Genomic DNA, 461,373 nt, shown 5'->3' with positions numbered 1-461,373 from the left:
CTACAAACGTTCTACTTTGATGCGTCGAACACAGGTACGAATGCAGCAAATTGGGTCGGGGAACTATCAGGGCTATTTTGATTATTTGCAGCAGCAACCGGATGAGATCGAATGCCTCCTAGAAACGATTTATATTAACTACACTTATTTCTTTCGCGACCCTTTACTGTGGGACTACCTCGCAGATCAGATTATTTTACAGATGCTCGCCAGTAAAGCACCTAATGCTCCAATTCGGGTCTGGAGTGCAGGATGCGCGTCAGGAGAAGAAACCTATTCGTTGGCAATGCTTTTCATTGAGGCTTTGGGCGTAGAAGCGTTTCAACAGCGGGTGCAGATTTATGGAACGGATGTTGATCCCGATGCAATTCTGCAAGCTCGTCAAGGTCATTATGCCGCTCATAAAATTGAACTCGTTCCGCCTACCCTACAAGAACAGTATTTTGAGCGCAGAAACGATGGTTACTGCTGGCGAAAGGATTTGTTCCCTTCGATCGACTTTCACGTTCATAATCTGATTCAAGATCCGCCTTTACCTCACATCGATCTGCTAGTTTGTCGCAATCTGTTCATCTATTTCACAGAAGTAGCTCAACTTCAAGCATTGGTCAGCTTTTATCTGAGTTTGGAGGAAAATGGATTGCTGCTGCTCGGCTCTGTAGAGAACTTGGTCACTGCTGCTGAACGATCGCTGTTCACGCCGATGAATCGGCAATGCAAAATATTTACAAAAGTGCCAGGTGCGAATCAAAGTAGCCCTTTACTCTCGCGCTTTTTGCCATAGTCCGTATCGCTGATTTCATCGATCGAAAGCTGATGAGCAAGGTAGCTTTATTGACGAATACTTGTGGCTTAATGCGATGGTTTCACTCTGTAGAGTGGGCTTAGGATCGATGCGAATCTACTACAATAACAGTCACGGTTGCAGTAATTTTGCCGTTGTTAACGGACAAAAATAGAAGACGTTTTCTGTGCTTGGAACCTCTTCAACAAATACGACCCGTCATTTGCCTACAGACAAGCACGATTACCGAGTATCGATTATGAGCGATGAGCAAATCAGGCGGCATTTTCAAGTCATTCGACAGCAAATTGCAGCACGGCTAGGGGAAGATGCAGCAAGATGGGGGGAAGTTGACGCAGCGCTTGAGGATCTACAGGTGATCTATGAGCAGATGCAGACGAGTTTGGAGACAATCGAGGAAGTTGAAGCCGAACTATTTCAGCGGCAGCAGTACTATCAAGATCTATTTCAGTTTTTCCCGATCGCTTCATTGATCACAGATGCTAACGGCTTGATGCTGGACGCAAATCAAGCGATCACTCAACTCCTGAATGTGCCCCATAGCTACCTGATTAACAAACCACTCGCGGTGTTTGTGGCAGAGAAAGATCGCCCCTCCTTTCGGACTCATCTCAATCGCCTGTCTCAAAGCGAGGGCATCCAGACTTGGCACACGCGCTTGTGTCCTCGGGATAGCGAACCCATTTTGACGGAGTTTCAGGTGGCAATCGCTCGGGATATCGAGGGGCGGATTGAACGGTTGAGAATTGGTGTGTACAACTTGAGCCAATCTCAGGCAGCGCTTGCCTCGTTGGTTGCGAGAACATCGGTTGCTTCGCAGCTCCCTCAACCACTCGACGGCTTACAGGTGCTAGTCGTCGATGATGATATGGATGTCCGGGAATTTGTGACGATGGTGCTGGAGACACACGGCATCGGAGTCAGGACAGTCGCAAGTGCAGCAGCAGCTTTAGAAGAATTAGAACGATTTCGTCCAGATGTGTTGATCAGTGATCTTCGGATGCCGGGTGAGGATGGTTATAGCTTAATTCGGCGAATTCGCGAACGAGAAGCCGAGCAAGGGGGACATCTTCCTGCGGCTGCCATTACAGCTTATTTAGATGAGGATAAAGCAAAAGCGATCGCGGCTGGATTTGAAGCCCATTTACACAAATTGGTTCAACCGAGCGAGTGGGTGAGAATGGTGGCTCAACTTGCAAGACAAGCATCCAGCCCAGAATAAGATTTGTATGACTTTGATATTCGCCTGCATTTTGCTGAGCGATCAATCTTGGAAGAAATCCAAAGCAGTCTGCTTTGAACTCACTTTGAAATTGCATCCCGATCGAGGCAACCCCAGTATGACGATCGCCCCTCAATCGTTTCGATATTCAGTGCGGCTCAAATTTAAGTCAAATCCTCAAGTGCAGGAGTAACCAGCACCATGCAACGCCCCAAGTCCGAAACTGCTCTGCCAAATCCTGTTTTGACGACCGAAGCGCTATCGCGGGCTTTGATCGCAAATCTTCCGGGAGGGGCGGCGTTTGTAGTCGATCGCGACTTGCGTTATTTGCTGGCAGAAGGAGAAGCGCTGGCATCTGCCGGATTCAAACCCGAAGATTTGGTTGGGTACACAATTTTTGAGGCACTGCCACCCGATCTCGCTACAAGTTACGAGCCGATGTACCGTCAAGCTCTAGCAGGTGAGCCATTTGAGCATGAACACAACGCCCACGATCGCACTTACATCTCGCGGGGAACACCGCTTCGGGATGAAAATGACGAAATCTATGCGGTGCTGGTGGTTTCTTATGATATCAGCGATCGCAAGTGTATAGAAGACGATCGCCAACGCTCTGAGGCAGCCCTGCGGGAATCGGAAGCAAAATATCGATCGCTATTCACATCAATTGACGAAGGCTTTAACCTGCTGGAAATGATTCCTGATGAGTCAGGTCATGCCGCCGACTTTCGGATTGTGGAAACGAATCCAGCCTGGGAGCAACAAACCGGCTTAACCGATGCAATCGGCAAGACGCTGTTGGAAATCTCCCCCAATTTTGAACAGCAGTGGCTTGACTTCTATAGTGATGTCGTGTTGTCTGGCAGAGGGAGGCGTATCGAATACTACACAGCATCCGTTGACCGTTGGTATACCGTCTATGCTTCACGGATTGGCGGTGAAGGGAGCCGCCAACTTGCCGTGGTGTTTAACGATATCACCGAACTCAAACGCGCAGAAGAACAATTGCGTAGCGCTGCCGAGATGGATGGGTTTCGGGTGAAATTGTCGGATGCGTTGCGATCGCTGGCAGACCCCATTGAAATTCAACGTGTAGCGATGCGCGTTCTCGGTGAACATTTGCAGGTTGACCGCGTGATGTATGCCGAAATTGACGACGATGGGGAGACGTATAGTATCCCAGCCAACTACGTACACGGGGAGTATCCGGCACTCGTCGGGCGTTTTCCGACAAGCGATTTCGGCACGGTGAGCGAGCAGCTGCGCGCGGGCGAGACGTTCGTCGTCGAGAATATGGCTGCGGACGAGCGGTTGAGCGAAGCGGCACGGGCAGCGTTCATCGCGTTCGATGTGTACGCAAGCGTCGGTGTTCCGCTCATCAAAGCGGGTCGCTGGGTCGCCAACTTAGGGATTCAGCACGGGCAAGCGCGCCAGTGGACCGAGAAAGACATCGATCTGGTGCAGGAAACGGCAGAGCGCACGTGGGCAGCGGTGGAGCGTGCCTACGCCGAGGCAGCCCTACGTGAATCGGAACTTCAGCGCGTGCGAGAACAATCTGCCCGTGAACAAGAAAGCCAACGAGCCGAATCTCTGGCAGAACTCGATCGCGCTAAAACCCTTTTCTTTAGCAACATCAGCCACGAATTTCGCACCCCACTGACGCTGTTGCTGAATCCGTTGCAGGATGTATTGAGCGATCGTGAGCTTTCACCGCTTCACCGAGAACGACTAGAACTCTCTCAGCGCAATAGTCTTCGTCTCTTGAAACTGGTGAATACCTTGCTCGATTTCTCTCGCATCGAAGCGGGTCGAATGGAAGCGAGTTATGAGCCAACTGATCTGTCTCAGTTTACGGCAGATCTTGCGAGTGTGTTCCGATCCGCGATCGAGCAAGCCGGACTCCGATTGACGATCGATTGTCTACCGTTACCCGAAGCGGTCTATGTCGATCGCGAAATGTGGGAAAAAATCGTACTCAATCTGATCTCGAATGCGTTCAAATTCACCCTAGCAGGCGAAATCATCGTCAGACTGCATCCGATTAATCATCACGTCATTCTGGAGATTGAAGATACGGGAAGTGGCATTGCACCGGAAGAACTGCCGCATGTGTTTGAGCGATTTCATCAAGTCCGAGGGGTCCAGGCGCGATCGCAAGAAGGCTCTGGAATCGGTCTAGCCCTGGTGCATGAACTCGTCCAACTCCAAGGCGGAACGATTCACGTCAGCAGTACGCTCGGACAAGGCAGTTGTTTTACGATTTCTCTTCCGTTTGGTTCCGAGCATTTGCCGCCCGATCGCATCAAAGCCTCGCAATTTCTCCCCTCGATCACAATCGGGGCAACGCCTTATGTGCAAGAAGCTGAACTTTGGCGACCCTTGCGGTATCTGCGGAGCAGCGCGCATCCTCAACCGCTTCCAGATTCCTCGAATGCACGGGTTCTTTTAGTCGATGACAACGCAGACATGAGGGATTACCTGACGCGCATTTTGAGCGAATCGGTTCAAGTAGAAGCAGTTGCTGACGGCGTTTCTGCTCTGGCAGCGATTCAAAGGCAACTGCCTGATCTGGTCCTAACGGATGTAATGATGCCTGGATTGGATGGCTTTGGGTTGCTGCAAACGTTACGCGCAAATCCCCAAACTAGAGAAATTCCGATCCTTCTGCTCTCGGCGCGTGCAGGTGAAGAAGCGATCGTAGAAGGACTCGAAGCCGGAGCCGACGACTATCTGATCAAACCCTTCTCAGCACAAGAACTTATCTCTCGTGTCAATGCTCATCTGCAAATCGCCCAACTCCGCACTACAGCGCTGCGTGAGGCAAGAAGCACAATCCAAAGTCGGGATGAACTGCTCTCGACCGTTTCCCACGAACTCAACACGCCACTAGTCTCGATTCTAGGCTGGACGCGGCTCTTACGATCGACTCCACCCAGTCCAGCGATTTTGACCAAGGCCTTAGATACGATTGAGCGCAATGCGACTGTACAAGCTGCTTTAGTACAAGACTTGCTCGATATTTCCCGGATTACGGTTGGCAAACTGCGCCTCAATCCTCAGCCTGTCGAACTGACATCGATCTTAGAAACTGTGATTGCTACCGTTGTTCAAACGGCTGAAGCTAAAACCATCGATTTAGTTTGGCAATCTCAACCCGATTACGATGTGCAAGTGATGGGCGATCTTGATCGTCTCCAGCAAGTTTTCTGTAATCTGCTGACAAATGCGATTAAATTTACCCCCGAGGGTGGCAGCGTGACCGTCGAACTATCAACCCTGCTTGACCAAGCTGAAATTCGAGTCAGGGATACTGGGATTGGAATTGCGGCTGACTTTCTGCCCCATGTCTTCGATCGCTTTCGTCAAGCAAGACCTTCCGATGCAACAAAAGGCTTAGGGGTCGGGTTAGCGATCGCGCATCACATCGTTAACCTGCACGGGGGAACGATCCAGGCAGAAAGCGCTGGAGAGGAACAGGGAGCAACCTTTATCATTCACTTGCCCCTTCTCGTGTCAATGACTGATGAGCAATTTACCCAATCCGAGGTGTAGCCCCTCACCACACACAGCACCTATTCATTGCCACGCAATTCCGTATTGCCTAGGTCAATGACCCAAAGCTGCTAACTGTGCCCGTGCCTTCTGCAACGACTCAAACCATTCTTTCTCCGGATCACTATCGGCAACAATTCCCGCCCCAACTTGTCCCCAAACTGTTGCGACCTCTCCCGATTTTGCATACAACAACGTGCGAATCAAAATATTCAAATCCAAATTTCCACGTCGATCGAGAAACCCACAAGATCCATAAAACAAACTACGCCGCACAGGTTCTAATGCTTCTACGATCTCCATACAGCGCACTTTCGGGCATCCCGTAATCGTTCCACCTGGAAACAAAGCGCGGATCACATCAATCGGTGTAAACTGCGATCGCACTGTGCCCACGACATTACTAACTAAGTGCATCACATGGCTGTATCGCTCAATCACAAGTAGCTCATCTACCTCTACCGTACCCCACTCACACACGCGACCTAAATCATTACGCTCCAGGTCAACGAGCATAATATGTTCGGCACGTTCTTTCGTGTTGTCTAACAGGTCTTGCTCAAATTGATGATCTTGTTCAATGCTCAGCCCTCTTGGACGAGTTCCAGCGATCGGGCGAGTTTCTGCAATGCGATCGCTCAACTTTACTAATCGCTCCGGAGAACAACTAATCACATCCCCCCAAGGAGTTTTCCAATAGCTTGAGAACGGCGAGGGATTAATCGATTGCAGCGCGCGATAAATGCTCCAACTCTCTGCTGTTGTTTTTGCCTCAAATCGCAAAGACAAATTTGCCTGAAAGATATCGCCTGCTTGAATGTGCTGTTTTGCTTTGAGGACGATCGCTTCGTACTCCGTCTGACTCATGCAAAACTCAGTCTGAAATGCAGTCCCCGTTTGTGCCATCTCACCCTGATTGGATGAATTAGATTGTTGCGTAGATTGTTCAAGCTGATCTAACTGAGCTTCACTCCGTGCTGCAAGCCAAAGGGTTTGTTGCTCATGATCTAGCACAGCAAAGCAGTCTGGCTCGTACCAAAACGCGACTGGAAACGGCAATTTGTCATCTTTTAAATGCGGTAGCTTTTCAATTTCCCAAGCTAAGTCGTACCCAAGCCAGCCGAGCCAACCCCCAGTAAACGGCAAATGCTCAGGTTCGGCTGAATTGGATTGTTGTTGAATCAGATCGCTGAGAAACGGCAGAATTTCACCAATGCTCGGAGTCCAAACTTGGCGAGGCGCACCTGCACAAATCGAAAATCGTCCTAGCTGCGGATAATCCGAGGAGGCAGGATAAGGACTTTCGAGCAGTGTCGCAATTTCGTGATTCAGAAAACCAGCGGCAAAGACTTCTGAGCCTGTGCGTTCGTTCAGGGGCAGCGATCGCCAAATCCAAGGAGCCAAAAAAGTCATAGGGCACAAATTAAACCAATCTGAGGATTTTAAGGCTTTATTCGGCTCGAATGGGTAAGCTCAAGGTCAAAGTTGTACTTCCGGATTGCTGGTCTAACTCGATTTTGGCATTTAGCTCGATCGCGAATCTTCTCAGCAACGCCAACCGCAAACTCGAAACATTCTGCTGGCGTTGAGAGACACCCTCCTCGGCTTGGCAGCTTGCCGACAGATGCAGTGCGGTTTCAGTTGCGGAAGTCTGCAGTTGGATCACTAATGCAGGATTGGCATGATGTAAGTGCGCCAACATCTGCGACAAGATTTTCTCCAACGTCGGTAAGTGAACCCAAATATTCGGAAGCATTTCTGAAGCGGGAACAAGCTGCACGGCAATTCCCGTTTGGCTGGCAAACCGATCGAGCACGATCGCGAGCCAATTTTGCAAATGAATCTCACTCATCGGCAGAGTATTGTTCGTAGCAGATGCAGTTTGAAACACCAGCAAATCGGTCACGAGATTATAACTTTCATGCCATTCTTGCTGGAGAATTTTCAAGTATTGTTCGAGTCGCTGATGCTGAGGATTGGGATTTTCTAGATTTTGCCCTTGTTCGACCATGCGCTGCATCAACTCGATCGCCATCCGCATATTCGTCAAAGGAGTGCGCAACTCGTGAGAAAGCGCCTCGATAAAGTCATCTTGCAGCGTTTTTAAATGCTCTAATTCCCGCACTTTTGCTTGGGCGGTTCGAGTTTGCTGTTCGGTTTGATACGCTTGGACAACTTGAGTAACAATCTCTCCGATCAAATCAGCTTTGTAATCTGTCCACAAAGTTCCTTCGGGTAAAACGAGTCCAATCTCGCCGATCGCAGTTGGCTTACCTTGAATCGGGCAGACGATCAAAGGATTCGCAGTGGCATAAACTGGAGGAATCACTTCAGGCGGTGGGCAAACCCAGCACTGCTGTCTGAACAGTTGCAAGTAAAACGCAGGAAATTCTGCAATCTCGATCGTCTCTTGCAGCCGTGAGCGCACATCGGTCTCTTGCAGATTAAATTCGCCAATGATCGTTGCCACAGTTGCGGCAGAATCGTAGAACGCGATCCAACCTCGCTCGGCTTTGAGAATGGTAACCACTTCTTGCAGCATCCATTGCAGAAAATCGCTGCGCTCTGTGTGGCACTGCTCCAGAAGATGCCGTCGCAATCGATCTGCCGCGATCGAGAAATGCAGTTGCTCCGTGCGAGATTTTAACTGCTGTGTCAGCAAACTCTGGGTTGCTTCTAAAATCTGCCGCTGGGCATCAAGTTTCGATTCGCGTTGGCGACGATCGCTCATATCTTGAAACACCATAACGCCACCGATAATCGCTCCATCTCGATCCCGAATCGGGGAGGCACTATCGCCAACGGGTCGTTCCGTTCCATCTCGCGATCGTAAAGCAGCACGACTCGGTAAGGTGATCGTATCACCCCGACACAGCGCTGCCAAAATCGGATTGTCGATCGCTTCACCTGTCTCTTCATGCACTAAGTTTAAAACACGACCTGCAAATTCCCCCAGGGCTTGTTCTTGTGTCCATCCTGTAAAAAATTCCGCCGCAGGATTCATAAAGGTAATAAATCCATCGACATCGGTCGCAATCGTTGCATCTCCGATACTGACTAAAGTTGTAGCATACCAGCGCTGAGTTGCTTTGATTGCCGCTTCCAAGCGATACCGCTGTAAAGCAACCTGAATCGCTAAATGTAGATCTGCGTCTTTGAAGGGCTTGACGAGATATCCAAAAGGAGAAGTCTTCATCGCATATCCGAGCGTCTGTTCATCAGAATGTGCAGTCAGAAAGACAACAGGAACATTCAGTTTCAGATAGAGTTCTTCGGCAGCGTATACCCCATCATTTTTTCCTTGTAAACAGATGTCCATTAACACCAGATCTGGGTGATGGGATCTGGCAATATCGATCGCTTGGCGAGCAGTTGTAGCGATCGCAATGACTTCATGACCCAAGCTCTGCAACGCTTCTTGCACATGCCAAGCCACTACGCTTTCATCTTCCACAACGAGAATTCTTGCTGCTTTCAATGTTCCACTCGCTCACTAAATTCCCATCATTGTAGGCTGTGGCGCATTTATTTCAGCAAATATTTAAGCCGCATTAAATTCTACTTTAAATCGGGTTTTCTGAGCATTTTCAACGCTAAGTTGTCCATCAATTTGATTGACAAGAGCATTCACAAGTCGCAGACCCATTGAACGAATTTTTTGCAATTGGAAACTTTCAGGTAGATTATTTCCGCTGTTTTCTACCATTAGAAAAACTTGAGAAGAATGGGTTTCGAGTTTGACCGCCACCTCTCCGGTTTCCTCACCATTAAACCCATGCTTTAAGGCATTCGTCATCAGTTCATTCAGAATTAAACCGCAAGGAATCGCTTTTTCTAAGCTGACAATCACATCAGGATCGACTTGAACGATGAGATGAATTTCTTCAGGTTGCGTCCGGTAAGCATTAAATAGGCTCGATGTCAGGGTTTGCACATATTCAGAAAGATTAACTCGCGCAAAGTCTTGAGACCGATACAAACTATCATGCACTAACGCCATTGAGCTAATTCGACTTTGGCTATCTTCAAAGATTTGTCGTACTTCTGGATCTTCGATGCGCTGTGCCTGCAAGTAAATCAAGCTGGAGATAATTTGAAGATTATTTTTGACCCGATGATGAATTTCTTTGAGTAGCGCTTCTTTCTCTCGTAGAGAGAGTTTGATTTGTTCTTCTGCTAATTTTTGTGCAGTAATATCTTCGATCGTTCCAAGATGTCCCTGTACGGTTCCGGCGTCTGAAAAAGTGGGGGTGGTGCGAACCGAGAGCCAACACGTCTCTTTTTGTGGCGTGATCACTCTAAACTGATTTGTGTAGGGAATGCCTTTGGAAATTGCCTCTGTCCAAGCCAAGAGAACGCGATCGCAATCTTCAGGATGCAGAAAATCGCACCAGCCTTCTCCTAGCTTTTCTTCTAGCATGTAGCCGATCATTTCTTGGCAACGGGGATTGATGTAGGTACATCGTCCTTGCGCATCCGTGCTAAAGATGCCAAAAGGCAGACAAGTACTCAGGGTTGACCATTGTTCTTCAATGGTTCGCGAGATGTCTAGCGCGACAGGATTCGGCTCAACCAATGTATCCAACTGCGTCAAAATCTTGGTCAGCGATCGCTCAATCAACGGCTGATTTGCGTTAGAAACTGTATCTAAATAGTGCTGAAATTCTTGAATCTGTTGCTTGAAAGCTTGCACACGAGCTTCCAATTCAAGACCATGAGCCGCCATCTCGTCTAGTCCTACGTGAAGTCCAAAGTCTACAGCAAACTTTATCAATAATTTATTGCGTTTTCTGAAAAAGTTTTCGACTTTGGAATTCACTCAGGTTATACATGCATCGAGTTCGGAAGAATACGGCTCAGAATCACATAAAGAATTGCTGCTGAAATCACACCATTGATCGGTGCAACGCCTACTCCGGCTAAGCCTGAGAAGTACGCGATCGCAGATGCAACGATGTAAGCAATGATGCCTGCCCAGTTAAAAGCTGGCAGTTGAGTATCGAGCGATGGAAATCTGCTGCCTCGACACAACCAGTAGTCTGCCATGATAATGCCGCCCACTGGAGGAATGACGGTTCCCAGAAAGAGCAGAAATGGAATTATTTTTCCATAGATGCCCCCTAATGCTAGGGCTAAAGCAAGAGTTGAGCCACCGAGAACAAACGCCGTGCGCTTTGAGGTGCGAAAAAAGTTACTTCCAGCAATCGAGAAGGCATAAATCGTGTTGTCTTGCGTTGTCCAAACATTCAGAATCAGCAAGACTAAGCCCCCAAGCAGTAGCCCTTGTTTTGCCATCGCTTCAATTAAGTCGTTTGTGCCATAGACTAAGGTGCAGAATGCGCCTGTAAAGATGAGGAGTCCATTGATAAAGAAAAATGCAGCCCATGTACTCCAAACTGCATTCTTCGTTGAATCTGCGAATCGGCTCCAGTTCGTTGCTTGGGTTCCACCTGAAATAAACGTGGCGATCACAATTGCGATCGCTTCATTCATCCCAAGCGACTTTGTGGGAGCTAGCGCAAATAAATCACCTGCATCCCGGAATCCCAGGGTCAAACTGAGCGCAATCAGCATCAACATCGCTGGCACTGCTAAGCGGCTCAGCCAATCCATTGCCGTATAGCCCATATACGCTGTGATACAGAAGGCATAGGTAAAAAAGATAATCCCTAGCCATTCCCAAGTCGGAGGTAAGTTCAGGAGTTTGAGTAATGCCTGTGCAATAAAGGCATTCGTCACTGCATACCAACCAATTTGAGTAAAGCCGAGGATGAAATCGACCCACCGTGACCCAATTGCTCCAAAGCTAAATCTCGCCATTAAGACGGTACTCAGACCACTTTTTGATGCAATATATGCCAATGCAGCACAATATGCACCCAGTACTGCATTCCCAATCAGCATGACCCAGATCATGTCTGCAAAGCGCAGAGAAGATCCTAATGTTCCTCCCGCCAGCAAAGTCGTTGAAGTGAGGGCGAATCCCATTAACAAGGGTGCTAGCGACCAGATAGGCTTACGATCGCTCAGGGGAACAGCAGCAAGCGGATAGTCCTGGCTTGCCTGAGTGCGATCGGCAACCTGTGATTCACCAAGAAGACTCATAGGAAAATTGCCTAGTAATTGATGCTGCTATTGTTCAATTGTTTTATGTTTTGGATAGTATTCTGGACTACGCTTAGCAAATTGGGGAGTGGAGGATTGGAACAGTAAGCTGTAGGATGCCATTGATCTCAAGTCTGGTTCTGCTGATTCCCATGACCTCAATGGAATGAACTAGAGGATGCTAGAACCTAGATTTGTTCGGCTCGATCGTCCAACACAGCGATCGATCACTTTCCGAAAGTGCAGAGTTCGTTGCCAAATACTCTTGTACCCAGCGACAAGCCGCAATCTCAGGATCAGTCTGTAACACTTGATTGAGATTCCACAAAATCACCGTATTATCGTTACTTGCAGACGCTAACAAGCCACCATCCGGATGAAACGCAACACTCCGAACTCCCTCCGTATGAGCGCTTAATGTTGCAATTAGAGCACCCTCTACCTTCCAAAGCCGCACGGTTTTATCCAGACTGGCAGAAGCAATAATCTTGCCATCGGGATTGAAAGCAAGACCGAGCACATTATCCTGATGCCCTTCTAAAGTCCGAATCAACGTTCCATCAAATCGCCACAGCTTAATGGTGCGATCGCTACTTCCTGTCGCAATCAGCGAATCCGAAAACGCGATCGCGCTAATATCTCCCTCATGCCCGACTAAGGTCGATCGCAATCTTCCACTCTTGACTTGCCACAACTTGACCGTTCCCTCAGCACCCGCTGTGGCAACCATCTGCTGATCGCGACTAAATGCCACCTTTTGAATCGGAGCTTCGTGAGCCTTCAGCGATCGCACCAACTTGCCATTCTTCTGCCAAATTCGCAGGTGCTTATCCTGTCCCCCTGCCGCGATCAAATCCCCTTTTGGACTATAAGCAATACTCTGAATCCCCTCTGCCGACGGTGTTAAAAGCGGCGCGCTCACTGTGCGAGCCAAGCGCCAACGCTGCAAGGAGCCGCTTAAACCAGCCGATAGCACCTCTTCTCCATTCGGACTAAATTTCGCATCATATTTCCAGGCAAAATTCCGCACCAACTCCCGGATCAAACTGCCCCCCGGTGACCAAAGTTTAATCGATCGATCCTTACTCGCCGTCACAAGTTGCTGCCCATCGGGGCTAAATTCAACTTGATTCACATCGCTGGTATGCCCCTCTAACCGAGTCAGCAATCCATTGGCAATTCGCCAAAGCCGAGCCGTTTTATCGGCACTCCCTGTCAGGATCGAATCTCCATTCGGGCGGAATGCCACACTCCAAATCGTCTGCTCATGTCCCCGTAATGTTCTGAGCAAAATGCCATCGCGCCGCCACAATTTCAGAGCTTTATCAAATCCGACCGTCGCGATCGTTTGCCCATCTGGACTCCAAGCCAAACTCGTCAACCCATCACTCTGCGTCTGAATGGTGCGAATCAATTTTCCGTCTCGAGTCCAGATTCGCATCGTATCGTCGAGGCTAACAGAGGCGAATTCTTCACCCTCTGGACTAAACGCAATGCTCAGCACTGGATCGCGATGTCCAGTCAGAGTTTTCAGTAATACCCCGTCTCTTGTCCAAAGTTTAATCGTTTGGTCATTACTCGCCGTGACAAGCCTTTCTCCATCTTGGCTGAACGCAACCGCATTCACGCCACTCTGATGCCCCATCAGCGTGCGAATCAAGGCTCCAGATCGTGTCCAGAGTTTAACCGTATGATCGGCACTTGCTGTCGCTAACACTGAACTATCTGGACTAAAAGCGACGCTTTGCACACTGCCATGATGCCCGAGCAATCGATCGACTTGCCACCCATCATGGCTCCATAATCGCACGGCATTGTCTGCGCTTCCCGTTGCAATCAGCTTGCCATCAGGGCTAAACGTCGCCGCTATAATGCCGCCTCTATGTCCTTTTAAGGTTGCCACTGGCGCACCATCGGTATGCCAAAGTCGGATCGTTTGATCCTCAGAACAGGTCGCAAAAAAATCTCCATCGGGACTAAAAGCGACACAGCGAACGCTGCCCGTATGCGCAGAAAATCGGTTCGACTCTGCGGCTGTATAAACGGCTTGTCGCAACACGCGATCGACTTCTCTGAGGGTAGTTTGATCCTGTAAGTTCAGAGCGTTGACTTTCTCACGCGCCCGCAATGCGACGACCATTGCATCTAACCCTTTGCCCATCATATAGAGCAGTTCGGCGTTACTGGTCAGGGTATTCACTTCGTTGCGCGAGGCTCTGCGATATTGCAAAAAAGCAACCGTTCCGAGCATCACTGAAGTCAAAAGTCCAGCGCTCAGGAGTGCGAGCAGTCGTCGCTGGAGTCGTGTGTTACGGTGTTCGAGCTGTAGACGGGCAGCGATCTCTTGAGCGCGATCGACTTCGAGACTGCGCCGCAACCGTTCTTCCTGAAAGGCTTGGCTCGCGGTCAGAAAACGATAATCTTCATCACTTAAACGCTTTCCGGTTGACCATTCTTTGGCATCAATCAAGGCTTGTCCATGCAACAACCGCGATGTATCCAGATACATGGATTGCTTCCACTGATTCAAAGCTTCTGAATAAGGACGCAGTTTGGCGAACTGACGGTCGATCCAGTTTGAATTAAAGACTGCCTCGTAAATTGGATTTTTGATGCGTAAATATCCATCTACTTTTTCTACTAATCCAGACAGCGTGAGGGCAATTTGCTCAGAACGATGATCGATCGCAATGCCTTGATGCCGCTGCTGAAACAGGGGATAGTCTTCCGTGTGGGGGATTTTTGGAGACTGTAAGATTTGCTGATATAGCTCAAGCAATCGCCCGGTTTGATCTTCGTTGCTCAAGAGGCGATCGCGAATCGTTCTTAAATGCTCAGGGCGATCCTGCGCTTCCCAATTCTCGATCACGCGCAGATGAAACAAATGCTCTAACGTGAGTTCTGAAATGTGGATCGGCTGAGCCACTTCGATCGCAAATGGATCATGGTCTGTGACCTCTCGGACGACTAAATCGCACAGCTTTTGAGTCAGAAAAGGCTGTCCCCCCGTCCAGTTCAGAATATGTCGCAACACGGATTCTGGATTTTTTGCAACCCGGCTCAGTCCATCCAGCAATGGCGTTGCTTCTGCAAATTGAAACCCACTTAACTCGATCGCGCGCCCAATATTAAACGGTGTACGTTGTTTATTACTGATCAAATCTGCGGGGGTCGTCACTCCTAAGAGCGCAAAACTTAAGCGATTAAAAGCGGGCTTTTCCGATCGCTGGTCATAGCACGCCCGAATCAAGGCAAAAAAATCATCTGCCGGAAACTTCAGTGCCAGCACACTGTCGATCTCATCAATAAAAATCACAATGTTCTGCTGTACTTGCTTCAGTAACACCTCTTCAAACAAGAGTTCCAGCCGATTGACAAATGTGAGATGTGCTCGATCGCGCCACCACTGACCAAACTGAATCTGCAAATTAAAACTGCTGACAATCGAAGCCGCGATCGAGGCGTACCACTGTTCAGCACTCACCTGCTGCACTCCGATTCCGGTCATATCAACTGTACAGCACGCGATCCCTGCTTCTCGTAGTCGCTGCATCGATCGCACCCGCAGACTCGATTTGCCCATCTGTCGAGAATTGAACACATAGCAGAACTCTCCTGCTAAGAGCGCTTCATATAAGTCTTGGTCGGCTTGCCGTTGCACATAACAGGCTGAATCTGGAGGCAAACTGCCCCCGACTTGATAGCGCAAATTGAGAAGTTGAAGAGTCACGTTGTCGTGAGTGCTTGCTGAAAGTACGTCCGATACAGTTGGCAACTGGGCTGAATCATCGGGTCTTTGATCTTGACCAATCCCTTACTCTGCAATTTAAATGCCAGAATCGGCTCCAATTCAACCGCACTATCTGCCAAAACGATGCGCTTAAAGGCTGACATTAACTCTGGATACTTTTGTAAATCCCACAGTAAATTGCGCAGATGATTGGCATAAACGCCATCGCTCGTCGCAGCAGATTCGAGCAGTTCGTTAAGGCTGACAACCTGAGTACTGAGATGATGCAGTCCGACTTGTACCAGATAAGGATTGCCCCCAGTCAGGTTTAAGAGCGCTGCGGCGGTTTCTTCTGCCTGCTCGATTCCGTAGCGTTGAGCTAAATCAATCACATTTTCAAGCGTTAAGGTTGGAAGTTCGATCGCTAAACCGGCATTGAATGGAGATTGATTCAAGTTGAGCGGCACATAAACTTCGGTCGAATGCACCAGTACTAATCGCAGTTTCTGCCAAAGCTCGCTTTTCGCATCGCCGTAGCGCGATTTTTCATACCAAGCCCGTAACATCCCAAAGAAGTCGGTGGCAATTTCTGGATGGTCAAACACCGCATCTACTTCATCGAGAGCCAGCACGATCGGGGCATTAATTTCTGCTAGCACGTAACTTTCAAAATAGTTCGTGCAGTTGTAGCTGTTCCCAAACAGATCATCCCAGTAGCGATCGAGCTGATTCGGCAGTCCCAAATTCTGCGTAACGATCGCACAAAACCACTGCAAAAACCGCTTCAAGTCCTGGAAAACCGACGCATCTGCCAACTGTAAACTCGTAATCGTGGTGAGAAACTGCTGTTGCTCTCTCAATTGAGTCAGTGTTCTTGCCGTTAGAGAAGTCTTCCCCATCTGCCGCGGGGCGCGAATCCGAACCAGTGCTCCAGGTTTGAGCAAAGACTCGTAGCAAATATTCTCGATCGGCGGACGATAGACGTAAAATGGCGAATCGACGGGAAGCTGTCCACTCAGTAGAATATGCTGGCGGTTACTGAGCGTTGCAGTTTCCGAATCCGTGTAGTCATCCGGCGTGAGCAACAAGTCAAACGCCCGAAAATAGTTTTCTAAAGTCTGTTGATCGACTGCCACTTTGCGGCTGCGAACCCGTGCTAGCGTATTCGGACTCAGCGCAGTGCGTTCGCTCAGGTCTTGCAGGGTATAAGACTTGCCAAAATTATCTTGAGTGACGGATCTCTGCTCAGCAGCTTGAAGGCGCTGCCAGCCTCGGGTGCTAAGGATAATTCCGCGCTTTCGCTTCACGGGAGGTCGAGGGGGCTGAGAGTGTGACATGGAGAACAACTGTGACATAGATACAGAAACCATCAAGTGAGCACCATTAGCGTAACTGTTGAGTCAACTTGACGCTTTGAGATCAATTTGCGATTGATTAAACTCAGCATTATACGCTAACTGATTTTAATTGCAGCATTTTATCCGTAAGACTTCGGAGGAGTTGATGGCTTAAACTCGCAGCTAATTTGTGAAACTGATGCGACTTTTGTCTCGAGAGTGAGAGATTGCAACATATTACAGCGTGATTCTACGGTAAATCCGGTCTCAGTTGAAATTCGTAACGAATCCGTAGAATTTCGCATTTAAATCTCTAGACTTCAAGATATTCTCGCAATCAATCGCTGCCTCAGAAAAAATCACAAATTGTGTGTTTCAAAAGGGATTAAAGGCTCGATTGGCAATTTCTGAGGACTTGGCTGAGTTCTATGACCATACAGGATCATCTGAAGATTAAATTGGTTGCTTAAGTTGTGATCTTTAGTAGTCAATTCTGGCTTTCGGGGGCAAACTAATCCAGTAGTGTCTAGTGAACTCTACTTCAGCGGTTTCATCAGCAACCCAGCGATGAACTAGAGGTGCAGAATCAGAAATATTTCTGAGCAAAAGTCAAATTTACGCTTTAATTCTGCTAGAGCAAGACACAAAAGAGTTACAACTTTCCTGAATTTTGGTGTAAATGAGTTCTATGTTATGGGGTGCAAAAAGCGTGAGTACAGTATCAAACAGGACTGCCGTGTATCGGGTGGAGCAATGGTATCAATTCCACTCTCTTGATTCAGATTACAAGATAGATTAGATTCAGGGCTTTAGGCTCAGTAGGTATTGCACTTCATTCAGTTCTTGCGGAGCAGTTGAGTAACTACCTAATTGTATGATTGCCTACTTAATCTCTTTTAATTCCTTTTTAAGAAAGTTGCCGCGATGGACTTTCCTTCCCATTGATGATTCGCCAGGCTGCTCTGACCCATGAAGACCATTCTGATAATTGAAGATGATGAGTTGATTCGGAACAATCTGTTAGAGATTTTAGAGTTTGAAGGATTTCGAGCGATCGAAGCGGAAAACGGTCGAATCGGGGTACAAAAAGCTCGTGCTTACCATCCCGATTTAGTGCTTTGTGATGTCTGTATGCCGGAGTTAGATGGCTACGGCGTGCTTGAAGAGCTTCGCTCAAATGTCCAAACTGCGACGATGCCCGTGATTTTTCTCACCGCCAAGAGTGATAAAAGTGATGTGCGGCAAGGTATGAATTCAGGCGCAGATGATTATCTCATCAAGCCTTGCTCGGTCAGTGAATTGCTGGGAGCAATTTCGTCCCGATTAAAGAAACAGGCTGTTCTCATCGAACGCTACACAGAGCAGCAACAGCAGGCGACAGCGGCAATTCGGCGGGGAGCGATGTTAGATCCACTGACGCATCTACCGACCCGTGGATTGTTATATCAGCACTTGCATCATTTAATGGCTTCATTTGCGCAGTTTCCGTCTTCACGGGGAATTGCAATTTTTTGCTTAAATTTGCAGCGATTTCACTTGATTAATTCGGGGTTCGGGCATATTGCAGGCGATATTGTGTTGCAGATGGTCGCAAATCGGCTGAGTAAAGTCGTACAGGCGAATGGATTTTTAGCTCGACTGAATGGAGACCAGTTTGGGATTGTCCTGAAAGATGTGGCACAAGAGGAGCTAGGTGAGTTTGCTCAACTGTTGCTCGATCGCGTGACGCTGCCCTGCATGATTGATGGACATGAGATTCGATTTCACGCCAATGTCGGCATGACTTGGACGGATCAGCCGCAGGGGACACCGCAAGATTTACTGACGCAGGCTGAAACCGCGCAGCATTGGTGTCAGCAGCCTGGGCTGAATCGCTATCGCCTCTATGATACCGAGTTGGATGCGTTAGAGGTCGAGCGGCGCTTAATCGAGATGGATTTGACCAAAGCGATCGAACGGGCGGAGTTCCAGGTTCATTATCAGCCGCAAGTCGATCTGCAAACGGGGCGAGTTGTCGGCATGGAATCACTAGTGCGGTGGCACCATCCGGTGCGAGGGGTTGTCTCTCCCGCCAAATTTATTCCGATCGCGGAAGAGTTGGGGTTAATTGTGCCGTTGGGCGAGTGGATTTTGACAACAGCATGTCAGCATGCGAAACGTTGGCAAATTCTGTGTATGCAGCCGTTGCGTGTCTCTGTGAATCTGTCGATGCGGCAGTTTCAGCAGCCGAATTTACCGCAGAGAGTTGAAGCAATTTTGGCAGAGACGGGACTTGATCCGAAGCTATTAACGTTGGAGTTGACCGAGAGCTGCGTGATGCACGATGTCGAAGCAACAATCTTGACGTTAAAAGCGTTGAAAAAGCTCGGAATTGAGATTTCGATCGATGATTTTGGTACAGGATATTCGTCGTTGAATCATCTGTATCAACTGCCGATCGATGCTTTAAAGATCGATCGCAGTTTCGTCAAACAGATTCGCGTCAGCGCAGGTGCGATCGCAATTTCCGATGCCATTATCAGCATGGCAAAAGGCTTAAAGCTGCATATCGTCGCTGAAGGCATTGAAGACAAGGAACAGCTCGCATTTTTCCGTAAACGGGGTTGTGATGCGATTCAAGGCTTTCTGTACAGCCCACCCATTTCAGCGATTGAAATGGAGGCGTTGCTCCTGTCCGATCGCCGTCTTCATTTTGCGAGCGCTTGAGGCACAAATCCTCGATCTGTGCCTTTGTTCTGACCTCAAGTCGGTTCGACTTCAAGGCTCAGAGGTCTGACCTGCAGGAATTTCTGCGAGTTGGATATCACTCGACATAATAATTGCCGAATGCGGCGATCGCAAAGAGACCAAAATGCTTTTAATCACGACTGCAATGGGGACAGCGACAACCACTCCTAGCAGTCCTCCGACGCGTGCGCCCATCAGGATCGAAATAAACACCCAGACTGGATTTAAGCCTGTAAAGCTACCCAAAATTCTTGGCATAATCAGATTTTCAATAATCTGCTGCACAATTAAAGATGCAATCAACACTTCAACGCCTAAGCCAATATCGCGCAGCGCGACTAGGAGTGACACGATCGCAATTCCCACCGATCCACCAAATGGAATCAGTGCCATTGTTCCAATGGACAATCCAAACAGCAATCCGAATGGAACGCGCAACGTCAGAAAGATGACTGTCAACACAAAGCCCATCGACGTCGAAGAAATCAACTGGCTAAAAAAGAAATTCTGAAAACTCAGCCGTAAGGTATCGCTAAACGGATCGCGAATCTGATGCGGCAGCCATTCCACCAAACTTTGCCAAAGTCGATCGCTGTGTTGAAGTAAATAAAACGTCAGCACCAACGTCAGCAGTAAATCTAGAAGGCTCGTCACCGTAATCACTGCCAGTCCTAAAATGTCACCCGCCAATCGTTGGAGTTGATTTTTTAGGGGTGCAGTAATTTGATCGGCTAAAACGTCCAAGCTAATTGGAAATCCAGCTTTTTCGATCTGATCGTTGAGCAGAATCAATTGTCGCTGACCGGAGTCGATCCAGTCAGGCAACCGGGTCACTAACTGTTGCGCTTGTTGTAGGGCGAGCGGAACGAGCGTGACGCCGATCGCGAGTAAGACCGAAATTGTAAACAGAAAGACGATAATTGCCGCTCGTCCTCGTGTGGTTCCATGCTGCTGCATATAACTGACGGGATAGTTCAGTAAAAACGTCAGCAAAGACGCACCCACAATGATCGCTAACAGCGAATGGAAATATCCAAAAATCGAGGAAATTGCCCAGGCATTGAGAACGAGTAAGGGAGCAAACGACGCGAATGCGATCGCTTTTGACACGGGGGACAACGCATCCCACCAAATCCACAGCTTATTGCGATGAAGCATGATGCATCAATGAACAACAGTTAAATCACGAGACGATTTTGGGCAGTCTCTAGTTATTATTATCGCGTTTTGATTCGTGGTACATCTTCCTTCCCTGTGATTTAACCGATGAAAGAATTTGATGATCTCCAACTTGACGAGATTGAACCGGATGCAATTCGGCACGTGCGGCTATTTTTCTACCTTGTTCCGATTTTTGGATTTTTTCCAGCAGTTTGGACGCTTTATCGTCACGCCGGAAGTCGGCAAGAACGCGCCTTGAGTCGATTTGTGATCAAAATGGCGATGGGCTGGCTGCTGCTCTATGGTTTGCTCGGAGCCAGTGCCATCAATGCAGACTCGATTCCCCTACCGTTGCTGCTGACTGCTAGTTTTATGACTTCAGGCTATTTCGGCTTGAATATGTTGCTCATGGTACGGCTATGGCAGCGTAAGGTGATTGCTCTACCTCTGCTTGGAAAGGTTGGTCGCTTACTGTGACATTCCCAACCCTTTCCATTCTCGCGGGAAGAATCACCTAAGCCTGCGTCAAAATTTCGTAGCCTGTGCTAGTAACGGCGATCGTATGTTCACATTGCGCTGACAGTTTGCGATCCTTCGTCAAAGCTGTCCACTTGTCGGACATCACCTCAACTTCCCAAGTGCCCTCATTGATCATCGGCTCGATCGTAAACACCATTCCCGGTCTTAACTTTTTCCCAGTTCCCCGCTTCCCATAGTGAGGAATCTGCGGTGCGGTATGGAAAATATGGCTAATACCGTGCCCGACAAAATCTTGCACAACTGAGAATCCTTGCGATTCTGCATACTCTTGAATCGCCGCTCCAATGTCGCCAATTCTTGCCCCAGGTTTCACTTCATCCATGCCTAACTGGCGGCACTTGTCGGTGACTTCAACCAACCGACGCGCCAAAGGAGAAGGTTCACCCACGAAATACATTTTCGACGTGTCTCCGTGATACCCATCCACAATCAGCGTGACATCGATATTAATAATGTCGCCATCCTTCAGAATCTGCTTGGCATTGGGAATCCCATGACAAACGACTTCGTTCACACTCGTACAAATCGATTTTGGAAACCCGTTATATCCCAGAGGCGCACTTTTTGCGCCATGTGCCTGTGTCCATCGTTCTGCCTCGTCATTGAGTTCGAGGGTACTCACCCCAGGCTTAACAAACGGCTCTAAATGGTGTAATAACTGCGCTGCAAGCTTCCCAGCCCGACGCATTTTCTCAATTTCGCGACTCGAAAGGAGGGTAATAACTTCTTGTTCCATGTCTGTGAAGAGTGTGGCTAAGCGTTTCCGATTGTAGACGTTTTTCGGAGGCTCTTACCGAAAGCGATCGACCCAACACTGCAATTGTTCCGAAAGTTCGATTCGGGTTCTCGTCTTGGTCGCAATACAAACGTGCCGCGTCAAAGCCTTCCCAAGCGACTTTGAATCGTGCGTTAACTGATATCGGATCTCAAATTCACTCGGTTTTAGCAGGTGAGGAGTTAATTCGATCGTAATGAGATCCCCACAAAACATCGGACTAAAAAAATCGACTTCAGCATGAACAATCGGCACGGCAATGTCTTGCCCAGAAAAGAACGATCGCACTGAAATCCCGCTGGCAGCTAATGATGCCTCGTAAGCCTCATGGCAAAGCGTCAACACATTGGCAAAGTAGACGACTCCGGCTGCATCAGTTTCGGAGAAGTGAATGGTTCGATCGTAAGTAAATCCCATAAAGGCTGCATTGTAAAAGAGAAAATCAACTCAGACGGGAATTTCTATACGGTCTGAATTCCATCCAAAATCAAACGGTAGTCTGTTTTGCTCGCCTAGAAGACCCTTGAGCGTCTGTAATGAACGTTGGGAATGGGTATGAACTGCTAGGGAAATAAGAACCACAATTATGTCCCTTGTTTTTCCTAATCTCCCCACTCCCTACTCCCCACTCTCCTACCGCACATACCAGTAATAGGTCGCCATCGGAATAATCGTTGCTGCAATCAACAATCCAATCACCCAGGGAACCGCATTACTTTGCGCTGTTTCTTCGCGCGATGCAAACGTGCCTTCTGTCTTCACGTTATCTACGATTTCTGGAGGACCTGGATCAGGCTCACCAGATAACACTGCCACTAAACGATCGCTCACATCCAAAAATGCCTGATTATAGCGATCGCCCTTTTGCAGAGGAGCCTGCATTGTTTCCTGAGCCACGCTTTTCGCAACTTCATCCGACATCAAGGCTTTTACCTCTTCGCCGGTTGCGATCGCAGAATTATTCGTCAAACTGTCTAAAACCACGATTGTCTGAGTTGCACCCGCTTCAGGCGTAGGAAACCACTGCTGGAACAGCTTGGTCGTAAAACTCTCGATCGTCTCGTCATAATCGAGGCGGCGAATCGTCACGAAATGCACTTCTTGACCTGTTTTATCTGCCAGATCATTCAGGGTATCCGTCAGCTTGCCTTCATTAAAACGGCTAATAATGTCCCCTAAATCGACCACTCGTGTCTCCTCAGAGACTGGCGGCACTTCATACAAACTGGTAGCGTAGGCAGGAGCCGCAGATAGCGAGGTGAATAAAACCATTGCTAGCAGCAACCCTCTCAAAAAAGAATGGAGGAGCTTTTTCATAATTGCGATTTTTTGGTTTTCTCTCAAAATACACTGCCTCTGAGAGCGATCTTCAATTCAAATTAAATCGCAGAACTAAAGAGATTACAATTTGTAAAGCAAATTAATTTTGTTCAGGAGTCAGACTCATGCCGTTAAATGTAGGCGATACCGCCCCCGATTTCACTGTCAAAGATACGAACGGCAATACCGTGAAACTCTCAGAGTATGCGGGTCAAACGGTTGTGATGTATTTCTATCCGAAAGACGATACCCCAGGCTGCACCAAAGAAGCGTGCAGTTTCCGCGACAATTACGCACAGTACACCAGCAAGGGAATTCCCGTGTTTGGAGTGAGCATGGACGATGAAGTCTCTCACCAGCGCTTTACAGAGAAATTCAGCTTGCCGTTCCCTTTATTGGCAGATACCGATGGGGCAATTACCAAGGCGTATGATGTCGATGGCGGCGGCTACTCGAAGCGCGTGACTTACGTGATTGGGTCAGATGGCAAGATTGCTCAGGTGTTTACGACGATTCAGACGGATACGCATGCGACGGATATTTTGCAGGCGATAGGGGCTTAGGGAGAGTGGGGAGTGAAGTGCTTGCTCCCCATGCTCCTATTCCCTCATTCCACCAATTTTAAGAAGAATCTGACGATCGAAAGATTTATCGATGGTCAGATTTTTTTCGCTTTCAAAAAGCATGAGTATATTAAGAGGCGAACTGGTCGGAACTAATTCAGGGATATCCACATGACTGACAGCACGATCGCGACAGAATCGCTTACATCCGGGGGCGGCAGTGCACCTCCAACTTATGCCGGACCACAAGAAGTTTTAGTGAATAAACCTGTTGTGCTTAAAGGCAGTTATGATGCCCGGCGCATCCGGCGTATCACCGTCATGGCAGAGGATAAATTCAATTTAGGCGTGACGCTGAATAATGGAACTTGGCAAGTTTCGATGCCGAGGGGATTTTCAACACCAGGCGCACGCTGGTTGAGGCTAAAAGGTTTCGATGGTAGTAATAAACTGGTTGAAAATCGAGTGTTTTACATTACCGTTAGTCGCGATCCGCTGACGGTTGGACAAGCTTTGACTGTGAAAGTGCTTCGAGATACGTTTTTCAAAGTCTCGACCGATGATTCGTCTCGGTTGAACAATCAGCAGAAAATTTTAGTCAAAGCGGGACAGACTTACACGGTCAATCGCTATGGATTTATTGATGGACATTTGAAGTTAGATCTAGCCAGTGCGATCGCACCGATCGGCAATTTCGGTTATTTCTATGAAGACCATGTCCAACTGAGCAAGGGATCGCAGATTTTCAGATTTTCGCTCGATGATGTCCCAGATATTCCCCTGGCTGCGCAGCTTTTAATTCGTCAAACAACCTTCTTAAAAACTTCTGCGGCTGATTCGTCGGCATTAGCTGCGAATCAGAGAACCCAGGTGCTAGAAGGTCAAGTGTTCCAAATCATAGGCTATGCGTTTACGCAGGGACATTTCAGAGTGACGTTGAAAGATCCGATTCCAGGGTTTGGCAATCGAGGGTTTATCTTCTGGCAATATGCTCAGATCAAACGCAACGGAAAGGAAATTCCTTATGATTCGAGTTCTCTGACGGTGACAGCCTTGCGCGATACCATCATCAAGAAACGTCCTGTCGAGTCGTCACAACTTCAACCCGATGAGAGAGCGACCTTCAATGCGAATCAGTTCTACAGTGTCTCGAGCTACATGATCGAGGGTGGGCACATTAAAGTTTCGCTGAATGAGGAGCTTCCAGGATTTGGCAACACAGGCTATCTGTTTCCAGACTTTGTGCGAATGAGTCGAGGCAATCGATCGTTTAACCCGATCCCTGGATCAGTAGAGTTAAATGTGCCGTACTTTTCACAGCGAGACAATCCGCGTTTCTACTGGTCTACTTGTAATGTCACCTCGATCGCGATGTGCATGTACTATCTGGGAACTCGTGCGCGCTGGGGGAGCCAGCTAGAAGATGAGCTTTTGCAATGGTGCTTTAACAAAGACGGACAAGGGTCGCAGATCAATCACAATACGCTGACGAATTTGATTAATGCCTATGGATATGACGGGATCTTTAGTACGAGATGGACATTCCGAGACATTAGGGAAGAATTGATCAATGGTCGCCCCGTTGTCTTATGTGGAATGTTCACGTCCTACGGTCATATTGTGACTGTCATTGGGTACACACCCGATGGATTCATTGTGAATGATCCTTGGGGTGATGCTTTGACAGGTTACTCGAATACTGAGGGGCGTAAGTTACTTTATCCCTATGGCTACACGAATCGAGTGTGTGGTCCTGATGGAGAAGTTTGGGCGCATTTTATTCGACGGAGATAGGAGAAAACTCAGGGTCATGAGTTCAACTTGCCCGACAATTTCCGGTTGATTAGCAAAATCTAGATGAATTGAATTCTTGATCCTAAGCTTCAATCTCTGAGAGTTCCATCCAGCGAATCGTTGCTGTTTCAATCTGCTCGTCGAGTTCAGCGAGTCGCTCAGAAAGTTTCTGAACTTCACTGAATCCGGCGGGTGGATTGTGATAGAGCTTTTGCTCGATCGTGGATTTTTCCTCTTCCATCTGCGGAATTTGCATCTCTAAAGCTTCTAGTTCGCGCTTCTCTTTGAAAGAGAGCTTGCGAGGCTTGTTTGAAGCGGGCTTTGGCTCGGATTTCTTCTCGACTTGTGGTTTCTCAACTGCAACTTCTTCGTCTTTTTTGAAATCCAAGTAGACCGAATAATTGCCGGGATATTCTCGAACGGTTCCACCGGATTCGAGCGCAAAAATCTTATCTACAGTGCGATCGAGAAAATAGCGATCGTGCGAAACCACAATCACACAGCCGTTGAAATCTTCTAAGTATTCTTCTAAAACGCCTAACGTCTGCACATCTAAATCATTCGTCGGCTCGTCCAGAATCAAAACATTCGGCGCACTCATTAAAACGCGCAGTAAGAATAAACGCCGTCTTTCTCCACCGGAGAGCTTATTAATCGGCGCATACTGTTGATTCGGTGAGAAAAGAAACCGCTCCAACATTTGAGACGCAGTAATCACTTCACCGTCTGCCGTTTTGACTAACTCGGCTACGTCTTTGAGATATTCGATCACGCGCTGATTTTCATTGATGAGCAGATCATCCGAATGTTGATCGAAGTAGCCGAAATGAATCGTGCTGCCCGTCTCGATCGTACCTGAATCGGGTTCGAGTCTGCCTGTAATCAAATTCAGTAAAGTCGATTTCCCCGCGCCATTTCCGCCAATAATGCCAACGCGATCTTCTGGGTTGAAATTGTAGGTGAACTCTTTGATCAAAGTGCGATCGCCGAATCCCTTGGTCACTTTTTCGAGTTCAACAACTTTTTTGCCGATTCGTCGCCCTGCGGTTGAAATCTGCACCTTAGTTTGAGCTTGCTTAAACTCAGTTTCTTGCATCTCATGAACGCGATCGATTCGAGCTTTCTGCTTGGTACTGCGCGCTTTTGCTCCCCGTTTGAGCCATTCTAATTCTCGGCGCAATACCCCTTGGTGCTTGCGTTGCGAACTCGCTTCAGAAGCTTCTTGGGCTGCTTTTTTCTCTAAATAGTATGAGTAATTGCCGCTGTAGCTGAACAGATCGCCGCGATCGAGTTCGATGATTCGATTCGTCACTTGATCGAGAAAATAGCGATCGTGAGTCACAAGCAACAATGCACCACGATAGCGACTGAGATAGCTTTGTAACCACTCGATCGACAATGCATCTAAATGGTTCGTTGGCTCGTCCATGAGTAACACATCAGGTTCTGCGAGCAATGCAGTTGCTAAGGCGACTCGCTTACGGTATCCACCTGAGAGCTTTTCAATCTTGGCTTCTAAATCTTGAATGCCTAGCTTAGACAGAACGATCTTTGCTTTTGTCTCGAGTTCCCAAGCATTGATAGCATCCATTTTTTGCGTGACCTGAGACAATCGCGCCATCACTGCATCTTGATTGCCATGCGCTAATTGTTCAGAGAGATGCTCATATTCTTTCACCAATGCCATCTGCTCGCCGCTGTCGGCAAACACTTGTTCTAAAACGGTGCGTTCTGGATCGAGGTCGGGTTGCTGCGGTAAATAAATCATCCGACTGCCAGAACTGGTGGTCAGTTGACCACTATCGATCGATTCCATTCCAGCGACCATCTTCAGCAAAGTCGATTTGCCTGATCCATTGGTTCCGATCAAACCGACCTTTTCACCAGCTTCTAGGGTGAAATTCGCATCTCGAACAATTTCTTTGATGCCGAAGTCTTTTTTAACGGATCTGAGCGCGAGTACGGGCATAGGGGGTTTGATCTAGGACTGAAGTTTGATTCTAACCTCCGGAAGCCAAAAACTCTGCTGCGCTCAGCATGAATTCTGCAAAGGCGACGGGGTGAGCATCTTTCGCTTAGCGGTTGAAACAGCAGCTACACAGACAAAACCCGCCTCCGCAAGTTCAAGAGATTTTGAGTGCTCTTAGTCTGCAACGACGGGCTTTGTTTACATTGCCGCGAATTCCATTCGCAAGGCGCAGAAACGTATCTGGATTTAATTCATGGCTCGAACAGCGGCTCTTTCATCTTTGAGCAAAACTTCTCGAATCAATCGAGCTGCCATGCGCTGCGCGAAATCTCCAACAATTTGCTGTCCCATTTTCTGAGTCTCGGGTTTTGTTAACAAGCGCGGAATCAATGCCAGCATCTTGGTTTGATCAAAACCACGGCTCTGTCTCAAAATTTCCCAGACTTTTTTGAGGTGGTCTAAAGTCGCTTGATTCTCAGGCGCTAAAGCAGGACGTTCTACGGCTAAGCCAACTCGCTCCCGGAAACCATACGTCAAATTCTGCCAAGCCGCTTGAGACAGCGAATCTAAACTCTTGACGATTTCATTGACTAAATTGACGCGGATAAATTCACCACGATCGCTAAACAAAAATTCCGTCGCTTGATCCAATGCCTGATCCAAGTTGTAATCAGAATTATCTTTGGCATTTCTCAGCAAATTCTCTAAGCGATTCCAGCGGAAGCTGCCATCTTTGAACAGCAAGTCGCGCAAAGATGCCCGCAATTCTGGAGCTGGATCGGTGAGTAATCGCTTAGAAACATAAGGATAAGCCTTACTCAGCACCTTGAAGTCGGGATCAACGTTGATGGCAATCCCTTCTAGAGTGACCAGCGATCGAATAATCAAGGCAAAGAAGGCAGGCACTTGAAACGGATATTCGTACATCAATGCCGATAATTTATCCGTAATACTCTTGATATTAATTTCAGCAACGGAAGCGCCTAATGCTTCGTTAAACACTTCTGCAAATGCTGGAATGATTGGAGTGAGATCCATCGTGGGCGATAGAAATCCCAGATTGACGTAATCGTTGGCTAACCCTTCAAAATCGCGATTGACTAAATGCACGATCGCTTCAATTAATCCATATCGCTGATAGGGTTCTACCTGGCTCATCATGCCGAAATCCAGATAAGCTAAGCGTCCATCCGGCATCGCTAGCAAATTCCCTGGATGAGGATCAGCGTGAAAGAATCCGTGCTCTAGAAGCTGTCTGAGTGAACATTGAACCCCAACATCGATGAGGTGCGTTGCATCGATTCCTTGTTCACGAATCGCTTCTAGCTGAGTCAATTTTGTCCCTGTGATCCACTCCATCGTGAGTACGCGCCGCCCGGTGTACTCCCAATAGATCTTAGGCACATAGATTTCAGGCAGATGTCCGTAAAGTTCTTCAAACCGTTCAGCATTGTGACCTTCTTGGGTGTAGTCCATCTCCTCGAAGATGCGGGTCGCTAGCTCATCAGCGATCGCGACTAAATTACTCCGTATGCGCTTAATATTCTTCATCGCCCATGCTGACAAGCGGCGCAAGATAAACATATCCAAGGCAATACTTTGCGCCAACCCGGGACGCTGAACCTTGACTGCAACCGTTTCTCCCGTTTTCAGCTTGCCTTTGTAAACCTGACCCAAAGACGCAGCCGCGATCGGCATCGGGCTAAGTTCTGCATAAATCTGATCAGGAGTTTTGCCTAATTCTTCTTGAATAAATTGAAAGGCGACTTCATTCGGAAATGGTGGCAACTGATCCTGAAGCTTTGTTAATTCTTCTAAATAAATCGGGGGCACCAGATCGGGTCGTGTCGAAAGCGCTTGACCGATTTTGATAAAGGCAGGACCCAGTTTGGTCAACATCTCTCGCAGATGTACTGCCTGCTGTTCCTGATGTGCCACACTTTGGCCCGTGACGCGATCCCACCATAACCGAGTCGCAAAAAATAAAAATGGCAAGAAAATTCCAGCCGTCCGTTGCCAAACCTTGAGTGTGCGAGTTCGGTAATAGGCTGCGATTAAATCTGGGTCATATCGCAAAGTTGTCATATCCGCCTGATTTGGGATCAGCGCGAGTTCTGACGTAATCATGCCGTTCTCTGTCCGAATAAACGGCAGAGCATCCGGGATCTGAGCTTCAGTAGAGATTGCGGGGCGTGTGGGAGTTCCATTCATCGATCGGCACCGGATACGGCAATGTAAACTATTGTAACAAGAAGCTTTGCGAGAGTTAATATTCTCAGTAAATCATCTTGTTCCAAGGATTGGGAGAAGTTTGATCGCCAGATTACCGTATCAAAACAGCAGAGAAATCCCGAAAAAGGGCGAGACCTTGAATTTTCTGCCTCATTCTCTTGACGCTTCATCAGAACGGATTTACTATTATCGAGATCAAATCTCTCTTGTACTCCTAGCCGTCCCCGCTAACATTAAAGGGTGTGGATCATCTTTTGTGAGCCTTCATGCTATTGTCTCTGCGGATCGAAAACTTTGCACTGATTGACCATCTTGACCTTACCTTTGGGTCAGGACTGCACGTTTTGACTGGCGAAACGGGCGCAGGGAAATCGATTATTTTAGACGCGATCGATGCCGCACTAGGTGGCAAGGTCACAGGTCGGGCTGTCCGAACGGGAGAGGAAAGAGCCTCGATCGAGGCAACGTTCCGCGTCAATGATCTCCTCAAGTCCTGGTTTGAGCAGGAACAGATTGATTTACTCGATGAGGATATTGCAGTCTGTAGTCGCGAGATTGTGGCTCTGGGCAGTAGTCAGCGGAATCGATCGAGAATTAACGGGGTATTGGTCAACAAGCAACAAATGGAGGGATTGCGCGATCGCTTAGTCGAAATTACCGCGCAAGGGCAAACCGTGCAATTAGGTCAGCCTAGCCTTCAGCGAGATTGGCTCGATAGTTATGGGGGCGTTGCTCTGCTCAAGGCGCGTGAAGTTGTCAGTCAGGCATTTACAACCTATCAGCAAGCGGCTCAAGCGTTAGAGAAACGTCGCCATTCAGAACAGCAGCGTCTCCAACAGCTTGATCTGTTTGAGTATCAGTTGCGGGAGTTGAATGCAGCGAATCTAATTGATCCTGATGAATTGGATCAATTAGAGCAAGAACGGAAGCGTTTGAGCCATAGTGTCGAATTGCAGCAGCAAAGCTATCAGGTTTATCAAGCGCTTTATCAGAATGAAAATGGCGAAGATGCTTGTGCAGATTTGCTCGGAAAAGCAGAAAACTTGCTGACAGATATGGCTCGATATGACGAGCAAATTCAGCCGATTTTAGAGATTGTCACTTCGGCGCTTGCTCTCGTTGAAGAAGCGGGACAGCAAATGAATGCTTACGGTGATGATCTCGAAACCGATCCACAACGGCTGCAAGAAGTAGAAGATCGCGTCCTCGAACTCAAGCAAATTTGTCGTAAATATGGACCAACTTTAACCGACGCGATCGCACTACAGCAATCCCTCCAATCCGAGCTGGAAGAACTAACTGGGGCAGGGCAATCGATCGAAGAACTCGCTGAACTCACTGAAACTCGTAAAGCTGCATTGATTGAAGCATCTGAGCATCTGACTCAATTGCGCAAATCGACCGCACAAGGATTAGAAGCGCGATTAGTTGCCGAATTGAAGCCGTTAGCGATGGAAAAGGTGCAGTTTCAAGTTGGAATTACGCCTATTGCTCCGACTTCTGCCGGAAGCGATCGTATTACTTATCTCTTCAGTCCGAATCCTGGCGAACCGTTGCAGCCTCTAACAGAAATTGCTTCCGGTGGAGAAATGAGCCGCTTTTTACTAGCGCTTCAAGCCTGTTTCTCTCAAGTCGATTCTGCGGAAACGTTAGTCTTTGACGAGATTGATGTGGGTGTATCGGGACGGGTGGCGCAAGCGATCGCTGAAAAGCTCTATCATCTTGGTCGCCATCACCAAGTTCTCTGTGTGACGCACCAGCCGATTGTGGCGGCAATGGCTGACCAGCATTTCAATGTTGCGAAGCAAGTGGTTGAACTGCACAAGTCACAGAATGGTAAGGGCGCAGATTTGCGAACGATCGTAAAAGTAACTCCCCTTGATCGAGAACAACGCCGTCAGGAACTAGCTCAGCTTGCCAGTGGTCAGGTGGGTTCGACTGAGAATGCAACAACCGAAGCAGCCGCGATCGCGTTTGCAGATTCGTTACTAGAGCAAGCTGCAAGTTTGCAAGCAGGTCAAGCTGGTTTGCCCCCAGCAGAGCAACCGAAGGCGAAGGCAAAACGGGCAAAATCGGCACGTCGATCGTAGATTGATATTGTTTCAGATCGATCATGGCGAGACTGGCTTCTATTTGGTCAATCTTAGACAGAAGCGCGATTACTACTGTGGCAAGACTGGCGCGATTGTGTCGAGATATAACCATCGGAGGTCGTAATGAGTGAGGAGAAGCCCAAGCGCGGCAGACCGCGTGTGCATGAAAATCGACAGCAGGAATGGAAAAAACGCACCAATTTCGAGCAGTCTGAAAAACGCCGCAAATACAAAGCGGAATGGGCAAAGCGTAAACGACAGGAAAAGAAGCAAGCCGAATCTGAGTAGGTACAAAAAAGCGATCGAGAAAACCTCGATCGCGCTCACTCAATCTGAATTACTTCTACTGAATCGCGTGGACATAGTTATGATTTGGGGCACAAGTGAAACTGTGCGGAAACCATTCCGAGGTGCGCGGAGACCCGTAACCTCTACCCGTGTCGTCCCTGTACTCGATCGCAGTGGAGGTGACGACAACGCCAGTCGCTGCATTGTTGAGTGTTTGGCTTGACCAAGTCTCAGTTTCGTTCGGTGTCAGGACTTTGTTAAGCAGTCCTTCCGTGTAGACTGTGTTGCCACCGACTTTGTACAGCAATCGAAGCACTTTGATTGAGGCTCCCTTCTTATTTGTTACTTTCACAGTGGCTTGGCATTTGACCCCGGCTGCGGTAGCTGGCGACGTAGCGCCGAACGGCACGGTAGCACCGAACGAGACAGCTAGTGCCATAGTAAGCGCGGCTAGTACACGGCGATGAGTAGCGTTGTGCAGCGGATCAACTCTGAATTGCGTGTTGCAGATAGCCATGAATATTTCTCCTTTTGGAACTAGATATTGTTGATAACTGGATAGTGACCTAGGACGAGAAAGCCTACCTAAAAAAGGTTTCAGCTAACAAAGGATTGAGCCTTGAATAGATCCTGTCTCGTCTGATGTTGCTACCCAACAACCTACACGGTGGACTTCTGACTTTTATGCAGTGCAGTCAGTTGCGATATCCGAAATCTTTTTAAGCAGCGATCAGGGAGATCGATATCTTGCAGCCGTTTCCTTCTTATTTCCAACCGAATCCTGAAAGTTACGGCACTGAATTGAGCACAACGCCGTCAGGAGCTAGAACAGCGTGCAAGTCGTCAGATGGGTTCGCTGAGAATGCGACAACCGAGACAGCTACGATCGCGTTTGCGAATTCGTCGTGAGAGCAAGTTGCAAGTTTGCAAACAGGTTAAGCCGTTCCGTCTTCAATAGAGCAACAGAAGAAGACAAAACGGACAAAATCAGCACGTCGATCGTAGGGCAGCACTTAAACTTCAACAGAAATGCTGATCGATTATCAAGGTCTAAAACTCAAAATCCCCCAAAATTGGGGGACTTAGGAAGCGAATCACCTGCACACAAGGTAGGACGCGCTAAAACTGAATCGTTTCCGTCTCGGCATTTGCTGCTTCTAACCATTCCTGCATTGCTGGAAGTGCCAAAATCGCATCTGCATAAGCCTGACAAACCGCATCAAGCTTCACATCATACGTCCGAAATCTCAACACAACAGGCGCATAAACCGCATCCGCGATCGTAAACCTGCCAAACAAAAATGCTCCTCCCGCTCCATACGTTTCCCGGCAATACTGCCAAATGGTTGTAATACGATCGATATCTTTCTGAACTTCCGCCTGAATCTCATAGTTCGGAAAATGCTCTCGGCAATTCATCGACATTTGAGTTCGGAGCGGCAGAAATCCAGCATGCATCTCTGCACAAATCGATCGCGCCATTGCACGAGCAGAGCGATCGCCTGCCCACCACGATCGCTCAGGAAACATCTCGCTCAGATACTCGAAAATCGCCATTGAATCCCAAACCGTTCGAGATTCGTGAATCAAAATGGGAACTTTTCCATTTCCATTTGGGCAGTACTGGCGAATTTGCTCAGAAGCTTCCGGTGTATAAAGTGGAATCCGAACTTCATCAAAGGAAAAGCCAAACTGTTTCAAAGCAAGCCACGGACGCAATGACCAAGATGAATAGTTTTTATTGCCAATGATTAAAGTAAGAAAAGCCATAACTTTAGACAACTGGGGCGTTGACGGATTCGATCGAGGATTCTAATCTTTGTCGAGCTAGATAGTCAGCAAGCTGAGCTTCGATTTTAGTTCTGACCTCTTGCCGATACTCATAGAAATGCTCATTCAAAGCACAAACTGCTAGGTAATGTTCGACTACTTTGGGATTGTTTCTCAAAATGCTAAACAGATGATGCCAGAATATCCAGCGGGTTTCTCGAACGACCCCTTGTCGCCAGCAAATCGTAAGAAAAGCTTGAACTACTTTCCAGGTTACTTTTCTCAGCTTCGATCGATGTCTCGGCGCGCCTAATTTCATGAAATGCCGATACGCTCGATCGAGATAGTTCACCGGATCGTACAATCGCCAAAATCCATCAATGTATTCGCGCGTGACTTCTTCGAGCGGACGAGTCGGAACAAAGTTCATCAGTGTTGTCTGATTAATGTTCGCGACATCTTCAACCAAGCGCCCTTCCTTCTTCAAACGATGCCACAAAGCCGTATCAGGTAAAGCTTGCAACATTGAGAAAATTGCGATCGGAATTGTGGTTTGTTCTACAAATCGCACAATGCGATCTCCCGCACCCGATGTTTCACCATCAAAACCAATAATGAAACCTGCCATCACCCGCAATCCTTTCCGAGCGATCGCATCGACTGCATCAGACAGAGAATCGCGTGTATTTTGATGCTTATTCGTTAATGTTAAGCTAGACTCATCCGGGGTTTCAATCCCCAAAAACACACTGTTAAAGTTACACTCGACCATCATCTCCATCAGTTCTGGATCTTGTGCTAAATCAACAGAAGCTTCAGTACTCAAACTAAAAGGATGTTCATGCTCGATCATCCATTCTTTCAATGCTTTTAGAAGCAATTTAACATTGCGCTTGTTGCCAATGAAATTATCATCGACCATAAAAATCGATCGTCGCCAGCCCAATTCGTATAAGCGATCGAGTTCTGCTAGCAGTTGTTCAGGACTTTTGGTTCGAGGTTTGCGCCCATAAAGCACAATGATGTCACAGAATTCACACTGGAACGGACAGCCTCGTGAGAACTGCACCGACATATTATCGTAAGCATCAAAATCTAGTAGATCAAATCTGGGAATCGGTGTCGTGCTAACATCGGGTCGATCTCCACCTGCACGATAAATCCCATGCGTTTCGCCTTTCTGCACAGCTTCGATAAACATCGGCAAGGTGATCTCACCCTCATCCAAAATTAAGTAATCTGCCTCGGCGACTTCATTCGGTAACGCCGTTGCATAAGGGCCGCCGACAGCGACCTTCTTCCCGCGACGTTTTGCTTCTCGGATTTGATCTAAAAGATCGCCTTTCTGAACAATCATGGCAGACATGATCACGAGATCTGCCCAATCCCATTCCGCTTCCGTTGCTTCGCGGAGATTGCGATCGACTAATTTAAACTCCCATTCTTGCGGTAAAATTGCAGCCACCGTAATCAATCCAAGCGGCGGTAACATTGCTTTGCGTCCGACAAGCTGTAACGCTTTTTCAAACGACCAAAAACTTTGTGGAAAGACTGGATAGAGCAACAAAACACGCATAGTTAATCCCGATAAACCTATACTATGAACTCAACGGCAAGCTTTCGCAAGCTTAACGTGATCTTCTAGCTGGCTTTCGAGACTTCGTATTTCGTAATTAAGATCCCGTAATTCGGTTAAGTTTTCTGACAAAAATTAATTTCGATTGCTGATGACCTGATTTTCAGATTGAGAATTGGTCGTAAATAACCACTCTTGTGCATCGTTCATCAGCGCATCTTCTGCAGCGCGAGGCAATTGTACATCAACGCCATTGGTGACTGCACCGAGTAGTCGCAGATTTGCATTTTCGGTGAGTTGATCGATCGCTTCTTCTAGCAAGCTCTGCTGAGTGACCCCCGGACGAGTCACTAAAATCATGCCGTCTGTATAAGGCTCCAAAATAAATGCATCGTTACACTTACTCAGACAAGGAGAATCCAGAACGACAAGATCAAAGCGCGCTCTCGCATCTTCGAGTAAGCGGCGGAGTTCGCTCGATTCAAGCAAGGAAGCCGCAGACGCTTGTGGGCCTGGACTTGCGACAATATAAAGGTTTTCGACATCAGGAGCAAGCCGAATACAGTCGCTAATTTGCCCAAAATATCGCAAGGGTTCGATCTGACTATCTGGATCAGCCGTGAGATTCACCCCCTGAGCCGATGAGGGAGAACGCAGATCAGTTTCAATTAATAAGGTGCGTTTTCCAGCACGAGCCGATGCGATCGCCAAATTGTAAGCGGTCACAGTCTTACCTTCGCCGTCCACAATACTAATCATCATCAGCACTCGCAAGTTCTTCGTCTCGGTCAAGCGAAGATTACTCCGGAATCGCTCATAATATTCCGCATAAGGTGAATCGGGCTTGATCAAGATTGGCGAAGCATTTGGAATAAAAGACTTCACCTGTGGCAAAACTCCAAGAATTGCGACATCTCGCTGACGAATTGCTTCTCGTAAATCTTCTGCCGTGTAAATTGTGCCTTCGAGAGTATCGAGTAAGAAGATCAGTCCTGCTCCTGCGACTAAGCCCACGATTGCCCCGACTGCTAGCGTCATGGGAATACTTTTTGGAGCTTTGACCCCGGTTGGAGCGACACTGGGCGGCTTACTCATGCCTAAACTACTAACAATTTCGACTTCAGCCGCTTTCGCATCAACCAGCTTTTGCTGCATTTGATCGTGGAGATTCTTTCTCAGTTTGACTTGATCTTCAAGCCGAGTTCGCGCCAGTTGCTTATTGGGAATGCTCGAAAACTGTTGTCGAAGTTCTTGCTCCGATCGCACACTAGAAACAATCTGCTGCTGAATGGATTCTTGCTGCGTTTTCAGATTCACCAAGGTGTTTGCGAGCTGCTGCCGTGCCGGATCGAGGCTGCTATCTTGCCGCACATTGGCGATAAAGGGAGCAGCATTTCCGTTGCCCCCGATAACTTCAACCGCTCGTTTCCGAATCTCTTCCTCATACGCTTGCTGTTGTTTCCTCAATGTTTCGACCTGCGGATGTTCAGGACGGAGATCTTTAAGTAAGACCGCCATTTGTGATTCGATTTGTTGAAGTTGTGCTCGGAGACTTGCAATGATTGGATCAGCACTCAAAGCGGAAGACACATAGGCTTGATCGGCACTGAGTCCTAGCTTTTGCTCAAGACTGGCAATTTGAGCATTAATCCCTTCTAGTTGTAATCGAAGCTGCTGTTGCTGCTGTTGGCTACCACTGATTGATTTCACAATATTGCCATCCTGCGCCGCAAAAAGCTGCGGACCTTCGATGCGATCGTATTGTTCTAAGGTTCGTTCAGCTTGGAAAAGTTCCTGCTTTACTTTAGGTAGGCGTTGTTCAATCTCAGCAATAATCGCTCGCAATCTCGCTGAATTATTCAATCGACTTTGTTCAATCAATTTTCGAGACAATAAGCTCAGAATGTCTCCAGCGCGTTGTGGATTGCTATCTGCAAAAGTTAGATTGACTTCCGCTTTTGCCGCAGCTGCATCTTTGGGATCACCTCCCCCTGTGATTTTGATGGTTAACCCTTTGACAAGGCTTTTTGGCTCAATCCCAATTTCTTTCGCGACTGCTTCTAGAACTGCATCTGTGAGTAAAGATTCTTTTGTAAAACTTTCGACCGGTTGGCGAACCTGTGCGCCGATCGTGGAAAACGTAATCGGAGGTGCATTGCCGACGAGTTGCGCTTCTCCTAGATAGCCAATGGGCGGTTCAGGCTGAACTGCAACCACTCCACTGGCTCCTAAACCCACGACACACCCTGCCGGAATCACCCATTTGTAGCGATTAACCGCGAGTAGATAACGTTTCACGATCGGTGGAACCATAAGAAGCCTTCACTAGAAAATAGGGGTAGATGATTTACTCTCGTCCAGTTGGACCAAACAAGTTCTCCGCTCCGTTTTGCAGTTCTCTGAAGAACAATAAGAAGCCCAAAACATCTCGGAATGGCTGTGTAAAGGTGTTGAGTGCGTAGGTGATTCTGCCAATCAGATTCCGTCCTACCACAATGACGTCATTGTCTTCGAGCGCAATGTTTTCTCCCATGTTGCCCTGCAAAATGCTCCGTGCATCGATGTTGCGAGTGACGGCTTTCTTCTGAATCGGGTCAAATCGAATCAAAGCAACCCGGCGCAGATTTGCATTATCAGGACCGGGTCTGACTGAAGTGAGCGCATCGAGAAATGTACTACCATTGGGTAACGTCAGTGTTCCTAGCCCATTGCTGGCATAGCTGAGAAAGCGCACGGTAATTTGAGGTTTGACTAACGTTGATCGACCCATTAAGAGTCGATCGTAATTTTGATCTTGCTCAGAAAGCTTCGGAATTACCATGACATCCCCATCTTGCAATTTCAGATCGGGCAATGGCGTTCCATCTTGTAGCGGTGTGACTAAATCTAGTTTTTCTTCTAAGACTGATCCATCTGCTAAAACTCGTTTGACTTGTACCGCTCTGAGATCCGCTCGTCCCGTTGCACCTCCGGCAAGCAGAAGCGCGGCTGAAGTTCTAGGGAGTTGCAACGTGTAGAGTCCGGGTTTAGCAATTTCGCCTGTCACGGTGACGAGAACGGGGCGCTGTCCGATTAGGGAGACGAATACAACTGGATCGATGACGATTCGATTCACAGCTTGGCGAATTTTTTCTTGCGCTTCGGAGATCGTTAAACCTTGCAGCGAGATTTTACCGAGGAGTGGAGCCGTAATATTGCCTTCTTGGTCGATCGCAGCTTGAAAATTCAAATCGGCAAATCGTTGCACTTGCACTGCGATCGTATCTCCTGCTCCTAAGCGATAGAGATTGAAGGATTTGATCGGTGGAACAGTGGGTGCGGTTGATGTAGCAGGCGCGGTCGGTGTTGCAGGAGTGTCGCGCAATTTCTGACGCGCTTGTTCGATCAGTTCTAGAGGAGTGGGGCGAGCTTGTGCGGTCGGTAAAGGTGCAGAAGCTTGAGCCGATGCCCGTTGGGTGTTGAGCCAGATTGAGAGTGTTGGCGTGAGCGTGTACACTCCTGCCATGAGAAGAGACGTAATCCATCCACGCGGAGCGGACTTAAAGAAATGGAGTTCAACTAAACGCATGGGGCAAGCTATCCAGTCAGAGCGGGGAATTTGGCTCACTACGATCGCTACATTGTATTGAGCTAACCTCAGATGGCATCCGAGATTTCCGCGCTTAGTATGCCCAGATTGGCTAATTTGAACGCAGAACTTGATTCGTCAAGGTGGATTGTACGGTTTGCACCAGGGGTTCGAGTCTGCTGCGATGCGGTTCGATGTCTTCTAAGGGTTCAATTGGTAAAATCACGCTCACGGCTACCCAAGCGGCTCGCTGATTTTGCCATTGAGCCAGTCGATCGCTGATAAACCACTGCATCGGTGCAGGATGTCCGCCGTTCGCCCAGGCATACCACCGCATCACGGCATAAGTTTGATTTTGCGTCCAGGCGCGATGAAATTCGACTGTGATGGAATCGATCTGAATCTGACGATAGGAATCAGTTTTCCACCCTTGAGAGCCTTCTAGGTCTGTCCATTCAACTTGGGGCTGGTCAATCGATCGAGCTTGCGGATAAAACAGAACCGAGGCTTTCGTTTGTGATGCGTCTTGGAGTTCTTGGTACATCCATTTGTGATCACCGATTTGGACGTTTTTTTTCTCGATCGTTTGCCAGCCTGAAATGTTCAGTCCCTCTTTTTTGAGCGATCGCAATTCCGATAAGACTTTTACCTCGGGTGGAGCTGTCCAACGCCATTTGCCGCCCGAGAGATATCCGGGGAGTGCGCCTAAAAGCACTAATCCACTCACAATCAGCAAGAGCACGACTTTCGATAAATTGACTCGTAGCGATTTAGAGAGTGAGGTGAGCATTTTAGGATTCAGGGCGATTGAACAGGTTTTCGAGCGGACTAATAAGCAGTACTAGTAAGCCCAACATTGCAGCTGAGTAGACATCTCCACCCCAACCGTCATGTAGCCATTTGAAAGCGGCATCTTGTCCGGTTCCGTGGAAAAAGGTGAGGATAGTATTGCGGATAATGTTTGCAATGACGCTGGTCAGCAGCGCGAGGCTGATGAAGGTGATGCAGAAATTGCGCGATCGTAAATTGTTTGTCCAGTACAACAGCATCAAGCTGACATAAAAACTGGTGAATAACATTTTGAGTCCAGCGCAATAGGGTGCGACTTCAACTAAGCGCTGATTGACGAAGATGTAAATGTTTTGAACCGTCACATCCATTCCCAACTGATTCAGGATAAAACCTGCAGTTCCAGCAATGAAACTTTGCAGCGGTAGGGTATACGGGGCAAGTAAGTAAGGAATCTCGTTTGGCGTTGCGAGAAAAACGAGCAGTAGGGCAAACGATTGCAGTTTCAGACCTGGAAGACCTTTGAGCCACAAGCAAATTCCGGTCAGTAAAATCGGAAATGAAAGATTGACCGGATCAGGCAATCCTGAAAGATAAAGTACGCCTGCCAACATCATGAAGCCGAGACTGACAAAGCGAGCTGACCCGACTTCATCGGAGAGCCGTACCCAGCGTTTGCGGTTATACCAAGCAATGTAGGCAGCAAATGGGAGTCCGATTAAGCCGTGGCTGAAGTATTCGTGTTCGATGCTGATCGATTTCTTAATCCAGCCGTTGTACCAATGGATCAGAAGCGGGACATATAAAACGGCGAGAAGTCCGAGGAGAACGAATTCGCTCCAGTATCGATCGAGGAAAGATGAACGCCGGATTTGCATGATTTTGAGCAGCTAATAGAGCAGGATCGGGGTGTCAATATCAGGTTCAAGCTGACATTTTTACAGCAGCAGGAGTAGCGAGACTTTCTTCGATCGCACCGACAACTTGAATTACCTGAGCTTCACTCATACCTGGGTACATCGGGAGTGAAAGAATTTCTTTGCATAGATTTTCGGCAACTGGAAACGCTCCTTCTCGATAGCCCAGATGCTTGAATGCAGGCTGCAAATGGCAAGGGAGAGGATAGTGAATTCCAGTCTGAATTCCTTGTGCTTCGAGGCGATTTTGCAGGGTTTCTCGATCGATCGATTCTGCTTGGTCTTGCATGACTCGCATCACGTATAAATGATAGACATGCCCTTTCCCACTCAGGTTAGAAACTGGCATCAAACCGCGTGAAAGTAAGGGTTTCAACAGCGCATTATATTGTTCTGCGATTTGAGCGCGATCACGGTTCCAGCTTTTTAGGTGAGGAAGTTTTACATTCAAAATTGCTGCTTGAATTGAGTCGAGGCGGCTATTCGTGCCAAATTCGGTGTGAAAGTATTTGCGCGGCGCGCCATAGTTTCTTAAAGTGCGGACTTTGTGCGCGATCGCTTCATCTTTGGTCACGACCATGCCGCCATCACCCAATGCGCCTAAATTCTTGCTCGGATAGAAGCTAAAAGCTGCTGCTAACCCAATCGCTCCGGCTCGCACGCCTTCGCGTTCTGCCAAATGAGCTTGGGCTGCGTCCTCAAAAATAATCAGTTCATAAGTATGTGCTAAATCTCGCAAAAGGCTAGGCGAAACCATTTGTCCATAGAGATGCACAGGCACAATTGCTCTCGTTCGAGGCGTAATCGCTCGTTCTGCAGCAGCGAGATCGATCAGCGCCGTTTTCGGATCGCAATCGACTAAAACGGGGGTTGCTCCGCAACGCAATACCCCAATGAGTGTGGCAACGAAAGTATTGGCAGGCAAAAGCACTTCATCGCCTTGAGCAATTCCACAGGCTTGCAGACCGAGCGCGATCGCATCTGTGCCACAAGCGACACCGACACCATGACTCACGCTACAGGCTTTAGAAAATGCTTGCTCGAATTCCAGGACAGACTGTCCCATGACATAATCGCCACGTTGAAGTACGCCCTGAATTGCCTGTTCAATCTGGGATTGAATCGGTTGATGGAGAGGTGCGAGATCGACAAAAGGAATGGAAGGAGAGACGCTCTGCATACTTGAAGCCGCCACGAAAGATGAGCAAGCCGAGTGGAAACTCAGGGAAGTTGGAGAATGGTTTGTGATGGAGTAGGGGGTGGGGAGTGGGGGAGTAACGTTTTCGATCTCCCCACTCCCTACTCCCCACTTTGAAGCTCTTAGGCTTCAAACCGGACGGTCACAAACGTCAACTGGCTCAGAGTACCCAATTTTAAAAATGGCGGTTTCAGTAAGTTCGCTAACACCAGCCTTCTTGATGGGCTTGGCGTTTGGATTGGATATTACCTAAATGTTTTTTCACAGTATCGATCGTAATAAAGAGACGTGATGCGATTTCTTTGCGCGAAAGATTACAGCGTTTTAGAAACCAGACTTCGGCTTCGCGCGGTGTTAAACCGAATTTCTTTGCCTCAGTGACAGCCAGACTTTGCAGCGATCGCTGTTGGTCTTCGAGCCGCACGAGGAGACAGGCTTGCTCAAGTTCGAGCCATTGAACCTGGATACGGTAGGTGTGATTGTCCTCGGTTTTGAGTTCGGACTCGATGACTAAAGGGCGATCGCCATACCACTGGCGGCTATCGATCAACGCTTCGCAGGAACGCCAGACCTCAGTGGGATACTGCTCAGTCGGATTGAGCTGATAACATAGCTCCGTTGCAGGTGTATTTGCGAATATGACTTCACCTTGCGGATTCAGAATTAAAATGCCATCAACTAAGCCTTCAAGCACAGACAATAAGAAATCATTGGGGGTAGTGTTAGCCATAATGTTCATCATCTTCAGGGGCAAATGAACTGTTGATAAGGCTGAATACGGTTGATGTTTTGGTTTTATGCACCCGACTCACCCTTGCCTAATCTGAAGGTACGCAATTTAAACGCGTTTGACTGTGAGAAAAAGTTAGGAGTTTAGGGTTATAAAACGTTATTTCGTGACACGGCAACTTAGCGGAAAATTAAGGTGTCCGTAATTTCCCTGACTTCGCTTGAAGCTGTCAATATCGCTCATAGCGAGAATAATCAGAAAGGGTGAACTACCGTGATTACGATCGAGAATGCACTCAGCGTGTTGGATCAGGTGTTCGAGCAGGATCGCTTGACGCATTTACAAGAGATAGTGTTTCGATCTGCCTGGGAAGGGCTGACCTATGAACAGATTGCAACCACTGAAGATTATGATCCGGATTATGTGAAGCTAGTCGGCTCACAATTGTGGCAAATTTTGTCCGATCGCTTAGGACAACGTGTCACGAAAAGTAATTTTCGGGTCGTGCTCCGGCAATGGGTAGAGGCAAAAATTCCAGCGATCCCAACCGTGATCGAATCATCGCTCGTCGATTGGGGTGAGGCAGTGGATGTGTCTAGCTTTTGTGGGCGGACACAAGAACTTAGCGCACTCGATCACATGTTGACAGCAGAGCAATGTCGATTTGTGACGATTCTCGGCATGGGCGGAATCGGCAAAACGGCTCTCTCGGTCAAGTTAGCCCAGCAGGTACAAGGGAAGTTTGAGGCGGTAATTTGGCGATCGCTGCAAGATGCGCCCCCTTTAGATGTCATCTTGTCAGACTGGATTCCATTTCTATCACGCCAACAGGAAACTGAGATCCCCGATACCGTCGATGGGAAATTAGGACGGCTGATGTACTATTTGCGATCGTCGCGCTGTCTGTTGATCCTCGATAATGTTGAATCTATTTTAGAGGGAGGAGATCGAACTGGACATTACCCGAGCGGGTATGAATCTTACGGAGAGTTATTTCGCCGGATTGGGGAAACGGTACACCAAAGCTGTCTCGTTTTGACGAGTCGCGAAAAGCCGAAAGAAGTCGCAGCACTAGAAGGTCAGTTTGTGCGATCGATTCGCCTAGACGGATTGGATACGTCAGAAGCAGAAGAACTGCTGAAACCGAAACAGTTGAGAGTCGATTTTGCAATTTTTGCGCGATTGAACAATCTCTATGGTGGTAATCCACTCGCGCTAAAAATCGCGGCATCGACCATTCAAGACCTTTTTGATGGCAGTGTGGCGGAATTTCTGACCGAAGGAACGTCTGTATTTGGTGGAATTTCAGATTTGCTAGATGAACAGTTCGATCGCTTATCGCAGCTTGAGCAGCACATTATGTATTGGATTGCGATCAATCGCGATGGAACTGCTTTATCTGAGCTAGCAGAGGATATTGTTCCAGCGATTCCGAAGCGTTACTTAATTGAGGCTTTAGCTTCTTTAGCGCGTCGCCCGATCGTCGAAAAGCAAGGCTCGAAATTTACCTTGCAGCCTGTGGTGATGGAATATGTGATTGAGCGATTGAGCGATCGCATTTTTCAAGAGCTTTGTACCGAGAATGTTCAACTGTTGATGTCTCATGCGTTGATGAAGGCGAATGTGGAAGATCATATTCGCGATCGTCAAATTCGCATGATCCTACAGCCGTTACTCGATCGATTATTGGCTCCATTTCACTGTCAAACGGATGTCGAAGCAAAGCTCAAACGAATGCTCGGTAAGCTCCGAGAGCAAGTAGGCTGCGCGCCGGGATATGCAGCCGGAAATATTCTCAATATGCTGTGCTGTTTGAAAACGGATCTAACAGGCTACGACTTTTCAGAGCTAGCAGTTTGGCAAGCCTATTTGCAAGGTGTAGATTTACATCGCGTCAATTTTACTCAAGCTGATTTGAGAAAGTCTGTGTTCTCAGAAGTGTTGGGGAATGTTTGGTCGGTTGCTTTTAGTCCAGATGGCGAGATTTTGGCAGCGAGTGATACGGCTGGAGCCATTCATCTCTGGCGGGTTTCAGATTGGCAGAAATTACTCACGTGTGAAGGACACCAGCATTGGGTGTGTGAAGTTGCTTTCACGTCAGATAGTCAATGGCTCGTTTCAGCAAGTGGCGACAATACGGTGAAAGTTTGGCATGCAAAAACAGGCGAATGTTTGCGGACGTTCAGCGATCATCAAGACTGGGCAATTTCGATCGCGATTTCTCCTGACGATCGCATTCTTGCGAGTAGTAGTGCCGACCGCACGATTCGCCTTTGGGATTTGCACACGGGTCAGCCGATCCGAACACTCGAAGGTCACCAGCACTGGATTTGCAAAGTTACTTTTAGCCCGGATGGAAAATTCCTAGCCAGCGCTAGTGACGATCGCACCATGAAGCTTTGGGATGTGGAAACTGGAACCTGTTTGAAAACGTTTGAAGGACATACGAACACCGTCCGAAGTGTTGCGTTTAGTCCTGATGGCTTGATGCTTGTTACTGGGAGTGAAGATGCCACAATCAAGCTTTGGGATATTGAAACCACTCACTGTATAAAGACGCTTTCAGGGCATTTAGAACAAGTGAGATGCGTCACTTTTAGCCCAGATGGTCAGGCAATTCTCAGCAGTAGCTTTGATGAAACGATCAAGCTCTGGGATGCGACAACTGGCAAGTGCCTCAAAACATTACAACAGCATCGAGGAGTCGTACGCTCTGCAACATTTAGCCCTTGTGGCAACATGATTGCGAGTGGGAGCGCAGATCAGTCTGTTCGACTTTGGCATACGCAAACTGGAGAATGTTGCAAGACGCTGCAAGGCTATACGAACTTCGTTTTATCCGTTGCATTTAGCTTTGATGATTCTCTACTGGCGAGTACTAGCACTGATCACACGGTTAATCTTTGGGATAGTTCGACGGGAGTTTGTCTCAATAGTTTTTACGGACATGAGAATTGGGTCTGGACAGTTGCTTTTAGTCCTGACGATCGACTACTTGCGAGCGGCAGTTTTGATCACACGGTTCGGGTGTGGAATCGATCGACGAATCAATGTCTAAAAGTTTTACGCGGGCACACGAACTGGGTTTGGTCAGTTGCCTTTAGCCCGGATGGAGAAACGGTTGCGAGTGGCAGCTTTGATCAAACCATTCGAGTATGGAATCCTAGAACAGGTGAGTGTTTACAGATTCTTGCGGCTCAGAGTCGAATTTGGGCGATCGATTACAGTTCAGATGGACAGTTCCTTGCCAGCGGAGAAGAAAATCACAATATTCATCTCTGGAATCCTCAGACTGGGCAATGCATCAAAACCTTGCAAGGACATACGAATCGAGTAATGTCGATCGCGTTTCGAGCCGACGGCAAACAGTTAGTCAGTGGCAGTGAAGATGGAACTGTGAGAATTTGGGACATCAAATCTGGAGAATGTGTGATGGTCTTATCAGCCGATGAGCGGATTGCTTCAGTGGCATTTTCTCCAAACGGCGATCGGGTTGCGAGTGGTGGAATTGATCAGCTTGTGAAAGTTTGGCATCTCAAAACGGGCGAATGTCGAATTTTGAGAGGACATCGCGATCGCATTTGGTCAGTTAAATTCAATAATAACGGTTCGATTCTTGCCAGTGGCAGCGAAGATCAAACGGTGCGTTTGTGGAATGTAGAATCGGGAGACTGTATGAAAGTCCTGCAAAAACCACAACCTTATGATGGAATGAAGATTACTCAGGTGAGCGGGGTAACGAATGCACAAAAGACAACGTTGAAAGCTTTGGGTGCAGTTGAGTAGCGATCGTATGCTCAGAACTCTAAAATACTAAAGAGTTTGGAGTGCTGAGCATACAACATTATTCTGGATTCACGATCGAACCCATGAACAAAATTTCACCCGTTTGATTGTCTCGAATCGCGCAGAAGAATGGTCGATCGACAATCATTTTGAACGGCTCTTCTTGAATTTGAGCCGAAGTCGCAACAACTCCTACTGAGGTGACTGCCGCCGCTTCCGTTCCTTCTTCATTCACCTCAACGAACGTCTTATGTTTAACCTCATCGATTTTCGTTGTGGCTTTACTTAAATTCGAGAAATCTGCGGCATCTTGAAACGCAACGCCCATTCCTAAAGCGGACAACGCCGTTTTTAGATCCACCTCATAATCCATCTTGAATCGAGGCAGTTGAATCTGACCTTCACGGCTGGAAAATTGCTTCATCCAGGTTTGCCAATTCTCAGCCGTCAAACTCTTTTGAAATGCAGTCAGATTTGACTTTGGCAAAAACACATACATGCTCATTCGCCCATTGCCATACGGCAAACTAATCGCTTGAAATTGGTCGGTTTCTGAGTAGCGATATTCTCCTTGCCGCTTCATCAGCGGAACTTGTTTCTTCGTGCCATTTGTTAGGGAAAATGGACGATTTTCTGTATTTTTCTGATCAAATTCATTCGACCATGCTCCTTTGAAATAAATGGCATTGATCAAAAACATCACATGCTCAGGAGTAATGCGATCGACAATTTTCTCAATTTTTTCATTCGTATTTTCTTTGACCCAACCGTTAATTTCATCAGATGCAGTGGGTCGTTTAAAATCTAAAGTTTTGACTTTAGCGTCATAGAATTTCTCATTTTGCTGTAAGAAGTTGAGATTAAATGCAATGCCTTCTTTTGCCCAGAGCGAATTTGCGATCGACAATTTCACTTTCGGATCAACTTGGGTCAAATTTGCCATCAAATTCCGCTGCGAATTATTGAGTTCTTCCAGCGTCATTCCCTGGAATTGCAGCGCATTTGCCATCGCTTGCTTCGTGTTGCCGTTTGCGCCGTTGTAGGTCATCGAAAGCGCGATCGCAACGCTAGAAGGTGAGACAAAGACATTCTTTTGACTGTCTTTTTTAAGAATTTCAGAAAATAACTTAAATCCAAACTTCGTATTCGCTGCAACTAATTTTGGATTCACAGAAGGGGCTTCAAGCGACGGTGGAACTTGCTGTTTCGGTAGGGCTTGCTTTGGATTCTGCGAATTTGCTGATGTCGAACAAGATAGCGCAGTCATTGCAAGAATTACAGCGCATGAATAGCCAATCCATTGAGATATTCTCATAGTTAATCACTCCACGAAAATTCGGAACTCAAGCGACTGAATCCCGAATAGTTTGACCTCAATCGTGTACAAATCGCCACGTTATTAATTGATACATTAGCTGCTCAATGAATTGCGTAGAGGTACCGTTACTATTTTTGCGACGGAACAGTCCACCATGCCAACGCATAAGATTGAATAGGTTCATTGGCTTTTTGACGGAAAACAACGCGAATCTTGTACCGCCCATTACTCGGAACGGGGAAAAAAATGTGCTCGACACTATCAATGCTGCTGACTGATGACCAGATACTTTTCTGAATATCGTTGTCTTCTGCGCGCATTAAGTAGATGTCTAAGTTATTCAATCCTCGATCGCGAAACGTTTCCCCTAAGTCATAAACTTTGTTGCGGTTCTTATCGTTCAATTCCACTAATCGATCCCAAGCGAGCGTTGCTGCAACATAGCTGCCTTGAAGTAACGGTCGATCGATCATGTAATCTTGTGCAGCTTTTCCGGCTTCAATCTTGCCGTAATTCCAGCCAATCGCAGGTACAGGCTTATTCGGTGTCCATTGCCCTGCACTAAACTGCTGATAGGCACGAAACGCATTCAGTTGTCCTGCACCCATCTGGATATTCAGAGGAATTTTCGGATTTTTATACGCATCAGAATCAATCCAAGTTTGATTATTTTTTTCAACGATCGTCCGCGTCATTCCTAAAGCGCGACCGTCCCCTTTGTCTTTAATTTTGTCTGCCGAATTCATCAACACCGCTTTCATGACTTCGTGTCGTCGGGCATCTAATGTCCAAGGCAATTTACACCCGCCTTTACAACTTTGTCGGAGTTGTCGATCGCTAAATTCCTGCAACAATGCCACCGTTCCCGTCACATGAGGAGCCGCAAAACTTGACCCGATTGCGCTCGTCTGTTCACCTTTGAGATTTGCGACATTGATTTTACTACCGGGAGCCGTGAGAGACAGCGATCGCCGACCTCCCAAACTCGTTTCAATTCCATCATTGCGCTTCAAGAGTCGAGGATGCGTATCGCCAATATTGGAAAAATCGATCTTGGTATATTCTTCTCCGACTCGCCGGGTGAATGAAACAGTCATGCCATTAAAGTTATCCGTCGGAATCGGAATTCCCCCTTTGCCCTGATTTCCTGCCACAATAAACAGCGAATTATGGGTCTGTGAGAGCCAATCAATACATTGAGTTAAGAGCGCATTGCCGTCTAATCGCGCATTCGGGCGTGGGTCTTGCTGGAGTGCTTCTCCAAAACTGAAATTAACGGCACGGACATCCCCCCCATTCTGTAAAGCAATATGTTGAGCAGACAGACATTCCTCTGATTGTCCGCTGCGCTGTGGAGTGGCGGCAGCAGAAGAAAAGAGTCGCGCATTGGGAGCTACTCCTAAAACAGCCTTGCTATTTCCAACCATGACACTCGCAACTTGGGCAGCATGTGTATCTAAATTGGTGTTCGTCTTCGCGGGTTGATTGCGGAAAAAAGTGCGAGATAAATCAATCACTTGGTTATTCGCCCCTGCTTTATCGATGCCGAATTGCGGCGGACGACCGATTTCGACTTGTCCGATCGCGATTTTCTTTCCCGTCAAGCCATAAGGAGCTTGCTGCAATCGGAGTGCGTCAATTCCTTCTTTCCCGATCGAGCTTTCTGAAACAGGGGTTGCCTGTGCCGCGATCGCGATCAAAACTCCGCCGAATCCAACCATCCACTTCATCTTTCAACCCTAATAAGTATTTATTCCTAAAAATTTGTGCAAACCCTGACCAAATTCTGAGAGAAAACCTTCACAATTTGTTAAACTGATCACACATTCTCAAGCTTTTCAAGGGGAACCAACCGTCATGTCCAATAAACCGATCGTAGTTGCACCATCGATTCTCTCTGCTGATTTTAGTCGGTTGGGCGATGAGATTCGCGCCGTTGACGCAGCCGGAGCCGATTGGATTCACGTTGATGTCATGGACGGACGTTTTGTCCCGAACATCACGATCGGTCCCTTGATCGTGGAAGCAATTCGCCCCGTGACTCAAAAGCCACTCGATGTTCACTTGATGATTGTAGAGCCTGAAAAGTACGTCGGCGATTTTGCAAAAGCAGGTGCGGATCACATTTATGTTCACGCTGAGCACAACGCTTCGCCTCACTTGCACCGCACGCTCGGACAGATCAAGGAATATGGCAAAAAAGCGGGTGTTGTTCTGAACCCGGGTAGCCCCTTGGAGCTAATTGACTATGTGTTGGAACTGTGTGATCTCGTGTTGATCATGAGTGTCAACCCAGGATTTGGCGGTCAGAGCTTTATTCCTGGCGTATTGCCGAAAATTCGCAAATTGCGTCAGATGTGTGATGAGCGCGGACTCGATCCCTGGATCGAAGTCGATGGCGGTCTGAAAGGCAACAACACCTGGCAAGTGATCGAAGCAGGCGCAAATGCGATCGTTGCTGGTTCAGCCGTATTTAACGCCCCCGATTATGCAGCCGCGATCGAAGGCATCCGCAACAGCAAGCGCCCCTCGCCTGAACTTGCAAAAGTCTAGGTGTCTGAAGAGATCAGAAAAAGCCGATCGCGCATTACGCGATCGGCTTTTTTTTAGGACTGATAGGAAGATAGGGAGCAATTGCTGTCTGGGTTCTCCCCACTCCCCACAACAAATTCGCTCAACGACTAGGCAGCCTCAACCAAACTAGCCAAATTACAACACCGCAACAACTCCGCGCTTTCCGGTATCAAATAGTCCTGCAACTTATAAACCTCTTGCAGCACTGCCAACTCCCGCGCGTATTCTCGTTGAACCGTTGCGATCGTCGATTCGTAGCCAATCCGTTCCGTTCTCAACAAATGCAGCGCCATGTTGATATTCGAGAGTGGATTCCGAAGTTCTTGGTAGAAATGATTGAGCAATCCGTCACGCGCCCCTGTGTCACTCGCCGAATCAGGAACTGCCTGATCCACAGGTTCTAAAGTCGCGTCAGCCTTCTGAGGTTGCGAGACTTCAGAGACCTGACGATATCGTTCTGCCAAAGCCGCATACTTCGCCAAGCGCCCCGTCACAGCACCAAGCAAATCTGTTGCTGTACAAGGCTTTGTCAAATAATCATCCGCGCCTAGCTCCATCCCTTGACGCTGATCGGCTTTTGTTCCGCGAGCGGTCAGAAAAATGAACGGAATCCCTGCCGTATTCGGTGACTTGCGGAGTTGTGAGAGAACTGAGAAACCATCGAGATCGGGCATCGTCACATCACACAAAATCAAATCTGGATGATGTTCTTGAGCCAGTTGCACCCCGACGTTACCGTTTTCTCCCCCAATCCCATGAAATCCTTCGGCTTCCAGCAAATCTAAAATCGATTCCCGAACCGTCTGTTCGTCTTCAATAACGAGGATTGTTTTCATGCTTGGACTGTCTGTTTAACGGTAGCGTGACTGTAAACAGAGTTCCCTGATTCTCTTCGCTTTCTACAGTAATCGTTCCACCGTGTAGATCGACGCACTGTTTGACGATCGACAATCCTAAGCCCGTTCCTGGAATCGATCGCGCATTGCTCGCCCGATAAAATGACTGAAACAAGTCAGCTTGATCCCCACTGGGAATGCCAATTCCATAATCCTGAACCCAGAAAATTGCCGTTTGATGGTTCAAGCTCAGTTTAAATTCAACAATTTCTCCTTTTGGAGAATATTTCACCGCGTTCGAGAGCAAATTGGTCAAAATGTGGCGCAGTAAGCGATCGTCTACACAAAATAACGAATCGCTCGGCTCAGAGGAGCGGTGTGAGAACTGAATCGATCGCTTTTCCTCGATATGAAACTCGTCTACTAATTCCTGGCAAAACTGAACTAAATTGATCGGTTGCGGAGAGAATTGCAGCTTGCCAGATTCGGTTTCGCCGACAGTCAGCACATTCGATAAAAGCTGATTCATGCGTTTGACCGACCCTTGAATGCGTTCGAGGTAAGTCTCTTTCTTTTGATCGCTGAGTTGAGTTCCGTAGCGTTGAAGTAACTCGGTTGAAAACAAAATCGTATTTAACGGATTGCGAAATTCATGGGAAACCACTGAAACAAATCGAGACTTGAGTTCGCTCATTTCTCGCTCTTTTTCCAGGGCGGCTCGAACCGCTGTTTCAGCTTTATGTCGCGAGAGCGCAATCTCGATCGTGGTGACTAACTCTCGATCTTCAAAGGGCTTCAAGATATAACCAAAGGGTTGAGACTGTTTCGCGCGAGATAGCGTATTTTCGTCTGCATGAGCGGTTAAAAACACGACAGGGAGCCGCCACTTTTGGCGAATTTGTTCAGCCGTTTCAACCCCATCCATTTCGCCATGTAAGCGAATATCCATCAGCACAAGATCGGGTTGAAAATTTGCCGTATCATCTAGAGCCTCTTCTGAAGTCGCCGCGATCGACACCACTTGATACCCTGCTGATTGCAAACTCGTTTGAATATCCAGCGCAATAATACTCTCATCTTCTACAATTAACACCCTAGCAGTAGACATATCTAAACCCTGATCTTCTGTTCCATAAAGCACATCGTATACTGAACGCCCGAATTGCTTGTGAGGTCTATCTCCCCTCGAAGCTGTCGAATGAGAGAGCAGACAAGCTGCAGACCGAGCGATTTTGTATTGCGGAAATCGAGGTCTGAAGGAAATCCTCGACCATTGTCACCGACGATAAGTTGATATCGGAGTGATTCGTGGGCATCAACTTCTTGCGCCTGAAGTTTGATATAGATCTCGCCAGGCTCACCAACTGGGAATGCATATTTCAGAGCATTGGAAACCAGCTCATTGATAATCAGACCGCAAGGAATCGCGGTATCGATACTTAGCCTGACATCCTGGACATCTAACCGGAGTTGAATGGCACGCGAATGTGCGGAATAAGACCGAAATAGAGCCGTCACCAGACTTTGAATATACTCTGAAAAATTAGTTTTCGCTAGATCTTCAGATTGATAAAGTTTTTCGTGAATTAGTGCCATTGCGCTCACACGATTTTGGCTCTCCTTAAAGACTTCGACAATGCGTTTATCGTCAATGTAGCCTGCTTGTAACTTGAGTAAACTTGACACAACTTGCAGGTTATTTTTGACTCGATGATGAATTTCTTTCAGCATCACTTCTTTTTCTTGCAGCGATGCCCGAATTTGTTCTTCTGCCCGTTTGCGATCGCTAATATCCACGACCGACCCAATCACTTCGACCGATTGATCACTGAGTAATTTCATATCGTCTCGGAGCCAGCGATAAGACCCATCTTGATGCAAGAAACGATACTCGCACGTGGCTCCACCCGTTTCTGTGAGTCGATCGAGATGTTCTAAAACGTTAGGCAAGTCTTCAGGATGAATATGATCAATCCAAAAATGCGGATCTTTGAGATATTGCCAGATCTCATACCCCAATTGCCGCGTGATATTCTCACTTACGAAGGTACAAGCTCGATTCCGTTTCGGCTGGCAGGTATAGATCACAGAAGGACTTGAAGACAGTAGATACTTTAATCTTGCTTGAGTCGCGAGTAATGCTCTTTCTGACCATTTGCGATCGGTAATATCTCGCTGTAGCGCGACAAAGTGAGTCAAAGTCCCACGCGCATCTGAAATCGGCACAATGTTTAAATCTGCCCAGTATTCTGAACCATCTTTGCGATAGTTCATGATCTCGACTTGAATTGCTCTACCTTCGTGCATTGCTTCGCGAATTCGTGCCAATTGCGCCCGATCTGTTCGCTCTCCTTGCAGAATATGTGGCGTTTTTCCAATCACTTCTTCGGGGGTGTAGCCGGTTGATTCGATAAACGCTTCGTTGACATAGCTAATCTTGGGTTCATCAACGTCGGCATTTGTAATAATGACGGCATCATTGCCATTGATCACAACCGACTTAAATAACTTCAAGCGCTCTTCAGCTTTTTGGCGTTCTTCCTGGGCGCGGATTTTTTGCAGCACGATCGACAAATAATTCGATACTTCTGTCAGCGTCTGTGCTTCACAGAAAGACCATTGTTTTGGATAGGCAGCATTGAGTGACAAAATGGCAATCTGATCGGCGGTATGCTGCACTGCAATCATAGCGATCGCGCGTGTTCTGCGCTTGAGCATCTCAGTGGACATAGATGCAAGGGCAGGCTCTTGCAGTACATCTTCGATCAGCACCGGATTCCGTTCGGCAACCAGTGCTAAGTATTGAGGTGTGAGATAAAGTCCTTCTAAGATTCCAGTTAGAGCGGGCATCTCATCGCGCTGTGCAGAATGAAGCACCTTGATCTGCCGCGATTCGATCACGCCATAGAGCACGCGCACCTCTGGAAAGAGTTGTGCGGTTTCGTCGATCGCTAACTTGATCAATGCTTCTACCGACAATCCAGCGGTCGTTCCTTGTGAGAGGCGATTCAACAATTCCAGACAATTTTGCTTCTCGAGCAGGCTTTGCTCGATGCGTCTTCGCTGATTAATTTCACTTTGCAAATTGATATTGGAGGCTTGAAGTTCGGCGGTACGGGCTGCCACGCGCACTTCTAAATCTTGTTTGGCTCGATACAAGGCTCGTTCAGCTTGGCGCTGAGCCGTGACATCTGTTGCCACTCCGATCATGCCGACGACCTGGTGTTGGGCATTGTAGAGGGGAGTCGCGCGGTTATCAAACGTTACGCCTCCGAAGTCTAAGACAGAACGGTGTTCTTCGCCGCTCAATACGCGATCGATATCCTGAACAATGTTGGGAAACTCTCGATAGAACTCGTAAATCGATTTGCCAACGAGATCGCTAGATTTTAGATTGATCGCGTCTAACCCTTTGCCTTCAGCCAATGTGTAAACGCCGTGTTGATCGATCGCATAGAGAATCGTTGGCGTATTGGTGACAACGGTACGTAATAACCGTTCACTTTCAGTGAGCGCGAGTTGAGCGCAGTATTGTTCTGTAATGTCCCGCGTACTAATGACTCGTCCAATCGTGATTTGATTCAGGCGTAACGGCTTCGAGAATCGCTCCAAAAATCGCCCATCCTTGAACTGGATTACCGCACGATTTTCGATTTCAAAATCTGCGTACTCAGCCTCAATTTGCTGATCTAACGCCTCTGGATTGACCAGCAGTTCACAGGATGCTTTGACAGAATCCCTATCGTTCTGCATGGGATGGTCTAAAAGCCCCCATTGTTGGCGAAATTTTTGATTGAGGCTGAGGATTTTACCGTCACAGTCGATCGCTAAAAGTCCATCGGTAATCGATTCAAGGACTGCTTGCGTCAATTCTAGAGAGTGCTTTAACCCAGTAGAGTCATTACGTTGGGTTGCATTTTGGAGGGCTGCTTCAGCTTGCTGCCGAGAGGCTCTCTCTTGGCGGAGTTCTTGCTGAAGGGCAACTATGGTCGATTCGAGTTGGGTAAAAGTCGAGTGGAGAAGCTCGATCGTAGAGGGTTCCGCGAGATTAGTATCTGAGCGGTTCAAAAGGTCGCGAAGTTGAGTCAGGGTTGGCGGCGCATCAATCTGGTGCATCGATCGTTCCAAAGAATAAAAAAAGGCAAACCAAGAATTTCAGAATTCACATGAAATTCAGACGAGTTTTCTCATGTTTGCCTTTTGCCTTGAACATAAGCGCATTATTCCCTAGATAATGGGATCTGAACCGAATTTTTCTCATAAAGCTCTCACTATTTTCCCGTACGGGCACTTACGTAAATTATCGGATGCAAGCAGTTCTTCAAACACTCGGCGCTATTTCAGAAATTCGGTCTTGGCAAGATTTGACCGAATGTCAGCAGACACAACTCTCGCGATCGCTGGTTCATCCAGATCGGATTTATTGGGTTTCTCCCGCGACGATCGAGGAATTGGGCGCGATTGTCGCCTGTGCCTATCAACATCAATGGCGAATTTTACCCTGTGGTCATGCGACCAAGTTGCATTGGGGAGGCGTGATCGATGAAGTGACCCTGGTTGTAAGTACCGAAAAGCTCGATCGCTTAGTCGAACATGCAGAAGGCGACCTAACGGTGACGACTGAAGTCGGGATTTCGTTTGCGCAATTGCAAGCGATCGTGGGAAAAGTCGGTCAATTTTGTGCGATCGATCCGCAATTTCGCGATCGGGCAACGCTCGGCGGAATTATTGCAACCGCAGATACTGGATCGCTCAGACATCGCTACAACAGCGTGCGCGACATGCTACTGGGCATTACATTTGTTCGCTACGATGGTGAAATTGTCAAAGCAGGCGGACGAGTCGTGAAAAATGTGGCAGGGTACGATCTGATGAAGCTCCTCACCGGGTCGTATGGCACGCTCGGAATTCTGGCGCAGGCGACGTTGCGAGTTTATCCCATCCCAGCAAATACCCGGTCAATTCTGGTTTATGGCGATTCAGATTCACTGGCACAAGCGGCTCAAACGCTGTTAAGTTCAGCGTTGACTCCGACCAGTGTTGATCTGCTCTCAAACTCGCTCACGGAGAAATCTACGGTGGGCTTACTCGTTCGGTTTCAGAGCATTCCTGAAAGCGTGAATTTACAGATTCAGCGGCTCACAGAAGTCGCAACTGCCCTAGGCTTATCCGTTTCAGATGCAGATCTATGGCAGACATTTCATGATCGTATGGATGTCTCTGACCAAAGGAACACAATTGTTTGCAAAATAGGAGTTAGACCGTCGAGCGCAGTGACGGTTTTGGATCAACTCGCATCCATTTTGCCTGCTGCGAAAGTGGTGATTCATGCCGCTTCCGGCATCGGGCAGTTGAGCGTCCCCGATGCGCGCTCCACGCAAATTCTCGAAGCCCGATCGATTTGTGCCGCGAGTGGAGGATATCTATCTGTGTTGCAAGGCTCGATCGCGTTTAAGCAACAGCTTGATGTTTGGGGTTATTCTGGCAATGCTCTGAACGTGATGCAGCGCGTCAAAGCTCAATTTGATCCGCAAACCCTGTTTAGTCCTCATCGTTTTGTCGGCGGAATTTAAGAATGCAAACTTCTAATCCAGCTAAAAATTCTGGCGGCTTCGATGCCCAAAATCCTCCTGATCCGAAGCTGATCGATTCTTGTGTGCATTGTGGCTTTTGTCTATCAACCTGCCCCAGTTACCGGGTCATCGGTAAAGAAATGGATTCGCCCAGAGGACGAATTTATTTGATGGATGGAATCAACGAAGGTGAGATTCCACTGAACCCCGCAACGATTCAGCATTTTGATTCTTGTTTGGGCTGTTTGGCTTGCGTCACGACTTGTCCGTCGGGGGTGCAATATGACCAGCTCATTGCCGCGACTCGTCCGCAGGTGGAGCGACAAGATGCGCGATCGCTGCCGCAAAAGCTGTTACGCCAATTTATTTTCTCGGTCTTTCCTTATCCGAATCGGATGCGGGCGTTGTTGCGACCGTTGGGCATTTATCAGAAGTCGGGATTACAAAAAATCGTCAGATCGATGGGATTTTTGAGCGCGATCGCGCCTCAACTGTCTGCGATGGAAGCAATTCTGCCAGATATTCCAGCGAAAGCGTTTACCGATACCATTCCGGCTCTCATTCCTGCCCAAGGCGAAAAACGCTATCGAGTCGGAATGCTGCTCGGCTGTGTGCAGAGATTATTTAATCCAGAGGTCAACGATGCGACTGTGCGGGTTTTAACCGCAAACGGCTGTGAAGTCCTTGTGCCCCAAACTCAAGGCTGTTGTGGCGCGCTGTCTCATCACCAAGGGCAAGAAGAACAGGCGAAACACTTTGCCCGCCAGATGATTGATACCTTTGCCAATACTGAGGTTGATGCCGTTTTGGTCAATGCCTCCGGGTGCGGTCATACGCTGAAAGAATATGGTCACATTCTGCAAGACGATCCGAATTATGCAGAGCCAGCAAAGGCCTTTGTTAAAAAGGTGAAAGATGTGCAAGAATTTCTTGCCGAAGTCGGCTTAACGGCAAAGCTTTCTCCCCTACAAGAACAGCCGCTAACTCTGGTTTACCAGGATGCTTGCCATATGCTGCACGGTCAAAAGATCAGCGTTCAACCTCGACAACTGCTCAGAAAGATTCCGGGCGTACAATTGCGTGAACCCATCGATGCTGCACTCTGCTGTGGAAGTGCTGGCATCTACAATATTCTTCAGCCAGAAGTGGCGAATGAGTTAGGGCAGCAAAAGGTTGAGAATTTAACGAATACAGGTGCGAGTGTCATCGCATCGGCAAATATTGGCTGTTATGTGCAAATTTCTCGACATTTGAAACTGCAGGGCAAAGCAGTTCCGGTGCTGCATCCGATGCAATTGTTAGATTATTCAATTCGCGGCATTCAGCTATAAAAAAGGCTCCAAGATTTCTCAAATCTTGGAGCCTTAAAATCTTGACGCATGATGCTAAATCATGAGCCGTTCTAGAGCATGAGCATCGGGAATGCACAGCACATCTCGATCTCGCACGATCAGTCCTTTTTTCTCTAACTTGCTCAACACTCGCGTTACTGTCTCGCGTGCTAATCCACTCAAACTACTGAGTTCTCGATGCGGTAAGTTTGGAATCTCTGTTCCAGATGGACTGCGCTTCCCTTGACCATCCGCTAAGAACAACAAAATGTCCGCGACCCGCGATGTACTATCCGACTCGCGCAATCTCAAGCGTCGATTCACTTGGCGCAACCGTCGCGCCATTAATTGCGCCAACCGAATTCCGGCTTCTGGCTCAGACCCTAACAATTGCACAAAATCTTGAGCGGGCATATTGCCAATCACGGTGGGAGCCAGCGTAATCACATCGGTCGATCGCGGAACTTCATCGAGCGGAGCCATTTCGCCAAATAGCTCACCTTTGCCCAAAATATTCAGGGTGACTTCTTTGCCATCTAGGTTATAGGTGCGAATCTTCACCCAACCGCTGAGAATGAAGTAGACCGAGCTACCCCAATCATTCTCGAGCAGGATCACTTGATTCGCAGGATGGTTTCGCATGACGACATGGGCGATCGCTTTTTCGATCGCACTTTCAGGCAACCCCTCAAAGAACGGGGCTGAGCGGATCGAAGCGTTAATCGTCGTGTCGCGGAGAGTTGTGAATCGGTCTTCCATTGAGGGTATAACCAGAGTGCGGCATGAAAATGAGCGCGAGATGACCCAAATGACATAATGAGGGACGAGGCTAGAATGCCCATTCACCTCAACGATTGCACAGCCGCGCTCCTCAGCAATTTAGACATATTTTAGATGGTTTGTAGAATTTGGCATGAATTTAGCCAAATTCGTCACCCGCCAAACCGCAAAATCTAAAATTCAACCTGAAAATTCTCCTGATTTTGGCGTAAAGCTTTGTTTCGTGAAATAGAACGATCGTGTAATTCCCTGTAACACTGGCAACAGATGACGCAGTTCGGGCAACCTTAAAGATAAGTTGAGAGTCAAGCCAAGTCCGGTCTTGCCGAATTTTTACTCAAGGGTTTTTTGTTGTGACTGCTAATCAAGATCAAATTCAGCGTTTGCTGACGGAAGTGCAAGATGTTCTCGCTCAGCGGAGTCCTCGATTGCCTTGGGGATCTGCGGCACAAATTGCCCGGCAGCGCCAAGTTCTCAAACAAGTTCGAGCTTATTTAGAAGCCGTATTATCGCACCTCAATCAAGCCGATCAGACGACGAAAACTGAGGCTCAAGCTCAGGATGTCATGCAATCTGTGATCCAAGAAATGAATGCTTTGCGATCGACCCTGCTACATCCACTGCACGCTGAAGTTGCAACCTTAATGCAGCAGCGAAACGCGCTCACCAAAGAAATTCGTCAACTCGAAGCACATCGCCAAATGCTAGAGCAACCCGCGCCGACTGAAGCAGTTTCGCAACCTGGTCTACCTGATGTGAATCAAGCTGATCAAGCGCTGACGACTTTAGATACAACTCTGCATGTCGTCTTTGAATCTCTGCAAAAAGACATTCAGGCGTATCAGGATTCTCTGTCCCAAGGTATCGATAAACTGCATAGTCTGGGACAGCAGAGTGAAGCGATGTTTTCTGGAATTGTCGGGCGATTGGCAGCCCAAATGGGGCGAGATGCCTCGACCTTTCTACAAGCTTCTGACCCCTCCATTTCACCAGAGGCTTTCAGGATGCCTTATGCCGGGACTGAATTCGTCCCGAATCAGATCAAGTCGGAACGATCGTCCTCGCTTGAAACCATTACTGTATTGACTCAACTCATCGATCAATTAGAAGTGGAAGTCGATGAATTTCCACTGTCGATTCCAGCGGCCCCGCCTCAAAACGGGATCAGCAGTGGTCGGGACATCCCATCTGACCTCAAAAGTCTGTTTCAGGCGGGTTCACCCAAGGTTGAACCGACGATCGATGCAATGGCTTATTCCGAGTTGAGCCAAGAAACCACGTTAGAACAGTTAAATCCGTCTGTCCCTCACTCGTCTCAGAGCACTCCGAGTGCTGAGGAACCCATTATTTTCACCTTGGAGGGCATCGAAAATTTATTTCTTGAGGAATCGAAAAATCCGCCTAATGGCTGAGTTGGAAGCGTTTCATCACTGAAAAGGCGGATTTTCCCTTATCAACATTCAAACTTCATACAATTGAGCAGCAGTTCAAAGTTTAGACAAACCCTTACGGGATGTCAGGTTCGGGATCAGTAGGCATGAATATAGTGACAGATGAGTTCTCCGAATCCTACTACCTGGCTATCTCCGTGATGACGTTTACTGAACTTCCTCCCTCCCACTTTCCTGCTTCTCGTCTCAATTCTCAAGAAGGTGCCTCAGCGCGCCATGCCCTCCGCCTAAGTCCTGAAGTCCGTCTACCTCATGCTTCAGTGCAGAGTAAACTCAAGCGTACGATCGACATCTTAGGCGCTGCGGTTGGCTTATTGATCACAGGCTTGATTTTGATTCCGATTGCGATCGCGATTCAAATTGATAATCCGGGCAAAGTCTTCTACAGCCAAATTCGTTGCGGTGTAAATGGTCGTCCGTTCCGTATCTGGAAATTTCGCTCGATGGTGACGAATGCCGAGAATTTGAAGCATCTGGTTCAGAATGAGGCGAAGGGCAATATCTTCAAGAGCAAAGACGATCCGAGAATTACTCGGGTAGGTAAGTTTTTACGTCGCACTAGCTTAGATGAGTTTCCGCAATTCTGGAATGTGTTGCGAGGTGAAATGAGTCTGGTTGGAACCCGTCCGCCGACCGTTGACGAAGTGAAAGCCTATGAAGCACATCACTGGAAACGCTTGAGAGTGAAACCCGGCATTACGGGAGAATGGCAGGCAAACGGGCGCTCTAATGTCAGCGATTTTGAAAGCATCGTCGAAATGGATTTGGAATATCAGCGCAAATGGTCAGTACTCTACGATTTGCAATTAATTTTCAAGACGGTTGCAGTTGTCCTCAAGAAGGATGGTGCTTGTTAAGGCTTGCCAGCGTTCGGTAACTCCTTTAGCTTGATAATTGGGAGAGTCCTGTTTGGATTCTTCCAATTTTTTTATGTCAATCGTTTTATGAATCTGCCAACTTGGATTACAGTGTCGCGCCTGCTCGGTGTGCCGATTTTGCTCTATGGCTTGCAGTCTCCGACGATCGAGACTCGCTGGATAATGGTCGGGGTTTTTCTCATTGCTGCTGGAACCGATTGGGTCGATGGCTATCTGGCGCGAAAGCTCAATCAAGTGACGGATTTAGGTAAATTTCTTGATCCCTTGGTGGATAAACTCTTGGTGCTGGCTCCTTTACTCTCGTTGGTAGAATTGCAGCAGATTCCGGCTTGGGGAGTGTTTATGATTTTGGCGCGGGAATTGACGATCGCAGGATGGCGCGTTGATCCGAATCTGCAAAAATCGGTGCAAGGAGCAAATTTCTGGGGCAAGCTCAAAACGGTGAGTCAGATTGCTGCGATCGCACTGCTCATCGCACCCCTTTCTAAAGAATGGCAGAGTCTAGCGGTCAGCCTTTTCTGGGTTTCGGTTGCTTTAACCTGGATTTCAGGAGCAATTTACCTCCTTCCCGAAAAAGCTAAAGAGTAGATCAATTCGGCAGGGCAGACTAAGAGTCTATGGGTAACTTACAGGGTAATCGCATGGTGAATTCAACCCCTTGATCTGGATTGGGCGTACAGACAAGACTGCCCCTATGTTTTTCAACCACAATTTGTCGAGAGATGGCTAAGCCTAACCCTGTTCCTTTGCTAACGGGTTTCGTCGTGAAGAAGTGATCAAAAATCTTAGTTGCGGTATCGGGTGCTAGCCCAATTCCATTATCCCGAATCCGGATTTCAACTTGATCGGAGTCATAGGGTTGAGTCGTGATCCAAAGCGTCGGTGAAGGTTGATCCGAATTGCCAAGTTTTCCACAGGAGATCGCTTCTTCGATCGCATCGAGAGAATTCGCGACAAGGTTCATAAACACTTGATTGAGTTGCGCTGGATAGCTTTCGATTTGAGGAAGTTCGCCATAGTTTTTGATCACTTCAATTGTGATATCGCTACAAGTTTTGAGGCGATGTCCCAAAATCAGCAACGTGCTATCGATGCCTTCATGAAGATCCACAACTTTAACTAAGGCTTCATCTAACCGTGAAAAATTACGCAGCGATAGAACAATTTGTTTGATCCGATCGGTTCCAACTTCCATCGAAGCAATGGTCTTGGGAAAATCTTCCAGAATAAAGTCGATGTCTAATGCTTCAATGTGCTGACGTAACGCTTTGAGATCCGTTTCAGAAGTCGGATCCAGTTGTTGATATAACCGAACGAGAGTCAGGAGATCTTGAGCGTATCCCTTGACATGCCCGATATTGCCGTGAATGAAGTTGACTGGATTGTTGATTTCATGGGCAACTCCAGCGACCAATTGTCCCAGACTTGCCATTTTTTCATTTTGGATGAGTTGTATCTGCGACTGTTGTAGTTCTTCTAGGGTCTCTTTAAGTTCGGTTGCCTGAGCTTGAATTTGGCGTACAAAATCGGCTTGTTGTAGCGCAATACCAAGTTGTTCGCCAATCTGGGCAAGCAGTTCAATTTCATCCGCTTGCCACTGTCGAGGTGCAGCATTTTGAAATGTTGTTAGAAGCCCCCAGAGACGTTCGCCATCAAAAATGGGCGCGATCGCGTACGCTCTGGCTTGAAATTCTTCGAGGAGTGCAATATGGCAGTCTGAATGTCCCGCTTCATAAATATCGGGCACAGCGAAGGTTTCGTTCTTTGCGTAACGTCCGCCCTGTGTTTCCATTAAGTGCGTATCTTCAATGGTTGGGGACACACCAACAAGCGGCTTCCAGTCTTCTGCAACTGACTCAAATAAGAAGTTGCCGCTCCAATCCGAGTTAAAGCGATAGATACTGACTCGATCTGCTGTGAGCAATTGCCGCACTTCATCACAAGCGATTTGACAAATCGCCGCAAAATCGAAAGATTGTCGAATGCGATTGGTAATTTTGACTAAAGTTTTTTGGTAGAGCAGTGCTTTGGTTTGAGCTTTGGTTTCGGCGAGTAAAGCGGTTTGATTGGTGATTTGTTCGAGTTGTTCTGCCTGTTGTAAGGCGATCGCAAAGTGATTGGCAATTTTACGAACAAATTCGATTTCTGAAAGTTGCCAACGACGAGGGCCACTGCATTGATGAACACAGAGAAATCCCCAGAGTTCCATCCCTTTGAGCACAGGGACGATGAGTTTGGCACGCACTTGAAATTGCTCAAGAAGCTTAATATGACAATCACTAAATTCAGCCGTGTAAATATCGGCAACTGCTTGCACTGTGCTCTGAGTATGGTGAGCAGCAAATTGGGAGATGAAACAGGAATCATAGGCTTGAGCAGCAAGGGCTGAGGGAAATCCTGCCGCGACATCTTCTGCCACAAACTTGCTTTTGTTTACCTCATTGTCTGCGAAGAACCGTAACACACCAACCCGATCGACATTAAGTAACTGTCGAATCTCTATCGCCGTAGTGTTGAAAATCTCTTCTAAATCAAGCGAGGAACGGATTCGATCAATAATGCCGTTTAATACTTCCGCTTGTTCAATCTGCTGAAAGATTTGATCTGTACAGGTGGAGAGTTGATAAGCGGCTTGTTTGAGAGCGCTAAAGTGTTGATCGGGCACAGGTAAATTCTGCATTCAGCGGGTTTTGGTAATAACTTGCACTTTTACAAGCTTTCCCCAAGGAGAAATCGTTCTTACAAGAGCGCGCAATTGGAATTCTCAGCGTTCAGCTTTATATATTCATTTAGTTTTTCCAGAAATAGTCTGCGATCGCACTTTCTTGCAAAAGCTCTTCTGAAGGATTCAAGAGAACGATCGATTGCTTGATATTCGGCAGACGGCGTGCGACGCGGTTAGGAATTCCATCTCCATAAACGACATGACCTTGACCTGCGAGGACGACCATTTGTCGATCGGGATTTTTTCTCAAAAATTGCGCGATCGCGTCTGCCATCGTTTCGTCCCATAAAACTTGAGCTTCAAAAAATCGTTCAAATCCGCGATTGTTGCCTTTTCGGCTGTGAAAGCTATCGAATATTGTGCGGAGGCGATCGCGATATCGAGTTGGCTCAAGGCGAATTTCAGCAATGGGGGCAATGTAGCGCTGATCTTCAGGTGTCAGACTGTTCAGCCCTTGACGCGAAACTTTGCGAGTCACTTCAGTCGGCGCATTCAAAGCCACGATCGGGAGCTGGTTTTCTTTGGCGAAGGCAACGATCGGCGCATAAAACTCCCAGGGGAACCCCCATCGCTGATCGTATTCGGTGGATTCTCGCAGCGCTTCCTCGGTTATCGCTCCTGCAAGATAGCGATCTAACCCCGATTGAAATGGGCGTTGAAACATTTCGAGACCGATCGCTAACTTGGGATTCTGCTGATGTAAAGCTTTCAGCAATTCTATTTGAGCTTGGTGATCTTCCTTGCTGTCATGAGTTTCGCCTAGATATATCACTCTCGACTTGGCGAGTTGCTGGATCACGGTTTGAGGATCAAGCTGTGATTGAGTTGGGGTACTAACGGAAACCTCAGCAGAAATAGTTTGAGCACAAGCAGGTGCAATCCAGAGAACTAGCAAACTTAGGGATAAAGCACAACCGGTTGTGAAAAATTTTCTTGCCATGAGCGATCGTAGACAAACTGCTCTCATCATGCCGTAGATTGCTCGTGCTTTTCTACCTTAAGGTACCGTCGGGCTACCTCGATCGAGGGAATTTTGCCAACCTTGATCGAGCTACTGTCAGAAACAGATAACATTTTTGGGGCGAATCGATATGGCAACCGATCCAAAAGCAGCAGAACCAGGAAAAGGGGCAGCAGGAAACGACCATTGGGCAGTTCAGACTGCACAGCCGACCGATGTCAATCCACCCGATGAGCGGATTCCGTCTGGAGTAGATGTAGAGCGGAATGTGCATGATCTTGAGGCAGCAGTCGAAGCTGAGGCGGAGACTGATTTGAAAACGACAGACGGCTATGTGATTACTGAATCGGGTCAAATCAACAATTTCGCAGTTGAGCCACCGATCTATTACGAAGATAACAGCGGCAATCGAGTAGACTTACCTGATTAATTCGTTTTTAGCCCAGTTGATGAAAATAGCGCGATCGCCTAAAGCGCGATCGCGGTTTCTTCAGGGTCTTCCCTTCCCATAAAATGGAAGATCTGTTGTAGTGGGAAAAAAGCTGTGGCGTTTAAAGTCGGTTTATTAGGATTGGGAACAGTCGGACTTGGAACAGTCGAAATTCTGAGCGATCCGGCTCAGCGTCACCCTTTAGTACAAGAATTAGTCATTCATAAAGTGGGTGTGCGATCGCTCGATAAGCCTCGTGATCCTCGGATTCCTAAAGAAATTCTCACAACGGATTTAGAGTCGATCGTGACCGATCCAGACATTGATATTGTGATCGAAGTGATGGGTGGGTTAGAGCCTGCTCGATCGTTAATGCTGAAAGCGATTCAGCATAAAAAGCATGTTGTGACGGCAAACAAAGCCGCGATCGCAAAATTCGGCGATGAGATTTTTACAGCAGCGACCGAAGCGGGAGTGCATGTCTTACTAGAAGCCGCAGTGGGGGGCGGAATTCCTGTGATTGCTCCGATTAAACAGTCGCTTTGCTCGAATCGGATTCGCACGGTCACAGGTATCATCAATGGAACCACGAACTATATTTTGACGCGGATGCAGCTTGAGGGCGGCGATTTTGCTGAAATTCTCGCGGATGCCCAAAAGCTTGGATATGCTGAGGCTGATCCGACTGCCGATGTCGATGGATTAGATGCGGCGGATAAGATTGCGATCTTGGCATCTTTGGCGTTTGGCGGACGGATCAAATTGCCAGAGGTCTATTGTGAAGGGATTCGCCATGTGAGCGCGATCGAGATTGGGTATGCCGAGAAGTTAGGGTTTGTGATTAAACTGTTGGCGATCGCGAAACGGAAAGCGAGTGAAGAGGAGCTTGAGGTAAGAGTTCATCCAACGTTAGTTCCAAAAGCTCACCCCTTGGCAAGTGTAAATGATGTATATAACGCAATCTTGATCGAAGGCGATCCGGTTGGACAGGTGATGTTTTTCGGGCGGGGTGCGGGCGCAGGACCGACAGCAAGTGCTGTAGTTGCAGATGTCTTGAACATTGCTGCCTTGTTGAAGACCGATCTATCAGAGCTAGCAGGTCAGCCTCCAATTCTTGATCCTTTAATCGCTTGTGCGCATCAGCATTACTGTGCGATCGCGCCGATGTCAGATCTCTATACGCGCTTTTATGCTCGTTTTCTGACTCGGGATTATCCAGGAGTGATTGGAAAGATTGGAACTTGCTTTGGCGATCACGAAGTCAGCTTGGAATCTGTGGTGCAAGCAGGCTTCCGAGATGGAGCCGCAGAAATTGTGGTTGTAACGCATGAAGTTCAAGAAGGAAATTTCCGCAATGCGCTGAAAGAAATTGAGGAGATGAAGGAGATCGAAAAAGTCGCTAGTGTTCTACGTGTTCTTTAGACAGCGTAATCAAACTGCCCAGGATGTTGCTCAAAATCTTTTATCTTTTGAGAAAGCTAGAGGAGTGCGATCGCGCTAAGAATCAAGCGGACTTCGCACCCCTTTTCCACCCCGATTCAGAACATGAGTGTAAATCATCGTTGTCTTCACATCTTTGTGCCCTAGTAATTCTTGCACCGTGCGGATATCGTATCCTGCTTCCAGTAAATGCGTTGCAAAACTATGGCGAAAGGTATGACAGCCGACTCGTTTCTGAATTCTTGCAGCAAACACTGCTTGCTTGAGGGCTTTTTGCACTCCGCTTTCATGCAGATGGTAGCGATTGATTTGCGAGGTTCGAGGATCACGACAGCGACGATCTGACGGAAAAACAAACTGCCACACCCACGATCGTTCCGCATTGGGATACTTCCGGGCTAACGCATAGGGTAAATGTACAGCCCCATAACCTTGTGCTATGTCTTGCTGGTGCAATCGACGTACCCGTTGTAGATGCTCTCTCAGGGGTTCATTCAAGCTAGCGGGCAACATCGTGACTCGGCTCTCAACACCTTTTGGAGTGCGAACGATAATTTGCTGTTGAGCGAAGTCGAGATCTTTGATCCGGATGTTTAACCCTTCATTTAACCGCACCCCACTGCCATAGAGAACCTGCACCACAAGCTGATACACGCCAGACAAATTGCTAATCACAGCCCTGACTTCCTCCTTGGTCAGCACGGTCGGCAAGTAACGCGGTTGCTTAGCTCGAACGGCATCAATGGAAGCATCTAATTCTTGGCGTAACACCTCGCGGTAGAGAAACAAAATGGCGCTGAGAGCTTGATTTTGAGTAGAAGCTGCCACCTGTTCCTGTACTGCAAGATGCGTTAAAAATGCTTCAATTTCTGGACTTCCCATGTCTTTGGGATGGGTCTTGTTATGAAATAGGATGTAGCGCCGAATCCATTGAATATAAGTTTGTTCAGTGCGATAGGAATAATGCTTCACCCGCAACAGGTCAGAGACTTGTTCGAGAAGTTTTCTAGGGCGTGGCTCCATCTGGGCAAATCCTAACTCCATAATTCTGTTATTCAGGATCTTAGGCAGACAGGAACAAGTTCTCTTTTGGAAGAAATACGGAAAGTTTCCGCCTAAGATCCCTGTCGAGGGGTATTATGCGGAAATCGTGTCGGGCTAAGTAGCTCAATCCGGACTTAGGCAGAAGAATTCAGGCTAAGTGCCTCAAATTGGGATCTTAGGCGGAAACTTTCAGTCCAAATAATAGTTAGCCAGCTCTCGCAGATTATGGTGAGAGGCTATCATACTTTCATTAGCATCACTAGTGAGTGTGCGATTGCCTTATAGAGTCCTGACTTGCCAGTTTTTAGTCCGCTTTTGATTGTTCGATCAGTAATGCGAGAGAAGAATTAATTGGTGTTGCTAAATATCGGTATGATTTTGCAAAAAATTGAATAAAGTTCTAATACCTGCAACGATCTGTTCATACTTAGGATCAGCAACGCTATAAATTAAATGTCAAACTCAGACTGGAGAAGACAACTAAAATATAGTAGATGGGTTTGTGATTTATGGAGTTTTACCAATGGATCCAACATTAATTTATCCCGCCAGTATTTTAATGGGTGCCGTACTCAACTCTGCTACTCGATCTTTCGAGTTATGGAAAGCTCCAGACAGAAGCAAGACCAACCAAAATATTGCGTATGAGCTGCGATTAAAGGAATTTGAAACTACTCATCGTCAACGTCTGTTAGAGATGGAGCAATCTTCTGGACAACGCCGAGAAGAAATAGCGTTTGCTGAAATGCTTCGATCAACTCATGCAATTCATGCTTCCACAGCCATTCGAAGAAGTGCTAAGAGTGATGAGAATGATCCGTTCTTGGATGGAGCAGATTCTACTTACGAGAAGCTAAGGGAAATTTATTGTCAGACTGGCAAGCCAATAGTGCTCATAGCCCCATTTTGGGACACTGTACGGACTAAAAAGGCTAACGATGAGGGGGGGTTTGTTGATTTTCGGACTGCTTTAAATTTCAGATATGGAAAAGCTTCTTGGAATGATTCAGCATTAAAGCATGATGGATATTTTAAGCGTCCTTTGTATAATACGGATCGAGACATTAACTATATTTTAGACTCGTTGCCAGACCTGCCAATCATTTTAGTACATGGAACAATTCAGGGAGTTCATGGCCCCGCACAACATGTCCAAAGAATTCATCCCACAATCACTTTTTGGAATTTACTGCCAGATAAGCAAGAAAATTATTTGAATCTTCAGCTTGAATTTTTTACTTTCGACCCTCCATTAGAAAATACGAAAGAATTTGCAAAATATAGTCATCAATTGCAAGATCTTGTTGGTGACTATATCTCTAAATTAATTGGCATTTCAAGCACAGCTTATTATCTGTATCGTGATGGTACTTGTCCAGATCTAACGAAGTTTGAAGGGAAAGGCTCTCTAGAATTAGAGATTTTGACCTATCAAATGAGTTCCTTGTATGACCTTCTCTGTGAAAGAGAGCCAGATAAATCTAATCACTATCAGATGGAAAGAAAAATTATGTTAGAACGGCATGGAATCTCAGAACAAGCTATAGATGAGGAAGTCATTAAGAATATGGAATATGAGAACAGTCACTCCTCGCCAGCCGAAATAAGATGTTGGTTCGCACAACAGCTTAAAGAAATGTCTAAAACACTTGACAAGGCTAAGAGTACAGTTTCATCCGGTAGTTTAGATTTGACTGATGTCCTTAACAGTCTTGAAGACAAGAGTAGTAAGTTAGAAGAGGGCACATTTAAATTTCTAATAGTTGGAGATTTTAATCGAGGGAAAAGTACTATTCTGAATGTATTCCTTGGCAAGGAAAACTTATTACCTGTTGGGCCGACAGCTACTACAGCATTTCCAATATATGTCAAGTTTGGCCAAGCAGAAAGAGTTGTAGTTCACTACAAGAATAAGTCAGCCGAAGAGATCACCTTAAAAGACTTTAAAGAAAAATTTGCTCGCAACTCAAATCTAGTTAAAAAACAAATTCAAAAACTTAATAATAGTGTGGGTGAATGGTTAAAACCTTTCGATCGTGCTGAAATATATCTTCCACTCAAGCTGCTGGAGCAAGGAATTGAATTCATTGATACAGCAGGATTAAATCACAATATAGATGAAGATAACAGTACGCTTGAACGTATTGGCGACTGTCATGCAATATTTTTTGTTCTCAGTGCTGACGATCAACTGACGGCTAGCGAAGAAGTATATTTGAAGAATCATGTCAAAGGTAAAGTTAATTCTGTATTTTTCTTGATCAACAAATGGGAAAATCTTATCGATGAAGGAGATTCTATGGTTTCTCAAGACAAATATGAGGAAGTACGAGAAGAATTTGTTGATCGTTTGTCTGCATGTTTAGACGTAGAAGGTGAAGAAATAAGAAATTGGTGGGGGCGAAAAATCTTCGATATATATGCCAAGAAAGCTTCACAGAAGTTAAGCTCTGAAAAATCGCTGGAGGGTACTGGATTTCCTGATTTTTTGGAAGTAGTCAATAAGTTTCTGTCCGAAGGCAGATTAATGGCTGAGCTATTTCCTGCTTATGCCTCAGTAGAAGCGGCTTATCAGACAGTATCAACTGTGTTGAAGAGCCTAATTGCAACAGTTGGTGATAAGCCTGAAGAACTTCGCCTAAAAATCGAGGCATCAAATCCCCACTTTGAATACATGAGAGACACATGCACTTCTCTTAAAAAGTCTATTGATCTGCAAAAAAAATACACTGTTTCTGAAGTTTCTGAATCTTATAGGCAATTCTGTCAGGAATTTATTCATGATTTTGATTCAAAATTTAATTTGCCTGATCCGGAAAGTTTGGGAGCCGAAAAGCGTAATGAGTATGCAGAGAAAATTGCAGAAAGTTTCAGAAAGTTTCAACAAGACAGTCTTGATAATTGGAATGCGAAAACCAAAGCAAGTATTCTTATAAAATTCAATGAATTAAACGAAGAAATTCTCACATCACTTGACCGATACAATGCAAGGCAAAAGACCATTAACGATATTTTGTCTCAAGAATTAGATGCTGTTGGTAGAGTGCAACAGATGAAGGTATATCAAGGTCAATCTGCTGCAGAATCTGAACTGACAGCATCCAATGCTAATCCAGTTGCTAAAATGCTAGTGGGTGCTACTGCTGGGTTAGCAGTAGTAGGATTTGGTGGAGTTGGTGTTGCAGGTCTTACACATGCATTTTTATGGCTTGCAAATCCTGTCACGGGAGCTTTTATTGCACTTACACCTCTAGGCTGGGGATTAGCAGCTGGGACAGCAGTCTCTACTGTTGCTGCTGCTTTTTGGGGTAGGCAATCGGAAGTTAAGAAATTTCGAGAGGCGATGAAGCAGAAGTTGAAAGATCTACTGCCAGAGATGACCAGCGATAAACATATGTCAGTAATTAAAGATAACATTGCAAGCTTATTCGATAACTTTATAGAAATTCCTCAACAGATGGAACGGGATGTCAATTCATTAGAGCAATCATTAAAAACTTTACTTGATTCCAAGGAAAAAGCTGAAACAGATAGTAAAACAGAGAAAGAAGCCCTAGAGAGGTTGGGGGCTAAGTTTTCAACTCAGTGGCAGAACATAAACGAAAGATATCAGAAACTCAAAAAGAATTCAGAAGCTTCAATTTGAGCTTTATGAAAGAGGAACTTGCTTTAAGACTTCTAAATATACTAGAAGTTGACTCTAATCTTCTGTCCATTCAGACAGATAGACAGCTAATAAAAGATGCTAAACTAGCTACCCAGCGGCTCAGTGATTCTGCTTTTAGAATAGCTGTCTTTGCACCGTTTAATTTTGGAAAATCTACGCTACTCAATGCATTGCTAGGCAGTGAGATATTGCCAACCAAAGTAACTCGATCTACAGGAACTGCGATCACAATCAAATATGGAAAAGAAATAAATATAGTTGTTGTGCTCACTTCAGGTGAGCAAATTAGTAGTAGAAATCCAGAAATACTCAGAGAATTTGCTACTCTCGATAGAAAAGGTTATCAACGAAGTGATGTTGTGTCAGTGGAGGTATTAATTCCTCACCCATTGCTCAAGAAAGGAGTAGAGATTCTAGATTTACCTGGAACGAATGATAAAACTGAACAGGATAGTTTGGTTCGCGATCAACTATTAAAAGTGGATTTAGTCGTTCAAGTCCTAAATGCAAAGCAACCTTTTACATTGCAAGAACAAGAGAACTTGCATCAGTGGTTAGCTGATCGAGGGATGCAAACCGTTGTTTTCGTAGTGAATTGGCTAAATCAACTTGAGTCTGATAGCGATCGCCGTGAAGTACTCGACGAAATAAACTCAATCACAAAAGATTTCAAGTCTGATTTACCTATTGGAATAACTAATTTATATCGTGTTGATGCCCTACCCGCTTTTAAAGCACGACAACGGAGAGATATCGTAAACATATATCAAAGTGGGTTGGCTAATTTTGAAGCTTCTCTTTATACAATAATACAATTTCAAAAACAAGACACTTATAGAACAAGGCTCTCTTGTATCACTGCTGTAGTTACTAAAATCAGACAAGAGCTAGAGGCGCAAAAGGTATCCTTGTTAGCGGAAATTAAAATTGCGGACGACCAGCGAAATACAGAAATTAATAGAGGAAAGCAACGAGAGAATTTCTTCAAAGATGGCTTCATCAACAGTATTCTTTCTTGTCGAACGTGGCTTTCTCTCAAAACGTTACTAATACTCTATCAAGATGATGCGGCTCTTGCACTTCGCCAATCTAATTTTAAAGCCTGGGAAAACGATAAGCTGAAAGCGGATATTTATAAATATGTAAGCTCGATTAATAGTTGGGTTGAGCAAGCTTGTAAGGAATTCAACGAGGCTCAACCAGCGATCTTATCAATTCCGCTTCCAAATTACCCATCGCCATCTCTGCCGACTCTTAAAGAGCGAGGATTTGGTCAGAAATTCAGTGACTTTTTTACAGGGGGAAACCACAAGGCAAGATTGCAATCTCAATATAATTCTGAGGTAAGGCAAGCCTATAATGATGCTATTCGTGCCTATCTGTCTGAATTTAGTAAACAATCTTCTTACTTGCTTACTAGCTATCAACGACAAATAGAGCCATTGATCAATTTTCCGATTCCCTCAGAATCGCCTAAGACACTAAGAAACCGAAACCACTTGAAATCACTAATGAATTCCATCGAAAAATTAGAGCTGATGTCAGTTTATCCACAACAGATGATTAAAGCGAATAGGAGTAAGTTGCGTGAATTAATAGTCAGGATGAATCTTGCTAGGCATTGGTTATTTGGATTCTTAAATAATCCTTTTCGTAAAAATTGATACAAATTTTACACCCTCCCCCAATACATTATTCATCAGCTACACTATACGTATTGACTGTAGATTATGTAAGGAAAAGTGAACTATCATGGATGACATGAACCCTGCTTATGACTGCAATGAAGCCACATTGAATGGAGCTGAGATTGGAGGAGTCTTAGGTGAAATTGCTGGCGGCGTGGCTGCTATCTATTCGGGGGCAGCAGGAACCTCGTTCGCAACTACCGTACCTGAAGTAATTCAAGCTGTTGGTGCTGTTGGCACAGGAGCAGCCATAGGTGAATATCTCGGAGAAGGAGCAGGGGCCGTAGCTGGATACGCAGGATGTGAAGTAGGAAATAGTGTTTATGATGCGTATCAGGGTATTAGCGACTACATCAATGGATCTGACGGTAATGGCGAGCCTGATATGAGCTTCCCGGCTAATGATGGGTATTTGGTATAGTAACGTCGGCGCTATTGCTTGTGTAAAGCAGCTTTCGGCTTAGGTAGATCTTAGGGGACTGGTTTCGTGCAGCGACATGCCAGATCCTTTTATAGCAACGACTCTAGAATTTCGTTGTAATTGAGGTCTAAGAAGACTTGAACCAGTGTTGCCTCCCGTGATAGGTAGTAATGGTTTTACGCTGTTTGACCTCAGTGATTATCATTGCAAAATGTTGCTGTCATTGGCTTTGACGGATATAGTATGACGCGGATCTATGGTTTTTAGGGTAGACTGCCGTGGGATTTGATCGCGACAAACGGATATAGTCCTTGTGGACATTGCGGTAGTACTGATGCTGCGTGGGTTTGAGAATCTAAATAGAAGTAGAAAGTTCCACAGTATTTGACCGCACTGATTTTATAGTTTGCGAAGGTCAAGGGCTGAAAGTTGCGCGTCTTGATGTCGTCTTTCGGTATATTCGAGAAGCGCCTTATTTCGAGCACTGAGCATACAAACACAGCGATAAAAGCCACGCACATCAACGTTAATTGTGGGACAACACTAGGCTAACAAACCGCTTGAACCCGACCGCCAAAAGGTTATCTGCTGAATGTTCGAGGTTATCTGCGGCGGGTGAAGCGGGTCGTTATGCGGCTTGGACTTGTTGTACTAGGGTGAGGTAGGCTCAGATGAATGACGGAATCAAGTGGGCTACGCTTCTGATGTTGGGTGTGGGTTTAGCAATTATTCGGTCAGCCCCAGATTCTTGGTTCTACTTTGGCTTTAGCATTTGTGCTGTTGCTGTACTTTCATATCTTGAAGCAAGCTTCAAGATATGAAAGTACACATCAATTGCAGAGATTCGCAAGACACAGCCCAAGGATTGAACCAGAAGAAAGCTTACCACTTCTAATTGGCATAATCGCTTACAATGGGCAATTCTGAGACAGATGCGATCGCCTAACTCATGAGCGGAATTGACCGAGATATTACCCCTGACCCCCGACCAAGCCTGATCGATCGCCATTTACCAAATACTCCTCAAGTCCAGCGGCTGCTCCGCAGAGAAGGTAGAGCGCATGTATTCAACGACCTCGAAACCCTAAAACAAGTCACTCAGGCTATCATCTCAGGTGGAGAGCGAACTGGAGTAGAGGATGAAGACGATGATTATGAACGGTATGGACTCTACTTTTCCGAGCCAATCGGCTACATAATTAGAGTAGATGGAAGCCAAACTCCGCTTTACTACGGCGAGATCAAAATTGTGAAAACAACAGGTGAGTATCATGCAATCCCACGCACCAGTCCTCGCAGAACAAGCTAAAACCTGGAAATTTCTGGAACTCTGGGTTGATCCAGTTCTTTTTCCACCTAAAATTCTCATGCTAGTGGGTGATCAAGATGGCACTTGTCGTATTTTTAATCCTACATCTGACTATAAACTTGTAGTCACTCACTCCAGTTATCAAGCAGCCCAAGAGTGGCTTCTTGAGGATGAATATGAACGAGTCAAAGGGCAACTTTTGGCTGAAGAAGTTCTTTAATCAAGAGATTAAACTCTTGCCAAAACGCTGTATGGCAAGTCGTTGGAGCGGCGGATGAAGATTTGCTACTTCGTTTAAGTGTTGTCTAGCGCCGCTCAACTTGGTCGTTACGTAGAAGCAAAATGGCTCTGCATCGATTGCTCAACCGCTTCACACAGCACACCCGTCTGTGACAAATCGAATTCATACCATTGGTCTTGCCAACAGAGGCGGAACTTCAATCTTGTCCAATGAGCAGGCAAACTCGGACAAGCGACAGGACCTAAGTCTGTTAAGCGAATTCCTGCAAATCCAAACACGATCGATTGCCAAAGCCCACCTGCTGAAGCCGCATGAATTCCTTCAGAAGCATTGCCTCGCACATCTTCGAGATCCACTAATGCTGCTCGCATAAAATGCTGATACGCTTCATCCACGTAAGACAAACCACACGCTAAAATCGCATGGACGGCTGGTCCCAGAGATGAACCATAGGTATGGTCAGTACGCGGCACATAGTAATTCCAGTTTGCCTGCAACGTCTCATGATCAAACTGCTGCCGCAAGAGATACAACATCATCAACACATCAGGCTGCTTGAGAATCTGACGCTGATTGGTCGGTTCAATGCCTAATAATGCTTGCATCGATTGCGATCGCGGTTCGTAATCTTGAAGATTCACATCGATCAAATCGAAGAACCCGTCAAACTGCTCGATCAGCTTGGTTTCAGGGTCAGGATAAATTGTTAGAGATTGCGCGATCGTACCCCAAGTTTTAAGCTCCTCTAGAGTCAAATTTAACTTCTGACGCAATCGCAATGCTGTTTCCGGATACGATTTCGCGAGCCAATCCCACACCATTCGCGCAGAGCGTAAATTAAATTGCGCCATTGCATTCGTAAACGCATTATTGTTGCAATGCTCATGATTTTCATCAGGACCAATCACATCTAAAAGCTCATAGCGTCTCCCCGTCCATTTGACAGCACTTGCCCAGAACTTTGCCGTTTCAATGAGAATTTCTGCTCCACAGTTCCTCATCCAATCGTGATCGCCTGTGATTTGCCAGTATTGCCAAACCGCATAAGCAACATCCGCAGTAATGTGATGTTCAATGTCACCACACCAAATCCGAATCAATTCTCCTTTCGCACCCGGAACCCATCGCGGCGTCACTTCATCGCCTGTTGCTGCGCTCTCCCAGGCATACATTGCACCTTGATAGCCAGCTTCTCTCGCTTTCCGGCGTGCCCCTGCTAACGTATTGTAGCGATAGGTCAGAAGGTTTTCTGCGATCGCGGGCTGCGTCAAGGCAAAAAACGGCACGATAAAAATCTCTGTGTCCCAAAAAACGTGCCCTCGGTATGCAAAGCCCGACAGCGTTTTTGCAGGAATGCTCACACGATTATCGTGACGCGGAGCTGCAATCATGAGTTGAAAAAGATTGTAGCGAATACTAATCTGCGCTGTTAAATCGCCTTCAATGACCACATCACTGTTCTGCCAAGTGATTCCCCAAGCCAGCAGATGTGCTGCAAAGAGCGTTTGATAACTGGGCGACTTTGCTAGTCGTCGAAGTGCTACCGTCAGCGGAAATTCTATATCACGCGAGGTATAGATCGAAACGATTTTCTCAGCAATCACAGTTTGATTCGGTGCGATCGTCGTTGCAGCCATTAATGTGTTCGCGCAATCACGAACTGGAATCGTTTCATCAGCTTTCGTGACGGTTAGTTTTGCGGCTAGTCCTAATTGCAGCCCAGTATGCAACGTCTGGGTCGATAACCACATTAAATTGTTCAGACTGCCCGTTTTCAGGGTCATCCAATGCGGAATGGTCACCGTCGTCGGATGCGCTTCAAATCCAGCCTCGATTTCTACTGAACCGGAAAAATCGATCGAGGTAACATGTACCCGCATTGCCATGACATGTCGATCAGACAAACTACAAAACCGCTCAAATCGAAATGCAAAGTGATGACCGCTTGGACTACGCCATTGCACCGTACGCGTCAGCAAGCCTGCTTTCAAATTCAAGCGTCGCTCGTAGTTGAGAATTGCTCCATGATCAAGTTGAAACTTTTCACCGTCTAACTTGATGACCAAAGGCAACCAATTTGGACAGTTGACTAATTCCGTTTGCACGATCGGAGCATTATCAAACATCCCATGAATTAAAGTTGCGGACTGATCGCCAGGAAATCCTTCTTCAAAGCTCCCCCGTGTTCCTAAATATCCATTCCCGATCGTAAAGACAGTTTCCTGAGCATGAAGTTTTTCAGGATTGAGCGCTGTTTCGAGAATGTTCCAACTCTCTGTATCTGAAGTGACGTGATCAAACTGAGCTGTATTCAATTGCGACATTGAAACCGTAGGCATAACCGAAGACCTTTGAACTTGCAGGACAATAAATCGCACGCTTGGGGTAGATGGAGCGATCGAACAGATCACGAGTCGGTTATGCGGCTATCGATTCTAGGAGTGATTAACTCGCAAAATGTCTACCTTCATCTCTCCATTGATAGAGTTACGCAATGAATCTAAAAAATACGGACAAAGGTGTTATTCGATATAAAGCGAAATATTTTTAAATTTTGTGAACAAAACTAAATCAATGCAAAAAGCCCTCACCTGTTTGCACAAGCGAAGGCTTCGGATTCAGTTGAGCTTAATTACAGGACTTCAGCAATTTCACTATTTGGGCTGAATGCTTGGCTTCTAATCGCGCTCCAAGCAATTTGATGAGCTTTAGACTCTTCTCCATACCATTGAAGTGCAGAGTTAAATGCTACTCGATAAAAGTGTTGAGCCGGTTCAGAAAGGCGATCGCGAACACTATCCGGTAGTTCACGATTACTTTGGTACGACATTCAAGCCGCCTCCAGGAGATTGGATATCTTCGAGTATCCCCGCAATCTGGCAGTAAATCGCCTGCCCTGCGGAATATCTTTAGATTTTGGGTCAATTAGCACGCTTGCCGGGATCACTCGCTAGCTGCGGGTTCTTCTTGTTCTGCAACCGCTTTTAACTTGCTATGAAACTCAGTGCCCACCGCCGTTGGCATAAATTGATGGATGGGAGGATGCACTTCTTCTGGAAGTTCTAAAACAGATTCGGGTGCAGCTTGCCCATTTTCAATCGATTGTTCAGTTGGCTGTGTGTCATCCTGCCATTTGATTCTCATCGCTTCATGGGATGCATTCAGGCTGGAGGTCGCTTGTTCGATTAAAGCATCTACACCTGCTTGCAGACGAGCCACTCGATTCAGCAGCATTTCAGGAGGAGCTAAGTGATCGAGTTCTAAGGGTGGAATCCCAGGCTCAGCGACTTCGGGTTCTTTTTGAATCTGCTCAGCAAGTTCTGCCCAAGCGGGAGGATCTTCGCTAACGGGGACGGGCGATCGACTGGGGGCTGGCAAAGCTGGAAGCGCGGCAACATCCACAGGCTCTTGAGGTCGGTTCGGTTGGGACAGATCGCGAGGGAATTTATTGCAGACTAGGCGTTCAAATTCGTAGTTGAAGTGATAGCAAGGTTGCTGCCGACGCTGCCAGAGTTGCAAAATCTGCTCGACGGAGACCACTTTGTAGCGTCCCTGGTAAAGGGCTTCGATCACCGCCCAACGCACCCAACTGACAGAATAGGTAGTTTGCCAACGATCGACGAGTTGCCGCACCCGTTCTTCGCCCAAATCAAAACCGTAGTGAATTAATAAATCCACTACATGGGCTGCAGCTTCATGCCAGACGGAGCTGCCTTTATCCGAAGAATTCCTCGCTGGATCTGTTGACATAATCCGCTATTTTAGGGCAAAACCGGATTTAATTTCCTCTACTCGAACCATTCTTCTTTGCATTGTCGGAAGATTGAACAGATTGAACAGACTGTCTGCATGAATATCCTGGCGAATCGAATTCGGAAATATTCAGGCTTTGAGGCGGACTTTTAGAAGTCAGCGTCTTCGTTGAGCGTCAACGCGCCTTACCCAAATATCGCTCCAAATAAGGCGAAAATACCTCATAAATCAGCGTAAACGGTTTGCCATGATGCCAGAACAAATAATGCCGTCCCCACAGTGGAGCAGAAACCCCAAATGCTGCCTCTAATGCCGCTGACCGTCCGTAATGCAATCCTTTAATCTCGCGGTATAGCTCCATGCGCGATCGCGATAAATTCGACCAGATGGGCTGCGATCGATTCTGCAAATACTCATCGATATGGCTCGACTCCCACCACGAAGCCGCATAGCCTAACCGCTGACCTGAAGCTGTTCTTAACCAAATCTGTCGCCGCAACCGACTACCTGGAATTTGCTCGATCGCGCTCGGTGCATGATCTAACGAAAACCCGATCGACGACATATCGATGACATCTACCTCAGTCGGCTCGCCCGTTAAAAGCTGTAAATGCCGCGTCGGAGACCCATCTCCTAGTAACATCATTTGCCAAGCTGGAGAAAGCTGGCTGTGCGGTAGTCCTTGCTGAATCTCAAGTTCGCTTGCCTCCCAGATGGGGTCAAGACAGTGCCAGGTCGTTGGCAACGTTGCGCTATCGGAGGATCGAAAGGTCGCAGTCACGCTCGTTTACATAAGTTAACTTTCCTACATCATAACACCGCGCGAAGAATGAGGGGCAGAGCGAAAAATCGAGGATTTTGTATAAAAAATATGTATAATTTGTGGAAATGATAGTATAGATTTAGAAGCTACTCTGAGAGTTGTAGATTTCAACATCGGCACTCTCAAAGCATCGGAGTTGTAATTCAGGAGATTTTTATATGTTTAGGTCAGAACAAAGTAATGAAGCCGATGACGAGATAGACAGTCGTTATCGAAAACAGTTGAACTTGGATTTGAGCCAGGAGGCTTATGCCCTCTTGCAAACCTTATCAGCAGAATCAGGGAAGAACATGGCTGAGGTGCTGCAGATGGGATTAGCACTGTACAGCGTTGCACAAGAAGCGAATAAAACAGGCTTGACGCTTGGAATTGTCCATCAAGAAAAAGTGATTCAAGAGATTACAACATCCTAATTTTTGACGATTGCAGGAGGGGCAACAATGGGTCAACAGCAGGGCTTGAACAATGAAGATGACAAAACGCCCCTCTCTCTCGATCGCTGGTTAGAACGTGAACATAACATTGGCAAAGGTAGCCTGAAAATTCAAGACATTGACGAGATCGTCGAACCGCCTCCACGCCGCAGAATCTCTACCTCTAAAAGATTTGCGCTCCCTAAAAGATTTGTGCTGCTCTATATCTGTGCCATGGTGCTCATGTTCTGGCTTGGCTATGCAACGGCTCGGATTCAGAGCACTTCGTGTCCTCCTCAGGCATCATCATCCAACGTAAACCAAATTCTATGAATCAACTTTGCATGTTTGAGAAGGTTTAGAATTTGTTCTTGGATATGGTCTAGAACAGCGTGAAATTCTTCTTGAATCCAGAGATCCCGCTGTTGTGCCGTCATATTTTCCAAAGACTGAAACATGTCTTCACGATAGGCTTGAATGTTTTTAGTAAACTGTTCTGCTTTGTGCTCAAGGACTAGATGCAGTTGATAAAAATTAGGCGAGCCAGAGGTGCGACCGATTTCTTGCTGCTCATCTAAGCCATCTTTGAAAATGTCGATCGCTTCTTGAAACAATCGCAGAGTTTCTTCCAAATCGGAAAATCGAAATTCTAAGTCTCCTCGAATTTCCTCCATGCGTTGCTGCCCATCTGCAAGTCCGTCCCGTTCTCCTCCAGCTTGACGCAGCACGATCGCAAGCTTTTCTTGTAATTCAGGAATCTGATCCGCGCTCAATCCCAAGTTGTGCTCAAATCTTGCATGGTCTACGATCGCACTGCTCAAATTAACACTCGATAAATCTGCACCTGCTAGCTCAGCCCTCGTCAAATCCGTTTCAGTCAGAATGGCATTACTCATGTAAGCTCGCCGCAGTAAAGCAGTATGGAGATTAGTTTGCTGTAAGCAAGCTCGCAGCAGATTCACACCGCTCATTTCAGCAAATGATACCTGCGCTGCTGTCAGATCGACTGCACAGCAGTAAGCTCGATTGAGCGTTGCGCCTGTGAGCGTACAATGTCGCAAGTCGGAATCTCGAAATGAGGCACGAGTTAAAGTTGCTCCAGTTAAATTAGCATCCGTTAAAGTTGCCATCATGACTCGCGCACTGCTGAGCCTAGCTCGAATTAAAGTTGCCTGCGTCAGATTTGCGCCGTTTAATTCAGCATTTCTAAGATTGGCATCGGTCAGTATAGCGCGGGACAGATTGGCAAAGGAGAAGTTCGATCGACTCAGAGAAGCCTGCTCTAGATTAGCATTGCTCAGATCCGAGCCACGTAAACTTGCACCATCGAGCCTCGCTTTGTAGAGATTAGCAGAGACGAGCTTAGCACGACGAATCACAGCAGAATTGAGTTGAACTTGTTCTAGATTTGCATAACTGAGATCAGCTTGGCTTAACTGCGATCGCCGTAAAATTGCTTTTTTCAAAAATGCATGTTGCAAATTCGCCCCGGTTAAATCTGCTCCAAATAGCGAAGCATTCTTAAACTCTGCACCTTGCATCTGTGCATATTTGAGCGAAGCGCCATTGAGGACGGTGCGATTTAACTTTGCCTGATGAAGAATCGCATCGGTGAGATCGCTGCCACTGAGATCGGCTTCCGTCAGATTAGCGTGACTCAGATCTGCCTTCCTTAACACTGCATTTTTCAGATCGGCTTTGAATAGCTCGATCGTATGTTGCATCTGAGCATTGCAGAGATCAACCCGTTCTAAGATGGCATGGCTCAGATCTGTGTTTTCAAAATGAGCTTCAGAGAGCTTCGAGCCTGTTAAGTCTGCTTCGGATAAACAGGCATGGCTTAAATTTGCTTTACTTAGGTTGGTTCTTCGCAGACAGGTACCTTTAAGGATTGCCCCACACAAAATGCCTTCTACTAGCCTTGCTCCTCCTAGATCAGCTTCCTCTAAGTCTGCATCGCTCAGATCGGCTCTGACGAGATCGGTACGTGGGAGATTCGCTCGACGTAAAATCGCTTTCTGAAGGTTAGCACTGCGCATCACTGCACCTCGCAAGTTTGCCTCAGCGAGATTCGCTCCTGCTAGATTCGCCCCAACCAAATTGGCTCCTGCTAGATTCACCCCAGCCAGATTCGCTCCTGCTAGATTTGCATAAGCAAGATCAAACGTATTACAGCCACTCGCAATCAATGGGAAATCTCTTCTCTCCTCTGTTGGATATTGCAGATCACGTTCAGGGAACGTCGGTTGTCGAGGGTAATCACAGTAAAACTGAGGTGCAAAACAACTTTGATCAGAATCGCTTGCTAAATATTTCTTACTCGGCATCTCTCAGAAGCATGATTTAAAAGGACTAAATTGTGTGATTGTTAAAAAAAGATTCAATTCCAATTGTTAAAGTGCAAAAAAATATGTCTCCTCTGTATTTTCTAGGGATTTGAGTAAAACCATAACACCCTATTTTGGTTTACTGTAGGGAAATCCTAGATTAGATGAACGAAATTGATCGTTGCGCTTACGCAGGTGCTAGACCTCATCTTCTTCTCACCCCCTAGCTTTCGCTTGTTTATTTTTATGACTAAATCTAAGTTGAGTTAACTTATGCAGCATCGTTTATCTCAATCTCTTCGTCGATCGGAATTGATAGTCGGTGTGTTGATGGGTGCAGCAATTGTTCTAGGGACTGGGTTTTACTGGCAACACCAACGGGCAAATCTGCATCAACTTCAAGACCAAATCAACGGATTGAGAAAGACGACACAAGCGAATCCAACCCTTCAGAAAGACTTACTAGCACTCGAGAAAGATCGCATTGTTTTAGAAAATGCGATTCATAGTAGCATCGTTCAGACTGGCGGTGGTTTTTTACTATTTTTAACTGCATTCATTTCTTGGAAGAATCTCAAAGCGACTCAAAAGAATGTTGCGATCGCGGCTGAAAAGCAAGTCGCAGAACGCTATAGCCAAGCGATTAATCACCTCGGTAGTTCAAGCTTAGAGACTCGATTTGGTGGCATCCATGTGCTCGAAAGAATCGCTCAAGAATCGCTGCAAGAACATTGGACAATCATGCAAGTGCTAACGTCTTATATTCAAGCGCGATCGCCCATAAATTCAGCTTCCTCGAAAATTGCAAGAGACATTCAAGCTTGCCTATCAGTCATCGCCCGTCGTCGCATCGAGTTCGATCCGCCTTACAATCCTTCTAGCTCTGCAACTCGCTTGAATTTAATTGAAGCGCACTTGTGCAAGGCTGAATTAAGTGGGGCAAATCTGAGCAGAGCTTTACTGTTAAACTCCAATCTCAGCGGAGCCTATTTAACCCAAGTTGATTTTAGGGGTGCAAATCTGAGCTATGCAGTTCTAGTCGAAGCTTCTCTATATCAGGCGAACCTACAGCAGACCAGACTGATTGGGGCGGATTTAGAGAATGCTGACTTTCGAGGTGCGATCGGGCTAACTGTCGATCAAATCAAAGAAGCAAGAAATTGGCAGAGCGCAGAGTTTGATCCGGAATTTCAAGCCCAACTCTCAAAATAAAATCAGCCGAACAACTTCCTGAGCGAAATTTAAAACCGCAGCTATACTCATTTTCAGTTTGTAACGATCGTGTAGAAATTGCTTTACATGCGATCGCGGTGTGTCTTGAGACGGTGAATTCATGCTTCTAACCCAGACTCTTTCGGATCAGTATGTGCAGGTTGGTTCCGTTAAAACTCGATTTTGGCAGGCGGGAGAGGGAAAACAAACAATTCTGCTGTTACATGGGGCAGGAGGATCTGCGGAGTTCTGGTATTACAATCTTCCGGGTTTAGCTCGACAGCATCGTGTGATCGCGATCGATATGGTCGGATCAGGACGCTCTGATAAACCCTCCGCTTCGTATTCGCTGTCTTACCAGGCAGAATTTATTTTGGGTTTCATGGATGCAATGTCGATTTCATCGGCAGTTTTAGTGGGACATTCGATGTCCGGTGGAGCGGCTTTACAGCTTGCATTCATGGCTCCTAAGCGGGTTGAGAAATTAGTGCTCGTTGGCAGTTTTGGATTAGGGCGAGAAGTGACATTTTCAGCCCGGTTAGCAACGTTACCGTTTGCTGTGCGATCGCTACAGCCAAGCCCAAACGTCATGCGTCCGATGTTGAAGCAGAATGTCTTTGATGTCGATACAATTCCGCAAGAGTGGATTGATTTGCGTTATCCAATTTTCGCGCTTCCAGGACGCAAGGAACCCTTGATCCAAATGGCGCGAACCAATTTATGTTTGCGAGGGGTTAGAGAAACTGTCTATCAACCGATCGTTGAAAATCTGAAAAACATCATTGCGCCTGCACTAATTATTTGGGGGAAACAGGATCGCATTCTTCCGGTCGCTCATGCCCATGTTGCTGCGAAGCGACTGCCGAATGCAGAACAACCGTTATTGCTCGATCGGTGTGGACACTATCCGCATTTGGAGCATCCAGCCCGGTTCAATCAAGCTGTACTCAATTTTCTGACTGGAACAAGTGGCAATCACTGAAGTCATAGAACCAAGGTCTTTTAATCCGTTTTCCTATCGTGTTCAGACGACGATGTATTCTAGCAAAGGCTGGATTATCGATCGAGTAAAAGATTGGCAAGATATTCCAGCACCTAGCGCATTGCTAGGTGTAAATCGTGCTGTCCGATCAAGTCAGGGTGTATTTGTTAACGCGGTTTCGTTTGATATGATGACTTGCGTATCTACCGAGGTGAAAAAATTATGCCTGCATCATAAAAGTTAGACCATGATCTTCGCATCGAATTGCTGCCCGGATTGCGGGGGTGTAGAAATCAAACCCTGCAAAAAATTGCTTGCTCAATCTAAAACTCAACTCAACGATCGTCGTAGTATCGCGCCAGAACGCCTGACCACTGTTTTATCTGATCGCTTAGAAACGATTCGACAAGACACGCAACAAGTCAAGCAAGTTTTTCTGGTCGCAAATCCAATTCAATTTGCCAATCAACCGATCTCAGCGGCATTGGTTAAGATTCGCAATCAAGCAGCCACAGAGCTAAAAACGCAAGGCTTTCCGGTTGTAATTGTGCCAGCCAATTTAGAACCCGCTGAAGCGATCGCTTGGATCAATCGCCGCGCCAAACCGGGAGACATCGCGTTATCGATCCGAACTGATGCTTTCTTGAACCCGAATACGAGAGGCGTGACTGCTTTTTATCGTGCAGGAGATGAGAACCGCCGACAGAAAGCACAACAACTGCTGGATCAAATTCTAGTGAATGTTCCCGCTTGGATGAATCGGGGCACAAAGCCGGATACTGAAACAGCATTGGGGAGCCTTGATTTTATTCGCCAAATGAAGATTCCTGCGATCGTATTAACGGTCGGGTTTACTTCTAGCCCAGAAGATCGAGCCATTATTCTGAATCGCTCTCAAGCGATCGCACAAGGCATTGCCCAAGGGTTAGCACTCTGGAATCAAACGATCGTCCCGATGAGTATCAATTTGAATGGGCAAGCTTCTGATCAGCAAGGTGTGATTGTGGAAGGAAACTCATACATTCCTATTGATCTATTAGATCAGCTTGCCATTCGAGTCAAACGTCCTCAAAATGCTCGATTGATTATTTACAACAATCAAACCTACATTAGAGCGATCGATCTCCGAAAAGTCGGCGTTTTTGTCGGCTGGAATTCCAGCGATCGAGGAGTGATTTTGCGAAACATGCTGCCTTTGAATCCGAATAAAATCAGCAGCATTATGGGACAGGGTTATCTTTCAAAAAATACGTTAGAAGCCTTTTTACAGCAGCACAATCCTCAAGCTCTCCAAACCTTCCCTAACATTGCCGAATTGTATTTAGAAGAAGCTGCGATCGAGGATGTCAACTCTGATATTGCGTTTACACAAGCCCTCATCGAAACCGATTTTTTTCGTTTTGGGAAAACCCTTCAGCCGACTCAAAATAACTTTGCCACTTTGCGAGAAGTTGGCAGTCCTTGGGAAAGTGCAGCCTTTCCGAATGCTCGCACCGGAGTACGTGCTCATATTCAATTGTTGAAAGCTTATGCCAGTTTAGAGCCATTCAGCCAAGACGTTGTGACTCCCCGATTCCGCTTTATCATCCGTGGCAGTGCCCCGCGAATTCAGCAGTTGAGCTTTTACTACTCTTCTGATCCTTCCTATGCAGAAGAAGTATTAGCAACACTGCAACAGCTTTATCAATATCAATTTGCGCGATCGCTCAGTCAGCAAAGAGGATGATTCAGATCAGAATGATCTTTCGGCTGATATGATGGCTCACATCTTACCTTCAACTCTTGGCGGCTGTCATGCGATCGCTTTATTTTCTCCTTCCTGGAACCGGAAAACGTTTTGCCTGCGGGGGTCTGTGGGCGGAGTTAAAGGCGTTTGAGCTTGCCAAGCAGATTTGCCCGGCTGAAATCGTCACATACCGCCAGCGTGAGCAAAATACACGTTTTTTAGATGATGTCCTTCAAGAAGATCTCAAGGATGTCATCTTTGTCATGAGTTGGGGATTCGATGTTGCGAAACTCGCAAAACGCTTGAAAAAGCACAACGCTATCTATCACGCACATAGTGCAGGATATGGTTTTACAGTTCCATCCAATGTCCCGATCGTAACTGTCAGCCGCAATACGCTAGGCTACTGGGGACAACATGCACCGCATTCACTAATTTACTATTTACCAAATCAGATCTCTGATGAGTTTAGCAATCAGAACTTGAATCGAGATATTGATGTTCTAATTCATACTCGAAAATCATCAGAGTATCTCTTAAATCAGTTGATTCCTGCGCTTCAGAAACGCTGCAAAGTAGAAATCATTAATACTCACGTTGATAGTCTTGCAGCCGTTTTCAATCGAACGAAAGTTTACTTATATGATTCTGCGGAGTATTGGGCACAGCAGAAAGTCAGCGAAGGATTTGGACTCCAACCGATGGAGGCGATCGCGTGTGGTTGCCAAGTGTTTTCCAGCGTCAACGGTGGTTTATCAGACTATCTCGATCCAGGATTTAACTGCTATAAGATCGCGGCTTATTCGACTGAGTTTGATGTGCAGCGAATTTTAAGCGCGATCGAGCGACCTGCGCCTGTGATTCCTGAAAGCTTTTTGGCAGAATATCGCGGTCAAAATATTCTCGATCGCTTAGCAGTCATTTTGCGCGAAGTGAACGAGTTTTTTGATCACAAACAGACGCATCCCGCTACGATCGAACCATTAACGCGATCGCGCTTAGCGAAACTCGCTCTTCAGCGAATCATCGCTAAAATTCAGAAAAAGCTTCAGTAAAATCATGCCTCCAAAATTGCTCATTCAACTGGTTCGTTTTGGCTGGACAACTCTATGGCGAATCATGATGTCCAAGCTTGCGCCAAGAGACACATCAGGCGCTTACATTCGTCCTGAGAGCGAATTTCGGAGTCAAAGTGTGAGCGCTGCGCCAGGACGCTATCGACTATTCGTAGGTCTGGGTTGTCCTTGGGCACATCGAACGTTAGTGACTCGCGCATTGAAAGGGCTAGAAGACATTATTTCAGTCTCGATCGTGATTCCTTCTCCAGAAAATGGAGGCTGGATTTTAGAAAAGCCTGAGCTAGGCTGTACTACGTTGGCAGACCTCTATCGACGCGCAAAACCAGGCTATCAAGGTCGATCGACAGTTCCGGTCTTATGGGACTGTGAAACCAATACGATCGTTAATAACGAAAGTTCTGAAATTATCATCATCCTCAACTCAGCCTTTAACGAATTTGCAAAGCATCCAGAACTTGATCTATATCCAGAAGCCTTACAGCCAGAAATCGATAGCTGGAATGAGAAAATCTATCACGCAGTCAACAATGGCGTGTATCGTTGCGGATTTGCTCAAACTCAAGCAGCTTATGAAACTGCGTGTCGAGAGTTATTTACAATGTTAGATACGATCGATGAAACGCTTTCTACTCGTCGATATCTCTGCGGCGATACTTTAACCCTTGCCGATGTTCGCCTATTCACGACTCTGTTTCGTTTCGATGTCGTTTACTATAGCTTGTTCAAATGTAGTATTCGCCGCATTCAAGATTATGATCACTTAAGTGTTTATCTCAATGATTTCTATCAGCTTCCAGGCGTAGCAGAAACCTGTGACTTAGAATCTGTCAAACGAGACTATTACGGCAACTTATTCCCACTCAATCCTGGTGGAATTATCCCTTTAAGTGCTCAAAATCTTTAGCACTACAGATTGTCAAAAGACTTTCAGGACTTCAACTCTCTCGTGAGGAAGACGGTGTGCGATCGCAGATTTTCTAGGCTTGAAATCGTCGATCGCACCCAACGACCTATGCGAATTCATCATCTTAACTGTGGCTGTATGTGTCCTATCGGTGGAGTGTTGTTTGATGGCTTCAGTCGGGGTTTAACGTCACATCTTGTCTGTCACTGTTTGTTGATCGAAACGAACCAGGGGCTTGTTTTGGTGGATACTGGCTTCGGACTGCGCGATATTCAAGCGCCTCGCAGTCGGCTCAGCCCATTTTTTATCGCGTTCAATAACATTCAATTCGATCGTCAATACAGCGCGATCGACCAAATCGAACGTCTAGGATTTTCGCCCGAAGAGGTTCGTCACATTATTCTGACGCATCTCGATTTTGATCATGCAGGCGGCTTAGAAGATTTTCCCAATGCAACAGTGCATGTGATGCAGACTGAGATCGATGCAACTCGCGATCGCCAAGGTTTTATTGCTCATCGTCGCTATCGCCCCGGTCAATGGGATGAAGTAAAATCCTGGAAATTCTATGCGGCGAACGGCGAGTCTTGGTTTGGATTTGAAGCAGTCAGAGACTTAGAAGGATTGCCACCAGAAATTCTATTCATCCCCTTAACAGGACATACGCGAGGTCATGCTGGAGTCGCGATCGAGACTTCTGAAGGGTGGCTATTACATGCAGGCGATGCTTACTTTTATCGCGATGAAATGAAGCCAGAGTATCACTGCACGCCTGGTTTGAAAGCTTATCAATGGATGATGGAAGTCGATCGAAAAGCGAGATTGCTCAATCAAGATCGCCTGCGTCAGCTCGCTCTGAGTAACGATGCCAAACTCTTTTGCAGCCATGATGCGATCGAGTTCAAAGCTTATGCCGAGCAATCTGCGAATGAGAATCGAAGTAGCTTATCTGGGCGATCGTGAGCCTTTCGTGTCTTAGAGAATGTTTGAAAAGATATCGTTCATTGCACTCACCCACCCCCGGACTGGAAGTCGGGGCTAGTTGAACGAAGTCCACTAAAGGGACTAAAAGCCCATCAAAATCAGGTCTTCAGTCCTTTGAAAAGGACTGCGCACCGTTAGCCCCGGACTTCCAGTCCGGGGCGAGATAGAACGGAGCGAGGAAACGATTGATACTTCTCAAACATACTCTTAGCAAATCAATAAAAAAGCGATCGCTCCACAAATGAAGCGATCGCTAACCTTTACTCAATCCAACCTAACTACACCGAAGCTTGCTGGCGCTGATACAACGACCAATACAAACCTTTCTTGCGCAGTAATTCTTCGTGCGTGCCTTTCTCAGCAATTACGCCCTTCTCCATCACCAGAATTAAATCTGCTTTCTTCAAAGGCGCAAATCGGTGAGCAATTAAGAAGACCGTTCGATTGTCCGAAATCGACTGCAAACTCTGTAAAACCTGTTGCTCGGTTTCACTATCTAAAGCACTGGTCGCTTCATCGAGTACCAAGATCGGGCTATTCGATAAGAACAATCGCGCCAAAGCAATCCGCTGCCGTTGTCCCCCCGACAGTGCAGTTCCCCGCTCTCCTACATTCGTCTCATAGCCCTGCGGCAACTCACTCACAAAATCATGCGCCGCTGCCATTCGTGCCGCAGCTACAACCTGTTCAGCCGTAATATCAGGACGACCCAAACTAATATTGTCGATAATGTTGCCATTGAAAAGAAAATCTTCCTGCAACACAACTCCCATCTGACTCCGCAGCGAGTGCAGATCGGCACTCTTGATATCAAAGCCATCGACGAGAATCCGTCCTGACTCCGGTAAATACAACCGCTGCAAAAGCTTTGACAGCGTACTCTTACCAGAACCACTTCGTCCTACAACGCCAACCAGCATTCCCGGCTGGACATCAAAGGAAATTCCTTTCAGCACAGGCTCTTGATTTGGGTTATAGCGGAAAAAGACTTGATCAAATGAAACTTGCCCTTGCAACGTCGGTAACACCAATCCCGAACCCGGTTCTGCCTCTGGAGCAACATTAAGAATGTCGCCAATTCGATCGACTGATAACAACACCTGCTGCAAATTCTGCCAAAGCTGAACTAATCGCAACAATGGACCTGTCACCCGTCCAGACAGCATCTGAAACGCCACCAACTGACCGACCGTGAGTTCTTGCTTAATAACTAAATGCGCCCCCACCCAGAGAATGAGTAAATACGAGAAATTGGTGAGAAAATCTCCCAAATTATTACTAATGTTCGAGGTCGTAGACGCTTTGAAACTCGTGCGAATGTAGCGGGCAAATAACCCCTCCCAGCGATCGCGCGAAGGCTTCTCGGCACTATGCGCTTTCACCGAGTGAATCCCCGTCACCGTCTCAACCAGAAACGACTGACTATCCGCATTGCGGTTAAACGTCTCATTCAACCAATTCCGCAAGATTGGAGTCGTCGTTAACGTCAATGCTGCATACAACGGCAACACCGCTAAAGCCACCCCAGTTAACGGAATGCTGTAGAAGAACATTAAAGCTAAATACACCACAGCAAAAATCGAATCAAGCACAACCGTTAAAGCTGTCCCCGTCAAAAATTGCCGAATGTTCTCAAGTTCCTGAACCCGCGCAACCGTATCCCCCACCCGTCGCGATTCAAAGTAGGCCAAAGGCAACCGCATCAAGTGACGGAACAACTGAGCCGATAGACTCAAATCTAACCGTCGCGCCGTATGCGTAAAAATAAACAATCGCAGAATGCCGAGAATTGCCTCAAACAACGCCACCGCCAGCAGCGCCATCGCCATTACATCAAGGGTAGGAATGCTGCCCTGCACCATCACCTTATCGATGACAACCTGCGTGATTAATGGAGTCGCCAAGCCCAATAGCTGCAACGTAAACGAAGCAAACAACACCTCGCCAAGCAGCACCTTATACTTCCAAACCGCAGGCAAAAACCAGGCGAGATTAAAGCGCTCTTGCTTCTGAACCGTCTCGACCTGCCAGAGTTGACCATCCCAGAACTGCTCCACGGTCGATCGATGAATCGCTTGCGGTGACATGATCGGATCATGCGGATCAGAGATCACAAAGCGATCGCCCCGCACGCCATACACCACAACCCAATGCGGCTCCTCAGTATCCCCCCACAACATCAGTGCCGGAAAATCCAACAAGCGCGCATCTTGCCAACTCGACTGAATCCGGCGCAATTGCAACCCGAGCTTCTCCGCCGCATCGACGACATTTGTCGGACGCTGCCCCCGCAACTGTCGCTGCACCCACTCCATCTGAACTGGATTCTGCAAATGGTTTGCCACCATCGTCAGACAAGCCGCCGCACTATTCATCCCAGGCACAAACGGGAAACCCGTTATCGTCTGCGGAGAAAGATCCGTTTGGGGCACGTAGCGCGCCCGTTGAATTGCCCAAAAGCGATCGATATCAGGAGTTTGTAACCCCTCCCACATCTGAGCGCTCCACAACACCGCCTGCACCTCACTGCTAGCAGCACGAGCTTTCCAGCCTGACAAATCCAACAAATCCCCAATCCATTCACCCGGATTTAAGACTCGTGAACTGTTGTCTTCTCCAACTAGGCGCACTTTTCCAGCCAGGATTAGCAATTGAATGCCCGCATCCTCACTCGACCAAAGCACGTCTCCTAACTTGTAGTGACGGACTTCGGCTCTTGATTTAAATTGCACCTGTTGTTCAGGATTGAGAAAACATAAGGGTGGAGATTCCCAGGGCAGATTGGCAGCAATATCGTTCGTCAGCATGAGCGCAAATGAATTTTAGGGGCTGAAACCGTCGGCAAGGCACTCTAATCTATCCGAAAAGAGCCGTTTATTTATTCAAGTCAGTCTAGTCGCTAACCTGAAGTTTCACCGTCATTTTTTGAATTTTTTCTGCAATCCAACGATCGAATAATTCCGTCGTCAGCATTTGCTTGAGTTGAGGATTGTCGAGCGTTGCCGGGAGAATATCTTCAACCCGAAACAAAGCCCAGCGTCCCTCTAATTCAATCGGGCCGACTAAATCACCTTTTTCAGATGAATCGATCACAGCCCTGACTGTATCCGGCATTGTCCCACGACTGACCGGACCCATCATGCCATTTGCAATACGATCATCGGCAATTGAATGCTCGCGCGCTAACGCTTCAAAGTTTTCTCCCTCGCTAATTTGCAGCTTTAACTCTTCTGCAATTTCTTTGCTTTCGACAATAATCCGAGACAGCACGACGCGATCGAGAAACACTTTGCGCTCAATAAAATACTCTTGCAGTCTGGGCTCGGTTGCCACGATCTTCAGCTTTTCATTCTTGAAATTGGTCGCAATTTGCTGATGGAACGTGGTGTAATCCAACCCGTTGCGACTGAGCCATTCTTGAAAAACGTTCGGATCGGTCAGTTTCTGTTGGAGGCGAAAATCGACCACAGCTTGCTCGATCACGGCTGGATTGATCTCCAGATCATCTCGATTTTTTACCTCGGTTTCCAAGACATATTGCCGGAGGATATCACCAATAAAGCCTTGCAGCTTACCGGAGGTTTGTAAATAGCGAAGGCACTCTCGGAGGCTGAGAGACTGCTCATCGATCGTCAGAAATGCGTTATTTTCCATAAGGTAATCCGTGCTGATGCAATATCCAAATCGATGGTAACGTGCCTAAATCTACTGAAATTTTGCCGCAAGTCCGTAAAATCTCAGCGATTTACCGCAAACCATTGCGATTAAACTAAAACTTTGTTCATCTAGAGTCCGCAATTTCAACTAATTCCCTGCCCCAATCCATGAAACTTTAAAAAAATACGCAGAGTAGGGAACCCTACATCGGCAAAATTTCACGTGTCCATTCTTCATCACAATCACGATCGCGGTAAAATCATAAAAAGATCTAAAGTCCGACCGGAAAACCGGGTTTTGTGGCATGATCAATCAGTACCTATCTGCGATCGACAGGAAATATAAAAGATTATGGCTCTCCGTTTAGGCGACACAGTTCCCAACTTTACCCAAGACTCGTCTGAGGGAACGATCAATTTTTACGACTGGGCAGGGGATAGCTGGGTTGTCCTCTTCTCGCACCCCGCTGATTACACCCCGGTTTGCACCACCGAACTCGGTCAAGTTGCAAAAATCAAGCCTGAGTTTGACAAGCGCAACGTCAAAGTGATTGCCCTCAGCGTCGATGATGCAGAATCCCACAAAGGCTGGATTAGTGACATCAATGAAACGCAAGCCTGCAGCGTCAACTATCCCATTTTGGCAGATGGCGACAAGAAAGTTTCCGAACTGTACGACATGATTCACCCGAACTCCAGCACGGGTTCGACGCTGACGGTTCGCTCTGTTTTCATCATCGACAACAACAAGAAGTTGCGTCTGACCTTCACCTATCCGGCAAGCACCGGACGGAACTTTGACGAATTGCTGCGGGTGATTGATTCGCTGCAATTGACTGATAACTACAGTGTAGCTACGCCTGCAAACTGGGTAGATGGCAATGACTGTGTGGTTGTGCCTTCGATCCCAACCGATCAGGCTCGTGAGAAATTCCCGAAAGGTGTCACTGAAGTGAAGCCTTATCTGAGAATGACTCCACAACCGAACAAATAAGCTTTGATCGCTGTGATTTTCAAGCTGGGTAAGACATTACCCAGTTTTTTTACGCCTCTTTCTTACACCTCAGCCAGGTTTGCGATCAAACGATCCACGCATTTTGACAACAACGTTTGCTCGTCTTCTGAGATACCCTGCATCATCATCTGTAATAATTCCAAGGCAGCCATCGGCAAAGTTTGTCTGAGTTCTAGCCCAGCATCAGTGAGCCAAATGCGCCAAATGCGCCGATCCTGAGCGTCACGCTCACGCCGGATTAGCCCCCGCTCGCTCATGCGATCGAGTACCCCGGTGAGTGTGCCACCGACTTGTTGCAAATTCTCGCCAATGCTGGAGGTCGCTTGTCCATCCTCTTGCCACAGACAGCACAGCACGACCCAATGAAATGGAGTCAGACCAAAGGGTTCAAGAAGATCTTGAAACCGACGAGTGCCCAATTGAGCAATGAGCTTCATCCGATATCCCAAATTATTCGGCGCAAAAATCGCTTCCCACCCTTCAGCCGGATGGATGATCGGTGACTCTCCGAGATTTGCAATCATGCGATCGACAATCGTTGACAACTGTTCGCGATTTGGTATCGAAATCCCTTGCAGCGCCGCATCGCGAAGCTCAGTTGCAAGAGGCGGCAGAATTTCTTCAAATTTTCGTCCAGCATCGGTGAGCCAAATGCGCCAAATGCGCCGATCCTGAGCATCACGCTCTCGCCGAATTAGCCCTCGCTCACTCATGCGATCCAGAACTCCGGTCAGTGTGCCGCCAACTTGCTGTAAGCGATCGCCAATACTCGAAGTCGCTTGCCCGTCTTCTTGCCAGAGGCAGCACAGAACAATCCAATGAAACGGCGTCAGCTTATAGGGGTCAAGACGCTCCTGAAACTTGCGATTTGCGAGTTGCGATAGTAGTTTGATACGATAGCCAATTCCGTGCGGGGCAAGCAGGCATTTGAGATGCATTGGGATCGGTTCAACCTGGGAAGAAATCATTGATATTAACTAAACTAAAAAGCGCTGGATTAAGGGATGGACTTGGGGTGCAAAAATCGGAGCGTCAGACATCAAGGGCAGACCGTAGCCGTTAAACAGCTAACCGCTGAGTAGAGAAATTTTAACGCCATAGGGGTCTGTATGCACAAAAGCGTTGCATAACGTTGACAGACTGTCGTATCCAAAACGGATATTGTAATTATCACTAGAAATGATTGATTCAGTCAGGTCTGCAACGCTTTATTACACGAAGTGCGTTGTAGACAAGGTTCAGAAATTCTCGCTTCGCTTTAATTAAGCTCAGTTTGTACATCTTGCCCTTGCAGAGGTTTGAGCGCGATCGTCGGCGGCTCAGTTGGAGGCAAAGACTGCGATCGTAGAACAATAGCCCCAATGATTAGCGTCAAAATGGGTATGCCGATCGACACCACACTCTTCAAGCTACTATTCATCCCCAGTAAATATTGAGCGCTACTTGCCAACCCAAACGCCAGAGTTGTTAGTCCAAACAGTCGCGCTTTCGGGATCAAGGCAGCAAATGTAATCAAAATCGAACAATACCAAGGCATTAACCACGAGGTCGCAAGAAGCATGAGGACTAAAGTTGTCCAGCCCATATCTTCTAACAACATCTGTGGCGTATTGTTCCAGCGTTTGTCGCTGCGATGGAGCTGCCAACCATAAAAGCCAAAAAATCCCGCCAGCGTCAGATTGGACAACAGGGCGAGAATCACGCGCTGCTGAGTAAGATCTAAGCGATCTGGATGAAAAATGCGAACGAGATCGAGGAAAAATTTCGCGATCGCCATCAGCGAAGACTGATACTGCCCCGACACACCCGGATTGAGGATACTTTGCCAAGCCGCTAGATTCGGCATGACCGTGAACACCAGCCCCGTGACAATTGCACCAGATGCCACAATCATGCCGAGCAGCCACCGCCAATGTCCTTGACGCAGTAAGGTTACAGCCACCCAGGGAGTCCAAATTATTGGTAGTGTTTTACTTAAAAAGCCACCCCAAAGGGCGACAAACGCCATCCAGTATTGCTGTCTTGCATAGGAAACCGCAAACAGCACGATGCTCGTCGAGACAAAAATATCAACATGCGCCGAACTCACCTGTTCCATTAACAGCAAGGGGTGGAGTAAATAGGCGATCGTAATCCTGCCACGCTCCGGAATCGGCAACCAACGCCAAATTAAATAGCCATTCAAGAGATGCAGCAGTAAGCAAATTAGCTTAAAAATATAAAGTGCCACGATCGGACTCATCGTGACAAAGACAGCTGAGAAAGTGAAAACAGCTTGAGAAATCAGTCCATACGTCGAAGTTTGTGCCCAATCGACATAAGGCGACAGTTCGGTAACGTATGCCCCGGCTCGGATCAAATAGGGATTGGCTCCATTGAGATTCATCAATCCCGAATGCAAATAGAGATAAGTATCATTGCCGAGCGGATAGGCAATGAAGGCAAGCATCCAGAAGGCAGAAGTCCGAATTAAGATTTGGCGAAAGCTCCAAGTGGAATGTATCCACGAGGTACTGAGAAGATTTGCCAGCCAGATCAGATAAATAATCGAAAGTGCCAGATAACTACCGCCGATCGCGAGTTGCGTTTTGAGGTCTGGAAACGTTGCGAATTTTCGCCCACCCGCCAGAACGTAATAGAATTTATCAATTCCTAGGTGTAAAAGAACAACACTTAAAAAGGTTGTAAGGATTAACGCGATCGCCGTTAGTATTCTAGTTTTATTCACGGAATTTTAAGATCGAGTAAATTCTCCTTAATATACTACTTCACGAATTTGGTGGCATCGCGTTTTAGAATTGTGAGCTTAGGAGTCAGACAAACGTGACACAAAATCGCTGGGTACAGAAGTTGAGCATTGCTGGCGTTGCATTGATTGCGTTTCTAGCTGCAATGTTTTTGCTACTATGGCAGGCGACGAGTTCTCGTGGAGTCGCCAAGGTCTGCATGCCAATCTATGCGGCAGATGTGATGTGTTACGGACAGCGACAATTGATGACTTCACATAAGCCGACGACGATCACCGTCAGTCCTTTGGGTGGAATTTTAGCAGCAGGTTATGAAAGAGAGATCGAGCTATGGGATCTCAAGACTGGCAAAGCCCTACCCAGGTTACAGGATCACACGGATTTAGTCAGCGCGATCGCGATTAGCCCAGATGAGAAAATTTTGGCAAGCAGTAGTTTAGATGGAACGATCAAGCTCTGGGATTTACCCCATCATCGTTTAGTTTCGACCCTGAATGCGGGACGGGCTTCTAATTTAGCGTTTAGCCCGGATGGGCGCATGTTAGCGAGTTCGAGTGGAGTGCATCGTTGGGCAGATGGGGTATTTAGTCCACTGGGGGTGCAGATGTGGGACATTGCGTCGCGGCAACGGGTGTATGGTTTGGGGACTCAGCCAGTGCGCGCGATCGCGTTTAGTCCAGATGGGCATCTGTTAGCGGCAGGAGATCGGATGAAAACAGAACTCTGGCAGGTTCGAGATGGCGAACGACTGCAAACTCTGAATTCAGGCGAGGTGACAGGGCTAGTCTTCTGCCAAGATGGACAAACATTGATTACAGGAAGTAGTAAGCTCAAACTCTGGGATTTGCGGAATGGCAACCTGCTGCATGAGTTTGATGCGGGAGCTTCGGATATGGTACTCAGCCCGGATGGACAGACTTTAGCAACCTCATCGGGGGGATCGGTGCATCTGTGGCATCTATTTACAGAACAATCGTTGGGATCGTTGTATGCAACGTCCTTTAGTAGTTTGTTTGTGGAGTTTGCCTTAAAGGGACAAGCGATCGTGGCAGCGGGAACGGATGGAATTTGGCTTTGGCGAGATTTGCATTCTGAGACGGCAACTCCCTAAGTTTCATGAAGGGACTTGAGCCAGAGATTAGAGTTTGAATTAGCTCAGATAAAAATGGCTTGAACGAGTCTAATCACTCGCTCAAGCCGCAGATTTGAAACATTCGAGAAATAACCGGACGTTTACTGACAATTCAGAAGATTGCTACCAGGAACATTCACAAAGCCGTTAGAAACCCAACCTGAAACGGGTTTTGCAATCTGCACCCATACCCGTCCACTTGCATCAGTCTTAGATGTCGTTGGTGTGGTTGAAACATTGACTTGAGAATTGAACGCAACACTCCCTACAACCGCAGTTGACACATCGGGTCCTTGACGCACGATTAAACCTTGCGTTTGAGTGACACGGCGGCAGGTCGATGGGGAAGGATTCGGATTTGGATTCGGGTTCGGATTTGGATTACCACCAGGGCAGAGTCTCAGCGTTACCGTTTGCACAAAGCCTTTAGAGGGAGCGCTCACAGCCAGAAAACCATTTTCAGCTGTATTTTCCGCGATCGTCATTCTTTGGTTTTCAGGGACAGCGCGAACAACAGGACTAGCAGCAGAACGCTCTGCGAAAATAGCAGTAGACTGCTTTGCACACCGAACTTGACCGACGAGTTGTGCTTGAGCAGCAGGCATGATGAAAGGGGCTGTCAGTCCAGCAATTGTTAGGGCGGAAACCGAATGCTGCCAAAGATTTAATTTCATCGTATTAAACTCCTCACCTAGGGTAGAACCCTTTACCAGTGGACTATTTCGGGAATTATCCCACGGATAGCTCGAATTCTTGGCTTTTTCATAATGCTTTTAAACATTTCACAGAGATACCTCTCTTAAAGCGTAGTCATAATGAATTCAACTTGGTTATGATAGGGAGGTTATTCAAGGAATTTCATCTGATGGTCAAAGTTGTTGGCATTGCTGGAAGTTTAAGACCGGGTTCTTACAGTCAACTCGCTCTGAAAGTTGCGATTCAACGGGTTGCCGCTTTGGGAGCAGAGGTAGAAATTTTGGATTTACGATCGCTGAATTTACCGTTCTGTGATGGTGGGAAGGACTATTCGGACTATCCTGATGTGGCAAAAATGAAGCAGGTCGTCAGCGAAGCGGATGCGATTATTTTAGCGACCCCTGAATACCACGGCAGTATTAGTGGCGTGCTCAAGAATGCGCTGGATCTGATGGGGTTTGTCGAGTTTACGGGCAAGGTAACGGGTGCGATTAGTGTCTTGGGCGGGCAGTCGAATAGTAATTCGCTCAATGATTTGCGAGTGATTTTGCGGGCAATTCATGCCTGGACAATTCCCGAGCAGATTGCAATTGGGCAAGCTTGGCAGGCATTTGGGGAAGATGGCAAGTTACTCGATGAAGACCTTTCTCAGCGGTTTGATGCATTTGCTCAGAGTTTAGTAGAGAACACTCGCAAACTCAGAGGTTAATCGCGATCGGGTTTGAGTGGTGAATGTTCAAAAGAGTGGGGGGTAGGGAGTAGGGAGCTAATTAGGAAACAATTCCCCACTCCCCACTCCCCACTCCCCACTGCTGCGACACAGATTTCATGGATTGATTCGTCGAGCGATCGCTAACGGTAAAATTAAGACTGTTCATAAACTTAGTTTTTGATATGACCGTAACCAGTGAACCCAAGCTCAGACTCGCTTCTCGGCTTGTGAATGGAATTTTATCGATCAAACCTGTGTTTGATTTGGCGAGATATCGTGCTCGAACGATGATGATCAAACGGGCAGAATCGATCGGGGTTCCCTGGACGAAGATTGTGGCTGATCTGCAAGCTCGCGATTGGTCAACGGAATTTAATCAAGTCAATAATCCTGATTTGAAATATCCAGAGTATTATGTGCGTTCTTTTCACGCCTACGAAGAAGGGAATTTAGGGTGGGAGCCTGCTACTGAAGTAGAAGTGGCTGCCTATGCGGTTCATGCAAGGATTTGGAGTGATTCGGGAAAAGATGGCGATCCCCGGTTGCGTCAGAGCTATCACAACGTTTTGCAAGCTGAAATTTCTGAATCTCCGACAGCGATCGTGGATCTCGGATGCAGCGTGGGAATGAGCACCGTTGCGCTACAAGACGCTTTCCCAGGTGCAACGCTCACCGGAGTTGATCTTTCCCCTTACTTCTTAGCCGTTGCGAAGCATCGAGTCGGAGAACGGGAAAACATTAACTGGGTACATGCCGATGCCGCAGCAACAGGTTTACCCTCTGGCTCGTATGACTTAGTTTCGGCTTGCTTGTTGTTTCATGAGTTGCCGAAAAGTGCAGCGATCGACATTTTCAAAGAAGCCAGAAGATTACTTCGTCCAGGTGGACATCTTGCCATCATGGATATGAATCCCAACTCTGAAATTTATGCCAAAATGCCGCCTTACATTTTGACATTACTCAAGAGTACAGAACCTTATTTGGATCAGTATTTTGGGTTGGATTTGGAGAAAGAAATCGTTGAAGCAGGTTTCTCTAAACCGACTTTGACCTGCAACACTCCGCGCCATCGGACTTTGGTTGCCCAAGCTTGCTAAAGGCGCTAGTTTTCCTCTCAAGCCGCAGGAGTCGCGATCAGGGATGAGACGGCTTTGACCAATACATCCGGTTCCGTTGGCTTTGAGAGGTGCATTTGAAAACCTGCGGCTAAGGCTTGCTGCTGATTGACCTCGCCAGCGTAAGCCGTTAGCGCGATCGCTTTAATCGTCCCTCCTTGCTCTGGTGACTGCTTTCTAATTTGCTGAATCAGAGAATAGCCATTCATTTCTGGCATCCCAATATCGCATAACAAGAGATCGGGAATCGATTGGCTCATGAGACACAGTGCCTCTGCTGCTGAAGCTGCGACTGTCACTTTTGCGCCTGCTTGGATCAAGACAAATGATGCCAACTCTCGCATGTCTGCATCATCATCCACCACCAAGACGCAAATCCCGGTTAAATCTGCCGCAGCTTCTACATTCTCGATCTCAGAAGGGGTGTGCTCGATGTGGTTGAGCGGCAGACGAACAACGAAAGTCGCGCCTAGATTAGATCCGGGACTCTCTACCCAAACGCTTCCACCATGCAATTCAACGAGCTGACGCACGATCGCCAGCCCCAACCCCAATCCCCCAAATTTTCGAGTCGTGCTGCCATCTTCTTGGCGGAAGTAATCAAATACATAAGGGAGAAACTCTGGATGAATGCCTCTGCCCGTATCTTGAACTTGAATGTGCACATGAGCGCCAACCTGCTCTAAGCGCACCTCGACTTGCCCGCCTGATGGCGTGAACTTCACAGCATTCGACAAGAGATTCCAAACGATCTGTTGGAGACGGTTTGTGTCGCCTAAAACGGCTCCTGAAATCGGATTGATCAGGGTTTGAATGTGAATCTGTTTCGCTTCAGCCGCTAGGTGGACGGTTTCTAAAGCCGCCTCAATCGTCGTCGCCAGATTGACAGGCGCAATGTTTAACGTCATTTTTCCCTGCAAAATGCGGGAGACATCGAGCAAGTCTTCGATTAATTGCGCTTGCAGTTTCGCATTGCGTTCGATCGTTTCCAAAGCTTGGTTCGTTTTCGTGGCATCTAACCGTTTGCACCGCAGCATTTTTGTCCAACCGAGAATGGGATTGAGGGGCGATCGCAATTCATGCGACAACACCGCAAGGAATTCATCCTTGATCCGGTTTGCCGATTCTGCTTTGGTGCGATCGCGTTGGGCGGCTTGATAGAGTTGGGCATTGTCGATCGCGAGCGAGGCACGACGCGCCAATTCCTCAGCTAATTGCAAATCTGTCATCGTGTAGCGTCGTCCAGACTCAGCCGAGATAAAAGAGATGACCCCAATAATTCTCGCTTGAGTTCGGAGCGGCACAGCCATCACAGAACTAAACCCGACCTGCCGTAGAATCTCTAAATGCTCTGGATTACGAGCAGCCTGAACGAGCATTTCATCTAGGATCTCTGGCACAAAATCAGGCTCTCCAGTTCGCAGGGTTAAGGCTGCACCACGAGCCGCATTCGGGTCGAGTGGATACTTTTCTTGCAGCTGATGTGCCCATTCCAGTTTGGTAGGATTGATGTGAGCAACGGCAATCTGGTCAATGGTGCCATCCTCCTCAACGATGTGAACCGTACACCAGTCGGCTAATTCCGGGACGGTTAGCTGTGCGACTCGCTCCAACGTCGTTTGATAATCTAGGGAAGACGCTAGCACTGCACTAGTTTCGGAGAGAAACTGTTGGGCACGTTCTAACCTAACGCGTTCCGTGACATCGACCACATAGATCAAGACGCTTTCCACCTGGTGACTCGCGTTGACAGTCGGTAGATAGTAAACGTTGTAGTAACCGGGACGACGATCGTTGCGCCCCGGAGGATTTACGGCAAAGTTGGGTGAAATGAAGGGATCTCCCGTCGTGTAAATTCGCTCAAAGATTTCCACTAATCTGGGGTCGGTTTGACCAAACAGCGTCGAAATTGAATTGCCTAAATGTTGCTCACGGGTTAATCCGTTAATTTCAGCTAAGGATTCATTGATGGCAACATATCGTTGCTCGGCATCCAGTAAAGCTAAGCCAATCGGAGAGGTTTCAAAGATAGTCGCCAATTGCTGCTGTGCCGCTTCGGATTGGGCGCGAGCAAGGCGTTCGCGCTCTAACAGTTGTTCCCGTTCCTGCTCGGCTTGCTTGCGCTGCGTGACATCCAACACCAGCGACAATACCGACAGCATCCGTCCCGATTTATCTCTGAGGCTGGAGTTATACCACTCGCAATGCACGATGTTGCGATCTTTCGTGTAATTGCGGTTGTACGAGAGAATATGCGGTTCCTCACCATAAACTAATCGCTGACAGACATCAGCAACCGATTCCAGGTCTTCTTCAAAGACAAACGGAATCTCCATTAAATGTTTACCCAGTATTTCTTCAGCTTTCCAGCCCAAAATGCGTTCTGCACCAGCAGACCACCGAAGGACTCGAAAGTTATCGTCCCATTCCACAACTGCCATCGGCGTATTTTCGACGTGGAAATTGAGCTTTTGTAGCGTTTGATGCAAGATCTCTTCCGCTTGCTTGCGCTCTGTAATGTCAATCACAACGCCAATCGAGTGCTTCGGTTGTCCTTGCGCATCATAGGAGAACTGTCCTCTCACATCGACCCAGTGAATCAAGCCGTCTGGCAAGCGCAGGCGATATTCGTGATGGTACTCTGTTCGTTCCGCGATCGCTTGCTGCCACTTTGTCTCTGTTTCTCCCAAGTCATCCGGATGCACGCGACTTGCCCAAAGTGCGTAGCTAGGCTTATCCTCATCAGGCTGTAGCCCCAGAATCGTGAAATGTCCTGATGACCAGAGGAGCGTATCTGCTTGCAAATCCCAATGCCAAGTGCCCATCCGTCCCACTTTCAGCGCAAGTTGTAGGTGAGCTTCACGCTCTCGCAATTCTGCTTCTGCTCGCGATCGCTCTACAGCTAGCCAGGTTTTTTCAGCGATACGTTCCAGTAATTTCCCGTCTTCTGATGTCCACTGCCGAGGAGTAGCATGGTGCAACATCAACAATGCAAGGAACCGTCCTGCCTTCACGAAGGGGACGCACAGCAACGATTTGGTTTGTATTTCAGCAAAAGCAGCGGCTCTTGCTCCAGCAGTTCGAGAATCGCGATCGACATCATCAATCACAATCGTTTTGCCTTGCTGCAATTCAGCAATAATCTCAGACCCAAACAAACTCATCGGCAGTCTACCAACGACGCTCCTGACCTCATTGCAGTAGTCGCGATCGACAAGAACATATTCCTGGGTTGGATCAATTTCACCATAAGTACAGCGAGTGACATTGAAATGATGCCCGGTGGAGCTAACCACCTGCCACATAATTTCTTCAGAGTCTTGCAGGGCACGAATTGCATCATTCAATTCGATCAAGAACTGCTGTTGTCTTTCTTTGCGCTGAAGTTCTACCAGTAAGGCTTCTGCCTGCTGACGGGCTTGTACTTGAGCCGTAACTTCGATTCCATGAATCAAGATACTATCGATACAACCATCAATGTCTCTTAGCGGCAGAAACACGAAATTGAAAAATCCTTCGACGACATTGCCGTCCCCATTCGGCTCCCAGCGGGACAGAGACTCATCTCCTTGAATAATTTCCCCAGTCTGATAGACCCGATCGTAAATCTCAGAATATCCCTGAGCTGCCATTTCAGGAAATACTTCGTGTGCTCTCTTCCCCAAAATGTCTTCGGAACGTCCGGAGACAGCCAGAAACTTAGAGTTTGCCAGTTCAAAGACGTGATCAGAACCCGACAACACGGCAAACATAGCAGGCACTTGCATCAGAATGTCTCGCAGTCGCTGACGTTCATTTTCAGCTAATCGACGGCTAGCCTGCTCTTGTTTGAGAAGTCGATCGCGTTCAGCTTCGATTTGCTTGCGTTCGGTAATGTTGAGCGAGACCCCTAGCATCCGAATCGCATGTCCCGCATCATTGAGATAGACGCGCCCCTGACTTTTGAGCCAGCGAATTGCACCATCGGGACTGATCACTCGGTATTCCTGAGAAAAGGAGTGGTCACTCGCGATCGCCTGTTCCATCGTTTGCCTGACAAGTTGTCGATCGTCGGGATGAATTACCGCACGAAATGCTTCTGCGGTGCCCACATGCATCCCAAAAATCTCCAGCGCATTTGGAGAACACACCACTTGATTGGTCTCCAAATCGATATCCCAAGCAATCATTGCGGCGGATACGAGGGCAAGCTGTAAGCGTTCTTCTGTCTGCCGCAGGTTTTCTTCAACCTGTTTGAGGTGAGTGACATCTTGAAAGACCGCAACGGCTGCCAGGATTCGTTGCTGCTTATCTAAGATTGGACTGGAACTGACTGAAATAATGCTATAGCTACCATCTTCCTGGCGTAGCTCCATTTTCTCTTGCGTAATGACTTCCCCGGTTTTGAGCGATCGCACCAATGGATACTCATCTGGTGCATAAATTTGTCCATTCGGGCGAAATGCTGCAAATGGAGTCACGGGAACATAGTCCTCTAGCTCATGGGACTGTTCAAAGTCATATTTGACAATTTGTTTGGCTTGTTCGTTTGCAAGCACCAACTTACCAGTAGTAGCATCCGCGATGAAAACTCCCGCAGGCATCTGGTGCAGAACTGCTTCAAATTGCGCCCTTTCCGTTTCCAACGCTTGGAGTAATCGTTCCCGTTCTGCCTCTGCTTGCTTGCGTTCTGTCACATCCCGAAAATAAACGGCGAGTCCTTCTTGCGAGGGATAAGCATTGACTTCTAGCCAGGATTGAACGGGTTCGCCAAACTCTTCCCAGGTCAGTGCGACTTGTTCTGCTACGGCTTGATGCATTGCTCGATAGGCGATTCCGCCAATGAGTTCAGGAAAAACTTCATTCCAAACATGTTTACCCAGCAATTCTTCGGGTAATCGGTGCAGAATTCGAGCCGCTGCCCGATTGACATAGGTGTAGCGCCAGTCTCGATCGAAGGCAACGAAAGCATCGGCAATACTTTCTAGAATGGTTTCTACCTTGCGTTCATTGGTTTGGGCACTTGTATTGAGCAAGCCTTCTAAGCGTGCCTCTAACTCCTGCTTCTGACATTTCAGAGCAGCAATTTCCTGCTGTTGCTCAAAAATTTGAGCTGGAAGCAACGCCGTTGGAGCGTTTGCATAGGTAGATTCGTTAGAATGCTCTGCTTCTAGACTGCGAGCAAAGTGTTCAATGACTTCAGAGCGAGACATTCCCCGTTTTTGTGCTTCTTTATCGAGCGATCGCCAAGCTGTACGGGTAAGAGAAATGCTAATGCGTTGTTTGGTTTCTGCATCCCAATTTTGAACAAACTTACCGGTAGCATCGCGCTTCATAAAGAGTCATCCGTAGGCGTAAACGGCGTACTTTATTAAATCCGAGGTGCGCTTCCTTACAAATCTCCCCTTAGAGTGAGCCTTTCCGTTTCAAACAAAGATTGTAGATAGTTGCGCCAAATCGAGCTAATGGCGTGAAGAAAGACAATCATTCACATCAAAAATCAAACCTCTTGTGCGACTTCATCCCACAACGATGTGGTCTGTCTCAAACTCAGATGATTGCCATTTCCGAGAATGAGATGATCGAGCAATGGAATTCCCAAAAATCGAGCACCTTCGAGCAACTGGCGCGTCAAATTGATATCTTCTGCACTCGGTTCCGTATTACCCGACGGATGATTGTGCGCCACGATTAACCGTGTTCCCCCTTGCCGAATTACTTCTCGAAAAATCTCACGCGGATGTGCTAACGTCTCGGTTGCAGTCCCGATCGTAATCACTTGAGTTGCAATTAAGCGATGCTTCACATCGAGAATCAGCACGGCAAATCGCTCTTGAGACTGCCACATCAATTCATGACTCAAAGCAGCAGCAGCTACATTCGGATCATCAATGACTGTTTTTTCGGGAGGTCGAGATTGATAGACTCGTTTGCCAAGTTCGATCGCAGCTAAAATCGTTGTCGCTTTCGCAGTTCCAACGCCGGGAACTTTCGTCAGTTCTGAAATTGTCACTTCTCGCAATGCACTCAACGGATCGCGCTGATGCTGGCTCAGGGTTTGCAAAATATATTGCCCTAGCCCCACAGCGGACAGTTTCCCTGACCCTGTACTCAGCAAAATTGCTAGAAGTTCAGCCGTTGCAAGTGTTTTTGCACCTTGAGCGATCAGGCGTTCGCGAGGGCGTTCACTCTCTGGTAGGTCAGCAATCCGAATTGAATACGTCATGAACCGCGAAATATCACAATTTCTTCATTAATCCCTGACGGTAAATACAATGAGACACTAGCAGAACAAGCGATAATTTCTTCAGATAAAACGTAAGGGAATGTAAAACGTGAGACGGATTTCTGGATGGGTGATGGGGAGCTTGGTGTCAGGAATGATTCTATGTCCAGCGGTTAATGCAGCGCGATCGCAAGACTACACCGTGGCACAATTTCTCTCAGTTCTCAATGGATTAGGGTATGCGGTTCCACTGAATGCGCCAATCGACGATCCGAGAGTTCGGCAAGGCATTCGTGAGTTTCAGTTTCAGTTTCAACTCCCAGTTGATGAAACGTTGAACATTCCCACTCAAGACAAAGCAGCAGATATTGTGCGCACGCTACAACTTGGCTTAAATCGGACAGTTCGTCCTAGTCCCGAGCTTCCGGGGAGCCAGTTTTACGGTAAGCAAACCGAAGAAGCGGTGAAAAAGTTTCAGCAGCAAAATCGCTTACCTGCGACTGGAATTGCCAATCTTGAAACTCGACGGCGATTGAATGACCTGCTCAATGATGCAGTTCCAAGAACAGAATCCCAAAACTCGCCACCTTCTCAACCTGCACTCCAATCTCCAGCGCTGAGCATTTATACTGATGCACAAATTAAAGCCATCCTGGCGGGGTTTGGCTATGACATCAATCAGAAAGCTCCGTTAACTGATGCCCCAACTCGGCGAGCTATTCGAGAGCTTCAGCAAATTTATGGGCTTTCTGAAACGGGATTGGTCAATCGTGCCACTGAAGAAAAGCTTTCGAGCGTGATGCGAAATCTGCGGAATAATTTGAAAGCGATTCTGCGCAGTGATTTTGCGATCGCACAATATTACGATCCAGCGACTCAAGCCGCGATCCGACAATTCCAAGCCCGTTACGGATTGCGAGTTACAGGGTTGGCAAATTTAGAAACTCGCAGTCGGCTCGACGATGAAGCGCGCAGATTGAGACGAAACTAATCTGCACCTCTGAGTTGATCGAGTTTTGCTCGCACTGCCTGAATATCTTGCCACATCAGCCATTTCGGTTGACCTTTCTCACGAGATTGGTTTCTGAGCAGATAAGCCGGGTGGAAGATTGGCATGTAAAAGCGATCGTCTTTTTCGATCCACTGTCCCCGAACTTTAGTGATTCCCTGTTTGATTCCGACTAGGGCTTTCATCGCTGTTGCCCCAGTTAAGAGAATAATTTTCGGATCGACCATGCGAATTTGTTCGGCCAAGTAGCCACTGCAAGCCGCTGCCTCATCCGTCGTTGGCGTGCGATTTTCAGGGGGACGACATTTGACGACGTTACAGATAAAGACATCTTCTTCGGTCGTGAGATTCACTGAAGCCAGAATGCGATCGAGCAACTGCCCCGATTTTCCGACAAAGGGCATTCCCGTCTCATCCTCAGTCTGTCCAGGCCCTTCCCCGACAATCATGATCGGCGCTTTCAAATTGCCGCGTCCAATCACTGCATGAGTTCGAGACGCACCCAAGTCGCAGCGATGACAGCGATTACAATGTGCGCCCATCGCTTCCATCGTTTGATACGTCCCCGTTGGAATCGGAATCTTGGCACTCGTCGGAATCAACTCCGGGTCAAAACTGGGTGGAGCAGAGGGTTCAGCAGCAGGGATATCAAACAGGCTAATTTGTTCGTCGTTCGCCATGAATCGGATCGCGCAGAAATTTATTAACCCATAAATTCTAAAGGGAATTGCGATCGGATTGCGGCAATCGAAAGAAAGAAGACAGAGTTGAAATTCTGGATCTATGCTGAAGATATCCTTCAGGCAGGAGGAACCGATGTTTTCTTCTCAATTGTCTTCGGATACCGTTTTATTTGACGATCGCAAAGATGCGGGGGAACGGCTGGCGCATTTGGTGTTGGAACAAGCGCAGTCGGTCGATGGATCATTTATCGTTTATGCGTTGCCCCGAGGCGGGGTGGAAATTGGTGCGGCGATCGCGCAGGTTTTACATTGTCCACTGGATATTTTGGTGGCGAAGAAGATTACGCGACCTGAAAATCCAGAATTAGCGATCGGGGCAGTGACCGCAGATGGACAAGTCTTAAGGTCGGTTCATTCGAGAATTCCAGGGTGGGAGGATGCGCTAAATCGCGCTTTGGCGAAAGCAAAAGGTCAGTTTGAGCAATTTCGCGATCGTCCGAATGTCACGGCAACGGGAAAAATTGCGCTGCTCGTCGATGACGGGATTGCGACAGGAATGACGATTTCAGTCGCAGCGAAATCGCTACGAAAACAAGAGCCAAAAGAGATTTGGATCTGTGCGCCAGTTGCGCCGCAAGTGATGATCCGCCAACTTGAAGGGATTTGCGATCGCGTTTTAGTACTGGCAACCCCGGAACCGTTTTTAAGTGTGAGTCGATTTTATCGATCGTTTCCGCAGGTGGAGATGGAAAGTGCGATCGCGGACTTGAAAAGAACTTTGCAAAGCTGATAAAAGTTAGTGATGACTAACTCTTTGACGCGAGGGAGACAGATGCGGCAGTGGCGCAGTTTTTGGCACACGATCGAGTTTATGAGTCAGGATAATCCGCCTCAATTAGTTGAAACGTTGATGTTGGCGTTATCGATGCTGCTGTTTAGTGTCTGGATTTTTAATTCAGAATTGGCGTATTTGTTGTTGGGATTAGTGTTTACGGTGGGAGCTTGTGCGTCGATTTTGGTGCGCGAGGCGTTGATTCCAGCAGTACGTCCGCGTCCAACGCAGGTAATGGCGACTTTGCTGTTAGGAGTGAGCTTGTACGGGTTTGCGGATTTGCTGTTTGCAAGATAATTCGCGCCTTTGACCGCGCGAATTCATATCAAGTCTTGGTAGGTTTTGATCACTTGTTGGGCGATCGCGTCCCAACTGTAGTTTTCTAGTGCAAAAGTCTGAGCGTTTTTACCGCGTTGGAGTTGTTCTGTGGGGTTTGCTAGTGCTTCTTTTAGAGCTTGCGTCAGGCTGGCAATGTTGCATTGAGTGATCCAACCGGATTGCGATCGCTCAATGTCTTGCCAGATATGAACCTGATCTGAAATCACGACAGGCGTTCCAACACTCATCGCTTCTGCGACTGCAATGCCGAAATTTTCGTAGTAAGACGGTAAGACAAACAAATCTGCTGCTTCGAGCAGAGCAGTTTTTTCGCTTCCGGTGACGAAGCCGACGATCGAGGTTTTGTCTTTGAGTTGAGAGTATTGAATGCGATCGCGAATCGTTGCTTCGTAGCTTGGATCTTGAGGGTTGCCGCCAGCTAGGACAAAGTGAAAGTCTGAGTCGAGATTTTCCAGCACAGGGAGTAAGAGATCTAATCCTTTTTTGGGATCGATTCGAGACATGAAAAGCAGAATTGGCTTGTTCGTGGGAATGCCATATTTCTCATGAATTGAATTCGATGCAGAAAGCGGCAAGCTGACTCCTAATGGCAACACGACATCGCGAGTCACTGTATTGAATCGCTCTGAAGTTTTCGCTTCTTGCTCGCTGGTGAAATGAATTGCTGCGGCTCCAGCTAAGTTGGGACGTTCTAGCACTGCTGCATAAAGACGCTTGATCTGGCGTTTTTTCTGTAAGTCAGCCGGATCGAGGGTTCCGAGAGGTCGAAGAATATAAGGTAAGTGCTGCGATCGCGCAATCGCTGCTGAGCACGAACTCACAGGAGAGAAGAGTGCATGAATGTGTGCAAGATCGTAATCTTTGGCGTGTTTGTGAAGCCATTGGAGAAGCTCGATCGAGAATTTATACCGTCGAAATGGGGAGCATCGAAAGTAGTAAATTTCATAGCCGTTTTGAGCAACGGGAACACCTAAAGGGACATCCAGTGGAGCTTGTCCGACATCGCCGTTAGAGTTGGTTGTCGCGATTGTAATCTCGACACCAGCTTTTGCCAATGCGCTTGAAAGCCCCAGCACCATTTGACTAGGCCCGCCATAAACTAAAGAGATTGATGGAACGATTTGTAAGATTTTCATGTGATTTTTAACCCCGCAGGAGTTGGTCATATTCCGCATGGGTTCCAATCCAAAACCATGCAATGTCGTCACCTTCTTCAAGTGCTAGTGCGCGATAGTGTAGCCCGATTCTGACTGACCAGAATTGCCCGACTTTTTTGAAGTGCAATGATGGATAGCGAGAATCCTGCTTGAGTAATTCGTAACAGCGATCGGCAAGTTCCTGAATTTCTTCGGGCAATTGTCGATAGCAGTACCAGAAATCAGGAGTCGCGCGATATCTCACAGGTCAGTACAGTCCCCTTCTCGTAAATGTTGTCGCGCCCGTTCAGCTAAGTGATTGAGCTTCCCGACTGCTACATCTTCTTCAAATTGCCGATCCCACAGTTCTGCATCAAATTCAGCAAACCAGATCCGAAAAGCAGCGAGTTCTTCGGCAGACAATTGACGCACAGCCAGTTCGATTTCTTCTAAGTTCTTCATATGCTCAAACTTGGTCATCTATGGGATTCATTCTACCGATCCTATTTTTCAAAGCGATCGATAAAACTCCAACAACTCCTTCGCTAACGCCCGATTCGTATATTTCGCCATTGCTCTTTGATACCCTCGCTGTCCCAAGTCCATAGCAAACTCACGATTGTCGATTAATCGTGCTAGTCGATCGCTCAATTCCTCGACATTTCCCTCTGGAAACACCAAGCCTGAATCTGCAATGACATTCGGAATCTCGCCTGAATCCGAGCCAATCACTGGAACCTGACAAGCCATGGCTTCGATCAAAACATGCCCGAATTGTTCCTTCCAGCCAACTGAAGTTAATGTTTTAAACTGATACGTTGTTTCAGAAGGTAAAACCAAGGTATTCATCAAATTGATATAGCGATAAACCTCGGCATGAGGAACACTTTCGATCCAAATCAAGCGGTTGCTAAATCCGAATTTTTCAGCTTGTTGTTGAATTTCTGCTTTGAGTTCACCTCGTCCGAGTAGAAGAAGTTTCCAATTGCGATCGCGCAATTTCTCTAATGCGTTTACTAACGTCAAGATTCCTTTCTCAGGCACAAATCGCCCGACAAATCCCACCACAAAATCATCCGGCTGAATCCCAAATTTTGCAACAAGTTCCGGCTGAGGCTGAGGACAGAAGAGAGATTCATCAACACCAAGCTGCGGCATGATGCTCATTTTTTTTGTGTAACCGCGATCGCGTAAAATCTTAGCTCCGTCCTGATTTCCAACCACGATTCCGTCTGTATTTTTGAGATTGTATGTCTCAAGTAATGACACCGGAAACTGCAACGTATAAGGCAAATTCCACCAGGTAAAAAAGAGATTCTTGGCTTTCAAATTTAAGAGTCGATTCGCAGTAATAAACTGTGCATATGCAAAAGACTTAGACCCTTGCTCAACTTGAATAATATCGGGTCGAAACGATTTCAGTAGCGAAATTAAATCGGCTCCAAATGTAAGTAAGCCCTGATTATTTTGACTGAAATTAGAAATAGGAACAACTCGAAACGATCCTTCTTCGCGATAGCGAGTTTCGATTGTATCTTTCATCACGCCACCCGGTTTCCAACGTTTGGGAACGACGATCGTGACTTCGATACCCGGTTCTAAATTCGCTAAAACTCGGAGCTTTTCACAATTGAGATCGACGATATAAGAATGACTCGCAACTAGAATTTTCATCGTTTCACCTCATCTCGTCGGCTATAAATTTGTCCGTCATCCCAGAGCGATCGAATGAGTGTCACGATCGCGCTAAGAAATCCCAATGAATAAAAGCAAAATCTCGTGATGATTTTGAGCGGTGAACCACTTTTGTGACAAGGCGGACGACCCAACACATGACAGTCAAACAATCGGAAAAAGAAACGCGCAGCTTGCGAGACTGTGAGATTGTTCAATCCCATCAAAAAATGATTGTGATAGAAGGTCATCTGATATTTCAGCGACTTCGTACTGATATCGTGACAGCCGCCCGTTTCCTCACCCAAATGGACTAATGAAGCTTCTGGGTCATACCAAATCATCAAGCCCGTCTTCCGCAATTTCAAACAGAAGTCAGACTCTTCCCGAACGGCACTTCCCCGAAACCGCTCATCAAACCAAATATTATGTTTCTCAAATACTTCGCGGCGATAAGACATATTGCACCCACGCGCGCTCAAAACCTGCTGCGGTTTTACCGTATGGACTAGATTTAAGTGATACCAAGCGATTCCAGGATCGTGTGCTTCGGGTGGTAAGTCTTGAATCTCTAGCCCTGGTGCAAAATCAGCGAGCTTCATGCGATCAAAGACTCTGCCCGCAACTGCACCAATCTCTGCTCTCTGATAGTTCTTAGCATGTGCGGCTAGATATCCCGGTTCTAACTGCACGTCGTCATCAATGAAGAGAAGGATCTCACCTTGCGATCGCCGCACCGCATAGTTTCTCGCCCCTGGTAAACTTGCCCAATCGAGCTTAAACCATTGGATTTTTCCTACTTCTGCTAGGTCTTCGAGGAACTTTTGTACATCCGGCTCATGCACAGGAGTTTGATCGACGACTAGCACTTCGTAGTGAGGATAATCTTGTTTTAGAACATCAATGATTGTGTCGCGCAGAGGTTCTTCACGCCCATACGTGGGAATGACGACCGAGATAAAGGGCTGAGTCATAACGGGGCTAGCAAACAACGCCGTTAGTGTTCCCAGAGATGCAGACTCTAAACCCTAGACGAAAGGGGAATTCAAGACAATAACTTTGGATCGTCTTTCGGTGGATGCCATCCAACTTCTACCCAAGATTGTCGAGAATTTTGAATAAAGCCCTGATTGTGGTCATCATCATTCAGATCAAGTCTTTTACAGGTTGCTCGACCTATCGGAGTGACTCCTAAGATTCTCAAGCCATCGGCAGTCCAAATAAAATGCTTCTCCCAATCCTGAGTTCTGGGATTAAACAGAGGAACTTCTTGATTGGTTTCTGGATCAATACCCGTGATGAAGTTGTAGCGATAGAAGTTACAGCGTTGACAGGCATAGGCGAGGTTATTGATCTCATCAGAACCGCCTAAAGATTGAGGAATTAAATGATCGATCGTGAATGGGTCGCGCTGGTGCGTTCTAGGGAGTGGCAATATTCGCAGAGGAATTTGGCTCGTCGCCGGACAGATTGTCGAGTGAAGTCGTTGATTGCCACAATTCGGAAGCCAGTTTGGTATTCACAAAGCTAAAAATGCGATTGAGTTCTAATAATCCCATCATTTCGGCTTCTTCTTCTTCTGAAAGCGTTCGCTGTTTCCGTCCTTCAAGCAAAAACTCTAACCGTGCCTGAAGTTCATCAGTGAAATAGAAAGGACGGAAGCGATCGCTCGGATTCAATTTAATTCCATCGAATAGCCAGGACGAGGGCTGCTTCATAACCTGATTCATGATGATCTCCTGCGAAAGCAGACATACCATTTTTGGTAATTTTCTATAGCTATTTTAGTATTTTCTTTGTCGGCAGCTTCGGAGAGAATGCCTGAGCGTACGTTTGCCAGAATACTAATTTTAGTATTGATAACGATGAGTGCAATTTGACACGATCGCTAAATTTCTCGTGGATAATAAGCAGGTGGATTCCACTCGACGTTTGCCCCAGACGATGAACTGCCCCGATGACTTCACCCCTTTCATTGTTTTATTCCTATTCTCACAAGGATGAGGATTTGCGCGATCGACTTGAGGCGCATCTTGCAACGCTGAAGCGGCAAAATTTGATTCAGCAGTGGCACGATCGTAAGATTTTGCCGGGTGAGAAATGGGCGGGAAAGATTGATGAGAATTTGGAGGCAGCAGAAATTATTCTGTTGCTGATTAGCTCTGACTTTATTGCGTCGGACTATTGTTTTGAGTTGGAAATGAAGCGGGCGATCGAGCGGCATAAGGCAAAGGAAGCGATCGTGATTCCGATCTCGCTTCGTCCAGCCGATTGTACGAGGCTACCGTTTGCTGAGATTCAAGGATTGCCGAAGAATTTTAAGCCTGTAACGACTTGGGACAATCAGGATGAGGCGTTTTTGAATGTCGTGACTGGAATTCGGGCAGTTGTTCAGCGAATTCAGGAACGCAAAGCGGTGCGATCGCTGAAAAATCCGTTTGAGCCGTTGAGTGGCAGGGTCGATGATCCGATGCAGTTTTTTGGACGCGATCGGGAATTGCAGCGAATTTTTGAATTGCTGGAAAGTCGCAATAGTGTGGCGGTGATTGGCGATCGAGAAATTGGTAAATCGTCTTTGCTGCGGGCGGTTTATCGCGATTGTCAAGCACGGTTGGGGCGAGTGCCGATTTATCTAGATTTGAATTCGATCGAGAGTGATGAGGATTTTTATGAGGAGTTGTGTCATCAAGCAGGGGTGGCGACTTGTCAGGGGGCGCGGTTGAAGCGATCGCTCTCGGCTAAACGGTTGGTCTTGCTGCTGGATGAGGTGGAGAAGATGACGTGGCAGGGGTTTACGCATGGACTGCGATCGCAGTTGCGGGGATTAGCGGAGGGAGCGGATGCGCCGTTGCGGTTGGTGTTGGCGGCGGGGAGTTCGCTGGATCGGTTGTTTCGAGATGGGCAGGATGGGATGACTTCGCCGTTGGCGGGGATTTGTTTGGAGGAGAGAGTGGGGAGATGGGGAGATAGGGAGATGGGGGAATTTGTGGCGAGAAAGTTGCGGGGATTGCCGATTCAGTTTACGTCGGAGGAGATTGAACGATTGATTGAGGAGAGTGGGGGGTATCCGAAACGGTTGATGCGGGGAGGGTACGAGTTATTTCGGCAGTATCAATACAGGTAGGGGGGTGTTTTTGCTGAGAAGAGGACGAGATTTGTAGTGAATGTCTTGGCGTTCGTCAGTAAGGTTGGAAGGTTCGTGACGAATTGCGCGATCGTCGTTGAGAAGATTGCGGGGTTCACGGAGAATCTTGCGATCGTGGTCACGAAGAGGAGAACGTTTTCGGTAACGATTGGGCAGTTTGGAGAGAATGATCGAGGTTTCGCTAGAAAGTGGGATCTAGGCAAAACTGAAGGAGATAGATTGATGCAGACACTTGCAGAATCCATTAGAAAACATCTCAGCCATGATGCTGCATTGATGTTGCTTGCTGTGTTGCCAGACCCTATTCGGGAGGCTTATGTAAATTATGCTCAGCAGATTGGGGATAGCATTGAACTCGTTCTGGAAATGGCTTTGGCAGATTTTCTAGATCCTGACTCGCTGACCTTTGCAGATTGTAAGCCTTGAATTGGATTGCCTCTGGAGTCAGGATAGGATGGGGTGAGACTTGCGATCGTTGTTCGAGTTCCTTTATGCAGAGCTACTGTGTACACACCCGTTGATTTATCTGTTACTGCTGAGAGCTTTTGCACCCTAAATCCCCCATTCTGGGGGACTTTGAAAAGCATGGAATGTCTTGACTGGATTGGCTTTCTTTGGGAGGTTCTTTCTTCGAGGGTGTTCTGGAAGCGATCGATACGTTCTACTAGTCATCATCCTAACCATCTCCCTACGAATCTCACGCTATGAGCCAGCCCGTTCCTAAGCTTGATCTCGCCCCAAAGCTGCGTCGTCCGCTCTCGCTGTGGAACCCGTTGGATTATGTGCGTTTGCTGTATTGGGTGTTCTACTTTCCGCAGGCAATCCGGTGGTATGTGAATGTGTTCGCTCGTTGTGAAGCGGACTTTAGGCAAGCTGAGACTTGGCGCGAAAAACTACGATGGTTTTTTGAAAATCCAGTTCAAGCAAAATTGTGGCTACAAGGGTTTATCTCACAGTCAACGACCCCTTTCTTAATCTGTTCCCTGCTAGAAATAGCAAAACTACCAGTTAGCTGGATTAGTGTAACGCTCGGCGTAGCTTTCAGCGCAGTTTTTTCTTTTTTTCTTAGTGTGCAAAGAACAAGCACAATAATAGCTCGAAACACAGCTTTTAGTGTGGTTGGTGGTGTGGTTGGTGGTGTGGTTGGTGGTGTGGTTGGTGGGGCAAATAACAATGTCGCTTTAGCTTTTGTTGCAGCTATAAGTACGGGAGCTAGTATTGCTCTTAGTACTGCTATTAGTACACTTGGAGGTGTAACTACCGCTATAGCTATCAATGCTGCTGGTAGTGCAATTCTTAGCTTACTGGCCAGTGCCATTTTCAGCACAAGTTTTAGTACTATTTATGGCATTGCTTTAGTTGTGTGCATTGGCATGGCAGTCATACGCCTTGAATGCTGGTTATGGGGGTTGCTTCTTGCCATGCAAATTTCTAAACAAGGACATTTGCCCGTTCCACATGCCACTCCTTTACCACTTCCCCGAGTGACAGAGAGGTTATCTACCTGGCTACAGCAAGATTGGAAACTTGGATTAAATATCGCAAATGAACTTCTAAGATACACACAGCAATTCATCTCTGTTATTCAAGCAGTCAATTTCGTACTTTCCAGAACAGACTCAAAAATTCTTGTACCTCGTATTGCCTATCTTTCCGACTCGATTTGGGATCAGCAAGTTATCAGATACGCCTCAGCTTCACTTAGTGCATCTTCTAAAGCAAAATTTATTGACAGCCTCTTTATCCTGCCAAAATTCATCAGACGTAGGATGCAACCTAACACCAACGTTAATTTACGCCTTGACTCTCCTGCTCGTGCCACCGCAGCAGGCTTCTGGTGGTTATATAGAGATATTCCGATCGCCGCAATAGCTGCCTTCTCAGTCGTCGAATCCCTTCCCCACGGTGCAGAAATGCTACTCCTTGCGACAATCCTTGATCGCGCTCAAGTTTCCAATCTCCCCGAAATTGCTGCTCTCAATCTCCCCACGCCTCAAGCTCCACTCCTCCGCACCGAAAGCTGGAAGGCGATCGATCACCTCCGTCGCGCCTCTGAAGATATTCGCGTTATCTGCAACGTCGTTGTCTCCCGTACCGCCCGCGCCTTTGCTTCTAACCGGGCACTTGGTGATCTCAATGCAGTTCTTGATTCTGCTGAATCGCTACCTATAGCCGAACGAAACCTCATTTTATCGATCGCCCTAACCTGGCGCGATTCTCTTCTCAAGTCCGTCAGCGAAATCGGCAGAATCGAAATCCTCAAACCCGTCCAAAACCCCTACGTCACAGGCGATCCCGTAGAAGGCAGTCTCTTCGTTGGACGCAATGACATCCTCAAACAACTCGAAGAACTCTGGTTCATGAGCGATCGACTCCAATCCGTCGTCCTCTACGGTCATCGCCGCATGGGCAAAACCTCCCTGCTTCGCAACGTCAACGATCGCCTCGGCTCCAACACCCAACTCATTTACGTCAATCTCCTCAGCCTCGGCGAAGTCACCCAAGGCGCAGGCGATGTTCTCCGCTCTATCTGTGATGAAATCGCTGAAGTAACCCAACACCCTGCCCCACCCGATCAAGACTTAGACGATCGCCCCTATCCCACTTTCCGCCGTTACCTTCAATCTCTGATTCGACGACCCGAAGCTGCAGGGCTCATCATTGCCCTCGACGAATTTGAAAAACTTGAAGACTCAATTCGAGACGGCAAACTCGGCAGCGACTTCCTCAGCTACCTACGTGGACTGGTTCAAATGAGTCCCAAAATCGCCTTCGCCTTCGCCGGACTCCACACCCTCGAAGAAATGACCGCAGACTACTTCCACCCCTTCTTTGCCAGCATCATCCCCATCCGCCTCAGCTTCCTCGATCGAGCTTCCACCCGCCAACTCCTCGCCACTCCCTCCGACGACTTCTCCCTCGACTACGCCCCCGACCTCTACGACGAAATCTTCGACCTCACCGCCGGACAGCCCTACCTCGTCCAACTCCTCGGATTCCAACTCGTCCGCCGCTACAACGCCCAAGTCTTCGAGCAAGGACGCGACAGATCTCACCAATTCTCGATCGACGACCTCACCGCCATCACCGAAAGCTCCGACCTCTACGACAACGGACGCTACTACTTCACCGGAGTCTGGCAACAAGCCGCCCAATCTCCCCCCGGACAGCAAGACATCCTCAAAGCGATCGCTCACCAAGGTCTATCCCGCGATGTTCTCTTACAACACTTCGACCCCGCGCAATTTGATACCGCGATCGAAGCCCTTCGCCGTCACGATGTCGTTCACGAAGTCAATCAAACTTGGTGCATCAAAGTCGAACTCTTTCGGCGTTGGGTCGTGAAATATGCGCTTACTTAAAGATCAAATCGAGTCGTTGTTGTGAGGATTTGAGAGCAGCTTCGGGAGTCGCACGATCGAGTAATGTCGCTTCGATCGCGCGTCCCAAATTGTCAGAAATCCGATTATATCCGGGGAAAATCGGACGCGATTTACCAAATTTTGCTTGATTTAGGAAGACATCAACCGCCGGCTGCTTCGAGCGAAACTCCTTGTAAGCTTGGCTTTCACGAGATTTTAAATTAGTTGGAAGATAGCCAGTCCCGATCGCCCATTCGGTCTGAAACGCTTCGCTCATGACAAATTCGGCAAATTTTAATGCGGCTTGTTCTCGTTCTGGCTTGGATTTGAAGAGGAATAAATTCTCGCCTCCAATAACGGTTGCAGGTTGCTTTCCAGACGGAATCGGTAACACTCCGAAATCAACTTTTGTAGCTTGCAGTTGCCCAAGTGTCCAAGGCCCTGAAAGCTGCATTGCGACTTTGCCAGCAAGGAAGCTGTCTAGTTCATAGCCGCGTTCGGGTTGAGAGAGAATTGCGGAGCCATCTTGCATTAGGTCGCGCCAGAAGTTGAGAGCAGTGATCGCTCCCGAATTTACAATATTTAACTGCCTTAAATGAACTGAACTCACATCTGCTCGTCCATCCATCACCATCTGTTGACCGATATTTGATGAAGAGTTTGAGGATTGCTGCTTTGTTGTTTCATTTAATTTTTTCAAAACGACTTCAGCAATTTGAGGAGTTGCCAGTTCCCCACCGCCGCTAAACATAAAGGGAAGCCAAGTAAAAACTGTCCATTCACCTTTGCCTAGCGGTAAAAGCATTCCGAATCGATCTGCTTTTCCATCTCCGTTTGTATCGCGGGTCAGTTGTTTAGCGACGGTGCGAAATTCTGACCAAGTTTTCGGCAAGGCTTTCACCCCTGCGGCTTTGAACAGACTAGGACGATAGTAAATCCCGACATTGTTTGTACTAAAAGGAACTGACCAAGTTTTACCGTCAAACTTGGTTGTATCAGATAGGGCTGGATCAAGTTCAGCTTGGACAGGCGGATGAAAATCGTCGAGCGATCGTAGTGCATTGAGTTCGACCAATTGCCCAGTAATCATCGGCGCAAACCACAACATATCAGGAGCCGCATTCCCCACGACTGCCGCCAGAATTTTGGGCATTTGTTGGTCGCCTTGTCCGACGTAGAGCGATTCGACTTGGATCTTGGGATTTTGCTGATTAAAGCGATCGACGAGTTTTTGCAGCACATCCCGATTCGGGGGCGGATTCACCCCTTGCCACAAAGTCAGGTGAATCACGCCCGATGCCTGAGTCGATTGGCAACTGCTGAGGCACAGACTGAGACAGACCATTCCCATGAAGAAGATTGATTTCAGCAGGCTTGCAAACCGAGACGGCATGATTAGGATGAAAGAATGACTTCAGATTACAAGTGTATGAGGAAATTGCTTTCTTGTTCGATCGCGATCAGTTTAGTTTTCTTCACGTTAGGCTGTCGATCGCAGTCGGATCGCAAAATTGAAATTACATTAAGCGGATGGCAAAGTAATCCGAATGAAGGGAAATTACTCGACAAAGTTATTCGAGAATTTGAGGCGAAGAATCCAACGATTCGAGTCAAACGAGAAGTGATTAATAGCCAATATATGGATGTAATCCGAACTCGTTTAATTGGTGAAGTTGCGCCAGATGTCTTTTATCTCGAAGCATTTGAAGCACCGACATTAATTAAATATGGCGTATTAGAACCGCTCAATTCATATATCAAACCAGATTTTAAATTGGACGATTTTGAACCCAATCTATTAAACGCATTTAAGCAAGGTAATACCGTTTACGGAATCCCAAAAGACTTTTCAACACTCGCTCTTTTTTATAATTCAACTGAGCTAAAAAATGCTGGATTCTCGAAACCTCCAAAAACTTGGAGCGAGTTGACAGATTATGCGAAGAAATTAACGATCGATAAAAACAAAGATGGCAAAATCGATCAGTACGGAATCGGAATCGCTCCAGAATTGCCGCGTCAAGCTTTTATGATCAAAGCCTTTGGCGGCAGTCTCGTTGATCAGAATAACAACGCTGCATTTGCAAGTTCAAATGGCATTCAAGGCTTGCAGCTTGTAATCGATCAGTATCGCCTCGATCGCTCTGCTGCTCAACCCTCCGATGTCGGCGCAAACTCAAACAGCGAAGCCTTTGGGCAAGGTCGAGTCGCAATGGCGATCGAGGGAGCTTGGGCAGTCCCTTACTTAAAAGAAACATTTCCAAACTTAAAATTTCAAACCGCAGAAATTCCCACAATTAATAACCGTAATGGAACAATGATTTTCACAGTCGGATATGTGATGAATCGCCAATCCAAGCATAAAGATGCAGCTTGGAAGCTGATTCGATACTTAACAAATGAATCAGGAATGAAAAACTGGGCAAATCAAGGCGTTGCATTGCCTTCTCGCCGCTCAGTTTTAGCAGAATTAAAATACGATCGTAATCCAATCTATGCGCCGCTTGTCGCAGGTGCAAAATATGGAACAATCTGGCAAGCAGGCGAAACTCTGCCAACGATTATGACCCATTTTGATAATCAGTTTGTTAGTGCTCTCTTAGGACAACAAACTTTACCCAATGCAATGAAGCGCGCTCAGGAAACTGCCAACCGTGAAATCTATTTATCAAACTAAGAAGCTTAGAGAAGCGATATCAGGTTATACATTTATGACCCCAACGATTATTATCTTGGGTGTCTTTTTGATGCTGCCTGTCATTTACGCGATCGTTCTTGCTTTCTACAAAGTTCAATTGCTCGGCGAAGTCAATTACAACTTTACAGGATTGAAGAATTTCATCCGAATTCAAGATGATGAAAGAGTTCGGATTGCTTTACTCAATACGATTCAATACGTCTCGATCGTTGTACCGATCCAAACAATTCTCGCACTCGTTTTAGCACTGTTATTGAATGCAAAGATCCGAGGTAAAAGCTGGTTTCGAGTTGCTTTTTTTCTGCCCACCGTCACATCATCAGCCGTTCTCACACTGATTTTCATGTGGATTTACAACTCGAACGGATTACTAAATGGATTTCTAAGCGCGATCGGGCTGCCGACTTACAACTGGTTAGGCGATCCACAAGTTGCACTCAAAGGCATCATGTTGATGAATATTTGGGCAACTGCTCCGCTATTTATGGTGATTTATTTAGCCGCACTTCAAGACATCCCGGAGAGCTTATATGAAGCCGCTTCAATTGATGGAGCAACAGCTTGGGAGAAGTTTTGGTGTATCACATTGCCCTTTCTAAAACCTGTCACATTCTTTGTGATCACGATGGGAATTATTGGGACATTTCAACTATTTGATCAGTCTTATATTTTCTCAAACGGATCGGGTGGCCCTGACAATGCAACTTTAACCATTGTTCTTTTGATTTATCAGTACGCCTTCAAAAGTTTAGACATGGGATATGCGCTGGCATTAACTCTAATTCTTGCTTTGGTGATCATGACTGCAACTTTGATTCAGCGCGCTTTATTCAAAGAAGAGAGATTAGATTCATGAAAACAAAATGGCTAATTTGGGTAATGTATGCGGGACTCATTCTTTATGCGATCGTCACTTTTATTCCCTTTCTCTGGGCACTTTCCGCTTCATTCAAACCCCTCGCTGAAATTTCCGGGAGCGGCTCAAACTTTATCCCAAAGAATTTCACATTCGAGAATTATCAGCAGATTTTTTCGCGCGAACCTTTGTTCGGGAGATGGCTATTAAATAGCGCGATCGTGGCTGTGATCGTGACTGCTTTCAATCTTTTATTCAACTCAATGGCAGGCTATTCACTTGCTCGAATTCGATTTCCTGGCAACCGCTTATTTTTCTTTTTAATTCTGGCCGTATTAGTTGTCCCAGCTCAAATTACACTCTTACCCAAATTTCTCATTCTCAAATCGTTAGGCTGGCTGAATTCCTATCAGGGTTTAATCATTCCAACCGCCGTTAATGCCACATTCATTTTCATGATGCGACAGTTTTTTATTAACTTTCCAAAAGAGCTGGAAGAAGCGGCTGAACTGGATGGACTGAATCGATTTGAGACATTCTTTCAAATTGTTTTACCACTGGCAAAACCTGCACTCGCTGCCCAAACAATATTTATTTTCATGGGGTCGTGGAATGAATTTCTGCTTCCACTGGTCGTCATGTCTAACCCCGAAATGTTTACTTTACCAATCGGTCTAAATGCCTTCAAAGGTCAATACATTACCTACTGGAATTACATCATGGCAGCCTCAATGGTATTCACTCTACCTGCTCTCGCAATCTATGCCTTTTTCAATCGCTATTTCATTCAAGGTGTCACCTTCACAGGCGGCAAATCCTAGCCGAAATTTCTGCTCATCCGATATCCTAAGAATCGCACCGTTTCGATTTTCAGGTTATGGCAGGACATAGTAAGTGGGCAAATATTAAGCGGCAAAAAGCGAGAGTAGATGCGAAAAGAGCCAATGTCTTTACCAAGGTTTCGCGCGAAATTATTGTAGCGGCTCGAAATGGTGTACCTGACCCCGCAGGCAATTTTCAGTTGAGAACCGCGATCGAGAAAGCCAAAGCCGCCGGAATCCCAAACGACAATATCGAAAGAGCGATCGCTAAAGGTGCTGGCAAACTCGGGACAGATGCGCCACTCGAAGCAATTCAGTATGAAGGTTACGGGGCAGGCGGAGTTGCTGTCTTAATCGAAGCGCTAACCGATAACCGCAATCGAACTGCGGCTGATTTGAGAGAGGCATTTAGCAAAAACGGTGGAAACTTAGGTGAAACTGGCTGCGTAAACTGGATGTTTGAGCAAAAGGGAATTGTCGAACTGTCCTTTGCTCCTCAGAAACGAGGTCGTAAGCTCGAAGCAGTAGAAATTGACGAAGATGCGCTCCTCGAAGCCTGTCTTGAAGGCGGTGCAGATGCCTATGAATTGATTGAAACCGAAGACGGTCAAGCCGCAGAAGTGTTTACCGAAGTCGGAAATTTAGAAGCGCTCAGCCAAGCTTTGAAAGAACAAGGGTACACCGTAGCGCAGGTTGAACTGCGTTGGATTCCTCAGAATACGATCGAAGTTACCGACCCCGATCATGCGCGATCGCTCCTCAAACTCATGGACGCACTCGATAGCTTAGATGACGTTCAGAACGCCACCGCCAACTTCGACATTGCTGAAGACCTGATGTTGGCAGCCCTGTGAACTCTCAACTTCTAAAAAAAAGCCCCGATGGAGATTTGGATGCCCCCATCCATCGCCCTTCGGGGTATCTGTGCTCTATTCGATGAATAGAATAAAGTTTTACCCTCTCCTGCACTTCGCCCACAACGTTCGCCTGACTGGGTGATTCTCAAAATTACTCAAATCGTATCTCAGCGCAATTACGGAATTTTCCCTAAAATGTGAGGCGGAAGAAATTGCCGATCGCACTTGCTCGTCTTGGAACTCTACGCGACAATAGGATGTAAAGTTTCGTATCGTGCGCTCAGATATGCAATTGCCTGAATTTGATATTGCGATCGTCGGAGGCGGAGTTGTCGGGACAACCTTCGCTTGTGCCTTGAAAGATTCCGGATTCCGAATTGCACTGATCGAAGCCGAACTCACATCGCAAGCTGTATCCCGCGCTCAAGCCTACTCAATTTCGCTCCTCTCCAGTCGAATTTTTGAAGGTATGGGCATTTGGCAAGAAATTCGCTCTCAGGTCGAAACCTACAAGCGGGTTCAGTTAACCGATGCAAATTCTCCCAATGCTGTGAAGTTTGCACCCAATGACATTGGGACAGAAACGCTCGGCTATGTCGCTGAGCATCGCGTATTAATTTCCGCACTGCATCAATTGCTCAAATCTTGCTCGAATGTCGAGTTGCTTTGCCCTGCTAAAGTCGTGAAAACTGAATTCCAAGCGAACGGAGCAACCCTTGATGTGATGCTAAATGGAGAGATCCAGCAGATCCGATCGCATTTAGTTATTGCAGCGGATGGATCACGATCGCCCCTCCGTCAACAAGCCGGAATCAAAACATTTGGCTGGCAGTACGGGCAAGCTTGCGTTGTTGCCACGCTCAAACTCGAATCACCTCACGACAACACAGCCTATGAATGGTTTTGGAGTACAGGCCCTTCTGGAATTTTGCCTCTGACCGATGATCGCTATCGAATTGTTTGGACAACCAACAGAGCCGAAGCTGAGAAATTAGTGGCATTAGACGATCGTCAATTTATCGAAACGTTCCAACAACGCTACGGCTCAAAATTTGGCACACCCCAAATCGAAGGAAACCGTTATCTATTCCCGATTCAACTCATGCACAGTCGGCGCTATGTCCTGCCGCAACTCGCATTAATTGGCGATGCAGCCCATAGTTGTCATCCCTTAGGAGGGCAAGGCATCAACATGGGAATTCGAGACGCGGCAGCGCTGGCTCAAGTTCTACAAACCGCACAAAAACGCGGTGAAGACATTGCCAGTTTGAAAGTGTTGCGGCGATATGAGCGCTGGCGACAGTGGGAAAATCTCATCATCTTGAGCATTACCGACATCCTCAATCGGACATTCTCGAATCAGATTTTTCCGATTGTTCAACTCCGTCGGTTTAGCTTATGGTTTTTGCAGAATATCCCGCCGATACGATCGCTGGTCTTTCGCATTATGTCCGGCTTAACAGGACGTGCTCCCCAACTTGCCCAACGATAACCATAGCTTTGAAAAATTAGATTTGAGAGTGAATCCGCTGGTGAATTGGAACTCGGATCAAAAACTCAGCACCTTCTCCTTCACGGGAGAAATACTCTAGCTTCCCGTGATGTTTTTCTACAATCAATTGATAGCTAATTGACAGTCCCATGCCTGTCCCTTTGCCAATCGGTTTGGTTGTGAAAAACGGATTGAAGATTTTTGCTCGAACTGTTTCAGAGATGCCAGAACCATTATCTGCGATCGTAATTTCCACTGAATCTCCGATCACGCAGGTTTGAATTGTAATTTGAGGTTGGCTGACTTCTTCTAAAGCATCGATCGCATTACTGAGAAGATTCATAAAGACTTGATTGAGTTGCCCTGCCAAACATTCAACCTGAGGGAGTTGCCCGTAGTGGCGCACGATTTGAATTTCTGGACGGTTGGGCTGTTGTTTCAAGCGATGCTGCAAAATTAAGAGCGTACTTTCAATTCCCTCATGCAGATCGACTCTTTTGAACTCAGCTTCATCAAGTCGAGAAAAATTACGGAGCGACAAAACGATTTCTTGAATCCGATCTGTTCCAATCTGCATCGAGTCTAGAATCTTCAGCAAATCTATTTGAATAAAGTCAAGGTCTGCGTCATCTGAAGCCTCCTGAATTTCTATGACAGGATTTGGATAATGCTGTTGATAGAGATGCAAGATGTGGAGAATATCAGCGATGTATCCTTGTAAGTGCGAGAGATTGCCATAGATAAAAGAAACCGGGTTGTTAATTTCATGAGCAACGCCTGCTACGAGCTGCCCTAAAGAAGACATTTTTTCAGCTTGAATCAGTTGAGCCTGCGTGTCCTGTAATTCTCTCAGCAATCGTTGTAATTGTTCTGACTCTCTTTGCAGACGAGTATTGGTTTCACGTAATTCTTGAGTTCGCTGAGCGACCTGTTCTTCTAAGTGTTTTTTGCTGCCTTGGAGTTGACGCTCTGCTAGATATTGCTGAGTTACATCTCGCAAAACTAATACTGACCCCTCTTCATGCTCCAAGATACCCTGCTGATCGATTTCAACAAATGCCCAGGAAATCTCTAGAATATGCGTTTGCTCAGACGCTTGAAATTCATAACACTGTGTTCCACTTTGATGAGTTTCTAAAGCGATCGTGACAGGATGCTGGCTCATTTCCACGGCTTCGCCTTCTAGCCAGAGTGGAAGCTTATGCGCAAGTGAAGCACTCAGCAGCATCAACCTCGGTTGACCCAAAAGCACCTCTAATGCTTCATTGCACCACTTAATTCGCCCCTTACCATCTGTCCAGACAATGCACTCCTTAACAGCACTAAGAGCGATTTCCATCTTACTGAGGGTAGAACGAAGGTGTCTCAACTGATAATCTTCGTTAGCCATCTACTTTAATTCCGTGTTAAGGATGCTTAAGTGCATTGCAGCAAGGATTTTCTCCCCCAACATCTACTTCTACACTCAGGCTCGATGATCGTTATAGTGGACGCAAAGTTGCTGCAAATAACCATTGTTCGCCCTGCTTTTCTGCAACGATAAAATGCTCAGACTCAATTTCTTGATTGTCTTTCGTGACAGCCTTTAGGTTTAAGGGGTGATTCAGGACTTTTGAGTGTCCCGTTGCTGAAAAGCGTGCAAATCCTAAGTTGTGAGCATCTTGAAAAAATGGCGGGAGAATTACGGTGAGCGGTTGTCCAATAATTTCTGTTGATGTCCACCCAAAAATGCGTTCAAAGTGTGAATTGACATCAACCACATTTCCTTGCTGATCGGCAACAACCACCGCTAAGTCACCTTGCTTTAGTTCTGCAATGGTAGGGGGAGTTTGAAGCATTTGAATATACCAAATGAGTACTGAATTCAACGAATTATACTCTGGGTTCCAGAATTGTAATCACCATAATTTATCAGGCAAATCTTCTACTTAACCATCATACGGACACCTTGTATTAGAAGTACTTCTTTATACTAAATACATAGATCGCCTGGTTAAAGCATCCCTGGCGTGGGCATTATTGAGTTCGAGCTAAAGATGAGAGCAGTTCCCGATTGAGCCATAGGATGTCTAACAACCGTAAGACGATCGAATGAAGATAAACTCACTGAATCAGGCAGATACCACGGGAGATCTGATTGCGATTATTGGTGCAGGCGCTAGAGGCTTAAGTGTTTTAGAACGAATTGTTGCATTCGCCAGAGCCGATCAGTTTTTAGCTCCGATTGTTGTTAAGGTTTTCGATCGTGATCCCTTTGGTTCGGGCTGCCACTCAGTCCATCAGCCCGAACATTTGTTGGTGAATACAATTGCCAGTCAAATCACTGTCTTTTCTGATCCAACTGTTCAAGGCTCAGGATTTCAGCTTGCAGGTCCTTCCTTCTATGAATGGCTTTGCGATCTCGATCGCTCTAGTTCTCCCTCTGATCCAAATGCCTACTATCCAAGAAAGCGACTGGGAGAGTATTTAGCCTGGAGCTTTGACTACTTGTGCAGCCTAGCACCCACCACCGTTAAGATTGTCACAGTTTCAAAGTATGTCGTCGCAGCATCGCCGATCGCAGCTTCAGAAGGGACAATCTGGAAATTAAAAGATGAGTCGGGTGACACTCATTTTGTTCGATACACTTTTCTCACCACAGGTCATGAGCAGGAGCCATTAACTCCAGAGCAATCCGAACAGCGATTGTTTCCGGTCTATCCTCTAGATCCAGCGGTTCAAGGAATTCAGCCTGATGAAACGGTCGCGATCGAAGGTCTAGGACTCTCAGCGTGTGATGTGATCTCGATGCTGACGATCGGACGAGGCGGTAAATTTAATCGCGAGCAAAATGGTCAAGTCTGCTATCAAGCTTCGGGTCAGGAACCAAAAATGATTGGCTTTGCCAGATCCGGGCTGCCGATTACGGCGCGCGCCCGGAATGAGAAAGAATTGCGTGAGCAGTATCAAGCTCGCTTTCTCACCCGATCAGCGATCGCTCAACTCAGAGCAAAACATGGACAACTCGATTTTCAAACGCAAGTTCTCCCATTGCTCTTAGCAGATATGGAATTCGTATACAGCAGAACTTATGTGCAAAAACACAAAGGTTTTACTGCTGCTCATCAGTTCTCGAATTCCTATCTTGCTGCCACACAGAGACAACGGCGATCGCTGATCGCTGCTGAGATTCCATTGCATCAGCACTTTGACTGGCAGCGCTTAGTCAATCCAATTCCCTCTCAAAGCTTATCGACATATGAGCACTACAAAACCTGGTTAGACAGCTACTTGCACGAGGATTTAAGTTCCGCGAACGAAGGCAATCTCTCGAACCCGTTTAAAGCAGCTTGCGATGTGCTGCGAGATCTGCGAGATAATTTGCGCTACGTCGTTGATTTTGGGGGACTGACTGAAGACAGTCACCGTTGGTTTGTCCAGACCTTTCTTCCTGTTATGAATCGCCTAGCAGTTGGTCCACCCAAAGCAAGACTTGAAGAAATGCTTGCCCTGCAATCCGCCGGAATTCTCAAACTTGATTTAGGACCTCATCCACGCTGTCAGTTTGATCAAACTCGGCGGCGATTCGTGATTCAAGGCATGTTTGAGCAGGTTGAAGCCCACGCGTTAATTCGTTCTCGAATTGCGATGCCTCCTCCTCAAGCCAGTGCGAACCCCCTGCTTCGCCAGTTGATTGCAGATGAAATCTCTCGACCTTTTATGAATGGGCAGTTTCATCCGGGTGGCTTAGATGTCTCCAGCGATCTGAATCTGATTAGTCCAGCGAATGTTGTATATCCGAACTTTTGGGTTTTAGGCACGCCGATCGAAGGACCTAAATTTTACACGTTCATCTTGCCGCGTCCGTTTGTCAATTCGACAGCGCTCTTAGATGCCGATCGCGTTGTCCAAGCACTGCGTGATCAACTCACAATCACCAAGTCAGGTTCAGTCGCTGTATCAGCGTTAATTTGATTGCACTCTATACCTCCAGTCATCAAGTGAAGAGTTTTTATCGATCGGATTTCTGGTTTGCTGGATTAGCTGCAACCTTTACAGGTAATGGCATTGGGCGATTTGCATACATCACACTGATGCCTGTGCTGATCCAGGCCCATTGGTTTTCTCAAGAAGAAGCAGCCCAATTGGGAGTAGCAGCATTGTTGGGCTATCTCTTGGGTCCTTTCCTAATTCAACGCTTTGGCTCACTTGTGAGGCGTGCAACGTTGATGCGGATAGCGATGCTTTTGTGTGCGAGCAGTTACTTCGCCTGCGCTTTTCCGCAAATGGGATTTGGATGGTTTTATACTTGGCGATTTCTCTCAGGAGTGGGTGGGGCAGTCTTGATGATCTTGGCTGCTCCGATGGTTCTTCCCCACATTCGCCAAGACAGGCGGAGTCGTGTGGCTGGAGTTATTTTTTCGGGGATTGGGTTAGGTGCTGCATTGTCTGGACTGTTGATTCCCGTGCTGGTACAGATTCATGTCAAGGTTGCTTGGGTCGCGATGGGATTAGCTTGCGCTGGGCTAACACTGATGACTTGGAAAACCTGGGCTGAACTGGATAGTTCTCCAAATTCCTCTGCGGCTACTCCGCCCGTTGTGAAATCGCACTTGATGAATTGGGGAATCGGGTATCTCTTGATTGCCTATGCGCTCAATGCAGTCGGTTTTTTGCCTCATACCTTGTTCTGGGTTGATTTTTTAGTTCGGGATTTAGGTTTCTCACTGGCATCAGGAGGACTGTCCTGGGCACTGTTCGGCATTGGTGCGGCTGTAGGTCCGCTCTTGACCGGAGTGATGGGCGATCGTTTGGGAGTGCGGCGGTGTTTGGTGCTAGGGTTTGGGCTAAAAGCGCTGGGGGTTATGATCCCTTTGGTGACGCAAAAGCTTTGGATGTTGCATTGTTCAGCGTTTTTAGTTGGTATGTTTACACCAGGAATTGTGACTCTGGTTTCGACATATTGTTTGCAGTTAGTAGGCACGCAGGAACACCATCGAGCTTGGGGAGCGATGACGTTTTCGTTTGCCTTGACGCAGGCGATCGCGGGTATGGGGATGGCAATTCTACTGCGTCAAGTGAGTTCTTATCTTCCTCTCTATGCGATCAGTGCGATCGCGCTGGTCATCTCGACGGTTTGTATCCTGTGTATTCCTCAACCCGCTTCGATTCGCGCTCCAGAGTCCATTTAAGCGATGAAACTTTATCTGAATACGACTTCTCCCTTTGCCCGATGGGTATTAGTTTGCGCTCTAGAATATGCAGTTCCCGATTTGGAATTAATCTGGGTCAACCCGTGGGATACTCCCGAAACGCTAACTAGAGTGAATCCATTCTCTACGGTTCCAGTGTTGCAGATGAATCAAACTGAAGCTTTATATGAAAGTAGTATTATTGTTCGCTATCTGATTCCAGCCTCGATCGCGCAATCACCCTCTCTACAAGCATTGCAGCGATTAGCCCTGGGTAAAATGCTGCTGGAAACTGCTTTTCGTCATACCAGTCTAAAACGCTATGCTCCAGCGGATCTGCCTCCCCATCCTTTGATTGAACAGACGGAACGAGGACTGACGCGAGTCTTACAAACTTTATCGGTTCAAGATTTACCGAGCTTTTCAGCCCAACAGCGACCAGATTTAGCAAGTTTACAGATCGCGATCGCGTTAGATTACATTTCCTTTCGCTGTCCAGACTTATTTGTCTCTTCCGTCGCTCAATCGCTACAGGAGCAACTTCATGCCTATCAGTTGCGTCCTAGTTTTGAGTTCACGACTCCTTCCGCACTGGCAGCTCAATCCGCATCTATCCCGCTCGATGAATCGAGCTGTTCATAAAAACGGTGAGCAAGATTAAGCAAACATGTGAGCAGGCAGGCAACAGAGAGACGGAATGGTAAAAAGGACGTAAGTCGTTGTTCAATCAGTCGCGATGCCGAAAGCCGTTGTTTTATTGTCCGGTGGTCTAGATTCAGCAACCGTCGCTGCCCAAGCGATCGCAGATGGATATGATGTGATCGCGCTTTCATTTCGCTATGGTCAGCGCCACGATCGCGAACTCCAATCTGCTCAGGACATTGCTCAACATTTGCACCTCCTGCAGCACTTCATTGTGGATGTTAACCTTGCTCAGTGGGGAGGATCAGCCTTAACAGATTCAGCCATTGAAGTTCCGATCGCAGGTGTTCAGCCCGATGAGATTCCGATTACTTATGTCCCCGGACGAAACACGGTGTTTATTGCGATCGCGCTGTCTTTGGCAGAAGCTCAAAACGCAGAGGCAATCTATTTAGGCATTAATGCTGTCGATTATTCAGGTTATCCAGATTGCCGCCCTGAATATCTTGCCGCGTTTCAGACGCTTGCTCAACTCTCGTCTAAAGCAGGATTAGAAGGGAATGCGCCGAAATTAATTGCACCCTTGATTACCGATTCCAAGACCGACATTGTGAAACGGGCGGTGAAATTAGGCGTGCCGATCGAGAAAACTTGGTCATGCTATCAAGGCGAGACCGAACCTTGTGGAATCTGTGACTCTTGCCGAATTCGCGATCGCGCCTTGATCGAAGCAGGCTATCCAAAATTCGCAACAGCATCAGGAAGAGAATTCTATCAAAACTATTAAGAAAACAATTCAAAATAAGTGCTTGAAATCATGAATAAAAGCTTAAATCTAAATGAAAGTAATCTTCCATTCATTGATGAATAAAGTTGTGATGAAATCTAAAAAAATGGATCGTCGATCGCATCTAAGATCGACTAGATTTTTGCTCAACGATTCTTGAAAGTATTGGTGTAAGCCATTTGTAGCGCAGGTAACCTTCAGAATTCATCTTTTTTAGTGAATCACCAGTCTGAGTGTTTCTAAGGAAATTGAAGATTCGTTCTATAAAGTTTACAGGAAAGATTTCTAAAAGCTTAAAAGCTAAGAAAAACCGAAGCATAAAAAACAATAAATGAGGATTCAAACCCAATCCTTGAAAGATTTTCAGCGAATTTCATCTAAAAAGAACCCAATTCGGCAGCCGCTATATTAAAACTCTAGCTTTGTAACTCTGTCATGGTTTTTCCGTCCACTTATATCCTACTGTTAGCTCCTCAACTTGAAGAATTAGACGGATTGGAATCGTTACTTCAACAAGTAGTACTCGACGTTGAAATTGTAGAGAACGCCGATCAAGCGCTTGCGAAGGTTACTCAGAATCCCCCTTGCTTGATCATTTTGCAAGAGCATCTCCGCTCCGAAACCGTCATTCATCAACTCAGACTGCTCTCTAATGCCGATCGCACAACCCTTGTCATCGTCACCGAAACCGATTCTCCAAGCTGGCTCCATCAAGAACAACGACCAGACGTAGATGGGTTCTTGGTCAAACCCCTCAGTACTGAGGTTCTGTTCTCCTTAATTCACTCCGCCTCTGCCCGACACTACTGTCATCCTGTTTGAGATCTGCCCATTGACAGATTTCTCTAATTTATCTTTAGAAAGGTATAAAAATATCTGATTCTCTGTCCCTGTTCATCAGAGAAAGCTGACGAACAATAAATCCTCGTTATCTATAATTAAGTGGCATCAGATCTCGGTAATTTCACGCTTTTCGTCGAATTCAATCCCCAATTCTAGTGAGTACCCTGATTAATTAAGCTAATCTTTGGTATGTTTCAGTCTTCAAAAGATCGGCTACCGTTATCAACAGAGATAGATAGATTTACATCTTTTGGAGGACGCATCAAGAAATTAAGCGGAGATTACATCAAGATTTTGCGCTAGATTTAAATTAGGTTCGATGCCCCCTGCAAGAGACCCCAATCTTCTGCAATCCGGAGAATGCCTGTGCAAACCCAACAAAAGAGCCGCTACATCAACGGTAATGCGCTCTATCGAAATGGCAACGTGAACGCCAAGCACAGCACATTTAACCAAAATTGCAAATAAAGAAATCAGAAAGAGGGTGCAACTTTTGTGAGAAAGGCTACAATCGGGGAGACATTCCAAACATTTAGAAATAATGATCTCAAAAAATCGCGAGATGCCAACCGTATTTCCTCGGAAAATAAAAGTGGCAAGAGATTTTGAATGATCATTGACGCGATCGCTCTACTGCATACCAGCCAGATTGAATCGTGAGAGGTTTCTCGCGAAAGTCGTCGCCTCTGGTCAGTTAGACTGCATCGACCAGATCAGCCTCTGGAATTTCAGTGCTGGGACATTTTACTTCATTACTTAAGGAGCATGAGGAACGCGGCATGACCCAAGCCAAAGACTTACTTGTTGAAGAAGCATTCGACCCTTCAGAAGTGCTAGACGTAGACGTAGATCTAGACGACCTTGAGGATCTCGACGATTCCGATCAAGCGGATGACGATGAAGAGGGGAAACCCGGTAAGGGACGTGCCACTCGTCGCCGGACTCAAGCTAAGAAAAAGCATTACACCGAAGATTCGATCCGGTTGTATTTGCAAGAAATCGGTCGGATTCGCCTGTTGCGCGCCGACGAAGAGATCGAATTGGCACGGAAGATTGCTGATTTGCTCGAACTCGAGCGGATTCGGTTCCGACTTGCAGATAAGTTAGATCGCGAACCAACCGACGCAGATTGGGCACAAGAAGTCAAAATGCCGCTGCAACAGTTCCGACATCGCCTGCATTTAGGTCGTCGCGCCAAAGATAAGATGGTGCAGTCGAACCTGCGACTGGTTGTATCGATCGCGAAGAAGTATATGAATCGCGGCCTGTCGTTCCAAGATTTGATTCAAGAAGGCAGCTTGGGTCTGATTCGGGCGGCTGAGAAGTTTGACCACGAAAAAGGGTACAAATTCTCGACGTATGCGACCTGGTGGATTCGTCAGGCGATTACGCGAGCGATCGCGGATCAGTCGAGAACGATTCGCCTTCCGGTTCACTTGTACGAAACCATTTCTAGAATTAAGAAGACAACGAAATTGTTGTCTCAAGAAATGGGACGCAAGCCGACTGAAGAAGAAATCGCAACTCGGATGGAAATGACCATTGAGAAGCTGCGTTTCATTGCTAAGTCTGCTCAGTTGCCGATTTCGTTGGAAACGCCGATCGGGAAAGAAGAAGATTCTCGCTTGGGTGACTTTATCGAATCGGATGGCGAAACTCCGGAAGATCAAGTTTCTAAGAATTTGCTCCGTGAAGATCTCGAAGGCGTTTTGGCAACACTCAGCCCCCGTGAGAAAGACGTGTTGCGCCTGCGTTACGGTTTAGACGACGGTCGGATGAAGACCCTCGAAGAGATCGGGCAAATCTTCAATGTGACTCGCGAACGGATTCGTCAAATCGAGGCGAAGGCGTTGAGAAAACTACGTCACCCGAATCGGAATAGCGTTCTGAAGGAATACATTCGATAAGGTTTAAAGTTCTTTGGTTGCAAGCCCGATGGCATTGGTCATTGGGCTTTTTTATTGGGGATTTAGGAGGCAAAGGATCTGTCGCGCTAATAAATTGATTCGGTATTACACAAATATTTTCAAGTGGGTACGAGGCGCTGATAGGTTTCAAAGCGATATCCATCTTGCTGATCGAGGTTCAGCAATTCAAAATCTGAAAGACGATCGCGCCATTCGCAGAAGAACACATCACCAGAATAATTGCCTTCGACGATCGTTAACTCCATACGATCGACCACAGCTAAAGCCTGTCGATAAATCGATGCACCACCGATGATAAATCGTTTCGCATCTGTACATTCCAAGGCTTGCGACAGCGATCGCACAAATTCCACTCCATCTGCCTGTAAACTCTGCGAAGAGATGATAATATTTCGACGGTCAGGGAGGGGACGTTTTCGGAGATCAAATTCCCAAGTTTTTCGACCCATAATAACGGTATGATGCAGCGTGAGTTGTCGGAACCGTTTGAGATCTTCAGGAATTGACCACGGGAGTTGACCACGATCGCCAATGACCCCATTGGTTTGCGCGATCGCGGCAATCAAGATAATTTCAGACATCTAACAGATTTGGGTCTATTCACTACGACGCTTTTCCACCTGGTTTTGCGGTCGATAATTTACTCAATTCATCACAAACGAGATAAATTGTTGCAATTGATGATTACAATCTGTGAATCCTATAGCAAATTATCCACTTGTTTCTTATGGACTGTAAATGGATACAGAGAATTATCTAAATCACCCAACATTTGGGTTGCTCTTCCGGGTGTGTTTGGTGGAAGAGAATCGAGAATTATTCAGTACGCTTTACGCGCAAAGATTATTCTTCTTGGTGTTTAACAGTTCTGACGGATTGGAATTTGAGCCGATCGGACGCACCGATGCGAAGATGCTCGTTGAAGCTCGCATGAGAATCTTACGACGAACCGGGATGAACAAGGAGTACGATCAACTTCAGATAATCCATAAACGCACCTTCCAATGACCGATTTGATCGATCGTATTGCCCAATTTCGCGCCTCAATTCCACCCCAGGTTCGAGTCATTGCCGTGACGAAAACGGTTTCGATTGAGGCAATGCGAGCAGCCTATGCTGCCGGAATTCGAGATTTTGGCGAGAATCGCGTGCAGGAAGCGGAAGTAAAACGCGCAGCGCTGGCTGATCTCACCGATGTGACTTGGCATTTGATTGGGCACTTACAGAGTAATAAAGCGAAAAGCGCGATCGAGTTGTTTGACTGGATTCAATCAGTGGATAGCTTGAAATTGGCACAAAGGCTCGATCGTTTGGCGCAAGAACAAAATCGTCATCCGCAGATTTGTTTGCAAGTGAAGCTGTTAAGCGATCCCAATAAAGCAGGATTCTCTGTGGAGGAACTTTGGCAAGCGTTGCCCCAGCTTGCTGCTTTACCGAATTTGCAGATTCGGGGCTTAATGGTTATTCCGCCCCTTGATCTAGAGCCATCTGAAACGTTGAAAGTCTTTCAGCAGGCAAAAGAGTTAGCAGAAAAGATTCAGATTCAGAGCCATCTTCAACTGGATCAGCTTTCAATGGGCATGTCAGATGACTATGGTTTAGCCCTACAAGCAGGTGCAACAATGATTCGCCCAGGACGGATCTTATTCGGGGCAAGACGCTAAGATATTGTGCCAATTTTCAATATCTATGAGAGCGTATATAGTCCGCGAGCAGTGAAATCATGCCTAACGAATTGAAACTGCAAATATATGATTCCGGCTAGTAACAAATACTACTAAGCCTTCTGGTGAATTCTCGCAAAGTAGAGCGATAAATTTGGCTTGTATTTTAATTGGCTAGGTTACATCAGACTGGATATATACGCCGGAATTCTAATGAAAAGCGATCGCTTTTTCGATCAGGAAAATTCTTGGTGCTAGGCGATCAATGCGGAAATCTCAACAGTTTGGAGTGGCTGGAAGGGTTTACGGCTCCGAATTGCAACAAAATTCAAAGAAAATTTCGGAAAATTGATCCAACTTTCAAAAGTATCGATACAATTGCACCCGGAGGGCAAAAAACTCCAAGGAAAGTATGCAACTCTGATGGCTGGATGTATACTAATTCATCAATCTCGTTATTTGTGCAGCAGTATAAGAACTTATCTAAGCTGTCAAACAACAAAATTGAATTTGCTTTCCGGCAAAGCAGCTTGGAAATGACAATCCAGTAATCAAATTGAATTCAGTGGTGACTCTGCTACTCTCAATGATTTGACCGTAACTTTTCAGAAAACTCGAACTTATTCGGATGGAGCGTGAACAGTGAGTATTTTCAGCAAATTACGTGATTTTGTCGGACTCAACGAACCGGTTGAGTACGAATACGAATATGACGAGATGGACGGGCAAGAGTATCAGTCTCTCTATCAAGAAGAGGCGGCTCCCGCGCCTGCTCCTACAGCAGCAGCTGAAGAACCCCAATCGCGACGGGATCGTTTTCGCAGTCGAGCTGTGGGAATTGGTAATGAAACAACTGGTGTAGGAACTGCTATGAACAATGTGATTGGAATGCCCGGTGCTGCAAATGGAATTTCGGAAGTTGTGGTGGTTGAACCCCGCACGTTTGAAGAAATGCCGCAAGTGATTCAGGCTTTGCGTGAGCGCAAGTCTGTGGTGCTGAATTTGACCATTATGGATCCGGATCAAGCTCAACGCGCAGTTGACTTCGTGGCAGGTGGAACTTACGCGATCGACGGTCATCAAGAGCGCATTGGCGAAAGCATCTTCTTGTTTACGCCAAGCTGTGTGCAAGTCAGTACGCAAGCAGGTGTCTTGAATGAAGTGCCTCAGCCTGCTCCGGCTCGCCCGCGTACCTCGACTCCGACTCCGGCTTGGGGGGCTGAACCAAGAGCTGTTCAAGGTTAATTGCAGCACTGGATCAAGGGCGAAAGATATGGTAGATCTGTAGCCCTCTTATCCATTTCGTGCGAGGGCAGTAGATTGGTTAGAAAATTTGGCATGATTGGCGGCGGGATGATGGGCGAAGCGCTCTTGTCCCGCCTTGTTGCTCAGAAGGTGTTTGAGGCAGACGCGATCGTTGTGAGTGAGCCTTCTCAAGCGAGACAGGAACTTTTAGCGCAACAGTACAACGTTCACGTCACGAATGAGAATCGGCAAGCGGCAGAGTCGGAGATCGTACTGCTGGCAGTTAAGCCTCAGATTTTTCCCAAAGTTGCTCAGGAGTTAGCAGGACAAACGCGATCGGCGTTAGTGATTTCGATTTTGGCAGGCACAACCTTAAAGCAGTTAGAGAAAGCGTTTCCAGGGCAGCCTGTGATTCGAGCGATGCCGAATACGCCAGCCGCAGTTGGAGCGGGCATGACTGCGATCGCGGGCGGTCAACATGCTGAGAAACATCATCTGGAGCAAGCCACTCAGATTTTAGGCACCGTTGGCAAAGTCGTAGAAGTGCCAGAGTCGATGCTGGATGCAGTCACGGGATTGTCGGGATCGGGGCCGGGATATATTGCGATCGTGATTGAAGCGTTAGCAGATGGCGGTGTGGCAGCAGGATTGCCAAGAGCGATCGCGATGGAATTGGCAATTCAAACGGTCAAAGGAACGGCGCAGCTTTTGGACGAAGAGGGAATTCATCCGGGAGTCTTGAAAGATCGAGTGACCAGTCCAGGTGGGACAACGATCGCGGGAATTGGAGAGTTAGAGAGAAATGGGGTGCGATCGGCGTTTATTCAGGCAGTGAAGGCGGCGACGGCACGATCGAGAGAGTTGGGGCAATAAGTTGGGCAATTAGGGAGATGGGGAGATGAATTTTGGAAGTTCTATCTTTCTCTCTATCTTCCTGACCTTCATTTTCCCTTAACGTTCGCGACAGCACTCGTCAGAATTTGTTATCCTCAAGGGCAATTGCCGACATAGGCGCTTCCTCAATCCTCAAGATGAAAGGAGAACTGTTATGGCGACCTTGGATGAGATTAGAGCCGCGATTGATAGCTACCCTCCTGTTCTCACTTCTGGCGCATTGATGCGGATTGCAGAAAAAGAAGGATGGCGGGAAGATCGCAGTGAGGGTGGTCATCGGGTTTTTATCTATCCAGATGAGCCAAGCTATGGGCACATCACTTTTAAGTGCCATCAAGAAGGAGCGGATTGTAATCGAATTGTGACGCGGCGAAGATTGACTGAAATCTATCAACCCGCATTAGATCGCGCTGCAGAAGATGCGGAACGACAAGAAAGATTGAGACAGACGATTAATCAGCTAGAAAGTGTGCTCGCTCAGTGTGAAGCGGATTTTTCGTTGAAAGCTCACCGAAAGTTGGAAGAACTGCAAAAAAGAATCGATCAATACGAAAGTGATTGTCTAGACGAGTGCGAACAGACCATGCAGCGGTTTGTCGATGATTGTCAGCAGGGAGCCTTGGCTGAGAAAGAACAAGAAGTACAACAACTGAGTCAAGATCTCGTTCTTGCTCGCCAGCAAGTCGAACAATTACAAGCTGAACAACGATCGCTGAATCAATCTCTCTCAGTTGCAGAGCAAAAAGGTGATGAGTTGCGTCAATCCTTGGCGATCGCTCATCGCACTGTAGAAACAAAAGAACGGGATTTAGCGATCGCTCAGTCTCAGATCGCCGCACTCAAGCAAGCTTTGCAGGAGAAAGAGGCACAAATTGAACTAACTAAGAATCAAGCTCATAGCCGTTTTGTTCGGCTGAAGCGAAGCATGATGTTGATCTGCTTTGTTTTGATGGGATTAGTCGGGGCACTAATGTTCCGAGCCTGGTTCTCGGCTGTCCCAATTCAGCGATAAAACAAAACCCCGCTTTCCAGAAGGACGCAACGGGGCAAAAGACGCAGTTAGGAGGTATCTATATAGCCTTCACCTTAACCAAAGAAATTCCGAAATCCCGTTCTCTTAAGGTGTTCTTAACGTCTCGGAATAAATTTGGTAGGGAGAAGGGAAGCGGTTGACTAGTAAAAGCTAAATCATTTGAGCTTGCCGCATACGGCTGAGAAAAGTATGTAGTCGATCGCTGTTTGGATTTGTCAAAACTTCCCGTGCTAGTCCTTCTTCAACAACTCGACCTTGATCAAGGAACATTACTCGATTCGCGACATCTCGCGCAAACTGGATTTCATGAGTCACAACCACCATTGTCATGCCTTCTTCAGCTAATCGACGCATCACTGCTAGGACTTCACCGACTAGCTCAGGATCAAGGGCGCTCGTTGGCTCATCAAAGAGCATAATTTGAGGCTCCATACAGAGACTTCTGGCGATCGCAACTCGCTGCCGTTGTCCGCCTGAAAGCTGCTCTGGATACATCTCTGCTTTGTCTGCTAAGCCAACTTCTTGAAGATAGTACTTTGCCCGCTCTTTGCTCTCGCTTCGAGAAATCTTGAGAACTTGTTGAGGAGCTAAGGTGAGATTCTCTAGCACACTCAAATGTGGAAAGAGATTGAACTGCTGGAAGACCATCCCGATTCGCGATCGCACCTCTTTCAACTCCCGTGATGAAAGCTGTGGCTTAGAAATTTCTAAATCACTGATCACAATCTTTCCGCGATCGACCGTTTCCAATCGATTCAAACATCGCAGCAGAGTACTTTTACCGCATCCCGACGAACCAATAATCGATAGAACTTCACCCGCATCCACATAGCCACTGATACCTTGCAGTACAGGCAGCGATCCGAAACTCTTCTCTAGGTTGTCAAACTGAATTGCGTGCTTCATGGGAGTAAAATAAAACGCGATCGAGAAGGCTGACATGTCCCTCCAGACAGAATTATCGCGATTGAGAATCATTCATTAATATATAGGAAAAAACTAAACGTACTTCCTATGAAATGGCGTGCAATTGCTTTAGCTCTGATTTGTACATTGTTCGTTGTCTTGAATCCGCTGCGATCGCTCAGTCAGCCCGTCCTCAATATTGCGGTCGAGCCTGTGTATGCCCCATTTGAGTTTCGTAACGAAGCGGGAGAGCTTCAAGGATTTGATATTGATTTGATTCGAGAGATTGGTAAGGTCGCCGGGTTTGGGGTGCGATTTCAGAACATTTCTTTTGATGGAATTATTCCATCCTTACAGGCGGGAACAGTTGATGCAGCCGTTGGGGCAATGACGATTACACCTGCAAGGTCAGAGGTCGTTTCATTCTCGCGCCCTTACTTTAAGGCAGGACTCGCGATCGCGTCTCCAAAAAGTCAGCCCATTAGTTCGCTAGAAGAACTGAACGGCAAAGCGATCGCAGTGCAAATCGGAACGACAGGAGCGCAAACTGCACAGAAGATTCCGAATGCTCAGATTCGGACGTTTGATGCCTCCGTGATAGCTCTGCAAGAACTGAAAAATGGCAATGTTGCGGCTGTGGTTCATGATGCGCCGATTCTGCAATACGCGCTCAAAACGGGGAACTTGCAAAATATTCAGGTCAGTGGTCAGCTTTTGACAGAGGAGTACTTGGGCATTCCAACTCCGAAAAACTCCCCGAACTTAGAGCGAATCAATCAAGGGTTAGGCACGATTCTCAGCAATGGAACGTACCGAACGATTTATCGCAAATGGTTTAATACAGAGCCACCCGCTTTACCCGAAGCAGTTCCAAATGCGACGAATCAGACCCAGTCGAACTGGTTTACAACCATTACGAGCGCACTTCCGCTTCTTTTAGCAGGAACGTTGATTACGCTGCAACTGGCTGTGATTTCGATTGCCATTGGTTTAGTTGCTGGTTCATTGATTGGGATTGCTCGTCTTTCAAAAACAAAGCCAGTTCGGTGGTTAGCCAGAGCTTATGTTGATTTCTTTCGAGGTACACCGTTGCTGGTTCAGATTTTTATGATCTATTTCGGCATTCCGGCTTTGATTCAAGAACTGGGGATAGAGTTTAGCTTCGATCGCTTTATTGCTGCTGTCGTTGCCTTGAGTTTGAATAGTGCCGCTTACATTGCTGAAATTGTACGCGCTGGAATTGTCTCGATCGAGGTAGGACAAACCGAAGCAGCAGCGTCTTTAGGGCTGGATACTACTCAAACTCTACGGTATGTGATCTTTCCGCAAGCCTTGCGTCGGATGTTACCGCCCTTGGGAAATACGTTTATCTCGTTGCTCAAGGACACAACTTTGGTCGCGATTATTGGATTTGAGGAGCTTTTTCGCCAAGGACAGTTGATTGTTGCTGAGAACTATCGACCCTTTGAGCTTTATGCGATCGTGTCTTTGATCTATCTTGCCTTGACCTTACTGTCATCTCAACTCTTTAGCTATCTGGAGCGACGTATGAATCCAGTACATCACGTTCAGAAACGCGATCGAGCCGTTGTACCCCAATAAAATCTGAGAAGACGATCTGCTACTAGTTCATCCCCCACTCCCCATCTCCCTACTCCCCAAACTGAATGCGCTTACCCCCGCCCCCTTCAAAACCCAGAACAAAGCCCCTATTGCCGATCAAGCCTGAGTTTGTCAAATTGCAAATCAGTTCCGGGCAATCTATAAAGAGTAAATTCCCTGGGATCTGTTATGACAGTTCGTAGACGGTTTATTCTTCAGACTGGAACCAGTTTTCTCATGACCACAGGCGTGCAGGGCTGTCTTCAGACTTCTCAAAACCCGCTACAAGGTCAGCCCACGCTCAAAATTAGTCAAGCGCTCACCCATCAGATCCAGCGTCGAGGCTATCTCCAAGTTGCGACTGAGGACAATTATGCTCCTTTCGAGTTTTTACTCAACGGTAAACCAGCGGGCTTTAACCACGCACTGTTTGCACGGCTTCAGCAACTTGTGCCTTTTAAAATTCAACAAAGTATTGTGCCCTGGCAGGGTATTCTGCCTGGTGTGAATTATGGCAAATACGATGTCGCACTCACCGCCGTTGGGATCACTGACGAACGCGCCAGATTTCTCGACTTTACAATCCCGATCGCAGAATCCACGATCGCCTATATCAAACGTAAAGGAGACTCCTCGATTCAAAGTCTTCGCTCCCTTTCTGGGAAAACCCTGGGAGTACAACAAGGAGGAATCTCGGCGGCGGCTGTACCCGACTTATCAGCCGAGTTAGAAAAACAAGGCGGCAAGATCGGACAAGTTAAAGAGTATCGAGGATTTACAGAAGCATATCAGGATTTGGTTAATCAAAAATTAGATGCAGTGCTGCACAATATTGTGTCGTTGTCTCTACTCGTCGATGAAAAACCTGCCATTTTTGAGATGGGAGAGCGAGTTGGGCGCAAATCATATGCAGCTTGGGCAGTGAAGAAAGGCGATCGAGAATTACTAGATTTTTTGAACCAATTTTTACAACAGCAACAGCAGCAGGGAGAACTGAAAAAGCTCCAGCAAGACTGGTTCAAAATGACATTTGAAAACCTTCCCACTGTTCCTTTGTTACCTGGCGATCGCCCCATCTCATAAAATCTCTTCCTGTCTGAATTCGCACTCTTCCTTGTCTTATTCCTCATGCGTTTTAATCCCACAAATCTAGCTGCTCATCAACGCAATTTACTGGTTCGCTTATTGATTGCTAGCGTGATACTCCTTGTGAGTAGTGGAGCGTACTACAGCTATCAATTAGTGCGCAATTCGATGCTCGAAAGTTTGAAGAAAAATGTTTTTCTCGAACTATCGCAGGGGCGAGATAGCCTCGATCACTGGCTCTCCAATCAGAAAATTCACATTGAAACTCTGGCAAATACGGAGCAAGTGAAATCGATGAATTGGGAAACGACTGAACCTTACTTAAAGGCGGAAACATTACGATTAAGTGATGTCTACGCGATCGCCGTGGGTAAACCGGACGGATGGCGCAATGTTGTGGGAGGTAAGCCTGCTAATGTATCCGATCGCGCATATTTTCAGAAAGTGATGCAAGGGATTACAAATGTCAGTGATCCGATTATCAGCCGAGCAAACAATACCCCTACCTTGGCGATTGCCGCTCCCATTCGCCAGGGATTTGATACGAATAGTACGCCGATCGGAGAGATTCACACTCTAGTCCGCTTAGATCGCGTTAATCGAGTGGTAAGCAGCGTGAAATATGGCAATCACAGCTATGCTTTTGCGATCGACTCTCAAGGGCAGATTGTTACGCATACGAGCCATACTGATAATCACGCTCATGTGCACTTTCATGAGAGTGAGTTGTTGAAAGCGCTCCCTCAGATGAGCAAAAGCAAGGAGAGCGTTGAGTTGGTAAAGGTCGCCAATCAGATGTACTATCTGGCTTATCTCCCCCTTCAGGAGGTAGAGTGGGCATTGGCATTGGTCATTCCCAAAGAGGATATCGAGTCGCAGGTGCAATTTCTCGACATGATTGCTCTAATTGTGGCGGGAATGGCAGTGGCTCTGTTAGCCATTCTGGTGCAGGTGCAGGCGATGGAGCAAAGACATCTTAAGAAATCCAATGAACTTCTCGAAAAGCGAGTAGAAGCACGTACCAAAGAGTTGTCGGATGCAATGACAAAGCTTCAGCAGTCGCAACTGCGGATGATTCAGAGCGAGAAGATGTCTGCACTGGGTAATTTAGTCGCAGGGGTGGCGCATGAGATTAATAACCCTGTCAATTTTATTCACGGCAATATTACTTATGTGGATGAGTATACTCAAGCTCTCTTGCACTTGATTCAGCTTTATCAAGAGCAGTTTCCCGATGGGTCTAAGTCGATTCAAGAGTATTTAGCAGAAATTGATTTTGAGTTTCTCGCGCAGGATTTAGAGAAGACCCTAGCTTCTATGCGGATCGGAACTGATCGCATTAAAGAAATTGTGCTTTCTCTGCGTAATTTCTCACGGTTAGATGAAGCAGAAGTCAAACCCGTGAATCTGCATGACGGAATTGATAGTACTTTACTGATTTTGCAACATCGCTTAAAAGCAACACCGGATCAAGCTGCTGTAGAAGTGGTGAAAGACTATGGAGATTTGCCATTCGTTGATTGCTATGCGAGCCAACTGAATCAGGTTTTTATGAACATTTTGGCAAATGCACTAGATGCGATGGAAGACCAGCGCGGTCTGTCTCACTCTCAGCCTTGTACGATTCGGATTAAGACGAAAAAGCTGGAGCACGGGAGAGTTCAGATCGCGATCGCAGACAATGGCCCCGGAATTCCTCCAGAAGTTCAGCCCCGTATCTTTGATCCGTTTTTTACGACAAAATCGATCGGTAAAGGAACGGGAATGGGGATGTCGATTAGCTATCAGATTGTGACTGAACGACATCAAGGCAAATTGTACTGTGTGTCTGAAGTGGGCAAAGGAACAGAGTTTTTCCTTGAGATTCCGATTCGTCAGGGGGCGGTGCTCGCTGCTACAGTTTCTTGAGCATTGTGCAGTTGTCGATAGGAATTGATAGGCTTGCAATGAAATCGAATCTTTGAGTTTATCGATCAGCAAACTTGAACTTCCTGATCTCAAAGCAGAAATCTCAATCGTACAAATGAAGTAAATTTTGCAATGGTTGCCACGACTTGTAGGATCTCTGTTGAACTATCGATCTGCTGCTTCAATTGCTGCATCTGTTCCACGTCCGCATCTGTACAAATTATCCCCTCTTTCAAGATTGCTAATCTAGCTTTAGAAAACAGAGCCATTGCGCGATCGCGTTCCTTCTTTAACTGCACCTGCTCATCAAAATCTGCTTGTCGATAACGAATCTCGATTTTACTCAACAGCTCAGATGCTTGCTGAAAGAAAAGCTCATTTTTCTCGGACATCTCTATTTCTCCAAATTCCGAATCCCAACTTCTGCACCGCGATCGGGAATTCGACTTCCAGCGGCGGCATTGGCTCGATCGAGTAATTTCTGCGCTACTCCACGCCACAACGGGTCAGTTTGAATTTCCGAGACAATTCGCGTTGCTTTCGTTCTGAGGGTTGTATAGTCTCGTCCTGTAAAGGTAGATGCAGTCGTCAAAATTCTGGGAATCAAAGCATTCATCTGATTGAGATCCAAATCGTCATAGTGATTTGCAGCTTCAATCACTTCTTTGCCCATTGCTGCTGCTCGCATACATTGAGCCACGGTGAGTTCTAGAATTTGCTGTTCTTCTTGTTTAATCTGTTGCCACTCGCCTAGAACCTCGCCTGCTTGATTTTCTAGCTCGGCTTTTCGTGCAATTAAGGCTGTTTCGCCTGCTTTAATTCTGGCTTGAATCGATTGATACTCTTTTTTGATCGCTTGTAGTTTGACGATCGCGGTGGTTCGATGCTGTACTAGCACAGGTGGATTGTCACTAATTGCTTTTGCTAATACTGCCATCTGTACGGTTAAAGTCTTTGCATACTCTGCTGATTTTTTCACTTCATCTCGGCTCACTGTACTTCTACTATCGAGTTTGTTGAAAATCTCTGAAAAGCCTTCATACTGGTTTCGCAAGTCTGCAATGAATGTATCCCATTCTGCAACTTTCGGCGGTTGGAATGGGTCGATCGCTAAATCAATAATCTCCCCACTCACTTCAACCTTAGAGTTCAAAATTCGATTTACAAAAGCCTGACGGATTTCAGCACTCGATCGAGTCGGCGCTTCCAATTCTCGTTTTCGCATGGTGTCAATGGCTTCGATCGCGCTCAAGGACTCATTGCGAAACTGAAGTGCTGCTCCCTGAAGTGCCCGTGCTTTCTCGACACTACAGCCTCCTAGCGCCAGACTTCCCATGATCAAAACTGAAACCGCCCATCGCCTCATGGTTTGTTCTCCACTATTCACCCATCACATGCACAACTAGCTCTCTAGTGTGCCGATGCTGCCGATGCTCCCATAGATAAATTCCTTGCCAAGTTCCGAGCACGAGCCGACCCTGAGAAATTGGAATCTGTTCTGAAGAATGGGTTAAGACTGTCCGAATATGAGCGGGCATATCGTCTGGGCCTTCTGTACTATGAATATAGTTTTCCCACTCCGGAACAAGCTTGGCAAAGAAATTCTCTAGATCTTGCAACACATCTGGATCAGCGTTTTCCTGAATGATCAAACTTGCAGAAGTATGTCGTAAAAACAAGGTGCACAATCCAGTTTTAATTCCAGAGTCAGCCACGATCGCATTCACCTGCGAAGTAATTTTTAGCAAAGACTTCCCCTGCGTTGCGATTCTTAAAATTTTCTGATGCTGCATGTCAATCCTTGTAACACTGAATACCATTATTCAAGCGAATTCGATCGCGCTTTCAGCTTAAGAAATGATTAACTGTGTGCAAGCATGAGTCACAATTAAATTGCAGGAATTAAAATCAAACGCATGTTAAAGATCAACATTGCTGAAGAGAAAGTGGCTGCATATGAACGGGTGTTTCGGCGATCGCCTCAGTTGACAAGTTTGCAGGCGGGATGGCAAGGGATTTACTTTGCATACGATTTCATGCCTCCTGGAGAAACGCCTGAAGTCATTTCTACGCAAAATGGGATTGCGATTTTTACGAATACAGGTAAATCTCAAGTTGCAGAGCGATCGCTGAATGGTCAATTCCGATGCGAACAAGTAGCAGACGGCAATATGGTAATTGTTCCAGCTCATACGAGTTGCCAAAGTCGCTGGTTTGATTATGGTGGTGTGATCTTTTTTAGCGTTGAGTCTTCAGTGATTGCTCATGCTGTGCATGAAGTAGGAAATTCTGATCGGATTGAGCTACTTCCCCAATTTGCTACGGCTGATCCGTTCGTTTATCAAGCGGCTGTTGCTTTGAAATCTGTACTAGAGCAGGAAGGAAGTGCAAGTCGGCTCTATGGTGAAGCGATCTCAAATGCTTTGATTGTGCATACGATCCAGCATTATTCAAATCGTCGCCCTTTACTGCAAACCTACGAAAACGGGCTTTCTCACTATCGATTGCGGCATGTGATTGAGTATATTCAGGCTCATTTAGAGCAGGATCTGAGCTTAAATGAACTTGCTGCGATCGCTCAAATGAGTCCGCATTACTTTTCTCAATTGTTCAAACAATCGACTGGCGTGACTCCGCATCAGTTTGTAATTCGAGCAAGGGTTGAGCGTGCGAGAGAATTGTTGATGACTCGAAAATGGTCGATCGCTGAAGTTGCCAAAATGGTTGGATTCGTGGATCAGAGCCATTTACATCGTCACTGTAAGCGCTTGCTCGGTGTGACCCCAAGAATGATCCAAAACCAGGCGTAACAATCTACAAAAAACGGAAGAATCTACAAGATCTGTGCGAATGAGTTGTGGATAGTGGAGGCAAGCGCACTTCAGGAATTCAACTCATGGGATGGATTGAAACGAAAACAGAGCCGATGGTGATCAATATGGGTCCTCACCATCCAGCGATGCATGGCTGCTTCCGAATTATTGTCACATTGGATGGCGAAGATGTTCTAGACTGTGAACCTGTGATTGGCTATCTGCATCGTGGCATGGAAAAGATTGCAGAAAACCGCACGAATACAATGTTCATTCCCTATACGAGTCGCTGGGACTACTATGGTGGAATGTTCAATGAAGCAGTGACCGTGAATGCAGTTGAGAAATTAGCTCAAATCGAAGTTCCGAGACGAGCGAGCTATATTCGGATGATCATGCTCGAACTGACGCGAATTGTGAATCATTTGCTATGGCTTGGCCCGTTTGTGGGAGATGTGGGAACGCAGGCTTTATTCTTTCCAACGATGCGCGATCGCGAAATGATTCTTGATTTATTTGAAGCGGTTTCAGGCTATCGCATGGTGAATCACAATTACTTTCGAGTGGGTGGAGTGGCTGCTGATCTGCCGTATGGTTGGGTCGATAAATGTGCTGATTTCTGCACTTACATGTTGCCGACCTTAGATGAGTATGAGCGACTGATGAGTGATAATCCTATCTTTCGACGACGGTTAGAAGGGATCGGAGTCCTCACGAGTGAAGATGCCATCAATTGGGGTGTGACAGGACCCATGCTACGGGCATCTGGCGTGAAATGGGATTTGCGAAAGGTGGATCATTATGAGTGCTATGACGAGCTAGATTGGGAGATTCAGTGGGATACGGCGGGCGATTGCTATGCTCGATATGCGGTACGGATACGGGAAATGCGAGAATCGATCAAGATAATTCAGCAGGCATTAAAAGCTTTGCCAGGTGGAGCTTATGAGAATTTAGAAGCTCAGCGAATTCAGGCAGGCCCGAAATCTGAATGGAATGGGTTTGACTATCAGTTTATTGCGAGAAAAATTGCTCCAACTTTCAAGATTCCGAAGGGTGAGCATTATGTTCGGGTTGAGTCAGGTCGAGGAGAGCTAGGAATTTTTATCATTGGCGATGACAATGTGTTTCCGTGGCGTTGGAAGATCCGCCCTGGAGATTTCAACAATCTGCAAGTGCTGCCGAAATTGATTCAAGGGCGGAAGGTGGCGGACATTTTTGTGATTTTAGCGAGTATTGATTTGGTGATGGGATCAGTCGATCGATAAGTTTCCTGATGCAATCGATCGATCCTGGGGACTCTTTTTGACACTTAGCTTATACTAGCAGTCCAATGTGTTGTCCAGTTCCCAAGGCGTAATGGCAGCATTTGCTTGTTGCCATTCTTGATATTTAAGTTTGAGATATGCAGAAGTAAAAGACTTACCCAAAGATTTACCAATTACCTCACTCTTCTCCAAACACCGCAACGCATCTAACAAGTTTGCAGGTAGAGTCTTAGCCTCGCCAGCAGGTAGCGGATCAGTATAGCTATTGTTATCGCGTCGAATGCCTGGGTCAAGCTTGTGAACAATTCCATCCAGTCCTGCTGCAATTAAGGCAGCAGGCAGTAAATAAGGATTTGCAGCCCCATCTGGCAAGCGACATTCAAACCGTCCTGCATCGGGAATCCGAATCGTATGAGTTCGATTGTTGCCGCTATAACTTACAGTATTGGGCGACCAGGTTGCGCCGGATAGCGTTGCAGGGGCATTGATTCGCTTGTAAGAATTCACAGTCGGATTCGTAATCGCACACAGCGCTTCTGCTGAATTCAATACTCCTGCAATGAATTGATATCCCAGTGATGAAAGTCCTAGCTCTCCTTGTGGGTCATAGAAGAGATTCTCTTTGTCGCTACTATCCCAAACTGAAAGATGAGTATGGCACCCATTTCCTGTTAAATGAGCAAAGGGTTTTGGCATGAAGGTTGCGCGGAGTCCGTGTTTTTCAGCGATCGCTTTCACCATGTACTTAAAGAAAGCATGTCGATCGGCTGTGACGAGAGCATCCGCATACTTCCAATTCATCTCGAACTGACCGTTGCCATCTTCGTGATCATTCTGGTAAGCTCCCCAACCAAGTGATAGCATCACGTCACAAATTTCGCGAATCACCTCATATCGGCGCATCAAAGCTTGTTGATCATAGCAAGGCTTACTTTGTCGATCGAGCTTATCGGAAATGTCTTCTCCATCTGCACTCAGCAAAAAATACTCACATTCCACCCCGGTTTTAACTCGATAGCCCAGATCCTCAGCTTGTTTCAGAACTCGTTTCAAAACGACTCGTGGAGCTTGTTCTAAAGGCTCTCCAGTAATCGTATGCAAATCTGCAGGCATCCAAGCAACATCAGGTTGCCAGGGAAGCTGAATCAATTGCTCTGGGTCAGGAATTGCCAAGATATCAGGATCAGCCGGAGTCATGTCTAACCAAGCCGCAAACCCTGCAAATCCTGCGCCATCGGATGCCATTTGATCGATACTTTCAGCCGGAACCAACTTCGATCGCTGAACGCCAAAGAGATCAGTAAATGAAATCAGAAAGTAGCGAATTCCTTGATCACGAGCGATTTGAGAAAGCATAGGTCAGTGGCTTAATAGAGTGGAAATGTGCGATCGAATAAAGGCTTCGTCGTCTGGACTTTGATAAGGATTGCCTGCGCGATGCCCCCAGATTGATCGAATCGGATGATACTCTGCATTGGGGAGCAATTCTGCTTCTGCTGCACAATCTTCTGGCGTGAAATACAAATCTGTAGTTGCAGGCATGACCAGTGTTTTCGCCTGAATCGCGCCAAGCGCCTTTTGATAATCTCCTTGATAGATCGGATTGTCACTTACATCGCAGTCTAACCAAGTCTGAATCATAGCTAAAAGGTTATGCGGATCACGCTTGCGATAGCTCGCTTCCCAAAATCGTACAAGATAGTCGTCAAGCGACGTATAGCCTAGTGGATAGTAGAGTTTTTCTCGGTAAAAGGCTTGAGAAGCTGCCCAACTTGCATAGATCCGAGCAAAGGCTTGAAATCCTCGATCGGGAACGGCTTCAAATCTCGTTCCATTCCAAGCCGGATCAGCCGTTAATGCACTCCGCAAACTTTGCAGAAAGATGCGATTGTGATCGGTGGTTCGAGCCGTTCCACATAATGCAGCAATGCGTAGCACCTTCTCAGGATACAGCGCGCCCCAGTGATAAGCTTGCTGTGCGCCCATTGACCAACCGTAAATTAAAGCTAGTTGATCGATTTGAAATACTTCTTCTAGAAGTTGCTTCTGGGCACGAACATTATCGAAATGGCTAAAAATCCCCCAATCGCTGTTACTTGGCGAAGTTGAAAGACCATTGCCAAACATATTGGGAATGATCACAAAGTACTTTGTCGGATCTAAGATGCCATCTGGACGAATCAACCAGTCAATGTCTGAATGCTGCGCGCCGTAAGAGGTTGGATAGAGAATTGCATTTGAGCGATCGTCATTTAACGTTCCATAAGTTTGATAGACGATCTGAGCTTCACTGAGCGTTTTCCCACAGTAAAGCTCAAAATTTTTCAGCGTAAAACACTCACTCATACAAGCTTTGTTGCAATATCGAGGTTAACTTTGATATAGCCTGAATCAACGTGAGCAAGATGCTGCTTAATTTGCTCGTGTGCTGCTGGCAGTTGGTGGAATGGGATTGAGGGATACATGTGATGTTCCGCATGAAACGGCATATTCCACATGATGAATTGCATCGGGAATAAGGTCATGACCGATCGAGTATTCGTCAATGGATTATCATCATGGCTGCATCCGGTATGTTCTGCGAAGAGATAGCCTCTCAGAATCGGCTGCGCGACAAAGAGCGGGAAAAGCCAATACATCACAAACCAGGGTTTCTGAACTGCGATCGACACTAAAATCGCCACACCATAAACCGCAAGCTGAAGCCGAGTCGAGCGAATGACATCTGCCCGCGCTTCTTCTGAAATATAGGGATAGTCTTCAACTTGTCCTAAAGCGACTCGAATATGCGTGGTGACTTTGCTCCACCACCAAGGCAATCCACTAATCGTCCACAGATACTCTCCTAAGTTCTTGGGCATTGGATCGCTGAGTTCTGGATCTTTTTCGAGATTTTGCACATAGCGATGATGCCATTTGTGATAGCGCCGATAGAATGCGCCGTTATAAAACGACAGCACTCCAGCAAACCAGCACACGAAATCGTTCAATGTATTGTTTTCAAAAGCAGTTCGATGTGAACATTCATGCAACGGAGCAAACATTGCAGCCAAGCTATAACCATAGATCACCAAAGCGGGTACAGCAATTGCCCAATTGTGACCAAAGTTAGTTCCCCATAGGTATCCGCTCACTCCCAGAATTAGCAGATGAGCAGTAAAACGGATTAATCCTTTCAAGGTCGATCGAGTATTCAATTCTTTCAGAGCGGCAGTTGTGAGAACTGTTCTGTCTCCTAACAGGTTAGACTCAGAAATAGTCGGGTTCATAGCTCATCTTTCAACTTGTTATAACAAGCCTAATTTTAGAGCAATTGTGGATCTGTACTTGAGGCTACCAAACTAAAAAATGACCTTCCCTCTACATTTAGCTATTTCTGAGAAGTTGCGCGATCGTATTCGAGCAGGTATCTACCGACCTGGCGATCAACTTCCGAGTGAACATCAATTGATGGCTGAGTTTGAGGTGAGCCGAATTACGGCTCGACGTGCGATCGCGAATCTCACACAACAAGGATTAGTCAATGTACAACGGGGAAAAGGTGCATTCGTTTCCATTCAACAGAAAGTCGTGTATTCGCTGTCTAGTCCGCTGTTACTCGAAGCGGATCTAGCACGACAGGATATTGAAATTACTGTGCAGACTTTGAGCTTTGAGCGAGTGACTGCACCTGTTCATGTTCAGAAAATCTTGAATTGCGCGATCGCTTATCTGCAAAAGAAAGTCCTTTTATTTAATAATGTTCCGAGCTGTGTTGATATTACTTATATTGTGCCAGAGCTAGCAAAAGCTTATGGAAAAGAATTACGTCAAAAATTAACTTTTACAACTTTAGAACAGTACGGCATCTGCATTAAAAAAATTGATGCCGTGATTGAATGTACGCAAGCGGATTATGAAACGGGTGAGCAATTAGAAGTCTCGTTGGGACATCCTTTGATTGTCTATCGACATACGGCTTTTACCGAAGTAGGTGCGATCGTGCATGGAGAGTCGATTTCACGAGGGGATCGCTTCTGCTATTCGATTCAAATCGATCGAATGATTGACCCTAATCATTGATTCAAAAGACTACTTTCCACATTTTTGATGAAAATAACTAAGTGAGTTTACAATCGAACTTCTAAATTTTTCGACGCTAAAAGATTTAGAAAACAGGTTGCGCGCTCGCATCTTAAAACTGTGCCGACTGATAGAAATGCGAGTAACTTGGTAATACTCTGGTTGTCTCAATTCCCTAAGTTGATCCCGGCTAAGTAATATCAATGAAAATTCTTCTTACAACTGCTCTAACTAGCGCTTTTCTCTTACTTGGTACTGCAAAAGCTCATGCTTTAGTCCTTTATAATGGCTCTTTAGGAACATCACCCAACAGCCAAGGATGGACTCGGAATTTTTTGACTGGTCCGACTGTCACAGTGAATTCATCAGGAACCACCTTAAATACGACTTCAAACGACAGTCTTGTAGCTGGTTATGGTCGCACTGTAACAATGGATCGGAACACGGGCTATAACTTGATGTTTCGTATTCAATTGAACAGTGAAAATCATGATAATCCCAACGCTCAGAACAACACAGGCACAGACACGATTGCAGATCGTGCAGGTTTAAGTGTTGCTGTCTTGAGTTCGACTGATGCTCGGGGTATTGAACTTGGTTTTTGGACAAATCGAATTTGGGCACAAGAAGATGGTGCTGTGAAAGCTGATCCGGTGAATGCTCCAACAGGCACTCGATTCACTCAAGCTGAAGGAGTTTCCTTTAATACACAGGCAGCAGCAGTTCAGTACGATTTATCCGTTTTAGGCAATACTTATTACCTCTATGCTGGAGGGAGCTATGCTGCTCCGATTCTGACAGGTCGATTGCGAGACTATACTTTAGAAGGGTTCCCCTATACTTCAGCGGGTTCTATTGGCATTGGCGACAACACATCTTCTGCAAGAGGAAGCTTTCGACTTGAGCAGGTGGAACTCACAAATTCTGCGATCGTACCTGTTCCCTTCGCATTCAATCCCTTATTTGGCTTCGGTTTGTTCGGAATTTCCAGAATTCGTAAAGCAATCAAAGCTCGCCAATCAGCGAACTAGCACTTTCAGGTCTTCGATGAAACTTGTAAAAAACTGAGTTGCATTGACTTGAGTTGCAATCCAAGCATTGGCAGATGGCTTTGTTGTGAGTCGATCGTCGATCAAAGTCTGTCCGCGTGTCCATCTGCCTTGCGTTTCGATTTGAATGCGCGATCGCTGCCACAGCATCGTTTCTGGATAGAACAAATACCCTAAAGTTGCCGCATCGTGAACTAAGAAGCCTGGGATGCCTTGAGTCTCTCGATACTGTAAAGCTGTTCCAATCATAAACTCACAGAGTTTCATCAGGAACTGAGCAAGCTGGCTTTCTGGATTGGTCTGATAGATCTGGAGAGCCATTTCTTTTGTAAAAATCAAATGGCGTGTGATGTCGAGCGATGTAATGACGACATTATTCCGACTGTTGAGAACTGTCTCAACTGCTTCAGGGTTAAACCAGAAATTAAATTCTGCATGTGAAGTAATGTTGCCAGGGCAACGGAACGCACCGCCCATGACAATGATTTCTTTTGCTTTCTGCAAAATTCCAGGCTGTTTGATTTCGGCGGCAGCGAGATTAGTGAGTGGTGCGATCGCAATGATTGTAATTTCTCCAGGCATGGCGTTTAAGCGATCAATCAAAATCTCGTCCGAATATTTCGCTGTCTCATACGAATGGATTGGACTGGGTAAGAGGGTCGATAAATTTCCCATGCCATCATTGCCATGAATGTGCGCTGCATCTTCGGATGCGTCTGAAGTTTCAACTCCGCGTCCCACTTCAACATCCGGCAATCCGCCTAGGCTTAAAATTTGGCTGGCACTCGAAAATGTTTGGCGAGAGCTTACATTTCCTGCGGCAGTCGTCACTGCGATCAGTTCAGCAAACCCCCGTTTCACCAGACTCTGTAGCCAAAATAGAGCAAAGATATCATCGCCGCCTGGATCAGTATCGAGAATGATTTTCTGGGTAGACATGATGTGAGAGTGTGACAATCGCTCTTAATTCTTCCACGATTTTTAGCAAATTCGTTCCAGTTGCGATTACACTCAATAGTACAAGTGCGATTGTACTTTCGTGCATCAGTACTGTCCCGTCCGCTCGTTTCGCTATGATTCCGCAACGCCTGACTCTTCGGAATTTTCTGAGCTACCAGGAAGCCACGCTTGACTTCCGGGGGCTTCATACTGCGTGCGTTTGTGGGGCAAATGGGGCAGGAAAATCTTCGCTACTAGAAGCAATTTCCTGGGTGATTTGGGGTGAAAGCCGAGCAGCTTCAGAAGATGATGTGATTCATATGGGCGCAAAAGAAGCGCAAGTTGAATTTATCTTCGGAATGCATCAGCAGATCTACCGTGTGCTCAGAACTCGCCAACGTGGGCAAGGCATCTCGCTGGAATTTCAAATTATGCAGGACGGTGGGTTTCGATCGCTGACCGCCAAAGGTATTCGATCGACACAGCAATTGATCCTGAGCCATCTCAAAATTGATTACGATACGTTTGTAAATTCGGCTTACCTGCGCCAAGGTCGAGCCGATGAATTTATGCTGAAACGTCCTGCGGAACGTAAGCAAATTCTTGCCGATCTTTTGAAACTTCACCAATACGACACGCTTGCAGAACAGGCAAAAGATAAATCGCGTCAGTTTAAAGGACAAGTTGATCTACTAGAGCGAAATTTAGAAGCAATTCGAGAACAGCTTCAGCAACGAGACGCGATCGAGCAAGAACGTGCCGAACTTGAAGCACTTCTCACCCAAATGCAAGCCCAACAAGCTGCCAGTAATGAACAACTTCAACAACTGCAAGCCGTTCAGCATCAGCGACAAACTTGGCAGCAGCAATTAAGCTGGCAGCAACAACAGCAGCGCAATTTGAATCAAGACTGTCAGCGATTGCAGAAAGAGCGATCGCAAACCGATCAGCAGCGTCAAACCTTAGAAAAATTACTGCAACAAGAAGCGACGATCATTGCCGGATATCGCCATTGGCAAGCATTGCAAGCTCAAGAGGAAGCATTCTCAGCAAAATTCCAGGCGCATCAGGTCGCACAGTCCCAACGCCAACAGCACGAACAACAACAATCTGAAAAGATTCAACAGCTTCAGAATCAACTGCAAAAAGTTCAAGCTCAGGAAATTACTTTACAAGAACAGCTTCAAGAAGTTGAAAAAGCTCTCACGAAAGAAGCTGACGTTGAAGCAGCAGTTCAAAATCTGATTGCCGCACGTCAAGAACTTCAGCAACTCGATCAGCTTCAGTTGCAGGCTTCTCCGCTTCTGCAACGGCGACAACAATTGCAAAACGAACTCGATCGTGCTTCGACTCGTCTTTCTGCTCGTCTAGAAGAACTCCGCACCTCTGCTCGACAACTTCAAACTCAACAGCAACGACAACCGAGCTTAAAAAAAGCAGCCGTCGAGGTTGCGGTCAAAATTGAAGAACTCGAAAAACTCCGCGCCTACCAAGACCAAGTACTTGAAAAAGGCTTAGAGCGACGTGGTTTCGTTGATCAACTGCAAGCTCATCAACGAAACTATGAAGCACAGTTGGCAGAGATTGACCAGAAGATTCGGATGCTGGAACAAGAAAAAGCAACTGCGATCGCATCTGAAACAGAGCACTCTGAAGGCAATACACTTGTTCAACTCAAACAACAATCCTTTCCGCCTTGCCCTTTATGTGATCGACCTTTAGATGAACATCATTGGCATCTCGTTCTCGAAAAGCAACAACAACAGCGTGAAGAAATTCTCTCGGAAATTTGGGTGATCCGTGAACAGTTGACGACTTCTGAGCGTGAAATTCAAGTCTTGCGCCAAGAGTACACCGACATTGAAAAGAAATTAGCGCAATATGGCGGAACGTTAGAGCGACGAGGACAGTTACAAGAACAATTACAAAATACTGCTGCCGTTCAAGAAAAACTGGCTCAAATTACGGCTGAATCTGCCAAGTTAGAAGAACAACTCAAGACCGGACAATTTGAGTTGCCGCTTCATGAGGAATTGCAACTGCTCGATCGACATTTGCAACAGATCGATTATGACGATCGCAATCATGCGCTAGCGCGTGGAAGTGTCGATCGCTGGCGTTGGGCAGAAATCCGTCAAGCAGAAATCAAACAAGCGAAACGCCGACAATCGACTTTATTGAAGCGACAACCTGAACTCAAAGCGCAACTTGAGCAGATCGAGCAGCAACTCGAACAATTGAGTCAGGAACTCGATCGCGGATTGAAGTACTACGATCGACAAATTGCAGAAATTGGGTACAACCTGGAACAGCACAATGCAATTCGGGCTGCGATTCGTCAAGCTCAACCGTGGCAACTCCGCTATCAAGAGCTTCAACAAGCCAAGCAAACCTATCCCCATATTCAGCAGCGTTTACAAGAACTTGCAGACACAATGCAAGCACGATTCACCGATTTGCAAACGATCACATATCACTGTCAAGAGTTGATCCAAGCCTTAGAGCGCACGCCTGATCTCGCACCGCATATTCAAGCCTTAGAGCAGCAAATCCAACATCATCGAACTCAGCTTGATGAGCATTTATCGAAGTTGGGCAGACTTCAGCAGCAGCAGAAACAGCAAGAAGCACTCAGCCAGCAATTTCAACAGATCAATGCTCAGCTTAAAACAGCTCGTCAGCAGACTCGAATCTATCAAGAACTGACCCAAGCTTTCGGCAAGAATGGAATTCAAGCCTTGATGATTGAGAACATCTTGCCGCAACTCGAAGCGACGACGAATCAAATTCTGTCCCGTCTCAGCGCGAATCAATTACACGTCCAATTCGTCACCCAACGCAATCGCAAATCTAAATCCACGTCTGCGAAAGCGATGGAAACTTTGGATATTTTGATTGCGGATGCCTATGGAACGCGACCGTATGAGACATATTCGGGAGGAGAAGCGTTTCGGGTCAATTTTGCGATTCGGCTCGCTTTGGCGCGATTGCTTGCTCAACGATCGGGAACAGCCTTGCAAATGCTGATTGTCGATGAAGGCTTTGGAACTCAGGATCAAGAAGGATGCGATCGCTTAATTGCTGCGATTAATGCGATCGCGCCTGAGTTTGCCTGCATTTTGACCATTACACATATGCCTCACTTCCGCGAAGCTTTCCAAGCTCGCATTGAAGTTACGAAGACTCAAACTGGATCGGAATTAATGCTCTGTTTGTAGGTATAAATTCGAGGCTTAAGGTGAGGAGCGGGGAGCTGTTCTCTTAGTCTTTCTACTCTCTACTCCCCACCCTTATTGGCATTCACAGCTCAACCCGAATCGCCATAGTCCTACTTCAGCACTTCGTCTAATAAATCTCTCGCTGCCTGTGCTTTCGCCAATGCTGCTTGATGATCGCTATGAGCACGGACTAATCTCAACAGTCCTGCTACACCTGTTTTCAGCTGCTCAAGCTCTTCTCCAGCCATCAATTCACCATCGAGCATTCTGACCAGGAGCGATTTAATATCACCAACATCTTGCCGAACTTTTTGCAACTTCTCGACTGTGCTCAGCAAAGTCTTCAACGAGTTCAAAATCTCGTCGATGTCCTGAACTGCTTCGACCTCTTGAGTCTCTTCGACCTCTTGAGCCTCTGCATCCTCTTCAGGTGGCTCAGAGTCTGCTTCAGTCTCTTCGATCTCTTCTAAACCTAGCTCTTTTAGCAATTCTGGGTCGGTTGCTTCAGTTTTTCGAGCATTCGTGCGTGGCATTCGTGTCGCCTCAATGATTGTAATTCAGTCGAAACTAATATGTTATACACTAACCGCGATCGATTGCGTCCCGCCTTAAGTGAGAATTGCTCCACCCATCAGCCTTTGATAGCGATATTCTAATTCTGCTTTCATCGCATTCCATTTCTCGATCGTGGGATCTTTCTCGATCGTTCGCTCTGCTGCCTCTCTTGCTAGCACAAGGACTTCTTGATCCTCGACCAAGCTTGCCAGGGCAAAGTCTGGTAGTCCCGATTGCCGTGTCCCTAACACTGCTCCTGGCCCTCTAAATCGCATATCCATCTCAGAAATAAAGAAACCATCCTGAGATTGTTCGAGCACTTTCAAGCGCTGAACTGAGGTTTCACTCTTAGAATTGCTCATCAATAGACAGAACGACTGCGATCCGCCCCGTCCGACTCGACCTCGAAGCTGGTGCAATTGTGATAATCCAAATCGTTCCGCATGTTCAATCATCATCACAGTCGCATTCGGGACATCGACACCGACTTCTACAACGGTTGTAGAGACGAGAATCTGGGTTTTGTTATCTCGAAACTGAGTAATCGCATCGTCTTTCTCAGCAGAAGTCATGCGACCATGCAGTAACCCTACTTTGAAATCTGGAAAAACATTCTCACTCAGATGTTGATGTTCGTCGATCGCGGATTTGAGATCCAATTTTTCTGACTCTTCGACCAAAGGTAAGACAATGTAAACCTGCCGTCCTTGGGCGATTTCGCGCTTCATTAGATCATAGGCTTGTTGGCGATCGCGACCGGTCAATGCAGTTGTTTGAATCGCTTTTCGTCCAGGCGGCAATTCATCAATTTGACTCACATCTAAGTCTCCATGCAACGTTAAAGCAAGGGTTCGCGGAATGGGCGTTGCAGTCATGGTTAAAACGTGAGGATGTTCGCCTTTCTGCTGAAGTCGGGCGCGTTGTTCAACGCCAAAGCGATGTTGTTCATCAATGACGACTAAGCCTAAGCGATCGAAGCTAACCGTATCTTGAATCAAAGCATGAGTTCCAACCAGCAAAGGCAGTTCCCCGGTTTGCAATCCACTATGAATCTCTCGCCGCTTGGCTGCTTTGGTCGAACCTGTGAGCAGTTCCACTGGCAAATGCAGTTGATTAAACCAGCTCACTAACTTTCGATAGTGCTGCTCTGCTAGAACTTCAGTAGGAGCCATAAACGCTGCCTGATAGCCCGATTGAATGGCTGCTAGGATCGAAATAACAGCAACAACAGTTTTTCCTGAGCCGACATCGCCTTGCACGAGTCGATTCATCGGAGTCTGTTTCTGAAGATCATTGAGAATGTCATTGACAACGCGGCTTTGAGCATTCGTTAAGCTAAAAGGAAGTAACTGATGGAAGCGATCGATTAATTCCCCGGTCGGTGCAAGTACTGCACTGGCTTGAGTTTGCTGCTGTTCTCTGCGCCGTTTGAGTAAGCCAAGCTGTAAGTAAAAGAACTCATCAAATACTAAGCGTCGTCGAGCCGATTCTAGTGTCTCTGAATCAGTCGGGAAGTGAATATTCGCGATCGCGTCTTGAATTCCAATTAATCCATATTCTGCAAGTAACCCTTTCGGCATCGGTTCATGCAAATTCTTAATTGCAGGTAACGCTGCCGTCACCGCCCGACGGATTAACTCTGCCCCAACCCCTTCCGTTAAGGGATAAACCGGAACAATCCGACCAATGTTGGAAGAATCAAGGGTTTCGCCTTCTTGATCCAACACTTCAATCTCTGGATCTTCAAGTGAAATGCCATATTTGGTCTGTTTGACTAAACCAGAAGCCGCGATCGAGGCTCCTTTCGGGTACAGTCTTTTCTGTTGTTCTTGCCAGCCTCGACTCGCAAAACGGCTCCCCATATAGAAACGGCTGATTTTCATCGAACCGCTGGAGTCTTGAATGCTTAAGTCTAAAATCGTCAGCTTACTATTTCGCGGACTGGTGAAACAATTGCAGCTTTTAATCATGGCGACGATTGTGACCGTTTCGCCGACTTTGAGTTCGCGAATTTTCGCTTGCCGAGCATAGTCAATATAATCACGCGGATAGTAATAAAGCAGATCGCGCACAAAGTAAAGCCCAAGTTTGGCAAGCTTTTCGGCACTTTTTGGGCCAATTCCTGGGAGATAAGTAATAGCTTGTGTCAGTGGAATATCTTGTGCAGGAACCTCGATCGGTTTCGGAGTCACTTTCGGCGTGACTTTTGCAGTAGGTTTAGTCGGGGCTTTTTCCGCAGGTTTTTCTTCAGATTTTTTGACTTGATAGAGAAAGCGTCGAGTTTCAGCAACTAAATGCTGGCGTTGTGAAAATTCTAAATCGGAATATTTCGCGAATTGGTTCGCGATCGTCTGACAGCGTGCTTGCTCAGATGCCGGGAGTGCGGGAGTTCCTTCGGTCAATGTGAGATGCAAAAATTCGCTGAAGCGGAACTGATTGCCCTCCAGATCATTAAATCCGCGATCAGCTTCGACCGAAAGCGCCTTTTGTAACCGCACCAAATCCATGATGTGAAATCAGCTCACCCTTTTTGCATTGATGAAGTCTAGCAAAATTCGCTGATGAATTGCGCCCAACGGTCGAATTTGATTGGCTCGATCGCTGAACCGCTCTCCTTGCTGAATCTCTGCGATTGTGAATACTCCTAAATCCCAACCTTCCATCAGCTTGAGTTCAGAAACATCCACAGTTAGCGGAGCCGCAAAGACGTGGCGAGTCGCTCGATCGTCTTCGTAAATCCCGAATTTCACCAGATCCGGCGCAACATAGCAAATTTCTTCTTGCAATTCTCGAACGACTGCCACTTCAGGCGTTTCGCCTGGGTCTAAATGTCCCCCAAACAGTCCCCAATGTCCTGGATAAGCAATATTTGGAATGTTATCTCGGAGTTGAAGTAGGAAGGTCTGATGCTGATAGAGAATTGCGATCGCGACTTCCGGCTTCATAGTGAAATTTCTCTCCGAAACTCGTTTCTAAAATATGGGCGATACTGGATTTGAACCAGTGACCTCTCCCGTGTGAAGGGAATGCGCTACCCCTGTGCCAATCGCCCGAGGAGTTCTTATTCTACATTAGGCGATCGCTCAAATCAAGCTTTCCAAGACTTGAACGATTCACTCAGAGAAAGAGGTCAGGAGAGACTTTAAAGCGTGCCGCTAGTGCTTTGGCTTGAGCCTTACTAATTGCCCGCTTGCCATTGACCACTTCGCTGACGACACCACTAGAACCCAGCACCCCAACCAGGTCGGCTTGACGAGTTCCACTCGCTTCCATAATGTGTAACAGAACTTCGCGAGGTGTGGCATCTGGAATCGGAAAATGTTCAGTTTCGTAAAGCTCAACAAGCGCGACGAGGAGCTTGTACAACTTACGCTCCTCAGCGGACTTATCTTTCTTGAAATGCAGATTCTCTACGATCGCGATGATGCGATCGTACTCCTCAGAACTTTCGATGACTTGAGGAGTCGATTCGGTGAGAAGCTGATTGTATTTTTCTATATTAAAAGTAAGGGTCATTCTTCCACTTGTTCTTGTCGTATTCGGAGTGTGTAAGGAAGTACTTATAGAAGATAGTGCCGTCTTCATAGTCGATAGAAACGATAAGACGATAAGCATTCCCTTTGATATTAAAGACCGTGAAGTTTCCGACGGATTCAGCATCCCGGTAGATCAAGCGAACCTCTTCCAAATTTCGCCAGTTTGCTTTCTTGACCGTGGTGTACCAACTTTCTATCTGGGAAGTGACATCTGAATAACGTTCCGTATCAGCGCGTAAATTGCGAATATGGATTAAATGCATTCCAGTAATAGAAGGTTTTCATAACAATGAAGTGCAATTAAATAGGAATTCTTCAATCAATACTCTCACTTTGAGAGGAGCCTGTCAATGAGTAAAGCCTGAAACTTGCTTAAAGCGATCGCTCAAATCAAGCCACAAAAAAGGAGCCAAATTTGGCTCCCGCAAATTTATGCAAATTGAACAAGATTACTGGCTTTGAGAAGAGTCGTCTGACACCGTTGGCAGTGCATTGGCTTCTAGCGTTTCAGACACCAACTGTTTCGATTTCCGCGATTCCAACCAAAACGGAACCACGAGCCAAGCCGCTACGAGCAAAAGTGCCACTACCCCAAACTGTGAAGCCAGTGTAAACAGTTTCTCTAGAGGGACAACCTGACCCGCAAAATACGACAACGACACCATGACCGTTGCCCAAGTGAACGCTCCAGCAGTGTTGTACAGCGTAAATTTCCAATAGGGCATCTCTGCGATCCCGGCGAGCGGACTGGCAAAAATCCGCAACAGTGCCACAAAGCGACCCAAGAAAACTGCCTTGCCAGCATTCTCCCCAAACTGGCGCTTTAGTTCTTCGATTTGAGTCTCTTGAATGCGGAACACCTTGCCCAAGTTGACCAGCAGTGCCCAGCCGCCGTAGCGCCCAATCCAGTAGCCAATATTGCCGCCGATCGTTGCGCCGAGCGCTGCATCACCAATCACCCAGAAATAATTCAGCTGATCGCTTCCTGCCAAAAAACCACCCGCAAGCGTCACCGTTTCACCGGGAATGGGCAGCCCTAAATTCTCTAACAAAATTCCGAAAAAAATCGCCCAATAACCATACTGCTGAGCAATCTGCTCGATCGCTTCCGGCGAAATGAAGTCAAGTGACATTGCAATAACCTTTACAAACCTTCATCTTCTTTCGATCTTGACGTGGTTTCGCCTCAAGTGTCAATCAATCGATCGACAGTTTCTTCAAGTTCGCGATTTAGGACAGATTCATTAGCATCTCTTCACAACTGTCATCCGTATTTTTCTGTAACGATCAGGAAAACTTTATTAAAATTGCGCTGAGATACGGAGAAAAATAAAGATTCGATAAAACTACGATAGTTGTTTAGTGCATCCGGAAACAGACTCCTTATAGTTGAAGCACTAAATAATGCGTACAACTACTTAGCAAAGGAACGATCCTTGCTCTAGTCAAGTCTTCCGGATGAAGCATGGATGTGAGAGTGAACGAAAGTATGTGGAGATATGGAAATGGCGTTAATTGAGCGGCACGAAGAGGTTGTATTACAGCCCCAGGGTCGATTAGATGCAGTGGGTGGTGCAGCATTACACCAACAGTGGGCAACCCTTGCACCTCGGCAATATAAAGCCTGGATTATTGATCTGTCGCGTGTTGAATTTATTGATAGTTCGGGGCTAGTTTCATTAGTCTCAGGATTAAAAGTTGCGACCCATACTGGTACTCAGCTTGTTTTATGTGGATTGCGTCCCTCGACTCGGTTGGTCTTTGAGATTACGCAACTGGATCAGGCGTTTTCGATTTTCGAGAATTATGAAGCGATCGAGGATGCTTTTGGTCGAGTTCAAGAAGTGCTGCAAATCGCTTAATTTATCAGAATTGCTTTATTCATCGCGTTTTGACCTCGTTCAGCGCTCTTAGTCGCTCTAGATCTCATCTCTTCGCGAGTTGATCGAAGTCGAAACCTAACTCCAGTAAACCACTGTCAGCAAAAAGCCCTCGCAAGATTTAGCTTGTGGGGGCTTTGTCGTTCAATTTATGCGTTAGAAATTCTTGATTTAAGCATTCCCAAAGGTGGGCAGTGAAATTTCACCCTCACCTCGTGGAAAACTCGGCAAATCAAGATGCCCGTTTCTGCGATTTTGCACGGCTAAGCGATAATTGACGCTTTGGAGTTCCGCGTGAAGTTGACGATTTTCGCGCTGAATCATTGCCACCTTTTCTCGCACAGGCTGCATCCGCTCGGCAAACTTCTGCCGATACACTTTAGGCAATTCTTGCACGACTTGTTCGAGCATCTTCGATCGCTCAGTTAATTCCTGAGCCGTTTGCCGTAACTGGCGCATTTCTTCATCGCGTTGCGTAATTTGCTCTTGGTAGAACGTGACTTGTTCCTCTACGGTCTGAAGCTGTTCGCGTAGCGCCCGGACTTCAGCGACTTGTCGATCGGACGGCTCATCTGAAGCGGGGATGGGCGCACTCGCATTGCCTTTAACCAGGCGGAATAATTCCTGTGAGAGCTGCTGCACGAGCTGATCGCGCATTTGCAGTTCTTCTTGGAGACGGGCATTTTCAGCAAAGATTTGCTGAGCTTGAGAAGCGTCAAGTTGCATCACGAGATAGGTACTCCCTCTTGGGTTATGACGTTAAGGTTTTCCTCCCATAATCGCGGAGGAGACGATCGACGAATGTCTCGCCAAATTGCAGTTGCCGCCAATGTACCATCTGCAACCGCAATTGATACCTGATTTAATCCCTCTTTTAAATCTCCCAGTGCAAAAATTCTCGGATGCGATGTCCTACACATGTCGTCAGTTAGGAGGTTTCCGCCTTTCCAGTCGAGTTCAATCCCTTTTAAGTAGGCATTGTAATAATGCGAACCCATTGCCACTAAGCCCGTCTGTAATTCGATCGTCCGTCCGTCCGCGAGTTCTACGCCTGTCATCTCATGATCATGTCCAACGAATCGCTTTAACGGCGTTTCGATGAGTGGATATCCGTGAGATTTTAATTTTTCTCGCATCTCGTCGCTGACTTCAAATAAGCCCTGGGTAAAAACGGTGATGTAAGGCGTAAACCAATTCAACACAAATGCGGTGTTAATCGCGCCTTCGCTGCCGACAAACAAGCCACATTTTTTGTCCGCCATTTCCCAACCGTCGCAGATCATGCAGACATGCAGATTATGTCCAGCGTAGTCGAATACGTTCTGCATATCGTCGAGCTTGGGCAAGTGGTCGATGATCCCACTCGCAGCAATCACATATTTAGAGCGAAAAACTGGGTGAATGCTATCTTGTTTGCCGACTTTGACTTTGACTGCGAAGGTTTCTCCTTCATCTTGCACCTCTTCGACAAAGCCCATGAGATAATCGCCATTTAGCGAGAGAAAATGATTTTGCCCCTGCTGGAGCATGGTGCGACCAGGAGTGCCAGGGGGCAGACCGAGATAATTTTGCAGTTCTTGCATCCAGAACGATCGACCGCGACCTTTTTCGATCACCAGACACGACAGCCGATAGCGTTGTAAATAAATTGCAGCAGAGAGTCCACCCGCTCCGCCGCCTACAATAATTACATCGTAAACATGGTCAAGTCGCTGTTCGAGTGTCTTTTTAGAAAGCTTCATGGCGATTTCCGCAGTAATCGTTGCATCGTGAATCTACGATTTTAATTGCAATCACAGATTTCTCCAATGTAGCAATTCTGCAAGTTCTAAAGTGCGATCGAGCTTTCTGAACTGCCGACGGATTTGACCCATTCTTTGCCATTTTCCAGGAAGACGATCGAGGGAGTTCCTGCCGGATTGAGGTTGATTCGTTTTACCGTCACTTCTCCACCTGCGAGGCGTTCTCCAACTTGCACATAGCGCGAGGTGCCGTCGGTATCTTGAACGATCGCGCTTATGTTTGAGCCAGTTTGAATCACGCCGCTTAAGACGATCGCGTCTGCCAAATTTGGGCGAGAGATAGGAGGGGGTGGGATCACAGGCAGAGCAGGTTGGACGGTCGGCAGTGTGCCGACTGAGAGCGGAGGCATCGGGGTAGAAGTGAGCCGAATGGGTTGAGGCTGAGGTAAAGCAACGGCAGGTGAAGTGCTGATGGTTGAGGATTTTGCTGCGATCGTTTTTGTGGGGGCTGGTTTGATCGTGGCTCTCAGTTCAGTTGGCATTTGAGGCGCTGCGAAGGGATCGCGATTGCTTCCGACAGCAACGGGCATTAATGGGAGTTTGCTATTGGTCGTTGGAATCATGCCTGCGATTTTGACCGGAGGCAGGGTGAGCGATTTGGCGGGTACGACAGGTTGCGGGAAGGCTTGGGGGGTGGGCGGTGTAGATTGAGTATTGGTACGGTTGGTCGCGCAACTTGTGAGTAAGAGTGCTGTTCCGGTTGCAGCGCTCATCATCCAGTGTCGTTTGCTCATACGGATACCCCAGTCGTTTACATTTATACAGAATAGCCATGAGTTTACGGAGCGCACGGTTTTATCTGCCGTTTGAGCTATCGGTTTTAACGGATTTTTCGTAAAAATTAGTAGTTATACGTGGGCGTTCTCGCGGTTGTCGATCGCTAACCTGAAGAAATTACCGGAATGCAAAAATTGGTTTTGGTGGGAGGAGGACATAGTCACGCGATCGCACTTCGACAATTCGGATTGCATCCGCTGTCTAATGTCGAAATTACGTTGATTAGTGAGGCGGAAGTTACGCCTTATTCAGGACTGTTACCGGGACATGTAGCGGGTTTCTACTCGTATGAGGAATGTCATATCGATTTGCGCTCGCTGTGTGAATTCGCTAAGGCTGAATTGAGAATCGATCGCGCCATTGGGTTGGATTTGGCTCGGCATCGAGTCTTATGTGAGGCAGGGGAGGTTGAGTTTGATCTCGTGTCGCTCGATATTGGCAGTACGCCGATGATGCCAGCAGGAGCGGCGGGAATTGGGGCAAAGCCGATTGCTCAGTTTCTCAAATGGTGGAATCAGTTTGACGGTAAGAGTGTGGCGATCGTAGGCGGTGGAACAGGCGGGGTCGAGTTGGCGTTAAATATGCAGGCGAAGATGCCTGAGTTAGAGATTCATTTGTTTCAACGCGATCGCGAGTTGTTGCCAAGTCATAACGCTTGGGTGCGGCAGCAATTTCAAAAGATTTTGACGCAAAGAGGGATTCAACTGCACGTTGGGCAAGCTGTGGAACGTGCGACGGATTGTGATGCAACGGTTTGGGTGACTCATGCCTCGGCTGCGCCTTGGGTCAAGCAGTCTGGGCTGGCAGTAGACGCGCAAGGATTCGTTTTAGTGAATGAGTTTTTACAGTCGGTGTCTCATCCTGAGGTGTTTGCAGCGGGTGATATTGCCACAATGATGCACTACGATCGACCGAAGGCAGGGGTATTTGCAGTGAGGCAGGGCAAGCCTTTGTTTCACAATCTCCGGGCTAAGTTGGAAAATCGGGTGTTGAAGCCTTATCGTCCTCAGAAACGCTATCTGAGTTTGATTGGAACGGGGGATAAGGTTGCAGTGGCATCCTATGGGGGATTCGGTTGGCGCGCTCCGTGGGTGTGGTGGATGAAGGACTTTATCGATCGGTCTTTTATGAACCAGTTTAAGAGGATGATTTAGCAAGTCGTCGTTGAGACGCATTCACCCGCCCCGGAAACGGAATTCCGGGGCTAACGGTGCGAAGTCCTTAAAAGGACTGGGTCGCTCAAGCTTTTGGTTAGTCCCGTTTAGGAGACTTCGTTTTACTAGCTGCGAAATTCCGTTCCGGGGTGGGATGGCAATGTGAGCGAAAAGTCTTTTGATATCTTTAGAACATCCTCGCAGTAAAAGCTATGCAATTATCTATTTCAGATGATCAGTTCAAAATCGATCTTGATGGTTGGGAACGTATTTGGGCGTTTTACTTTAATGCGGATTTGTACATTCCGTTGAGTCATATTACTCAGGTATCAACTGAGGAGCCTCGACATAGCTGGACGGATGTTAGGATGCCAGGGACGTTTTTGCCAGGGGTGATTAAGGCGGGAACTTACTATACCGATCGAGGTAAAGAGTTTTGGTATGTGACACGGTTGGGGCGATATTTGACTTTGGAACTTGAGAACGAGTTTTATCGGCGAATTGTGCTTAGTGTGGAGCAGAATCAACTTTGGGCAGAACGAATCAATGAGCAAAGAACGGTTTAAATATTCTGGTAGTCCACTACGTGAATCGTGAGGAGTGGGGAGTGGGGAGAACTCAAACTCAAATTGCTCCCTATCTCCCCATCAGATTGTGGTGAACTACTAGCGGAGGTTACTTTAACCAGGACAGCGATCGCAAAATTTCTGCTGCCTCATTTGGAGTAATCGTATTTCGGCATTGATTTGTTTTGCCACCATAGTAGGTTCGACGAACAAAATCAGCACCAAGAATTCGATAAAACGGAGAAGTCGAACCTGGTGCAGTCGCCCAATCATTGAGTAAATTGGGCTGAGGTGTAGAAAGCTGCTGAGCGGATGGGGTTTTAAAGTCTCCAGTTTGCTCACCAAACAGCAGAGAGACTCGCCCGAAAAGCTTCGTTTCTACTGGAAATTCATACCCTCCAGGTACACCACCCACTCCGCCACCCGTTGCCTCGATCGCAAAACATTTATCCTGCTGTGCATGGCGGTAAACGATGCCATAGTCTGGCCCAAATCGGCATCTACCTTCACAAGGTTTCACATCCACTTTGCTCACCGTATAGCCAGCAGGAACAGAGCTTGGAACTGCGATCGCAATTTTCAAAGACTTCAGCGAAGCTTGCTGCTGAGGTGTCAGTTGAGGTGTTCCTGTCTGAGCCGTGAGCGGAATGCCAACGCCTGGGCGAATCTGATTCGAGATGAGAGCAGTTCCCGTTACGATCGTGCTAGAAGCTAATTTTGGAGCGCTTGAAGGATTGCTCGGATAAGTAGAACCGTTAAATTTTAAGCTGCGATAGCTCGGTTGTATACCTCCACCTGCAACGAACAGAATAATATCGCGCCAGCCTTTTGTGCGGGTGTTGCTTACAACGATCGGAGAATTGACGATCGTATGTCGCGAAAGCAAACTGTAACCGTTTCCTGCTGGTTTGAGAATCAGCATTGTACAGCCGCCTGTGCCACAGGTCGATTGAGAAACTAAATATACAATTTTCTCATCGCGACCATCGCCATCTAAATCGATCGAGTTATAAAGATAGCGAACGTTAGCTACATCTCCAGAAAGCTCTCGGCGAATCGCTGCTTCTATTGCTGAATTACTTTGAGTTTGCGATCGCTGATAAGTTAGCGCGCGAAAGCGAATGTTATCGACGTTTGGGAGTGTTTCTAAGGGGGACTCTGAATTTTGTGCAACTTTAGAAGATTGTGCTGCTGTGGGAGCTTGAAACCAGGAATTGAGGCTGAACCCAATTCCAAGAGCAGCCGTTAAAGATAACAATACGCGTTGCATTTGCATAACGATGAATGAAGTAGAAGGAAACTCAGAAATCGAAGTTTAGATTCAATTTACTGCGATCGTATTCCAGAACTGCATCAATGTTGATTCGCAAAATTGCCTATTTACGATCGCACGCTGAATTTTATTCTCTAAACCACCTGATAGAAGAAGCGAAACGTTGCCCATGCATTGACATTCAGAGCGAAGAGTTCAGGAGGCGTAATTGCAGGGATTGTACTACTCGCTTGATGCACATCTTGTAGCACTGCTTGGGCAACATCAAGGAAATTGGGAAGAGAGCGAATAAACTTTTCTCGAGTTCCTACTAAAGCTTCAGTTTGCTGAAATGGAGTACGGCTACAAATCACATAAGCTTCAGATAGACCTGCGGGCAAACGTACAATCCAATCGGATTGCGCTTGAGGCAGGGTGAAGGTTTCGCCGGGAGCGATCGTGGATTTTACTTGCTCATTTTCTCTTGGGCTGAGTACTACACCCGTTCCATTATTGTCTAATCCTAGAACGAGAAAGTGAATCAATTCAGCATCATGATTCTCAAGCCGGATCTGAATCGAAGTTCCAATCGGAAGCGAAAGTACTTTTCCATTAGAAGGTACAACATCGCTTGGAGACTCGGCAACCCGGCTCGTCTGCTGGACGGCAATCTTTGCGTCAGCATTGACGAGAGCCGCGCGCACGGAGATCTGAGATGAATCTGAATTCGCTGTCAAGCTGAGTAACTTTGCACCTAAGCGCGTTTGCAACTGTGGCGTAAGCCTTTTGACTGCTAACTTTACGGCTTCTCCAGACTCGCCTGCTGTACTTGGAATCGCTTCTCGCCCTTGTGAAAATAATCCATATCCAGCGGGTGAAATCGTTCCTTTCATCGCTTCTGTTGTCAGTGAAGCAACTTGTGTCGGTTCTTCAACTTTGCTAAATAAATAGTCGGCTGCTTGTTCGCCTGCGATCGCTGCTGCAACTCTTGGCAGTCCCGAAAAAGCACTCACGGCATCGACTCGCTCGACTCGATTTAAGGTCGCATCGATCGCGATCGCTAAGCTCAGATCTTTCGGCAAAGTTCGGATCGCTTCTCGAATCGGTTGACCGACTTGCACAGGCAATTCGATCGCTTTCGCTTTCGCTACTAATCCACTGCGTTCATATACTTGAAGCACTGAGTGATCTGTCCTGAATAATCCGCCCAGACTGTAAGCTTCTAGAACCTGGGGAGGTAAACCTCCGAGCCATAAGTATGCGATTTTGCCATTGTCTTCGATCGCGGTAATAACTCCATCAGCGGACGGTTGAGTTATGGGCACTTGGTAAGGTTTGAGCGGTCGCTCGCGGCTTTTCTGCCCGATTAAAATGGGTTGTTGCTTGGCATCAGACTGCCTTGCAATCAGTTCGGAGGCTCCTCTGAGATCGACTCTCAGCGTGGTTTCGGGCATTGATCGCCAGAGTTGCTGCGTCAGTGCGTAAGTAAACAGTCCTGCACTAAATCCATTCCAAGGGGATTCTGTCGCAAATTGTTGAGCATCGGCAGCAGATAGAACCACTCCTGGCATCTGTCCTGATCGCCATTGCACTTTTGTTCGAGTGCGATCGAGTTTCGTATTTGTAAGTAACCGTTCTTGAAACTCGATTTCTTCGTCAATCAATTGAGTCGCTGGATCGCTGGATCGCGATCGCAGTTTCAAATTTCCCCGCAAAGCATAGCCCGGATAGAGATAACCCGCATCAATGATCGTGGTGACTTGCTGAGTCGGCAGCGATCGCAAAAGCAGCAGCAGAGTATCTTGAGAAATTCCGTTCGCGATTACGTTATCTTGGGGTTCATCGGCTGTGATCAAAATTGGCTGAATGTCATCTGCCGTTGTGCCGAGTTTTTGTAAACTTCCGAAGCCGCTAAAGTGAAAAACAATCACATCATTCGGTTGGGCTTGTCGAATGAGGTGTTCTATAAAAGCCGTTTCAATGCGCGATCGCGTTGCTTGCTGATCCGTTAAAGTCAGAATGTCATTGGGCTGAAATCCGAAGCGATGAATCAGCAATTCTTTTTGTAATTCAATATCGGTCAAACAGCCATTCAGTGCCGCATTGCGATATTGATTAATTCCCACTAAAAGCGCGAGTTTTCGAGCAGTCGGCGCAGCGAGAACTTGTGCTGTCCGAGTGCATGAACTGGCTCCCCAGACTCCGAGAAAAATACCTGCTTGTAGTAGCGATCGACGTTTCATGTCCCGATCCTGCGCCTTCTCCCTTAAGCGTATCAGGTCAAGATTCAGAAATCGTAACCAATTCGCAATACCAGAGTTATGTTTTTCTTAATTTTTACGAGATAAAAGGAAGAAATCGCTACACTTTCACTGCTCTGTGTATGATGTTAGGCGCTTCACTCAGCGTCAGGGAGAACTGGATCGATGAATTTACCTTTTGTTTTAGATGTTGCTATTGGACTAATCTTTACTTACTTAATTCTGAGTCTGCTAGCTTCAGAACTACAAGAATTACTGGCAACAGTGCTGCAATGGCGGGCAAAACATTTGAAAGATTCGATCGAAGTACTCTTAGGAGGTGGAATTAATACGCCCGAAGAACAGCGAGTCAAGGATTTGGTCGGACGGCTCTATGATGATCCCTTGCTCAAAAACGTCAATCAAGCAGCGAAAGGAGCGGTGCCTCAAGCATTTCGGAAACTTACCAGAATCCTGTTTCCGGGCAATCGACCTGGCGCGTTTGGTCATAATCAATCTTCGGGACCGTCTTACATTGCACCAGAGACATTTGCGACTTCGCTGATTGAGCAGTTGGGCATTACTTCTATGGTGGATAAACTGTCCGAGGTGCGGTTTGAGAAATTCGTTCACCGGATTGTAGGACATTATTGGGTCAATGAATTCGGCGAGGTGGGATTGCCGGATGATGATCAATTCCAAGATGGGTGGGAGCGGGGAGCCATTCGTACGATCGCGGAAAAATCAGAGCGCTCAAGTCTCAGTGCCGATCAAAATTTTCGGGTGCTTGTCGAAGAGTACGATCAAATTCTCAATGCGTATCGGGTGCGTACAGCGACCTTAGAAACGAGTGTCGAGCGCTTAGGAGAAAGCTTAGATGCGTATATTGCAGCCTGTGCAAACTTCGATCAATCCTCTCCAGAAACGGCGCTGTTTGTCCGGCGATTGCAGTCGTACAAGGCGAGTGTGTTTGGTCAGAATTATGAGCGAGCATTCAGTTCTGGTGGGTTGAAACCGAGCATTGCAGAAGTTGCAGACTTGGTGCATCAAGGCAGTAGTACCCATCAAGAAGTGGCGAGAGCGTACGATCGGATTGCGAATCAAGCTCGTCCGATTGATGCTCAAGTCAATTCAACGATTCAGACGCAAATCAACGACTATCGATTGGGACTGGATGCGAATGCTCTGGATCACCCGACAAAATTCGAGGATCTAGACTATGATTTGCAGCAAATTTTCCTAGCGAATGCACTCGCCAATCTCACGCCCGAAGAACGGCAACTGTATGAGGACTATCAAACCTATAAAACGATTCGCAATGGGTTGAGCCGTCTGCCGGATTCTGTAAAAGAGAGCATTGCGATTTTGGCAAAACGATCGCAGGCTCGCGTGGATCAAGCGGAAAATCAGGTCAATCAGTTTCGCGATGAGATTTCAGTCTGGTTCGATCGCTCGATGTCGCGGGCTTCAGGCGTGTATAAACGCAATGCAAAAGGGGTGGCGATTCTCATTGGCTTAACGTTAGCGGCGGCGACGAACTCGGATACGTTTCATATTTTCAATCGGTTGTCGAGTGATGATAGTTTGCGTCGATTAGTCACTGAGCGAGCTTCGCAGTTGAATTTGGATGCTCAGCGATCGCCGAGGTTTTCGGCTCAGCTTGAGGAGTTGAAGAATGAGACGGATGCAGTGTTACGAGAGATTTCGTTTCCGATTAGCTGGAATTCGAGTAATCTCGGGCGACAGTTGGGCTGTCCATCCAGTGCAATCTCGTCTGCACCCCCTCAAGATGTCGCAAATACTGAAGCGAATCAGCTCAAGGCGCAATGGGACAATTTGTATAAGGGCTGTTTGAATACGGATCAATCATCGAATGCGCCAGTTCCGTTGCAGGTCGCGCAGATTATGGTCAATCGCCCGCTCGGGGTTTTACGGATGTTGTCGGGCTGGATTGTGAGCGGAATTGCGATCGCGATGGGTGCGCCGTTTTGGTTTGATTTATTAGGGAAGGTTGTGAATGTGCGAAATTCAGGCGGAAAGCCGAAGCAACCCGCAGGAGAAGTGCAAAGGACGAATGAGTAAGCATTTGAGTGAGCTTTGATCGGTGACGAGTGCGATCGCACCTGCAATCAGTTGGATAAACCGCGATCGCAATCTCCTTGGAAATGGGTCATTCCCTGAAAAAGAGATAAAATGGGCGACTGACGATTCAACCTATAAATTCGTTATTCGTAAAGCTGATGGGACGTATCTTTATTTCCGCAGGGCATGGCAATCGCATCAATGGAGTCACAGATCCGGGTGCAGTCGTTGCCGGGACAACCGAAGCCAGAGAAATGATTCTGACGCGCGATTTGATCGTCACAGAATTGCGATCGCGCGGAGTCGAAGTTTTATCTGTCCCGGATGCGCTGAGTGCTGCACAAGCGATTGACTGGATTAATGCGCGCGCCCGGAGAGATGATGTTGCCCTAGAAATTCGAGCCGATGCCTTCAGTAATCCCAGTGTGCGCGGCTCGACGGTCTACTTCATTGCGAATAATGATCAGCGACGACGCAATGCCGAATTGCTTTTACAAGCTTTAATTCGTCGTGTGCCGCAACTTCCTAGTCGAGGCGCACGACCCGACACCGATACGGGATTAGGGAGTCTGCCCTTTTGTCGTCAAATCAATTGTGGATCGTTGCTAATGACGATCGGGTTTCTGACGAATCCAGACGATCGCTTTATTATTCAAAATCAGCGGCGAGATGTGTCGCTGGGCATTTCGGATGGATTAGTGGCTTGGGTGCGAGGAACTGCTTTACCGCCTGATCCGAATCAGTATCCAGAAATTGCGATTAATCTGAATGGTCAGACTTATGGTGAGAAAGGAATTTTGGTAAATGGAAATTCTTTTGTGCCACTGGATCTCATCGATCGCTTAGGGCTTGATTTGTCCAAAGAACCGGGGATTTCTCGGATTAACTATCGTCAAGTCGTCTTTATTCGAGCGACGGATTTGGCAAAGTTTAATGTTGTGATCGGGTGGGATGCGAAGACAAGAACGGTGACGTTGCGATCGATTTTGCGGGTCTGTGCGGGATCGCTCGATCGCATTATGGGCAATGGCAATACTTTGAGTTCGCAACTCATCACGTTCCTGAGAAGAAATAATGAAGCTGCGGTCGCACAGTTTCCAACGATCGCGGATTTGTATCGTCAAGAAGGCGCGATCGAAGGGGTGAACTATGATATTGCCTTTAGTCAGATGTTACTAGAGACCAATTATTTACGATTTGGCGGGGATGTGAAGCCATCTCAGAATAATTTCGCTGGATTAGGTGATGTGGGTGGAGGACCTGAAGGAGCAAGTTTCCCAAATGCTCAAATTGGGGTAAGAGCGCATATTCAGCTATTGAAAGCGTATGCGAGTACAGAACCTTTGGTGCAGGATGTAGTCACTCCGCGATTTCGGTTTGTGACGCGCGGAATTGCGCCCTTGATTGAACAATTGACCGGGAGATGGTCGGCTGATCCGCAGTATGGGCAGAAGATTAGTACGATTTTGCGTCAGTTGTATGATTCGGCGCAGATTTTGTAAGAGGTAGGGAGTGGGGAGCTAGCAAGGCAACAAGCATCCTACTCCTTACCAATTTAAGCAGATAGGCGCAAGATAGTCGCTGCGTTTGCGTCTCGCCCTGAACTGGAAGTTCGGGCTAGCTGTGCGAAGTAGGTTGAAACCCACTGAAGAAGACGTTGCGATTGGCTGTTAGTCCAGTTCAGTGGACTTCGCAGTGTTAGCCCCGAATTCATTCCGGGGCGGGTGAGCAACGAAGTGAGAGGACTCGCTGGACTGATACTTAATCACGTCCATCTACTTAGGACTGCTCTATCAATTACACAGCTTCGCTAAATCAGAGTGCGATCGCGCAAAAAACTGCACGCGATCGCAACTCTGCTTCATCAAGCGCTCTAAATCGAAATCCCAAGTCGTCAATCCGGCTCGATCGCTTGTGCTCAGCAGAGTATTGCCCTGAAATGCCACGCTCGCAACCCTATCCTGAGTGCCATTTAAGGTCTTGATCAATTCCCCAGTTTCCGCATTCCAGAGCTTAATTGTGCTATCACTACTGCCTGATGCGAGTACTGAATTGTGAAAGCTTAAAGAGGTCACTCCGTTGTTGTGTCCAATCAACGTATGCTTTGAGCGGGCTTCTTGGATTGACCAAAGCTGAATCGTATTATCCCAACTGGCTGAAGCTAGAGTATCGCCATTTACAGCGAGATCAGAAATGGCTAATCGATGTTCTCCAAGCACCGTTGAGGTTTTTTGATCCACATTCCACAATCGAATGCTTTTATCGATACTGCCAGAAGCTAAGCGTCCATCTGCAAGAAAACTGAGGGCGGTTACTTCATCGGTGTGACCTTGCAACGTTGCGATCGCATTGCCATCTATTGACCAAATCTTGATAGTTTTATCGGCACTGCCTGAAGCAAAGGTCTTACGAGTGTGATCAACGCTCAAGGCAGTGACGCGATCGCCATGTGCGGCAATCGTTTTGATCGGTTCGCCTGTTTTGGCATTCCAAATCCGAATGGTTTTATCTGCACTCGCTGAGATTAAGGTATCGCCGCTGAACCGAAGTTGAGTAATGGGAGCCGTATGGCCTTTGAGAATGCGAAGATTGCCGTCTTGTTGGACTTGGATCGTTTGATCTGGAGTCGCGATCGCAATCATCGATCCATTCACTGCTAAGGCAGAAAATCCAGTATTCAATTTTGCGAGCGTACTGACTTGCCAAACTCGCGCAGTTTTGTCTGCACTGGCACTTAAAAGCTGAGTTCCAGCCGGACTAAAACTGAGATTCATTACGGCTGCACCGTGCCCTTGAATGGTTGCGAGCAGTGCGCCTTCTAAATTCCAGAGTCGAATGGTCTGATCGATGGAGCCAGTCGCGATCGTCCGCCCGTCAGGACTGTAAATGGCTGTATTCACCTGATCGCGATGTCCCTCAAAAGTAGCAATCTCTTTGCCGCTCAATGTCCAAAGCTTTGCTAGATTGTCGCCACTGCTGAGAATCGATTGCCGATTTGGAGCGATGCTCACGCTCGTCACTCGCTCTCGATGAGCATTAAAACTCCTAATCGCTCCAGATTTTCCAACTTCCCAAATCTTGATCGTTCCGTCCTCACCGCCGGAGAGAATTTGGCGATCGCTTTGTCCAAAGGTAATCTGATTCACCCATCCTCGATGCCCTCTAAAGGTCTGAACTTCTTTCTTTTGATCCAATTGCCAAAGCTTAATGGTTCCATCTCGGCTACTAGAAATCAGCGATCGACCATTCTCGCTAAATTGCACATCAGTCACCCAGTCTCGATGTCCATTCAAGGTGTGGATTAATTTTCCATCCCGATTCCAAATTTTGATGGTTTTATCTGCACTTGCCGTTGCAATCTGTTGATTGTCAGCACTGAATGTCACAGCTAAAACACGATCGCGATGATCCGTTAACGTTTGAATCGCTGCCCCTTCCCGTGACCAAAGTTTTACTAAATTATCATTGCTCACGGTTGCGATCAGTTGTCCATCTGCACTCATCTGCACATCATTGACTTGTTGAGCATGACCTTCGAGACGATTGGATTCTTGAGTTTGAGAAATCGCTTGTTGCAGCGTTGCGATCGCAGTCGTTTTCACATCGAAAGGTAGAAAATTCCAAGGTCGATCGAGTCGTTGTAATTGGTGTCCTGCTTTGATTCCATCTGCTAGTGATTCGAGCTGCTGATTTGAGTTTAACAATGCTTCTGAAGAGGCTGAGAGTGCCTGAATTTCACGAATTTGAGCATTCCGCTGATTCCAAGCAGCGAGGCTTCCGAAACCGATTGCTGCAATGGCTAGAGATGCGATCGCTAAAATTGCCTGCTGAGCGCGACGCAAACGGCGCTTGAGTGCAAGCTGTTCGCCTTGCCGTGCGTCAAGACTGGCGGCAATAAACTCCTGGGTTTCTCGCGTCAGTTCATCGGTGTATTTCACATAGAGTTCTTCTGCTTCTGCTAAGCGCATACCTCGCAGCAGGAGATCAGACGGGCGATTGTTTTTATGCCAATCGATCGCGGATTGCTCGATCGGGCGTTGGACTTGCAGCCGTTTGCGGTTCTCAGTCAGCCACCAGCGCAACGTAGACCAATGACGAATCAGAATTTCATGAGCCACCTCGATCGTCACTACAGGTGGAATTTCAGTTGTCGTTAACTCTCCTCGACTTGTCGGCAGCTCTTCGGTGTTAATGACAATCAACTTGGCATCACTGAGTGCGTGCAATGTGCGATCGATGAGATTCGGCGGATATTTGGCAACGTCGAGATCCGCTTTCAAAACTCGACGGCGCGTATCTTCTGTCCCTTCGCCTAACTGAGTTAACGATAGAAAAATCCAGCGCGCACAGTCTTGTTCATCGGGACGCAACTGATCATAAGTTGCTTGTGCTTTGTTTTCTAATGCGCCTTGCAAGCCCCCAATCTCAGACTGATAAGTTTTGAGGGTTAATTCCCCTGTTTTGCGCTTCTGCCACAGTTGTTCTAAAACGAATTCTAACAGCGGCAAATCTCCGGGGGTACGATCTAGCTCTTGTAGCAAGACTTCGACTAAACTTGCTTCGACTTTTAATCCAACTTGTTCAGCCGGACGCACAATCACTTGCCGATAGTCTTCATCACTCAAACAAGGCGGAACCAGAATGCTCGATCGCTGTAAAATCCCTGCGAGCTGAGGAATTTCCAATGCGGCTGCGACAAAATCGGCTCTGAGCGTGAGCACCAGTTTAAAGCGATCGGAAGTATAGTCCAGTGCTTCTAAAATGATGTTGAGAAAATCTCGGCGATCGTAGTCTGAAGCCAGCGTAAATATCTCCTCAAACTGATCGATCACCAGTAACACCATCGGCTCAGTGCGAGTTCGCAACCATTGCACAAAGCCTTCTGTCCCCTGATACATCAAGCCTTCAATCTGGTCTTGTTCTCCGGGTTGTGCCAAACATTTCACCAATGACTCAAACGGTTGATCGCCCGGACGCATCCGCCCAATCCACCATTGTTCGCTTCCCGGAATTCGCTTTCCTTGTCGCAACTGTGCAATTAATCCGGCTTGCACAACCGAAGATTTTCCACTGCCCGAAGCCCCGACGACTGCGAGGCAAGCATCCTGCTGAACGGCTTGTAAAAGCTGCTGAGTCAGAGCTTCCCGACCATAGAAGAACTCTGCATCGTCTTCGCTAAACGCTTGCAGCCCTCGATACGGACACACTCCAATCTCTGAAGGTTTGACCGTCTGCTGTTCTGGAAAGATATCAATTACGCCCTGAGTGCCCGATAACCAGACATGCAGCGACATCTTGCCTGCAAGCGCTAATTGAAGCTGAGTAATCCAAGCTGCAACAGGAAAGCCGCTCTGATTTTCGGCGCGATTTAACGTCTCAATCAGCGATCGCGTAAATAGTTCCGGTTCATTCCGAGGCGCTGCTGCTGCGATCAAACATTGCCCTTGCTCTCGTCGTAATTCTTCAACCCACTCTGGTAAAGTATCTGCCCCAGGACAATCGAGGATCACAATCTGCTGAGCAATTTCACTCTGACGTAAAGCCGTTCGCAACCACGATCGCGTAATCCGCTCTCCTTCTCCCAAAATCACACAAGGCTCATCTTGCACGATGGCAATTCTGCCACGGATGTAGACTAAAACGCTTGTTGCTTCGGGGGTTTCGAGCTTGAATTGAATTTGCGATCGCACCGTTTCCCAATCGCTCGATTGATACACCAGTTCAAACCCACCCACACTACTGAGCAACTTACTAAATTGCAAAGTCAGGCGATGATCGCGCAACACATCAATGATGATGGCTTGTCGAGAAGGCAAAAGCGCGATCGAGGTCGATTTCACGCCTAACGTAAACTGCCCAAACCCCTCAACGATTCGCTTCGGAGTTTGCAAGGGATATTCAGGCTGTAAGTGCGTTTCACCGCGTCCTCGCTTCTGCTGATTGATCAATCGCAGTTGTTGATTGCTTTTATCGATGTACTGAAGCGTCTGATGATAAACATATTTATACAATCCATCTGCATCGATCGCGCCACTGGCATCTGCTGCCGCGCCTCGTAATCCTTGCATCAGAAAGTAAGTAAATACGCCATGCCCCAACTCTGGAAACTCCCAAGACTGCTGAGACTGATCACAAGAGAGCAACGCATAAAATCCCTGACTTTGCACCGCGCGCTGTCCGAGCAATCCCATCATCTGAGCCGTTGGATTAGGAAGTGTTGCGCCTCTGAGCGTCATGCCTCCACTGTGACACGCATCTAACCAGACAATCTGCTGCTGAGCTTGACACTGACCTAGCTGTTCTAAAAGCTCAGCAATACTCAATCCTGTATTGAGCAAGTCATCTTTCTGAGTATCAGCTAAGCATAGGACAGGCTGTTCGTCCTCTAAAATCCCATGCCCAGAAAAGTAAATCAGCACCGTATCCCGGCTTTGAGCAGATTCCACGATCGCCGCTAAACTGTCTCGAACTTGCTGGAGCGTCGCTGGTACTCCAAAGTCGTGCCGGATCTGCATCGATCGCTGAGGAAATGCCTGCGTAGCATCAATTAAGGCTTCGGCGAGACCCTGACAGTCGATCGCGGAATATTGTAAAGAGGGCAGTCTTGAATCTCGATATCGATTGATCCCAATCAGCAAGATCCAAAGTTTAGCTTGTCCAGTTTCTAAAACCGTTGAACGATTAACAGCGCGAGGCATAGGATAAGTATTTCAAAGAGTAGATCGCGACACAGCACCTGATCATTTTTGATCAATTGCGTAAGTATAATCGAACAGTTGCCCGACTTGGCGACGTAAGCCTGCAAGTGGATAAAGTTTTGGGGTTAATTGATGGGTTGCATAGTGATCGGCTGCCGCAATAACGCGACGCGCTTCTGCCTGAGACAGCTTTCCTTGCTTGAATCCAGCGATCACACTCTCAATTCCTTGATGATATTCTGAACTATTACGAAAGTTAAATTCTGGCTGTTCTGCTTGAGGGGCAGGTTGTGGAGCGATCGCGATCATTGGTAATGAAATCGGTGCTTGCAGTGATAAAACATACACGCTATCTGCGGGCAATTGCACGACTCGAATGTTCTTTGGAGAACTCATCCCACTGAGAATGCCGATCGCACCACCAATCATGCCTCCTTGATCAAACATTTCTGCTTTGCGGCTGCTGCGAGCGGTCGCACCCAAAACTGAGCCAAATAAATTGCCCATCATGCCGCTATTTTCGCGTGCCCGTTCTGCGCCGCTGACTTGTTCGATCGTGGTTCCTGGAATGATCGCAGTTGTCGCTTGAATCGGAACAATCTGACCCCGTACAACAATCGACTCTGCGACAATTCGCGCTCCACCATTTTCGGGCTTCAGCTTCACCGAAACGGGCGTATTGGCTGGCACGACTTCATTCCCTTGCAAATCCATCAACGGCTGCGCGAGCGGAACGGTAAGCGGAAAGTCCTGCTTTTGTCCAACATCCACATTGACTGCTCCTGGCAGCTTAATAATTACCCCGGCAGTTTGAGGAATCAATGCGCCTTGTTGGGATCTCGTGACTGAAGTTGTGCTAGAGAGAACGACTTCAGCCGATGCAGGCAGTGCGATTGGAGTGGCGATCGCGATAGACAAAGCCAAGTTCAAAAGGGTACGAGCGTTCATGGAAATCTTCCTGTCTGGACTACACTGTACTGTTAGGGAAGACGATCGAGCGTTATGCAGCACGACTCCACCGCTCGATTTTGGATGACTTGCCTGGATTACCAAGAATCTTGCAGCGACAAATTCATGACCTCCTGTACGACTTTGAGAAATTGACGTAAAACAATCGATGAATCCTCTTGTCGCCACACGATCGCGATCTGTCGGTTCAGCGTTGCATTCTGGATCGCTCGATATACGACACCTTCTCGCTGGAGCGTTTGTACATGATTGGGCAGGATAGACACGCCAACCCCTGATGCGATGAGGCTGAGCAGAGTGACGACACCTGTTACACTTACGGTCGGATTAATTTTCGGTTCAAATCCTGCCTCGCGGCAAAGCGTGATGATTTTTTCATAAAAAGGCAGCACATCCAGGGAAGGTAAGAGGATCGATTCATTTGCGATCGCCGTCAATGGAACGGTCGGCTGATTTGCCAGCACATGATGAATGGGTAGCGCCACGACAAAATATTCCTCCAGAATCGGCTGAACGCTCAATGCGGGATCGGTCTCTTCAAAACTCGAAAAACGCTGAAAGATGACATCCAATTGATGCTGCTTCAGCATCTGAACTTCTTGCTGGATCGTGATCTCATGCAGTTCTAGTTCTACATTGGGAAACCGTTGGGTGAAGGCTTGCACAATTTCAGGCAAAGTTGTATTAGCAATGGCATTATTCATTCCAATGCTTAATCGTCCAATCTTTCCTTGGCTCGCTTGTCGGGCAGTAGACATTGCTTGCTCTAGATGCCTCAATGCTTGCTGCACTTCAGAACGAAAGACTTGACCTGCTTCGGTTAACTCGATGGGACGCTTGCTGCGATCGAATAACTTCACTGGATTCGGTTGATTGCGGCTGAGAAATGCTTCTAGCGCCTGAATCCGCTTGCTCAGTGGTGGTTGCTTAATGCCGATGCGCTTTGCCGCTTCGGTGAAGTTGTTGTGGTTCTGCACAACTTCCATGAAGTAGCAAATCTGTCGAAGCTCAATCTCGCTGAGTTCTTGAAACTGCATTGTCAACTATATCCTAAAAGATATTTTGTCATTCAATTTTCATCCTGTAGGATATGGCAATCCTAAAATACAAGCAACACCTAAACTCAATGGGTTAGTCGAGGCAATTATGCTAAAAGTATTTGCAGACCGAGGGGGGACGTTTACCGATTTAGTTGCAGTGACCGATGATCAAGGAATCGTCGATCGCCTCTCAATGATTGCGGGTCGCTTCCAGGTCACTCCCCTTGCCGATCGCTCCTGGATCATTATTTATAAGCTACTTTCAGAGCAGCCCGAACAGTATCAAGATGCCGTGATTCAAGGCATTCGAGACATCCTGGGACTATCGAGCGATCGCGCGATTCCGCCGGGAACAGTTGAAGTCGTAAAAATGGGCACGACAGTTGCGACGAACGCCCTACTAGAGCGCAAAGGAGAGCGAACTTTACTGCTGACGACTCAAGGCTTTCGGGATGCGCTCGCGATCGGCTATCAAAATCGACCGAATATTTTTGCGCGTCAGATCGTTTTACCTGAGCGAGTCTATGAACGAGTGATTGAGGTTCAAGAACGCTACACGGCACAAGGAGAAGAACTGGTCTCCATCACCTCTGAGGAAGAACTGCGATTGACCACTCTTCTTCAACAGGCTTACCAAGATGGAATTCGGGCAGTTGCGATCGCACTACTGCATAGTTACCGCTACCCAAAACACGAACAACAGATTGCAGGTCTCGCCCGTAAAGTAGGCTTCCAGCAGGTTTCTATTTCTCATGAAGTCAGTCCATTGATGAAGCTGATTCGTCGAGGCGATACAACTGTCGTCGATGCCTACCTTTCTCCGATTCTACGGCGCTATGTCGAGCAAGTGGGCACGGCATTGCCTCGCTCGACAACCAAGCTAGAGTTTATGAAATCAGATGGTGGACTGACTGAAGCAGCGCGATTTCAAGGGAAAGATAGTATTCTCTCAGGCCCTGCGGGGGGCATTGTCGGGGCTGTGAAAACCAGTACCACAGCAGGGTTTGACAAAATTATTGGTTTTGATATGGGCGGCACTTCCACCGATGTGTCTCACTACAATGGCGAGTACGAGCGAACCTTAGAAACTGAAGTCGCAGGAGTTAGACTGTGTGCGCCGATGATGTCGATTCACACGGTCGCAGCCGGAGGGGGATCAATCCTGCGGTTTGATGGGTCGCGCTATCGAGTTGGACCTGAATCGGCGGGTGCTAATCCGGGTCCTGCGTGCTATCGCAAGGGTGGACCGCTAACCGTGACCGATTGCAATGTTCGTCTAGGAAAAGTTCAGCCTGAGTTCTTTCCGCAGGTGTTTGGAGTGGAAGGAAATCTGCCGCTCGATCGCACGATCGTTGAACAAAAATTTGCAGCGCTCAGTGCAGAAATTCGGACGGCTACCGGGGACCATCGCACCGATGAACAGGTCGCGGCTGGCTTTCTGGCAATTGCGATCGACAAAATGGCAAATGCGATTAAAAAAATCTCCGTTCAACGCGGCTATGACGTGACCCAGTACACGCTCTGTTGCTTTGGGGGAGCAGGTGGACAACATGCCTGCTTGATTGCAGAAGCATTGGGCATGACCAAGATTTTTATTCATCCGTTTGCAGGCGTTTTATCCGCTTACGGGATTGGATTAGCTGATGTGCGAACGTTGAAAGATCGAGCGATCGAAGCGAATCTGGACGAAACGAAGATGCCTGAACTAGAACAAGCTTTAGCCGCACTCGACTTAGATAGTCGAGCAGAAATTATTGCTCAGGGCGTGAGTGCCGATCAAATTCAAACGGTCTTCAAAGCAAGGCTGCGCTATCAAGGGACGGATTCTGCATTGAGCGTTGATTTCGATCAAGTCGAAGCAATGCGATCGCAATTTGAGGCAATTTACGAGCAGCGCTATGGCTTTTCAATGCCCGAAAAAAGCTTGATTGTAGAGGCAGTTTCTGTCGAAGCTATCGCCCACGCAAACCCAATCGCAGAACCGTTGCTCTCCGATCAGAGAATCACGCCACTCATCGCAATTGCAACCGTTCCGATCTACACCAAAGAGGCTCGGCATCAAGCTCCGGTCTATCGTCGTCAAGATCTCAGACCGGGCGATCGCATTACAGGAGCCGCCCTGATTCTCGAACCCACGGGAACAAACGTCGTTGAACCCGGATGGTGTGCGGAACTGACGCAGCAGAACTATCTGATTTTGAGCAAGGTAGAAGAGACTCAAGGTGCTGCTCTCTCATTGCCTGCTGCGATGCCTGATCCCGTGATGCTGGAGATTTTTAACAATCTGGTTCGTGCGATCGCAGAAGAAATGGGCATCACCCTGCAAAATACAAGCTATTCCGTCAACATCAAAGAGCGGCTCGACTTCTCTTGTGCCATCTTTGATCACTCTGGGCAACTGGTCGCCAATGCACCGCATATTCCCGTGCATTTAGGATCGATGAGTGAAAGTGTGAGTAGTTTAATTCAGGCAAGAGGCACAACTCTAAAGCCTGGAGATGCTTATGCTTCCAATAATCCCTACAATGGCGGGACTCATTTACCTGATATCACAGTCATCACTCCGGTATTTGTAGCAGATTGCTCTACGCCAATGTTTTATGTCGCTTCACGCGGACATCATGCGGATATTGGCGGTATCACACCCGGTTCGATGCCCCCGCATAGTCAATCGATCGACCAAGAAGGCATCCTCCTCGATAATCTACAAATCGTAGATCAGGGACGCTTTCTAGAAGCAGAACTACTAGAAGTGTTCACGAATCATCCCTATCCGGTTCGTAATTCGGTTCAGAACTTAGCCGATCTACAAGCTCAAATTGCAGCGAATGAGCGAGGAGTACAAGAACTTCGTCGCATTGTTCACGCCTATGGGCTTGAAACTGTACAGAACTATATGCAGTACATTCAAGACAATGCAGAAGAATCGGTTCGGCGAGTGATTAAGGGTCTCAAGCCAGGTCGCTTTGAGTATCGAATGGATGATGACAGTCGGATTTGTGTTGATTTAACGATCAATTCTGCGACCCGCTCTGCTCGGATTGATTTCACCGGGACATCTCCACAGCGATCGAGCAATCTGAATGCTCCATTGGCGATTTGCAAGGCGGTGGTTCTCTATGTCTTCCGTAGCTTAGTCGAGGATGATATCCCGCTGAATGCAGGCTGCCTCAAGCCACTCGAAATGATTGTTCCTGAAGGGTGTTTCCTCAACCCACGTCCGCCTGCTGCTGTGGTTGCTGGCAATGTCGAGACCTCACAAGCGATCGCGAATGCTCTCTATGGTGCGTTGGGTATTCTGGCGGCTTCTCAAGGCACGATGAACAACTTCACCTTTGGCAATCAACAGCATCAGTACTATGAAACCATCTGTGGCGGTTCTGGCGCGGGGGCAACGTTCGATGGCACTGATGCGGTACAAACCCACATGACCAACTCTCGCCTGACTGATCCAGAAGTTCTAGAGTGGCGATTTCCTGTACTGGTTGAGGAATTTTCGATTCGATCGAACAGTGGCGGCAGGGGGCAACATCACGGTGGCAATGGGGTGGTTCGGCGCATTCAGTTTCGGGAACCCATGACGGCGGCAATTCTATCCGGGCATCGAATTGTTCCCCCGTTTGGACTGATGGGGGGGCAACCTGGCAAGACGGGATGCAATTCAGTGGTACGACAAGACGGCACGATCGAACCACTCTCTAGCAAAGCAGAAGTTTTAGTCAAGCCGGGTGATGTATTTGTGATTGAAACACCAGGTGGCGGTGGATTTGGAGATCCAGAACGGTGCTCACTTTGACATTTGCTCACCTCCGATCTGAGACAGCGCATCAGTTCTCTGTGCTGCGAAAGATAAGGTTATCACTGCTAAGAAGTTAGGAGTGATGTATGAGGAAAACGATAGTTCATTACCCACTCAGATACCATGATCATCTTCGCTATCATTGGTCGCCTCGTAATGTTTTGTATGTTTGGGAGTGCTGGTATTCTCTTCATCTGGTGCTCGTTGCAGATGCTCTGGCGGGGCGTTCGAAGCAAAAAATGGCCTGAAATTCAGGCAGAAGCAACAGATTTTCTTGTGCGCTCTCTTAGCGACGGGACTTGGGACTATTATTGCTACACTATTTTCTACGGATATACTGTTGGTGGTGATATATATCTAGCTAGAGGCGATGACTCTTGTCACTTTAGCAGCTATGCCGATGCTGAAGCAGCAGCGATGAAGGAGTCTTCGCTCAGAAAGTCTCTCACAGTATTCTATTATCCAAAGAAGCCAAAGATCTATGTCCTGCAACGCGGGATAGATACATCTGTGTTTTGCTCCAGTGTGTACGGTGTGCTCTGCTTAGTGCTTGCTTCATCTGTGTTGCCATGGTTAATCGGGTTATTTGTGATTGGAATGCCACCAGCGATAAGTTGCCCGACACCAGATTTCTCAGAGCGTCGATGGATTCCCAGTGAATGTCCGAATATTTAGCGCTTTTGAATGGTCTCGCCCCTAAGTATCTAGCTAAGGAGTTTTTTGATGCTCAATCCTACGATTCCAACTGAATTTCGCCACCTTTGCCGGGTGGGTCAACTGGATCGCCCGACACCTGGACTTGCGCCTGGTTATGTACAAGCGAATCTAGTCGTATTGCCTTACGATTTGGCGTTTGAATTTCTTCTATTTTGCTTGAGAAATCCCAAACCTTGTCCGATTCTAGATGTGACTGACGTGGGTGATCCAGAGCCGAAACTGATTGCGCTTGGTGCAGATATTAGAACTGATTTACCGCGTTATTGCATCTTTCGCCACGGTCAGTTAATTGAGGAAACCACAGACATTTGCGAGTTTTGGAGAGATGACCTGGTTGCGTTTTTGATTGGGTGTTCCTTCTCATTCGAGACTGCAATGCTGAATGCAGGACTATCCGTTCGGCACATTGAGGAAAGTAAGAATGTGCCGATGTACAAAACCTCGATCGATTGTTTAGCAAATCGTACGTTCTCCAGTCCTCTCGTTGTGTCCATGCGTCCGCTCACTCCACAGGATGCGATTCGAGCAGTAGAAGTCACGAGTCGCTTTGCCAAGGCTCATGGCTCACCGATTCACATTGGCAATCCAGAGCAACTTGGAATCACCGATTTATCTTGTCCTGACTATGGAGATGCAGTGACCATCCGAGAGGGTGAAGTTCCGGTATTTTGGGCTTGTGGAGTTACGACTCAGACTGCCATTGCAAGAGCTAAACCTGAATTTGCCATCACTCACGCACCGGGGCATATGTTTATCAGCGATTGGAGAGATGAAATGCTGGCAAGTTAGGCGATCGTACAGGACTGCGCTTCAACTAGATCTCGCACAATATTTTGTCATTCATTTCTCGTCCTGTAGAGTATGAGCGGTTCTCAAAACAAAGGCATAAGCTCTCTAGCTTCAGAACGATAGTTTTTTGTTCAATCTTGTAAAGACGAGAGGTTCAATCATGAAATTTGGAATCAAGGCTGCTTTAGCTCCGTTTGCGCTGCTTACATTAGCACTATTGACTTGTTTGCCTGTAATGAGTGCAGAATCAACTCAAACACCAACCTCAGAGCAGTTCACGACTCAAGTGAATGAACTCAAGTCTAGACGGAAGCGTCCTCTGAGAAAGCGCCGAGTTAGAAAGCAGCAGGTTCCAGCGAGGCAAGCTGATCGGTATGATACTGCTGCGATCGCTGGATCAGGTGCGGTTCATGGCTGCGGTTACTTCAACGACCCGACAGAGTGCGCCAAGCTGGAACAAAGTCGCTCGATTCTCTGGAGTGGATGCCAACAGGGTAATAAGAATGCCTGCTCCTACCTTGTGAAGCTTCAGGAGCTTGAAAACGCCGCGAGACTGACGCGTCAGATTAGATCCTTCTAAGTTCCCAAAGCTTTGCCCAGAGCTATGTTAGTGAAACCGCTCAAGAAATCTTTAGATAGGGTTGCAGATAATGAGACAACTGAATCAGAACCTTCGATCGCATCTCAGCGGTCAAGTTTTAGGCAGCATGAGTTTAGCGATCGCGATCAGTTTGGGTGCGTGTACTCAGGGGCAAACCCAAACATCGAATTCACCGACAATATCGCCTACTCCTCTGTCTCCCCCTACAGTGCAAGCACAGGTATCAAAGCCTTCAACGACGACAGATTCATCTTTTTCAGCAATGAGCGCCCAGGAGCTTTTTGATAGGGGACAGGAAAAAGCTAGGAGGCGAGATTATCAAGGCGCGATCGAGGATTGGACGGAAGCAATTAAGCTCAAGCCGGATTTCCCCCAAGCTTACTACAATCGAGGACTTGCCCGCTCTATGGTAAGGGATAAACAGGGCGAAATCCAAGACTATGACCAAGCGATTAAACTCAAGCCAGATTATGCCAAGGCTTACTACAATCGAGGACTTGCCCGCTACGAATCGGGAGACAAACAGAGTGCTATCCAGGACTATAGTCAAGCGATTCGCGTCAAGCCAGATTATGCCCTTGCCTACAACAATCGAGGATTTGTTCGCTCTGAGTTAGGAGATAAACAAGGCGCAATCCAAGACTATGACCAAGCAATTAGACTTCAGCCGAATTTTGCAAATCCCTACAACAATCGAGGCTTTATCCGCTATGAGTTAGGGGATAAACAAGGCGCAATCCAGGACTATGACCAAGCCTCTAAGATCTTGCTCGATGATGCTGGTATGTACCTCGATCGAGGCAGTACACGCGCTAGATTGGGCGACAAACAAGGCGCGATCGCAGATCTGCAAAAAGCCGCAGATTTATTTCAAAGGCAAGGGAATACGGGAGATTACCAAAAAGTAATCAAATTACTTGAGAAACTGAAGTGATCAACGAGACGATATTGATGAAAACTCCTTATCAGACAGTTTGGACTCCGCCAGCACAGATGAGGGATCATAACGGCGTGCTGCTCCATCCTGATACGTTTTTCTTTGCATCGCCACCTCCAGAGATTGGAGCAGTGATTAGCGCATCAGGGGTAGGCATTACAGAGGAACTCAATCGATCGAGGAGAACGCCAATTTTGCAAACTTTACTGGAGTTTGTACTGACTATGTTCTCTTCTTGGATATTATTGCTGAGCAGTATTTTCTATCTCTTCCTCTTTGCTATCCTCAGCCTAGTTGTTATCGCGTTTGGATTCTTAGTTGGGATACTACTCAACTCTTTTGGTATAGGGTCAATCTGGGCTTGGCTCGGAGGAGGGTTGGCAACAGTACTGTTTGCGTGGATGTATATCACCATGTTTCGCCCTCCTAGATCTGAATGCTCTTTTGTCGGTGCACTAGGAATTGCTCATTACTGGCAAACTCGTAAAGGGATCAAGGGCGAGGTTTTGCGCTTTTCAGAAACAACGGGACTGCGTAAGCGTATGACGCGCATCTATAGAAATGGACTCTATCACAGGACTTCATTTGAATATTCCTGGAACAATCAACCCTTCTTGTCGGATCAGACCACAATGAAACAGCGTTTCTCTATTAGCGGAGCGGCTCCAGATCTATTAGTCAATGATGCCTACCTTTTTGCTCAAGCTGCGGAACGAGTGTGGACAGCAATTCGGCTACAACGGGCACAAAGTGAGTTTGCTCAGGTGGGTGTTGCTCGGTTTTCAACTGTGAAGGACATTGATTTAGAAGTGGGTTCGGGATTTATCAATGTTGTTTTTCGGAATCGGGAGCCAGGACGGATTGAAGCACAGGAGCTTGAATTAACAACTGGAAACGGGGATCTTGCAATTCGGCGCAAGACATATGGACAGTCGTCTGGACGATTTAACCCGCTTGCTTTTGTGAACGTTGTTTTTCGAGCAGATGAAATCGAGGATTTGGACGTATTTCTTCGGTTAGTCAATACGATCGTTCTCCAAAAATCTTAATTACGGGGGATTGAATGGCACGAGGCATCGTTCAAGAAGGACTCACAATCCAGAGTCAAATTTTAGGCAAACCGATTCACTATACGATCTATCTTCCTAACGACTACGAAACTTCCGTTCGGTCTTATCCAGTCGTTTACTTACTGCACGGTAGTCGATCTGATGATACGTCTTGGATTAGCTATGGGGAAACCCATTTAACCGCAGATGAACTGATTGCCAATAGAACCATTCCTCCAATGATTCTAGTGATGCCCGACGGAGGAAACAGCCGTTACATCAATAACTACGATCGCTCTTTGTGCTATGAAGATTTTTTCTTTCAAGAGTTTATGCCTGCGATCGAATCGAAATACCGGATCAAGTCTGAGAAATGGTTCCGAGGCATTCTAGGACTGTCGATGGGCGGATACGGTGCGCTCGTCTATGCGTTGAAATATCCAGAGATATTTTCAACCTGCGTTTCATTCAGCCCCTCGATTTACACGGATGAAATGATCGTCAGTATGACTGATGTAGAGTGGGCATCGAATCGAGCTTCAGCGCATGGACAGGGATTAACGGGTATCGATCGCTTGACGGATCACTACAGATCCTACGATCCGTTCCGGATTGCCGAAGCCGCTGACCCTGAGCGCTTTAAAGTGCTTAAGCTCTATTTAGACTGTGGGGATCAAGATTTTCGCAATCAAGGGGTTGCCCTGTTCCACATTCGGTTGCGACAATTAAACATTGCCCATCAATATCGCGTGCGATCGGGCAGCCATACCTGGTCATACTGGCGTGCTGGATTCGCGCCTGCATTACAATTCATCGCGATTACGTTTCGGCGATCGTGAATGGAATTTCAATTTATGCCTTTTCTCCCTCGTCTTCAGCATCAGGTTTGGTTACTTGCCTTTGGTCGCTTACTCTCTCAAGTTGGAACTGGATTCACCCTCTTCTACGCTCCGATTTTCTTTGTCAATCAGGTGGGACTCTCTGCTACAGCCGTTGGAGTCGGAATCGGCAGCGCCTCTATCTCAGGCGTTGTTGGACGGGTATTGGGGGGCACGTTTGCAGATTCTAAGTTTTGGGGACGCAGACGGACGTTGTTGATGTCGGCGATGATTTCAGCGATCGCGTCTTTCACCTTTGCGACAGCGTATGATTTTCCAGTCTTTGTGCTTGGCAATCTGTTGATGGGGTTGGGAACTGGACTTTACTGGCCTGCGACAGAAGCGACGGTTGCAGACCTGACCACACCCGAACAACGCAATGAAGCCTATTCGATTACTCGGCTCGCCGATACGTTAGGACTGGGAATTGGAGTAGTGTTAGGCGGATTGTTAATCAGTACGACAGGAGCCTATCGGGCACTATTTGTAGTAGATGGAATTTCGTTTCTCATTTTCTTAATTGTGATTTATTTCATGATTCAAGAAACGCAGCGATTGATTTATTCTCATTCTCAATGGAGCGGGTGGAAAGTTGCCTTGAGCGATCGCCGATTATTGACTTTCGCGATCGTCAATACGATGTTTACAACTTACATCGTGCAAATTGATAGTACGTTGCCGTTGTATCTCACGAATTTCGTCAAAATCAATGGTGATAGAGGATTTGAACCCTCCACGATTAGCATTTTGTACACTGCATATCTCGCGTTATCAGTGCTGATTCAGTTGCCGATGACTCGATTTTTGAATTCGTTCCGGCGTACCAGAGTGCTGATAATGTCTGCGGGATGTTGGGCGATCGCATTTACTCTCGTGTGGGTCACAGGCGCTTTCCATTTTGCGTGGGCAGTTGCCGTATTTGGCGTATTGGCGGTTGCGTTGGTCACGTATTTGCCGTCAGCGTCAGCGTTTGTTGTGGATTTAGCACCCGAATCGTTGCGTGGGGTTTATTTAGGCATTAATTCGCAGTGCTGGGCATTGGGATACTTTATTGGACCGCCCTTAGGCGGTTGGGCATTGGATCAATCTAGAGCGATCGCGTCTGGATATTGGCTGTTTTTAGTTGCAACCGTTGCGATCGCGGTTCTGATTTTACGAGTCTTGGATAAAATGGTCAGTCAGACCCCTTCTCATCGCCTGTAATGTTCAAAAGCCGCTTGTTACTCAGTTTTGTTGCGCTCAGTGTGAGTTTCTGTCTTAGTTTATTGATCACGCGAGACTTTTCAAGATCCTTGATCACTGGGGCACTCACCCTGTTTGCTAGCTTAGTGGGTGCAGCCGTGGCAGAAGGACAACATCGGCAGGCGCTCAACCAGCGATCGCAAGAATTAACTGGGCACATTCGGGCACTACAACGCAAACGCTCTGAAGCTTACGAAGCGTTGGTGATGATGACCCAAGAGCGCGATCAGATTTCTAACAGTCTGAATGCGCTGCAAACTCAACTCCGTAATCTACAGATTCAAAGCTCGAATCTCTGGCAGCAGAAAGAAGAATTAAGCTGGAATATTACTTCTCCCCAAGCTTCTCCTGCGAATCAAATCTATGTGCTGCAAACGAAACTGCAAGAATTAGAGCAAAAAGAAGCCGAATTAAATAAATCATTGTCCGCAACGTTATCCGCAAAACAACGGGCTGAATTGGGATTGAAAACAACGCAAGCTCAAGTCAATCAATTCCAAGCTCAACTCGCTGAACAACAGAGCCAAAAAGCGGAATTAACCAAAGAAGTCAATGCTTTATTTGCACAACGACAACAGTTAGAGATACAACTGGCAACGCTCCAGCCCAAAGTTAAAGAACTGGAAAAATATCGTTCAGACCTCACTCAATTTCTCGAATCGGCTGAACCCAAGCGCCAGCAAGTTGAGGGCAGTTCTAAGTCTCTACAAGGTGCGATCGAGAATCTTCAATCCCAAATCTCATCACTGCAATCCGAACTCGGTCAGCTTGAGCATCAAATCCTCGATCGTCGTCAGCAGAAAGAACTGCTCGATCTCGAACTTTCGACCATGCGGCGCGAACTCGAACCGGATGCTGATTCTCAACCGACTTCTGAATGGGTCGATTTCATTAATCAGCTACCCCAATCTGAGTTGGAGGCTTTAAGCGCGATCGTCACTCAACCCAATCCCAACGCAATCTTGAAGCAAATTGCCGAAATGAATTTAACCATGCCAGAATTGCTGATTGATTCTCTAAATGAACGTGCGATCGAAACTGTTGGCGATCTGATTATCGAAACAACTGCGAATGCTCCAACCGTTGCCCCTGAATACTTAGACATCATCAAGAATTTACTTCAACAGGTTTAGGATGCAACACTGACGATCGCGCTAATCCGGTTCAAAGATTGACTTCAGATCCCGATAACCACTAATGACCCGCAAAATCTCAATGCCGTCGCCGAAACGAACATAAAACACAATGTAGTTGTCCACGACAAATCCCTTTAAACCAGGAATTAGGTCGTCATAAGATCTGCCTGATTCTGGAAAACGTGCGGTTAACTTTGCTCGTTGGCGAATTCGATCAAACAACTTCGCAGCAGCTTCAACGCTATAGTTTCCTAGATACTCGAAGATCTCTTCTAGATCAGCGATCGCATCTTCAGAAAATCGATAACTCATTCCTGCGACTCGCTCATCTGACGAAGCCTTGCCTGGAATCGTTCAAACACGACTTCTCCGTCTACAACTCGTCCCTGTTGTACTTGTTCCAATCCAGACAAGAGTTTCTGACGCAAAGCTTCACGCTTACTCTCTGCGTCAAATGTATCAAAACTTGGATCAGCTCCTAATGAGACTTCCAAAGGTTGATCCATCTCACGATCGCACAATGCTCGAATCAATTCTTGCTGCTCTGCGTGAGACAGTGCCTCGATCGACTTCAAAATTTCTATTACTGCTGAAGTCATATCTCACCCCACAGTTCTTCTCTGCCCAGTTTATCACGTGCATTTCAAGACGCAACTTCAACAGCCTTGAGCATTGCTACCATTTCTGCTCGTGATGAAACTTCTAACTTGCGAAACATTCGCTTAAGTGCTTGCTTTACTGAATTTTCAGTAATCCAAAGCTTTGCGCCAATCTCTGCATTGGTCAATCCTTGAGCGACGAGTGTTGCAATTTCGAGTTCTCGATCGGTTAAGCGATCGCTCTGTAAGCTCGTCGATCGCACCGTGGCAACCCAAGTCGAAAGATGCAAACAAATCGCACTCAAATCAATCAAATTCTGTGTATCAAAAGCTTCCATGTCTTGCGTGCGCGTAAATCCCACCCCTCCAATTAGCTTGCCTCGATTCACAAGCGGGCCTGCTAAGACATGCCAATGATCCGGGCGCGGGCAAATTAATTTCCAAGTTTTTGGTGAAATTGCCTCATCATGTACCGGAGAATGTCGATCGACTAAATACCGCACAACCGGATTGTAATCAGCCGAAAGCGCCGTTTCAAACACCTTTTGTAGCTTGGGATCAACCATCGGCAACTGATCAAAGAAAAAGAGACCCGATCGAGTTGCAGTGAAATATTTCCCTAAATCTGGAATCACCTGCGATCGCAGTTCTCGCTCGTTTTTAGCAGTGGAAATCGCTTCAAATAAAGGTTGCAAATTTGCCATAAGAGTACTCGATCGAGGTCTAGGCGTGAATGAGTTCTCCGTTTAATTTAGCAATAACACTGCTGAGCAACACTGAAATGATGACTCACATTCACGCCGAAACATCCAGTAATCGGCTCCAGATCGGATTTTATGCGCTTTCGATTCTCTTTAATCTCTGTCTGATTGCCCAAGTTCTCACAGTTGGTCTTGCCTACTTCTACAAAACCGACTGGTGGAACATTCACGTTTTACTAGTTCGAGGATACAGTGCTCTTTCTCTGATCCTCTTGGGCTATGTGTTTCTCTGCGCCTTTCCTCAACGAGTCCGAATTCTGACGATTAGCTTGCCGATCTTGCTCGGACTGCAATTTCTCACCATTCATCTCAAAACATCTTTGCCGATCGCAGTGTTTCATCCTTTAATCGGCTTCTCGCTGCTTTCTGTGTCTTCAACGCTTGTCCATCGGGTCGGGCGCGTTCTTTTCCCAAATCTTGATCAGGAGTCATAACAATGTACGCTCATCCTGAAGTTCTCGTCGATACGCAATGGCTTCAAGACCATTTAACTGAGCCAAATCTCCGAATTTTAGAAGTTGATATGAGTCCTGATCTCTACAAAGATGCTCATCTTCCGGGTGCAGTGTTTTGGAGTATTTTCGATGATTTACTGCTGCCGAATCTGGGACAAAATTTAGATGTGATCGCGTTCCAATCTCTCCTCTCTCGCTCTGGTATTACTCCAGAAACAATGGTTGTTGCTTATGGGAGCTATCCCGGCACTGGAGCCTGGATCTTCTGGCTTTTCAAACTCTTCGGACATGACAATATCCGCGTTCTCAATGGGGGATATCAAACATGGAAAGCAGAAAATCGCCCGCTTGCCGCAGAACTCTCGACCGTTTCTCCAGTTCCAGAAAAAGCAGTTGCACTGAATCCCGATTTGAGAGTCTTAAAAGAAGAAGTTCAAACTGCGATCGACCATCCCAATACAGCTTTATTGGATGTTCGGACGCTCGAAGAATTCCAAGGCAAAATCTTTCTGAATCGACCGCCAACTGGGAACGAACGAGGTGGACATATTCCCGGTGCAATTCACATTGAACACCTTGCAGCGTTGAATCCAGATGGTACATTCAAATCGTTTGAGGAACTTCAGAAGCTCTATGGTGAAAAGGGCATTATTCGCGATCGAGAAATCTTCCCTTACTGTGCGATCGGTGGTCGTTCTGCCTTCGTCTGGTTCGTCTTAAAGTACCTTCTCGGCTATCCCAAAGTCCGAAACTACGATGGCTCCTGGAACGAGTGGAGTCGAATTCCAAGTCTTCCTATTGAGTCATAATGATTCAACGAAGAATCTCTGTTATGGTTCTTCGTTAAATCATTATGACCAACAAAGCGTTCTGGAACTTTAGACATTCAACTCTCCTAAAGTATTCGTAATACTTGTGGCTTCAAACCATTCATACTGCCTTTCAAAATGGAAACGTCATGATCTGATTAGTCCATTCTTCAGCTGTAGATGCTTCCCAAATTAAGATAATGGCATCGATCGCTTCACCAATTGGAAGATTCTGAGAAAGAATCAAAACCCTGGAGCTTGTCTGCACTGTAATAAATTGACCAAATTCAATTGGTATTGTCTTACGATCGTGCGTTACTAACACTCTGTTATCTCTTGCTGCAAGTGCCAGAACTTCTGGGTCTTTTATTCCTTCTAACCCTGCGTCATTAGCTGAACGAAAATCCAGTCTTGGCTCTCTGCGAATTGTTCCAGTTACAATGGCTTGTCTCAAATCAGCATCAGCCTGAAATCGAATTTCTGTCATACTGCATTGTGCTTCTGAGCTTGAGCCGCTTTCAATTTCTCATACAGTAACGGATTCTTCTCTTTACAATCCTGTTGTAATTGCTGAAACTCTGCTTCACCTACTTCCAGATAAGCATCAATTAACTTTCGGTTGGCGAGATAGAATGCGATCGCACCATAGACCTGTTCCAACGAAAGCAACGGAAAATTCTGAGCAATACTTTCAGGTGACTCTCCATCTAAAAATGCATAAACAATCGAATCGAGAGAAATACGAGTGCCTACGACCCAATACCCTGTCTCTCGCTGTTCAATATAGGACTTTGCCAAAATAGGAGCCAATGCCATAAGAGAACCTATCCTTTTGTTGCCTAAATTTTAGACGCAATGCTTTACTTCATCCTAGAAAATTGCCGCATCTTCCAACCAAAAAAAGGGGGCATCAAACTGATGTCCCCTCTGTGAGTTATAAAACCCTAAACTTAGCTAGCAATGTACTCGCGCACATTCGCCTTGCGACGACGTAAATGATCCAAAGCTTGCCGCTCTAGCTGACGAACCCGTTCCCGGCTCAAGTTTAAGCGATCGCCGACTTTTGCCAGCGATAACTCGTGCCCATCTTGCAACCCATAGCGCAAGTTCAGCACTTCTTTCTGCTGCGGAGTCAAATCCGTCATCAACGTTTCAAGATCCTGACGGAGCAAGTCTTGAGTCAAATAAGCATCCGGTGAAGGACCATTATCCTCAAGTAGCTCTTGCAATTCAGTATCTTGATTATCTCCAACTCGTAAGTCTAGCGAGACAGGCTGACGAGACATCAATAAGAACTCCCGAATCTGTTCCGGCTCAAGCTCTAATTCCGCCGCGATCTCAGCCGCCGTGGCACTGCGCCCTAATTTCTGAGCTAGCTCGCGCTGAACTCGCTTAATCTTATTCAGCTTCTCCGTAATGTGAATCGGTAATCGAATCGTCCGGGCTTGCTGAGCGATCGCTCTTGTAATCGCCTGACGAATCCACCAGTACGCATACGTCGAGAACTTGTACCCACGAGTCGGATCAAACTTCTCTACGCCACGCTCTAAGCCAAGTGAGCCTTCTTGAATCAAATCCAAGAACTCTAAATTACGCTTCTGATACTTCTTCGCGATCGACACAACCAGGCGAAGATTCGCTTCGATCATCTTCTGCTTAGCGCGACGACCCCGTTGAAAAATACCATTCAACTCAGAATCACTGAGATGAACATGCTCAGAAAACTCCTGCTGCGTCGGCGCGTGACCCAGCTTCTTCTCAAGCTTTTCTTTCTTCTCTTGCAAGGTCATCATCTGCTGAACCTGCTTCCCGTAGAGAATCTCTTGCTCGTGTGTCAACATCGGCACACGACCAATCTCATGCAGATACGTCCGCACCATATCAGCCGTATAGGTGGGGCTAGGAGTGGATTTAGATTTGGTATTGGCAGTAGCCATGTGCAGTCAACTCCGTGAAATGAAAACTTTAGACAACAAACTCGAATCGATTCCAAGCCGATACAGGAATGAAATGCTGTTTAACTCCACCCTGGGAAGGGGGATAAATCTTTAGCACGCTTACAAAATAAGGGGTACAAGCACGAACAGCCGAAAGTGTAGCGGTGAGGTTCAGGACTCTAAATCGAAGTCGTTTCGACTTTACTTAATGATAAGACGAATTCTAAATAAAGTAAAGAGCCTTACAGGGAAATTACTCAGGAATTTCAGCAAATATTTAGCTTTCCAAAGTAAATTGCAAGACATGGGCATTACCCTAAAACTTCATTTAAAACTTGGTGAATTGATTCTTCTATAATGACGGTTTGATTTACAGTTGGATAGAGTCTCTAGAGAGGGATAACCGTACTTTTTTAAGTGCTGCTGTTATGATTTCTGACTTGCGCATTTAGAGAATGTTCCAGTGAGCCAAACCCCGTATCCATCAACTGGTCTATGGATTTCATTCTGACAGTTCAATCCACAATTTATTGTGAAAAAATGGGGACATTTTAGGCTACTTTTCAGATATGAAATTGAAGTGTCATTAAGGTGACGATTTCATTAAAAACTGGATCAAGGCTGCAACATTGGTCAGCTTAAAACGAAGAGCAATTATACTTATCGAGAACCGTCATCAGTTTTGCGACGCGGGTCGGTATCCCGATGAGGTTCGGAGCTTTTCGTTGTGGTTTCCTGGCTATTCCTTCAGGTAGGGTATTGCTGCTGCGACTGACCAATTGGGTGCATCGAGTCGATTGACTGGGCTTGCGATTTTAGGCTCGATCGCTGCTCATTCTGCCTAAACTTAATCGCTGTTTTAGCGTGCTAATCTACGATCGCATTCAACAACACTTCTGCCAAACTCATATCTGCCATATCATCCATCGTCACCGTGTCGCAGATATCAAACTTTGCTCCTACACTTTGAAGCTGATCGTCGAGAACCTTCAAGAATTTTGTCGCACTGGCGTCTGAGCCAACTTGAATAAAAGAAATGGCTAATTCTTCATCGCGTTCCATTTTCTGTGTCGCTTGCACGATCGCTTCAATCACAGCTCGACGATCGTCCGGCTCACCATCGGTAATGACTAAAATGGTTTCTCCAGTTTTGCTCTGTCCTGTGGCTTTGCGGCGAAAATAATCTTCGGTGGCATCCCGCAACACTGCTGCCAGATTGGTCGAGCCAACCGGATCGTTTTCCATAAAAATCTGTGCGACTTTGCTCGTCGTCACATTCTCGTACCGTCTGAATCGGCTAGAAAACGTATAAACCGTAATACCATCGGGATCAAACTGCTCGCATTTGCGCGCCAGTGCCAGCGTTGATTCTTGGGCTGCTTCCCAACGACTGCCGCCCCCAATTTGATCATTGGTAGACATACTGCCACTTTTATCCAAAATCAAGGTGTAGTCTCGATTTTGCAAAGTTTCAAAATTGGGCACGGCACATCTCCTATCGTCTAATTGCTATCCAGCAGTGGGCTTCGATCCCGTCATCCCCATAATTTCGTAGCCTGCATCGACGTAGATCACCTGACCCGTGATCCCGCTTGATAGATCACTACAGAGAAATGCTGCGGTATTCCCGACTTCGATCTGCGTCACCGTTCGACGTAACGGCGCAACTTCTTCAACGTGGTGAATCATATCGAGAATGCCACCGACTGCCGAGGAAGCCAATGTCCGAATCGGACCTGCTGAAATCGCATTGACTCGAATATTGTTCTGCCCTAACTCATTTGCGAGGTAGCGCACGTTCATTTCCAATGCTGCCTTGGCAATTCCCATGACGTTATAGTTCGGGATGACTTTCACACCACCGAGGTAAGTCAGCGTCACGATACTACCGCCTTCGCTCATTAGAGGTTTTGCGGCTCCAGCTAGTTGCACCAGCGAGTAAGAACTGATATCCAACGCCAGCGAATAACCCGCGCGCGACGTTTTGGAGAAATCGCCGGATAAATCATCTTTGCTAGCAAATGCGAGACAGTGGATCAGAATATCCAACTTGCCCCATTTGTCTTTCACGGTATTGAATGCGCTCTCAATCTGTGCGTCATCTTGCACGTTCAACGGCAAGAACAAACTGGGATTGAGCGGCTCGGTCAAGTCGGCAACTTTCTTTTCCGCTTTGCCGGTTGCATCCGGTAGATAGGTGATGCCAATATTTGCGCCTGCTTTGTGTAGCTGCTGAGCGATGCCCCATGCGATCGAGCGGTTGTTCGCGATTCCCGTTACAAGTGCGTTCTTTCCAGTCAGGTCTAGCATGGTCTTCTACCGTGTAAAGCATTTATGAGGATAGCAGAAAGGGATCCCTCTCGAACTGCTCCTCGCTGACGCGATCGTCCCAAGCTTGGCGAATCGAGGATCGAATTGCGTCATTTCTCAGTTCGGTTTTTCTGCCAGCGAATCCTCTCTGATTCTGGTTCGGAATCCTTCATGATTCCTTAATGCCTCGTCCTAGAATATTCGTGCTTTCACGGTATGATCTGTGGAAATTATTGGGTCTGCCCAGAAGATTCCAGTAGATCGACTCGAAATTGCGCCTTCTTCTTAGAGAATTTACTGAGTTTTCTGAAGATCAAAGCGAAATTGTAGTTTACGACACTAAAACAGATCATAGACTCAGTTTTAGTGGTCTAAAGTCATCGATTGCTTACATAGACTGTTAGACTTCCCAGCTTCACTCGATACGACAAGGAAAGAAATGGTAGTGACCAAGGATAAACCGCTTGCAGCGATGTTTCGTCAGATTGGAGGGGGAGCATATCCTCCTGTTGTAGAGACGTTTGAACGCGGTAAGACCATCTTCTTTCCGGGCGATCCGGCGGAGCGGGTCTACTTTCTCGTCAAGGGTGCGGTTAAACTCTCACGGGTGTACGAGGCAGGAGAAGAAATTACCGTCGCGCTGCTGCGAGAAAACAGCGTGTTCGGGGTGCTTTCTCTGATCACAGGACAACGTGCCGATCGCTTTTATCACGCAGTTGCCTTCACCCCTGTCGAATTGCTGTCTGTTCCGATCGAACAAGTTGAAAAAGCGCTCAAAGACAATCCCGAACTCTCAATGCTGATGCTGAAAGGCTTGTCGTCGAGAATTTTACAAACTGAAATGATGATCGAAACGCTGGCGCACCGAGATATGGGATCGCGTCTTGTTAGTTTCCTCCTGATTCTGTGTCGTGACTTTGGTGTGCCCTCACAAGAGGGGATCATGATTGATCTCAAACTGTCTCACCAAGCGATCGCTGAAGCAATCGGCTCGACTCGCGTCACAGTCACCCGCTTACTGGGCGATTTGCGTCAGGACAAAATGATCTCAATTCACAAGAAAAAAATAACCGTTCATAATCCGGTAACGCTTAGTCAACAATTTACCTAATTCGATTAGAATTCAGTCCTGAGTGACTCACGCGAATCATAGAGCGAGCAGTCATAATGAAAGGCAAAGTCTGAAAGTGCCCTTAGAGTGCAGTATGTCTAGGGGTTTGTGGGAGCGTCATGTCCGATGTCGGGCTAATTCTAATTTTGGTGGTGTTGGTGTTAGGAGGGGTGATCGCGACAGTCGGCGATCGCTTAGGAACGCGCGTGGGAAAAGCCCGCCTCAGCTTGTTCAATCTCCGTCCCAAACAAACAGCAGTTGTCGTGACGATTTTGACGGGCACGCTGATTTCTGCCTCTACGTTAGGCGTTTTACTGCTTGCCAGTCGCACCTTTCGAGAGATGGTGTTGAACTTCGGGCGAATTCAAGCCGACTTGCGGGCGACAAATCGCGACCTCGATAAAGTCACGGCTGATCTCAAAACCACAGATCAGCGAAAAGCTGAGGTTGAGAAAGATCTAGAGCAAGCGCGATCGGAACGTGCCCAAATTGAGGAATATCTCAAGCGCCTCAATGCCAATCTTCAAGTTTCAGTCGCTCGACAACGAGAAACCGATGCCCAACTTCGCAGGACAGAAGCGCAGCGAGATCTCACCCGCAATCAGCTAGAAACAGTTTCTCAGCAAGCACTCTCGCTCCGCAACGAAATCAATCAACTGGAATCTGAGCAGCAGGCGTTAATTGAACAACGGGATCAGGTGAAAGCCCAAATTGCGGAACGAGATGCGCAAATTGCGGAACGAACTGCCCTGATTGAAAAGCGCGATCGCGAAATTAATGAGCGCGATCAAGTCATTGCTCAACGCGAAGCAGAATTGAAAACCCTGGAACAGCAGAGAGCTTTTCTCGTGGCAGCCGTTCAGCAAATTCAGCAAGATGTGGAACAGATTCGCCGAGGTGATCTGGCAATTTTTCGGACACAAGTGCTGTCTTCAGGTGTTGTGCGCGTCGTCGAACAAGGTGGAGCCAAAGCAGCGGTCGATCAATTACTGCAATTGGCAAATCAAACCGCGATCGAGTCGCTTCGCCTGGGGCAGAACAATCAGCAAATTGTGCAAATCCCGATTGCGGAAGTGCAAAACCTCATTCAGCAAATTCAAGATGGTAAAGATTATCTGGTGCGGGTGCAAGCCGGGGCAAATTATGTTCTCGGTGACGACCGAGGCGTTGTCGTGAATATGAGTGCGGTGCCGAATCAGGTTGTCTTTTTAGCAGGAGATACGATCGCGACTCAAACGCTGGAACCGTCTAAACTGTCCCCCCAGGATTTTCAGAAAACCTTACAAGATTTGATTGCGGCTTCTAATGCCCGTGCCCGTGTCGCAGGGGTGATGAATGACAGACTAGAGGTTGAGAAACTGTTGAGTCTGGGATCTTTTATCGATCAGCTTCGCCGCTATCCGAATTCGATTGAATTGCGGGCAGTTGCATCGGATGTGACTTACACAGCGGGACCGCTCAAAATAGAATTAGTAGCGGTGCAGGATGGGCAGGTTGTGCTGCGGGCATCGAATTAGCAATCTGTAGACAGAACAACGGCAAGAGGTGAGTATGGCGGAACAGCCCGTTATTCTGGGATTTGATCCAGGGCGACAAAAATGCGGAGTCGCAGTGATGGGAGTCGATCGCCGAATTTATTATCATCAAGTGATCTCGTCTGAAGAGACGATTTCGACGATCTCATCTCTGAGGAGTCAGTTTCCGATTTCGCTGTTGGTCATGGGTGATCAGACTTCTTCTAAAACCTGGCGGCAGAAGTTAGAGACTGATCTCAGTGAGCCGATGCGAATTATCACCGTCGATGAGCGCAATAGTTCGCTAGAGGCGCGAGATCGCTATTGGCAAATGTATCCACCGAAAGGGCTAGCGCGGCTGATTCCTGAAGGGATGAGAACGCCGCCGCGACCGATTGATGACATTGTGGCAATTCTGTTGATTGAGCGGTATTTAGGGCGGTTGGTGAGTGGAGGAGTAGGGGAGTAGGGAGTGGGGGAGTTCACAACTCCGCCCGAATCGTAAACGAATAATCCCCACCCGGTTCAAGCTGATAATCTTTCGCTTCCAAAAATCTCCCTAGCGGTTCCTTAATCAAGGCTCGTCCGAGCGAAGGCTGAATGTTCAGCAATCCGCGTCGAAAATGCCAGTGAAACTGCCACTCATATTCGTTTGCTCTGACCTCGCCTTCGATACTGCCCTGTTGCCAGGACTGGCGCAAAATGCGGACATGGGCAGTGGTTTCAGGGAGACGTTTGCTCATGATGCAGACTTCGACTCTACAGATTGATTGTTGTAAAGGCTCATGGCTTTTTCAACCCCTTGCTTGAGACTGAGTTCGACGGCGCTGACTGTGAGGTTTAAAACCTCATCGATCGCACCTTTCTCATTCGGGGCAAAGGTTCCTAAGACATGAGATACCGCATCTTTCTCGTTCGATTTGGCGCTACCGATACCAATTCTTAGGCGAGGAAATTTCTGAGTTCCCAGATGAGCGATCGCGGATTTCATTCCATTTTGCCCACCGGCTGACCCGGATAACCGCAATCGTAATCTTCCGACTGGCAAATCCATGTCATCGTAAATGACCATCACCGCTTCGGGTGGAATTTTGTACCAATCGACGACCGCTCGAATCGCTTGACCGGAATTATTCATATAAGTCGTCGGTTTCAGCAAGCGAATCTTGCCGACCGGACTCATTCCTTCTCCAAACCAGCCTTGGAATTTTTTATGTTCGGACAGTCCAATCTGCCAGAGTTTTGCTAAGCGATCGATCGCCAGGAACCCGACATTATGACGAGTATTTTCGTATTTGCTGCCAGGGTTTCCTAGCCCAACGATCAATTGCGGGGACGTTGCTTCGGAGGACATTAGGACTCTTTCTCGATCGGGGTGACAGCGACAGTCTCCTCAACCGTTTGAGGGTCTTCTGCCGGGGCGATTTTTGGTTTTTCTTCTAAAGTTGCTTCCATGGTCTGTGGAGCCGAGGCAGTCAGATTTTCTGCTTCGCGTTTGAATTCATTCTCAAATTCTTTAGAAGCGTCCTGGAAACTCCGGATCGCTTTACCCATACTGCGTCCAATTTCTGGCAGTTTTTTGGGACCAAAGACTAAGAGTGCCACGACGAGGATCAGTACCATTTCGGGTAAGCCGATGCCGAAGAAGTTCATATCGATCTCCTGATGTCAGTCAAGTAAAGGTGGAGTAGGGAGTGGGGATTCGATCTATTGTAGGGGTTCCCCTCAATCCCGCTCCTAAAAAAAAACCCGGAAAACTCCGGGAATGATTTTGCTAATTGCGTTTTTGGGTTTAGTTGCCCCAATCAACGTTAAAGCCATCGAGAAGCAATTCTTGGTTATAGATTTGCAGAATGATCAGCAGAAATACCAAGAAGAGTGCCATAAAGACTCCCATCAAAGGGGTGGTTCCCCATCCAGGTACAACTTTACCGTATTCAGAATTTAAAGGTTTTAGAATGTCTCCCAACCGAGTCCGCTGTGCCATGGCTCACCTTTATCGCTAAGTCTTGGAAAATGTTTAAACTCAATATATCAGCTTTGGGCGACGGCTTTCACAAGGGCTTCAAACAGAAGAATTGCAACTTTGCGTCGGGTGTAGGCGCGAGCCAATTTAATCTTGATGCCGCGCGGTCGTTCGTCGCTGCTGAGACTATAGCGATCGAGTGCGGTCTGATAGAGCTGGCGAATTTCGAGAATTCGGGGGTTTTGAGTTTTGCGGCGAACTTCGATTTGAGTAAACATCCACTGCCACAAGGCTTTACGGCAGAGCGATGAGCCGCCCGTGCGACGTTTTTTCAAGCTTGTGCCCGACTCTTCTCGCACTGGGGCAAACCGATCGCTTTTTGAAATCGCCTCAACGATAAATGTCGCGTGGTCGATTTGTCTGAATTTCTACCCTTACGAACCCGAACTTCAGGCTTGCTGAAATTTAGACTCAATCGTGCAAAATTTGGGCTGCTACTGTCTGAAATCGTCTAGAGAGCCAGAAAACGGCAAATCATTGCCGCACTTCTTTCGTGACCGTTCCCTTCGGTATCAAACCGATCATAAGGATGGACTACGATCGTTTTGCCATCCTTCAGCGCGATCGCAATCCGTCCCATCGGACCAAATTTTCCACCCCGTTTTTTCTGCACCGTCACCTCTGCAATTTGGTCTAGCGGATACTCAGTCGTCCGGGTTCTAATCCAATTCCGTCGTTTCAACGTTAATCGCTGAGTGTATCGGCTGATTTCCAGCGTCACTCGTTCTGCCCAAATCCCAAAGACTGCTGCCCCTGCCAAACAAAGCGTGAAACAAAAAAACGCGTACGATCGCAGATCTCTTTGGAATTTTATGCGCGATCGCTGAGCCTTCAGAAACTGCTGGATCTCCTCTTGCTGTGAGCGTTTGGGATAAACTTCTGCCTGTTCAATGATTCCCGTTGTCGTGACCAGTTGAATCTGATAACGCAGTGAACCCCTTCTTTCAGAACCGACCGTTTTTAGAGTCACATCTTTGATCTCTTCCAGTTGCCAACTCCGTTGACGTTTACTAATCCAATTGTGCTGAGTGATCGTACAGTGTCCCTGAGTCGGAAGTGCTAGGTTGCGATTGCACTCAAACGTTTCCCAGGTTAATGCGAGAAGTGCAAACAGAACCACGATCGCACAGATGTTAAACACACTCACAAATGTCCACTTAAACCAGGGACAGAATTGCAGCGCTAGTTTATTTTCGCTTTTATAAATGACTTTCATGGGGGCAATGAAAAGCTTGCACAAGAGAAATCGCAAAGCTTCAAAGCTTAAAGTACCCAGGATTGCCTTTTCGGTGAAATGCCTAAATCTCACGGGATACTCGCAACTGTCGCTTAATCCCCAAGCTGCGATCGTAGCGCTTGGATTGACGCTCACCCGCGAGCCATCCTCAGAATAAGGGCGAAGCATCACAGTTGATATTCATCTTTTCCGGGAACGCCTGCGCTATTGAGCAGCAGTCCAATGTAGAGCGTTTTAGGATGAAACCAACGCAGTGTTAGCTGGATCGGGCGGAACACAGACATTTGCTGCCTTAGAAGCATAAAATAGTAGGAGTAGCAGGAAGGAGTATAGCCATGAGCATTATTATCCCTGACGAAATTTTAGCCGCAACTCGCATGACTGAGACTGAAATGCGTCAGGAAATCGCTATTATGCTCTTTCAGCGGGAAAAGCTTACTCTTGCTCAAGCCAGTCGTTTTGCGGGAATGCACCGTGTAGCCTTTCAACACCTACTCGCTAGCCGTCATATCCCAGTACATTACGGAGTAGAAGATTTTGAGCAGGATATTCAGAACCTGCGGGAGATGGGCAGATTGTGATTATCGTCAGTGACACATCACCCATCAACAATCTTGCTGCCATCAATCACCTTCATCTTCATTAATCAACTGTATGGAACGGTTTTTATTCCCGAAGCCGTTTATCGAGAATTAACTGACCCCAATTTTCCTGTTGCAGGTGCGACTGAAGTACAAACCTTTGACTGGATCCAAACTCGTGCTGTTAGCGATCGCATCCTTGTCGAAGCACTGAGCAACGAACTTGATATTGGAGAAGCCGAGGCGATCGCTCTAGCAGTTGAGATTCAAGCCGATCAAGTTTTAATTGATGAACGCCGAGGTCGGTTAGTTGCAAACAGGCTGAATCTTCGCTATACAGGCATCTTGGGAATCTTAGTCGAAGCGAAAAGTAAAGGCTTGATCACTGAAGTGAGACCGCTATTGGATGCGTTGATGAATGAAGCTGGATTTTGGGTTGCAGAACCTTTGTATAACAGCGTTTTACGACTTGTTAACGAGATTGATTTAGCTTGAGCTTTCGAAGAACAGGAAAGTTTTGTGCATGTCCCACAGACGGGATAGAGCTAGCTAACGTTCGCAATCACCGGACTTCAAAAACCTTTGCTACCGACCGATGTATTTCAAAGTTCCGGTGCATTGCGGTTGTTAGGCGCGATCATAAGAGCATCACAGTTTGTCAATCCCATTTGACTTCACATGCGAGATAGTCACTGAGAAGAATTCGGACGAAATCGCCATCAGCCTGACTCACTAGATACTGATACCTCCCTGGTTGAATAACTTGCCAATTATCTGAGCGAGGCCAAGTCATCTTTTTGACCTCTTTAATGTAGGCTCGACTTCCAATCTCAGGCCAGAACGGAGTATCCACAGGACTGAGGAAATCAGCAACCACTTCCTCATCCAACGAAACTAGCGGAGCAAAACTGATGCTCAAGGGTTCATCAGTTCTTGGCAAACTAAGTTCGTAGGCGATATGACCGCGTGCCAACTTAAGTATCACTGTCCTCACTCGATCAATCTCAGGACTCCACAGTTTCTCATCTTTATTTGATGCTATTTCCGAGTCAGCTATTCTCTTTGCTAGTCCAGCATTCTCGTTAAGAATACGTGAAATTTTTTGTCGTTTGAGATTACTGGGAATCGTTGATCCAGCGAGGACACATTCAATAAAACAGGCGAGGTATGCCTCATCCATTGAAAAGCTGGCATTGCAGGCAGCGCAGCATCCCACGACTGGCAGATTAGAGGGAAATGGATCATCTAACAACACACGAGATGGAACATGATCACGTGTTTGAGGTATGCCACCACAATAAACGCAAAATCCTGTAAGACGTTCATCGCTGAATAACTGTCGTGGATCCATTAAAACTGAAAGAATTTGAGCTTTCCAACTTAAAGGGTAACGCGCCTAACAATTGTTTAGACTGACTCTTTCCACCTAATCATCCAGATTCGGACGTTAGACCGAATCTGGTCGGCAGAACCTCCCGCCAGGACGAGTTAGGCTGATGAAAGTCGGCATAACATCCCAAATTAGAGGATTAGACCGGCTTTTTCTGCCTAATACCGGGATTTGGAATGTTAGATCGACTATGTTCCGCATATTACCTATCGACAGGGGAATTAGATCGAAAACTTCCGTATTTCTTCCCAAAGAAAGCTTGTACTATTCTGCCTAAGATCCTGTTCAATCACATTCACCCGATGACTGTTGAACGAGATGACATAAAGATAAAGAAATGTAATCAATCATCTTGCTTATTTGTTGATTGACAGAAAAATGGCGACTCACACTATCATTTTCTTATAACGCTGTTAATCGATCGATTCAAGAATCCTAATTTCTCTTGCGAATCCCGCGACGATCGCAATCTTGTAACCAGAGTTGGATTGCTTTCCCGATCGAGCTTTCTCGACTCTCGCGGGGCGGAGTGATCGGCTGTCCTGGTGTCGTCGTGCCAATGCGGGTAAACATGAGCGGAAGTTGCCATCCTCGCTGGCTGCGAGTGAGAAAGAGCCAGTGAAATTCTTGCAGTTCGACTGGCTTGCTCCCCACATATTCTCGTCCTAACGTCGTGATAAAGACTTGTTTGAGAGTCGGATCGGGGGGGCGATCGGAATTGAGCGGCAGCGGTTCAAATTCGGGTCGTCCTGCTAGGATGACGGAGCTTTTCTGACTTCGAGTTAAGCGTTCTCGCACTGTAATGCGATTGGCATATCCTGGCAATTCAGGCAGCATTGCCCTGACGAGCGGTTCGATCTCAGTGGGGCAAGCGACACGAGTTGCAGCTTGGACAGGAAATTGAGAAACCGCGATCGCCCAAACACTCATGAGCGCCCAATAAGGTAAAGATTTCATCTTGAGACATCCAAGTGAATCAAACGATTAAGAGACAGAAGCCGCTTCGATCTCCTCACAAATTCGCTCAAACGCTGCCCCCGGATCATCTGCTGCCGTAATCGGTCTACCAATGACTAAATATGTCGCTCCTGCCTTCATTGCCTGCCCCGGAGTCATGACCCGTTGCTGATCGCCAACAGCCGCCCATGCAGGACGCACCCCCGGACAAACCAAGACAAAATCCTTGCCACACACCTCGCGCAACTGTGTCACCTCATGAGGTGAACACACTGCTCCCCCTAATCCGCTCTCTTTTGCCAACATTGCCATTTCCAGCGCATACTCTGGCAATTCCAGCGGAATTTTTAACTCAAATGCCAGCGATCGCGCTGATAGACTCGTCAAAACGGTGATCGCAATCAACTTCGGATCTGACCCCGGCGCTTTATTTGCCTCGATCGCACTTTGTGCGGCTTGCAAGGCTGCCTTTCCTGCTGTCGCGTGAACCGTAATCAAATCCACGCCATACCGAGCCGCCGCCGCGCAAGCTCCTGCTACCGTATTGGGAATATCGTGAAACTTCAGGTCGAGAAAAATCCGCTTCTCCCGCTCTTGCAAGACTTTGAGAATGTTGGAACCCGAACTGACGAACAATTCTAGCCCCACTTTCCAAAACGTAACTTGAGGAAGGCGATCGACGAGCGCGATCGCTTGTTCCTCAGACGGGACATCTAACGGCACGATAATTCGATCGTTCATGGTACAAACCGCACAAATTTATTCTTTCCAAGCTGAAGCACTTTTCCGGTCAAAGTGTCTGGCGTTTCAAACAGCAGATCCGGACTGCTCATTTTCTCGCCGTCTAACTTGACGGCTCCGCCTTGAATTTGTCTCCGCGCTTCGGAACTGCTCTTACACAGTCCGGCGGCACTCACGAGATAAAACAATTTCGATGGAAATTGCAGCCCAGACAGCGAGAACTCTGGGACAGCATCGCTTTGGCTTCCACCACCTTGAATCAAACTTAAAGCAGCAGTTTGAGCTTCTAAAGCCTTGTCTTTCCCGTGATACTGGGTAACGATATCGAGGGCAAGAAGTTTTTGACGCTCTCTTGGATTCTCAGGCAGTTGGTCGAGGGGTAAGTCAGTCAAAAGCTCGAAATATTGAGCGATCGCCGAATCCGGCACTTTTTCCAATTTCGAGTACATGCTGAGCGGATCTTCTGACAGTCCCACATAATTGCCCAACGATTTCGACATCTTCTGAACGCCGTCTAATCCTGGCAAAATCGGCATTAATAATCCAAATTGCGGAGTCTGTCCAAAATGCCGCTGTAAATCACGTCCAACCGCCAAATTAAACTTCTGATCGGTTCCTCCTAATTCGACATCGGCTTCTAATGCAACCGAATCGTAGCCTTGCATCAACGGGTACAAAAATTCATGCAAATAAATCGCGGTTCCTTGCTTATACCGCTCGGCAAAGCCTTCTTTTGCCAGCATTTGCCCGACCGTCATCGTCGCTAACAGTTCTAGAATCTTAGCCAAATCCAACTTAGACAGCCATTCAGAGTTATAACGAATCTCTAAACGTCCCGGCGTATCAAAATCCAGAATCGGGCGCAACTGCTGCAAATACGTCTTTGCATTCGCGGCGACATCTTCTTCGGTCAACTGCTTCCGCACCTCGGATTTCCCTGTCGGATCGCCAATTCTTGCCGTAAAGTCCCCGATTAACAACACCGCAGTATGTCCGGCATCCTGAAACTGACGCAACTTGCGGTAGATAGTACTATGCCCCAAATGGATATCCGTTCCAGTGGGGTCAATTCCGAACTTAATCCGCAACGGACGCTCACTTTTCTCCAAGCGAACCCGTAAATTTTCAGTCGGAAGATGAGAATCCGGCTGGTCTGGGAAAATCTCTGTCGTTCCCCGAAACAGCCAGTCAAGCGAGTTAGACATACTTTATACTTTTGAGAAAATCAACGACTGCATCTGTTCCGTAATCTACAATACTGACTCTGTGCCATTTTCAATCACTTGTTCGACCAATTACTATAGTTTTCATTTGGCTGAGCTTTCTTGAAACTTTGATCCATTTCAGCAAGTCTCAATTATCCTACTAGAGTTACGGAATCCTTACCCGGAAACGCTTGACTCATCCAAGCATCGAACCCCACTTTTACGAAAGAGAGTTTGCCGTGTCGTCTAACACCTTAAGACAAAAGCAGCGCCAACCTGAAACCACCCGAGAATTTGTTCAATCTATCGGCAAAGTGACAGGAGGAACGCTACTTGCGATTACGATGCTGTCAAGTTCGGTGATTGCAGGTGGACTGGTCGGACTTGCGATCAGTTTTCGCAACTTGCCTGACGTGCGATCGCTGCGAGGCTACAAACCAAGCGAAACCACTCATATTTACGATATCAAGGGCAAAATGCTTGCCAGTATTCACGGTGAGGCAAATCGAGAAGTGGTTCCCCTCAATGGAATTTCTCCTCATCTCAAACGGGCTGTGATTGCCATTGAAGATAGTTATTTCTATTCACACCGTGGGGTGAATGGCGGCGCGATCGCCCGAGCCACGATGGCGAATTTCACGACAGGACGCACGGTTGAAGGCGGCTCGACGCTGACCATGCAGCTTGTGAAAAACCTATTTCTGTCCCCGAAACGTGCGATTAGCCGCAAAGTGGCAGAAGCCGTTCTATCTTTGCGAGTTGAGCAGATTTTCAAGAAAGACCAAATCTTGGAAATGTATCTGAACCAGATTTATTGGGGACATAACAACTACGGCGCTCAAACGGCTGCAAGAAGTTATTTCGGCAAAGATGTATCGAAGCTGAATCTGGCTGAATCTGCGATGATGGCAGGCTTGATTCAATCGCCGGAAGATCTCAGCCCCTTTGTCGATCTGAAAGCGGCAAAAGCCCGTCAAGGCGATGTGCTCAATCGGATGCGAGAACTGGGCTGGATTACGGCTGAAGAGGAAACTGCCGCTCGCAAACAGCCGATTAAACTTGGCAAGATCACCTCGTTCCAGACCAGTCAGATGCCCTATGTTACGAATGAGGTCACGAAAGAACTCACACGTAGATTCGGGCGCGATGCAGTGCTCAAAGGTGGGATGCGCATTCAAACCACGATCGACTCTAAGATGCAGCGGGCTGCTGAAGATACTGCCCGTCGATGGATTAGTACCTTGAATAACCAAGGGGTGTATGCCGACCAGATGGCGATCGTTTCAGTCGATCCCCGGACGCAGTTTATCAAAGCGATGGTGGGTGGAGTCGATGCGAAGAAGAGCGAATATAACCGTGCAACTCAAGCCCTTCGCCAACCTGGATCAGCCTTTAAACCGTTTGTGTACTACGCGGCTTTTGCCTCCGGCAGATATTCTCCCGATGCAACGATCCTAGATGCGCCAGTAGGATATCCAGATGGATATGAAATGTATTATCCGCAAAACTACGATCGTAGTTTTGGTGGAGCGATGACGCTACGCCGCGCGCTAGAGCAGTCGCGAAATGTCCCTGCGGTCAAGCTGGGTCAAGAAATCGGCTTAAATAAAGTCGTTGAAATCTGCCGAAGTATTGGTATCAAAAGCCCCATTGATCCTGTGATCTCTTTGCCATTAGGAGCCGTTGACCTGACGCCGCTAGAAATGGCGAGTGCGTATGCAACCTTCGCAAACAATGGCTGGTATTCAGATACGACCTTGATCGCCCAAGTTGCAGATAGCAGTGGCAATGTGATTTTAGACAACACGCCGAAACCAAGACTAGTGCTTGATTCCTGGGCATCTGCTGCTCTGAATGACACTCTACAAGGTGTAATCACGCGCGGAACGGCAACGGCAGCTCAAATTGGTCGTCCTGCTGCCGGAAAGACGGGAACAACTTCTTCAGAGCGCGATATTTGGTTTGTGGGATATGTGCCTCAGCTTGCAACAGCAGTTTGGGTCGGAAACGATAACTACTCGCAGCTAGGACAGGGTGCAACGGGAGGAACGTTTGTCGCTCCAATTTGGCGAGATTTTATGTCTCAAGCGTTGCAGGATGTGCCTGTTGAGAAGTTCCGCCCCATGTCGGACTTTGAAAAACCGTAACAAATTCTTGGGGTTGGGCAGTTTGCCCGACCCGCTTTATTTGTCAATTTGGGATTTCATCCGATTCAAGGTTTGCTGCATTTGATCGAACATTTGCTGTGGAGTCATGCCAAACTGACCCAACTGAGTTTTCAATTGCTCAACTGTCATCTGAGCAGAGAAATCTTCGGATAGCTCAAAGCGTTTCATAAATACTTTGTAGCGATCCATAATGGCTTCCATCTGTTCGATGTACATGATTTTGCCTTCACGATCGAACTTGCCATAGCTGCTGCCTAGTTGGATTAGAGATTGATAATCCTGAAAAAGATTCTTAGCTTCTTCTTGAACGATCTCGGAATCAAAAAATGACATTGTCTTAAAATCACGAGAATACTTGAGTTCATTTTATTCACAAGGGCTGACACTCGTTAAGTAGTGGAAACACTACTTGGAACATTCATATGCACGATACAGAGATTGTTGTAATCGGGAGTGGAATTGGTGGACTGGTCGCAGGGGCATTATTGGCTCGATATGGAAAGTCGGTGGTGGTCTGTGAAAGCCATACTATTCCAGGCGGCGCAATTCACAGCTTTTCGCGGCAAGGATTTCATTTTGATTCTGGGGCATCGTTTTACTGCGGGTTGAGCGATGCCCATTCAGTCAATCCGCTGCGCCAAGTTTTAGCGGTGTTAGAAGAACCCGTCGCAGCGATTCCTTATGATCCGTTTGGTCATTATCATTTTCCAGACGCGACTCTTCCGGTGTATGGAAATTTAGAAAAATATCGATCGGCGATCGCGAACATTTCTCCTCAAGGTGCGATCGAGCTTGTCGAACTTGAAGAACGGTTTCTCAAACTCTACGAAGGCTTACGCGGAATTCCGACGCTCGCTCTACGCAGCGATTGGAAATTAGCCCCGCTTTTGTTGAGTCGTTATCTTCCTTCGTTGCTGAAATTGCTCCCGAATTTGGGGATGATTCAAGCTTCTGTTGGCGATTTGATGGATCAAACGGTTCGTGATCCTTGGGTGCGAAGACTCATCGATTTGGAATGTTTCCTATTGTCTGGATTAAAGGCTCACGGCACGATCGCGCCTGAAGTTGCCTTTATGTTTGGAGAGCGGACAAATTCTGTGATTGATTATCCGATCGGGGGAAGTGGCGCGATCGTCGATGCGCTGGTGCGAGGGCTGAAAAAATGGGGCGGATCGCTGCGATTGGGTACGCATGTCGAGAAAATTCTCGTTGAATCCGGCAAAGTTCGAGGCGTGCGGCTGCGAAATGGCGAAGAATTAAAATCAGCGATCGTCATCTCTAACGCCACAATTTGGGATACCTATTCGCAACTTTTAGATCCCCTGCCGAATACTCAAGACGCACTCAAAACGCCAGCGATCGAGAGTTTTATGCACTTGCATCTTGGCATTCGCGCAGAGGGTTTAGAAGGTTTAACAGGTCATCATGTGGTCGTGCATGACGATCGAGACATCACTACCCCTGGAAATACCTGCATGATTTCGATTCCCTCGGTTTGGGATGCGACGCTTGCTCCAGATGGGCATCACGTTGTTCATGCTTACACGTTAGAACCTTTTGAAGGTTGGGCGCGAAATGCCGAGTATGAGCAGAAAAAACATCAGCGATCGCAGTCGCTATTTCGTGCCGTTGAGAAAGTCATTCCAGATTTGAAATCCCGCATCGTCTTGGAACTGATTGGAACTCCGCTGACTCATGCGCGATATTTGCGACGATATCAAGGCACATACGGAGCCGGAATTCCTGCTGGACAAGGATTATTTCCGAGTTGTTATACGCCAATTGAGAATCTCTACCGAGTTGGAGATAGCACCATGCCCGGAATTGGTGTGCCTGCTGTTGCGGCTTCGGGAATTCTCTGCGCGAATACACTCGTCGATCCGGCTCAAACACTTGAATTGGTTGATTTACTTTGACTTTCTTTCTTCAATTTCGAGGTGAAATCGCTGCGCTAATGGCTGCCCTGATCTGGGCAACTGCCTCGATCGTCTATACGGGCGTTGGACGGCAAATCAAGCCGCTGGCTTTGAATTTCACCAAGGGCTGGATTGCGATCGTTTTGCTCGTCCTGACCTTACTCCTCACTCAGTGGAATATTCCCTCGATCGATCCGGCTCATTTTCTCCTGCTCTTTCTCAGCGGCACGATCGGCATTGGCTTCGGTGATACTGCTTATTTCAACGCGCTCAATTGCATCGGCGCAAGAAGAACCCTTTTATTTGAAACTCTTGCGCCTCCTATGTCTGCTGTGTTTGCCTTGCTCTTTCTCAAAGAGCAGATTTCAACCACGGCTTGGCTTGGGATTGGGTTGACGATTGTCGGAGTCGTTTGGGTGATCTTAGAACGCGCTTCTGATGTTCACGAAAATTTCCGTCCGCTTCGGGGCAGTTTATTCGGACTGCTCGCCGCTCTTGGGCAAGCAACAGGTGCCGTTATGTCAAGAGCCGCACTGGTCAGTTCTGAAATTGACTCACTCTGGAGTACATTAATTCGGCTTTTAGGCGGTACGATCGCACTGCTCATCTGGATCTTGCTGCAACGCCAATCGGTTGAACTGGTTAAACCCGTACAAAATCGTCGATTGTTTGTCGTGATTGCAACAACGGGATTCGTGAGTACTTATTTAGGAATTTTACTTCAGCAAACGTCTCTGAAATTCGCTGCAACCGGAATCGCACAAGCCTTGAGTAGTACCAGTCCCTTATTTGTCATACCCTTAACTCGGATTTTGGGCGATCGCGTTAGCATACGATCTGTCATGGGTGTCCTGATTGCGCTGTTGGGAGTGGGTTTATTGTTTCAGCGTCAATGATTTTAATCACTGGTAGGTAACAGGTGATGCTGGGTAACATTTACAACGTGATACGATGCCGTGTAACAATGTCTTTCATAAATCTATAGAACAACATTCAGTGATTTTGCTAACGCAGATATTCAGAACTGCATAGTATCTCTAGAGGAGGAAAGCTACGGGACTAACACGGGGTCGCTACGATTTCAATTCCTAGCAACGTCAATGTTTGAGGAAAGAGTTGTTTATGCAAGTTTTGTTAGTGGTTTCGGGATTATTTTACGTAGCCGTGATGCCAGTTCTCTTCATTAGCTGGCTCGAATTTTTCCGTCATGATCAAGATGATTTAACCAAGAAAGAGCAACGGATATCAGGCTTAGTGATTGCGATCGCGTGTCTATTTTGGGTCATCGTTCTCCCCTTCGCTTACTTAGAACTTCTGGATAAATTTAAGCGTTCTAGCCGTGCCGCAAGACTCTATCAAAAAATGTTAACGGCTCCGAAAATCCAATCCTTAACGCCACCCGAAGATTTTCCCTGTTCTAATTTCTCGAACAACTGAGTGACATTTGCAACCAATCTGTATCTCGTGAGAGAAGACAAAGCGGCTGCATTTAGAAAATACTAAAGGTGGAAATGGAAGAAATTTGCTGTCAAGAACAATACAATATGTGAGGAAAATGGTACGCTCCAGTACCAGTTGTTATAATGGCAATGATTCTGCTACCGAGGCTGACTCGCTTACGTCCCTCGTTTTGTCTTATAAGTAGCAGTTCTTTCTCGCATGTCCGTATTAAATTAGCCAACAGCAAGATCAAACCAGAGTACCTGGTTTTTTGTTGTGGGTGCTTTTGTCAACACTTTAGGGAAGTCAATCTGTGGGTCGCTTAATTTGAATCTAAGCCCTTTTTAGGGTGCTTGAATTCAAAACGGAGGAACCAATTTTTGGGGCGAATCTCAAACACCCGTTTGAGAAAGACACCTTCCAGTCTTAGCCCGTCAGCTAACTCCGTCAGCATTGGGAGGATTCTCCAGAACGCAGTTCTCTGCGATTATGGTGTCCTGAATTTCGATCGTCTATCTGCGATCGTCAAAAATCCCTCACCCACCTCTCAGCCCTGTGTAGTTAGGAGAGGTTTCAAACTCGTGAATATTCATTCGATGCTCGTACGGCTCCAAGGCACGCTTGGACGGACTGATTTGGTTCAGAAAATGCTGCTGATGGCAGGTACAAGCCATGCCGAGGAGCCAGAAATCAATCTGGTCGTTGGTTATTCTCATTCGCCGAGTAGTCAGACGGCGCTGGATCTGACATTATGGATTGCTCACCAAACACGCTTGGCAACGGGTAAACAGGTGACGGTTCAAGTCGTGTATGTGATTGATGATGGCGTGATGAACCGGATTCCGGTTTTTAATAGCACCTCGAAACGCTCGAAAAAAGAAGCGGGAAATGAGTGGCAGACCAGCCGAACTGCGATCGCGGAATTAGAAACGATGGCAAGTCCGCAGTTTGGGATGGCGGAACTGTTTGAGCAAGCCGATCGCATCTTATGGAATGCGCGCTGTATGGCGGAAGAATGGCGCGGTTCCCTGAAGACGCATTTGCGGTTTGGGCGCGTTGCAAAAGAGTTGAAGGAAGTTGTCGAGGCTGAGAAGGCTTCGCTGTTGATTTTGGGATGTGATACAGGCGACCATCCGCTGGTGAGGCAATTGGGGGTGCAGTTCCCCTGTCCAGTGTTGGGAATTCCGTCTGTGTTGGAAGATTAGGGTGAACCATCGGCGATCGCGGAGATTTAGCCGATCGCCTGGTTCAAAAAGTAAGCTTAGTTCCCCAACGAAAGGTATGGTTTTTAGTGGCGTTGGGGTAGAAGCTCAGAACTTATGACAGGAAAAATATTAGCGATCGCGGTGGGTGATCAGGGTCAGTTCGCGCAGTTAGTGACGGTACTGATTATTTTGCTGTTGGTGGCGACGATTGTGGCATTGCTGTCGCGACGGTTAAGAGTGCCTTATGTGACGGGATTGGTGCTGGCAGGAGTCGCGATCGCGGAATTTCTGCCTCGAAAAGTTGGATTAGATTCAGCGCTGATTATTAATTTGTTTCTGCCCATTTTGCTGTTTGAGGCAGCGATTAATACTGATATTAGTCGGTTAAGAAGTACGCTGAAGCCGATTTTGCTGCTCGCAGGTCCAGGCGTGTTGATCGCGGTTGGAATTACGGCGATCGGACTAAAATTTGGCTTGGCATTGGAGTGGATTCCAGCGCTGTTGGTTGGAGTGATTTTGGCGATTACGGACACAGTGTCGGTGATTGCCGTGTTTAAAGAGGTGGAAGTTCCCTCCAAACTGATCACGATCGTCGAAGGAGAAAGCCTATTTAACGACGGCATTGCGCTGGTGCTGTTCAGTTTGGTTTTGAAATTTAATTCGACTGGTAGCATTGCGCTGACTGATGGGATTCGCGAGTTGGTGGTCGTGATTGTTGGCGGACTCGCGGTTGGCTTGGTTCTGGGGTATTTGGGAGTGGAATTGTATTTGCAATCCGAAGATGATCCACTCAGTAGTATTTTATTGACTGTGGCGATCGCTCTGAGTGCATTTCAATTAGGTCAATTTCTGCATGTTTCGGGTGTGGTAGCAGTCGTGATTGCGGGTTTGATGTTGGGAAACTTGGAGCGATCGCGCAAGGTTTCGGCATCGAGTCGGATCACGGTACTGAGCTTTTGGGAGTATGCGGGATTCGGAGTCAATACGTTTATTTTCCTGCTGATTGGGTTAGAACTGCGATTAGATACGTTGGGGCGAATTTTGCCTGCGGTCTTGCTGGCTGTGTTGGCATATCAGATTGGGCGGATGTTGGCAGTGTATCCCCTACTCGCATTGGTAGGAGTGTTTGATCGACCCATTCCGCTCAAGTGGCAACACGTGCTGTTTTTGGGCAATATTAAAGGCTCGTTGTCGATGGCTTTGGTGTTAAGTTTGCCATCGAGTATTCCGGGGCGAGAATCGCTGATTGCGATCGTGTTTGGGTCGGTGTTGTTATCGCTGGTTGTGCAAGGGGTGGGATTGCCGTTTATTGTTCAACGATTGAAGTTGGCTCATCGTTCCGAGGTGCAAGAGTGGGTCGAAGGATTGCAATCGCAGTTAATGACGGCAAAAGCAGCGCAGGATGAACTCGACACCTTGCTCAAAAGTGGGGTTTTGCCGAAGTCAGTATATGAGGAATTGCGATCGAGCTATCAAATTAAAGTGGCAGCAGCAGAGCGATCGCTGCGAGATTTTTACAATCGTCGCTCGGAGAAATCTACTGTCCTTACCTTTCAGGCATCTCGGTTTGATGCAGTGAAGCGACGGTTGTTATTAGCGGAAAAAAATGCCTTGAATGATGCGTTGCGTAAGCGAATTTTGTCTGAGGAAGTTGTGAAAGGCAGATTGAAAGCGATCGATGAGCAGTTGTTAAAGGTTGAGGATGATTGACGCTAAAGCTGCATTAACGGATGATAGCGAATGCTGTCTGTAATTTTATTGTGTTATGACTTCTGCGAACCCGTACAGTGAAGCGATCGCGCTTCATGTCACCGATGCTCACCACGATCTTGTGATTCAGCGCCCGAGTGCGGGACTGGCTTTGCAAGGTCGAATTCGGGTTCCAGGAGATAAATCGATTTCGCATCGGGCGTTAATGTTGGGCGCTTTGGCTCAAGGCGAAACCGTTATTCACGGATTGCTTTTAGGAGAAGATCCGAGAAGTACAGCCAGTTGTTTTCGGGCGATGGGAGCCGAAATCTCGGAGTTGAACACGGAAGAGGTGCGAGTCAAGGGAATTGGACTGGGCAATTTAGTCGAGCCTGTGGATGTTTTAGATGCGGGAAATTCTGGCACAACCTTACGATTAATGCTCGGAATTTTGGCATCGCATCCGGATCGATTTTTTACCGTAACCGGAGATGGATCATTGCGATCGCGCCCGATGTCTCGTGTCGTGAAACCCCTTCAGCAGATGGGCGCACAGATTTGGGGACGCAAGCAAAATTCGCTCGCGCCTTTAGCCATTCAGGGGCAGGTTTTGAAACCGATTCATTACCATTCGCCGATCGCGTCTGCTCAAGTGAAATCCTGTGTTTTACTTGCTGGATTAATGACGCAAGGAAAAACAACCGTCACCGAGCCAGCCTTGTCGCGCGATCATAGTGAACGGATGCTGCGGGCGTTTGGAGCAGATTTAACCGTTGACCCTGAAACCAATAGTGTGACCGTAACCGGACAGTCTCAATTGACCGGGCAGACGGTTGTTGTGCCGGGAGATATTAGCTCAGCCGCATTTTGGCTCGTTGCAGGGGCGATCGTACCTGGGTCAGATTTGACGATCGAGAATGTTGGGGTGAATCCAACCCGAACGGGTGTCTTAGAAATTCTCGAACGTATGGGAGCCGATATTACCTTGGAAAATCAGCGAGAAGTTGCAGGTGAACCTGTAGCAGATTTGCGGGTGCGTCACAGTGCATTGAAAGCGTGTGAAATCTCAGGCGATGTGATTCCAAGATTAATTGATGAGATTCCAATTCTGGCAGTGGCAGCGGCATTTGCAGAAGGAACCACGATCGTCAAAGATGCGGAAGAGTTGCGTGTGAAAGAGAGCGATCGCATTACTGTGATGGCGACGCAGCTAAATCAGATGGGAGCTTCGGTTCGAGAACTCCCGGATGGAATGGAAATTACAGGTGGAACGCCTCTGAAAGGGGCTGAAGTGGATAGCTATACGGATCATCGGATTGCGATGAGTTTAGCGATCGCGGCGTTGAATGCTGCGGGCACAACGACAATTCATCGGGCAGAGGCGGCAGCGATTTCGTATCCAGATTTCACGCCGACATTGCAGCGGGTTACGGGGTTAGGTTGATAAATTTTCGGAGAATCTCGGAAATTGCTTCCACCTGTAAATTTCGGGTTGATTTGTCGATCTCACTCTCCCGCACAGGGTTTTAAACCCCGTGCTAACTGTGCAAAGTCCCTGAACGGACTGAATCGCTATATTCTGGTAGTCTCTTTAGAGACTTCGCACGGTTAGACCGTGATTTTCAATCACGGGCGGGAAAGCGCAATCAATGATCAACCCAAAATTTACAGGTGGAATTGCTTTACGCAGCGGTGAGTGCTGCGATCGCTTCAACCTCGATTTTCAACCCTGGCACAAAAAGGCTCTCGACTTGTACAAGGGAACTTGCAGGCAAGTGCTGTTCAAAGTAGCGAAATAAAACAGTTCTAAGCTGACTCAGTTGTCCTAGCTCGGTAACGAATATCGTGACTTTGAGTAATCCTTGAAAGCTCGTCTTTTCTGCTTCGAGAATGCCTTGCATCTGTTCGAGAATCACTTCAGCCTGAGCGATTAGATCTTCGTCTTGTGCAGGTGTATTGAACGCGGTTAAGCCCGAAATAAACAGTAAGTCACCGTGGCGTACGGTATGAACATACGCACCTAGGGGTCTGTCAAGATGAGGATAATTTTTGCGTTCAATCTGCATTGGTTTGGAAGGGCATCTCCTTGTTCAACTGTTGAATCGCTTCATCCATTTGACGTTTACGATCGCATTCTTGCGCGATCGCTCTCAAAACTCGTTCTGTAATTTGATCAGGCGTTTCATCGGGCTGGATCAAGATATGAATGTCGGCTTGAGCATAGCGCGATCGACGTTCAGATAAAAGCTGGTTTAAACGTGCTCCTAAGTCTTGCTGCTGAAGTAAAGGGCGAGTCGTGTCATCACTCAGACGCTTTTGGATCTGCTCAACGGGTAAATCTAACCAAACAATTACGCCATGCTTTAAATAGCTCCAATTATCTGGAGCCACAACAATTCCGCCTCCGGTTGCAACAACCTTTCTCAACCGTGAAGAAACTTGAGATAACGTCGCCGTTTCGAGTTGCCGAAAAATGCTTTCTCCAGATTCAGCAAAAATGGTCGAAACACTTTGCCCAGTCGCTTGCTCGATAAACATATCCGTATCGAGAAATTCGTAGTTCAAGCGCTGTGCTAATAATTGCCCGATCGTCGTTTTTCCCACCCCCATCATGCCAATGAGAAAAACACTCACCCCGTTTAACATTTAGAACTCTTCCTCATCCAAATTTCGAGTCGGTGGTTTGATCACCTTATAGTCTGCATCCACAACGTCCGGCGGTGTAGTAGGTTCGCGATAGGTGTAGGAGTACGACGACCCAGATCGTGTTTCTGTAGTCGGTTCTTGACGCTTCTCGAACTCTTGCCGAGGACGATTGCGCGGTGTCTCTCCCCAATCATCACTCCCATCACTAAACCAATCGTCCGCATCCTCGCTTTTCGAGGGAGGGGATTGTTGACCGTAGGTGTAAACGCCTGCGGGTTTTGTCGATTGCCGAACCGTTTTACGTTCTGATCGACGCGCTGCAAATCGTGTTAATCCAAACAGGAAGTTGATGATGATTGTCGTTGCAATCCCAAGCGCGATCGCACCTAAAATCCACAACGACAGTGGCATCGTGGGAGATCGCACTCCTAGAAATACGATCGACATCGGCACTGTTGAATTTGACAGCGTGAAGATAACCAGAATGCCTGCTACCGCAAGGATAAAGACAAAGCGTAAAAGAGCCATGAGCAAAACCCACGATCTACGCTATCAGCTTAGCGTATTGAGCTTATGTCCAGTACAGAATTTTCCCATGTGGAAATCGCCGTGCTAATTCTCGCTCAAAGAACTGTCGCAATTCGCGCATCGTCTTCGCATCGTATACATATTTCATGCCGCCGAATTTATTCCGCTTCACAACTCGCGCAGACTCATCGAGATCTAACTTCGTATTCGGATACCAACTCAGGAGGACTTGCTTCGAGCCAGGTGTAAAGCGATGAGAAATCAGTTCAAAGGTCAGATCACAATCGAAGTCAATCAGCTCAGACATGCGATCGAGCAACTGTGTGTAATGCGCTTGCCAATCATCGATCGGCATAATCGGTGCGATCACAATGCCTAAAGGATAACCGCCTTCTAAACCTAATCGTCTCAGGGCTTGCAAGCGCTCCTCGACAGAAGCTGTGCCGCCTTCTAAGCGCTGACTCACGGGTGCAGCATTCACGCTGACTCGACAGCGCGTATGTCCATTGTGAGGCAGATCTAATAAGCCTTCCACATGACTGAACTTAGAAACCCATCTCAGATAGCCATCTTGGCGTGTACCGAAGTAACGAATACACTCGGCTAAGCTGCCCGTGAGATGCTCAATCCCCAGCGGATCAGTGTAGCAACTCACTTCATAGCTCGTCTCACGATTAGGATGCTCGTATCGAGCTAAGTTATCCAAAATCTGAGGGAGATTTGCATACACTCGAATCACAGGTGGCCCTGATAAACTGCCAGCGAGATAACAATACTGGCAATGCGCAGGGCAGCCTTCTGCAAGATGAAACTGCCAATCGGCAGAAGGTGGGATCGGACTGAGCTTGAGTTGACTTTGAGGAGCGGTGACGATCGCTAACGTTCGTTTCGCAATGCTGTAAGTCTCACGATCATCTTCTCCACGCAAGCCAGTCAAACGGTTTTTGGGAAGTTCTTCAATCGGTAAATCTAAGCTTTGAACTCGCTCTAAAATCTGTTGTCCCCACGGTTCATCTAATGCAGCGGGTGTAAAGAGAACTCGATCAGGCATCCAAAGCTTCGATTCGCGGGCTAAAACGGGACTCGCTACCATGCTGATTCATGCTTGCTACTTCTCTATTATGGCAAGGCTAAATTCAGCGAGGGTGGCGGGTTTTACGCCAGTTTGATCAGGTGGTTCCACACTTGTTTGAGGGCGCAATTGACGGCAATTTTTTCAGCGATCGAACAATCTGCTTTTTCAAACAAAGGTGCAAGCTGTTTGGCTTCGGTCAAACTAAAGCCATAGCTGCTTAGTTGCTGAGTATAAATTTGCTCACACACCGGATTGCGTCCTTGAGTCAGTAACTCTAAGTACTCTGTGTCTGACATTTCTAAATCGACAACGATTGACATTTCCTTCTCCGTGAATCGCTGCATATAGCATATCAGGGATCGCTTCATCTCTCTAAAGACTGAAGAAAGGGTTCGATGATCAAGATAATTTCTCGGGTTGTTCTTCTCTTAACGGCGATAGCTGCGTGACAGGTCAAAACTTACGGTTGCACAATTTCCGAGTCCGCCTCATGAATCCTGTATTAAATCGATGAGAATGATTAGGCTGATTGCAAAAATATTCTGCTAAAATCTAAACGCTCTCACCCGATTGGGGGATTGATAACAACCTTTTAGTAGAAATGTTAAAGCTGATGCTTCATGGAAATTGTTCTAAGAAATGTCTGGGTTGAGTAAAAGATCATTCTGATCATTGAGCAGGGGAATACTCCCGTTCGTCTGCTAGGATAAGTGCAGCTATTTTGTATCACATACTACAAAATTAGAGACGCTTTCCAGAGCGTTTTTGATCATCTGACCAACCTTACTGCACTTAATATTCTTCTAGCCGGAAAAAAGTCTGAGGCTGTAGGTTCGATTGCAGTCAGCGATCGAGATGTGTCAGGAATGAGGATGAGATCACAATCTATCTGCTTTGACCATCGATCAGATTGGCAATTGAACTCCAAACTCCAAGGCTATCACTCAGACAAATTGGGATTGTCTTGCTTTCTCCGAAATTTTCCGCAATTGGCAATGATAATGCCTAGCCCAGTGTAACTCTATTCGACGGTAGCTCTCCAAATCATGGACATTCAAACGATGGATGCTCAACGCCCCTTCACCCTGCAAGACATTTACCGATTCTTCCAAACGCCGCAGGTGATTTTCCTCAATCAGCAATTGACGGTTTGTTACCTGTTGTCGATCTTGGTTGAAAGCGACTCTTATGGGACTGAGTTTGTTCAGTCTTTAAAACAGAACTATCCGGGCTATCGACTCTCTGACACAATTTTGCAAAGTTCGCTGCGGTTTCTAGAGAAAGAAGGACTCGTCAGTAGTTATTGGAAAAAGCCAGAAAAGCGAGGTCGTCCACGCCGAATGTATCAGCTTTCCTCCTCAGCTCGACCCCAAGCCGAGGAACTTTCTACACTGTGGCGGGAGTACGTGCTAAACCATCCGATCGAGCCAGGAGATTCTTAGGGAGAAGGAGTCGGAGTTGGGTATGCGATGGGTTTAGGCGCTGCCAAAATTTGAGCGATGTCAGCCTGCTGTTGCAATTGCTGCGTTGAAGAAACTAGACCACTTAAACCATTGATCAGGCGCTTCAGATTGTCTCTTAACTGCGGATCACCGGTCAGTTCATCTAAGTCAGAGGTGATTTTCTGAGTGTTTTCAAAGGTTGCCCGTGCTGAATCTAATGTTTGTTGAAGCATTGTGATATTTGCGGGGTTGTTTAAGGTCACGGAGATATCCCGCAAGTTTGCAGAGGTTTGCACGGCATTCGCAGACAGGGTTTCTAAGTTGTTGATGAGCTGACTGCTTTCAACTCGGTTCAAAATCGGGCTGAGCCGAACGACGCTCGTGCGAAGCTCACTACTCGTTGCACTGAGATTGTCTAAGGTAGAAACGAGGGTCGATCGATTCGCGGCAATCAGATCATTAATTTGAGTAATGGTTAAAGTTGCTCGATCGGCTGTATTACTAATGGATCTGGCAGTTGCTGAAAATGTGCCAACTTCTTGACGTGCAGACTTAACTAAGCCCGTCACTTCGCGGCTCAGTTGAGCAATTTCCGCTGCTGCAACACTACTATTTTTGGTCAGAGCATTGATGTTGCCTGTAAATTGCGGATTGCTATACACATCTGCAAATTTGATCGTCGCTCGAATGAGTTCGTCAGTGCTAATTCCCATCACTCCTTGAATGCGAGAGTTTTCACACAGAATTAAATCTCGATTGCAATCTCGATCCAAGGGTTTACCTGGTTCAGCAGTCGCTACGAGATCTTTGAGGGGCGAAATGTCTAAAACAGTCTCCCCGAGTAGCCCGGTTTGATTCACACTCAACGTTGAGTCTCTGGGAATCACTAAATCCGCTGGTGCAATTTCTAGCTTCACTTCGACCCCATTTGCGCCAGCTGCAATGTTAGAGATTCTCCCGACATTGACTCCTCGGTAACGGACTGGACTCCCGACCTGAACACCGTTGATTGTCTCGAATTCTGCTACTACGGTAAAACTTCGATTAGCAGGATTCAGTCCCTTCAGCCAGAGCACTAGACCGCCAAACAGTCCCACGCCTGCCAAAATCATTAAGCCTACTGATCCTTCTCGAACCGTTCGCGATCGCATAACCCCTCTACCCTAATACCTGAATTGGTCCTTCTACACTGCCACTAAAGAACTGGCGAATCAATGGCTCATCGGTTGTGTCGATTTCATGGACTTTGCCTTCCCATTGCACCTGCCCGCGATGGAGAAATAAAACTCGATCGGCGGTGCGCCGAATTGTACTCTCTTGGTGCGTCACCATCACATAACTTTGACATCCCCGCTTCGGACATTGTAGCGATCGTACTAAATCTTCAATCACTGTTGATGCGATCGGATCGAGTCCAGCGGTCGGCTCATCATACAGCAGTACGTCTGGTGTATCGCTAGGATTATCAGGATTTGCCATGATTGCCCGCGCAAAACTGACTCGTTTTCTCATCCCACCCGAAAGCTCAGCGGGAAATCGTTGACTGATGCCGGATAATCCAACCATTTCTAGGCGTTCTTCAACGAGTTGGCGAATTCTTTGGCGAGGCAGCCGGGAATGTTGATATAGCAAAAATCCAACATTTTCCTCAACATTCAGCGAGTCAAATAGCGCTGCTTGTTGAAACACCATACTGATGTGTAGTGGATCAGCCGCATCTTCGATCAGTCCTTTCCGCCGTTTACCGCCGATATAGACCTCTCCCGAATCAGGGGCAAGCAGTCCTGCCATAATTCGTAGAACTGTAGATTTTCCAGTGCCGGAGGGTCCGATGATTGCAAGGGCTTCTCCACGATAAACGGTTAAATCGACCTGATCGAGAACGGCATTGTCCCCGAATCGTTTGCTGACACCTTTTAATTCAATCAATGGATCAGCCATGCCTGTCCTAAAGTGCGATCGATTATCGCCATTGTGCAATACCAATACCAAAATAGCGATTCTTGTGTCCGATCCGTTAGGACAGATGCAGAAATTGGCTTAACAAGATTTGAACATTAGTTTCCAGGCGATTTTTTCGACGATCGTGTTCACGCCTTCGTGATGCAGTTCGATCGGTTGCTTTTTCAAGCGTCGCAGTTCGGTCATGGCTTTGCGGGTGACCGCATGGCTGGTGTCATCGGTGAGTAAGAGCACTGCATCGGCGGTTTGAATCTGCTGCACGGCTTGATCGACAATCAGTAAGCCATCCTCAACCGTTGACCAGACAAAATAAACTTTCGGTAACTTTTCTTTTACATAAGTGCGTGTTGTCGTGTGTCCCCCAAAGACAACGACTTTGCCGCGTAAGTGCGTATAAGATTCTTTTTGTTCTTTTTCTTCGATGTCCGTTTCAGGTTTCGGCTTTTTTTCGAGGATTGCTTTGGGTTCGGATTGCGCTTGTGCCCAGAGTTTGCGGGCATGTGCATCCATGATTTTTAGCTTCTGGATGGCAGTGCCTTGCAGGGTAATTGGTTTGTCGCTTAACTCTTGAACGCGATTAAACAGAAACTCTACGACTTCATCTAAGCGATCGACTCCTTTCAAATCCTCTCGATAGTGATAAACGTCCATAGCTAAGTAAGAGGCATCATAGTAGCTGGTTTGTTCTCTAATGCGATCGAGAAGTTGTTCGGCAGTTTCGTGTCGTTCTTGGGTGAGTTTTTCGGCTTGGTGTCGGCTCATTTGCGCTTCGTATTCGCGCTGTGCTTGTTCTTCCCGCCGTTCTTCGATCACTTGCTTGATGAAGTCGATATCGGTTGTGTTTTCGCCGTTTTCTTCGAGGGATTGTCGGGCTTCGATCAAGCGGCGAGAGAGTTCAGGGAGATCGTTTTGGATCTGGCTGCGGTAATGTCGAATGGCTATGACTAATTGTTCATAAGTGTTGCGTGCTTGAGTATCGCCTTCTAAAATGCCTTTTTCATCGAAGCCGCGTTTAAGATCTTCTAAGCGATTACAGTATTGCTCTAATCTTTGCTGTATTTCTCGCCGCGTATCCATAAGGACAAGTGTTTCTTGAGAGGCGGCTTCAAGATCATCGATCGAGAGGAAAGATTGCATCAGAGATTCCTTTTAGTAACTTGACTGGAGTGTTTTTTAAATATAGAGCCGTCCCGAACTCGTCTGAAATTCAGGATGGCTCAGGTGTGGGGTGATTCCACTCTATTTAGTCTGCCCATTGTACTGTCTGTTTGATTGTTTGCGGCGGACTAAATAATCCGCTTACGTAATAAATTTATTTTTATTCAGTTTAGATGCACAATGGAGATCTGAAATGTAAAGTACGAACGAATCGGTGTATTCAAATGCTATCGCGATCGAGAACCTGAGTTAAGGCAGTTTTTTAGCCAGAACCAGAATGCGGAGTGGGGGCTGTCGGAAGTCGGCTTTTTCAGTCTAAAACTTGCGCTTCAGCAGACTGTTTTCGATGGCGATCGCGCAGTTCAATATAGAGTGAATCAGTTTTAGCAAGCTGCCATTTTTCGTAGAAAATTTGAGCGGATTCGGCTTTCACTGGATCTTCGACGCGAGGCAGAACGACTTGAGCGTCTTTGTCATACTTTCTTCCTGATTTGTGATTTGCATAGCGTCGAGCGCGCGTATACCCCATCTGTAGAAATTTACGCGCCATGTCCATGCCCACAAAATCTTGTTGAGCTTTGTAGTTGAGAAAGAGTTGATAAATTGCGTCTGCAGATTGACGAGCAATCTCTGGCGTTTTGAATCTCCAGTGCGGCAATATCTCGCTTTTGTAGGGTTCAACGAGCAATACGCCTTGCTCACCTCGACCCATACGATACAGTTCGGGATGCTGGCGAAAGTCGATCGCTTTAAAGTCCAGTGAGTAATCAAACTCTTGCATGAATTGAATCTTAAGCTAACGATTTAGGTTTACACGATGTCTAAAGTTAGCGAATCGACCAACTGAGAGAGATTTATAGCAATCCGGTTTGAGTGTAAAGGCTCAAAAGAGTGGGGATTGGGGAGTTACTAAGGGAACAACTTCTTACTTCACAACTGAATCTAGGGCGGCTATAGAACAAGCTGGAAAACACCGATTTCAGGTAGGCTATGAATAAGTTTTAGACGTGTTCCTCTAAGTGTATGGCTACTTATTTGGTGACAGGCGCAAATCGAGGCATTGGATATGAATATTGCCGTCAATTACAGGCGCAAGGTCATGAGGTGATTGCAGTTTGTCGAACTGCTTCTGAAGAATTGCGGCAGCTAGGGATTCGAGTTGAAGAAGGGATTGAACTCACCTCAGAATCTGCGATCGCAGAGTTACGATCGCGCTTAGGTGAAATGACGATCGATGTTCTGATCAACAATGCGGCAATTGCCAAACGAATTGACCTCAGTCATCTAGATGTTGCGAGTATTCGAGAGCAGTTTGAAGTGAATGCGATCGCGCCGCTAAGATTGACTCATGCACTGCTGCCTTTGCTCAAGTCAGGCTCTAAAATTGCGCTGATGACAAGCCGAATGGGGTCGATCTCAGACAATACGTCTGGCGGTTCTTATGGTTATCGGATGTCAAAAGTTGCCTTGTCCATGGCAGGAAAATCACTGGCTCACGATCTCAAGCCTCAAGGCATTGCTGTCGCAATTTTGCATCCTGGTTTGGTGCAAACCCGAATGACACACTTTACCGTAAACGGGATTACTCCGGAGACCTCTGTTAAAGGACTATTGCAGCGAATCGAACAGCTTTCATTAGACAATACAGGGACGTTTTGGCATTCTAACGGGGAAGTTCTGCCGTGGTAAGTAGAGGGTGATTCAACATCAATTCGGCAAGTTCTCTCGCTTCTGGGGAAGTTCTGCCGTGGCATGTAGATGGGTGTAATTCAACATCAATTCGGCAAGTTCTCTCGCTTCGTTGCTCACCCGCCCCGGAATAAATTCGGGGCTAACTGTGCGAAGTCCGCTCTGGGACTAACAGCCAGTTAAAACATTTTCTTCATTGAGTTTCAGTCCACTGATTTCAATCTTGTCTGCTTTGAAGATAGAAGTTAGTAGTTCACTCCATTCAATCGGATAGGGCGATAGAGTGAAGATCTAAAATCATGGTTGCTACTCTCCACTCTGCCACTATGAGCAGTTGACAACTAAACAATTACAGCCAGAATCTCCAATGAGGGCGAATTACGAACTGTAAACGAACTCAAACTTTGATTGGGAACTGTAAACCTTTTTCATCCATCCCGACTGTGACGCTCCTGACAGATTCGAGAATAGAACAGTAGGAGACTGGATACTTTCCCTGCACATTTCCCAGATTTTTCGATTGGAGTCAGTTAGGTTATGGTGAGTCAAGCTTTTGGAGATGCCTTGGGCACAGGTTCGCGAGAGCATTATGAATCTCAAACGCAAGCGATCGCGAGACAATTGCTGCGAGCAACTCGCGAATCGAGATCTTGGTTTGCTCAAGTCCGCGATCAGATGCAGTGGGATGATAAGTTGCTCGGCTGGGCAATGAGTAACCCAGGATTGCGAGTGCAGTTGTTTCGGTTAATTGATTGTTTGCCTGCGCTCCGCAGTAAGCCAGAAATCGCGCGGCATTTGCAGGAATATATGAGCGATCAGACGGTTGAATTACCTGCGGCGTTAAAAAGTCTGCTGAATTTTGCCAATGCTGAGTCGATGCCGGGACAGCTAGCTGCAACGACGCTTTCTACGGCGGTTGAGACATTGGCGCATAAATATATTTCAGGCGAGAACCTAAAACAAGTGCTGAAAACGATCGAGCGACTACGCAAAGAAAAAATGGCGTTTACGGTCGATCTGTTAGGTGAGGCAGTGATTACGGAGGCGGAGGCACAGTCTTATCTCGATCGCTACTTAGAGTTGCTTGAGCAATTGACCGAAGCCTCAAAATCTTGGTCGAAAGTTGAGCAAATTGACTTCGCGGATGGGCAACCATTGCCGAAGGTGCAAGTGTCTGTGAAGTTGACCGCATTCTACTCGCAGTTTGACCCGTTGGATGAGGCAGGAAGTCAGGTGCGGGTTGCCGATCGTGCTAGAACTTTGCTGCGTCGGGCGAAGGAGCTAGGAGCAGCCGTTCACTTTGATATGGAGCAGTATGCTTACAAAGATTTGACGCTAGAGACTTTGAAGGCGTTGCTTTTAGAAGAAGAGTTTCGATCGCGCTCTGATGTGGGCATGACGATTCAAGGCTACTTGCGCGACAGTCAAGCCGACTTACAAGGGTTGATTGATTGGGCGAAGGAGCGAGGCACACCGATCACAGTGCGCTTAGTCAAAGGGGCTTACTGGGATCAAGAAACCATCAAAGCGGTTCAGAAAGATTGGCAACAGCCCGTTTTTAACGATAAAGCTGAGACTGATGCGAACTATGAACGCTTGACAGAATTGCTGCTCGAAAATCATGAGGTTTTAAATGCGGCAATTGGTAGCCACAATGTGCGATCGCAAGCTCATGCATTAGCGATCGCGACTGCTTTAGACATTCCGAAATCTCGGATCGAATTTCAAACCCTTTACGGCATGGGCGATAAACTCGCGAAAGCGATTGTAGAACAAGGCTATCGAGTTCGAGTTTACTGTCCTTACGGTGAACTGATTCCGGGAATGTCGTATCTGATTCGGCGGTTGCTCGAAAATACGGCAAATAGTTCATTTTTGCGGCAGAACTTAGAAGAAAGACCGATCGAGGATTTGATTGCGGCTCCTCAAGTCGGTGAACCTTCTCAACTCAAAGGGCTAGATAAGTTTGAGAATGCAGCCGACACAGACTATGCCGATCGAGCAAAACGCGATCGCATTCAATCTGCTTTGAAATCAGTTCGTCAGCAGTTTGGACAAACTTACCTGCCTTTGATCAATGGCGAGTTTGTAGAAACGGCTGAGAAGCTGAAATCTGAGAATCCATCGCGGTTTAGTGAAACAGTCGGTACAATCGGGCTGATCAGCGTTGACCAAGCAGAAGACGCGATCGCATCTGCGAAAGCTGCTTTTCCAGCCTGGAAACGGACTTCTGCTCAAGAACGCGCTCATATTCTGCGCAAAGCTGCCAATCTTTTCGAGCAGCGTCGAGAGGAATTGATTGCTTGGATGACTTACGAAGTCGGTAAGCCTGTGAAGGAGGGCGACGGCGAGGTTTCAGAAGCGATCGATTTCTGTAACTACTATGCTGATGAGATGGAACGCCTCGATCGGGGCGTGGACTACGATTTCCCCGGTGAAACAAACCACTATCGCTATCACGCTCGCGGCATTGTTCTAGTCATTTCTCCTTGGAACTTTCCATTAGCAATTCCGGTTGGTATGACTGTTGCTGCTTTAGTCACGGGTAACTGTGCATTGTTGAAACCTGCCGAGACTTCTTCTGTGATTGCTGCCAAGATTGCAGAGATTTTAGTAGAAGCAGGCATTCCGACTGGAGTGTTTCAATTTATTCCAGGTAAAGGACATACGGTGGGCGCGCATCTCGTCAAACATCCTGATGTGCATATGATTGTGTTTACTGGATCGCAAGCGGTCGGGTGTCAGATTTACAAGGATGCAGCTGTGTTACAGCCTGGACAAAAGCACCTCAAACGAGTGGTCGCTGAAATGGGCGGGAAGAATGCAGTAATCATTGATGAGAGCGCAGATTTAGATCAAGCGGTTCAGGGGGTTGTGCAGTCTGCGTTTGGATATAGTGGGCAGAAATGCTCGGCGTGTTCTAAAGCGATCGTGCTTGAACCTGTGTATGAGACATTCTTGTCAAGATTGGTCGAGGCAACTCGATCTCTGAACATTGGAGAAGCTGAATTACCGGGTACGAAAGTTGGTCCTGTGATTGATAAGGAAGCTCAGAATCGCATTCAAAAATTTATTGAATGGGGTGAAATGGCAGGAACGCTTGTATTAAAAATGCCTGTTCCAGAAGGAGGTTACTTTGTAGGACCAACAATCATCACAGATGTTTCTGCGGATGCAAAAATAGTTCAAGAAGAGATTTTTGGACCAGTCTTAGCTGTGATGCGTGCGAGTTCATTCCAAGAAGCTTTGGATTTGGCGAATGGTACGCCTTATGCATTGACCGGGGGATTGTATTCGCGCACGCCATCGCATATTGAGCAGGCACAGGCTAATTTTGAGGTCGGAAATCTGTATATCAATCGCGGCATTACAGGCGCGATCGTGGCTCGGCAACCGTTTGGAGGCTTTAAGCTCTCAGGGGTTGGCTCGAAAGCAGGTGGAGTCGATTATTTGCTTCAGTTCCTAGAGCCGCGAGTGGTGACGGAAAATGTTCAGCGGCAAGGATTTGCGCCGATCGAAGGAGCGGAATAATGATGTGTGTAGGTTAGGGGCGTGGGCTAGTTGTCAAGCGCATGAATTTGGGGGAGTGGGGAGTAAGAACTTCTCTCCCCCTTCCCCCACTCCCCTATCGGTCTGTTATGGTGAACTACTAGCTCTCAACTCAATTCGCAGACACCAAAACTCCGCTGCATCGCCTTAAACCAGAGCAGTCGATTTCACCATGCCTTCTAAAGTTCGCAAGAGCACCTGTTCGTTATAAGGCTTGGAAAAATAGGCTGCTGCTCCCAAATTCTCCGCGACTTTTCGATGCTTCTCTCCACTCCGGGAAGTCAACATCATCACAGGGATCTGTGCCAACTGCTCGTCCGATCGCAGTTTTGCCAAAAAGCCATATCCGTCTAATCGGGGCATTTCAATGTCGCAAATCACCGCTTGCACAGACAGTCCTGCTTCTAAACGCTCGATCGCATCTTGACCATCTTTGGCTTGTTCAACTCGATAGCCCGATCGTTCTAAAGTCAAGGCTAAGAACCGACGCACATTGATCGAATCATCAACGACCAAAATTGTTGGCGTTGTCGATCGCGCCATACTCGGTTGGGATGCCGCTAAACTTGCGCGCAGTTGCTTGCTAAAGGCTTGATCCGGTTGAATATCTGAGCGCTCACAGCTTGTAATCCAACGCAATAGCTCCGTCACATTCACCAATGGCACAACTCGCCCATCGCCCAAAATCGTACAGCCACTAAAACCAGTGGGCAGAGCTAAGTTTCCTTCTACTTTTCGCATCGTTGCTTCTTGTTCACCCCAACAACGATCGATTTGAATGCCGAACCATTGCGGTGCTTGATCAATGATCACAACACTCGTCATCGCGATCGTGGGTGGCGTTTCAAATCCATGTGGAATCTGTGGACAGTTAAATCGCATCCATTTCTGCAATCGCACCAATTGCACCACTTTGTCTTGCCAGTTGAGAACCTCACTTCCCGCTGTTTCAATAATTTGATTAGGCTGGAGTAAAAAGAGTTCTGAAACAACATCGGTTGGCAAAGCAAGCAACATGCCATGACATTCAATTAGTAATACTTTGATCGTCGAAAGAGCAAACGGGATCGATAACGTAAACGTTGTTCCTTGTCCGGCTTGAGTATTCACGCTAATTTCGCCGCGAATTTGCTTGAGATTGTTTCGCACCACATCCATGCCAACGCCACGACCCGAAAGGGCAGTGACTTGAGTACTCGTACTAAATCCTGGCTCAAAAATCAGCGATAACAGTTCTTCATCGCGAGCCGCATCGAGTAAGACGGGATCGAGTCCCATTTGTTCAGCCCGATCGCGAATTTTGTCGATCGGAATTCCTTCGCCATCGTCTCTGACGGTAATGATGGTGCGGTTGCCTTGATTAGCCGCTTGAATCTCGATCGTACCTTGCGGTGGTTTTCCTCTGAGTGCGCGCAATGTTGGCTCTTCAATCCCATGATCAAAGGCATTCCGAATCAGATGCATTAATGGATCATTCAATGCTTCGAGAAGATTGCGATCGATGAGTGTGCTGCCCCCAACCACCGAAAGCTGCACCTCTTTCCCATATTGCAATGACCATTCTCGGATCGCGCGTGGGAAGCGATTGATCACATCGGAAATGGGGCGCATTCGTAACTGAGTTAAGCCACTTTGCAGTTGCTTCGCAGTTTTAGTTAAGTTCCGCGCCGATTGATCCGCATCATCCAAACTCAGATCAATGTCTTCGCTCACCTCTTGCAGTTGCACGATCGTTTCCATCACTTGCTGAGACAACAAGTGCAAGTCGCCATAGCGATCGAGTTCTAGTGCGTCAAAGCCCGATCGACGATTGTCCTGGAGCGATCGACTGCCATCTAAGGTGACGCGATCGTAAGCAGTTCTTAACTTAGCATTGACTTGATCAAGGACTTGTACCCGGTCGTGTAAAGTCCGAGCTAGACCTCGTAAGCGTTTTAGATAGAGATCTAACCCGTTGCGATCGATAGTTAATTCACCAAACGAATCATTTAACTGATTGAGTTGACGAACGGGAACGCGCACAGTCGTATCTTGAGCTTCAGTTGCCGTACTGATATCAGGTTCGGGATCTAGAATTTTGAAATCTGTGCCTTTTGGTTCGCCGACTGGAATGCGAGTTGGCATCGGAATCGGCTGAAAATCATCGACGGCTAACGCTTCTGCTGCTAATGCTTCGGTAAACCAATCGGTTTCGCCGACATTGGGTTCGAGGACAGAAGGCACGTCTGCAAAATCAGCCAATTCTGGAGGTAGAGTCGATTCCGCGATCGCAGTAGGAATTTGATCATACTGTCCGGCGATCGCAAGCTTTTGCGCGGTGCGCCACGCTGTTAAAGCTGATTCAGCAATGGCGCTAGTATTCTGTGAATCTTGTTCGATCGCGTAAGCAATCGATTGGCACAGTTGCACAAATTGCGAAAGTTGCAGCATTTCGCCTAACCCACCCAACTCTTGCGCCAGAATTGCTACCTCTTCTCGCAAGCAAGGCTGATCTGGAGTGTTGAGCACCGTTTCTAATCGCTCTAAACATCCTTCTACTTCTGTCTCAAACAACAGTGGAACGATGTCTTGCCCTTCTTCGGGTGAGAGAATCGAGGCTGCATTTTCTTCCTGGGGATCGCCGAGTTCAGCATGTAATGCATCAAAGACGGGATACGCTTCAACCGAGAGCCAATTCGCATCGACAAAAGAATCCTGATGACGCTGCATCGATTCGCGATCGAACTCTACAACTTGTCGCAGACAGCCCACTGAGGCAAGCAGTAAGTTCTCCAATCGCGGACTAACCACAATCGACTTGTCAATTTTCAGGACTTTCCAAGAATCTTCGAGCCGATGGGCAAGCTCACTGAGAACTTGAAATCCCATCATGCCTGCTCCGCCTTTAATCGAATGCGCTGCCCGCAAGGCGGCATTCGCTTTTGCCACATCGATCGGATGATTTGCTAAATCTAAAATCGTCGCATCAAGAACATCTAAGTACTCTTGCGCTTCATCGAGAAACTGACGGCGAATTTCCAGTTCTTTATCTTGTGCCATTAGCCCACCTTAAATGTGCCCACTGATTCTTGTAGCTCCTGCGCGACTTCTACGGTTTGTCTCAACGATCGAGAGACTTCCATTGAAGATGCCGATGTGCGTCCTGCTGCGGCTACGATCTCTTGCATCAAGTGCGAGACTGCATCTGAGGTTTGCACCTGCGTCACCGTCGCCTCTGAAATGGACTGCACCAAATCATCGATGCGGCGCGATACCTCTAGAATCTGCTCCAAACTCTGTTTCGCGTTATCGACTAATCGAGTTCCTTCCACGACCTGAGTTGTGCCTTGCTCCATCGCTTCGACCACTTCAGTTGTTTCGCGCTGAATCGTTGCGACAATTTGCTCAATTTCGCGCGTTGCTGTTGCCGATCGCGTTGCCAAATCTCCCACTTCTTCTGCAACGACAGCGAAACCTTGCGATCCTTCATCTGCCCGTGCTGCTTCGATTCCAGCATTAATCGCGAGTAAGTTCGTCTGCATCGCAATCTGGTTAATCAACGAAACGACTTTAGAAATCTGCTGCGTCGATTCACCCAAGCGTTTGACTTTCTTCGCGGTTTCTCCGATCGTATCTCGCAGACCCAGAATGTTCTGTACGGTTAGCTCCATTGCGATCCCGCCTGCTTCTGCGGTCGAAGAGGCTTCACGGGCAACAGATGCAGCTTGTTGAGCACTGTTCGAGACGGTTTGAATCGATCGCAGCATATTCTGAACCGAATCGAGCGTGCGACTGGTTTCATCGGCTTGGCGAGTTGCTTCATCTGAAAGCTGCCGTACCGCTTGTTCATCCGAACTCAGCGAGGCATTCACTTGACTCGCAGCATCTTTTACCTGGGTAACAATCTGCCGCAAACTTTCCACGATCGAATTAAAGAAGTCGGCGACCGTGCCAATTTCTCCAGCCGTAACATCGGCTCGAACCGTCAAATCTCCTTCAACAGCTCCTTCTACATCTGCTAGCAGATTGATCAACTGCATCTGCAAGGCTTCTTTCTGCTGTTGCCGTTCTTCAGACAGTTGCTCTGCTGCTTTTCTTGCGTCTTCTGTCTGGTCTAGCAAGCTTGCTTGATCGAGTGCGTAGCCAATCTGAACGGCTAACTGCCCGAAAAAGTCAATTTCTTCGGGTTTCCACGATCGCGGAGCCGAACACTGATGCGCACATAATAATCCAATCAACTCTTGGTTTTGCACGATCGGAGCAACCATATTCGCTTGGACTTCCAATCGTTCTAAAATCTCACAGTGACAATGACTCAGCTTTGCTTGCTTCAGATCTTCCATCGACCAAACGCGCCCTTCTCGATAGCGATCGACTAAAGACGCTTCCATCGGATCGCTGACGACTTTGCCCAATGCTTTGATCCAATTTGAGCCAACTGATTCTGCGGTGATAGTTCCGCTCAGGTAGTCCGGGGCAAATCGATAAACCACGACTCGGTCGGTTTTAAAGGCGGCTCGGATCTCTTCTACACTGGTGGCAAGAATATCATCCACAGATAGAGAGCGACGAATTTTGACGGTGATCTGGGTCAATAACTGTGATCGTTCAGCATTCTCTGTCTGTTGGCTAACCAAACTTTGTAACTGTCCCGCCATCAAGTTGATGTTGCGACCTAAGATGCTGATTTCATCAACTCCTTTAACCGCGAGACGAGTGTTTAATCTTCCATTCCCCAGTTCTAGAACTGCATTAGTTGCTGCCACAATTGGACGAGTTGCTCGACTTGCTAACCAAGCGGCGAGCAATCCAGTCAGGAAAACCGCCACAGCAGTTCCCAATAAAAAGGTGAGCAGTAACTGTCGCTGTGGCGCAAAAGCGATTTCGGTGGGGATACTCAACACCACATCCCACCCTAGATCAGGGAGTCGATCTCGTCCTGTCCAGGGTATGAAGCTGGCTAAGACAGGTTTAGATTCATTGTTGAGTTTCTGGGTAACAACACTGGAGTTGATCTCTCGACGAGATTGCAGTTGCGAAAAAGAGGAATAAATTGATGAAGCAGCTTGTCCGATCTTGGCATCTTGAGAAGACAAGAAGATTTGATTGCTCGCATCAAGAACACTGAAGGTTGCGCCGACTTTGTTGTAGTTTTGCAGTTCTGATGCCAAACTTTTAATCGGCACAACTGCCCGCAAAATTCCACTGCGCTTTCCACTGCCGCTTTCTTGAACTGGAGCAGTAATGTAAATCGTATAGGCAGTATTCGGACTCAGGCGCATCGGACGACTAATCGAAACCCGACTCGACTGAAGTGCGGCTCGGAAGTAATCTTGGTCGTCTTGCCGTGGGATCGGTTCGCGATCGGTCTGAATTAGCGCATTGCCATCGTTATCGAACAGCGTGATACTTTCGTAGTTTCCATTCTCAATAGCTCGCTCAAACAAGATGCGTTTCTCCTCGGTAGAAGTTCCGTCTTGGAGCCCTGGCGTCGTTAACATCGGCAAGCTTGCTAGAATCTGTAAGTCGGCAGTTCGTTCCGACATATAGCTAGCAATCCGTTGGCTGAGCGTAGTTGCCAGGGTTTCTTCCGTATCCACAATCTGGCGCGTAATTGATTGATTCGCAAACGAATACGCGATCGTGCCAATGACGAGAACGGGGAGAGTTCCGATGGTGATCGCGATCAAGGTCGCTTTGTTTTTCAGGCTCAATCGTCTAAATCGGGCAAGTCCTGGGATGGAGAGCGATCTGCGTTTCACAGGGGTTGGAGGCATATCGATCGAGCTTGGCTTTAGAGTGTTCGACTGAGCAAGCTGATCCCGTTGGGCGGCATTTAATTGGTCAACCATAGATTTAGAAGTTTCAAACGGGTAGTAGCGGTAGATGAGAACATGATGCGATCGCCTGATGAAGAGAGTATGTTAATGACTTTGCAAAAGTGGAGCTTGCAGAATTGCTTCTCCGTCTAAGAGAAAAATCACATCTTGAGACTGTAAGATGCAAGCTTTGGAGTAGGGGATCAAGCCTTTGGTCACGTGACTGGGGACGGGCTGTAAGTCGTCAGGCTTTGCCCAAGCAATTCCATCGACTCGGTTGACTGCTGCTGCTACGGCAGTCGAGCCAGTCCGAAGAATCACGAGATCATATTGTTGGGGACTGTAATCGAGTCTGCCGATATCAAGGAGCATTGCGAGATCGAATACCCACAACGCGCGACTGCGACGGTGCATCAGTCCCAAAATTCCGGGCATCAAGTTAGGGATCGGCGTCAAATAGCGCGGCTGAAGCACGAGGACTTCTTGAACATGCCGCATGGGTAAGCCGACCTGGGTTCCTTGCCCCACTTCAAATTTGAGATAGCTTTCGCCCAAATTTTTCGGAGCGATCGCATTTTTTTGCGTTGTTGCTAATGTCAACACTGAGTCATCCACGCGTTTTATCCTCCGACAGATTGGACAGCCCGGATCAACTCTTCACGAGTAAACGGTTTTGTGATGTAGACATCTGCACCCTGACGCATTCCCCATAAGCGATCGATGTCCTGCCCTTTTGAAGTGCAGATAATAATTGGGACTTTCTGCGTTTCTGGATTTTTCTTCAAACTCCGACATAGCTCGAATCCACTCATGCCCGGCATCACGACATCGGTGACGATCACATTGGGCTTCAGCTCGATCGCCTTATTGAGTGCGTCTTTTGCGGTGACTGCTCCGACCACACTATAGCCACTTTCTCGTAAGTAGTGGCTCAACAGTTCCATCTCCGAGGGGGTATCTTCAACAACTAGAACAGTTCGCATTAATGTTAGGCTCATAACGTTTCACAGCAGGTAAAGTAGCATTTCGGTTACTCAAGGTATCGAAAAACGGTTTTGATTAATTCGGCTTGGGTAAAAGGTTTGGTGAGATAGCCAGATGCACCCGCGATTTTAGCTTTAGCGCGATCGATGAATCCGGTGTGACCCGTGACCATGATGATCGGAGTGAGCTTAAAGCTGGGGTGGCGGCGTAGCAAGGAACAAAGTTCATAGCCATCAAGATTGGGCATTCCGACATCAAGCAAGATGATGTCCGGTTTACTCCGAACGACTTGCATTAATGCTTTGACCGGGTCGTTAATCATAATCACCGAGACGCTGGACTCATTTAAGAAGGTACTAATCGCTTGCAATACCGTTGGGCTGTCATCAATGCAGGCAATTTTGTATTGAGCTTGAGCGGTTGCTGTCGCTGAGTGAGTCGGTACTGAACCCGTCGGAAGGGTTATACCTGGAGTCTGAGTCGGTTGAGGAGTCGTGAAGGTGAGGGGTCTAGTGCTAGGAGCACTTGAGACTGGGCTAGGGAGCGGGATCGATACATCTGGGCTAGCCGCTTTTGGAATCGTAGGTGCGTGGGATTTCAAGTCAGAATGACAGCGTTCGACGATTGGGCGCAAATCGAGCTGACAGAGATTCGGGTAATGCAAGAAATTGGGTTTCGCAATGACTTCATAAATGCCTTCTGTCACACTCAGAAAAGGTTTGATCACGTCGATTGCAAGCAGTTCAATCAGTTCTGTGGCTTGAGATCGATCGATTAATCCTTGTCCAATTAGCCATTCGATCGCTTGATAGTCTGCGCTGGTTGCAGGATAAGTTCCAGCCACCGTTTCAAATTGCCGGAGCTGAGCGCGATCGAATCGAGTCAGCGAGGGGACGCGATCGCTGAGTTGATCGAGAACACGATCGAGCCGCTCAAAGGGCTGGATCGAATTGGTTGCAAAGGCGAGCGTTCCCTCATCTAGGTAGAGTAACCAAGAGACGGAACCACTGACAATTTGCAAGCAACCATCGACGCGACGGCTGATCAATTGTGCCAACAACGAGAGCGGTTGTAGGCGTTGAAACGGTCTGTGACTAACCATAACTAACCATAAACATTAAGCAAAGTTTTCAGGAGATGAAGTATTCCTTGAGACAGAGTCAGAAGAAAAAGATCATCCGTAAAATATCAATCAATCGGCAGAAAACCCAGACGCTATCAGTCTTATAGGAAGATATCAGTACTGAGAACAGTCGCGACATCTTAATAGAAACTTGATACTTGTAGAAGCATTTCCTCATATTTGAAGTTCAGTCCTAAATACGAAAAATTCGGAACTATCTAAGAACTAGACAGCCCGCCGCACCTTATAGATGAATTTCAAATATGTTCCTCAGCAAATACTGATGTTGAATTTGTCGAAGTTGCGATGAGCATTATTCGCTAATTCAAGTATAAATTTTGAGATGAACCTCCTGAGCTTCGCGTTAAATTGCATTGAGAGAATGACAATTTCAGGGAATCAACGTTTAATGACCTCAGTATTTAAGATCATCATTAGATTACTCTCTACTTTCCCAAATAACAAGTCAGAATTGCGAACATTTTGACTCAGTTGTAGTTTGTAATACTACCTATCTTGGATTTTCTTATTTAGACATATATCGGAAAAAACTTGCGCTGAAAGGCTTTGACAAATTTGCATAAAAATTCAATTTCCAAATTTGCTCATTTGTATGTGAATTAAAATACATGCTCAGCCAAATTGAATTCGTCAGCCTTGCCAGGGAAAAACCCACTTTTTCGAGATGATATGTGTAATTAATTACTAAATTTCGATGGGCTAAATGGCTCGCGCAAAGAAGTACAAGGAATCCGATGCTTAGTAATTTTTTATACTCAGTATACTGTTAGATTTTGTTGCAAACTGCATAGAATCATGAACTATTGCTGCGATTTGACTTGTTTCGTGAGGCTTTTTGGTAGAAAACCTCTAGATACAAGTTTTGGATCACGAAAGGAGAAACTCAATTGTTAATCTCTACCTTGCTAGCAGTTGCGCCGAGAGCTGTGGATTGGAGTCCGAGCGTTGGGGCTGTGATGATTATTTGCAATATTTTGGCGATCGCGTTTGCGAAATACACGATGAAGAATCCGAGTGCGCCCCCTGAAATGCCTTCATCCAATATGTTTGGTGGCTTTGGACTACCTGCTGTGATTGGTGCGACCTGCTTTGGTCATGTGCTAGGCGCAGGTGCGATCTTAGGATTGTCCAACATTGGCGTTTTGTAATCTCCAAGTGCCTGATTTGTTACTCAAAGATATTTGGCTAGGGAAGAAATTCTCTAGCTTTTTTGGTGTGGAAAGCGAGACTTTTGTACTTCACTGGCGGCTCCCTGCCTTCTATATAAAGTTTATTTACGTTTGTATGGATTCTCGAAAACCAGACTGCAGAAAGGAATAGGAAAGCTCGAACTTCACAGTAGCTAAAATTTATCGTCTCTTTTGCTAGAACGCTGGATCGCTCTCAACAATCCATCCGATTCTCCTAGCCCCCCCTTATGAAGAAAAATTCAGAGATTGGACGCGACGCGCCTCCAGTCAACTTGGATAGTGCTTATGAGCTACTGTCCGAGATTCTTATGACCCGATTTTCGGTTGATCCTGCTTTCTCGCGATCGTTTAATTTTCGAGCCTTTCAACTCGGTGATGTGCTGAACGTCTCTCATGTCATGATTCTTTGCCAAGGACGAGTCCGTTTGATTCGGTCGGGTGTACCTGCGGCAGTGTTAGACGTGGGAGACAGTTGGGGATCAGATGAACAATTCTGTGATCCGGTTCTGTCTTATCAAGCGATCGCGGCAAGTGCTGGATTTGTTGCTGAGATCGACAGTATTCCGTCTGAGCTAGAGTCTGACCTTAAGAAGATGGCTCACGATCGACAACGCTTGTTGTTTTTGAAGAGTGAGACGGATCTGCGATCGCATTCTAGCCATGTTCTGAAAAAGCTCCTCCCGCATTTGTGTGAGATCCGCATTGCTGCTGGATCAAGTGTTGCGGATCAATCTGGTCGGTTTTGGTTACGACAGGGGAAAGTTCAAGGCACTCAGCCTCCAACGATTGGGCAAGGGTGGGGTTATCCTCAACCCGTCCCGTCAGATTGGGTGGCTGCAACTGAACTTCAGCTCTATCAAATGAGTGCAAACCATTGGGATACTGTTTTTCAGAGTGAAGCATCACCCGAGGTCAAACCGATCGTTCAGCCTTTGGCGCGAGTTCAACCTGTTGAAGCTCAGCCTGTTCGACCAATTCCGGCTCCTACAAAGCCTGCTGCGATCGAGTTTGCGAAACCTCGGCGATCGCGCATTAGAATTGGTCGCGCTCCGTTTATTCCTCAGCAAAGCAGTTCGGACTGTGGGGCTGCTTGTTTAGCGATGATTGCTCAGTACTGGGGCAAACGATTGAGCATCAATATGTTGCGCAACTTAGCAGGCGTGGGACGATCTGGAGCTTCGCTCAAGGGACTCGCACTCGCGGCAGAAAGTTTAGGATTTCAGGCGCGACCTGTGCGATCAAGCTTTAATCGCATGACCGAACAGTCATTGCCTTGGATTGCTCACTGGCAGGGTGAACATTATATTGTCGTTTACCGCATGAAGCGGAATCGAGTTCTAGTCGCTGATCCAGCACTCGGTCGGCGATCGATAAGTTATGAAGAATTTCAAGCCAGTTGGACGGGCTACGCTCTGCTCTTAAGTCCGACTCAACTGTTGAAAGCATTACCGAAATCAAAACCGTCATTGGGAAGATTTTTGGGAGCTTTTACGCCTTATCGATCAATTGTCTGGTCGATTCTGCTCGCGTCGGTCTTGCTGCAAATCTTTGGTGTCGTCACACCTCTCTTTACTCAGATCATTCTGGATCAAGTCGTTGTTCACAAAAGCCTACCCACACTGCAAATTTTCATCTTTGGATTGTTGCTGTTTGGGAGTTGGAAAATTGGGTTAACTTGCACCCGCCAGTATTTACTGGATTTTTTCTCGAATCAAGTTGATCTCACCTTGATTAGTGGCTTTATTGCTCATGCGTTGAATTTACCGCTGCAATTCTTTGCGACTCGGCATGTCGGTGATATTGTGACGCGCGTGCAAGAAAATCATAAAATTCAGCTCTTTCTCACCCGGCAGGCAATCACAGCATGGCTAGATGCAGTCATGGCGATCGTGTATGTCGGATTGATGCTGCATTATAACTGGCAGTTGACCCTATTAGTCCTTGGGCTGATTCCACCGATCATCATTATGACCGTGATTGCGAGTCCCTTTCTCCGGCAAATGTCCCGACAGATCTTTCACGAATCTGCCAAGCAAAACTCGTCGCTTGTGGAAATGCTCACAGGCATCTCAACGGTGAAAGCAACCGCGTCAGAACGAGAGTTGCGCTGGCAGTGGGAGGATGAACTGACCAGTATGTTTAATGCTCAGTTTCGGGGGCAGAAGCTGGCGAATGCCTTGCAGGGTGCAAGTACATTAATCAATTTATTTGGTAGTACGTTACTACTTTGGTATGGGGCAAGGCTCGTGATTGCAGATCAATTGACCATTGGGCAATTGGTTGCATTCAACATGATGATTGGTAGTGTGATTACTCCCATTTTGTCGTTAGTCGGTCTTTGGGATGAGTTCCAAGAGGTTTTAGTTTCGATCGAGCGATTAGACGATATCTTCAGTGCCCAGCCCGAAGAAAGTCCGGATCAACCTCTGCTCGTGCTTCCACGTATTCGCGGGGAAGTGACATTTGAGAATGTTACTTTTCGCTATCATGCGGATGATAGTCGCAATATTCTGCAAAACATTTCATTTACGGCTCGTGCAGGGGATACGATCGCTTTAGTCGGTCGCAGCGGGTCTGGAAAAACAACCTTGGCGAACTTGCTTCAAGGGTTATATCAACCTACCTCTGGCAGAATTCTCATCGACAACACCGATCTGCATCATGTTTCGCCGCAATCTCTGCGATCGCAGCTTGGAATTGTTCCACAAGAGTGCTTTCTCTTTTCGGGAACGATCCTGGATAACATTACGCTCTATCGACCTCAATATCGCCTAGAAGATGTGTTAAAAGCTGCAAAACTCGCAGAAGCCCATGCTTTCATTCAGAGCTTACCTCTGGGTTATCAGACAAAAGTGGGAGAGCGAGGCACCATGCTATCGGGTGGACAACGGCAACGAATCGCGATCGCGCGTGCCCTGCTCAATCTGCCTCGAATTTTGATTTTGGATGAAGCCACCAGCTCACTCGATACGGAATCCGAGCGACGATTTCAGAAAAACTTGCAGCAAATTAGCCGCGATCGCACAACGTTCATCATTGCTCACCGACTCTCTACTGTTCGCAACGCAGATTGTATCTTAGTGCTCGATAAAGGCATCATCGCAGAGCAAGGAACTCATGAACAGTTAATCAAACAAGGAGGACTCTACACTCAGCTTGCTCAACAACAACTGGATCTATAACTGCTGTCGCAAATATTACAGGTAGTAAGATCACCCGTGCTAGGGGTTGTCATACCGCGTAGAACGATTATGATAGGTATTAGATATAACAAAATGCTCATCAAGTCTTCTAGCAATACTGACGATATCTCTAGCTACACAGGGATTGCACTACCACGCCACTTAGTTCAGTCTTCAGACATCGCATTGATGGTTAAAATCGCTTCAAATCATCCCGGTAGAAACAACCTTTTTACTGAATGGCTTGCTTGTAGATCTAGATTTGGATCTTCCGCAGCCGAAAACAATTAAAGCCCTCATTGCACTGCACTTCATCTGACGACTGGAAATGTTTCATGCAATTTCTAGTGTTAGGTCATTATTATGTCGATACGGATTGATTCACTCTCTCTTGAAGATGCACCGCCGCCTACTCTGTCTTCTAACTTGGAGACCGATGAACTGTCAGAGTTTGCCTACCTCTATGGGGGTACGCTCGCATCCATTCCAGTCATGCCTTCTGCATTTCCCGACCCTCCCGCAAGTTCGGCGGACTCTTCCCACCCCACTCCGCCGGAGAGATGGTCTACTGCGCTGCAAAATGTTCTCGATCGTCCTCCTGCAACTTTTCCCAGTCGCTTAGTCGCGGGTGGTGTTATCTTTTGTGCGGCATGTGTCGGTTGGGCAACAACGAGCCAGATGGAAGAAATTGGACGCGCGCAAGGGCGTTTAGTGCCTCAAGGGGAAGCTTACAAAGTTCACCCTGTCGTTTCTGGCAAAATTGCTCAAGTGTATGTGCAAGAAGGTCAGACGGTGAAAGCTGGACAAACGATCGCTGAACTCGATCATGAGATTGCACTCAATCGAGTGGGAGCCTTACAGCAAGAAGAGCGCAACTATGAAAAAGAGCTGCTGCAAATTGATGCCTTAATTGATAAAACTCGATTAGAAGCACAAACGAGATCGACCATTGCGACGGCTGAGATTCGTGCTCAAGAAGCCACGATCGCTCAAGCTCAAGCAAAATTGCAAGGGCAAGACACCACAATTTTGCAAACTGAAGAACGAGCAACGACCAGTCAGGCTTTACTGGCCCAACTTCAAGCCGATGCTGACAGTCAAAAAGAACGACTCGAACGGCTGAAATTCCTTGTTGATCAAGGGGCACTGGCGCGGGAGCACCTCTATCAAGCAGAGCAACATTTCGGCGATCGCCAACGCAGCATTACTCAGCAAACCGGAGACATTCAGCAGGCTTTGGCGGAGTCGCAGAAAATGCGATCGGATTTGCAGCAAGTTGTGGCAGAGTCTCGACGCTTACGGGCGCAGCTGACTCAGAAATATGCAGAAGGGCAAACAGCCCAAATTCAAGCTCAGCAAACGATTCAAAATTTGTTTGTGCAGCGAACGCAGTTAATGGCGAAGAAACAGCAAACTGAGAAGCTGATCCAGCAAGCGAATGCTGAGATGAAGCAACTTAAATTGCAAGCTCCCGTTGACGGAATTGTTTCCGCCTTGAATGTTAGTAAGCCTGGTGAAGTGGTGCAAGCAGGGCAAACGGTCAGTGAGATTGCACCTCAGACTGCGCCTTTAGTTTTAGTCGCAGCTTTACCGACGCGAGAAGCAGGGTTTGTCAAACCGGGAGACAAAGTACAAGTGAAGTTTGATGCTTATCCTTATCAAGACTATGGAATTGTTGGGGGTAAGGTTGTGAAACTGTCGCCTGATATTAAGCAAGATGAGCGATTGGGGGCTGTGTATCGGGTCGAAATTCAGCTCGATCGACACATGATTCAATCAACCCCGCTCAAAGCAGGTCAGACTGCGTCGGCAGAAATTATCGTGCGTAGGCGCACGATCGCGGAAATGCTGCTTGATCCGATTCGCCAATTACAAAAAGGCGGAATTAGTTTGTAGTGCCCGGATTTTTAAGAATTTCTGAGGAGAGATATTACTATGACGTTTCAGCGGGGAAGCGTAGCTCAGTCGCGCAATAAAGTCATGAGTCCTGAACAGTTTAAGCAAGTCGTCGATGCGATTACGGAAGGTCGGTATTCTTGGGCTTGTGTGCTGATTCTACGGTTTGCGGGCTACAATCCTGTTCACTTTATTCCACACCGTACCTACAGTCGATTGCTCAAAGAAAATCGCGTACAAACTCCGAGCCGATTAACTCAAATCAAGGACTTGGCTTATTCAGAAACGGTCGAGCAGCCCGAAGAAGTTCTACATGGCGGGAAGCTGCCAATTTGGTTTGTAAACTCACCACCATGTGAGCAACTCAAAGCTCAGCCCGTTTACTCGATTTGGTAGAACGCGCAGCGACGGTTCCAGAGGTTATGCTCACTTTGGAACCGTTACCCAAGTTCCAGTCTCATTCGATTCATGTGCTAAATCCATCAACAATTGCGAGTAAACCCCTTCTTTCAAAGAGGGTGGGAGAGATTCTTGTCGATCGATGCCTAATACCCACTGATCGACGACACGAATAAACGGTGCAATCCGCCCATCTGTGAATACTTGTTCAAATGCAAACTGCTTAGGAATCTCCAATTCCACTAATTCTTGTCCAAGCGGTGCGCCCCACAGCTTAAATCCATGCACATAATCTTTCTGATTATCGCTACCGAGTACTAGCGTTCCGCGATCGCCATACACTTCAATCCAATGCCCGCGTCCTTGAGTTGTGACTGAACTAATACAAATCTGACAAGGCGTACCGTCTGTTAGCTCTAATGTGATGTTGCACGTATCATCCGAATCTACAGGCTTTAGGTCGCCTGTACTTGGATCAGGACGGTTTGGAATTGCAGTACTTAACCTTGCCGTTAAACGATCGACATCGCCAAAGAGCCAAGCAATGTAATCAAAGGTATGAGACGCTAATGCCCCTAATGCACCTCCTCCTTGTTCTTTACGCGCGTACCAATTCCAAGGACGAGAAGCATCAGCGCGGCTTGAGACGAGCCAATCAATCTTAATTAACCGCTTTTGTCCGACATAATTTGAGGCAAGCAAATCTGCAAAATGTTGCCAAGCCGGAACAAAGCGAAACTCGAAATTCATGCTTGTCACCACTCGACGATCGAGCGATCGCTGATACAAGTCTCTCGCTTCTTTCACATTCAAAGCAGTCGGCTTTTCAAGCAATAAATGTTTTCCAGCATCTAAAACCGACGTTGCCATCTCATAATGCAGGAAAGGTGGAGTGGAAACACTAACCGCATCGACTGTTGGCAGCGAGAGAATCTCAGTGATCGACGAACTTGCCTGAGGAATATTGTGAGCTTGAGCGATCGCCTGTGCTTTTTGCAAGTCACGATGATAGACTGCCACGACTTCAGTGCGTGGATGTGCCTGTAATCCGGGAATATGGACTTTCTGCCCAAAGCCCGTTCCGACAACTGCTACACCAATCTTAGAACTCGTCATAGCTATCTCTTTAACTGCAAAAATCTTATTGTATAAGCAGAACAGTCTGATTGTTCCTGCCCCCAGAGTTGTGCAACTCCCGGCAATGGTGGATTTTTTCACAGCGAAATTGAGAGAGATATAATTAAGATATGTAAAGAAGATCTCCAAAAGGCTGTCTCATGCTGACTGATGCACGTACTTCGATCGCAGAAATTCCAGCAGGTGGAACTGACCCCACTCGATTCGACTGGAAAGAAGCATGGTATCCCGTTTATTACATTCAAGACTTGGACAAAACCAAGCCCGCTAAATTCACACTGCTAGGGCAAGATCTAGTGATTTGGTGGGATGCAAATGCTGAAAGCTGGCAAGCCTTTGAAGATCAATGTCCTCACCGTCTTGCCCCACTTTCAGAAGGCAGAATCGCAGAAGATGGCCTGCTCGAATGTCCCTATCATGGATGGGCATTTCAGGGCGATGGCACCTGCGATCGCATTCCCCAACAACCCGAAGGGTCGCTTGCGCATCAGTCTAAACGTGCCTGCGTCGCCTCCTACGCCACGGCTGAGCGTCAAGGCTTACTTTTTGTCTATCCTGGTCAAAACCCGTCCGAACAGGTCAAAATTCCCATCATCGAACCGATGGAAGAAACGCCGGACGGATGGGTCTGTCTGAACACATTTCGAGATTTGCCTTACGATGCTTTGACCTTGCTCGAAAATGTTCTCGATTCGAGCCATCTGCCGTTTACGCATCACAAATCGGTTGGCAATCGATCGAATGCGGCTCCGGTTGAACTCGAAGTTTTAGAATCGAGTAAACAAGGCTTTAAGGGATTTTGGCAAGAAGGGCCGCGCAAAGGCACATTAGGCTCACAGCAGACGACTTTTATCGCACCTGCTCTGATGTGGCATGATCTCACCTCAAAGCAATTTGGTCGAACGCTCACCGTCGTTTATGCTACCCCGACCCGAAAAGGAGAATGTCGGGTCTTTGCTCGCTTCCCGTTCAAGTTTGCCTCTAAACTTCCGAGTACTTTCATTCGATTGACACCCCGCTGGTACTCGCATTTAGGTAACAACACTGTGCTAGAAGATGACCAAATCTTTTTGCACTACCAAGAGCGATACCTCGCTGAGAAAGGCGGAAGTGATAACTTTGCAAAAGCTTTTTACTTACCGACTCGTGCTGATACGTTTGTATCTACTTTGCGTCAGTGGGTGAATGCGTTTGAAGCTGATCCGTTTCCCGGCGAACCTTTACCGCCGTTGCAATCGATCGACGAATTGCTCGATCGCTATCATTCTCATACGATTCATTGTTCAAGCTGTCGCACTGCGCTTGCCCGAATTCAGACCATAAAAATTGGAACCGCAATCATCGGAGGTTTAGCTTGGGCACTGCTGCCACTGCTCTCAATCGCACTTTCCCCCTCGTCGATCACGATCGCGATACTGGCTGTGATCGTGCCACTGATTGCTGGTTCCATTTGGCTTGTACTGAATCGCTTAGAGCAGAAGTTTTACAAAGGGCAACGCACTCCAGCAAGAAACTTGCCGGAGAAAAAGCGTAAGTCAGCCCTCTGATTTAGACTGCTTGGAAGCGAGAAGGATTGTCTTGAACTTTCTTTAATAGTCCACGACGCTCGGCATGTTTGGTTGTAATTGCAACACTCATCCGAGCTTTTGACATTTCTGCGGGATCGAACGGATCGTAGATTTGATCGATTAAGTCATCGATTGATAATGGTTCTTTCGCAGAACCCAACACTTCCACGATCGCTTGCATGGCCTTCAAGGATTTGAACTCAGATTTTAGAACTGAGGCATCGAAGGATTTGGAGGATTTCCGTCCTTTTGCTTTCTTCGGCTCAGCCGCAACGGGGGCTGCTGCTTTTGCCTTGGATTTTGCGGGAGCTTTCGTCGCTTTAGGACTTGCTGTACTAGCTGCTGGTGCGCTAGGTGCGCTATCACCACTTGCACCCAACAGTTGCTCAATGTATTGCAACGTTTTGTCGAGTTCTGCTTCTGCTTCGGATTGTGCTGCCTGAATGAGAGCCTGGCGTTCGCTTAGTAAACGAGAGCGAGTTTCTTCCAAATTGGATTTCAGGTCTTTAGTTAGAATGGATGACACGATATTTTCCTGAAATAAAGTGATGTAAGTAGATTGTAGTTCCCTCTGCCACTTTTAGATCAACTTAGCTCGAAAATGTTGAAAGAAGCTACTGGGGAGTTCTAGGGAATCTCATTAATCTGAGTGCTAGGAATAGCTAACTAGCTACTAAAACCCTTACAGTGAAAGCATTTATTGATAGAGCGATCGAATCCATTCCCATTCCTGAGTCAGCCCTTCTTGTAAAGAAACTTGCGGCTGATAATTCAAGATTTTTTTTGCTTTTGTCACATCTGCAGAAGTATGTCTGGCATCTCCGATCGCATTTTCGATAAACTCTTTCCGAATTGAGCGACCTAAAATCGTCTCCATTGTTGCAATGACATCCGTTAAAACGACGCGACTGCCTCCTCCAATGTTAAAGATTGCTCCAACTGCTTCTGGGGTTTCTGCCGCCGCTAAATTTGCCGCGATCGCATCATTCACGTTTGTGAAATCTCGGGTTTGCTGACCATCTCCATAAATGACGATCGCTTGATCTTGAAGTGCTGCTTTGAGAAACTTGTGAAATCCCATGTCCGGACGTTGTCTTGCTCCATACACAGTGAAGTAACGAAGCGAGCAAGTGGGAACTCCGAAGTTTCGATAATAAAGTCCACAAAGCTGCTCGGCTGCTAGTTTTGTGATGCCGTAAGGTGAAACAGGCTGGGGGCAAATTGTCTCAGAAGTTGGCAGTGCTTCTGCATTGCCATAGATGGATGAACTCGAAGCATAGATAAATCGCTGAAGGCGCTTTGCAGTTTTAGCTGCTTCAAGTAGAATCTGAGTCGCATTAATATTTTGCTCAGTGTAAGTGCGAAATCCTGATCCCCAGCTTGCTCGCACTCCGGCTTGTGCTGCTTGATGGTAAATCACTTCCACATCTTTCAAGAGGTGATGCCAATCTAGGGACTGAATATCTGCTTCAATCAGCTTAAAATTCGGATACTGCAAGCTGATGGCGAGATTTTTCCACTTCAGTTCCGGATCGTAGTAGTCATTGAACTGATCGACACCAATGACGCGATCGCCTCGTTCGAGCAAGGCTTCGACAAGATGCGAACCAATAAATCCTGCTGCTCCGGTCACTAAACTTAGGGTCATATCTCCAACCGTTGCCTCACACTGTAAAGGGTTGATCTTACTCGATCGTGGGGATCAGTTGGAATTGACGCTTTAAAGTTGTGTTTTGTTCAACTGCTGCTTGAGTTTACGGAATCGGTAGTTTAGATTCCCCATTTTCTGCTGATAGAAGCGGGTGATATGCGATCGAGCCTGAGTGAATGGATCTGGAGATTTGAAGTGCTGTGGGCGGCTTTCAGGCGCGTTGAGGTAGCGATAATACAAGAAGAGGTCACGGTAAGGAATTTGCGCTTCTTCGCCCTGGCAGAGGCGATTGAAGTGAGCGGTGGCAACGCTCATATAGTGCAAGTACATTAGTCTCTGTCCTTTGTCATAGAGGACGTGATCTTGTTGTTCAAATGAGCTTGACCAGTGAGAACCGGGTGCAGTCCCCGTGGACGCAAAGTTGTAGTAGGAAATTTGACTACGGAGCACCATGTAGTTCATCAAAGATTGATCCGGTCCCCAAAGCGCCATCAAATCTGCTTCTCCAGATTTGAGAGAGTCTAGCAGCGATCGCAGGATTTCATCGGTAAATACGCCTTTCTTAGAGGCGAACCAACCCGCACAGAAAATATTCTTGAGTGTCTCAGGTGTAAATACGTTCAGTAGGTCTGCTTGGGAGCCGTCAAAGATGTATTTCAAATCAGAAGAATACTGATAGTCGTTCGTGACCCAATCATAGTCATCCAGCTTTTGAAAAATAGGAGCGACCGAACCAAGAGCAAGGGTATCCGCATCAAAATAAATAAATTGATCAAATTCACCATCAAAGCAGCAGAGTTTGCGGTGCATGGCAAGGCGATAGACGGTCGGTAGTTCGCGTTCGCGCCAGGTTTTCTGTGCCCGATCGTGAGACTGCCAAGCTTCAGTTGCGAACTGTTCCCAACGTTGAATCGAGTCGTGATTCTCAAACAGAGAAACTTGCGGACGGGCTGCAATCAGCGATCGCACTTTGTCTAAGCGATCGTCATACGGCAGAATACAAACTGGCATCGTTGGACTGATATTCGTTTCAATGCTATTGAGCAGTGCAACGAGCTGATCGTAAACGTAGTCATTTGCCAGGATGTAGATTCCGTCCATAAGTCATGCCAGTTTGAGTTGAGATATTGACTCACAAATTGTCAGGAGAGGTATTTTGCCGATCTCGCATCCATGCCTAGCGATTTGCAAAGGGAATGAAACGCGAGAATTTGCGCCAGAGAGCCGTCTCCGGTTCATGTAAATAGCGGTAATGTTCCCACACGTCCCAGTAAGGCGCGCCGGGTCGAATCGAAATTCCTGCCCAATGCAAATACTTCAGCTTTTGAGCGCGATCGTACAAAACGTACTGCCGATTTTCAAAATGCTTTGATCCTGCCCAACTTCCAGGAGCATTCTCTGGCGGTTTAACCAAATTCATTCGTCGATCAAAACACTTCAGTATCAGATAGTTCAGAATCGGCTGATCCGTTACTCCTTGGGTAAAGTCAAAATACTCCCGATGTTGCGCGCAATCTTTCAGAACGTCGTAAAGTTGTTCTTCGCTGATCACTCCCCGACGCGATCCCCAAAATCCGCTATTAAAGACATCTTGCAGTGCTTCCGGGGTAAAAATTGTGTCTTTGACGATTTCAGAGAAAATATTTCTCAACCCTTCGCTCGAATAGTGATAGTCACAGCAGAAGAAATCGCACTCAGACAAATGATTGAGCGTATCTGCAATCTTGTCGAATACAACAATATCAGTGTCAATATAGAGAAACTCATCTAAGACCCCGAACCAAGTCGCGAGCTTTCTCATTTTGTTGGGCAGTTTGAGAAAATCTCGATCGAAGATCTCACCCACTCGGTTGGTGATTCGTTCTAGCAATGCTAAATCGGGGAATAGCTCGACTTGATGTAATCGATGCAGCGTTTCGAGGACTTGATGATACTCGTCATTAAACGGAATCAAGTACACAGGTACTTCTTGATCAAACAATCGAATACTGTTGAGAAGCGCGATCGCATTCTCGATCACCTTGTCGTTGGCGACAATATAAATTCCTCGTTTCATGCGATCCTCAGCTTTTGTAGAACTTTCTGAACGAATGTTGGACTTTGAACCTGAGTCAAAACTGGACGCTTTTCTGGCTCATGCAAAAAGCGATAGTAGAGAAACAGATCTCGATACGGGAAAGTAACAGCTTCACCCTTCGCAACTTGCTCCATCCGTTGCGGCTTCACTCCGATATAGTGCAAATAGGTCAGTTGTCTACCTCGGTCATATAGAATGTGCTCTCTCTCCTCGAAATGGTTGGAAGTGACAGAACAGCCCGTCGATTCTCCATAAGGTAAAAGGTGAGCTAGATTGCAGGTTTTAATGCCCGATTTCATCACCATGTAATTGATCACAGGTTGCTCACCTGCTCCACCGTAGAGAATTTCTCGATCGCCTGATTGCAATGCCTGGATAAAATCTTCACGCTGTTCTAAGTTAAAAAGTCCTCGCTTACTGGCATAGAAGCCTGAACAGAAGATCTCTTTGTTAATTCGATCGGTTGAAAAGACTTCATGCAGCTTTGGTGACTCAGTGTTGTAAATCTTGCTCGGATCAAGAAATTGGAAGTCATACACCACCCAATCGTGATTCTCTAACAAGGCAAAGATGTGAGCCATTGAACTCATTGCCAAGGTATCTGCATCCATATAAATAAAGCGATCGAATGGAGCATCAAACGCACAAAATCGCCGATGTGCTCCATACAGACGCTCTTTCTGATTGAGCTTGGTGGGATCAATCTGCCGCATAAATTCATCCCACTGCCGAATCGATTCCTGATCGTCATACAGCATGACATTGGGACGATTCTGAATCTCTGTGCGAATGCGATCTAATTGATCATCAAAGGGATAGATACAAACCGGAATATCTCGACCCACATTTACTTCAATACTATTGAGCAAGGCGACTAATTGATCAAAAACGCGATCGTTTGCCAGCGTACAAATTCCATTCATGACTAAGACACCCGCTCCACATACTCAGATAGCCAATTCATCAGATTCAACTTGTGCAAGATGACTTGGCGTGCTTCTGCGATCGCGTCTCTTGCTTCAAACCAGGCATCCGGCGTTGCCGTTACTTCTTGAATGTATTTCATGCCTTTCTCGTCCATGCTGGGTAGACGCAGAAAACTACCTGGAGGCAGTAATTTATCGGCTGCTGAGCCGCCATAGTAAATCGGTAAACACCAAGATAGCAAAGCATCCCATAGCTTCTCAGTGACATACCAATCATTCTCGGCATAATTCTCGATCGACAAATTGTAGTAATACGGAGCCATGCCATACCACTTTCCGCCAATTCTCCCGGTTGTGGTTGCCCACTCGGGTAAATCGCGACCATAGAGATCAAAATCAACCTTGTTCTCTTGCAGCATTTTGAGAAATGCGAGCCGTTTGCGGTGATTCTCAGTTCGACTGATGCCTGAAGTAATCCAGCTACAAGTCCGAATTTTTTCAGGGGGTGGCATCTCATTGAGTTCGCGAAAAGTATTGCCTAAATACCAAATTGCGGGCATGTAATCGGGTATCGGTGCAAAATCGTCTGGGCCTGAAACATAAGCACAATACTGGCTTGCCTTTTCGTAGTTCTCTTTTGTGATGTGAACAATTTCTTCTAACGGCGGTTCACGCAAAAGATAAATCATGCGTTCTTTTGCAACGCCTTTGAATTGAGGGGTAACATCGGGTAAGGGCTGAGGCTTGCGGAACCGAGCGCGCCATGAGGTATCGACTTTACGCCGGGGAAAATCGAACTGATATAACAGTAAAAAATCTGGCGTTTCGGCAGAAGCATCAAGTTGAATGTTGCCCCAATGTCCGAATGGATAAGGAGACTGCTGCCACAACCAATCTGTCGGGCTAGGCTTCAACCCGACATAGCTACTTGCCATTCCTACAATTGTTTTTCCCATCGTCTTATGTCCTAAACGGTCTGAGGTTCTTCTGAAAATTGCATCGAATGAAGCTGAGCATAGAGTCCGCCTTGCTTCAATAGGTCTGCATGAGTGCCGATTTCGACCACATGCCCTTTGTCTAGCACGGCAATCTGATCTGCGGTCTGGATAGTAGACAAGCGATGAGCAATGACTAACGTCGTCCGATCGCGCCTCAATTCATCGATCGCGCCCTGAACTAATCGCTCAGAAACGGTATCCAAGGCAGAAGTCGCTTCATCGAGAATCAGGATTTCGGGATCGCGCAGTAAGGCTCGGGCGATCGCGAGTCTCTGTCGTTGCCCGCCAGATAGCATCACTCCGCGATCGCCAATCAACGTATCAAAGCCTTGGGGCAGTTTCACGATAAATTCGTAAGCATTCGCCCGCTTTGCTGCTGCAATAATTTGCTCATCGCTTGCATCTCGACGGGCATAGGCAAGGTTATTGCGAACTGAATCGTTGAATAAGAACGTATCTTGGCTGACGATGCCCATTGATTGCCGAAGCGTGCAAAGTTCAAAGTCTTTGAGATCGCGATCGTCGAGTAAAATTCTGCCTGCGGTCGGGTCATAAAACCTTGGCAGTAGATCTGCTAGCGTTGACTTACCTGCACCGGATGATCCGACTAATGCGAGGGTCGTGCCTTTTGGGAGCCAGAGATTGACCTGATTTAAAACTTGTCGATCGTGTCCTGGGTAGGTAAACGATAAATTCTCGAAGCGAATCCCTTCTGTCATTGCGGTGTAAGGAATATGACCTTTTGACATGAAGGGCTTGTTATCACGTCGGAGAAATTCATTCACGACCGAGACGCTCGGGGCTAGATTCGCAAAAGCGCCTCGCGCGTTGTTTAACTGCCCGACAAATGGCAACATTCGGAACAAAATTAAGAGATAAGTCAGCAGGATTGCAGAAAGCGCTTCAATCTGACCACGAAAGAAGAGACGACCTAATAGCAAAATCGCAACAATCACCAAGATTCCAATCATTTCATTGACGGGTGGAATCAGGGAAGCGTTCGCTTGAGATCGAAAATCAGCATCTTCGCGGGCGTGGATGAGTTGTTCTAGCTTTTGATACTCTCGGCTTTCGCTGGCGGTTGATTTGACGAGGCGAATTCCAGACAGCATTTCGAGGACTGCAACTGAATAGTCGCGTGATTGGTCAGATAACTGCTGTCCAAACTTCTCAGCACGTTTGACGAAGAAGCTGTTAGACAGTGACGCGATCGCGAGCAAAACGGTCGAAATGATCGTCAGTTGCCAAGAGATCGACAGCAGAATGATCAGAAAAACAAAGATAGTAATTACAGTGGACAGCATTTGTACTGCTGTCCGAATTGCGGTTGCGGTTGCGCCCACTTCGCCGCCTAAGCGATTAATCAAGTCGCCGACTTTCGTTTTGACATAGAATTCTAGATCAACATCTAACAGCAGTCTTAATCCTTCTTTGCGAATGTCGCTTACCAATGCCCTTGATAAATGCCCAGAAGTCAAAGTACTGGCATAACTTGTCACATTTTTGAGCAAGATTGCGACCAGGACACATGCCATCATGGTGAGAAATCTTGCATCTCCGACCAAATGCTCAAAGCTTGCAAAGGCTTGTTGTAACAGGGGAGGTGCGCCTTTGAGATTAATCTCTTGACCCAACAATCCCAAGACCACTGGGATCATCAGCATGGTGCTCACACCATTGAATAAGGCTCCCGAAAATCCCAAGACGATTGTTCCAATTAATGGAAGGGGATGACGCAGGGCAAACTTAAGCAGCAATTGGTTGGGCAACATGGATCGGATTGGGCAAACAACAAATTGAAAGCGTCGATCATCAAGCACGGATGAAGAACTGCTTTTAGTTATCCCGCCAGATCAAGACAGACAACAGCTAAACGAGGGCTTCTTGAGAAACGAGGCTTTGATACATCGTTTGCATTTCGTCGGCAACCTCTTCAAAGGTGCGAACAGGTGCGATTCCCTGGCAAAGTTTTGCAACGATTTCGGGGTGAGTTGCTAGCTCAGAGATCGCATCTCTCCAAGCATTGACATCATTTGCTTTCACAAGCCAGCCATCAACGCCATGTTTGATGAGTTCAGCGATTCCACCCAGATCCGATCCAATGACGGGTGTGCCGACGGCATGAGCTTCTCGAACGACTAAAGGTCCGGTTTCAAACCATTGCGATGGCACTGCCAGTAAATCGAAGTTTGCGATCGCAGGGATGACTTCTTCCCGCTGTAAGAGGGGTTTAATCTGAATGCGATCGTCTTGTTCGGCAATTTCTTTGACGCGATCTAAGATTTTGCTACCCGAGTGAAACTTGCCGTGAAGTGAGCCATGTAACGTCAGGGTCACTGGAATGTCTCGCGGTAGCTTTTGCATAGCTTCTACTAAAATGTGAATGCCTTTTGTTTCATGCCAGCGTCCCAGGAATCCAAGCTTTAAGGGCTGACTCAGAGATTTAGGGGCAAAGTGTTGGTGTGGAATCGGCGAACCTTGAGGACAAAGCACAATCTTCTCAGCCGGAATGCCATTTCTCAGAAGCACATCGTACATCCAGTGACAAACTGCAACGATGCGATCGCACAGGTCTGCCATTTCCAAAACTCTGCGGCGATTTTGAGCGACTAAAGTTGGGGTTGCAAACGTTGTCCCAAGTTGACGAACGCGTGGAGAGGGAAATTGATGCAGAGATTTTTTCATCTGCTGAGCGAGATGCGGGGGCAGATGTCCGAGGGTTTTCGCGATCGTCGCAGGAACTTTGTCAGACATGCCTAAGCAGACTCCGCATTGAGCCTCATCAATTCTGCCGTCGCAAGGTTCGGCTCCGTTTCGCATCATGGTCTGACGTAAGCAAATTGGCTCTGGAGTGTGGAGCGTCATCACTGTTTTCATGCCGAGTTGCTTGGCTAAACGTAGATGATGCGAGCCACAGTCGAAACGGTAGGAATGTTGATGAAAAATCGGGGCGGATTGCTGTTTGAGCCAGGTTGCAAAGGCTTCAAAGTGGTCGTGGGGGACAAGTTCTTGCCATTGGTCGAGGGGCGGATTGGTGGGAACAGGATAGCGATAGACTTCAGTTGTATTGTGATGGTAGAAGTGTGATTCATTGCCTTCGCGGGGAGCAGCCACGATCGAGTCAACACCTCGGCTGTGTAAGCAATCGGTGAGCTTAGCAACATAGACTTCGGTTCCGCCATAAGCATCGGGAGGGAAACCACTAACTGCGTGAATAATGTTCATTGTTTGGATTGTGGACGGCGAGTAATCCCCGATGTTGGGGTAAAACGAAGTGATTAAACAATCTGTGACAGTAAATTTTCTACAATCGGAGCCATTGCTTCGACACTGTAATGGGCTAAACACCGCTCTCTGGCTTGATTGCCTCGAACCTGTGCCGCGTCCCAATCTTGGAAAATCTCATTTAACTTTTCAGCAATTTGATCAGGCGATTGGGGATCAACAAGAAAGCCAGTGCCCGCTAAAATTTCTGGGATATCTCCTACCCGAGTTGCCAAAATGGGTTTTGCCATGGACATTCCCTCAGTTAGCTTGATTGGGAATTGAGCTTGCGCGGTCACGGTGTCACGCTGCGGAACGACGACGACATGCGCCGCTGCAACAATCTCAGGCATTTGCCAAAACGGAACGGGTGGAATTTTAATCACCCAGTTGCCCCAGGTGTCGAGCAGATGTCGATCGTAGTCATCATAAGGACTTCCTCCAACAATGACTAAGCGCAAATCTGGTTGGTTCAATTTTTCTAACGCAACGAGGACATCTTCTAATCCTTTATGCGGACGCGATGCTCCAGGAAACATCAAGACTCGGTACTCTGATAAGCCATATTTCTGCCGACTGGCTTCAGCATCGAAACGGCTTGGATCAAACATGTCAGTATCTTTGCCGTTTGGGAGGTAAGTTCCACCAAAGCGTTTTTGTAGAAAGGTTGTATCGACTGTAATGCTATCAGCCTGCTGAATCATCTCCTCCATCCATTGCAAGTAGAGGAAATGATCTGGCGATCGCAGTGCGCCATCTTTTTTCAGTAAGTCTCGTCCGAATTGTCTGAGTCCAGGTCGATACTGCTTTTCACCAATCCAGCTCAGTTCCCAATCATCGATATCGAGCATGACTGGAATCTGCGATCGCATTTTTTTCAGTAAGCCAACGCCAAAGCTCGTCGGCTTCGGTTTGACGGCATATATCAGATCGCCATCAATGCGATTTATCAGTTGCGCCGCAGTCTTAAAAAATTGCGGATATTGACCGCCCGGTAAACAGACGATCGGTAAATCAGTCGGCGGTTCGGGATAGATTTTTTCACCAAACAGAAATCCGAGAATTTCAACCTGATGATTGAGCGTTTTGAGAACTTGGGCGAGCAGATACGCACGATCGACCCCCCCTTTCGCAAAATTAGGCGTAAGAATAGAAACTTTCATCGTTAAGACGGAGGCAGCCCAACGAAAGCTAGTGTTCCCGCATCAAGCTTTGATAAAGCTGTATCATCTCTTGGGCAACCGCTTGCCGTGTTTTTACGGGTGAAATGTTTTGTTTGAACTGAGTAATCTTCTCTGGATGTTCGGCAAAATCCGCGATCGCGCTTGCCCAAGCTTGAGAATCTGTGGCAGGCACAAGCCAACCATCGACTCCATGTTTGACTAACTCTTGAATGCCTCCTAAATCTGATCCGATCACAGGCGTGCCAGCAGCAAATGATTCCAGTACAACCAAAGGACCGGTTTCTAACCATTGCGAAGGGACAGCCAGCAAATCAAAATTCGCGATTGCTGAACTAATTTCGGTTCGAGCGAGTGGTGGTCTGATTTGAATCCGGGCATCGTGTTGAGCGATCGCCATCACTTTTTCACGATTTGCTGCACCATGCTGATCGGCGTGAGTTGCATGAATGATCAACTCGACGGGAACATTTGGGATCGATTGCAGGGCTTCGACGAGAATTTGCACGCCCTTCGTTTCTTGCCAGCGCCCGAGAAATCCAATCCGAATGGGACGTGTCACCCATGATTTTTGAGGGATCGCATCGACTGAAACTCCGTGGCGACTCAGCACCAATTGAGATGCAGGAACGCCATTGAGGACAAAGGCATCGTAGAGCCATTGGCAAACGACGACAATGCGATCGCTCAATTTCAAGACTTGATCAAACTGCTGACGCTGCACTCGCACTTGCGCTGGAGTCGCGATCGTCGTTCCTAATTGGCGCAACCGTATATCCGAAGATTGGCGTAAGCGATCGCGCGCTTGAGTTGCGATCGCACTCGGTAAATAACTCAATCCCTGGGCTGCCCAAGTCGGAACTCGCTTGGAAACTCCTAAACAGGCACTACATTTCGCCGGATCAATTTTGCCATTGCAAGCAGAATTGCCACCTTGCATCATCGTTCCACGTAAGCAGGCTAAATCGGGCATGTGAATCGTAACGACTGTTTTCATTCCCAACTGTTTCGCACTGCGTAAATGGGGAATGCCACAGCCTGCGGTTAGCGTGTGTTGGTGGTAAATTTCACCTTTGTGCTGACTCAGCCAGGTTTGGAAGGCTTTGAGGTCTTGAGCCGGGTAGCGATAGACCTCAGTTTCGTGATATTGCTCGATCGTGGGATCTGAAATGGATCTTGCTGCTGCAACTGAAGAATTCAAACCGAGTGCTCTGAGATCTTGAACAAGACCATCGAGATAGACTTCAACCCCGCCAAACGAATCCGGCGGAAACCAAGCACTGGCTTGAATTACGTTCATGTGGGCGAGAATCCTTCGTCTACAAGTTTGATTTGACCCGTTTGGATGTAATCAAAAATTTGATTAATCTGTCGCCGTTCTTCGGGTGTGAGACGTTGATTGGCAAGGAGGGCAGATGCGAGGTGGAGATGCTCGTATCGGTTGATCGTTTGAAGTTGAAGAATGCGATCGAGGATGCGCTGAATTGGAAGATTAGATCGATTTTGAGTTGCTCTTACCATAGAATCGTCGCTTTGCTGTCTAACTGGGGCACGTCAAACACAAGTCAAAATAAGACAAAAGTACGATGACTTTTATCCTTTTCTACTGTTACGCGTTTTTGCGGGGGACACACAAAGGTCGGATGAGAATTCCATCAAGACTTTGTAAAATCTTGAGAGGCTCTCGTTAGTATTGACGATTTCAGGCTCGGAACAAACACTGTCATTTTCTTTAGCTATATGCAAATTTATCGGATTTCGGCACTTTCTACTAACTATATTTTTCTACTTTACGATGCGATTCAGCAAATCGCGGCGATCGTCGATCCGGGTGAGGCAAAACAGGTTTTGCAAAAGGTTGAAGAATTAGGCGCAGAAGTGGTTGCCATTTTCAATACGCATCATCACTGGGATCATGTGGATGGCAATTTAGAGGTGTTAGCGCGATTTCCAAATGCGGTCGTTTATGCGGGTCGGCACGATCGCGGTCGAATTCCAGGACAGCAGGTGGAATTAGATGCAGGGGATCGGGTGAAGTTTGGCGATCGTGAGGCTGAGGTGCTGTTTCTCCCTGGACATACGCATGGGCATATTGCCTATTATTTTGCGCCAGTTGCCGATGAAGGGGGAGAGCTATTTTGTGGGGATGTGCTCTTTTCGGCGGGGTGTGGACGCCTGAAAGAGGGCACGCCTGCTCAGATGCTAGCGTCGTTGAAGCAGATTCGAGCATTGCCGGATCGGACGCGGGTTTGGTGCGCGCATGAGTATACGTTGAGTAATTTGGAATTTGCGATGACAGTCGATCGAGAAAATTCGGAGTTGCAAGCGCGATTTGCGGAAGTGCGATCGGCTCAAAATCAGGCAACGATTCCGGCAGATTTGGGCTTGGAGAAACGAATTAATCCATTTTTGAGATGGGATACGCCTGAACTTCAAACAGCAATGGGGCGAACTGGAGACGTTGAAACCTTCGCGGCACTGCGTCAGAAAAAGGATCATTTTTAATATGGAAGCCATTCAAAATTTTGTACAGATTCGCGAGGGTCTTGCAACGGCTGGACAACCCACGATCTCACAATTTCAAGTCATCAAAGAGGCAGGCTATACCGTTGTGATCAATCTCGCTGTTCCCACTTCAGAAGGCGCGATCGCACAGGAACGCGAAATTGTAGAATCCTCGGGAATGCAGTATTTTCACATTCCGGTGATTTGGGAGCAGCCGACGATCGCAGATTTTGAGCAATTCTCGAACATAATGCAGCACTCTCAACATGAATCCGTCTTTGTGCATTGTGCAAAAAATATGCGAGTCTCAGCTTTTGTGTATCTATACCGAAAATTGCACGAACACCTGAGTGAAGAGCAGGCAAAAGCGGATTTGCTAAAGATCTGGCACCCGAATGAAACCTGGCAGAAATTTATAGAAGCTGTTCAGAAAGCAGCGGTAACTTAATCGTAAAAGTTGCACCTTTGCCCTCCCCTAAACTGTTCGCTTGAATCACTCCACCATGCAGTTCGATCAAATGTTTCGCGATCGCAAGTCCCAAGCCTAAGCCCCCAAAACTGCGAGTCGAACTGCCGTCTTCTTGTCGGAAATTATCAAATACATAGGGCAGAAAACTGGCAGAAATGCCCCGCCCAGTATCGCTGATGGTCAGTTTCGCCTCGGTTGGAGATGTAGAAAGATGAATTGTCACGTTTCCAGAAGCAGGCGTGAATTTCACTGCATTGGATAACACGTTCCATACGACTTGTTGCAGTCGATCGCTATCGCCACGCACCATTACTGGCTGAGGATCGTGCAAAAATTCTATCGAAATGGCTTTCGACTCTGCTGCTAGATAAACTGTGCTGATTGCTCCTTCCACGACTGCCGCTAAATCGACAGGTGCAGCGCGCAGATTGAGCTTACCTTGCAGAATTCGAGAGACATCGAGTAGCTCGTCAATCAATGTGAGTTGGAGCTTGGCATTGCGCTCGATCGTCTCTAGAGCTTGTGCTGCTTTTGTGGTATCCAATCGCTGTGTTTTGAGCATCTGCGCCCAGCCCAGAATGGGATTCAACGGAGTTCTCAATTCGTGAGAAAGTACGGCTAAGAATTCATCTTTGAGCCGATTGACTCGTTCTAACTCTTCTGTTCGTTGGCGCAGTGAATCTTCTAAGCGTCTGCGCTCTCTTAAGTCCACAATAAATGCGATCGAATCGCGGCGTTTCTCTCCGACCAACACATAGCCAATCAATACAGGAACTCGCTGCCCATCTCGCCGGATGTATTCCTTCTCATAAGGTGTACAAGCTCCTCGCGCCTGTGCCTCCGCGACATGCATTTCATCCAAGGGCAAAAATTCTGGGGGGGTAATGTCGATCCAGTTGATTTGTCCTGCTTCAAGCTCTTGCTGAGTGTAGCCAATAATCCGTAGCAGTTCATCGTTGGCGCGATGAATTCCACCTTCTACATCTCCAAATAAAATGCCAATAATATTGGCATCTGCGAGGCGACTAATGCGGTCTTCTCGATCTTGTAAAGTTTCTAATGCTGTTTTTAACTGTCCTTCTGCATCCCGCCGTTGTCGGTCTTCACGATTGAGAATCTTCGCGGTTTTCCAGATAAATACCGACGAAATCAGAATCAGAATCAACACTAAGCCAGAAATCGCGAACGCTACATCATACCAGCCAAGCTTCCAGCCTTGTAATACGAGCCAACCTAACAATAATGGGAAAATCAGAATGACCAGCAAAATTCTTCGTGCAACGATTCCTCCGACTAGAGGACTGCTAATCGATTTCATCAGTCCTTGATCTGGCGCAATACAAAGCAGCGCGATCGCGACTCCAATAAATGCGATCGCAGTCGGAAACGCCATCGAGGGGGCAGACAGATCAATTTGATATAACAGTCGTACTCCGTAGACATATCCGATTAAGGCTTGGAGTGCAATCGTGCCAATTGCGCAAGCTAACCCTTGAAACCATCTTGCTCGCGATCGTCGAAACTTTAGCGCCAATAACGCGAGTCCAGTTAAAACAAAATTCACTGCAGCATTGATGCCAATTCGCTCCTCTTCCTCGGATGGAGCAAAAAACTGTCCTAGAGCTAAACTTTCATCAAAGGTAGATTGAAGCAGCGCGATTGCACCAATCAGTAGAGGCACGACTGCGGCAATGAATTTGAAATGATCTAAGGCTTTCGATCGCCGCTCGACAGGGGAGATTGTGAGAAGTAAAAATAATCCAGCTGCAACGAAACTGGCAGCAGCACCCGTCCGCATGCTCGTGGTTCCAACTAGCAGAATGTTTCGCAACCAGGAAAGATTGAAAAACCACCCAGCTAGAACGAGACTCCCAATCAACGTGATGACTGTACTCGCATAAATAGATATCGCTCTCCATTTACTAAGCTGAGAATCTGGGACATAAGACAGCAGAGGCGGCATAGGTGAACGCTATAACATAAACGAGCCGACAACTCAGATAGTTTGGGCTGTCAGGTTGGTTAATGAATTGGTAGGACTAAGTTTAGGACTTTTTTGAACTAAATCATGCCTAAAAATTGGTGCGGGTACGGGTGCTTACCTAGAATATAGTAAGCGTGATAAATTGTTCGTCTACCGTAGGGCAGAGTTGCGGGGGCGCTGTCATCCTTCCTGTTGGTGAAGTTGTGTTTAGTTGGGGCTGAAATCTGATCGCTATAATAGCCCTGCTGTTATTGGTTGTGATTTTGCATCAGCCTGCTGAATCGTCAAAGACTGGAATTCTTTATGCAGTTTTAGCGTACTCTGCGTGGGGACTGTTTCCGGTGTATTGGAAGTTTTTGGCGCAAGTGCCTGCGGTGGAATTAGTCTGTCATCGGATTATCTGGTCAGCTTTACTGTTGCTCGGACTGCTTCGGATACAGAAACAACACGCGAATTTTTGGGAACTTTGGCGATCGCCAAAACTTGTGGGGGCATTGTTCGCCACGACTGCGATCATTGCCTGTAACTGGGGTGTCTATATTTATGGGGTCAATACAGGTCGGATTGTGGAAACCAGCTTAGGGTACTACATCAATCCTTTAGTCAGCGTGCTGTTAGGATCTGTGATTTTGAAAGAAAGACTAAATCGAGGGCAGAAACTCGCTGTGTTGATGGCAGCGATCGCGGTTGGAAATTTTGTTTGGCATTTTGGACAAGTCCCTTGGATTGCTATCTTTCTAGCATTGTCATTTGCCACCTATGGCTTGTTTCGCAAACTGATCACTGTATCGCCGATTGTTGGGCTGACGGTCGAAACCTTGCTGGCGATGCCGATCGCTTTAGGGTGGGTTGGATATAGAGCGGTGACGGGGACAGGGTTTTTCGGGATGGATGGGCAGGTGACACTCTTATTAATCGGATGTGGAGTTGTGACTGCATTGCCGTTACTGTGGTTCAACAATGCAGCCAAACGGCTGAGGCTTTCGACGATGGGCTTTTTTCAATACCTAGCTCCGAGCCTTCAGCTTGCATTAGGCGTGTTGTTTTATCATGAGCCGTTTACTGCGATTCATGGTCTAACTTTTACGCTGATCTGGAGCGCGATCGCGCTTTATTCAGTCTCGTCGGTGAGCAAGCTCGCCGAGTAGATAAGTTGAATGAATGGTGCGATCGTCGCCCATGATGATTAAACTGAACAGTAAATCTGCGAGTTCTTCTAAAGTAGTCGGCATGGTTTCGGGATTGCGAAGGCTCATGATCGGGGTCGATCGCGGATCCATCACGATGAAGTCGGCTTCTTTACCAAGGGCAAAGTTGCCGATTTTGTCATCTAAACTGAGCGCTTTTGCACCTCCCAAGGTTGCTAAGAATAGGGCTTGGAACGGCGAAAGTGTTTGATGGTTGAGTTGAGCAATTTTGTACGCCTCGCACGCCGTTTTCAGCATCGAAAAGCTAGTGCCGCCGCCAACATCAGTTGCTAATCCAAGTTTCACCCGTTGAACGATCGAGCGTTCAATGTCGAACAAGCCACTGCCTAAGAAAGTATTTGATGTCGGACAAAATGCGATCGCAGAGTTTGCCTCTGCTAATCGTTCAAGTTCTAGATCGCTGAGATGAATACAGTGCGCGAATATCGATCGTTCTCGGACTAAACCGAACTGATCATATACATCCAAATAGGTTTGACAGTCTGGAAACAGTTCTTTCACCCAGGCGATCTCAGCCAAGTTCTCAGAAAGATGGGTGTGCAAATAAACATCAGGAAACTCTGCTAAGAGTTTGCCCGCATAGGTCAGTTGCTCAGGGGTGGAAGTGGGAGCAAAGCGAGGTGTGACTGCATAGAGGACGCGATTGTGGTGATGCCAGCGCTCAATCAGTCTTTTACTGTCTTCGTACGAGGATTGGGCGGTATCTTTGAGAAAATCCGGCACATTGCGATCCATCATGACTTTGCCGATGATCATCCGCATATTTCGGCGATCGCATTCTTCAAACAATGCTTCAGCCGATTCTGGAAATACTGCGGCGAGTACTAAAGCCGTAGTTGTCCCATTGCGGAGCAGTTCATTCACAAACACGGGGGCAATCGAGTCGGCATGGGTTTTCTGCTTGAATCGCCGTTCTGTGGGGAAAGTATATTTCTCTAGCCATTCCAACAGTTGTTTTCCGTAAGCTGCAATCATTTCCGTCTGCGGGAAATGGATATGAATATCAATGAAGCCAGGTAGGATGAGATGATTGGGATGCGATTGGATAGCAATGTCTGCATATTGGGCTTTTAATTGAGCATAGTCTCCCAGGTCTTTGATTTTGCCGTTTTCTACAACCAACAAGGCATCTCGAATATAGCGAACAGATTTGGATTCAGACGTATAGAAAGGGTCGGCAACGAAATCTAAGCAGGCACTACGAAAAGCTTTGACAGTCATTTAGAAAGGACTCTTAACATGCACCCTCTATTCTAGTGACTGATCAATTTTAAAAAGCAAAAAGGGAGACATCATGTCTCCCTTTTTCTTTAGGCATGCGGATGGCGAGACTCGAACTCGCAAGGCAATGCCACACGCACCTCAAGCGTGCGCGTATACCAATTCCGCCACATCCGCCTAAGCCTTATTTAGAATAGCAGAGAAGTGGGAATTTCGTAACAAGAATTTCGGAAAAAATTTTGAGCGGAGTCGAAAATCAAACGCTCAATTCCGGCATTTATATCCCGAATACGGTAGTCCGATGCGATATTGCCAGTCCGGATTTAACGCGCAAGTTCGATTCTGAAGCGCTAATGTTGTCGGAAAATCCCGTTTTCTCAATCCAGGCACGATCGCCCAAATCTCTTTGACATCCGCCGACAAACTTGCCAATCTGCTCCAAACTGCGCTGTCTCCTTGAGTTTTCGATAAAAACGCAAATTGAGAAGGCTGACAATTTTTGGGAGATTGTTGCTCAGTTGATTGAACCGCCAGAGCAAATCCTAAGCCGACCGCAATATCCTGAAAATCGTTATAAGCCATGACGATCGCTCGACAGTCTGGATCCGTCACGATATTTTGCGCTACTCGATCGGGAGTATAGGGCTTGAGAAAAACTAAGTTCGAGATTACGAATATACAACTGAGTGCGCCAACTCCATAGAGCATCCATTGCGAGCCTGCGCGCTGTTTCCAAAAACTCGCCCCAATTAATGCACAGACTGCCGGATAGTAAATAAAGTTGTATCGCGGCACTTGTGTAATATCTTTGCCGAGCACATAGACGATCGCTAAAAATTCCAGCAGCACTCCCCCGACAAAACTGATCAAGACCAGCGTTTCCCCATGTGTATCCGGATCTTTCCAGAGACACTTCAATCCGCGAATCATCCACCAAATGAGCCATCCTGCGAACAGCAGCATCGATACACTCGACAGCACAATGATCCAAGTCGGTTGAAACTCGACCGGAAATGCGACTACCATCACCAACCAGCCTGCCGCAAACTGATACAAAGGTGCTAAAAAACTCCACCAAGCAGTCTGAGACGTGGCTAACCAATCTGTTTCAGGACGGGTCATATGACTGATAAAGGTGGGCAGCCACGGCAACCCAATGGCAAAAATGCCAAATCCGGCGGCAACAATCGCGCCCCAACTCCGCCACCAAAACTTGGTCGCAGGTCTTAAGCGCATTTGCAGCACGATTAAGGCAAAAAACTGAGCGGCGATCGCGAGCACTAAAAAATAATGCACATAGAATCCAATGCCATTTACGAGAATCCACCCGATCCAAATCTTCGGATCGTGTCGCTGCTGGACTAAATTTTGTTGAATCCGAATCAAGCCCATCAATCCCGCGATTACAAACAGCATCGGAACTGTATAGTGGCGAGCTTCCTGGGAGAGATAGACCGCAAAAGGCGAAACTGCCATTGTCATGGTGGCGGCAATGCCTGCTGAAGTCGAGAAGGCGAAGCGATTGAGCCAATACACCCCGAAGATGGCTGCAACGCCTGCAACAGCGCTCAGCGATCGCAATTTCCAGATCCAATTGCCGGGAGCAAATTGCACCCACTGATGCATCCAGCAAAAAAATAGCGGCGGGTGTACTGATTGTGTCGAAACGGTTTGAGCAATATTCGCGCAAGTGGTTGGCTTCAGTTGAAACAACTGATCTAAAACAGATAGATTAAAAAACTGCTCTAAAGGAACTTCACCATAATTCCGTCCAAAGCTGAAAATTGCGGTAATGACTTCATCCATCCACAACGGTTTGAGGTCGAGGTTCCAAAATCGCAAAACCCCACCGATCAGCAGAACCGCAATCAAACTCATCCAGTGCTTCAAGAGAAAAAGATCGAAACTCCAGCCTGAAGATTACACTAAAACCGGGACTCTGGAGAAAGGCAGATGCGGGTGATTGGAATTACAGGCGGAATCGCCATGGGCAAGACAACCGTTTCAAACTATCTTGCAACGACTTACCATTTTCCGATCGTGGATGCTGATCTAGTCGCACGCGAGGCAGTTGCAGTCGGCTCGCCAATTCTGTCGCAAATTGTCGATCGCTATGGATCAAAGCTGATTCGACTCGATGGCACGCTCGATCGATCGCGCTTAGGAGAAATTATTTTTGCCGATCCAAGCGAGCGAGCTTGGCTAGAGCAGCAAATTCATCCGTATGTTCGTAAAGTTTTTGAGACAGAACGTGATCATGCGACTGTACCGACTGTGTTTGTGATTCCGCTGTTATTTGAAGCGCAAATGACAGATTTAGTCACGGAGATTTGGGTGATTACTTGTTCTGAGCAGCAGCAAATTCAGCGATTAATGCAGCGAGAGAAATTAAGTTTAGAGCAAGCCAAGGCGCGAATTCAGAGCCAAATGCCGATTCAAGAAAAGTGCGATCGTGCCACGGTGGTTTTAGAGAATTCCACTAGCTTAGAGGCATTATTAAAACAAGTGGATCAAGCCGTCGATCGACTCAGTTGACAAGGGGCTATCGTTGCCAGATAGACTGATCAAGGCACAATCCTCAGACAAAATTTATTATGGCAGCTACATTAAAACAAATAGCAGGTTATCTCGATGCCAAAGGCTGGAAATACCGAATTGATGAAGAGGGCAGTCGAATTTTGACTGGGGTATTCGGCTCAAATTTAGAAGATTTTTTAATTGTGATTCAACTCGATGAAGATGGCGAATTCTTTGAAATGTTTGCGCCACGAGTTTTAGCAGGCGTTCAGAATCATCCGCATAAGACTGCGATTTTACAAACCATGTTAGCGATTTCTTGGGAAACGAAGATGCTGCAGTGGGAGTATGATCCATCCGATGGTGAAATCCGCGCGATCATTGAGTTTCCGTTAGAAGATGCTCTGCTGACAGAACGACAGTTCAACCGCTGTTTGCTGAGCTTAGTCGAATTGGTTGATGAGTTAGCACTGCCGCGCTTGAAAACAGTCATGGAAACGGGTGAAGATCCAGGCGATCTCGAAGAAGGGGAACGCCTCTTGCTGGCATTGCAAGAAGAGTCGCCAGGATTGCTGACGGTGCTAGAACGAGCAATGGAAGCGAGAAAGCGTCGAGGACGGAGATTGCCTTCTGAGGAGAAGGATGATGATGAATCGTTGGCTTAATTGTTGAGGGGGCTGAGTTGTAGTGCTGCTAGTGAATTTCCACTCTGATTACTCAGTAGATCGGCGCAATTCGCTTGAAGATAGTTGCTTCGTTGCTCACCCGCCCTGAACTGGAAGTTCGGGCTAACCGTGCCAAGTGGGTTGAAACCCACTGAAGAAGCCGTTTTCATTGGCTGTTAGTCCCAGAGCGGACTTCGCACAGTTAGCCCCGAATTCATTCCGGGGCGGGTGAGCAACGAAGCGAACGGACTCATCTACTGATTCGCGGGGACAAGTGCGAATCGATATCACCATTCAGCAACTTCATTTAAGCGAGTCCAACGAGCTTCTCGCTCAACTCCCACATGCGTTTTGCTTTTGCGTCATCAGTTACTTTTTCAGACAACTCTTGCACGAAAGATTCGCGTCCTTCTTTCTGCCGATTTCCCCAACTCCAATGCACGCCTGACTGCTTGAACTCAGGATCAGCGACCACTTGAGCAGTTCGCTCCCCTGCTAGCTCTTGCGATACATAGCCTCCCGTAATGTTCTTTTGGAACCAGGGGAAGACTTTTTGGAAGACGGGTAAACTATTGCGGAACAAGGGTGTATCTGCGACGCAGCCTGGATAGAGTGTGTTGAAAACAATGCCAGTCGAATCGTGATAGCGACGATGTAGCTCTCGGCTAGTAATCATGTTGCACAGCTTACTATCCTTGTAAGCTTTTCCTGCCTTAAAGGGTTTGCCATCAATCATCGCGATCGGGGCTTTGAATCCAGCTTCTAATCCTGACAAATCGCCCAAATCTGCTGGAGCCGGAATTGGAATCTTGCCGCCTAATTCTTTCGAGTTCGCCGTCACTGTTCCTAAGATGATCAACCGGGGATCATTATGAGTCGAATGTTTCAGGTCTTCGAGAAGCAAATTGCACAAGAGAAAATGCCCGAAGTGATTGGTTGCAACGCTCAGTTCGTAGCCTTCAGGGCTGCGCATCGGCTCTTTGAGTAACGGCATGTAAACGGCTGCGTTACATACGAGAGCATCCAGAGACTTGCCGCTTTCTCGAAACTGGGTGACAAACTTGCGAACGCTTTCTAATGAACCCAGATCGATATGCATCAGAGTATAGCTATCAGGCGGCATGCCGAGAGATTTGGCAGCGCTCTCTGCCTTCTCTAAATTTCGACAAGCCATCACCACATGCCAACCTCTTTTCACCAAAGCTTTTGCTGCGTACAAGCCGACACCAGAGGACGCGCCAGTAATTACAACCGTGGGTTTTTGATCCTGTGCCATTTTCTTAAATCTTCGTGAATCGTTGACTGTCTTCATGTTCCCACATGAGCGATCGCAGATTTCCCTTTCAGCTATTACAGAATGTTGAGTAACAAAATATTGCGAATAATCCCGGTCTTGGCTGCATTATTAAAGAGTGAAGCCTGTTATTCTGTCTTCTTGCCCCTTGTTCTGCGTTTATGGATGCCACGCTCGCAACAACCTTACAAATTGTCATCACAGTGATGGCAGGAATTGGAGCGCAGGTCGTTGCGGAATGGGTGCAGATTCCGGCGATCGTCTTTTTGCTCTTGTTTGGGGTGATTTTAGGATCGAGCGTGCTGAATTGGTTGCATCCGGATCAGTTGGGGACTGGGCTAGAAGTTCTGATTGCGCTTTTGGTGGCAGTGATCTTGTTTGAAGGCGGATTTAATCTGCAATTGAGAGAACTGGGTCGAGTGTCAGGCAGTTTGCGGAATTTGGTGACGATCGGGACGCTGATCACAATATTGGGCGGAGGATTAGCCGCGCATTGGTTGAGTGAATTTCCTTGGTCGATCGCGTTTCTATATGCTGCGTTAGTCGTGGTCACAGGCCCCGTTGTGATTAACTCGCTGCTGCGGCATGTAAAAGTTGATCGACAAGTTGCGACGATTTTAGAAGGGGAAGGCGTGCTGATTGACCCCATCGGTGCAATTTTGGCAGTGGTTGTGTTGAATGTGGTTTTGAATGGTCAGTCGAATCCGTTCAACATTGCCGGAGATTTGATCCTCCGCTTAGGCATTGGGGGTGGAATTGGAGCCATTGGAGCTTGGCTCATGGGCGTTTTGCTCCGGCGGGCGACGTTTCTCTCTGAAGACTTGAAAACCTTAGTGGTTCTGGCTGGATTGTGGGGCTTGTTTGGGCTAGCACAGACGATTCGCAGTGAAGCAGGATTGATGGCAACGGTGGTTGCGGGCATCGTGCTGAGAGCGTTTGCGCTGCCCGAGGAACGATTGTTGAAACGGTTTAAAGGACAGCTAACGACTTTAGCGGTTTCGGTACTGTTTATTTTATTGTCGGCAGATTTGTCGATCGCTGGAATTCTTGCTCTGGGTTGGGGTGGATTATTCACAGTGTTCGCTTTAATGTTCGTAGTTCGTCCGATTAGTGTTTTCGCTTGTACTTGGAAAAGTGATCTCAATTGGCGACAAAAAATCTTTCTCAGTTGGATTGCTCCCCGGGGAATTATTGCGGCTTCTGTTGCGTCGATTTTTGCGATTCTTCTGACGCAACGAGGTATTAACGGGGGTGATTCGATTAAGGCACTCGTCTTTTTGACGATTATATTAACCGTCGTATTGCAATCCGTGAGTGCTCAGATGCTTGCGAATCTGTTGAAGATTACCGCAGAAGATACGACTGGCGCGGTGATTGTGGGATGTAGTCCTTTGAGTTTGTTGATTGCAAGATTGTTTCGCGATCGCGGAGAATCGATCACGCTGATCGACACTGATCCAGACTCTTATCCTACCGATGCGAATTTGACAGTTTTTATTCGCAGTGCTTTAGATACGGATGTTTTAGAAGAAGCGGGCTTAGCTTCAGTGGGAACTTTTCTAGCAATGACGAATAATAGTGAGGTGAATCTGGTCTTAGCTCAAAGAGCGATCGAGGAATTTGCGCCGCCGCGTGTGTTGTCGGTATTTCCGGCGGATGCGACTGCTTCGATCAAGATTCAGGGAGCATTCACAGCACAGTTTAATTTGAAAACTTGGAATCAGTTTCTCGCGGATAATGCCGTGAAGTTAGGAGAGACGGAGTTTGGCGAGAATTTTGAAGCACAACAGGCATATCTGCGATCGCTGATCGACTCTGAAACGGTGCTGCCAGTTTTACTCGAACGGGACAATAGTTTACAAGTTTGTCCGGCCGAGATGACTTGGCAAGTGGGCGATCGATTAATTTATCTCTTGCATGATCCCAAACCGAAGTTACTCAAAGTTCTCGGTGGTTCAAATCAAACGAAATTGACGTTAGAAAAACTATCAGAGATCGAGGAGATTCCGGTGCTTGAAGCCAGCGTTGACGAATCTTCGGTATGATTGATGGGTTGCATTCGTCTTGTTGAACTATGACTGCCTCGACTGGAATTTCGCTTACAACTTTGGCGCAGCAAACTCAAGCCGCAGCCCGTCAGCTTGCGGTGCAACCGACCGAACGGCGCAATGATGCGATCGCCAAAATTGCTGATGCGTTAGAAAGTCATGCTGCTGAAATTCTCGCAGCGAATGCAGCAGATTGCGAAGCGGCAAAATCAGATGGAATTGCATCAGCTTTGTATGCCCGATTGAAGTTAGACGAGGCAAAACTGAAAGCTGCGATCGTAGGCGTTCGAGATGTCGGAAAGCTCGCTGATCCGATTGGGGCGGTTCAGATTCATCGCGAATTAGATGAAGGCTTGATTCTGAAGCGAATTACTTGCCCCTTGGGTGTTTTAGGCGTGATTTTTGAAGCCCGACCCGATGCGGTGATGCAGATTTCTAGCCTTGCGATTAAGTCGGGCAATGGTGTGATTCTTAAAGGTGGGAAAGAAGCAATTCGATCGTGTGAAGCATTAGTCAAAGCAATTCAAGAAGGACTGTCGCAAGCAGGAATTGATCCAGCTGTGGTGCAACTTTTGACCACGCGAGAAGAAACACTGGAGTTATTAAAGCTTGATCAGTATGTGGATTTGATTATTCCTCGCGGCTCGAATTCGTTTGTGAAATTTGTTCAAGACAATACGCGAATTCCAGTGCTCGGTCATGCTGATGGAATCTGTCATTTGTACGTCGATCGAGCAGCGGATATTCCCAAAGCCATTCAAATTGCAGTTGATTCTAAAACGCAATATCCGGCAGCTTGTAATGCGATCGAGACGTTACTGGTGGATCAAGCGATTGCTTCAGAATTTCTCCTCGAAGCGGCTCCGGCATTTCAAGCTAAGAATGTTGAACTGCGGGGAGATGAACGCACGCGCGACATTCTCAACATTGCAGCAGCAACCGAAGCAGATTGGTCAACCGAGTACAGTGATTTGATTCTGGCGATCAAAATTGTGGATTCGACAGAAGATGCGATCGCTCATATCAACACTTACGGCTCGAAACATACCGAAGCGATCGCAACCGAAGATGCAAAAACGGCGCGGTATTTTCTCGATCGAGTCGATGCAGCAGGTGTATATCACAACTGTTCGACTCGATTTGCCGATGGTTTCCGCTATGGATTTGGTGCAGAGGTTGGGATTAGTACTCAGAAAATGCCGCCGCGAGGTCCAGTTGGGTTAGAAGGGCTAGTGACTTACAAGTATCAGCTAGTTGGAAATGGTCAAATCGCCGCAACTTACTCAGGCGCAAACGCGAAACCCTTTACACATCGAGACTTGTAGGAAGTACCCAGACGGGCACTGTCGATCGCTTGGCTCCTGGAAGACGATAGATTCGTTCCCTAAACAACAGGAGTTCCAAAGATGGCGATTGACGAAACCAAAATGGTGCAGTCGATTTATGACACGCTGTTTAATGCCTATACTAAAACCCCTCCAGGTGGACTACCCGCTGGCAGTCAGGCGGATAAAGTTTTTATCACGATGGTTCCGGGTGGAGAGCCGATCAATGTTGCTCAGTATGCAAATCCGGTTAGTCCGCTGAATCCACAAGGCATTCCTGCCGCTGCTGAAAACTTTTCTCGATTGGTTGATCGTGTGCCGCTAGTCAATGGCACGTTTGTAGACACAGGCAAGAAAGTTTCTGAAGTCTACAAACAAGTGGTTGAAGGTGCAAGTGTGACTCCGCAACCTGTCGATCCAGCACTCAAAGCAGCTTACGATGCAGCATTTGATCTGCTCAATGACAAAGGACAAGACTTCAACGATTTGGGACAACCGATCGAAGTCGATGTTGATTCGATGCTTTATGTAAACTACAAGCGCAAGCAAAATGCTTACATTGATGCAGTCGCTTCTTTTGTCGCAGAGTCTTCTAAGTATGACATGACGAAACCTGCGGATCAGCGAGCTTGGGCAATGTTGGGACCGTCGCTGCAACGTCGCTTGGTCACAGCTTGGAATGATTTCCAAACGGCTCAGGCGAAACGCGTAGAAGACGCGCTGGCAACAATGGCACAGTCTGCCACAAATCAGGTCGGTCGTGTGTTCAAAGATGCTCAAGAAAAACTGGTACTGCTCGAAAAAGGCAGCGCTCGTGATCAAGCTGAAAAGTACTTTGCAAGCTATGCTTTCCCGGCAAATTGGTACTCGTCGAGTGCTGCTCAAGGCTGGTCTTCTCTGAGTTTTACCTCTTCGCGCTATCAGTTAAATGAAAGCTCTAGCTTCAAGAAATTTGGCGGTGGAGCGAAGTTCAATTTGGGCTTGTGGAGTGTGGGCGGCGGAGCTTCGCATAGTGAAACTCGTCGGCATATGGATAGTCAAACTGATGATCTGTCGGTGAGCTTCCGGTATGCGCGGATTAATATCGATCGTCCTTGGATGAATCCGATGATCTTCGATTTGCCCGGTTGGAAGTATGGGGTCATGGGTAAAGGCAGCATTGCTTCGGGTAATCCGGCGACCGCAGATGGCAGAATTATGCCGTTGTTGCCGACTGGTTTTATTGTCGTGCGCGATTTGAAGATTAGCGCGACTTGGAGTAGTGCTGAGAAAGACTACATTAGTAAATCGACCAAAGGTGGCGGTAGCTTTGGTTGGGGTCCATTCTCGGTGGGTGGATCATATGAATCGAATTCGACGAATTTCCGCTTCCAGTCTGAATTTGATGGACGGACTTTATCGGCTCCCGGACTGCAATTGATGGCATTCATTAACGCAGTACTCCCGATGTCGCCGAAGGAATAGGTTACGCATCGAGTCGGGCAGTACTTGGAAAACCTCCTCTTTGATCAGGGGAATCGTTGAAAGTGCTGCCTGATGATCTGTTGATTCATCGACTGTGGAGAGATTGTGATGCCGATCGATCAAATTGCCCTCATTCAAACTGTTTACGATACGATTTTTTCAACTTTAGTTCAGCCTCCGCGACCCGGCGCACCCAATGCGCGATCGCAAGAAATGCTCTTAACTTTGGAATGGCCCGGTCAACAACTCGATGCCAGCCAGTACCAAAATCCCTGGACTCCTCAAAATCCCAATGGTTCGACTTTAGCGACTGAGATGTTTTCAGCGTTGATTGATGCCATTCCGCTTGTCGATGCAACTTATGTCGATTCGGGCGTAACCGTTGAGGAAATGTACGAGTTTGCTTTAGCCGCGAATGCGATTCCATTGCCGCCGGATGCCAGTGGTCAAGTGCCCCCCAATCCGGTGAATGTTACGTTGCAAAATGCTCGACAATTGTTTGAGCATACCAAGATGGCAAGTGTAATTCAGCCTGTTTTGTCATATCGTCCGTCCTATGCGACTCCTGGGAATTGGTGTGATGAAGCAGCCATGCAAACTTGGACGCAGATCAATGTCAACTCAAATCAGACGAAGAAGATCGCAGATTCGCCCTTTGTGCGCGTCGGAGGCGCAAAACGGATCAAAGACGGGATTTGGAAGTTACCTAAAGGTGGCATAAAGCCAGGTGGAACGATTGAAACTCCGCCGATTAAAACATTACCAATCGATCCGGAAATTCTCCGTCGTACTCGAATCAATCCTCGTCTTGATCGTGTAGTTGCTCGTCCATTGAATACGGCGACGCTTGCAACGCCAGCAGTGACGGCAAAACAAGCGCTGCAAATGCAACATATCTCACCGAATCCAATGTTAGTCAGTCGGATTCGACCTGATATTTTAGAGAAAATCAAGCTGCGTCCGTTAGAAGATCGAGCGATCGATACCGAAACGAAAGACTTGAATATCTCATTCCGATGCTGTCGCGTCAATTTCTCGCGCCCCTGGTTGCTGAAATCGTTACTCGAAATCACAGGCTGGACGTTGCCAGGACAAGCGCCCGGAAGCTTATCTTCTGGAAAGTTAGAAGAAAATTTTGGCTCGTTTCCGCTGTTGCCGATCGGGTTTATTGCAGTGCGTGATCTGAAGATTAGTGCGAATTGGAGTAAAGTCGATCGAGAATTTGCAACGCAGGTCGCTTCTGGAAAACAAGCGATCGGGTTTGGCCCATTCTCGCTGAGTGGTAACTATGCCGAATCTGGCAGAACTTACACTTCAAGCTTTGATGGCGTCACGATTTCTTCGCCGGGTCTACAAATTCTGGGCTGGATCAATCTGGTGATTCCGTTCGCGCCGCCAGCATAGGGAAATTGGTTGACTGTGCTGTTTTTATAGCGAATCAAGAGTGGGGAGTAGGGAACTACAAAAGGCATCACACCCTACTCCCCACTCCCCACTTTACAAATGATTTAGGACTGTTACATCTAAATTAGACGTAATTCACAATCCGTGCAAACCCTTTCGGATCAAGGCTTGCACCACCGACTAAAGCCCCATCAATCTCAGGCTGTGCCATGATTTCATCAACATTCTCAGGCTTCACTGAACCGCCGTATTGAATCGTGACATTCGGATTGGTCAACTTACTGCGGATTAATCCAATCACGCGATTGGCTTCGATCGCTTCACAAGTATCGCCCGTCCCGATCGCCCAAATTGGCTCATAGGCAATCACCAGATTCTCTTGGTCAACGCCGACTAAGCCGAGTTCTAATTGTTTGAAAATGACGGCTTCGGTTTCGCCTGCATCCCGTTGCTGCTTACTTTCACCCACGCAGAGAATCGGTTTTAATCCGGCTTTTTGTGCTGCTTTCAGTCGCAGATTTACGGTTTCATCGGTTTCGCCAAAAAATTGTCGTCTTTCGCTGTGCCCGATCACGACATAGCGCACACTCAATTCTTGCAACATCGCAGCCGAAATCTCGCCTGTAAAAGCCCCAGACTCTGCCCAATGAACGTTTTGCGCCCCAACTTGAATCCGACCGCCGTGCAAGTTTTTCGACAACACTGCTAAATCAGTAAACGGCACACACAGTAAAACTTCTCGATCGTCTGGTGTCTCGTCTAGCTGAGGCTTAAACTCCTGCAAAAACTCCAAGGTTTCTGCTTGAGTCTTAAACATTTTCCAGTTGCCAGCAATGATAACTTTTCGCACGGTTTTTCAGAAATAAACAGATTAAATTGCACTCTCCAGTCTACGGCTTTGGGGGGACAGTTCGATTTCGGATTTTAGATTTTGGGAAGGAAGTGGGGAAGTGGGGACTCTACTCCCTACTCCCCACTCCCCACCTCTTAGAGCGCGATCGCATTCGGACGAATCTGCGCCCGCCAGTCTAGAGGCTCCGTCGTGAAAAGGAATTGCTGGCTCGTCGGAGTCTTACCATCCATCAGCCAGATTGCCGTTTCACCTGTGATATTGTTGCGCCAGATCAGATCCGCTTTTCCGTCGCCGCTGGTATCTCTGGCTCCATTCACTGCCCAGGCTTGATCCGCGATTTGAGCGATAAAGCCTGCATCGGCTAGGGACGTTCCATTCAAGAGCCAGACTGCGTTCTCGCCCGTTTGGATATTGCGCCAGACTAAATCTGCCTTGCCATCGCCACTGGTATCACAGACATCTGCAATTCGCCAGCCTGGAGTCGTGGTTTGCAGAATGAATTGCTGGCTGGTTGAGGTCAGACCATTCATCAGCCAAATCGCATTCTCCCCGGTGACATCATTGCGCCAGATTAAATCTGCTTTGCCATCACCACTGGTATCTCGGGCTGCAACAATCCGCCAATCTTGGTTCGGGATTGGCGCAATAAAGCCTGCAGACGCGATCGCATTACCATTCATCAGCCAGATGGCATTCTCTCCGGTGCGGGTATTTCGCCAGACGAGATCGGCTTTGCCGTCATAGTTAAAGTCTGCGACATCGGCGACTTGCCACCCTGCTTCAACAGTTATCAGTGAAGTCGCGCTTGTCCGATTGAAGCCATCCATCAGCCAGACTTCGGTTTCTCCGGTTGCCGAATTCACCCAGAAAATGTCTGCTGTGCCGTCATTGTTGAAATCGCGCGAAGCGGCGACTTGCCAGTTTTGACTCGCTAGGGTCGGGATCAAGCTGGTTGACTCGATACTTGTTCCATCCATCAGCCAGATCGCATTTTCCCCGGTTGAGGTGTTGCGCCAGAGGAGATCTGTTTTCCCGTCTGCGTCAAAGTCACGCGTTGAGACAATGCGCCAGTTTGCTCCGGTGATCGCTGTAAAGGCTGCCTCGGTGACTTGTGTACCGTTCAGGAGCCAGATTGCGGTTTGATTAGTATTAGAATTTTGCCATGCTAAATCGACGCTGTTATCGCCGTTGAAGTCGGGCAAGGCACAGTCGTTGTCGCTCATGCGGGTCAGTTTCACATTCAGCGGCAAATTTTGTGGGCTGAGCGCTGCATTTACGGGTGGATTCAAATTGATCTGGAGATTCTTATCCAAAACTGTTGGAGAATTGCTCAGTCCGGTGAGAGTGACGCTCCCGGTCGTTTGCCCCGCCGCGATCGTAATGACATTATTGGACAGTTGATAGTCAATTCCTTGGATGGCATCGCCTGAGATGAGTAAGGGAATCGTCACAGTTTGAGTCGAAGCAACATCTAAGGTCGCCGTAATATTAAAGCTGCCACTTGGCTTGATTACCCGCGTCCCGCCATCAAAATCGACGAGTGGAATGTACGGCCCATCAAATGTATTAATTGCCAGATTGTTGACTTCGTGGAAATTGAATTGATTGCCTGTGGACGCTGCAAAACCAAATTTAAACGTGCTAGGTAAAGCCCCATTGCGATCGCTTTGGGTGATGTTGAAGTCACTGATTAGTTTTTCATCGACTTCTAAGGTGCCATTGCCATTGACATCGAAGGAGACAGAGAGGTTGCCGTTGGGGTTGAGATCGATGCCGACTCGGCGACGGGCAGTGGTGCGAACAGATGTGTTGACATCGATTCTGTTTCCTCCCGGCAGTTTTGCGTTGGTGAGGAGCGCATAGTTGAGAGATTCTTTGCCGCGAACTGCGATCGTTTGTGAAGAGAATCCTGTACCGCCTGCTCCATAGCCAGTGTTGGAGAAGTTACCGAATTCATCAAAGCCAATCCCCAAATAGCCGCCTTCGAGTCCTGCTACGGTTGGAGATTGGGTTGAATCAGAGGAGTATCCTAAGCTACCTCCGACTGCTCCACCCCTCGTTGGGTTCGCCGCTCCATCAATGAGAAAAAAGCTAATGCCGTCTGCACCATTTCCGCCATAGGCGTAGAGATCAAATTCTACAGAAAGCCCGCTGGCTGAGTTGATCGGTTGGTCGTAGATGACAAATGAGCCTTGATTTTGTGTGTTATTGGTCAGCCGCAGTACGCCATTTCCAGGGGTGTCTGTTCCTCCTCCGGGTAAGCCGCCTGCTGAGGCAGAAGCGTTACTACGAGCGGTCAAGATAGGCGGAAGTGCCCCGTCTCGACTGGTTCCAAAGAGCCAGTTCAATTGGCTGACATCTGCGTTTGCGAAAGATTCGGTTAAGATGCTTTGTCCCGGCATGATTCACCCAACAATTTTTGTGTCCATTGATTTGATTACTTAACCATTCTTGGGCACTGTTCTCTAGCGGGTTCGTGAGCTTATGAGTAATTTTTTATACCGAAATGCTCAGTACAGAGTTTCCTGTACCGCTTCTCTACGCTCGTGAACACAGTCTAAAACTGATTTTGATTTCTAAAAGAATTTACGGAGAACCTGCGGTCATCGCAGTCTGCACGGCTGCAATGCTGACGGTTTGATAGATCGATTTCAGGGTTTCCATTGCGGCTTGATTTGCGGGTGGCTCGATGGGGAGAAGTCCGAGTACATCCAGCACGGTTTCGCTGCTAGGAGGCGGGGTAATGACGATGAGAGATGATTCCAGTTGTTCGTCGTAGTTCCAAAGTCGATCGCGATCAAGCGGGGTTGTAGGACGGACTGCCGCAATTTCAGTCTGAGGTTCGTCACTGCCAGAACTGCGAATTTTTCGTAAGGCGCTAATGATTTCTTCTTTGCTGCGTCCGCGCAGTTGGAAGAGAACGAATGGATCTTCGCTAAAGCGATCGCCGAGTAGATAGTAAACGGCTCCGATATGTTTACAAGGATTCGCCGGATCGGGGCACGAACAACGGCTGTGAATATCGAATTTATTGAATGGAAAAAGGCTTAAGCCATTCGCAGTAAAGACATCTTGAATGTTTTGGGGCATTTCGCCAGCGAGCAGTTTTGCCGAGAAGATCGCGCGTTCTGCCATTGATTCGATGATGTAGCTCCATTGTTCGTCGGTAAAGCGATCGAGCGAAAACGAGACTTCATATGGTTCGGGTGCGGTTCCTTGAACCATCGCTTTTACTTTCGCGCCAACGAAGTCAAGGCTTAACACATTGCCTTGTCGGGCATAGTTGCGGGCGCGAGCTAATCGCTGAGTGAATCCGATCCGCTCTAGAACTTCGATCCACTGTTCAGTCCACCATTCTCGATTGGGAGGTGAATAACTATCTGTCATGGTTTATTCCTCAATTACCGCAGTTCGATCGAGTAAGAGTAAGTCTCTGAGTTGATCGGTGTTTAACTCAGTCAGCCAGTTTTCACCTGTGCCGACAACTTGTTCGGCTAAGGCTTTTTTGGATTCGATCATGTCGTGAATTCGTTCTTCTAAGGTTCCGGTACAAACGAATTTGTGAACCTGAACATTGCGAGTCTGACCAATGCGGAAGACACGATCGGTCGCCTGATTTTCAACGGCGGGATTCCACCAGCGATCGTAGTGAAACACATGATTCGCTCGCGTCAAATTCAAACCAACGCCGCCTGCTTTGAGCGACAGAATGAAGATTCTTGGTGCTTGGGGATCGTTTTGAAAGCGATCGATCATGGCTTCGCGCTGTTTCTTGGGTGTACTGCCGTATAGGAAGAGTGTTTCTCGTCCCAATTGCTTTTCGAGATGCGGTTTGAGCAGTTTGCCCCATTCGGCGAATTGCGTGAAAATTAATGCGCGATCGCCTTCTGAAACTGCTTCTTCGAGCATTTCTTCGAGGCGTTGCAGTTTTGCGGATCGATTGGATTCAGCTTGCTCTTCTTTGTTGAACAAAGCGGGATGATTGCAAATTTGTTTGAGCTTCGTGAGCAGTGCAAGAATGATGCCTTTGCGCTGAATTCCGTCTGCCGCTTCGATTTCCGCGAGTGATTGATCAACGGTTGCTTGGTATAAGGCAGCTTGTTCTGCAGAAAGACCGCAGTAGACAGCCATTTCCTGCTTTTCAGGGAGGTCTTGAATGATAGTTTTATCGGTTTTGAGGCGGCGCAAAATGAAAGGTTGAGTCAGCGATCGCAAAGTTTGCATCGAGGTCGTATCGCCATAGCGTTCGATCGGAATGGCAAACCGTCTTTGGAAGAAGTTCTTTTGTCCCAAATAGCCGGGATTGAGGAAGTCAAGAATTGACCAGAGTTCAGTTAAGCGATTCTCAACAGGGGTTCCGGTGAGCGCAATGCGGAATTCTGCTTCGAGTTCTCGAACGGCTTGAGATTGTTTGGCTTCTGCGTTTTTAATGTTCTGTGCTTCGTCGAGAACAATCCCTTGCCACTCGACAAGCTGAAGGGATTTGAGATCGCGTTGAACGAGGGTATAGCTCGTAATGATTAGATTGGCACTTTTAGCAGATTTGGCGAAGGCTTGATTCTGCGATCGCTTGTCGCCGTGATGCACGATTACTTTTAAGGTCGGGGCAAATTTTTTCACTTCTCGTTCCCAGTTTCCGAGAACAGACGTGGGACAAATCAGCAGGATCGGTTGCTCTAATAGTCTGTTCTGTTTGAGCGTCAGAATGAAGGCAATGAGCTGAATCGTTTTGCCAAGACCCATATCATCTGCTAAGCACGCGCCCAGTCCCCATTTTTCTAAAAATTGCAACCAAGCGACACCACGAGCTTGATAGGGTCGCAATTCGCCTCGGAATTCTTTGGGGGTTTCGATTTCTTCTAGCGTTCCGGTTCCGGTTAAGGTTGTGACTAGCTCTTGCAATGCACCGGATGCTTCAAAGCTGACCACTGGCAGTTTCTCGATCGTTTGAGTATCGCCTGTACTAATTCGCAAAGCATCTTCGAGCGAGAGCGTGGTTTGATCTTTTCGAGCCGCAAAGAAAGACTGAGCAGATTTGATATCTGAAGATCGCAGTTCGACCCACTCGCCGTTAATCTCGACTAAAGGTGAATTCTGAGCGACTAAGCGATCGAATTCTTTTTTGCTTAGGCTCTGACCCCCGATCGACAATTCCCACTGAAAATTCAGCAAGCCTTGTAAGCCGAGTTTTCCTTTTTTCTGCTTGGTTGGTGTTGACGCTTTGATGCGTAGACCCAAGCGATTTGCCAGTCCGCCGCGATTCGCCAAGCTCTCCGGGAGAATCACTCCAATCCCACTATCCTGCAAGCGCCAGACCGTATTCATGATGAATTCGTACGCCTGTTTTGGGTCGAGTTGCAGGGCTTGGGGTCGAGCGTCTTGCAGACTCGGTTCAATCAGCGGATACAGCCGAGAAGCGAGTCCTAACCCCATGAGTAAAGTCTCTTGCGGTCGTTCGATGATGCGTCCTTCATGCTGCAACCGTTCGACAGGATTTCGCCAAATGATCGGAGCACTGACTGTGAACTCCGGATCATCGATCGCTTGGAGCAAGTATTCAATTACCCAACTCTGATACGCTTCAACGGGTGGAATCAGCTTGAGACAAACGCGAAACTGTTCTTGATCTTTTTGTAATGGCGCTTTCCAAATCTCTAGTGCATTCGATAGCGTTGTTGCATCTGTTTCACTGAGCGTTGCAGCTTTTGTTCCTAATCCTTGTATCCAAGTTTGTAAAAGCGATGAGGGTTTGGCGATGCTCACCGATTGACGCACTTGAGCATCGACCATTTGATTCAGAAAATCTCGCAGCAGATCTTGAGGTTCAATCGGTAGATCAATCGCGAGTTCTTCTCCAGACTGATACAGGCGACAGACGGAAGGCATCTGTCGTGCAAAATGCCGCGATCGCATCTGATCGGTGGAGCTATCAAGCAGAACTTCCCAATGATGCAAGCCGGGGAGAAACTTCGATCGAGCTAGCAAATCTAAAGCCCATCTTGCGACATGCGACCAAAATCGTAAATCTCCGCCGACAAAAGATTCCTCGCCGAGCGTTCCGAGCGGCACAGAATTGAGCAATTCAAATGCTTGAGCAGGTTCAAGCCACAGTCCTGCGACCTGCCACGGATACAGCACCCACTCAGACACCGGAGCCGCTGAAAGTTGAGGAGCATCTCCTTCAGTCGGCAGTGCTAAACCGCGAACTTGCCAATTTTTTAGGGTCGTTGCTGACTTCCGCCCCCGTTTTGTATCCTCTTCTAAGCTCGGCACTTTTAACGGCAAAGCTTCTAAAAACGTCAGCAACTCAGACTGATTCATCGCATAGGGATGGAGCGGAACGCCTGGAGCATCTTGTTTTGCTTCTAAGCGCCGCCAAGTCTCACCCCATAGAAAAAAACCGCCCTGAGAAACCCAACTACCGTGTAAAACTGCCATGCTGATCTATATGGATAAAAGCAAATAATCCTGAATTGGTGATTTAATCTTCCAAGACATCTCACGTTTGACTTAGAATCCGCTGCAAAATTTAATTTTAGCGATCGCGATTTCTCAATACAGAAAATCAATAAGCTTGATATTTTATTAAGTAGTTTAACAAGCCGTTAACATTGTTGAACTGTTGCGTTTACGCGATTATTCTAGCGCGATCGCACAAGGCAGGTTGCCCTTGATTTCGCTTGACCCTTCTGGCTTTAGATCCGGAGTAAAAGAACAAGAACGCTCATTTTCTCCAAGCTCTAACTTAAAAAAACCTTCACTATAGATCAAATAGCAAATCCTGCCACATTTCTTATTGAGTCGAGCAGAAACCTCCCGAAAATCTCCCGGTATTTGCAAATAAAAAAAGCAGCAAAAGTATATCAGTGTTACGATTGCAAGAACACTAAAAAAGAGAAGAAAGGACAATACACTTCATGCAAGAGTTCGAGAAGTCAATATCCTTTGATGGTAGGGATATTCGACTCAAAGTAGGCTTGTTAGCACCCCAAGCTGGAGGTTCAGTTTTAATCGAATCTGGAGACACGGCAGTCCTCGTTACCGCGACCCGTGCGAATGCCAGAGAAGGAATCGATTTTCTACCTCTGTTGGTTGATTACGAGGAGCGCTTATATGCAGCCGGACGAATTCCCGGTGGCTTCCTCCGACGTGAAGGACGACCCGCTGAAAAAGCAGTTTTGACGAGTCGTTTAATCGATCGCCCCTTGCGCCCCCTATTTCCCTCCTGGTTACGAGACGATATTCAGGTCGTCGCTACCACAATGTCGATGGATGAGCGAGTTCCTCCGGATGTTTTAGCGGTCACAGGTGCGTCGATCGCTGTACTCCTCGCCAAAATTCCATTTAATGGCCCGATGGCTGCGGTGCGAGTTGGATTAGTCGGCGATGATTTCGTGATCAACCCCACTTATAAAGAAGTGGAAACGGGTGATTTGGATCTCGTCGTGGCTGGTTCTCCCGATGGCGTGATCATGGTTGAAGCTGGCGCGAATCAACTGCCAGAAGCCGACATGATCGAAGCGATCGATTTCGGTTACGAAGCGGTGCGCGATCTGATTCAGGCACAGCGCGATTTGCTCAAAGAATTGGGAATTGAACTGGTGCAAGAAGATGCGCCTGTGATTGACCAAACTCTAGAGAATTTTATTCGAGAGCGAGTGACCGCTCCTGTGAAAGAAATTCTCGGACGGTTCGAGAAAGATAAACCGACTCGCGATGCAGCATTAGATGAAGTGAAAGCGTCGGTGGTAACGGCGATCGCAGAATTAGCCGAAGACGATCCGGTGAAAGTTGCCGCAGCCGCAGATTCTAAAGCGCTGAGCAATACTTTCAAAGATGTGACGAAAACGCTGATGCGTCGTCAAGTCGTCGAAGATAATGTGCGCGTAGACGGTCGGAAATTAGATGAAATTCGTCCGATCTCTTGCCGAGTTGGGGTGTTGCCTCAGCGGGTGCATGGCAGCGGCGTGTTTAATCGTGGATTGACTCAAGTTTTGTCGATCGCGACGTTAGGTAGCCCAGGCGACGAGCAAGAAATGGATGATTTGCATCCAGACAGCGAAAAACGCTACTTGCATCACTATAATTTCCCGCCTTTCTCAGTCGGCGAAACCCGACCGATGCGATCTCCCGGTCGGCGTGAAATTGGTCACGGGGCATTAGCCGAGCGTGCTCTGGTTCCCGTCTTACCTCCGAAAGAGCAATTCCCGTATGTGATTCGGGTCGTCTCAGAAGTGCTGTCTTCTAACGGTTCGACCTCAATGGGTTCGGTTTCGGGTTCAACATTGGCGTTGATGCATGCAGGCGTTCCGATTTCTAAACCTGTGAGTGGTGCAGCGATGGGCTTGATCAAAGAAGGTGAAGAAATTCGCATTCTGACCGACATCCAGGGAATTGAAGATTTCTTGGGCGATATGGACTTCAAAGTGGCGGGAACCGATACCGGAATTACGGCATTGCAGCTCGACATGAAGATCTCAGGTCTACCGATGGATGTGATTGCTTCAGCCATTCATCAAGCGAAACCCGCTCGATTGCACATTCTCGGCAAAATGCTCGAAGCGATCGACCAACCGCGTCCGGAGTTGTCTCCTTATGCACCTCGCTTGCTGACGATCAAGATTGATTCTGATCAAATCGGAATGATCATTGGACCAGGAGGCAAGACGATTAAAGGCATCACCGAAGAAACGGGAGCCAAAATCGATATTGCTGAAGATGGAACTGTGACGATTAGCGCGATCGAAGGCGAGAAGGCGAAACGGGCGAAAGCGATCATTCAAGGCATGACTCGCAAGCTGAGTGCTGGAGATGTTTACGCTGGAAAAGTCACACGAATTATTCCGATTGGGGCTTTTGTGGAATTCCTGCCGGGTAAGGAAGGAATGATTCACATTTCGCAACTGGCTGATCATCGAGTTGGCAAGGTTGAGGATGAAGTCACGATCGGAGATGAAGTGGTTGTGAAAATTCGGGAGATTGATAACCGAGGACGAGTGAATTTGACTCGCCTAGGAATTCATCCGGATGAAGCAACTGCGGCGCGAGAAGCTGCAGCGAAGTAGAACGCTTTAGTTTAAGCTTCAATCTTTCCTGAAAAGGGAAGCTAGACCTCACATCTAGCTTCCCTTTTGTCATATTGAGGCATCGCATAACTCGATGGGCAGACAACCTGGCGAATTTGGAATTGGTATGATGAGTGCGATTTCATGGATAGGAGGCTCATCAGTGATAGAGTGGTCGATCGCTCAACAAACTTCTTTGGACAGCAATTCAGCTGTTGATACACAGACAGCCGCTACTATCCCCGAAGTAGTCATCATTTTAATTATTCTGCTGCTGATTGCGACCATTGTTGCTTTAGTCACTCAAAGTCTGAGAATCCCTTATGTAACTGGATTAGTTTTAGCAGGGTTGCCAATTACGGAGCTTTGGTCGCGACGGATTGGATTAGATCCTGTCTTGGTTTTAAATCTTTTCCTTCCGATTCTGATTTTTGAAGCGGCAATTAATACAGATATTCGTCGTCTCCGCAGCACTTTTAAACCGATCGCGCTATTAGCAGGACCAGGTTCGATCTTTTCCTCAGCAATTATTGCAACTCTACTAAAGTTTGGACTGGGACTCGATTGGATTTCTGCCTGTCTGGTTGGCGTGATTTTGGCAAACACGGATACCGTCTCCATGATTGCTGTATTCAAGGAGATCCGTGTTCCTTCTCGATTAACAACAATTGTGGAGGGAGAAACACTATTCAATGATGCGGCTGCGCTAGTCTCGTTTAATTTACTTCTAGTTGTCTACGCCACAGGCTCGCTTACCGCTGTTCAAGGAATACGAGAAGTGCTCTTAGTCGCAATCGGCGGGGCAATGGTCGGAGCCGTTTTAGGGTATTTATGCCTTCCCATTTTTGTGCGATTGCAAGATCCGTTAAGTAGCCTTTTATTAACAGTTGCGCTGGCATTAGGAACGTTTCAGATTGGGCAATCTCTGGGCGTTTCGGGTGCAGTATCAGTTGTGGTTGCGGGGCTAATTTTTGGCAATTTGGGGCTGTCTCGAAGTTCTTCTGCTTCGGAGCGAATTGCGCTCTTGAGCTTTTGGAACTATGCCAGCTTTGGTGTGAATACTTTTATCTTTTTGCTGATTGGGATTGAAATTAATATCGAAACGCTGTGGAAAATTGCGCCTGCGATTCTGTTTGTGATTTTGGCATATCAATTAGGTCGGATTCTCTCTGTCTACTTACTCCTTGCAGGACTGCGTTGGTTCGATCGACCGATTCCACTCGTCTGGCAGCATGTTTTATTTCTGGGCAACATTAAAGGCTCACTCTCGATGGCATTAGCCTTGAGCATTCCTCTGACCGTGACGTATCGAAGTGACATTATTGCTCTGGTATTTGGTGCGGTCTTATTCTCTCTCGTTGGGCAAGGATTAAGCTTGCCCTGGATGGTCAAACGGCTCAAAATTGCCCGTATTTCAGATACATTGCAGCAGGCAAAGCAATTGCAGATGCAGTTAATTGCGTCGAAAGCGGCTCAGGAAGAACTCAGTAGTTTGCTGAGATCGGGGGTACTCCCGAAGGCGATTTATGAAGAGTTATGGGCATCCTACCAAGTCCGGGTCGTGCAATCTGAGCACGTGCTCCGCGACCTGTACAATCAACGTCAATCAACTCGTCGCGAGCCTGAGCACAGTGAGCTAGATGCAATTCGACGACGATTGCTGCTGGCAGAAAAAGGGGCCGTGGCGAATGCACTCCGCAAACAGATTTTGCCTGAAGATCTGGTGCAGATATACATCAAAGAGTTAGATGAGAAACTTCTAACGTTAGAAGATGACTAGCATGGGCGATCGTTGAAGAATTAGCACTTGTATCCAATTTGGCGTAGAAATGTTTGTCGGGTTTGAATGTCTTTATCTGTTTCCACACCTTTCGGTGAGAATCCATCAATGACACCTAAAATTCCGCGACCTTGTTCACTTTCTGCCACAATGACTTCAACAGGATTCGCAGTCGCGCAGTAGATGCTGCACACTTCAGGGCATTGTTTGATCGCGTTGAGAAAGTTAATGGGATAAGCATCCTTCATGAGGATAACGAAGCTGTGTCCTGCTGCGATCGCTTGAGCATTTTTCACAGCGACTGCTTCTAAGGTTGGATCATTGCTGGCTTTCCGAATCAAACAGGGTCCTGATGCTTCACAGAAAGCAAGCCCAAACTTGACTTGAGATGAAATCCCGACCAATATTTCATACAAATCTTCAACGGTTTTAATGAAATGAGTTTGACCCAAAATTAAATTGCTGTCTTCAGGAATGTCTAATTGCACTGTTTTCAGTTCCATGTTGAGTTCTCCTGAGCACACTTCTAGCCGATAGATCTAGAACATAACCTTGAGAATCTTGTGAAGAGGCGCTTTAATCGATCGCGATTTGGTGTCATGCCGACTCATTTGAAGTTTTTGCACTCGAGCTAACGCTGCTCGGTAATTTGCTTGATCTCCTCGTGCTTTAAAGAGTTCGGCTGCTTTTTGGAAATCTGCGATCGCATGTTCAGTATCACCTTGGTCAAGGTAAGCTAAGCCTCGATTATCATAAGCCTCGCCAGAAGTTGGATCGATCTGAATTGCCGTTGTATTGTCTGCGATTGAACCTGTCAAATCCCGAATCATTCGACGTGCTTCACCTCGACTAAAGTAAAGTACAGCAAGAGTGTCTCCAGGAACTCCGAGATTCAGGGCTTGAGTGTAGTCTTCGATGGCTGGTTGGTACTTTTTGAGATAATGACGAGCCGCTGCTCGATTAAAGAAGGCTAAAGCTTGATATGGAGATAATGCGATCGCTCGAGTTGCATCTGCTTCTGCACGCTCGAACTCATCGACCATCAAATACAATCCTGCCCGATTGGCATAAAGTCTTGCATTGTTGGGATGAAGCTCGATCGCACGGTCTAAGTCCGAAATCGCGCCTCTAAAATCGCCTCGATTTGCCTTTTCAACCGCTTGCCAGAGCCAATCTTCAACCGTAATTTGAGCAATAGAGATGGCTTGATTTTGCAAGTTTGAAGAGGATGAGTATTGCACTGCTTGAACATCATTTCTGATCGAAAATCCCTCGATCAGAAGTGCGATTGCAACACTAAAGCTCAGCATAACTTTTGAGATGCTGCTCATAACAAAACTTCCTTCAGCATTCGATTGCTGAGTTTTGATGACGTTTGGAAAAAATGTCGTCGATTGCTTTCGACCTCTTACAGGCTCATTTGTCACAGATTAAATCTGCCCAATACAACTGAGCTAAGAGATCTTGAATTTTACTAAACAATGGCAGATTCCCTTGGCGATTGAGTTTGAGTTCATCTTGTACCAGCACGGTTGCAGCATTGACTTTAGGAGCGGCGGGCAATCGAGGTAGATGGGTTTCGGCAATTAAGGCTGTCGATTGTGGGACAACGATCGCTGGCTTTTCTTGCGGCTCAGTCGGTTCATCCCACGGATCAGGGATGGAATAGCGATCGATATCTAACAAGCCGAGAGAGGGTCTGTCTGAAGCAATGTTTAATAACATAATTGCCTCCTCTAAATTGTGATTTCTCCTCATTGCAATCGTAAGCAACAAAGTTGAGGAACTTGTGAGATTTGATCAAATTGGCAATCCTCACAAGTTTCTCAAACTCTTCTCTTACTGTGAGCGCAGAGGAAATATCCTGCAATTCCTTAGAGGAGGTATGCTATGACATCGCTGAAATCCTCAAGATTGATTGGCGCGAGTCTACTCGGTCTGGTCTCGTTGGGTGGAATAGGTTATGTGATTTGGCATCTTGTCCAACCTCGTCTCTATCCAACCGATGCCAGCCAACTTTTTCCTACAGCTCAATCGACTGTGGAAGCCACGAGAGAGGTTCTAAGCTGCACCATCACAATGGCAGAAATTGATACACCTCACCCGCCGCTTCCCGTCTATTTTGCTGCCAATAATCCGACGAGTCGGATCGTGGGTCACTTAGACAATCATGCGTTTGTCACGGTGGCAACAGAGCAAAATGGATGGTTCTTGATTCAGAATCCTATGCAAGGCTGGATTCCAAAAACACAGACCCAAAATAGCTGTAATGACAAAGTCGAATTGGTCAAGTTTAGTCCGAAAGGAGGTCGAAGTGCGATCGCCGATCGATTTGTGGGATCAGGAAGCCATCTTTATCGTGTCCCGCTTACTCAAGGATCAACGCTAACGGTCTCGAATACGCGCGGTGTGTTGCCTTTTGTCCTTGATCCAGACGGAGAAATGTTTGGAAATCCGAAAGAGAGCCAAATTAATTGGACAGGTCAAATTCCCCGCACTGGAGTTTACACCTTAGAAATGCTCTCGCAGCATAAAGGCTATCGATATGCTTTTACCGTTTCTGTAAACTAAGGCGAAGTTGCTATGCAGTGGAGAGAGTTGGAAACAGTAGATTCTAGTATTCGTTTCGACAATATTGCTGATCTGTACTGGCGATGTACTAGCGTGAACGTTGCCGTAACTGTTCGTCAACTTGCAGTGAGGGGATAACGTATCATGAATGAAATCAATCTTGGCGATCGCGTTGTTATCCAACGACAGAATTTACAAAGCCTCTTTGCTGCACTCCAGCAATCGGGATATGAGCTAATTGCTCCGACGATTCGGGAAGAAGCAATTGTTTACGATGCAGTGTCTTCGGTCGAGGAGCTTCCGATTGGATGGACTGACGAACAATCCGGCGGAGTCTATCGCCTCAAGCGACGGGAAGATCAGGCGTTGTTTGGCTATGCCGTGGGCGCACATTCGTGGAAGAAATACTTGTTTGCGCCTCAGGTTCGACTCTGGCAAGCAGAGCGTGAAGGGCAAGAGATAACGATCCGTGCAGACCAGCCAGACACGACAAAACGTGCTTTTATTGGGGTGCGATCGTGTGATCTTCATGCGATCGCGATTCAGGATCAAGTCTTTCTGTATGGAGAAGCAGTTGATCCGCACTATCAATCCCGTCGCCACGATAATTTTGTGATTGCGGTGAACTGTGGACAGGCAGGGGGAACCTGTTTCTGTGTGTCCATGCAAACGGGACCGCAAGCTACGAGCGGATTTGATTTGGCATTAACGGAGGTACTCAATCCGACGCATTACTTTGTTGTCGAGATTGGTAGTGAAGCGGGGCGAGACGTGCTTCAAGCTGTGCCTCATACGATCGCAACGCCAAATGATCAGGAGATTGCTCAACAGATTGTTGCAGAAACGGCGCAACACATGGGACGCACGATGCCAACTGAGGGCATTAAAGAATTGCTCTACAACAATCTAGAACATCCCCGATGGAATGACGTTGCTTCGCGATGTCTCACCTGTGCGAACTGTACGATGGTCTGTCCGACTTGCTTTTGCTCGACAGTCGAAGATACGACTGATTTAACAGGCGATCATGCTGAGCGCTGGCGAAACTGGGATTCCTGCTTCACGATGGATTTTTCTTATCTGCATGGTGGGAGTGTGCGCGTCAGTACAAAATCTCGCTATCGCCAATGGATGACCCACAAATTAGCCTCGTGGATTGATCAATTTGGCACGTCGGGTTGTGTGGGGTGTGGACGATGTATTACTTGGTGCCCCGTTGGGATTGACATTACGGAAGAAGTAAAAGCCATTCGAGACAGTCAGGAGGTCAAACACGAATGATGACGAACTTGGCACCGTTGTTAAAAGAACATGCTTTTTTTGAGGGGTTGAAGCCCGAGTATATTGAACTCTTGGTTGAATGTGCGTCTAATGTTCGGTTTGAGGCAAATCAACTGATTTTCCGACACGGGGAAGATGCCGATCGCTTTTATCTAGTGCGACAAGGCAAAGTAGCTATCGAGATTAGTGCACCCGGACAGCCCGCGATCGTGATTAAAACGTTAATGGATCACGATGTCATTGGCTGGTCTTGGCTCTTTCCGCCTTACCGCTGGCAATTTGATGCCCGAGCGATGGAACTCACTCGCGCGATCGCACTTGATGGTCGATGCCTGCGAGGGAAATGTGAGTCTGATCCGGTACTCGGTTACGAACTGATGAAACGCTTCTCAGCGATTATGCTCGAAACATTACAAGCGACTCGCCTCCAATTGCTCGATCTCTACAATGCGCCGAGTCGGAGGGCGTAATGATCCTAGAACCGATGCAGCCTCACATCTACCGAGTACGGCAAACGCGGAAAGAAACCCATGACACCTTCACAATGGAGCTAGAACCTGCGCAAGGGAATCAACCGTTTTACTTTGCGCCAGGTCAATTCAACATGCTCTATGCTTTTGGGACTGGAGAATGTGCAATCTCTATTAGTGGGAATCCCACTGAGCCAAACAAACTCTTACACACGACTCGGATCGTGGGTAATGTGACGACTGCATTGAGTAAGTTGCGGCCGGGTGATTCGATGGGCATTCGAGGTCCATTTGGCAAGGGATGGGATTTGCAAGCCGCAGAAGGCAATGATGTGGTGTTTGTTGCTGGAGGAATTGGATTAGCTCCCTTGCGTCCCGCGATCGCTTACGTGTTGGCGAATCGAGCTAAGTATGGCAAAGTCGTGATTTTAATTGGAACGCGCACGCCCCAAGATATTCTATTTCGGCATGATTTGAAGCAGTGGCGATCGCGGCTTGATTTAGAAGTTTTTGTCACGGTCGATCGGGCTGAACCGGGTTGGCAAGGCAATGTAGGAGTCGTAACTGCTTTGATTCGACGTGCGCCTTTTGATCGACTGAACACAGTTGCAATGATTTGTGGTCCTGAAATCATGATGCAGTTTACCGTGATGGAATTGCTCAAACGAGGGGTGAGTCCAGAGAGCATCTACATCACGATGGAACGCAATATGAAATGCGCGATCGGGTTTTGTGGACATTGCCAGTTAGGACCGACCTTCATTTGCAAAAATGGTCCCGTATTTCGCTATGACCACATCAAATTCTGGTTTGACCAGCGGGAGTTTTAGAGTGATGAAACAGCTACATAAGCCGAAACTTGCTGTTTGGAAATTTGCGTCCTGTGATGGGTGTCAATTGAGCTTGCTCGATTGCGAAGATGAATTGCTAACTGTGGCAGGAGAGATTGAGATTGCCAATTTTATGGAAGCTTCTAGTGCAGTTGTCAAAGGTCCTTATGATTTGTCGCTAGTTGAAGGTTCGATCACCACTCCTCACGATGCAGAGCGAATTCATCAAGTCAGGCGGGCTTCAAAACGACTCGTGACAATTGGCGCTTGTGCAACCTCTGGAGGCATTCAAGCGCTCCGAAATTTCAAAGATGTCAAAGCTTTTACTTCGATTGTTTACGCTAAGCCAGAGTACATTGAAACCTTAAATAAATCGACCGCGATCGCGGATCATGTGTTCGTTGATTTTGAACTTCGGGGTTGTCCCATTAACAAGCATCAATTACTAGAAGTGATTAGTGCGTTTTTGAGCGATCGTAAACCTGTTATTCCGACCTACAGCGTGTGTATCGAATGCAAGCGTCGTGGGAATGTCTGTGTGATGGTTGCCCACGGAACGCCTTGTATGGGACCTGTGACGCAGGCGGGATGTAATGCGCTTTGTCCGGCGTACAATCGAGGGTGCTATGGCTGTTACGGTCCGATGGAAAGCCCGAATACGGCTGCATTGAGCCAATGGTGGAAGCAGTTGGGAGTGGACGAAACAGATCTGGTTCGGGCATATCGCACGTTTAATGCCTACGCAGAAGCCTTTCGCAAAGAGAGTGAGCGTCATGAGCAGTAAAACGATCAAAGTCGATTATCTCGCTCGCGTAGAAGGCGAGGGTGCGATGTATGTGAAGATCCGCGATCGTAAAGTGCAAGATGTGCAGCTTAAAATCTTTGAACCTCCTCGATTTTTTGAAGCATTTTTACGCGGACGGCAATACAGCGAAGCTCCTGATATCACGGCTCGAATTTGTGGCATTTGTCCGATCGCGTACATGATGAGTTCGATTCATGCCATGGAAAACATTTTGGGCATTGAAGTCGAAGGCGGATTGCGCGCACTCCGGCGATTGATTTACTGTGGCGAATGGATCGAAAGCCATAGTTTACATATTTTCATGCTACACGCGCCGGATTTTCTGGGTTACGAGAGTGCCATTCACATGGCGAAGGACTATCCGGAACTTGTGCAGCGGGGCTTAAGACTGAAGAAAATTGGCAATCGAATTCTAGCTTTGATTGGTGGGCGAGAAATTCATCCGATTAACATTCGAGTAGGTGGATTTTATAAGCTACCGACTCGGCAGGAACTACGATCGCTGATTGATGATTTGCAATGGGCGTGTGATACAGCAGAAGAAACTGCACGATGGACAGCAACCTTATCCTTTCCTGAGTTTGAGCAAGACTATGAATTCGTTGCGCTTCATCATCCGAATGAATATCCAATGAATCAAGGACGAATCATTTCTAACAAAGGATTAGATATTTCAAATGATCAGTTTTATGAATACATTGAAGAACAGCATAAGCCTCATTCCACTGCTTTACATGCCATCATCAAAGAGCGTGGAGATTATCTCGTAGGTCCGATCGCACGATTTAATCTCAATTTTGACCAACTCACACCCCGCGCTCAAGCGATCGCGCGTGAAGTCGGGCTGCTTCCTATCTGTCGCAATCCATTTCAAAGTATTGTGGTTCGCAGTATTGAAGTACTATTTGCTGTGGAAGAAGCCTTGCGGTTAATTGAAACGTATGAAATGCCCGATCGAGCAGTAGTCGATTACAAGATTCAAGCAGGAGTTGGGCATGGATGTACAGAAGCGCCCCGCGGAATTCTCTATCATCGCTACAAGATTGATGAAAAAGGCGATATTCTTGATGCCAAGATTGCACCACCGACTTCGCAAAATCAAGGTAGGATTGAACATGATCTGTGGCAATTTGTAGAGCAACAGATCGATTTAGCAGATGATCAATTACGATCTCAGTGTGAACAACTGATCCGCAACTACGATCCTTGTATTTCCTGTTCAACGCATTTTTTGAAGTTAGATGTCGATCGAGCCTAACCCAATGCAAAACATTATGCTGATTGGTGTAGGAAATGAATTTCGACACGATGATGCGGTTGGATTATTGATTTTAAGAAAGCTCCGCAATCAGCTTCCAGAAACGATTTCAACGATTGAAGCATCGGGCGAGGGAACAACATTAATCGAGTTGTGGCAAACTAGCGACACCGTTTATCTATTTGATGCAGTGTCTTCGGGTTCTGAAATTGCTACGATCCATCGCATTGATGTGCATATGCAATCGATTCCATCGCAATTTTTCCACTATTCCTCTCATGCGTTTGGAGTAGCAGAAGCAGTTGAACTTGCTCGATCGTTGAATCAACTTCCAAACAAACTCATTCTCTATGGGGTAGAAGGAAGTAACTTTGCAATTGGGATCGGACTGTCAGAAGCAGTCGAGCAAGCTATAGAAACTGCGATTCAACAAGTGTTATCAGAATTGGAGATCAACCATGCATGAGGCAAGTTTGATGAGCCATTTAATTCAAACGATTGAAGCGATCGCTCAAGAACAAAACGCGACGAAAATACTTGCTGTTAAAGTTCGATTGGGTGCTTTGTCTCATTTCTCACCTGAACATTTCACCTATCATTTTGTGATTGCCTCGCGACATACACTGATGGAAGGCGCACGATTGGAAATCGAAACCTCAGATGATTTGACTGATCCGATCGCACAAGACGTTGTTTTAGAAAGCTTAGATATGGAAATCAACGAAGCATTGCAAAGCTAATTCCTCATAGTTTTCTCAAAAATGAACGATAAAAATGATTTAGAACGATTGCGAATTCAGATTCGAGGTGCAGTTCAAGGGGTTGGATTTCGCCCATTTGTCTATCGTCTTGCTACAAATTTAGGCATGGTTGGATGGATTAAAAACTCAGCAGAGGGAGTCTGGATCGAAGTAGAAGGAACGCGATCGCAGCTTGACCTTTTTCTGCTCAAACTAGAACAAGAAAAGCCTGTCCATAGCCTGATTCAACAATTACAAGTCTCTTCGCTCGTTCCACTGGATGAATCTGATTTTGAAATCTATCCGAGTGTGAGTGGAGAAAAAACGACGATCGTTCTTCCTGACCTTGCTACTTGCTCAGACTGTATCCGAGAACTCTTTGATCCGAACAATCCTCGCTATCGCTACCCATTCATTAACTGCACTCATTGTGGTCCGCGCTTTAGTATTATCAACGCTTTGCCCTACGATCGACCCAACACCAGCATGAATGCGTTTCAGATGTGCGATCGCTGTCGAACTGAATACGAAAATCCGCTCGATCGTCGATTTCATGCTCAACCCATTGCTTGTCCAGAATGCGGTCCTCGGTTGGAATGGTGGGATCAGAGCGGAAAATGGCTGGCATCCGATGAAGCGGCGCTACAAGCAGCAATCCAAGCGATTCAGAACGGACAAATCATTGCAGTCAAAGGGTTAGGTGGATTTCATTTCATGGTAGATGCTCGGAATTCAGACGCGATCGCGACTCTACGACAGCGAAAACATCGACCTGATAAACCCTTTGCAGTCATGTATCCTTCGCTAGCAGCAGTTCAAAAAGACTGTGAACTTTCTGACTTAGAAGCTCAACTACTCACTGCTTCAGAAGCCCCAATCGTTCTACTTCGTCGTAAAGCAAATCTTAGCGTTCTTGAAACGGTTGCACCGAATAATGCTTACCTTGGTGTTTTACTTCCATACACGCCGCTGCATCATTTGTTACTATCCGCGTTAAATTTTCCAATTGTTGCAACGAGTGGCAACTTATCGAATGAGCCGATTTGTATGGATGAGCGGGAAGCGATTCAGCGTTTATCAGGAATTGCAGATGCGTTTCTAGTTCACAATCGTCCCATTGTTCGTGCTGTTGATGATTCGATTGTGCGAGTGATTGCCGATCGCGAAATGATTCTGCGTCGATCGCGGGGGTATGCTCCGTTACCTATTGCGCTCTCCAAGCCTATGCCAACCTGTTTAGCGGTTGGAGGACATCTTAAAAATACGATCGCACTGACAATTGATTCCAATCTGTTTGTCAGTCAACATATCGGAGATTTGGAAAATCAAGCTACTCTACAAGCTTTTGAGCAAGCGATCGATACTTTTGAGCAACTTTATGCGGTTCATCCCGATCTCATTGCTTGTGATGACCATCCTGACTATCTTTCAACTCAGTACGCTCAGCACCGAGGCTCGAAATTTCCATCCAGTCAAATCTTTCCGGTTCAACATCATCATGCTCACATTGCTGCCTGTATGGCTGAGAACGGATTAGAGGAAACGGTGTTAGGGGTGGCTTGGGATGGCACAGGCTATGGACTCGATGGGACAATCTGGGGTGGAGAATTTTTCTTAGCGAATCTGACCGATTTTCAACGAGTAGGACACTTCAAACCTTTTAGACTACCGGGAGGTGAGAAAGCAATTCGAGAACCCCGCAGAGCTGCGATCGCAGTACTTTACGAACTGTGGGGAGAAGCCGCATTCGATCGAACAGATTTAACCCCTGTTCAAGCATTCAATGCCCAAGAGCGCGACATTCTACAAGCCATGCTCCAGAAGGAACTCAACACACCTTGGACTTCGAGCGCAGGACGGCTCTTTGATGCAATCTCAGCTTTACTTAACTTAGTGCACATTTCAACGTTTGAAGGACAAGCAGCAATGGCGGTGGAATTCGCGTTAGAGCATATCTCAACGGATGAAGTTTATTCGTCTGTCATTCATCAGGGCATTTTCGATTGGTCTACGATGATTGAGGACATCATTTCAGAAATTGAGCAAAAAACATCAGTTGCAATGGTTTCTGCAAAGTTTCATAACACAATGGTCGAAGTCATTCTTCAGTTTGCGCGACAATGGAAGCAAAAGCGCGTTGTCTTGTCTGGAGGATGTTTTCAAAATCGGTACTTCAGCGATCGCACGATTGCCCGTCTCCAAGCAGAAGGCTTCCAACCTTACTGGCATCGGCATATTCCACCCAACGATGGCGGCATTGCTGTTGGACAAGCAATCATTGCTGCATCCCAACTATTAAAGCGTGGGAGTTAAGTATGTGTTTAGCGATTCCAGGAAAAATTCTCAGCATTGAGGGTGATGATCCATTGTTGCGAACGGGTCGAGTGAGCTTTGGCGGAATTGTGAAGGAAGTAAACTTAGCCTTTGTGCCAGATGTCCAGATTGGAGACTATGTGATTGTTCATGCGGGTATTGCGATTAATCAACTCGATACTGCGGTTGCAACCCAATTTTTTGAACACTTAAATCAACTGCGTGACACTCCAGCAGAATTGCCATGAAATATATTGACGAATATCGAACTGCTGAGCTTGCTCAACGCTACACTCAAGCCATTGATCGCATCACGACGCGACCGTGGACAATCATGGAAATCTGTGGTGGACAAACTCACACCATTGTTAAATTTGGCATTGATCAACTGTTACCTCCATCGATCACGCTGATTCATGGTCCAGGATGTCCCGTTTGTGTCACATCTGCTGAATTAATTGATCAAGCTTGTGCGATCGCGGCACTTCCTGATGTCATTTTCTGCTCGTTTGGTGACATGCTCCGAGTTCCAGGAAGTCAATACGATTTACTCACGGTGAAAGCTTTGGGAGGAGATGTCCGAATCGTTTATTCGCCGCTGGATGCACTCAACCTTGCTCAAGCGAATCCCGATCGACAAGTTGTATTTTTTGCGGTTGGCTTTGAAACGACGGCTCCAGCAACCGCGATCGCAGTTCATCAAGCCAAACAACAAAACGTTCAGAATTTTTCACTGCTAGTCGCTCATGTCTTAGTGCCTCCCGCGCTCGAATTACTGCTCTCCTCGCCAGATCACAATATTGATGGACTGTTAGCCGCAGGGCATGTTTGTACAGTGATGGGATACAAAGACTATGAGCCGATCGCTCAAAAATATCACATTCCGATTGTCGTGACTGGATTCGAGCCTGCTGACATTTTGCAGGGTGTTTATATCTGTGTTCAGCAATTAGAGGCAGGACAAACAAGGGTCGAAAATCAGTATGCTCGTGCAGTTCAGCGATCAGGCAATCAAATTGCACAACAACTGATGCGAGACGTGTTTACTGTCGTTCCTCGGGACTGGAGAGGAATTGGTACGATCGCTCAAAGCGGATTAGGACTGCGAGATCAATATGCCGAATTTGATGCAAGTCTTCGATTTCAAGTCTCAGCACAGACATCTCAGTCAGAACAATCTGACTGTATCAGTGGTCTGATTTTGCAAGGAATTCGGAAACCGCAGGAATGTGCTGCCTTTGGAACACGCTGTACACCTGAACATCCTTTGGGCGCACCTATGGTTTCTTCCGAAGGAGCGTGTGCAGCTTACTATTACGCAAGGAGAATGCTATGAAAAATCACACTGAACTGAAGCAAATTGCCAGTCAAATTCTGTCTGGAATGCTGGCAAATCCGCATATTTATGCCACGGTTAGCGATGAAGAAGGGCGCGGACAACAAGAGCAAATTTTGATTCTTACTGCGATCGAGATGGCAGAAAAATTAATCGAAAAGGTAGAAGATCGTGAGTAGTCCTCATTCTCGATCGTGTCCTATGCCGATGCAAAAGTTTTCTCAAATTCTGCTCGCGCATGGCGGAGGAGGACAACTTACGCATCAATTAATTGAGCAATTGTTTATTCCGACCTTTGAAAATACTGCACTGTCTTGTCGCCATGATGGTGCAGTATTAGATGTCCATCATGCTCAAATCGCATTTACAACAGATTCTTATGTCGTTCAGCCGCTCTTTTTTCCGGGTGGCAATATCGGGACATTAGCAGTCAATGGAACCGTCAATGACCTAGCAATGTGTGGCGCACGTCCGCTTTATCTGAGTGCTGGATTTATCTTAGAAGAAGGCTTCTCCATGCCTCTATTGCAAGACATCGTAGACTCAATGCAGCAAGCTGCTCAGACTGCCAAGGTTCAAATCGTGACCGGAGACACAAAAGTTGTCGATCGAGGTCGCGGGGATGGCTTATTCATCAATACAGCCGGAATTGGAATCATTGAACATGCCTGCAAAATTGCGCCACAACACATTCAAGTAGGAGATGTGGTCATCATCAATGGCGATATTGGTCGGCATGGTATAGCAATTATGGCAATGCGAGAAGGATTGAGATTTGAGAGTGCGATCGAGAGTGACTGTGCCGCTTTAATCGATCCAGTGTTCGCTTTACTCGATGCAGAAATTTCTGTGCATTGTTTGCGAGATTTAACCCGAGGAGGATTAGCTAGTGCCTTAATTGAGCTTTCTGAAGGAGCAGCCATGCAGATTCAACTCGATGAAGCTGCAATTCCTATCAGCGACGAAGTGCAAGGCGCATGTGAAATTTTAGGCTTAGATCCGTTATATGTAGCAAACGAAGGACGCTTTGTCGCTTTTGTTGCGCCCCAAGATGCTGAGCGCGCGATCGCGCTGCTAGAACAACATTCTCCTTATAATCCTCGGATTGTGGGGCATGTTATTCAATCAAATTCTTCCGCTGTGATTTTGAAAAACAAAATCGGAGTAGAACGCATGATCACACGACTGAGCGGAGAGCAGTTACCTAGAATTTGCTAATTGATTTCAAAGAGAGAATTCAGCAGTCTGTCTTTGTCCCTTCACAACTTTCTCAAACTTATCCTCTACTCTCAAACTAGAACGGTCTTCTCTCTTTAGAACATTGTGAAGCCATTTATAAACTGTAGGAACAATATCATGACCCTTGGTGAATCTTCTTACACGATTTCACGTTCGATCACAGTTCAGGAACTCCTCGATCGCTATGCGGCAGGAGAACGTAATTTCAGTGATGTTGTTCTAGAACAGGCTGATCTCAGTGGTTTGTCTTTGGGTGGCATCAATTTGGGACGATCGCACCTGAAAGGCGCAAAATTAACTGATACCTCTTTGAGTGGAGCTAATTTGAATGAAATCGATTTGAGTGGAGCCAATCTCGATCGTGCTAATTTATTTGGCGCATTTCTGAGTGGTGCTAATTTGAATAACGCAACGCTCAAAGCGACCAACTTGACCGATGCGGATTTAAGTGGAGCATCCTTAGTTGAAGCTGATTTGAGTGATGCGCTGTTACATGGAATCTGCCTTGCTGAGGCAAATTTACAGAGTGCCAAATTGACGGGAAGTAAAATGTGTGGGGCAAGGCTCTGGAAAGCAGATTTGCGAGGTGCAAATTTGTATGGTGCAGATTTATGTGATGCAAATTTGTGTGAAGCAAATCTACAGGACGCAAACTTGAATGCAACTGATACGAGTGAAGCTTCACTGACCAGAACAGTCATGCCCCAGGGCGAAATTCATGAATAGCTATGTTGAAGAGTCCATCTGAAGCGGAGATTTTTAGGGAGTGTTCCACGACAAATTTGATGGGGAGATAGGGGGATAGGGTGAAGGGCTGAAATTATAGTTGCTGCTCCCCATCTCCCCACTCCGTGAAATTAATGGGGTTGACTACTAGGCTCTTTTTGTAATTCTTCAACAGCTTCCATCACATGAGTTGCATACATCAATGAGGGACCTCCACCCATAAAGACTGCAACTCCTAACATTTCCAGAATTTCTTCTTTTGTCGCTCCTGCTTGAAGCGTCGAATGAGTATGAAAGGCAATACAGTCGTCGCAGTGAATTGCTACGGAAATGGCTAAGGCAATCAATTCTTTGGTTTTAGAATCCAGGGCACCAGCAGTGGAGGAAGCTTTACTGAGCGCATAGAAACTCTTCATCACATCCGGGATAGCTGTGGATAGTTTGCCTGTATAGCTCCGGATGTGTTTCATCTGGTCGGTGCAAGAATGCTTGGCGTTCGGGTTGTTTGTGTTCATGACAATTTTCCTAACGATCCAGTCTTTCTCATTTCATCGTAAGAAGGAACCGAAGATAAAATCTAATCTCCTCAAAGAATTTAACGATCTCATCCTCACAAGTTCCTCATCATTGCCCAGTAACCTGACACTATCGTTCCTCATCATGCAAGTGAGGTGAAACAATGGGCTGGAGTCCAATCGAGAAATCATTCAAAAATTGGCGAGTCGAACCTAATTTACAAAACTATGAAGAAACGCGCCGTGTATTCTCTTGGGCAGAAATCGACGCTGAACTCAAAGCAACTATTGAGGGATTGAATATTGCCGATATTGCGGTCGATCGACATGCCAAAAGCGATCGAGCCGATCACATTGCCTTACGCTTTCTAAGAAAGAACTGGGATGTTCAAGATTTTACTTATCGCGATCTCGCTCTACAAACCAATCAATTCGCGAATGTTCTCAAAACCCTAGGAATTGCGAAGGGCGATCGCGTCTTTGCTCTCACAGGACGGATTCCATCTCTTTATATTGCTGCTCTTGGTACGTTGAAAAATGGCAGTGTGGTTTGTCCGCTTTTCTCTGCTTTTGGTCCAGAGCCGATTTATCAACGCATGAACCGAGGAGATGCCAAAGTCTTAGTGACAACTACCGCACTCTACCAACAGAAAGTCGTTGCATTGCGCGATCGATTGCCGAAGTTACAGCACATTCTTTTAGCAGATAGTGCAGATCATGTAGAAGAAGGAATTTGGTCGCTGCCCAAGCTGATGCAAGTGGCTACTTCTGAGTTTGAGATCGTAAGCACTCAACCAGAAGATATGGCATTGCTGCACTTCACGAGTGGCACAACTGGAATGCCCAAGGGGGCGATTCATGTTCACAAAGCCGTTTATGCTCATTACATGACGGCAAAGTATGTGCTCGATTTGCATCCTGATGATATTTTTTGGTGTACGGCTGATCCAGGTTGGGTGACTGGAACGTCCTACGGGATCATTGCACCGCTGACTCATGGCGTGACGAGTATCATTGATGAAGCAGAGTTTGATGCCGATCGCTGGTATCGCATTCTCGAAACTCAAAAAGTAACTGTCTGGTACACCGCTCCGACGGCGATTCGGCGATTGATGCGCCTCGATATTGACCCGAAAGCCGAATATGATTTGAGCCATCTGCGACTCGTGCATAGTGTGGGAGAACCGCTGAATCCCGAAGCAGTGGTTTGGGGGCAGGAAAAGCTAGGCTTACCGATTCACGACAATTGGTGGCAAACCGAAACAGGTGGCATCATGATCGCCAACTATGCCACGATGCAGATTCGTCCAGGTTCGATGGGTCGTCCTATTCCTGGGGTAGAAGCCGCGATCGTGCGGCGGCATGAGGATGGCACGATCGAACAAATTGACCAACCGGGCATTGATGGAGACTTAGCTCTAAAACCTGATTTTCCTTCGATCTTTCGCGGCTATCTGCATGATGAAGAACGCTACCGCAAATGTTTTGTTGGAGATTGGTACATCACAGGCGATTTAGCCATGCGCGATCGCGATGGCTACTTCTGGTTTATGGGACGCGAAGACGACATCATCAAAACTTCGGGACACATGGTTAGTCCCTTTGAGGTCGAAAGTGCATTGATGGAGCATCCAGCGGTAGCGGAAGCGGGCGTGATTGGTAAACCGAATCCGATGATTGGTGAGCTAGTCAAAGCCTTTGTTGCCCTCAAACCAGGGCGAGAACCTAGTGAAGCGCTCAAGCTAGAACTTTTGGGATTTGCTCGACAAAAACTAGGAGCCGCTGTAGCTCCAAAAGAATTGGAATTTCAAGAATCATTGCCCAAAACTCGAAGCGGTAAGATTATGCGGCGATTGCTGAAAGCGCGTGAATTAGGGTTACCCGAAGGCGATCTATCGACATTGGAGACGAACTGATGAAGAAGAAACATGCAACCATACAATCTCCTACTTCTGTTGATTCCAATCAAGCACATTTGCACGATCTTCTTTATCAAATGCTACGGATTCGTCGCTTTGAAGATAAGTGTGCAGAACTCTATAGCGCCATGAAAATTCGCGGTTTTTTGCATCTGTACAACGGCGAAGAAGCGGTAGCAGTGGGAGTTATGCAAGTCTTAAAACCCGATGATGCGATCGTGGCAACCTATCGCGAACATGGTCAAGCCCTAGCACGCGGAATTCCCATGAATACCGTCATGGCAGAGATGTTTGGTAAGCAAGAGGGCTGTTGTCGGGGACGTGGAGGATCGATGCATTTATTTGATAAAGAGCATCGCTTCTATGGAGGTAACGCGATCGTAGGTGGTGGTTTACCCTTAGCGGTTGGGCTGGCTTTAGCCGATAAGAAATTGGGCAGAAAACGGCTCACCTGCTGCTTTTTTGGCGATGGCGCAGTTGCAGAAGGAGAGTTTCACGAATCCATGAATTTAGCATCTCTCTGGCAAGTCCCGTTGTTGTTCGTTTGTGAGAATAATCAGTATGCAATGGGAACGGCTCTGAAGTATTCTCACTCAGTCACAAATCTGGTTCAGAAAGCAGAAAGCTATGGCATCGGTCATGCAGTTGTGGATGGCATGGATGTTCTAGCAGTAGAGCAAGCTGCTCAAAAAGCAGCGGTTGAAGTCCGGGAAAACGGAAAGCCCTTCTTTCTAGAATGTGTCACCTATCGTTTCCGAGCGCACTCGATGTTTGACCCAGAACTCTACCGAGATAAAGCCGAAGTCGAAGAATGGAAACAACGCTGTCCTATCTCAACACTCACGCAACAGTTAAAAGCACAAGGACAGATCACAGATGCTGATGTGGAAAGGATAGAACAATCGATCCGTCAAGAGATCACAGATGCGATCGCATTTGCGGAAGCGGGAACTTGGGAACCTGTGGAAGAATTAAATCGCTTTGTCTACTCAGAGCCAAACGCCTAGGGGGACACTATGAACTATGGAATTGACACCCATACAGACAATCCACCGCTGATGATTCAGACAACCTATCGAGAAGCAGTGCGAGACGCAATCCGAGAGGCAATTCTAAAAGACGATCGCGTGTTCCTGATGGGCGAAGATGTCGGACAGTATGGCGGTGCTTTTGGAGTAACAAAAGGACTGTTGAAAGAATTGGGTGCCGACAAGATCATGGACACGCCGCTGTGTGAGTCTGGGTTTACCGGAGCCGGAATTGGCGCAGCACTGAACGGAATGCGCCCGATCGTGGAAGTGATGACGGTTAACTTTAGCTTGTTGGCTGCCGATCAAATTCTCAATACAGCAGCAACCTATCTGCATATGTCCGGCGGTTTGTTCAATGTTCCGCTCGTGATTCGCATGGGAACCGGAGGCGGCAAACAACTAGCAGCACAGCACTCTCATAGTTTAGAAGGATGGTATGCTCACATTCCTGGAATTAAAGTTCTGACTCCAGCAGTGCTTGAAGATGCCCGTGGAATGCTTTGGACAGCACTGGAAGATCCCGATCCCGTTCTGATTTTTGAGAATACGTTGCTCTACAACATGGAAGGGGAACTTCCAGCAAATGCGGGAGCAGTAGATATCGATCGTGCCTGTATTCGTCGAATTGGGCATGACGTAACGCTCATTAGCTACAGTGCCAGTTTATTCAAAGCACTCGAAGCCGCAGAAACCCTGGCTCAAGAAGGCATCGAAGCAGAAGTGATTGATTTACGGGTTCTGCGTCCACTGGATGAGGCTACGTTTCTCACCTCGATCGCGAAAACGCATCGAGCCGTGATCATTGATGAAGGCTGGCGCAGTGGCAGCATCTCTGCGGAGATTAGCGCTCGCATTATGGAAAAAGCATTCTATGACTTAGATGCCCCTGTAGAACGGATTTGCTCAGCCGAAGTTCCCGTGCCCTATGCCAATCATTTAGAACAAGCTGCCTTGCCTCAATCTGCGACGATCGTCAATACAGTCCGGAGGATGGTGACTCGACATGGCTGAATTTCGTATGCCCAGTTTAGGGGCGGATATGAGAACCGGAACCTTAGTCGCCTGGAGAGCCAAACCTGGCGATCATCTCAAGTACGGTGACATTATTGCAGATGTGGAAACCGATAAAGGCATCATGGAAATTGAGGTCTTTGAAAACTGTACTGTTGAGGAACTCCTGCTGGAACCGGATACTAAAGTGCCCGTGGGAACGCCAATGGCGAGATTGAAATTAGAAAACGGTGCGGAAAAAGAAGCGATCGCGGTCACCGATCGCGAACAACCTAGCCCACCTCCTACAATCGAAGCTCCGACGATTCCAGTCCCAGATCTTCCTCAAGAAGAACGCTTGCGCGTTTCGCCCCTTGCTCGCAAGGTAGCGGCTGAACTGGAAGTGGACTTAACTCAGGTGAAAGGCACTGGAGCCGATGGTGCGATTCATCAAATTGATATAGAAGAAGCTGCAAAAGCCCGGAAACCAGCACCAAAGCCAGAAGAAAAAGTTATCCCTCCATCGCCTGAAGCGAAACCGACTACAACTGATTTTCAGGCAGGAATGCGACGCGCGATCGCGGCTGCGATGTCTCGCTCTAATCGCGAGATTCCTCACTACTATCTCGAAACTCGAATTGATATGAGCCATGCACTGAAATGGCTTGAAGCAGAGAATCAAAAGCGATCGATAAAAGAGCGTATCTTACCTGTCGTTCTGCTGATCAAAGCAGTCGCTAAAGCATTAACTGACGTTCCAGAATTGAATGGATATTGGATTGAAGATCAGCTTCAAGTCCAAGAAGCAATTCACATCGGCTTTGCGATTTCCCTACGGCAAGGAGGGCTAGTCACGCCTGCGATTCATCATGCGGATCTGAAAAGCCTCGATGAATTGATGGCGACCATGCGCGACTTAATTGAGCGTACGCGAGGAGGACATCTCCGTAGCTCAGAACTGTCTGATGCAACGATGACACTAACAAGCTTGGGAGATATCGGTGTCGAAAAAGTCTACGGGGTGATCTATCCACCCCAAGTTGCTTTGGTCGGTTTCGGCAAAATCTCTGAACAGCCTTGGGCAGAACAAGGAATGCTCGATGTTCGTCCGGTACTAGTTGCAACGCTAGCAGGGGATCATCGCGCAACGGATGGCATGATTGGTGCAAGATTCTTGCAAGCAGTCAACACACATCTTCAATCAGTAGAGAAATGGTAAAGAATACAGATTCATCAATGATTTTATGAAGGGTGAAACAATGGCAATCACTAAAACTCAAATTCAAGAAACAATGTTCAGACTCTTGCAAAAGATTGCTCCTGGGTCTTCTCCAGAAACTTTAGGCAAGGATGATGATGTTCGAGAAACGCTCGGAATTGATTCTTATGATTTTCTCAATTTCATGATTGGACTGAACGAGGAATTTGGTGTGGAGATTCCAGAAACCGACTATGGGAAACTCATCACGCTTAACGATATCGTTCAGTATATTTCTACTCACACTCAACAGTAAATCGTCGTCTTCATTGGATGAGTCCTGACTTAAGAAGTTGAAATGATTCAAACCAAGAAAAATGAAGATGACCGATACTGAGAAAATCAACCACAATGTGCATGGCAATAATTGAAATTACTGCACGATAGCGCCATAGCAACCATACCCAAATTGCTGACATCAACGCCGAAATAAAAACTGGTGCAATGAAAAGATCATGCTTGGGTAGTACCTGAATCCAAAATAGAGAATGAATCAAGCCAGAATATAAAACATTGCTGGCATAGCCACACATAAAGATGCAAATCGGTGCATTTTGAAACTTCTGGCGTCCAATGTAGCAGCCAACCAAGAACCAAAAGATAAACATGAATTGCTCAAGAATACCGTTCAACACGGAAAATACAGCGAGGTCTACGAAATGATAATGACCTGTGTCCCGCTTTACGGTGAATAAAACATAAGTTCCCGATGCTAAGAGCGTCACAATCCACCCCAAAAGCAAGGTGAGGTGATACCCTTTTTTCTCCTGCCCAGAAGCCGAACGCGGACTCAGTAACCCGTTTGCCCGATCTCGTCTAGCAATCACTAAAGCGGTCGCGATCGCACAAAATAGCCAGTAAATCCAGATACCAGTTTTAATTGCCAAAAAGGTTTCCTCTCACTGTTTTACGCTCTTTTCAAAGTACTGTCTGAAGCATAAAGGCGAACGTTTCCCATTAGCTCTGTTAATGGAAACCGCGTCCCAAATGCGGGAAGTGGGCAAGGTGCTTTGGATGACGAGTGGGAGCAATTTCTGGCGGCTTGGCTACAGTGGGTTGAGATGGAAAAGCACCCGGTTGCCTGAGATCTGTAATCAGTTGGTCAATGAGCTGAGTCGCGACATGCGCCATGATGAAAATGTGATTGTAGGCTCGCTTTTGCCCATTCACAAATAGCGTTTCACTAGATAGCGAGTACTTGAAAATAATATCGGGATTCGCTTGCTTAAACCGAATCGTCAGCGAGAGTGGTGTCCGTTCCACCCACAAAGATTCACCCAAGTGCTGCTCTAGCTCCTTGAGTTGTTGAACAGCATATTCCGCCATCTTTTCAGTATACAAGGCTTTTTCCATCTCGCCTTCATAGGAAGTTTTCGCCAAGTAGTCCCATAAAATCATCGCCGATAAACCATTGCGTGACCCGGCAAATGTGGTATCAGGAGAACCGATATACTCTGGATTATCCGGTGGACGCAACTGATATTTTGTTTTCGTCATATAGATGCCGCAGGGACAAGGTGCCCCGATCCACTTATGTCCACTCATTGCGATCGAATGCACAAATGGTAATCGGAAATCAAAATTCGGTCCGCGTTGAGCAATTTTTTCAGCATTGTATGCCATCTCCACAAAGGGCATATATGCTGCTCCTAAAGCACCATCTACATGAAACCAATATCCAGTGCGAAGATCAAATTGATTCGGATCGCTCGGGTCGTAGTAAACTTTGCGTTCATGCAGTCCATAGCGCTGAAAGATCGGCATCAGTGCTTTTCCTGCTGCTTCTACATCGTCATAAGCGCCTTTGAAAGTGGTGCCATAGTTGAAACAGATTAAGATGGGATACCCCTTGGCTGCAAAAAACTCGACGAGCTTTACTAGCGAGGGAATATCGATCGAGCCTGGTCCTGTACTGCCTTGCGTGGATGGTACTTCTTTCGACCACGGCTGACCCGGTGCTAGAGGGTTCTCGTTGGGATAGTAGTGCTGCCCTATTTGATAAAATGTATGAAGTCCGAGGACAATGCCCGCTTTGATAATCGAGTAGTGAGTATCTTCGGAGTAAAACACAACAGGGGTATAAGCATGAGGCTTTCCATCTAGCGGCAATGCCTGTTTGTAAATGAGGTGGCGAAGTAGAGATCGAGGATGTCCCCCAAAACTGGCGACCCTCGCTTCTTCTTCAGCCGTGTGTTCTTCTAGGAGGAGCTTGCCTGCTAAATAATCGCGTGCATTCCATAGTCCGTAGAGATTACCTTCGGTACATCCCATGCTGACTACATATCCCCAGTAAGACTCTCCATCGGCGGGATTATGAGGTAAGCGAGCATTCCATACCCGAGCATAGTAATCGAGTACAGCCCGCTCCATCCATTTACTATGAATCGTAAGATTCCCATCGATAAAGGGATCGCCTACGTTATTGACGTGATAGTTCAGATAGGGCTTGAGATCATCTTCGTAATCCAACTGCTGATTGACTTGGTATCCGAGGAAATTCGCCTTCTGGATAGATAAGTATTCGTGTAATCGAGCGAGTGCTTTAGCACGTTGTTCCTCGGTTAAACCTGTTGAGGATAGTTGAAAATCTTCGATCGTAATATTCCTAAGCGATGGATAGGCTGAAGATGGGTGATGGATAGGCATCGATGCGTTTGAGTGACTATCCTGATTCCTAAAATGATTCGCATCACGATTCATAACGCTTCCTCCTGACCATCACTCTTTCAATTATCGATCTATAGGCGTTGTGATGGTATTGAATTTATCTTTATTTACTTTTTGATCTATTTTGGTGCAACTGGTACAGAGTTTTTTGAGCTTTTTCGGACAATAAAAGAATGCGTGTCTACTCTCCTTGTGCTTCTTCAAGATTGAATAGACTAACAATCACACCCGCGATCGGGACTGCTAAAAAGAGACCTAGTAGTCCTGAAATCTTCGTTCCAACCAAGAGCGCAAAAAATACAACCACTGGACTGAGATGAATGGTGCTTTGCATGACACGCGGAGAAAGAAGATTATCTTGTAACTGTTGTAAAACCAAACAAATGAGTAGTACCTTGAACGCGATGAGCCAGTTACTTTGTACAAAAATAATTAAACAGACAAGAGACACGCCGAGCGTTGCACCAATGCCAGGAATTAAGTCAAACACCCCGATCGTGACCGCAAGCAAAAACGGAAATGGAATTTGAAACAGTGCAAAAACGAGAAACGTAGCAATGCTCAGCAAAAATGAGATGAGCAACTGCCCGCGAAGAAATCCGAAAAAGTTTGTTTGGACTGCGATCGACACACGGTTGCGGTGTTGGGCAGGGACTAACTTGAGTACGAGTCGCCATAGCTTTGCACCATCGATCAGCATGAAAAATGCAACAACTAAGATAATGATAAACGTGACATAATTCTGGAAGAGAACGGGCAGAGAACTAACGATCCAGTTCAAGCTCACGACAAACACATCGCGAATTTGGGCTTCGATCACGTCAAGGTTGAACGGAATGTTGCGCGCTGCCAATGTACTTTGCAGCTGGTCAAATGGATTGTTTGAAGTATTTAAAGCCTGAAGAAGTAGCGTTGCTAATTGTTGGACTTGATTGGTCAAGGTTAGCCCGATCGTAACGACTGCAGCAATAATCGTGATCAGGCTTAGTGCAATGACTAACCCTAATGCGAGTCTGCGTCCGACAAATCGCTGTAAAAATTGCAGTGGATAGTTGAGCAAGAGCGCTAGAATCCCTGAAAGCGCAAACACAAAGATCACGTACTCAAAATATTGAAAGATAGCAACTAATGCCCAACCGGAGGCAAAGAAGAGCAGAAAACGCACTAATGTATTCGTACTGATCTGGCTCCAACGCGATCGATGTTTTTTGGGATCTGGCGCTTGATTCATGATGACTACTCTCTAGGCTAAATGTGCTATTACATAGCAGCATGTGCGACTGTCAGTAGACTGGCAATCCACCTCATCATCCTGATTACAATTTCCCAGTTCCTCGTTAGAATTTGCATTGCTGTTTCAGAGCTTCTAACTGGCATGTTTGTCTTTTTCCCTGCGAAATGAAACTCCGTTTTTTGAGTGAATCTGTCTAAAGAGACATTCGCATTTTGCAAGCAAAATCGCTTCCGCCAAAAGGTAAGTCTTTCTGCCACAGATTAGGATAGAAGAGTCCAAAGATTGCAAGCGTTTCTCACGCCTGAGCCAACGATGTTGGAGCAGTCTGATTTGATCTTTCTGAAAAAACTAATTTTTTATACAGTGCCCAAAGATTAGACATTAACTCATTCGCGCATCACCTGTTTGCGGCATTCATCTGCAAGCAGAACAATCGGAGGACAGACCAGTAGTGCTAGCCATTGCATCGGTTGTAACGCGATCGTGGAAAAGATTGATTGCAGTGGAGCGAGATAGATAATCGACAGAATTAACATCCATTCAGTTGCAATTCCCAACCAGATCAAGCGATTGCTAAAAAAGCCTAAGCGAAAAATTGAAACTCGTTCGGATCGACAAGCAAACACGTTTCCGATTTGAGCAGCAACGATCGCAGCTAAAGTCATCGTCATCGCTTGGTTATAGACGATCATGGTTCTTGCATCCGCAGAATGAGACAAGATACTCGGAGTCAAGGCTTGTAAGTCACTGAAGCTATAACCTTGGCTAAACCAAACGAAAAAGAACCCTGCCATACCGAGAATTCCTTCAATTGGACCCAAAAAGCAATATGCTCGCATCAGTAATTTTTTATCAAGCAGGCGCTTTGATTTGTGACGGGGGCGTTGCTGCATTGTGCCGACTTCTGGTGCTTCTGCTCCTAACGCCAGCGCCGGAACCATATCAGTTCCTAGATCAATTGCAAGAATTTGCAGAATCACTAGCGCGGGCGGAATCTTAAACAACACCATGAACAGAAATGGGAAAAACTCAGGCACGTTGGAGACCAAGATATACGTCATGAACTTGCGAATATTCTGATAAACCGCGCGACCTTGTTCGATCGCGCTGACGATCGTGGCAAAGTTATCATCGATCAGCACAATATCTGCGGCTTCGCGTGCTACATCTGTTCCACTCATTCCCATTGCGATGCCAATATTGGCAGCCCGTAAAGCAGGCGCGTCATTCACACCATCTCCTGTGACTGCCACAATATGACCCAGAGCTTTATACGCTTCTACTAAGCGCAATTTCTGCTCCGGCATGACTCTTGCAAAGATTAAGCCGTTTTGACGTGCCAGAATTTGCCGCAGTTGCGTATTGGATAAATGACTGAGTTGCTCTCCGGTAATCACTCGTGCCTGCTGCTTGACGAGTCCGATATGTTTCGCGATCGCTTCTGCGGTCAATCCATAATCCCCGGTAATCATCGTGACGTGAATGCCTGCCTCGTGACATTGTGCAATTGCCTTTGCTACTTCAGGACGTGGTGGATCTATCATTGCAACTAATCCGAGAAACGTTAAATTCTGCTCCAACACTTCATCAGATTGCTGAATGAGATCCGAATCAACCGATTTTGTGGCAATTCCTAAAACGCGGTAGCCTTGTTTTGCGAACTCATCATTTGCTTTTGTAATCTCAAGACGATCTGCTTCAGTCATCGATTTTGTCTGTCCCTGCTGAAGGATCAATCGACTATGAGCTAAAACATCGAGGGGCGCACCTTTTGTAAATACCAGGAATGTAGTTTGAGAGAATGTAGTTTGAGAGTGTGCATCCGGCATGAATAATGAATGCGCGGATGAGTTGCCTGAAACGACAACACTCATCATACGTCGATGTGAATCAAAGGGGACTTCTCGAACTCGGGGAGCGAGGTGCTGGAGTTCATCGATCGACAATTTATTTTTAAGTGCGGCAACCAGTAAAGCAACTTCTGTGGGATCACCGATTGCTTGCCATAGACTTGACCCTGCTTGATGATTAAGTCGTGCGTTGCAACATAGAGCACTTGCGGTGAGCAGTCGATTCACGTGTGGAATTTGAGTATCACCGGTGATTTGAACTTGACCCGTCGGATCATATCCGGTTCCCGTGACTTCTAACGCGACTCCCGGAATCCAGAGTTGGCGTACCGTCATTTCATTTTTTGTCAGAGTGCCTGTTTTATCGGTGCAAATGGTTGTCGTGGCACTTAAGGTTTCTACTGCCGAGAGTCGTCGCACGAGAGCATTCTGTCTTGCCATGCGTCGAACCCCGATCGCGAGTGCTAAACTCACGGTTGGCAACAATCCTTCTGGGATAAATGCAACAATAATCCCGATCGCAAAGATGAAACTCTCTTTCACATCCATACCCACAAGCAAGGTTGTCAAAGCAAAGAGTAAAATTCCCATGCCAACTGCAATTGCAGTAATCACATGCACGACTCGGGTAATTTCAACTTCGAGCGTACTGGCATCACGTTGGATATTTGCAGTTAAGTGTGCGACTTGTCCAAATTCTGTATGTGTGGCAGTTGCATAGACGACAGCTTTAGCACGTCCAGAGGCAACGGTTGATCCTGCAAAGACGAGATTCGGCGCATCTGAGGGATGTAGTTTCTCATTCATGACTGCATCGCTCGATCGCGGAACAGGCATCGATTCTCCAGTCAGGACTGAAACATCCACAGAAAGAGACTGGCTCGAAACCAGTCTTGCATCCGCAGAAATGCGATCGCCTTCTTCGAGTTCGATCACATCGCCTGGAACTAATTCTTGAGCGGGAAGGGTTTGTAAGCGACCGTTACGATAGGCTTTGACCTGCATGGGCAGCACATTCTTGAGCGCAGATAAAGCTTGCTCCGCTTGAAACTCCTGCCAGAAGCTAAAGATCGCATTAATCCAAATGACTGCCCAGATTGCCCAACCGAGTTGGGGTGTGCCTGAAACAAAAGCGAGAGTGCCTGCCGCCCACAACAGTAACGCCATGAAGTGAGTCAGTTGGTCGGCAAAGCGTAACCACAGCGATCGTTGAGCAGGCTCAGGTAATTCGTTGTAACCATAGTGCACTAATCGCTCGGCAGCTTCTTGATCGGAAAGCCCTTCTGCGGTTGTGTTGGCATGTTCATAAACTGTCTCAGGAGGTAATGTCCAAATTGGTAGGTGTAAGTTCATGGCTCACAATTCTTCAGAAGCACTACAAAAGAAAACGCTGAAATGATAGAGAGAGACAATCATTTCAGCGCGATTATAATGTGAGAAAATAGCTTCCTACAGTTTTGCAATCAAACGAGTCAAACTGTTTCAAATGACTACGTTTTGGTTTCATGCTTGTTGGGTCAAATCTACTTTCATCACTTTAGGTTTTGCTGCTTCTGCTTTCGGAAGCGTTAAGGTTAGAACACCATCTTTGAAATTTGATTTGACTTGATTATGCTTCACCGTTGATGGAAGAGGTACGGTGCGAGCAAATTGCCCATAGTTGAATTCAGAACGGTAGTAACCTTTTTCTTCAGTTTTCGTTTCTTGTTGATGCTCGCCTTTGAGCATGACTGCTTCTGGACTAACTTGCACATCGAGATCTTTCGCTTCAATTCCAGGAATTGCGGCTTTGAGAACAATCTCGGTATCCGTTTCTTGAAGTTCGATCGCGGGCATCCACTTCATTTCACCATTCACCGCCGGGATCGGAAAATCGCGGTCTGCTAACCCTTCAAACAACCGATCCATTTGCCGATGAAGAAGATCCAATTCTCGCATTGGTTGCCAACGAATAAGCGGCATAATCTTCCCTCCTGTGTAGATTTAGATTGGAGAGAGCCTTTTGTTAGCTCTAGACTGAAAGTAGAACAAGAATTTGAGGATCTTGTGAAGATCAAAATTGAACTTCGTGACTACTGCGACGTGGGGTTGGCTGAGTGCTGGTACAATAGCCTAGCCGTAGTAGAACTTGAGGGTATCCCTCACGGTTCAGGCTACTTTGAAGTTGAGACCGCACTTCTGGCATCTGAATCGGGGCATTGAAAAATGAGGCAACAATGCCCAAACTTTGGGCACGCAGTAGAATTTTCTGAAGGGCTTGTCCTACATTTAGCCAATCGATTGGTGTGTCGCCATGGGTTCCTAAGACTGCGATCGCAGAGGCACTCTGTAAAAGTTGCTCATTCTGTTTAGCAATCTGATTGCCTAAATTAAAATAGCGAGTCAGCCAAGAAAGCACAACTGTTAAGAAATCAAATCTTGGCGGCACACCTAAAGCATAAGCAGGAAGACCATCATGTCGTGGATTAGATCCAGAGTGCATCCAAGCTGAGAGTTCTTTGCGAATTTCTGGATCTGCCATCTGTAAGCGATCAGCAAGATTGACTAAATTCAGAAGATGGGATTTTGCTTTCTGCCCTTGAACAAGATGCAACCATGCGCCTTCTTCAACTGCGATCACTTGCAACCATTGCAAAACGGTTGTAGGAATGTTCCAGGCCTCAAAGGGTCGTCGGGTCGTATGGCGTTGGGAAATTGCTTCAAACAAAGACTTCTCTTCAGCCGTTTCCTGGTTCCAACTTCCTAAACGAATCTGCGCGAGTAGATTGGGTTGATCTGAGTTGGGTAACATCTGAATGTCGCCTTGATAACCAAAATGATGTAATGCTAGTCGCAAATTTAACAATGCTGCACCACAACTAATGATCAGTTCTCGATGCTCCGGATCAACATAAGACAGAGCACGATCGAGATCTGCCCATAACTCGATTGTCTCCTGCTGAATCGTGAATTTCCAAGGTTGAGTATTGTGCCCAGAGGGTGCTAGCACAGCATAATTGAGTATGAATTGAAGTTGCTGGGTTGGACTGCCTTGCAGTGGAAAGTCTTGGTCTGAAACCTGCCACGGTTGGAGAGAGAGATGAGACATAGAATTTCACTCCAATAAATCCTGCATTCAACAAGAAGAACAGTTCAAAGTTTCTAAGGCTGTCCTTATATGAATGGTTATAGAGAAAAATCGTGAGGAAGTTGTGAGGATGATTCAGACTAATCAGATTCAGATGATGTTCCTCACAACTTCCTCATCATTGTTCCGTATTCTGAAAGGTGCGAAAAGCTAAAGGTGCGATCCTGTTAACCTGATCGCACCAGGCGTGTTTGCATCATTTCGCAAAAACATCCTGACTCTAGGCGAGGGATTTCCTATGTCGAAAACTATCCTCAACGTCGCGCAATACCCGATTCTGCAAGAAATCGAAAGGATCTTAGAATCGTATCCTCATCATCCTTATCAGCAGGCATTCGCTCATCCCGATCTGCAACAGCAGTTAGTAGCTTGGGTTTTAAATCGAGTTCCTAATGTGTTTATTGTAACAGAGGAAACTGAAGAAGCGATCGTTCATCCAACTTATGCACCGCACTGTAGCGATCAGAAATCTTGTCTAGAATTTGTGATTCGAGAAGGGATTCAAGAGGTTCTAGCTCAGAATCAGAAAGAAATTGAGCATGATATTCCACAAGAAGAAATGCCTGGACAAGCTGCTTCGCATTGGTTTGGTTAAGTTCAAGTGTGTCTGATGTTGGCAGATTTAGAAGCCATTCAAATCTGCCAATTCTAGGGCTTCTACTGTTCTTGTACCTTGAGAGAAAATTACGATGAATTGGAAGCAGTGGATTCTGGTGTTTATCTCTACGATTGTGTTGCTCTTTGCGGGTCAAGCACTCGCACAAACAGACATCAATGTGAACAACACAAATCTGATTCGATTCGGTGGAGATGTCATGGTTCAAGAAAAGCAAGTCGTCGAAAATGCTCATGCGATCGGAGGTTCTGTGATCGTGCAACCGAATGGGCGAGTCACACAAACCGCGATCGCAATTGGTGGCAATGTCACACTCAAGAAAGGGGCACGAGTCGATGGAGATGCTTATGCGATCGGCGGTAAAGTTGTGCAAGAAGAAGGGGCAACGATTGGAGGTGCAAAAGGCACATTAGGTGACGATGGCAGCATGGGAATGCATCGCGATCGTAATTCTTTCTGGGTAAGGTATGCAGCACAAAGTGCTTTTCGGATCATGAGTGCGATAATTGCTGCGATTGTTGGCGTGATTTTACTTCGCGCTGCCCCTGCATTTATGCCAAACTTAGCAGCAACGATACGGCAATATCCAAGTCAAAGTACTTTATGGGGGATTGGGGCGATTGTTGCTGTGATTGCGCTGAATATTTTCCTTGCCATTACTCTCATCGGCATTCCTTTAATTCCGTTAGTAATTTTAATCGCGAGTCTTGCCTCTTTTGTTGGCTCATTAGGACTCTCGCTCTTGGTCGGGCAAATCGTCGTAAAGAGTGGTCAGCCCACTCAAGTGCAACAATTTTTGATTGGATTATTGATTGTTACAGTTCTTGCCCTGATTCCCGGTCTAGGCGGGCTTGTTCTGTTTGTTGTGAGTGTATTTGGGCTAGGAGCATTGCTAGCTTGGAAAATAGGGAAGATACAACCCCACGCGATGGGATAGTTTATCGAGATTGCACTGATTCGACCTGAATCAGTGCAATCTCATCAGTTTTCACTACTGAAATCGTCAGCTTTTAATCGTTGCACATCATAATTGCGCCTTAATTCTAAAGGTTTGCGTTCGAGATTTTCATCGATCGCAATTGCACCTTGAAGCACTGCTCCGCTAAAGTTTGCATCAAGATCAGTTCCCGTCAAATCTACATCCGTTAAAATTGCATCACTGAAGTTTGCATGACTCAATTTCACATGAGCTAAATTTGCCCCGGTCAAATTTGCGTGTTGCAAATTTGCTCGACTTAAATCTGCATGAATTAGATAAGCTCGACTGAGATTTGCTCCGCTCAGATTTGCCCCGATTAGATTCGTGTGGCTTAGATCTGCACCTGTTAAGTCCGTTCTCCGTAAATCGCTCCCTGACAAATTTGCTTCGCCTAGATTTGCCCCTTGTAAGTTTGTCTCTGCTAAATTTACATGCTTCATGTTCGCTTGGCTGAGGTTTCCTCCGGCAAGTGATGCACCCTTAAACGTTGTGCCTTGCAACTCGGCTTGACTCAAATTTGCTTCTGCTAAGTTTGCTTGGCTGAAATCTGCGCCACTTAGATCTGCGTGGCTGAGATTCGCCCCTGCAAGGTTCGCACTGTTAAAATTGGTCGCACTGAGGTCTGCATTGAGCAGATTCGCGCCTTGTAATTCGCTGTCGGCAAAGTCTGCTCCATAAAGATGAGCATTGCTAAGATTTGCATTTGTGAGTGTTGCCTGACGAAGATCAGCGTTGATTAAGTCAGCTTCGCAGAGTTGAGCCTGATCGAGGTGAACGCCCTGTAGATTTCCACCTCTCAAGATCAAAGAATGCAGTGAAGCTTGAGAAAGATCGGGCACATAATCAGGATAAGCTTGTCTCCAAGCGTTCCAAGACTTAGCGCCTTGTTTGATCAGAATGAGTAATTGTTCGGCTACCATGATGATGCGTCCTGATTGGGGTTGAGCTAGAGAATTGCAATGAACTATCCTCCGCACAAGTTGGTGTAGAAATCTGATGTTGGGCTTTTTGGAAACTCCTCACAATACTCTTCAAAGGTGTGTTTGAGCAGTTGATCAATGCGCTGTTCGCTCAATTCAGATTGCAAAGCGTCTACGGTCTTCCAAGCAGCGATACAGGCAGGCGATCGCGCTCCTTGCTCTGTACACAGCTGATTTGCCTGTTGACGAGCTTGCTGCAATTCTGCTTCTAGATGCGGCTGTGAGATTGCAGGATGATGTCTCAAAAGCTCAGACACAGAAATCATGCCTACTTGCTGATCTTGGATCACAGGCGCTCTCAGCAATCGATGTTTCGCAAAGAGTTGGGCAACTTCTTCAACTGTTGCGGCTGGATCAATGACAATACAAGGTTTGGTCATGAGTTCAGCAACGAAGGTTGTCTCTAAATTTTTGCCGAGCGCGACTCCCTTGTACAAAATGTCTGTTTCTGTGAGGATGCCGTAACTGTCTTGCTCATTTTGTCGATCGACAATCAGCGATCGACAAGCTTGCTCTTTCATCAGTTGAACTGCTTCTGCTACAGTTGCAGTTGCTTGAATTTTGGCAGCATTCAAACTCATCAGATCAATTGCATGTAACATAGAGTTCTCCTTACCGCTTTTTCAAGTCACAAGCTAGGCTGCGAGGTCTTGAAAATGGTCGGTTGAATTCATTTTTAACTGCTTGTTTAAAGTCGAGTGAGATGTACCTGTCAATTGACCCTCTTCAAAGTTTGGCATTTCTGCCCAGCAGGAACGACAGAGCCAGTACAGCGTACCTTGACGAATGTGACGGAGTAACAGATTAGAGCAGCAGGGACAAATAGACATCACTCTGGATTCCTAAAATTTAATGCTATCGATCTCATTTTTTTTCAGGATCTCGATGAGATAGAAGCCTGAGGGAGAACATGATAGAGATTAGTTCTAAAATTTGAGGAAGTTGTGAGGATCTCTATCTCTCAAGAGATTTTGTAATATTTCGACATGTCACACAGCGATGCTCGAGAGCGATGAAGTCGTCTAAATTGCACCATAGAGCATGGATAGTTTCGCAAGCAAGATTATCTCTTCGGAGTTGCACAAGTCGGTGTATCTAGAATCCTGCGCAGCTCCTTTAACAATGCTTCAGCCGTATAAGGTTTGGGTAGAAGCACATCAACACCCACACTGGAAACATCAGCTAATGTATTGTCCAGCACTAAACCGCTTGTCGCAATGACTTTGACCTCAGCATTCATGTTTTTTAAGGTGCGGATTGCCGTAAGTCCATCCATTTCCGGCATCATCAAATCCATCAAAACGACCGCAATCTCTTGATTGTGCTTGACGTAAAGTGAGATTGCTTCAAAGCCATCACTCGCCGTAAGCACTCGATAATTCTGGTCTTCTAGCATTGTTTTGGTGATATCTTGAATCGATGTTTCGTCATCGACCACTAAAATGAGTTCACCGTGTCCAGGCAGTAGCTCTAGCGTCGCTGTTGAAGATGTACTCTGGTTCTTAGACGTGGGCAAATAGACCTTGAAGCAGGTTCCTTGACCGATTCGGCTATCGACCTCAATAAAGCCCGCATGGCTTTTAATGATGCCTAGCACGGTCGAAAGCCCTAAACCTGTGCCTTTACCGACTTCTTTCGTGGTGAAGAATGGATCAAAAATGCGATCGACGACTTCAGGCGGAATGCCCGTGCCCGTATCAGAGATAGCAATCATGACATAGTCTCCTGCTTTCGCATCAAGCTGCGTCCGGGCATAGGATTCATCAATGACAACATTGCTGGCAGAAAGGGTCAAAATTCCGCCGTCAGGCATAGCATCGCGAGCATTCACGCAGAGATTCATCAGAATCTGATGCAGTTGAGTGGGGTCGGCATAGACCAGATTGAGGCTAGAAGGGGGGAGTTCTGTGCGAATGGAAATCGATTTCGGGAAGGTGCGATTTGTAATTTCTTTAATTTCTCCAAGTAAATGAGAAATCTGGACTGCTGTGCGTCTGCCTTCAGTCCCACGCGCAAACGATAGCACTTGCTTGACGAGTTCGGCTCCGCGTTTCGCGTTGGATTCAGCAATTTTCAGGAGTTGCTGAGTGCGATCGTCTTCCTGGGGAAACTTCAACAACAACAGTTGAGAGGTCGCTAAAATAGGGGTCAGAATATTGTTGAGATCATGGGCAACACCGCTTGCTAGAGTTCCAATACTCTCTAATCTTTGAGCGCGGAGGAATTGAGCTTCAAGCTGTTTTTTCTCGGTGATATCGGTATCCACGGTCAGAATCGATTTTGGCATCCCCACTTTGTCTCGCACCAGCGTCATGCGGCTCATCACCGTGATCGCCTTGCCTGACTTGGTGAATTTTTGCAGTTCTCCTTGCCATGCGCCTTGATCAAACACAACTTTCAGCGCTGTTTCAAACTCTTGAGGCTGAAGATTGTGGAGCAGTTCAGTTGCATCCTTTTCCTGGATTTCGGCTTGTGACCAGCCATAGAGCTGTTCTGCTGCGTGATTCCAAAACAGAATGTGATTGGCAAAGTCACGAGCGTAGATAGCGTCTGATGCTTCGTTTAATAACGCAGCCTGCTCTCGAACCATTTGCTCTGCTCGCTGCCGCTCGATCAGTTCATTTTGTGTTCGCTCATAGAGTTCCGACTGTTGGATTGCAATTCCCAGTTGGGTTGCTAATTGCTGGAGGAGCGTTGTTTCGATCATTTGCCATTCATGTGTTCCTGAGCAATGATGCGCGATCAGCAGTCCCCAGATATGATTGTTTTGGAGAATTGGGACGACTAAGTTGGCTCGAACTTGGGCTTGCTCTAATAGCTCAATATGACAAGGACTTAAGCCTGCATTGTAGATATCAGACTTAGCACTTGTTTGACCTTGCTGATAGCGTTGAAGATAGTGCTCTTTAAAGCACGGATCATAAAACTCAACTGCAAGTACCGATTTCCAGGCAGGATCAACGGATTCATTGACAATTTTTCCACTGAAATCTGAATTAAAGCGAAAAATCACAACGCGATCGGTGTGCAAAAATCGCCGTACCTGATCGACCGTGGATTGTAAAATCTCATCGAGCTTGAGCGATCGCCGAATGCCTTGAGCAATTTCTCCGATTAAATGTTCTTGTTCGATTTGGTGCTGAAGTTGTTTCGTTAAGTTTTGTAGCCGCAGTTGCAGTTTGACGCGAGCAATCACTTCCTCACACTGCAAAGGTTTGGTGATGAAATCAACCGCGCCCAGGTCAAACCCGTGCACCTTGTCTACGACATCCGTGAGAGCTGTGAGAAAAATAATCGGAATCTCGCGTGTTGCTTCGTTAGCTTTGAGACGGCGGCAGGTTTCAAAGCCATCGATTCCCGGCATGAGCACATCCAGCAAAATCAAATCCGGATGGGCATAGTTAGCTTTGTCGATCGCGCTTTCGCCGTCTTCTGCGACTAAAACCCGAAAGCCGGAATTTCCCAGCAAATCAAACAGCACTTCCAGGTTCGTGGGCGTGTCATCCACCACTAATATGATTCCTTGCTCAGATGTTTTAGGCTCCATAGCTACCCCTGATAGCGTTTGATTAATTCCAAAATTTGCCGTTCCTTAAATCCCTGCGCCAAGCGTCGAAGCTGAACGACGAACGGTTCCCATTCGGGGTTTTGTTGCTCTAGATGAGTAGCTTGCTCAAGAATTCCTTTGAGATCGCCCATGCGGGCAAGATCGAAGAGTGTATTGAGTTCGGCATGAGGTGGAGCAACAATTGGGTCTAAAGCATTTTCAGAGACAGTATGCTCTCTAGAAGTCTCAATTTCAGCTTCATAGTGCCACTCTAAATCGAGATGGGTTTGAAGTTGTGCGAGCAGTTCGGTTTCTCGAATTGGCTTGGCAATAAAGCCATTGCACCCTGAATCATGACTGGCTTGCTGATCGTATCCAAAAACACTAGCAGATGTCGCAATGACGATCGTATCTCGTAAATCTGGAGATTGCCGAATTTGGCGCACTGCCTCGAATCCGTCCATCACGGGCATCACCAGATCGAGCAAGATCGCATCGGGTTTGTTCTGATAGGCTTCACGAAGTGCGACTTGACCGTTTTCGGCTTCGATGACGTTAAATCCTAGCGGTTCTAGCAGATGAACGAGAACTGATCGGTTCGCCGCTTGATCATCGACGACAAGAACGCTGCGAGGTCTGCCTGCATAGCCAACTACGGCACGTGGAGAAGCAGCGCTCGGATCGGCACTCCGCGATCGTGCTTCTACTTCTGGCAGAACTAAGTCAAACCAGAATGTGCTACCTTTTCCGAGCGTACTGTTCACATGAATCTCCGAACCCATGATTTTCAGGAGTTGACTGCTAATCGAAAGCCCTAATCCGGTGCCTTCCGTTTTACGATCGGATTCTCCCACCTGTTGAAATGGCGAAAAAATCGCTTCTAACTGCTCTGGCGCAATGCCAATCCCGGTATCTTGTATCTCAAAGCGAACTTTTGTATTTTCAATGCACCCTACTTGAAATAAAACGCTGCCAACTTCGGTGAATTTGACCGCATTTCCTAAAATATTAAGTAAAATTTGCCGCAAGCGTTTTTCATCTGCATAAACATATTGAGGCAAGGGCAATCGCGGTTGATAAATCAAGGTGATCTGTCTTTGTTCGGCGCGAATTTGGCAGATATCCGCGATCGCTTCGAGAAAGGATGGAAAATGAAACTTCTGAGGGACAAGCTCCATTTTCTCGGCTTCAATTTTAGATAAATCGAGTAAATCGTTGATCAGCGTCAGCAGATGCTCTCCACATTGATGAATGATGCCGACTCCTTTTTTCTGAAACTCGTTGAGACTTCGATCTTTTTCTAAAATCTGCGCGTAGCCGAGAATGCCATTGAGCGGGGTGCGGATCTCATGGCTCATATTCGCTAAAAATTCGCTTTTCGCACGGGTTGCTGATTCTGCAAGTTCGCGCGCGGTTTGCATCGCGAGTTCTGCCTGCTTGCGCTCGGTAATGTTGTCGAGTACCCAGAGGCGACCAGGCACATCTCGACCATCGGTTGGTGTACTTGAAAGGCTTAATACGATCGGCTGCGGATCACTCAAAAACCAGTGCCAGTCTCGAATTTTTGCGCCAGGTTGTGTGAATAGCTCGGCTGCTTGGGCGGCAATTTCAGCTTGATTGTCTGCTTTCAGGCGCAGAGCAACCATTGCTTGCGCGATCGCGCTCGGCTCAACTGCACCATGCGCTAGATTCAGATACTTGGCTGCGGTGTGATTGATCCATCCCTGTTCGCCACTTTCATCGATAAAGACAATGCCTTGAGGAATTGTTTCTAACATGGCTTCAAATCGCGCTTGGAGTTGATCAAAGCGCAGCGTTAGATCTTGAAACCTAAGCAGATTGCCTAGTCCGCTCCGCAAAGAGTCGAGAAATTGTTGCAGCGATCGAGAGGGATTTATCCGCTGATGCCACAGGAGCACAATTGCTCCCTGTACGTTCTCAACCTGCTGTAACGGTAAGACAGCGATTGATCGAACGCCTTGCGCTAGGAGAGCAGGTGAGGCTTGCGGGGTCGAAGCATAGTCTGAGTAGTGCAGACATTGATTTTGGCTGAGTGCTTCTGCAAACAACATTGGCGTTGTCAGTCGATCCGGTAGGATATTATGCGGTAATGCAGCTAGTGCTTCAGCGGTGACTTCATCTAACTGGCGGAGCGCGATCGCGCCTGTTGCACCCGTAATTTTTTTGAGCGCAGTTAATGCCTGCTGAATCGCGTGTTCTGGTGTGAGGGCAGTTTCATCTTGAATGAGCGATGCCAGCATGGCTTGAGATGCCTGCTGCCATTCTTGTCGTAACAGATAGACTCTCACTCCAGATCCCAAGAGACCTACAATTCCTAATGCGATCGCAGATCGGATGGGAATGTCGCGGTTTAACAAAGCGACAAAACCGAGTCCGCTCATCCACTGCGATCGCGGACATACAACGCAAAGTGCAAACAAAACCGGAGCGACCAGCCACACTAGAGGCGCTTGTATCAGCACTCCTAACCCTAACTCTGCCAACATCAGCATGAAAATCAACGGCGCAAACGTGGGTAGCCAATCAGGATGTTGATTAGCGCAAAACGCAACTGGATCAGAATCGAAGCGATTTAAACGATAAAACATTCTGCAAGTGTTCGAGTTACCACGGCAGGTGCACTCAGATGAGGAAGATGCCCCTCAGCATCAATATTGATTAGCGTAGCCTGAGAAATTTTATCTGCCATGTATCGCCCAACTTGTGGCGGTACCGCGATATCATTGTTTGACTGAAGAATTGTTGTTGGGACTGTGAGCTTAGGAAGATCGGCGCGGTGATCCGATTGAAAAATCACTCGCGCAACAGCTTGTGCTACATCAGGACGAATCGCAGAGAGGGTTTTTGCAAACTCGCCTGCTAACTCCGGGCGCTCTGGGTTTCTCATGGCTAAGGGTGCAAAACCTCCAGCCCAGGCATAGTAGTTGGCTGACATCGACGCATACAAGGCATCGAGATCTGACTGCTCAAATCCGCCAATGTAATTCGTTGCCGGATCGTTAAGATACCGAGGAGAGGCACTGATAAACAATAACTGCCGAAACCGAGCCGGATCAAGCAGCGCAGCCAGCAATCCCACCATGCCACTCACAGAATGTCCGACAAAAATGACATCTGTTAACTGAAGTTCTGCTAACAGTTCAAGCACATCTTCAGCATAACTGTACAAAGACCGATAGCGACGCGGACTATACGCATTCATATCGGATTGACCTGCACCAATGTGATCAAACAACAGAATGCGGTAAAACGGTGTAAACGCTTCAACTTGGTGCCGCCATGCGGTTTGATCGCTGCCAAACCCATGTGCAAGCACTAGGATTTGCTCGCCCTGACCGACCACTTGAGCATGATGGCGATTGAGAACTCGACTCAGCATCTGCAAGCCCCTCTACCGGGATCTTTCTATACCCATCATGACATTGCTTATCAACTCTGTTTACCAAGCTTAGTATTACTCAATATTCGGGAGGAAAGACGGAGCCACAGCCCGTCCGCTGCTAATTCTTCTGATTGGGCTAAAATTATTAGTAATTAGTCCGTAGAATAAACCTCGACATACTTTAGCGATCGTCATTTTGAACCAGCAATTGCCCTGGGTGAATGCCGAACTCGTTATCGCGTTTACAGGTCTAGGGTTGAATCCCAAAGGTATAGAGTGTAAATCTGCTTTGTTGCTGTAGATAGAGATATCGCTTTCAGATCGTTATTATGCTAATTGGTGTTCAATGAAACTGAATTTGTTCAGTTTCATTGAACTAGGCGCTTTACTAAGGGGTGAGTGAGCTTGCTAGCTCAGTCGTTCTCATAGCGGGCATTAGGGCTAGGGGGAAGTATGACGATCGTGAAACCTGTGATCATCGTGCATGGGGGAGCCAAAACGATTTCAGAGAATGATGTGGCAGCGAATCAAGCGGGATGTCGAGCAGCAATTGAAGCGGGTTGGGCAGTCCTCATTCAAGGGGGAAGTGCAGCAGGAGCAGTTGAGGCAGCAATCCGGGTCTTGGAATCTGACCAAACGTTTAATGCAGGGTTTGGCGCAACTTTAAACAGTGAAGGCGAGGTTGAAGTTGATGCGGCGATGATGGAAGGAGCAACGTTAGGTTGGGGAGCAGTTGCCGCAGTGCAAGGAGTTCGTCATCCCATTGTAGTAGCTCGCAAAATTATGGAGGAGAAACCGCGATTGCTAGTTGCCCGCAGTGGAGAACGTTTTGCCCGCAATCATGCTGTTGAGATTTGTGCTAAAGAAGCCCTGGTGAGTGAGGAACAGTACCAGGAGTGGAAAGAAGAGATCGAAGTTTTGGATCGTCCGAATACGGTCGGTTGTGTTGCACTTGATGCCGATGGAAATCTAGTGGCGGGGACTTCCACGGGTGGAACGACAGGACAACCTCAAGGGCGCGTTGGGGATACTGCATTAGTTGGCTGTGGCTTATATGCAGACAATCAACTGGGAGCCTGCTCGACAACGGGTGATGGTGAGTCGATTATTCCAGTAGTACTCGCCAAAACAGCGATCGATGCGTTAAAAGACAAACATCCTGATGCAGCTGCACAATGGGCGATCGAGACGCTAATCAGTCGAGTCGAGGGAGAAGCTGGATGTATTTTAATCGATCGCCAAGGGCGCATCGGTTGGGCACACAATTCTCCTGACATGGCAGTTGCTTATATGAGCGAGGATTTAGTACAACCTGCCATTTTTACCCGTAAGGATCAAACTCTCGTTCAATCGTTGTAAAACCTGTCTAATGTTTTGTGATGTCTTCTCCAAGTCCCTTTCCATTTTTTCAAGGCAATTCGCTGTCTGACTTATTTGCTCAGGATATTCAAGTCGATCGCGATGCCCTCATTTTGAACTATCCTGCTACGGCAAGTTGGGCAGCTTATCCAAATACGCAGCAATACTTTTTGCAAGATGGGAGTAGTGAAGCGACTAAAACTTCGTTTGATAAAATTTGCCAGAAGGAACCTTGGAAAAATTTAGCAGTTCTAGGGGATACGCTACCTGGGATTGTGATTGTTCCGCCTCCATCTCTGCTTGTTCAGTACTGGCGCGATCAGTTTGATTTTCAGGATCAGCAGTTAAAGATGATGGATTGTTCGACGTACTTGGATGATCTCAATGAGAGTGATCAGTACGATCGCATAATCACTTTATTTCCGTTTGACCGATTACGACCCGAAAAGCACGCGATTCACCCAGACACCCATTACTACTTGCTGAGTAAAGTAACCCTTGCCGAGTTGGGAGTGCCTTGCCCGAACTATCAAACCTATCATTTAGCTCAAACGAGCCTTGATCAAATTAGCCTGCCAGCCCAATTTCCTTATTTGATTAAAACCTCACATGGTCTTTCAGGTGAGGGAACTTATATCATTCGTAATGATAGTGATCTGAACTATTGCTTACACGAACTGAAGAAGTATCTCAAGATCAATCTACTCCAAACGATTGTGGTCTCAGAGTTCATTCAGCATGAGGTGCATAATTACTGCGTTCAATTTTATGTCAATCAACAAGGCAACATTTCCCTGATTGGTGTAACTCAGCAATTGGTTAGCTCTACAGGGGACTATCTGGGTGGTTTGATTGACTATCACAATGATTTGAGCCAGTTCTTTGAAATCATTGAGGCAGTAGGGAACTATGCTCACAAACAAGGATATTTTGGGGTGATTGGTGTAGATATCTTGGAAGATAGAGACGGACAACTCTATGCGATCGATGCTAATTTTCGGATTAACGGGTCTACTCCTTTGTGTCTTCAGCGCCATGAACTCTTGAATTTAGATAAAGCGATCGCGAAATACGCTAGCAGTTACCGCATGGAAGGAACGCTCGATTCTATCTTGACGGAGTTGAAACGAGAGCTAGAGCGGAAAGATTTTTTGATCCTCTCAGCACTAGAGAAAGTGAAGTACGGCAAAATTTATACTGAGATTTATGGCATTGTGACAGGAGCAACGCGAGAAGAGATGCGGCAAATTGAACAACACCTGCATGATAAAGGATTGACATTAGCAGGTTAAGGCATAGATTCTGCATGATTTGTTCAGTGAAGTAGGTCGCTCTTTGAATTCCAGAGACAATGCGTATTACATGCGCGCTTTTTCTTTAATTTACAGGCTAAACTGAGAGAGACTACTCTAATCGTCATTTTGAGAAAAATTGATGGCTAAAGCGACCGAGGTTTCATCAAATTTAGTGATTGTGGGCTTTCATGCACTCTCTGAGCCATTGCGTGTTCAAGTGCTAGATTTGCTGCGCGATCGCGAACTTTGCGTTTGTGATCTGTGTGAAGCTTTAAGCGTCACCCAATCAAAGCTTTCTTTTCATCTTAAAACATTGAAAGAAGCTCAGTTGGTCAAGTCTCGGCAAGAAGGACGTTGGATTTATTACAGTTTGAATTTGCCACAGTTCGTTGTCCTCGAACAGTACCTCGCTGAATTTCGCCGTTTCAGCCCAATCTTACCCGCTCGAAGCTGTCGCGACTCGGAATAATCCATCAAGTTTTTTACAATTCTTAAGCAGAATGTTTTGTAGCACACTTGAGCAAATCAAATTTATTTGAAATGATTGAGCTGTTAATTATTGAAGCATCAATGAGCTTCATTATGAAAATGCAGACCTCAACTCTCTTCAAGTTTTTGCTAGGGACTGGATTTGTCATGACGGCTGGATTAGTTGGCTGTACCTCCTCGAATCAGGCAACTGACTCTAATCCATCCCAGTCTTCTACTCCTGTAAGAGCAGATGTGCCAAACCCAGTTGTGCCGACTTACTCTGGGATTAAAATCGATGGATCGAGCACAGTTTACCCAGTTTCGGAGGTCGCTGCGAAAGAGTATCGCAAAGAAAAAGGGGACAAAGCGGGTGCGATCGACGTTAAGTTCTCTGGCACAAGCAGCGGCTTCAAAAAATTCTGTGCTGGTGAAATCGATATCAACAATGCTTCTCGCCCGATTCTTAAAGAAGAAATCGAGGCTTGTGGAAAAACAGGAGTGCGTTTCTATGAGCTACCGATCGCGTTTGATGCCCTTACCCTGGTGGTTAATCCGCAAAATACTTGGGCAAAAGATATTACGGTTGCCGAACTGAAGAAGATTTGGGAACCTGCTGCTCAAGGCAAAATTACGAACTGGAACCAGGTTCGCGCCTCCTACCCAAACCAACCACTCAAACTATATGGTGCAGGCAAAGAGTCTGGAACATTCAACTATTTCAATGAAGTCACGACCGGAAAGCCAAATGAGAGCCGAACAGATTACACTGCCAGCGAAGATGACAATGAGTTAGTCGCAGGAGTCCTAAAAGATCCCAATGCTCTAGGCTACTTTGGGCTTTCGTACTATGAAGCCAAGCAAAATGAACTTAAAGCCCTTGCTGTTGATTATGAAGGTCGTGGTGCAGTTTTACCCTCACGCGAAACGGTTGAGAAAGCGCAGTATCGCCCGTTCTCTCGTCCCTTATTTATCTACGTCAACATTACTGCTGCACAGCGTAAACCGGAACTGCAAGCGTTTGTAACATACTACCTCGACAATGCTAAACGGTTTGTCACCCAGGTCGGATACATTCCACTACCGGATGAAGGCTACCGATTGACGAACCTGCACTTCTATCAAGGCAAGGTAGGAACAGTATTTGATGGGGTTCCTCAGCCTGATTTGACGATTAGTGAACTCCTTCGTAAACAAGCTGTATTTTAGGAATCGCGTTGAGCAAGATTGCGATCGATACGTCGCGAAGTCGTCACAACTCTGGAAAATCAAAACAAGTTTTTTAGATTTGATTTATCTAAAATAGCCCTGAATTGAAGTATTGCATTAGAATAACTCTAACGTTATTCTAATTTAAGTTGAAATGAAGCAGTAGCTTTAAGGTGAGGCACATGGTTGTACGAGTTGGAATCAATGGTTTTGGTCGGATTGGACGGCTCGATTTCCGTGCTGCTTGGGGTTGGTCGGAATTTGAATTTGTTCACATCAACGAAGTCAAAGGCGGAGCGGAAACTGCCGCTCATTTACTCAAATTTGATTCAGTGCATGGGCGATGGGCACCCGATGTCGAAGCTGGAAGCGATCGAATTCTCATTGATGGACAGCCTGTGACCTTCAGCGAATATGCGAAACCCGGTGAAGTCTCTTGGGAAGATTACGGCGTTGATATCGTGCTGGAATGTTCAGGTAAGTTTCGCACTCCTGAAACACTTGATCCCTACTTCAAGCGCGGAGTGAAAAAGGTGATTGTCGCGGCTCCCGTCAAACAAGGAGCGCTCAATATTGTCATGGGAATCAATGACCATCTTTATCAGTCGGATGAGCATCACCTCCTAACTGCCGCATCTTGTACGACCAATTGCCTTGCGCCTGTAGTGAAAGTGATTCATGAGGGGCTAGGCATCAAGCATGGAATCATTACAACGATTCACGACAATACCAACACTCAAACGATCGTTGATGCTCCCCATAAAGATTTGCGTCGTGCGAGAGCCACAAGCTTATCCCTCATTCCAACAACTACAGGATCAGCAACCGCGATCGGGCTAATCTATCCGGAACTCAATGGTAAGTTGAATGGTTTAGCAGTGCGAGTTCCCTTGCTCAATGCCTCGCTGACAGATTGCGTGTTTGAAGTCGCGCGATCGACCAGTGTTGAAGAGGTGAACCAATTGCTCAAAACAGCCTCGGAAACTTCGTTAAACGGCATTTTGGGATACGAAGAACGTCCGTTGGTGTCGATCGACTATAAAGATGATCCGCGATCGTCGATTATTGATGCCCTCTCCACAATGGTTGTCGATGAAACCCAGGTAAAAATTTTGGCTTGGTATGACAACGAATGGGGCTACTCGAATCGTATGGTCGAACTGGCTCGAAAAGTTGCATTGAGTTTGAATTAACCCTTTTATCATTGCCCTATGTCATCTACAACGGCTCATAATGCCAACCTAAAAAACTACATCCTCGTGACGCTTGCTTATTGGGGATTTACAATCACTGATGGCGCATTGAGATTGTTAGTTCTGCTCTATTTTTACGAGATTGGTTACTCGCCGTTGCAAGTTGCATTTCTCTTTCTGTTTTATGAAGTGTTTGGAGTTGTGACTAATTTCTTCGGAGGTTGGATCGGCTCTCAACTTGGGTTAAAAGTGACGCTCTATGCAGGAATCGGGTTGCAGATCTTTGCATTGGTGATGTTGTCATTTCTCGATCGTAACTGGGCGCAATGGTTTGCAGTTGGATATGTGATGGTCTCTCAAGCCTTTTCTGGCATTGCAAAAGATCTGACGAAAATGAGTTCTAAGAGTGCGATCCGATTGGTTGTGCCCCAAGATGCACAGTCTTCATTGTTCAAATGGGTTGCAATTCTCACTGGATCAAAGAATGCGCTCAAAGGATTCGGATTCTTTCTAGGTGCTGCGCTACTTGCATCGATCGGCTTTGTCAATTCGCTGTGGTGGATGGCAGGTGGATTGTTTGTATTGATGTTCACTGGATTGATGTTGCCGAAAGGTATGGGCAAAATCAAAGCCAAGGTGAAATTTACACAACTGTTTTCTAAGAGTCGCGAAATCAATATCTTGTCAGCCGCAAGATTTTTTCTCTTTGGTTCTCGGGATGTTTGGTTTGTTGTTGGCTTACCTGTGTTCTTACGTGGAGTACTCGGCTGGTCATTCTACCAAGTCGGTAGCTTCATGGCGCTCTGGGTCATTGGCTACGGAATTGTTCAATCCTCTGCCCCTGCGTTAATTCAGCGATTTGGGTCGGGTCGTCCGCCCTCGACGAGTACGATTCGATTTTGGACGGTTACTTTGACGATCGTACCTGCCTTAATCGCGATCGCGCTTGCTGTTGGGGTCGATCCAAACTCTGCGATCGTCGGTGGCTTACTGATTTTTGGTGTTGTCTTTGCGTTCAATTCAGCCGTACATTCTTACTTGGTTCTCGCGTATACGGATGATGATAAAGTCGCCCTGAATGTCGGGTTTTACTATATGGCAAACTCTGGAGGACGATTGGCAGGAACCGTTTTATCAGGGCTAATCTATCAAAGCTTTGGGCTGATCGGCTGCTTGTGGACTTCAGCCGCATTTGTTGTTGCTGCTGCACTGATTTCTCTCAAATTGCCAACCCCAAAGCCGAGTAAAGCGATCGCTTGGAAAGCAAAAGACGGAGACTAATGCGATGAGCCTCAATCCTCGATCGACGAATACTGTTCCCGTACAAGCTGGCAGTGCATTGAGCTTCTTTGAGAAATATCTAACTCTTTGGGTCTTTTTGTGCATTGGTATCGGCATTGTGCTAGGAAGACTGTTTCCGGAGATTGCAACAACGCTAGATGCAATGAGCCTTTATCAGGTATCAATTCCGATCGCGGTTTGCTTGTTTTTCATGATGTATCCCATCATGGTGAAGATCGACTTCTCACAAGCTAAGCAAGCCGTTCGCGCTCCGACTCCTGTGATTTTAACCCTAGTCGCGAACTGGCTCATTAAGCCGTTTACGATGGTTGCTTTTGCTCAAGGATTTTTAGGAGGAGTGTTTCGTCCTTTGCTGACTGGAACTGAGGTGATCAGAGGCAGCGAAGTGACGTTAGCGAATTCGTACATTGCTGGAACGATTCTGTTGGGAATTGCGCCATGTACTGCAATGGTGCTGATGTGGGGTTACTTATCCTATAGCAATCAAGGTCATACCTTAGTGATGGTTGCGGTAAATTCACTTGTGATGTTGTTTCTGTATGCACCTTTGGGGCGTTGGTTATTGGCAGCAAATGATCTAGCTGTTCCATGGGAAACGATCGCGCTTTCCGTTGCCATTTATGTTGGTTTGCCATTAATTGCTGGGATTTACTCGCGCCACTGGATTTTGAAACACAAAGGGCGAGCGTGGTTTGAGCAAAAGTTTTTGAAGTACCTGAACCCGATCGCAATTTCAGCCCTACTGATCACCTTGATTCTGCTGTTCGCGTTTAAGGGAGAATTAATTGTTAGCAATCCCCTACACATCTTGCTGATTGCAGTCCCACTCTTTTTGCAAACCAATTTTATTTTTCTGATTTCATATGTTGCTGCTCTGAAACTTCGATTGCCTTATGAAGATGCAGCTCCCGTTGCACTGATTGGAGCAAGCAATCATTTTGAAGTTGCGATCGCCACCGCTGTTGTTTTGTTTGGCTTAAATTCTGGAGCCGCCCTAGCAACCGTTGTCGGGGTATTGATCGAAGTCCCAGTGATGCTGATGCTGATAGAAGTCTGTAAACGCACTGCCTTTTGGTTTCCGCGCCAGCCTGAAAAAGCAACCTTACCCGATCCGCGTTGTATCTCGTCTCGCCACTGAACCGCATTGCGTCTCAGTTTCTGCTCAAAATCCACATTCTCTGTTGTCTTTAAAGTGTCCTTTGAGACATCGGCTCTCTTAAAATATAGAGTACAGCGCATTCCGACCACCACTTATCCATGAGCTAAAGTAGTCGGAGCGCTAGTACCTTACAGGCTAACTGGGAAGAATTCGAACTGAATTCATTCAGTTCTGAATTTACCGATGACCCAACCATTTTGCTGCGATCGCACCAAAGGCAGCACCGACAACCGGATTACTCAGGAATTTCACCAATGCAGGTTGATCGGCTAACACATCATGAAAAATATCCGGGTGATTGTGATACACAAAGGCAGCCAGTTTACTGACATCATCTGCACTCATGCGACTTGGATGATGGGTCGATAGTCCAAGTTGCTTTTCTAAATCGCGATCGTGAATGCCGCGTTTCTTAAGATGGCTGAAAAATTCTCGCGCCACATCATCTCGCTCATTGGGTTTGATTTGCGCAATCGCTTTTTGCAGTTCGGGTTCCATCTGGCTTGAGGGCACCTGATTTGGATTGAAAGAACGGCTAAAGATCTGATGACGTTCATCTCTTGTCGATCGTTGAGCAAAATCATCAAAATTTTGATAGTTCTGTGAAGTGCTTTCTTCGTCAATGCTCTCGGTATTTCCACCCGCCAAATCTTGCATGACTTGGCGCTTATAAGCGTCACTACTCGACATGATCATTTCTCCTAGTCAAATCACTAAATACTGTAGATACGTTACTAACTTGCAGACTGATATTGAATCTTGTTGGACTGTTGATCATACTGAGCCGTCAGAATCAACTGCTTGTCCGGGGCATAAACTAAGACCGTGAGATCTTGATTGGGAAAGTTTTTATGAAATCCTTGCGTCAGCGATCGAGTCAGATCTTTGACTTCGGTCGGACGCACCTGTGAAGAAATCACAACCCCTAATTTATTGTTGTCGCGCACGTAGGCATCTTTGATCAAACCTTTGCTGGTCGTCACAACCCAGTTGCCAAAATCTTGTCCTACTCCTGAATTGCCGCGTTCAAGCTGGCTATAACTGCGGGTAATGGGTGCAGAAACATTGGTTGGAGGTGCTTTAGCAGTTGCAGCACTACATGCAGTGGTAAATAGCACAACGAAAACGAGCGCAATGGTTGCGAGAACCTTGCGACTGTGTTGAAAAACGTTCACGGTATCCTCCTGAGTAATAAGTGGATATCGAAGTCATGCGGACAAAACTCTGGGTGAAGAATCTGTCTGCAAAATCTTTCCGAATGGTGGAGATCTGGACAACTTTCCTAATGAAGTGCCATAGGGCATGTCCTAACTTCTAAAGTAAATGCTCTACTTTTGCTTAAGAGTAAAGATGTTGCTCAGCTGATTTCACCTGTCTGAGGTTGCAAGTCAGTCTACCTCTTGGGGTTTTTCTACGAGGCAATTAATGATTCAGTTTATGTCTAACAATCGATAGATGAGTATGAAAAATCTTCGACCTACTGTATGAAGTAAATCCCCTGCGCTTAAAGCGATATGGTTTAGTCATGAACCCATTAAAGCTTCGTTTAGAAGAATGTTCGGCATTCGGAATTTTAGTTTTAAATTATCTCGAAAAAAATCCTCAGACTAATATGAGCCAACTTGCGAGAGATGTGAACATTTCAAGAGCAGGACTTGGCTGGATTTGCCGCAAAGAAAGCAATCCTGATGAACGCACAGCAAATCGCATTGCTCGGATTATTGGAGTGGATCTGACTGAAGTTGCACGGCTGGTTCACGAAAATAAAATCGAGAAACTTGCGAGGCGCAGTGCTCTTGAGTATGCCACGAAATTTAGTAAAGATTCAGTTCACATCGTGATTCCTCAAGAAGATGCGATCGCTGGATTGAATGCGATCGTCCAAGCATTTCATACCGTGACTCGAAGTGTGCCAGAGATCGAAAAACCGACAGACTTCCAGATTTACAAACAAGCTTATGAAATTGTGAAGCGGCAGTTTTTAGCTCGAAATATTCCTAGAAAGCAGAAGACAACGATTTAATTGACTATTAAGTTTGCGCAATCCTGCCCTGACATTGACCCATCCCAATCTTGACGTACCCCTTTTCTTCACAATAGCCCTGAAGCGTAACTTCATCTCCTTCGACTAGAAACGATCGCACTTCTCCCGTTGGAAGCGTGATCGGCTGTGTTCCTCGTTGCGTGAGTTCTAACAAGCAGCCTTGAGTCCCTGTTTCATTGCCTGAAATTGTTCCGCTAGCAAATAAATCTCCAGGGCGAAGATTGCAGCCATTACTCGCATGATGGGTGAGCATTTGTGCCACTGTCCAATACATATGTTGGAAGTTGCTCTGACTTAGACGCAAGGGGGCGATGCTCTCTTGACGCATTTTTGCAGAAGACAACATGACTTCTAGTTTTATGGAAATCCCACCTGTACTTTGATTAGAAGATGACATGAGATAAGGCAGAATTGGCGGATCATCGACTGACCTTGTAAATGCAGTGCCTCGAAATGGAGCAAGAGCTTCCATCGTCACAACCCAGGGAGAGAGTGTAGTGGCAAAGCTTTTAGACAGAAAAGGACCAAGGGGCTGGTATTCCCAAGCTTGAATGTCCCGCGCCGACCAATCATTTACAAGGCATAAGCCGAATAAGTGGTCTTCTGCTTGATCGATCGAGATGGTGTCTCCTAAGTCATTTCCTTTTCCCACAAAGCAACCGACTTCAAGCTCATAGTCCAACATTTGAGTCGGGGCCAATGTCGGAGTTGAGCGATTTGCTGGTTTCTGCTGACCGTGGGGACGTTTGATTGAAGTGCCAGTTGGAACAATGGATGATGCTCGTCCGTGATACGCGATCGGGACATATTTATAGTTCGGCAGTAGGGGATTGTCGGGGCGAAATAGCTTACCCACATTGGTTGCGTGAAAAATAGAAGCGTAGAAATCTGTGTAATCGCCGATCGTGGCAGGCAAAAGCAATTGTGCGTCTGACATCGAAACAAGGATTCTGCTATCGGGTGCTTGTCCGACACGAAGTAATTGGCTGAGATGATGGCGCAGGCGTAACGAGGCTGGCTTCCCCATCGCCATCAATGAGTTTAAGGTCGAAGCACAGCAGGCAGCTTGCAGAGCTTCTGGTAGTTCCTCAAGTCGCCCAAGTTTCTGGCAAGCCATGAGATCGAGAATTTGATCGCCGATCGCAACGCCAATATGCGGTGTTTCAGAACGATGTTGGGCTTGAAATATTCCAAAAGGAAGATTCTGAATTGGGAAATCAGTGTCGGCTTGATTTGCAGAGTGAACCCAACTCCGCAAATTTGGATCGTGAGTGAAATCAATCGCGCAGGTCATAAAAGTTTCAAGTTATAAAGGTCATGAATTGGTTCTTCAAAAGAACAAGAACCGACCGATCGAAAGAATTGCTGTCGAGAATACTCGATCGCTGATCTTGGAAGCGAGAACTCATGCCAGCCAATTTCGATATCGCTCAGTTGGAATGCATCGATCGACGACTCCTCAAGGATTGCCACAACTTCATTCAGTGGGATAGCTTGTTGATAGGTAAAAGCTGAAGCGATCGCAACATTCAAAAAGCCGTGCATTGTTGTAGAAGTTCTGTTCAAAGCATCAGTGAAGCAATGACCTCGTATGGCATGATGTAATCCAGCCGTTACCTTGAAGGGAATTCTAGCATTTGCTAAGGATAAGATGCGTTGTCCCAGTTGCGTACTATTAGGAAATGCATCGCTCGTGACACCACCTGTTCGCAACTTTGCGCCTGCTCCGATTTGGTGCAGAATATCTAGATAGGGTTCTAAATCAACATTAAACGGAATTTCAAAAAAAGTATCTACTTCAGTCGGTATTTCTAGCCTGATTGACTGAATCTCAATAGGTGAGAGTGGGGCAAATTCTAAGGCACGAATACGAATAGAAGGCTCTATTTTAGTGAGTTGATATATCTGCTCTAAGTCTGAGCGACAGTTTCTAGACACAATCACGCTTAATGAGCAGGGCTGAGATGAAGCGGCATTCTCAGAAGGTAAAAGCTTGATGAACTCTAGAAGGCGAGCGGCAGGCAAGACGAAGCGATCAAGCATCCAACAATGTGGAGAAGCGTGAGCACGATCGTAAATATTTATTGCTTCAGGTAGGCTTAGCTGTGCAGGGGGAAAGAGTCCGGCATAGTCTATAATCCGTGTGAGAAGTTGTTTGAGCGACGTTAACACTCGGTGATACCTCCTTTAATCAGCAACTTGAAGATTTGATGTATGTCTTCAGCATTCTCTTAAATCTATCCTTGTGATTAGCAATTCTGAAAAGTTAAATCTATAATCTAATTATGGCTTCTCAGATTGGTTCTAGTAACTGATTTTGAGAAGCCTCAGGAACTCTATCCTAAACAGCGCTTCAAACCCGTTGGGTAGCTATCTATCAGATTCACAAATTTTCACAACTTCTTCTTGATTCTTGCTAGCTACTTTAGGCGTCACTGGTTCTTGACCTCATTGACTGTTAAAGTTCTTTGCATTGTTCCGCCTGTCACTTCCAATCACAGGCAAGTGAAGCGAAGGGGCTTTCAGGCGTTTTGTCTGCTTCTCTACAGGGCTTGTATGTAAGAGTAAGGCTCTTGATGCATTCTTCTCGGCTGAGAGGGGCTAATTTTATTTACCTTTCCTCTACTAAGGAGGAACCTAATGGCTGAGTTATTTTCTATTTTATGTTTTGATCACCTTGAGTTTTATGTCGGCAACGCAAGGCAGGCAGCAAGTTTTTATGAAACGTTCTTTCAATTCACAAACATAGCGTATCGGGGCTTAGAAACAGGGAGTCGCAAAGTTGCTTCGTATGTCATGCAGCAAGGCGCAATTCGATTAGTTCTCAGTACAGCGCTGAATTCTGATCATCCGATTGCTCAGAGTGTGTTGAAGCACGGCGATCATGTCGCTGTGATTGCTGTGCAGGTTCCCAACGTGACAGACGCTTATCAACACGTAACTGCGCGAGGAGCGATCGCTGCAATACCGCCAACTCTTGCAGAAGATGAAACAGGAATTCTGCACTATGCAGCGATTCACATCTATGGAGATGTCCTTCTCAAGTTTGTCGATCGACAGAACTATCGAGGCATTTTTGCACCCCAGTTTCAAGCTCGACATTCAGCGCTACCAAATCATGACGCAGGGCTTCAAACCATTGATCATATTGTTGGCAATGTTGAACAAGGTGAAATGGAACATTGGGTGAATTTTTTTGCTGACACAATGGGCTTTCAGTTGTTGGTTGGCTTTGATGATGCAGCGATTTCGACTGAGTATTCAGCATTGATGTCGAAAGTGGTGCAAGATGGCTCTGGCAAGATTAAACTCCCGATTAATGAACCTGCTTTAAGAAAGGGAAAATCGCAGATTCAGGAGTATTTGGAATTTCATCAAGGGGCGGGAGTGCAGCATATTGCTTACTCAACTCACAACATTGTAGAGACGGTTACAAAACTCAAACAGTCAGGCGTTGAGTTTCTGAATGTCCCACGCTCCTACTACGAAGATTTAGAAACACGAGTTGGCAAGATTAATGAATCGATTGATCGTCTAGCAGAACTCGGAATTTTAGTCGATCGCGATCAGGAGGGTTATTTACTCCAAATATTTACACAGCCTGTTGAAGACCGTCCGACTTTGTTCTTTGAAATCATTGAGCGTCATGGTGCTCAAAGCTTTGGTGAAGGCAATTTCAAAGCTTTATTTGAGGCGATCGAACGTGAACAAGCCCTGCGAGGAAATCTCTAGGCAGAAGTTAGAACTCACGGTATCCAGCAATGACGTACTATTATCGGCTCGGTACAATTCCCCACAAGCGACATACCCAATTTCGTGCGTCAAATGGTTCACTCTATCACGAAGAATTGATGGGGATTCGCGGCTTTACGGGTATTCAATCGCTGCTCTATCATTTGTACCCGCCAACGCAAGTTTATAAGGTGTTTCTGGAGCAAACGATCGCGCTTGAGTTTGAAGAGGTTGGGGCACTGCGTCATCGCCATTTGCGGACTCAGAAAGCATTGAGTAAAGGAGATGCGATCGCATCTCGCATTCCTCTGATGGCAAATGGAGAGGTCTGTATTTCAGTCGCACAACCGACAGAGCCAATGTCGTATTGGTATCGATTTGCTCATGGGGATGAAGTCATCTTTATTCATGAAGGGAGTGGTTTACTAGAAAGCCAGTACGGTGAACTGCACTATCATCCGGGCGATTATTTGGTGATTCCAACTGGAGTTATCTGGCGAATTCTGCCGGATAGTAGTACGGCTCAGCGCATGTTAGTCATCGAAGCTCAGGGACATATTGAGCCGCCTGCTCGGTATCTGAATCGATATGGGCAATTTCTGGAACATGCACCTTACAGTGAACGAGATTTGCGCCCACCCGAAACCTTAACTCCTCACGATGAGATGGGTGAGTTTGAAGTGCGAGTTAAGGCGCGCGATCGCATTACGACCTATCTTTATCATCATCATCCGCTCGATGTGACAGGTTGGGATGGCTATCTTTATCCTTATGCTTTTAACATTGCTGATTTTGAACCCGTGACTGGGCGAATTCATCAACCACCGCCTGTACATCAAACCTTTGAAGCGCCGGGGTTTGTCATTTGTTCGTTTGTTCCTCGGTTGTTTGACTACCATCCGCTTGCCATTCCTGCGCCCTACAATCATTCCAATGTCGATTCGGATGAAGTGCTCTACTACGTTGAGGGCAATTTTATGTCTCGTAAGGGGATTGAGCGATCGTCGATGACAGTACATCCGAACGGCATTCCGCATGGACCACATCCCGGGATGTACGAAGGCTCGATCGGTAAAGAGCGCACGGATGAACTTGCTGTCATGATCGATACGTTTCGTCCGCTAAAACTGACTCGACAAGCAGTGGAGCTAGAAGATATGCAATATCCCTACAGTTGGGCTGCTTGAGGGCAATCTCAGGTTCGTTTCATAGCCAGGTTTGTTTCACAAGAAGGACACTCTCTCTATGTCTCCGGTTCTCACTACTCTCTCGACACATTTATCGATCTCCGATCGAATTCAGGAGCGCTTGCATCAGGGGAAATTAACTCAACAACAAGTTGATGACTTTCAGGACTTTCTTCAACAAGTTGAGTGCGACTTTTTGCGGCATCCGATTATCACAGATAACGCTTATACACGCTGGTTTCAAGCAGGCAAAGCCACAGATGAGCAATTACGGTATTTTATTCGTCAGTTCTCTGTGTTCTCGAATCAATTTCTGATTGCAGCATTGTTGAAAGTCATTAACTCTCCAACGCTTCAACAATCACGAGCAAGCCGCGAGGTTTTACTAAATGAGCTAGGTGTGATTTATCGCAAGTTGCAAGGGACAGACAATGCTCAAACCGTTAAAACAGAGGAGGAAAAAGATCGAGAAGGTGATCCTGAAGTGGTCAGCACAGAAGGAACGGTTGATGGTGGAATCTGTCGCTTTCGGGCTGCTCATTTTGAATGGTTAGCAACGGTTGCAGAAGGAATTGGCTTGCACTATGAGGAGATTGGGCAACGTAAGCACGGTAGCCCTGCCACACTACATTTCTGTGATGAATTGCAACGGCTCTATGGCAGTGATGATCCGAATGTAGCGGAGGGTGCTAGCTTTGCAGTTGAGAATTGGGCAGCAGCAGGGTTCTGGCAAGAGCTAGAAGATGGGCTGACGCGCATCAAGCAAACTCGGCATCCCTCTCTGCATTTAGCATTCTTTACTTGGCATAATCGTGTGGAAGCTCAACATGCAGAACATACGTTAGAGGAACTCGAAGCCGTGTACTTCAAGCCAGAGTTCGATCGCACTAAATTCATTCAGGGAGGACAACAAATTCTAGATGCGATCGCTGTTTTTTGGAATGGGTTAGAGCACGATCGCACTCATTGAGAGGAAGCAACAATGCACCAAGAACTCTCTCCTGTCTGGGTTCCATCAATCGAACAAATTCAGGCAACGAATATTGCAGCACTGATGCAGGATTTGAAGATTCACACCTATGCAGATCTGCATTCTTGGTCAATTCGAGATCGTGCAGCTTTCTGGGATGTGATGATTCAACGGCTTGGAATTCGTTTTCAGGAGCCGTATACGCAGATTGTTGACTTATCGCAGGGTGTAGAATTTCCACAATGGCTTGTGAATGCTCGATTAAATATTGTTGAAAGCTGTTTTCAAGCTAGTGAAGATAAAACCGCGATCGTGTTTCAATCAGAAGGCGGTTCGCTGCACACTTGGACTTACAATCAATTACTGTCTCTTACGAATCGGGTTGCGAATAGCTTAGTCAAATTAGGATTTCAACTCGGTGATGCAATTGCGATCGCGATGCCGATGACTGCTGAATCTGTCGCAATTTACTTAGGAATTATCAAAGCGGGTTGTGTTGTTGTGTCGATCGCGGATAGTTTTGCAGCAGTTGAAATTGCGACTCGATTACATATCGCGAACACTAAAGCAATTTTTACTCAGGACTTCATTTGTCGGGGTGGAAAGCAGTTACCGCTTTATAGCAAGATTATTGCAGCGAAGGCTCCAAAAGCGATCGTACTTTCTCAACGTCCAGCTTCAACGGTTGAATTGCGATCTTGCGACTTAACTTGGAGTGATTTTCTCAGTCCGAATGAGATCTTTGATGCGGTTCCTATGTCTCCCACAGCCCATATTAATATCCTGTTTTCTTCTGGCACAACCGGAGAGCCTAAAGCCATTCCCTGGACACAAACAACCCCGATCAAATGTGCAGTCGATGGGCATTTGCACCAAGATATTCATCCGAGCGATGTCGTTGCTTGGTCAACCAATTTAGGCTGGATGATGGGACCTTGGCTGATCTTTGCAAGCTTGATGAACCGAGCTACGATCTCGCTTTATGATGGCGCACCGACGACGCGAGAATATGGTCAATTTATCCAAGCTGCTCAGGTTACTATCTTGGGTGTTGTACCGAGTTTAGTCCGAGTTTGGAAAACGACGAATTGTATGCAGGGATTGAATTGGAGCGCGATTAAAGCTTTTAGTTCGACAGGCGAATGCTCGAATCCTCAAGATATGCAGTATTTAATGTCTCTTGCAAGCAATAAGCCAGTCATTGAATACTGTGGTGGGACTGAAATTGGTGGAGCTTACATCACGGGCACTCTGGTTCAGCCTTGTATTCCAGCAACTTTTACAACACCTGCGCTAGGCTTAGATTTTACAATTCTAGATGCTGATGGTCATTCCGCAGATGAAGGAGAAGCTTTTATCATTCCACCTTCGATCGGGCTGTCTACAGAGTTGTTGAATAAAGACCATCATCAGATCTATTTTGCTGATGGTCTTGATCAATCGTCTTTGCGTCGGCATGGGGATTATCTGAAGCGATTGCCGAATGGTTACTATCAGATGGGCGGTCGGGCGGACGACACCATGAATTTGGGTGGAATTAAAATCAGTTCAGCAGAGATTGAACAAGTGCTAAACACGGTTGTAGGCATTCGTGAAACCGCAGCGATTAGCACTCCATACTATTCTCAAGGCATTCCAACTTCTGAAGGTGGGCCGAGCCAGCTTGTTGTGTATGCCGTTGTTGAGCCGAACTTACAGAAAACACAAGCAGAACTCAAAGCAGTGTTACAAACAGCGATCGCTCAACGCCTCAATCCGTTATTCAAAATTTGCGACTTGGTGATCGTAGAAGCTTTGCCTCGCACTTCATCGAATAAAGTCATGCGGCGAGTTCTGCGCGATCAATTCAACACAATTCATTCAAAGAGGTGTACCGCATGGAACTTGCAGAACGCATGAGTCGATTAGGAACAGAATCTGCTTTTGATGTTTTTGCCAAAGCACAACGGCTAGAAGCTCAAGGACGATCGATTATTCATCTAGAAATTGGGCAACCCGACTTCCCTACGCCATTTCCGATTTGTGAAGCAGCATTCCGGGCGATGAAAGATGGCTATACGGGCTATACTCCGGCAGCGGGATTGCTCGCATTGCGAGAAGCGATCGCTGAACATATTTCAACCACCAGAAATGTTGAAATTCATCCAGACGAAGTTGTGGTTACGCCTGGAGCTAAGCCGATTATCTTCTTTACGCTCATGGCGTTAGTCAATGAAGGTGATGAAGTGATTTACCCGGATCCAGGCTTTCCAATTTATCAATCGGTGATCAATTTTGTCGGTGCTAGAGGAATTCCTTTACCACTCCGCGAAGATGTTGGGTTTCGCTTTCATTTAGATGATTTGATCAATGCAATTTCCGATCGAACTCGCTTACTCATTCTCAATTCTCCTCAAAATCCCACAGGGGGATTATTGCAAGCTGAAGATTTAGCAGCGATCGCAGAACTTGCCGATCGACATAATTTTTATGTTCTCTCTGATGAAATCTATTCTCGAATTCTTTATGAAGGTAAACATATTAGCCTGATTCAATTTCCTGGGATGAAAGCTCGTACTATTCTACTCGATGGTTATTCTAAAACTTATGCAATGACAGGATGGCGACTCGGCTATGGTGTAATTCCCAAACATCTTGTTGAGGGAATCGTTCGTCTGATGATTAATTGCAACTCTTGTACTTGCGCCTTTACTCAGATGGCTGGTATCGAGGCACTTCGAGGCTCACAAGATTTTGTCAATCAAATGGTCGCTGAGTTCAAGCACCGACGAGATACGATCGTCGATGGTTTAAACACGATCGAAGGAATTCATTGCCTCAAGCCTGCGGGTGCATTCTATGTCTTTCCAAATGTGAAAGATTTACCTTTGCCGTGCAATGAACTAGCAGATTACTTTCTCAATGAAGCAGGCGTTTCACTCCTAGCAGGCACAGCCTTTGGTAAATTTGGCGATGGCTATCTCAGAATTTCTTATGCAAATTCATTAGAAAATCTTCAAGTCGCGATCGACCGAATGCGCGCAGCAGTCATGAAATTGTAACTCTTTGCATTCAAGGCTTTTAGCGTCTCTAGTCATCCTACATCGTTCGTAAAAGGGGGAGTAAAGGATATGTCCCCTATTCCCCCAACTTGCAAGACCTTACAAATCAAGCTGTATCTGCTCACGCTACGACACTCGGCTGAGCGACATCATGCAGCGTATGCAGCAAGCGCTGAATTTCTTCTATCGTGTTGTAGTGAGTGCAGCCAATTCGCACCAGTCCTCCACTGTTCTCAATGCCGAGCCGTTGAGTGAGATTCAGAGCATAGAAGTTTCCATTCCAGGCAAAAATACCGCGATCGCCTAATATTTTTGCAATTTCAGCAGGAGAATAGCCAGCAATACGAAGTCCGAATGTCGGCGTACGCCAGTTCAATTGCGATCGCTCCGTGATGCCGTAGAGCGTCACTCCAGGAATTTCGAGCAAATGAGGAATCAAATATTCAGACAGCGATCGCTCATGGTTCTGAATTGCTTGCATTGCAGCAGCAAGGGCACTCCGCCGATTGGTAACGATCGGTGAAACGTGTCTCCCTAACTCAGCTAAATACTCGATCGTGGCTACAACTCCCGCAAGTCCCTCAAAGTTTTGTGTTCCTGTTTCCCATCGAAATGGAACTTCTTCAGGAGCAGGGCGAGGCTTGTAAGGCTGTAGACGAGCTAAATGCTCTCGTTTGCCGTAGAGAATGCCAACATGCGGCCCAAAAAACTTATAGGCAGAGCAAACGAGGAAATCACAGTCTAGCGATCGAACATCAATCAACCCATGAGGTGCATAGTGAACTGCATCAACAAACACCCACGCTCCTACAGCATGAGCGAGTTGAACTGCTCTTTTAACATCATTGATCGTACCAACTGCGTTTGAGGCATAGCTGATCGCGACTAGCTTTGTGCGTTCCGTGATCTGATGTTCTAAATCCAGCATATCCAGAGTGCAGTCGCTCTCATGAATATCAACTGTGCGAACCATCACACCTCGTTCTTGAAGTGCTAACCAAGGCGCGACATTGGCATCGTGATCAAGCGTTGTCACAACAATCTCATCCCCAGGCTGCAATTCTCGACCAATTGATCGACTGATTGCAAACGTCAGCGTCGTCATGTTGGCTCCAAACACAACTTCATCACGATCGCAGCCCAGAAAATCCGCAACGGCTGACCGTGTTTGTTCGACTAAAGCCTCAGTTCGTGCGCTGGTCGCAAAAGCTCCGTGCAAATTAGAATTCGACGTAGTGAAGTAGTTCGCGATCGCATCAATTACTCCCTGCGGAACTTGAGTCCCGCCAGGTCCATCCAAAAATGCGACTGGATACCCATTCATTTCTTGACGCAGAGCGGGGAATTGGGCGCGAATCCAGTCTAGATCAAAAATAGTCATAGGACGCTCCAAACTCAATTCTCATCAGGCGGGAATAGCCCTGGGCAGGTTAAAACAAACACATCTCTAGTCCCTTGCTCATCTGTAAGCACATTGACTGGGGATGTGTAGTGAAAGTATTGAGCATCCCTAAAGACGAGAAGTTCTCCTGGATTTAAGACTTTGGTAAATGCTGGAAGCTTGTCGTCTTTTGATTGATAAAGATGAGTTTCACCCCCCTCGATTTTGTTGCGATCGACTGAGAAAATGCCAACCACATCGACCCCATCTCGATGGATTCCCTCTGGTGCCGGATTCCCAGATTGGTGAGGAGATGCAGTGGTGCGAATCTGATGAACTCCAATCTCTTGGGAAGTCGAACACAGTTGGCAAAACTGGAAAAACTCCCAAACCAATCGTTGAAACTCTTCTAGCTGAATTAACTCATCATCTAGCTCAGAATACTCTCGAACTACGTCGCCTAATAATGGATTGTATTGCCTGCTCTGGAATAACCGACGGTGAGGTAACTTGATTAATCGATCTCCTACAATCTTGAAGTGAGAGAGCCGCCTAAATCGATAGTTACCTTCTAAGTAGGGATCTTTTGGAAGATGAGCGAACGATGGTCGGAACTTATCAACTTCGATCGCGGTTAACATCTCTAAAACATAACTAGCCAGACAATCCGCCTCTGGCTTAATGAATTCTTGTAGTTTAGATAGATTTAGCATTTGATTTTCTCATTTCAGTCAAACGAGTAGCTCCATCAATTGACTGGTTGTCAGCAAATCGCTGAATTAGAAATACTATGAGAGCACCATACTCCAGTTACTTCTCATCTAAAAACATGGGGTTGTTTGATAGCGATCGCTGACAACAGCTAAGTTGACAGATTAAACAATGCAGCGTTATTGACAAAACATCATACAGAAACCATGTTGAGTTAGAGGTTTGATGATGTCTGTCTACGTACTATTGTAATGATGTTTTGATAGGATTGTCGATCCCTAGCGAATATCTCTCATTGGTCAGAGTAATTTGGGATAGTTCCTCTTCAACCGTCTATGATTTGGAACTCAGGTGACATTTTTCTGAGCAAGGATTGTTGAGAACTGCGGCACCTGTAACCCATTGCCTTGATACTCCTGGAGCGTGAAGGCATCGACCTGAATTGCATCGAATCGTGCAGATTCTGCTGCTCGAAGTAAGTCTGCTTCTGCTTTCGTGATCACTTCAGTCTTCAATGCTGCCTCAATCGATGTTTCTACCTTTCCTTGAGGTAACTGTCCGGCTCGGATTGCTTGCTTAACCTTGCTCATGACCGCTTCAGCCTGTTCACAGAGCTTGAGCGCTTGCTCTAAGCGTCCCAAGGCTTCATCGGGATGCTTCGGAAGGTAGATGCCAGACGTTAAGTGCTCTCGCTCTTCTCCTGTCGTCTGTAAGGCTTGTGCTACATAACTTCCCTGTGTATCAGTTGGGAGCGTGCCGAGTGGATTGATTCTTACAAGGCTTAGAAGAATGGATTTAGCAATGCTAGGAATCGGCAGATTGACGAGAATTCCCTCTAAAGCTTGTTGCATTTGAGCAAAGCTATAGTTCATCGCCCATTGGACAAAGATTAAATCCTCTGCCTTGTATCCTTCTGCCCCAAATCGTCGTAATGTTGCAATACTTAAATACATCCATGACAACCAATCTGCAAGTCTTCCTGTTAGTTTCTCCTGTCGTTTCAGCGCTCCGCCAAACCGAATCAATAGGAAATCGGTGAGGAATGCGAACATTGCAGAAGACCAAGCGAGCTTTTGATAGTAGCGCTTCGTGGACTTGTTTCCTGGGACAGATGCAAGATAGCCGCGTGATAGGCTCAGTAATAGTGTTCTAAACGTATTTCGGAATATTGATCCAATGTGCTTCCACAAAGCCTGATCGAATGCGATCGCATCTCCAGTTTCAATCGCCATTACTTCTGCATAGAGATAAGGATGACAGCGCATTACGCCTTGCCCAAAGATCATCAGCGTACGGGTGAGAATGTTCGATCCTTCAACTGTGATCGGAATCGGCATCGCAGTGTAGAAGTTTGCGAGTAGATTTCTCGGTCCGCGACAAATACCTGAACCGCCCAAAATGTCCATGCCATCATTCACAAGTTTTCGAGTCGTTTCTGTGAATTGATATTTTGCGATCGCAGAAACGACCGCAGGTTTTTCACCCGCATCGACTGCACCCACGGTATAGATTCGAGCCGCATCAAGCACATAAGTTAGTCCGCCAATTCGAGCCAGGGGTTCTTCGATGCCTTCAAATCGACCGATCGAACTGCCAAATTGCTGTCTGACTTTGGCATAAGCTCCTGTAACGCGAGCAACTAACTTCGCAACACCTGTACAACTTGCCGGAAAACTAATGCCTCGTCCAGCCGCTAACGCTTGCATCAGCATCTTCCAGCCTTGTCCTGCTTGCTCTACTCCTCCAATGAGTTGATCGACGGAAACAACTACGTCTTGCCCTTCCACAGGAGAATTGTAGAAGGGAACTCCCATCGGATCATGCCGTTTTCCGAGAATCATGCCCTCTGTATTCGCGGGAATCAGAATACAGGTAATGCCAACATCTTCACCTTTGCCGAGTAAATTGTCGGGGTCGTATAGCTTAAAGGCAAGCCCGATTAAAGTTGCGATCGCGCCCAGAGTAATATAGCGTTTGCGGAAATTCAACCGCACCATGAGTTTGCCATCGTCGCCCCGAAATACGATTCCTTTAGCTGTGATACTTGCGGCATCTGATCCAGCAGTTGGCTCTGTTAAGGCAAAGCAAGGAATCTCCTCACCGCTTGCGAGTCGAGGTAGGTAGTATTCTTTTTGTTCTGAAGTTCCATAATTGAGCAAAAGCTTAGCGGGACCAAGAGAGTTTGTAACTCCAACAGTTGCAGTATGAATAAACGATCGTGAAGCTAGTTTTGCCATCACAGTGCTATAGGCAAAGTTCGAGAAGCCCAAGCCGCCATATTCGACGGGAATCATCATGCCAAAGAATCGTTCTTGCTTGAGATATTGCCATACTTCGATCGGTAAATCTTTATGGCGCTGGATCTCCCAGTCTGTTGCCATCCGACAGACTTGTTCGACCTGCTCATCTAAAAAGGTCTGCAATTCGGGCGTAACTTCTGGATAGGCTGCCTGATTCATTCGTTCAAAATCTGGAACACCCGAGAAGAACTCCCCTTCGACCCACACTGTTCCAGCATTAATGGCTGCTCGCTCAGTCTCCGAAATTTTTGGCACCCGAATGACCTTCATAATGGGCTTTGTGAGCACTTGTCGCCGGATCTGAGGGACTGCTAGAACTAATCCGATCGCAACGTAAATGCTCCAAAGCCAGATGGGTGACTGAAACGTGAAGAGTACGATCGCGCCGTAGATGAGCCAAATCCAGAGCGACACACCGATAAATCCTAACGTCAGCAGTACGAGACTCAAAATCGTCAATTGTAAGAGAAGCAACATCGCTCATTCTCCTAAAAACTCATTGAACACAGAACTCGAAGTCTGCTTTTAACGCATCAAATTCTCAAACACTGCCGCCGCTCCCATTCCTCCACCCACACACATCGTTGCCAATCCATACCGAATCCCGCGACGTTTCATCTCATGCAGCAGCGTTGCTGTCACCCTCGCTCCTGTACATCCCAAAGGATGTCCTAACGCGATCGCACCACCATTCACATTCACAATTTCCTCATTCAGCCCAAGCTTCCGAATGACAGCTAACGATTGCGCGGCGAATGCTTCATTCAGTTCAATTAAGCCAATCTCTTCTAAACGCAGTCCCACTTGCTGTAGAACTTTCGGAACTGCAACGACGGGTCCAATGCCCATAATTTCAGGAGGAACGCCTGCTACTGCGAATCCTAGCATTCGCGCCAAGGGCTGTAGATTGAACTCTTTTAGCTTTGTCTCACTGACTAAAATTGTTGCTGCTGCACCATCCGACATTTGAGAAGAGTTTCCTGCTGTGACTGATCCGCCGACTCGGAACACCGCAGGTAACTTCGAGAGCGCTTCTAAATTGGTATCTGATCTGGGGCCTTCATCGGTTTTGACAATACTTTCCACGACCTGAGGTTTACCATCAGCGTAGAGGGTTTCGCGAATAGGAACAGGAACTAGCTCATCGTTAAATCGCCCTGATTGGATGGCTTGAATCGCTCGTTGATGCGATCGCAAAGCGAAGGCATCTTGATCCGCACGGGAAATGTCATACTGTTGCGTCACTGTTTCCGCTGTTGCTCCCATCGTGCAATAGAGTTGTGGCATTTCCGCGACCAGCGTTGGGTTGGGTAACATATCATGTCCGCCCATCGGAATCAAACTCATCGATTCCGCACCCCCCGCAACCATCACATCCGCCTGTCCAGTAATGATGGCTTGATGCGCCATTGCGATCGCTTGTAATCCAGAAGCACAGAATCGATTCACAGTTGCACCTGCAACAGAGTCAGGCAATCCAGAACGTTCAGCAATCACCCGTCCTAAATTCATACCTTGCTCTGCTTCGGGAAACGCACAGCCGAAAATCACATCTTCAATTTGATTGACATCGAGATCGGGAACTTTTTCGAGTGCAGCTTTTAGCGCGATCGCACCTAAATCATCTGAGCGCATATTCCGCAGCTTTCCACGGGGAGCTTTACCGATCGCGGTTCTGACACTACTAACAATGTAAGCTTCTTGCATAGTCTTTTCCTCAATTCCGGAGCGGCTTTTTGGTTTTGAGCAAGTGCATCATTCGTGCTTGAGTTTTTTCCTGTCTCAGCAACGGCACAAATGATTCTCGTTCGAGTTGCAGTAGATAATCCTCAGACACCAAGGCAGGAGCAGTGAGTTCTCCACCTGTTAATACAAATGCCAGCCGAGATGCTAAATAGCGATCGTATTGACTCGCAAATCCGCCTTGCTCATACACATAAGCAATCTGTTCCAATACGGCTCGCCCCGCTTGTCCCAACACAAAGATCGAATTGTTCTGAGGAGGGGGAACATAACCAATGCGATCGAGATGCAAGACTTCTGCTTTCGCAACTTCTAATCGGTGTTCCCCACTGATCAAAATTCGCGCATCATGAGGCAAAAATCCCAAAGCTTGCGCCTCGGCTGCACTGCTCGAAACCTTAGCAATTGCGATCGTTTCAAACGCAGTTCTCAAGAAAGGTAGAACATGGCTTGGCGTTTCGGTTGCGGCTCGTTCTGCAGCTCGACTTGCCATTCGCATCAGACCGCCTGCGCCCGGAATCAGCCCTACTCCAACTTCCACGAGTCCAATGTAGGTTTCAGCCGCAGCGACGACTTTCGGACAAGCCATGACTAACTCACATCCGCCACCCAAGACGCGCCCCTGAATCGCTGCAACAATCGGTTTCGGGAAATAGTGAATTCGCTGGAGGAGTCCTTGAAAATCAGAGATGAGTTTTGCGATCGCGTTCCAATCCCCAGACTGTGCAATCATTCCCATTTCTGCAAGGTTCGCACCGCCTGAGAAATGATCGCTCTTGTTTCCAATGACTAATCCTTTGTAATCGCTCGTCTCTAGAATCGAGAGTGCTGCTGCAAATCCTTCAAGTACTTTATTGCTTAAAGTATTGCCTTTCGAGCGAAATTCGTACAGCAATACACCATCGCCCATCTCTAGCAACGCAGCTTCAGCATTTTTCCAAACTGCTTTCTCTTCCTCAGCCGTGACACTTGGATAGAAAGATTGTTTCACCCAAGCAGGGACAGACATTTCTGCTGCTTGCATATCGGCTAACACCGTTTCAACCCCAAGGACATCCCAAAGTTCAAACGGCCCCATATCCCAACCAAATCCCCAACGCATTGCTAGATCAATATCCTGCGGATCATCTGCAATTTCGGGAACTCGGTGGGCGCTATAGTTCAGCATTTCGAGTGTCGTTTGCCGGAAGAAATCGCCTGCTCGTCCAGAACTTGCATAAAGAGCGCGGATACGATCGCGTAAAGGTAAAGCTGCTATCGCATCAAGTTCACCCAAGTTCAAAGGCTGTGCTGCTTCATAAGCAAACGTTTTCGGATTGATGGACAAAATCTGTCTCTGTTGCTTTTTATAAAATCCCTGTTTGGTTTTTGCACCCAACATCCCGTTTGCTACCATTTTTCGCAGCACATCTGGAATTTGAAAAATCTCGCGATGCTCATCGTTAGGTACAGCTTGATAGAGATGGTCGGCAACTGCTATCAAGGTATCTAATCCGACTAAATCGGCTGTCCGAAACGTTGCAGATTTTGGTCTTCCGATCAGCGTTCCAGTCAAGGTATCAATTTCCTCGATCGAATAGCCTTGTTCAGCCCAAGCTTTGACTCCCAGCAAAGTCACAAATATGCCAATCCGATTGGCAATGAAATTTGGCGTATCTTTAGCAATGACAATGCCCTTGCCTAAGTACCTCTCGCCAAACCATTTCACGCGATCGAGAACGGCTGCATCTGTATCTTGAGTTGGAATGAGTTCCAGCAGTTTGAGATAGCGAGGCGGATTAAAAAAGTGCGTTCCTAAAAATCGCTTGCGGAATGATTCTGAGCGCCCTTTTGCAATCCAACGAATCGGGATGCCGCTTGTGTTGGTGGAAACAATCGTCTCAGGCTGAATGATCGATTCTAAACGCTCCATCAACTGTTGCTTAATCTGTAAATCCTCAACGACTGCTTCGATAATCCAATCCGCTTGGCGAAGTCGATCGAGATGTTCGTCAAAGTTACCAAGCGTGACCCGCCTTGCAACTTTCTCTGTAAATAGAATCGGTGGCGATAGTTTCAACGCTTTCTTCCACGCACTTTCGACTAAATCATTCTTTGATCCGGTCGGAGATGCAATGTCTAAAAGGTGAACCGTTAGCCCCACATTTGCCAGATGTGCTGCAATTTGGCTTCCCATCACACCTGCACCTAATACTGCTACGGTTTGGAATGGTTTAAACATAAATTTTAGAGTCCTCTCTGCTAGGAGGTTGTAAACCGAGGATGAAGAGATTGAGCAAAGGTTGGACAAGCTTCAACCGGAAGAACTGGACATTCTAGTTCTTGAAGATCGAAGTCTGAAGAGTCTTGTAGCGGAGTCTTACTTTCACTGTATAACAGATGAATTTCTTTCGTGAGATTAGTTCCGAACGCCCCTTCATCTATCAAGCGAAATCGCTTCACAGCCGCCCAGTAAGGCTGATGGCAGTTTGCTTCATCGACGATCAATTGATAGAGCGACTGCACACAAGGATGTTTCAGCAACGTCACATCATCGTCTGCTAGCCTCAAATTCCGCAATGCTTCAAGATTTGGAACAATCAATGCTCCGCACCCCTTTTGCCCTGCACCCATAACGATCGCATCTTTCACTAGTGGCGACGATTTTAATCGCGCCTGAATGGGACGCGGTGCGATATATTTTCCACTTGCTAGCTTAAACAGTACTTTCTTCTGTCCCGTCACTTGCAAAAAACCATCTGCCGTAAGCGCACCCAAATCCCCAGTATGGAGCCAGCCTTGCTCATCGATCACAGCTTCAGTTGCCTCAGCATTCTGATAATAGCCGCGCATCACATAAGCTCCTCGCACAAGAATCTCCTGATCCGGCGCGATCGCAACTTCCACACCTTCGATGAGTTTCCCAACAGTTCCGGCGCGATTGGCGCGATCGCGATTACAACTTACGATCGCACTTGCCTGCGTCAATCCATACCCTTGATAGATGTCAAGACCTGCTGCTGCAAACACTGCAACTAATTCCGGCTTCAAAGCAGCCCCACCACAAAGCACATACTTCAATCGATTGCCAAACAGCGATCGCCACTGCGACAATCCAAACCGAGTCACGAATTTTTGCAGCAGCGCATCTGTTCTGGAATGCCCTAATTTATGCCGTTTTGCAAACCACAGCGTCACTGCAAGTGCGATTCGTTCTCGCCTAGAAGTTAATCGCTCTGCCTGATCCATTGTTTTGCCATAAAGTCTCTCCAACAGAAGCGGCACAGTTGCTAGAATCGTGGGTTGAACTTCTTTAAGATGCTTAAACACCCGATTCGCACTTGAAAAATAAATCGTATGCCCGTAGTAGAAATGCCCATAGAGCAAACATCGAGCAAACACATGGGTTAAGGGCAGAAACGAAAGAACAATATCCTCTGCGCCCCAATGCAGTCGCGATAAACTGGCAAATGCAGCTAAAGCATTTCCTGAGAGATTCTCATGCGTTAGCATGACTCCAAGCCATTGCCCATCCTCTCCAGGTACATAAACTAGCGTTGCTAGATCTTGCGGAGAAAGTGACTGATAAAGTTCCTGTACTCGACTTGCAGAATCAGCATTCTGGCTAATTTGGTTAAATGAGTAGATGTGTTGCGGATTGCTCGATCGCCAGTTTTCTGGTACTTCTGCGATAAGAATGTACTCTAACTCAGATACCTGCTCTAGATAAGGTAAAACCTGCTCTAGCAGATCCAGATTTGCAACGATCAATGCCTTTGATCCGCTCTGTTCTATTACTAAAACAATCGTTTCCAGCGTTTGAGTCAGATCAATCGGCACATCGACCAATCCTGCCATCAAACACCCCATATCGGCGATCGTAAAGTTGACATCGCTCGGCATTAACAATGCCACCCGATCGCCATGTACCAATCCCAGATTTAAAAATCCCAATGCTAAAATTTCCGCTTTTGTGCGAAATTCTTGATTTGAGAGCGATCGCCAGCCTGCTTCTGTCCATTGATTCAATGCAGTGGCATTCGGGCGTAGTGCGCAAGCTTCTTCTAACAACGAGGGCAAAGTCCGTCCGAGCAGAGATGCCGGGTGATCACGTTGAGTGAGTTCCTTAACTCCAAACATCGATCGCAAGAAGAATCCAATTCTTCTCCTCCATAGATGAATTAAGCTTCAATAATCAACGGCTGACACGTTTTTGCGCCAATCAAGTGCCGTTTCAACCAGTCTTTGAGATCTGAGAATACTAGCTCACAATCGGCATCCATATACAGATCGTGATAGTTTCCTGGATATTCCCGATGCTCTTTGTCTGGGAAGATAACTTGCTGGAAGAATAAACGGCTGCCTTCGGGTAGCGTCACGTGGTCGCTACTTCCGTGCATAATCAGCAGCGGAATGTTCAATTCAGCCGCATGACGATAAATCCAGCGAACCGTCGAAAAGTATTCCGTTGCGAGTCGTGCACTGGCATAGTCATGTCGCAGCGGATCGTTGAGATACGCTTCAACGATTGGATTGCTCGCTCCGAGGTGACGAAGACCCAAACGTAAGCTAAATCGTGGGACAGTCCGCGACATGATTCGACCGAGCGCTAACTTCACGAGCGAGATTTTTACTTTTCCCAATGCAGGTGCTGTTACAATCAAGCCCTGAATTTCATCGGGCGATCGTAGAACATAATCGAGCACGATCGTACCGCCCAAACTATGCCCCCATAGAATCATCGGGCAACTGGTTCGCTGCGATCGTACAAAGCGTAAAAAGAGGCGTAAGTCTTCTCGAAACTCCGCCCACGCATTGATATGTCCTCGTTGTCCTGCTGAACGTCCATGCCCTCGTAAATCGAAGGCATAGACTTCATAGCCTTGCGGTACTAAATACTCCACTGCATTCTGAAATACATTGCTATATCCACCTAAGCCATGCACTAATGTAACAACTGCCTGACTCGGCTCGTCAGGATGCCAACTTTGATAATGAAGATTCATCCCCTGCCATCCGGCAAGAGTTCCTTCTCGATGTTTCATAGATTTAATAATCCTTATCTAACCCGTCGCTTTGTAGATGAAGAGAAAAGCGATCCCATTAGAGATGAAGCAATTACCTAACATTGCTGCTAGAGCGCTCCCTCTCTAGAAAAACTAAGTAAATTTAGATGAATTAAATTGAATGTTACGATTCAACTTCAACGGCTGCAATATCGAGCGCAGTTTGCGTTCTGCACGTTTATATTCCTCCAACATTGCTTATGTCGCAATTCTAAACCATCTGTGAAATTAGAGAAAGTGAGGATTCATTTTGCTCCCCATCTTTCCGAATTTTACAAATGGAATAAGATTGCTGTAGGATGCTTAACTTCACTTTAGTAATTTTGAGAGTGACCATCAAGTTCCTGAGTTAATTTTTAACAATCATCTGCAATGCCTTTTCTGATCCAGAACTCAGATTGGAAGTAAGTAAATTGCTACCTAAGTATGGAATTCCCATTCTCAAGTATGAGAAATCTCAAAGGACTTGCAGTCTAATATTGCAGGATACAGCTAGGAGCAGAATGGCTATGAAATCTTGGATGATTATTGCAGGTGTTACCTTCTTCGTTTCATTAGGGAGTTTTTTGTTTCGACCGCGTCAAGATTTAGGGTGGGTAAGGCGACTAGAGCTTCCCCAGTGGTTAGCAGTCATCGAGCCAGCAATTCCTATCATTTGGACAATTGTGTTTGCTTGCGGCGCAGGATCTGCAATTTTAGTCTGGCAGCAATCACCAGGCACATTCAACACTTGGCTCTTGATGCTTGGGTACTTGCTGTTAGAAATTGTCACTGTGGCTTATATTCCTTTAACGTTGAGGCTTCAGAGCTTAGCGATCGGGACAGTTTTAGGCGGAGTCGGGGTTGGTTTGGGACTTCTGCTTATGGTGGTGGTTGCTTTGATCAATGTGAAGGCTGCTTTGCTGTTGGTGCCTTATCTGGTTTGGAGTCCGATCGGAACTTATGCAACACGGGAATTAATTGAACTCAATCCAGACTCTATTTGAATGCGGCTTTTTCTGCTCTCGGTAAACCTGCCGCTAACCTTTAACCTAGTAGTCAACCGCATCAGTTTTTCGGAGTGGGGAGATGGGGAAAACCCAAGCTCAGATTGTTTCTTATCTCCCTATCTGATTTATTGTGGTGAACTACTGGTTTGTCAAAATTATTCAGATCCGCAAAACTTTGATCGCGCTTTGCAGTGGCAAGAATTCTTCTATAGCTCAAAATAAGCAAGGGATAGGTGTGGCATTTGCAATCTGCGATCGCAAACTTTACTGACTCTGCAGTTTGATACTACGAGAAGTGCAAACCCGAAATCTAGTTGTTTGAATTGAGAGAGCAAAGTAAAAGCAGTCCAGTGATAAGAGTTGGGTTCTAATTCCTCTACGACAACCTCAGAGCAAGCGCTCAACCCCTAAATCCAGAATCACTAAGGGTTGAGCGGAGCCTTTTCAGAGTTGACTTGATTGCCTGGGCTACTATTTTCGACGAATTGCAATTGTGTAAGACGGTCTTTGTTTTGCTTCGCGCTGGGTTTTCACAATCCGCAAGTCATGATCGACATAGAGATGCTCGAACTTTGGCGTCGCCAGATAGGTCTTCTCAAACTTCTTCACTGTATTGCGATCGAGATTTTCTAGCTTCAGTTCTTTCGGCAATTCTGTTTTTGTGTTGAATTCTTCGATGCGTTTGTCTAAGACTTCATCAAACCAGGCTTCTGCTCGTTCGATCGTCAATGGGAAAATTCGCCGTCTGACTGCTTGATCGATCGCGACATTTTGAATAAACCATTGCCCGTCGCGAATCTCAAATTTCTGCATCACCATCAGATCATAGGCTGCGAGAAAACTAGAAAGCTTATTTAGCCAGCCTACGCGATGCCCAGGTGCGTAGCGTGCAATGTTGGCATAGTAGCCATTATCGTGAAAGATTTGATACGACTTATCATGCTCCCGACCGGGTAACGCATCATGAAATGGAATCGTTGACCAGATCGGTGTCCACACTCCGAGTACGATCGGAATTTGATCGGCAACGATAGGGTAGGGATTGCGTTGCTGAAGTTGTTCAAAATAGGGGGCGAGTACGTCCTTATGAAACAACACCTTTTCTTTCAAAGGAGCGCCATCTCTATCTTTCGTTAACGATAAAATTTCTTGCTTCAGTTCCTCAGTACTCAGGCGCTCTAATCGAACATCATTCGCTAGCATAGGTTGTGCTCCGATCACTCGATCAATGTGGGTTCATCACAACTCTAAGTTAAGAAAATTATCAGAGTTTCCTCTCTGTCTCCAGTTGTGATATAGAAGATCGAACACTAGCTAAAAGATAGATTTGATAGGGAAATAGGGAAATGGGGAGCAATCTGAATCGAGTTCTCCCTATTCCCCCATTCGCTTGTTTTATACCTGTTTCGACTCCGCTCAATCTGCACAACTCGGTGACCTAGCGTCTTGAGTGAAGTCGAACCGAATCTTTCTCAATCAGGTATTTGCAAGCTTACTTGCGGTGCATTTGTGACCAGACGCGAGTTGGTAAGCCCCAAACGTAGATAAAGCCCTCAGCCGCTTTGTGATCGAATTGATCTTCTGCGCCATAGGTTGCTAGATCGGGGGTGTAAAGCGACAGTTCTGACTTGCGACCGACGATCGTCGAATTGCCCTTGAACAATTTCACGCGCACCGTGCCACTGACTACTTCCTGTGTCTTCTGCACAAAGGCATCTAACGCACTTTTCAATGGGCTGTACCACAAGCCGTTGTAAATCATTTGAGAGTAGGTCTCTTCAATTCCACGCTTGTAGTGAGTCACATCTGCGGTCAGCGTCAGACTTTCCAAATCCCGGTGCGCTTGAATCAAAACGAGCAATGCCGGAGTTTCATAAATCTCGCGAGATTTGATGCCCACCAGTCGATTTTCGACCATATCAATCCGACCGACTCCGTGATTGCCGACTCGCTCATTGAGTTCTGTCACGAGATCAATCGGATTCAAGACTCGACCGTCTAAGCTTACGGGAATTCCTTTGTCAAACCCGATTTCAACGTAGTCTGGCTCGTCGGGTGTATCAGCGATCGCTTTCGTCATCGCATAGATTTCTTCCAAGGGTTCTGTCCAAGGATCTTCGAGCGGACCTGCTTCAATACTGCGACCGAGTAAATTACGATCAATACTGTACGGCGAGGATTTTTTCACAGGCGACGGAATGCCGAATTTTTCACCGTATGCGATCGTTTCTTCCCGGCTCATGCCCCATTCGCGCGCCGGAGCCAACACTTTCAAGTCAGGGTTGAGCGCTGCGATCGCGACATCAAACCGCACCTGGTCATTGCCTTTTCCAGTGCAACCGTGTGCAACTGCATCAGCTCCATATTCTGCGGCAGCATCGACCAACAATTTCGCAATTAGAGGACGTGCCAAAGCCGTCGAAAGGGGATAGCGATTCTCGTACAAGGCATTCGCTTGAATTGCTGGAAAAGCGTAATCTTTGATAAAGCTGACTTTGGCATCTGCGACGAGAGAAACCGAAGCCCCCGAACTCAGGGCTTTCTCTCGAATTGGCTCTAACTCATCGCCCTGACCCAAATCTGCTGCTAGCGTGATCACCTCTTCCACGCCCCATTCTTGCTTGAGGTATGGAATACAAACGGATGTATCGACTCCTCCGGAATAAGCCAGCACAACTTTCTTTGCACGACCCATGGTTTGCATCTCTCTAATGTAAGACGATCAAGTTTACAATTATGCGGGCAAAATTCTGTATCGCATGACAGGAGTTGCGTAGAATTCTGGACTTAAGTCTTTTTTTCTCTGGAGTGGGAGTGGGTAAAATTTCTCAGACTCGGCAACATTCCGGCTTGAACCACGATCGAGGATACTAAGAACGTGCCACTGAGGAGAGTGCTTTGTGTTTTTGAGTGTTGTCATTCCCACGTACAACCGTAAACCGATTCTAGAAAAGTGTCTGAGAGCAATGGAACGTCAGACCTTTGCGGATTACGAAATTGTCGTCGTCGATGATGGTTCAACCGACGGCACAGTTGAGTGGTTGCAGTCTCATGCGGCAGAATTTCCTCATGTCAGATTGTTCTGCCAAAATCATGGGGGTGCAGCGGGTGCTAGAAATTATGGAGTGGAGCAGGCGAAAGGAGACACGATCGTCTTTATTGACAGCGATTTAGTAGTCACAGATGTGTTTCTTCAATCGCATGTTGAAACACTGATTCAAGGGCAAAAAGAACTCGGGCATAATCGCCTATTTACCTATGGTCGTGTGATCAATACGGCAAATTTTGATGATCCGACTTCTGAACCGTATAAATTGACGGACTTTTCTGCGGCTTACTTTGCGACGGGAAATGTGGCGATCGCGCGTCATTGGTTAATCGAAGCAGGACTTTTTGACACCGGATTTAAACAATACGGTTGGGAAGATTTGGAGCTTGGAGTGCGCTTAAAAAATTTAGGATTGAAGTTGATCAAATGTCCTGAAGCTGTTGGATATCACTGGCATCCCGCTTTTTCACTCGATCAGATTCCAAAATTAATTGACGTGGAACTTCAACGCGGACGAATGGGCATTGTGTTTTATCGAAAGCATCCGACCTTTGACGTGAAGATGATGATTCAGATGACTTGGATTCATCGAGTCTTATGGGGCGTTTTGTCGATCGGGGGATTGTTGAATGAGAAAACACTGGCTCCTGTAATGCGATCTCTGATTCAACAAGGCAAACCCCAATTAGCTGAACAAGTCGCTCGAATTTTCTTGAACTGGTATAACGTCAAAGCGGTTTATGCGGCTTATGCTCAATCACAGAAGTAGAGAAAGCCGAGCTAAAATGCCTGTAAATCGAATGAATAGGGCAAATGATTTTATCAACCCTTGATCTGAAACCGATTATCGACTTAACTGACGAGCAGTTCTATCAACTGTGTCGCGCCAATCCTGATCTCAAATTTGAACGCAACACAGACGGGAAAATCACAATTATGTCTCCAATAGGTGGAGAAACTGGCAACCGAAATTTTGAAATTGGGACAGAATTCGGGATCTGGAATCGTCAAGCTAAGTTAGGAGTTTGCTTTGATTCTTCGACTTGCTTCAAGCTTCCAAATGGTGCAAATCATTCTCCCGATGTTGCTTGGATTGCTCAAGATCGTTGGGATACTCTCACTCCGCAACAGAAGGAAATTTTTCCTCCCATTGCGCCAGATTTTGTTCTCGAATTGATGTCACCAACAGACGCACTCGAAGCAACTCAAGCTAAACTTCATGAGTACCTAGAAAACGGGGTAAAGCTTGGCTGGCTAATCAATCGCAAGACTCGAAGAGTTGAGATTTATCGTTTGGGTCAACCTGTTGAAGTGTTAGACAACCCTCCTCAACTTTTCGGTGAAGATGTCCTACCGGGATTTGTTCTCGACTTAGCGATCGTTTGGTAATTCCTATAGATTATGGCTTCTCCGAGTTTGTCCACATACTTTGTCTGTATTGGCGAAAACTTCACAGGGGTCTATCACTCTCGTTCCTAATCGCCTTCCTCAATCGGCATTGCCTTATGGTGTTTCTCCTTTTAACCAGTTAAACAATGTTCCAACGCTCAGTTGAAAGTCATGAGCAAACGCGGGAACAGGTAAGAAATCTTCTGGAGCGTCGAGATCGAAGTAATGAGGTTCTTGTTTAGGTTGATAAATAAAGACTGAGAAATCATCTGGATCGATTAACCAGCCCATTTGGCATCCATTTGCAAGACATCGCAAGACTTTCTTCGTCAGCGTGGTTGCGCTTTGCTCAGGTGAGAGAATTTCAATGATCCAGTCTGGAACAGAGACAAAATCATCGCTGATGTTTCCTGCTTCATCAAATGAAATGCGATTCCAGGTAAAGACTGCAATATCTGGCACAATAGAGCGTCCTGCAAAAGTACAGCGCAATTTTGGAAATGCCCAAGCAAGCTTCTGAGGTTTGAGTTTGGCATTAATGGCTGGAACAAGCTCTCCTTGAAGGGTGCTGTGCTTGACTTTAGGCATGAATTTCTGAATGATTTCGCCATCAATGTATTCACTGGCAGGCTTGGTTTCTGGAAGGAGCAGGAATTCCTCAAGTGAGATAGATTTTAGGGAAGCTTGAACCATTCTTTTCTTCCTAACGCTTGCCTTCAATTCTAGGCGATCGCAAAAGCCTGTCTATCGTGGCACCTGCAAAAGGGCTTTTGAGTTTCCATTCACAGGCGTAGCAATGTGAGTAGACAGACTTTATAAACTGCTTTCTCAAATGTTGACCGGAACTCACCTTACAGAAAATCCGATCGCGCGGCTTGCGTTTTCTCAAGTTCAGCCTGCAACTCTTCCCATTTCTCTTGCTCAATCAATTGAGTGATGTGATCTAATCGGTCTCGATAAACCGAGAGAGATCGCAATACCTCGCTTTTATTAAACCGAGCCATCATTACGCCTAGCTCAGGATTTCCACCTCCGACGCGGCTCGTATCTCGAAATCCTGAACTCGCTAACATTTTGGCTAAATTCAGCACTGCTTGATCCGATTCGCTGAGACAAGCTGAAATTAGACTTGCACTTGCCATGACTGGCAAATGTGAGATCCATGCCACTGCGCGATCGTGCTCCTCCGGCTGGCAATGAAACAGCTTGACCTGTAGCGGACGTAACAGTGTTTCAATTCGTTCTACAGCCGATTTAGGTGTGACATCCGTGGGAGTTAGCACGTAAGGATTGCCTGCAAATAATCCGTGCAACGCTGCCTCAATTCCACTCTCAGTGGTTCCTGCCATAGGATGTCCGCCCACAAAATTTTTCCAGATTGGAGACAAATCTTTGACGATCGATGCTTTAACTGAGCCAACATCGGTTACAACGGTGTCTAGAGAAATATGCGGGATCAATTGTTGAACAGTTGTCAAAATATGCACAATCGGGGTACATACAAAAATCGCATCCACATCCGCCATCAGTGCCAAATCCGAATCGGCTTCGTCTACGGCTCCCCGAGCGATTGCCAATTCGCATGTGCGTGCTTTGCGACTCACCCCCAACACGGTATGCCCTTGCGATCGCAAATCCAAACCGAGCGATCCGCCAATCAACCCCAAACCGACAATCCCAACTTTCATCTCCAATTTCTCCAACCTGTTACAGGTAATTCTGCGCTACAAGTGGGCATGTTAGCGCTGAATTTACTCCGAAAATTTCAACTTTGCGATACGAGGATTGACAGACCTGTATGAACGTTGAGGAACTTCTAGAACAATATGCTGCCGATCAGCGGGAATTTTCGGGGCTGAACTTGAGCGGAGTCAATCTACCCGGAGTAAATTTAAGTCGATCGACGTTCGCTCAGGCAAATTTTAATGCAGCGAAGCTGACCAATTCAGATTTCAGCAATTCAAGCTGTGAGTACGCTAAATTTCACGGAGCCAAGCTTACCCTCTCCGATTTTAGTCATGCAAATCTTCAACACGCAGACTTAAGCCATGCAGAATTAACTCGTGCAGACTTTAGCGCGGGAGACTTGCGATCGGCGAATTTGAGCTACGCCGATTTACGTGATGCGAAATTGCGAGGTAGTAACTTAAATGCGGCAAATCTGAGCCGTGCTGATCTTCGCTATGCCAATTTAATCTCCGCAACGCTACAAGGCACAAATTTGACCAATAGCGAACTCAGTAGCACCGACTTATCGGGTGCGGATCTGCGTTGGGCAGAACTGCGGCAAGCTACGTTAAATCGTGCCAATCTTCAAGGCGCAAACCTGCGAGGTGCAAACTTACGTTGGGCAGATCTCAGCGGCGCAAATTTACGATGGGCAGATTTGACAGGCGCGAAATTAAGCGGCGCAAACTTAACGGGAGCGGATCTCAGTCATGCCATCCTGCTTGATGCAACTTTAGTGCATGTTGATTTATCGCGATCGAATCTCGCTCATGTAGATTGGGCAGGTGCTGATTTGAGTGGTTCCAATCTCACAGGCGCAAAACTCTATGCGGTGTCTCCGTTCGGCGTGAAAACCGCAGGCGCAACCTGTCGCTGGATTGATCTCAGTCAGAATGGCGATCAGAGTCAGATTTATCAATTTATCAGTGAGAATCTCAGCGAATATTTTCATGAGTCTCCGCCGATCGTTGAACTTGTGATTGACGATCGCTTAAGTTCAGATGCGCATTGTGCTTTGGCAGTGGCGTATCAACAACTCGCACGCCAGAAGAACGCGATTGTCCCTCCTCAAATCGAAGTGCATAAACGGCGCACGATTCTACGATTTGCGCTCGATCGGGATGAGGATCTGTTTTCTACAGCATTTATTGCGATTCTGCCTTTTACGGATGCCAAAGTCGCGCAGAGTAATTTATTACACCTGCTCAAATCGGTTCCACTTCAAGAGATTGATGATTCGATTGGAATCCAGGCATTTCAGGTGCTGGTGAAAGTTTTGAGCGATTCGATTCAAAAAATTGACCGCTCAAAGTTAGTGCAAGCAATTCCAACGGCGATTCAAAAAATTCGCTTTTTCCAAGCCCCAACGAGATTAATGCTCTCGAATTCTGCTCAGCGATCGCTTGCCATCTACGAGAATCCTCTGTTCGGCAAGCGTCGGATTCAGTACAGTCCTGAAGCAGAACTTCCATTTCTCAATCAACCGATCTCATTTGTGCTGCCTAGCCAAAGTGAAGTGATCGAATTCCTGCAAGGGTTCCAAGCAAGACGATAAGATGCTCGGTGTACATCACGAGTCTTAGCAACTATGGAACGCCTCGGATTTATTGGGCTTGGCATCATGGGAAAGCCAATGGTGCGGAATCTGTTGAAAGCAGGGTATGCGGTCACAGTCTTTAATCGATCGCAAGCCGCGATCGACGAACTGGCTCAAGCGGGTGCAAATCCTGCGACTTCACTCCAACAAGTTGCAGAACAATCTGACATCGTGATCACCTGTCTGCCAGATTCGCCCGATGTGGAAGCTGTGGTGCAAGGACTACTCAAAGGGTTGCGATCCGGGATGTTATTCATCGATATGTCTACGATCGCGGCTGCAACCTCAAAAAAGATTTATGCCGAACTGCAAGCGCGTGGAATTCAAGCCTTAGATGCGCCAGTTTCAGGAGGCGATATTGGGGCACAGCAAGGAACATTGTCGATCATGGTTGGTGGAGAGGCATCGGCATTTGATCGAGCTTTACCCGTCTTACAAGCGATGGGCAAAAATATCGTTCACGTGGGTGATTCAGGAGCCGGACAAATTACCAAAGCCTGTAATCAAATTGTCGTAGCGATGACGGTGCAAGCGGTTGCAGAAGCGCTGACGCTTGCGAAAAAATCAGGGGTTGATCCGGCGAAAGTTCGAGATGCTTTACTGGGCGGATTTGCCCAGAGTCGTGTGTTAGAAGTTCACGGCAAGCGGATCTTAGAGAATAGCTTTCAACCTGGATTCAAACTCGATTTGCATCGCAAGGACATGAATATTGTGCTGCAAACAGGGCGCGAACTAGGTGTTCCTTTACTAGGCAGTAGTCAGGTCACGATGCTGATGGATGCCTTGATTGCTCAAGGAAAAGGCGGATTGGATAATGCAGCGATCGCGCTCCTGTACGATCTCTTGTCTACTCAAAATTGATTGATGCTTGTCTTTGCATGACATCGCACTGCTGATTGATGGGTCAGAGCGTGCAAGTTGGAGGAATAGAGGCGATTTCTTCTGCTCTGCTCTTCTGGGGAATCTGGTAGTTCTACGAGGATCAATTTAGGGGGCTTGTGTTCTGATGATTAGAAAAAAGCCCCAGTTATGAGTGATGTCTTTATTTCTTACTCCCGCAAAGATAAAGCGTTTGTGGAACATTTGTATCAGGCACTAAAAGAGCAAGGGCGCGAAACCTGGGTCGATTGGCACGCGATCGAGTGGACAGAAGATTGGTGGCAGGCGATCCAACGCGGAATTGAAGGCACGAACACGTTTGTTTTTGTGCTGAGTCCAAACTCTGTGGAATCTGCGGTTTGTCGGGATGAGATTAACCATGCGGTCAAGCACAACAAGCGATTGATTCCGATCGTGTATCAACCAGTCGAAGCGCAACAGGTGCATGAAGCTCTCGGAAAATTGAACTGGCTGTTCTTTTGCGATGCCGATCGATTTGTTGAAATGTTTGGAGAATTAGTGAGATCGATCGATATGGATCTGGAGTATGTGAAGGGACATACGCGACTGTTGGAAAAAGCGATCGAGTGGAATCAGCAGACGCGAAATGAGAGTTTTTTGCTGCGTGGGGTTGATTTACAGACAGCAGAGGCTTGGCTAGTCAAAGGAGCAAGTAAGCAACCGCAACCAACCCAATTACAGGGAGAATACATTAGTGCATCGCGAGCAGCAGAAATCCAACGGCAACAAGCAGAGGCAAGACGGCAACAAGTCTTTATGGCAGGAGTGGGCATGTTCGCATTCTTGGCATTTGGAGCAGCGGCGGTTGCAGTTCAGCAGCGACAGGTCGCAGAACGACGAGGAATCAATGCTGAGCTAAACGCACAAAGCCTCACAGCGATCAATCTGTTAGAGTCTAATTTGGGCATTGAGGCATTGGTTGAAGGCTTAAAAGTAGGACAGAAACTTAAGAGTGCAACCCAAGAAGTCGAGCCAGAAACAGCGATGCGGGTTGTTTCTGCGTTGCGACAAATTGTTTACAGTGTTCATGAACAAAATCGGTTAGAAGGGCATGGCAATACGATCGAGAGTGTCAGTTTCAGTCCGGATGGCAAGACCATTGCAACCGGAAGTTGGGACAATACGGTGAAACTCTGGAATCTCAAGGGCGAAGAACTGAAAACTCTCAAAGGGCATCGCGATGTAGTTAGAAGCGTGAGTTTCAGTCCGGATGGTAAGACGATTGCGACTGGAAGTGAGGACGCGACTATCAAGCTCTGGAATCTAGAAGGTAAAGAACTGAAAACTCTCAAAGGACATGGCAGCCATATCTTATGTGTGAGTTTCAGTCCAGATGGCAAAACGATTGTGACCGGAAGTGGAGATAGGACAGCAAAGCTCTGGAATTTAGAGGGCAAAGAACTGAAAACGCTGAAAGGGCATGATGTTTTTGTTGCAAGTGTGAGTTTCAGTCCCGACGGCAAAACGATCGTGACTGGAAGCGGGGATACAACAGCAAAGCTGTGGAATTTAGAGGGTAAAGAACTGAAGACTCTCAAAGGGCATCGTAGTGCTGTGAAAAGTGTGAATTTTAGTCCCGATGGCAAGACGATCGCAACAGGGAGTGAAGACTACACAGCAAAGCTCTGGAACTTAGAAGGCAAAGAACTGAAAACCCTCAAAGGTCACAGCGGTTATATTACAAGTGTCAGTTTCAGTCCCGATGGCAAGACGATCGCAACGGGAAGCTGGGATGACACTGTGAAGCTCTGGAACCTAGAGGGCAAGGAATTGAAAACCCTCAACGGGCATCTTGAGTCTGTAGAAAGTGTGAGTTTTAGCCCGGATGGCAAGACCCTTGCCACAGGAAGCTGGGACAACACGGTCAAGCTTTGGAACTTAGAAGGCAAAGAACTCAAAAAACTCAAAGGCTATGGCAGTACTACTGTGAGTTTTAGTCTGGATGGCAAGACGATTGCAACCGCAGGTGAGCAGTACACGGCGAAGCTCTGGAATTTAGAAGGCAAAGAACTCAAAAAACTCAAAGGAAGTAGCATTGTTGTCAAAAGTATCAGTTTTAGTCCGGATGGCAAGACGATCGCGGCAGAAGATGGGGATTTCACAGTGAAGCTTTGGAACTCAGAAGGCAAAGAACTCAGAATCCTCAGAGGACATCGCGCTTTTGTTTCAAGTGTAAATTTCAGTCCCGATGGCAAGACGATCGCGACCGGAAGTGGCGACGAAACGGTAAAGCTCTGGAACTTAGAAGGCAAAGAACTGAAAACCCTCAAAGCGCATAGCATCTCTTTAGCTGTAAGTTTCAGTCCCGATGGTAGGTCAATCGCAACGGGTCTTTTAGACGGCACAGTGAAGCTGTGGAATCTAGAAGGACAAGAACTAAACACCTTCAAGGCGCATCGTGAGCGGGTTACCAGTCTGAGTTTTAGTCCGGATGGCAAAACGATCGCGACGGGCAGTGAGGACAATACGATAAAACTCTGGAATCTAGAAGGACAAGAACTGAGCACCCTCAAAGGGCATCGTGAGCAAGTGAATAGCGTGAGCTTTAGCCCAGATGGCAAGACGATCGCGACCGGAAGTGCAGACAAGACGGTGAAGCTTTGGAATTTGGAGGGACAAGAACTGAGAACCCTCAAAGGGCATCGTGAGCAAGTGAATAGCGTCAGTTTTAGCCCAGATCACAATCAACTCTTACTTGCCTCAGTCACGTCTGATGGAGAAGGTATCCTCTGGAACTTGGATATCAACGACTTGCAACAGCATGGCTGTGAATGGCTCAATGACTATCTCAAGCACAATCTCAATGGCGAGCCGTATCAAAATCTTTGCACTGGCTCTGCTGCGGTTAGCCCTTGGGAACAAGCAATGGGATGGGTGAGAGAGCGGCTGTCGCGATCGTAAATGGAGCGAAATTGACAAAAATATTCGCGCGATCGCACTCACGATTTACGTTCTGAAACTTCCTGCGATGTGCTCACTTCCACTTTGGTAGACCAATCCAACTCAGCCTGACCCAGAACATAAGTCGAGATCGCGTCAATTTCCTCTTCATTCAGTCGCCCTCCGAACGCAGGCATGGCATTCTTGCCGTTGACGACCTGATATCGAATCGCCTCCAACGAATTCATTGCATATTTTTCCAGTGCCTCTTTTCGCAGCGTCTTGTGCGAAATGATCACGTTATTTCCGCCAATATGACAGGCTGAACAATTGGCATTAAACAACTGTTCTCCGCTCGGAACTTCAGCCAAGACTGGAGAAATCCCCACAAAAATTGCGATCGCACAACCGATGAGTGCGATCGCAATTTTTGACCAACATTTAAGCGGATTTGTGCTCATTCTTCTCAATCCTGTGCCGCGAACCTCACCCTATTCTAGAAGGGGATTAGGCTTCAAAACCGAGAAGAACCGAAACTATTGCACAACCACTTTACCGACCATGCCTGCGCCCCGGTGAGGCAAGCAGAAATAGCTGTATTCCCCTTTAGGAGCATCAGCCGGGATCGTGATGTCAAAAGTCTTCTTCGCACCTTCTAGGGCTTTGTGAGAAAGGCTAGCAGCTAAGGCAGCATCTGCACCCGGAACCTTGTCAAACACAACGTTATGAGGCGGCAACTGACCCACTTCAAACTGAATCGTGTCTCCTGCCTTCACATTGACAACTGCGGGTTCAAATACTAGACCCTTCTTGCCACCCATAATCACTTTTACGGTATCTGCTGAAGCAGGAGCAGCAGAAATGAAGAGACTACCTGCAATCAATAGGACTGCACAGAATACCAGGGACAGACCCCGAATAGCGGAAGCGATCGATTTCATAGTAAATTCTCGAACGACATTGTTCTCTAGACTATTTGCTTATTTTACAGCCTGTCGTACTCAGTTTGACATGCTGTAATAGATAAAAAATTAGATTCTGAAAACCGCTAGAAATTCGTCGTTCCCCATCCTTTTGCTTTGTCCGCCGCTCTGAGAATAAATCCTGATAAGTTCTCAACTTCAGCCTCAGATAGCCATGAGTCTGGAACCTCTCGGCAAAGGAGGTTTTCTTCGCTACCGTCATAGCTCATGGGCTGACGCATAAATTTAACGAGTTGTTCAACGGTGTCACGTGGCGGAGTCGCGTGTCTCAACGTCTCTAGGGACAACGACACTTCTGGATTCGGCAGTGTCGAACCGCCCACATGGCAAGAGGCACAGTGCAATTCAAATAATTTTTTTCCTGCGATCATGTCCTCGGCTGAAAACAATCGTGTTTCGCCTCGATCGTTCATCAATACCGGAACCGGATCGCTAACCTGTAAATACTGTCTAACGTAGGGATCAACCGCTGCCTCAACAGGAAAACTGACCCCAACTAGCACTATACAAGCCGAGCAGAAGATCACCAAGCCACGGAGCCAGCGATTTTGAAGCAAAGCATGTATCAACATAGGCGAGGTCAGTCCCCAAAAAATTGCAATTCAACGTGGTTTAGTAATAAATCTTACCGCCGCCCCACTTGTCACCGACAACTTTCGGTTGCAGCAGGATATGACCTGCGATCGCAACTAAATCTTGTTCGGTCAAGTTACGCATTTCAGGGAAGGTATCCTTGCTCTTGAGGCTCGGATGCACTTCAGAAATATCAGTTGCTCCGTCATAACTCGTCGGCACTTTCATGTAATCGACCAGCGCATCAATATTATTGCGCGCAGGCGTTGCCAAAGACAGCGCTTCGGGGTCAAGTCCAACGTTCGGATCCGTTTTGGTCACGCCACCGACATGGCACTGGGCGCAAGCATATTGAAACAAACGTTTGCCTTCTTTCACTTGCTTGAGCGAAAGCGTGACTGTCCCACCATTGGCATCTTTTGCCACTGTGCGGGTCGCCGCATCCAACTCAGATGCCTGGGCAGACTGGGTACATACCTGAAAGGCAAAAAAGACGGTGGCTACAGCAAGCCAAAGAAATCTTTTAAGCATGGTTCTCCTTAAAATGTGGCTCAGTAATCGGGCTTCACAACACAACACAACAAAACAGCAGACGATAATGGCAGCCTCACCCCAACGGATGAAGGCATCGGCAAATCGAGCGATCGGCTTTGCTGATGATGAGAATAGACCTCTCTAATACCAATATCATGCTGATGTACCCAAGGTTTCACCAATCTTGGATTCACGCTATTCTGCGGTGGGTGTGAAAGTTTTGATGCCAGGAATTTGTACCCCATGAGCGCTGGCAATGGTTGGCTGATGTAGCCGAATCAGTTGCGCTAAGGTTTTTTTCAGTTGGGTGCGCGGCACGATCGCATCGACAAAGCCGTGATTGAGCAAATATTCTGCCGTTTGGAAATCATCGGGTAGTTTTTGCCGCAGGTTTTGCTCAATCACACGCCGCCCTGCAAACGCAATCATCGCTTTCGGTTCGGCAAGAATGATATCACCGAGCATGGCAAAACTTGCAGTGACACCGCCTGTGGTTGGATGCGTCAAAACCGGGATGTAGAGTAACCGACTTTCGCGATGGCGTTGCAATGCGCCTGAAATTTTTGCCATTTGCATCAGACTCAGCAGCCCTTCCTGCATTCTTGCACCGCCTGATGCACAGACAATCACAACGGGAAGCCTTTGTTGAGTGGCACGCTCGATGAGCCGAGTAATTTTTTCACCGACGACCGAACCCATACTGCCGCCGATAAAGCGAAAGTCCATCACTCCTAAAGCAACCTGGCAGCCATCAAGCTGACCGATTCCGGTTTGTACGGCTTCGGTGAGTTTGGTTTTTTCTTGAGTATCGCGGAGATAGTCGCTGTAAGACTTACGAGCGCGGAATTTTAAGGGATCAGTGGGCAGGATATGCTCATCGATCGCGACCCAAGTATCGGGATCAATCAACTGCCGAATCCGCTCTGGACTGTAGACGCGCATATGATGACCGCACTCCAGGCACACCATTTGATTTGCTCTCAAATCTTTGGTGTAAGTCAAAACACTGCACATTTCGCACTTTTTCCAAAGTCCATCGGCGATTTCACGCTCTTGACCTTGAGGAATTTTCGAGTCGGACTTGCGCCGATTTGCAAACCAATCAAAGAGTGACATGGGCAATCCCTATCCTTCGCAGTGAGAACAATGAAATTTAGCAGGTTTTATAAATCGTAAGTACGATGAGCGCAACCTCTTTCAAATCCTATATAAAAACGTGGCTTTTCTCACAAATTGTGCTGCTTTAGAATTCGTAACCGTAAATACTGAGTTCCCGTAATTACACGTAAATATATTTATTAGTCGTAATGTTACTTAATCAGCATGTTATATTCCGAACATTGCTCTCAACAATCCGCGAGGAAATAAACTATCCTCGCAGTGCTAACTGCAGTACCATTTTCCAACGTGTTGCCTAATGGTAACCGCAGAAATTTAGCTCTATTTTTTGTTGTTCTGAGATGAATGCAGTGCCACAGCTTTACCGGATTAGCTGTGATCTCAAACACACATGCGTTCATCCTATCAAAATCTGGGAATTCTAATTTTGAGTGCCGTGGCAAGACTGAAATTCACCTGTTGATATGAACAAGTATGTTGCTGAGTTAGTGGGTTCGTCTCATTACCGCGCGATCGCGGATGATGCCCTGAAAGATGAGGACAATGCCGCCTGGGTGATGGAACTCGAACCGGAAGTCCGAGCGGTTTGGCTAGAGAGGATTCGCTGGATTCGGATCGCTGATCGACTGGCTGAAAGCGAAATGATTGAAGGGAATTCTGGTCACTTCCAAGACTTTTGCGCATCTTGGCGTTGGCTAAGTGCAACAGGCAGAGTGCAGCCTGCGGGGACGCATCGTGTGCTATTTGAATCGATGTGCAATCTGTGGTTCAACAACTGTGACCCAACTTCTCACCTGTCTCTAAAAGCTTGGGAGCGCTATCTTTTAGCCCTCGATCGGTATACTCAAAAAGATATGGTTTTTGAGACAATGGAAGAGTTTGAAGTTATGATGCGTGCGCTAGCTGCTTCATTCTTTCAGGTTTTACCATTCTTGTCAACTACCACTTGGCAGATTGTTGGAGCATTCGGTACGGTTGACCAGTTTTACAACATTCTTCGCGATCTGCGCGAAGATGCCGAGCAAGGCATTTGCTATTTGCCAACCGAGCTGCTAGATCGATTTGGGATCAGTCGATCTGAGATTTTGGAATTACGGGCGCAGGAGAATCCAGGCTACCGAGCAATGATGGAATTCTTGATTTATGAGTATTTGCCCACGCTGCGCCGTCGAGCATATCCGTTTATTTTGTCGCCAGATTTACATCCGTCTTGGCAGATTCTACGGGAATGGTCAATGACTCGATATGCTCGGATTGAACGGGTTTTTCGTCGTTGCGGATATGATTATATGCGATTCCCGCATGTGTACTGGCGGGAGGTGCAGCGAGATTTGGTATTGATGATGCCTTCGCGGTGGAACGCGACCACCACTTATCCGCACGGAGGACGGTTGAGTGTATTGAACGATCGTCATCACAAGCTGCGTAAGTTTGCATCAATGAACACCGAACTGCTGAAGGTCGGAGCTTGAGTTGTGAAAAGAACGAGCGTTAGCTTTGAGATGAAGCCTAGCTTTCTAGCCTAAGTCAAAATGAGCCGCTTACAATTCCTGACCATTGAACTTTTTTCAGCTTCTCACGGCGATATGAAAAAAAGTTTTTTGAATCTTGATAAGTACAGTGGGGTGCGATCGCGATTTGCTCAGGCGCAATTCCCATCTGTTCAAGTTGAATTGCAATCACCCGGCGCACATCTAAACGAGCGCGTCCGGGAGTCGAATCTGGCAAAATTGGCGAACTGGGCAGGCTGAGTAATTTCTCCAACTCGGGTTCTGCTCGGATCGAAGCTGCCACTTCTAATGCAACTTGATGTGAGACTTGATAAACTTCACCCGAAATCGCTGGACCTAATGCAATTCGGACATCCTCAAGTTGCGTTCCTTGGGCTTGTAATTTCGCGATCGCCATCGGCACAATCTTTAACGATGTGCCTCGCCAACCCGAATGCACGGCAGCCACATTTCCTGTCTTCGCATCCGCAATTAAGGCAGGCGTACAATCGGCACTACACGCCCAAACCGCTTGCTGCGATCGCTCGGTAATCATGCCATCTGCATCAGATAACTGTTCTAAATTTCCTGGATACTCCAACTCTGACGGGGATAAGACCGTATTGCCGTGAACCTGTTTGACCCGATATACCTCGGAAGCCGGGTCTAACGCCTCAATCAATTCTTCTGGCATTCGTGGCGCACACTGTTGCGTAAAAAAGCCATGCTGCCAAGGCTGAAGTAGACTACAGGTTAAATAAGGCAATTCGTTCCAAGTTTGCCAGTGCCAATTATGCATAAGGGCATCCACGAAATTTCTCTTCGTTATCGTAACGGTTTATTGCGATGACAGGCAGTTCTTTGCCCACAAGAATGAAGATTTCGTAAATTATCTGGTGCAAACTCGCAGAGAAATACGACTGTTCATTCTCTTGAAACTTCCGCAGTTTTACTCAGGTCACACAGCGGTAAATCAATCGTTAACAAAGCAGTTCAAATCCTGAAAAAGCTGGCATCATGGCAAGCGAATTGTTCTACGAAAGACTGCGAGATCATTTGTGAGATTTCGATAAAACTAATTCCCTAAATCCGGATTTGTACTCAAAACCCAGTACTATATGACTGGAGATTATAGTTAACTAATGTAAAGAATTCCCAAGTAGTTATCGAGCGGAACTTAGTCAGAGTCATTACCGACGAGTGAACACGAGCAAAGCTGAAAGAGGACAGTACAGTATGACGCAACGACCCACCCCGACCCACCCCGACCGGAGCCAAAAGCGATTACTCAGACGGCTTGGATGTCTCGGTAGTTTGGGTGTCTTTAGTAGCAGCATGACCCTAGCACAAGCTGCTCCCATTATTTCTCCTTCCCCGATCGTCGTTGCACCATCATCTACATCTACAGCGACCGAGCCAACGCCTCCCGCTCCTGCAAGTGCAGCCGCTCTGACGACTACTTCAACTCCAAGTCCGGCTGTTCCGGAAGCTGCAGCCGAACCTACACCTCCGGCTGAGATTGAGATTCCCGAGTCTTCTCCCGTTTCAGAGTCTCCGTTGGTTCAGCCTCAACCTGCTGCGAGTCCCGCTCCTAGCTATCAAGCTCCCGATGAAATCGTCATTGAGCAGCGAAATCCGACCACAAATAAGGTCACAACCGCTCCTGCAAAACCTACAGGCATTGGTAACACTGTCTCAAAAGCGATTTCTGGAGTCATTCGCCCGACCTTTAATCAGGCAGATCCTGAAACCGCAGTCTCAGTAGAAGCAGCAAGTACCGCACCTAGCGCAACTTGGACACCGCCTTCAGTTGTGCCGCCTTCGTTTGTCCAAAATTATTTCAACCGTACGGTGCGTCCTCTGGGTATGCCTGGAAATGGCGATGTGCGTCTGCTCTTCCCGCTTTCCGTTCCGGCAGTGATTACCTCGGTATTCGGCTGGCGGGTTCACCCAATTACCGGCAATCAGCGTCTCCATACCGGAACTGATATTGGTGCGCCGATGGGAACGCCTGTTTTGGCAGCTTTGACAGGTCGAGTCATTTTCTCTGATTGGTTGGGTGGATATGGTGCATCCGTTGCACTGGAGCATACGAACGGCTCCCAACAAACCCTATATGCTCACTTATCAGAAGTGTTCGTGAAACCTGGGGATATCGTCAAGCAGGGAACGGTGATTGGACGAGTCGGCAGCACTGGAAATTCGACTGGTCCTCACTTGCACTTCGAGTTTCGTCAACAAATGCAGGACGGGACTTGGGTTGCTCAAGATGCAGGACTATCATTGGAACAAGCAATGGCTCAGTTGACGAGAGCGATGCAGGTAACTCAACAACCCGTCAAAGGTCCCATGCCCCGATCGTAAGAGACCCGTTACGTTTCTAAAGAAAACCGTTACGTTTCTGAACGTCTGATCTTCTGGGAAGATCAGACGTTTTTATCGTTTAAAGTTTCTTCCCAACTAACCAGAGTAGTCCTGCATCGACAAAGGTGAGTGGGTTATCTAATGTTCCGGCTAAGAGGCTGAGGAAGAGAAAATAGCCGAGTGTCGCGATCGCAATGAATTTAATCAAAACTAAACTTGCCATAGCTAGATGAAGAGGAATCTATGTTGTGTAGAAGTAATACACTCGATCAGATAGACATGTCAATTTTTTAGCCGTAGTTTATCAAGATAGAGTGACATTTATAAGCTTTATCAAGATACTACACATTTTGTGTCTTTTCCATCACTTGAATTTCATAAATTTTGTGCATTCTGGGTAGAGATACAACTCTAAAACGCCAAAAAACGGATGTTGCAAAAAAAAACGCAACATCCGTTTTTGGTTAGATGAACGGTTTAGACGATCGTGAAGCTCGACTGGAGTAAGGTGTTCGATTGCACTCCAACTAGCGTTGTGAGAACTTCTTGGCTGCGTGTCAGTTGAATTAAGGTGTTATTGACCGACGCGCCAGACCCTTGAACGATCGAGAGGTCTTCAAATCGCAAGTTGCCTGATAAGCCAATGAGATCGACTCCGACTTCAAAATCCAGAATCAGATCGGCTCTATCCTGTCTGCGAATCACGAACGTATCGCGACCTGCGCCGCCGACTAAAACATCATTGCCTAATCCTCCAAATAGCACATCATCACCATCTCCACCTCGAAGCGTATCGTTACCGCTGAGTCCGTAGAGGATGTCATTGCCGTCTAGACCGTTGATAACATCGTCTGAGTTATTGAACCCGTCAATGACATTATCGAGTTGATTTAAGAAGGTGACTGTATTTCGGTTGAAAACTCTGCCACGCACCACATCCGAATTGAGCACATCAAAATCGTCTGCGATCGTCTTCTGTGCATTGAACAGAATATTACCGATATTGAGTGCGGCTCCAGTTTCTCGGCGCAAATTGTCTAGGGTGTCTAGACGGAAGTCTTTGAGCGTCACAATCGGGCTATCGGGAGCCGTAAAAGAGATCTCAAGGTCGTTGCCTTTTTGCGTGAGTTGGAGATTTTTGGCGTTGAGTTCTGCACCCGTGAATTTGAGGGTATCGGCTTCTGAGATTGTGTTTGCGCTCGGATTGGTGCCACGTCCGATTCCTCCAAAATTGACAATCACTGTGCGATCGCCAGATTGGATATCAAAAATCTTCTGTCCGCCTTTGCCATCGGGTTGAGCGAAGGTGAATTGTGAAACGAGTGGATCATGATCACTGACTTGATTGGCAAATTCGGAGTTGATATGAACCACATCGAATTTTGCATCGCTGTTAGTGAACAGGTTGCGGCTGACTAAAATGTGATCGAGCGCCTGAGCATTCCCCTCAAAGTTGTAGTTGTACCGCTGATTTGGACGGAGCGTGTCATACAGATTCACTAAAGACGGATCACCGGTCAGAATGTCTAACGGTGCAGAAAACTGGAAGTCGTTCAGATCACCTGTGACAATGACATTCGCAGCCGGATTTTGCTGAAGAATGCGATCGACGAGATCTTTGACGATTTTTGCTTGCTCGATTCTTTGGGGTTCAGTCGTTAAAGTTGGCGGTTGGAACTGTCCAAATAGCGGTTGATCTCCCCCTTTCGAGTTGAAGTGATTGTTAATGACAAACACTTGATGACCACCATTGAATCGAAACTCACCGACTAGCGGCTTACGCGAATCGAGAAAAGCAGGATTGGTTGGACTCAGGCGACCTGGACTTGCGGAAAGTCCGTCTTTGTTAAACGTGGTGTCTACTAAGGAACCGCCCCCTAGACGATCGACAAAGTTGACGCGCTCTGGATTGAACAAGAAGCCGACCCGAATGTTCGCTCCCGGTTGTCCTCCATCTTGATTGTTCACCGGATCGATTTGGCGATATTCATACCGCGTCCCCCCTGCTGCAACGATCGCATCAATTAAGCGTTGATACGTCACGCTGGCATCAACGACACCATTGTTCTGTGCGCCGTTATTGTCTTGAATTTCTTGAACATTCAGAATGTCCGGTGACTTCAAGTTTTTGACAATCTGATCTGCCAAAGCAGCAAACTGGGCGACACCGCTGGTTGGACTGAGATTCTCAACGTTGAACGTTCCTACGGTGAGTTGATTCGTACTGCCTTGTAAGGATGTCGTTTCACGTTGTAACCCACCCGATGTGGCAATGAGCGGTTCAGTGTTCAACAGTTTGAAATTGTTGAAACTGTAATCGATCACGCCAGTAATGCTAGAGAAACGATCGCCGACATTCACTTGGGGGGGGTTAGATACGATCGCATCATCTACAATGATCCGCTCTGGATTAAAGTCACTTGGCTGGATGATGATTCCGCCTCGATCGGTGCGAGGAGACGCATTTGCACCGTTGTTTGCGAGCACAGCAATCTCGCCGAAATTGTTCGTGGGACTGACTGCAACCGCGTCTTTCACTTGCACTCGCATTCCTTCTAAGCTTTCGTAGAAGTCAATGCCATTGGTATTCGGGTTAAAGACAGAACCCGGATTTTCGACATTGCCATTGACAGCACCATTACTAATCACTTGGTTTGGTGGGATGCGTCCACCTGTTCCAATGACAGTCACATCAGGCAGTGGATTGTTGCTCGACAACACTCTAAAGGTTGCCGCTGGATTACCTGCTCCACCAATTTGAGTTGTGGTTAAGTTTGTACTCGTTGTGCCACCCGGACGAAACTCACTGACAACACCATTCACTTGAACTGCATCGCCCACTTTCACAGTAGGAGCTGTATTGGTAAAGATGAAAATGCCTTCAGAGGTTGCAGAGTTAGTATCGGGAGTTGGATCTTGAATGTAGAAGCCATTGTTCCGAACAACCGTGACAATCCCTGCAACATTGTTCACAGTTTGACCGACGAGTAGCGATCGCTGTGCTGCTCCTTGAATATCACTAATTCGAGTAGGCGGATTGAATTCTAGGACAGCAGTCGTTTTACTAATCTCATTGGTGACAACGAGGAGAGGTTTCCCGTTTGGACTCTCTTTAGCAGCAATAAAAGTCAGACCTTCAGGACCCGAATCTGTTGCTCCGGAGGTAGGGCTGACTCTGAAATCACGCGGATTAAAGTACTCGACAAATACGGGTTTGCGCGGATTTGTCACCTCGTACACCATCACACCGCCAATGCGTTCTAACCCGATAAAGGCATAGATACGATCGTTGATCGTTCCAACGACGACTGCTTCTGGTTCAGGCCCTTTGTTGTCGCTGCGATTGTCGAAATTGTTTGCTGCATTGTCAGAGTTAAAGAAGCTAGGAAAAGCAGAAGCTGTAATCTGCTCAAACTGATCACCACTGTCGAACACGAGATTGCCCTTCGTGTCGCGAATCGAGAACGAACGAGTTCCGAGGACTTCAATGCGATCGAAGAAGCCATCGCCATTCGTATCCCCTGTCGCAGTCGTAACAGTTAACCGTCCCAAATTTGCATCGCGCTTCAGATCGGTAGCATTAGGAAAGACACTAGGATCAAGGCGATAGTTACTACTTCCTACTCGAATTTCTTCAGAAAAGCCTGTATAGTCACGGGCATCACCTTCATTGGCAGTAATGATGAAAGTTTCACCATTGACTGTAAATTGGGCGATCGCATCGGGTTGATACATGCCGAATACAGGTTGATTGCGAATGTTAATTGCATTATCGCGATCGCTGGCATCTAGCCCATTGCTTTGATTAAAGCTGACAATTCCTAATTTGATCGTATTAGGAACGGTTGTCCCAGAGAGAACCCCATCTTTTGCAGTACTACCGCCGACTCCAAAATCGTTGTCGTTGATTAACGCGATCGTGTTCGCATCAATTCTTGCTAGCCCTTCTAGCTTTTCAATGCCTGTATACCCTAGAGCAGCAGCATTTGTGACCAGCCGCTTCGTGATAGGTCGAAGATTGGCGGCACTCAGTTCTGCGATCGTCAATTGCTCAATCGTTTTCCCGCCAACACTGGTGACTGTGCCAATGTTAGTCGCACCTTTGAGATCAATTTCATACAGTAACTTGTTCGCATTCGTTCCACTGCGATCGTCTCGCTCAACGACTAAGAATTTGCCATTTCCCAGTGCGACGGCATCCCCAATCTTGTCAGTTCTCGCATTTCCACTGCCGCTAATATCATCCAGAATGTAAAGATATTCGCCCGTGACAGCTTTCGTTGTGATGTCAAACTCTAGGACTCTCAGGTTGCGAGAATTCCGGGAAGTACTATCGTTTGCCGTATCAGGATTGTCGATCGCGCTTTGAATGAAGGCATAAAGTTTGTTTCCTTCTAAAGCAACTGCTTCAAATCCGCGATTATTGCGGCGCTGTGCATAGACTTCCGGTAAAACAGGTGTGCCAAAGCTAGCATTTTCAGTGGGTGAACCTTTGGGAATAAAGCGATCAATCAACCGACCTTGTGGATTGAAATGATAAATCGCAGGTCGATATTCATCTACTAGCCAAAATGTGCCATCTGCTGCAATAGCTAGCCCTTCAAAATCGCCTCCCAGTGGGTCATTTTCCAAGCGATTCCCAAACAGATCTACTGGAATTTCATCTGTAAAAGCAGTGCCGACAGCCCCATTCTGAAGATTTGGTAAGCCTGTGAGTGGTGTACCATCGGGACGGCTTAATCCAATTCGATCAGTTAAGGTAATCTCACCAGAGGCTTGATTGAGTTCAAATCGAATCAGTTGAGGCTGAAAATCAGGCAAGGCGAAAGGACGACCGAGATCGCCAGCTTCACCATTAGGTCCGCGATCGGTGTGCGTCACAAATTTCAGATTGCCATTCGCGGCAATTCCTTCAAACACCAGCCCAGAGAAGCCACCTAGTAGAATCTCTTGCCCAGGTGTCGTTTGAGCCGGATTGTTGGGATTGGTCGTTGCAGTCTTGCCCAAAACAGGCAGATTCTTAAATTCGTAGGATTTCAGCGTGGGTAGCCCTTTGCTGTGATCCTTCAAACCTAGCGGTAACAGATCAGTCACTTTCGCAGTTGCAATATCCACAACTGCGATCGCATTATTTTCCTGAAGTGTCACCCATGCCGTCTTGCCATCATCTGAAACAGTGATATATTCCGGCTCTAAATCTTGTGCAACTGTTGCATTCGGTCCATAGATCCGAATGCCTTTTGCTTGTAGATCTGCTTTTTGATTATTGAAGCTCTCAAATCCAGCAGTACTTACAGTTACATTCGCAATGCCATTGGAGATGTCGATGATACTGATCGAGCCAACGGGATCAATCGAATCCGTCTGATTGTAGCTATTCGGCTCCCCTTCATTTGCTACCAGAATCTTTTTACCATCTGGGGTGAATGTCAACATGTCAGGAATTGCACCGACTGCGACACTTCTTTGAATGTTACCTTGAACATCTAAAAAGACAACTTGACCCGGATCAGTTTTGCGAATGCCATCAATTGCAACTGCAACGATGCCATCTTTTACTGCAACGCTATTCGTCCCACTCCCAAAAGGAGCAAGCTCGATTGAGTTAACCAACTTTGGAGCTTTCGGATCGCTCAAGTCTACAATTTCGAGCTTCGTGCTTCCTCCAATCACGAACAATTGCTTGGTCTCAGCATCATAAGCAGAAATTTCTGAGCCACCTGCTAGTGCTAATCCGCCAATTTTGGTGAGCGTGCTAGAGTTCGGTACAATTGCATCAGGCGCAAGAGCTAGATTCCGAATGCGAGTATCTTTGGTAGGGTCAACATCTGCTGCATCGAAGCTGCCAATCGCTTTGAGATATTCTGCAAACGCATCTTGTTCGGTTCCATTATCTGCAAAGGTGGCAACGCCAGTCCGGGATGGATCGAGCAGGTCTACTCGATTCGCCTGGGTTGGATTGGCAGCGATAATCTGCGGGAATGGATAGCCATCTCCTCCGGTTGTTGCTCCGGGTGCACCGACTAGGAAGCTTAAAGTCACCATGCGGAAGGTGCGAGTTGGATCGCCAATAATTTGCCCACCTCGGACAACTTCCTCGATCGCGTTGCCATTCGCATCAGTAATTGAGAGCGATTGGACTCTTTCGCCTGGAGCCGTTGCCGTGCGAGCGGTGCGAGTCGGATCAAAGCTAAACTGAAATCCTCCAATCTGTGGAAAAGCTCCCGGAGTCGCTCCCGGACGAACGCCAGCAACACCATGCTCTATCAAGTCTTTTAACTGAGCCGCAGTAACCGTTACAAGGGTCAGAGCATTGTTAAAGCGTAAGGAATTTTCAATATCGAGTTGAGAGATCTCTCCTGATTTTTTATTCGCTAAATCGTTTGCACTCGGCGGTAATCGATCGACGGCTCCTGTGGCTCCTCCTGATCCACTGACAACGCCAATGTTGTCACGAATTCCGCCACCATTTTTCAGGGAAAGTACAACATTTGCATCGGTCTGACGGGCTGCAAACAGATTTGCATCTGCGGTGAGATTACCTAGGTTGGTCTCCTGCGTTCGGACATCTTCTCGTGTTCCATTGAGAAAGACGCTGGTGCTGCCGAAAATGCTGCTGTCTTTTGGAATAATGACGCGATCGCGCAAGGTTTGAGCGATTTCGACAATCTCAGGATCAGGAGTTCCGGGATTTACCGCAACCAAAGCACTCACACTGGCTGCATCTGTGGCATAAGCTCCATTGATTAAAGGATTGAGCGTAGAGAGATCAATCTTACCTTGAGCATCAAACTCAGCTACTAAGCGCCCTACATAAGTGTAGTTTGCAGCCGTGTTTACGACTAGAACACTTCCGGTTGGAGATTGTTCAACTAATGGATAAATTCCAGCCGTAGTATCACCGGGACGTAAGCGATCGGTACTATCGGCTAGTAATGTGTGTGATCCACCTGCAATGATCACATCCACATTTGACAGGCGTTTAGCTAGCTCTCGTTCGATGAACAATTGCTGCATGTGCGCCGTGACGACAATTTTGTTGATTCCAGTATTCGCGAGATTGTTCACCTCAGCTTGAATGATTTGGGCGAGGGCATCTAACTGTTCTGGAGTCGGATTTCCAGCAAAAGGTTGAGGTGTAACCACGACACCCGCACCGGGAGAAGAAATTGCGGGCAAAGTTGGAGTGGTTGCGCCAATGATCCCGATTTTTTCACCTCCAACCGTGATGACGGTACTTTTGGCGATACTGTTGGGGCGCGGAGCTTGTCCATCTGGGACAACTAATCCTCTCAACGAAGCATCATTTGCGAAATTGAGGTTTGTACTGAGATAAGGGAATTGTGCGCCTGGATAGGCTCCACTTACATTGAGGACACTTGCGATCGTATTGGTTCCCAAATCGAATTCATGATTTCCAAGTGCCGATGCTTGAAATCCGAGTTCGTTCAAGATCGCAATGTCTGCGCGTCCAACTCCTTCTTGACCGAGTAATGCTCTTAATGCAGGATCACTGCCTGATGAGAAAAAAGGACCAGGAATAAAGTTGTCACCTGAAGACAAAATCAACGTGTTGGCGTAGTCATCTTTCAGGGCGTTAATTACAGTTGAGAAATTAACGGAATCGGTAATTGCGGGAATTCCAGCTTCAAAGTCAGAAGCATGGAGAATCTGGAGTTGAAATGCCATAAGTTGAAAATCAGTGTGAGACTTGATGCAAGAGCTATGAAATACACCCGCTCTATTCGTCCCACACCAACTTTAAGAACGCGCTAAGTCCGATTTAAGAGTATCAAACGCTACTGGTCAGTTCACGCAAACTTGAACTTCTTAAAGTTTGCATCAATTATTTTGTTTGCAGGAAATCATTCATACCAAAAGACGATCGTGCTTTTGAATTCTCGGTCAGGAGGCGTTAGAGAAAATGACCGGAAGCGCGATCGTCAGAAATAAATTGATTCAAGTTTGAAAACTAATCTCTTCTTTCTTGAGATTCAAGGTCTTGCATAAAACAGCGTTCGAGCAGTTCAACGCGATAGTGGAACCAGTAACGGCGTGGATTCAAAATCAACGGATATGCAAGATGGAAAAGTGGCTGATTGAGATATTGCCAGACCGGGAAACGAGGTTTTAGTGGAATCATGGGAGCCATTCATCTAAGTATCATGTGAGGGCGACACCGAATTGAATCAGGATTGTGACATTCTGATTCGATATGGTTTTTGCTACTACCAAGATGGCAAATTTCACCTAGGACTTCCCTGGTAAGGATCGCGGAACCTTTTTGATCAATTTTTTTGCAAAGTTCAGTAATTCTAGTGAAAGAAATCTTACTGAATTAGGGTCAGGAGAGAATTGCCCAAATATTCGTACTGTTCAGGGGTGTTATACAACTGAGCTGAGATTCGCACTAAGCGTTGGGGAGCCTGGGGAAAAGGAACGATGGGCACTTCAATGTTAAATTTCTCTAACAATGCGTCTTGCAGTTCTACATAAGAACCATTGGGTAACGGGATAGTTGCTAATGCTCCAATCATTTCTTCTGGACAAGGAGGAGCAACATTCAGCATTTCACAGAGTTGCTTTCTGGCGGCGATCGCTTTATCTCGATTTTTTGCCCTAATTTCGTCCCAGCCTCCCGGCAACAGCGATCCCATATATGCGATCGCGCTTGGAACTGTTAAATATGCAGTCGGATCGTCTGTGCCCATCCAATCAAATTCGAGGTGGAACTTGGAGCGATCGCGACGAGGAGAATTTGAACCGTGGCTAATTGTTAGGGGGCGAATCTCAGCTTGCTTCTCTTTTTTCACGTAGAGAAAAGCGGCTCCTTTCGGCGCGCAGATCCATTTGTGACAGGTTGAAGCGTAATAGGTCGCACCCAAATTGGTGAGATTCAAATCCACCATTCCAGGGGCGTGAGCGCCATCGATCAGGGTATCGATTCCACGTTCTGATAGAGTTTGGACGATTTGAGCGATCGGAAATACAAGCCCGGTCTGACTGACGACATGATCGATTAATGCCAAGCGGGTTCGCTCAGTCACTTTTGCCAGAACTGCTTCAATGACTTGAGAAGGAGATGCGATCGGAAAAGGGACGTCAGCGACCACAACTTTCGCACCACAGCGCGCGGCGACGAAATCTAGCGCATTTCGGCAGGCGTTGTATTCCTGACTGGTGGTGAGCAGTTCATCGGTTGGCGAGAAAGTGAGCGATCGTAACACTGCATTTACGCCAGTGGTCGCATTGGGGACAAACACCAATTCTTCCGAACTCGCACCAACGAATTCAGCTAAACCATCTCTGGCTCGATCGAGCAATCCTTCAAATTCTCGTCCTAGAAATCGCAGAGGTTGCCGTTCTAAGCGGTTTCTGAATTCTTCTTGAACTCGCAAAACCGCGATCGGACATGCTCCAAACGAGCCATGATTGAGAAAGGCAACATCTGGATCAAGCATCCAGTGTTTGGAAATGTGATTCATCTAAAACTCCCCAGACAAGATTCGAACTTGTGACCAATCGATTAACAGTCGACCGCTCTACCGCTGAGCTACTGAGGATTGCGTATCTCGCGAGACTAATCATAACCCGACCTTCTAGAATTATGCAAGCCTTTTCTCAAAATTTCTTAGATCATCTCGAATCAAGTTGGAATTATGCCGAGTTTTCAGGGGTTTTCGGGCAGCAACGCTGTCTTCGCGGTTACCTTGAATCAAAGGATTTGGGGATCGCTTCGAGTCCCGGCATCCAGCCTTTTCAAGGTGTTATTTCCAGGTCAGATGAAGACCCTGTAAACCAGTAATCTATTGATCTGCTCTCGTTTCGATCTCCAGGATGCCTCTAGATCGTTATATTACATTGGCTCACCTTGGAAGGGCTGGTTTGACTACCTAGATTTGGGGGCTTGGCGTTGGATTTTTGCTAGAGCCTCCCTCGCTTTGAGTTGAACCTTTTGACTGGGATCTCTCAAGAGTGGGGTCAGATGAGGAATAGCTGATTTTGCTGCCGACCGCATTACGCCCAACCCATAAGCTGCCGCACCCCGTACCGCCTCATCTGGATGCTTCAATTGTGCAATCAGTTGAGGAATGGCAGGTTTGCCAAGCTCTCCTAGGATTTGGGCTGCCTCATCTCGCACTCGCTCATTGGGTTCTTTTAATAGGGAAATGAGCGCGGGGATGACCTCTGGTGTCTTCGCACCCATTTCCTTTAAGACAAAGGTTGCCCGACTCCGCGCTTCGCTATGAGTCGATTCTTTGAGCAGCGTAATCAGGGTAGGAAGGAAATCAGAGGCAGGTGCGCCTATCATCCAGAGCGTTTGGGCAACCATGCTGTGTACGCCAGGGTCAGGATCGTTTAACAGGGGTTTGAGATGCGGGATCGCTGCTTTACCAGATTTGCCGATAAGCGCAACGGTATAGACAACATCGAATCGTATGGTTGCATCTGTATCTTTGAGCAGTGGCATGAGGTGAGGAATAGTAGGAGATCCAAGACTTGCTAAGGTAAAGACGTATTGACCCCGAACCGCTAGATCAGTTTTGAATAGCGTCACTAATTTAGGAATTGCAACGTTTGCGGCTTTCCCCATTCTGCCCAAGGCTTGCACGGCTTTGTCTCGCACACCGCTATCTGGATCATCAAGGAGAAGAATCAAGTGAGGGGTTGCTCGACTTGCTGTTGTTCCCATTTGTCCGATCTCAAAAGCGGCTGCGGTGCGATCGCTTGCCTTCGGGCTTTTCAATTTCTGAATTAATGCGGACAGAGATGCTGGACGCGATGCCGAAGATTGGGCAAGGATGCGATTGGTCGGGGGAGTCGTAGCAGCGTTTGGCTCGACTGGGATAGCAATGGTTCCCCAGACGACGATTAGACTGAGTAAGTTAAGGTTCAGACATCTTTGCATCTTTACGGATCACTTAGAAAATTAAGGTGTATCTTCTTTCCTGATTCTAGGTTCCAGTCTTAGAGAGGTTATGCCGTTGGCTGCGATCGCGCTTGGCAGGTTAGGAGTGCGCTCCAGCCCTTTCAAGGTGTTATTTCCAGGTCAGATGAAAACCCTGTAAACCAGTAATCTTGTTCCACAATTGAGCAACTACAGTACTTTTTCAACAGTGAAAACAAGTTGAATTGATCTGCTCTCGTTTCGATCTCCAGGATGCTCTAGATTCGTTATAGTACATTGGCTCACCTTGAAAGGGCTGGTTCCGGCATCTTAAACGAATGAAATGAGTATCACGGCTCTGACTTGGTGTTAGGGTAGGTAACTGTGTGCTTTGCGATTGTGAGCTTTTCATTTGTCGATCGTTAAAAATTAACCGATGCAACTTCAGATCCAGACTTTCACCGTTCATAAGCGTTTTGCGCTCAAAATTAGCCGTGGCACTACAGCCCAAACTACGAATATTTGGATCAGGATTGAGCAAGACGGTATTGAAGGATGGGGGGAAGCTTCGCCTTTCTCAATTGGAGAAAATCCCCAAACGACTGAAGCGATCGCGCGTTCTCTTCAAGCGATCTCACCTTTGCTGAAAGCTTTGCATCCTCTGGAGCGTCAACGCATCGATCAATTACTTTCACAGGCTCGGATTCCTTCTGCTGCGCGTGCCGCGCTCGATATTGCATTACATGATTGGTTGGGCAAATCGGCAGGGCTACCGCTTTGGAAGCTTTGGGGACTAGACCGCGATCGCATTGTTCCGACTTCAGTGACAATCGGGATCAATACGCCAGAAGGCGCAAAACAGCGGGTTAAGGATTGGCTCGGTAAAGGGACGATCGAATCGCCACGACAAGACATTCGAGCGCTGAAAGTCAAGCTAGGAAGTCCAGAAGGCATTGCAGCCGATCAGGCAATGTTTGAAGCAGTGCTAGAAGTGGCTCCAGATATTGAGCAGATTAGTGTCGATGCCAATGGGGGTTGGACAGTCGAATCGGCGTTGAAAATGGCGCATTGGTTGAGCGATCGCAAAGTCACTTATATCGAACAACCGCTCGCAAAAGGGCAAGAAGCTGAACTGACGAAGCTGTTTTATCTTTCTCCTTTGCCAATTTTTGTCGATGAGAGTTGTTTTACGAGTCAATCTATTCCAGCTTTAAGCGATCGAGTGCATGGAATCAATATCAAACTGATGAAATCTGGAGGGTTGAGTGAAGCGTTGCGTATGATTCATACGGCAAAAGCTCATGGCTTGAAAATTATGTTTGGCTGCTATTCGGATAGTTCATTAATGAATACAGCACTCGCTCATCTCTCGCCCTTCGCGGATTATTTGGATCTCGATAGTCATTTGAATTTAGTTGATGATCCGTTTGTCGGTGCAATGTTTGAAAGTGGGCGTGTGATTCCAAATCAAGATCCAGGTTTGGGCGTTTCGCTGAGGGCAAGATCATGCTGAGATTAAACGATCGAGTTGCTGTACTTTTGCATGAAGGCATCCAAGGAACACAGGGTAAAACAGGCTTAGCTTTTACACGTGCTCGCCCTGATTCAGTGGTGGCAATTATTGATCATCAATGTGCTGAACAGTCTTATCAAGGTCTAACCAAGATTGTGTGTCAGGCTCCGATCGTGAGTTCGGTGACGGAAGCTTTGAAACATCAACCGACTGTTTTATTGATTGGGATTGCGCCTTCTGGAGGAGTCTTACCTGATTCTTGGTTTGCGGAAGTTCGGCAGGCTGTGGAGGCTGGTTTGTCGATCGTCAATGGGCTGCACACCCCTCTACTCCCAAAATTTCAAAACCTTCAATCGAATCAATGGATTTGGGATATTCGTCAAGAGCCACCTGGATTACAAATTGGAACTGGAGCAGCGAGATCGCTGACTTGCCGAAGAGTGCTCACCGTTGGCACAGATATGAGTATTGGCAAGATGTCTACGAGTTTGGAGATGCATAAGATTGCCGAGCAGAGAGGATTGCGATCGCAGTTTTTGGGTACGGGACAGGCTGGAATTATGATTGCAGGGGATGGGATTCCGCTCGATGCAGTGCGAGTTGATTTTGCTTCAGGTGCAGTTGAACAGCTTGTGATGCGTTATGCAGACCAGGACATTTTGCACGTCGAGGGGCAAGGTTCTATATTTAATCCAGCTTCAACGGCGACCTTGCCTCTGATTCGCGGTTCGCAGCCGACTCATTTAGTTTTAGTGCATCGGGCAGGACAAATGAGCATTCGCAACTTTCCGCAGGTGCCAATTCCGCCTTTGAAGGATGTGGTGCAGGTTTATGAATCGCTTGCCTCTGCGGGCGGAGCGTTTGCAGCCGTGAAGGTGGCCGCGATCGCGTTGAATACAGCTCATTTAGAAACAGATGCGGCTTGGAGAGCGATCTCATTGATTCAGGAAGAAACGCAGCTTCCTTGCACTGATCCGATTCGATTTGGGGCTGATCTGTTGCTAGACGCGGTTCTAAACCGTGAAATGGCGATCTAAATGTAACGAATTTGTTAGACTAGCGAATGGTTCAAGTCGCCCTGTCCTCGCGTGTCTAAGTCGTATGTCTAAAGATAATCCGCAAACGAATTCTTCAGTAGAGACTCAACAAGCAGCTGAGCCTGAAAAAATTCTCTGTCCGTATTGCTTACGAACTGCAACGAATGGAATCAAATGCCAAGGCATCTGTGTTGCGGAAAGTGGTTACTGATTCATCCGAAATTCAGCAGGCGCATCATCTTCAGACAAGAAGTTTTCAGAATCGTCGCATCATTCTCATAACGGATGAAAACTTGGTAATAAATTGAAAAGCCCAGGATCTGTATAGAGCCTGGGCAAGATTCTATCTAGTAGCTCTATGAAAACTCCGGGATGAGAATCTCGGAGTTCCTCACTTTGTTACAGCGTCAACGATTGAACATCGGTTTCAATCAGTTTTGCTAAATCACGCAAGAATATTGCCGCATCTGCACCGTAAATAATGCGGTGATCGCAAGTGATATTTACCTGCATTTGTCGGCGTACTCCGAGCAGTCCATCATCGGTTGCAACTACGGTTGGACGAGATGCGCCGATCGCTAAAATCGCTCCCTGTCCTGGTGGCAAGATTGCATCAAACGCATCCACACCAAACATGCCTAAGTTCGAGACTGTGAACGTTCCAGAACTATATTCATCGGGTTGGAGTTGTTTTGATCTTGCACGATCGACTAAATCTTTCCAGTTCCGAGACAGCGAGTAAAGATCTTGCTGATCTGCATTTTTCAATACAGGAGTGATCAAGCCACCATCTTCCATTGCGACTGCATTTGCAATGTTGATCGACTCGTTAAAGTGAATGCCGTTCTCAACGTAGCTTGCATACAGTAAAGGATGTTTTTGCAACGCCATCGCGATCGCTTTTGTGAGCAAGGCTGACATCGTGACACCCTTCGATTTCACCTGTTTGTACAGTTTGTCGAGTGCATCCGTTGTAATCGTGTACGAAGCTCGGAAGACTGGAACATCTAAACTTGCATTCATATTCCGGACGACTGCGGTTTGCAAGGTCGTCATCGGCTTGATTTGACCCGGTTGGGTGGGAGCGACAGGCGCAGCAGCGGCTCTCGGAGCGGGTGCAGCAGCAACAGCAGCAGGCGCAACAGGTGCAGCAGGTTTTGCGGCAGGTTTGACGGTTGGGGTTTTGCCAGCAGCTTTTTCGATATCTTCTGCCACAATTCGACCATGCGGACCACTTCCAACCACAGCACCCAGTTCAACTTTTAACTCTTTTGCGAGTTTCCGTGCCCGTGGAGAAGCAACGATCCGTCCATTTTGAGTCGGCGCACTAGATGAGCCATTTGTGGCAGCGGCAGCAACAGGTTCTGGAGTCGGTGTTGTAGCAGCGGCAGTGGCAGCCGGAGCGCTCGGAGTTGTTTGGGTCGCTTGTTGTTTCGCGGCTTCGATCTCGGCTTCGGTTTCAGCTAAGAGCGCGATCGCAGATCCGACCGGAGCTGAGTTGCCTGCATCAACGACGATCGTAGCTAAAAATCCTTCGTAAAAGGATTCTACGTCCATATCAGCCTTGTCAGACTCAACCACCACAACGGTTTCACCTTTCTCAACTTTGTCGCCCGGAGCTTTGAGCCAGGACACGATTTTTCCTTCGGTCATGGTGGAACTGAGGGCGGGCATAAAAATTTCGTGGATCATGGCGGGTACATTTCAGGGTGGATCAGAATCTGAACACAAGAATGCGATTTTTTGTGCAGATCAGATTGTATCGAAATTTGGCAGCAAATTTAGCTGCGATCGCGCTGCTGCTGAAAAAAGTCACCAATTAAATATAAAGAGCCGCACAGCACTGTCAGATTCTTGGATTGGGCAGCCTGCAATCCTGCAAAGACATCGGGATAGACTTGACAAGTCTCCAAGCCCGGACAAATTTCTTTTGCAAGCGTGGCTAATTCACTCGGATCAGCCGAACTATGACCTGGTACAGGAATGAGATAAAGCGAATCTTGCGATCGCAAAAGTGCTTTAAAAATATCTGCGTGATCTTTGGTCGTTAGCATTCCCATTACCCAGTGAATCGGGCGATTTAGCGAATCTACAAATTGCCGTAGCGCGATCGCACTTGCCGGATTATGTGCGCCATCGATCAAAATCCGATTTCCTTGCCATTCATACCACTGCATCCGCCCTGCCCATGTTGTATTTGCGATTCCATTGACGATGGCATCATCTGAAATATTCCAGTTTTGTTGACGAAGAAATTGAATGGCAGCGATCGCTAAAGCCGAATTGTGTAATTGAATCTCTCCTTGAAGTGGAAGTTGATATTTTAGCGATCCCTGATGTGCCCAGCCGCCAATGAGTTGTGAGGGTTGAGGATAAACGACAGGACAACCGAGCGCGGCAATTTGTCGATCGACAACTGCTTTTGCTTCATCGGGCAACTGTCCAATGACAGCAGGATGGTTTGCTTTGAGAATTCCTGCTTTTTCTTGGGCAATATTTGAAATCGTAAATCCTAATCGCTGCCAATGTTCTCGACTAATCGACACAATGACGCTGACTAAAGGATTGTCAACCACATTGGTTGCATCTAATCTTCCGCCCAATCCGACTTCGATCACTGCAATATCTACTTGCTGTTCAGCAAAGTAAACCCACATGGCTGCGGTAATCACTTCAAATTGAGTGGGTGAATGCTCTGGATCAATCTGAGATTGTACTTTTAGCAATGTTTGATATAACGCTGCTGATGCAATCGGTTGACCGTTAATGCAAATACGCTCGTTCCAATCAATTAAATGGGGTGAAGTGTAGCGACCTGTTTTATACCCTGCTTCTGTCAAAATGCTAGATAGATACGCACAGACCGATCCTTTGCCATTGCTGCCTGCTACGTGGATGATGGGGACTTGCTTTTGGGGATTGCCTAAATCTGCAAGCAGCTTCAGACTCGCTTCTAGCCCTAAATGTACGCCGAAGCGCTCATAGGTTTGGAGCAACGCATCAATTTTTTCAGAGAAATCGGTCATAGGTTCAACGGAATCCACCATCTAAAATCATCGCACGCAAGACTACAATGAAGGACTGAACAAAATTTTAGTGCGATCGCGTCTCATGTCTATTACTGTTCGTGTCCCCGCTACGACTGCCAATCTTGGAGCCGGATTTGATTGTTTAGGAGCAGCTCTCACGCTCTACAACGAATTTCAATTCTCGCCGATCGACTCTGGCTTGAAAATTACGGCAACCGGAGCGGAAGCTGATCGCGTTGCTCTCGATTCTAGCAACATGGTCTATCAGACGGTTGTCAAATTCTTCGATCGCGTTCAGCAATCTGTTCCTGCGATCGCAATTGATATCAAGATGGATGTTCCCTTGGCGCGGGGATTGGGAAGTTCAGCAACAGCAATTGTCGGCGGACTGGTGGGAGCAAACGCGATCGCAGGGTCGCCGATGAGTCAAAGTGAGATTGCAGCTTTTGCGACTGAGATTGAAGGACATCCGGACAATGTTGTGCCTGCTCTGATTGGGGGGTGCCGATTGGCTGCATCAGGAATTGATCGGGCATGGGAAATCTGTGATATTCCTTGGGACGCGAGCATTGTTCCGATCGTTGCCATTCCGAACTTTGAGCTTTCAACGGCTGAAGCTCGCGGCGTTTTGCCGACAGACTATAGCCGTGCGGATGCGATTTTTAATACAGCGCATCTAGGACTATTTGTTCGAGGCGTAGAAACGGGAAATGCTGATTGGCTAAAAGCTGCCTTGCAAGACCGAATTCATCAGCCGTATCGCGAGAAATTGATTAAGGGATACGATGCAGTGAGAGAAGCGGCGATCGCAGCAGGTGCTTATGGTGTGGTCATCAGTGGAGCCGGATCGACCGTTCTAGCGCTTGCTCATCAACACTGCTCAGAAGGAGTCCGATTAGCTATGGAAAAGGCTTGGACAGAATTAAATGTTGGAGTCGATGCGAAATGTTTAGCGATCGACTCCCAAGGAACTCGCATTATCAATACACTCTAGATAGAACTCAATAGACCTAAACTTTCTTGAATAAATTCTCATGCGTAGAACCTTCACTCTCATTCTGCTCCTTTCATTCTGCTGGCTCACCTCTATCTCTCCGGCTCAAGCTAGCCTTTTTTCCTTTTCTGGCAGCCGTCCCACGAATTTAGGGCTACACAACGATCGCTTAACGGAGTGCCCTAGTACACCCAATTGCGTCAATAGCGTTAGCTCTGATTCGACCCATGCGATCGCTCCTCTTAAATCTTCTAACATCGAAAAAGCCTTCGCAGATCTCAAACAAGTGATTGAATCTCAACCGAGAACAAAAATTATTGAATCTACTGAGAACTATCTTTACGCTGAATTTACTAGCAAACTCATGGGCTTTGTTGATGATGTAGAGTTTTATCTAGACAAGACGAGCAAGGCGATTCAAGTGCGATCAGCATCCCGTCTTGGCGAATCTGATCTCGGTGTGAATCGGCAACGCATTGAATCGATTCGCACTCAACTGAGCGAGAACGTCACATAAAACTGCTGTCCTATGCAAAACTCATCACAAAGATGTGGAATAGTAGAACAGTGTTTTTATTTCCCTGTCTCTCTCTATGAATGAGTTATTGCATCTTCCGCTTCTGGAACATCCAGGAACTCTCTGGCAACGCACGATCGAGCAGACTCAACATGCCCTGTCTTGCGGTGCGTTGCTTTCTATTCCTACAAGTCACGAGTTTGTTGAACAAGCAGGTGTTCAATTTCTCGTACGGATTGTCAGTAACTTAATTCGCAAAGAGGCAGCAGACCTTAAACAAAAACAAGAAGAAAAAAGCGGACATCCCATCAATCCTTTTCTACCGTACGAGCGGGATTTGTTTGTGATGGATATTTCTGAAACGCATGTGTGTCTTCTGAATAAATTTAACGTGGTTGATAACCATCTACTGATTGTGACCCGCGCATTTGAAGAACAAGAAGCCTTACTGACCCTTCATGATTTCACTGCGATGTGGGCATGTTTATCGGAAGTCGATGGTTTAGCTTTCTATAATGCAGGAAAAGCAGCAGGGGCAAGCCAACGACATAAGCATTTGCAACTTGTTCCTTTTCCGATGGAGAAAGAGATTGATCGTGTTCCGATTGATCCCCTAATTAAAAAGGTCAGATCGCGCGATCGCATCACTCAGATTCCTGAATTTTCCTTTCTCCACGCATTCGCAAGATTTGAGCCTGAAACCACACCTGAAGACATTCTTCAACACTATTACGAGCTACTAGAAACAGTTGGAATCCGCTCTAATCGTGTGATGCAGTCGGCTCCTTACAATTTATTAGCGACGAGGGAGTGGATGTTGATTGTGCCGCGATCGCAACCCGGATTTGGCGGAATTGGAGTGAATTCTCTAGCATTTGCAGGTGCGCTCTTAGTTCAAACTCCTGAGCAACTCGAAACGCTCAAACAATTACGTCCGCTGAATTTTTTAAAGAACGTTGCGGTAATATCCTCAATCAAGACAGGTTGATCATAATGAAGAATTGCCCCACAGCCTGTTATGAAACACGATCGATTTATTGTTCCCGCGAACACAAAGATTAATCTGAAAGACTATGATCCAGCTTATACCGACGGCTTAACCGATAAAGCTGCGGCTCAAGCCGAACTTCAACAAGGGGTGCAACGACTAGCAAAGTATCAAGATATTCTCTACGCTCAAGATTCCTACGCATTGCTGATTTTGTTTCAAGCAATGGATGCCGCAGGAAAAGATAGCACGATCAAACATGTGATGTCGGGTGTCAATCCTCAAGGTTGCCAAGTCTACAGTTTTAAGTCGCCTTCTTCTGAAGAATTAGATCACGATTATCTTTGGCGATCGAATCGGGCCTTACCAGAACGCGGTCGGATTGGCATCTTCAATCGGTCGTACTACGAAGAAACTTTAGTCGTTCGCGTTCACCCAGAACTCTTAGTTCATCAGAAACTTCCACCAGAAGCCAATGGCAAAGAGATCTGGGACAAACGATTCAAGCAAATCAACCATTTTGAACAGTATCTCGTCGAAAATGGCATTGTTGTACTCAAGTTCTTTTTGAATGTTTCTAAGGAACAACAAAAGAAACGATTTCTAGCTCGGATTAATGAACCCGAAAAAAATTGGAAGTTCTCTGTCTCTGATGCTAAAGAACGGCAACACTGGGATCAATACATGGAAGCTTTTGAAGATGTATTTAACAATACGAGTACTAGCTATGCTCCTTGGTATATTATCCCCGCCGATCATAAATGGTTTACCCGGTTAGCCGTCTCAGACATTATTGTGAGTACGTTAAAGTCTTTGCATCTGTCCTATCCCACGGTTAGCGAAGTCCGGCGTGCAGAGTTACTAGAAGCAAAGAAAGTCCTAGAAAGCGAGGAATAATTGAAATAACAGAAGGCGGAGTTGTCCCAAAACTCCGCCTTCTAAGGTTTCGTAGGTTAGAGTGAGTAACGCTTTAAACTCGCGCTTCCTCTACCAGTTTTTCCCAACCTAAATCCTTCAATGCCCCATTTCGCCGCAGTGGTCGTGTTACTAACTCCAAAATGTCCCGCGTATTCCCAAATCCGTGAATCTGAGCAAACGTAAACTCGACTGACCACTTCGTACTAATTCCACGCGCCTCTAGTGGATTTGCGTGAGCCATTCCCGTAATGACTAAGTCCGGTTTCAATTCATGAATTCGCTGCAACTGATTATAGTTATCTGGCTTTTCAACGATCGTTGGAACTGGAACACCCATCTCCTGACAGGTTTTCACTAAGAAATCTAATTCCGCTGCCTGATACCGCTTGTCCATGTAAGGAATGCCGATCTCATGACAAGTCATCCCGCACCGAATCAAAAACCGAGCCAGCGAAATCTCGAGCAAGTTATCGCCCATGAAGAACACTGACTTGCCGCGAATCAATTGCAGGTAGTCTTCAACACTTTGCCAAATTTTTGCTTCCCGCTCTTCTAATCCTTTCGGCTCAATGTTAAACACTGAGCAAATCTTTTCAACCCAAGCCCGTGTTCCATCTGGACCAATTGGGAAAGGCGATCCAATCAATTTCGTTTTCCGTCGTCGCATCAATGTTGTAGCAGTTCTTGACAGGAACGGATTCACGCCTGATACATAGTATCCTTCCTCGATTACGGGAAGCTCAGTATAACGCTTCGCAGGCAACCATCCTGAAACCTTGATCCCTTGATGCTTTAATTCCAAGGAAAGCTGAGTCACGATCGGATCAGGAACAGACCCAAACATTACGAGCGGCGGATGATCCACATATTCTGACTCTTCGCGCTTCACATCTTCCTGTTTGCGTCCAAAGTTCATCAACTTCTGGATTGCATTACGCTCCTCTTTGTCTGCTTCCGCGGTTGGAGCTTGGGTTGGACAGCGTTGCGCCATTGCTGCTAAAACCGTGTCTTCTCCTTGTGTGAAGGCGTAATCGAGACCATTCGCTCTTGCTACAACAATGGGGATGCCAATCTCGGATTCTAGTTTCGGCGCTAGTCCTTCTAAATCCATTTTGATGATTTCAGTGGTGCAAGTGCCGATAAACACAATCACACTCGGATTACGATCGCGCTTAATCTGCTCACAGAGCCGCTTCAATTCGTTGTAATCGTTCAACTGAGCAGAAATATCGCCTTCTTCCAGTTCTGCCATGGCATAGCGAGGTTCTGCAAAAATCATCACGCCCATCGCGTTTTGCAGAAAATAGCCGCAAGTTTTCGTGCCAATAACGAGGAAAAAGCTATCTTCAATTTTTTGATACAGCCATGCAACACAGCTAATCGGACAAAAGGTGTGATAGTTTCCAGTTTCGCACTCGAAATTAAGGGCTTGAGGTTGAGCATCAGCGAGAGTCATAACGGTAGTTCTCTAAAGTGAGGATTTTATTGAGGCGATGGTGTCGTTCGGTTGCGTCCTTCGCAAGCTTCATCAACTTCAGCCGGACGACGAGGTTTCTGAGGCGCTTCGGTTGCAGAACTCGCAGGAAGATACTTGGGAGTTTCAGCTTTGAGTTGTTTGTGATTCAGTTCTTGTTCGGGATCAAAGTTCAGTCCCAGTGCAACAACAATGCGATCGGGATGATTGCTCAAGTCCACAATGAGCGGCAGCATTTCGGTCAGACGGGGTTCTTCGGTTGAGAGAACACCCAGAATAAAGCTAGAAGACGGTCGCCGTTTCCCTTCGCAACTGACCCAGATCGACAACCGAGAAATCCAAGAACGGTTTGCTTCGTAATAGTCGAGCCAGCGGTCTTTGAGCGATCGACGTAATTGATCAATGTTCACAAGTCAAACAAAGTAAAAGGACAAAGTTGGCACTAAAGATCACATATCGCAATTCGTAGCCTTCATCCTTTCCCCTTCATTCTTTCTTTAGACCATCATCAAATCTAATTCTTCCTCGGCGGCTTTTGGTGGTGGTGGATTGAGATAAAAGTCAGACAGCAGCGAGAATAAATCGCGATCGGCAGCATCTTTTGGAACGACTCCTTCAGGATTTGCCAAAATCTGATCGGCAATGTTCAGATAGTAATCACACACATAGTTCAATGAGGGATCAGACTCTGCCATTTCAAACAATGTCTTTCCTTTCACTCGCGAAACGCGAATGTCTTCAATCAAAGGCAACACTTCCAAGATTGGCATCGGCACTGCATCAACATACTTTTCAATCAGATCTCGCTTTGCCGTGCGATTTCCAATCAAGCCTGCGAGTCGTAATGGATGGGTTCGTGCTTTCTCTCTGACCGAAGCTGCAATCCGATTTGCTGCAAACAACGCATCAAATCCGTTATCCGTCACGATCATGCAATAGTCTGCATAGTTCAACGGAGCCGCAAATCCTCCACAAACCACGTCTCCCAGGACATCAAACAGAATCACATCATATTCATCAAATGCGTTCAGTTCTTTGAGCAGTTTGACCGTTTCACCGACTACATAACCACCGCAGCCTGCTCCTGCTGGAGGCCCACCTGCCTCTACACAGTCCACACCGCCATAGCCTTTGTAGATAACATCTTCAGCCCAGACATCCTCATAGTGATAGTCCTTTTCCTGAAGCGTATCAATAATGGTTGGAATCAAGAAGCCAGTCAAGGTAAACGTACTATCGTGCTTGGGATCGCAACCGATTTGTAAAACCTTTTTGCCGCGTTTTGCCAATGCGACTGAGATGTTGCAGCTTGTCGTCGATTTGCCGATGCCGCCTTTGCCATACACTGCGAGTTTCACTCTAAGGTTCTCCTAAGTCGTCTCTGAAGGGGTGAGTACAAATCTGTTCTGTTTGCATTGTTGTTGATAAGACCGTTTCTGCCTAGTCCTCGCAAAAAGAAGTTACATCGCTAAGACAATTCAGTTGAAGAATATATTTATCAGAACTCCAAGAAATCTTACTAAGGTGAATTAAGCAATTATTTAGCAATTTTTAAATTCTTGAATTCTTTTTTTTATAAAAATAAGAACAAAAAACAAACACATTAAACCTAACCCTGTTGCTCTTTTCGTTCAATTGCTGATTAGGTCAGTTCCTGCGTCCTACCCACGATTTTCCAATTCAAAGTTCTTCAGAGTGAGGAAGATAGACAACTGCTCCTGCCTACAACGCAGTACCCTATCCGTTCACTGCAGAGTTCTATTAAGAATCATCAAAGTTTTGCGGTCTTACTCAAAGAAAAAGGCATCCACACTGGATGCCTCCGTGAACTCCTTTGATGATGAAAAACGAATTAGCTATGCACCTCGACGATTTCTGCGTTGCTGACGCATTTGTTGAATTTGATCGCGTTGCGCTTGTGTTAGTACTTCTTGATTGATTTTTTGCTGAGCTGATCTCATCTTGTCTCGAATCTGCGTTTTCTGTGCATCAGACAAATTCAGCGATCGCATCATCTTTCCAGGCTTTTCACCTCGCTGTACTGCTGCATCGTACTGAGCACGCTGCCCATCATTGAGCACGTTGGTGTAGATATCTTTTTGCACCGCTTCCCGAATCGACTTCATGGATTGCTTCTGTGCATCAGTCAAGCCCAGCTTATTTGCATATTCCTGTTTTGGGGCTTGTGCCAAGCGGTTTGTAGGACGAGCATGAGCTGCAAGCATCGGCGAAACTGCCATCATCAGCGCGATCGCACCGGGGAGAAGAACTGCAACTTTTTTCATTGAGAATTTCTGCATGGTGTAAGTCAAAAATTAGGTCAGTGATCAGCTAAAAAATTAGCTTCGCTTCCTTAGACAGACTCACTATCTCAAAGGTTCAAATTATTTTTCTTAAATCGGCAGCGAGATCGTAAATTCCGTGCCTTCACCCACAATAGAGCGGCATTCTAACTGCCCTCCATGCTTCTCATTTACAATTTGCCGACTAATTGGCAATCCCAGTCCTGTTCCTTTTCCTACTGGCTTCGTCGTAAAACTTGGCTCAAAAATCTGGGATTGAATCTCAGGCAGCATTCCCAACCCGTTATCCTTGATGCGGATAGAAACCGTTTGGTTGGAGCGATCGATCTCAGTTGAAATCCAGATCATATTAGGAGACGCTGCAACCTCTGCATAAGAGCGCGTTTCATTTTGCTCTTCAAACGCATCGATCGCATTCGCAATCAAATTCATAAAGACCTGGTTGAGTTGCCCTGGATAGCAGCTAATTGGCGGTAGTTCTGCATATTGTCGAATAATTTGAATTTCAGGATGTTTCTCATTTGCTTTCAGGCGATGTTTGAGCAGCATAATGGTGCTTTCAATTCCCTCACGCAGTTGAAATTCAGTTTTTGAAGAGATATCCGATCGCGCAAACGAGCGTAGCGAAAGACTAATATCCTTGAGGCGATGAACCCCTTCATGAATTGATTTGATTAATTTTGGCAAGTCTTCGGCAACATACTCTAAATCAATATCTTCAATAAATTCTGCAATATCTTCAGCAGAATCTTTGCGCTGATACATCTGAATTAACGCAAACAAATCGCGTGTGTAATCATCAATGTGTTTGAGATTGCCGCTGACAAAATTAATCGGATTATTAATCTCATGTCCGACACCTGCAACAAGTTGACCCAGTGTAGACATTTTCTCACTCTGCACTAATTGCAATTGAGTCGTCTTTAATTGATGCAGTGATATTTCTAATTCGGCGGTACGATCTCGAACTCGTTGTTCTAGTTCCTGAGCTAATTGTTGCAGTTGCGCCTCGGTTTCGGCTTGTTCGGCAATTTTCGTTTGTAGGGATTGATTGAGGTGCGAAATACTTAAATGCAGCTTAACGCGAGCAATGACTTCTTCTTGCTGAAAGGGCTTGGTAATATAATCGACCGCGCCTAGTTCTAACCCTCTAACTTTATTGATGGAATCAGAGAGAGCGGTCATAAAAATGATGGGAATGTGCTGTACTTTAGCATTGGCTTTGAGACGCTGACAGGTTTCAAATCCATCAATCCCAGGCATCATCACATCCAGCAAAATCAAATCCGGGAGTGCGTACTCGGCTTGCTCGATCGCAGATTCTCCATCTGTTGCCATCAATGTTTTCCAGCCTTGCCCTTGCAGCGCTTCAGACAGGACTTTCAGGTTGGTTGGTGTATCATCTACAAGCAAGATGCGAACCGGGACCAATGAAATCGGGATCATTTAATGTGCCGCCTTAGTGTAGGACTTGATAAACTGACGGATTTTTCCAGCTTGAAACGTCGCAGTAAGCTTCTTCAATTCGGCTACAAACGTTGTATAGCAAGGGTCTTCCTCTATTAATGTATTCAGAATACCCTCGATCGCAGTAATATCGCCCATCATAGCAAGATGATAGATATCATCTAAGACATTCTGTGCTGGAAGAACGAGTTTACCCTGGGCCGGTGCGGCTTGAGCGGGCGATTCCGTGGGTTGAGTTTGATAGATCCAGGTCAGATTCAGGAGAGCTTGTAGTGTATTGAGCAATTCTCCAACTTCAAAAGGTTTGGGAAGAAAGGCATTTGCACCCGCATCAAGGCTACGCTGACGATTGGAGCCAAAGACATTAGCACTCGAAACAATGATGGGAATTGCACTTGTTTCAGCAGTAGAGCGCAGTTGCTCAATCAATCTCATTCCATCTAGCAGAGGCATCGCTAAATCTGTAATTACGAGATCAGGATGATCTTCGTCAATTGCTAACCAGCCATCACTTCCGGTGTAAGCGACTTTGACTTCAAATCCGATCTGTTGTAGTAGTGTTGCCACCATACTGCATTGAGTCCGATCATCATCTACAACGAGAATAACCGGGGGTTGACCTTGAATTCCAATGACTGTCTGGGTTTGCGCTAGATTCTGGGTAGATTGATTCCATTCGGATGCGATCGCGAATTCAACTTCGAGCGAAAAAATACTGCCTTCGCCTAAGCGACTCTGCACTTGAATTCCGCTTCCCATCAAGTTTGCAATTCGCTGGCTAATGGCAAGTCCTAGCCCTGTTCCTTCAGATTTGCGCTCAACGGCTCCGACTTGTTCAAAAGGGAGAAAAATTTTGTCTACTTGCTCGGTAGACATCCCTACGCCTGTATCTTCGATTTCAAATCGAATTCTAGACTCTTGAGCCGAGAGTGCGCGGAAGGTGACCTGTCCTTGGTCTGTAAATTTGATCGCATTCCCGAGTAGATTGATCAAAATCTGTCGCAGTCGCTTCTCATCAGCAACAATGCCAATCGGTAAGCAATCGTCAATCTCGACCTGAAATCCAATCCCTTTCTGCTCAGCCCGGATTCGGCAGATTTCAGCAACCCCATTGAGAAAACTCGCAAGATGAATGCTAGACGAATCAAGTTCTAGCTTACGAGCTTCAATTTTTGACAAATCTAGAATGTCATTGATCAACGTCAGCAAGTGGGAGCCGCACTGATGAATAATTTTGATGCCTTCTTGCTCTTTAGGGGCGACTGATCGCTCTAAGATTTGGGCATAGCCTAAAATTCCATTGAGCGGTGTCCGCAGCTCATGGCTCATGTTGGCAAGAAATTCGCTTTTTGCTTGGTTCGCAGAATCTGCTGCCTGTTTTGCCTCTAAGAGTTCGCGGGTACGTTCCTCAACTTTTGTTTCTAGCGTTTTGGAATAATCAATGAGTTGATTGTTCGCAGATTCTAATTCGCGATTCGCTTCTTCTAGTTTTTGGTGTTTGTGAGAATTTACAGTCGCAACCACACTCGCAATGAAAGAAGCAAGCGCGGGTGTGACTGGAATCAGCATTCCTCCTAGAAAAATGAAATAGGCTCCCGAGACAATTGCACCACTTGTCCCGACCGTTGCCCACAGAATTTTTCCACCCGGAAGGCGCTGGCGACTAGGTAAACTTGCTAACGTCCAACTTCCTATGGTTCCAAACAGAGAGCAGGCAAAAATCCAAGCAATGAATTTTTTGATCGTCAAGCCATGCAGCATGTTGTTCTGCTTGACACTATTGACCAGTTGATAAGCAATGTTGGCATGGACGACTACGCCAGGGGTTGGATCTTGAGCAGAGAACCACGAAGAACTAAAGGGAGTTCCAAAAAAGTCGTTGGTGCTCGCGGCAATCGAACCAATAAATACCATACGATCGCGCATCAAATCTGCGGGGACGCGTCCTGCGAGAACATCTCGCATCGATACTGTGTGGAATGCTTTTTCTGAGCCATGCCAATTGAGGAGAATCTGGTAGCCGCCAACATCTGCGTCTGAGTATCCTGCTTCTTGATCTTTTAGAGGAAGATAAACGGTTTGACCAAGCTTGTATTGGAGTGGATTTTTATCTGAGCTGTCTAATGTGGTGCCTTCAGCTTCTAGATATTTTAAAGCAACTCGTGTTGCTAGTCCCGGCTTAACCGTCTGATCTTTCGAATCTTCAGAGGTGAGCAAGGCACGCCGAACTTGACGATCGCCGTCTAACACTAAATCTGCGATCGCAACTTGGTCTTTCTTTTTTAAAGCAGGCGGAGGTGCAACGCGATCACCTGTGATTTTCTCAACTCCAATCAAATTGGGTGTGGATTCAAATACATTGACCAGCTGCTTGTGACCTTCACCTTCTGGCAAATCGCGATAAAGATCTAGCCCGATTGCTCTTGGCTTTTGTGCCCGAATCTTTTCAATTAACTGTGCTAGTGACCAGTCTGGAATCGGCCATTTTTTTACACTTTGAATATCTTCCTCATCGATTGTGACCACCACAATCGACTTTGCCATTTCTCCGGTCGATCGCTGCCGAAAGAACTGATCGCGCACTTGCCACTCAAGCAAATTAAATACACCTAGCATTTGTCCCGCAGTAACAGTTGCAGCAACGCTAGGTGCAATGATCAAGACGCTACGATTTCGCCGAAAAAAAGCTTGGATTTTTTGCCGCATAGTAGTTACATGATTCGGAAAGCACTGGTCGCACTGACCAGTGCTTCATAGAGAGTTAGTTAAGAGAAACGAGCATTGGTGCTTGTGTGATCGAACCGAGTTCGACAGATGAGAGGAGTTCGCTCCAATGGTTGGTCAGAACTTCATCTGTGGGGTGACTTGCCCGCAACATTGCCAGAGTTGCAACACAGTCATACCAATGTCCATTCTGTCCCAGAATTTTTGCTTTCTGAAGCGCATCGGCTTGTTTGAGACTTGATGCCATTTCTGCGCTCATCTCAACTCGTTGAATCCAGCCATCCACATAGGGAGCACTGGGGTTTAACTTGTTATCGATCTTGAGTGCTAGAAACCACTGGTAGTCTTTACCCACCTCTAAAGCAGGTATAGACTCAGGGAGGGAAATGGCGCGAATGCCCGCTTCTTGATTGACCGCAATCGTTGTTTCATAGATCGTGGCTCCTGCTTCATCTTTCAGGCTAAAAACTGCTTCTTCAGCATCGGTTGCAGGGAGATAGACCAAGATCGTTGGGCGTTCAGAGATCGTCGTGCCGTAGTAGTTTTGCGGCGTAAGAGCCAACATTGCGGCCGGACCCGATGAAGCCACGAGTGAGGGATCTAACTCCTGTCTACCAAGACGAGAAGCGCCACCCGCAGTTACGCGAACTGTACGATTAGTCCGCGAAGGTTGGAAGAATCCACGCGAAGCTCCACCCACGGCTGCACGAACACGACGGTTTGCACCGGGTTGGAAAATGCTGCCACGAGAAGCTCCGCCTGTCGCTTGACGGACAGTGCGGTTTTGCCGATTCGTAAATATGCTGCCACGAGAAGCTCCGCCTGTCGCTTGGCTGGGAGAGCCATTGCCAGGAGGAGGAGAGAACGGAAATGCTTGAACTGGAGTCCAGGCGCTACTAGCAATCAGGGCGACAATGCCCATCGTGCTAGCAATTGCTTGTTTTTTCATAAAACTTCCATCGCATCGGAGTAAGATTGGACACAATCGAACTGAGCTAAGAGAACACCACTATAAACTAATCCTAGAGAATATATTCCCTTTAGCCAGTGGTGAGTTTGCGTAATTCTCAGCTTGAGGAATCCGTGAATCTACAGTTTTTTACTGCCAATTTCCAACCATGACAAATCCACTCCAGAAAAAGGGATCTTTAAAGTCCGTTTTGCGTATCAAATGGAGTTGTGCTTGGCGTAGAGCTTCTGCTTTGGTGCTTCTCGATTGACCGAGTTCTTGATAAAACTGCGTCATGAGTGTTGCGGCTGCTTTATCTTTTACAGGCCAAAGCGTTGCGAGGGTAGACCGTGCTCCTGATTTTACTGCTAGTCCTGCCAGTCCAAGAACAGCGCGATCGTCACCACTTGCGGTATCACAAGCGCTGAGCACGAGTAGATCGATCGCTTTTGAAGCGTCCCGGCTTTGTAGGAGTTCGGAGAGTTCTTTGATGTTGACAACTCCATCCCAGGTCAGCAGGAAGGTATCTTCGAGGCGAGAGCTAAACTGTCCATGTGTGGCAAGATGCACAACATTCGCTTTACTGTCTTTTAATTGAGTCGATAATGCATTGCCTGTAAATTGTGCGTTAAGCAGTTTGGAAGAAGGAACGGTTTGCGCGATTTTTTTAACTTCAGTTTCTACAGCAGGGAGGGCAGAAAAGCCCGAACGAGACTCACTGATACCAGCAACGATTGCGCCAATGTTGGTTTGCTGGAGGGAACGTGCTGCCATTAACTGAAGCCCAGGAGATAGGGTGACAGCATACTTCTCGATGAGGTATTGCTTGCCATCGTAAAGGGCTGACATGGGAATATTTCGCAGTTTACCGTCTAGAACAAACACCAGTGTTTTTGTCTGTTTTAATTCGGACTCGATTGGACGAATCAGCCAGTCGTAGACTTGTTGAGAGACGCGATCGCGAGCCTGAAGGTTGGAAACTGGGTTGAGTGCAGCCAGCAGTTGATCGAGCGTTTCTTCGACTTCGGCTTGCGATATTGGGGTGATGTGATATTGCAGAGGTTTGCCTGCGGTGGAAGAAATCACGGCTAAGCGATCGGGCAAGATAATCGGATAGACAACAGTTGCAGTCGTGTCAACCTGGTCAATTTGTTGGGTTTTATCGAGACAAGCTTCACGGAAGAAGTTGTCGAGTTCTGCAACTTGTAGAGATTCGATGAGTTCGCGAGCTTGGGTGAGTTCTGCTTGACCCGGTTGACCTTCGAGTAAGAGGGCCACGAATTCACGGTAGACCGGTTCGACGCTTTCTCGGAAGGAGAATTGGACATCAGGATTGATGGCTGCAAGGTCGCCTCGGATGGCACGCAGAGATTTCACTGCTTCGGTGTAAGGTGAGATCGCTTGCTTAGTTTTGCCTTGTTCGATTTTCAACCGTCCCATTTGCCAAGCAGATTGAGCAATGATCTCATCGGCTTGAAGTTGACGAGCGATTTCGAGAGATTGCTGCGTAACGGTTTCGGCTTCTGCCCATTGCTCCGTGCGCCCGTAGAGCTTGCCCCATTGGTTGAGGGCATAAGCTTCGGCTTGGGAGTCTTGCAAGCTCTTGGCAGACTGAACTGTTTTCTCAAGTAGACTTGAGAGCGTGTTGAGCGATAATAGTTTTTCGCTGTTTTCAAGCTGATTGAGCGAGGCGGCAAAATTAATTGCGCCATACATAGAAGTACGGTTTGGGGGGAGTTGCTCAAGCTGGGATAATAGCTGGGGTGCAATTGGAGCGGCTTGGTCGAGTAACCCGTAATCAATCAGAAGTTTGAAGCGATCGAGACGAGCTTGCAGTTTCTCAATTGGGCTAACGGCCGCTTGTTCGGATTGTTCAAGGTATGCTAGAGCAGCATCTGGATCGTTTAAGTCGGTTGCCGCTTTTCCAAGTCCTGCTAGAATTGCGCTGATTTCGGATTTAAGATTTTTGGCTTTGGCGATCGCTAGACTTTGTTCTAAAACTTTACGGCTTTCCGTCGAATCTCCAATCATTTGCAGAGTCGCGCCGAGTGTTCTCAATCCGCTAACTTTGACTTGAGAGTCCGGCAGTTTAGCTAATTGCTGGTTGATTTCGTTTAATTGCTGCTTGGCACGGCGATAGTAGCCTAAGCTTTGTAGGGCTTGAGATTGGTTAATTTGACTGCCTAGGCTACCGATTGTGTCTCCCGCTTGAGTGTAATAAGTCTGAGCTTGTTTCCAGGTTTCTAGGGCTGCTTCTGCTTTGCCTGTATGGAGGAGTAAACTAGCTTGAGTATTGAGAACCTGTGCCCAGAGAATGGCATCTGCTTGGGGTTTCGTCGCTTTGAGATGGGAGAGGCTTTGCTCGATCGATTGAGTCGCTTCAGCCCATTGACCCAATTCTTGCTGTGCCAAAGATAAGTAGCTGAGGCTAAGGGCAGCATTGGAACGATCTCCTTTTGCCTGAGATTGTTGTGCGGCAGTTTGCCATACGGAAACTGCTTCTGCAAATCGCCCAGACTGATAGAGGGTACGTCCTTGATCTAAGAGAGTCGCGGGTTGTGCAGCAACAATCGGGGCAGGAGTTGGTTGGAGGGTTGCTTGAGCAGGCGTGATGGCGATCGCTAAAGACAAGCTGAGAACGCCGAGGCAAAGATGGAGCAACCGACGGTGTTTTGATCGGGACATCATAGACAGTTACCTGAGGTCAGTGGTTCGCAAAGTAGACTTTGCCGAACAGGAATCAGGTCTAGTGTTCCCCTATGCGCTACGGGCTATCAATGCTCGGCTGTGGGCGGGATAGTCGTGAGAGTGCGAGTTTGCATCGGTTATCTGGAGAAGAGGTTGAAGTCCTGAGTTAATTGAATCTGAATTAATTGTCTGGGCTGAATTGTAGCGGGTCTAGAAGCTGTGAGATAAGTTACGCCTGCTCCAAGCGCGGCTCCGCCAATCACGTTTCCGCCCGAGAAACCACCGAGGACGGCCCCCGCGATCGCGCCGAGTCCAGAGTTTTGAATTAAGCGATGGTCTTGAACTTGAGGATTGCCGCTGATCGTGTCTGATTTGCCAATGAAGGCGAGATTTTGACCTTGGATGGTGACGGCTTGGGTGACAAATCGACTTCCGTTTCGATCGGTTTCAAACTTTCCCATGACTGCACTCCCAGGCGCAACGAGTAAGCGCCCTGCGCGATCGCGGATTTCGTTTTGCAAAATCAATACATCTTGTCGAGATTGATTGCCCTGAAGTTTGAGTGGCTCGTTGCCGGGATAAAACAGGCTAAGCTTTGTGCCAACAGGAAGGAGACTTTCAGAAGATCCGTTGGCAAAACGACTGATTTGCTGCGGGGTGGATGGGGGTTGCTGATTGATGAGGGTGGGTAAGGGTTGACCGAATTGGATGGTTCTCTGGCGGACAGGAACAGGAGTATCTTCGACGGGAGCAGAGGTCGATCGAGGTTCCACGATCGAAGAGGGATCGGGAGAGCGGCGATCGAGTTGGGGAACGGTCACGGTCGGCGGTGTACTCGGTAAATTTGTGGGGGCATTAATGGGCGGAAACGAATCTGGAATTGCCAAGCTGGGATTGACTTCTGGAAGTTGTAAGCCAGGCGATTGAGGGACAGCGCGAGGAGTAATCGGTGCATCTGGAAAAAGAAGACTACTTCCGGTGGGAGCATTGCCTGATCCGGCAGCGGGGGGGAGGGGAGTAGATTGAGCAGGCGGTAGATCAGGGACAGTCGCAGCAGGAGGCGCAGAATTAGTTGCAGGGGGAGGGGTTACAGGCGGGAGGTCGGGGTTGATGGCGGGGGGAGCGGGCGGTAGTCCAAAATCGTTTGCGGGAGTGGCTGAAGTTTGGGCAACTTTTGGTTCTGCGGGTTGGATTGGAGTTGTTTTGGGAAGGGGAGCGGTCTGGATGGGACGCAGGGAGTTGAAAACGGCTTGGGTTTGGGGGGAAGGAGTGCGAGCCGCTAGAGTAGGGCGGAGTATCCAGATTTTGTCTGAGCTTGGGGCTTGTTGAAGTTGGACTTGTTGGGTTGCCAAGGTTTGATTGGGCGCAAGTTCGAGGACAATCCGGGTGGTATCTGGCTGGAATTGGAAGACGCGAACTTGCCGAACTGCGCCCATAAAAGTCTGTTGGGGAGAAATCTGACCTACCTGGGTGTTGGGTAAATCAAGGACGATGCGATCGGGTTTTGAGAGGAGAGAATAGGTCGGTTTGATGCCTGCTGCGAGGGTAACTTCGAGTTGATTGATGTCGGGGTCGAACCGCAAGTTTTCAAGCGGGGCTGCGATCGCGGATGCGCTGGTGAGGAGAACGATCGCGCTAATCAATTCGGAGAATGTGAGGGCTTTCTTCAGCATGGCAAGTCAGGAGAAAATTAGCGATCGAGTGGGGGACACTCGGAGAGGAAAGAATTGGGTGGATTATAGGCGAGTTTTTGGGAACTGTAACTGTTTTTGGACAAAAAGATTGCCTAAGTCACGTGGCTTAAGCAATCTTCCTAGCAATGCATGAATGTTAGGTTAGAGCAGAACTTCTGTAGAGACATGTCGCTGAAATGCCGCTACAGGAGTGATTTATTGCTTTTTCTCAGCGGGTTGGGTGATTTTTTCTTTGGCTGCATCACCTGCTTGTTTGGCAGCGACTCCAGCTTGCTTGGCTGCTTCACCGGCTTGTTTAGCTGCTTCGCCGGCTTGCTTTACGCCTTCGCCAGTCATCGTTTTTGCGGCTTCGCCTGCTTTGGTTGCAGCTTCACCCGCTTTGGTTGCGGCTTCGCCCGCTTTAGTTGCGGCTTCGCCTGCTTTGGCTTTTACAGATTCGCCTGCTTTCTTCGCTGCGTCACCCGTTTTCTTTACAGATTCCCCGGCTTTGTTCACTGTCCCGGCAGGTTTTGCAGCGGGCGCGGTTGGAGCAGCAGGAGGAGCAGCCTGCTCGGTTTCAGCACATGCAGTTAAGCCCATCATTAGAGCAAGTCCTGCAAAGACGCTAATTGCTTTGAGTCTCATCATCATATCAACCTCAATAAATTAGTAGATGTTTCGTTTGGAGAAGCCATCACAATTTATCGCATCTTGGTTAATCCAATGCTTTTGTAATTAATTTTTTATTGTTTATAAGATTTATTCTTTTCAATGCCCGAGTGAATTGCGAGATTTTCTTATTAAACTTTATTGCGCCATAGCTTTTCGAGCATTTCAATTTGCTGTTTCAACGCTCGACGTTTGCGTTTTTTCTGCACAAAAATTGCAACACAAACACCGAGAGGAAGCGCGATCGCAAACAGTCCCTCTGAAATCAGAACGGCATCATTCTCAACGGACCATCCTGGAACTGTGGAAATAGAGCAAATGAGTCGAAAATGGGTTTGCATAATGAAGAGTGGCAGCAAGAAAAGATTGCGTCAATGCCTTCTGATCGGAGTAGATTTTATTTTGTCACTTGATGCTGGAACGCCTTGTATTTCTTATTTTTCTTTAATGTTGAATCTGAGTATGACGATTGGCAACATCCCGGGCAATTGACCAATCGAATCGGGGAGACGAATATTTTTCAGGGTTTGCAGAATTTAATGTCTAAACATAGAGATTACTGATATTGATGACACAGAGGCATTAGAAAAAGGCGATGAGAATATGGGCGAAGATGCGAAGTCTGGTTTGGTTCCTAACCCACAACCAAGTCGGTTTCAAGCGTGGCAGCAAGTGATTGGGCTAGCAATTTTGCTCGCAGCAGTCATGTTTACTTGGATGATTTATGGAGTGTTTCAACCTAGGATTTTAAGCAGCTTAGGGTTTACAGCCTTGGCAAGTCAGTTGGGGATTTATCAAGGTTTATTGGGCGCGATCGTTGAACCTGTGGTGGGATGGAAATCGGATCAGATTTTTCGGCGGTTGAATACGCGATTTCCGATGGTGACGTTTGGGGTGACGTTGGCGGGATTGATCTGTGTTTCGGTTTCGGTTTTGTGGCAAGAGAAGGCAGTAATGCTGGCGATTCGGAATTTTGTGCCGATTCTGACGACGGTTTGGGTGATCGCAATGATTATTTTTCGCGGACCTGCGATCGCGCTGTTGCGGCAGTTTACTCCGGCTGACTTTCCCTTAGCAAATGCAATTTTGACGCTGGTGTTTGCTTTGATGGGGGCGATGTCTCCGTTGGTAGGTCGTTTGATTACTCAATGGGGGGCTTCGGCAACTTTTCTACTGGGAGCGCTATCGCTGGTGGTGGGGGGACTACTGTTCAAATGGTCGCAGCCCCCGCTCCAACTTGCAGAAGTCACGAATGATCCGCCGATCCCGCTGAAGAAGGCGATCGCGATTTTTTGGGTTGGATTGGCAGCGGGAATTCAAAGCACGTTGTTATTTGGTTATTCGCCGCAACTGCTGCATCAGCAAATTCAATGGCTGGAGCCAGCTTATCTAACTTCGGCGATTTTGGTCATTTCTGCGGTGAGTGCTTTGCCGTTAGAACGGTTTGCATTGACTTGGGGGGTGCATCGATCGATGTTGATGAGTTTTTCGGTGATCGCGTTATTGTTAGGCGTGTTGAATGTGCCTGCTAATTGGCTGTTTCTGGTGCTTTTTGGCTTGGCATTTGGATTGTTGTTTATTAGTCAAATTCCTTATGCTTTGGGAGCGGTTCCGAGTAATCAAGCGGGGTTTGGAACGGGACTTTATTTTGGGGGAATTGGGGGTGGATCGGCGATCGTGAGTTGGGCGTTGGGAAGTCAACCTGTGTCAAGTAGCATCATACTCTGGGGATTTTTGGCGACGGTGATCGGAGGGATTGGGCTAATCGGTACGAGACGCGATCGCAACTTGATCTAAAAAATTCTGAAAGTTCAAACTTGCTTGTGTAGATTAGACTGAGAACGAAGGTTTTCAAATCAGCCTACACAATCTTTATCTGTTTAAGGTGAAATGAATCGAGTGGATAACCCGGCTCCTAACAACAAAGTGCGTCAGAAAGACGAAAATCCCTGGCTAGAGGGACTCAAAACGATCGGTTTAAGTGCCGTTCTAGCGATCGGGATTCGGCAGTTTGTTGCGGAAGCCCGTTATATTCCATCCGGGTCGATGTTGCCGACGCTGCAAATTAACGATCGTTTAATCATTGATAAAATCAGCTATCGCTTCAATAACCCTCAACGCGGTGATATTGTAGTCTTCGCTCCGACTCCTGCCCTAGAGAAGCAAAATTTTCACGATGCGTTTATTAAGCGTGTGATTGGGTTGCCGGGGGATAAGGTGCAGGTCAAGGGCAATCGAGTTTATGTGAATGACCAGCCGTTGCGCGAAAATTATATTGGAAAAGATGAAGCGCCCCAGTATGAATGGGGACCGCAAGTGATTCCGCCTGATTCTTATTTGGTGCTAGGCGACAATCGCAATAATAGCTATGACAGTCACTACTGGGGATTTGTCCCACGCGACAAGATTATTGGACGGGCAGTGGTGAGATTCTGGCCTCCGAATCGGGCAGGTGAGATTACGCCAGAGCCTCAGTATTAAAGATTTCTAGGACTCGACCTGTAATTGAGTGGTTGAGCCAAGAGGTATTTGTGGACAGCGATCGTAGATTTGAGCGATCGACTGTCCATTTTTCATTGGGAGCAAACAAGATCAAATCTTTGGACTGAAAAGATTGATTGAGGCACTGGGCTGAGCGTGTGGTTAAGCTTTGCCAGAGCGTTAGGGCAGACCAGCGACCGGATTCGACTAAATTTGACCAGAGTAGGGGTAGAGCGAGTTCTAAGCCGATCGCTCCTGGAGGTGCTTCGCCGAATGCAACGGTTTTTTCTTCGTAGGTGTAGGGGGTGTGATCGACTGCGATCGCGTCGATAATGCCATCTTGAACGGCTTGGATTAAAGCGTCTCGATCGTGCTTGTTGCCTAAGGGTGGGTCGAGTCTCAGATTGGGATCATAGGTTCCGACGGCATCTGTATCTAAGAGCAAATGGAGCCAAGTGGTGCTGGCTGTGACGGGTACGCCTCGTGATTTGGCATCGCGAATCAGTTCGACTCCTCGTGCTGTTGAAATTCGCATGAGATGAACGGGTGTGCCAATTTCTGCGATGCATTCGAGTAGGGCGGACAAGGGGGCTGATTCTGCCATCGTTGGGACTCCAGGCAGACCGAATCGCATTGAGTTTGCGCCTTGTCGGATTACGCCTTTTCCGGCTAGTCCTGGATCACAAGCCCAGAGTGCGACGGGTTTTTGAATGGGGTGGAGATATTCTAGAGCGCGACGAATCAGCGTTAAATTGGGAAGTGCTTTTCCGTCGGTGAAGCCAATAATTCCGGCTGCGGCTAATTCTGCGAGTTCGGTCATTTGTTGACCTTCTGTTCCGAGCGTGAGTGCGCCCCAGCAGTTGATTTTGGGGAATTTGGTGCGAATTTGGGTGACGCTTGCGGGATTGTCGATCGCGGGATGGGTATCGGGGAGGAGATTGAGTTGAGTGAAGCCTCCGGCGATCGCGGCTTGTTCGATCGAGGTGAGCGTTTCGCGTTCTTCAAATCCGGGTTCACCGCTGTGACTGTAGAGATCGATGAGTCCGGGGGCGAGAATTTTGCCAGCGCAGGGTTGAATTTGCGTGTCTGGGGGAATTTCAGAGGGTGCGAATGCGCGGATAATCCCGTCTTCGATTAAAACGTCGGTGATGCGATCGACATTTGCAACCGGATCAAGCGATCGAACTTGCTGGAGCAGAACAAACATAGTTTTGTGCAACGAATAAAACAGGAGAATGAGATTGAGTAGGATGCTTCCCGTTCAATATTTAAGTACGGTTTCGCATCCTATCTTGCACTCTCTACCTTTTTCTTGAGGGATTAAAGTGCGCCTGCGGCAGTCTTGTCTAACACGCCGCCTAAATGGGTTGTGATATTCATTGCCATTAGTAAGGGCGTTGCATCGTTGCCTTTGGGATAGTCGATGACGCTGACGGCACCGTTCCCTTGTTTGAAGTTCCAGAAAGAGGCTGTAGTTAAACCGGAGATGTAGCAAAGAATTGCTTTATTGATGGCATCGTGTGCAACGACGAGGACGGTTTCTCCGGGTTGGGCATTCTTAACAATCTCGTTCCATCCAGCGATCGCTCGATCCCAAACTTGCTGCAAATTCTCGCCTTCTGGCATTTGGACGGTTTCAGGGCGACTTTGCCATTGCTCGAGTAAACCGGGATAGTCTGCTTCGATTTCAGATTCAAACTTCCCTTCCCAGAGTCCGTGACTAATTTCGCGCAGGTCGTCGCGCAGTTTTAAGTCAATGTCGGGATGATGTTTCAGAATGAGTTCTGCGGTTTCTTTGGGGCGTGCCATTGAACTGCTGACGGCGGAATCAATGGAGACAGATTTAAGGAATTCGCCAGCTTGGGAGGCTTGACCTCGTCCGTTGTCGTTGAGGGGAACATCGATTTGTCCTTGGAAACGTCCTTGGCGGTTCCACTCGGTTTCGCCATGTCGGACGAGTAAGAGGCGTGCGCCTTGGTGGTTGGGACGGAGTTTGGGGATGGTTTCGCCTAAATGAGAGGTGACGTTGAGGGATTCGATTTGAACGGTTTGTCCAAAATCGCCGGAGAAGTTGAGAACGGTGATGCCGCAGTTGGAGATGTGGAAGCGTTGATAGTCGGCGGGTTCGAGTCCGATCGCGGTATTGATTAAGGCGCGATTAATGCCACTATGGGCGACGATCAAGAGGGTTTGATTGGCGTGTTGGGGAATGGTCGATCGCCAGAATCGTTCTGCTTGCTCGTATAAGTCTTGAACTGGAGCGAGTTCGCTGCCATCGGGTAGCGTCATTCTGACTTTATGTGGCTCGGTGTGCCAGTAGTCATACATTTCAGGATATTTTTCTTGGACTTCGCTGAAGAGCATTCCTTCCCAAAGAAAAACATTGATTTCCTTTAAATCGTCTGTGACTTGCAGAGCGGGGGGATTGTCTAATCCTTCAAAAATCACTTCGGCTGTGCGTTTTGCACGTTGGAGTGGGCTGGTATAGATGGCATCGAATTGCAAGTCTTTGAGGGCTTTTGCAACCTGGGTTGCCATGATTTCTCCTTTTTCGGTCAAGGTGGAGAGATCACAATGCCCCTGCGCTCTTTTTTCAACGTTGTAGCTGCTTTCACCGTGGCGGACGAGAATTACACGAGTCGTCATAGATTTTGGGGCAAAAAAGTCAGGATGATTCTATCGTGTTCGTGTGTCAAATGATGAGAAATCTAAAGTAGCGATCGAACATAATTGCAGTACCCTTGGATCTAGTCCATCCATCTTCACTAGAGCCATGCAAGTTTTCGTTCTGCTGTTCAATGCTGACACCGATAATCCGGGGATTCATACGATTAGCGTGGGAACTCAGAATTTGGTGTTGATGTTTGCGCAACAAGATGATGCGGAGCGGTACGCGATGATGCTGGAGGCGCAGGATTTTGCGGTTCCGACGGTGGAAAAGATTGATCAAGAAGAGATTGAAGAGTTTTGTCAGGATGCGGGCTATGAGGCGTATCTGATTCCTGAGAATTTTATGCCGCAAAATGAGTTTGAGCGGTTGTTGTTGGCTCCGCCTGAGGCGAATCGTGAAGAGACGGATTGGAGCAGTGAGGATAAGCCGGAACGTGAGGAGTCGGAACTGTCGAATGGGGAACTCGATCGCATTCGTCGCCAGTTAGAAGGGTTGCTTTGAGTTTTAGTCTCAATGTCTCAAACGGGTTTTATCAATAGACTCATTCTGAGTCTCAAGTGATTTAATTAGAGCGATCGTTGGGCTTCTGCGGCATGGTATCGAACTCATTGCGTGCTCAAATCTTGACCAACATTGAAAAAGGGAAAGTTTTGAGAAGACGGAAAAGATCGAGCACGGGGTAACGAAAGTGAGGCAGGCGATCGCGGCGCTCAACTCTACGATCGCCGTTGATGCTTGAAGCTGAAAGCTTACTGCATAGAATGTAAGCCGAACAGATTGCCTTCGGTATCAGCAACTAATGAGATGAAACCATACTCTCCGATCGACATCTTAGTTTTTTGAATTCGACCGCCGAATTCTTTGACTCTACTTTCTTCTACTGCACAGTCATCGCAACTGAAATAGATCAGAGTACTGTTACCTCCCGATGAAACTCCAGGCATTTTGACTAATGCACCCGCTGCACCTTCGCTTCCCATCTGCATCGGAAAGCTCCACATTTCTAAATCCGGGTTGTTCAGACTTTCTAGTTTGCGTTGAAAAACAGATTCGTAGAAGGCTTTAGCTCGATCCATGTCTTGCACATAGATTTCAAACCAGATGACGGGATTGCTATTCATCGTTGCCTCGCTGAATATAGTACAAATATATTGTAGAGCGGGTCAGTTCAGCGATCGACGATCGGTTGAGAATTGTAATACTCGATTTTGAGTCTCGTTTTCTCAAAACTGTTTTATTGCTGGACTTAAAACGAGTCTTGTTTAAGACTTTGCGCGACAAATATGTCTCGCCTGAGACTTACTTTAAGTCTCATAACGTGTCTTAAATAAGAAAAAGATGGTACGAGCCACGTGAACAATCACAATTGAGGCAACGATAGCGCTGTTTGCCTACCCTTGAAAGTTTGGAAAAAGACATCTGCTCTTGTTGGGATGAACTTCTGAAAACAAGCACAAAGTTTCTTTTAGTCTTCTCATCTGTCATCGGAAAACCGCTTAAAGTTAGAAATGGGACGATACACTTTATTCGCTTCAAGAGGTGTACATTATGAAACCTGCAACTTGGTTACCTGAAGAAAAAGACGAAAAAGTAAACCAGTATCTTGATCACATCAATCGTGCTCCATACGCTACGATCGCGGCTGTATCCGTTGGGCTGTTCTGTCTATTTACGGTCATCATTCTGCTAAGCAGTTTCTAGGACTTCAGTTCTGAGACCCGAAATGCTTCTCATCAACTTCTAAAACCACAGACTTAAGGAGGCTGAGATGGAAGCTTCTGAGTACCTGAAAATGATTAAAGAAAGACTCATTTCTGATTCAGCAAGTTGGGGAAGCTTAGTCACTCTGGCGCTTGGCATTACCGTGCTTGTAACATTGATGATGTTACAAGCACAGGGATAACTTGTTTTCTTGAATCGCTGAGTCTTGGCATTCTAGTCCACTTCTTCACCTACTCCAATGGTTGAGATTGTTTAGAGTTGGAGTGAAATTATGTTGAGAAAGCTATCTTCGCTAAAAGCGCGATCGCACTTCGCATCGGTATTTACAATCAGTGCAGTTCTGCTCAGTCTCTTACCTTTGACTGCGAGAGCAGGGCAAATTGGAGGACGGAGCTACTTTGAACGTGCGCCTCATCTCGTTCGGACTGCTGCTAGTAACGTTTTAGCTCATACTCCATCGGCTTATGAGTTTACGATTCAAGTGCCATCGGATGCTGGAGCAGCTTTGCAAACGGTTAGAATTGCTCAGGAGGAAAACCTCGATCGTGTCAGCTTCGATCCTTCACAAAGTCGTGCATTTCTAGGAGATCACATGGCGAGAGGGCAATCGGTTTCACTCGCCGCGATCGGTGGTGAACGCCCCAACAATAAGAGTGAGACAACCGTCACATTTAACCCTCCGATTCAACCCGGACAAACTGTGACTGTTGTACTAGATGCAACAGCAAATCCTTGGCAGGGAGGCGTTTATTTGTTTGGAGTCACGGCTTATCCTGAAGGAGATCAAGCTTCTGGATTGTTCTTAGGCTATGGACGCATTCATTTGCAGTCTTACCAGTAGCTTTCTTTCAATCTGATTAGAAACAATGTAGACCCTTTGCCGTCGAGGGTCTTTTCTTTGGTTCATGAATCTATTGCTTGACCTTACCATTGAGATGCGATCGCACTTGCAAGCAGACTGATGATCACAAGGATGCTGAACACCTTGAGAATTTTGCTGCTCGATTGCTCCTGACTCCAAATCTCTTGATAAGACAATTCCTGATTCTGAAGCTGAAAGAATGCTGGAGGACTCATACCAGGAAGGAACCGACTGAGACCAAAGTGGAGAAAAAACCGCATCATCCACAATCGCGCCTGCAAGCGATTCTGATTGTATTGCCAAGGGGCTGCGGTCTGAGCTAGTCGAACGACTGCCTGAACATCCATGGCTCGAATCGCCTCATACCGTGGAAGTGCCTGTAATAGATCATTTTGGCTTTGACACAGGATGTCATTTAAAACAGACACATCTTCTAATGCTGCATTCACACCTTGTCCGATATCCGGGGGAAAACAATGAATGGCATCTCCTAACAGCACGATGCCAGCCTGAATCGTTTCTGATGGTTCTTGCTTCAAGAGATAGTGCAATCCAGGGCAGAATTGAGGCATTGGAAAAACGCCACCGTTACTTTTAGCAAATCGATCGGCTTCTTCGATCGAGATCATTTGACGAATGGGCAGTTGTGGAAAGCCTTGCTCTAAAAACTGGAGAACTTGCTCGCCCGTTTTCAAGCTCCAGATTTGATGATCTGGATGGGTGATGATATTGACAGTGCGCGGCGCGGTGTCATCTTTGAGGGGCAAAAGACCGAGCGTGAGAAACTGAGTGCGACTCCGCCATATTCCCCGAATGGCATAAGCTCTTGTAGAAACAGCATGGTCTTGATGTTGAGCGTCAAGCGGAAAGTTTGGGGGTAGGCTCAACACTTTGTATCGCAATCCAGAACTCGGAGAAGGAAATCGTTGCATCTCAAATCGATCCGTGCGCTCCCACTGCTTCAATGTCGTGCGAACAATCGATTGGATTCCATCACAGCCAACTAACAGAAATGGTTCAAATCGCTCAATCTCATGGTTCGATTTCTGAGCGACTACTTCCAGCGTTTTGATGCCTTCCTCTGTGCTAATTTGATTAATCTCTGTACATTGAGTGTCGAAGCGAACCGTAATGTGGTCTTGCCAGTTGCGTTCGATTTCTTCGTAGAGCAATTGGACAAAGACTCTTCGAGGAATCCAATACGCTATTTTTCGGTTGGAATTGACGATCGGTAATTTTGAGGTTTTGCGCTTACCGTTGGGCTGAATGCGGGTGATGTAGAACGCTGTATTGGGAACACCGATTTTAGGTAACTGTTCAGTCAGTCCAAGTAAGTCTGTTAATTTTTGACCTCGACCATCAATGAGGTAGTTAAAGGACTTATCTGGCTCGTAGTAGTCGGCTGCCGTGCGCTTTTCTAGCACGGTAATATTTGTCCATCCTCGGTGTGCCAACATGAGTGCTGTCGCGAGTCCTGCGGGACCCCCTCCAATAATTAAGGCATTGGTGTGAGAAAGAACGAGTTCGCTTGGCGTAGGTTGAATCAACATAGAGCGTGTAGAACAAGTGCGCTTAGCTCTCATAACGATATCGCACTCAAAAAACTAGAGCAGCAAAGCTCGATGGATCGTCTTTAGAAAAGATGAGTGCGGCAAGTCATAACAAGGCAAATTTCTAACGAATTTGCTTTGTTATGACTTGCTTCAGCAGGCGTTGCCGCCCTAGTTTTTGATGGATATGCTGAGTTCAATCACCAATGTCAGGCAGTTCATGAATCAGTCGTCCTGTTTTCCTGCGGTTGAAACACCTTCTAGTGATGCGATATTTTCTCCTTGTCGAAGATATCGCTATGTTCTTTGGCGAAGGTGGGCGAACGATTGGAGTTCTAATTACGCCATGTTTGTTGGCTTGAATCCATCTACGGCAGATGAAACACAGGATGATCCTACAATTCGCCGTTGCATCAAATTTGCGAAAGATTGGGGGTATTCGGGTCTTTGTATGACAAATTTGTTTGCGTATCGAGCAACAAACCCAAAAGATATGATTGCCTCAGTCGATCCAATCGGTTCAGACAATGACAAGTATTTACTGGAGTATTCGGCAAGGGCAAGGATTGTTGTGGCTGTCTGGGGCAATCATGGAACTCATCACGATCGACATCTTGACGTTAAAAAGATGCTTCCAAATCTTTATTGCTTAAGGCGAACTAAGCGAGGAATGCCTTGGCATCCACTGTACCTTCCACAAACACTCCACCCAATTCAGTTTTGATAGTGTGGGTTTCACATACAAGCCGATAACCTTTTAGCCCTGTAGATCTAAAACATTCCCAACTTCTGTATGATGAGCGTGTCTCGAATGAGACACAGATTAAGTCTCATATAGCGTCTTAAATGAGAAAGAGGTATTATTGGTGAGAAGAGTAAGGTTGGATATAGCGGCGATTTGCTCTGACGTAGCATTTGTAATTTTGTCCAGATGCGCTTCTAACTCGCATCCAGGGATTGCCGTTTTTGTCTTTTGCATTGAGGAGAACTTCGTCTGCGCCGCCACGACCGACATCGGCTTGCAGTAATTCTGAGCGTTTGAACTGTCGGATAATCCGAGACTTTGCATCTGCATTGCTGCGACAGTTTAAGTATGAGACTGTCACTTGCCAGAGTGAGCCGCGCATCAGAGGAGATTGGACTGTGCCTTTGACTGGGGCTTCATTGCTGAAATAGTTACCTTGCCGATCGGGGTTGGAGTTGTACGGCTCGGAAAGGGTTGGAGTTGCACTTGTGATGGTAATGATTGTGAGAGTCAAAATAATGGAGTGTGGTTGGTTCATTGGCTTCTGCGATCGAATTCACAGTTTCAAATAAGACTTAATTTAGGACTCATTATAAGTCTCATATAAGACTAAAGAGGCGATTTACTGAAGAGATCGACGGGTATAATCAGGTCAAATTTGGATAGGCGAGCCGTGATCGAGTCGAAAAATAGAGGTGAAAATTTAGTCCATTTTCAGTCCAGTTAATTTTATAGTCCAAGATTATCGAACTGGAACTCTTGAAAAGTCTGGATTTGAGAAAGTAATTAAAATTTGAACTTCTGCGATAACCGCAGAAGTTCAAAGGGTTCTCAATCTCGATCGATGGTTTGGCTTTGTGATTTCCTGACAGCTTCACAACCGATCCAACATTGAAATCAGTCTTGTCTCAGATAGGGTAGGAAAATCAAGCTTCCCTATCTTTCCACATTAATTTATTTCCCTTTCATCGCTTTATATCCAGCAATCTCTTCAGCAGTCGGCATAAACAGATCTTTTTTGCTCATAAAAAGCTGCTTCTTCTGCTCTGGAGTCATCGACGCAAAAATTTCCTTTTTCGGAAGCGTCTTAAAAACACCTGCAAGTTTAGCCTTCTGATCTGGCGTGAGCATTAATGATTGCATCGCCTTAGGCAGATTCGGCGTTCCTTCTACGATCGCACTCTCAAGCTGCTGTTGCTGCTCTGGAGTCAAAATGCTCTGAAGCTGCGGCAAAATTTGTGTTTTCAGTTGCTCAATCACATCAACTGGAGCCGCTTCAGCCACAGATAAAATCGGAGGAGCAACCGACAAAGGTGTTGCCTGCACCCTTCCTGCAAAACCGAGTAAAACAACTAAACTTGCAAAAACGGACACAAACAATCTTTTCATATCAATCTCCTGCAATGATCCAATACAAACCGCTTGAAATCTGTCTCTGCGATCGAGGAATTTGACGCTCGATCGCACTACCAACCGTTAGATGTCGGCATCCAACGCTAAGAATCAGATTCAGTCACATCAGTAGACTTTTCAGCACCCTTTGCCTTCTCTGCCTTCGCAGCTTCCTTCGCCTTTTTCGCCTCTGCCTTCGCAGCTTCCTTCGCTTTTTTCGCTTCTGCCTTCGCAGCTTCCTTCACTTTCTTCTCTTCAGCCTTCGCTGCAGCTTTTGCCTCCTTCGCCGCCTTCTTCGCAGCTTTCTTCTCCGCTTTTGCTGCCTCTTCAGCCGCCTCTTCAGCGGCTTCAGAATCTACTTCTACACTAGGAGCAGCTTGCACTTCAGACATATCGTCTGCTTTTTGAGCATAATAGCCCTTCGTCTGTTCAAGATCAGTCGTTGCACTTGCCGCTTGAGCTACACTCATCACTCCAAACGAAAGACTAAAAAATAATAAAAATGTAACTGCTACTGCACTCAACCGACGCGCAATGTGTTTGAGCATAAAACTCCAAATCTCCAATTTCTAACAAACATCAGCCCGAACAAATCAGAACGCTACCCAATCCGGTCGCACAAAAGGTTTACGGAACCAGATTCATCTTTACAAAATTTGCTTCATGCTACGTGAAGCGAATAACGTCCATTTATCACTGTATACCGGATACATTTAAAGACTGCAGCAGAGGCTACGATCGAAGGAAAAATTAGAATTACTTAAACAAGTAGAAATTTTCTATATGACACCTAGAGGAGCAAGCCTTTTGGTGTAGACATAAGACCAACGAATTGCGCAATTGTGATTTGTTGTGGTTATCGGATGGATGACAAACATTAATCTGCTTTGAGCAGTTCCCCTTTTCAAAAGCCGGAAGTTCGCAACTTAATTCACAATCTTGAACTGTCCTTTCTAGAGCATAGTCAGCATAGAAATCCCGTTCCACTTTAATTCATAGAATCGTAAGGTGAGAATTCCTCCTTAAGGTAGAGCTGATTTTTACCCGATTTCTATCGTGTTATGAGACGATCTAAGCCTTGAAGATTACGAACATTCGATGGTATTTCCATTTCGACCTAAACAATCTAAAGGCTCTCGCCAAAATCAAAATCAGAGAGGGAGCTGGCTCGTGAGCCTAGCCGAGCGAAATCCTTTCACGCTATCCCGCTGGATCATTTGTTGGGCGCTCATCGGCGTGGGCAGCGGTTTATTCGCCGGGCTGTACTGGAACCTACTAGAACTTCTGACCCATACTTTACGATCGTTCAGCGGTACTTCACTGCTCATCGTCATGCCCTTTGCGGGTTTCATAATCGGGCTAATCATCCACCTTCTAGGTCATCCGGGTGAAATTGGCTTGATTGTGGATAACATCCATTCTCGCGGTGGGCGAATTGACGTTCGTGAAAATCCTTCCATGATCCTGACCTCGTTGGTGAGCATTTCGGCAGGAGGGAGTTTAGGTCCCGAAGCTCCGATGGTTCAGGTCACAGGTTCTTTTGGAACTTGGGTTGCCGATCGCTTAAAGTTAACGGGAGAAAACCTGCGATCGCTGAGCCTAGCAGCAATGGCAGCAGGCTTTACCGCATTGTTTGGTGCGCCATTGGGGGGTGCGTTCTTTGCATTGGAGATTCTGCATCACCAGCATGTCGTGGAATATTACGAGGCGATTTTACCTGCGATCGTTTCTAGCTGTGCTAGCTACATTGTCTTTGCCTTAATTACGCATTTGGGGCTGAATCCAACTTGGCAATTTCCCCAATACACAATTAATAATGTGGATGATTTTGCTCTTTCTATTGCTTATGGAATTGTTGGAGCGATCGCGGCTTGGATATTTATTAGTATTTTTAGAGGTTGTGCTTGGCTGTTTGCAAAAATTCCGCAACCGATTTATATTCGGACGACCATCGCGGGATTAGTGTTAGGAATTATCGCCATGCTCGTTCCTCTGACACGCTACTTTGGTCATGAAGAATTAAATTCAGTCGTTGAACAAAATCTCGGTGCTTTCACTTTGCTAGGGATCGCGATCGCGAAAATGATTGCGATCGCGGTAACGGTAAATGGCGAATGGCGCGGGGGATTTATTATTCCGCTGTTTTTTACAGGAGCTTGTCTTGGTAAAGCGATCGCGCTACTGATTCCGGGTGTTAATCCTGTACTTCCGATGATTGCAATTATGGCGGCCATGAATGCAGCAGTAACTCGGACTCCGATTAGCACAACACTGCTCTTAACGAAGTTGACAGGCTTTACGCCCTTTGCCCCCATTCTCTTTGCAAGTTTAGTCGGGTTTTTCCTCTCTCCCAAGTTGCCTTTCATTCGCTCTCAGAGTCGAACTCAAAATCAATCGCCATTGTCCACTCTAGAAACAGGCGATTAGTGATCGATCGGTGCCTTTGCCCCGGCACCGCCTTTCCCTAGCAGTAAAAGCAACGGCAACGAACATAGAAAAACCACACCCACAAACCGAAAAATATCGGCATAGGATAAAATTGCCGCTTGCAAATTGACCAATTGATCCAAAGAGGTAAGGGCTTGCTGTTGGGCGGTAGCTGCATCTGAGCCACGGCTTTGAAATGCGCTTGCTAGAGCATTCAGACGTTGAGTGGTTTCTGGATTGTAAGGCGATAAATTCGTCAGCAACATCGCTTTGTGAAACGCTTCTCGTTGAGCCAATAGCGTCGTTAAGATAGCAATGCCAATGCTACCGCCAAGCTGACGAGTCAGGTTATAAAATCCCGATCCAGCCGAAATATCTTGCTTTGGTAGTGAGTTGTCCATTCGATTCGATCGTCAGGTTTTGCTGATTGCCATAGAGATTCCCGGTGGGAAGATTAGAATTGCCTTTGCTAATCGCATCTGCAACTTCATCAATCCCGATTCCTCTAGCACTTAAAGAGTTTGGATCAAGCAATGCTCGAACTGCATACTCCTGCGATCCAAACACGTTAACCTGAGCCACACCACTCACCATCGAAAGTCGCTGAGCTCACTGCGTTTCGGCATATTTATCGATCGTAGAAAGTGGCAAGATTTCAGAACTCAACGAAAGATAGAGAACTGGCTGATCGGCAGGATTCACTTTCCGATAAGACGGTGGCGTTGTCATCGTCGAAGGCAACTGTTGGATAACTTTCGCGATCGCGGCTTGTACATCTTGTGCAGCCCCATCAATACTGCGATTGAGATCAAATTGCAGCGTGATCTGAGAACTGCCCAAGGAACTACTCGAAGTCATCGAAGTAATGCCAGCAAAGCAAGAACAACAAACTCCAGAGCTTCCAGCGTTGCTGTCGATTTGCAGGATGGAACAAATTGACAGCGCTGTGAGATCGAGGAGAAGCATAAATAGGCATCATGCAAACCCATTTTTTTGCATATTAATAGTTAGTTTATCTAACTATTAATATGACATATTTTTTCTGAGTGTCATACTTCTCGAGGAATAAAAAAATAATGAAACCAAAGATGCTCGATCTAGAAATTGGTCTCTTCTCAAGCCGCCGCAGCGTTAATGGAAACCATGCCTGCGATTATGCAATTTGTCCGTAGTGAAATGCGGAATCAAATCAATTGAACTCAGTTGAACGAACTCTAGTCGTTAGAGAGATGACTTGCCCAATTCAGTTTCTAGGATGAAGTTGTGAATTTGTTTTTCTTCAAGATTTAGTATTCATTACAGTGAAGTGTTATGGCTAGCATTATCAAACCCTCTCTAGTTTCATTGACCTTAATTCTTGCCAGTCTGAGCACAGGATGTGTTCGGAATCTCAGTGCTCCACAAGAACAAACGGTCACGCCCCAAGCTCAAAGTTCCAATACTCCAGTTCCTACCCCATCCAATCCTCCCGTTGCCAATTCAGGAGGGAATCCAAACTATGTGGCTCAAGTCGTAGAACAAGTTGGCCCTGCAGTGGTTCGCGTTAACTCAACTCGAACATTACAGCAGCCCACCAACGATCCGTACTTAAGACGGTTTTTTGGTGAGCAATCTCCCACTCAGCAACGAGTGCAGCGAGGTACGGGTTCAGGATTTATTATTAGTCAGGATGGGCGAATTCTCACCAATGCACACGTTGTTGACAATGCAGATACGGTGAGTATTGTACTGAAGGACGGGCGACGATTTGATGCCAAAGTTTTAGGCAGCGATCGCGTGACAGATGTTGCAGTTCTAAAGATTGAAACAACAGGACTACCTACTGCTCGACTCGGCAATTCTGATAATCTGCAACCTGGGCAAGCCGCGATCGCGATCGGCAATCCATTAGGACTCGATAACACAGTGACAGAAGGAATTGTTAGTGCAACAGGTCGTTCTAGTTCGGATGTCGGGGTTCCGGCTGAACGGGTGAGATTTATTCAAACCGATGCAGCCATTAATCCAGGAAATTCGGGTGGCCCATTACTCAATGCCAATGGAGAAGTTATTGGCATCAATACTGCCATTATCCAAGGAGCACAGGGAATCGGTTTTGCCATTCCCATTAACACTGCCCAACAAGTTGCGGAGCAATTGATCACGAAAGGACAAGTCTCTCACCCTTATTTAGGGGTGCTGATGACTGATCTCACGCCAGAACTGCGCGATCAAATTAACCGCAGTAATGTTGGCTTTCAAGTCAATCAGACGACTGGCGTACTCATTGTGAGAGTAGCAGAGAATTCTCCTGCGGCACGAGCAGGGCTACGTCCAGGAGATGTGCTTATAAGTATTAATGGCAATGCGGTTCAAAACACTGAACAAGTTCAGAAAACGATCGAAGGGGCACAGTTAAATAATCCACTTCCGATGACTGTCCAACGCAACGATCGTAGCGTTGCAGTTAATGTACGACCTACCCAACTTCCGCCACCCGATGCATCTTAATTCAAGAAGAGAGCTAAGAGAACAAAATCCCGAATCACATCGGATTGAGGTTAACCCTTGATCCGATGTGATGAGATTGACTGTACTCTCTTCGGTAATGAGCGCTTAACCAAACACCATGAATCACTAAATTTGTTACTAAAAACGATGTTTGACACAACCAGAAACCGAGCGTCAGTTCTAGCTGGCATATACGATCGCAGGCACTCGTTTATAAGCGGGTGTCCCCGATCGCGTTTCGACCTTTGCACTAAAGATTCGATTCACTTCTGGATAAAACATCACTGCCGCTCCCGGACGTACAGCTCCATAAATCAATTCCACCTGTTCTAATTTGCCTGCATTGCCTTGTACAGTCACGCGCTGATGTTGCTTCAATCCTGCTTTCTCAGCATCAGTTGGGTGCATCAAAATACAATTACGATGCGGCATTCCGCGATACTTGTCGCCATCTTTGTACACGACCGTATTGTGCTGAGAATAGCTGCGCCCCGTCATGATCGCCACAACGACACTAGGAATTGAGCCATCAACATTGAACGAAGCGCGATCGGGCAATTCCAACCGGGGCAACGGGGTACTAAACATCTTTGCTTTTCCCGAAGGCGTGGGGAACTTAGGTTCTGTGATGATGCGACCCTCGATCGTAAACTCCTCGCGAGTGTCATCGATCGTTGCCATCTTCGAGAATCCAGGAACCATTTCTGCAATCAATTGCCGCACATACTTTGGATCGCGCAGCTTTCGCCACTCTACCGGATAAGAACCGTGAACTCGATGTGCGAGTTCGGTCAGAAAATCAATTTCAAGAATGACATCTGCGTCTTTCAAATGGGTTTTGCCAGGATCATTCAACCGCACAAAATTGTTGCCAGATTCAACCGTGGTTCGATAAGGGGTTTCAAACCGATTGAACACCGGAATGATAATCGTGTTGTGCTGAGCCAGCCCGTTGAAGTGCCCGATATTCGGCTTAGTAGCCAGATAGATCACCGTTTCAATTTGCGCGATCGCTCTCTTAGCTTGAGTCGAATCCGGATTCGCACCATAGAGATTGCCACCTAAGCAAATCAACGTATCCACCTTACCTTGATCGGCAGCTTCAATCAAAGCGCGAGTGTCATAGCCTTTCACGCTACTCAATGGCTTTCCGAGTAGTTTCTCTAGCGACTCTTGCAGCCCTTCTTTCAGCTTCTGAGTCGTCACCCCCATTGAGCCAAATCCCTGAACATTGGAATGTCCGCGAACAGGCATCACACCTGTTCCTTCTCGCCCAATATTGCCTGAAATTAGAGCCGTATTCGCAATACTCAAAATGTTATCCACACCATTTTCATGTTGTGTGAGTCCCATTGCCCAAGCAAACACAACTGATTTCGAGGTTCCAATAATCGTTGCAGCAGCTTCTAGTTCTTCCTGAGTCACTCCACAAGTAGAAGTAATCGTTTCCCAGGATGTTGCACTTGCTTGCTCTAAGACCGCTTCTGCATTCTCGGTGTGAGCATCGAGAAAGGTGCGATCGACAGATCCCTGCTCAATCAGCGCCTTTTGAATCCCAAGAAAGACAGCGACATCACTGCCGGGAATCGGCTGTAAATACAACGAAGAAATCTCTGAACCTGGAATCAATGATTTCACTGGAAACGCAGGCGAGCCAAACTTGACCAATCCAATTTCCATCATTGGATTGATCACAATCACTCTGCCGCCTCGATCATCTCGGAGCTTGATCAACTCATTCATCAAGCGCGGATGATTGTAAGCAGAGTTTGCGCCTGCTAGAACCACACAATCTGCTTTCTTGAGACTCTCCAATGACACGATCGAGGTCTTAGTTCCAAACATCTGCTGAAGTGCAAAAGTTGAAGGCGCATGGCAAAGATCTGAACAATCTGCGAGATTATTCGATCCGAATGCCCGCATCATCAATTGCAACAGAAACGCCGCTTCATTCGACGATCGCCCCGAACTATAAGAAGCCACTCGTTCTGGCGCTTTCCGAAATCCAGCTTCGGCAATGCTGTAAATCTCCTCCCAACTAATCCGCTCGTAGTGGGAACTGCCTGCGCGAAGAATGACAGGATAGCTCAATCGCCCTAAACGATCGGCTTGCATCGAACTCAACTGCTGCAACTCAGTAATCGAATGTTGTTCAAAGAAATGAGGCTTAATCCCTGGCTTAATTTCTGCCGAGATTGCTTCGACACTCTTCATACAGCGCTGAAGCTTTTCTCCTTCCTCATCAGTAAAGCCTCCTTTCTGCCCGCCCGTTCCCCAAGAGCAGGAGAGGCAAGCGCTGTGGTGGAACAAGGTTTGCCAGATTTTCGCGCCTTCGGGCGAAAGCGTCTTTTCTGCCCAGAACTGAATAACAGGCAATCCACCGCCAATGTCCAATGCCTCTTCATTCTTTTCATTAAACGGGGGCACAGGTTGGATGTCTTGCGGATTGGCACTCATGGTTTAAGGGTGTTTAGCTACTTCCGCAAAGTATCCCGAATACGATCGCAGCAGAATGTGTCCACAGAGAGATCTGAGCTTCTGTCGAGCGAGGGATTTAGCTCAGGTTTAATTTCTGTTCTACGACAGGTTGTGATAACTGTGCGATCGCGTGATGAATATTTTTAATTTCATAAGCAATTTGATCTAGCCCCACAGAAACAGGGGCGCGTTCCCGGACGGCATGAAATATCTGAGTCGCAGTCCTTGAACCAGGCGTAACAGAAGTGTGAGCCGTTTGCAGTTGATTGAGGTGATGGTGAATTCCGTCGAGCACACGATCGAGATCAGGCAAAGACTGGAGAGTTTGCCGCTGTTGTAAAGAATCAGCCCCGTTCTCTAAAACCTGAACGACCATATCAGCAAATTGTGTGAACTCTGGACATTGATACTTCCCGCTTAATTCCTGACGATGATCTGCAAGCGCTGTCACGGAATTGAACAAGCGGCGAATATAGAAAATCAAAGTTGTGATCGATTCAACATCACCTTGAACATTCCGAGGCTCACTAAATAACCGTTGTGCTGAAGCTGTAAGGTTCGTATTTTCTAACGCAGCTTGACGGCGTGGAAGCGCAATAGATTGAGCAGCCCCGACTTTATCGGGATGAAGATAAGCTGCAATCACCTGCTGAAAGTAAGTCAGATTAGCGCGGATCGTCGTTTCTAGCTGAGCAGGAAGCTGTTGCCGCTCCCATTGAGGAAACAATAGAAAGCTACCCAACAATGCGAGAACCCCACCTGCTAGACTATCCGCAATTCGTAAAACCCCGATTTCCCATCCCCCTTGACTTGTCGCATTCAAAAGCAAAATGATAGCAGGAGTCAGAAGCGTAATAAATAGAATAATACTGAGGGGCTGAACTGCCATTGCGCCCATAATGAGTAAGAGAAGACAGACACTAATCACCCAAGAGTTGTGAACTAAAGCAACGATCGCGATCCCAATTACACCCCCAATCACCGTTCCAATCACCCGTTGCAGAATCATCTGAGAGGTACCACCATAGTTTGGCTTGAGAGCAATCACAGCCGTAAGCGTCACCCAATAACCTTGAGGAATCTGAAATTGAGCGGCAAGAACTTCCGCAATCGTGGCAACGATCGCTAACCGCAAAGCATGACGAAAAAAAATCGAATGAACCGTGAGATGGTCACGCAGAGGAGTGAGAACTTCAGCGAAATTAGCTGGCTTTGGAAAAGAGAGCCTAGAACGAGTTCTAGCTGACCTCACTCTTCTATGAACCGTTTCTTGTTCCAAGGCAGTCATCAACTCGACATCGGTATAAAGTTGGCCTGATAGTCGCGTCAGTATCGTGGAAATCTTATCCAAACTTGTTAATGCAGTCTGATGATCCGGCGGAGTCGAAACGAGATTGGAATGGAATTGCGTATGTAAGATTTGCTGTTGATGTTTGAGCGCTTCAATGGCGCGATCGAGATCACCTAAATGTACCGAGGATCGACCTTTCGCGATCGCAGTAGACATTTGTTGCAATACAACTGCTAACTGTTCGAGACTTTGCTGAATAGCGGGCTGTAAGGATTGAAATAAAGAATGATCAGAAACAACCACAACCTGTTCAACCAAAGTAACCGTGTAATTTGCAATCGTTGGAGTATCTTCGATCAAAATCAGCAATTGGTTGCCTGCAAGATTTCTCGCACCTTCTGTCCAAGCAGCTGACCAGAGATCGCGTGCTGCCGTGAGTGCTTGCGTAAAACTATCTTGAGCTTGAAGAAAACGAGTGAATTGAGCGCGACGATCGTCAGGATAGGCAACTCGTCCCTTTGCAGCATCAATCAGTTGATTTAGAGCTTGATAACAGCTAGAAACAGATTGGATAACAGGTTTATAGGGATTGAGTTGCCAGATCCCTAAAGCAACAATGATTGACCATATTCCTCCCCCAAAACATAGAAGACACTGCTGAAGCACCGTAGACAAGTTGGGAAAAGTAGCAAATTTTGCCAATGCTACGATAAACATAATCGAAGCAGTTAAGCTGATGGCAGAGGCTGTCGCGCCCCACAACCCGGCAAACCCAAGCAAAAACATCACGAGAAACGTCGTCAGTACCGATAGCCAGAGAATGCCATGCACCAGATTTGCCAGCAGCAGCATTGCAGTAATACTAATGATTGCGACAAATTTTGCGGTTGCCTGCTGTCGATACACCCCTTCTACATTCACGATCGCCACCATCCACGCGCCCATAATTGCGATCGTGCTTTGTGCTGGTTGTCCGATCACGATTCCTACTATTAATGGCCCTAGAACTGAGAGCAGCACTTGGAAGCTAACCGCGAGCGCGGGCTGACCAGGCTTAAGCTGAAACTGCTGAAGAAACCCATTAGTTAAGGCGAGAAGTGTAGAAAACATAATTCTGGCAGGAGCCGGGATTGTAGATGAAAATCCATCAGCCAGATGAATTTTATATAGAGTAAGAGCAACACTCAAACCGACTTAAGGCAGATTAATTTGTCCTCCAATACCAAGAATAGAATTAGACGATGTGCGACTTCGCCTTACCAAGCAAAAGCCACCCATCGTCTGCATTCTAAAAAAATATACTTGAGCAAAAACCGTATTTTGTTCGGTGCTGAAGTTTTACTTCACTAAAGACAATTCTAAAACCAATGTTTTGGATAGGTTCTTTCTTCAGCTAAGTTATTAAAAACAACAGCACATAAAACTAAAATCAGTGACCCTTCCAAAGCAGGCGTTAACAAAAATTGCCAGTCCGGTTTCGTCATCATGACAACCAAAGCAACAGCTCCTGAAGGAGGATGTACAGTACCAGTCATTTGCATAATCCCGATCGCAGTCGAAACAGCCATTCCCATTGCCACGGGAGAAGTCCCGAAAACATGCAAAATGATCAGACTGATGATCGCAGCTAACAGATTTCCACCAATGACATTACGCGGTTGAGCCAAAGGACTGTCCGGAACACCAAAGATCAAAACGCTGGTCGCACCAAAAGGAGCCATCAACAACGGGGAATTCGTTTTGACGGCAAGGTAAGAAGTAACCGAGATCGCAACAAAACTACCGAACCAACTCCAAAACACATGTCGATGATGGGGTCGATCGACTGGACAGGTTAGAGGGCAGGATTGCCATCTGCCAAGGGTTTTAAACCAATAACTTTCCCATTTCAACCGAGCTTTCTTATAGTGGAGCATGAACTACCCAATCACCTTTATTTCCTGAAATGAATGCTTCGTTAAAGTTAAAATATCATGACATTTCTCAAGAAAGCTACAGAAAAGTATCTAAAGGTACAGTTTTTTTGTTATCTCATCACGCGAATTTATAGCAAAAATCAGAAAATATTATTCCAATTTTTCTCTGTTCAATCAATTGAAACCTCATTAGATACAGTGAAATTGCCCTGAAAACTTTCCTGCGGTAGAGAGCAAATTAAGCCATCCGATAGACGCGATCGCTATAGAGCCAATCCGGTCTGATCACAGCTATCTGCCGAAGGTAAGGTCGATCGTGACAGAACAATTCCAACCCGAATTAAATCTTGGAGCGAATAATTTACCCTATTCAGTTCCGATTCACCTGCAGTTTGTCCACATGACACTCGGCTTGTTTATTATTGCCATTATTTTTGATATTGCTGGAACACTATTTCCCTTAGAAAAACCGATCTTCAAATTTTTTGGTTTGACTGCTCTGCGATCGAGTTTATTCACCGTCGGTTGGTACAACTTATTCGCGGCTACAGTAATCACGTTTTTCACTGTTGCAGCAGGCTTTTTTGAGCTTTTCCTCGCAACGCCACCACCAGGAACCAGTGCTTGGGGCTTGAGTGCAGGCACAACGATGTTAATTCATGGAGTCGCAGGTGTCTTCATCTTGACGGCGATCGTTGGTATGACCCTATGGCGAGGACTCCAACGCTACCGTTGGCGCAGATCTGCCCGACGAGAAGTGCAATGGAGTTACTTGCTAGTCGGAATTGCCATGCTCGGAATCCTCTTCATTCACGGCACTTTAGGGGCACAGCTCGGTGATGAGTTTGGCATTCACAACACCGCTGCAAACTTAGTCCGACAGGGACAAAATCCGAATCTAGTTTTGAAATAATCTGCAAGCTTATGTTTTCTAACGTATCGATCGCTAAAACACGATTACGATGGCAATCTTTGCAGCCATCTACTTCTGGTTTCCTAAAATTACTGGACATATGTATGCAGAGGGTTGGGGAAAGCTACATTTTGGGTTGACTTTCTTAGGTGCAAACTTAACCTTCTTCCCAATGCATCCTTTGGGTTTACAAGGAATGGTACGCCGAGTTGCAGCGTATCCCCCCGAATATCAAAATTGGAATGTGATTGCCAGCTTAGGTGCATTCTTGCTCGGACTTTCGGCGTTACCCTTCATTGCCAATGTGGTTGCCTCTTTATTTCTAGGATCACGAGCCAGTGACAACCCTTGGGAAGCAACGGGACTAGAGTGGATGACTTCTTCTCCTCCGCCTAGAGAAAACTTTGAAGAGATTCCTCAGGTCATGTTTCCGCCCTATGACTACGGCAATCCTAGAGCCTATGGCGAGAACGATCCCCCTCAAGAGCCATCGTAATTTATTAGTTGAGCGGTGTTATGACTAGAACGATTCGTCCGCTTAGTTCGATCGTTTCGATCGGATAACTACAATCAAGGTCACTTTGGAGTGAGTGCAACGACATTGTTCTGGCATGTTGTCGATGGCATTTGGGTGATTCTGTTTTCGCTACTCTATTTGTGGAAAGCTTAGGGAGCGATGTAGATTCAAAAGCTTAGACAAGAAAGCGAGAGTGAATAAGCGACCGTTCTAGATCTCAAGCTCTAAAGTATATCTGTGGGCAATCATCCTGTTGTTCTATCCAGCTTTAGCAGTAGATAGCAATATCTTCGCCGCACACGTCAGCTAAGTAACACAAAGCTTTGAACCGTAGTCCTACTAATTGTTCATAAAACGGATTGAGTTTGCACATTGGCGGAATGTGGAGCAGGACTCGACCAAAGAAACGGATATCGCGTTCAAAAGGACATTGAGAAGGAATGAGGCGACAGAAGAAATGAGCCGCTTCTGGGCTACGGATTTCCACTGCGTCGAGTTTTGCAGCAATGGGTTGAAGGAGAGAAGCGATGAATCTGTGAGAGGTAAAGTTCAACATGGTCTGATCTCCTAGATGCCAGTAGTGTAGAGCGCTGTGGCTTTGTCTGATACTAATTAATACGGTTGAATTCAATCATTTATGCAACGAGTGTGATCTCGTGATGAATCAATCAACATGCTCAAGCAAAGGTATTCCGAGATGGGTCGTGACAGTCTGTAGATTGACTGATGCAGAACACTCACCCAACCACGAAAACCCCAACCAAAAGCCAGGGTTCGTTCTAATTCATCAAAGTGCTTCACGTCAATTTAGCGATCTAGAGACTGAGGAGAGACAGCCTCAGAAGCTTCTAGCTTGCAGCCAGCGCCATCAAGAATGTAAAAGTGATCAGTAAAACAGCGATCGCGCCTTGTGTAACGTAAGTTTGCTGCTGCTCAGAGGAAGGAAATTCAGCAAAGTACATCACAGGCTCCGAAGGGTAGTTATTCAGGATTCCGTCTTCATTCCGAGTCGTATACATTGCAATTGCCTCTAAAAAGGTAATTTGTTTCGTTCTGTAAACTAATGTAACAGTATTGTTACAAACAGTCAACAAAATTCAATTTTTCTGATATAGGGATTTACTCTTCCTCTGATAAGGCGTGCTGACCTATCCTTGGAGGGCGATTCCCGAATATGCAATATGTCCCTTGCGCTCGCACGCTCTCCAATGTGAAGGTGAGCGGCTCGACACAATTGAGTCAAGTGATTAGTCCTCGTGCCATACCTCGTCTTTAGCGCCAAGAACTGAGAATCTGAGTAACGCAGCTAAAGGCTTGAGGAGTACGGACAGAATAGAGTGTTGAAGCAATTTAGATTTTTGAATACGCTTCGCTACTCTTGGCGAGAATCGGTAATAAAGCTGAACCGCTTTCCTGCCGATAGAAGAATGCAACAGAATTTCGTCTCTGAACTTATAGAAGGTGTCCAAAGTTCCTGTATCGGCGTTACACGCAGTAGCGATGAAACATACGCCACTATTTCTTCTGTTCAAATCATAGATATTGTTATCCAAAGGTTGGGAACGGTTGATTCGTTGACCACATTGGGAACAAAACTCTCCTGACATCGCTATGTTTGAGAAATTCGCAGAACTTCCAATGGGCGAGTCTATATTGATCTTCGGCGGTTTTATATTGATTTTCGATGGGTCTATGTTGATGTTCGGCGGGTTGAAATAATCGCGATCTAGAGGAATTTTCACGCGATCGGCTGTGTAATTGGGAGCCGTTTGTTTTAGCGAAGCTCCACAGTTAGGACAGTAGTTGCAGGTTGATGAGACTGTTTGCTGACATCGAGGGCAATTACTAAAGGTTGGGATTTGAAATCTGTCGGATGTATAGAACGACATGATGCACTCCTTTTCCCTATGTGTTGTCTCGATAATAAAAAACGAATTTGAGGAACTTGTGAGACAGTGCTGGTTCAACAGTCTTCACCATAGACCAGCATGCCGGAAGGGCACTCTAACCCAAAGTAATTGCCTCGATCTCAATGCAGATTAACGCGAACCGAGCCGAGCCACTCGAAGTCGAGCATCAATCGCAGAATGACCTTGAGCTGTCGGAGAGGCAAGCTGTGTAATTTTTTCAGTTACCCACGGCATCAAGCGATTGCCCAAAACTGCAAGATAGCTTTGCCATCCCACCAAAATCTCGGTCGATCCTCTCTCTAGCCCTGAAACCAAAGTCTGCGCCACTTTTCGCGGCGTAGTAGGCATAATCCAGCGAAACCAGTGGAAGTTCTGCACCATCTCCGTATCAGTCAGCGATGGCAGTAAGGCGACCACCCGAATGTTATGTGCTGCCAGTTCTCCCCGCAGCGCTTGAGTAAATCCTAAAATCGCAAACTTCGTTGCAGAATAAGTTGCCATTGTGGGAGCCGCAATTTTCCCCATCAGGCTCGATACATTCACGATCGTTCCTTGTTGATGCACTGCCATTCTGCGAGCAATCAGGCGGGTAATGTTGTACATCCCCATTAGATTCAGTGACATCTCCTCTTGCATTTGAGACGACTGGGAGAGGAGAAACGGAGTTTGATAAGCAACGCCTGCACAGTTGATCAGAATGTGAATCGGAGCATAATCGCGCCATACTTGAGCGATCGCAATATTGACCGCCACACAGTCAATCAGATTGAGCGCAACTGGAACCGCTTCTACTCCGAATGCTCTGATTTCATTCGCAACTTCTACAAGTCGATCGTGAGATCGTGCGACTAAGATCAATCGTCGCGCGCCTTGTCGAGCAAATTCCAATGCAATTTCTCGCCCAATGCCACGAGAAGCCCCGGTAATTAGGGCAGTCTTTCCCTGAATATTCATCGTAAAATCTCCACGGTTAGGGTTCTATCAGGCTCTTTGTCTTTAACTAAACGGATACGGGACAAGAGCTGAAATAAATCTTTGAGTTGTGCTTTGAGAGAGGTACCTGATGTTCGATCAAGCGATATTTTGTTGTGCTTTGATGCCGCAGACTCATTTGATATTTACGAAAAATGGTCAACAGTGAGATTGAAACAAAGCATAAGATACGTCACTCCGAACGATAGGAATCAGTCAACGCAAATTGACATGCACACCCTAGCAAGGGAATCAAGACACCGCAACTTTTATTAATAGAAACCTACGATCGTAACATTTCGAGATGAAGTACTCAGAAATAACGTGGATTCGGCAGCCGATTCATCATCAATCTAACTCGATGATCATTGTGATCCCCTTGAATCGTCGGGATGCCATCCTCATATGCTGAAAATGAGAAAACTTGAACTGCGGAAGCTGATCTGAGTGGAGCGAAATCTGCCAGCCGCAATCTGAGTCATTTCGATTGACTCGTCATCCAATGATGCAGAAATGAGCAAATCGAATAAGCCTTAGAGGATGTTTTAAAAGCTATCCCACCCCAGAATTCTATTCTAGGCTAGTAAGGCGAAGCCCACTAAACCTTACTATGCAAAAGTTTGAGCAATTCAGTCCTTTTTAAAGGAGTTCGCACAGTTAGCCCGGAATTCTATTCCAGGGCGGGTGAATGCATCTCAACGAGCACCTTTAAATACACAAGGCAACACTAGACTTCTTGCAGAAATGGCAAATGAAAACATTCAATCTATATAGAAATTCGTGCCAAAAATCGCTCTATGCAAGAAGCTTAGTGAGTAAAATCCTGTCCTTACGAGATGTGCCCTAATTTCGGAATAAAATCGGCGTAGGAATTTCATCAAAATCGCTCCTAAAAATAAAATCAGGATGAAAAAGAGCTTTGTGCTTGTTGCTAGTACGCTCACAGTGCGTCTTACAGGGTGCTCTCAAACGTTCTAGTTTCGTCGTTGCGAGTGCAGAATCCCAAACGCAATACCGTCTCGATCTCGCTCTGAGCCGCGTTATACATTGTTGTGCAGTTCAGAGTTGTGCAGTGAAATCAAGCCTACCCTGACCCTGAATTGCTTTCACTCTATCGCATACAGAGGAATACACGATTTATAAACTACGGTATCTCAATCGCTTAATCGTTATTTTTCAGAGTCATAGCCTTGTTTTTCTCTCAGAATTATGGCAACTTTATAAATGAAAAGTCCTTTATCTCGATCAGTTTGCCGTAGTATAAACGGCGGAGATTTTCCATGCGCCACACTTTCTTTTGGACAAGGCTGAGAAAGCCGAAATTTTTTGCACTCGCTGCAGCGATCGCGATCGCGTTTGCTGTCATTCCTGGGATGGCATCCTTTGCCGCAAGTCCGAAATCTACAATTCAGTTCGTATCACCGAGTTGGGTCAGTGCGAATGTGAACGATCCCAATTTACGCATTTTGGATGTGCGGACTAGCCCTCTGGATTATGTTGAAGGACATCTTCCAAAGGCAGTCAACATCGCAGATAGCAATTTTCGCGGTCCGAATGGATTTCTGCCTGTGCAGTACTGGGATACCAACAAGTTAGCTAGTTTGTTTACGCAAGCAGGAGTAACAAATAAGAGTAAAGTTCTCGTCTATTCAGATGGGCGAGATGTCTTAGGTGCAACCATGGTTGCTTACTTGCTAGAGCGATCGGGCGTGCGAGATATTGCAGTGTTAGATGGAGGATACGCAGGCTATAAAGCCGCAAATCAGCCTGTTACCAAGGAGTTTCCTCGTTATCGCCCTAGTCAATTTGCATTGCGCGATAATCCATCGATTCGAGTAGATTTGAATGGTGTCAAGCAACTCATCAATAAGCCAGGTGTCGTCTTCATTGATCCCCGCCCCCCAGAATTGTTCCGAGGCGAGAAGAATATTTGGGTACGAAACGGGCATATTCCAGGTGCTCGGAACATTCCTTGGCCGACTTTCACAGAATCGAACAATGCACAAGACGCTTTGAAGAATCCCCACAAGCTGAAGTCATTAGATGAAATTCGCAAATTGCTTGCCGATCGCAATATCAAGCCGTCGGATAACATCATTGTCTCATGCAGTACTGGGCGAGAAGCAACTCTACAGTACGTTGTGCTGAAGCATTTGCTCGGCTATCCGAATGTGCGAATTTATGAAGGGTCTTGGACAGAGTACAGCACAACTGATTTACCCGTTGCCACAGGTCCAGAGCAAGCAGTTTAGCTTCAAGGTTTGATTGATCGCAACTGATATAGGCTTAGTAGTTCTATCAGAGTTAATTTTGATCAGGGCTACTAAGCCTAATCGACTCATTAGGAGAGAAAGTTTTATGTCTGATCAGTATCAGTTTGAAACACTACAGATTCATGCTGGACAAACGCCTGCTCCTGGAACGAATGCACGTGCAGTTCCAATCTATCAAACGACCTCTTATGTGTTTGACAACGCTGATCATGGAGCGAAGTTATTCGCGCTGCAAGAGTTTGGCAATATTTACACGCGGATCATGAATCCGACAACAGATGTGTTTGAAAAGCGAATTGCAGCACTAGAAGGAGGAGCCGCAGCACTCGCAACATCCAGTGGACAAGCTGCTCAGTTTTTAGCAATGAGTACGATCGCAGAAGCAGGCGATAACATTGTTTCAACGAGCTATCTGTACGGTGGAACTTACAATCAGTTCAAAGTTGCTTTGCCTCGGTTGGGTATTCAAGTCAAGTTTGTCGATGGCGATAATGTTGAGGATTTTCGACAAGCGATCGACGATCGTACCAAAGCACTCTATATCGAAACAATCGGAAACCCCCAGTACAATGTGCCTGATTTTGCAGCTTTGGCACACGTCGCTCATGAACATGGCATTCCATTAATCGTCGATAATACCTTCGGCTGTGCAGGATATTTGGCACGTCCAATCGAGCATGGCGCGGATATTGTTGTGCAGTCAGCAACCAAGTGGATTGGCGGACATGGCACTTCGATCGGGGGTGTGATCGTCGATTCTGGTCAGTTTGACTGGGGAAATGGGAAGTTTCCAGTGTTTACTGAGCCTTCGCCGGGGTATCACGGCTTGAATTTCTATGAAGTGTTTGGTCCTGAGAGTCCATTCGGCAATATTGCTTTTATTATTCGCGCACGGGTTGAGGGACTGCGAGATTTTGGGCCGAGCTTGAGTCCGTTTAATGCGTTTCTTCTTTTGCAAGGCTTAGAGACCCTATCATTGCGCGTCGATCGACATAGTAGTAATGCGTTGGAACTAGCTCAATGGTTGCAACAGCACCCGAAAGTTGAATGGGTGAACTACCTCGGTCTGCCGGAGCACCCGTATCATGAACGTGCAAAAAAATATCTTCGGCATGGTTTTAGTGGGATGCTCAGTTTTGGGATTCAAGGAGGTCAAGAAGCAGGACGGAAATTTATCAATAGCGTCAAACTTGCAAGCCATCTGGCGAACGTTGGAGATGCAAAAACGCTTGTCATTCATCCCAACTCAACCACACACCAACAGCTCAGCGATGCAGAACAGCGATCGGCAGGTGTCACTCCGGAGCTAATCCGAGTTTCAACAGGGCTTGAGCACATTGATGATATCAAAGCTGACTTTGAACAAGCGTTCCAGAACATTCCAGCATGAACTATCGCTCTATCATTTCGCCTCAAACGCAGTTCTATCAACTGTCTGACCCGTTCTTTCTAGAATCAGGACAAGTGTTGCATGGGGTGCAAGTTGCTTATCAAACCTGGGGAAAATTGAATGAATCGGGCAATAATGCAGTGCTTGTATGTCATGCCTTCACAGGCTGGGCAGATGTCGAGGCTTGGTGGCAACCCCTTTTTGGAAGTGGGAAAGCGCTAGATTTAGAAACAGATTTTGTTGTCTGTAGCAATATTTTAGGCAGTTGCTACGGAACAACCGGTGCCACGTCAATTAATCCGAGTACTGGAAAGCCTTACGGAGATAGTTTTCCAGCGATTACGATCCGAGATATGGTTCATCTGCAGGCTCGATTAGTCGAGGCACTGAAGATCCGATCGCTAAAATTAGTCATCGGCGGATCGCTCGGCGGAATGCAGGTTCTAGAGTGGGCATTGCTGTATCCAGAGAAAGTAGAATCAATCGCTGCGATCGCAGTTTCCGGTCGTCACTCGGCTTGGTGTATTGGACTCAGTGAAGCTCAGCGCCAAGCCATTTATGCTGATCCGAATTGGAACAATGGCAACTATGCTCCGGATCACCCCCCGGCTCACGGACTGGCTGTGGCACGAATGATGGCAATGAACACTTATCGATCGTGGGCAAGCTTTGATCAGCGCTTTGGGCGAAATGCTGAAACCGAAGAATTTACGATCGCTCGCTATTTGCAGCATCAGGGACAAAAATTAGCCGATCGCTTTGACGCGAATACCTACATCACATTAAGTAAAGCAATGGATTCTCATGATCTAGCTCGCCCGAATCAAAGCTATCAAGCAACGTTACAAACAATTCAGCAACCTACCCTGATTGTCGGAATCCCGACAGATATTCTCTATCCACCTGTCGAACAACAAGAACTCGCTGATTTCATTCCTAACTCATCCCTAAAATGGTTAGACTCTCCTCACGGTCATGATGCATTTCTGATAGACATGACTGTGCTGAATGATTTGATTGTGCAGTTTCGTCAGAGTTTAACCAGTCAGACTCTTTGTTCTCATCGAATGTAGGAGCCAGTTTGATGCAGTCAGTTTCTAGATACGATCGTCACATCAGAGTTCGCATTCATCTACAGATTCCGATGGTCTATCGACATCAGCCTGTAATTTCTGATTTGATTTCAGTATCGGGTTTGGCTGTGAATATTACAGCGGCAATGCTCGGGAGCAATACAGACGACTGTGGTTACTTTGATTTAGCACTCAGAGGCACACCCCAGCAGATTAGTCATGGACTTGCACATCTAAAATCACTCGATCTAAAAGTCATTGGAAAGCCGAACTCGGATGGAGACGAATGGCACTATTGAAAGATGAATCGGTTAAGTTTGAGCTTTCAGTAAGCTGAGAAATGTGTGAGTCTTGTTTTCCCAGAGAATGTAAAATCCCAGTGCAATCAAAACAAAGGGGATAATCCGATGCCCATAGTTCATAAGTGGACGAGCAATCAGACGATGCGTAGCGAGATACTGTGCGATCGCACACCAAATTGCAATCATGATGAGGAAAACGACCAAAATCACAATTAACTCAAGCCAAGTACTACTGGCAAATAGAGGAAGATAAATGCCAATATTGTCGCCGCCATTTGCGATCGTGACTACAGCAACTTGATAAGTTTGAGGATTCAGAAATTGAGCAAAAACAGAGCGAGATGACTGAGAGACAGTTTGCACAGGTTCATCGTCCTCTTGCTGAAAAAAGCTAGAAATGCCGATTGCGATAGGAACTAAGCCCAGTAGCCCAATCCAAGGGCGAGGAATGAGCAATCCGCCGAAGAAACCCGGTAAGCTAATCAGCAACAGCACAGCAAAGCCAAGATATTGCCCTGTCATAATATGATGCCGTCGGAACGTGCGATCGACTTGAGAAAAGAACAGCATCAAAACCAGAATATCGTCCAGATTAGTTGCTGCAAATGCAGTGATTCCAGTAACTACGGCACGAATCAAAATTTCAGGCATAGGATTCGATAACTTTAATCGATTGAAATAGCATGATCGATAAACTGAGCTTTAAAAGAATACATTCAGATAGAGCCTTCTCAGCATTTGTTGTATATTAGCGGAAACTGCCTCAATCCTTGCTTATGACGAAATCTCTGGACTCTGAACCGTCAAGCATTGCGAATTCAACCCGAAAAATCAGTAAAAAAAGTGGTCGCGACGCGAGTATTGCGATTCAAGTCATTCTGGTCTTGCTTTGTTTAGCATTGATCTCCAGCTTTATCGTGATTGTGCGAGCAGGAGAACGCGGAGTCTTGATGAAATTTGGTGCAGTTCAAGACAGCGTGTTGGGAGAAGGCATCCATTTCATTGTGCCGATCGTTGAGACTGTAGAAAAGCTCAGCGTTCGCGTTCAGAGCCAGGAAATTTCAGCCGAAGCTTCTTCTAAAGATTTGCAGGATGTGTATGCAGATGTAGCGCTGAATTGGCATGTGCTTCCGCAAGAGGCGAATTTGATCTATCAGCAGATTGGGAATCAGCAAGCTGTCATCGATCGCATTATCAACCCGGCGATCGAAGAAGTGCTCAAAGCAGTCATGGCAAAGTACACCGCTGAGGAAATCATTACAAAGCGAGGAGAAGTCAAGACAGGCGTAGATCAGGCTCTAACAGAACGCTTGAAGCCGTATCATATTGCCGTCGATGATTTGTCATTAGTGCATATTCACTTCACACAGCGATTTAGCGATGCAGTTGAGGCAAAACAAGTTGCAGAGCAGGAAGTAAAACGGGCTGAATTTGTTGCATTAAAAGCAGTCAAAGAAGCAGAAGCAAAAGCCAATCTAGCACGGGGAGAAGCAGAAGCTCAGCGGCTTCTGCAACAAACGCTCACACCGGAATTACTGCAAAGACAAGCGATCGAGAAATGGAATGGGAGCCTTCCACTAGTCGTTGGCGATGAAAGTTCTACAGTACTAGATCTAAAAAAATTGATGAAAACAAGCTTGCCTGGAAATGCTGCAACAAAATAGTTCAAAATGTATTCCAAGCGTTACTCAACTGATCAAAAAGTTAACGATTTCATCGGACTTTCAACGCCATTTCATCGCTAATATCAAGATATCCTGACATTAGCCGAGCGTTTTTTCTGGTCAATTTGGCGCTGAATCCAGTGTTCAAATATCACAGGTCAAATCTCTCCTAGTAAAGTCAAGATTACAAGCCTTAATGGATAGTAGTTCGAGCTAAAACTCCTGCGATGCATCGTGTTTTTGTTCAATTCCTCTATTTTTGAGAGAGTTACTGAACATTGTAAAAATCGAAGTACGATCGCGCTTGCATCTCCTAAAAACTCGGACTACGCTACAAATCAAAGAACCTCATATTCAGTCCGACGAACAAAGGAACGGTGACAGCTATGACACAATCAATGAGCCTTGAAATGCAACGGGGTCTACAGGCCCTCACCACGTGCAAAAAAAACTGCACGACAACGCTCTCGTACTACTTGCACAACAACACGCAAGATCGCGATTTGTCATTGATGTGCTTGCTGCGAGACTGTGCAGAAATGTGTCTGATGAGTACTAACTTAATGATCGATGGATCTGAATTCATGGGACGCACATTCTTGATCTGCGCTGAAATGTGCGATCGCTGTGCAGCAGCTTGTGAAATCTACTCAGACGATCCGCAAATGATGGCATGTGCTGAAGCTTGCCACGCTTGCAGCCAGTACTGTAGTTCAATGGGTCGATTATCGAGCGCTTACTTCCGTCGCCCGAATTTCGACACCTTCGAGGCCTTAGTTGCAAGCTAAAAACCCAGGTTCAAATCACACTATCCTGCAATTCAGGCATCAAAATTTTCTCAAAAGCACAGATCGACTGAGTGCGAAACCGCTTTTGATGCCTGAGTTTGAAAATTGGCTGAATAATTTCTAAAATCGCGCGATCGCATCTTTGGTCATCTTCGATCTCGATCGCCCTAAGCGTTTTCAATTTCAGTTCTTTCTCGACCATCAGTTCTGGTAAAGCTGCGGCTCCAACTCCTCGCTCGACCACAGCTTTGACCATTTCACTCGTACTGAGTACCAAAGCAATTTGCAGTTCAGATAATTCAACACCCCAATCATCCAGCGCTTGCTCGAACATCTTCTGTGCGCCTGAACCGGATTCGCGCATCACCCACGATGTTTTTAATAAGTCTTCTACAGCGATTTGAGGATGGGTAAACCAAGGATGCGATCGACCGACCACAATCCTCAGCCGATCTGAGCCGATCGCTTCTTGCTCTAATAGCTCTTTTAAGACAGGCTTCACATCGCCTGTGACTAATCCTAAGTCAAACCGCCCTAATGCAGTCCCTTCACAAATTTCTTCTGCATTTCCTAACTTACACTGCACTTGAATGCCTGGATATTGCTGTTTGAATTGGCTAATTTTGTCAGGGAGCCAATAATTTCCGATCGTTAAACTCGCGCCGATTTTTAGCTCTCCACGCTGCAAATTGTTTAGCTCTCGCAATTGACGTTCTGCGAACTCGACTTGATCTAAGATTTTCTGCGCTTCCAACTGAAATAAGCGCCCCGCATCTGCCATTTCAATGCGGCGACCAATGCGGTGAAATAACTTTACGCCATACTCCTGCTCTAAGCTCTGGATAGCTGCACTCACAGCAGGCTGTGTAATGTAGAGAGCTTCGGCTGCACGGGTAAAGTGCAATTGCTCAGCAACGGCTAAAAAAATTCGTAATTGTTCCAGTGTCATAGTCGTAATTGAGGTTGGATGCTTACGCCGTTGGAAATTTTTCAATCATTTTGCGTAATTTGAACGCAATTGTGAGCATAATGACAGCAAAACCACATTAAATCGATCAAGATAGAGTAGTTGAATCGTGTTGGCATCTTATCACACCCAGACTTTTTCGAGAAAAAAAGCTTCTGGAGTTGCTCACACCCCTCTCATCCATATTGAAAGTCACCATGAAACAGTCTAGTAATTCATTATCTGTGCCTGCCAAGATTGAGTATGCGTTACTGGCGCTCTTAGAATTGGCAAGCCAGTTTGACAAAGCAACCCCGCTGAGAATTCACGATATCGCCGGTCGTCAGCCCATTCCAGAGCGGTACTTAGAACAGATTTTTAATCTGCTGCGACGTGGTGGACTGGTTCAAGGTCTACGCGGAGCAAAGGGAGGATATACGCTGACTCGCGAACCTCGATCGATCACGATCGCAGAAATTGTGACATTGATAACGGGAGAACCGATCGAGAATCGATCAAGCGTGAACTTGGAGCGAGAACTCTTATCAGAAGTGTGGAAACAGGCTCAAACAGCTTCTCATGAAGCGTTGCAGCGCTGCACATTAGAAGATTTAGTCCAGCGCTGTGCTGCTCGCAAGCAGAAATCATCCATGTTTTATATCTAGCACTTGTGATCAGTGGGCTTGTATCTTAGTCTTTGCTTGCTAATAGGGGAATCTAATGAGCTACTGTCTTTGCTGCTCTGAGAAATTACTGCGTCATGTGCGATCAACGGGTGTGTATTGGTTTTGCTCGAATTGTCGGCAAGAAATGCCAAATGTATTTTGCTTATCTCCAAAATCTACAATCAATTCCCGTGCCACGATCGGAGGGAATCGTGCTGAGATTTGATCCTTTACTTTTACTCACGCTGGTTTGTACAGCAAGTATTATCATCCTGATTGGAATTGCTTTTATCCCAAAATGGTTCTATGACTTTTTGCTGTAGAATCCTCGACTCTGCACCATAATAAAAATCCCCCAAATTCTCTAAATTTGGGGGAAAACAGATACCATCTCGAAATCTAAATCTAAAACTAGCTCACCGACGAAAGTGAGCGGCTTGCACCATTGAGCGGCGCGACTTCAATCTCTGTGAGATCCTTAAACAATGCAGTACTCAGATAGCGTTCGCCAAAGCTCGGCTGTATAAAGACAATCAGCTTTCCAGCATTCTCTGGACGCTTTCCAACCTGAATCGCAGCAGCCAGTGCAGCCCCCGATGAAATTCCAGATAGCAATCCTTCTTCTCTTGCTAAGCGACGACTATACGCGATCGCATCTTCACTGCTAACTTGAATCACTTCATCAATTAACTCAGTGCGCAAGACTTCCGGGACAAACCCTGCTCCAATCCCCTGAATCTTATGCGCTCCAGGTTGCCCGCCCGAGAGAACATGACTCTCAACAGGTTCAACTGCGATCGCTTGGAATCCAGGCTTACGCTGCTTCAAAACTTCTGCCACACCCGTAATCGTCCCGCCTGTACCAACACCTGCGATCAAAATATCAATCTGCCCATCGGTGTCTGACCAAAGCTCCTCAGCCGTAGTTTCGCGATGCACTTTAGGATTAGCTGGATTGCGAAACTGTTGCAGCATGTAAGCATTTGGGACTGAATTCACGATTTCCTCAGCCCGTCGAATCGCTCCTTTCATGCCTTCAGTTCCGGGCGTTAGCTCAAGTTGAGCGCCATAGCCTTTCAGCATAGCTCGACGCTCCAAGCTCATCGTATCTGGCATCGTCAAAATCAATCGATAGCCTTTCGCTGCCGCCACCATTGCGAGTGCAATTCCAGTATTGCCTGAAGTTGGCTCAACTAAAATCGTGCGACCTGGTTCGATCAGTCCCGCCTCTTCAGCAGTCTGAATCATACTTGCCCCAATCCGATCTTTCACGGAAGCTGCAGGGTTCATGCCTTCTAGTTTGGCGACGATTTGAGCAACAGACCCTTCTGCCTGAGGGATATGATTGAGGCGAACTAATGGCGTTTTCCCAATTAACTCTGTAATATTTTTTGCAATTCGCATTGCGCTACTCCATGGTGATGAGGGAGATCAATTCAGTCACAAACAAACGTGCATATCACCCGCCTCTATTTATTATACTCCGATAAATCGATAGGAATTATGGAATTTATGAAAACTTAAGACCGTTTAACGCGCAAAATGGCGAAGATAACGGAATTTCCAAAGAGAACGATAGCTCCAATGCAAAACGTGGAATGTAGAATCTCTCTGTGCTTCAGGAGGTTTGACTTCCCAAATATCTCGAACTCCCGACTCATATTTTTGCGATAATTTCGTTCCCCAAAATTCATCGACTGCAAGTTCTTGCTCGATGCGATCGTAAAATGCCATGAGTTTATTTCCTTGAGTTCTAGAAAGGCAAACGCTTCTAATGCCAAATATTCCAAGTCTCAGCAAGCTCGATCATTTCCTCGCTGCTCAAGTTGAGAATGACTCCATCTGCAGTACAGATACAAATTCGTGTATTCCCGCATTGTTTTTGCAACAATTGCGCGATTGGCACAAATTCTAGACACAGCATCGGATCAAAGACTAGATCTTCTCTGTTCATCAGCAGAAGATTTCCAGTTTTACAAAAGATCAAACTAACGCAACATTTCCTAAAAAGCTCGGGTGAACACGCAACTAATTGTTGCATGACCTGTTGTTCGTAGAATCTATCTGTCATATTCAGACCTCAATCGACAGTCGCCGGTGTACTACTTTGCTTTGGAAACTTTTCGTTTGCAACAATCTCTCCGAATGGACTAAACATCACCTGCTGATCGATTGGCTGTGCATGACTGAGAGGAAGTCTAGGGAATAACAGTTCGGCAACTCGATAGGCTTCTTCTAAATGCGGATAGCCTGACAGAATAAAATGATCAATTCCTAGCGCTGAGTATTCCAAGATTCGAGCTGCAACGGTATCGGGATCGCCGACCAGTGCTGTTCCCGCTCCTCCTCGAACTAAACCTACACCAGCCCACAGATTCGGACTAATTTCTAAGGCTTCACGGCTACCATTGTGCAACTGAGTCATTTGACGCTGCCCTTGAGAATCCATGCGGGCATAGGCTTTTTGTGCTGCCGCGATCGCATCTTCATCCACATAGCGAATCAACTGATTTGCAGCATTCCAAGCTTCACTCTCAGTTTCTCGCACAATCACGTGCAGACGAATACCAAATTTCAGCGATCGTCCTTGTTGTTCTGCGAACTGACGCACAGATTTGATTTTTTCAGCAACTTGGCTAGGAGGTTCACCCCAAGTCAAGTAAGCATCAACATGCTTTGCCGCAATTTCTTTCGCAACCGGAGACGATCCCCCAAACCACAGGGGCGGATAAGGCTTCTGAACCGTTGGAAAAAGAAGCTTTCCACCCTGAACGTCTAAATGCTCTCCTTTGTGCGTGATTTCATTGCCTTGAACAATTTCGCGCCAAACAGTAAGAAATTCATCCGTTAAATGATAGCGATCGTCGTGGCTCAAATGCAGCCCATCTCCTGCTAGTTCGACCGGATCGCCGCCAGTCACAACATTAATCAACAACCGACCATTTGAAAGTCGATCAAATGTTGCTGCCATCCGAGCCGCAACTCCAGGCGAAACTAATCCTGGACGCACTGCAACTAAAAACCGCATCCGCTGAGTGAGCGGCATCAATGTAGAGGCAACAATCCAAGCATCTTCACAAGATCGACCTGTCGGTAACAATGCTCCAAAGTAGCCTAAATGATCCACCGCCTGAGCGATCTGCTTCAAATAGTCATAGTTCGTCGATCGCCCTGCAATCGAAGTTGCCAGGTAACGACCATCCCCATGAGTTGGAATAAACCAAAGAACTTGCACGCTTTCTCTCTCCTAATCTACGGTATTGAATCGTATGTACCGGATTACTTAGATTTAAGCTGCCAGTATGTCACAGACATAATCGAGCAGAAAAGTACTTCTGATACAAATCTCTAGGGATTTAAAAATTTGCGCTTTGTGAATAAAAAAGTAACAATCGCCCCTTGCTTTCTTCAGGAAGTTCATGGCAGTATTATTTTGAATACGATAATTCGATCGACATTACGTAGATTATCTGAAGGTTTCGATAATTCAAAGCGTCTGCGGCACGATCTTATTTCTGATTGGTGTGAGGAATTTAACAATGCGGAAGAGCATTTCGAGCTTGCTTTGGGCATCGCCCATTGTGTTAGGAGTGAGCCTGTGGAGCCAAGCAAACGCGGCAGAAGTTAAAGAACTGCCTGCGAGTTCTGAGAACTCTCTCAGTCAGCTTGCAGCCTACAGCAGTGAAACCAGCGAAGTGAATGCTGCTGGACAAGTTACATCTGTTTCCCAACTGTCTGACGTGCGTCCAACAGATTGGGCGTTTCAAGCCCTGCAATCTCTAGTTGAACGATATGGTTGCATTGCAGGCTATCCCGATCGTACCTATCGCGGCAATCGTGCATTAACCCGTTATGAGTTTGCAGCAGGTCTGAATGCTTGTCTCGATCGCGTCAATGAACTGATTGCAGCAGCAACAGCTGATTTGGTCAAAAAAGAAGACTTAGCAACCCTGCAACAACTCCAAGAACAATTTGCAGCAGAGCTTGCAACCTTACGCGGGCGAGTGGATTCTCTCGAAGCTCGAACCACGACACTAGAAAAGCAGCAATTCTCAACCACAACAAAACTGAGTGGAGAAGTTATCTTCGGTATTGCTGGTGTTGTGGGAGAAGATCGTGCGTTGAACTCTGATCAATGGCGAGTCATCAACGCGGCTCCCGCAGGTGCGGCGCGAGAAGCTGCTAGAACTGCCGCTTTTGGTGCAGCAGGGCGAGATGTGCAAGACAATACGGTATTGAGCAATCGGGTTCGATTGGATCTCAATACCAGCTTGACTGGCAAAGATCGACTCTTCACTCGTCTAGAGGCAAGCAATACAACTGCTTTTAACACTCCAGTCACCGGAACGAGCCAAACTCGTCTCGGTTACGATACAACGAACAATCCAGACAACAGTGTGCAATTGGGCAAACTCTTCTATCGCTTCCCTCTAGGCACGAATTTGAACGTGACTGTAGATGCGATCGGGGGTGAATTCTACGATAACTTCAACACCTTTAACCCCTTATTTGCTTCTGCCTCCACTGGAAGTGTGTCTCGATTTGGTCGTTTTTCACCGATTTATCGAGCGAGTAACACTGGCTCAGGCAGCAATACCGGAGCAGGGGTCAGCGCAGTCTTAAAGCTGAGTGATTCTTTGAGCTTTTCTGCAGGTTACATTGCCAGAAGACCAAATGATCCAGCAGAATCGCGTGGATTGCTAGACGGAAGCTATGGCGCGATCGCACAGTTAGCTTTCCAACCGAATCGCGATTTCGCGCTTGGCTTATCTTATGCACGATCGTACTTTAGCGGTGCGAACAATGATGTCTCTGTCTCTGGCGCTTATGGAAGTGCTTTTGCTAACCAACCATTTGGTAACGTTGCAACTTCCGCCAATCATTTTGGATTACAAGCGACCTATCGGTTTAGCCCTAAATTTACGGTTTCAGCATGGGGATTGTACACCCAAGCGATCGCTGAGAATGGTAAAGGACTCGCAACAGTCAATACTGGAGATAGAGCTGATATCTGGAGTTGGGCAGTGTCTCTCGGATTTCCAGATTTGGGCGGAAAAGGTAACTTAGCTGGCATCATTTTCGGTCAGCCACCTAAAGTCACGAACAGTGATTTTGGACCACCTGTGCTAGGAGCAACGACAGCCCGCCGCCGGGATGAAGATACAACGCTGCATTTAGAAGGGCTGTATCGATTTCAACTTTCTGACAAGATTTCGATTACGCCTGGTCTAATCGTGATTTTTAATCCAGAAAACAACAGCAATAACGACACCCTTTATGTCGGTGTTGTTCGGACAACATTCCGATTCTAATTGCAGTTGAACTAAAGTTTCCGTGTTCACTCCAACCCTCTTGTCTCAAAGCAAGAGGGCTTTTTTTCATAGAACAAGTAGCAGTATTTCAATTGTTTCTTCGCTACTCTTCTAGTAATCATTCACGCCGAGGTGCCGCTCTGATGATTCTACAAAGCTTGCTAGTCATAACCGATAAAATGTTCATTCCTTCCAATGATTGGATGAACATTGCATTTCGTTTAACGCTATCGCTAATCGTAGGTTGCTTGATTGGAATCAATCGCCAAAAAGGAGGCAGACCCGCAGGAATGCGAACTTTTATGTTAGTGAGTATGGGGTCTGCTTTGTTCGTAATGCTTCCGCTGCAAGCAGAAGGAGATAGTCCCTATGCTGCCACGAATGCTCTGAGCCGTACCATTCAAGGCGTAACGACAGGCGTTGGCTTTCTGGGTGCAGGACTAATCTTGCAGCAGTCCTCGAAAAAGTCTGAACTTCCCAAAGTTCGAGGATTAACAACTGCGGCTTCAATTTGGATTGCAGCCGCACTAGGAGCCGCGATCGGGTGTGGCTTTTGGCAAACTGGACTGGTGGGTGCAGTGTTAACGCTGGTGACGCTTAGTGGAGTGAAGCGAGTTCAGCGATCGATTGTCATTCGATTGCCGCAAACTGGAAATTCTGCCCAGCAAGAGCGGGATAGAGATAGAGATCGCACCTAGCTTAATCGTTAAGTTCCTGCCAGCCTGTTTCGTCTTTAATCTGCGCGCCTGGAGGAACTGCCGATTTGCTCTCTGAAGTTGAAGAGGATGGAGTTTCAGTAGTAGTCGTAGTGTCTGGAGTTGCTGCTGGAGAAGGTAAAGCAGAGGTTGCCTTTTCTGGGACTGTCACTGTTCTCACTTCTTGCCAATTCACCTGTCCTTCCGGTTCAATTTTGACTAAGATTGCATCTGTCTTATCCTTGCGAGTCAGTTGACATTCAAAACTATCGCCGGGTTTTATAGCTCGATAGCTACCGCCGCAAGTGACCCGCAATCCATTCTGGGGTGTGGCTTTGATCTTTTCTTGAAATTCTGCTTCTAGCTTTGCCAAATTGAGCAATCGCCAAGAATTGGGAATTTCCCATTTTGCTTTCCCTTCATTCTCTTGCTGAACGGTCACAAAGAAACCACCATCAGGATTTAGCTCGCCAGTACACTCAAACGTACTATCAGGTTGAATTTTGATGTTTGTCGGGCAATGGACAGATTTCACCGAAATGCCATTTTGCTGATTCAAGCTGGTTTTGATTTCTTCTTGTAGGCTAGTCACGTCAAACGTTTTTTCACACCCAGAAAGAATCGCTGTTCCAGCCAAGAGTAAGAGAAATTTTCGCATGGTTAATTACTTTCGATCGCAAGTGAAACTCGTTCTCCACCAATTTGCTGCATCGACCCTAAAACTTTCGCAAGCTGCTGATAAGAGACGGTGCGATCAGCTTTCAACAACACAGATCCTTGTGGACTTTTCGCGAGATAGCTCTGAATCTGCTGAGCCAGTTCGGTTTCAGAGACAAGTTTTTCCCGGATCGCAGTTTGCCCTTGTGCATTCAAGCCCACCACTAGAGATTCTGGAGTTCTTGCACTGGAGGGAGTTGACTTGGCATTGGGCAGATTGACGTTGAGCGTGCGTTGTTGATCGCTGAGCGTCATTGCCACAATAATAAAGAACGTGAGAATTGTCATAATCACGTCCATCATGGGAACTAAATTGACCTCTGGAATACCAGAATTTGACTTCGATTTAGAAAACATAAGCGCTATAGAAGAGATTGATTCGCGATCGCACGATTTTCCAACGACAGTTCCGATTCTGCTTTCAACCGCTTGTACCAAATGTGGCGGTAAATTAGCTCTAATCGGCACCCCACTTTAGAAAAGTAATCGACCTGTTTCGCTTGTAGTGTCACACACAGTCGAAAAATTAATAATGCAACGATCGCAACAATCATGCCTCCTGCCGTTGTGGTCAAAGCTTCCCCAATCCCTCCCGCAGCCTTAGAAGTATCGACAGATGAGCCGCCACCCCCAATTTTCAAGTTAATGAAAGTGATAATTAGACCCGTCACAGTTCCCAGCAGCCCAAGCAACGGCGCAACCGCAATCACTGTTTCCAATAACTTGTCCCCTTTTCGCATTAGGACAAACTCTTCTTCGCCTGCGGTTGCAAGTGCCAAATGAAATGTTTCCGGCTCTGGATAATCAAGTTGCAGTGCTGCGAGCAGAAAACGACCAATCGGCTGATCCGCCGCTCGAAGCGCGATCGCGGATGCCTCATCTAAACTGTATTGTGCTGCATCCAAGACATCATGAGCGATCTTATCTTCGACTCGGAGGACTTGAACCCAAAAGATAGTTCGCTCAATCCCACAGGCGATCGTTGCCACTGACAACCCTGTTAGCGGAATCATCACCGGCCCACCTTTGGCAATCAAATCAAACAGAATAGACATAGGACATCCAAGATTAAGAGAACTAAACTGGCAAGTTTTTCCAAGCGACAACGAGCGTGTTTGCACCGTCTTTTGTTGGAACTAGATTGAGATAAAGTGTCACTGATCCTTTCTTAACTTGATAGAGGCTACCTCCCCCATACTGCTGCGGTAAATCTGTTACTTCATAGCCATTGTTCTGCAAGTTCGATCGAAAGTATTCATCCATCATCGTGTCTGCCTGGCTTGCGACTAAGCTAATGTTACGGATTCCGGCTTTCTGAACTTGCCTGTCATAAAACAAGGTCGGCTGTGCAAACAAAGTGGGATCAGCGGCTTGAGCATCTAGATTGCTCAAAATCTCGGATACTTCAGGCGGAACTTCTACCGCTTTTTTCAAATCTTCTAGTGTTCGAGGCGCATCTGCTAAAACATAAACCGTTCCTTTCTCACTTTGGAGAATACTCAGAAATTGCGCTTGCCCGTTGCGAGAAACTTGATAAATTGCGCGATCGACTGACTGGACTGTCAGCTTACTCTCATATTTCTTTTTCGCTAGCTCCTTAGTAAAGAAATCAGAGACCTTTGCGAGAGCATCGCTCGTTTGCAGACAAGACTGTAGCCCAAAACAACCCGGTTGAGCCGTTGGATAGATAGGGAAATCTGCCCAGTTGTTGCTGTCTGACTCAGCGGGTTTCGTCTCAGCAGGTTTCGTCGGTGATTGAGGGATCGGAGGTTTTGGACGATCGACAGGGCTTGCAACAGGCGGAATTGTTGTTTCTCGAACGGGTGTAATTCTTTGAGGTTGGGTTGGAGTTAAAGGCTTGGGCGGTGCTTTGATCACTGCCGTCTTGTTCAAAGTCGGCAACTGAGTCACACGAACTTGTTTTTCTTGTTCTTTGAGAGGTGTGGGTTTTGGCTCATTCCCAGTTGGGATCAGCATCAATCCTACATGCAATCCTAGAGAAACTAGCACTGTTAACCAAACCCATTTAGCAGTACTACTCGGTTTAGCCACTTGAAACAGGGGTGAGATCTTCTCATCGGAGATCGCAACCTTATCCAGCACCGCGATCGCGCTACTATCATTCGGATTAACGCTCTTGTTTGCTGAAGACTCAAGCTGAGACTTGTGTGAATTTTGATCTGAAGTAAACAAAGCAACAACCCTACCTGTGATCATGAAGAAAAGGGGCAAAATGCCCCTAACTGTAGATACTGGAGAAACCGCGATCGAACTTTAGCGAGAAGCCTGAATCCGATCAAAGACTGCACCATCATCAAAAAATCGCTTCTGCGCTTCTGCCCAACCTCCAAAATCTTTGATCGTGTACAGCTTATTCACTTTTGGAAACTTCTTATCAAATTCCTTCGTAATGCTCGTATTGACGGGACGAAATCCGACTTTTGCAAATTCCCGTTGAGCTTCTGGGGTGTAAAGGAACTGAACAAATGCTTCTGCAACTTCCCGCGTCTTGCGTTTATTGACGACTTTATCCACGACTGCGATCGGGTTATCGATCGAGATATTATTCTGCGGGATCACGGTAAAGAATCCTGTTTCACCCTTTTGTGACGCTAAGATGACCTCGTTTTCGTAGTTAATCAGCACATCGCCCTGATTCTTCTTGAAGAAAATGTCACTCAGCTCCCGCGCATCTTTAGCAAGCACAGGAGCATTCTTAAACACTTGTGTCACATAGTCTTGAGCTTTCGCATCATCGCCGCCTGTCTTACTGACTGCACCCCATAATGCCAGAAAGTTCCAACGGGCAACCCCAGAGGTTTTCGGGTTTGCTGTGACAACGCTAATTCCTGGCTTCGCTAGATCTGACCATCCTCGGACATTTTTAGGATTACCGGGACGGGTCACGAGTGCCACAACAGAACGACTCACCACTGCATCATTTGGAGCTTCTTTCTCCCAACCTGGATCAATCAATCCAGCTTTTTGAATGCGATCAACATCGAATCCAAGTGCAAGATGCACAATATCTGCTTCTAGTCCATCGATCACGGCTCTAGTCTGAGTGCCTGAACCGGCATAGCTTTCAACAAACTTAACTTCTTGGTTCCGTTCGCGCTTCCATTTCTGCTGAAACAATGGGATGACTTTTGAGTAAGCTTCTTTCGTCACCGCAAAGGATACTAGAGTAAGCTCAACAGTCTGCGGGTTTTGGCTGATCAACTGCTGCTTTGGCACAGGCGGCTGATCAGTAGTCTTGCCTTCATTCCGTAAAGTGTCGATCGCAGCAGAAGCAGGGATCGACAAACTGAAAGTGACTCCAGTAGCTACTAGAAGACTAGGAACTTTTAGGCTAGAAACTTGATGCTGAACCTTATTGAGCAGCGATTGGGCAAAAGAACGATTTTTCATAGATTGAGAATACTTTTAGAATAATCTACGATTGATTGATCGGCATTTAGTAGATTAGTTTGTATCAAGAGAATCTCACAAGTCGCATGAGAAAACAAGACCTGAAAAAATATTTTTTAGATGCGATTTGCCAATTTTGGAATGACTAGCAATTCATGCAATTTAAAGTATCGATACGAGTTCAATTGAGAAACAGTAATTTCTTACTCGCCTATAAGAGATTAGATATGGGGACTCATATTAAGAGGATGTTTGAAACGTATCGCTCATCGCATTCATCCGCCCCCGGAATTCCATTCCAGAGCGAGATAGAACGGAGCGAGGAAATTGTTGGTACGTTTCAAGGCTCCAAATAAATGACGAGATAAGTAACGAGCTTTACTTTTCATTGCTCCTAGGAGTATGACATACTTGGCAAATAATACGGTATTCCGACCGGTTTAGTGTTATTTGTGATCCTCCATGATAATTGACGCTCAAGGACTCGCGGTGACAAGCACCCGAACTGATTTTTCTTCTCAACTCAGGACTGAACTCGATCGATTTATTGACCAAGCTCTTTACTACGGCAATCAAGCCGAAGCAGCGATTCTGCAAGCGCTGGCACTCGATCCAACCTGCGCGATCGCTCAAGCATACGCTGCCGCTTACTACCTATCCCAGGAAACCGCGATCGCGCGTCAAACCGCGATGCATCACCTCAAAGTGGCTGAGCGTTATGCTGCAACGGCAACTGAACGAGAACAATGGTACATTCGCGCGATTTCAGCTTGGGCAGTCGGCGCAATTTCTGAAGCCATCAACCTACATGAAGCGATCGCAGAGAACTATCCACAAGACCTGATTTCTGTGCAGCAAGGACAATATCACTACTTCTATCGAGGCGAATCTGATCCGTTACTCAAAATTGCCGAGAAAGTTCTTCCTGCCAATACCAACAATCCCCATCTGCACTATTTATATGGAATGATTGCGTTTGGCTTGGAGCAATGCGGAGACTTAGATCGCGCTATGCAGACTGGACTGCAAGCGATCTCGCTGAATCGATTCGACCCGTGGGCGCAACATGCGATCGCGCATATTCTTGAAGAACAAAATCGCCCAGAAGATGGAATTCTTTGGATGGAAAGCCATTCAGACACTTGGGAGCAGTGCAATTCGATGCTATATACCCACAATTGGTGGCATGTCGCCCTTTACTATCTGGCATTGGGAAATCATCAGAAAGTCTTAGAGCTGTACGATCAAAAGGTTTGGGGACGGGCGAATCCGTCGTCGTCAAAAGATCAAGTCGGTGCGATCGCGACCTTACTGCGCTTAGAAGTGCAAGGCGTTAATGTGGGGAAACGCTGGCAGGCTCTTGCTCCTCATCTGGGTTCGCGTTTACACGAACATGCGCTACCTTTTCAAGATTTGCACTATATTTATGCACTCGCACGGGCTGGCTACACAGACTGGGTGAATGAATTTCTCCAAAGTCTCACATCGCACGCACAGCAACTTCCGGCAACATCGCAATTCACCTGGCTGCAAATTGTCTTGCCTGTTGCCAAAGGGTTAGTTGCATACACTCGACAAGATTGGTCAACGACAGTTTCGGCAATGCAGCCTCGACTCTCTTATCTACATACCGTCGGTGGGAGTCGGACTCAACAGAAAATGTTTGGTCAGATTTATCAACAAGCTGTTCTACGCAATCAGTCTGGCAAAGTGCGGCAGTTATGGCGAACGGTTAAAGCTGGCTAAAGCACGAATTCGTCACATCGTCATAGAGATCAGCGATCGCTGCATAATCTTCCGTAGTGACAGCCGCAAAGCGCTGAATCTGCATTGCAGTCATCGCTGCTGATAATTCTGAATCTGGATGCAGTAATGCGAATTGAATTTGCTCAATCACTGGATCGCCTAAATGTGTTGCCACCACAATCGGCGGCATCGGACAAGACCGACTCGACTCGATGATTTTCACATGATGTGCCAGTTCGGGAAAGACGCGAAATTCTTGCTCCAGCACCGTACTATCAATCGCAGCACAATCTGCTTTGCGATCGATCACCCAACGAATCGATCGCTGATGTGAGCCGGATTGAATCGCATGTTTGAAAAATTGTGGACGTTGTTCCTGAATTAAGCGATCCCGAAGCAAGTAGTAGCCACTATTCGAGCCAGGATCGTTATAACAAACGGTTGAATTTGCTAAATCCGAGAACGTTTGAAACGAACTCTCCGCATGAACAATGATATCGGAGAAGTAAATTGGCGTATTTTGATACCGCTCAGCTTGCATCACTGGAGCCGCGATCGCGCTGAACTGCCGAGGTCGAATTCGACCATACCGAACAAACGGCAATCCACAAATAAAAGCTAGATCGATCGCATCTTCATAAAGTCGCGAATCCTTCAACGGATCACATTCGCCGACCATCAAATCAGCCTGACAGCCCAAGACTCGCCCCAAATAAAGAGTCACAGCTTGATAAAACTCCAACCAATTTGGAGCCAAATATGAAATCGCATGAAAAGACACAATCTGATTCCTCAGCAAGCATTAGAGTTATCGTAATCCCAAGTAAACCGATCAAATAATAGGAGTATTTTCTTGCGCTTTATCTCTTTCTCCGATACGATTGAAAACTGAGATAAGGACGGTAATCCTACAATATTACCGTAGATTAGGAGAACAATTCATGAAGTTGAAGCACCATCCACATGAGCTAGCACCACGCTTGGCTCAAACCTTCAAAACACTATTTAATCTGCACTCTGTCAGAAAATTCGTTTCACTCTTTGTGATCGGCACCACCCTAAGTGTCGCTATCGCCTCCTGCGGCGGCAACACCGCTTCAACTTCTTCTAGTCCCAATAGCGCTAGCCCCGTTGCCAACGCCGCTAAAGAG

The 461,373-nt window shown here is 46.9% G+C and carries 396 protein-coding genes, 3 tRNA genes, 3 pseudogenes and 1 riboswitch (1 of these 403 only partly in view); of the genes and pseudogenes, 186 read left to right on the top strand and 216 right to left on the bottom strand.

Annotated elements, in window-relative coordinates; translation table 11 throughout:
• From J0L70_RS02000 to J0L70_RS01985, 4 genes are all read left to right on the top strand, one after another.
• A protein-coding gene (locus tag J0L70_RS02000) for a CheR family methyltransferase (protein WP_287452870.1) crosses the window boundary here: on the top strand, positions 1-784 show its 3' portion. 62 nt of this gene lie to the left of the window's left edge; only the last 784 of its 846 coding nucleotides appear in the window; its start codon lies off the left edge, out of view; the stop codon is at positions 782-784.
• Positions 785-1,043: 259 nt separating this feature from the next.
• Entirely contained in the window at positions 1,044-2,027 is a 984-nt protein-coding gene (locus J0L70_RS01995) for a response regulator (protein WP_287452869.1), read from the top strand.
• 7 nt (positions 2,028-2,034) lie between these two features.
• Positions 2,035-2,220: a hypothetical protein gene (locus J0L70_RS01990; RefSeq protein WP_287452868.1), complete on the top strand. Its 186-nt coding sequence runs from the start codon at positions 2,035-2,037 to the stop codon at positions 2,218-2,220.
• Positions 2,221-2,228: 8 nt separating this feature from the next.
• Positions 2,229-5,579, top strand: coding sequence for an ATP-binding protein (locus J0L70_RS01985; RefSeq protein ID WP_287452867.1), 3,351 nt, complete (start codon positions 2,229-2,231; stop codon positions 5,577-5,579).
• Positions 5,580-5,633: 54 nt separating this feature from the next.
• Here J0L70_RS01985 and J0L70_RS01980 read toward each other — a convergent pair whose 3' ends face one another.
• From J0L70_RS01980 to J0L70_RS01955, 6 genes are all read right to left on the bottom strand, one after another.
• On the bottom strand, positions 5,634-6,992 hold the full coding sequence (locus J0L70_RS01980; RefSeq protein WP_017290377.1) for an anthranilate synthase component I: 1,359 nt from the start codon (positions 6,990-6,992) through the stop codon (positions 5,634-5,636).
• A 37-nt stretch (positions 6,993-7,029) separates the two neighbouring features.
• Positions 7,030-9,057, bottom strand: coding sequence for a response regulator (locus J0L70_RS01975; protein WP_287452866.1), 2,028 nt, complete (start codon positions 9,055-9,057; stop codon positions 7,030-7,032).
• 63 nt (positions 9,058-9,120) lie between these two features.
• Entirely contained in the window at positions 9,121-10,305 is a 1,185-nt protein-coding gene (locus J0L70_RS01970) for a sensor histidine kinase (RefSeq protein ID WP_017290379.1), read from the bottom strand.
• A 98-nt stretch (positions 10,306-10,403) separates the two neighbouring features.
• A complete protein-coding gene (gene codB, locus J0L70_RS01965; RefSeq protein ID WP_017290380.1) occupies positions 10,404-11,684 on the bottom strand; it encodes a cytosine permease in 1,281 nt (426 codons plus the stop codon).
• A 181-nt stretch (positions 11,685-11,865) separates the two neighbouring features.
• Positions 11,866-15,414 carry a WD40 domain-containing protein gene (locus J0L70_RS01960; protein WP_287452863.1) on the bottom strand — a complete coding sequence of 1,183 codons (3,549 nt, stop codon included), beginning with the start codon at positions 15,412-15,414 and terminating at the stop codon, positions 11,866-11,868.
• Positions 15,411-16,751 carry an AAA-like domain-containing protein gene (locus J0L70_RS01955; RefSeq protein WP_017290382.1) on the bottom strand — a complete coding sequence of 447 codons (1,341 nt, stop codon included), beginning with the start codon at positions 16,749-16,751 and terminating at the stop codon, positions 15,411-15,413. The genes J0L70_RS01960 and J0L70_RS01955 overlap by 4 nt, the downstream gene beginning before the upstream one ends.
• A gap of 969 nt (positions 16,752-17,720) precedes the next feature.
• Here J0L70_RS01955 and J0L70_RS01950 point away from each other — a divergent pair.
• Positions 17,721-19,457 (top strand): EAL domain-containing response regulator, encoded by a 1,737-nt coding sequence (locus J0L70_RS01950; protein WP_287452862.1) that lies wholly within the window; start codon positions 17,721-17,723, stop codon positions 19,455-19,457.
• A 51-nt stretch (positions 19,458-19,508) separates the two neighbouring features.
• Here the strand turns inward: J0L70_RS01950 and J0L70_RS01945 are convergent, their stop codons facing one another.
• Positions 19,509-20,636, bottom strand: coding sequence for an AI-2E family transporter (locus J0L70_RS01945; RefSeq protein WP_190653440.1), 1,128 nt, complete (start codon positions 20,634-20,636; stop codon positions 19,509-19,511).
• Between the two features lie 108 nt (positions 20,637-20,744).
• Between J0L70_RS01945 and J0L70_RS01940 the strand changes: the two genes are divergently transcribed.
• Positions 20,745-21,116: a hypothetical protein gene (locus J0L70_RS01940; protein ID WP_268180656.1), complete on the top strand. Its 372-nt coding sequence runs from the start codon at positions 20,745-20,747 to the stop codon at positions 21,114-21,116.
• 37 nt (positions 21,117-21,153) lie between these two features.
• Here the strand turns inward: J0L70_RS01940 and map are convergent, their stop codons facing one another.
• The 3 genes from map to psb32 form a co-directional block, all read right to left on the bottom strand.
• Positions 21,154-21,915 (bottom strand): type I methionyl aminopeptidase, encoded by a 762-nt coding sequence (map, locus tag J0L70_RS01935; protein WP_190653441.1) that lies wholly within the window; start codon positions 21,913-21,915, stop codon positions 21,154-21,156.
• Between the two features lie 54 nt (positions 21,916-21,969).
• Positions 21,970-22,371: an acyl-CoA thioesterase gene (locus J0L70_RS01930; protein ID WP_287452861.1), complete on the bottom strand. Its 402-nt coding sequence runs from the start codon at positions 22,369-22,371 to the stop codon at positions 21,970-21,972.
• A gap of 216 nt (positions 22,372-22,587) precedes the next feature.
• Positions 22,588-23,271, bottom strand: coding sequence for a photosystem II repair protein Psb32 (psb32, locus tag J0L70_RS01925; protein ID WP_026148916.1), 684 nt, complete (start codon positions 23,269-23,271; stop codon positions 22,588-22,590).
• Between the two features lie 128 nt (positions 23,272-23,399).
• On the opposite strand from psb32, the gene J0L70_RS01920 reads away from it, so the two are divergent.
• Together J0L70_RS01920 and J0L70_RS01915 are read left to right on the top strand one after the other, a co-directional pair.
• A complete protein-coding gene (locus tag J0L70_RS01920) occupies positions 23,400-23,837 on the top strand; it encodes a peroxiredoxin (protein ID WP_287452860.1) in 438 nt (145 codons plus the stop codon).
• A 171-nt stretch (positions 23,838-24,008) separates the two neighbouring features.
• Positions 24,009-25,631 carry a C39 family peptidase gene (locus J0L70_RS01915; RefSeq protein ID WP_287452859.1) on the top strand — a complete coding sequence of 541 codons (1,623 nt, stop codon included), beginning with the start codon at positions 24,009-24,011 and terminating at the stop codon, positions 25,629-25,631.
• Between the two features lie 82 nt (positions 25,632-25,713).
• Here J0L70_RS01915 and J0L70_RS01910 read toward each other — a convergent pair whose 3' ends face one another.
• On the bottom strand, positions 25,714-27,600 hold the full coding sequence (locus J0L70_RS01910; protein ID WP_287452858.1) for an ABC-F family ATP-binding cassette domain-containing protein: 1,887 nt from the start codon (positions 27,598-27,600) through the stop codon (positions 25,714-25,716).
• 246 nt (positions 27,601-27,846) lie between these two features.
• Positions 27,847-29,811, bottom strand: a complete 1,965-nt coding sequence (locus tag J0L70_RS01905; protein WP_287452857.1) for an ABC1 kinase family protein — start codon at positions 29,809-29,811, stop codon at positions 27,847-27,849.
• Between the two features lie 287 nt (positions 29,812-30,098).
• Between J0L70_RS01905 and recN the strand changes: the two genes are divergently transcribed.
• A complete protein-coding gene (gene recN / locus J0L70_RS01900) occupies positions 30,099-31,922 on the top strand; it encodes a DNA repair protein RecN (RefSeq protein WP_268180598.1) in 1,824 nt (607 codons plus the stop codon).
• A 126-nt stretch (positions 31,923-32,048) separates the two neighbouring features.
• A complete protein-coding gene (locus J0L70_RS01895; protein ID WP_268180596.1) occupies positions 32,049-32,213 on the top strand; it encodes a hypothetical protein in 165 nt (54 codons plus the stop codon).
• A gap of 55 nt (positions 32,214-32,268) precedes the next feature.
• On the opposite strand, the gene J0L70_RS01890 is transcribed toward J0L70_RS01895, so the two are convergent.
• From J0L70_RS01890 to J0L70_RS01850, 9 genes are all read right to left on the bottom strand, one after another.
• Positions 32,269-32,652 carry a hypothetical protein gene (locus tag J0L70_RS01890; RefSeq protein ID WP_144056269.1) on the bottom strand — a complete coding sequence of 128 codons (384 nt, stop codon included), beginning with the start codon at positions 32,650-32,652 and terminating at the stop codon, positions 32,269-32,271.
• 680 nt (positions 32,653-33,332) lie between these two features.
• Positions 33,333-33,983 (bottom strand): glutathione S-transferase family protein, encoded by a 651-nt coding sequence (locus J0L70_RS01885; protein WP_287452856.1) that lies wholly within the window; start codon positions 33,981-33,983, stop codon positions 33,333-33,335.
• Between the two features lie 4 nt (positions 33,984-33,987).
• The gene (locus J0L70_RS01880; protein ID WP_287452855.1) at positions 33,988-35,559 is read right to left on the bottom strand and encodes a B12-binding domain-containing radical SAM protein; all 1,572 of its coding nucleotides are present in this window, start codon (positions 35,557-35,559) and stop codon (positions 33,988-33,990) included.
• A gap of 135 nt (positions 35,560-35,694) precedes the next feature.
• Complete coding sequence (locus tag J0L70_RS01875; RefSeq protein ID WP_017290399.1) at positions 35,695-37,872, bottom strand: GumC family protein; 2,178 nt, start codon at positions 37,870-37,872, stop codon at positions 35,695-35,697.
• A 34-nt stretch (positions 37,873-37,906) separates the two neighbouring features.
• Entirely contained in the window at positions 37,907-39,127 is a 1,221-nt protein-coding gene (locus tag J0L70_RS01870; protein WP_242044826.1) for a polysaccharide biosynthesis/export family protein, read from the bottom strand.
• 112 nt (positions 39,128-39,239) lie between these two features.
• Positions 39,240-39,917, bottom strand: a complete 678-nt coding sequence (locus J0L70_RS01865; RefSeq protein WP_017290401.1) for a cyanoexosortase B system-associated protein — start codon at positions 39,915-39,917, stop codon at positions 39,240-39,242.
• Position 39,918: 1 nt separating this feature from the next.
• Positions 39,919-40,794, bottom strand: coding sequence for a cyanoexosortase B (gene crtB, locus J0L70_RS01860; protein ID WP_017290402.1), 876 nt, complete (start codon positions 40,792-40,794; stop codon positions 39,919-39,921).
• A gap of 46 nt (positions 40,795-40,840) precedes the next feature.
• Entirely contained in the window at positions 40,841-42,013 is a 1,173-nt protein-coding gene (locus tag J0L70_RS01855) for a DegT/DnrJ/EryC1/StrS family aminotransferase (RefSeq protein ID WP_287452853.1), read from the bottom strand.
• A gap of 220 nt (positions 42,014-42,233) precedes the next feature.
• Positions 42,234-42,761 (bottom strand): helix-turn-helix transcriptional regulator, encoded by a 528-nt coding sequence (locus tag J0L70_RS01850; RefSeq protein ID WP_190653450.1) that lies wholly within the window; start codon positions 42,759-42,761, stop codon positions 42,234-42,236.
• A 273-nt stretch (positions 42,762-43,034) separates the two neighbouring features.
• Here J0L70_RS01850 and J0L70_RS01845 point away from each other — a divergent pair, with 273 nt between their 5' ends.
• Complete coding sequence (locus J0L70_RS01845) at positions 43,035-46,547, top strand: WD40 domain-containing protein (RefSeq protein WP_287452852.1); 3,513 nt, start codon at positions 43,035-43,037, stop codon at positions 46,545-46,547.
• A gap of 58 nt (positions 46,548-46,605) precedes the next feature.
• On the opposite strand, the gene J0L70_RS01840 is transcribed toward J0L70_RS01845, so the two are convergent.
• Both J0L70_RS01840 and J0L70_RS01835 read right to left on the bottom strand, forming a co-directional pair.
• Positions 46,606-47,862 (bottom strand): serpin family protein, encoded by a 1,257-nt coding sequence (locus J0L70_RS01840; RefSeq protein ID WP_287452850.1) that lies wholly within the window; start codon positions 47,860-47,862, stop codon positions 46,606-46,608.
• A 131-nt stretch (positions 47,863-47,993) separates the two neighbouring features.
• Positions 47,994-49,595 carry a S8 family serine peptidase gene (locus J0L70_RS01835; protein WP_268180582.1) on the bottom strand — a complete coding sequence of 534 codons (1,602 nt, stop codon included), beginning with the start codon at positions 49,593-49,595 and terminating at the stop codon, positions 47,994-47,996.
• 127 nt (positions 49,596-49,722) lie between these two features.
• Between J0L70_RS01835 and rpe the strand changes: the two genes are divergently transcribed.
• Positions 49,723-50,418, top strand: a complete 696-nt coding sequence (gene rpe, locus J0L70_RS01830) for a ribulose-phosphate 3-epimerase (protein WP_190653452.1) — start codon at positions 49,723-49,725, stop codon at positions 50,416-50,418.
• A gap of 128 nt (positions 50,419-50,546) precedes the next feature.
• On the opposite strand, the gene J0L70_RS01825 is transcribed toward rpe, so the two are convergent.
• The 3 genes from J0L70_RS01825 to J0L70_RS01815 are packed head-to-tail and all read right to left on the bottom strand — an operon-like array spanning position 50,547 to position 55,391.
• Positions 50,547-51,275, bottom strand: a complete 729-nt coding sequence (locus tag J0L70_RS01825; RefSeq protein WP_017290409.1) for a response regulator transcription factor — start codon at positions 51,273-51,275, stop codon at positions 50,547-50,549.
• Positions 51,253-52,383 (bottom strand): hybrid sensor histidine kinase/response regulator, encoded by a 1,131-nt coding sequence (locus J0L70_RS01820; RefSeq protein WP_026148917.1) that lies wholly within the window; start codon positions 52,381-52,383, stop codon positions 51,253-51,255. The genes J0L70_RS01825 and J0L70_RS01820 overlap by 23 nt, the downstream gene beginning before the upstream one ends.
• 2 nt (positions 52,384-52,385) lie before the next feature.
• On the bottom strand, positions 52,386-55,391 hold the full coding sequence (locus J0L70_RS01815) for a PAS domain S-box protein (RefSeq protein ID WP_287452849.1): 3,006 nt from the start codon (positions 55,389-55,391) through the stop codon (positions 52,386-52,388).
• 191 nt (positions 55,392-55,582) lie between these two features.
• Here J0L70_RS01815 and J0L70_RS01810 point away from each other — a divergent pair, with 191 nt between their 5' ends.
• Both J0L70_RS01810 and glcF read left to right on the top strand, forming a co-directional pair.
• Positions 55,583-56,848: an FAD-binding oxidoreductase gene (locus tag J0L70_RS01810; RefSeq protein ID WP_287452848.1), complete on the top strand. Its 1,266-nt coding sequence runs from the start codon at positions 55,583-55,585 to the stop codon at positions 56,846-56,848.
• 2 nt (positions 56,849-56,850) lie between these two features.
• A complete protein-coding gene (gene glcF, locus J0L70_RS01805; RefSeq protein WP_190653456.1) occupies positions 56,851-58,179 on the top strand; it encodes a glycolate oxidase subunit GlcF in 1,329 nt (442 codons plus the stop codon).
• A gap of 54 nt (positions 58,180-58,233) precedes the next feature.
• Here the strand turns inward: glcF and J0L70_RS01800 are convergent, their stop codons facing one another.
• On the bottom strand, positions 58,234-58,938 hold the full coding sequence (locus tag J0L70_RS01800) for a Crp/Fnr family transcriptional regulator (RefSeq protein ID WP_017290414.1): 705 nt from the start codon (positions 58,936-58,938) through the stop codon (positions 58,234-58,236).
• 374 nt (positions 58,939-59,312) lie between these two features.
• On the opposite strand from J0L70_RS01800, the gene J0L70_RS01795 reads away from it, so the two are divergent.
• From J0L70_RS01795 to pgsA, 3 genes are all read left to right on the top strand, one after another.
• Positions 59,313-60,371 carry a hypothetical protein gene (locus tag J0L70_RS01795; protein ID WP_190653457.1) on the top strand — a complete coding sequence of 353 codons (1,059 nt, stop codon included), beginning with the start codon at positions 59,313-59,315 and terminating at the stop codon, positions 60,369-60,371.
• Between the two features lie 125 nt (positions 60,372-60,496).
• Positions 60,497-61,267, top strand: a complete 771-nt coding sequence (locus J0L70_RS01790; RefSeq protein WP_225885674.1) for a sugar transferase — start codon at positions 60,497-60,499, stop codon at positions 61,265-61,267.
• 87 nt (positions 61,268-61,354) lie between these two features.
• Positions 61,355-61,876, top strand: coding sequence for a CDP-diacylglycerol--glycerol-3-phosphate 3-phosphatidyltransferase (gene pgsA, locus J0L70_RS01785; protein WP_190653458.1), 522 nt, complete (start codon positions 61,355-61,357; stop codon positions 61,874-61,876).
• Between the two features lie 19 nt (positions 61,877-61,895).
• Here pgsA and J0L70_RS01780 read toward each other — a convergent pair whose 3' ends face one another.
• Entirely contained in the window at positions 61,896-63,968 is a 2,073-nt protein-coding gene (locus J0L70_RS01780; RefSeq protein ID WP_287452847.1) for a GAF domain-containing sensor histidine kinase, read from the bottom strand.
• A gap of 109 nt (positions 63,969-64,077) precedes the next feature.
• Positions 64,078-64,983 (bottom strand): ChaN family lipoprotein, encoded by a 906-nt coding sequence (locus J0L70_RS01775; RefSeq protein ID WP_287452846.1) that lies wholly within the window; start codon positions 64,981-64,983, stop codon positions 64,078-64,080.
• Positions 64,984-65,104: 121 nt separating this feature from the next.
• On the opposite strand from J0L70_RS01775, the gene J0L70_RS01770 reads away from it, so the two are divergent.
• Both J0L70_RS01770 and J0L70_RS01765 read left to right on the top strand, forming a co-directional pair.
• Positions 65,105-65,404: a hypothetical protein gene (locus tag J0L70_RS01770; RefSeq protein ID WP_017290419.1), complete on the top strand. Its 300-nt coding sequence runs from the start codon at positions 65,105-65,107 to the stop codon at positions 65,402-65,404.
• Positions 65,405-65,518: 114 nt separating this feature from the next.
• Positions 65,519-66,826, top strand: a complete 1,308-nt coding sequence (locus tag J0L70_RS01765) for a homoserine dehydrogenase (RefSeq protein WP_287452845.1) — start codon at positions 65,519-65,521, stop codon at positions 66,824-66,826.
• A gap of 75 nt (positions 66,827-66,901) precedes the next feature.
• Here the strand turns inward: J0L70_RS01765 and J0L70_RS01760 are convergent, their stop codons facing one another.
• Positions 66,902-67,867 carry an integron integrase gene (locus J0L70_RS01760; RefSeq protein WP_026148918.1) on the bottom strand — a complete coding sequence of 322 codons (966 nt, stop codon included), beginning with the start codon at positions 67,865-67,867 and terminating at the stop codon, positions 66,902-66,904.
• Between the two features lie 544 nt (positions 67,868-68,411).
• Here J0L70_RS01760 and J0L70_RS01755 point away from each other — a divergent pair.
• The 5 genes from J0L70_RS01755 (at position 68,412) to J0L70_RS01735 (ending at position 75,193) form a co-directional block, all read left to right on the top strand.
• Positions 68,412-71,534, top strand: coding sequence for a dynamin family protein (locus J0L70_RS01755; RefSeq protein ID WP_287452844.1), 3,123 nt, complete (start codon positions 68,412-68,414; stop codon positions 71,532-71,534).
• A 5-nt stretch (positions 71,535-71,539) separates the two neighbouring features.
• A complete protein-coding gene (locus J0L70_RS01750; RefSeq protein WP_287452843.1) occupies positions 71,540-73,219 on the top strand; it encodes a dynamin family protein in 1,680 nt (559 codons plus the stop codon).
• 88 nt (positions 73,220-73,307) lie between these two features.
• Positions 73,308-73,664: a hypothetical protein gene (locus J0L70_RS01745; protein ID WP_287452841.1), complete on the top strand. Its 357-nt coding sequence runs from the start codon at positions 73,308-73,310 to the stop codon at positions 73,662-73,664.
• A gap of 949 nt (positions 73,665-74,613) precedes the next feature.
• The gene (locus J0L70_RS01740; RefSeq protein WP_268180566.1) at positions 74,614-74,973 is read left to right on the top strand and encodes a DUF6972 family protein; all 360 of its coding nucleotides are present in this window, start codon (positions 74,614-74,616) and stop codon (positions 74,971-74,973) included.
• A complete protein-coding gene (locus J0L70_RS01735) occupies positions 74,936-75,193 on the top strand; it encodes a hypothetical protein (protein ID WP_268180564.1) in 258 nt (85 codons plus the stop codon). The genes J0L70_RS01740 and J0L70_RS01735 overlap by 38 nt, the downstream gene beginning before the upstream one ends.
• A gap of 107 nt (positions 75,194-75,300) precedes the next feature.
• Here the strand turns inward: J0L70_RS01735 and J0L70_RS01730 are convergent, their stop codons facing one another.
• The 4 genes from J0L70_RS01730 to J0L70_RS01715 form a co-directional block, all read right to left on the bottom strand.
• Positions 75,301-77,553, bottom strand: coding sequence for a glycoside hydrolase family 65 protein (locus tag J0L70_RS01730; RefSeq protein WP_287452840.1), 2,253 nt, complete (start codon positions 77,551-77,553; stop codon positions 75,301-75,303).
• Between the two features lie 293 nt (positions 77,554-77,846).
• On the bottom strand, positions 77,847-78,044 hold the full coding sequence (locus J0L70_RS01725) for a ChaB family protein (protein WP_017290424.1): 198 nt from the start codon (positions 78,042-78,044) through the stop codon (positions 77,847-77,849).
• 113 nt (positions 78,045-78,157) lie between these two features.
• On the bottom strand, positions 78,158-78,964 hold the full coding sequence (locus J0L70_RS01720) for a hypothetical protein (RefSeq protein WP_017290425.1): 807 nt from the start codon (positions 78,962-78,964) through the stop codon (positions 78,158-78,160).
• A gap of 178 nt (positions 78,965-79,142) precedes the next feature.
• Positions 79,143-79,748: a chorismate lyase gene (locus tag J0L70_RS01715; protein WP_017290426.1), complete on the bottom strand. Its 606-nt coding sequence runs from the start codon at positions 79,746-79,748 to the stop codon at positions 79,143-79,145.
• 200 nt (positions 79,749-79,948) lie between these two features.
• Between J0L70_RS01715 and J0L70_RS01710 the strand changes: the two genes are divergently transcribed.
• Both J0L70_RS01710 and J0L70_RS01705 read left to right on the top strand, forming a co-directional pair.
• Positions 79,949-80,203, top strand: a complete 255-nt coding sequence (locus tag J0L70_RS01710; RefSeq protein WP_017290427.1) for a hypothetical protein — start codon at positions 79,949-79,951, stop codon at positions 80,201-80,203.
• Between the two features lie 27 nt (positions 80,204-80,230).
• Positions 80,231-80,536, top strand: coding sequence for a hypothetical protein (locus tag J0L70_RS01705; RefSeq protein WP_287452839.1), 306 nt, complete (start codon positions 80,231-80,233; stop codon positions 80,534-80,536).
• Here J0L70_RS01705 and J0L70_RS01700 read toward each other — a convergent pair.
• Positions 80,500-82,530 (bottom strand): pentapeptide repeat-containing protein, encoded by a 2,031-nt coding sequence (locus J0L70_RS01700; protein WP_287452838.1) that lies wholly within the window; start codon positions 82,528-82,530, stop codon positions 80,500-80,502. The two genes, J0L70_RS01705 and J0L70_RS01700, sit on opposite strands and share 37 nt — an antisense overlap.
• 273 nt (positions 82,531-82,803) lie before the next feature.
• Between J0L70_RS01700 and J0L70_RS01695 the strand changes: the two genes are divergently transcribed.
• The 6 genes from J0L70_RS01695 to J0L70_RS01670 all read left to right on the top strand — a co-directional run bounded on the left by J0L70_RS01695 (position 82,804) and on the right by J0L70_RS01670 (position 89,396).
• Positions 82,804-83,742 carry a pentapeptide repeat-containing protein gene (locus J0L70_RS01695; RefSeq protein ID WP_287452837.1) on the top strand — a complete coding sequence of 313 codons (939 nt, stop codon included), beginning with the start codon at positions 82,804-82,806 and terminating at the stop codon, positions 83,740-83,742.
• 121 nt (positions 83,743-83,863) lie between these two features.
• Positions 83,864-84,724, top strand: a complete 861-nt coding sequence (locus tag J0L70_RS01690) for an alpha/beta fold hydrolase (protein ID WP_287452836.1) — start codon at positions 83,864-83,866, stop codon at positions 84,722-84,724.
• 247 nt (positions 84,725-84,971) lie between these two features.
• On the top strand, positions 84,972-86,450 hold the full coding sequence (locus tag J0L70_RS01685) for an N-acetylmuramoyl-L-alanine amidase family protein (RefSeq protein WP_287452835.1): 1,479 nt from the start codon (positions 84,972-84,974) through the stop codon (positions 86,448-86,450).
• A 68-nt stretch (positions 86,451-86,518) separates the two neighbouring features.
• On the top strand, positions 86,519-87,505 hold the full coding sequence (locus J0L70_RS01680) for a glycosyltransferase (RefSeq protein ID WP_287452833.1): 987 nt from the start codon (positions 86,519-86,521) through the stop codon (positions 87,503-87,505).
• A 4-nt stretch (positions 87,506-87,509) separates the two neighbouring features.
• Positions 87,510-88,433 carry a glutathione S-transferase family protein gene (locus tag J0L70_RS01675; RefSeq protein WP_287452831.1) on the top strand — a complete coding sequence of 308 codons (924 nt, stop codon included), beginning with the start codon at positions 87,510-87,512 and terminating at the stop codon, positions 88,431-88,433.
• Positions 88,434-88,487: 54 nt separating this feature from the next.
• The gene (locus J0L70_RS01670) at positions 88,488-89,396 is read left to right on the top strand and encodes an MBL fold metallo-hydrolase (protein ID WP_287452829.1); all 909 of its coding nucleotides are present in this window, start codon (positions 88,488-88,490) and stop codon (positions 89,394-89,396) included.
• Between the two features lie 299 nt (positions 89,397-89,695).
• On the opposite strand, the gene J0L70_RS01665 is transcribed toward J0L70_RS01670, so the two are convergent.
• A complete protein-coding gene (locus J0L70_RS01665; RefSeq protein WP_287452828.1) occupies positions 89,696-92,224 on the bottom strand; it encodes a type I secretion system permease/ATPase in 2,529 nt (842 codons plus the stop codon).
• Between the two features lie 85 nt (positions 92,225-92,309).
• Positions 92,310-93,071 (bottom strand): peptidylprolyl isomerase, encoded by a 762-nt coding sequence (locus J0L70_RS01660; RefSeq protein ID WP_017290437.1) that lies wholly within the window; start codon positions 93,069-93,071, stop codon positions 92,310-92,312.
• Positions 93,072-93,425: 354 nt separating this feature from the next.
• On the opposite strand from J0L70_RS01660, the gene J0L70_RS01655 reads away from it, so the two are divergent.
• Entirely contained in the window at positions 93,426-94,067 is a 642-nt protein-coding gene (locus J0L70_RS01655; RefSeq protein WP_017290438.1) for a peroxiredoxin, read from the top strand.
• A gap of 62 nt (positions 94,068-94,129) precedes the next feature.
• Here J0L70_RS01655 and J0L70_RS01650 read toward each other — a convergent pair whose 3' ends face one another.
• Together J0L70_RS01650 and J0L70_RS01645 are read right to left on the bottom strand one after the other, a co-directional pair.
• Positions 94,130-95,056 carry a MarR family winged helix-turn-helix transcriptional regulator gene (locus J0L70_RS01650; protein ID WP_287452827.1) on the bottom strand — a complete coding sequence of 309 codons (927 nt, stop codon included), beginning with the start codon at positions 95,054-95,056 and terminating at the stop codon, positions 94,130-94,132.
• A gap of 290 nt (positions 95,057-95,346) precedes the next feature.
• A complete protein-coding gene (locus tag J0L70_RS01645) occupies positions 95,347-96,816 on the bottom strand; it encodes an MptA/MptB family glycosyltransferase (protein ID WP_287452826.1) in 1,470 nt (489 codons plus the stop codon).
• A gap of 95 nt (positions 96,817-96,911) precedes the next feature.
• Here J0L70_RS01645 and J0L70_RS01640 point away from each other — a divergent pair, with 95 nt between their 5' ends.
• Positions 96,912-97,946, top strand: a complete 1,035-nt coding sequence (locus tag J0L70_RS01640; RefSeq protein ID WP_268180537.1) for a WD40 repeat domain-containing protein — start codon at positions 96,912-96,914, stop codon at positions 97,944-97,946.
• A gap of 122 nt (positions 97,947-98,068) precedes the next feature.
• Here J0L70_RS01640 and J0L70_RS01635 read toward each other — a convergent pair whose 3' ends face one another.
• On the bottom strand, positions 98,069-98,641 hold the full coding sequence (locus tag J0L70_RS01635) for an SH3 domain-containing protein (RefSeq protein WP_287452824.1): 573 nt from the start codon (positions 98,639-98,641) through the stop codon (positions 98,069-98,071).
• A 191-nt stretch (positions 98,642-98,832) separates the two neighbouring features.
• Between J0L70_RS01635 and J0L70_RS01630 the strand changes: the two genes are divergently transcribed.
• Positions 98,833-99,372 (top strand): NADPH-dependent FMN reductase, encoded by a 540-nt coding sequence (locus tag J0L70_RS01630; RefSeq protein WP_017290443.1) that lies wholly within the window; start codon positions 98,833-98,835, stop codon positions 99,370-99,372.
• A 185-nt stretch (positions 99,373-99,557) separates the two neighbouring features.
• Complete coding sequence (locus J0L70_RS01625) at positions 99,558-100,472, top strand: methyltransferase domain-containing protein (RefSeq protein WP_287452823.1); 915 nt, start codon at positions 99,558-99,560, stop codon at positions 100,470-100,472.
• Between the two features lie 17 nt (positions 100,473-100,489).
• Here the strand turns inward: J0L70_RS01625 and J0L70_RS01620 are convergent, their stop codons facing one another.
• Together J0L70_RS01620 and radC are read right to left on the bottom strand one after the other, a co-directional pair.
• A complete protein-coding gene (locus J0L70_RS01620; RefSeq protein ID WP_287452822.1) occupies positions 100,490-105,805 on the bottom strand; it encodes a PAS domain S-box protein in 5,316 nt (1,771 codons plus the stop codon).
• A 164-nt stretch (positions 105,806-105,969) separates the two neighbouring features.
• Positions 105,970-106,695 (bottom strand): RadC family protein, encoded by a 726-nt coding sequence (gene radC / locus J0L70_RS01615; RefSeq protein WP_287452820.1) that lies wholly within the window; start codon positions 106,693-106,695, stop codon positions 105,970-105,972.
• 109 nt (positions 106,696-106,804) lie between these two features.
• On the opposite strand from radC, the gene J0L70_RS01610 reads away from it, so the two are divergent.
• Positions 106,805-107,686: a peptidoglycan-binding domain-containing protein gene (locus J0L70_RS01610; RefSeq protein WP_287452818.1), complete on the top strand. Its 882-nt coding sequence runs from the start codon at positions 106,805-106,807 to the stop codon at positions 107,684-107,686.
• On the opposite strand, the gene J0L70_RS01605 is transcribed toward J0L70_RS01610, so the two are convergent.
• On the bottom strand, positions 107,683-108,384 hold the full coding sequence (locus J0L70_RS01605) for a uracil-DNA glycosylase (protein WP_017290448.1): 702 nt from the start codon (positions 108,382-108,384) through the stop codon (positions 107,683-107,685). The genes J0L70_RS01610 and J0L70_RS01605 overlap by 4 nt on opposite strands.
• Positions 108,385-108,520: 136 nt before the next feature.
• Here J0L70_RS01605 and J0L70_RS01600 point away from each other — a divergent pair, with 136 nt between their 5' ends.
• Together J0L70_RS01600 and J0L70_RS01595 are read left to right on the top strand one after the other, a co-directional pair.
• Complete coding sequence (locus tag J0L70_RS01600) at positions 108,521-109,177, top strand: phosphoribosyltransferase (RefSeq protein WP_017290449.1); 657 nt, start codon at positions 108,521-108,523, stop codon at positions 109,175-109,177.
• Between the two features lie 12 nt (positions 109,178-109,189).
• Positions 109,190-109,516: a hypothetical protein gene (locus J0L70_RS01595; RefSeq protein ID WP_197693235.1), complete on the top strand. Its 327-nt coding sequence runs from the start codon at positions 109,190-109,192 to the stop codon at positions 109,514-109,516.
• A 23-nt stretch (positions 109,517-109,539) separates the two neighbouring features.
• On the opposite strand, the gene hpsP is transcribed toward J0L70_RS01595, so the two are convergent.
• The 7 genes from hpsP to J0L70_RS01560 form a co-directional block, all read right to left on the bottom strand.
• A complete protein-coding gene (gene hpsP, locus J0L70_RS01590; RefSeq protein WP_287452816.1) occupies positions 109,540-110,694 on the bottom strand; it encodes a hormogonium polysaccharide biosynthesis glycosyltransferase HpsP in 1,155 nt (384 codons plus the stop codon).
• A 7-nt stretch (positions 110,695-110,701) separates the two neighbouring features.
• Positions 110,702-110,959: a ParE family toxin-like protein gene (locus J0L70_RS01585; protein WP_287452815.1), complete on the bottom strand. Its 258-nt coding sequence runs from the start codon at positions 110,957-110,959 to the stop codon at positions 110,702-110,704.
• Positions 110,956-111,174, bottom strand: coding sequence for a hypothetical protein (locus J0L70_RS01580; RefSeq protein WP_287452814.1), 219 nt, complete (start codon positions 111,172-111,174; stop codon positions 110,956-110,958). Before J0L70_RS01580 ends, J0L70_RS01585 begins: the two co-directional genes overlap by 4 nt.
• Before the next feature lie 30 nt (positions 111,175-111,204).
• Positions 111,205-112,368: a hormogonium polysaccharide biosynthesis glycosyltransferase HpsO gene (gene hpsO, locus J0L70_RS01575; RefSeq protein ID WP_287452813.1), complete on the bottom strand. Its 1,164-nt coding sequence runs from the start codon at positions 112,366-112,368 to the stop codon at positions 111,205-111,207.
• Positions 112,365-113,342: a hormogonium polysaccharide biosynthesis glycosyltransferase HpsN gene (gene hpsN, locus J0L70_RS01570; protein ID WP_287452812.1), complete on the bottom strand. Its 978-nt coding sequence runs from the start codon at positions 113,340-113,342 to the stop codon at positions 112,365-112,367. Before hpsN ends, hpsO begins: the two co-directional genes overlap by 4 nt.
• Positions 113,343-113,413: 71 nt before the next feature.
• On the bottom strand, positions 113,414-113,803 hold the full coding sequence (locus J0L70_RS01565) for an HNH endonuclease (RefSeq protein ID WP_287452811.1): 390 nt from the start codon (positions 113,801-113,803) through the stop codon (positions 113,414-113,416).
• The gene (locus J0L70_RS01560; protein ID WP_036044905.1) at positions 113,790-114,098 is read right to left on the bottom strand and encodes a hypothetical protein; all 309 of its coding nucleotides are present in this window, start codon (positions 114,096-114,098) and stop codon (positions 113,790-113,792) included. The genes J0L70_RS01565 and J0L70_RS01560 overlap by 14 nt, the downstream gene beginning before the upstream one ends.
• Before the next feature lie 227 nt (positions 114,099-114,325).
• On the opposite strand from J0L70_RS01560, the gene J0L70_RS01555 reads away from it, so the two are divergent.
• The 3 genes from J0L70_RS01555 (at position 114,326) to J0L70_RS01545 (ending at position 118,875) form a co-directional block, all read left to right on the top strand.
• A complete protein-coding gene (locus J0L70_RS01555) occupies positions 114,326-115,492 on the top strand; it encodes a TIR domain-containing protein (protein ID WP_287452810.1) in 1,167 nt (388 codons plus the stop codon).
• Between the two features lie 36 nt (positions 115,493-115,528).
• Complete coding sequence (locus J0L70_RS01550) at positions 115,529-115,939, top strand: hypothetical protein (protein ID WP_287452809.1); 411 nt, start codon at positions 115,529-115,531, stop codon at positions 115,937-115,939.
• Positions 115,940-116,217: 278 nt separating this feature from the next.
• Entirely contained in the window at positions 116,218-118,875 is a 2,658-nt protein-coding gene (locus J0L70_RS01545) for an AAA family ATPase (protein ID WP_287452808.1), read from the top strand.
• On the opposite strand, the gene J0L70_RS01540 is transcribed toward J0L70_RS01545, so the two are convergent.
• The gene (locus J0L70_RS01540) at positions 118,868-120,268 is read right to left on the bottom strand and encodes an ABC transporter substrate-binding protein (RefSeq protein WP_287452807.1); all 1,401 of its coding nucleotides are present in this window, start codon (positions 120,266-120,268) and stop codon (positions 118,868-118,870) included. The genes J0L70_RS01545 and J0L70_RS01540 overlap by 8 nt on opposite strands.
• A gap of 36 nt (positions 120,269-120,304) precedes the next feature.
• Here J0L70_RS01540 and J0L70_RS01535 point away from each other — a divergent pair, with 36 nt between their 5' ends.
• The 5 genes from J0L70_RS01535 to J0L70_RS01515 all read left to right on the top strand — a co-directional run bounded on the left by J0L70_RS01535 (position 120,305) and on the right by J0L70_RS01515 (position 125,599).
• Positions 120,305-121,552 carry an ABC transporter substrate-binding protein gene (locus J0L70_RS01535; protein ID WP_287452806.1) on the top strand — a complete coding sequence of 416 codons (1,248 nt, stop codon included), beginning with the start codon at positions 120,305-120,307 and terminating at the stop codon, positions 121,550-121,552.
• A 34-nt stretch (positions 121,553-121,586) separates the two neighbouring features.
• Positions 121,587-122,429: a carbohydrate ABC transporter permease gene (locus tag J0L70_RS01530; protein ID WP_199329729.1), complete on the top strand. Its 843-nt coding sequence runs from the start codon at positions 121,587-121,589 to the stop codon at positions 122,427-122,429.
• On the top strand, positions 122,426-123,250 hold the full coding sequence (locus J0L70_RS01525; protein WP_287452804.1) for a carbohydrate ABC transporter permease: 825 nt from the start codon (positions 122,426-122,428) through the stop codon (positions 123,248-123,250). Before J0L70_RS01530 ends, J0L70_RS01525 begins: the two co-directional genes overlap by 4 nt.
• Before the next feature lie 56 nt (positions 123,251-123,306).
• The gene (locus J0L70_RS01520; RefSeq protein WP_017290467.1) at positions 123,307-124,104 is read left to right on the top strand and encodes a YebC/PmpR family DNA-binding transcriptional regulator; all 798 of its coding nucleotides are present in this window, start codon (positions 123,307-123,309) and stop codon (positions 124,102-124,104) included.
• A 289-nt stretch (positions 124,105-124,393) separates the two neighbouring features.
• Entirely contained in the window at positions 124,394-125,599 is a 1,206-nt protein-coding gene (locus tag J0L70_RS01515; RefSeq protein WP_287452802.1) for an FAD-dependent hydroxylase, read from the top strand.
• A gap of 16 nt (positions 125,600-125,615) precedes the next feature.
• Here J0L70_RS01515 and J0L70_RS01510 read toward each other — a convergent pair whose 3' ends face one another.
• Both J0L70_RS01510 and J0L70_RS01505 read right to left on the bottom strand, forming a co-directional pair.
• The gene (locus tag J0L70_RS01510) at positions 125,616-126,989 is read right to left on the bottom strand and encodes a PAS domain-containing sensor histidine kinase (protein WP_268180495.1); all 1,374 of its coding nucleotides are present in this window, start codon (positions 126,987-126,989) and stop codon (positions 125,616-125,618) included.
• A 91-nt stretch (positions 126,990-127,080) separates the two neighbouring features.
• Positions 127,081-127,437: a PAS domain S-box protein gene (locus J0L70_RS01505; protein ID WP_017290470.1), complete on the bottom strand. Its 357-nt coding sequence runs from the start codon at positions 127,435-127,437 to the stop codon at positions 127,081-127,083.
• A gap of 253 nt (positions 127,438-127,690) precedes the next feature.
• Here J0L70_RS01505 and J0L70_RS01500 point away from each other — a divergent pair, with 253 nt between their 5' ends.
• From J0L70_RS01500 to rpoD, 6 genes are all read left to right on the top strand, one after another.
• Entirely contained in the window at positions 127,691-129,553 is a 1,863-nt protein-coding gene (locus J0L70_RS01500) for an FAD/NAD(P)-binding protein (RefSeq protein WP_287452799.1), read from the top strand.
• A 26-nt stretch (positions 129,554-129,579) separates the two neighbouring features.
• Positions 129,580-130,770, top strand: coding sequence for a YbfB/YjiJ family MFS transporter (locus J0L70_RS01495; protein WP_287452797.1), 1,191 nt, complete (start codon positions 129,580-129,582; stop codon positions 130,768-130,770).
• A 3-nt stretch (positions 130,771-130,773) separates the two neighbouring features.
• Positions 130,774-131,412 carry a glutathione S-transferase family protein gene (locus J0L70_RS01490; protein ID WP_287452795.1) on the top strand — a complete coding sequence of 213 codons (639 nt, stop codon included), beginning with the start codon at positions 130,774-130,776 and terminating at the stop codon, positions 131,410-131,412.
• Between the two features lie 94 nt (positions 131,413-131,506).
• Entirely contained in the window at positions 131,507-132,199 is a 693-nt protein-coding gene (queC, locus tag J0L70_RS01485; RefSeq protein WP_287452793.1) for a 7-cyano-7-deazaguanine synthase QueC, read from the top strand.
• 435 nt (positions 132,200-132,634) lie between these two features.
• Positions 132,635-133,021 (top strand): response regulator, encoded by a 387-nt coding sequence (locus J0L70_RS01480; protein ID WP_017290475.1) that lies wholly within the window; start codon positions 132,635-132,637, stop codon positions 133,019-133,021.
• A gap of 800 nt (positions 133,022-133,821) precedes the next feature.
• On the top strand, positions 133,822-134,949 hold the full coding sequence (rpoD, locus tag J0L70_RS01475) for an RNA polymerase sigma factor RpoD (RefSeq protein WP_017290476.1): 1,128 nt from the start codon (positions 133,822-133,824) through the stop codon (positions 134,947-134,949).
• Between the two features lie 119 nt (positions 134,950-135,068).
• Here rpoD and J0L70_RS01470 read toward each other — a convergent pair whose 3' ends face one another.
• On the bottom strand, positions 135,069-135,551 hold the full coding sequence (locus J0L70_RS01470; protein ID WP_190653496.1) for a dihydrofolate reductase: 483 nt from the start codon (positions 135,549-135,551) through the stop codon (positions 135,069-135,071).
• 157 nt (positions 135,552-135,708) lie between these two features.
• On the opposite strand from J0L70_RS01470, the gene pipX reads away from it, so the two are divergent.
• The 5 genes from pipX (at position 135,709) to J0L70_RS01445 (ending at position 139,785) form a co-directional block, all read left to right on the top strand.
• Entirely contained in the window at positions 135,709-135,978 is a 270-nt protein-coding gene (gene pipX, locus J0L70_RS01465) for a transcriptional coactivator PipX (RefSeq protein WP_017290478.1), read from the top strand.
• Positions 135,975-136,634 (top strand): YggS family pyridoxal phosphate-dependent enzyme, encoded by a 660-nt coding sequence (locus J0L70_RS01460; protein ID WP_190653497.1) that lies wholly within the window; start codon positions 135,975-135,977, stop codon positions 136,632-136,634. Before pipX ends, J0L70_RS01460 begins: the two co-directional genes overlap by 4 nt.
• A gap of 642 nt (positions 136,635-137,276) precedes the next feature.
• Positions 137,277-137,879, top strand: coding sequence for a cell division protein SepF (locus J0L70_RS01455; RefSeq protein ID WP_017290481.1), 603 nt, complete (start codon positions 137,277-137,279; stop codon positions 137,877-137,879).
• 75 nt (positions 137,880-137,954) lie between these two features.
• Positions 137,955-138,752 carry a pyrroline-5-carboxylate reductase gene (gene proC / locus J0L70_RS01450; RefSeq protein WP_287452791.1) on the top strand — a complete coding sequence of 266 codons (798 nt, stop codon included), beginning with the start codon at positions 137,955-137,957 and terminating at the stop codon, positions 138,750-138,752.
• 175 nt (positions 138,753-138,927) lie between these two features.
• Entirely contained in the window at positions 138,928-139,785 is an 858-nt protein-coding gene (locus J0L70_RS01445; RefSeq protein WP_287452789.1) for a type II toxin-antitoxin system HicA family toxin, read from the top strand.
• 171 nt (positions 139,786-139,956) lie between these two features.
• Here J0L70_RS01445 and J0L70_RS01440 read toward each other — a convergent pair whose 3' ends face one another.
• A complete protein-coding gene (locus J0L70_RS01440) occupies positions 139,957-140,712 on the bottom strand; it encodes an amino acid ABC transporter ATP-binding protein (protein ID WP_036046625.1) in 756 nt (251 codons plus the stop codon).
• Positions 140,713-140,820: 108 nt separating this feature from the next.
• Between J0L70_RS01440 and J0L70_RS01435 the strand changes: the two genes are divergently transcribed.
• The 3 genes from J0L70_RS01435 to J0L70_RS01425 all read left to right on the top strand — a co-directional run bounded on the left by J0L70_RS01435 (position 140,821) and on the right by J0L70_RS01425 (position 145,308).
• Positions 140,821-142,314, top strand: coding sequence for an ABC transporter permease subunit (locus J0L70_RS01435; RefSeq protein ID WP_287452788.1), 1,494 nt, complete (start codon positions 140,821-140,823; stop codon positions 142,312-142,314).
• Positions 142,315-142,503: 189 nt separating this feature from the next.
• Complete coding sequence (locus J0L70_RS01430; protein WP_190653501.1) at positions 142,504-143,397, top strand: transporter substrate-binding domain-containing protein; 894 nt, start codon at positions 142,504-142,506, stop codon at positions 143,395-143,397.
• 45 nt (positions 143,398-143,442) lie between these two features.
• Positions 143,443-145,308: a sensor histidine kinase gene (locus J0L70_RS01425; protein WP_287452787.1), complete on the top strand. Its 1,866-nt coding sequence runs from the start codon at positions 143,443-143,445 to the stop codon at positions 145,306-145,308.
• Between the two features lie 89 nt (positions 145,309-145,397).
• On the opposite strand, the gene J0L70_RS01420 is transcribed toward J0L70_RS01425, so the two are convergent.
• From J0L70_RS01420 to J0L70_RS01410, 3 genes are read right to left on the bottom strand one after another with little or no spacing between them, the layout of a single operon-like run.
• Entirely contained in the window at positions 145,398-145,700 is a 303-nt protein-coding gene (locus J0L70_RS01420; RefSeq protein ID WP_017290488.1) for a hypothetical protein, read from the bottom strand.
• Positions 145,701-145,702: 2 nt separating this feature from the next.
• Positions 145,703-146,674, bottom strand: coding sequence for a hypothetical protein (locus J0L70_RS01415; protein ID WP_287452785.1), 972 nt, complete (start codon positions 146,672-146,674; stop codon positions 145,703-145,705).
• 13 nt (positions 146,675-146,687) lie between these two features.
• Complete coding sequence (locus J0L70_RS01410) at positions 146,688-147,101, bottom strand: secondary thiamine-phosphate synthase enzyme YjbQ (RefSeq protein WP_287452783.1); 414 nt, start codon at positions 147,099-147,101, stop codon at positions 146,688-146,690.
• Between the two features lie 123 nt (positions 147,102-147,224).
• Here J0L70_RS01410 and J0L70_RS01405 point away from each other — a divergent pair, with 123 nt between their 5' ends.
• On the top strand, positions 147,225-148,118 hold the full coding sequence (locus J0L70_RS01405; protein ID WP_268180462.1) for a helix-turn-helix domain-containing protein: 894 nt from the start codon (positions 147,225-147,227) through the stop codon (positions 148,116-148,118).
• Positions 148,119-148,204: 86 nt separating this feature from the next.
• Positions 148,205-149,389: an NAD(P)H-quinone oxidoreductase subunit H gene (locus J0L70_RS01400; RefSeq protein ID WP_268180460.1), complete on the top strand. Its 1,185-nt coding sequence runs from the start codon at positions 148,205-148,207 to the stop codon at positions 149,387-149,389.
• 54 nt (positions 149,390-149,443) lie between these two features.
• On the opposite strand, the gene glnT is transcribed toward J0L70_RS01400, so the two are convergent.
• From glnT to J0L70_RS01385, 3 genes are read right to left on the bottom strand one after another with little or no spacing between them, the layout of a single operon-like run.
• A complete protein-coding gene (gene glnT, locus J0L70_RS01395; RefSeq protein WP_287452781.1) occupies positions 149,444-150,745 on the bottom strand; it encodes a type III glutamate--ammonia ligase in 1,302 nt (433 codons plus the stop codon).
• 3 nt (positions 150,746-150,748) lie between these two features.
• A complete protein-coding gene (locus tag J0L70_RS01390; RefSeq protein ID WP_287452780.1) occupies positions 150,749-151,735 on the bottom strand; it encodes an alpha/beta fold hydrolase in 987 nt (328 codons plus the stop codon).
• Positions 151,732-152,658: a fatty acid desaturase family protein gene (locus tag J0L70_RS01385; RefSeq protein WP_287452778.1), complete on the bottom strand. Its 927-nt coding sequence runs from the start codon at positions 152,656-152,658 to the stop codon at positions 151,732-151,734. Before J0L70_RS01385 ends, J0L70_RS01390 begins: the two co-directional genes overlap by 4 nt.
• Before the next feature lie 79 nt (positions 152,659-152,737).
• On the opposite strand from J0L70_RS01385, the gene J0L70_RS01380 reads away from it, so the two are divergent.
• Together J0L70_RS01380 and J0L70_RS01375 are read left to right on the top strand one after the other, a co-directional pair.
• Complete coding sequence (locus tag J0L70_RS01380) at positions 152,738-153,451, top strand: GntR family transcriptional regulator (RefSeq protein WP_287452776.1); 714 nt, start codon at positions 152,738-152,740, stop codon at positions 153,449-153,451.
• Between the two features lie 203 nt (positions 153,452-153,654).
• Positions 153,655-154,482 carry a choice-of-anchor Y domain-containing protein gene (locus J0L70_RS01375; protein ID WP_268180450.1) on the top strand — a complete coding sequence of 276 codons (828 nt, stop codon included), beginning with the start codon at positions 153,655-153,657 and terminating at the stop codon, positions 154,480-154,482.
• On the opposite strand, the gene J0L70_RS01370 is transcribed toward J0L70_RS01375, so the two are convergent.
• Entirely contained in the window at positions 154,471-155,439 is a 969-nt protein-coding gene (locus tag J0L70_RS01370) for a nucleoside hydrolase (protein WP_287452774.1), read from the bottom strand. The genes J0L70_RS01375 and J0L70_RS01370 overlap by 12 nt on opposite strands.
• A 134-nt stretch (positions 155,440-155,573) precedes the next feature.
• Between J0L70_RS01370 and sbcC the strand changes: the two genes are divergently transcribed.
• Positions 155,574-158,657: an exonuclease subunit SbcC gene (gene sbcC / locus J0L70_RS01365; RefSeq protein ID WP_287452772.1), complete on the top strand. Its 3,084-nt coding sequence runs from the start codon at positions 155,574-155,576 to the stop codon at positions 158,655-158,657.
• Between the two features lie 110 nt (positions 158,658-158,767).
• On the opposite strand, the gene J0L70_RS01360 is transcribed toward sbcC, so the two are convergent.
• The 7 genes from J0L70_RS01360 to J0L70_RS01330 form a co-directional block, all read right to left on the bottom strand.
• Complete coding sequence (locus J0L70_RS01360; protein ID WP_287452771.1) at positions 158,768-159,190, bottom strand: hypothetical protein; 423 nt, start codon at positions 159,188-159,190, stop codon at positions 158,768-158,770.
• A gap of 75 nt (positions 159,191-159,265) precedes the next feature.
• Positions 159,266-161,719, bottom strand: coding sequence for an ATP-dependent DNA helicase RecG (gene recG / locus J0L70_RS01355; RefSeq protein WP_287452769.1), 2,454 nt, complete (start codon positions 161,717-161,719; stop codon positions 159,266-159,268).
• Positions 161,720-161,728: 9 nt separating this feature from the next.
• Positions 161,729-162,157 carry an NUDIX hydrolase gene (locus J0L70_RS01350; protein ID WP_287452768.1) on the bottom strand — a complete coding sequence of 143 codons (429 nt, stop codon included), beginning with the start codon at positions 162,155-162,157 and terminating at the stop codon, positions 161,729-161,731.
• A 35-nt stretch (positions 162,158-162,192) separates the two neighbouring features.
• Positions 162,193-162,264, bottom strand: a tRNA-Val gene (locus J0L70_RS01345).
• Positions 162,265-162,329: 65 nt separating this feature from the next.
• Positions 162,330-162,728, bottom strand: a complete 399-nt coding sequence (locus J0L70_RS01340; protein ID WP_287452767.1) for a helix-turn-helix domain-containing protein — start codon at positions 162,726-162,728, stop codon at positions 162,330-162,332.
• On the bottom strand, positions 162,712-163,011 hold the full coding sequence (locus J0L70_RS01335; RefSeq protein WP_287452766.1) for a type II toxin-antitoxin system HigB family toxin: 300 nt from the start codon (positions 163,009-163,011) through the stop codon (positions 162,712-162,714). The genes J0L70_RS01340 and J0L70_RS01335 overlap by 17 nt, the downstream gene beginning before the upstream one ends.
• Before the next feature lie 186 nt (positions 163,012-163,197).
• Positions 163,198-163,881 carry a DedA family protein gene (locus J0L70_RS01330; RefSeq protein WP_017290503.1) on the bottom strand — a complete coding sequence of 228 codons (684 nt, stop codon included), beginning with the start codon at positions 163,879-163,881 and terminating at the stop codon, positions 163,198-163,200.
• A 366-nt stretch (positions 163,882-164,247) separates the two neighbouring features.
• On the opposite strand from J0L70_RS01330, the gene J0L70_RS01325 reads away from it, so the two are divergent.
• Entirely contained in the window at positions 164,248-164,610 is a 363-nt protein-coding gene (locus tag J0L70_RS01325) for an STAS domain-containing protein (RefSeq protein ID WP_017290504.1), read from the top strand.
• Between the two features lie 189 nt (positions 164,611-164,799).
• Here the strand turns inward: J0L70_RS01325 and J0L70_RS01320 are convergent, their stop codons facing one another.
• From J0L70_RS01320 to J0L70_RS01310, 3 genes are all read right to left on the bottom strand, one after another.
• Positions 164,800-165,354: an Npun_F5560 family protein gene (locus J0L70_RS01320; protein ID WP_017290505.1), complete on the bottom strand. Its 555-nt coding sequence runs from the start codon at positions 165,352-165,354 to the stop codon at positions 164,800-164,802.
• Positions 165,354-166,370, bottom strand: a complete 1,017-nt coding sequence (locus J0L70_RS01315; protein WP_017290506.1) for an NAD(P)/FAD-dependent oxidoreductase — start codon at positions 166,368-166,370, stop codon at positions 165,354-165,356. Before J0L70_RS01315 ends, J0L70_RS01320 begins: the two co-directional genes overlap by 1 nt.
• 86 nt (positions 166,371-166,456) lie before the next feature.
• Entirely contained in the window at positions 166,457-167,164 is a 708-nt protein-coding gene (locus tag J0L70_RS01310; RefSeq protein WP_287452764.1) for a hypothetical protein, read from the bottom strand.
• Positions 167,165-167,332: 168 nt separating this feature from the next.
• Between J0L70_RS01310 and J0L70_RS01305 the strand changes: the two genes are divergently transcribed.
• Both J0L70_RS01305 and J0L70_RS01300 read left to right on the top strand, forming a co-directional pair.
• Positions 167,333-168,361, top strand: coding sequence for an FAD-dependent oxidoreductase (locus J0L70_RS01305; RefSeq protein WP_287452762.1), 1,029 nt, complete (start codon positions 167,333-167,335; stop codon positions 168,359-168,361).
• A gap of 212 nt (positions 168,362-168,573) precedes the next feature.
• Positions 168,574-168,927, top strand: a complete 354-nt coding sequence (locus J0L70_RS01300) for a hypothetical protein (protein ID WP_287452760.1) — start codon at positions 168,574-168,576, stop codon at positions 168,925-168,927.
• Between the two features lie 109 nt (positions 168,928-169,036).
• Here J0L70_RS01300 and J0L70_RS01295 read toward each other — a convergent pair whose 3' ends face one another.
• Positions 169,037-170,203 carry a COG3650 family protein gene (locus J0L70_RS01295; protein WP_287452759.1) on the bottom strand — a complete coding sequence of 389 codons (1,167 nt, stop codon included), beginning with the start codon at positions 170,201-170,203 and terminating at the stop codon, positions 169,037-169,039.
• A 131-nt stretch (positions 170,204-170,334) separates the two neighbouring features.
• A complete protein-coding gene (locus J0L70_RS01290; RefSeq protein ID WP_287452758.1) occupies positions 170,335-172,422 on the bottom strand; it encodes a caspase family protein in 2,088 nt (695 codons plus the stop codon).
• A gap of 183 nt (positions 172,423-172,605) precedes the next feature.
• Between J0L70_RS01290 and J0L70_RS01285 the strand changes: the two genes are divergently transcribed.
• Both J0L70_RS01285 and tftA read left to right on the top strand, forming a co-directional pair.
• Positions 172,606-174,501 (top strand): hypothetical protein, encoded by a 1,896-nt coding sequence (locus J0L70_RS01285; protein ID WP_017290512.1) that lies wholly within the window; start codon positions 172,606-172,608, stop codon positions 174,499-174,501.
• A 158-nt stretch (positions 174,502-174,659) separates the two neighbouring features.
• Positions 174,660-176,003, top strand: coding sequence for a hormogonium tapered terminus morphoprotein TftA (gene tftA, locus J0L70_RS01280; protein ID WP_017290513.1), 1,344 nt, complete (start codon positions 174,660-174,662; stop codon positions 176,001-176,003).
• Between the two features lie 291 nt (positions 176,004-176,294).
• Here tftA and J0L70_RS01275 read toward each other — a convergent pair whose 3' ends face one another.
• The 3 genes from J0L70_RS01275 to J0L70_RS01265 form a co-directional block, all read right to left on the bottom strand.
• Positions 176,295-181,199: an nSTAND1 domain-containing NTPase gene (locus tag J0L70_RS01275; RefSeq protein WP_287452757.1), complete on the bottom strand. Its 4,905-nt coding sequence runs from the start codon at positions 181,197-181,199 to the stop codon at positions 176,295-176,297.
• A 42-nt stretch (positions 181,200-181,241) separates the two neighbouring features.
• A complete protein-coding gene (locus J0L70_RS01270; protein WP_017290515.1) occupies positions 181,242-182,147 on the bottom strand; it encodes a hypothetical protein in 906 nt (301 codons plus the stop codon).
• A gap of 98 nt (positions 182,148-182,245) precedes the next feature.
• A complete protein-coding gene (locus J0L70_RS01265) occupies positions 182,246-183,205 on the bottom strand; it encodes a LysR family transcriptional regulator (protein WP_287452756.1) in 960 nt (319 codons plus the stop codon).
• 25 nt (positions 183,206-183,230) lie between these two features.
• Here J0L70_RS01265 and J0L70_RS01260 point away from each other — a divergent pair, with 25 nt between their 5' ends.
• The 9 genes from J0L70_RS01260 to J0L70_RS01220 all read left to right on the top strand — a co-directional run bounded on the left by J0L70_RS01260 (position 183,231) and on the right by J0L70_RS01220 (position 194,353).
• Positions 183,231-187,004 carry a hydantoinase B/oxoprolinase family protein gene (locus tag J0L70_RS01260; RefSeq protein WP_353736601.1) on the top strand — a complete coding sequence of 1,258 codons (3,774 nt, stop codon included), beginning with the start codon at positions 183,231-183,233 and terminating at the stop codon, positions 187,002-187,004.
• Positions 187,005-187,130: 126 nt separating this feature from the next.
• Positions 187,131-187,682, top strand: coding sequence for a DUF3592 domain-containing protein (locus J0L70_RS01255; RefSeq protein ID WP_287452755.1), 552 nt, complete (start codon positions 187,131-187,133; stop codon positions 187,680-187,682).
• 48 nt (positions 187,683-187,730) lie between these two features.
• Positions 187,731-188,513, top strand: a complete 783-nt coding sequence (locus J0L70_RS01250) for a putative hydro-lyase (RefSeq protein WP_017290519.1) — start codon at positions 187,731-187,733, stop codon at positions 188,511-188,513.
• A 160-nt stretch (positions 188,514-188,673) separates the two neighbouring features.
• Positions 188,674-189,093, top strand: coding sequence for a hypothetical protein (locus J0L70_RS01245; protein ID WP_268180419.1), 420 nt, complete (start codon positions 188,674-188,676; stop codon positions 189,091-189,093).
• Between the two features lie 70 nt (positions 189,094-189,163).
• Positions 189,164-190,048, top strand: coding sequence for a tetratricopeptide repeat protein (locus J0L70_RS01240; RefSeq protein ID WP_287452753.1), 885 nt, complete (start codon positions 189,164-189,166; stop codon positions 190,046-190,048).
• A gap of 17 nt (positions 190,049-190,065) precedes the next feature.
• Positions 190,066-191,100, top strand: coding sequence for a hypothetical protein (locus tag J0L70_RS01235; RefSeq protein ID WP_287452751.1), 1,035 nt, complete (start codon positions 190,066-190,068; stop codon positions 191,098-191,100).
• Between the two features lie 14 nt (positions 191,101-191,114).
• Positions 191,115-191,939: an alpha/beta hydrolase gene (locus J0L70_RS01230; RefSeq protein ID WP_017290523.1), complete on the top strand. Its 825-nt coding sequence runs from the start codon at positions 191,115-191,117 to the stop codon at positions 191,937-191,939.
• A gap of 15 nt (positions 191,940-191,954) precedes the next feature.
• Complete coding sequence (locus tag J0L70_RS01225) at positions 191,955-193,181, top strand: MFS transporter (RefSeq protein WP_287452749.1); 1,227 nt, start codon at positions 191,955-191,957, stop codon at positions 193,179-193,181.
• The gene (locus J0L70_RS01220) at positions 193,181-194,353 is read left to right on the top strand and encodes a tellurite resistance TerB C-terminal domain-containing protein (protein ID WP_287452748.1); all 1,173 of its coding nucleotides are present in this window, start codon (positions 193,181-193,183) and stop codon (positions 194,351-194,353) included. The genes J0L70_RS01225 and J0L70_RS01220 overlap by 1 nt, the downstream gene beginning before the upstream one ends.
• A gap of 21 nt (positions 194,354-194,374) precedes the next feature.
• Here J0L70_RS01220 and J0L70_RS01215 read toward each other — a convergent pair whose 3' ends face one another.
• Genes J0L70_RS01215 through J0L70_RS01205 form a run of 3 tightly spaced genes read right to left on the bottom strand, consistent with a single transcriptional unit; the run spans position 194,375 to position 195,659 of the window.
• Complete coding sequence (locus tag J0L70_RS01215; protein WP_017290526.1) at positions 194,375-194,668, bottom strand: type II toxin-antitoxin system RelE/ParE family toxin; 294 nt, start codon at positions 194,666-194,668, stop codon at positions 194,375-194,377.
• Positions 194,665-194,955 (bottom strand): hypothetical protein, encoded by a 291-nt coding sequence (locus tag J0L70_RS01210; RefSeq protein WP_017290527.1) that lies wholly within the window; start codon positions 194,953-194,955, stop codon positions 194,665-194,667. The genes J0L70_RS01215 and J0L70_RS01210 overlap by 4 nt, the downstream gene beginning before the upstream one ends.
• Before the next feature lie 44 nt (positions 194,956-194,999).
• Positions 195,000-195,659, bottom strand: coding sequence for a helix-turn-helix transcriptional regulator (locus tag J0L70_RS01205; protein WP_287452747.1), 660 nt, complete (start codon positions 195,657-195,659; stop codon positions 195,000-195,002).
• 29 nt (positions 195,660-195,688) lie between these two features.
• Between J0L70_RS01205 and J0L70_RS01200 the strand changes: the two genes are divergently transcribed.
• Positions 195,689-196,150: a DUF6220 domain-containing protein gene (locus tag J0L70_RS01200; protein ID WP_242044854.1), complete on the top strand. Its 462-nt coding sequence runs from the start codon at positions 195,689-195,691 to the stop codon at positions 196,148-196,150.
• Positions 196,151-196,152: 2 nt separating this feature from the next.
• A complete protein-coding gene (locus J0L70_RS01195; RefSeq protein WP_287452745.1) occupies positions 196,153-196,980 on the top strand; it encodes a sulfurtransferase in 828 nt (275 codons plus the stop codon).
• A gap of 133 nt (positions 196,981-197,113) precedes the next feature.
• Here J0L70_RS01195 and J0L70_RS01190 read toward each other — a convergent pair whose 3' ends face one another.
• From J0L70_RS01190 to fabI, 5 genes are all read right to left on the bottom strand, one after another.
• A complete protein-coding gene (locus tag J0L70_RS01190; RefSeq protein WP_287452744.1) occupies positions 197,114-197,467 on the bottom strand; it encodes a DUF5615 family PIN-like protein in 354 nt (117 codons plus the stop codon).
• A complete protein-coding gene (locus J0L70_RS01185; protein WP_287452743.1) occupies positions 197,464-197,796 on the bottom strand; it encodes a DUF433 domain-containing protein in 333 nt (110 codons plus the stop codon). The genes J0L70_RS01190 and J0L70_RS01185 overlap by 4 nt, the downstream gene beginning before the upstream one ends.
• 134 nt (positions 197,797-197,930) lie before the next feature.
• The gene (locus tag J0L70_RS01180; RefSeq protein WP_026148934.1) at positions 197,931-198,917 is read right to left on the bottom strand and encodes an RNA polymerase sigma factor, RpoD/SigA family; all 987 of its coding nucleotides are present in this window, start codon (positions 198,915-198,917) and stop codon (positions 197,931-197,933) included.
• Between the two features lie 867 nt (positions 198,918-199,784).
• On the bottom strand, positions 199,785-200,402 hold the full coding sequence (locus J0L70_RS01175; protein WP_268180393.1) for a vWA domain-containing protein: 618 nt from the start codon (positions 200,400-200,402) through the stop codon (positions 199,785-199,787).
• Positions 200,403-200,426: 24 nt separating this feature from the next.
• Positions 200,427-201,227, bottom strand: coding sequence for an enoyl-ACP reductase FabI (gene fabI, locus J0L70_RS01170; RefSeq protein ID WP_190653534.1), 801 nt, complete (start codon positions 201,225-201,227; stop codon positions 200,427-200,429).
• A gap of 439 nt (positions 201,228-201,666) precedes the next feature.
• Between fabI and ntcA the strand changes: the two genes are divergently transcribed.
• The 3 genes from ntcA to J0L70_RS01155 all read left to right on the top strand — a co-directional run bounded on the left by ntcA (position 201,667) and on the right by J0L70_RS01155 (position 204,321).
• Complete coding sequence (gene ntcA, locus J0L70_RS01165; RefSeq protein ID WP_017290537.1) at positions 201,667-202,338, top strand: global nitrogen regulator NtcA; 672 nt, start codon at positions 201,667-201,669, stop codon at positions 202,336-202,338.
• A 119-nt stretch (positions 202,339-202,457) separates the two neighbouring features.
• The gene (locus tag J0L70_RS01160) at positions 202,458-203,855 is read left to right on the top strand and encodes a DUF3084 family protein (RefSeq protein ID WP_017290538.1); all 1,398 of its coding nucleotides are present in this window, start codon (positions 202,458-202,460) and stop codon (positions 203,853-203,855) included.
• 34 nt (positions 203,856-203,889) lie between these two features.
• The gene (locus J0L70_RS01155) at positions 203,890-204,321 is read left to right on the top strand and encodes a RuvC family protein (protein ID WP_287452741.1); all 432 of its coding nucleotides are present in this window, start codon (positions 203,890-203,892) and stop codon (positions 204,319-204,321) included.
• A gap of 13 nt (positions 204,322-204,334) precedes the next feature.
• On the opposite strand, the gene J0L70_RS01150 is transcribed toward J0L70_RS01155, so the two are convergent.
• From J0L70_RS01150 to J0L70_RS01125, 6 genes are all read right to left on the bottom strand, one after another.
• A complete protein-coding gene (locus tag J0L70_RS01150; RefSeq protein ID WP_017290540.1) occupies positions 204,335-204,595 on the bottom strand; it encodes a DUF3146 family protein in 261 nt (86 codons plus the stop codon).
• Positions 204,592-205,206, bottom strand: a complete 615-nt coding sequence (gene pth / locus J0L70_RS01145; protein ID WP_268180388.1) for an aminoacyl-tRNA hydrolase — start codon at positions 205,204-205,206, stop codon at positions 204,592-204,594. The genes J0L70_RS01150 and pth overlap by 4 nt, the downstream gene beginning before the upstream one ends.
• Complete coding sequence (locus tag J0L70_RS01140; RefSeq protein ID WP_017290542.1) at positions 205,206-205,505, bottom strand: TatA/E family twin arginine-targeting protein translocase; 300 nt, start codon at positions 205,503-205,505, stop codon at positions 205,206-205,208. Before J0L70_RS01140 ends, pth begins: the two co-directional genes overlap by 1 nt.
• A 139-nt stretch (positions 205,506-205,644) precedes the next feature.
• Positions 205,645-205,839, bottom strand: a complete 195-nt coding sequence (gene psbH, locus J0L70_RS01135) for a photosystem II reaction center phosphoprotein PsbH (protein ID WP_017290543.1) — start codon at positions 205,837-205,839, stop codon at positions 205,645-205,647.
• Positions 205,840-205,886: 47 nt separating this feature from the next.
• Positions 205,887-206,177 carry a hypothetical protein gene (locus tag J0L70_RS01130; RefSeq protein WP_287452740.1) on the bottom strand — a complete coding sequence of 97 codons (291 nt, stop codon included), beginning with the start codon at positions 206,175-206,177 and terminating at the stop codon, positions 205,887-205,889.
• Positions 206,178-206,329: 152 nt separating this feature from the next.
• The gene (locus tag J0L70_RS01125; RefSeq protein ID WP_287452739.1) at positions 206,330-207,283 is read right to left on the bottom strand and encodes a hypothetical protein; all 954 of its coding nucleotides are present in this window, start codon (positions 207,281-207,283) and stop codon (positions 206,330-206,332) included.
• A gap of 167 nt (positions 207,284-207,450) precedes the next feature.
• Here J0L70_RS01125 and J0L70_RS01120 point away from each other — a divergent pair, with 167 nt between their 5' ends.
• Positions 207,451-207,696, top strand: a complete 246-nt coding sequence (locus tag J0L70_RS01120) for a UPF0175 family protein (protein ID WP_287452738.1) — start codon at positions 207,451-207,453, stop codon at positions 207,694-207,696.
• Positions 207,697-207,729: 33 nt separating this feature from the next.
• Complete coding sequence (locus J0L70_RS01115; RefSeq protein WP_287452736.1) at positions 207,730-208,191, top strand: PIN domain-containing protein; 462 nt, start codon at positions 207,730-207,732, stop codon at positions 208,189-208,191.
• Positions 208,192-208,354: 163 nt separating this feature from the next.
• On the opposite strand, the gene J0L70_RS01110 is transcribed toward J0L70_RS01115, so the two are convergent.
• From J0L70_RS01110 to tyrS, 4 genes are all read right to left on the bottom strand, one after another.
• Positions 208,355-209,047, bottom strand: a complete 693-nt coding sequence (locus tag J0L70_RS01110) for a hypothetical protein (protein WP_287452734.1) — start codon at positions 209,045-209,047, stop codon at positions 208,355-208,357.
• Between the two features lie 474 nt (positions 209,048-209,521).
• Positions 209,522-210,043, bottom strand: coding sequence for a hypothetical protein (locus J0L70_RS01105; protein WP_287452733.1), 522 nt, complete (start codon positions 210,041-210,043; stop codon positions 209,522-209,524).
• A 27-nt stretch (positions 210,044-210,070) separates the two neighbouring features.
• Positions 210,071-210,784: an orotidine-5'-phosphate decarboxylase gene (gene pyrF, locus J0L70_RS01100; RefSeq protein ID WP_268180375.1), complete on the bottom strand. Its 714-nt coding sequence runs from the start codon at positions 210,782-210,784 to the stop codon at positions 210,071-210,073.
• Complete coding sequence (gene tyrS, locus J0L70_RS01095; RefSeq protein WP_287452732.1) at positions 210,781-211,989, bottom strand: tyrosine--tRNA ligase; 1,209 nt, start codon at positions 211,987-211,989, stop codon at positions 210,781-210,783. Before tyrS ends, pyrF begins: the two co-directional genes overlap by 4 nt.
• Positions 211,990-212,228: 239 nt before the next feature.
• Between tyrS and J0L70_RS01090 the strand changes: the two genes are divergently transcribed.
• Entirely contained in the window at positions 212,229-214,136 is a 1,908-nt protein-coding gene (locus J0L70_RS01090; protein WP_017290574.1) for a transglycosylase domain-containing protein, read from the top strand.
• A 36-nt stretch (positions 214,137-214,172) separates the two neighbouring features.
• On the opposite strand, the gene J0L70_RS01085 is transcribed toward J0L70_RS01090, so the two are convergent.
• Positions 214,173-214,490, bottom strand: a complete 318-nt coding sequence (locus J0L70_RS01085) for a DUF1825 family protein (RefSeq protein WP_017290575.1) — start codon at positions 214,488-214,490, stop codon at positions 214,173-214,175.
• 89 nt (positions 214,491-214,579) lie between these two features.
• On the opposite strand from J0L70_RS01085, the gene J0L70_RS01080 reads away from it, so the two are divergent.
• The 6 genes from J0L70_RS01080 (at position 214,580) to aroA (ending at position 221,851) form a co-directional block, all read left to right on the top strand.
• Positions 214,580-216,073, top strand: a complete 1,494-nt coding sequence (locus J0L70_RS01080; protein WP_287452731.1) for a phytoene desaturase family protein — start codon at positions 214,580-214,582, stop codon at positions 216,071-216,073.
• On the top strand, positions 216,070-216,969 hold the full coding sequence (locus J0L70_RS01075; RefSeq protein ID WP_268180368.1) for a DMT family transporter: 900 nt from the start codon (positions 216,070-216,072) through the stop codon (positions 216,967-216,969). The genes J0L70_RS01080 and J0L70_RS01075 overlap by 4 nt, the downstream gene beginning before the upstream one ends.
• A gap of 226 nt (positions 216,970-217,195) precedes the next feature.
• Complete coding sequence (locus J0L70_RS01070) at positions 217,196-217,510, top strand: hypothetical protein (protein ID WP_017290578.1); 315 nt, start codon at positions 217,196-217,198, stop codon at positions 217,508-217,510.
• Positions 217,511-217,853: 343 nt separating this feature from the next.
• Positions 217,854-217,978: riboswitch (cyclic di-AMP (ydaO/yuaA leader) on the top strand.
• Between the two features lie 116 nt (positions 217,979-218,094).
• Positions 218,095-218,718, top strand: coding sequence for a universal stress protein (locus tag J0L70_RS01065; protein WP_197693233.1), 624 nt, complete (start codon positions 218,095-218,097; stop codon positions 218,716-218,718).
• 114 nt (positions 218,719-218,832) lie between these two features.
• Positions 218,833-220,428, top strand: coding sequence for a cation:proton antiporter (locus J0L70_RS01060; protein ID WP_287452730.1), 1,596 nt, complete (start codon positions 218,833-218,835; stop codon positions 220,426-220,428).
• 55 nt (positions 220,429-220,483) lie between these two features.
• Positions 220,484-221,851: a 3-phosphoshikimate 1-carboxyvinyltransferase gene (aroA, locus tag J0L70_RS01055; protein ID WP_017290582.1), complete on the top strand. Its 1,368-nt coding sequence runs from the start codon at positions 220,484-220,486 to the stop codon at positions 221,849-221,851.
• Positions 221,852-222,089: 238 nt separating this feature from the next.
• Here aroA and J0L70_RS01050 read toward each other — a convergent pair whose 3' ends face one another.
• The 5 genes from J0L70_RS01050 to J0L70_RS01030 form a co-directional block, all read right to left on the bottom strand.
• Positions 222,090-222,473, bottom strand: a complete 384-nt coding sequence (locus J0L70_RS01050; protein ID WP_017290583.1) for a RidA family protein — start codon at positions 222,471-222,473, stop codon at positions 222,090-222,092.
• Complete coding sequence (locus tag J0L70_RS01045; protein WP_190648936.1) at positions 222,463-223,053, bottom strand: shikimate kinase; 591 nt, start codon at positions 223,051-223,053, stop codon at positions 222,463-222,465. Before J0L70_RS01045 ends, J0L70_RS01050 begins: the two co-directional genes overlap by 11 nt.
• Entirely contained in the window at positions 223,054-223,581 is a 528-nt protein-coding gene (locus J0L70_RS01040) for a LapA family protein (RefSeq protein ID WP_017290585.1), read from the bottom strand.
• Positions 223,582-223,624: 43 nt separating this feature from the next.
• The gene (locus J0L70_RS01035) at positions 223,625-224,674 is read right to left on the bottom strand and encodes a spore photoproduct lyase family protein (RefSeq protein WP_017290586.1); all 1,050 of its coding nucleotides are present in this window, start codon (positions 224,672-224,674) and stop codon (positions 223,625-223,627) included.
• A 62-nt stretch (positions 224,675-224,736) separates the two neighbouring features.
• Complete coding sequence (locus J0L70_RS01030; protein WP_190648933.1) at positions 224,737-224,976, bottom strand: hypothetical protein; 240 nt, start codon at positions 224,974-224,976, stop codon at positions 224,737-224,739.
• Positions 224,977-225,702: 726 nt separating this feature from the next.
• Here J0L70_RS01030 and J0L70_RS01025 point away from each other — a divergent pair.
• Positions 225,703-226,098, top strand: a complete 396-nt coding sequence (locus J0L70_RS01025) for a PadR family transcriptional regulator (protein ID WP_287452728.1) — start codon at positions 225,703-225,705, stop codon at positions 226,096-226,098.
• Here the strand turns inward: J0L70_RS01025 and J0L70_RS01020 are convergent.
• The 4 genes from J0L70_RS01020 to J0L70_RS01005 all read right to left on the bottom strand — a co-directional run bounded on the left by J0L70_RS01020 (position 226,095) and on the right by J0L70_RS01005 (position 229,999).
• On the bottom strand, positions 226,095-227,249 hold the full coding sequence (locus J0L70_RS01020; RefSeq protein ID WP_017290589.1) for an MlaD family protein: 1,155 nt from the start codon (positions 227,247-227,249) through the stop codon (positions 226,095-226,097). The two genes, J0L70_RS01025 and J0L70_RS01020, sit on opposite strands and share 4 nt — an antisense overlap.
• A gap of 7 nt (positions 227,250-227,256) precedes the next feature.
• Positions 227,257-228,090, bottom strand: coding sequence for an ABC transporter ATP-binding protein (locus J0L70_RS01015; RefSeq protein WP_316428615.1), 834 nt, complete (start codon positions 228,088-228,090; stop codon positions 227,257-227,259).
• A 48-nt stretch (positions 228,091-228,138) separates the two neighbouring features.
• Positions 228,139-229,197 (bottom strand): hypothetical protein, encoded by a 1,059-nt coding sequence (locus J0L70_RS01010; protein ID WP_017290591.1) that lies wholly within the window; start codon positions 229,195-229,197, stop codon positions 228,139-228,141.
• A gap of 331 nt (positions 229,198-229,528) precedes the next feature.
• Entirely contained in the window at positions 229,529-229,999 is a 471-nt protein-coding gene (locus J0L70_RS01005) for a DUF4385 domain-containing protein (protein WP_017290592.1), read from the bottom strand.
• A 242-nt stretch (positions 230,000-230,241) separates the two neighbouring features.
• Here J0L70_RS01005 and J0L70_RS01000 point away from each other — a divergent pair, with 242 nt between their 5' ends.
• Both J0L70_RS01000 and pruA read left to right on the top strand, forming a co-directional pair.
• Entirely contained in the window at positions 230,242-230,907 is a 666-nt protein-coding gene (locus tag J0L70_RS01000) for an SDR family oxidoreductase (protein WP_287452725.1), read from the top strand.
• 537 nt (positions 230,908-231,444) lie between these two features.
• Positions 231,445-234,438 carry an L-glutamate gamma-semialdehyde dehydrogenase gene (gene pruA / locus J0L70_RS00995; protein ID WP_287452723.1) on the top strand — a complete coding sequence of 998 codons (2,994 nt, stop codon included), beginning with the start codon at positions 231,445-231,447 and terminating at the stop codon, positions 234,436-234,438.
• A 165-nt stretch (positions 234,439-234,603) separates the two neighbouring features.
• Here pruA and J0L70_RS00990 read toward each other — a convergent pair whose 3' ends face one another.
• The 5 genes from J0L70_RS00990 to J0L70_RS00970 form a co-directional block, all read right to left on the bottom strand.
• Positions 234,604-237,495, bottom strand: coding sequence for a hybrid sensor histidine kinase/response regulator (locus J0L70_RS00990; RefSeq protein ID WP_287452721.1), 2,892 nt, complete (start codon positions 237,493-237,495; stop codon positions 234,604-234,606).
• On the bottom strand, positions 237,495-240,287 hold the full coding sequence (locus J0L70_RS00985; RefSeq protein WP_287452720.1) for a methyl-accepting chemotaxis protein: 2,793 nt from the start codon (positions 240,285-240,287) through the stop codon (positions 237,495-237,497). The genes J0L70_RS00990 and J0L70_RS00985 overlap by 1 nt, the downstream gene beginning before the upstream one ends.
• Positions 240,288-240,359: 72 nt before the next feature.
• The gene (locus J0L70_RS00980; protein WP_017290597.1) at positions 240,360-240,869 is read right to left on the bottom strand and encodes a chemotaxis protein CheW; all 510 of its coding nucleotides are present in this window, start codon (positions 240,867-240,869) and stop codon (positions 240,360-240,362) included.
• Positions 240,870-240,874: 5 nt separating this feature from the next.
• Positions 240,875-241,252, bottom strand: coding sequence for a response regulator transcription factor (locus J0L70_RS00975; protein ID WP_268180345.1), 378 nt, complete (start codon positions 241,250-241,252; stop codon positions 240,875-240,877).
• 32 nt (positions 241,253-241,284) lie between these two features.
• Positions 241,285-242,340 carry a response regulator gene (locus J0L70_RS00970; RefSeq protein WP_287452719.1) on the bottom strand — a complete coding sequence of 352 codons (1,056 nt, stop codon included), beginning with the start codon at positions 242,338-242,340 and terminating at the stop codon, positions 241,285-241,287.
• A gap of 929 nt (positions 242,341-243,269) precedes the next feature.
• On the opposite strand from J0L70_RS00970, the gene psaK reads away from it, so the two are divergent.
• The 4 genes from psaK (at position 243,270) to J0L70_RS00950 (ending at position 249,046) form a co-directional block, all read left to right on the top strand.
• Positions 243,270-243,530 (top strand): photosystem I reaction center subunit PsaK, encoded by a 261-nt coding sequence (psaK, locus tag J0L70_RS00965; RefSeq protein WP_026148946.1) that lies wholly within the window; start codon positions 243,270-243,272, stop codon positions 243,528-243,530.
• Between the two features lie 269 nt (positions 243,531-243,799).
• Positions 243,800-246,754 carry a peptidase domain-containing ABC transporter gene (locus J0L70_RS00960; RefSeq protein WP_287452717.1) on the top strand — a complete coding sequence of 985 codons (2,955 nt, stop codon included), beginning with the start codon at positions 243,800-243,802 and terminating at the stop codon, positions 246,752-246,754.
• 363 nt (positions 246,755-247,117) lie between these two features.
• Complete coding sequence (locus tag J0L70_RS00955) at positions 247,118-248,650, top strand: beta-barrel domain-containing protein (protein ID WP_287452716.1); 1,533 nt, start codon at positions 247,118-247,120, stop codon at positions 248,648-248,650.
• A 39-nt stretch (positions 248,651-248,689) separates the two neighbouring features.
• Positions 248,690-249,046 (top strand): HetP family heterocyst commitment protein, encoded by a 357-nt coding sequence (locus J0L70_RS00950; RefSeq protein ID WP_017290603.1) that lies wholly within the window; start codon positions 248,690-248,692, stop codon positions 249,044-249,046.
• Positions 249,047-249,076: 30 nt separating this feature from the next.
• Here the strand turns inward: J0L70_RS00950 and J0L70_RS00945 are convergent, their stop codons facing one another.
• Positions 249,077-250,165: a Gfo/Idh/MocA family protein gene (locus J0L70_RS00945; RefSeq protein WP_287452713.1), complete on the bottom strand. Its 1,089-nt coding sequence runs from the start codon at positions 250,163-250,165 to the stop codon at positions 249,077-249,079.
• Between the two features lie 161 nt (positions 250,166-250,326).
• Here J0L70_RS00945 and J0L70_RS00940 point away from each other — a divergent pair, with 161 nt between their 5' ends.
• Positions 250,327-251,733, top strand: a complete 1,407-nt coding sequence (locus tag J0L70_RS00940) for an aromatic ring-hydroxylating dioxygenase subunit alpha (RefSeq protein WP_287452712.1) — start codon at positions 250,327-250,329, stop codon at positions 251,731-251,733.
• A 1-nt stretch (position 251,734) separates the two neighbouring features.
• Here J0L70_RS00940 and J0L70_RS00935 read toward each other — a convergent pair whose 3' ends face one another.
• The 11 genes from J0L70_RS00935 to J0L70_RS00885 all read right to left on the bottom strand — a co-directional run bounded on the left by J0L70_RS00935 (position 251,735) and on the right by J0L70_RS00885 (position 263,372).
• Positions 251,735-252,280, bottom strand: a complete 546-nt coding sequence (locus J0L70_RS00935; RefSeq protein WP_144056280.1) for a hypothetical protein — start codon at positions 252,278-252,280, stop codon at positions 251,735-251,737.
• Positions 252,281-252,451: 171 nt separating this feature from the next.
• Positions 252,452-253,402, bottom strand: a complete 951-nt coding sequence (locus J0L70_RS00930; RefSeq protein WP_287452711.1) for an NAD-dependent epimerase/dehydratase family protein — start codon at positions 253,400-253,402, stop codon at positions 252,452-252,454.
• Between the two features lie 72 nt (positions 253,403-253,474).
• Positions 253,475-254,506: an Npun_R2821/Npun_R2822 family protein gene (locus tag J0L70_RS00925; RefSeq protein ID WP_287452710.1), complete on the bottom strand. Its 1,032-nt coding sequence runs from the start codon at positions 254,504-254,506 to the stop codon at positions 253,475-253,477.
• A gap of 76 nt (positions 254,507-254,582) precedes the next feature.
• On the bottom strand, positions 254,583-255,461 hold the full coding sequence (locus J0L70_RS00920) for an Npun_R2821/Npun_R2822 family protein (RefSeq protein ID WP_287452709.1): 879 nt from the start codon (positions 255,459-255,461) through the stop codon (positions 254,583-254,585).
• The gene (locus J0L70_RS00915) at positions 255,458-256,405 is read right to left on the bottom strand and encodes an Npun_R2821/Npun_R2822 family protein (protein WP_287452707.1); all 948 of its coding nucleotides are present in this window, start codon (positions 256,403-256,405) and stop codon (positions 255,458-255,460) included. Before J0L70_RS00915 ends, J0L70_RS00920 begins: the two co-directional genes overlap by 4 nt.
• Positions 256,406-256,407: 2 nt before the next feature.
• Positions 256,408-257,364, bottom strand: coding sequence for a glycosyltransferase family 10 domain-containing protein (locus tag J0L70_RS00910; protein WP_026148948.1), 957 nt, complete (start codon positions 257,362-257,364; stop codon positions 256,408-256,410).
• Positions 257,365-257,375: 11 nt separating this feature from the next.
• Positions 257,376-259,178: an ABC transporter ATP-binding protein gene (locus J0L70_RS00905; protein WP_017290612.1), complete on the bottom strand. Its 1,803-nt coding sequence runs from the start codon at positions 259,176-259,178 to the stop codon at positions 257,376-257,378.
• Positions 259,179-259,275: 97 nt separating this feature from the next.
• Positions 259,276-260,631 carry a glycosyltransferase gene (locus tag J0L70_RS00900; protein ID WP_287452705.1) on the bottom strand — a complete coding sequence of 452 codons (1,356 nt, stop codon included), beginning with the start codon at positions 260,629-260,631 and terminating at the stop codon, positions 259,276-259,278.
• A 53-nt stretch (positions 260,632-260,684) separates the two neighbouring features.
• Positions 260,685-261,833 carry a glycosyltransferase family 4 protein gene (locus J0L70_RS00895; protein WP_287452704.1) on the bottom strand — a complete coding sequence of 383 codons (1,149 nt, stop codon included), beginning with the start codon at positions 261,831-261,833 and terminating at the stop codon, positions 260,685-260,687.
• 28 nt (positions 261,834-261,861) lie between these two features.
• Positions 261,862-263,151, bottom strand: coding sequence for a glycosyltransferase (locus J0L70_RS00890; protein ID WP_287452703.1), 1,290 nt, complete (start codon positions 263,149-263,151; stop codon positions 261,862-261,864).
• Positions 263,148-263,372 (bottom strand): hypothetical protein, encoded by a 225-nt coding sequence (locus tag J0L70_RS00885; RefSeq protein WP_017290616.1) that lies wholly within the window; start codon positions 263,370-263,372, stop codon positions 263,148-263,150. Before J0L70_RS00885 ends, J0L70_RS00890 begins: the two co-directional genes overlap by 4 nt.
• Positions 263,373-263,591: 219 nt before the next feature.
• On the opposite strand from J0L70_RS00885, the gene gloB reads away from it, so the two are divergent.
• Both gloB and J0L70_RS00875 read left to right on the top strand, forming a co-directional pair.
• Entirely contained in the window at positions 263,592-264,356 is a 765-nt protein-coding gene (gene gloB, locus J0L70_RS00880; protein WP_268180315.1) for a hydroxyacylglutathione hydrolase, read from the top strand.
• Between the two features lies 1 nt (position 264,357).
• Positions 264,358-264,804: a protein tyrosine phosphatase family protein gene (locus tag J0L70_RS00875; protein WP_287452701.1), complete on the top strand. Its 447-nt coding sequence runs from the start codon at positions 264,358-264,360 to the stop codon at positions 264,802-264,804.
• On the opposite strand, the gene J0L70_RS00870 is transcribed toward J0L70_RS00875, so the two are convergent.
• Positions 264,770-266,788 carry a sensor histidine kinase gene (locus J0L70_RS00870; RefSeq protein WP_287452700.1) on the bottom strand — a complete coding sequence of 673 codons (2,019 nt, stop codon included), beginning with the start codon at positions 266,786-266,788 and terminating at the stop codon, positions 264,770-264,772. The two genes, J0L70_RS00875 and J0L70_RS00870, sit on opposite strands and share 35 nt — an antisense overlap.
• Before the next feature lie 278 nt (positions 266,789-267,066).
• Here J0L70_RS00870 and rarD point away from each other — a divergent pair, with 278 nt between their 5' ends.
• A complete protein-coding gene (gene rarD, locus J0L70_RS00865) occupies positions 267,067-267,957 on the top strand; it encodes an EamA family transporter RarD (protein ID WP_268180309.1) in 891 nt (296 codons plus the stop codon).
• On the opposite strand, the gene guaD is transcribed toward rarD, so the two are convergent.
• From guaD to J0L70_RS00850, 3 genes are all read right to left on the bottom strand, one after another.
• Positions 267,925-269,238 carry a guanine deaminase gene (gene guaD / locus J0L70_RS00860; protein ID WP_287452699.1) on the bottom strand — a complete coding sequence of 438 codons (1,314 nt, stop codon included), beginning with the start codon at positions 269,236-269,238 and terminating at the stop codon, positions 267,925-267,927. The two genes, rarD and guaD, sit on opposite strands and share 33 nt — an antisense overlap.
• Before the next feature lie 96 nt (positions 269,239-269,334).
• Positions 269,335-269,415, bottom strand: a tRNA-Leu gene (locus J0L70_RS00855).
• A gap of 87 nt (positions 269,416-269,502) precedes the next feature.
• Positions 269,503-271,116, bottom strand: coding sequence for a glycosyltransferase family 39 protein (locus J0L70_RS00850; RefSeq protein ID WP_287452698.1), 1,614 nt, complete (start codon positions 271,114-271,116; stop codon positions 269,503-269,505).
• A gap of 75 nt (positions 271,117-271,191) precedes the next feature.
• Between J0L70_RS00850 and coaE the strand changes: the two genes are divergently transcribed.
• Positions 271,192-271,773, top strand: a complete 582-nt coding sequence (gene coaE, locus J0L70_RS00845; protein WP_287452697.1) for a dephospho-CoA kinase — start codon at positions 271,192-271,194, stop codon at positions 271,771-271,773.
• A gap of 59 nt (positions 271,774-271,832) precedes the next feature.
• Positions 271,833-272,420 (top strand): hypothetical protein, encoded by a 588-nt coding sequence (locus J0L70_RS00840; RefSeq protein ID WP_017290624.1) that lies wholly within the window; start codon positions 271,833-271,835, stop codon positions 272,418-272,420.
• Between the two features lie 307 nt (positions 272,421-272,727).
• Here the strand turns inward: J0L70_RS00840 and J0L70_RS00835 are convergent, their stop codons facing one another.
• Positions 272,728-273,696, bottom strand: coding sequence for a protochlorophyllide reductase (locus tag J0L70_RS00835; protein ID WP_190648847.1), 969 nt, complete (start codon positions 273,694-273,696; stop codon positions 272,728-272,730).
• A gap of 179 nt (positions 273,697-273,875) precedes the next feature.
• Between J0L70_RS00835 and J0L70_RS00830 the strand changes: the two genes are divergently transcribed.
• From J0L70_RS00830 to J0L70_RS00815, 4 genes are all read left to right on the top strand, one after another.
• Positions 273,876-275,759: a cation:proton antiporter gene (locus J0L70_RS00830; RefSeq protein ID WP_268180301.1), complete on the top strand. Its 1,884-nt coding sequence runs from the start codon at positions 273,876-273,878 to the stop codon at positions 275,757-275,759.
• A gap of 29 nt (positions 275,760-275,788) precedes the next feature.
• The gene (locus J0L70_RS00825; RefSeq protein WP_287452696.1) at positions 275,789-277,087 is read left to right on the top strand and encodes a glutamate-5-semialdehyde dehydrogenase; all 1,299 of its coding nucleotides are present in this window, start codon (positions 275,789-275,791) and stop codon (positions 277,085-277,087) included.
• A gap of 81 nt (positions 277,088-277,168) precedes the next feature.
• Positions 277,169-278,551: a hypothetical protein gene (locus J0L70_RS00820; RefSeq protein ID WP_017290628.1), complete on the top strand. Its 1,383-nt coding sequence runs from the start codon at positions 277,169-277,171 to the stop codon at positions 278,549-278,551.
• A gap of 108 nt (positions 278,552-278,659) precedes the next feature.
• Entirely contained in the window at positions 278,660-279,955 is a 1,296-nt protein-coding gene (locus J0L70_RS00815) for a hypothetical protein (RefSeq protein WP_017290629.1), read from the top strand.
• Between the two features lie 124 nt (positions 279,956-280,079).
• On the opposite strand, the gene tpiA is transcribed toward J0L70_RS00815, so the two are convergent.
• The 4 genes from tpiA to J0L70_RS00795 form a co-directional block, all read right to left on the bottom strand.
• On the bottom strand, positions 280,080-280,805 hold the full coding sequence (tpiA, locus tag J0L70_RS00810) for a triose-phosphate isomerase (RefSeq protein WP_190648832.1): 726 nt from the start codon (positions 280,803-280,805) through the stop codon (positions 280,080-280,082).
• 137 nt (positions 280,806-280,942) lie between these two features.
• Positions 280,943-283,210, bottom strand: a complete 2,268-nt coding sequence (locus tag J0L70_RS00805) for an FG-GAP-like repeat-containing protein (RefSeq protein ID WP_287452695.1) — start codon at positions 283,208-283,210, stop codon at positions 280,943-280,945.
• Between the two features lie 184 nt (positions 283,211-283,394).
• Complete coding sequence (locus J0L70_RS00800) at positions 283,395-284,195, bottom strand: SWIM zinc finger family protein (protein WP_017290632.1); 801 nt, start codon at positions 284,193-284,195, stop codon at positions 283,395-283,397.
• A 3-nt stretch (positions 284,196-284,198) separates the two neighbouring features.
• Positions 284,199-287,246 (bottom strand): sll1366 family intein-prone helicase, encoded by a 3,048-nt coding sequence (locus J0L70_RS00795; protein WP_287452694.1) that lies wholly within the window; start codon positions 287,244-287,246, stop codon positions 284,199-284,201.
• A gap of 479 nt (positions 287,247-287,725) precedes the next feature.
• Between J0L70_RS00795 and J0L70_RS00790 the strand changes: the two genes are divergently transcribed.
• Positions 287,726-289,873, top strand: coding sequence for a polyribonucleotide nucleotidyltransferase (locus J0L70_RS00790; RefSeq protein WP_017290634.1), 2,148 nt, complete (start codon positions 287,726-287,728; stop codon positions 289,871-289,873).
• 94 nt (positions 289,874-289,967) lie between these two features.
• Positions 289,968-291,653 carry a cation:proton antiporter gene (locus J0L70_RS00785; RefSeq protein WP_287452693.1) on the top strand — a complete coding sequence of 562 codons (1,686 nt, stop codon included), beginning with the start codon at positions 289,968-289,970 and terminating at the stop codon, positions 291,651-291,653.
• Positions 291,654-291,673: 20 nt separating this feature from the next.
• Here the strand turns inward: J0L70_RS00785 and J0L70_RS00780 are convergent, their stop codons facing one another.
• From J0L70_RS00780 to J0L70_RS00770, 3 genes are all read right to left on the bottom strand, one after another.
• Entirely contained in the window at positions 291,674-292,156 is a 483-nt protein-coding gene (locus J0L70_RS00780; protein ID WP_287452692.1) for an adenosine-specific kinase, read from the bottom strand.
• 36 nt (positions 292,157-292,192) lie between these two features.
• The gene (locus J0L70_RS00775; protein WP_287452691.1) at positions 292,193-292,984 is read right to left on the bottom strand and encodes a tetratricopeptide repeat protein; all 792 of its coding nucleotides are present in this window, start codon (positions 292,982-292,984) and stop codon (positions 292,193-292,195) included.
• An 85-nt stretch (positions 292,985-293,069) separates the two neighbouring features.
• Positions 293,070-293,378, bottom strand: a complete 309-nt coding sequence (locus J0L70_RS00770; RefSeq protein ID WP_287452690.1) for a hypothetical protein — start codon at positions 293,376-293,378, stop codon at positions 293,070-293,072.
• A 165-nt stretch (positions 293,379-293,543) separates the two neighbouring features.
• On the opposite strand from J0L70_RS00770, the gene J0L70_RS00765 reads away from it, so the two are divergent.
• The 14 genes from J0L70_RS00765 (at position 293,544) to J0L70_RS00700 (ending at position 305,222) form a co-directional block, all read left to right on the top strand.
• A complete protein-coding gene (locus J0L70_RS00765; protein ID WP_287452689.1) occupies positions 293,544-294,224 on the top strand; it encodes a hypothetical protein in 681 nt (226 codons plus the stop codon).
• A gap of 144 nt (positions 294,225-294,368) precedes the next feature.
• A complete protein-coding gene (locus tag J0L70_RS00760; RefSeq protein WP_287452688.1) occupies positions 294,369-295,505 on the top strand; it encodes a 4Fe-4S dicluster domain-containing protein in 1,137 nt (378 codons plus the stop codon).
• Positions 295,502-295,975 (top strand): cyclic nucleotide-binding domain-containing protein, encoded by a 474-nt coding sequence (locus J0L70_RS00755; protein WP_287452687.1) that lies wholly within the window; start codon positions 295,502-295,504, stop codon positions 295,973-295,975. The genes J0L70_RS00760 and J0L70_RS00755 overlap by 4 nt, the downstream gene beginning before the upstream one ends.
• Positions 295,975-296,805 (top strand): FAD/NAD(P)-binding protein, encoded by an 831-nt coding sequence (locus J0L70_RS00750; RefSeq protein ID WP_017290642.1) that lies wholly within the window; start codon positions 295,975-295,977, stop codon positions 296,803-296,805. The genes J0L70_RS00755 and J0L70_RS00750 overlap by 1 nt, the downstream gene beginning before the upstream one ends.
• 4 nt (positions 296,806-296,809) lie before the next feature.
• Entirely contained in the window at positions 296,810-297,589 is a 780-nt protein-coding gene (locus J0L70_RS00745; protein ID WP_017290643.1) for an NADH-quinone oxidoreductase subunit B family protein, read from the top strand.
• The gene (locus J0L70_RS00740; protein WP_287452686.1) at positions 297,579-298,868 is read left to right on the top strand and encodes a Ni/Fe hydrogenase subunit alpha; all 1,290 of its coding nucleotides are present in this window, start codon (positions 297,579-297,581) and stop codon (positions 298,866-298,868) included. Before J0L70_RS00745 ends, J0L70_RS00740 begins: the two co-directional genes overlap by 11 nt.
• Positions 298,852-299,334 (top strand): hydrogenase maturation protease, encoded by a 483-nt coding sequence (locus J0L70_RS00735; RefSeq protein WP_287452685.1) that lies wholly within the window; start codon positions 298,852-298,854, stop codon positions 299,332-299,334. The genes J0L70_RS00740 and J0L70_RS00735 overlap by 17 nt, the downstream gene beginning before the upstream one ends.
• Complete coding sequence (locus J0L70_RS00730) at positions 299,327-299,608, top strand: hydrogenase maturation nickel metallochaperone HypA/HybF (protein WP_017290646.1); 282 nt, start codon at positions 299,327-299,329, stop codon at positions 299,606-299,608. Before J0L70_RS00735 ends, J0L70_RS00730 begins: the two co-directional genes overlap by 8 nt.
• Before the next feature lie 21 nt (positions 299,609-299,629).
• A complete protein-coding gene (gene hypF, locus J0L70_RS00725) occupies positions 299,630-301,921 on the top strand; it encodes a carbamoyltransferase HypF (protein ID WP_287452684.1) in 2,292 nt (763 codons plus the stop codon).
• A gap of 2 nt (positions 301,922-301,923) precedes the next feature.
• Entirely contained in the window at positions 301,924-302,169 is a 246-nt protein-coding gene (locus J0L70_RS00720; protein ID WP_017290648.1) for a HypC/HybG/HupF family hydrogenase formation chaperone, read from the top strand.
• On the top strand, positions 302,166-303,257 hold the full coding sequence (gene hypD / locus J0L70_RS00715; RefSeq protein WP_287452683.1) for a hydrogenase formation protein HypD: 1,092 nt from the start codon (positions 302,166-302,168) through the stop codon (positions 303,255-303,257). Before J0L70_RS00720 ends, hypD begins: the two co-directional genes overlap by 4 nt.
• Entirely contained in the window at positions 303,254-303,436 is a 183-nt protein-coding gene (locus J0L70_RS00710; RefSeq protein WP_017290650.1) for a hypothetical protein, read from the top strand. Before hypD ends, J0L70_RS00710 begins: the two co-directional genes overlap by 4 nt.
• Positions 303,429-304,475 carry a hydrogenase expression/formation protein HypE gene (hypE, locus tag J0L70_RS00705; RefSeq protein WP_287452682.1) on the top strand — a complete coding sequence of 349 codons (1,047 nt, stop codon included), beginning with the start codon at positions 303,429-303,431 and terminating at the stop codon, positions 304,473-304,475. Before J0L70_RS00710 ends, hypE begins: the two co-directional genes overlap by 8 nt.
• Before the next feature lie 138 nt (positions 304,476-304,613).
• The gene (locus J0L70_RS00700; RefSeq protein ID WP_287452681.1) at positions 304,614-305,222 is read left to right on the top strand and encodes a pentapeptide repeat-containing protein; all 609 of its coding nucleotides are present in this window, start codon (positions 304,614-304,616) and stop codon (positions 305,220-305,222) included.
• Positions 305,223-305,353: 131 nt separating this feature from the next.
• Here J0L70_RS00700 and J0L70_RS00695 read toward each other — a convergent pair whose 3' ends face one another.
• A complete protein-coding gene (locus J0L70_RS00695; protein ID WP_242044468.1) occupies positions 305,354-305,737 on the bottom strand; it encodes a carboxymuconolactone decarboxylase family protein in 384 nt (127 codons plus the stop codon).
• A 164-nt stretch (positions 305,738-305,901) separates the two neighbouring features.
• On the opposite strand from J0L70_RS00695, the gene acsA reads away from it, so the two are divergent.
• The 5 genes from acsA to J0L70_RS00670 are packed head-to-tail and all read left to right on the top strand — an operon-like array spanning position 305,902 to position 311,191.
• Complete coding sequence (gene acsA / locus J0L70_RS00690; RefSeq protein WP_287452680.1) at positions 305,902-307,653, top strand: acetate--CoA ligase; 1,752 nt, start codon at positions 305,902-305,904, stop codon at positions 307,651-307,653.
• Complete coding sequence (gene pdhA / locus J0L70_RS00685) at positions 307,653-308,663, top strand: pyruvate dehydrogenase (acetyl-transferring) E1 component subunit alpha (protein ID WP_287452679.1); 1,011 nt, start codon at positions 307,653-307,655, stop codon at positions 308,661-308,663. The genes acsA and pdhA overlap by 1 nt, the downstream gene beginning before the upstream one ends.
• A 9-nt stretch (positions 308,664-308,672) precedes the next feature.
• The gene (locus tag J0L70_RS00680) at positions 308,673-309,698 is read left to right on the top strand and encodes an alpha-ketoacid dehydrogenase subunit beta (RefSeq protein ID WP_190651748.1); all 1,026 of its coding nucleotides are present in this window, start codon (positions 308,673-308,675) and stop codon (positions 309,696-309,698) included.
• On the top strand, positions 309,691-310,896 hold the full coding sequence (locus tag J0L70_RS00675; protein ID WP_287452678.1) for a dihydrolipoamide acetyltransferase family protein: 1,206 nt from the start codon (positions 309,691-309,693) through the stop codon (positions 310,894-310,896). Before J0L70_RS00680 ends, J0L70_RS00675 begins: the two co-directional genes overlap by 8 nt.
• A gap of 40 nt (positions 310,897-310,936) precedes the next feature.
• Positions 310,937-311,191 (top strand): acyl carrier protein, encoded by a 255-nt coding sequence (locus J0L70_RS00670; protein WP_268180243.1) that lies wholly within the window; start codon positions 310,937-310,939, stop codon positions 311,189-311,191.
• A gap of 10 nt (positions 311,192-311,201) precedes the next feature.
• Here the strand turns inward: J0L70_RS00670 and J0L70_RS00665 are convergent, their stop codons facing one another.
• The 6 genes from J0L70_RS00665 to J0L70_RS00640 all read right to left on the bottom strand — a co-directional run bounded on the left by J0L70_RS00665 (position 311,202) and on the right by J0L70_RS00640 (position 319,774).
• A complete protein-coding gene (locus tag J0L70_RS00665; protein WP_190651751.1) occupies positions 311,202-311,822 on the bottom strand; it encodes a hypothetical protein in 621 nt (206 codons plus the stop codon).
• Positions 311,823-311,901: 79 nt separating this feature from the next.
• A complete protein-coding gene (locus tag J0L70_RS00660) occupies positions 311,902-313,635 on the bottom strand; it encodes a pyridoxal-dependent decarboxylase (protein WP_287452677.1) in 1,734 nt (577 codons plus the stop codon).
• A 148-nt stretch (positions 313,636-313,783) separates the two neighbouring features.
• A complete protein-coding gene (locus tag J0L70_RS00655; protein WP_268180238.1) occupies positions 313,784-314,833 on the bottom strand; it encodes an AI-2E family transporter in 1,050 nt (349 codons plus the stop codon).
• Positions 314,834-315,222: 389 nt separating this feature from the next.
• On the bottom strand, positions 315,223-318,039 hold the full coding sequence (locus J0L70_RS00650; RefSeq protein WP_287452676.1) for a cation-translocating P-type ATPase: 2,817 nt from the start codon (positions 318,037-318,039) through the stop codon (positions 315,223-315,225).
• A 150-nt stretch (positions 318,040-318,189) separates the two neighbouring features.
• The gene (locus J0L70_RS00645; RefSeq protein WP_287452675.1) at positions 318,190-318,648 is read right to left on the bottom strand and encodes an Hsp20/alpha crystallin family protein; all 459 of its coding nucleotides are present in this window, start codon (positions 318,646-318,648) and stop codon (positions 318,190-318,192) included.
• A gap of 91 nt (positions 318,649-318,739) precedes the next feature.
• Complete coding sequence (locus J0L70_RS00640) at positions 318,740-319,774, bottom strand: Acg family FMN-binding oxidoreductase (protein WP_287452674.1); 1,035 nt, start codon at positions 319,772-319,774, stop codon at positions 318,740-318,742.
• A gap of 277 nt (positions 319,775-320,051) precedes the next feature.
• Here J0L70_RS00640 and J0L70_RS00635 point away from each other — a divergent pair, with 277 nt between their 5' ends.
• Positions 320,052-320,408 (top strand): hypothetical protein, encoded by a 357-nt coding sequence (locus J0L70_RS00635; protein ID WP_017290666.1) that lies wholly within the window; start codon positions 320,052-320,054, stop codon positions 320,406-320,408.
• 94 nt (positions 320,409-320,502) lie between these two features.
• Positions 320,503-321,366, top strand: a complete 864-nt coding sequence (locus J0L70_RS00630) for a DUF8173 domain-containing protein (protein WP_287452673.1) — start codon at positions 320,503-320,505, stop codon at positions 321,364-321,366.
• Between the two features lie 44 nt (positions 321,367-321,410).
• On the opposite strand, the gene J0L70_RS00625 is transcribed toward J0L70_RS00630, so the two are convergent.
• The 6 genes from J0L70_RS00625 to J0L70_RS00600 all read right to left on the bottom strand — a co-directional run bounded on the left by J0L70_RS00625 (position 321,411) and on the right by J0L70_RS00600 (position 329,335).
• Complete coding sequence (locus J0L70_RS00625) at positions 321,411-322,328, bottom strand: pentapeptide repeat-containing protein (protein ID WP_268180227.1); 918 nt, start codon at positions 322,326-322,328, stop codon at positions 321,411-321,413.
• 44 nt (positions 322,329-322,372) lie between these two features.
• Positions 322,373-322,990 carry a CBS domain-containing protein gene (locus tag J0L70_RS00620; RefSeq protein ID WP_017290669.1) on the bottom strand — a complete coding sequence of 206 codons (618 nt, stop codon included), beginning with the start codon at positions 322,988-322,990 and terminating at the stop codon, positions 322,373-322,375.
• A 33-nt stretch (positions 322,991-323,023) separates the two neighbouring features.
• Positions 323,024-323,218 (bottom strand): hypothetical protein, encoded by a 195-nt coding sequence (locus J0L70_RS00615; protein WP_071596189.1) that lies wholly within the window; start codon positions 323,216-323,218, stop codon positions 323,024-323,026.
• A 233-nt stretch (positions 323,219-323,451) separates the two neighbouring features.
• Entirely contained in the window at positions 323,452-325,935 is a 2,484-nt protein-coding gene (locus J0L70_RS00610) for a response regulator (protein ID WP_287452672.1), read from the bottom strand.
• Positions 325,936-325,937: 2 nt separating this feature from the next.
• On the bottom strand, positions 325,938-328,544 hold the full coding sequence (locus J0L70_RS00605; protein WP_287452670.1) for an ATP-binding protein: 2,607 nt from the start codon (positions 328,542-328,544) through the stop codon (positions 325,938-325,940).
• Positions 328,529-329,335, bottom strand: a complete 807-nt coding sequence (locus J0L70_RS00600) for an alpha/beta fold hydrolase (protein WP_017290672.1) — start codon at positions 329,333-329,335, stop codon at positions 328,529-328,531. Before J0L70_RS00600 ends, J0L70_RS00605 begins: the two co-directional genes overlap by 16 nt.
• A 456-nt stretch (positions 329,336-329,791) precedes the next feature.
• Between J0L70_RS00600 and J0L70_RS00595 the strand changes: the two genes are divergently transcribed.
• The 7 genes from J0L70_RS00595 to arsB all read left to right on the top strand — a co-directional run bounded on the left by J0L70_RS00595 (position 329,792) and on the right by arsB (position 337,302).
• Positions 329,792-330,697 (top strand): isoaspartyl peptidase/L-asparaginase family protein, encoded by a 906-nt coding sequence (locus J0L70_RS00595; protein ID WP_287452668.1) that lies wholly within the window; start codon positions 329,792-329,794, stop codon positions 330,695-330,697.
• A 20-nt stretch (positions 330,698-330,717) separates the two neighbouring features.
• The gene (locus J0L70_RS00590) at positions 330,718-331,989 is read left to right on the top strand and encodes an ATP-grasp domain-containing protein (RefSeq protein ID WP_287452667.1); all 1,272 of its coding nucleotides are present in this window, start codon (positions 330,718-330,720) and stop codon (positions 331,987-331,989) included.
• Positions 331,990-332,131: 142 nt separating this feature from the next.
• The gene (locus tag J0L70_RS00585) at positions 332,132-332,461 is read left to right on the top strand and encodes an ArsR/SmtB family transcription factor (RefSeq protein ID WP_017290675.1); all 330 of its coding nucleotides are present in this window, start codon (positions 332,132-332,134) and stop codon (positions 332,459-332,461) included.
• Positions 332,462-332,532: 71 nt separating this feature from the next.
• Entirely contained in the window at positions 332,533-333,669 is a 1,137-nt protein-coding gene (locus tag J0L70_RS00580; protein ID WP_287452665.1) for a PstS family phosphate ABC transporter substrate-binding protein, read from the top strand.
• Positions 333,670-333,851: 182 nt separating this feature from the next.
• Positions 333,852-334,862: an ArsJ-associated glyceraldehyde-3-phosphate dehydrogenase gene (locus J0L70_RS00575; protein WP_287452664.1), complete on the top strand. Its 1,011-nt coding sequence runs from the start codon at positions 333,852-333,854 to the stop codon at positions 334,860-334,862.
• An 18-nt stretch (positions 334,863-334,880) separates the two neighbouring features.
• A complete protein-coding gene (gene arsJ, locus J0L70_RS00570) occupies positions 334,881-336,143 on the top strand; it encodes an organoarsenical effux MFS transporter ArsJ (RefSeq protein ID WP_190651779.1) in 1,263 nt (420 codons plus the stop codon).
• 4 nt (positions 336,144-336,147) lie between these two features.
• On the top strand, positions 336,148-337,302 hold the full coding sequence (gene arsB / locus J0L70_RS00565; RefSeq protein ID WP_190651780.1) for an ACR3 family arsenite efflux transporter: 1,155 nt from the start codon (positions 336,148-336,150) through the stop codon (positions 337,300-337,302).
• Between the two features lie 198 nt (positions 337,303-337,500).
• On the opposite strand, the gene J0L70_RS00560 is transcribed toward arsB, so the two are convergent.
• Together J0L70_RS00560 and J0L70_RS00555 are read right to left on the bottom strand one after the other, a co-directional pair.
• Entirely contained in the window at positions 337,501-338,013 is a 513-nt protein-coding gene (locus tag J0L70_RS00560; protein ID WP_190651782.1) for a hypothetical protein, read from the bottom strand.
• Positions 338,014-338,057: 44 nt separating this feature from the next.
• The gene (locus J0L70_RS00555) at positions 338,058-338,498 is read right to left on the bottom strand and encodes a hypothetical protein (RefSeq protein ID WP_017290680.1); all 441 of its coding nucleotides are present in this window, start codon (positions 338,496-338,498) and stop codon (positions 338,058-338,060) included.
• Positions 338,499-338,848: 350 nt separating this feature from the next.
• On the opposite strand from J0L70_RS00555, the gene J0L70_RS00550 reads away from it, so the two are divergent.
• The gene (locus J0L70_RS00550; protein ID WP_017290681.1) at positions 338,849-339,346 is read left to right on the top strand and encodes a helix-turn-helix domain-containing protein; all 498 of its coding nucleotides are present in this window, start codon (positions 338,849-338,851) and stop codon (positions 339,344-339,346) included.
• A gap of 7 nt (positions 339,347-339,353) precedes the next feature.
• Here J0L70_RS00550 and fahA read toward each other — a convergent pair whose 3' ends face one another.
• Positions 339,354-340,661, bottom strand: a complete 1,308-nt coding sequence (fahA, locus tag J0L70_RS00545; RefSeq protein WP_287452662.1) for a fumarylacetoacetase — start codon at positions 340,659-340,661, stop codon at positions 339,354-339,356.
• Positions 340,658-341,539 (bottom strand): hypothetical protein, encoded by an 882-nt coding sequence (locus J0L70_RS00540; RefSeq protein ID WP_287452661.1) that lies wholly within the window; start codon positions 341,537-341,539, stop codon positions 340,658-340,660. The genes fahA and J0L70_RS00540 overlap by 4 nt, the downstream gene beginning before the upstream one ends.
• A 468-nt stretch (positions 341,540-342,007) precedes the next feature.
• Here J0L70_RS00540 and hppD point away from each other — a divergent pair, with 468 nt between their 5' ends.
• The 5 genes from hppD to J0L70_RS00515 are packed head-to-tail and all read left to right on the top strand — an operon-like array spanning position 342,008 to position 348,297.
• A complete protein-coding gene (gene hppD, locus J0L70_RS00535; protein WP_287452660.1) occupies positions 342,008-343,099 on the top strand; it encodes a 4-hydroxyphenylpyruvate dioxygenase in 1,092 nt (363 codons plus the stop codon).
• A 29-nt stretch (positions 343,100-343,128) separates the two neighbouring features.
• The gene (locus tag J0L70_RS00530) at positions 343,129-344,286 is read left to right on the top strand and encodes a homogentisate 1,2-dioxygenase (protein ID WP_287452658.1); all 1,158 of its coding nucleotides are present in this window, start codon (positions 343,129-343,131) and stop codon (positions 344,284-344,286) included.
• 58 nt (positions 344,287-344,344) lie between these two features.
• Entirely contained in the window at positions 344,345-345,256 is a 912-nt protein-coding gene (locus J0L70_RS00525) for a DUF3865 domain-containing protein (RefSeq protein WP_017290686.1), read from the top strand.
• A gap of 12 nt (positions 345,257-345,268) precedes the next feature.
• Complete coding sequence (locus tag J0L70_RS00520; protein WP_287452656.1) at positions 345,269-347,155, top strand: AMP-binding protein; 1,887 nt, start codon at positions 345,269-345,271, stop codon at positions 347,153-347,155.
• Positions 347,134-348,297 (top strand): pyridoxal phosphate-dependent aminotransferase, encoded by a 1,164-nt coding sequence (locus J0L70_RS00515; protein WP_287452655.1) that lies wholly within the window; start codon positions 347,134-347,136, stop codon positions 348,295-348,297. The genes J0L70_RS00520 and J0L70_RS00515 overlap by 22 nt, the downstream gene beginning before the upstream one ends.
• A 121-nt stretch (positions 348,298-348,418) precedes the next feature.
• Here the strand turns inward: J0L70_RS00515 and J0L70_RS00510 are convergent, their stop codons facing one another.
• The 7 genes from J0L70_RS00510 to J0L70_RS00480 all read right to left on the bottom strand — a co-directional run bounded on the left by J0L70_RS00510 (position 348,419) and on the right by J0L70_RS00480 (position 359,456).
• Positions 348,419-349,678: a cysteine desulfurase-like protein gene (locus J0L70_RS00510; RefSeq protein WP_287452654.1), complete on the bottom strand. Its 1,260-nt coding sequence runs from the start codon at positions 349,676-349,678 to the stop codon at positions 348,419-348,421.
• Between the two features lie 14 nt (positions 349,679-349,692).
• Positions 349,693-350,391: a 2OG-Fe dioxygenase family protein gene (locus J0L70_RS00505; RefSeq protein ID WP_268180188.1), complete on the bottom strand. Its 699-nt coding sequence runs from the start codon at positions 350,389-350,391 to the stop codon at positions 349,693-349,695.
• A 345-nt stretch (positions 350,392-350,736) separates the two neighbouring features.
• Positions 350,737-353,166 (bottom strand): acyl-CoA dehydrogenase, encoded by a 2,430-nt coding sequence (locus J0L70_RS00500; RefSeq protein ID WP_287452653.1) that lies wholly within the window; start codon positions 353,164-353,166, stop codon positions 350,737-350,739.
• 48 nt (positions 353,167-353,214) lie between these two features.
• Positions 353,215-354,396, bottom strand: coding sequence for an acetyl-CoA C-acyltransferase (locus tag J0L70_RS00495; protein ID WP_287452652.1), 1,182 nt, complete (start codon positions 354,394-354,396; stop codon positions 353,215-353,217).
• 10 nt (positions 354,397-354,406) lie between these two features.
• A complete protein-coding gene (locus J0L70_RS00490) occupies positions 354,407-356,653 on the bottom strand; it encodes a 3-hydroxyacyl-CoA dehydrogenase/enoyl-CoA hydratase family protein (protein ID WP_287452651.1) in 2,247 nt (748 codons plus the stop codon).
• A gap of 20 nt (positions 356,654-356,673) precedes the next feature.
• Complete coding sequence (locus J0L70_RS00485; protein WP_287452649.1) at positions 356,674-358,551, bottom strand: AMP-dependent synthetase/ligase; 1,878 nt, start codon at positions 358,549-358,551, stop codon at positions 356,674-356,676.
• 41 nt (positions 358,552-358,592) lie between these two features.
• A complete protein-coding gene (locus J0L70_RS00480; RefSeq protein ID WP_017290695.1) occupies positions 358,593-359,456 on the bottom strand; it encodes an alpha/beta hydrolase in 864 nt (287 codons plus the stop codon).
• Positions 359,457-359,986: 530 nt separating this feature from the next.
• Between J0L70_RS00480 and J0L70_RS00475 the strand changes: the two genes are divergently transcribed.
• Complete coding sequence (locus J0L70_RS00475; RefSeq protein WP_287452648.1) at positions 359,987-360,463, top strand: tryptophan-rich sensory protein; 477 nt, start codon at positions 359,987-359,989, stop codon at positions 360,461-360,463.
• Positions 360,464-360,937: 474 nt separating this feature from the next.
• Here the strand turns inward: J0L70_RS00475 and J0L70_RS00470 are convergent, their stop codons facing one another.
• Together J0L70_RS00470 and J0L70_RS00465 are read right to left on the bottom strand one after the other, a co-directional pair.
• Positions 360,938-361,669: a hypothetical protein gene (locus J0L70_RS00470; protein ID WP_017290698.1), complete on the bottom strand. Its 732-nt coding sequence runs from the start codon at positions 361,667-361,669 to the stop codon at positions 360,938-360,940.
• 289 nt (positions 361,670-361,958) lie between these two features.
• Positions 361,959-363,161 (bottom strand): argininosuccinate synthase, encoded by a 1,203-nt coding sequence (locus J0L70_RS00465; RefSeq protein ID WP_017290699.1) that lies wholly within the window; start codon positions 363,159-363,161, stop codon positions 361,959-361,961.
• A gap of 205 nt (positions 363,162-363,366) precedes the next feature.
• Between J0L70_RS00465 and J0L70_RS00460 the strand changes: the two genes are divergently transcribed.
• Complete coding sequence (locus J0L70_RS00460; protein ID WP_287452646.1) at positions 363,367-364,284, top strand: glycosyltransferase family 2 protein; 918 nt, start codon at positions 363,367-363,369, stop codon at positions 364,282-364,284.
• Positions 364,285-364,328: 44 nt separating this feature from the next.
• Complete coding sequence (locus J0L70_RS00455) at positions 364,329-364,904, top strand: Uma2 family endonuclease (protein ID WP_287452644.1); 576 nt, start codon at positions 364,329-364,331, stop codon at positions 364,902-364,904.
• Between the two features lie 114 nt (positions 364,905-365,018).
• On the opposite strand, the gene J0L70_RS00450 is transcribed toward J0L70_RS00455, so the two are convergent.
• Together J0L70_RS00450 and J0L70_RS00445 are read right to left on the bottom strand one after the other, a co-directional pair.
• Positions 365,019-365,597 (bottom strand): Uma2 family endonuclease, encoded by a 579-nt coding sequence (locus J0L70_RS00450; RefSeq protein ID WP_287452642.1) that lies wholly within the window; start codon positions 365,595-365,597, stop codon positions 365,019-365,021.
• 158 nt (positions 365,598-365,755) lie between these two features.
• Positions 365,756-366,592 (bottom strand): prephenate/arogenate dehydrogenase, encoded by an 837-nt coding sequence (locus J0L70_RS00445; protein ID WP_287452640.1) that lies wholly within the window; start codon positions 366,590-366,592, stop codon positions 365,756-365,758.
• 110 nt (positions 366,593-366,702) lie between these two features.
• On the opposite strand from J0L70_RS00445, the gene J0L70_RS00440 reads away from it, so the two are divergent.
• The 3 genes from J0L70_RS00440 to J0L70_RS00430 all read left to right on the top strand — a co-directional run bounded on the left by J0L70_RS00440 (position 366,703) and on the right by J0L70_RS00430 (position 372,030).
• Positions 366,703-368,187: a pentapeptide repeat-containing protein gene (locus J0L70_RS00440; RefSeq protein WP_287452638.1), complete on the top strand. Its 1,485-nt coding sequence runs from the start codon at positions 366,703-366,705 to the stop codon at positions 368,185-368,187.
• A 33-nt stretch (positions 368,188-368,220) separates the two neighbouring features.
• Complete coding sequence (locus J0L70_RS00435; RefSeq protein WP_190651823.1) at positions 368,221-369,090, top strand: 2-hydroxy-3-oxopropionate reductase; 870 nt, start codon at positions 368,221-368,223, stop codon at positions 369,088-369,090.
• A gap of 168 nt (positions 369,091-369,258) precedes the next feature.
• Positions 369,259-372,030, top strand: coding sequence for a WD40 domain-containing protein (locus tag J0L70_RS00430; protein WP_287452636.1), 2,772 nt, complete (start codon positions 369,259-369,261; stop codon positions 372,028-372,030).
• Between the two features lie 38 nt (positions 372,031-372,068).
• On the opposite strand, the gene J0L70_RS00425 is transcribed toward J0L70_RS00430, so the two are convergent.
• The 6 genes from J0L70_RS00425 to accD form a co-directional block, all read right to left on the bottom strand.
• Entirely contained in the window at positions 372,069-372,470 is a 402-nt protein-coding gene (locus tag J0L70_RS00425) for a c-type cytochrome (protein WP_287452635.1), read from the bottom strand.
• A gap of 75 nt (positions 372,471-372,545) precedes the next feature.
• Positions 372,546-372,950: a plastocyanin gene (gene petE / locus J0L70_RS00420; protein ID WP_017290708.1), complete on the bottom strand. Its 405-nt coding sequence runs from the start codon at positions 372,948-372,950 to the stop codon at positions 372,546-372,548.
• Between the two features lie 107 nt (positions 372,951-373,057).
• Positions 373,058-373,564: a photosystem II cytochrome PsbV2 gene (gene psbV2 / locus J0L70_RS00415; RefSeq protein ID WP_287452634.1), complete on the bottom strand. Its 507-nt coding sequence runs from the start codon at positions 373,562-373,564 to the stop codon at positions 373,058-373,060.
• A 40-nt stretch (positions 373,565-373,604) separates the two neighbouring features.
• Positions 373,605-374,096 carry a photosystem II cytochrome c-550 gene (psbV, locus tag J0L70_RS00410; protein ID WP_017290710.1) on the bottom strand — a complete coding sequence of 164 codons (492 nt, stop codon included), beginning with the start codon at positions 374,094-374,096 and terminating at the stop codon, positions 373,605-373,607.
• Between the two features lie 20 nt (positions 374,097-374,116).
• Positions 374,117-374,293, bottom strand: a complete 177-nt coding sequence (locus J0L70_RS00405; RefSeq protein ID WP_154660840.1) for a hypothetical protein — start codon at positions 374,291-374,293, stop codon at positions 374,117-374,119.
• Between the two features lies 1 nt (position 374,294).
• Positions 374,295-375,215: an acetyl-CoA carboxylase, carboxyltransferase subunit beta gene (gene accD / locus J0L70_RS00400; protein WP_017290712.1), complete on the bottom strand. Its 921-nt coding sequence runs from the start codon at positions 375,213-375,215 to the stop codon at positions 374,295-374,297.
• Between the two features lie 467 nt (positions 375,216-375,682).
• Between accD and J0L70_RS00395 the strand changes: the two genes are divergently transcribed.
• Positions 375,683-376,690 carry a squalene/phytoene synthase family protein gene (locus tag J0L70_RS00395; RefSeq protein WP_017290713.1) on the top strand — a complete coding sequence of 336 codons (1,008 nt, stop codon included), beginning with the start codon at positions 375,683-375,685 and terminating at the stop codon, positions 376,688-376,690.
• Between the two features lie 55 nt (positions 376,691-376,745).
• Here J0L70_RS00395 and pgeF read toward each other — a convergent pair whose 3' ends face one another.
• Positions 376,746-377,507 carry a peptidoglycan editing factor PgeF gene (gene pgeF, locus J0L70_RS00390; protein ID WP_017290714.1) on the bottom strand — a complete coding sequence of 254 codons (762 nt, stop codon included), beginning with the start codon at positions 377,505-377,507 and terminating at the stop codon, positions 376,746-376,748.
• A gap of 437 nt (positions 377,508-377,944) precedes the next feature.
• Between pgeF and J0L70_RS00385 the strand changes: the two genes are divergently transcribed.
• The gene (locus J0L70_RS00385; protein ID WP_081614771.1) at positions 377,945-379,072 is read left to right on the top strand and encodes a M23 family metallopeptidase; all 1,128 of its coding nucleotides are present in this window, start codon (positions 377,945-377,947) and stop codon (positions 379,070-379,072) included.
• Between the two features lie 79 nt (positions 379,073-379,151).
• Here the strand turns inward: J0L70_RS00385 and J0L70_RS00380 are convergent, their stop codons facing one another.
• The 6 genes from J0L70_RS00380 to J0L70_RS00355 all read right to left on the bottom strand — a co-directional run bounded on the left by J0L70_RS00380 (position 379,152) and on the right by J0L70_RS00355 (position 389,981).
• Complete coding sequence (locus tag J0L70_RS00380) at positions 379,152-379,295, bottom strand: hypothetical protein (protein WP_017290716.1); 144 nt, start codon at positions 379,293-379,295, stop codon at positions 379,152-379,154.
• A gap of 254 nt (positions 379,296-379,549) precedes the next feature.
• On the bottom strand, positions 379,550-386,761 hold the full coding sequence (locus J0L70_RS00375; protein WP_287452627.1) for a choice-of-anchor I family protein: 7,212 nt from the start codon (positions 386,759-386,761) through the stop codon (positions 379,550-379,552).
• A gap of 283 nt (positions 386,762-387,044) precedes the next feature.
• The gene (locus J0L70_RS00370) at positions 387,045-387,215 is read right to left on the bottom strand and encodes a hypothetical protein (RefSeq protein ID WP_197693230.1); all 171 of its coding nucleotides are present in this window, start codon (positions 387,213-387,215) and stop codon (positions 387,045-387,047) included.
• Positions 387,216-387,402: 187 nt separating this feature from the next.
• Positions 387,403-388,557, bottom strand: coding sequence for an aminotransferase class V-fold PLP-dependent enzyme (locus J0L70_RS00365; protein WP_287452623.1), 1,155 nt, complete (start codon positions 388,555-388,557; stop codon positions 387,403-387,405).
• Between the two features lie 6 nt (positions 388,558-388,563).
• A tRNA-Asn gene (locus J0L70_RS00360) sits at positions 388,564-388,635 on the bottom strand.
• A gap of 326 nt (positions 388,636-388,961) precedes the next feature.
• On the bottom strand, positions 388,962-389,981 hold the full coding sequence (locus J0L70_RS00355) for a HEAT repeat domain-containing protein (protein WP_287452621.1): 1,020 nt from the start codon (positions 389,979-389,981) through the stop codon (positions 388,962-388,964).
• A gap of 415 nt (positions 389,982-390,396) precedes the next feature.
• Here J0L70_RS00355 and J0L70_RS00350 point away from each other — a divergent pair, with 415 nt between their 5' ends.
• From J0L70_RS00350 to J0L70_RS32115, 3 genes are all read left to right on the top strand, one after another.
• A complete protein-coding gene (locus tag J0L70_RS00350) occupies positions 390,397-391,473 on the top strand; it encodes a dipeptide epimerase (protein ID WP_287452619.1) in 1,077 nt (358 codons plus the stop codon).
• On the top strand, positions 391,467-392,510 hold the full coding sequence (locus J0L70_RS00345; protein ID WP_287452617.1) for an N-acetyltransferase DgcN family protein: 1,044 nt from the start codon (positions 391,467-391,469) through the stop codon (positions 392,508-392,510). Before J0L70_RS00350 ends, J0L70_RS00345 begins: the two co-directional genes overlap by 7 nt.
• 64 nt (positions 392,511-392,574) lie before the next feature.
• Positions 392,575-392,721, top strand: coding sequence for a DUF8639 family protein (locus J0L70_RS32115; RefSeq protein ID WP_017290724.1), 147 nt, complete (start codon positions 392,575-392,577; stop codon positions 392,719-392,721).
• A 188-nt stretch (positions 392,722-392,909) separates the two neighbouring features.
• Here J0L70_RS32115 and J0L70_RS00340 read toward each other — a convergent pair whose 3' ends face one another.
• Both J0L70_RS00340 and J0L70_RS00335 read right to left on the bottom strand, forming a co-directional pair.
• The gene (locus tag J0L70_RS00340; RefSeq protein WP_502711018.1) at positions 392,910-394,163 is read right to left on the bottom strand and encodes a dihydrolipoamide acetyltransferase family protein; all 1,254 of its coding nucleotides are present in this window, start codon (positions 394,161-394,163) and stop codon (positions 392,910-392,912) included.
• Between the two features lie 128 nt (positions 394,164-394,291).
• Positions 394,292-395,536: a bifunctional folylpolyglutamate synthase/dihydrofolate synthase gene (locus J0L70_RS00335; protein WP_287452614.1), complete on the bottom strand. Its 1,245-nt coding sequence runs from the start codon at positions 395,534-395,536 to the stop codon at positions 394,292-394,294.
• Between the two features lie 85 nt (positions 395,537-395,621).
• Between J0L70_RS00335 and thrB the strand changes: the two genes are divergently transcribed.
• The 4 genes from thrB to J0L70_RS00315 all read left to right on the top strand — a co-directional run bounded on the left by thrB (position 395,622) and on the right by J0L70_RS00315 (position 398,935).
• On the top strand, positions 395,622-396,533 hold the full coding sequence (gene thrB / locus J0L70_RS00330; RefSeq protein ID WP_287452612.1) for a homoserine kinase: 912 nt from the start codon (positions 395,622-395,624) through the stop codon (positions 396,531-396,533).
• 40 nt (positions 396,534-396,573) lie between these two features.
• The gene (locus tag J0L70_RS00325; protein ID WP_268180137.1) at positions 396,574-397,050 is read left to right on the top strand and encodes a DUF1499 domain-containing protein; all 477 of its coding nucleotides are present in this window, start codon (positions 396,574-396,576) and stop codon (positions 397,048-397,050) included.
• A 76-nt stretch (positions 397,051-397,126) separates the two neighbouring features.
• Complete coding sequence (locus J0L70_RS00320) at positions 397,127-398,038, top strand: ATP adenylyltransferase family protein (RefSeq protein WP_287452609.1); 912 nt, start codon at positions 397,127-397,129, stop codon at positions 398,036-398,038.
• A gap of 30 nt (positions 398,039-398,068) precedes the next feature.
• Entirely contained in the window at positions 398,069-398,935 is an 867-nt protein-coding gene (locus tag J0L70_RS00315; RefSeq protein ID WP_017290730.1) for a polyphosphate kinase 2 family protein, read from the top strand.
• A gap of 73 nt (positions 398,936-399,008) precedes the next feature.
• Here J0L70_RS00315 and J0L70_RS00310 read toward each other — a convergent pair whose 3' ends face one another.
• The 11 genes from J0L70_RS00310 to J0L70_RS00260 all read right to left on the bottom strand — a co-directional run bounded on the left by J0L70_RS00310 (position 399,009) and on the right by J0L70_RS00260 (position 413,244).
• Positions 399,009-400,412 (bottom strand): ferredoxin:protochlorophyllide reductase (ATP-dependent) subunit N, encoded by a 1,404-nt coding sequence (locus tag J0L70_RS00310; RefSeq protein WP_190651850.1) that lies wholly within the window; start codon positions 400,410-400,412, stop codon positions 399,009-399,011.
• A 26-nt stretch (positions 400,413-400,438) separates the two neighbouring features.
• Positions 400,439-400,840: a DUF5331 domain-containing protein gene (locus tag J0L70_RS00305; RefSeq protein WP_017290732.1), complete on the bottom strand. Its 402-nt coding sequence runs from the start codon at positions 400,838-400,840 to the stop codon at positions 400,439-400,441.
• An 87-nt stretch (positions 400,841-400,927) separates the two neighbouring features.
• Positions 400,928-401,788, bottom strand: coding sequence for a ferredoxin:protochlorophyllide reductase (ATP-dependent) iron-sulfur ATP-binding protein (bchL, locus tag J0L70_RS00300; RefSeq protein ID WP_287452605.1), 861 nt, complete (start codon positions 401,786-401,788; stop codon positions 400,928-400,930).
• A 498-nt stretch (positions 401,789-402,286) separates the two neighbouring features.
• Positions 402,287-402,730, bottom strand: coding sequence for a hypothetical protein (locus J0L70_RS00295; RefSeq protein ID WP_287452603.1), 444 nt, complete (start codon positions 402,728-402,730; stop codon positions 402,287-402,289).
• 93 nt (positions 402,731-402,823) lie between these two features.
• Positions 402,824-404,179: a hybrid sensor histidine kinase/response regulator gene (locus tag J0L70_RS00290; RefSeq protein ID WP_190651853.1), complete on the bottom strand. Its 1,356-nt coding sequence runs from the start codon at positions 404,177-404,179 to the stop codon at positions 402,824-402,826.
• Positions 404,180-406,906: a CHASE2 domain-containing protein gene (locus tag J0L70_RS00285; protein ID WP_287452600.1), complete on the bottom strand. Its 2,727-nt coding sequence runs from the start codon at positions 406,904-406,906 to the stop codon at positions 404,180-404,182.
• A 55-nt stretch (positions 406,907-406,961) separates the two neighbouring features.
• Entirely contained in the window at positions 406,962-407,873 is a 912-nt protein-coding gene (locus J0L70_RS00280) for a DUF928 domain-containing protein (protein ID WP_287452598.1), read from the bottom strand.
• 150 nt (positions 407,874-408,023) lie between these two features.
• The gene (locus J0L70_RS00275) at positions 408,024-410,561 is read right to left on the bottom strand and encodes a CHAT domain-containing protein (RefSeq protein ID WP_026148961.1); all 2,538 of its coding nucleotides are present in this window, start codon (positions 410,559-410,561) and stop codon (positions 408,024-408,026) included.
• A 137-nt stretch (positions 410,562-410,698) separates the two neighbouring features.
• Entirely contained in the window at positions 410,699-412,234 is a 1,536-nt protein-coding gene (locus J0L70_RS00270; protein ID WP_268180123.1) for an AMIN domain-containing protein, read from the bottom strand.
• 216 nt (positions 412,235-412,450) lie between these two features.
• Complete coding sequence (locus J0L70_RS00265) at positions 412,451-412,885, bottom strand: hypothetical protein (protein WP_017290740.1); 435 nt, start codon at positions 412,883-412,885, stop codon at positions 412,451-412,453.
• Positions 412,886-413,034: 149 nt separating this feature from the next.
• Entirely contained in the window at positions 413,035-413,244 is a 210-nt protein-coding gene (locus tag J0L70_RS00260; RefSeq protein ID WP_017290741.1) for a hypothetical protein, read from the bottom strand.
• A gap of 262 nt (positions 413,245-413,506) precedes the next feature.
• Between J0L70_RS00260 and J0L70_RS00255 the strand changes: the two genes are divergently transcribed.
• A complete protein-coding gene (locus J0L70_RS00255; RefSeq protein WP_190651857.1) occupies positions 413,507-414,700 on the top strand; it encodes an MFS transporter in 1,194 nt (397 codons plus the stop codon).
• A 93-nt stretch (positions 414,701-414,793) separates the two neighbouring features.
• On the top strand, positions 414,794-415,384 hold the full coding sequence (lepB, locus tag J0L70_RS00250; RefSeq protein WP_017290744.1) for a signal peptidase I: 591 nt from the start codon (positions 414,794-414,796) through the stop codon (positions 415,382-415,384).
• On the opposite strand, the gene J0L70_RS00245 is transcribed toward lepB, so the two are convergent.
• Positions 415,362-416,591: a dihydroorotase gene (locus J0L70_RS00245; protein ID WP_287452594.1), complete on the bottom strand. Its 1,230-nt coding sequence runs from the start codon at positions 416,589-416,591 to the stop codon at positions 415,362-415,364. The two genes, lepB and J0L70_RS00245, sit on opposite strands and share 23 nt — an antisense overlap.
• A 113-nt stretch (positions 416,592-416,704) precedes the next feature.
• Entirely contained in the window at positions 416,705-418,030 is a 1,326-nt protein-coding gene (locus J0L70_RS00240) for a histidine phosphatase family protein (protein WP_287452593.1), read from the bottom strand.
• Positions 418,031-418,157: 127 nt separating this feature from the next.
• On the opposite strand from J0L70_RS00240, the gene J0L70_RS00235 reads away from it, so the two are divergent.
• Complete coding sequence (locus J0L70_RS00235) at positions 418,158-418,556, top strand: DUF3110 domain-containing protein (protein WP_017290747.1); 399 nt, start codon at positions 418,158-418,160, stop codon at positions 418,554-418,556.
• Positions 418,557-418,804: 248 nt separating this feature from the next.
• On the opposite strand, the gene J0L70_RS00230 is transcribed toward J0L70_RS00235, so the two are convergent.
• Positions 418,805-419,176, bottom strand: a complete 372-nt coding sequence (locus tag J0L70_RS00230) for a VOC family protein (protein WP_017290748.1) — start codon at positions 419,174-419,176, stop codon at positions 418,805-418,807.
• Between the two features lie 427 nt (positions 419,177-419,603).
• Between J0L70_RS00230 and J0L70_RS00225 the strand changes: the two genes are divergently transcribed.
• From J0L70_RS00225 to J0L70_RS00215, 3 genes are all read left to right on the top strand, one after another.
• The gene (locus J0L70_RS00225) at positions 419,604-419,756 is read left to right on the top strand and encodes a hypothetical protein (RefSeq protein WP_172410449.1); all 153 of its coding nucleotides are present in this window, start codon (positions 419,604-419,606) and stop codon (positions 419,754-419,756) included.
• Between the two features lie 67 nt (positions 419,757-419,823).
• Positions 419,824-419,958: a hypothetical protein gene (locus tag J0L70_RS00220; RefSeq protein ID WP_287452592.1), complete on the top strand. Its 135-nt coding sequence runs from the start codon at positions 419,824-419,826 to the stop codon at positions 419,956-419,958.
• 90 nt (positions 419,959-420,048) lie between these two features.
• On the top strand, positions 420,049-420,618 hold the full coding sequence (locus J0L70_RS00215) for a DUF2808 domain-containing protein (RefSeq protein WP_287452590.1): 570 nt from the start codon (positions 420,049-420,051) through the stop codon (positions 420,616-420,618).
• Positions 420,619-420,701: 83 nt separating this feature from the next.
• On the opposite strand, the gene J0L70_RS00210 is transcribed toward J0L70_RS00215, so the two are convergent.
• On the bottom strand, positions 420,702-422,189 hold the full coding sequence (locus J0L70_RS00210) for an FAD-dependent oxidoreductase (RefSeq protein ID WP_287452588.1): 1,488 nt from the start codon (positions 422,187-422,189) through the stop codon (positions 420,702-420,704).
• A gap of 181 nt (positions 422,190-422,370) precedes the next feature.
• Here J0L70_RS00210 and J0L70_RS00205 point away from each other — a divergent pair, with 181 nt between their 5' ends.
• Positions 422,371-422,913 carry a DUF1643 domain-containing protein gene (locus tag J0L70_RS00205; RefSeq protein ID WP_353736599.1) on the top strand — a complete coding sequence of 181 codons (543 nt, stop codon included), beginning with the start codon at positions 422,371-422,373 and terminating at the stop codon, positions 422,911-422,913.
• Between the two features lie 136 nt (positions 422,914-423,049).
• Here J0L70_RS00205 and J0L70_RS00200 read toward each other — a convergent pair whose 3' ends face one another.
• From J0L70_RS00200 to J0L70_RS00190, 3 genes are all read right to left on the bottom strand, one after another.
• Positions 423,050-423,472: a hypothetical protein gene (locus J0L70_RS00200; RefSeq protein WP_287452587.1), complete on the bottom strand. Its 423-nt coding sequence runs from the start codon at positions 423,470-423,472 to the stop codon at positions 423,050-423,052.
• A 416-nt stretch (positions 423,473-423,888) separates the two neighbouring features.
• Complete coding sequence (locus tag J0L70_RS00195; protein ID WP_144056282.1) at positions 423,889-424,323, bottom strand: hypothetical protein; 435 nt, start codon at positions 424,321-424,323, stop codon at positions 423,889-423,891.
• Positions 424,324-424,430: 107 nt separating this feature from the next.
• Positions 424,431-424,874 carry a hypothetical protein gene (locus J0L70_RS00190; protein WP_190651865.1) on the bottom strand — a complete coding sequence of 148 codons (444 nt, stop codon included), beginning with the start codon at positions 424,872-424,874 and terminating at the stop codon, positions 424,431-424,433.
• 622 nt (positions 424,875-425,496) lie between these two features.
• On the opposite strand from J0L70_RS00190, the gene J0L70_RS00185 reads away from it, so the two are divergent.
• Entirely contained in the window at positions 425,497-426,753 is a 1,257-nt protein-coding gene (locus J0L70_RS00185; RefSeq protein WP_225885670.1) for a chloride channel protein, read from the top strand.
• Here the strand turns inward: J0L70_RS00185 and J0L70_RS00180 are convergent.
• Together J0L70_RS00180 and J0L70_RS00175 are read right to left on the bottom strand one after the other, a co-directional pair.
• Positions 426,750-427,154 carry an efflux MFS transporter permease gene (locus J0L70_RS00180; RefSeq protein WP_287452586.1) on the bottom strand — a complete coding sequence of 135 codons (405 nt, stop codon included), beginning with the start codon at positions 427,152-427,154 and terminating at the stop codon, positions 426,750-426,752. The genes J0L70_RS00185 and J0L70_RS00180 overlap by 4 nt on opposite strands.
• Positions 427,102-427,611: pseudogene (locus tag J0L70_RS00175) on the bottom strand (efflux RND transporter permease subunit). The gene J0L70_RS00180 and the pseudogene J0L70_RS00175 overlap by 53 nt, the downstream one beginning before the upstream one ends.
• Before the next feature lie 453 nt (positions 427,612-428,064).
• On the opposite strand from J0L70_RS00175, the gene J0L70_RS00170 reads away from it, so the two are divergent.
• On the top strand, positions 428,065-429,243 hold the full coding sequence (locus J0L70_RS00170) for an HhoA/HhoB/HtrA family serine endopeptidase (protein WP_287452585.1): 1,179 nt from the start codon (positions 428,065-428,067) through the stop codon (positions 429,241-429,243).
• A 180-nt stretch (positions 429,244-429,423) separates the two neighbouring features.
• On the opposite strand, the gene J0L70_RS00165 is transcribed toward J0L70_RS00170, so the two are convergent.
• The 3 genes from J0L70_RS00165 to J0L70_RS00155 form a co-directional block, all read right to left on the bottom strand.
• Positions 429,424-431,700 carry an FdhF/YdeP family oxidoreductase gene (locus tag J0L70_RS00165; protein WP_287452584.1) on the bottom strand — a complete coding sequence of 759 codons (2,277 nt, stop codon included), beginning with the start codon at positions 431,698-431,700 and terminating at the stop codon, positions 429,424-429,426.
• A 97-nt stretch (positions 431,701-431,797) separates the two neighbouring features.
• Positions 431,798-434,122 (bottom strand): FUSC family protein, encoded by a 2,325-nt coding sequence (locus J0L70_RS00160; RefSeq protein ID WP_287452583.1) that lies wholly within the window; start codon positions 434,120-434,122, stop codon positions 431,798-431,800.
• A gap of 248 nt (positions 434,123-434,370) precedes the next feature.
• Positions 434,371-434,928 carry an HPP family protein gene (locus J0L70_RS00155; protein WP_017290764.1) on the bottom strand — a complete coding sequence of 186 codons (558 nt, stop codon included), beginning with the start codon at positions 434,926-434,928 and terminating at the stop codon, positions 434,371-434,373.
• Positions 434,929-435,244: 316 nt separating this feature from the next.
• On the opposite strand from J0L70_RS00155, the gene J0L70_RS00150 reads away from it, so the two are divergent.
• The 3 genes and pseudogenes from J0L70_RS00150 to J0L70_RS00140 form a co-directional block, all read left to right on the top strand.
• Positions 435,245-435,841 carry a DUF2231 domain-containing protein gene (locus J0L70_RS00150; protein WP_287452582.1) on the top strand — a complete coding sequence of 199 codons (597 nt, stop codon included), beginning with the start codon at positions 435,245-435,247 and terminating at the stop codon, positions 435,839-435,841.
• A gap of 49 nt (positions 435,842-435,890) precedes the next feature.
• Entirely contained in the window at positions 435,891-436,337 is a 447-nt protein-coding gene (locus tag J0L70_RS00145; protein WP_287452581.1) for a cbb3-type cytochrome c oxidase subunit I, read from the top strand.
• 57 nt (positions 436,338-436,394) lie between these two features.
• Positions 436,395-436,511, top strand: a pseudogene (locus J0L70_RS00140) (cytochrome c oxidase subunit 3); the annotation flags it as partial.
• 115 nt (positions 436,512-436,626) lie between these two features.
• On the opposite strand, the gene J0L70_RS00135 reads toward J0L70_RS00140, so the two are convergent.
• The 4 genes from J0L70_RS00135 to J0L70_RS00125 form a co-directional block, all read right to left on the bottom strand.
• Positions 436,627-436,914, bottom strand: a complete 288-nt coding sequence (locus J0L70_RS00135) for a Mo-dependent nitrogenase C-terminal domain-containing protein (RefSeq protein ID WP_190651872.1) — start codon at positions 436,912-436,914, stop codon at positions 436,627-436,629.
• A gap of 292 nt (positions 436,915-437,206) precedes the next feature.
• Positions 437,207-437,377: a photosystem II assembly protein Psb34 gene (gene psb34, locus J0L70_RS00130; protein ID WP_017290768.1), complete on the bottom strand. Its 171-nt coding sequence runs from the start codon at positions 437,375-437,377 to the stop codon at positions 437,207-437,209.
• A gap of 228 nt (positions 437,378-437,605) precedes the next feature.
• A complete protein-coding gene (locus tag J0L70_RS31945) occupies positions 437,606-437,965 on the bottom strand; it encodes a CFI-box-CTERM domain-containing protein (RefSeq protein ID WP_017290769.1) in 360 nt (119 codons plus the stop codon).
• 432 nt (positions 437,966-438,397) lie between these two features.
• Complete coding sequence (locus J0L70_RS00125) at positions 438,398-439,222, bottom strand: SDR family NAD(P)-dependent oxidoreductase (protein ID WP_287452580.1); 825 nt, start codon at positions 439,220-439,222, stop codon at positions 438,398-438,400.
• A gap of 1,298 nt (positions 439,223-440,520) precedes the next feature.
• Here J0L70_RS00125 and J0L70_RS00120 point away from each other — a divergent pair.
• The 4 genes from J0L70_RS00120 to J0L70_RS00105 all read left to right on the top strand — a co-directional run bounded on the left by J0L70_RS00120 (position 440,521) and on the right by J0L70_RS00105 (position 444,275).
• On the top strand, positions 440,521-441,492 hold the full coding sequence (locus tag J0L70_RS00120) for a sulfurtransferase (protein ID WP_190651873.1): 972 nt from the start codon (positions 440,521-440,523) through the stop codon (positions 441,490-441,492).
• 106 nt (positions 441,493-441,598) lie between these two features.
• Positions 441,599-442,903 carry an O-acetylhomoserine aminocarboxypropyltransferase/cysteine synthase family protein gene (locus J0L70_RS00115; RefSeq protein ID WP_287452579.1) on the top strand — a complete coding sequence of 435 codons (1,305 nt, stop codon included), beginning with the start codon at positions 441,599-441,601 and terminating at the stop codon, positions 442,901-442,903.
• Entirely contained in the window at positions 442,900-443,976 is a 1,077-nt protein-coding gene (metX, locus tag J0L70_RS00110) for a homoserine O-acetyltransferase MetX (protein WP_287452578.1), read from the top strand. Before J0L70_RS00115 ends, metX begins: the two co-directional genes overlap by 4 nt.
• Before the next feature lie 11 nt (positions 443,977-443,987).
• Positions 443,988-444,275 carry an NIL domain-containing protein gene (locus J0L70_RS00105; RefSeq protein ID WP_287452577.1) on the top strand — a complete coding sequence of 96 codons (288 nt, stop codon included), beginning with the start codon at positions 443,988-443,990 and terminating at the stop codon, positions 444,273-444,275.
• 12 nt (positions 444,276-444,287) lie between these two features.
• On the opposite strand, the gene J0L70_RS00100 is transcribed toward J0L70_RS00105, so the two are convergent.
• Positions 444,288-444,929 carry a cadmium resistance transporter gene (locus J0L70_RS00100; protein WP_287452575.1) on the bottom strand — a complete coding sequence of 214 codons (642 nt, stop codon included), beginning with the start codon at positions 444,927-444,929 and terminating at the stop codon, positions 444,288-444,290.
• Positions 444,930-445,054: 125 nt separating this feature from the next.
• Here J0L70_RS00100 and J0L70_RS00095 point away from each other — a divergent pair, with 125 nt between their 5' ends.
• Positions 445,055-445,942 (top strand): prohibitin family protein, encoded by an 888-nt coding sequence (locus tag J0L70_RS00095; RefSeq protein ID WP_287452574.1) that lies wholly within the window; start codon positions 445,055-445,057, stop codon positions 445,940-445,942.
• A 386-nt stretch (positions 445,943-446,328) separates the two neighbouring features.
• On the top strand, positions 446,329-446,730 hold the full coding sequence (locus tag J0L70_RS32110) for a four-helix bundle copper-binding protein (protein ID WP_502711017.1): 402 nt from the start codon (positions 446,329-446,331) through the stop codon (positions 446,728-446,730).
• A gap of 10 nt (positions 446,731-446,740) precedes the next feature.
• Here J0L70_RS32110 and J0L70_RS00085 read toward each other — a convergent pair whose 3' ends face one another.
• Positions 446,741-447,679, bottom strand: a complete 939-nt coding sequence (locus J0L70_RS00085; protein ID WP_287452573.1) for a LysR substrate-binding domain-containing protein — start codon at positions 447,677-447,679, stop codon at positions 446,741-446,743.
• A 215-nt stretch (positions 447,680-447,894) separates the two neighbouring features.
• On the opposite strand from J0L70_RS00085, the gene J0L70_RS00080 reads away from it, so the two are divergent.
• Together J0L70_RS00080 and J0L70_RS00075 are read left to right on the top strand one after the other, a co-directional pair.
• On the top strand, positions 447,895-448,341 hold the full coding sequence (locus J0L70_RS00080; protein ID WP_017290781.1) for an RrF2 family transcriptional regulator: 447 nt from the start codon (positions 447,895-447,897) through the stop codon (positions 448,339-448,341).
• Between the two features lie 95 nt (positions 448,342-448,436).
• The gene (locus tag J0L70_RS00075; RefSeq protein WP_287452572.1) at positions 448,437-448,664 is read left to right on the top strand and encodes a hypothetical protein; all 228 of its coding nucleotides are present in this window, start codon (positions 448,437-448,439) and stop codon (positions 448,662-448,664) included.
• Positions 448,665-448,752: 88 nt separating this feature from the next.
• Here the strand turns inward: J0L70_RS00075 and cysK are convergent, their stop codons facing one another.
• The 4 genes from cysK to ssuD form a co-directional block, all read right to left on the bottom strand.
• Entirely contained in the window at positions 448,753-449,745 is a 993-nt protein-coding gene (cysK, locus tag J0L70_RS00070; protein ID WP_287452571.1) for a cysteine synthase A, read from the bottom strand.
• Between the two features lie 126 nt (positions 449,746-449,871).
• Positions 449,872-450,075, bottom strand: a complete 204-nt coding sequence (locus tag J0L70_RS00065) for a hypothetical protein (protein ID WP_287452569.1) — start codon at positions 450,073-450,075, stop codon at positions 449,872-449,874.
• 37 nt (positions 450,076-450,112) lie between these two features.
• On the bottom strand, positions 450,113-450,295 hold the full coding sequence (locus J0L70_RS00060; protein ID WP_144056283.1) for a hypothetical protein: 183 nt from the start codon (positions 450,293-450,295) through the stop codon (positions 450,113-450,115).
• A gap of 126 nt (positions 450,296-450,421) precedes the next feature.
• Positions 450,422-451,576, bottom strand: a complete 1,155-nt coding sequence (gene ssuD, locus J0L70_RS00055) for an FMNH2-dependent alkanesulfonate monooxygenase (protein ID WP_287452568.1) — start codon at positions 451,574-451,576, stop codon at positions 450,422-450,424.
• A gap of 304 nt (positions 451,577-451,880) precedes the next feature.
• Between ssuD and J0L70_RS00050 the strand changes: the two genes are divergently transcribed.
• Complete coding sequence (locus J0L70_RS00050) at positions 451,881-453,653, top strand: iron uptake porin (RefSeq protein WP_287452567.1); 1,773 nt, start codon at positions 451,881-451,883, stop codon at positions 453,651-453,653.
• A 203-nt stretch (positions 453,654-453,856) separates the two neighbouring features.
• Positions 453,857-454,351, top strand: coding sequence for an MgtC/SapB family protein (locus J0L70_RS00045; RefSeq protein WP_287452566.1), 495 nt, complete (start codon positions 453,857-453,859; stop codon positions 454,349-454,351).
• A 1-nt stretch (position 454,352) separates the two neighbouring features.
• Here J0L70_RS00045 and J0L70_RS00040 read toward each other — a convergent pair whose 3' ends face one another.
• The 5 genes from J0L70_RS00040 to J0L70_RS00020 are packed head-to-tail and all read right to left on the bottom strand — an operon-like array spanning position 454,353 to position 458,476.
• Positions 454,353-455,006: a DUF4333 domain-containing protein gene (locus tag J0L70_RS00040; protein ID WP_287452565.1), complete on the bottom strand. Its 654-nt coding sequence runs from the start codon at positions 455,004-455,006 to the stop codon at positions 454,353-454,355.
• Between the two features lie 2 nt (positions 455,007-455,008).
• The gene (locus J0L70_RS00035) at positions 455,009-455,422 is read right to left on the bottom strand and encodes an ExbD/TolR family protein (protein ID WP_017290790.1); all 414 of its coding nucleotides are present in this window, start codon (positions 455,420-455,422) and stop codon (positions 455,009-455,011) included.
• Between the two features lie 5 nt (positions 455,423-455,427).
• On the bottom strand, positions 455,428-456,120 hold the full coding sequence (locus J0L70_RS00030) for a MotA/TolQ/ExbB proton channel family protein (RefSeq protein ID WP_287452561.1): 693 nt from the start codon (positions 456,118-456,120) through the stop codon (positions 455,428-455,430).
• Positions 456,121-456,142: 22 nt separating this feature from the next.
• On the bottom strand, positions 456,143-457,282 hold the full coding sequence (locus tag J0L70_RS00025; RefSeq protein ID WP_287452559.1) for a hypothetical protein: 1,140 nt from the start codon (positions 457,280-457,282) through the stop codon (positions 456,143-456,145).
• Between the two features lie 57 nt (positions 457,283-457,339).
• Entirely contained in the window at positions 457,340-458,476 is a 1,137-nt protein-coding gene (locus J0L70_RS00020; protein ID WP_287452557.1) for a sulfate ABC transporter substrate-binding protein, read from the bottom strand.
• 462 nt (positions 458,477-458,938) lie between these two features.
• Between J0L70_RS00020 and J0L70_RS00015 the strand changes: the two genes are divergently transcribed.
• On the top strand, positions 458,939-460,222 hold the full coding sequence (locus J0L70_RS00015; RefSeq protein ID WP_287452556.1) for a tetratricopeptide repeat protein: 1,284 nt from the start codon (positions 458,939-458,941) through the stop codon (positions 460,220-460,222).
• On the opposite strand, the gene J0L70_RS00010 is transcribed toward J0L70_RS00015, so the two are convergent.
• Positions 460,209-461,003 (bottom strand): phosphate/phosphite/phosphonate ABC transporter substrate-binding protein, encoded by a 795-nt coding sequence (locus tag J0L70_RS00010; RefSeq protein WP_287452555.1) that lies wholly within the window; start codon positions 461,001-461,003, stop codon positions 460,209-460,211. The genes J0L70_RS00015 and J0L70_RS00010 overlap by 14 nt on opposite strands.
• Before the next feature lie 160 nt (positions 461,004-461,163).
• Between J0L70_RS00010 and J0L70_RS00005 the strand changes: the two are divergent.
• Positions 461,164-461,373, top strand: a pseudogene (locus J0L70_RS00005) (sulfate ABC transporter substrate-binding protein); the annotation flags it as partial.

This window comes from Leptolyngbya sp. UWPOB_LEPTO1, from assembly GCF_017302695.1.
Taxonomy (GTDB): Bacteria; Cyanobacteriota; Cyanobacteriia; order Leptolyngbyales; family Leptolyngbyaceae; genus Leptolyngbya; species Leptolyngbya boryana.
This window is presented reverse-complemented; position numbering and strand designations above follow the sequence as displayed.

Coding starts and splice junctions, on each gene's coding strand:
- J0L70_RS00815 (WP_017290629.1), top strand. CDS start 278,660: ATGCCGATCGATCAAATTGCCCTCATTCAAACTGTTTACGATACGATT.
- J0L70_RS00080 (WP_017290781.1), top strand. CDS start 447,895: ATGAAACAGTCTAGTAATTCATTATCTGTGCCTGCCAAGATTGAGTAT.
- J0L70_RS00585 (WP_017290675.1), top strand. CDS start 332,132: ATGGCTAAAGCGACCGAGGTTTCATCAAATTTAGTGATTGTGGGCTTT.
- J0L70_RS00125 (WP_287452580.1), bottom strand. CDS start 439,222: ATGAATATTCAGGGAAAGACTGCCCTAATTACCGGGGCTTCTCGTGGC.
- J0L70_RS00320 (WP_287452609.1), top strand. CDS start 397,127: ATGAATGAGTTATTGCATCTTCCGCTTCTGGAACATCCAGGAACTCTC.
- J0L70_RS00795 (WP_287452694.1), bottom strand. CDS start 287,246: ATGGCAGTTTTACACGGTAGTTGGGTTTCTCAGGGCGGTTTTTTTCTA.
- J0L70_RS01080 (WP_287452731.1), top strand. CDS start 214,580: ATGCACGATACAGAGATTGTTGTAATCGGGAGTGGAATTGGTGGACTG.
- J0L70_RS01385 (WP_287452778.1), bottom strand. CDS start 152,658: ATGAACCCGACTATTTCTGAGTCTAACCTGTTAGGAGACAGAACAGTT.
- J0L70_RS00640 (WP_287452674.1), bottom strand. CDS start 319,774: ATGTCTCATCTCTCTCTCCAACCGTGGCAGGTTTCAGACCAAGACTTT.
- J0L70_RS01680 (WP_287452833.1), top strand. CDS start 86,519: ATGCGATCGCTTTATTTTCTCCTTCCTGGAACCGGAAAACGTTTTGCC.
- radC (WP_287452820.1), bottom strand. CDS start 106,695: ATGACGTATTCAATTCGGATTGCTGACCTACCAGAGAGTGAACGCCCT.
- J0L70_RS00115 (WP_287452579.1), top strand. CDS start 441,599: ATGTCTGATCAGTATCAGTTTGAAACACTACAGATTCATGCTGGACAA.
- J0L70_RS01210 (WP_017290527.1), bottom strand. CDS start 194,955: ATGACTTCAGCAGTAATAGAAATTTTGAAGTCGATCGAGGCACTGTCT.
- J0L70_RS01825 (WP_017290409.1), bottom strand. CDS start 51,275: ATGAAAACAATCCTCGTTATTGAAGACGAACAGACGGTTCGGGAATCG.
- J0L70_RS00060 (WP_144056283.1), bottom strand. CDS start 450,295: ATGAACAGAGAAGATCTAGTCTTTGATCCGATGCTGTGTCTAGAATTT.
- J0L70_RS01525 (WP_287452804.1), top strand. CDS start 122,426: ATGAAAACAAAATGGCTAATTTGGGTAATGTATGCGGGACTCATTCTT.
- J0L70_RS00480 (WP_017290695.1), bottom strand. CDS start 359,456: ATGAAACATCGAGAAGGAACTCTTGCCGGATGGCAGGGGATGAATCTT.
- J0L70_RS00345 (WP_287452617.1), top strand. CDS start 391,467: ATGCTGAGATTAAACGATCGAGTTGCTGTACTTTTGCATGAAGGCATC.
- J0L70_RS01810 (WP_287452848.1), top strand. CDS start 55,583: ATGCAAGCAGTTCTTCAAACACTCGGCGCTATTTCAGAAATTCGGTCT.
- J0L70_RS00375 (WP_287452627.1), bottom strand. CDS start 386,761: ATGGCATTTCAACTCCAGATTCTCCATGCTTCTGACTTTGAAGCTGGA.
- J0L70_RS00365 (WP_287452623.1), bottom strand. CDS start 388,557: ATGAATCACATTTCCAAACACTGGATGCTTGATCCAGATGTTGCCTTT.
- J0L70_RS01400 (WP_268180460.1), top strand. CDS start 148,205: ATGGGATGGATTGAAACGAAAACAGAGCCGATGGTGATCAATATGGGT.
- J0L70_RS01630 (WP_017290443.1), top strand. CDS start 98,833: ATGGTCAAAGTTGTTGGCATTGCTGGAAGTTTAAGACCGGGTTCTTAC.
- J0L70_RS01685 (WP_287452835.1), top strand. CDS start 84,972: ATGATCTTCGCATCGAATTGCTGCCCGGATTGCGGGGGTGTAGAAATC.
- J0L70_RS00435 (WP_190651823.1), top strand. CDS start 368,221: ATGGAACGCCTCGGATTTATTGGGCTTGGCATCATGGGAAAGCCAATG.
- J0L70_RS01755 (WP_287452844.1), top strand. CDS start 68,412: ATGGATCCAACATTAATTTATCCCGCCAGTATTTTAATGGGTGCCGTA.
- J0L70_RS01125 (WP_287452739.1), bottom strand. CDS start 207,283: ATGCTTCGCCCTTATTCTGAGGATGGCTCGCGGGTGAGCGTCAATCCA.
- J0L70_RS01320 (WP_017290505.1), bottom strand. CDS start 165,354: ATGCAACTTGACGCTTCTCAAGCTCAGCAAATCTTTGCTGAAAATGCC.
- J0L70_RS00035 (WP_017290790.1), bottom strand. CDS start 455,422: ATGTTTTCTAAATCGAAGTCAAATTCTGGTATTCCAGAGGTCAATTTA.
- J0L70_RS00530 (WP_287452658.1), top strand. CDS start 343,129: ATGACGTACTATTATCGGCTCGGTACAATTCCCCACAAGCGACATACC.
- J0L70_RS01030 (WP_190648933.1), bottom strand. CDS start 224,976: ATGTCAATCGTTGTCGATTTAGAAATGTCAGACACAGAGTACTTAGAG.
- guaD (WP_287452699.1), bottom strand. CDS start 269,238: ATGACTGTCAAAGCTTTTCGTAGTGCCTGCTTAGATTTCGTTGCCGAC.
- J0L70_RS01140 (WP_017290542.1), bottom strand. CDS start 205,505: ATGAACTTCTTCGGCATCGGCTTACCCGAAATGGTACTGATCCTCGTC.
- J0L70_RS00765 (WP_287452689.1), top strand. CDS start 293,544: ATGACATCGCTGAAATCCTCAAGATTGATTGGCGCGAGTCTACTCGGT.
- J0L70_RS00230 (WP_017290748.1), bottom strand. CDS start 419,176: ATGAATAGCAATCCCGTCATCTGGTTTGAAATCTATGTGCAAGACATG.
- J0L70_RS00425 (WP_287452635.1), bottom strand. CDS start 372,470: ATGAGCACAAATCCGCTTAAATGTTGGTCAAAAATTGCGATCGCACTC.
- J0L70_RS00050 (WP_287452567.1), top strand. CDS start 451,881: ATGCGGAAGAGCATTTCGAGCTTGCTTTGGGCATCGCCCATTGTGTTA.
- J0L70_RS32110 (WP_502711017.1), top strand. CDS start 446,329: ATGACACAATCAATGAGCCTTGAAATGCAACGGGGTCTACAGGCCCTC.
- pruA (WP_287452723.1), top strand. CDS start 231,445: ATGGTGAGTCAAGCTTTTGGAGATGCCTTGGGCACAGGTTCGCGAGAG.
- J0L70_RS01020 (WP_017290589.1), bottom strand. CDS start 227,249: ATGCGATCGCGAACGGTTCGAGAAGGATCAGTAGGCTTAATGATTTTG.
- J0L70_RS01535 (WP_287452806.1), top strand. CDS start 120,305: ATGAGGAAATTGCTTTCTTGTTCGATCGCGATCAGTTTAGTTTTCTTC.
- J0L70_RS01470 (WP_190653496.1), bottom strand. CDS start 135,551: ATGTCTGAAATTATCTTGATTGCCGCGATCGCGCAAACCAATGGGGTC.
- J0L70_RS00990 (WP_287452721.1), bottom strand. CDS start 237,495: ATGGCACAAGATAAAGAACTGGAAATTCGCCGTCAGTTTCTCGATGAA.
- J0L70_RS01995 (WP_287452869.1), top strand. CDS start 1,044: ATGAGCGATGAGCAAATCAGGCGGCATTTTCAAGTCATTCGACAGCAA.
- J0L70_RS01690 (WP_287452836.1), top strand. CDS start 83,864: ATGCTTCTAACCCAGACTCTTTCGGATCAGTATGTGCAGGTTGGTTCC.
- hpsO (WP_287452813.1), bottom strand. CDS start 112,368: ATGAAAATTCTAGTTGCGAGTCATTCTTATATCGTCGATCTCAATTGT.
- J0L70_RS00290 (WP_190651853.1), bottom strand. CDS start 404,179: ATGATCCCGATTTCATTGGTCCCGGTTCGCATCTTGCTTGTAGATGAT.
- J0L70_RS01500 (WP_287452799.1), top strand. CDS start 127,691: ATGAAGATAAACTCACTGAATCAGGCAGATACCACGGGAGATCTGATT.
- J0L70_RS00325 (WP_268180137.1), top strand. CDS start 396,574: ATGCGTAGAACCTTCACTCTCATTCTGCTCCTTTCATTCTGCTGGCTC.
- J0L70_RS00870 (WP_287452700.1), bottom strand. CDS start 266,788: ATGCCGCCTCTGCTGTCTTATGTCCCAGATTCTCAGCTTAGTAAATGG.
- fabI (WP_190653534.1), bottom strand. CDS start 201,227: ATGCTAGACCTGACTGGAAAGAACGCACTTGTAACGGGAATCGCGAAC.
- J0L70_RS01725 (WP_017290424.1), bottom strand. CDS start 78,044: ATGTCGTACCAAAGTAATCGTGAACTACCGGATAGTGTTCGCGATCGC.
- J0L70_RS00020 (WP_287452557.1), bottom strand. CDS start 458,476: ATGAAAAATCGTTCTTTTGCCCAATCGCTGCTCAATAAGGTTCAGCAT.
- J0L70_RS01105 (WP_287452733.1), bottom strand. CDS start 210,043: ATGAAATCTTTACCTTATTGGGCGCTCATGAGTGTTTGGGCGATCGCG.
- J0L70_RS00445 (WP_287452640.1), bottom strand. CDS start 366,592: ATGAAAGTTGGGATTGTCGGTTTGGGGTTGATTGGCGGATCGCTCGGT.
- J0L70_RS01740 (WP_268180566.1), top strand. CDS start 74,614: ATGAGCGGAATTGACCGAGATATTACCCCTGACCCCCGACCAAGCCTG.
- J0L70_RS00850 (WP_287452698.1), bottom strand. CDS start 271,116: ATGAGTTTGATTGCGGTTCTGCTGATCGGTGGGGTTTTGCGATTTTGG.
- J0L70_RS01215 (WP_017290526.1), bottom strand. CDS start 194,668: ATGAGTTATCGATTTTCTGAAGATGCGATCGCTGATCTAGAAGAGATC.
- J0L70_RS01970 (WP_017290379.1), bottom strand. CDS start 10,305: ATGGCGGCTCATGGTCTTGAATTGGAAGCTCGTGTGCAAGCTTTCAAG.
- J0L70_RS00515 (WP_287452655.1), top strand. CDS start 347,134: ATGGAACTTGCAGAACGCATGAGTCGATTAGGAACAGAATCTGCTTTT.
- J0L70_RS00180 (WP_287452586.1), bottom strand. CDS start 427,154: ATGGACAACTCACTACCAAAGCAAGATATTTCGGCTGGATCGGGATTT.
- J0L70_RS01250 (WP_017290519.1), top strand. CDS start 187,731: ATGCTCAATCCTACGATTCCAACTGAATTTCGCCACCTTTGCCGGGTG.
- J0L70_RS00335 (WP_287452614.1), bottom strand. CDS start 395,536: ATGACCGATTTCTCTGAAAAAATTGATGCGTTGCTCCAAACCTATGAG.
- thrB (WP_287452612.1), top strand. CDS start 395,622: ATGTCTATTACTGTTCGTGTCCCCGCTACGACTGCCAATCTTGGAGCC.
- J0L70_RS01625 (WP_287452823.1), top strand. CDS start 99,558: ATGACCGTAACCAGTGAACCCAAGCTCAGACTCGCTTCTCGGCTTGTG.
- J0L70_RS00550 (WP_017290681.1), top strand. CDS start 338,849: ATGAACCCATTAAAGCTTCGTTTAGAAGAATGTTCGGCATTCGGAATT.
- J0L70_RS01490 (WP_287452795.1), top strand. CDS start 130,774: ATGAAACTTTATCTGAATACGACTTCTCCCTTTGCCCGATGGGTATTA.
- J0L70_RS01890 (WP_144056269.1), bottom strand. CDS start 32,652: ATGGCACTAGCTGTCTCGTTCGGTGCTACCGTGCCGTTCGGCGCTACG.
- J0L70_RS01955 (WP_017290382.1), bottom strand. CDS start 16,751: ATGTCACACTCTCAGCCCCCTCGACCTCCCGTGAAGCGAAAGCGCGGA.
- J0L70_RS01880 (WP_287452855.1), bottom strand. CDS start 35,559: ATGCGTGTTTTGTTGCTCTATCCAGTCTTTCCACAAAGTTTTTGGTCG.
- J0L70_RS00630 (WP_287452673.1), top strand. CDS start 320,503: ATGAATTGGAAGCAGTGGATTCTGGTGTTTATCTCTACGATTGTGTTG.
- J0L70_RS00820 (WP_017290628.1), top strand. CDS start 277,169: ATGGCGATTGACGAAACCAAAATGGTGCAGTCGATTTATGACACGCTG.
- recG (WP_287452769.1), bottom strand. CDS start 161,719: ATGGATTTGGTGCGGTTACAAAAGGCGCTTTCGGTCGAAGCTGATCGC.
- J0L70_RS01350 (WP_287452768.1), bottom strand. CDS start 162,157: ATGAAGCCGGAAGTCGCGATCGCAATTCTCTATCAGCATCAGACCTTC.
- J0L70_RS00885 (WP_017290616.1), bottom strand. CDS start 263,372: ATGGTAAGAGCAACTCAAAATCGATCTAATCTTCCAATTCAGCGCATC.
- J0L70_RS00030 (WP_287452561.1), bottom strand. CDS start 456,120: ATGTCTATTCTGTTTGATTTGATTGCCAAAGGTGGGCCGGTGATGATT.
- J0L70_RS01300 (WP_287452760.1), top strand. CDS start 168,574: ATGCAATTATCTATTTCAGATGATCAGTTCAAAATCGATCTTGATGGT.
- J0L70_RS00605 (WP_287452670.1), bottom strand. CDS start 328,544: ATGTTTTATCGTTTAAATCGCTTCGATTCTGATCCAGTTGCGTTTTGC.
- pgeF (WP_017290714.1), bottom strand. CDS start 377,507: ATGCATAATTGGCACTGGCAAACTTGGAACGAATTGCCTTATTTAACC.
- J0L70_RS00730 (WP_017290646.1), top strand. CDS start 299,327: ATGCATGAGGCAAGTTTGATGAGCCATTTAATTCAAACGATTGAAGCG.
- J0L70_RS01950 (WP_287452862.1), top strand. CDS start 17,721: ATGAAGACCATTCTGATAATTGAAGATGATGAGTTGATTCGGAACAAT.
- pdhA (WP_287452679.1), top strand. CDS start 307,653: ATGAAGAAGAAACATGCAACCATACAATCTCCTACTTCTGTTGATTCC.
- arsB (WP_190651780.1), top strand. CDS start 336,148: ATGAGCCTCAATCCTCGATCGACGAATACTGTTCCCGTACAAGCTGGC.
- petE (WP_017290708.1), bottom strand. CDS start 372,950: ATGAAATCGATCGCTTCCGCTATTCGGGGTCTGTCCCTGGTATTCTGT.
- J0L70_RS00455 (WP_287452644.1), top strand. CDS start 364,329: ATGATTTTATCAACCCTTGATCTGAAACCGATTATCGACTTAACTGAC.
- J0L70_RS00295 (WP_287452603.1), bottom strand. CDS start 402,730: ATGCAGAAATTCTCAATGAAAAAAGTTGCAGTTCTTCTCCCCGGTGCG.
- J0L70_RS01190 (WP_287452744.1), bottom strand. CDS start 197,467: ATGACAGAAATTCGATTTCAGGCTGATGCTGATTTGAGACAAGCCATT.
- J0L70_RS01045 (WP_190648936.1), bottom strand. CDS start 223,053: ATGTTAAACGGGGTGAGTGTTTTTCTCATTGGCATGATGGGGGTGGGA.
- J0L70_RS00580 (WP_287452665.1), top strand. CDS start 332,533: ATGATTGAGCTGTTAATTATTGAAGCATCAATGAGCTTCATTATGAAA.
- J0L70_RS00590 (WP_287452667.1), top strand. CDS start 330,718: ATGTCTTCTCCAAGTCCCTTTCCATTTTTTCAAGGCAATTCGCTGTCT.
- J0L70_RS00285 (WP_287452600.1), bottom strand. CDS start 406,906: ATGCGGCAAAAAATCCAAGCTTTTTTTCGGCGAAATCGTAGCGTCTTG.
- J0L70_RS01875 (WP_017290399.1), bottom strand. CDS start 37,872: ATGGTTCCACCGATCGTGAAACGTTATCTACTCGCGGTTAATCGCTAC.
- J0L70_RS00620 (WP_017290669.1), bottom strand. CDS start 322,990: ATGTTACATGCAATTGATCTGATGAGTTTGAATGCTGCCAAAATTCAA.
- J0L70_RS31945 (WP_017290769.1), bottom strand. CDS start 437,965: ATGTCAGGAGAGTTTTGTTCCCAATGTGGTCAACGAATCAACCGTTCC.
- J0L70_RS01675 (WP_287452831.1), top strand. CDS start 87,510: ATGCCTCCAAAATTGCTCATTCAACTGGTTCGTTTTGGCTGGACAACT.
- J0L70_RS01710 (WP_017290427.1), top strand. CDS start 79,949: ATGTTTAGGTCAGAACAAAGTAATGAAGCCGATGACGAGATAGACAGT.
- J0L70_RS01775 (WP_287452846.1), bottom strand. CDS start 64,983: ATGATGAGAGCAGTTTGTCTACGATCGCTCATGGCAAGAAAATTTTTC.
- J0L70_RS01720 (WP_017290425.1), bottom strand. CDS start 78,964: ATGTCAACAGATCCAGCGAGGAATTCTTCGGATAAAGGCAGCTCCGTC.
- J0L70_RS01315 (WP_017290506.1), bottom strand. CDS start 166,370: ATGAAGCTTTCTAAAAAGACACTCGAACAGCGACTTGACCATGTTTAC.
- J0L70_RS00220 (WP_287452592.1), top strand. CDS start 419,824: ATGGAAGCTTCTGAGTACCTGAAAATGATTAAAGAAAGACTCATTTCT.
- J0L70_RS00430 (WP_287452636.1), top strand. CDS start 369,259: ATGAGTGATGTCTTTATTTCTTACTCCCGCAAAGATAAAGCGTTTGTG.
- queC (WP_287452793.1), top strand. CDS start 131,507: ATGCCGAAAGCCGTTGTTTTATTGTCCGGTGGTCTAGATTCAGCAACC.
- J0L70_RS00985 (WP_287452720.1), bottom strand. CDS start 240,287: ATGGTTGACCAATTAAATGCCGCCCAACGGGATCAGCTTGCTCAGTCG.
- J0L70_RS01505 (WP_017290470.1), bottom strand. CDS start 127,437: ATGCTTCAAACTCCCCCTACCATTGCAGAACTAAAGCAAGGTGACTTA.
- J0L70_RS01425 (WP_287452787.1), top strand. CDS start 143,443: ATGCGTTTTAATCCCACAAATCTAGCTGCTCATCAACGCAATTTACTG.
- J0L70_RS01920 (WP_287452860.1), top strand. CDS start 23,400: ATGCCGTTAAATGTAGGCGATACCGCCCCCGATTTCACTGTCAAAGAT.
- J0L70_RS01835 (WP_268180582.1), bottom strand. CDS start 49,595: ATGAAGTGGATGGTTGGATTCGGCGGAGTTTTGATCGCGATCGCGGCA.
- J0L70_RS00895 (WP_287452704.1), bottom strand. CDS start 261,833: ATGAAAGTTTCTATTCTTACGCCTAATTTTGCGAAAGGGGGGGTCGAT.
- J0L70_RS01545 (WP_287452808.1), top strand. CDS start 116,218: ATGAGCCAGCCCGTTCCTAAGCTTGATCTCGCCCCAAAGCTGCGTCGT.
- J0L70_RS00940 (WP_287452712.1), top strand. CDS start 250,327: ATGCTGACTGATGCACGTACTTCGATCGCAGAAATTCCAGCAGGTGGA.
- hypF (WP_287452684.1), top strand. CDS start 299,630: ATGAACGATAAAAATGATTTAGAACGATTGCGAATTCAGATTCGAGGT.
- hpsP (WP_287452816.1), bottom strand. CDS start 110,694: ATGAAAATCTTACAAATCGTTCCATCAATCTCTTTAGTTTATGGCGGG.
- aroA (WP_017290582.1), top strand. CDS start 220,484: ATGACTTCTGCGAACCCGTACAGTGAAGCGATCGCGCTTCATGTCACC.
- J0L70_RS01035 (WP_017290586.1), bottom strand. CDS start 224,674: ATGGTAGCGAGTCCCGTTTTAGCCCGCGAATCGAAGCTTTGGATGCCT.
- J0L70_RS01085 (WP_017290575.1), bottom strand. CDS start 214,490: ATGTCATTTTTTGATTCCGAGATCGTTCAAGAAGAAGCTAAGAATCTT.
- J0L70_RS00625 (WP_268180227.1), bottom strand. CDS start 322,328: ATGGTAGCCGAACAATTACTCATTCTGATCAAACAAGGCGCTAAGTCT.
- J0L70_RS00910 (WP_026148948.1), bottom strand. CDS start 257,364: ATGGGAAAAACAATTGTAGGAATGGCAAGTAGCTATGTCGGGTTGAAG.
- psbV (WP_017290710.1), bottom strand. CDS start 374,096: ATGCTTAAAAGATTTCTTTGGCTTGCTGTAGCCACCGTCTTTTTTGCC.
- J0L70_RS01540 (WP_287452807.1), bottom strand. CDS start 120,268: ATGCCGTCTCGGTTTGCAAGCCTGCTGAAATCAATCTTCTTCATGGGA.
- J0L70_RS00595 (WP_287452668.1), top strand. CDS start 329,792: ATGACGATCGTGAAACCTGTGATCATCGTGCATGGGGGAGCCAAAACG.
- J0L70_RS01410 (WP_287452783.1), bottom strand. CDS start 147,101: ATGCAGCATCAGAAAATTTTAAGAATCGCAACGCAGGGGAAGTCTTTG.
- J0L70_RS01820 (WP_026148917.1), bottom strand. CDS start 52,383: ATGTCTACTGCTAGGGTGTTAATTGTAGAAGATGAGAGTATTATTGCG.
- J0L70_RS01580 (WP_287452814.1), bottom strand. CDS start 111,174: ATGACCAAGTTTGAGCATATGAAGAACTTAGAAGAAATCGAACTGGCT.
- J0L70_RS00500 (WP_287452653.1), bottom strand. CDS start 353,166: ATGTTGCTTCTCTTACAATTGACGATTTTGAGTCTCGTACTGCTGACG.
- J0L70_RS01235 (WP_287452751.1), top strand. CDS start 190,066: ATGAAAACTCCTTATCAGACAGTTTGGACTCCGCCAGCACAGATGAGG.
- J0L70_RS00145 (WP_287452581.1), top strand. CDS start 435,891: ATGGCAATCTTTGCAGCCATCTACTTCTGGTTTCCTAAAATTACTGGA.
- sbcC (WP_287452772.1), top strand. CDS start 155,574: ATGATTCCGCAACGCCTGACTCTTCGGAATTTTCTGAGCTACCAGGAA.
- J0L70_RS01375 (WP_268180450.1), top strand. CDS start 153,655: ATGAAAATTCTTCTTACAACTGCTCTAACTAGCGCTTTTCTCTTACTT.
- J0L70_RS01340 (WP_287452767.1), bottom strand. CDS start 162,728: ATGACCCTTACTTTTAATATAGAAAAATACAATCAGCTTCTCACCGAA.
- J0L70_RS00740 (WP_287452686.1), top strand. CDS start 297,579: ATGAGCAGTAAAACGATCAAAGTCGATTATCTCGCTCGCGTAGAAGGC.
- J0L70_RS00505 (WP_268180188.1), bottom strand. CDS start 350,391: ATGCTAAATCTATCTAAACTACAAGAATTCATTAAGCCAGAGGCGGAT.
- J0L70_RS00270 (WP_268180123.1), bottom strand. CDS start 412,234: ATGCTGAAGAAAGCCCTCACATTCTCCGAATTGATTAGCGCGATCGTT.
- J0L70_RS00275 (WP_026148961.1), bottom strand. CDS start 410,561: ATGATGTCCCGATCAAAACACCGTCGGTTGCTCCATCTTTGCCTCGGC.
- J0L70_RS00265 (WP_017290740.1), bottom strand. CDS start 412,885: ATGATGATGAGACTCAAAGCAATTAGCGTCTTTGCAGGACTTGCTCTA.
- J0L70_RS01665 (WP_287452828.1), bottom strand. CDS start 92,224: ATGCTGACGAACGATATTGCTGCCAATCTGCCCTGGGAATCTCCACCC.
- J0L70_RS00875 (WP_287452701.1), top strand. CDS start 264,358: ATGGAAGCCATTCAAAATTTTGTACAGATTCGCGAGGGTCTTGCAACG.
- J0L70_RS00955 (WP_287452716.1), top strand. CDS start 247,118: ATGTCGATACGGATTGATTCACTCTCTCTTGAAGATGCACCGCCGCCT.
- J0L70_RS01040 (WP_017290585.1), bottom strand. CDS start 223,581: ATGGCTCTTTTACGCTTTGTCTTTATCCTTGCGGTAGCAGGCATTCTG.
- J0L70_RS01760 (WP_026148918.1), bottom strand. CDS start 67,867: ATGGAGCCACGCCCTAGAAAACTTCTCGAACAAGTCTCTGACCTGTTG.
- J0L70_RS00170 (WP_287452585.1), top strand. CDS start 428,065: ATGGCTAGCATTATCAAACCCTCTCTAGTTTCATTGACCTTAATTCTT.
- J0L70_RS01460 (WP_190653497.1), top strand. CDS start 135,975: ATGACCGATTTGATCGATCGTATTGCCCAATTTCGCGCCTCAATTCCA.
- J0L70_RS01000 (WP_287452725.1), top strand. CDS start 230,242: ATGGCTACTTATTTGGTGACAGGCGCAAATCGAGGCATTGGATATGAA.
- J0L70_RS01305 (WP_287452762.1), top strand. CDS start 167,333: ATGCAAAAATTGGTTTTGGTGGGAGGAGGACATAGTCACGCGATCGCA.
- J0L70_RS01735 (WP_268180564.1), top strand. CDS start 74,936: ATGCAATCCCACGCACCAGTCCTCGCAGAACAAGCTAAAACCTGGAAA.
- J0L70_RS01650 (WP_287452827.1), bottom strand. CDS start 95,056: ATGATTTCTTCCCAGGTTGAACCGATCCCAATGCATCTCAAATGCCTG.
- J0L70_RS01270 (WP_017290515.1), bottom strand. CDS start 182,147: ATGAACGCTCGTACCCTTTTGAACTTGGCTTTGTCTATCGCGATCGCC.
- J0L70_RS00355 (WP_287452621.1), bottom strand. CDS start 389,981: ATGCAAAGATGTCTGAACCTTAACTTACTCAGTCTAATCGTCGTCTGG.
- J0L70_RS00770 (WP_287452690.1), bottom strand. CDS start 293,378: ATGTTATTAAACATTGCTTCAGACAGACCCTCTCTCGGCTTGTTAGAT.
- J0L70_RS00200 (WP_287452587.1), bottom strand. CDS start 423,472: ATGAACCAACCACACTCCATTATTTTGACTCTCACAATCATTACCATC.
- J0L70_RS01745 (WP_287452841.1), top strand. CDS start 73,308: ATGGATGACATGAACCCTGCTTATGACTGCAATGAAGCCACATTGAAT.
- J0L70_RS00975 (WP_268180345.1), bottom strand. CDS start 241,252: ATGAGCCTAACATTAATGCGAACTGTTCTAGTTGTTGAAGATACCCCC.
- J0L70_RS01240 (WP_287452753.1), top strand. CDS start 189,164: ATGAGACAACTGAATCAGAACCTTCGATCGCATCTCAGCGGTCAAGTT.
- J0L70_RS01790 (WP_225885674.1), top strand. CDS start 60,497: ATGAATATAGTGACAGATGAGTTCTCCGAATCCTACTACCTGGCTATC.
- J0L70_RS01510 (WP_268180495.1), bottom strand. CDS start 126,989: ATGGCTAACGAAGATTATCAGTTGAGACACCTTCGTTCTACCCTCAGT.
- lepB (WP_017290744.1), top strand. CDS start 414,794: ATGAATCGAGTGGATAACCCGGCTCCTAACAACAAAGTGCGTCAGAAA.
- J0L70_RS00720 (WP_017290648.1), top strand. CDS start 301,924: ATGTGTTTAGCGATTCCAGGAAAAATTCTCAGCATTGAGGGTGATGAT.
- J0L70_RS01705 (WP_287452839.1), top strand. CDS start 80,231: ATGGGTCAACAGCAGGGCTTGAACAATGAAGATGACAAAACGCCCCTC.
- J0L70_RS01515 (WP_287452802.1), top strand. CDS start 124,394: ATGCAATTGCCTGAATTTGATATTGCGATCGTCGGAGGCGGAGTTGTC.
- J0L70_RS01380 (WP_287452776.1), top strand. CDS start 152,738: ATGACCTTCCCTCTACATTTAGCTATTTCTGAGAAGTTGCGCGATCGT.
- J0L70_RS01910 (WP_287452858.1), bottom strand. CDS start 27,600: ATGCCCGTACTCGCGCTCAGATCCGTTAAAAAAGACTTCGGCATCAAA.
- J0L70_RS01220 (WP_287452748.1), top strand. CDS start 193,181: ATGTTCAAAAGCCGCTTGTTACTCAGTTTTGTTGCGCTCAGTGTGAGT.
- J0L70_RS00315 (WP_017290730.1), top strand. CDS start 398,069: ATGAAACACGATCGATTTATTGTTCCCGCGAACACAAAGATTAATCTG.
- coaE (WP_287452697.1), top strand. CDS start 271,192: ATGCGGGTGATTGGAATTACAGGCGGAATCGCCATGGGCAAGACAACC.
- J0L70_RS01120 (WP_287452738.1), top strand. CDS start 207,451: ATGAGCATTATTATCCCTGACGAAATTTTAGCCGCAACTCGCATGACT.
- rpe (WP_190653452.1), top strand. CDS start 49,723: ATGTCCAATAAACCGATCGTAGTTGCACCATCGATTCTCTCTGCTGAT.
- J0L70_RS01225 (WP_287452749.1), top strand. CDS start 191,955: ATGCCTTTTCTCCCTCGTCTTCAGCATCAGGTTTGGTTACTTGCCTTT.
- J0L70_RS01005 (WP_017290592.1), bottom strand. CDS start 229,999: ATGCAAGAGTTTGATTACTCACTGGACTTTAAAGCGATCGACTTTCGC.
- J0L70_RS00465 (WP_017290699.1), bottom strand. CDS start 363,161: ATGGGTCGTGCAAAGAAAGTTGTGCTGGCTTATTCCGGAGGAGTCGAT.
- J0L70_RS00925 (WP_287452710.1), bottom strand. CDS start 254,506: ATGGACGGAATCTACATCCTGGCAAATGACTACGTTTACGATCAGCTC.
- J0L70_RS00920 (WP_287452709.1), bottom strand. CDS start 255,461: ATGAAACGAGGAATTTATATTGTCGCCAACGACAAGGTGATCGAGAAT.
- J0L70_RS01850 (WP_190653450.1), bottom strand. CDS start 42,761: ATGGCTAACACTACCCCCAATGATTTCTTATTGTCTGTGCTTGAAGGC.
- J0L70_RS01335 (WP_287452766.1), bottom strand. CDS start 163,011: ATGCATTTAATCCATATTCGCAATTTACGCGCTGATACGGAACGTTAT.
- J0L70_RS01885 (WP_287452856.1), bottom strand. CDS start 33,983: ATGGCTTTTCTTACTTTAATCATTGGCAATAAAAACTATTCATCTTGG.
- J0L70_RS32115 (WP_017290724.1), top strand. CDS start 392,575: ATGTCTAAAGATAATCCGCAAACGAATTCTTCAGTAGAGACTCAACAA.
- J0L70_RS00340 (WP_502711018.1), bottom strand. CDS start 394,163: ATGACCGAAGGAAAAATCGTGTCCTGGCTCAAAGCTCCGGGCGACAAA.
- J0L70_RS01815 (WP_287452849.1), bottom strand. CDS start 55,391: ATGCACCAGATTGATGCGCCGCCAACCCTGACTCAACTTCGCGACCTT.
- J0L70_RS00760 (WP_287452688.1), top strand. CDS start 294,369: ATGAATGAAATCAATCTTGGCGATCGCGTTGTTATCCAACGACAGAAT.
- J0L70_RS01155 (WP_287452741.1), top strand. CDS start 203,890: ATGGCGGAACAGCCCGTTATTCTGGGATTTGATCCAGGGCGACAAAAA.
- J0L70_RS00785 (WP_287452693.1), top strand. CDS start 289,968: ATGGGCAGACAACCTGGCGAATTTGGAATTGGTATGATGAGTGCGATT.
- J0L70_RS00380 (WP_017290716.1), bottom strand. CDS start 379,295: ATGGCAAGTTTAGTTTTGATTAAATTCATTGCGATCGCGACACTCGGC.
- J0L70_RS00840 (WP_017290624.1), top strand. CDS start 271,833: ATGGCAGCTACATTAAAACAAATAGCAGGTTATCTCGATGCCAAAGGC.
- J0L70_RS01800 (WP_017290414.1), bottom strand. CDS start 58,938: ATGGAAGACCGATTCACAACTCTCCGCGACACGACGATTAACGCTTCG.
- J0L70_RS01915 (WP_287452859.1), top strand. CDS start 24,009: ATGACTGACAGCACGATCGCGACAGAATCGCTTACATCCGGGGGCGGC.
- J0L70_RS01855 (WP_287452853.1), bottom strand. CDS start 42,013: ATGCAGAGCGTCTCTCCTTCCATTCCTTTTGTCGATCTCGCACCTCTC.
- J0L70_RS01295 (WP_287452759.1), bottom strand. CDS start 170,203: ATGCAAATGCAACGCGTATTGTTATCTTTAACGGCTGCTCTTGGAATT.
- pth (WP_268180388.1), bottom strand. CDS start 205,206: ATGTCCTCCGAAGCAACGTCCCCGCAATTGATCGTTGGGCTAGGAAAC.
- J0L70_RS00915 (WP_287452707.1), bottom strand. CDS start 256,405: ATGAATGGAATTTGTACGCTGGCAAACGATCGCGTTTTTGATCAATTA.
- pgsA (WP_190653458.1), top strand. CDS start 61,355: ATGAATCTGCCAACTTGGATTACAGTGTCGCGCCTGCTCGGTGTGCCG.
- J0L70_RS00655 (WP_268180238.1), bottom strand. CDS start 314,833: ATGAATCAAGCGCCAGATCCCAAAAAACATCGATCGCGTTGGAGCCAG.
- J0L70_RS00310 (WP_190651850.1), bottom strand. CDS start 400,412: ATGACTCTCGCTGATGCTCAACCTCAAGCCCTTAATTTCGAGTGCGAA.
- J0L70_RS00835 (WP_190648847.1), bottom strand. CDS start 273,696: ATGGCACAGGATCAAAAACCCACGGTTGTAATTACTGGCGCGTCCTCT.
- J0L70_RS01200 (WP_242044854.1), top strand. CDS start 195,689: ATGAGTTCTCCGTTTAATTTAGCAATAACACTGCTGAGCAACACTGAA.
- J0L70_RS01780 (WP_287452847.1), bottom strand. CDS start 63,968: ATGCAGAATTTACCTGTGCCCGATCAACACTTTAGCGCTCTCAAACAA.
- J0L70_RS01010 (WP_017290591.1), bottom strand. CDS start 229,197: ATGCAATCTTTCCTCTCGATCGATGATCTTGAAGCCGCCTCTCAAGAA.
- tftA (WP_017290513.1), top strand. CDS start 174,660: ATGGGACGTATCTTTATTTCCGCAGGGCATGGCAATCGCATCAATGGA.
- J0L70_RS00155 (WP_017290764.1), bottom strand. CDS start 434,928: ATGCTCCACTATAAGAAAGCTCGGTTGAAATGGGAAAGTTATTGGTTT.
- J0L70_RS00160 (WP_287452583.1), bottom strand. CDS start 434,122: ATGTTTTCTACACTTCTCGCCTTAACTAATGGGTTTCTTCAGCAGTTT.
- J0L70_RS01555 (WP_287452810.1), top strand. CDS start 114,326: ATGACTTCACCCCTTTCATTGTTTTATTCCTATTCTCACAAGGATGAG.
- J0L70_RS00065 (WP_287452569.1), bottom strand. CDS start 450,075: ATGGCATTTTACGATCGCATCGAGCAAGAACTTGCAGTCGATGAATTT.
- J0L70_RS00510 (WP_287452654.1), bottom strand. CDS start 349,678: ATGACTATTTTTGATCTAGACTGGATTCGCGCCCAATTCCCCGCTCTG.
- J0L70_RS00610 (WP_287452672.1), bottom strand. CDS start 325,935: ATGGAGCCTAAAACATCTGAGCAAGGAATCATATTAGTGGTGGATGAC.
- J0L70_RS01185 (WP_287452743.1), bottom strand. CDS start 197,796: ATGGCATTGGCTCCTATTTTGGCAAAGTCCTATATTGAACAGCGAGAG.
- J0L70_RS01520 (WP_017290467.1), top strand. CDS start 123,307: ATGGCAGGACATAGTAAGTGGGCAAATATTAAGCGGCAAAAAGCGAGA.
- psb34 (WP_017290768.1), bottom strand. CDS start 437,377: ATGTATACGACTCGGAATGAAGACGGAATCCTGAATAACTACCCTTCG.
- psbV2 (WP_287452634.1), bottom strand. CDS start 373,564: ATGTTGATACATGCTTTGCTTCAAAATCGCTGGCTCCGTGGCTTGGTG.
- J0L70_RS00670 (WP_268180243.1), top strand. CDS start 310,937: ATGGCAATCACTAAAACTCAAATTCAAGAAACAATGTTCAGACTCTTG.
- J0L70_RS00675 (WP_287452678.1), top strand. CDS start 309,691: ATGGCTGAATTTCGTATGCCCAGTTTAGGGGCGGATATGAGAACCGGA.
- acsA (WP_287452680.1), top strand. CDS start 305,902: ATGGGCTGGAGTCCAATCGAGAAATCATTCAAAAATTGGCGAGTCGAA.
- J0L70_RS01480 (WP_017290475.1), top strand. CDS start 132,635: ATGGTTTTTCCGTCCACTTATATCCTACTGTTAGCTCCTCAACTTGAA.
- hppD (WP_287452660.1), top strand. CDS start 342,008: ATGGCTGAGTTATTTTCTATTTTATGTTTTGATCACCTTGAGTTTTAT.
- J0L70_RS00370 (WP_197693230.1), bottom strand. CDS start 387,215: ATGATTCCACTAAAACCTCGTTTCCCGGTCTGGCAATATCTCAATCAG.
- J0L70_RS00745 (WP_017290643.1), top strand. CDS start 296,810: ATGAAACAGCTACATAAGCCGAAACTTGCTGTTTGGAAATTTGCGTCC.
- J0L70_RS01440 (WP_036046625.1), bottom strand. CDS start 140,712: ATGAAGCACGCAATTCAGTTTGACAACCTAGAGAAGAGTTTCGGATCG.
- J0L70_RS00085 (WP_287452573.1), bottom strand. CDS start 447,679: ATGACACTGGAACAATTACGAATTTTTTTAGCCGTTGCTGAGCAATTG.
- J0L70_RS01750 (WP_287452843.1), top strand. CDS start 71,540: ATGAAAGAGGAACTTGCTTTAAGACTTCTAAATATACTAGAAGTTGAC.
- ntcA (WP_017290537.1), top strand. CDS start 201,667: ATGGTAGTGACCAAGGATAAACCGCTTGCAGCGATGTTTCGTCAGATT.
- J0L70_RS00830 (WP_268180301.1), top strand. CDS start 273,876: ATGGATGCCACGCTCGCAACAACCTTACAAATTGTCATCACAGTGATG.
- J0L70_RS01695 (WP_287452837.1), top strand. CDS start 82,804: ATGCAGCATCGTTTATCTCAATCTCTTCGTCGATCGGAATTGATAGTC.
- J0L70_RS00165 (WP_287452584.1), bottom strand. CDS start 431,700: ATGAGTGCCAATCCGCAAGACATCCAACCTGTGCCCCCGTTTAATGAA.
- J0L70_RS01060 (WP_287452730.1), top strand. CDS start 218,833: ATGACAGGAAAAATATTAGCGATCGCGGTGGGTGATCAGGGTCAGTTC.
- J0L70_RS00680 (WP_190651748.1), top strand. CDS start 308,673: ATGAACTATGGAATTGACACCCATACAGACAATCCACCGCTGATGATT.
- pipX (WP_017290478.1), top strand. CDS start 135,709: ATGGATACAGAGAATTATCTAAATCACCCAACATTTGGGTTGCTCTTC.
- psb32 (WP_026148916.1), bottom strand. CDS start 23,271: ATGAAAAAGCTCCTCCATTCTTTTTTGAGAGGGTTGCTGCTAGCAATG.
- J0L70_RS00045 (WP_287452566.1), top strand. CDS start 453,857: ATGAACATTGCATTTCGTTTAACGCTATCGCTAATCGTAGGTTGCTTG.
- J0L70_RS01940 (WP_268180656.1), top strand. CDS start 20,745: ATGAAAGAATTTGATGATCTCCAACTTGACGAGATTGAACCGGATGCA.
- J0L70_RS00240 (WP_287452593.1), bottom strand. CDS start 418,030: ATGACGACTCGTGTAATTCTCGTCCGCCACGGTGAAAGCAGCTACAAC.
- J0L70_RS01530 (WP_199329729.1), top strand. CDS start 121,587: ATGACCCCAACGATTATTATCTTGGGTGTCTTTTTGATGCTGCCTGTC.
- J0L70_RS01360 (WP_287452771.1), bottom strand. CDS start 159,190: ATGCCACGCACGAATGCTCGAAAAACTGAAGCAACCGACCCAGAATTG.
- codB (WP_017290380.1), bottom strand. CDS start 11,684: ATGAGTCTTCTTGGTGAATCACAGGTTGCCGATCGCACTCAGGCAAGC.
- J0L70_RS00960 (WP_287452717.1), top strand. CDS start 243,800: ATGAAGAAAAATTCAGAGATTGGACGCGACGCGCCTCCAGTCAACTTG.
- J0L70_RS01870 (WP_242044826.1), bottom strand. CDS start 39,127: ATGCGTTTAGTTGAACTCCATTTCTTTAAGTCCGCTCCGCGTGGATGG.
- J0L70_RS00800 (WP_017290632.1), bottom strand. CDS start 284,195: ATGACAGATAGTTATTCACCTCCCAATCGAGAATGGTGGACTGAACAG.
- J0L70_RS01430 (WP_190653501.1), top strand. CDS start 142,504: ATGACAGTTCGTAGACGGTTTATTCTTCAGACTGGAACCAGTTTTCTC.
- J0L70_RS01930 (WP_287452861.1), bottom strand. CDS start 22,371: ATGGGATTTACTTACGATCGAACCATTCACTTCTCCGAAACTGATGCA.
- J0L70_RS01620 (WP_287452822.1), bottom strand. CDS start 105,805: ATGAAGCGCGATGCTACCGGTAAGTTTGTTCAAAATTGGGATGCAGAA.
- J0L70_RS00560 (WP_190651782.1), bottom strand. CDS start 338,013: ATGTCGAGTAGTGACGCTTATAAGCGCCAAGTCATGCAAGATTTGGCG.
- J0L70_RS00075 (WP_287452572.1), top strand. CDS start 448,437: ATGTGCGATCAACGGGTGTGTATTGGTTTTGCTCGAATTGTCGGCAAG.
- rpoD (WP_017290476.1), top strand. CDS start 133,822: ATGACCCAAGCCAAAGACTTACTTGTTGAAGAAGCATTCGACCCTTCA.
- map (WP_190653441.1), bottom strand. CDS start 21,915: ATGGAACAAGAAGTTATTACCCTCCTTTCGAGTCGCGAAATTGAGAAA.
- J0L70_RS00805 (WP_287452695.1), bottom strand. CDS start 283,210: ATGCCGGGACAAAGCATCTTAACCGAATCTTTCGCAAACGCAGATGTC.
- J0L70_RS00755 (WP_287452687.1), top strand. CDS start 295,502: ATGATGACGAACTTGGCACCGTTGTTAAAAGAACATGCTTTTTTTGAG.
- J0L70_RS01370 (WP_287452774.1), bottom strand. CDS start 155,439: ATGTCTACCCAGAAAATCATTCTCGATACTGATCCAGGCGGCGATGAT.
- J0L70_RS00635 (WP_017290666.1), top strand. CDS start 320,052: ATGTCGAAAACTATCCTCAACGTCGCGCAATACCCGATTCTGCAAGAA.
- J0L70_RS01205 (WP_287452747.1), bottom strand. CDS start 195,659: ATGGCAAATTTGCAACCTTTATTTGAAGCGATTTCCACTGCTAAAAAC.
- J0L70_RS01025 (WP_287452728.1), top strand. CDS start 225,703: ATGGACATTCAAACGATGGATGCTCAACGCCCCTTCACCCTGCAAGAC.
- J0L70_RS00120 (WP_190651873.1), top strand. CDS start 440,521: ATGCGCCACACTTTCTTTTGGACAAGGCTGAGAAAGCCGAAATTTTTT.
- J0L70_RS00225 (WP_172410449.1), top strand. CDS start 419,604: ATGAAACCTGCAACTTGGTTACCTGAAGAAAAAGACGAAAAAGTAAAC.
- J0L70_RS01600 (WP_017290449.1), top strand. CDS start 108,521: ATGTTTTCTTCTCAATTGTCTTCGGATACCGTTTTATTTGACGATCGC.
- metX (WP_287452578.1), top strand. CDS start 442,900: ATGAACTATCGCTCTATCATTTCGCCTCAAACGCAGTTCTATCAACTG.
- J0L70_RS00015 (WP_287452556.1), top strand. CDS start 458,939: ATGATAATTGACGCTCAAGGACTCGCGGTGACAAGCACCCGAACTGAT.
- J0L70_RS00660 (WP_287452677.1), bottom strand. CDS start 313,635: ATGAATCGTGATGCGAATCATTTTAGGAATCAGGATAGTCACTCAAAC.
- J0L70_RS00205 (WP_353736599.1), top strand. CDS start 422,371: ATGGATATGCTGAGTTCAATCACCAATGTCAGGCAGTTCATGAATCAG.
- J0L70_RS00440 (WP_287452638.1), top strand. CDS start 366,703: ATGAACGTTGAGGAACTTCTAGAACAATATGCTGCCGATCAGCGGGAA.
- J0L70_RS00520 (WP_287452656.1), top strand. CDS start 345,269: ATGCACCAAGAACTCTCTCCTGTCTGGGTTCCATCAATCGAACAAATT.
- J0L70_RS01195 (WP_287452745.1), top strand. CDS start 196,153: ATGTACGCTCATCCTGAAGTTCTCGTCGATACGCAATGGCTTCAAGAC.
- J0L70_RS01840 (WP_287452850.1), bottom strand. CDS start 47,862: ATGAGAATATCTCAATGGATTGGCTATTCATGCGCTGTAATTCTTGCA.
- J0L70_RS00490 (WP_287452651.1), bottom strand. CDS start 356,653: ATGTTTAAACCATTCCAAACCGTAGCAGTATTAGGTGCAGGTGTGATG.
- J0L70_RS01445 (WP_287452789.1), top strand. CDS start 138,928: ATGGCGACCTTGGATGAGATTAGAGCCGCGATTGATAGCTACCCTCCT.
- J0L70_RS01390 (WP_287452780.1), bottom strand. CDS start 151,735: ATGAGTGAGTGTTTTACGCTGAAAAATTTTGAGCTTTACTGTGGGAAA.
- J0L70_RS00210 (WP_287452588.1), bottom strand. CDS start 422,189: ATGTTGATTCAACCTACGCCAAGCGAACTCGTTCTTTCTCACACCAAT.
- J0L70_RS01595 (WP_197693235.1), top strand. CDS start 109,190: ATGACTAACTCTTTGACGCGAGGGAGACAGATGCGGCAGTGGCGCAGT.
- J0L70_RS01150 (WP_017290540.1), bottom strand. CDS start 204,595: ATGAGCAAACGTCTCCCTGAAACCACTGCCCATGTCCGCATTTTGCGC.
- accD (WP_017290712.1), bottom strand. CDS start 375,215: ATGTCACTCTTTGATTGGTTTGCAAATCGGCGCAAGTCCGACTCGAAA.
- J0L70_RS01310 (WP_287452764.1), bottom strand. CDS start 167,164: ATGAGCAAACGACACTGGATGATGAGCGCTGCAACCGGAACAGCACTC.
- J0L70_RS00775 (WP_287452691.1), bottom strand. CDS start 292,984: ATGAGCAGCATCTCAAAAGTTATGCTGAGCTTTAGTGTTGCAATCGCA.
- J0L70_RS00645 (WP_287452675.1), bottom strand. CDS start 318,648: ATGCCGCTTATTCGTTGGCAACCAATGCGAGAATTGGATCTTCTTCAT.
- J0L70_RS01770 (WP_017290419.1), top strand. CDS start 65,105: ATGGCAACCGATCCAAAAGCAGCAGAACCAGGAAAAGGGGCAGCAGGA.
- fahA (WP_287452662.1), bottom strand. CDS start 340,661: ATGACCTGCGCGATTGATTTCACTCACGATCCAAATTTGCGGAGTTGG.
- glcF (WP_190653456.1), top strand. CDS start 56,851: ATGCAAACTTCTAATCCAGCTAAAAATTCTGGCGGCTTCGATGCCCAA.
- hpsN (WP_287452812.1), bottom strand. CDS start 113,342: ATGACTCAGCCCTTTATCTCGGTCGTCATTCCCACGTATGGGCGTGAA.
- J0L70_RS00350 (WP_287452619.1), top strand. CDS start 390,397: ATGCAACTTCAGATCCAGACTTTCACCGTTCATAAGCGTTTTGCGCTC.
- J0L70_RS01285 (WP_017290512.1), top strand. CDS start 172,606: ATGAATTTACCTTTTGTTTTAGATGTTGCTATTGGACTAATCTTTACT.
- J0L70_RS00575 (WP_287452664.1), top strand. CDS start 333,852: ATGGTTGTACGAGTTGGAATCAATGGTTTTGGTCGGATTGGACGGCTC.
- J0L70_RS00790 (WP_017290634.1), top strand. CDS start 287,726: ATGCAAGAGTTCGAGAAGTCAATATCCTTTGATGGTAGGGATATTCGA.
- J0L70_RS01405 (WP_268180462.1), top strand. CDS start 147,225: ATGTTAAAGATCAACATTGCTGAAGAGAAAGTGGCTGCATATGAACGG.
- J0L70_RS00135 (WP_190651872.1), bottom strand. CDS start 436,914: ATGTTGAACTTTACCTCTCACAGATTCATCGCTTCTCTCCTTCAACCC.
- J0L70_RS00950 (WP_017290603.1), top strand. CDS start 248,690: ATGACGTTTCAGCGGGGAAGCGTAGCTCAGTCGCGCAATAAAGTCATG.
- J0L70_RS01865 (WP_017290401.1), bottom strand. CDS start 39,917: ATGCTCACCTCACTCTCTAAATCGCTACGAGTCAATTTATCGAAAGTC.
- J0L70_RS00025 (WP_287452559.1), bottom strand. CDS start 457,282: ATGATCACAGGTAGGGTTGTTGCTTTGTTTACTTCAGATCAAAATTCA.
- J0L70_RS01330 (WP_017290503.1), bottom strand. CDS start 163,881: ATGTCACTTGACTTCATTTCGCCGGAAGCGATCGAGCAGATTGCTCAG.
- J0L70_RS00890 (WP_287452703.1), bottom strand. CDS start 263,151: ATGAACGTAATTCAAGCCAGTGCTTGGTTTCCGCCGGATTCGTTTGGC.
- J0L70_RS00650 (WP_287452676.1), bottom strand. CDS start 318,039: ATGAACTTACACCTACCAATTTGGACATTACCTCCTGAGACAGTTTAT.
- J0L70_RS00245 (WP_287452594.1), bottom strand. CDS start 416,591: ATGTTTGTTCTGCTCCAGCAAGTTCGATCGCTTGATCCGGTTGCAAAT.
- J0L70_RS00970 (WP_287452719.1), bottom strand. CDS start 242,340: ATGGTTAGTCACAGACCGTTTCAACGCCTACAACCGCTCTCGTTGTTG.
- J0L70_RS01990 (WP_287452868.1), top strand. CDS start 2,035: ATGACTTTGATATTCGCCTGCATTTTGCTGAGCGATCAATCTTGGAAG.
- J0L70_RS01985 (WP_287452867.1), top strand. CDS start 2,229: ATGCAACGCCCCAAGTCCGAAACTGCTCTGCCAAATCCTGTTTTGACG.
- cysK (WP_287452571.1), bottom strand. CDS start 449,745: ATGCGAATTGCAAAAAATATTACAGAGTTAATTGGGAAAACGCCATTA.
- J0L70_RS00600 (WP_017290672.1), bottom strand. CDS start 329,335: ATGCTGAGTCGAGTTCTCAATCGCCATCATGCTCAAGTGGTCGGTCAG.
- J0L70_RS01730 (WP_287452840.1), bottom strand. CDS start 77,553: ATGCCTACGGTTTCAATGTCGCAATTGAATACAGCTCAGTTTGATCAC.
- J0L70_RS00695 (WP_242044468.1), bottom strand. CDS start 305,737: ATGAACACAAACAACCCGAACGCCAAGCATTCTTGCACCGACCAGATG.
- J0L70_RS01290 (WP_287452758.1), bottom strand. CDS start 172,422: ATGAAACGTCGATCGCTACTACAAGCAGGTATTTTTCTCGGAGTCTGG.
- J0L70_RS01435 (WP_287452788.1), top strand. CDS start 140,821: ATGAAATGGCGTGCAATTGCTTTAGCTCTGATTTGTACATTGTTCGTT.
- J0L70_RS01245 (WP_268180419.1), top strand. CDS start 188,674: ATGAAATTTGGAATCAAGGCTGCTTTAGCTCCGTTTGCGCTGCTTACA.
- J0L70_RS00255 (WP_190651857.1), top strand. CDS start 413,507: ATGGGCGAAGATGCGAAGTCTGGTTTGGTTCCTAACCCACAACCAAGT.
- J0L70_RS01560 (WP_036044905.1), bottom strand. CDS start 114,098: ATGAATCAGGTTATGAAGCAGCCCTCGTCCTGGCTATTCGATGGAATT.
- J0L70_RS00930 (WP_287452711.1), bottom strand. CDS start 253,402: ATGACCCTAAGTTTAGTGACCGGAGCAGCAGGATTTATTGGTTCGCAT.
- J0L70_RS01325 (WP_017290504.1), top strand. CDS start 164,248: ATGGAAATGGCGTTAATTGAGCGGCACGAAGAGGTTGTATTACAGCCC.
- J0L70_RS01905 (WP_287452857.1), bottom strand. CDS start 29,811: ATGAATGGAACTCCCACACGCCCCGCAATCTCTACTGAAGCTCAGATC.
- J0L70_RS00385 (WP_081614771.1), top strand. CDS start 377,945: ATGACGCAACGACCCACCCCGACCCACCCCGACCGGAGCCAAAAGCGA.
- J0L70_RS00495 (WP_287452652.1), bottom strand. CDS start 354,396: ATGCAAGAAGCTTACATTGTTAGTAGTGTCAGAACCGCGATCGGTAAA.
- J0L70_RS01110 (WP_287452734.1), bottom strand. CDS start 209,047: ATGGATCCACGACAGTTATTCAGCGATGAACGTCTTACAGGATTTTGC.
- J0L70_RS01160 (WP_017290538.1), top strand. CDS start 202,458: ATGTCCGATGTCGGGCTAATTCTAATTTTGGTGGTGTTGGTGTTAGGA.
- J0L70_RS01230 (WP_017290523.1), top strand. CDS start 191,115: ATGGCACGAGGCATCGTTCAAGAAGGACTCACAATCCAGAGTCAAATT.
- J0L70_RS00450 (WP_287452642.1), bottom strand. CDS start 365,597: ATGGTTCAAGCTTCCCTAAAATCTATCTCACTTGAGGAATTCCTGCTC.
- J0L70_RS01945 (WP_190653440.1), bottom strand. CDS start 20,636: ATGCTTCATCGCAATAAGCTGTGGATTTGGTGGGATGCGTTGTCCCCC.
- tyrS (WP_287452732.1), bottom strand. CDS start 211,989: ATGTCTAACTCGCTTGACTGGCTGTTTCGGGGAACGACAGAGATTTTC.
- recN (WP_268180598.1), top strand. CDS start 30,099: ATGCTATTGTCTCTGCGGATCGAAAACTTTGCACTGATTGACCATCTT.
- J0L70_RS01050 (WP_017290583.1), bottom strand. CDS start 222,473: ATGCAGATTGAACGCAAAAATTATCCTCATCTTGACAGACCCCTAGGT.
- J0L70_RS00105 (WP_287452577.1), top strand. CDS start 443,988: ATGCAGTCAGTTTCTAGATACGATCGTCACATCAGAGTTCGCATTCAT.
- J0L70_RS01275 (WP_287452757.1), bottom strand. CDS start 181,199: ATGCCTCGCGCTGTTAATCGTTCAACGGTTTTAGAAACTGGACAAGCT.
- J0L70_RS01605 (WP_017290448.1), bottom strand. CDS start 108,384: ATGGCGAACGACGAACAAATTAGCCTGTTTGATATCCCTGCTGCTGAA.
- J0L70_RS00615 (WP_071596189.1), bottom strand. CDS start 323,218: ATGTCTATTTGTCCCTGCTGCTCTAATCTGTTACTCCGTCACATTCGT.
- J0L70_RS00095 (WP_287452574.1), top strand. CDS start 445,055: ATGACGAAATCTCTGGACTCTGAACCGTCAAGCATTGCGAATTCAACC.
- J0L70_RS01660 (WP_017290437.1), bottom strand. CDS start 93,071: ATGGAAAATAACGCATTTCTGACGATCGATGAGCAGTCTCTCAGCCTC.
- J0L70_RS01180 (WP_026148934.1), bottom strand. CDS start 198,917: ATGGCTACTGCCAATACCAAATCTAAATCCACTCCTAGCCCCACCTAT.
- J0L70_RS00100 (WP_287452575.1), bottom strand. CDS start 444,929: ATGCCTGAAATTTTGATTCGTGCCGTAGTTACTGGAATCACTGCATTT.
- J0L70_RS01255 (WP_287452755.1), top strand. CDS start 187,131: ATGATCATCTTCGCTATCATTGGTCGCCTCGTAATGTTTTGTATGTTT.
- J0L70_RS00485 (WP_287452649.1), bottom strand. CDS start 358,551: ATGTTTGGAGTTAAGGAACTCACTCAACGTGATCACCCGGCATCTCTG.
- J0L70_RS00040 (WP_287452565.1), bottom strand. CDS start 455,006: ATGCGAAAATTTCTCTTACTCTTGGCTGGAACAGCGATTCTTTCTGGG.
- J0L70_RS01265 (WP_287452756.1), bottom strand. CDS start 183,205: ATGCAGTTTCAAGAACTCAGCGAGATTGAGCTTCGACAGATTTGCTAC.
- glnT (WP_287452781.1), bottom strand. CDS start 150,745: ATGCTTTCTCAAATCGCTCGTGATCAAGGAATTCGCTACTTTCTGATT.
- J0L70_RS00735 (WP_287452685.1), top strand. CDS start 298,852: ATGTCGATCGAGCCTAACCCAATGCAAAACATTATGCTGATTGGTGTA.
- arsJ (WP_190651779.1), top strand. CDS start 334,881: ATGTCATCTACAACGGCTCATAATGCCAACCTAAAAAACTACATCCTC.
- psbH (WP_017290543.1), bottom strand. CDS start 205,839: ATGGCACAGCGGACTCGGTTGGGAGACATTCTAAAACCTTTAAATTCT.
- J0L70_RS01415 (WP_287452785.1), bottom strand. CDS start 146,674: ATGAGGCGATGGGCGGTTTCAGTTTTGATCATGGGAAGTCTGGCGCTA.
- J0L70_RS00945 (WP_287452713.1), bottom strand. CDS start 250,165: ATGACGAGTTCTAAGATTGGTGTAGCAGTTGTCGGAACGGGCTTTGGG.
- J0L70_RS00900 (WP_287452705.1), bottom strand. CDS start 260,631: ATGAACATTATTCACGCAGTTAGTGGTTTCCCTCCCGATGCTTATGGC.
- crtB (WP_017290402.1), bottom strand. CDS start 40,794: ATGCAAATCCGGCGTTCATCTTTCCTCGATCGATACTGGAGCGAATTC.
- J0L70_RS00525 (WP_017290686.1), top strand. CDS start 344,345: ATGTCTCCGGTTCTCACTACTCTCTCGACACATTTATCGATCTCCGAT.
- J0L70_RS00215 (WP_287452590.1), top strand. CDS start 420,049: ATGTTGAGAAAGCTATCTTCGCTAAAAGCGCGATCGCACTTCGCATCG.
- J0L70_RS01700 (WP_287452838.1), bottom strand. CDS start 82,530: ATGCCGAGTAAGAAATATTTAGCAAGCGATTCTGATCAAAGTTGTTTT.
- J0L70_RS00470 (WP_017290698.1), bottom strand. CDS start 361,669: ATGCTAGCGAATGATGTTCGATTAGAGCGCCTGAGTACTGAGGAACTG.
- J0L70_RS00780 (WP_287452692.1), bottom strand. CDS start 292,156: ATGGAACTGAAAACAGTGCAATTAGACATTCCTGAAGACAGCAATTTA.
- J0L70_RS01635 (WP_287452824.1), bottom strand. CDS start 98,641: ATGAAATTAAATCTTTGGCAGCATTCGGTTTCCGCCCTAACAATTGCT.
- J0L70_RS00235 (WP_017290747.1), top strand. CDS start 418,158: ATGCAAGTTTTCGTTCTGCTGTTCAATGCTGACACCGATAATCCGGGG.
- J0L70_RS00190 (WP_190651865.1), bottom strand. CDS start 424,874: ATGCTCAAACACATTGCGCGTCGGTTGAGTGCAGTAGCAGTTACATTT.
- J0L70_RS01895 (WP_268180596.1), top strand. CDS start 32,049: ATGAGTGAGGAGAAGCCCAAGCGCGGCAGACCGCGTGTGCATGAAAAT.
- J0L70_RS01420 (WP_017290488.1), bottom strand. CDS start 145,700: ATGTCCGAGAAAAATGAGCTTTTCTTTCAGCAAGCATCTGAGCTGTTG.
- J0L70_RS00905 (WP_017290612.1), bottom strand. CDS start 259,178: ATGTTGCCCAACCAATTGCTGCTTAAGTTTGCCCTGCGTCATCCCCTT.
- J0L70_RS00825 (WP_287452696.1), top strand. CDS start 275,789: ATGACTGCCTCGACTGGAATTTCGCTTACAACTTTGGCGCAGCAAACT.
- J0L70_RS00475 (WP_287452648.1), top strand. CDS start 359,987: ATGAAATCTTGGATGATTATTGCAGGTGTTACCTTCTTCGTTTCATTA.
- J0L70_RS00280 (WP_287452598.1), bottom strand. CDS start 407,873: ATGAAAAAACAAGCAATTGCTAGCACGATGGGCATTGTCGCCCTGATT.
- J0L70_RS00395 (WP_017290713.1), top strand. CDS start 375,683: ATGAACAAGTATGTTGCTGAGTTAGTGGGTTCGTCTCATTACCGCGCG.
- J0L70_RS01070 (WP_017290578.1), top strand. CDS start 217,196: ATGCAAGTTTTGTTAGTGGTTTCGGGATTATTTTACGTAGCCGTGATG.
- J0L70_RS00710 (WP_017290650.1), top strand. CDS start 303,254: ATGAAAAATCACACTGAACTGAAGCAAATTGCCAGTCAAATTCTGTCT.
- J0L70_RS00195 (WP_144056282.1), bottom strand. CDS start 424,323: ATGAAAAGATTGTTTGTGTCCGTTTTTGCAAGTTTAGTTGTTTTACTC.
- J0L70_RS01655 (WP_017290438.1), top strand. CDS start 93,426: ATGGCTCTCCGTTTAGGCGACACAGTTCCCAACTTTACCCAAGACTCG.
- pyrF (WP_268180375.1), bottom strand. CDS start 210,784: ATGAACGATCGAATTATCGTGCCGTTAGATGTCCCGTCTGAGGAACAA.
- gloB (WP_268180315.1), top strand. CDS start 263,592: ATGCAAATTTATCGGATTTCGGCACTTTCTACTAACTATATTTTTCTA.
- J0L70_RS01980 (WP_017290377.1), bottom strand. CDS start 6,992: ATGACTTTTTTGGCTCCTTGGATTTGGCGATCGCTGCCCCTGAACGAA.
- J0L70_RS00700 (WP_287452681.1), top strand. CDS start 304,614: ATGACCCTTGGTGAATCTTCTTACACGATTTCACGTTCGATCACAGTT.
- J0L70_RS00260 (WP_017290741.1), bottom strand. CDS start 413,244: ATGCAAACCCATTTTCGACTCATTTGCTCTATTTCCACAGTTCCAGGA.
- J0L70_RS00750 (WP_017290642.1), top strand. CDS start 295,975: ATGATCCTAGAACCGATGCAGCCTCACATCTACCGAGTACGGCAAACG.
- hypD (WP_287452683.1), top strand. CDS start 302,166: ATGAAATATATTGACGAATATCGAACTGCTGAGCTTGCTCAACGCTAC.